This window comes from Massilia sp. X63 (genome assembly GCF_041023745.1).
Lineage (GTDB): Bacteria > Pseudomonadota > Gammaproteobacteria > Burkholderiales > Burkholderiaceae_D > Telluria.
In genome coordinates this window covers 57,672-434,736 of the sequence record NZ_JBFTEF010000005.1, presented here as the reverse complement: position 1 = coordinate 434,736, position 377,065 = coordinate 57,672, and the positions used below count along the sequence as shown (strand labels likewise).

Here is a 377,065-nt window from a genome sequence, read left to right as displayed (position 1 = left end):
CCCATCCCGAACAGGACCGTGAAACGACTTTGCGCCGATGATAGTGCTGCAACCAGTGTGAAAGTAGGTTATCGTCAGGCTAGTTATATGAAAAACCCCACCAGGTGATCCTGGTGGGGTTTTTTGCTTTGTACAAAGCAAAGCCCGCCGCCCGGATGCGCACTGCGCATCCTTGGCCTGGATGGGCTTTGTTGCGTTTGCACGCTTCTATTTGTGTTCGCCGATCAGGCAAACCTCAGCACTGCTCGACGGGATTGGGCCCTGGCCTGCGCCGGGGCGACGGGAGGACTGCCGCTTGGCTGCGGCAAGCATGCATGCAGGCGTAAAAAAAGCGGGGCTGGCGCCCCGCTTCTCATGCGCGCTGGTCGCTCATACGCCCCACAGCACATCGGTATGCTGGTCGCGGGCCGAACGCAGCATTTCCAGCAGCGGATAGGCACGGGTCGGGAAGGTGACGACTTCGATCTTCTCGTGTTCGTTGTCCTCGGTCTCGCCATGGTGGGCCTGCACGTCACGCTCGACCTGTTCGGAGATCTGGTGCTTTTTACTTTCTTCGATCTCGCCCTCGAGCAGGGCCACCGCACGCGGTGCTTCTTCTGCGGTAATGACACCGCGTTCTGTATCCTTGTGCAGCAAATCCAGGATGCGCTTGGCGTGCTCCTGGTACATCAACACTTCGGGATACGATTTACATTTGAATGTAATCAACATAGCTGTGCCCATTGATTTGTTAGTGATTAAACGATAACACGAGTTGGAAATGCTTTCATCCCGCGCACGCACTTAGAACCGGTACCGGGACAGGTTCTCAGGACCTAACTCCGCCGCCTGCGCAAGAGCCAGGAAGCCCCCAGCGCCGCCAACACGGCGGCAGCGGCGAACGCGGCGCCGATCGCGGTCTTGTCCGACCAGCTGGATGCCAGCGAAGCCAGGCACCAGGCCAGGCCGCCCCACGAGAGACTGTTGAGCATCTGGAGGATCGAGGTCAGGAAATCGCCCTTGCCGCGCGTCGTGAAGTCGCTGCGTGCCGCCGGACGCCCGCACCAGTGCGCAGTGAGGGCAGCCGCGCACACCGCGCCGCCGACCGTGAAGACGGCCGCCAGGCCGGTCGCCGGCGTGCGCAGCGCCAGCCAGGTCATCGGGATGAATACGATTGCGAGCGGCGGCAGGATTGCCGCAGCGAGCTTGGCCAGCAAGATCGTGTGCTCCGGCGCCGGCGCAAGGCGCAGCAGGTCGGGGGCGTCTTCGGCCGACACGACGATCCAGGCCAGCGAGGCAGTCAGGGAACTGCACAGCAAGGTCAGCGCCACCGCAAGCATGGGCAGTTGCGCCTCGCTGCGTCGGAAGACGATGAAGCACAGCGGCAGCAGATAGATCAGCTGCAGCGCCACCTGCGAAATCAAGTGCGGGTCGCGCAGGATCAGCCGCCATTCTTTGGCCAGCACGGTCCCGAACAGGCTGCGTCCGAAGCGATAGCGCACGCCGCCCGCCGGCCGGCGCGACACCACGATCGATGACGCGGCCTGCTGCAGGCCGCTGACGAAGAAGCGGTGCGTCCGTGCGGCCGTGAAGACGAAGGCAGCCAGCGCCAGCGCGACGATGCCGAGCAGCGGCAGCGGCTCGCCCAGCAGCGCGCGTCCCGGCCACCACAGCGGGCTGCGGAGGCCCAGCGGGCCATCGGACGCGAAAGCGCGCGCGAAAGCCGCTGCCGCGCGCGCCTCCATCGAGGACGAGAACTGCATGAACAGCTGCGACAGGATGAAGATCGCAGCGCCGGCCAGGGCGCCGAGCACCTGCGCGACGACGCGCGTGCGGCGCGCGCCCAGGATCCGCACCAGGCCGAGCGTCAGCAGCATGGCGGCACAGGCAACCAGGGTGGCGGTGCCGAGCACCACCGGCCAGACCGCCAGCCAGCGCAGGTGGCCGAGCAGCGCGCCTGCATGCGCGAACGGCGCCAGGAAGAACAGGTAGAGCGCGGCCGTGCTGGCCGCAACCGTGGCCAGGCGCACCGTGAAGATGCTGTGCGAGGGCAGCGGGGACGACAGCAGCAGGTCGAGGTCGCCCCGTTCGAACAGCGCCAGCACGCTCGTGTGCAGCGCCGTGGACAGCATGAAGCTCATGCAGCCGAACAGCAACGCGCTCACCGCCACCAGCACCCGCGGATCGCCTGCATCGATGCCGGCCGTGCGCCGGACCACGAAGAAGGCGATGAGGTGCAGCCCCAGCCACGCCAGCGCGACGGTCGCCAGCCCGGCCAGTCCGGGTCGCCGCGGCGGCTTGTCGCTCTTGCCCGGCTTGCCGGAGCCTGCGCCGTACCAGAGCAGCCGCAGCTCGTGCCGCAGGAGCCAGCCGATGCTGCCGGGCCGGCCCTTCATGATGGCGCAGTCAACTGCAGGAACACGTCCTCGAGGCTGGCGCCGCTGGTGCGCTCGCGCAGTTCGGCCAGCGTGCCTTCCGCGATCAGGCGGCCCTGGCGGATGATCCCGATGCGTTGCGCCAGGCGCTCGGCCACTTCGAGGATGTGGGTGGTGAGGATGACGGTGCCGCCCTTGGCCACGTGCGAGAGCAGCAGGTCCTTGACCTGGCGCGCCGCGGCGGCATCGAGTCCGGTCAGCGGTTCGTCGAGGATAAGCAGTTCGGGATCGTGGATCAGGGCGCCGGCCAGCGCCAGCTTCTGCTTCATCCCGCGCGAAAAACCTTCGGTGAGCTCGTGCGCGTGCGGGGTCAGTTCCAGCCAGTCGAGCAGTTCGCGGGCGCGCGGCTCGGCGTCGCCCGCATCCACGCCCCACAGGCCGGACACGAACTCCAGGTATTCGGTGGGCTTGAGCTTCCCGTATAGCATGGGGTCGTCGGGCAGGTAGGCCAGCCTGCGCTTGGCTTCGCGCGGCGCCTGCGCCAGGTCGATGCCGAACACCTCGATGCGGCCGGCGTCCGGCGCCACCAGCCCGGTCACCATGCGCAGCGTGGTGGTCTTGCCGGCGCCGTTGGGGCCGAGCAGGGCATACAGTTCGCCGCGCCGCACCTCCAGGTCGAGCCCATCGACTGCCGGGCGGCCGAAGGACTTGGACAGGCCGGAAGTGCGCAGGGCCGGCACGGCGTCGCTCGTCATTGCGGCGCGAACGAGCTGAGGAACTGCTCGGTCTGCTCGGGCGGCACGGCGCCGGGCTTGCCGACCACGATCACCTGGTACATGCGGGCGCCCTTGGCCACGAAGCGGCCCACCAGGCGCACCGGGCCGCCGTTGCCCTTGCCGACCGCGTCGACCTCGAGCGTCGCGCCGCCGCCCGGCGCGCCATCGGCAGCGGCGCTGTCGGCGGCGCCGATGTTACGCAGCAGGGCCTGGCGCATGGCGGGCAGGGTGGCCCGGGCCAGCGCGGGGTCCGGCGCCACCGCGGTAGCGACGGCGAAGGTCGTGCCTTCCACTTCGGCCGCGGTCATCGTCATGTCGACCCGGATGCCGCCCAGGTCGACGCTGCGGGTGTGGGTCGAGGGCTTGGCCGGGAACATCACCTTGAAACTGCCGTCGCCGCTGGTGTAGTCGCGCCAGTTGTAGGTGGGCGAGCAGCCCGCCAGCGCGGCGGCCGCAACAAAAGCGGGGATGAGTTGTTTGATGTGCATGCCACGATGGTAGCAGGAGCGCTGCCCTCTGCCTACAACCCAGGCGCGGATGCTCAATGCTCCTGGAGCGCGCGCCGGTACTGGATCGCTTCCGCGATGTGCTCTGCCGCCACGTGCTCGTTCCCTTCCAGGTCGGCCACCGTGCGCGCCACCTTGAGCACGCGGTGGTAGGCGCGCGCCGACCAGTGCAGTTGCTGCATGGCGGCGCGCAGCAGGCGTTCGCCGGCCGCGTCGGGACGGCAGTGGCGGTCGATCTCGCGCGGGGCCAGCCGCTGGTTCGGCTTGCCCTGGCGCGCCAGCTGCAGCGCGTGCGCCTGCGCCACGCGGGCCGCGATCGCGGCGCTGGGCTCGCCCTCGGCCTGGGCGCCGATCCCGTCCGGCGGCATGGCCGCCACCGTCAGCTGGATGTCGATGCGGTCGAGCAGGGGCCCGGAGACGCGCCCCTGGTAGCGCTGCGCCGCCTCCGGCGTGCAGCGGCACTTGCCGGACGGGTGGCCGAGCCAGCCGCAGGGGCAGGGATTCATTGCCGCCACCAGCTGGAAACGGGCCGGGAAGTCGGCCTGGTGGGCCGCGCGCGAGATCGTGATCTGGCCCGATTCGAGCGGTTCGCGCAGCACCTCCAGCACGCGGCGGTCGAATTCCGGCAGCTCGTCCAGGAACAGCACCCCGTGATGCGCCAGCGAGACCTCGCCGGGCCGCGGCAGGTTGCCGCCGCCGACCAGGGCCACGCCGGAACTCGTATGATGGGGACTGCGGAAGGGCCGGCGGCGCCAGCGCTGCGCCGAAAAGCTGCCCGCAATCGACTGCACCGCAGCCGACTCCAGCGCCTCGTCGTCGCTCATCGGCGGCAGCAGGCCGGGAAAGCGCGAGGCCAGCATGCTCTTGCCCGCGCCCGGCGGGCCGATCAAGAGCACCGAATGCGTGCCGGCGGCCGCCACCTCGAGCGCGCGCTTGGCCGTGTGCTGGCCTTTCACCTCGGCGAAGTCGGGATACTCGGCGCTGGCCGCAAGCGCCTGGCCCCGGTGACGCGCCAGCCGCGCGTCGGCGCCGCCGTGGGACGCGTGCGCGAAGTGGGCGCACACCTCGAGCAGGGTGTCGGCCGGGTAGATGGCGGCGTCGGTCACCAGCGCCGCTTCGTCGGCATTTGCGCGCGGCAGGATGAAGGCGCGCTGCACCCCGTCGCCGTGCCGGTGCATGGCGAAGGCCATCGCCAGCGCACCGCGGACGGGCCGCAGCTCGCCCGACAGCGAGAGCTCGCCGGCGAACTCGTAGCGCGCCAGCTGCTCGCCCGGGATCTGTTGCGAGGCCGCCAGGATGCCGAGCGCGATCGCCAGGTCGAAACGGCCGGATTCCTTCGGCAGGTCGGCCGGCGCAAGGTTGACCGTGATGCGGCGCGGCGGGATGGTGAAGCCCGAGTTCTGCAGGGCCGCGCGCACGCGGTCCTTGGCTTCGCGCACCTCCGCGTCGGGCAGGCCGACGATGGTGAAGGCGGGCAGGCCGTTGGCCAGGTGGACCTCGACGCTGACGGCGGGCGCCGCCATGCCGGCGAGGGCGCGGCTTCTCAGGACTGCCAGGCTCATGTCGTTCCTTTTCCATGGTCGCGTGCTTGCCACATGGTAGAAGCATCGGCCGGCGGCGGTTTGAGGGCGAGCAGTCGCGCGGAGTATGATGTTGCCGTATGCCTGCCGATGCAGGCGCCGCAGCCGCCGAAGTGAGTCCTCCATGCCGATACAGTACCTGTCAGGCCTGACCGCCAAATCCCGCACCGGGCAAGCGGACCTGCACATCGGCGTCGTCCTGACGCTGGTGGCGGGCGCCCTCAACGCCGGCGGCTTCCTTGCGATCGGCCAGTACACCTCGCACATGACCGGCATGGTGTCCGCGCTCGCGGACCAGATCGTGCTGCGCAATTTCGCGCTGGCGGGCGTGGCGGCCATTTCCTGGATCGCCTTCGTCACCGGCGCGGCCGTCACGGCCCTGCTGGTGAACTACCTGCGGCGCAGCGACATCCATCACCTGTATGCGGTGCCGCTCCTGCTCGAGGCCAGCCTGATCCTGGTGTTCGGCGCCTTCGGCCCCACGCTCGACAGGCACCGGCTCGTCGACGTCTCGCTGGCCGTGATCACGCTGTGCTTCGCCATGGGGCTGCAGAATGCCCTGATCACCAAGATTTCGCGCGCCGAGATACGCACGACCCACGTCACCGGGCTGACGACCGACCTGGGGATCGAAATCGGCAAGCTGCTGTACTGGAACCGCATGCGGCCGGACGACAAGCGCGTCCCGGTCCGGGCCAACATCAACAAGCTGCGCGTCCACGGGATCCTGATCGCGTCCTTCCTTGCCGGGGGCATCGCCGGGGCATTGGGCTTTTATTATTTGGGCTACATTTCCACCATCCCGCTGGCGTCCCTGCTGGCGGTGATCGCGCTGGCGCCGGCGCTTGGCCCTGCCGGGCGTCGCTGAACTTTCCGCCGGCGCCGCCGGCTTGCCATGCAGCCTGCATCATCGAGGCATGCCATGTGCATGAGCATGGCAAAAAAACGTCGTTCATCCCCCGATTCCGGCGCTCTGTCGAAAAAAGACTGGCATTGCTTTTCGTTATCTGTACATTATCTCCACGACAATACTTGCCCGGCTGCCTAGGCGGCACGGCGCATCACCCATGGGACCTGGAGAGACAACATGTTATCGATCAAGCAGCTCAACAAGACTTACGCCAACGGCGTCAAGGCCATCAACGACGTCAGCCTCGAGATCCCGAACGGCATGTTCGGCCTGCTCGGCCCCAACGGCGCCGGCAAGTCCTCGCTGATGCGCACCATCGCCACGCTGCAGGATCCCGATAGCGGCAGCATCCATTTCAATGGCCTCGACGTCCTCAAGGACAAGGAAGGGCTGCGCCGCCAGCTCGGCTACCTGCCGCAGGATTTCGGCGTCTACCCAAAAGTCAGCGCGGAACGGCTGCTGAACCACTTCGCCGTCCTCAAGGGATTGACCGGCAAGGGCGAGCGCAAGGAAGCCGTCGAAGCGCTGCTGCAGCAGACCAACCTGTGGGAAGCGCGCAAGCGCGCCCTCGGCACCTATTCGGGCGGCATGCGCCAGCGTTTCGGCATCGCCCAGGCGCTGCTGGGCGCGCCGCGCCTGGTGATCGTCGACGAGCCCACCGCCGGCCTCGATCCGGACGAGCGCAACCGCTTCCTGAACCTGCTGGCCAAGATCGGCGAGCAGGTGGTGGTGATCCTGTCCACCCACATCGTCGAAGACGTGACCGACCTGTGCCCGCGCATGGCGATGATCGCGAAAGGCACGGTGCTGCTGCAGGGCGAACCGCAGGCGGCGATCGATACGCTCAAGCACCACGTCTGGCGCCGCACCGTCGGCCAGGACGAGCTGGCGCAGTACCAGGAACGCTTCAACGTGCTGTCCACCCGCCTGGTGGGCGGACGCCCGCAGATCAATGTGTTCGCCGATTCCCAGCCCGACGACGGCTTCGTCAGCGTCGAGCCGGACCTGGAAGACGTGTACTTCCTGCAGATCCGCAATGCCAGCCGCGCTGCGCCGGCGCCGGCAGCGGCAGCCGCCGCCCCGGCGGCGTCGACGGTCGCAGCCTGAGGAGCGGCCATGTTGAGGGAATTCTTCAAGTTCGAACTGGCCACCCAGCTGCGCCAGCCCTTGCTGTGGGTGTGCGCGCTGATCTTCGGCGCCCTGGCCTTCGGCGCCACCACCACCGACGCGATCCAGGTCGGCGGCGCCATCGGCAACGTCAACCGCAACGCGCCGGTGGTGGTTGCCCAGATGCTCGGCGTGTTCAGCCTGATGTCGATGTTCGTGGTCACCATCTTCATCGCCGGCACCGTGCTGCGCGACAGCGAAGTCGGCATCTCCGACATGCTGTTCGCGACGCCGATGAAGAAGCGCGACTACCTGGTCGGCCGCTTCGCCGCCGGCCTGCTGGCCTGCCTGGTCATCTTCGCCGGCGTCGTCGCGGGCATGATGCTCGGGCCGCTGATGCCCTGGGTCGATGCGCAGCGCGTCGGCCCCTTCGCGGGCGGCGCCTACCTGTGGGGCCTGGGCGTGCTGGTGCTGCCCAACCTGCTCCTGATCGGCGCGCTCCTGATGCTGCTGGCCGCGACCACGCGCTCGATCATGCTGGTGTACGTCGGGGTGCTGGCCTTCATCGTCCTGTGGATCGTTGCCGGCAACTTCACCTCCGACATCGACAACGAATGGATCGCGGTCCTGTCCGATCCGTTCGGCGGGCGCGCGCTGTCGCGCGCGACGCGCTACTTCTCCGCCGCCGAACGCAACGCCGGCCTGCCGGACGTCGGCGGCTACATGCTGGCCAACCGCCTGCTGTGGAGCGCGGTCGCGCTGGTGCTGTTCGGCCTGACCATGCTGCTCTTCAAGCCGCAGCGCGCCGGTACCGGCAAGCGCCTGTTCGGCAAGGCCAAGGCACTGCCCCAGGCCGCGCCGGCGCCGGCGCAGCTCAAGCTGCCGCGCATCGAACCGCGCTTCCGCGCGTCCACCCGCTGGCTCCAGTGCTGGCACATCTTCGCCTTCGACGCGGCCGCCGTGTTCCGCAGCGTGCCCTTCCTGGTCATGCTGCTGTTTAGCGTGCTCAACTTCGTGGGCGCCGCCAGCCAGATGGGCAAAATGTTCGGCACCAGCGTCTACCCGAGGACCCACCTGATGGTCGAGATGCTGAACGGCAGCTTCACCTTCATGCTGCTCATCATCGTGACCTTCTATGCGGGCGAGCTGATCTTCAAGGAGCGGCAGGCCCGGATCGCCGACGTCAGCGACGCCATGCCGATGCCGAACTGGGCGCCCCTGGTGGCGAAGAGCTTGGCCCTGGTGGGCGTGGTGCTGGCCTTCATGGTCATCGGGGTGCTGACGGCGATCGTGGTGCAGCTGGTCAAGGGCGGCGCCCCGGTCGAGCCGATGGTCTACCTGAAGGGCGCGCTGATCGGCGCGCTGCCCTTCATCCTGCTGGGACTGTTCGCGGTGGTGCTGCAGGTGGTGACGAACAACAAGTTCATCGGCTACCTGCTCGTGATCCTGCTGATCGTGTTCCAGGTCGTCGCCAGCGTGATGCATTTCGAGCACAACCTGTACGACCTGGGCGGCCTGCCGCGCACGCCGTACTCGGACATGAACGGCTTCGGCCACTTCCTGGCAGGGTGGGGCTGGTTTGCCGCCTACTGGAGCCTGTTCATCCTGGCCGCCCTCATCGTGGCCCAGGCGTTCTGGGTGCGCGGCCTGTCGTTCGCCTGGCGCGAGCGGGTGCGCGAGGCCGGGCGACGCCTGAAGGGGCCGTCAGGTGCGGCGCTGGCCGTGTGCGGCCTGGCATTCGCCGGCGTCGGCGGCTGGATCTTCTATAACACCAACACGCTGGCCCGCTACGAAGCCGGCGACGTCCGGATGGACAAGCAGGCGCAGTACGAGAAAGCCTACCGCAAGTACAAGGACCTGCCGCACCCGAAGGTAGTCGACGTGCGCGCCGCGGTCGACATCTACCCGGATGAGCGCCGGGTGACGATCCGGGGCAATTATGTGCTGGAGAACAGGACCGGCCAGCCGGTCGACAGCCTGCCGCTGCAGGTCAATCCGGACGTGGCGACCACCTGGAGCACGCTGCCCGCGCACCGGGTGACCATGGACGACAAGGAAGCCGGTTTCAGCATCCTGAAGCTGGCGCAGCCCTTGCAGCCGGGGGCGCGCCTGCCGCTGGCCTTCACCGTCGAGGTGCGCCGGCCCGGATTCTCGAACGACGGCGATGCCGACGTGATCAACCTGAACGGCACGTTCTTCAACAACCGCGCCTTCTTCCCGCAGCTCGGCTACCAGACGGGCATCGAACTGCAGGACCGCAACGAGCGCCGCAAGCGCGGCCTGGGCGAGCCGGAACGCATGGCCAAGCTCGAGGACCAGGCGGCGCGCCGGAACTCGATGTTCGGGCCGGAAGCCGACTGGATCAGCTTCGAGACCACCGTCTCGACCAGCGCCGACCAGGTCGCGCTGGCGCCGGGCTACCTGCAGAAGTCGTGGAAGGACAAGGGCCGCAACTACTTCCAGTACAAGATGGACCAGAAGATGATGCCATTCTTCGCCTATCTCTCGGCCGACTGGCAGGTGAAGAAAGGCGAGTGGAAGGGCATCCCGATCGAGGTCTACCACGACCGCAAGCACGCCTACAACGTCGACCGGATGATCGCGGCCACGCAGAAGTCGCTGGACTATTTCACGGCCAACTTCACGCCCTACCAGCACAAGCAGGTCCGCATCCTGGAGTTCCCCAACTACCAGAGCTTCGCCCAGTCGTTCGCGAACACCATTCCGTTCTCGGAATCGATCGGCTTCATCGCCGACCTGCGCGACAAGGACGCCATCGACTACGTGTTCTACGTGACGGCGCACGAGATGGCGCACCAGTGGTGGGGGCACCAGGTGACCGCCGCCAACGTGCAGGGCGCCAGCATGCTGATCGAATCGCTGTCGCAGTACTCGGCGCTGATGGTGATGGAGAAGGAATACGGCCGCCAGCAGATGCGCCGCTTCCTGCGCTATGAGCTCGACCGCTACCTCAGTTCGCGCGGCAGCGAGCGGATCGAGGAACTGCCCCTGTACCGCGTCGAGAACCAGAACTATATCCACTACCGCAAGGGCAGCCTGGTGTTCTACCGCCTGCGCGACGAGATCGGCGAGGAAGCCCTGAACCGTGCGCTCAAGCGCTTCCTGCAGGACAAGGGCTACCAGGAGTCGCCGTTCACGACCTCAAGCGAGCTGCTGGCCTATATCCGCGCCGAGGCGCCGAAGGACAAGCACGCCCTGATCGCCGACCTGTTCGAGAAGATCGTCTTCTACGATAACCGCGTGCTCGATGCCAGGGCGGTCAAGCGCGCCGACGGGCAGTGGGACGTGACGATGAAGCTGCACCTAGCCAAGATGGAAGCCGACGGCCACGGCAAGGAGACCGCGCGCGCCTACGACGAGCCGGTGGAGATCGGCGTGTTCGCGCGCGCGCCGGGCGCCAAGGAAAAGGACGAACGGGTGCTGTTGCTGGAAAAGCGCGTGCTTGCGGGCGCCAATCCGGTAGTGACGGTCACGGTGAGGGAACAGCCCTTCGAGGTCGGGGTCGATCCCTACAACAAGATGATCGACCGTGTGTCGAGCGACAACCGCAAGGAGCTCAGCCTCGACTGAGGCCGGGCGCAAGCCTCAGACGTCGCGCAGGGTCACGACCGGCATGGTCAGCGCGCGTTTGTCCTTGAAGAAGGCGATATCGAACAGGGCCGCCGCGCCGACCACTTCTTTTCCGAGTTGGCGCAGCAGGGCGGCGGCCGCTTCGATGGTGCCGCCGGTGGCCAGCACGTCGTCGACGATCAGCACGCGCTGGCCCTTGATCCGTTCCGGCTGGATCTCGATGGTCGCACTGCCGTATTCGCGCTTGTAATCGATGCTGATCGACTTGCCGGGCAATTTGCCCGCCTTGCGCGCCATGGCGAAGCCGACCTTGTGCTCCAGGGCCAGCGCCCCGGCGATCATGAAGCCGCGCGCGTCCATGGCAAGGATGAAGTCGAAGTGCAGCTCATCGGTCTTCGCGTGCAAGGTGTCGATGGCCAGGCGCCAATATTCAGGCTGGTCGAAAATGCAGCCGACGTCGATGAAATTGACGCCCGGTTCCGGGTAATCCTGGAAGAATTCCAGCGGAACGCTGTCGAAATCGTTCATGTGATGTTGTGCTCGTGTAGGTGAAGCGAAAGGAGGGAATGCTGCGATTATCGCCGCTCCGCGCAAAGTCGGTGCGCCTCGCCCTCGCGCACCCTTGCGGCTAGAACAGCACCAGCGGGTTTTTCGTCAGCGCCACGGCCACGATGTAGGCGAAGCACAGCAGGGCGCCGGCGAAGGCCAGCACCTGGGCCTGGCGCGTGCGGCCACGCTTGAGTGCGATGGTCCCGAGGACGATGTAGGCCACCAGCGCCACCACCTTGGCCGTCAGCCAGGGCATCGGCCCCGGGTACTGGTGGCTCCAGACAGCCAGGCCGATGGCGCTGGCCAGCAGCAGGGTGTCGATGACGTGGGGGACGATCTTCACCCAGCGCTGCTGCAGCAGCGGCGATGCGCGCAGCATCCAGATGCCGCGGACCAGGAACAGCAGGCCGCTCAGGGCGGCGAAGGTGATGTGCAGGTGCTTGAGTGCGATATAAGGCATGGGAAGTCGGCTGGGTTGGCAACCTGCGCAGTATGCCTCAGCTGCCTTCCGCGGTGTGCGGAAAGGCAGGGAATCGATTCCATGCGGCCTGCATTTGCCGGAACGGCAAGGGCGGCATATGCTGTCCCCACATCCACTCATCATCGACGGAGGCATCATGAAGAAACTGGTCGGCATACTGGCGCTGATGGCAGCCGGCAGCAGCAGCGCGGCGCAGCAGGATACCGCCGGGGCGACGCGCGAGGCGGTCGCCTACTGGACCTCGGGCTATGCCGGGCCGGAGCGCGTCGACATGCGCTGCGTGGCGCCGCAGCTGGCGTCCGTGCCGCGTACTTCGATGGCGGAGCGCAAGGCCCTCAAGGCGATCCAGGCATGGAAGGATTGCCGCCGCGACCTGATGGGCGCCCTGGCGCCGGAGGCGGTCGGCAAGACCATCCCAGCCGAGCAGTTCGCTGCCATGGCGCCGGCCGAACGCGAGGCGGCGATCGGCCATGTGAGCGCGGTGCACGCGCAACTCGCCGCTGCCTTCCAGGCGGATGCCGACCGGGCGATCGCCGCCCAGCAGGCGTGGCAGAAGGAGCGCCGCGGCCGCCTCGACCGTGCAGCGGACCTCCTCGATGCGGAGCGCGGTCGTAGCGTCATGGACCCGGACACGGTGCGCCGGAACGAGCTCGCACGCCGCCCGTAACCCGGGCCGGCACACGCGGCGGCTGGGCAGCGCTCAGCCGCATTCCCCCACGTAGTGGCATTCGTCGCAGCGGGTGCAGCCATCGACCTTGCGCAGTGCCCGCGCGCCGCATTCCGGGCACTTGGCGCCGCTGACGGCGGGCAGGGCGCCCGCAGCGATCGGCGGCTCGGGCTCGACTTCCGGCGCCGCAGCCTGGCAACGCTCCGCCAGGCTGCGCGCCAGCTGCGGCACCGGCACCTGGTTGCCCCAGGCATCGAGGAAGCCGCGCCGGATCAGCACGCGCTGCAGCATGAAGGCAATCGCCGCCACTTCCGAGTCGTGATACACCGGCACCTGGGTACCGTCCTCGCGCGCCAGGTGCCCGCAGCGCACCGGACCTTTTTCCCACACCACGTCACGCATGTCGGCCAGCGCCCGCGCGATCGGGCCGCCGGCGCGCGCCACCATCGACAGCAGGCGCATCGAGGCGGTGATCCATTGCTGCCCGCCGGTGCGCTGGTTCGAGGGCATGAAGAATTCGAAGGGCCGTTCCACGGTCACCGGCTTGCCCTCGTGGACGCCGTCGGCGCGGATGAAGCTCACCGTCAGGTAGGCGGTCTTGCGCCCTTCCTGGGTCGAATATTCGATCTTGGAGGTCACCGATTCCAGCTCGCCCAGCGGGCGGCGGTCGAAGCGCTTGCGCAGCGGGTCGTCGTCGGCGAGCGCCGGCTGCGTCGGCGAAGACGCCGATGCCGATCCTGAGACCGATGCCGGAAAAGCGGGCGCCGTCGACAGCACGCTGCCCAGCACCGTGTTCGGCCGGTAGGTCGCCAGCCCCTTCAGGCCCGCATGCCAGGCCTGGCTGTACAGGTCGCGGAAGTCCTCGAAGGGATAGTCTTCCGGCACGTTGACGGTCTTCGAGATCGCGGTGTCGATGAAGGGCTGCACCGCCTGCACCATGCGCAGGTGGTCGAGCGCGCGCATCTCGAGCGCAGTGACGAATTGCGGCGGCAGCGCCGAGGTGTCATGACCCATCTGCCGGTACAGGCGCCAGGCGTGGTCCTCGACCTCGTAGCTGCGCATCGACCCGTCCGCCATGCGCTTCTTGCGCTGGTAGGTCCAGGCATAGGCCGGTTCGATGCCGTTCGAGGCATTGTCGGCGAAGGCCAGCGAAATGGTGCCGGTGGGGGCGATCGACAGCAAGTGCGAGTTGCGGATGCCGAACTTGCGGATCGCCTCGCGCAGCCACTCGGGCAGGCGTTCGACGAAGCGGCTGTCCAGGTACTGGTCGGCATCGAACAGCGGGAAGGGACCTTTCTCGCACGCCAGCTCGACCGAGGTGGCGTAGGCGGCGTCGCGCAGGGTTTCGGCGATGCGCGCGGCCATGGCGCGTCCGGCGTCGGAATCGTAGCGCAGGCCGAGCATGACCAGGGCGCTGCCCAGGCCCAGGAAGCCCAGGCCGATGCGGCGCTTGGCCTGCGACTCGGCGGCCTGCTGCGGCAGCGGCCATTCGGTGGCGTCGAGCACCAGGTCGAGCATGCGCACCCCGATCGCGGCGACCTCGCACATGCGCTCGAAATCGAAGGAGGCATTGGCGCCGAACGGATCGACCACGAAGGCGGTGAGATTGATCGAGCCGAGGTCGCAGCAGCCGTAGGCGGGCAGGGGCTGCTCGCCGCAGGGATTGGTGGCGCGCAGCTCTTCGGCGTACCAGAGGTTGTTTTCCTCGTTCATGCGGTCGACGAACAGCACGCCCGGCTCGGCGTGGTCGTAGGTCGAGGCGACGATCTTGTCCCACAGCGCGCGCGCCGATACTTGCCGGTAGACCCACAGGCCGTCCTCGCGCCGGTAGGCGCCGGCCTCCTCGTCGCCCGGTTCGGCGGCGTGCACCAGCGCGAACATGGCGTCGCTCTCCACCGCGCGCATGAAGGCGTCGGTGACGCCGACCGAGATGTTGAAGTTGGTGAGCCCGCCTTCGTCCTTGGCGGCGATGAAGCGCTCGATGTCGGGATGGTCGATGCGCAGCACGCCCATCTGGGCGCCGCGCCGCGCGCCGGCCGATTCGACCGTGCGGCAGGAGGCGTCGAACACTTCCATGTACGAGACCGGGCCGGAAGCGCGCGAGCGGGTGCCGTGGACCTTGCTGCCCAGCGGGCGGATCGCGCTGAAGTCGTAGCCGACGCCGCCGCCGCGGCGCATGGTCTCGGCGGATTCGAGCAGGGCGGTGTAGATGCCGGGCAGGCCGTCCTCCAGGCCGGAGATGGAATCGCCCACCGGCTGGACGAAGCAGTTGATCAGGGTGGCCTGCAGGCCCAGGCCGGCGGCCGAGTTGATGCGCCCGGCGGGCACGAAGCCCTGTTCCTGGGCCCACAGGAAGGCCCGTTCGAGTGCGGCGCGTTCGTGTTCGGGCTCGAGCGCCGCCAGGGCGCGCGCCACGCGCCGGCGCACGTCCAGCAGACTGCTTTCTTCGCCCTTGGCGTATTTCTCGCGCAAGACGTCGAGCGAGACCTCCTGCGGCGCCAGGCTGCCTGCCGGCTGCTCGACCGCATTCATGGCGCGCCGTGCTCCAGCATGACTGCCGCCCTCATGTCAGGGCTTGTCGAGGATGATGTGCGGCGCGGCCGGATCGGTGGCGCCGGGCAGCGCTTCGCCGGCGGCAGCCGCCGCGGCCGAAGCCGCCGAGGCCGGGGAGGCTGCGCTGCTGCCGGCGGCGCCGCCACCCGCCTGCGCGGACAGGCGCGCTTCCAGTTCCGCCACGCGCAGTTCCAGCGCCTCGAGCTTGGCGCGGGTCTTGGCCAGCACCTGGGCCTGGATGTCGAACTCTTCACGGGTGACGAGGTCGAGCTTCGAGAAGCCCTGGGTCATCATGGCCTTGACGTTGCGCTCGATGTCCTTGGCCGGCGTGCTCTCCAGCGCCTGGTTGATCTTGCCCTGGATGTCGTTGAAGAAGTTGTTCATGTCCATTTCCTTTCAGTGGATCGCGCCGCACCACGACGGTGCGTCCTTATCCGCTTTGGTGCGCAGCGTCGCGGCGACGGGCCGCGCGCAGGGTTTCCCGGCTTATTCGAATCGCACATGGGGCGGATGGCTGAGAAAACAAGCCGCTTCCGCCGTCCCAGGCGCGTTTTTTGGGCTGGCACGCATCCTGCTAAAGAGTTGTCAGGCGTGTAGCAAACAAGATTGTAAACCGCAACGGTATGCGCCACGGTTCAGCCGTTGAAAATAAGGGGAATGTCATGAAGCGCAACATCAAAGCAGCAGTCAGCCTGGCCCTCCTGGCCATCTCGTCGATGCCTGCCTTCGCGCAGGAAGCTGCTCCTGAGCACCAAATCAGCTACAACGCCGCCATCACCAGCGACTACCGTTACCGCGGCCTGTCGCAAACACGCCTGGACCCGGCGCTGCAGGGCGGCGTCGACTACGTGCACGGCCCGACCGGCCTGTACGTGGGAACCTGGCTGTCCACCATCAAATGGACCAAGGACCTCGGCGGCGACGGCGACATCGAATGGGACGTCTACGGCGGCAAGCGCGGCCAGTTGAGCGAGAACCTCAGCTATGACGTCGGCGGCCTGTACTACTGGTATCCGTCGAACGGACTCAACCCGCGCGCCAATACCTTCGAACTGTACGCGCGCTTAGGGCTAGGTCCGGCCTACGTCAAGTATTCGCACTCGACCACCAACCTGTTCGGCACCGCCAACAGCAAGCGCAGCGGCTACCTGGACCTGGGCGCCGACATCGACGTCTACGACGGCGTCATCCTGAACCTGCATGCGGGACGCCAGGAAGTGAACAACAACGGCGCGCTCTCGTACACCGACTACAAGGTCGGCCTCAGCAAGGACTTCGGCGTGGCCACCGTGTCGCTGGCCTGGATCAAGGGCAATACCAAGGCCTACCTCAGCCCCGCGGGCGAGAACCTGGGCAAGTCGGCAGCCGTGCTGAGCCTGTCCAAAACCTTTTAAGACGCATCTAAACGCGAAGAGGCAACACCATGAAAATGATTACCGCCATCATCAAGCCCTTCAAGCTGGACGAAGTCCGCGAAGCGCTGTCGGAGATCAACGTGCAGGGCATGACCGTGACCGAAGTGAAGGGTTTCGGCCGCCAGAAGGGGCACACCGAGCTGTATCGCGGCGCCGAGTACGTGGTCGATTTCCTGCCAAAAATCAAGATCGAGGCCGCCGTGGACGACGCCGTGGTCGAGCAGGTCATCGACGCCATCGCGGGTGCGGCCCGTACCGGCAAGATCGGTGACGGCAAGATTTTCGTGGCCGACCTCAACCAGGTCATCCGTATCCGTACCGGCGAGACCGGCAACGACGCACTCTAAGGGGAAGCGCATGAAGCATACCGTTACCAAAGTCCTCGCCGGACTCGCTGCCACCGGCCTGGCGCTGCCGGCCCTGGCCGCACCCACCGTCAACAAGGGCGACACCGCGTGGATGTTCGTCGCCACGCTGCTGGTCATCATGATGTGCATCCCCGGCCTGGCCCTGTTCTACGGCGGCCTGGTGCGCGCCAAGAACATGCTGTCGGTGCTGATGCAGGTGTTCATGGTGTTTTCTCTGATTATCGTCCTGTGGTGCCTGTACGGCTATTCGCTGGCCTTCACCCAGGGCAGCGCGGGTCTCGGCCAATTCATCGGCGGCTTCGACCGCGTCTTCCTGAACGGCATCTACGATGCCGCGACCGGCAGCTTCAGCCAGGCCGCCACCTTCAGCAAGGAGACGATGATCCCCGAATTCATCTTCGTCGCCTTCCAGGGCACCTTCGCCGCCATCACCTGCGGCCTGATCGTCGGCGCCTTCGCCGAGCGCGTGCGCTTCTCGGCGGTGCTGCTGTTCATGGTGCTGTGGTTCACCTTCGGCTACCTGCCGGTGGCCCACATGGTCTGGTTCTGGGCCGGCCCTGATGCGATCCAGGATGCCGCCACCCTGGCCACCGTCACCGCGAATGCCGGCTTCCTGTGGCAGCACGGCGCGCTCGACTTCGCCGGCGGGACCGTGGTGCACATCAACGCGGCGGTGGCCGGCCTGGTCGGCGCCTACGTCATCGGCAAGCGCATCGGCCTGGGCCGCGAGTCGATGGCCCCGCATTCGCTGACCATGACCATGATCGGCGCCTCGCTGCTGTGGGTGGGCTGGTTCGGCTTCAACGCCGGCTCGGCCCTGGAAGCGGGCGACGTCGCCGCGCTGGCCTTCATCAACACCCTGTTGGCCACTGCTGCGGCCGCCGTGTCGTGGATGTTCGGCGAGTGGGCTTTCAAGCGCAAACCGTCGCTGCTGGGTGCGGTCTCCGGCGCGGTGTCGGGCCTGGTGGCGATCACCCCGGGCGCTGGCTTCGTCGGCCCGATGGGCGCCCTGGTCATGGGCCTGCTGGCCGGCGTGGTCTGCCTGTGGGGCGTGACCGGCCTGAAGCGCCTGCTGGGCGCCGACGACTCGCTCGACGTGTTCGGCGTGCACGGCGTGGGCGGCATCCTGGGCGCGCTGCTGACCGGCGTGTTCGCCGCGCCGCAGCTGGGCGGGCAGGGCGTGTGGGACTACATCGCCAACAAGGCGTCGCCGGATTATTCGATCGCCGGGCAGCTGCTGGTGCAGGCCGAGGCGGTCGGCGTTACCATCGTGTGGTCGGCGCTGGTGGCCTTCGTCGCCTTCAAGCTGGTGGACGTGCTCATCGGCCTGCGCGTGCCGGCCGATGCCGAGCGCGAAGGGCTGGACATCACCAGCCACGGGGAGTCGGCCTACCACCTGTAAGCAGTCAAGGAGGGCGCCCGCGGGCGCCGCTCCTCCCAACGGCGCCTGCGGGCGCCGTTTTTTGCGTTTACGGCAAGCACGTGGACTTTAAACAAGGATATTCGTCCATATATGAGCCTACCGATATAATTCGAATAAGCCATCACTAGGACGTCCATACCATGGTTCCGCACCTCGCCACCGCCCTGACCGGTCCCCTCCTGGACCTGGAAAAGAAAATTCTCGAAGCCACGCCCGCCATCGAGCGCTGGTTCCGCCTCGAGTGGCAGGAGCACACGCCGCCGTTCTATTGTTCGGTGGACCTGCGCAACGCCGGCTACAAGCTGGCGCCGGTCGATACCAACCTGTTCCCGGGCGGCTTCAACAACCTGTCCACCGAGATGCTGCCGCTGACGGTGCAGGCCGCCATGGCCGCGATCGACAAGTACTGCCCGGATGCGCGCAACCTCTTGATGATCCCGGAAACGCACACGCGCAATCCGATGTACCTGCAGAACGTGGCGCGCCTGATGCAGATCTTCCGCCAGACCGGCCTGCACGTGCGCCTCGGCTCGCTGTCGCCGGACGTCACCCAGCCGACCCCGTTGGCGCTGCCGGACGGAAACATGCTGGTGGTCGAGCCGCTGGTGCGCTCGCCCAACGGCCGCCGCGTCGGCCTGGCCGATTTCGACCCCTGCACCATCCTGCTGAACAACGATCTGTCGGCCGGGATCCCCGCGATCCTGGAAAACATCCACGAGCAGTCGCTGCTGCCGCCGCTGCACGCGGGCTGGACGCTGCGCCGCAAGAGCAACCACTTCAAGGCCTTCGACGAAGTTGCCAAGAAGTTCGGCAAACTGATCGAGATCGACCCGTGGCTGGTGAACCCGCTGCACAGCAAGGTCGGCGAGATCGACCTGCAGCAGGATGTCGGCACCGAAGAGCTGGCCGATGCCGTCTCGGCGCTGCTCTCGAAGATCAAGAAGAAGTACAAGGAATACGGCATGAAGGAGCAGAAGCCCTTCGTGATCGTCAAGCCGGACGCCGGCACCTACGGCATGGGCGTCATGACCGTGAAGGACGCCAGCGAGGTGCGCGACCTGAGCCGTGCCCAGCGCAACAAGATGACGGTGATTAAGGATGGCGTGGCCGTCACCGACATGATCGTGCAGGAAGGCGTGCCGACCTTCGAGTCCATCAACGATGCCGTGGCCGAGCCGGTGGTCTACATGATCGACCGCTACGTGGTGGGCGGTTTCTACCGCGTGCACGCCGAGCGCGGCATCGACCAGAACCTGAACGCACCGGGCTCGCAGTACGTGCCGCTGGCCTTCGCCCAGCAGCACGCGGTGCCGGATTTGAAGGCCAAGCCGGGCACGGCGGCGCCGAACCGCTTCTACGTGTACGGCGTGGTGGCGCGCCTGGGGCTGCTGGCGGCCTCGCTCGAACTCGAGCGCACCGATCCGAATCCGGAAGTGTATTAAGAACCTCAGCCTCACATAGGCCCGGGCCGGTCAAGAATCGTAGGGTGGGCGGCTCGTGCGGGGAATACGTCCAGCCGATAGCGTGCCTGCCGCCCACGCGTTCAACTTCCCTTCGAGCAGGCAGGACGGCTATTCCGGAACCTCGTGAACGCGTGTGCGGCGCCGATGCCGCGGGCCGGTCATGCTGCCTGGTAGAGCCGCACACCCTACGGTGCGTGTGATTGATCAGCCACCTTTTTGCACCATGTACATGAAGTGCGAGCGCAAGGGCGGCGCCACTGCGGTCAGGATGTCCGACACCATCCAGGGCGCCCGCGCCAGCAGCCGGTGGATCGGCGGCGCCAGCAACAGGGAACGGTAGCGGCTGCGTTCGCCGGGCCAGAAGGCGTCGAGTTCGGCCCGCGTGACCTTGCGCACGTTCCGGTTGCGTGGATTATCGTAGCGGAAATCGAATACCAGCACCCAGCCGCCCGGCCGCAGGGTGCGCCACATTTGCGCAGCCAGCTCGCGCCGCAGTTCGGCGTCGAGGATCGAGGAAAACACGGTCTGCGTGGTCACCAGGTCGAAGCCGTGCAGGCCCATGGTGTCGAGGGTGCCGAGGCGCCAGCTGACGCCGCCGGCGGTGAAGTGCCGGGCGTGATCGAGACGGTCTTGCTGCAATTCGGTGCCGGTGAGCTTGGCGGGATCGGCGCCCCAGTCGATCAGCTGGCGCAGGAAGCCGCCGGTGCCGCAGCCGACGTCGAGCACCCGCAGGCCGGACAGGTCGCCGCCGACGGTCTCGGAGAGGAGGGCGGCAAAGGCGCGCGAGCGCGCCGCCACCTGCTGCAGGATTTCCGGCCGGTGCCAGGCGTAGCGATCGAGTGCGGCGCCGCCGTGCCAGCGCCGGTACACGTCCTTGATGCGGTCCTGTTCCGCCTGTTTGTCTGTGTGTGCGTCCATGGGGCCATGGTCGCGCAGGGCGCAGCGGCAAGGCTTGAGGCGGCTCATACCGTCCGGCTGTGCATGCACAACTTGCAACTCGGAATCTGGGCCTTGCCCCGCGGCGGTGCGCGATCGGCCTCCAAAGCAGGGCCCGTCCGCGAGAAATCGCGTTTCCGGCTAAAATCAGGGCATTCCCCTCTATTTCCTGCCCCATGAAGATCGCCTTCCTCGCCGACCCGCTCTCCACGTTCAAGATCTACAAGGATTCGACTTTCGCCATGATGCGCGAAGCCGCGAAGCGCGGCCACGCCATCTATGCCTTCGAGCAGCGCGACATGGTGCTGGAAGAGGGCGTGGTGACGGCGATCGTCACCCGCATCCACCTGACCGGCGAGCCGGATGCCTGGTACCGCGCCGACCGGCCGGAAAGCGTGCAGCTATCAAGCTTCGACGCCGTCATCGAACGCAAGGACCCGCCCTTCGACATGGAATACGTGTACGGCACCTACCTGCTGGAGCTGGCCGAGCGCCAGGGCGCGCGCGTGTTCAACCGCCCGGGGGCGATCCGCGACCACAACGAGAAGCTCACCATCGGCCAGTTCAGCCAGTACACCTCGCCGACCCTGGTGAGCTCGGATGCGGCGCGCCTGCGTGCCTTTCACGAGAAGCACGGCGACGTGATCTTCAAGCCGCTGGACGGCATGGGCGGCGCCGGCATCTTCCGCGTCAAGAACGACGGCATGAACCTGGGGTCGGTGATCGAGTCGCTGACCGCCAACGGCAAGCACACGATCATGGCCCAGAAGTTCATCCCGGCCATCAAGCAGGGCGACAAGCGGGTGCTGGTCATCGACGGCAAGCCGGTGCCCTTCACGCTGGCCCGCATCCCGCAGGGGAACGAAGTGCGCGGCAACCTGGCTGCCGGCGGCCTGGGCGTGGCGCAGCCGATCACCGAGCGCGAACGCGAGATCGCCGAGGCCCTCGGCCCGGTGCTGGCCGCACGCGGCTTATTGCTGGTAGGATTGGATGTGATCGGCGATTTCCTGACCGAAGTGAACGTCACCAGCCCTACCTGCTTCCAGGAGATCGCCGACCAGACCGGATTCGACGTGGCCGCGATGTTCATCGACGCGGTCGAACAGAAGGTAAACGACGCAAGCGACAAGCACTGACATGGTAGGCATCCTGCTGCTGACCCACGCTCCGCTGGGCCAGGCATTCATCGCGGCGGTGGCGCACGTATTCCGCGGCCCCACCGAGCGCTTCGAGGCGATCGACGTAAGCGCCGACCAGGACCTGGCGCAGGTGAACACCCTGGCCAAGGAAGCGATCGCGCGCCTGGACGATGGCGACGGCGTGCTGGTCATCACCGACATCAAGGGCGGCACGCCGTCCAACTGCTGCAATGCGCTGGCCAACGCCGGCCATGTGGAAGTCATTGCCGGCATCAGCCTGCCGATGCTGCTGCGCGCGATCACCTACCGCCGCGACACCCTCGACGTGGTCGTCGAAATGGCCCTGGCCGGCGCCCAGAACGGCGCGGTGCGGGTGGACAACCGGATCCGCGTCGGATCGAGCTGAACCGCGCTGAACGCACGGCAGGCATCCTGGCTTCAGGTATAGAACGAGACAAACAAGCGAGAACATGATTCAACAGGAACTAGAGATCATCAACAAGCTGGGCCTGCACGCCCGCGCCTCCGCCAAATTCACCCAGCTGGCCGCCAAGTTCAAGAGCGACGTCTGGCTCACCCGTAACGGCCGCCGCATCAATGCCAAGTCGATCATGGGCGTCATGATGCTCGCCGCGGGCAAGGGCGCGAAAGTGCTGCTCGAAGCCGACGGCCCGGACGAAGAAGCCTGCATCGCGGCGCTGTCGGGCCTGATCAACGACAAGTTCGGCGAAGGCGAGTAATGCCGCGCGAAGCGGCCGCTCCCCGCCACACGGGACCCTCGATGGCATCGTTCACGCTCCACGGCATTCCGGTATCGCGCGGCATCTCGATCGGCCGCGCGCACCTGCTCACGCCGGCCGCGCTCGACGTCAAGCACTACCTGGTTCCGGAAGAGCAGGTCGAAGCCGAGGTCGCGCGCCTGCAGCACGCCATCGCCGAGGTGCACCGCGGCCTGCAGGCCCTCTGGACCGAGCTGCCCAAGGACGCCCCGACCGAGCTGGGCGCCTTCATCGACGTGCACGCGCTGATCCTGTCCGACCCGATGATCTCGGAAGCGCCGCTCGACATCATCCGCACCCGCCACTACAACGCCGAATGGGCGCTGGTGACCCAGATCGACGAGCTCTCGGCCCAGTTCGACGAGATCGAGGACGAGTACCTGCGCGAACGCAAGCACGACATCCAGCAGGTGGCCGAGCGCGTGCTGAAGGTCCTGATGGGCACCGCGCTGGAGATCCCGCCGCCGCTGGCCGGCGAGGACAATGTGTCGCCACAGATGATCGTGGTCGCCCACGACATCTCGCCGGCCGACATGCTGGCCTTCCGCGACCGCGACGGCACGACCCGCTCCTTCATCGGCTTCGTCACCGACGTCGGCGGCCAGAACTCGCACACCGCGATCGTCGCGCGCTCGCTCGACATCCCGGCGGTGGTCGGCATGAGCCAGGCCTCGCGCCTGATCGAGCAGGACGACTGGGTGATCATCGACGGCGACGCCGGCGTGGTGATCTGCAACCCGAGCCAGCTGGTGCTGGAGCAGTACCGCGCGCGCCAGGCGGCGCTGATGAAGGCGCGCAAGCGCCTGCTCAAGCTCAAGAAGACCCCGGCGGTCACCAAGGACGGCACCCCGGTCACGCTGCTGGCCAACATCGAGCTGCCCGACGACTGCCAGGCGGCGCTGGATGCCGGCGCCAACGGCGTCGGCCTGTTCCGCTCGGAGTTCCTGTTCATGGGCCGCAGCCATGGACTCGGGCACGGCCTGAAGATCCCGAGCGAGGACGAACAGTTCGAGCAGTACCGCAAGGCGGTGGTGGCCATGAAGGGCCGCCCGGTCACGATCCGTACCCTGGACGTGGGCGCCGACAAGCCGCTCGACCCGAGCGAGCACACCGCGCTCAATCCCGCCCTGGGCCTGCGCGCGATCCGCTACTGCCTGGCCGAACCGCAGCTGTTCCTGACCCAGCTGCGCGCGATCCTGCGCGCCTCCGCCTACGGGAAAGTGCGGATCCTGATCCCGATGCTGGCGCACGCCTTCGAGATCGACCAGACCCTCGCCATGATCGAGCAGGCCAAGCAGCAGCTGCGCGACGAGGGCGTCAAGTACGATCCGGGCGTGGAAGTCGGCGCCATGATCGAGATCCCCGCGGCCGCGCTGGCGCTGCCGATGTTCGTCAAGCGCATGCAGTTCCTGTCGATCGGCACCAATGACCTGATCCAGTACCTGCTGGCCATCGACCGCGTCGACTACGAAGTGGCGCACCTGTACAATCCGCTGCATCCGGCGGTGCTGGGGCTGATCGCCCAGACCATCGCCACCGGCCAGAAAGCCGGGCTGGACGTCGCGGTATGCGGCGAGATGGCCGGCGACACCAAGCTCACCCGCCTGCTGCTCGGCATGGGCCTGCGCGAATTCTCGATGCATCCGGCCCAGCTGCTGCCGGTGAAGCAGGAAATCCTGAACAGCGACCTGGCGGCGATCACCACGCGCACGCGCCGCATCCTGCGCTCGATCGAGCCGGACGAGATCGCGAGGGCGGTGGAGCAGCTGCAGTCGCTCTAAGATTCACCGGCGCGGCCTCCGTCCGCGCCTCCACAAGAACTACGCGAACACCATCCATGGGATCGATCGGAACAGTCACACCACAGGCGATGCATTTCGCCGAGCCGCTGCGCCTGCAAAGCGGCGCCAGCATCGGCGACTACACGCTGATGTATGAAACCTATGGGACCCTCAACGCCGACAAGTCGAACGCGGTCCTGGTCTGCCATGCGCTGAACGCCTCGCACCACGTGGCCGGCACCTATGCCGACAAGCCCAAGAGCCAGGGCTGGTGGGACAACATGGTCGGCCCCGGCAAGCCGGTCGACACCAACCGCTTCTTCGTGATCGGCGTGAACAACCTCGGCTCCTGCTTCGGCTCGACCGGCCCGATGCACGACAATCCGGCCACCGGCAAGCCCTACGGCGCGGCCTTCCCGCTGCTGACGGTGGAAGACTGGGTGGCGGCGCAGGCGCGCCTGGCCGACCGCCTCGGCATCGACTGCTTCGCCGCCGTCATGGGCGGCTCGCTGGGCGGCATGCAGGCGCTCTCGTGGAGCATCATGTTCCCCGAGCGCCTGCGCCACTGCATCGTGATCGCCTCCACGCCCAAGCTGTCGGCCCAGAACATCGCCTTCAACGACGTCGCGCGCCAGGCCATCCTGACCGACCCCGACTACCACGGCGGCGACTTCTACGAGCACGGCGTGGTGCCGAAAAACGGCCTGAAGGTGGCGCGCATGGTCGGCCACATCACCTACCTGTCGAACGACGACATGGCGGAGAAATTCGGCCGCAAGCTGCGCAACGCGGCCGAGAACCGGGGCGCCGGCCGGTCCGACTACGCCTTCGACTTCGGTGTCGACTTCGAGATCGAATCCTACCTGCGCTACCAGGGCGACAAGTTCTCGGAATACTTCGACGCCAACACCTACCTGTTGATCACCAAGGCGCTCGACTACTTCGACCCGGCGCGCGCCCACGGCGGCGACCTGACCAAGGCGCTGGCGGGCACCCGCGCGCAGTTCCTGGTGGCCTCGTTCACCACCGACTGGCGCTTCTCGCCCGAGCGCAGCCGCGAGATCGTCGAGGCCCTGGTGTCGAACCGGCGCAAGGTGACCTATGCCGAGATCGACGCGCCGCACGGCCACGACGCCTTCCTGCTGGAAGACCCGCGCTACATGGCGGTGGTGCGCGCGTATTACGACCGGATTGCGATGGAACCGGCAGGGGAGGCCGCATGAATCTGAATGACCTGAACGTCCTGCGGCCCGACCTGGCCTTCATTGCCGACTGGGTGCGCGAGGGCGCGCACGTGCTGGACGTGGGCTGCGGCGACGGCGCCATGCTGCGCTACCTGGAACTGGGCAAGAACTGCACCGGCTACGGCGTCGAGATCGCCGATGACAAGGTGCTGGAGAGCACCCAGCGCGGCGTCAGCGTGATCCAACACGACATGGAACAGGGGCTGGACCTGTTCCGCGACAACGCCTTCGACATGGTGCTGTGCCTGTCCTCGCTGCAGATGATGCAGCATGTGGAGGCGCGCCTGCGCGACATCGTGCGCGTCGGCCAGGAAGCCATCGTCTCGTTCCCGAACTTCGCCTACTGGCCGCACCGCGTGGCCCTGGTCAAGGGCCGCATGCCGGTCTCGCGCACGCTGCCCTACCAGTGGTTCGACACGCCCAACGTGCGCTACGCAACCATCCACGATTTCAAGGACCTGGCCGAGAAGTGCGGCCTGGAGGTGCTGGAATACGTGGCGTTGGCCGAGGGCAAGCCGGTGAGCTTCCTGCCCAATCTGCGCGGCAGCCTGGCGGTGTTTCGTCTGCGCAAGAAGTCGGGCGTGGTGGCCTGAGTCCGGTGTGCGCTTGGAACCTATCCCGGTAGGGAGGAGGAAGTTGATGGTGATGCATGGCAAGCGCGGGCAAGGCGCGAGGACGCCGCATGGCTAGCCATGCAAGGACGAGCAACGCAGCACCCGCTCGTCAGGCGCGCCAGCAACGACTCATTCCCTGCTGGGATAGGTTCTTATGTGCGGTGGCGGCTTGTCGAGCGGACCGTGTTTCGCGGATGATCGGCGCTAGCGTGGGTAAACTCCAGTTACTTTTTGTGGAGATAGTGCTGCTAAGAACGGCCTATCGTTGAGGACATGACAAAACTAAAGCATTTGGCAGCCAGCCTGTCCCTGCTCGGCGTACTCGGTACGGCCGGCCTGGGCCCGGCGCTGGCGCAGGACGATCGCAACACCACGGTCCAGGATGGGATCAAGGTCAGGCCGCTGTCGCGCTTTGCCAAGCTTGTTCCGGCGGAAACGATCAACGAAGCGGCAGCCCAGCAATATATGGAGATGATGAGCCAGGCGCAGCAGAAAGGCGTGCTGCTGCCGCCCTCGCATCCGGAAGTGCAGCGCCTGCGTAACATCGCGAAGCGCATCATTCCCTATACCGCGCGCTGGAACCAGGAGGCGACCCAGTGGCAGTGGCAGGTGAACCTCATCGATTCGAAGGACGTGAACGCCTTCTGCATGCCGGGCGGGCGCATCGGTTTCTTCACCGGCATCCTGAGCTCGCTGAAGCTCACCGACGACGAGGTGGCGGCCGTGATGGGGCACGAGATCGCCCACGCCCTGCGCGAGCACAGCCGCGAAAAGGCTGCCAAGCAGATGGGGACCACGGCGATCGCCCGCCTGGGCGGCGCCCTGGCGTCCGGCATCTTCGGCATCGACCCGGGCATCACCGGCACGATTGCCAACTACGGCGCCCAGTTCGCCGGCCTGAAATTCTCGCGCGACGACGAACGCGAGGCCGACCTGGTGGGCCTGGATATCGCCGCCCGTGCCGGCTACGACCCGCGCGCCGGCATCGTGCTGTGGCGCAAGATGGCGGCGCTGGACAAGCGCGCGCCGATCGAGGTGTTCTCGACCCACCCGGGCGGGGAGAGCCGCATCAACGAGATGCAGGCGCACATGAACGTGCTGCTGCCGGTGTACGCGCGCGCCAAGGGCACCAGCGTGGCCAAGCTGCCGCCTTACCAGACCAATGTCGCGCTGCGTTGATCAGCTGGCGTAATGGGAAGTAGCCGGAAGGGCCACCAGGCCGAAGCCAATGCCCATGTGCCGCTGCCGACCCGCGACGGCGTCGCGCCCAGCTACCTGTGGCTGCTTGAAACCCGCGCCGGCGGCATGCTGCGCTTCCTCGTGGAGCGCTTTCCCGACGTCTCCGAAGCGGCCTGGGCCAGCCGCCTGGCGCGCGGCGAGATCGTCGACGCCAAGGGTGTGCCCCTGCATGCCGACAGCCAGGTGCGCCAGGGCATGCGCATCTGGTACTACCGCGAGCTGGAACATCCCGAGACGCCGATTCCGTTCCGCGAACAGGTGCTGCACATGGACGAGCACCTGCTGGTGGCCGACAAGCCGCACTTCCTGCCCACCATCCCGACCGGGCGCTTCCTGCACGAGACCCTCCTGGTGCGCCTGAAGAAGCGTTTCGATTTGCCGGACCTGGTGCCGATCCACCGCCTGGATCGCGAGACCGCCGGCGTGGTGATCTTCTCGCACAACCGGGCCTCGCGCGGGGCCTACCAGTCGATGTTCCAGAAGCGGGTGGTGAACAAGGTGTACGAGGCCCTGGCCGGGGCGATCGAGGGCAGGGAATTCCCGTTTACTTACCGCAGCCGCATGCAGGATGCGGAGCAGTTCTTCGTCAGCGCCGAAGTGCCGGGCGAACCGAATTCGGAAACCCTGGTCGAGCTGATCGAGCGGCGCGGGAGCCTGGCCCACTACCGGCTGCATCCGCACACCGGCCGCAAGCACCAGCTACGCCTGCACCTGTCTGCGCTCGGTGCGCCGATCCTGAACGACGCCTTTTATCCGGTGGCGCTGCCCTGCAAGGGCGACGACTTCAGCGCGCCCCTGCAGCTGCTGGCGCGCTCGATCGCGTTCGAGGATCCGCTCAGCGGCCAGCCGCGCAGCTTCGAGAGCGGCTTCCGGCTCGACTGGCCGTAAGAGCGCCTGATCATTCCCCCGGTGGCTGCGTTGCACAGAGCGGCAGCGAATCCCCCCGGCATGGGGGGCTGGATTCAGAAGTAAAACTTATAAATCGAGGGTCAGCTATTAGAAATCGTAATCAATGATGAGCGGCGCATGGTCGCTGAAGCGCTCGTCCTTGTAGATCGATACCGACTTGGCGCGCGCCGCGATGCCCGGGGTGGCGACGTGGTAGTCGATGCGCCAGCCCACGTTCTTGGCATAGGCCTGGCCGCGGTTGCTCCACCAGGTGTAGTCGGCGGCGTCCGGCGCGACCTTGCGGTGCACGTCCACCAGGCCGATCTCGTCGAAGATGCGGGTCATCCAGGCGCGCTCCTCCGGCAGGAAGCCCGAGTTCTTCTGGTTGCTCTTCCAGTTCTTGAGGTCGATTTCCTTGTGGGCGATGTTCCAGTCGCCGCAGATCACGACTTCGCGGCCCTCGGCCTTCAGTTCCTGCAAGTGCGGCAGGAACACTTCCATGAAGCGGAACTTGGCCAGCTGGCGTTCCGGCGACGAGGAGCCGGACGGGCAGTACACCGAGATCACGGTCAGGTTGCCGAAGTCGCAGCGGGTGTAGCGGCCCTCGGCGTCGAATTCCATGCAGCCGAAGCCGATGCGTTTGTTGTCCGGCGCGCTGCGGCTGTACACCCCGGTGCCCGAGTAACCCTTCTTCTCGGCATAGTGGAAATGGCCGTGGTAGCCGTGCGGCATGAGGAATTCCTCGGTCATGTCGGCCTCTTGCGCCTTCAGTTCCTGCACGCAGATGTAATCGGCGGACTGGGTGGCGAGCCAGTTGAAGAAACCTTTTTTGTGGGCGGAACGGATACCGTTCAGGTTCGCGGAAATAATTCGTGGCATGGCGTTCGATGAGAAGAGAGTCGGCGGCCGCAGGCGGCGCTTGGGGCCGACAGTGTAGCGCGTTTTGATGCTCTTCGGAACGGACCGGTCCGCATGTGGCCCGCCTGCGGTCGCCTGCGCAAAGCCGGCGGTTTACAATACGCGCTTTCGATCTTTCAGGAGAAGCACGTGAGCGACCTGCGCCAGGAATTTATTGCATTTTCGGTCAAGGCCGAGGTATTGAAGTTCGGCAACTTCACGACCAAGGCGGGGCGCCAGTCGCCGTATTTCTTCAACGCCGGCCTGTTCCACGACGGCGCCACCCTGGGCCAGCTGGCCCAGTTCTATGCCCAGACCCTGCTCGATTCGGGCGTCGCCTTCGACATGCTGTTCGGCCCGGCCTACAAGGGCATCACCCTGGCCAGCGCGACTGCGGTGGCGCTGGCCGCCAAGGGCCGCAACACCTCCTTTGCCTACAACCGCAAGGAAGCCAAGGACCACGGCGAGGGCGGCACCATTGTCGGCGCCAAGCTGGCCGGCAAGGTCGTGATCATCGATGACGTGATCTCGGCCGGCACCTCGGTGCGCGAATCGGTGGACATGATCCGCGCTGCCGGCGCCGAGCCGGCTGCGGTGCTGATCGCGCTGGACCGCATGGAGCGTTCGGGCAAGGACGGCGCGCTGTCGGAGCACTCGGCGGTGCAGCAGGTGTCGCAGGAATTCGGCATCCCGGTGATCTCGATCGCCAACCTGGACGATTTGTTCACCTATCTGTCGAACGCGGGCGGCGCCGACCTGGGCGTGCACAAGGAGGCCGTTGCCGCCTACCGCACGCGCTACGGGGTCTGAACCCGCAGGCGTAAAAAAACCGGAGCAGGCTCCGGTTTTCTTGTGCCGTACCAAGGACCGGTCAGCCCGCCAGCTTCTTCTTCAGCAGCTCGGTCACCTGGGCCGGATTGGCCTTGCCCTTCGAGGCCTTCATGGTCTGGCCGATCAGGGCGTTGATCGCGGCTTCCTTGCCGGCGCGGTATTGCTCGACCGACTTGGCGTTGGCGGCCAGCACCTCGTCGACGATCGCTTCCAGCGCGCCGGTGTCGGAGATCTGCTTCAGGCCCTTCTGCTCGATCACGGTATCGGCCAGGTTTTCATCAGCGGACCTGGCTTCCCACATGGCGGCGAACACTTCCTTGCCGGCCTTGTTCGAGATGGTGCCGTCGGCGATGCGCTTGAGCAGCAGGGCCAGCTGGGCGGCGGACACCGGCGACTGCTCGAGTTCCACGCCTTCGCGGTTCAGGGTCGAGGAGACGTCGCCCATCATCCAGTTGGCGGCGGCTTTCGCGTTCTCCTTGCCGGCCGCAAGCACCACGGCTTCGTAATAGGTCGCCATCGCCTTGGAGGAAGTCAGCACCAGGCTGTCGTATTCCGGCAGGCCGTAGTCGCCGGTGAAGCGTGCGCGCAGGGCGCCCGGCAGCTCGGGCATGTCGCCGCGAACGCGCTCGATCCAGTCCTGGCCGATGACCAGCGGCGGCAGGTCCGGATCCGGGAAGTAGCGGTAGTCCTGCGCGTCTTCCTTGGTGCGCATGGAGCGGGTTTCCTTCTTGTCCGGGTCCCACAGGCGGGTCGCCTGGATCACCTTGCCGCCGTCTTCGATCAGCTCGATCTGGCGCCGCACTTCGTAGTGGATCGCTTCTTCCATGAAGCGGAAGGAGTTCAGGTTCTTGATCTCGCAGCGGGTGCCGAATTCCTTCTGGCCGACCGGGCGCACCGAGACGTTGACGTCGCAGCGGAAGGAGCCTTCCTGCATGTTGCCGTCGCAGACGCCCAGCCACACCACCAGCGAGTGCAGGGCCTTGGCGTAGGCCACCGCTTCGGCGGCGCTGCGCATCTCCGGCTCGGACACGATCTCGAGCAGCGGGGTGCCGGCGCGGTTCAGGTCGATGCCGCTCATGCCGGCATAGTCCTCGTGCAGCGATTTGCCGGCGTCTTCTTCCAGGTGGGCCCGGGTCAGGTTGACGGTCTTGGTCTCCAGCTTGCCGTCCTTCTCGTAGGCGAAGCTGATGGTGCCGCCCTGGACCACCGGATCCTCGAACTGGCTGATCTGGTAGCCCTTCGGCAGGTCCGGATAAAAGTAGTTCTTGCGGGCGAACACCGACTGCGGCGCGATCTTCGCGCCCACGGCCAGGCCGAAGCGGATCGCGCGTTCGACCGCGCCGCGGTTCAGCACCGGCAGCACGCCCGGCAGCGCCAGGTCGACCGGGCTGGCCTGGGTGTTCGGCTCGGCGCCGAAGCGGATCGAGCTGCCGCTGAAGATTTTCGAGTTGGTCGTGAGCTGCACGTGGTTCTCAAGACCGATGACGACTTCCCATTGCATATGTGTTCTCTCTTTGTTCTATCGGTCCGGGATCAGACGCCTTCAGGCGCGCGGGTATGCCAGTCGGTGACCTGCTGGTACTGGTGCGCGATGTTCAGCAGCTTGGCCTCGTTGAAGTAGTTGCCGATGATCTGCAGGCCGACCGGACGCTTGCCGTTCTTGTCGCCTGCGCCGAAACCGACCGGGATCGACATGCCCGGCAGTCCCGCCAGGCTGGTCGAGAGGGTGTAGATGTCGGCCAGGTAGTTCGCCACCGGGTCGTTCGACTTGGCGCCCAGGTCCCAGGCCACCGTCGGGGCGACCGGGCCCATGATCACGTCGCACTTGTCGGCGAACGCGGCCTGGAAGTCGTCCGCGATCAGGCGGCGGATCTTCTGGGCCTGCACGTAGTAGGCGTCGTAGTAGCCGTGGCACAGCACATAGGTGCCGACCATGATGCGGCGCTGGACCTCGCGGCCGAAGCCTTCGGCGCGGGTTTTGCGGTACATGTCTTGCAGATCCTTGTACTCGGCAGCGCGGTGGCCGTAGCGCACGCCGTCGAAGCGCGACAGGTTCGACGAGGCCTCGGCCGGGGCGATGATGTAGTAGGTCGGGATCGACAGCGCGGTCTTCGGCAGCGAAATCTCCACCAGGGTAGCGCCCAGCTTGACGAACTGGTCCAGCGCGCCGCGCACCGCGGCTTCCACGTCGCTTGCCAAGCCTTCGCCGAAGTATTCCGTCGGCACGCCGATGCGCAGCCCGGTCAGGGGCTGGTTCAGGTCGCGGGTGTAGTCTTCCGCCACGTTGCCTTGCTCGACCGTCAGGCTGGTCGAATCGCGCTCATCGAAGCCGATCATCTCGTTGAGCAGCAGGGCGCAGTCCTCGGCGGTCTGGGCGATCGGGCCGCCCTGGTCGAGCGAGGAGGCGAAGGCGATCATGCCGAAGCGCGACACGCGGCCGTAGGTCGGCTTGATGCCGGTGACGCCGCAGAAGGCGGCCGGCTGGCGGATCGAGCCGCCGGTGTCGGTCGCGGTGGCGGCCGGCGCCAGGCGCGCGGCGATGGCGGCGGCCGAGCCGCCCGAGGAGCCGCCCGGCACCGCCAGCGGATCCCAGGGATTCTTCACCGCGCCGAAGGCCGAGTTCTCGTTGGCCGAGCCCATCGCGAATTCGTCGAGGTTGACCTTGCCCAGCGTGACCATGCCGGCGCGGCTGAAGCGCTCGACCACGGTCGCATCGAACGGGCTTGCATAATTGGCCAGCATCTTCGAGCCGGCTGTGGTGCGCCAGCCACGGGTGACGAAAATGTCCTTGTGCGCGATCGGCACCCCGGTCAGCGGGCCGGCGCTGCCGTCGGCGATACGGGCGTCGGCGCTTGCCGCCTGCGCCAGGGTGCGCTCGCGGTCCACGTGCAGGAAGGCGTTATGGCTGCTGGCGTCGATGCGGTCGAGGTAGTGGCGGGTCAGTTCGACGCTCGATACCTGCTTCGATTGCAGGAGCGCGGACAGCTCTTTGATGGTCTTGTTGTGCATGTGCGTGTCGATTCTTGGAAAGCGTTGCGTGCGAAGTGGTCCGACTTACTCGATGACCTTCGGCACCAGGTACAGGCCGTCCTGGGCCTTCGGCGCCGGCGCCTGGTAATCCTCGCGGCGGTTCTCTTCGGTGACGACGTCGTCGCGCAGGCGCAGCGGCAGCGCCATGATGCTCGCGAGCGGTTGCGACAAGGGCGCAACACCGGTCGTGTCCACCGCCTGCATCTGCTCGGCCAGTGCGAAGATGCCGTTCAGCTCCGCCAGCGCGGTTTCCGCGTGGGCTTCGTCCATCTCGAGCTGGGCCAGGTTGGCGATGCGTTTTACGTCTGAAAGTGTCAGGGACATGGCAAGGGGCGCGGCGCGGGCCGCGTGCAAAATGTGGTTGGGCTAATAACGAAAGTTGGCAAGCGGTCAGCCAACGGCGTGCTACGTCCGATAAAACCTTGGAAACACCGTCGATCTCGCTGCGGAATTGGGGGGTAAATCCACCCGTTTTCAGCATTTAATCGACAAATTATAAGGTAGAATGGCGGGCTAATGCGCTGTCGGGCTGAAAGCCAGGCCCGCCGCAAGAAAGACCGCGCTGCACAGGCCCCGTGCCCTGCATCGCGCGGCGAGGATATCCCGATCAATCTTCACGCGCGACTTCACGCGCCATCAGGACACACATGTTTGGTTCTTTACGCAGCTACTTCTCGAACGACCTGGCGATCGACCTCGGTACCGCCAACACCCTGATCTACGTGCGCGGCCTGGGCATCGTCCTGGACGAGCCGTCGGTCGTCGCGATCCGCCAGGAGGGCGGTCCCAACGGCAAGAAAACGATCCAGGCGGTCGGCAAGGAAGCCAAGCAAATGCTGGGCAAGGTGCCGGGCAACATAGAGGCCATCCGCCCGATGAAGGACGGCGTGATCGCCGACTTCACCGTCACCGAGCAGATGCTCAAGCAGTTCATCCGCATGGTGCACGACTCGAAATTCTTCCGTCCGTCGCCGCGCATCATCATCTGCGTGCCCTGCGGCTCGACCCAGGTCGAGCGTCGCGCGATCCGCGAATCGGCGCTTGGCGCCGGCGCCTCCCAGGTCTACCTGATCGAAGAGCCGATGGCGGCCGCGATCGGCGCCGGCCTGCCGGTCTCGGACGCCACCGGCTCGATGGTGGTCGATATCGGCGGCGGCACCACCGAGGTGGGCATCATCTCGCTGGGCGGCATGGTCTACAAGGGTTCGGTGCGCGTGGGCGGCGACAAGTTCGACGAAGCCATCGTCAACTACATCCGCCGCAACTACGGCATGCTGATCGGCGAGCAGACCGCCGAAGCGATCAAGAAAGCCATCGGCTCGGCCTTCCCGGGCTCGGAAGTCAAGGAAATGGAAGTCAAGGGCCGCAACCTGTCCGAAGGCATCCCGCGTTCCTTCACGATCTCGTCGAACGAGATCCTGGAAGCCCTCACCGATCCGCTCAACAACATCGTCTCGGCCGTGAAGAACGGGCTGGAACAGGCCCCGCCGGAACTCGGCGCCGACATCGCCGAAAAGGGCATGATGCTGACCGGCGGCGGCGCGCTGCTGCGCGACCTGGACCGCCTGCTGATGGAAGAGACCGGCCTGCCGGTGCTGGTGGCCGAAGACCCGCTGACCTGCGTGGTGCGCGGTTCGGGCATGGCGCTCGAGCGCATGGACAAGCTGGGTTCGATCTTCTCCTACGAATAAGAGCGCATCGAGGTCGGTGCGGCCGATGTCACGGGCGGGCAGGGCGTGCGCAAGCGAGCGCGCGCCTCTGCCCGCGTTGACGTTGGCGGCCCGCGCAGCGCGCGAAAGCCGCTTCTAAACAAGCACACCAACAGGACGCCAACCAGGACATGGAATACAGTCCTCCGCCGCTTTTCAAACAGGGCGCCCCGGCCCGGGTCAAGGCGATCGTCTTCGCCCTGATCTCGGTGCTGCTGCTGGTCGTCGACGCCCGCTACCACACCCTGGGCGCGGTGCGCCAGGTCGCCGCCACCTTCCTCTACCCCCTGCAGATGGCCGCCCTGATGCCGCGCGAGGCGCTCGGCAACATGGCCGGCTACTTCTCGTCGATTTCCGCGCTGCAGAAGGAAGTCCGCGAGCTCAAGACCCAGCAGCTGGCGCAGGCGACGATCCTGCAGCAGGCCCAGCTCCAGATGGCCGAGAACGCCCAGCTGCGGCGCCTGATGGACGCGCGCACCCACCTGCCGGTCCAGGCCCGGATGACCGAGATCCTGTACGACGCCCGCGACCCCTCGACCCGCCGCATCGTGATCGACCGCGGCTCGCGCGACCAGGTGGTGCCCGGCCTGCCGGTGATCGACCATGCCGGCGTGGTGGGGCAGGTCACGCGCGTGTTCCCCTTTACTTCCGAAGTCACGCTCCTGACCGACAAGGACCAGGCGATTCCCGTGCAGGTGCTGCGTAGCGGCCTGCGCAGCATCGCCTACGGTCGCGGCCAGTCCGGACTGCTCGACCTGCGCTTCGTGGTGGCCAACGCCGACATCCAGGTCGGCGACGTGCTGGTGACCTCGGGCCTGGACGGCATGTACCCGGCCGGCCTGGCGGTGGCCAAGGTGGTGCAGGTCGAAAGCGTGGCCGGCGGCACCTTCGGCCGCGTGGTCGGCCAGCCGCTGGGCGGGATCGACCGCAACCGCCAGCTGCTGATCATCATGTCGCAGTCGAACCTGCCGCCGAAACCGCCGGTGCAGGCGCAGGCGCCGGCCACTACCGCGCGCCGCAAGCTGCCGGACATGGCGCCGGTGCCGCCGCCGCCGCTGGCGCCGAAGCCGCTGCCGCCGCAGGCGCCGCCGACGGCGCAGGGCACGGCCGCCGCGCCGGCCAACGGCATCGGCGGCATCGGCGGCATCGGCGGGCTGCCGGCCCAGCCGCGTCCCGCCGCGCCGGCCGTGCAGAACAACGGTGGCGCACCCGCCGTCGTCCAACAGGGAGCCACGACCGATGCCCGGTAACCGCCCGCATTACATCCTGCTGCCCGTCAGCCCGTTGTTCATCACCTTCAGCCTGGTGTGCGCCTTCATGCTCAACCTGCTGCCGCTGGGCCGCTGGGTGGGCGCGCCCGACTTCGTCGCGCTGGTGCTGGTGTTCTGGGGCATCCACCAGCCGCGCAAGGTCGGCATCGGCGTGGCCTTCGTCATGGGCCTGCTGATGGACGTGCACGACGCCAGCCTGCTGGGCGAAAATGCGCTCGCCTACACGCTGCTGTCCTACCTGGCCATCATGATCCACCGCCGCGTGCTGTGGTTCCGCGTGATGACCCAGGCCATGCACGTGTTCCCGCTGCTGCTGCTGGCGCAGGCGGTGCAGTTCTTCGTTCACTTCACCGCCTCGGGCCGTTTTCCCGGCGTGCTGTACTTCGCCGAGAGCGTCGTTGCCGTCGCCCTGTGGCCGGTGATCACCTGGCTGCTGCTGGCGCCGCAGCGCCGCGCCGTCGACCGCGACCACACCCGCCCGATCTGATGCCCGCTTTTTTCCAGAAACACCTGCCGTGACCGAGTTCAAGGACAACGACCGCGAGATCCACCAGTTCCGCATGCGCCTCACGGCCATGGTGGCGCTCGTCTTCATCTGCTTCGGCCTGCTGGTGGCGCGCTTCGTGTGGCTGCAGGTGCTGCGCCACGACCAGTTCGCATCGCAGGCCGAGGGCAACCGCATCGCACTGGTGCCGATCGTGCCCAACCGCGGCCTGATCGTGGACCGCAATGGCGTGGTCCTGGCGCGTAACTATTCCGCGTATACGCTCGAGATCACGCCGTCCAAGCTGCAGGCCAACCTCGATTCCGTCATCGACGAGCTGGCCAAGCTGGTCAGCATCGAGCCGCGCGACCGGCGCCGCTTCAAGCGCCTGATGGAAGAGTCGCGCAGCTTCGCCAGCGTGCCGCTGCGCACCCGCCTGAGCGACGACGAGGTGGCGCGCTTCACCGCGCAGCGCTTCCGCTTCCCGGGCGTGGACGTGCAGGCGCGCCTGTTCCGCCAGTACCCGCTGGGCGAGACCGCGTCGCACGTGATCGGCTACATCGGGCGCATCAACCAGAAGGAAGCGGCGCAGCTCGAGGAAGACGGCATGGACGCGAACTACAACGGCACCGAGCATATCGGCAAGGAAGGCGTCGAAAAGAAATACGAGAGCTACCTGCACGGCACCACCGGCTACGAGCAGGTCGAGCGCACCGCCGGCGGGCGCGCCATCCGCACCCTGTCGCGCACCCCGCCGGTCCCCGGCAGCAACCTGATCCTGTCGATCGACATCGAGCTGCAGAAGGTGATCGAGGAAGCCTTCGGCGAGAACCGCGGCGCGCTGGTGGCGATCGAACCGAGCACGGGCGACGTGCTGGCCTACGTGTCGCGCCCCGGCTTCGACCCCAACCTGTTCGTGGACGGCATCGACACCCAGAGCTGGAACGAGCTGAACACCTCGCTCGACCGTCCGCTGATGAACCGTCCGTTGTCGGGCACCTATCCGCCCGGCTCCACCTTCAAGCCCTTCATGGCGCTGGCGGCTCTCGAGATGGGTTTCCGCAAGCCCTCCGACGGCATCCGCGATCCCGGCTTCTTCACGCTGGGCGGGCACCGCTTCAACGACGACAAGCCGGGCGGCCACGGCTACGTCGACATGTACAAGTCGGTGGTGGAATCCTGCGATACCTATTACTACCAGCTCGGCAACGAGATGGGCATCGACAATATTTCGAGCTTCATGGGCCAGTTCGGCTTCGGCCACCCGACCGGCATCGACCTCGAGCACGAGAAGGTCGGGGTGCTGCCGTCCAAGGAATGGAAGGCGCGCCGCTTCAAGACCCGCGCGACCCAGAAGTGGCTGGGCGGCGACACCATCTCGATCTCGATCGGGCAGGGCTTCAACAACTACAGCATGATCCAGCTGGCGCACGCGGTCTCGACCCTGGCCAACAACGGCGTGGTGATGAAGCCGCACCTGGTCAAGATGATCGAGGACGGCGCCACCAAGCAGCGCACGCTCACCGTGCCCAAGGAAACCCGGCGCATCCCGCTCAAGCAGGAGAACGTCGACTTCATCAAGCACACCATGGTGGGCGTGACCCAGGACCCGGCCGGCACCGGCCGCCGCGCCTTTGCCGGCGCCGGCTACATCGCGGCCGGCAAGACCGGCACCGCGCAGGTGATCGGCCTGAAGGGCCAGAAGTACAACGCCAATGCCATCGACGAACGCCACCGCGACAACGCGCTGTACGTCGCTTTTGCGCCCGCCGACAATCCGAAGATCGCGCTGGCCCTGATCGTGGAGAACGTCGGCTTCGGCGCCTCCTTTGCGGCCCCGATCGCGCGCAAGGCAATGGACTACTACCTGCTGGGCAAGCGCCCGGCGCCGCCCACGCCGAAGGACGGCGCGAAGCCGGCCGCCGCGCCGAAAACCGCGCCGGCAACGCCGGCGGTCGCGCCGGCGCCGGCGCCGGTCGTCCAGGCGGCCGCCGCGGCGGTCCCAGCCACTCGAAAGGAATAAGCCATGGCGCACATCCCAGAACGCCGCTCGCTGCGGCGCCGCCTGCGTCCGTATTTCACGGTGTTCGACTGGCCGCTCGGCCTGGTGCTGTTCATCCTGATGATGACCAGCGTGATCACCATGACCTCGGCCGGCGCGGAATTCCCGGACCGCGTCGAGCACCAGATCCGCAACTTCATGCTGGCCTTCGCCATCATGTGGATCGCCGCCAACGTGCCGCCCCAGACCCTGATGCGGCTCGCGGTGCCGATCTACACGATCGGGGTCACGCTGCTGATCGCGGTGGCGCTGTTCGGCATCATCAAGAAGGGCGCGCGGCGCTGGCTGCACGTCGGTGTCGACATCCAGCCTTCCGAAATCCTCAAGATCGCGACACCGCTGATGCTGGCCTGGTACTTCCAGCAGCGCGCGAACGCCGCCAACTGGAAGAACTTCCTGGTGGCGGGGGTGCTGCTGCTGGTTCCCTTCGTGCTGGTCGCCAGGCAGCCCGACCTGGGCACCGCGCTGATGGTCGGCGCTTCCGGCTTCTACGTGATCTTCCTGGCCGGCCTGCCGTGGAAGGCGCTGGCGGGCCTGGTGGTGGCCGGCGCTTGCGCGCTGCCGGTGGGCTGGTCGATGATGCACGACTACCAGCGCGAGCGCGTGATGACCCTGATCGACCCGACCTCCGACCCGCTCGGCAAGGGCTTCCACATCATCCAGTCCGAGATCGCCATCGGTTCCGGCGGCCTGATGGGCAAAGGCTACGCCCAGGGCACCCAGGGCGCGCTGGAATTCGTGCCCGAGCAGACCACCGACTTCGTGTTCGCCGTGTATTCGGAAGAATTCGGGCTGATCGGCAACTGCTTCCTGCTGTTCGTCTACCTGATGCTCATTGCACGCGGGCTCATGATTGCAGCAAATGCACCGAACACCTTTACCCGCCTGCTGGCCGGCGCGATCACCATGATTTTCTTCACTTATGCGTTTGTCAATATGGGCATGGTGAGCGGAATCTTGCCGGTGGTCGGAGTTCCGCTACCTTTCATGAGCTATGGCGGAACTGCGTTCATTACGCTCGGGCTCGGCGCTGGTATATTGATGAGTATTCAAAGACATCGTAAACTAGTGCAGACGTAATTTAACAAGGACCGCGCATGGCCGTTCCAAGAAAACAACTTGCTACGACCATCATCGCGGTCATTGCACTGGCAACCCTGGCAAGCGGTTGCAGCACCACAGACACCAAGGGCGAGCGCAAGAGCCTGATCCCGCTGCCCTGGAAGCATCCGGTGGCAAAACATGGGGACGCGCCCAAGCTGCCGCCCGCCGGTTCCGGGCGCGGCGGCTACTACAAGGACGACGGCCCCGGCCTGAACCCGCCGCCCGGCCTGATGGACCTGCCCGACGCCGTGGTCAAGGCCGAACCCTATGCCAAGTGGGCCAACCGTCCGTATTCGGTGTTCGGCCAGACCTATACCCCGATCCTGCACCAGGACCCCTTCGTCCAGCGCGGCGTGGCCAGCTGGTATGGGGTCAAGTTCCACGGCCAGAAGACCTCGTCCGGCGAACTCTACGACATGTACAAGATGACGGCGGCGCATCCGACGCTGCCGATCCCGTCCTATGCGCGCATCACCAGCGTCGAAACCGGCAAGTCGATCGTGGTGCGCATCAACGACCGCGGCCCGTTCCACGCCAGCCGCATCATCGACGTCTCGTACACCGCGGCCCTGAAACTCGGCCTGCTGGGCAAGGGCAGCCACGAAGTCGAGATCGAGCGCCTGTTCCCGGACGACCCGATCCGCATGGCCTCGGAGCGCCGCAGCGCCACCTCCGAAGCGCAGTCGGCGCCGCCGGAGATCGCGGCGCTGATGCTGGAAGATCGGGTCCGTACCGACAGCGCGGCGCTGGCCGAGGTCGCGCCTGCTGTCGTACCGAAGCTGGTGCCGCGCGGGAGCTTCTACGTGCAGCTGGGCGCCTACGGCCGCGCCGGCACCGCCGAGGCCATGAGCGCCCGCCTGATCGACGCCGGCGTCGAAGTCGGCAAGCTGGAAGTGATCAAGGCCGGTTCGGTCAACCGCCTGTATGCCGGCCCGTTCGAGAGCCGCGAAGATGCCGCGGCGGCGGCCCGCGCGGTGCCGTCCTCGTTCGGACTGAAGCCGATCGTCGTCAAGCGCTGAGCGGCTGGACGCGCTTCAGCGGACAGGCCCGGCCTGCGCCTGGGCCGGTAACTGTGCATGAACGCGCCGGTGCGGCACCGATGCGATCTTACTGGCACGGACGCAGCTGCGCGCCCGCGAAATCGTCGGCAATGCCGGCCACGCGCTTGCGTTCGTCCGGCGTCAGATCGCGGAACTGCCAGGCCGCACGCGAGCCCTGCGGCCCGCGCGGCAGCACGCGCACGCCGCGCACGCCCTGTTTGCCCAGCGCCGTGGCCAGGCTCTGCGCCGCTGCTTCGTTCTTGAACACGCCCAGCGACACCGCCCACTTGAGCGGCGACTCGCCCTGCATCACGAAGAAGTTCTGCACGCCTTTTTCCTTCAGCTCGGCCACGCGGCGTTCCGCGCCTTCCTTGCCGCCATTGGGCGGCAGGTAGACCAGGTGGCTGGTGACCTCCTGGAAGGGCACGTTGATGCGGGAGACGCGCCGGTCCAGGCCGAGGCGCGCGACGCGGGTCTCGAAGCGGCGCGCATCGGCGGCCGCGAAGCTGCCGGCCTGGGTGCAGGCGATGGTCTCGATCGCCGGCGCCGGCGCCTCGGCCGGCGGGGCGGGCTCCGCCGGCGCCGCTTGCGCAGGGGCCGGCTGGGCGGAGATTTCGGCGGCCTCGCGCGCTTGCGCGGCGCTGAGCATCACCATGCGCTCGGCGGCCAGCTGGTTCTTCAGGCGCTGCGGCTCGCGTTCGCCGGCATCGAGCTTGCCGAGGTAGCCCTGGGCGTAGGCGAACAGCGCGGCGTTCAGCGCCAGCAGTGACCAGAATACGAATTTCAACAAGGTGGTTCTCCGTTCTTCAGGCGGCCGCCGCGTGCAGGCCGACCAGCACGATGTTATCGACCACGCGGTGCGCGAACTTGAGGACCGGGGCGATATACGGCGCCGCGCCGCCCGACACGATGCACTCGCTGGCCCCGTGGGCGATGCAGGCGCGCTCGATCGCGCCGGCCTGGGCCGACAGCACGCCCGAGACGATCGCATCGTCGGTGTTGTCGCCGAACAGGGGAGGCGGGGCGGCGCCCGGCGTCACCTGCGGCAGCTGGGCGGTGTTGCGGGCCAGCGAACCGGCCATCAGGGCCAGGCCGGGCAGGATCATGCCGCCGATGAAGCGGCCGTCGGCGCTGATGGCGTCGACCGTGGTGGCGGTGCCGCAGGTGGCCACGACCAGGTTGCGGCCGGGCGCCAGCGCGCGCGCGCCGATGGCGGCGGCGAAGCGGTCGCAGCCCAGCTGGCCCGGGTTGCGGTAGCCGTTGCGCAGGCCGGCGCGTGCCGGGGTCGAGGCGAACCATTCGACCTGCACGCCTTCGGGCAGGGCCTGGGCGATGCGCTCGCGCAGGTCGGTGCCGGCCACGTTCGAGACGATGGCGCGCGCCACGCCGGCCCGGCGCCAGGCGCCGGCTGCGCCGTCGAGACCGGCGTGCGAGACCGCGTCATGCAGCGTCCATTCGCCCAGGGCCGCGCCCGGCGCGGCGATCGCCCACTTGATGCGGGTATTGCCCGCGTCGACCAGCAGCAGCATGTTCATTCCCTTGTCACTCACCGAGACGCAGCGAGACGTCGCCCGCCAGCACCGTCGTACGCCCGTGCGCCGTATCGAGCAGCAGCCGGCCGGTATCGTCGACGCCGGCAGCCAGGCCTTCCTGCAGCACCTGGCCGTTGTCGAGGATGACGACGCTGCGGCCCTGCCAGGCGTGCAGCAGGTTCCAGCGCGCGCTGAAGACGGCGAAGCCCTGGCGCGCGAACAGGCGCAGCGCGTCGGCCAGCGCGTCGAGCAGGGTGGCCACCAGCACGTCGCGCTCCATGCGCGCCAGCCAGGGCGCGCCGGCGGCGCTGCGGCCCAGTTGCGCTTCCACCTCGTCGGGCATGACCAGGTTCAGGCCGATGCCGATCACGGCCCAGATGCCGCCCGCTGGCGCGGACTGGGTCTCGACCAGGATCCCGGCCAGCTTGTCGCCGTCCTTGAGCACGTCGTTCGGCCACTTGAGCTGGACCTGCACGCCCAGCCGGCCCAGCGCCTCGCCCAGCGCCACGCCGACCGCCAGCGGCAGGCCGGAAAGCGCCTGCGGGCCGCCGTCGAATTTCCAGGCCAGCGAAAAGGTCAGCGAATTCTCGCTGGAAGACAGCCAGCTGCGGCCGGCACGGCCGCGGCCGGCGGTTTGATGTTCGGCGACCAGCAGCACCGGCTCCAGCAGCTGCGGGGCGCGCGCCAGCAGGTCGGCGTTGGTCGAGCCGGTCTGCGGCACCACTTCCACCGCCACGCCGGCGTGGGACAGCGATGCGATATTGGCGGCGTTCATGCTTCCCCCTGGCGGCGTTTGGTGGGCGCGCGCGCGAACGCGAGGTCGAACAGGGCGTTGGGCAGCAGGCGCAGCAGCTTGGCGACAAGGCCCATCTGCCAGGGCAGCACGCGGTAGCGCGCGCCGCGCGCGATGGCATCCGCCGCCTGGGCGGCAAAGCGCTCGGCGGGCATCAGGAAAGGCATGGGAAAACGGTTGTTGCGGGTCATGGGTGTGTCGATGTAGCCGGGGGCGATGGTCACCACCTTGATGCCGGTGCCGCGCAGCTCCAGGCGCAGCGATTCGCAGTAGCTGTGCACGGCGGCCTTGGAGGCGCAGTAGGCGCCGGCGCCGCGCATGCCGCGCACGCCCGCCACGCTGCCGATGCCCACCAGGCGGCGCGGGCCCTGCTGGGCTTTCATCGTGGCGATGAAGGGCGCGAAGGTGGACACGGTGGCGTTCACGTTGGTGGCGAACACGGCGTCGAACACCGGCAGGTCGCCGGGGCGTTCGGTGAGCGTGCCGTGCGAGATGCCGGCGCAGGCGATGACGATGTCGGCGCCGCCCTTGGCGGCGATGAAATCGGCGGCGGCGCCGGCGAGCGCGTCGCGATCGAGCACGTCGACCGCATAGATGCGGTGCCGTTCGGGATGGGGCAGGCCGGCGACGAGTTCTTCCAGCAGGGCGCGGCGGCGCGCCAGCAGGCCGAGGCAGGCGCCGCGCGCCGCGTATTCGCGCGCCAGCGCCGCGCCGATGCCGCTCGATGCGCCGGTGATGAACACCCGGTCCGCGCGGCCCGGGGAAAGATTCATTTCTTGTCCGCTTTCGCCCGCGCGACCAGTGCGTCCATCACCTGCAGGGTGCCGGCCAGCGCGGCTTCGCCCGGCGTGCCGGCTTCGGACAGCATGCCGGGCGAGGTCAGGAAGCGGCCATCGACGGCGATCATCGGCCAGTGGGTGATGCGGTAGGATTCCATCATGGCCTGCGCGCGGCGCAGCTTGGCCTGCACCCCGAAGGAGCGGTAGGCGTCGATGAAGCGCGCGCGGTCGATGCCGGCGCGGCTGGCCCAGTCGAACACCTGTTCGTCCTGGGCCAGCGGCAGGCGCTCGACGTGCATCGCCTGGAAGACCTTGCCGTGGTACTGCTCCAGCAGGCCGAGCGACTCGAGCGTGAAGAACAGGCGCTGCTGCGCCGCCACCTGCGGGCCGCGCGGCACGTGCACGCGGCGGAACACCACGTTGTCGCCCTGTTTTTTCACCCATTCCGCCAGCTGCGGCTCGAAGGCGTAGCAGTGCGGGCAGTAATAGGCAAAGAACTCCAGCACCTCGATCCTGCGTCCGCCGTCGGTGGGCTGGGCTTCCGGCAGGGTCTGGTACTCCGCGCCCTCTTTAGGGGATGCCGGCGCGGCCGAGACGATGCCGGACAGGGCGAGCAGGGCGGCGCAACAGCTCAGGCGGCGAAGCGGATTCATGCGGGTCCTCGGTGGCGAAACGGGTCAGCGCTGGTTACGGACGATGGCGACGTCGATGCCGCTGTCGAGCAGCTTGGCGCGCGCCTTGTTCATGGCTTCCGGTCCGCTGTAGGGACCGACGCGCACGCGGTGCAGCACGCCGCTGTCGGTGCTGCGGTCGGTGATCGTGGCTTCAAAGCCGAGCAGGGCCAGTTTGGCGCGGGTGTTCTCGGCGTCGGACATCTCACGGAAGGCGCCGGCCTGCAGGTAATAGATGTACCCGTCGCCGCCTGCCGGGGCCGGGGCAGCCGTCGACGGGCTTGGCGCGGCCGTGTTCACGGGCGCCGCCGGCTGGGCCGGGGCGGCCGGCGCCGCTGCCGGAGCCTGCTGGGCCTGCATGCCGGCGATGGCCTGGCCGAGCGGATCGGCCGGTTCGGCAGGCGCCGCAGCAGGCGCCGGGCGGCTGGCGCGTTCGGCGATCTGGCGGTTCGCTTCGCGCGCCGCCTCGCGGTTGCCGTACAGCGGCTTGTTCGGGTCGCTCGCCTGGCTCGGCGCCAGGTCGGCCGGGCGGCCCATCTTGTTGGAACGGTCGGTGAAGGGCGACTGGCCCTTGGTGATCACGAGCGCGACCACCACCGCGATCCCCAGGCCGATGATCAGGCCGATGATGATGCCGGTCAGGGTGCTGCCGCGCTGGCGCAGCGGGGAAAAATGTCGGATGGCGGTCATGTTGCGATTACTCTTGCGTTTCAGTCGGGGCGCGTTCCATCTTGCTTGGGGCGGACACGCCGATCAGGGCCAGGCCGTTGCGCAGCACCTGGCGGGTGGCCAGGGCCAGCGCCAGACGCGCCAGCTTCAGGGGCTCGTTGTCGTCGAGCAGCCACTTGTGGGCGAAGTAGTAGCTGTGCAGCTCGCCGGCCAGTTCGCGCAGGTAGAAGGCGACGTGGTGCGGGCTCAGTTCCAGCTTGGCGCGCTCCAGCATTTCCGGGTAGGCGGACAGCTTGGCCAGCAGGCTCGCTTCGTGCGGCTCGGTGAGCAGCGACAGGTCGGCCTGGACCAGTTGCGATTCGTCGCCGCCCCAGTTGGCGAGCGCCGAGCAGATGCGGGCATGGGCGTACTGCACGTAGTACACCGGGTTCTCGTCCGAGGTCTTGAGCGCGACGTCGACGTCGAACACGAATTCGGTATCGGCCTTGCGCGAGATGAGGAAGAAGCGCACCGCGTCGCGGCCGCGCGTGACGTCGCCGTTGCCCGACCATTCGATCAGGTCGCGCACGGTGACGTAGGAGCCGGCGCGCTTGGAGATCTTGACCTCTTCGCCGTTCTTCATCACGGTGACCATCTTGTGCAGCACATAGTCGGGATAGCCCTGCGGGATGCCGATGTTCACCGCCTGCAGGCCGGCGCGCACGCGCGCTATGGTGCCGTGGTGGTCGCTGCCCTGCACGTTGATGGCCTGGTCGAAGCCGCGGCGGAATTTCTGGATGTGGTAGGCCACGTCCGGCACGAAGTAGGTGTAGGTGCCGTCGGACTTGCGCATCACGCGGTCCTTGTCGTCGCCGTAGTCGGTGGTCTTGAGCCACAGCGCGCCGTCCTGTTCGTAGGTGACGCCGGCGTCGACCAGGGCCTGCACCGCCGCTTCCACCTTGCCGTCCGCGTACAGCGAGGACTCGAGGTAGTAGTTGTCGAACTTGACGCCGAAGGCCTGCAGGTCCTGGTCCTGCTCGTTGCGCAGGTAGGTCACGGCGAAGCGGCGGATCGATTCGATGTCCTCGACGTCGCCGCTGGCGGTAGCCGGTTCGCCGTCGCTGGCCGAGACGGTTTTCTTCGCCAGGAAATCGCTGGCGATGTCGGCGATGTAGTCGCCGTTGTAGGCCGACTCGGGCCACTGCGCATCGCCCGGCTTGAAGCCCTTCGCGCGCGCCTGCACCGAAGTGGCCAGGGTGGCGATCTGCACGCCGGCGTCGTTGTAGTAGAACTCGCGGGTCACCTCGTGGCCCTGCGCTTCGAACAGGGACGAGAGGGCGTCGCCCAGCGCGGCCTGGCGGCCGTGGCCGACGTGCAGCGGGCCGGTCGGGTTGGCCGACACGAATTCGATGATCGCGTGGTGGCCCTGGCCGGCAGTGCCGCGGCCGAAGGCCTCGCCCTGCTCGAGCACGGTCCTGACGACCGACTGCTTGGCGCCTGCGGCCACGCGCAGGTTGATGAAGCCGGGGCCGGCGACGTCGGCCGACTCGACCAGGCCGGCGGCGCCGGGCTCGGCGAGCAGGGCGGCGACCAGGCGGGTAGCCAGTTCGCGCGGATTGGTCTTGAGCGGCTTGGCCAGCTGCATCGCGATGTTGCAGGCGATGTCTCCGTGGCTCGGGTCGCGCGGACGCTCGAGAACGACGTTGGGGGTGAGATCGCTGCCGGCGACGATCGGCGCAAGGGCGGCCTGGAACAGGGCAACGATTTGTTGTTTTTGTTGGGCGAGCATGGGAATGTCGGTCTGATAAGAATGACGGGGCCTGCGGGCAGGCAAACAGCGGCCATTATACTGGTTTGGCGATGCATGGAATATGTTCACCACAGGCAATTGCCGGGAGTCCTCACGAAGCTTAAGCAGCGCCAAAGGCGAAGCCGTTACAATGAGGGCCTTTTTCGACCGTATCGACCCTGCCATGACCGACAAGCGCCCGACGCTCACCCTGAAACCCAAAGCCAAGCCGGCGCGTTCTTCCGCGCCGCGCAGCGGGGCGCAGCCGTCGCGGCCTGCCGCCAAGCCGGATCAGGAACGCGGCGCGGCCGCAGGTCCGAAGCCGGGCCAGCCGGCCGGCGCCAAGCCGAGCTACCGGCCGTCGCCCGAGCGCGAAGCGGCCGTCGCCCGGCGCGAGCGTCCGGAGGCGCCCCGCGATACCGGACGCGATGCCGGACGCGACAGCGCGCGCCTGCGCCAGAGCCACGAAGTGAAGGTGGCGCCGCAGCGCGACTACCGTCCCGACCTGAAGGCCGATTCGCTGGCCCTGGCCCTGCTGGGCGCGGCCAGCGCGGTGGCGCGCGTGCGCGGCGGCGCCGCGCTGCCCCAGGCGCTCGGCGCCGTGTTTGCGGCCTACGACGCGACCCCGCAGGCGCGCGGGGCGATCCAGGACATCGCCTACCGCACGATGCGCCAGCTGGGCCGCACCGAGACCCTGCTGGGCCTGATGACGAGCAAGGCGCCGGAACCGCCGATGCTGGGCGCCCTGCTGTGCGCCGCCCTGGCCCTGCTCGACCCGCCGCAGGGGACGACCCCGCCCTACGAAGCCTTTACCGTGGTCGACCAGGCCGTGCATGCGGCGGCCAGCCATCCGGATTTTGCCCACGCCAAGGCGATGGTCAACGCCGTGCTGCGCCGCTTCCTGCGCGAGCGCGAGGCCCTGGTGGCGGAAGCGCTGAAGCAGCCGCTGGCGCGCTGGAACTATCCGCAATGGTGGATCGACAGCACCCGCGCCGCCTATCCGTCGCAGTGGGAAGCCATCCTCGCGGCCGGCAACGTGCACCCGCCGCTGACCCTGCGCGTGAACCGCCGCCGCCTCGACGTCGCGGCCTACCTGGAGACCCTGCGCGCGGCCGGCATCGAGGCGGCGCAGGTGGGCCCGAGCGCGGTGCGCCTGGCGCAGGCGGTCAACGTCAGCCAGATTCCGGGCTTCCACGACGGCCTGGTGTCGGTGCAGGACGCCGGCGCCCAGCTGGCCGCGCCGCTGCTCGACCTGGCGGACGGCATGCGCGTGCTGGACGCCTGCGCCGCTCCGGGCGGCAAGAGCGGCCACATCCTCGAGACCGCCGACGTCGAGCTGACCTCGGTCGACGCCGATGCCCAGCGCCTGGCGCGGGTCGGCGACAACCTGGGACGCCTCGGGCTGGCGGCGAAGCTGCTCGCGGCCGAGGCCCAGGACGCGTCCTGGTGGGACGGCCGTCCATTCGACCGCATCCTGGCCGACGTGCCCTGCACGGCCTCCGGCATCGTGCGCCGCCATCCGGATATCCGCTGGCTGCGCCGCAAGTCGGACACGCTCCAACTTGCAACACTTTCCAGCAAAATACTCGACAACCTTTGGCAGATGCTCCTGCCCAATGGTAAATTGTTGTTTGTGACATGTTCGCTCTGGCCCCAGGAATCGGAGGCGCAGGCTGCCGCATTCGCGGCGCGCCACGACGCCATCCGCCTCGACGCGCCGGGCCAGCTGCTGCCAGCCAGCGGTGCCGCGCAGGATCATGACGGCTTGTTTTACGCCCTGTTCCAGAAAAAAGCGGCGTAATGGTCAACCCGACAGAATAGGCTTCGGCTTCAAATAAGGCTCCGGCGCACCCGTGACGTTACGATTTTTCTGCCTCCTCGCTTGCCAGCTGCTGCTGGTCTTCGCGTGCACGCAGGCACGGGCGGCTGACGCAATCGAGATCATCAAGGCCGAAATCCAGTCCAGCGAGGACGGCTACCGCCTGAACACGGCCTTCGCCTTCGACCTGAACCACGAACTGCAGGATGCGGTCCAGCACGGCATCAAGCTGCACTTCACCACCGAGATCGAAATGACGCGCCCGCGCTGGTGGTGGCGCGACGAAAAGGCGGTGTTCTCCAAGCGCACCATCGGCATCTCCTACGACATGCTCACGCGCCAGTACATCGTGAGCAGCGGCGGCAGCGTGCCGCAGCCCTTCAATACCCTCGACGACGCGCTGTCGCTGATCCGGCGGCCGGCGCGCTGGCTGATCGCGCCCAAGGGCGCCCTCAAGCAGGGCGAGGTCTACAACGTCTCGGTGCGCATGTTCATGGACCGCGACTTCCTGTCCAAGCCCCTGCAGGTCAATGCCATCAATGATTCGAGCTGGCGCCTGAGCACGAACAAGAAGACCTTCACCTACCGTGCAGAATGATCCAGGTACGCGGTAAATCGTTCAACCGGGCGCTGCGCTACGCGCTGGTGGTGGGCGGCGCCATCGCGTCGATCCTGCTGTTCATGCTGGCCTCGGCGTCCGAGAATTCCGGTTTCTTCGATCAATATTACGTCTGGCTGCTGGGCGTGAACGCCGGCATGGCCGCGCTGCTCCTGATCCTCGTGGTGGTCGCGCTGGCGCGCCTGTATTCGCGCTACAAGGCCGGCAAGTTCGGCTCGCGCCTGGTTGCGCGGCTGGTGCTGCTGTTCGCGGGCATCGGCATCCTGCCGGGGCTGGTGATCTTCATGGTGTCGGTGCAGTTCGTCTCGCACTCCATCGACAGCTGGTTCGACGTCAAGATCGAGGCCGCGATCGAGTCCGGCCTCAACCTCGGCCGCGCCGCCCTCGACGAAGCCGTGGCCGAGCTGGGCGCCACCGGCCAGACCGCCGCCGCCACGCTGGCCGGCCAGGATGCGGTGATGGTGCAGGGCATCCTGACCGGCCTGGTAAACGACATCAGCGGGCTGCAGAGCGCCATGCTGCTCACGTCCGATGGCACCGTGCTGGCATCGAGCGCGCAGGACCGCAACCTGAATCTCGACCTGGACCGCCCGACGCCCGACATGCTCAAGTCGGCCGCGCTGCCGGGCGGCTATGCGCGCCCGGAAGGCACGATGGACCGGGAGGTCAGCGGCCAGGGCGAGAGCCAGAACGGGCTGGACGCGGCGACCGGCCTGCGCCTTCGGGTGGTGCTGGCGGTGCCCGAGGCGGCCGGCATGGAGCCGCGCTACCTGCAGCTGCTGCAGGCAGTGCCGGTCACCCTGGCCTCGAACGCGGTGGTGCTGCGCAGCGCCTCCGAGGAATACCGCTCGCGCGACCAGGCCCGGCGCGGCCTGCGCAAGATGTACATCGAGACCCTGACCCTGACGCTGCTGCTGGCGATCTTCGGCGCGATCGGCAGCGCCTTCCTCATCGCCGGCAACCTGGCGCAGCCGCTGCTGGTGCTGGCCGAGGGCACCCAGGCGGTGGCCGAGGGCGACCTGTCGCCGCGCCCGACCGTCGAGACCAACGACGAACTGGGCACCCTGACGCGCTCGTTCAACGCCATGACGGGCCAGCTGTTCGAGGCGCGCAGCGCGGTCGAGCGCAACCGCATGGCCCTGCAGAACGCGAAGGCCCACCTGGAGTCGGTGCTGGCCAACATGTCGGCGGGCGTGCTGGTGCTGGATGCCGAAGGGCGGGTGGTGAACTCGAACGATGCGGCCTACCGCATCCTGCAGGTGGAGCCGGGCGCGCTCAGCGGCCCGCTGGCCGGCATCGCCGGCCTGGAGACCTTCTACAACTGCATCACGCGCGCGATCTCGGCGCAGAGCGCGCAGAGCGCGGCCGGCAGTGGCCGCAAGCGCAGCCACTGGCAGCAGCAGATCGAGATCCCGCGCCGCGGCAGCGGCGACGAGCACGACCACGACATCACGCTGCTGGCGCGCGGCTCGCGCCTGCCGGTCGGCACCGGCAGCGGCTTCATCGTGGTGTTCGACGATATCTCCGACGTGATCTCGGGCCAGCGCTCGGTGGCCTGGGGCGAGGTGGCGCGCCGCCTGGCGCACGAGATCAAGAACCCGCTCACCCCAATCCAGCTGTCGGCCGAGCGCCTGCAGATGAAGCTCGAGTCGAGCCTGCCGCCGCTTGAAGCCGAGCTGCTGAAGAAGAGCACCACCACCATCGTCAACCAGGTCGACGCCATGAAGCGCATGGTCGACGATTTCCGCGACTACGCGCGCACGCCGCCGGCGGTGCTGGAACCGCTCGACCTGAACGGCCTGATCGACGAGATCCTGCAGCTTTACCTGGCCGAGGACGGCTCGGACATCATCCATGCCGCACTGGCGCCGGACCTGCCGAAGGTGATGGGCGACCCCACCCAGCTGCGCCAGGTGATCCACAACCTGCTCCAGAACGCGCAGGACGCACTGGTCGACCGCGCGCCCGGCATGCCGGCGCCGCGCGTCGACGTCACCACCGAGACCATTCACTACGAAGGCGCGGACGGCGCCGCCGGCACCGCGGTGCGCCTGGCGATCACGGACAACGGCCCCGGCTTCTCGCCGCGCATCCTGGCGCGCGCCTTCGAACCCTACGTCACGTCGAAAGCGCGCGGCACCGGCCTGGGCCTGCCGATGGTGAAAAAGATCATCGACGAACACGGCGGCAGGATCGATATCGGCAATCGTCCGGACGGATGTGGCGCGTCAGTATTCATTTTGCTGTTAAAGTTAGCCCCTGAGGCGAACTTGTCCGAAATATAAAAGACGGCATAAAATCGCACCATGACGGGTAAGAGATCAGGAAGGCAGAACGATGGCGAATATACTCGTAGTTGATGATGAAATGGGCATCCGGGAATTACTCTCGGAAATCCTGGGCGACGAAGGCCACGCCATCACCCTGGCGGAGAATGCACAGCAGGCCCGCGAAGCGCGTGCCGGCGGCGCGCCCGACCTGGTGCTGCTCGACATCTGGATGCCGGACACCGACGGCGTCACCCTGCTCAAGGAATGGCAGCGCGACGGCCTGCTCACCATGCCGGTCATCATGATGTCCGGCCATGCCACCATCGACACCGCCGTCGAAGCGACCCGCATCGGCGCACTGAATTTCCTCGAAAAGCCGATCGCCCTGCAGAAACTGCTCAAGGCCGTGCAGCAGGGCCTGACCCGGGCCCAGGAAGTGGCGCGCGCGCCGCTGGTCCCGCCGCGCCCGGTGGTGGCGGCCGTGCCGGTAGCCGATAGCGGCGTCGTCACGGCCGCCGCCGCGAGCGCCCCGATGTATGCGCCGCCGGCGCCGCAGATGACCAACGGCTCGCGCATGGTGCATGCGATTTCGCAAGGCGAGGGCACCGGCTACACGCTGTCCTTTGACCTGCCGCTGCGCGAAGCGCGCGACGCCTTCGAGCGCATGTACTTCGAGCACCACCTGGGCCGCGAGGGCGGCAGCATGACGCGGGTGGCCGAGAAGACCGGCCTCGAACGTACCCACCTGTACCGCAAGCTCAAGCAGCTCGGCGTCGAACCCGGCAAGCTGGCCAAGAAAGGCGTCTGATTGGCAGGTCAGGCGCAAGCGCGTCCCCTTACCCTGGTCACCGGCCCCAGCGCCGGCGCACGCGAGGCGGCGATTGCCGCACTGCTGGATGCCGTGCCCGCGGCATCGCCCGGCACGGCAGGGGCCGCCCCCTTCAGCGCCGTCATCCTCGAAGGCCTGGCTTCAGGCAGTAGCTGCATCCCCGATACCTCTTCCGTAAGACTTGTCCGACTCGCACCCGGGTGCTTGTGCTGCTCCGGGAATCTGGTTTTGCGTGTAACATTGAATCGACTGTTGCGCCAAGGCCCGGAACGCCTGTTCATCGGTGTGGCGAACAGTGAGCACCTTGATCAGTTGCGATCGTGGCTGCAAGAAGCGCCATACGATCAGCTGTTGGCACTGAATCCAACCCTGCACGCCTGACCCTTTGTTGTACCGGGCGTGCACTTGAAATCGGTTCAGCGAGCCCCACCTCTTAACCGAAGTGATCAGCCACCGCCCGCCGCCGCGCGGTTGCTCACAACCGGACGGATCGAGAAACACCATTGCAACGCGCAGCAGGTTTATCGATGCGTCCACCACTCTGATCGAGAGAAGGAGTCATCATGAACATGATCTATAACAGCGAACAGTACAGCGTCGTGGAATTTGGCGTTGATCGCGACCTCGAAGCCCTGCGCTTCGGCGGATACGAGATCGTCGACAAGGCCGGCCGGCGCGAAGCGTTCATCGGCGGCAAACTGGCTCAATCTTTCCGTCGCGATGTGAACAACCTCATCGCAAGCGAGCCGACCATGGAAGAAATCGACGACTTCCTGGGTTCCTACGACACCCTGATGAGCCAGCCGGTCGTGCTGCACTAATCATCGGGAAGGGCGCTGCTACGGTTCCGGGGCGTAGTAGCGCAAGCAGGCAACATCGGCACCTCTGGGCGTGATAAGCTGCGCGCCATGTGCCAACTCCTCGGAATGAACTGCAACGTCCCCACGGACATCGTCTTTTCCTTCACCGGCTTCGCCCATCGCGGCGGACGCACCGACACCCACCACGACGGCTGGGGCATCGCTTTCTTCGAAGGCAAGGGCGTGCGCCACTTCGTTGACCACCAGGCCGCCATCGCTTCGCCGATCGCTGAACTGATCAAGCGCTACCCGATCAAGTCCACCAACGTCATTGCCCATATCCGCAAGGCCACCCAGGGCCAGGTCGCGCTCGAGAACTGCCATCCTTTCGTGCGCGAGATGTGGGGGCGCTACTGGGTGTTCGCCCACAACGGCGACCTGAAGGACTTTGCGCCGCAGCTGACAGGGCCGTTCCGCCCGGTGGGTAACACCGACAGCGAGCGCGCGTTCTGCTGGCTGATGCAGAGCCTGCGCGAGGAGTTCGGCGACGGTTCGTCCGGCACCGCCCCATCGCTGGCGCAGTTGCGCACGGCGCTCGAAAGGCTGGTGCCGCAGGTCGCCGCGCACGGCACGTTCAACATGATGCTGTCGGACGGCACCGCCCTGTTCACGCATTGCTCGACCAAGCTATGCTACATCGTGCGCCGCTATCCGTTTACCGCGGCCAGCTTGTCCGACGAAGACCTGTCGGTCGACTTTTCGCAGGTCACGACGCCGAACGACCGGGTTGCCATCATCGTGACCGAACCGCTGACCAACAACGAAACCTGGATCCCGTTTGCGCCCGGAGAACTGAAACTGTTCGTGGACGGCTTGCCACAATAATGCTCCGGAATTATCGTTCCATGAATAAAATAGTGCTAAAAAGCCACTAAATAGGAGGGATACGGTAAAGTAGACAGGTTCGCCAGCCCACCCAGACGACATGACCGATACCGCCAGCACCGACCAGGCTTCCCAGCCGCTGAAACTGCGCAATTTCTACCTCGGGCGCCAGCCGGTGCTCGACCGTAACCAGGCGCTGTTCGGCTACGAGCTGCTGTTCCGCGGCAGTGCCCAGGGGAAGGCAGAGATCGATTCCGGCCTGTCGGCCAGCGCCAGCGTGATCCACCATGCCTCGCAGCTTGGCCTGCCGCGCGCGATCGGCGACGCCACCGCCTTCCTGAACGTCGACACCGACGTCCTCATGGGCGACATGTTCGCCTTCCTGCCGCGCGAGCGCACCGTGCTCGAGATCGTCCGCTCGGTGGAGCCGACCGACGCCGTGATCCAGCGCATGACCGAACTGTCCACGCACGGCTTCCGCTTTGCGGCCGAGGCCTCGGCCCACGGCGCCAGCCTGGCCCGCCTGCTGCCGGTGATCGACTACGTCAAGATGGACCTGCGCGAACTGCCGGTGGTGACCCTGCTGTCGCTGGCGCCGCGCCTGCGCGGCACCGGCAAGCGCCTGGTGGCCGAGAAGGTCGAGACCCACTACGAATACCGTACCTGCCTGGACATCGGCTTCGATTACTTCCAGGGCTATTACTTCGCCAAGCCGACCGTGATCGCCGGCCGCAAGCTGTCGCCTTCGCAGGCGGCGGTGATGGACCTGATGAACCTGGTAGCCTCGGACGCCGACAACATCGAGATCGAGCGCGCGATCAAGAAGGACGTGACCCTTGGCCTGAACCTGCTGCGCCTGGTGAATACGCCGGCCGCCGGGGCCGGGCGCCGCATCGAATCGCTCAGCCAGGCCCTGATGCTGCTGGGCCGCCGCCAGCTGCAGCGCTGGCTGCAGATCCTGCTGTACGCCGAACCGGGCGTGCGCGGCCACAACCTGAGTCCGCTGCTGATGCTGGCCACCACGCGCGCGCGCCTGATGGAACTGCTGGCGCAGCGCCTACGTCCGGGCCAGCGCAACGTGGCGGACATCGCCTTCACGGTGGGCATGATGTCGCTGATGGACACGCTGTTCTGCATCCCGATGCAGGACATCGTGGAACAGATCCCGGTGATCGACGAAGTGCGCCACGCGCTGCTGGTGCGGCGCGGCTTCTTTGGCGAACTGCTGCGCCTGGCGGAATCGATCGAGCGCATGGACGACGCGCAGGAAGAGGTGCTGCCCGCGCTGCATGAACTGTCGGTCGACGGCGACGACCTGGCCGAGCTCGAGGTGTCAGCCTTCGAGTGGAGCGACAAGGTGGTTCGCTACGCGATCTGATTCGCAATCTGGTAATGCCGGATTTGCCGCGTTAACGTAGGGTGGGCAGGTTTCCTGCCCACGCGTTCAACATGCGCTTGAATGATCGGCGCGGCTGATCGAAAGCTGACCATCACCGCGTGGGCGGGAGACCCGCCCACCCTACAACTGCGCGTCAGCGGACTATCCGGTCGTGCCCGAGTGCGTCCACTGCCTGTGCAGCTCCGGATCGCTGCGCAGTTCCCACACCCCCAGCACGATCGTGGCCACGCCCGCCACGACCAGGCTCCAGGTCATGGCGGGGTCGCGCACGACGCCGACCAGCCAGGGCGAGACCGCCACCCAGACCCCCACGAGGATGTTGAGCAGCACGGCCCAGACGTAGGTCTTGACCAGGTCGAGCGCGGCCAGCAGCGCGATGATCGCGCCGGCGATCGTCGCATTGACGGCCGGGGGCGAATAAGACGGATAGCCGAGCACCCACGGCGAGACGAACAGCCAGGCGCCGAGCAGGACCATGAGCTGGTCTTGCCAGCGCCTGGACGCAAGATGGATAGCCATGATGTCCTCCCTCGAACCAGGATCACACACTGCTTTGGACAATGCGGCCGGGCGGAAGTTTTGCGCAGGCGGGAGGACCGCCGCCTGCGCCGCGAGGATTACGACAGGTTCGGCGCCAGGTAGCGTTCGAGTTCGGCCTTGTCCATGCCGCGGCGGCGCGCCATGTCCTCGACCTGGTCGTCGCCGATCTTGCCGACCACGAAGTACTTCGAGTCCGGGTGGGCAAAATAGAAGCCCGACACGGCGGCGCCCGGATACATCGCGAAGGACTCGGTCAGTTCCATGCCGATCTCTTGCGCCTGCAGGGTGCGGAACAGCTCAGCCTTCACCGTGTGTTCCGGGCAGGCCGGGTAGCCCGGCGCCGGGCGGATGCCCTGGTAGGCTTCCTTGATCAGGGCTTCGTTCGACAGGTCCTCGCCCGCCGCATAGCCCCACAGGTCGGTGCGCACGCGCTCGTGCAGGTACTCGGCGAAGGCCTCGGCCAGGCGGTCGGCCAGGGCCTTGAGCATGATCGACGAGTAGTCGTCGTGTGCGGCCTCGAAGCGCTGCTCGTGCTTCTCGATGCCCAGGCCCGCGGTGACCGCGAACATGCCGATGTAGTCGGCGATGCCGGATTCCTTCGGCGCGACGAAATCGGACAGGCACTGGTTCGGGCGCTGCTCGCCGTCGACCACCGGCTTGACGCCCTGCTGGCGCAGGCCGTACCAGGTGAAGGCGACTTCCTTGCGCGACTCGTCGGTATAGATCTCGATGTCGTCGTCGCCCACGCTGTTGGCCGGCAGCAGCGCGATCGCGCCGTTCGCCGTCAGCCAGCGGCCCTCGATGATCTTCTTGAGCATCGCCTGGGCTTCCTCGAACACCTTCGAGGCCGCCTCGCCCACCACATCATCGGTGAGGATGGCCGGGTAGGGGCCGGCCAGGTCCCAGGTCTGGAAGAACGGGCCCCAGTCGATGTAGCGGGCCAGCTCGCCCAAGTCGACGTTCTTGAACAGGCGGCGGCCGATGAATTTCGGCTTCACGGGTGCGTAGTCGAGCTTGGCCTTGTTGGCGCGCGCCTGCTCGAGGCTGAGCATCGGCAGCGCCTTCTTGTTGGCGTGCTGCACGCGGATGCGTTCGTAGTCCTGGGCCAGCTCGATGATGTAGGCGTCGCGCGTGTCCTCGGTCAGCAGCGACTGGCCCACCGACACCGAACGCGAGGCGTCCGGCACGTACACCACCGGGCCTTCGTAGTGCGGCGCGATCTTGACGGCCGTGTGCGCGCGGCTGGTGGTGGCGCCGCCGATCAGGAGCGGAATCTTCTTCTCGCGGAAGTAGGGATCGCGCTGCATCTCACGCGCCACGTGGGCCATCTCTTCGAGCGACGGGGTGATCAGGCCCGACAGGCCGACCATGTCCGCGTTCTCTTCCTTGGCCTTGGCCAGGATGTCCGAACACGGGACCATCACGCCCATGTTCACGATCTCGAAGTTATTACATTGCAGGACCACCGAGACGATGTTCTTGCCGATGTCGTGCACGTCGCCCTTGACGGTGGCGATGACCATCTTGCCCTTGGGCTTGGCGACGATGCCGGTGCGGCGTTCTTCTTCCGCCTTCTCTTCTTCGATGAAGGGCACCAGGTGGGCCACGGCCTGCTTCATGACGCGCGCCGACTTGACCACCTGCGGCAGGAACATCTTGCCCTGTCCGAACAGGTCGCCGACGATGTTCATGCCGTCCATCAGCGGGCCTTCGATCACGTGGATCGGACGGCCGCCGGACGCCAGGACCTGCTGGCGCATCTCTTCGGTGTCCTCGACGATCCATTGCGTGATGCCGTGCACCAGCGCGTGCGCCAGGCGCTTCTCGACCGGGCCCGCGCGCCACTCGAGGTTCTGTTCCTGCTTGTTGCCGCCGGCCTTGAGCGTTCCGGCGAATTCGATCATGCGCTCGGTGGCGTCCGGACGGCGGTTCAGCACCACGTCCTCGACGCGCTCGCGCAGTTCCGGCGAGAGGTCGTCGTAGACGCCGACCATGCCGGCGTTGACGATGCCCATGGTCATGCCGGCCTTGATCGCGTGGTACAGGAAGACGGTGTGGATCGCCTCGCGCGCCGGGTCGTTGCCGCGGAAGCTGAACGAGACGTTCGACACGCCGCCCGAGACCTTCGCGTGGGGGAGGTTCTTGCGGATCCAGCTGGTGGCTTCGATGAAGTCCACGGCGTAGTTGTTGTGCTCCTCGATGCCGGTGGCGATCGCGAAGATGTTCGGGTCGAAGATGATGTCTTCCGGCGGGAAGCCGACCTTCTCGGTCAACACCTGGTAGGCGCGGCCGCAGATCTCGGTCTTGCGCGCGAAGGTGTCGGCCTGGCCCTGCTCGTCGAAGGCCATCACGATGACGGCTGCGCCGTAGCGGCGGCACAGCCTGGCCTGGCGGATGAATTCCTCTTCGCCTTCCTTCATCGAGATCGAGTTGACGATGGCCTTGCCCTGCACGCACTTGAGGCCGGCCTCGATCACGCTCCACTTGGACGAGTCGATCATGATCGGCACGCGCGAGATGTCCGGTTCCGAGGCGATCAGGTTCAGGAAGCGCGTCATCGCCGCCTGCGAGTCGAGCATGGCCTCGTCCATGTTGATGTCGATGACCTGGGCGCCGTTCTCGACCTGCTGGCGCGCCACCGACAGCGCCTCGTCGAACTGCTCGTTCAGGATCATGCGCGCAAAGGCCTTGGAGCCGGTGACGTTGGTGCGCTCGCCGACGTTGACGAACAGCGAGCTGTCGTCGACGGTGAAGGGCTCCAGGCCCGACAGGCGCATCGCGACCGGGACTTCCGGGACCTGGCGCGGAGGACGACCTTCAAGCATTTGCGCAATGGCCGCGATATGTTCAGGCGTGGTGCCGCAGCAGCCGCCGGCGATGTTGACGAAGCCGGCGTCGGCGAATTCGCGCAGCAGGGCCGAGGTGTCGGCCGGCAGCTCGTCGAAGCCGGTGTCGCTCATCGGGTTGGGCAGGCCGGCGTTCGGGTAGATGCACACGAAGGTATCGGCGATCTGCGACAGCTCTTCGGCATAGGGGCGCATCAGCGCGGCGCCCAGGGCGCAGTTGAGGCCGATGGTCAGCGGCTTGGCATGACGCACCGAGTTCCAGAAGGCGGCGACGGTCTGGCCCGACAGGATGCGGCCCGAGGCGTCGGTGACCGTGCCCGAGATCATGATCGGCAGGCGCGGGGTTGCCGGATGCTCGTCGAAATACTGGTCGATCGCGAACAGCGCCGCCTTGCAGTTCAGGGTGTCGAAGATGGTCTCGACCAGCAGCACGTCGGCGCCCCCTTGCACCAGGCCGCGCACCTGCTCGTGGTAGCTGGCGACCAGCTGGTCGAACGTGATGTTGCGCGCGGCCGGGTCGGTGACGCTGGGGGAGATCGAGGCGGTCTTCGGGGTCGGGCCGAGGGCGCCGGCCACGAAGCGCGGCTTGTCCGGGGTACTGTATTTGTCGCAGGCGGCGCGCGCGAGCCGGGCGGCTTCCACGTTCATCTCGTAGGCGAGATGCGCCATGTGGTAGTCCTCCTGCGCCACGCCGGTGGCGCCGAAGGTATTCGTCTCGATCAGGTCGGCGCCGGCGGCGAGGTAGCGCTCGTGAATTTCCTGGATGATGTGCGGCTGGGTGAGGGTGAGCAGCTCGTTGTTACCCTTCACGAACAGCTCGCGCTGGCCGGCGCCTTCCGGTGCGCTGAAATCCTTGAAGCGTTCGCCGCGGTAGGCCGCTTCGTCGAGCTTGTACTGCTGGATGATGGTGCCCATCGCGCCATCCAGGATCATGATGCGGCGCTTCAGGATGTCGCGCAGCTGGGAATCGATCGGGGAGATGGAGCGAAGAGGGGCGTTCATGTTGTCGTCTTTCTAGAGAAGCGGCTTTACAGGCCGTTTACTGATGGGCGGTCTACGATTATACGTCATGACGCGGGAAGCTTCCGGCGCGGCCAAAAAGGCGGTTTCGTGTATGTATCTTTATGTATGGAACGTCGAAACTGTTACATGACGTTACAAAACCTCACACATCCGCAATCTTTACGTTACATACACGGACGACAATAAACCCCGTCGCCACAGTGTTGGCGAAGCTTTTAACGGGATGATTGCATGAACAAAGAATATGAGCCGGATTGGGATCAACCGGTGAACCGCATCGAAGAGCCGGCTGTCGCCGTCAAGCCGCAAACCATCAACGGCGTGAAGCAGATCGTGACGATTCGCCTGGACGTGGACATGCTGGAATGGTTCAAGTCGGCTGGCCCGGGTTACCAGACCCGTATCAACCAGGTACTGCGTGAGTACATGGATGCGCAGCGTGCTGCTGCGTCGCAAGAGAAGTGATGAAGTGAATGGTCGGGGCGAATGCCCCGATTTTCTTTTGGAATTGTTCGCCGTGGGGTGGACGGCAGCGCCGTCCACTCCACGAATCCATCGGGCTTACGAAAAGACTTTGCCCGCCAGCGGGAAGCTCTTGAGGAACTCCGCCGCCGCCAGGCGCTTGCCGCCCGGTTTTTGCAGTTCGGTCATGCGCAGCGCGCCTTCGCCGCAGGCGACCACGATGCCTTGCGCATCCGCCGCCAGCACCTGGCCCGGTGTTCCCGCCCCCGGGGCCAGTTCGGCATTCCATACCTTGACGGTCACGCCGTCGACCAGGCCGTGCGCCCCCGGGAAGGGGTTGAACGCCCGCACCCGGCGCCACAGCTGTTCGGCCGGCAGGGCGAAGTCCAGCTTCGCTTCTTCCTTGCTGATCTTGGCGGCATAGGTCACGCCTTCTTCCGGCTGCGGCACGGCCTCCAGCTGGCCGGCTTCCATCTTGCGCAGCGCCGCGACGATCATGCGGCCGCCCAGCGCGGCCAGCTTGTCGTGCAGGCTGCCGGTGGTGTCGGTGTCGGCGATGGCGACGCGCTCGATCAGCATCATCGGTCCGGTGTCCAGGCCTTCTTCCATGCCCATGATGGTCACGCCGGTCTCAAGGTCGCCGGCTTCGATCGCGCGGTGGATCGGCGCGGCGCCGCGCCAGCGCGGCAGCAGCGAACCGTGGATGTTGATGCAGGGTTTGATGTCGAGCGTGCTGCGCGGCAGGATCAGGCCATAGGCCGCCACCACCATCACGTCGTAGTCGAGCCCCAGCAGGCGTTCGTGGGCGGCGCGCGCTTCCTCGGCGCGCTGCGGGTCCTTGGCGTCCATGCGCAAGGAGAGCGGCTGGGCGACCGGCATGCCATGCGCCAGCGCATACTGCTTGACCGCGGATGCCTGCAGCTGCATGCCGCGCCCGGCCGGACGGTCGGGCTGGGTCAGGACCAGGGGAATCTCGAAGCCGGCCTCGTGCAGGGCACGCAGGGCCACGGCGGCAAACTCCGGCGTGCCGGCAAATACGAGCTTCATCAACGGCGGCCGCCGGCGCGTTGCGCGGCGCTGCGTTCCATGCCGCGCTCTTCCTTCTGCAGCTTGGCCTTGATGCGGTTGCGCTTGAGCGGCGACAGGTATTCGACGAATACCTTGCCCATCAGGTGGTCCATCTCGTGCTGGATGCACACGGCCAGCAGGCCGTCGGCTTCGACCTCGAACTCCTTGCCGTCGACGTCGAAGGCCTTGCACTTGACGCGGGCAGGGCGCTCGACGCCGTCGTAGATGCCGGGCACCGACAGGCAGCCCTCATCGTAGACCTGCTTTTCTTCGCTGGCCCAGGTGATTTCCGGGTTGATGAAGACCATCAGCTGGTCGGTGGTTTCGCTGACGTCGATGACGAGCACGCGCTCGTGCACGTCCACCTGGGTGGCGGCCAGGCCGACGCCCGGTGCGTCGTACATCGTTTCGGCCATGTCCTTGACCAGCTGGCGCAGGCGCTCGGTGCCAAACTCGGTGACCGGCTTGGCAATCTTGTGCAGGCGTGGATCAGGGTAGCGGAGAATATTCAATAAGGCCATGGTCGGGCAATTCCAGGGGTATCAGTTCAATAAGGAGTTCGACAAGCTGGCGCGCACGGACAGAAATGCAACACATTCCGGGTCTGGCAGGACGCGGTTTGTCTTGCTAGTTCAGGGATTTGTGTGCAGAATTTGATTCAGTACGGCAACCTTTTGTCGATCAGGGCGCAGTCATCGTGCTGATTCCATCGTGCTGTCGCTTCCAGCAGAACGGTGCGCTGCCAGCCATCCGGTGTCAAAGCCGCAATCCATGTACGCAAAAGCGGACGCAATGACGGACGTATGCAATGAAAAATTTTAGCACAGTCGTGACCCGCGCTGCTGTCGTGGCGCTCGTCGCGTGTGCCGCGGCAAGCCCGGTCCTGGCCGCTCCGGCGGCGGGCGCCGCGTGTGCGTTCCGCCCGAATGCCCCCGACCAGCACGTCGTGGTCAAGGGCGACACGCTGTGGGACATTTCCGGCACTTTCCTGCAGAACCCCTGGTGCTGGCCGCAGGTATGGGGCATGAACCGCGACGAGATCCGCAACCCGCACTGGATCTATCCCGGCCAGGTCATCTATTTCGACCGCGCGCGCGGCCGCCTGTCGCTGAACCGTCCGGGCGAGGGCGATGGCCGCGGTGCGCCGCCGCTCACCAGGCTGTCGCCGCAACTGCGCACCGAAGCGCTCGGGCGCGACGCCGTGCAAGCGATCCCGGCCGGCATGATCGAACCCTACCTGACCCAGCCGCTGGTGGTCGAGGCCGGCGCACTGGCCGGCGCGCCGCGCATCGTCGCCTCGCAGGAAGGCCGGGTCTACCTCGGCGCCGGCGACCGCGTGTATGTCAAAGGCAGCCTGGCGGGCGGCAGGACCTTCCAGGTGTTCCGTCCCAGCGGCCCGCTGAAGGATCCGCAGACCGGCAAGGTGCTGGCGTACGAGGCCGCCTACCTGGGCAGCGTGAGCCTCGACCGCGAAGCGGCGCCGGGCGTGGATGCGCACAGCTTCCGCGTCACCGAGACGCGCCAGGAAATGGGCGTGGGCGACCTGCTGGTGCCGATGCCGCCGGCCCCGGTGCGCAACTACATGCCGCACGCGCCGGCGCAGCCGGTCGATGCGCGCGTGATGTCGATCTACGCGGGCGTGAGCTATGCCGGCCAGAGCCAGGTAGTGACTGTCAATCGGGGTTCTGTTGACGGACTCGATGTCGGCTCGGTGCTGCAGCTCTATCATCTCGGGAAGACGGTGCCGGACCCCGCCAGCAAAGGCGTGCTCGGCATCGGCAGACAGCGAATCAAGCTGCCCGACGAGCAATATGGCAGCCTGTTCATTTTCCGCGTGTTCAGCAATGTGTCGTATGGCCTGATCATGCAAGTGACGGCGCCGGTGGAAGTCGGCGACGTGGCGCGCTCACCGGAGTAAACCCTACCGTGCAGGACACGGCCCCCCAACTATCCAGCCCGCTAGACGCCTGCGCCATTGCCGACTGGATGCGGCTGGAGGGGACGGCCGGGGTGGGCTGCCGCACCGCGAAGCTGCTGCTCGCTGCATTCGGTTCGCCGGCGGCCATCTTCCGTGCCGGCTACGCGGCCCTGGCCGCACACGTTCCGGCCGCACAGGCCGCCGCGCTCTGCGCGCCCGTCACGCCGGACCTGGCGCGCCAGGTCGCGCTCACCCTGGACTGGCTGTCCGCGCCGCAGCACCACATCCTCACGCTGCACGACGCCGATTATCCGCCGGCCCTGCGGCACATTTCCGACCCGCCGCTGCTGTTGTACCTGAACGGGCGGCGCGAACTGCTGGGCACGCCCATGATCGCCGTGGTCGGCAGCCGCAACGCCAGCACGCAGGGCCGGGTCAATGCGGAAGGCTTCGCCGAAAGCCTGTCGCGCGCCGGCCTGTGCGTGGTGTCGGGCATGGCGCTCGGCATCGACACCGCCGCCCACGAAGGCGCCTTGCGCGGGCCCGGTTCGACCATCGCGGTGATCGGCACCGGACCCGACCGCGTCTATCCGGCACGCAACCGCGCGCTGGCGCATCGCATTGCCGAAACGGGCTGCATCCTCAGCGAATACGCACTCGGCACGCCGCCCGTCGCTGCCAACTTCCCGCGCCGTAACCGCATCATCAGCGGCCTGGCGGCCGGCGTGCTGGTGGTCGAGGCCGCGGCGCAGTCCGGGTCCTTGATCACGGCGCAGATGGCGGCCGAGCAGGGGCGCGAGGTGTTCGCCATGCCGGGATCGATCCATTCGGCACTTGCCAAGGGTTGCCACCAATTGATACGCGAAGGCGCGCAGCTGGTCGAGACCGTGGACGAAGTATTGCAGGCCATGCAGGCCTCGCCGCTGGCGCGGCCTGCCATGCCGCCAATACACATCAGTGCAGACAATGAGGCTTTGCTGGCCGCGCTGGGCCATGATCCGGTTACGCCGGACGCTTTGCTGGACAGGTTTGGCGGCGATGCGTCCCCGTATCGACTCGATGCAGGGACGCTTGCCGGCGAACTGCTGGCGCTGGAACTTGCCGGGCTGCTCGAACGGCTGCCCGATGGCCGGGTGCAGCGGGTAGTGCAGCCCGCTTGAATCTCCGGCTTATTACCTTCCGGAAGTATACTTGTGCTCTCGTATGCATCCCGCATGGGGCGGTGCGAAAAAGAGTATTCTTCTTGAGATATGTATGTGAAATGTTTGGCCTGAATTTTGTTAAATATCGACAAAACTGAATGAACCGATAAGGACACGATACAACGTTTTTTATCCCCGGTACGCGGTGGCGCGTGCCGCACTTGTGCCTCGGCGAGCTTAGCTGCTACAGTAGCGTCACTATGTTCGACATCCTGGTCTACCTCTACGAGACGTACTATCGTCCTGACGCCTGCCCCGAGCCGGCGGCCCTGGCACGCAAGCTGTCCGCCGTCGGTTTCGATGATATCGAGATTTCCGAGGCGCTTGACTGGCTGTCCGGGCTGACCGAAGCGGCAGTTTCCGACGCAATCGATGCATGCACCGGCATCCGCTACTACGTGGACGAGGAATACATCGAACTGGGCAGCGCCGCCATCGGCTTCATCCAGTTCCTCGAGAGCGCCAAGGTGCTCAGCCCCGTGCAGCGCGAGATCGTCATCGAGCGCGCACTGGCCTGCGACGAGTCGCCGGTGGCGCTGGGCAAGCTCAAGATCATCGTGCTGATGGTCCTGTGGAGCCAGGGCAAGGAGCCCGACGCGCTCATGTTCGACGACCTGTTCGGCGACGACGACGAGCAGGAACCGCGCCTGCTGCACTGACTACACGCATCACCGAAGCATCGACGGGGCCGCAAGGCCCCGTTTGCATTGCGGCGACTAGGCGCCGCCGTGCGCCTTCAGGAAGGCCGCCGCGGCGGCATGCTGCGGATTCAGTTCGAGCACGCGCCGGTAGCTGCGCACCGCCTTGGCCGTCTGCCCGGCCTTTGCCTGCATCTCGGCCATGCATTCGAACAGGAAAGCCTCGTCCGGATGCAGGTGGGTGCCGAGGCGGAAGATCTCGGCAGCCTGTGCGTAGCGCTCCAGCGTTTCCAGCTCCGAGCCCCAGCCGTAGATCTCGTTCGGCCCCAGCTTGAAGGCGGCGCCCTGCGCGAGGAACTGCTGGTACAGCGGGATGGCCTGCTCGAAACCTTCTGCCCCGAGACGCGCGACGAAGTTCTCCAGCGTCGGCGGTGTCTTGCCGCCGTTGCGCCGGACGCTGGTCAGGATCATGTGCGGCGGCGCCCCGTTCGCGGCGGGCGTGTTGTTCAGGAAAGCCAGGCCGGCAGCATCCTGCTTGAGGTAAGCGTCGAGGAAGCGCAGCGCGTAGCGCGCGGCCCAGCTGTGCGCGAGCGCGATCTCGGCGCGCGTGTAGTCGCCGAAGCTGCCCTCGGGCCCCACGCGCACGGCGTAGGACGAGAAGTCCATGTGCTTCATCGGCAGCATGGTCGCAATGGTGAGGTCCGAGTAGCGCAGCTCGTTCAGGAACGAGAAGCGGGTGTCGACCTCGGCGCGGTTCAGCTCCTCGATCGTGGGCGGACGGCGCCCCACGAACAGCATCGGGATCGCGAGCCGCGCCGGCGTCACGTACTGCGCCGCATCCTTGCCGCCGTCGACGAACTCGCGGGTGCCGCGCACCGAACCGTCCAGGCTGACGATGGCCTTGATGCGCTCGTCCTTGGCCGCGGCCAGCACGTTCGCCAGGCCGCCCCAGCTGAAGCCCACCACCGCCACCTTGCCGGTGTCGGCCTGCGGCAGCGAACGCGCATGGCCGATCAGCCAGGCGATGTCGGCGGCCTGCGTTTCCAGGGCTTCGAGGTCGGTGCCCATGGAACGGGTGTGCGCGCCCATCGATGCACTGGCCAGCACCACGTAGCCATGGCTGGCCAGCAGTTCGCACAGGTCGGTGTTTTCGACCGCGGACGAAGAAAGGCTCGGCGCGTAGATCACGACCGGGAACCTGCCGTTCCCGGCTTGGGCGTCGCGCACGGCCAGCATCGGCTTGGCCAGCTCGCGCAGCAGCGCCGCGCGGCGCTTGCCCGCGTGGCCTTCGATGCGCTGCTCGAGCAGGCGCTTCACGTCGGCCGCGCCGAGCGTGAAGTCGTCCTCGGTGGGAATGGTGCCCAGGTAGTCGCGGAAGTTCAGCGGCTTGCCCGGCTGGCTGCCGCGCGCTGCCGGGTACCAGACCAGCGCCTGGATCGGGCGCGCACGCTCGCCGGAGCTGGGCGCGCCGGTGCGCATGTCGACGCGGGTCTTGTACTGGCGCGTGTAGTCGTACTGCTGCACGATCCGGAATCCGACGGCATGGGGGCCCGGAGGATTGGAGAAGCTGAATTCGTCGTCGGCCTGCGCGGCCGCGGCCGTGCAGAAGAGAAGGGCGAGCAGGAGGCGTTTCATCGGGACCGGGCAAGTGAAGGGCTCCCTAGTGTAATGAGCCCTTGCCGAATTCTCAGGAATTGTCACGTAGGTCAAAGAATTCGCCGCATGAGCGCTCTTGAAGTCTATGTTTTAAGGAAATCTGTAACATTTCTTTGTTTTTTCCTGTCACATTGTTCGCGGTGAAGCGTCGCTGCCATGCGGTGGTATCGGCCTGCGCCAGATCGCAAGAGGAGGCGGGCACACTTGCAGTCGGCGCGCCATCGCGCTTATCATTGGCCGCTAATTCCAGATTGTTACCATTCAGACACTACGGCTTTCACAACCGTCCAGCCCGGGAGCATGTATGATGCGCGGGCAAAAGCCACTTATATATAGAGCACCCGAGAAACACTATGACCAAATCCCTCATCATCGCCGAGAAGCCGTCGGTCGCGAACGACATCGCGAAGACGCTGGGCGGCTTCACCAAGCACGATGAGTACTTCGAATCCGACGAATACGTCCTGTCGTCCGCCGTCGGCCACCTGCTCGAGATCGCGGTGCCCGAGGAATACGACGTCAAGCGCGGCAAATGGAGCTTCACGCACCTGCCGATGATTCCGCCGTACTTCGCGCTGAACCCGATCGCCAAGACCGAATCGCGCCTCAAGGTGCTGAACAAGCTGATCAAGCGCAAGGACGTCACCACCCTGATCAACGCATGTGACGCGGGCCGCGAAGGTGAACTGATCTTCCGCCTGATCGCCCAGAACGCGAAGGCCAAGCAGCCGGTCAAGCGCCTGTGGCTGCAGTCGATGACGCCGGGCGCGATCCGCGACGGTTTCAAGCACCTGCGCAGCGACGAAGAGATGCTGCCGCTGGCCGATGCCGCGCGCTGCCGCTCGGAAGCGGACTGGCTGATCGGCATCAACGGTACCCGCGCCATGACCGCCTTCAACTCGAAGGAGGGCGGCTTCTACCTGACCACCGTGGGCCGGGTACAGACCCCGACCCTGTCGATCGTGGTCGAGCGCGAAGAGAAGATCAAGAAGTTCGTGCCGCGCGATTACTGGGAAGTGCGCGCCGAGTTCGTGTGCGCCGCCGGCGTCTACGAAGGCCGCTGGCTCGACCAGAACTTCAAGAAGGACGAGAACGATCCCGAGAAGCGCGCCGAGCGCCTGTGGAGCCGCGCCGCCGCCGATTCGATCGTCGCCGCCTGCCGCGGCAAGCAGGGCATCGTTACCGAGGAATCGAAGCCGACCACCTCGATGGCGCCGGCCCTGTTCGACCTGACCTCGCTGCAGCGCGAGGCCAACGGCCGCTTCGGCTTCTCGGCCAAGAACACGCTCGGCCTGGCCCAGGCGCTGTACGAGAAGCACAAGGTGCTGACCTATCCGCGTACCGATTCGCGCCACCTGCCGGAAGACTACATCGCGACCGTCAAGAGCACGATGGAGTCGCTGAACGACACCAACAACTACCAGCAGTTCTCGAAGCAGGTGCTGAAGAACGGCTGGGTCAAGCCGAACAAGCGCATCTTCGACAACACCAAGATCTCGGACCACTTCGCGATCATCCCGACCGGCGTCGTCCCCAAGAACCTGACCGAGCCGGAACAGAAGCTGTACGACCTGGTCACGCGCCGCTTCCTGGCGGTGTTCTTCCCGGCGGCCGAGTTCCTGGTGACGACCCGCTTCACCGAAGTGTCGGGCCACCAGTTCAAGACCGAGGGCAAGGTGATGACCAACCCCGGCTGGCTGGCGGTGTACGGCAAGGACACCACTGGCGACGACAAGGACGGCGCCAACCTGGTGCCGGTGCAGAAGGGCGAGAAGGTGCTGGCCGACAAGGTGACGCCGAACGGCCTGGTGACCAAGCCGCCTGCGCGCTACACCGAAGCGACGCTGCTGTCGGCGATGGAAGGCGCGGGCAAGCTGGTCGATTCCGACGAGCTGCGCGACGCCATGGCGGGCAAGGGCCTGGGCACGCCGGCCACGCGCGCGGCCATCATCGAAGGCCTGCTGACCGAAAAATACCTGGTGCGCGAAGGCCGCGAGCTGATCCCGACCGCCAAGGCATCGCAGCTGATGACCTTGCTGCGCGGCCTGGGCGTGAACGAACTGACCGCGCCCGAACTCACCGGCGAGTGGGAGTTCAAGCTTTCGCAGATGGAGAAGGGCAAGATTTCGCGTGACGAATTCATGCGCGAGATCCAGCAGATGACCCAGATCATCGTCAAGCGCGCCAAGGAATACGACAACGACACTATCCCGGGCGACTACGCGACCCTGCAGACCCCGTGCCCGAACTGCGCCGGCGTGGTCAAGGAAAACTACCGCCGCTTCGCCTGCACCAAGTGCGACTTCTCGATGTCGAAGACGCCGGGCAGCCGCCAGTTCGAGATCAGTGAGGTCGAAGAGCTGCTGAAGAACCGCACCATCGGTCCGCTGCAGGGCTTCCGCTCGAAGATGGGCCGTCCGTTCGCGGCCATCCTGCGCATCGTGCGCGACGAGGACATCAAGAACTTCAAGCTCGAATTCGACTTCGGCCAGGACCAGGACGAAGGCGAAGACGGCGAGGGCGTCGACTTCACCGGCCAGACCGCGCTCGGCCCCTGCCCGAAGTGCAACGGCAACGTGTACGAGATGGGCCTGGCCTACGTGTGCGAGAAGACGGTCGCCAAGCCGAAGGGCTGCGACTTCCGCAGCGGCCGCATCATCCTGCAGCAGGAGATCCTGCCCGAGCAGATGGCCAAGCTGCTCAACGACGGCAAGACCGACTTGCTGCCGGGCTTCGTGTCGCAGCGCACGCGCCGCGCCTTCAAGGCCTTCCTGGTGCGCGGCAAGGACGGCAAGATCAGCTTCGAGTTCGAGGAGCGCAAGGCCAAGCCCGGAGCGAAGGGCAAGGCGGCTGCGGCCGACGGCGCCGCCGAGGGTGCCGATGGCGCCGACGGTGCCGATGGCGCGGCAGCGCCGGCGGTGAAGGCGGCGCGCAAGGCGCCGGCAAAAACCGCGGCAAAAGCGGCGGCCAAGACCGCGGCGAAGCCGGCCGCCAAGACGGCGGCGCGCAAGCCGGCGGCCAAGAAGATCGCCTCGGCGGCAAGCAAGAAGTAAATGCCGCGCTTCTAGCGGACCACAAAAAAACGCGAACCCGAGGGCTCGCGTTTTTTTGTGCCGATCGTTCGACGGCATGCCTCGGGAGCGGTATCTATCGTGCATAAATGTTGTTTCTATTTCCCACCAGCAGAACAATTTTCTTCTCATTAAGCAGTTGTTCCGTAATAATCGATCAGGTATTTCAGCCGCCCAGTTTCACCGTTCGGTCTGCCTGCACTGGCACAACACTTACAACGACATCGAGCCCCTGTCTGCCCCCATGAAACTCTCCGACCTGAAAATCGCAACCCGCTTGTACCTCGGCTACGGCGTCCTGATCGGCATTACCGGCATCGTCGTCTCGCTTGCCTACGCTAACGTGACCGTGCTTGATCGCGCCAACGACGCCAACGTGCACACCTACAAGGTGCTGGCCGAGGTGGATGGCGCGATGGAAGCGCTGGTCAACATCGAAACGGGCCAGCGTGGCTTTGCCCTGACTGGCCAGGAGGCGTCGCTGCAACCCTACAATGCCGGGAAGGAGGTGTTCCAGCAGCACCTCGACCGGGCGCAGGCACTTACCGCCGACAACGAGGCGCAGCAGCAGCGTCTCAGACAGCTCGCCCAGGGCCAGCGTGACTGGATGGCGCAGGCCATCGACCCGGTGATCGCCCAGCGCCGGGCGGCGGTCGACGACGACCTGTCGCAGGTGGTCGCCACCGTGAGAATCGGCAAGGGCAAGGCCGGCATGGACGCCATGCGGGCCCTGGTGGCGCAGGTGAGGGCGGCCGAGAATACCTTGATGGCGCAGCGCGCGGAAAAGATCGTGGAGGCCCGCGCGGCCATGCGCCGCACCCTCGTCGGAGGCGGCCTGATCGCCGCCATCCTGGCGGTCTTCATGGCCTACCAGCTGGGCCGCAACATCAGCGTTCCGCTGCGCCGCGCGGTGAACGTGGCGCGCCGGGTGGCGCAGGGCGACCTGACCGCCGAGGTCAAGGTGCGCACCAACGACGAAGCCGGCGAGCTGATGGCCGCGCTGAAGGACATGAACGCTTCGCTGGTGTCGATCGTGTCGAAGGTGCGTGCCGGCACCAGCACCATCGAGACCGCCGCGCACGAGATCTCGGCCGGCAACCAGGACCTGTCGAGCCGCACCGAGCAGCAGGCCAGCTCGCTGGAAGAAACCGCTTCGTCGATGGAAGAACTGACCTCGACCGTCAAGCAGAACGCCGACAATGCGCGCCAGGCCAACCAGCTGGCCGCCAGCGCCGCCGACACCGCCGCGCGCGGCGGCCAGGTGGTGGCCGAGGTGGTGACCACGATGGGCTCGATCAACGAGGCCTCGCGCAAGATCGCCGACATCATCACCGTCATCGACGGCATCGCTTTCCAGACCAATATCCTGGCACTGAACGCCGCGGTCGAGGCAGCGCGCGCCGGCGAGCAGGGCCGCGGCTTCGCCGTGGTGGCGGGCGAGGTGCGCAACCTGGCGCAGCGCTCGGCCGCGGCGGCCAGGGAAATCAAGGAACTGATCGGCGACTCGGTTTCGCGCGTGGAAAACGGTTCGCGCCTGGTGGACCAGGCCGGCCGCACGATGGACGAGGTGGTGGCCAGCGTCAAGCGCGTGTCCGACATCATCGGCGAGATCGCCGCCGCGAGCGACGAGCAGCGCGAGGGCATCGAGCAGGTCAACCAGGCGATCGTCCAGATGGACCAGGTGACGCAGCAGAACGCGGCCCTGGTCGAGCAGGCCGCGGCGGCTGCCGAAGCGATGCGCGAGCAGGCAGGCGGGCTGGCCCACCTGGTGGATACCTTCCAGCTGGCCAACCAGGCTGCTGCGCAGCCGCAGGCCGCCGCGCAAGCCCTGCCGCGTCCGCCGGCCCGTCCGGCACTGCCGCGCAGCCGCCAGCCCGCCCGTGCCGCCGCCAGGACGCCGGCAAAGGCCGCGGCGCCCAAGGACGTGCCCGAGGCTGCCGGCGTGGAATAAGCATCGCGGCTTGGTCTCCGGCTTGGTCGGGTGGGAACGCAGGCGCGCCGCCGTCTGCGCACACGATGGGGGTCAGGTCTGACATCTGGACACGGACTGAGCAATGCTATCGAGTAACGCTCGAGTTCGTGTCTGAATGTCAGACCTGACCCCCATGATTTTGCAAGATACCCGGCATCGCCGCCTACGAGTGGGGCACGAACGTCAGCCCGGAAGGACTCGCCAACGGCTTCACCCACTGCTTCATGCTGAGCTTCGCCGGCGGGGGCGAGCGCGACGCCTATCTGGTGCATCCGGCGCACCAGCGCTTCGTGGGCACGCTGGGGACCTGCCTCGAGCGCTCGCTGGTGCTCGACTACTGGGCCCGGTCCTGAAACGCAGGCAAGCGCCGCAATGAAAAAACCGCAGCAATGGCTGCGGTTTTTTCATTGCGGGGGCACTTGTATCGAGCGGCTTATTCCTGCCATTCCTGCAGTGCGCGGATGGCCGCTTCGCCGTTGCGGATCGCCTTCACGCGGCGCACGATCTCGTTGCGCCAGGCTTCATCGGCATCCTCGTCGGGGACATCGACGTCCTGCAGGAGCAGCCGCACCAAGGTGTGCTTGTCCTCTTCGCTCAGCAGCTGGATCTTTTCCGCGATCTCGGCAACCAGGTTCGACATGATGCTCCTCGGCGTAATATTTCTGAAATATTAGCTGTAATTTCAGGGGTTGTCGACTGGAACCATATTGTCCGTTGGTTTTCTGTCAATGAGCTTGTTGTCGGGGTCGATACCGGCCCGCGCCGGGCGTGCACCGACCACCAGCGTAACGGTCTGGGCGGCCTGGTCGACCAGGCGCCGCTCGCGTACCAGCGGGTTGCCGTTGCGGTCGTCGACGCCGAATTCGATGTAGTCCCTGAGCGGCGCCGGCTTCTCGTCGCCCAGTTCGCCCGCGCGCACCTTGCCCGCATGGGCCTTGATGGTCACCTCGAACTTGCCGTCCCGGCGCTGGCGCACGGTGGCGCTGTCGGCGCGGTTCTCGTACAGGACGATGTGCTCGAACAGGTCGTCGATCAGGTAGGCCTTGTCCGGCGGCGCCACCTTGCGCAGGCCGTCCACCAGCGCCAGCACGGTCGGGTAGGGAGCGCCCCTGGCGCCGTGTTCCCTGAGCAGGTCGCGCAGCACGCCGTTGACGGTGTCTTCGCCCAGCAGGTCGGCAAGCAGGTACAGCGCCAGGCTGCCCTTGCGGTAGTGGATGTAGTCCTGGTTCTCGTTCTGCGCCAGCGGCAGCTCCTTGCGGCGCTCGGTGGCGCGGCCCATCAGGTAGGCGTCGAGGTTGTAGCGCAGGAAGCGGCGCATCTTCTGGCCGCCATGGCTGCGCTTCATGACCATCAGCGCGGTGTACTCGGACAGGCTTTCCGACAGCGTGGTGGTGCCGCGCGTGTTGGCGCCCACCAGCTGGTGGCCCCACCACTGGTGCGCGGTCTCGTGGGCGCTGACGTAGAACGGGTAATCGATGTCCTTGGGCGCATCGTCGTCGACGCGGGCGATGAAGCCCATGCTCTCCGAGAACGGGATGGTGCCGGGGAAGGCCTGGGCGTAGGCAGCGTAGCGCGGGAACTCGACGATGCGCAGCTCGCGGAAGGGGTAGGGACCGAAGCGGCGCGATGCGTAGTCGAGGCCGGCCTGGGCGCCGCGGATCATGCGCCCGACGTTGAGCTCGTGGCCCGGGTGGTAGAACACGTCGATGCTCACGTCCTGCCAGCGGTCGTGCCGTACTTCGTAGCGCGCCGACTGGATCGCGTAGAAATTCAGGACCGGCTTGTCCATCCGGTAGTGGAAGTAGCGGCGGCCCTGGTCGATCCACTCCTTTTCCAGGGTGCCCGGCGCGATCGCGATCTGGTCCGGGCTGGTGGCGATCACGGCGTCGAAGCCGATCCAGTCGGCGTCCACGCCCAGGCTGTTGTTGGCGCGCGCGGCCAGGTCCTCGCGCGCGGCCATCGGGGCCCTGGGCGGCAGGCCGCGCCGCTTGCGGTCGCGGTCGTCCGTCAGTTCGACCGAGGGCTGGTAGCCGATACGCGGCATGGCCTCGTTGGTGAAGAAGGTCCCGTTTCCGACGACCGGGGTGTCGCGGCCCAGGCCCAGCAGGCCGCCCGGTGCGTAATCGAGGCTGAATTCGAGCGTCATGCGCGCGCCCGGCGGCAAGGCCTGGACCAGGCGGTAGTGGTAGAAGCCGCGCTCCGGATCGGCCAGCACCGGCAGCGCCGCCTGCGAGAAGGCGACGCCCAGCGCGGCGCCGCGCTGCTGGTACAGGACGATGTCCTGCACCGGGCCCGCGTTGCGGTTCTCCAGCGTGTACACGCCCTTCACGCCGAGCGAACGGGTCTCGGGCCGGATGTCGGCCTCCAGGTGGACGTCGACGATGCGCGGCTGCGGCAGCCTGGCGTAGCGGCGGTAGCGCAGTTCATACTCGGCGCGCAGGCTTTCCTGCCCGGCGCTGGTCAGGTAGCCGCCGGCGTGCAGCTCATAGGCCAGCAGCGCGCCGGTGCCGGCAAAGACGAGGAGGCCTGCGCCGAAGGCGGCCAGCACCGGGCCGGACAGGTTGCGGCGCGCCAGGCGCAGGCGCTCGCGCCAGCCGGTGTCGACGCCGCGCGCCCACAGCACGCGCGCCGCCACCATCAGCATCAGGGCCAGGCCGCCCCAGTACAGCTGGAACAGGTGCTCGCGCAGCAGGTAGTGGCCGAAGCCGTTCATCGCCGAGTAGGTGAAGTCCGGCATGCGGCCGTAGATCAGCATCGGGTGGTCGAGGCCGAAGCCCTGCGCGGTGCCGGCCGCCAGGTACAGGGCGATCAGGATGAAGTAGGCCAGGTAGCGGTTGTTGACGATTACCTGCACCGCGACCGCCGCCACCGCCAGCAGCGCGTACTGCGGCAGCAGCACCGTGAACAGGAAGCGCAGGTACAGGCCGGGCTCGAGGCTGAACCAGCCCTTGAACAGCTGGATCAGCATGCCGACCACCATCGCCATTAGCAGCAGCAGGGCCTGCAGGCCGACCAGCGCCAGGGTCTTGCCGGCCAGGGGCAGCCAGGTCGGGCTGGGGAGGGCGTCGAGCATCTGCGCCATGCGCGCCTCGCGCTCGCGCCAGACCATCTCGCCGGCGAACAGGGTGGTCACCACCAGCATGTACAGCGCGAACACGTCGCGGATCAGCTCCAGCACCATGTAGGTGACCGGATAGGTCGTGGTGCCGTAGATCGCGCCGAGGTCGAGCGCGCTGGCGGCCAGGATCAGGACGCCGGCGACCGCCAGGGCCAGGAAATACACGTTCTTGGTCGACTCGCGCAGGTTGTACCAGGCCGACTTCCCCAGCAGCAGGGCCAGGCTGCGGCGTGCGAAGTCGGGCGTTTCGCGGGTATCCACCGCGGCCTGCGACAGTTGCGCCGGCATCTGCAGGCCCGGCGCGGCCGCGGTGTCGGCCAGCTGCTGGCCCTTGCGGTTGCGCGGGTCGAGGTTGCCGGTGGTATGGAAGCGCCAGTAGCCGAGCAGCAGGACCACCAGCCCGAATCCCAGCCAGATCAGGCGGTTCACCAGGTAGACGCCTTCCAGCGTGATCGGACGGGTGTTGCGCTCGGCGATCGGCCAGTATTCGGTGAGGCGGATCAGGGCGGTGGTGCCGAAGGGGTCGATCAGCGCGGCCAGGGTCTTGTAGTCGAGGTCGCGCGCCAGGGAGGGCGCCACGATGTAGCCGACCATCATGACGATGCTGGCCACGTAGACCGGCAGCATGCGGCGCGACAGCGCGGCCAGCACGAAGAACAGGGCGCCGAAGATGAAGGTGTTGGGCAGCAGCGTGAGCAGCCAGGGCAGCAGGTAGCTGGACAGGGTGTTCGGTCCCAGGCGATCCGGCTCGATGCCGGGAATGAAGCTGCCCAGCCAGGTGCCCAGCACGATGCTCGACAAGATCACCGCCAGCACCGCGAAGGCTCCCACGAAGCGCCCCAGCACGTAGTCCGCCTTGCGGATCGGCGCGCTGAAGAAGAAGTGCTGCATCTCGTATTCGAAGTCCTGCTGCACCGAGCGGCCCATCACGGCCGCCACCACGATCACCCCGAAGCAGCCGAGGAAGGAAGCGGTCAGCGCGATCTGGCGCGGCCCGTTGATCAGGACCCGGCCGCCGAAGCTGACGATGGCATCGCGGAAGGCCCCGCCTGCCGCCGCCATCCACAGCATGGCCAGCGCCAGGAACAGGCCGAAATAGATCCAGGTCGACAGCAGCCGCAGCCGCTGCCGCGCCTCGAAGCGGGCGATGGCGAACAGGGCGCGCATGCGTCAGCAGTTCCCCGCGCTGGCGTCGGAAAACCGGGAAAAGCGCCCGGCGATGGTGGCGAAATACACGTCTTCCAGGCTGGCGCGGGCCGGCTCGAAGCCGTCGCCTGGATCGCTCTCGGCATACACGTGGATCAGGGTGCGGCCGGTGAGCAGGCGGGTGGAAATGACCTGGTGACGCTTCTGGAACACCGGCAGCTCCTGCTTGGTGACGAAGCGCGCCCAGATGTAGTCTTCGATCTCGTAGGTCAGGTCTTGCGGGTCGCCGCACAGCAGCACGTGGCCCTTGTTGATGATCGCCATGTTGGCGCACAGGTCGGCCACGTCGGACACGATGTGGGTGGACAGGATCACGGTCTTGTCCTGGCCGATATCGGACAGCAGGTTGTGGAAGCGCACCCGCTCCTGTGGGTCGAGGCCGGCGGTGGGCTCGTCGACGATGATCAGGCGCGGGTCGCCCAGCAGGGCCTGGGCGATGCCGAAGCGCTGGCGCATGCCGCCCGAGAACGTGCCGAGGCGCTGGTGGCGCACTTCCCACAGGTTGGTCTGCTGGAGCAGGCCGTCGACCACCTCGCGCCGGCGGTGCTTGTGCGACAGGCCCTTGAGCTGGGCGAAATGGTCGAGCAGTTCGTAAGCGGTCACTTTCGGGTAGACGCCGAAGTCCTGCGGCAGGTAGCCGAGCATGCGGCGCACCTCGTCCTTTTCGTCGAGGACGTCGATATCGTCCAGGAACACCGAACCCGCATCGCATTCCTGCAGGGTGGCGAGGATCCGCATCAGCGTCGATTTGCCGGCGCCGTTCGGACCGAGCAGCCCGAACATCCCGGCCGGGATGGTGAGCGTGACACGGTCGAGCGCGACCACGCCATTGGCGTAAGTCTTCGACAAATTGCGGATTTTCAATTCCATGCCATGCCCCCAGCGTGCATATAAACCTTTTTCAACACTTGCATTGTATTAAATTGTCCTGCTGTTTGTGGTAACTCTGCGACGCACGGGCGCTTTGATGGCCCAGACTGCATAATCGACGGATACATGACTGGGCGTACCGATACTTTCCTCAAGAAAACATTGCTCGCCTAAGCTGCAGAAACATGGATAATGGCAGGATGAACAAGGCCATCCAGGACAAGCTGCTGGCGCTGATGCGCGAAGGGCGCGACCGGACCGAGTCGACCGACTGGTTCCGCGTCGCGCTCGGCCTGTTTTACCTGGCGGCGTTGATGACCGAGGAAGCGATCGACTTCAAGAGGGTCGACCGCGAGTTCAACCGCTTCATCTACCACACGCTGGGCAAGGGCCACACGATCACCAGCGTGCTGCAGTACATGAGCGGCGCCAAGGTGATGCCGACGGTCGAGTCGGCGCGTTTCATGGACGCGTTCCGGCGCCACTGCCCGGAAGTGCCTGCCGCATCGATTCCCTTCCTGCTCGAGCTGAACCTGGGGGTGGCGAAGAACATTTCCGGGCTGGAGGCATCCGGGCCGATGGCCGACTGGATCGCCCGCAGCAAGGCCGAGGTGCAGGCCGAGGTGCAGGCCGCCGCGCCGGGCGACTGATCGCCGGTACAAAGGCCTATAATGATGTTTTGTTCATCTGCATACATTGCATCGACAACATCATGAGTGCATACCGTTCCAACTCTTCCCTCGACGGCCTGATCGCCGGCTTCGACAAGGCGCTGCGCGTGGTCGGCGGCGTGGCCCTGGCCTCGCGCCAGAACCCCGGCACGCATGCCACCGATTGCGAGCTGAGCGACGAGGAGCGCCGCCACAGCGCCGGCCTGATGCGCGTGAACCACGTCGGCGAAGTGTGCGCACAGGCGCTGTACGACTCGCAGGCGCGCTTCGGCAAGAGCCCGGCGATCCGCAAGCAGTTCGAGAAATCCGCGCGCGAGGAAGAAGACCACCTGGCCTGGACGGCCGAGCGCCTGTCCGAACTGGGTTCGCAGCCGAGCCTGCTCAATCCGCTGTGGTATGCCGGTTCCTACGTGCTGGGCAGCATCGCCGCCAAGCTGGGCGACCCGCACAGCCTGGGCTTCGTGGTCGAAACCGAGCGCCAGGTCGAAGCGCACCTGAACCGGCACCTGGAAGACCTGCCGCCGCAGGACGCCAAGTCGCGCGCGATCGTCGAGCAGATGCGGGTCGATGAAATCGCGCACGGCGCGGCGGCGCAGGCGCTGGGAGCGGCGGACACGCCGCTGCCGGTGAAGATGCTGATGACCGCGATGTCGAAGGTGATGACCACGACCGCCTATCGCATCTGACAGTCGGTGTCGGGCGCCCGGCGGGCGCCCGCCGCTCAGACCTCGACGATTTCCACGCTATGCGTGATCTCGGCGGTCTTGGCCAGCATGATCGAGGCCGAGCAGTACTTGTCGTGCGACAGGTTGACGGCGCGCTCGACGGCTGCCGGCTTCAGGTTGCGGCCGCTGACCGTGAAGTGGAAGTTGATCTTGGTGAAGACCTTGGGATCGGTGTCCGCGCGCTCGGCCTGCAGCGTCACGTCGCAGCCGCGCACGTCCTCGCGGCCGCGCTTGAGGATCAGCACCACGTCGTAGGCGGTGCAGCCGCCGGTACCGACCAGCACCATTTCCATCGGGCGCGGCGCCAGGTTGTGGCCGCCGCCTTCTGGCGCGCCGTCCATGGCCACCATGTGGCCGCTGCCGGTCTCGGCACGGAAACTCATGCCCGACGGGCCGTTCCAGCTGACTTTCACTTCCATTCGATTTTTCTCCGCTGAAGGTTTTGACTGCGGAGCATTGTAAGGCAGGCGGGGCGCCTTCGCAGGCGCCCCTTTCGCTTACACTGCCAGCACGTAGCGCTCGCTCTTCATGCGCCAGCTGGCGAAGGCCACGATCAGCAGGGCCGGAATCGCCGAGCACAGGAAGGTCAGCAGGTAGGGCAGGGGGCCGAGCTCGCCCGCCTTGGACGCTTCCTTGATCAGGGTCTGGTTCGACAGCATCGGCACCAGGTACATCCAGTTCGCGGTCTTGAGCTCCATGAACGACACCACGAAGGTGGGAAGCAGGGGCAGGAAGGCCACGATGCTGAGGATGGTCTGCGCTTCCTTGAAGGTCTTGGCGTTCATCGCCAGCGCGATGTACAGCGCGCCGGCCAGCAGCGACAGCGAGACCGTGACCAGGCAGATCGTCAGCATCGCGCCCCAGCCCAGGCTCCAGGTCATGCCGATTTCCTCCAGAGGCAGCCACTTGAAGACCGCGTGCGCCAGGATCAGCTCGAGGGTCACGCCGACGATGCCCAGGGTGCTGGCGGCCAGCCACTTGCCGCCGATGAGCTCCCAGGTATGGGCCGGTTGCGCCATCAGCACTTCGAGCGAGCGGCGCTCGCGCTCGCCGGCGGTGCTGTCGACCGCCGCGGACAGGCACAGCATGAAGGCCGGGAAGAACAGGAAGCCCATGATGCTGCCCACCACCATCGCCGAGCGCGAGGCATTGGTGCCGGTGTCGTAGCGCTGCACCTGGATCGGGGTCACCGCGGCCGGCGACACGCCGTGCGCCAGCAGGCGCGCGCTGGCGACGTTGGAGCCGTAGGCCTGCAGCACGTCCTCGATGTCGCGGCGCTGGCCGCCGGTGTCGGAGGCCGAGTCGTACCACACCTCGACCCGGGCCGGACGCATCGCGTAGTACTGCTCGGCGAAGTCGTCCGGCAGCCGCAGCACCGCCGCCACCTTCTTGCTGCGCAACAGCTCGCCGATGGCTTCTTCGTCCATCGGCGCGGTGTCCTTGACCGTGATGTTCTTCTGGCCCAGCTGCGACATCAGGGTCGGCGCCTTCGCGCCGCCGATCACCGCCAGCTCGATGCCTTCGCGCTCGGCCTTGGTGCTTTTCTCGATCATCTGGTTCAGCATGAAGCCGAACATGACCGGATAGAACAGGGTGAACATGGCGAGCATGCCGAGCGTGCGCTTGTCGCGCAGCGTCTCGCGCAGCTCCTTCAGATAGACAACCAGCAGCCTGGAGTTCATGCGATTCCTTCTTCGGTGCCGACCAGGTTGACGAAGGCGTCTTCCAGGTTGGCGATGCCGGTGCGCCGGCACAGTTCATCGGGCGAGCCCTGGGCCACGGTGTGGCCGCCGGCGATGACGATCACGTCCTCGCACAGGGCCGTCACTTCCTGCATCACGTGGGTGGCCATGATCACGCAGCAGCCGTCGGCGCGCAGCGCGCCCAGCGCGGTGCGCAGCGCGCGCGTGCTCATCACGTCCAGGCCGCGGCTCGGTTCGTCCAGCAGCAGGTGGCGCGGGCGGTGCAGCAGCGTGCGCGCCAGCGCCACCTTGATGCGCTGGCCCTGCGAGAAGCCCTTGCTGCGGCGCGCCAGGATGTCTTCCATGCCCAGCAGTTCGGACACCTCGTCGATGCGGGCGCCGATCGCGGCGCGCGGCATCCCGTTCAGTTCCCCGAAATAGGTGAGGTATTCGCGCGTGCTCAGGCGCTCGTACAGCCCGAACTGGTCGGTCAGGAAGCCGATGCTGCGGCGCACCGCCATCGGGTCCCGTTCCGGATCGACGCCGTCGATCGAGATGCTGCCGTGGTCGCGCTTGAGCAGGCCGACCAGGGTGCGCAGCAGGGTGGTCTTGCCGGCGCCGTTGGGGCCGAGCAGCGCGGTGATCTGGCCGTCGCGCGCGGTGAAACTGACGCCGCCCAGCGCCTTCACGGCGCCGAAGCTCTTGCGTACATCGTGGACTTCAATCATGTCGGGTGCCTTATGGTTGCGGGCCGGCGCTGCCGAGCTGGAAGGTCGGAGCCGGAATCTCTTTCAGGCAGCTGGCGTCGAGCTTGTCCTGCGGCTTGTCGAGGAAGGCGCGCAGCAGGCGCGGCGCGCAGCCGAGCTGCGCGACGCCGTGGCCGACGTTGTCGACCACGACGTGCTGGGCGCGGCTCATGTACCTGGCCGCGGTCTCGGCGCGGTGCGGCGGCGTGACCGGATCGAGCGCGCCCGACAGCAGCAGGGCCGGCGCCTCGATCCGCGTCGGGGTCTGGTACGGCACCGCCGGCACGTTCATCGACTTGCAGATGGCCGGCATCTTCTCGGCCAGCGTCTTGGTCAGCTGGCCGGCATCGGACTTGAGCAGTTCGGGCGTCATGCGCGGAACGTCTTCGGCGCACACCACCGCGAAGTGCAGCAGGGTCGCCATGTGGCCGTCGCCGCCGAAGTCGCCTGCCAGGTTCTGGCGCGCGACGAAAGGCTGCCAGCGTCCCTGCGCGGCGTTATGGATCAGGAAGGGCAGGCGGCGCGCGTCGGCGGGCGAGTACAGGATGTTGTGCACGGTGCCGAGGAAACGCGCGGAGGTCATGGTGACGTCGACCGGCTGCGCGGTGCGCGGATCGGGCAGCGTCAGCTTGATGGCGCCCGCCTGGAGCCTGGCGACCAGGCCGTCGAACTGCGCGCGCAGGTTGGGGAAGGACTTGTTGCAGCTGGCGTCGGCGGCGCACTGCGCGAACACCTTGTCGAGCGCGGCCTGGCCGTCGCGGGCGCCGGCCGGGATCACCTGGTCGGGAGCGGCCACGCCGTCGAGCACGAGGCTGCGCACGCTGGCCGGGTACAGGCGCGCGTAGGCCTGGCCGAGGCGGGTGCCGTAGGAGCCGCCGAAGACGTTGACGGCGCCGTAGCCGAGCGCGCGGCGCACCACTTCCAGGTCGCGGGCGGCGGCATCGGTGGTGTAGGCGCCGAACGGGGCCTTGGCGGCGGCGATGCAGGCGCGCAGCTCCGCCTCGAGCTGGTCTTCGCTCATGCGCTCGTGTTCCGGCTTGCTCTTGCAATCGAGCTTGCCCGAGCGTCCAGTGCCGCGCTGGTCGATGAACACGATGTCGCGGGTGGCGCGCACGCGGCTGAACGCGGTCGACAGCACCTGGACCACCTCGCTGCCGGCCTGGCCGGGGCCGCCGGCAAGGACGAACAGCGGGTCGTTGCGCGTGCCCTGGCGATGCGCCGGGGCCACGGTGACGTGCAGTTTCAGGCTGCCGGCCTGCGGCCTGGCGTGGTCGAGCGGGACGTCCATGCTCACGCAGCGCAGCGCGTCGACGACGCCCGGCAGGTGGCAGCTGCGCGCGCTCGCCGCGGGCGTGGGCTCGGCGGCGGGCTTGCCGGCATTGCCGGGCGCCGCCGCGCTTGCCACCGCACCCGGGGCGGATGCCGCCAGCCAGAGGGCGGCGACGGGGAGTAACGATCTTGTCTTCACACAATCTCCTCAAAGGATGCATGCATAGTAGATTGGCATCGTTTTGATGGTCAACGGTTTAGTTGCACCATCGCACGAAATTATGCGTGACGGGATTGCTTTATCCGATGAGAAAGAAAACCATCAAAGGAGAGCGCGGAAAATGCCACAGCAGGCACAGCGCGCATTGACGGGTTGGCCGCTGTTCGGCTATCATCGTGGGCTTTCCCTTTGCTCGGGGAAGACAATAAGGCAGAGTCCGCTGCAGCAAGGGCGGAACCACCACAGTGAGCATTTAACCTATTTAGGAAGTCATCATGAAAACTTTTTCCGCTAAGGGCCATGAAGTCCAGCGCGACTGGTTGGTGATTGACGCGACGGACTTGGTCCTCGGACGTGTTGCCAGCGAAGTGGCACTCCGACTGCGCGGCAAGCACAAGCCGGAGTTCACTCCGCACGTCGATACCGGCGACTACATCATCGTCGTCAATGCAGGCAAGCTGCGCGTGACCGGCACCAAGGCCACCAACAAGACGTACTACCGTCACTCGGGCTACCCGGGCGGTATCTACGAAACCAACTTCCTGAAGATGCAACAGCGCTTCCCGGGCCGTGCCCTGGAAAAGGCTGTCAAAGGCATGCTGCCGAAGGGCCCGCTGGGCTATGCAATGATCAAGAAGCTGAAAGTGTACGCGGAAGGTTCGCACCCGCACGCAGCACAGCAACCACAAGCACTGACCCTCTAAGGAACTGACATGATCGGTAACTACAACTACGGCACCGGCCGTCGCAAGAGTGCAGTCGCTCGCGTGTTCATCAAAGCCGGCACCGGCCTGATCGTCGTGAACGGCAAGCCTGCGAACGAATACTTCTCGCGTGAAACCGGCCTGATGGTCATCCGCCAGCCGCTGGAACTGACCGGCAACGTCGAGCGTTTCGACATCAAGGTCAACGTGCACGGTGGTGGTGAGTCGGGCCAGGCAGGCGCCGTCCGCCACGGCATCACCCGCGCCCTGATCGACTACGACGCAGGCCTCAAGGGCGACCTGGCACGTGCCGGTTTCGTCACCCGTGACGCCCGTGAAGTCGAGCGTAAGAAAGTCGGCCTGCGTAAAGCACGTCGCGCAAAGCAGTTCTCGAAGCGTTAATTTCGCCTTCGACAGCGCCTTCGGGCGCTGCTGCGAAAAGCCGTCCTCCGCAAGGTGGACGGCTTTTTTGTTGTCGGCGCCGGCAGAACCACGCATGCGGCCTGCGTAAAGTGGCCCGGTCTCGCCATATTCCTCCTTATTCGCCGATATTCATCTTCCAAGTCATGCATGAATGGCCAAGAATACGGCCATTCCATTGACGTTCAGGAAAGATTGATATGAATTTTGGCGAACGACTCAAACAGATCAGGACCGACAAGGGCCTGACCCAGCCGCAGTTCGCGCAACTGGCCGGCATCGAGCAGTCCTATCTGTCCAAGCTGGAGAACGACAAGTCGGTGCCTTCTGCCGAGATGTTTTCCACCATCCTGTCCGCCCTCGAGATGGATGCGGCGGTTTTCCTGCAGGACGTGGACAAGGATGTGCTGGCGACGACGCTGCGCCACATCCCGGCGGTGAGCCAGTTCACTGCCGGCCAGGTCGCGGCCCAGGTCCACCATACGAAGCGCTGGCTGTTCGGCTCGGCGGCGGCCTGGATCCTCGGCTTTGCCATGATGCTGGCGGCGAACGACGGCATCTTCTTTCCGAACAAGCTCTACAAGTACAGTTCGCCGGGGGTGATCCAGGCCGGCGAAGCCGAGAACATCTTCACCACCTGGCGGGAAATCCTGATGCAGCAAATGGTCGCGAAGCTCATCACGCACGAGGAGATGGCGAAACAGTCGGCCGAGTTCCTGACAAAACGCAAGCAGCCGCTCACCGTGGAATGGCCGGCCAGCCGCGGCACCGTGTATTACGAGCCGGTGGAAAACGGCCGGCGCCGCTTCGACCTGGTCGATACCAAATACGTGCAGGCGGCGGGCAACCGCATCCTGCAATACCTGGGCGCAATCGTGCTCGTGAGCGGCTTCATCGGCCTGTTCATCGAGTGGCGCCTGCGCCGCCTCAAAAGCAAGCAACGATAAATAAAATCAAGGAGACCCCATGTCGCAGATCCGTACGTTCTTCGCCGGCGCCACCACCATGGCCGCGGCGCTGGCCGCCATCATGACCCTGAGCGGCGCCAACGATCCGGCGCGCCGCGCCAGCTTCGAGGAAATCACCGTCGGCCGCATCAACATCGTCGAGCCGGACGGCACCAGGCGCATCATCATTTCCAACAAGGCCCAGTTCCCCGGCGACTTCCAGCAGGGCAAGGAGCGAGCGCGCCCCGACCGCAATTCATTTGCCGGCATGTTGTTCATCAACGAGGAAGGCACCGAGAACGGCGGATTGATCCAGAAAGGCAGCATCGGCGCCGACGGCAAGATCGACGCCGGCCTGTCGCTCACCTTCGACCGCTTCCGCCAGGACCAGGCCCTGCAGCTGATCAGCACCGACGGCGCAGCGCACCAGATGACGGCCATCCGCATCAACGACGTGCCGCCCTACACGGTCACCTCGATGGCGGACATCGCGCGCTTCGGCGAAGACGCCGGCAAGCTTCCAGAGGCGGAACGGCGCGCCTACTGGAAGAAGCTGGCCGAGGAGGGCCGCCTGAGCCAGAACCGCATCTGGCTCGGCAACACCGGCAGCAAGAACTCGACCCTGCAACTGAAAGATGCAAAAGGGCGCACGCGCATGATGCTGATGGTCTCGGCCGACGGCAAGGCGGAAATCCAGATGCTGGACGAGCAGGGCAAGGTCAGCAAATCGATTACGCCGACCTCGAAGGAGTGAGCTGCGGCGTATGCCTGTGGGGCAGGGCGTGCAAAGAATATTTGCACTTTTGACCAGGTATGCAAATATTCTTTGCAAGCAAAAAGCGCTTGACCCTGCCGCTAGCGTCAGCCCCGAGCATGCTGTTTCCGCGCACATCGCGCTTCACGACAAGGAAACCTCATGCTCCGCCATTCGCCCCTCGCCGCCACGCTGCTCCTGCTTGCGCTGGCGCTCCCCGCCCAGGCCCAGGACAACCCGCTCGGCGCCACGCCCGCCTGCGGTCCGGTCCAGGATCTTGCCGACGGCCGCACGCCGCAGACCGTGACGCAGGCCCTGTACGAGATCGTCTCCGGTGCGGCCGGGGCGAAGAAGGACTGGGAGCGCATGTATACACTGTTCGCGCCAGGCGCCCTGGTCACGGCCACCAGCCACGGCGCGCAGGGCTTCCTGGCGGCGCCGCAGACGCCGCGCCAGTTCGCCGCCCTGAACGATCGCCTGCTCGGCCAGCGCGGCTTCTTCGAACGCGAGGTGGCGCAGCAGGTGCAGGCCTTCGGCCACATCGCCCACGTCTACAGCAGCTACGAAACGCGCGAACGGCCGGACGGCCCGGTGCGGGTACGCGGCGTCAACAGCCTGCAATTGCTGCACGACGGCACCCGCTGGTGCGTGCTGTCGATTACCTGGGATGCGGAAACCGCCGCCCACCCGATCCCGGCCGCGCTCGACCGGCCGAAGGCTTAACCGGGGCCGCCAGTGCGGCGCTGCTCTTCGAGGAAAGCCAGGCGCGCGGCGGCGCTGCTGCGGATTTGCTGCAGGGCTTCGATGCGCTGGTCGAGCTCGCCCAGCTTGGCATGGTAGAGCGCGATCACGTCCGGGCAGATGCTGCGCAGGTCGGGCGGCTGCGGGCCGAGCATCGACACCACCGGCCGGATTTCTTCCAGGGTGAAACCGTTGCGCAGCAAGGTGCGGATGCGCCCGACGAAGCCGACCGCCGAGGCGTCGAAGCGCCGGTAGCCATTCTCGCCGCGCTTCGCCACCAGCAGGCCGGATTGCTCGTAATGGCGCAGGGCGCGCACGCTCGCACCGGTTTCCCTGGCCAGTTCGCCGATCGTCAGCATCCTCACGACTCCCATGTGATCATTTTCATCAGGAAATTATAGTGCCTGGGCGGGCAGCGGGGCCGGGCGGTGCGCAGCCCGCCCGGCGCAAGGCTGTTAGAATTGCAGCCTCGTCCCGGAGGATATCCGAAGGAACCTCATCACCATTATCGAAGGAAGAAACATGATCAAAGTTGGCATCGTTGGCGGAACCGGATACACGGGCGTGGAATTGCTGCGGCTGTTGGCCGTGCACCCCGACGTGCAGCTGACCGCGATCACCTCGCGCAAGGAAGACGGCCTGCTGGTGGCCGACATGTTCCCTTCGCTGCGCGGCGTCGTCGACCTGGCCTTCTCGAGCCCGGACAAGGCCGACCTGAGCCAGTGCGACGTGGTGTTCTTCGCCACCCCGCACGGCGTCGCCATGGCCCAGGCCCCGGCGCTGCTGGCTGCCGGCGTCAAGGTCATCGACCTGGCGGCCGACTTCCGCCTGAAGGACCAGGCGACCTTCGAGAAGTGGTACAAGATCCCGCACACCGCACCGGAACTGATCGAGGAAGCCGTGTACGGCCTGCCGGAACTGAACCGCGACGACATCAAGGGGGCGCGCCTGATCGCCAACCCGGGCTGCTACCCGACCACCATGCAGCTCGGCTTCGTCCCGCTGCTCAAGGCCGGCCTGGTGGACGCGGGCAACCTGATCGCCGACTGCAAGTCGGGCGTCTCGGGCGCCGGCCGCAAGGCCGAGATCGGCACCCTGTTCTCGGAAGCGAGCGACAACTTCAAGGCCTACGGCGTGCACGGCCACCGCCACACCCCGGAAACCTCGGCCCAGCTGGCGCGCTATACCGACCAGAAGGTCGGCCTGATCTTCACCCCGCACCTGGTGCCGATGATCCGCGGCATGCACGCGACCCTGTACGCGCGCCTGACCAAGGACATCGACGATGCTGCCCTGCAGGCGCTGTTCGAAGACACCTACAAGGACAGCACGTTCGTGGACGTGATGCCCTTCGGCTCGCACCCGGAAACCCGCTCGACCCGCGGCTCGAACATGCTGCGCCTGGCGCTGCACCGCCCGGAAGGCGGCAATACCGTCGTGATCCTGGTGGTGCAGGACAACCTGGTCAAGGGCGCGTCCGGCCAGGCCGTCCAGTGCATGAACCTGATGTTCGGCCTGGACGAAGCCACCGGCCTGAAGCAGATCGCACTGCTGCCGTAAGTTCCTTTCCCCTGCCGCGCGGCCTGGCGCCGCGCGGCCCCTTCCTGCGGAGCATTCCCGCAACACTCCGCGCCAAGCGATCTAGATCAAGGCCGCTCTTGTTGAGCACGGTAAATTGACCGATGCACAGGTTGATTTCAACGCGGCGGCCACCGCCCGCCGGCGTTCTACTGGAAGGGGTGAAACATGTTCGGTCGACAAGTAAAAAGCGAAATTGACAGCCTGGTCGGCATCTCGGCCCGGATCGAGGGCGACCTGTGCTTCACCGGAGGGCTGCGCATCGACGGCGAAGTGCACGGCAACGTGGTCGCGGCGGAAGGCGCCGACAGCATGCTGATCGTATCCGAGCATGCGCGCATCGAAGGCGAGGTGCGCTGCGCCAGCCTGGTGGTCAACGGCTACATCGCCGGATCGGTATATTCGTCAGAACTGCTTGAATTACAGCCGAAAGGCCGCATACATGGTGATGTACATTACCGTTTGCTCGAGATGCACGGCGGGGCCCTCGTGACCGGAAAGCTGACCCACGAACCCGCCAGCGAGCCGGTGTTTCATTTGGCCGACGCTGTGGCGGGCTAGGCAGCCGGGTCGGCAGCATCGATTGCGCCAACGGTCTATAATGGGCGCAATTCACGTATTTCACCAGGAGTGTTTCATGACCGCAGTCGCCGAAGTGCAAGAGCACGACACGATCCCGACCCCGATCAACTTCACCGATAGCGCCGCACAGAAAGTTGCCCAGCTGATCGAGGAAGAGGGCAATCCCGACCTCAAGCTGCGCGTCTTCGTGCAAGGCGGCGGTTGCTCCGGTTTCCAGTATGGCTTCACCTTTGACGAAATCGTCAACGAAGACGACACCACGATGGAAAAGAACGGTGTCCAGCTGCTGATCGACTCGATGAGCTACCAGTACCTGGTGGGCGCCGAGATCGACTACAAGGACGACCTCGAAGGCGCCCAGTTCGTGATCAAGAACCCGAACGCCCAATCGACCTGCGGTTGCGGTTCGTCGTTCTCCGCCTGATTTTCCCCCAGGCCGCCCGGTGATCCGGGCAGTCGACGGCCCGGTCAATCCGGGCCGTTCCTATTTCCTATTGAAAGGTCCGTTTCCGGACCTTTTGTCGTTTTAGGCCGGATACAGCCCAACTTCGGGGTCAGGTCTGACATTTAGACACGGACTGAGCAACACAGCAGAACGACGCTCGAGCTCGTGTCCGAATGTCAGACCTGACCCCGGGGATGTTTGTCGTTTTAGGCCGGATACAGTGCGCCGAGGATGCGCGGACCGCGGGCGCCCGTCACGGCCGGCAGGTTGCCCGGCGCGCGCTGCATGAAACGGTAGCCGAGCCAGGCAAAGGCCAGCGCCTCGACCCGGTTCGGTGCGACGCCGAGCGCCGCGGTCGATTCCACGCGCACGCCGCCCAGCGCCGCGCCGATCTCGCGCAGCAAGGTAGCGTTGTAGGCGCCGCCGCCGCAGACGTAGACCGCATCGACCGCCGCATGTTCGCCGCGGATGGCGTCGGCGATCGTCACGGCCGTCAGCCGGGTCAGCGTCGCCATCACGTCGGCCGGCGCGAGCTCTTCGAATCCTTTCAGCTTGGCATCCAGCCAGGCATCGTGGAACAGGTCGCGCCCGGTGCTCTTGGGCGCCGGTTGGCGGAAATAGGGCTCGTCCAGCAGCGCCTCCAGCAGCGGCCCGTGAACGGTGCCGCTGGCCGCCCAGGCGCCGTCCTGGTCGTAGGGCTGGCCCAGGTGGCGGCCGATCCACAGATCCATCAGTACATTGCCGGGCCCGGTGTCGAAACCGCCGACGCGGCCATCGCCGTGCAGCATGCTGATGTTGCCGATGCCGCCGATGTTGACCACCACCCGCGCCACTCCCGGCTTGCCGAACGCGGCCTCGTGGAAGGCCGGCACCAGCGGCGCACCCTGGCCGCCGGCCGCGATGTCGCGTGTGCGGAAGTCGGCGATGACGTCGATGCCGCTCAGTTCGGCCAGCAAGGCCGGGTTGTTGGTCTGGCGCGTGAAGCCCAGTTCCGGGCGGTGGCGGATGGTCTGGCCATGGACGGCCACGGCAGCGACCGGCCCGCCGGCGGAGGGCAGCAGTTGGCGCACGCAGTCGGCATAGCACAGGGCCAGCGCATTCGCGGCCAGCGCCTCGCGCTCGAGCTCGTTCTCGCTGGCGGCCTGCAGCGCCATCAGTTCGCTGCGCAGTTCGGGCGGGAAGGGCGTGAAGGCGGCCGCGATGCTGCGGATCGCGCCGCCGGCGAAGTCGGCCAGCACGCCGTCCACGCCGTCGAGGCTGGTGCCGGACATCAGGCCGATGGTCAGGGACGGAATCTCGCTCATGTGCATTCTCCTTGTTGGGCAAGCGGACAGCGGTGTGCTGGGCGCTGAACCAGCTCATGCGCCGCCCAGCATACTAAACGCTGGCGCCGCTCCACGGAAGCGTCAAGAGCGCTTTTGCGTCAGTTCATACAAATAATCAATAACTATCAAAACGTTGTTTATCCACATCTTTTCGTTGTCAAATATTCCATTTTCATAAAAATGTAGGACTGCACTGACAAAAAGCAATGTTGATTGGAGTAAATTTTCTGGAAATGGATGGAAAGCCTGACGAGGGCGAGCATCCATCGCCCTTCCCGTTTCGTGAATTTGCCAAATCGATATGAAATTCAATAACTTGAACATCGGCACCCGGCTCGGCATCGCTTTCGCCGCAATTCTTTTCCTCTCGGCCGTGATGCTGGCAACCGCGCTGTGGCAGCTCGGTCGTATCGCCAACGCCAAGGCTGTCATGACGGACACGACAATCAAAGTCGGCTTGGCCAACCAATGGCTCCAGGGCATCGCAACCAACAGCGTGCGAACCGTGGCGAAATTGCAGAGCGCCGATCCGGCCGACGAAGCCGTCTACGAGAAGGAAATGAAGGCGGTGAGTGCGAACATCAGCAAGGTCCAGAAGCAACTCGAAGCGATGGTAACAAGCGAGCATGGGAAAGCCTTGCTGAACGCGGTGGCGGAGCAGCGCAAGCGTTACTCCGCCATGCGCGACGAAGCCTTTCGCCGGAAAGTGGCGCTCGGTGCAGCCGATGCCACGCTCAAGGCCTTCGCGAACGAAAAGGTGATTCCTGAAATGCGGCAGTACGTGCATACCGTGGAAAACGTCGTGGCTTTCCAGGGACAATTGTTTAATGAGGCCAACGCCCGTATCGATGCATTACAGGCAAGCGCTCAACGGCTGCTGGTCGGTGCCGGGATCGCGGCATTGGTGTGCGGCTGCCTGTTCGCCCTGTTCCTGACCCGCAGCATTACCCGGCCCCTGGCACACGCCGTCGCGCTCGCCGAGCAGGTCGCTTCCCGGGACCTGACCGCCGACATTCAGGTAGCGAGCCGCGATGAGGTCGGTCATCTGCTTTCTGCGCTCAAGCGCATGAACGACAGCCTGCTGGCGACCGTGAACGAAGTACGTGCCGGTACCGAGACCATCGTCAGCGCCTCGCAACAGATTGCTTCAGGCAACCTCGACCTGTCGTCGCGAACCGAGCAGCAGGCCAGCTCCCTGGAAGAGACCGCCTCCTCGATGGAGGAGCTGACCAGTTCGGTTCGCCTGAACGCCGACAACGCGCGCCAGGCCAACACGCTGGCGCAGACCGCCGCCGGGATTGCCCTGCGCGGGGGCGAGGTGGTGACGCAAGTGGTCACGACCATGGAATCGATCAACGCGTCGTCGAAGAAGATCGCCGACATCATCGCGGTCATCGATGGGATTGCCTTCCAGACGAATATCCTCGCGCTGAACGCCGCCGTCGAGGCCGCACGCGCCGGCGAGCAGGGCAGGGGCTTCGCCGTCGTCGCCTCGGAAGTGCGCAATCTCGCCCAGCGTTCCGCCGGCGCCGCCAAGGAGATCCGTACCCTGATCGCCGACTCGGTGGACAAGGTCGAGGCCGGTGGACGCCTGGTCGACCAAGCCGGGGCAACCATGCAGGAAATCGTGCAGGGCATCACGCGCGTGACCGATGTCATGGCCGAGATTTCCTCGGCCAGCGCCGAGCAGGCGCTTGGCATCGAACAGGTCAATGCCGCGATCACGCAGATGGACGACGTCACGCAGCAAAATGCGGCCCTGGTCGAAGAAGCGGCCGCCGCGGCGGCGTCGATGCAGGACCAGGCGGGCACGCTGGCCGCGCTGGTCAATACTTTCAAGGTGGACGCCGTCTCCGCACAGACGCGCCCGGCGCCTGCCGGCCAGCATACAGGCGTGCCCTCGCTGCGCCTGGCAAGCGCTTGAGGAGCACGCGACCAGGAACAGTAGCGAACGCAACGAAGCGGTCGCGGGTACGAAGGCAGGTGCTTACGGCCGCGCCGCGATAAACCGGGTGTCGACACTGTGGCGCGGCATGCCCAACTGCTCCGGCTTCTTCATGAGGTAATCGAAGCCGCTCCGGTCTCCTTTCAGCGCGCCGTTCAAGAAATTCAGGACGTAGCGCGCGCCCTGGGCATAGGACCGGGCGACTTTGTCGCGGGTGTAGTCGCCGAAGTCGAGCGGATCGAGGCGCAGGTAGCTGGTGCCGAAATACACGTGCTCCATCGCATGCATCGTCAGCAGGTAGACGTCGGCGCCCGTCATCTTCTGCAGGATGCTGCCGGAGTGGTCCGGCTTGTGCTTCAGGCCGCGCTCGAAGGGCTGTGGCCGTTGGGAGAGGTAGAGCGGGGGCGTGCGCAACTGCTCCGGCTTCATCATCGTCTCCCTGTGGGTTGATGTTCATGAACTCTATCACTGAAACGGAACAGAAATTGCCATGTGTTGGCAATTTAAGTGCTATGCAACAGAATCAATGATTGCTGCATAAAAGAGTGCGCAAAAGAAACGCCCCGCGGCATCCGAGATGCGGCGGGGCGTTCGTAAAAAATGGACGGCTTCAAGCGTTCAACAAATCCCCAAGAGCAAGGCGCAGCGCCGCAGTGGCGGACCACGAAGCCAGTACGCTGGTACGGCGAGACGCTCCAACGCAGCTATTGGGGGATTGTTAAGCGCTCCTTAGCGTGCAGCCATTGCGTTGCCGCTCGGTGCGAGCAGCGAGAAACGGTGGTTCATTTCGGCGGCAGCCATGCGGAAGCGGTTCAGTTCGGACTGGCTCAGCGGTTGCTGGGCGAGCGACTTGAACTTTTCCGGATTCTGGGCCTGGCCGGCGACGCGGAACTCGTAGTGCAGGTGCGGGCCGGTCGACCAGCCGGTCGAGCCGACGTAGCCGATCACCTGGCCCTGGCTGACCTTGGTTCCCTTGCGCACGCCCGGAGCGATGCGGCTCATGTGGGCGTAGGCGGTGCTGTAGTTCGACCAGTGCTTCAGGACGACCTGGTTGCCGTAGCCGCCGCTGTTGCCGGAGAAATCGACGGTGCCGTCGGCGGCTGCGCGGATCGGGGTGCCGGTGGTGGCGGCGTAGTCGACGCCCTTGTGCGCCTTCCACTTGCCCGAGATCGGGTGCACGCGCATCGAGAAGCCCGAGGAAATACGCGAGAATTCCAGCGGCGACTTGAGGAAGGCCTTCTTCAGCGACTTGCCGTCCAGGCTATAGTAGCCGCCCTGCTTGGTGACCGGGTCTTCGTACCAGACCGACTGGTAGGCGACGCCGCGGTTCACGAATTCGCCTGCCAGGATGCGGCCGGTCTTGACCAGTTCGCCGTCGAGCCAGAAGGTTTCGTAGACGACGCTGAAACGGTCGCCGCGCTTGAGGTCGGAGCGGAAGTCGATGTTGGTCGCGAACATCTCGATGAGCTGGCCGACCACGGAATCGGGCATGCTGCCGCCGTCCACGTTGGAGTCGGTCGCCGAGTACAGCGAGGTCTTGATCTCGCGCGAACGCATTTCGACACGGCGCTCGAGCTTGGCCGGCGCTTCCATGGCGACGAACTTGTCGCCCTTGCGCTCGACCGTGATCTGGCGTGCCTCGCCACCCTTGCCGTCGACGATGGTGGCGCGCATCGACAGCAGCAGGCCATGTTCGTCGGTTTCGGCCTGGATGCGCTTGCCGGTCTTGAGCGACAGCAGGCGGCGCGCGGTCTTGTCGGCGCGGACGAATTTCTGGGCGTCGGCGTCGTCGACGCCAAGGCGGTTGAAGAGGGAGCCGAGCGAATCGCCTGGGCGGATACGCTCCTCGTGGATGAATTGCTGCTCGTTTTGCTGGAGGGCGGCGATCTGGTCTGCCAGGTTCGGCAGTTCCAGGTTTTGCTCGATCGACTTGACCGGCATGTCTGCCGCGTCAGGAGCGATCGGGGCCACTGCAACGGCACCGAACGCGCACACGCTCAGGAGTGCAGCGCCGGCGCTCACGATGCGCGCCTTGCGCGTTCGCGGTAGCAGCTGGAGCAGGCTCTTGCCAGTGATTTTATGTATAGGGTTCATGCAATCAGTTAAAATTTGCGACTGAACTTCTAGGGATCCAGTTTCTTATCGATCTGCAAAGTTTTCTGCAGGAAACTGAAAAACGATCGTGAATTATACCAAAAGAAGTGGTCCTACAATAGGCTTGGCAATTTTCCTACATAAATATTCAACACGCATATATGACTTCCAATGTTTCGTCCGGTAGCGGCGCTCCGGTAAATTCTTCCGCCTCCCTGCCATTGACGGACAAGGTGCTCGAGTCGCTGGCCATCGCCAAGCGCGGTGTCGATGAACTGCTGATTGAAAGCGAATTTGCCCAGAAGCTGGCGCGTTCCGAACAGTCCGGCAAGCCGCTGCGCATCAAGCTGGGCCTGGACCCGACCGCACCGGACCTGCACCTTGGCCATACCGTGGTGCTGAACAAGATGCGCCAGCTGCAAGACCTGGGTCACCAGGTGATTTTCCTGATCGGCGATTTCACGTCGATGATCGGCGACCCGTCGGGCCGCAATGCCACGCGTCCGCCGCTGACCCGCGAGCAGGTCGAGGAAAATGCCATGACCTATTTCCGCCAGGCCTCCCTGGTGCTGGATGCCGCGCGCACGGAAATCCGCTACAACTCCGAATGGTGCGACCCGCTGGGCGCGCGCGGGCTGATCCAGCTTGCCTCGCGCTACACCGTGGCCCGGATGATGGAGCGCGACGACTTCACCAAGCGCTACAAGAGTGGGACTCCGATTGCGGTGCATGAGTTCCTCTACCCTTTGATGCAGGGCTATGATTCGGTCGCTTTGCACGCGGATTTGGAACTTGGTGGCACCGACCAGAAGTTCAACCTCCTGGTTGGCCGTGAATTGCAGAAAGATTACGGCCAGGAACAGCAGTGCATCCTGACCATGCCGCTGCTCGAAGGCCTGGACGGCGTCGAGAAGATGTCCAAGTCCAAGAACAACTACATCGGCATCACCGAGGCGCCGAACACCATGTTCGGCAAGCTGATGAGTATCTCGGACGACATGATGTGGAAGTACTACGACCTGCTGTCCTTCCGCTCGATCGCCGAGATCGCGCAAGTCAAGGCCGAGGTCGCCGGCGGCGCCAATCCGCGCGATGCGAAGGTGGCGTTGGGCAAGGAAATCGTGGCGCGCTTCCATTCGGCCCAGGCCGCCGAGGATGCGCTGGCCGACTTCGTCAACCGCTCGAAAGGCGGCATCCCGGACGACGTGCCGGAAGTCGCTTTGGGCGGCGCGCCGCTCGGCGTGGCCCAGCTGCTCAAGGCGGCCGGCCTGTGCGCCTCGAGCTCGGAAGCCATGCGCATGGTCGACCAGGGCGGCGTGCGCATCGACGGCGCCGTGGTCAGCGACAAGGGCCTGCAGGTCGAGGCCGGCACGTTCGTGATGCAGGTCGGCAAGCGCAAGTTCGCGCGCGTCACCCTGTCGGCATGATCGGGCTGCTGCAACGCGTCAGCGAAGCCAGTGTGCGCGTCGACGGCGAGACCGTCGGCGCGATTCAGGCCGGCCTGATGGTGCTGGTGTGCGCCGAGAAGGGCGATACCGAGCGCGAAGCCGAGGCCCTGCTGGCCAAGCTGCTGGGCTACCGCGTGTTCTCCGACGATGCCGGCAAGATGAACCGCAGCATCACCGACACCCAGGGCGGCCTGCTGCTGGTGCCGCAGTTCACCCTCGCGGCCGACACCAGGTCGGGCACGCGTCCGTCGTTCTCGCCGGCGGCCGCGCCGGAAGACGGGCGGCGCCTGTTCGACCATGTCGTGCGCCGGGCCCGCGAGCGCCATGGCATTGTCGAAACCGGCAAATTCGGCGCGGACATGAAAGTTTCGCTCGTCAACGATGGTCCCGTCACTTTCTGGCTGCAGGTTGATCCGGTCGGCATCCAGCGCTGAATAGGGCGGAAACCCGCGCCGCCGCCAAGGGTCAATAACAGGAAGGCAGGGAGGACGTATGCGAATCTGGAGCGATTCATTTACCGAAGGCGGGCTGATCCCGCCGCACTGTGCGTTTGCCGTCAGCGATCCCGACAGCCATGTCAGGCTGTCGAGCAACCGCAGTCCGCATCTCGCCTGGGACGATGTGCCTACCGGTACCAAATCCCTGGTGCTGATCTGCCACGATCCCGACGTGCCGTCCGTCGGCGACGACGTCAACCAGGAAGGCAAGACCGTGCCGGCCTCGTTGCCGCGGGTCGATTTCTTCCACTGGTCGCTGGTGGACATTCCGGTCTGCCTGAAGGCGCTGGCCGAAGGCATGTTTTCCGACATGGTGACGCCGCATGGCAAGCCGGGCCCGTTGGTGCCTTTCACCATCAAGAACGGCACCGAGCACCAGCTGCGCCAGGGCCTCAACGACTACACCGGCTGGTTCGCGGGCGATCCCGGCATGGCCGGCGAGTACTACGGCTACGACGGCCCCTGTCCGCCCTGGAATGACGAACGGGTGCATACTTACGTGTTCACGCTGTATGCGCTCGATATCCCGCGCCTGCCGCTGGTGGGCCGGTTCACCGGCCCGGAACTGCGGCTGGCGATCCGCGGCCATATCCTGGACGAAGCGCGCACCTTCGGGGTGTATTCGCTCAATCCCGACGTCGCCGCAACTTTATTTTCACCCACATCCACCTGAACCGCCCCGGGGTTCGGGCGAACGGACCTCATGCTTTCGAATAACAAGGCCTCACCCGCCGAGACTGCAACGACCATCCTGCTGATCCGCCATGGCGAGACCGCCTGGAACGCCGAACGACGGCTGCAGGGGCATCTCGACATTGCCCTCAACGCCGAGGGCGAGCGCCAGGCCGCCCTGCTGGGCGCGGCGCTCGCCGCCGAGCGGATCGACCACATCGTCTCCAGCGACCTGCAGCGTGCGCGCCAGACCGCCGAGGCGATTGCCCGGGTACGCGGTGCCCAGGTGGAGATCGATCCGGCCCTGCGCGAACGCTGCTACGGCGGCTTCGAGGGCTTGCTGTACAGCGAAATCGCGGCGCGCTTCCCGCGCGAGTTCGCGGCCTGGCAGGCGCGCGACGTCGACGGCGTCCTGCCGCCCGGGGCAAACCGGGGCGAAAGCTTCCGCGCGTTCTATGCGCGGGCCACGGATGCGTTTGCGGTGCACGCGGCGGCCCATCCCGGCAAGACCATTGCGCTGGTGGCGCACGGCGGGGTGCTGGAGTGCGCCTACCGCGCAGCGCTCGGCCTGTCGCTGGAAACGCCGCGCGATTTCAAGGTGCTCAATGCGAGCGTGAACCGCTTCGTGATGGAGGCGGGGAGCCTGCGGCTGCTGAGCTGGGGCGAGGTGTCGCACCTGCAGCCGGCGGTGCTGGACGATGTGGGCTGAGCGGCTGAAAACGCCGCGCCTACCCCCTCTCCGCACCCCTGCCAATATCACACACGCAACAATACCGAAAAATTCTGCCGCTATTTTGAGCAGCGAATGAGGTAAAATAATAGGTTCCCCGAGAAACTTCTATCACTTTCTGCTGTGCAAATCGGACCATATATTCTGCGTAACAATGTCTTCGTCGCCCCCATGGCCGGGGTGACGGACCGCCCGTTCCGCCAGTTGTGCAAGCAGCTGGGCGCCGGCTACGCGGTGTCCGAGATGGCGGCGTCCAACCCGCGCCTGTGGGCCAGCGAGAAGACGGCGCGCCGCACCGACCACGCCGGCGAAATGGAGCCGAAGGCGGTCCAGATCGCCGGGGCCGACCCGAAAGACCTGGCCGATTGCGCCAGGTTCAACGTCGAGCGCGGCGCCCAGATCATCGACATCAACATGGGCTGCCCGGTCAAGAAGGTCTGCAACAGCTGGTGCGGTTCGGCCCTGCTGCAGCACGAAGACCTGGTCGAGCGCATCCTGCACGCGGTGGTCGAGGCCGTCGACGTGCCGGTCACCCTGAAATTCCGCACCGGCTGGGATCGGCAGAACAAGAACGCCCTGACCATCGCCCGCATGGCGGAACAGGCCGGCATTGCGATGCTGACCCTGCACGGCCGCACCCGCGCCGACGGCTACAAGGGCGAGGCCGAGTACGACACCATTCGCGCGGTCAAGGCCGCGGTCGGGATCCCGGTGGTCGCCAACGGCGACATCACCACCCCGGAAAAGGCCAGGTTCGTGCTCGACTACACCGGCGCCGATGCCGTGATGATCGGCCGCGCCGCCCAGGGCCGCCCCTGGATCTGCCGCGAGATCGACCATTACCTGCGCACCGGCGAACACCTGCCGGCGCCGCTGGTCGAGGAAGTGCGTAGCCTGATGAACGAACACCTGCCTGCGCACTACGCCTTCTATGGCGAGTATGTCGGCGTGCGCACCGCCCGTAAACACATCGGGTGGTATGTGCAGGACTTGCCGGGCGGGGAAGAATTCCGTCAGCGCATGAACCTGCTGGAATCGACTGCCGAGCAGCTGGCGGCGGTGGATGCCTTCTTTGGATTGCAACTCCGGCATGGCGAGCGGTTACAATACCGGCCCGCTCATCCTGCTGATGTGGCGATGGCAGCATAAGCACCAGTAATAGCAGCATAAAAAGTAGTCATAAGAATGAGAATAAAACGGGGACGCGCTGCGCCAGCAGCGAGCAATCATTAACCAGGATGAAGCAGCAGAGAACATGAGCAAAGAAAGTATCCAGGAAGTCGTCCAGAAGAGCCTCGAGGACTATTTCAACGATCTGGGCGAGCAGAAGCCGACGAACATCTACGACATGATGGTCCTGACGGTGGAAAAGCCGGTCCTTGAAGTGGTCATGACGCGCGCCGACGGCAACCAGTCGCACGCGGCGCAGATGCTGGGCATCAACCGGAATACTTTGCGCAAGAAACTCCAGGAGCACGGGCTCCTCTAAGCTCTTTGCATGGCGTGGCCGTGCGTCTGGGCGCGGCCGGTTCGCCGTCCGCCGCCTTCGTCCATCTGACGGGCGCAAGAATTTTCAACCACAGGCCTCACCATGATCAAACAAGCACTGATTTCCGTTTCCGACAAAACCGGCGTCCTCGATTTCGCGAAGGCCCTGGCCAGCCTCGGCGTCAACATCCTGTCCACCGGCGGCACTGCAAAGCTGCTGCAGGAAAATGGGGTGCAAGTCACTGAAGTCGCCGACTACACCGGTTTCCCGGAAATGCTCGACGGCCGGGTCAAGACCCTGCACCCGAAAGTGCACGGCGGCATCCTGGCTCGCCGCGACTTGCCCGAGCACGTCGCCAAGCTCGAGGAGCACGGCATTCCGCAGATCGACATGGTCGTGGTCAACCTGTATCCCTTCCAGCAAACCGTCGCCAAGGATGAGTGCTCGCTGGACGACGCCATCGAGAACATCGACATCGGCGGCCCGACCATGCTGCGCTCGGCCGCCAAGAACCACCGCGACGTGGTGGTGATCGTCGATCCGGCCGACTACGGCCCGGTACTGGCGGAAATGAAGGGCACCGGCGCCACCGCCGGCCCGGTCAGCTACGAGACCAAGTTCCGCCTCGCCAAGAAAGTGTTCGCCCACACCGCCCAGTACGACGGCGCGATCACCAACTACCTGACCAGCCTGGGCGAAGACCGCCTGCACGCGACCCGCTCGAGCTACCCGCAGACCCTGAACATGAGCTTCGAGAAGGTCCAGGACATGCGCTACGGCGAGAACCCGCACCAGGGCGCCGCCTTCTACCGCGACCTGGTCGCCACCCCGGGCGCGCTGGCCAACTACCGCCAGCTGCAGGGCAAGGAACTGTCGTACAACAACATCGCCGACGCCGACGCGGCCTGGGAATGCGTCAAGACGCTCGGCGGAATGCAGCAGCCGGCCGGCTGCGTGATCGTCAAGCATGCCAACCCCTGCGGCGTGGCGATCGGCGCCGATGCGCTGGACGCCTACACCCGCGCCCTGCAGACCGACCCGACCTCGGCCTTCGGCGGCATCATTGCCTTCAACGTCGAAGTCGACGGCCGTGCCGCGGAAGCGCTGGCCAAGCTGTTCGTCGAAGTGCTGATCGCACCGTCCTTTACCGAAGAGGCGCGCCGGATCATGGCGGCCAAGCAGAACGTGCGCCTGCTGGAAATCCCGCTGGGAGCAGGCCAGAACGCCTACGACCTGAAGCGCGTCGGCGGCGGCGTGCTGGTGCAGGCGCCGGATGCCAGGAACGTGGGCCTGGGCGACCTGCGCGTGGTCAGCAAGAAGCAGCCGACCCAGCAGCAGCTGCAAGACCTGATGTTCGCCTGGCGCGTGGCCAAGTTCGTCAAGTCGAATGCGATCGTGTTCTGCGCGGGCGGCATGACCCTGGGCGTCGGCGCCGGCCAGATGAGCCGCATCGACTCGGCGCGCATCGCCTCGATCAAGGCGCAGAACGCCGGCCTTTCCTTGGCCGGTTCGGCCGTGGCCTCGGACGCCTTCTTCCCGTTCCGCGACGGCCTGGACGTGGTGGTGGATGCGGGCGCGACCTGCGTCATCCACCCGGGCGGCTCGATGCGCGACCAGGAAGTGATCGACGCGGCGGACGAGCGCGGTGTGGTGATGCTGTACACCGGCACCCGTCACTTCCGCCATTGATGTTGTAGGGTGGGCGGGGGGAAACAGTCCAGTGGACTGTTTTCCCGCCCATGCGTTCAACACGCCACTGTGTTTTTGCACAGTATTTTTCCCACGAACACCCTCCAGCCGTATATCATTCCACAATGATTATTCTCGGCATCGACCCGGGCCTGCGCACGACGGGCTTCGGCGTCATTGAAAAACACGGCACCAAGCTGCGCTACATCGCGTCCGGCACCATCAAGACCGGCCTCGAGGGTGCGCTGCCGCCGCGTCTCAAGGTCATCCTGAACGGCGTGGGCGAAATCGTCTCGGCCTACCAGCCCGGCTGCGCGGCCATCGAAAAAGTTTTTGTGAACGTCAACCCGCAGTCCACGCTGCTGCTGGGCCAGGCACGGGGTGCGGCCATCACGGCCCTGGTCGGGGCCGACCTCGACGTGGCCGAGTACACGGCGGTGCAAGTGAAACAGGCGGTGGTCGGCACCGGCAAGGCGGCCAAGGCGCAGGTGCAGGACATGGTGTCGCGCCTGTTGAAACTGCCGGGCCTGCCCGGCACCGATGCCGCCGACGCCCTCGGCGTGGCCATCTGCCATGCCCACAGCATGGACACCCTGTCGATGCTCGGCGCGCTGGCGCCCAGCGCGCCCACCTTGCGCATGAAGCGCAGCCGCCTCGTTTAAGCGTTGAAGAAAAAAAGGACAACACGATGATCGGTCGTCTCTCCGGAATCCTGCTCGAAAAAGCGCCGCCGCACGTGCTGGTGGATTGCAACGGCGTCGGCTATGAAGTCGACGTGCCGATGAGCACCTTCTACAACCTGCCGCACACCGGCGAGAAAGTGGTGCTGTTCACCCACCTGGTGGTGCGCGAGGATGCCCACCTGCTGTTCGGCTTCGGCAGCGCCTCGGAGCGGGCCCTGTTCCGCCAGCTGATCAAGATCACCGGCATCGGCGCGCGCATGGCGCTGGCCATCCTGTCGGGCATGACGGTGGCCGACCTGGCGCAGGCCGTCACCCTGCAGGAAGCCGGCCGCCTGGTAAAAATCCCGGGCATCGGCAAGAAGACCGCCGAGCGCCTGCTGCTGGAACTGAAGGGCAAGCTGGGCGCCGACATCGGCGTGGTGGGCGGCGCCGTGCGCGACGATGCCCAGGCCGACGTGCTCAATGCGCTGGTCGCTTTGGGGTATTCTGACAAGGAAGCGCTCCTCGCCATCAAGAACATGCCGGCCGGTAGCAGCGTCTCCGACGGCATCAAGTTCGCACTCAAGGCACTGTCCAAAGCATAAGCATGAGCATCCAGACCGACAACTTCACCGAGCACCGCGTGATCGACGCGGCGCCGGCCTCGCCCAACGAGGAGGCAATCGAGCGCGCCTTGCGCCCCAAGCAGCTGGACGAGTACGTCGGCCAGGCCAAGATCCGCGACCAGCTCGAGATCTTCATTTCCGCCGCGCGCAAGCGCCGCGAGGCGCTCGACCACACGCTGCTGTTCGGCCCGCCGGGCCTGGGCAAGACCACGCTGGCGCACATCATCGCGCGCGAGATGGGCGTCAACCTGCGCCAGACTTCCGGCCCGGTGCTGGAGCGTCCGGGCGACCTGGCCGCGCTGCTCACCAACCTCGAGCCGAACGACGTGCTGTTCATCGACGAGATCCACCGCCTGTCGCCGGTGGTCGAGGAGATCCTGTACCCGGCGCTCGAGGACTACCAGATCGACATCATGATCGGCGAGGGCCCGGCCGCGCGTTCCGTGAAGCTCGACCTGCAGCCGTTCACGCTGGTCGGCGCCACCACCCGCGCCGGCATGCTGACCAACCCGCTGCGCGACCGCTTCGGCATCGTCGCGCGCCTCGAGTTCTACAACGTCGACGAGCTCACCAAGATTGTCGCCCGCAGCGCCGCGCTGCTCGAGGCCCCGATCAACGAGGCCGGCGCGCGCGAGGTGGCCAAGCGCGCCCGCGGCACGCCGCGTATCGCCAACCGCCTGCTGCGCCGCGTGCGCGACTATGCGGAAGTGAAGGGCACCGGCGAGATCACCGTCGAGATGGCCGACCGCGCCCTCAAGATGCTCGACGTCGACACGGTCGGCTTCGACGTCATGGACCGCAAGCTGCTGGAGGCCGTGCTGTTCAAGTTCGCCGGCGGCCCGGTGGGCATCGGCAACCTGGCGGCGGCGATCGGCGAGGCGGCCGATACCATCGAGGACGTGCTCGAGCCCTACCTGATCCAGCAGGGCTACCTGCAGCGCACCCCGCGCGGACGCATCGCCACGCCGCTGGCCTACCAGCACTTCGGCGTCACCGCGCCGCGCATCAGCCCGACGGGCGACCTCTGGGACAATCTCCCTCCCGGCTAGTTCCGGGCACATGACAATTGTCATGCCAAACCGATGGCGCCTGCTTCTAGCGGCGCCATCGCCGTTTTCGGATACTGGCTTCACACCAACCCATGCGAGGAACGTATGAAGCCCACCGTCCTGAAAGTCCTGTCTGCCGCCGCCCTCATGCTGGCAGCCTCTGCCACCGCCGCGCCCATCCTGGTGCAGGACGTGCGCGTCTTCGACGGCGAACGCGTGCACGAGCACCGCTCGGTCCTGTTCGACAAGGGCGTGATCGTCGATGCCGATTTCCGCGGTCCCGCGCCGCTTGACGCGCGCGTGGTGCAGGGCGCCGGCCGCACGCTGCTGCCGGGCCTGATCGACGCCCACACCCACGCCTTCCGTTTCTTCGAGCTGCCGGTGCTGTTCGGGGTCACGACCCAGGTCGACATGTTCACCGAGGTCGGCATGATGAACAAGGCCAAGGGCGAGATGGCGCAGGGCGGCAACCACGCGCACGCCGACCTGTTCTCGGCCGGCACCCTGGTCACCGCGCCGGGCGGACACGGAACCCAGTTCGGCGTGCCGATCCCGACCATCACCGGGCCGGAACAGGCCCAGGCCTTCGTCGATGCGCGCATCGCGGAAGGCTCGGACTTCATCAAGATCGTGATGGAGGGCGGCTACGGCTTCAAGCCGCTCGACCTGGCGACCGCGAAGGCCGTGATCGCGGCGGCGCACAAGCGCGGCAAGCTGGCCGTGGTCCACATCAGCAACGAGCGGGATGCGCGCGCCGTGCTGGAGGCGGGCGCCGACGGCCTGGTGCACCTGTTCCCCGGCGCCTCGGGCGATGCCGAGGGCCTGGCCAGGCTGGCCGCGGCCAAGGGCGCCTTCGTGATCCCGACCTTCGCGGTCCTGGAAAGCATGGCCGCCTGGCGCGGCGACGACCTGCTGGCCGAACCTGCCTTTGCCGCCATGCTCGACAAGGATGCGCAGGCCCCGCTCAAGGCGCGCTACGGCAACGCGGCCAAGCCGGCGCTGCTGGCGGCGCCGAAGGCGGTCACCGCGGCGATGGTCAAGGCCGGCGTGCCGGTGCTGGCCGGGACCGATGCGGGCAACCCGGGCACCCAGTACGGCATCAGCATGCACCGCGAACTGGCGGCCCTGGTCGAGGCCGGCCTCACGCCTGCGCAGGCGCTCGCCGCCGCCACCAGCGCGCCGGCCAAGGCCTTCAAGCTGGGCCAGCGCGGCCGCATCGCGAAGGGCTACAAGGCCGACCTGCTGCTGGTCGAGGGCAACCCGACCAGCGATATCAAGGCCACGCGCCGGATCGTCGAGGTGTGGAAGGATGGCGAGAGCGCGAATGCGCTGCGCGAGGGCCAGCGCACGCAGGTGGCCAAGGCTGCGCAGGGCGCCGCGAAGGCCCTGGCGCTGCCGCCGGACGGGCGCATCAGCCAGTTCAGCGAAGCGCGCCTGGCCAGCCCCTTCGGCATGGGCTGGGCGGCGTCCACCGACAGCTTCGCCGGCGGCAAGTCGACCGTGAAGCTGGCGGTGCAGCCGGCGCTGCCCGATGGCCAGGTACCGCTGGCGATCGCTGCGAGCGTGGCGCCGGGCTTGCCCTTTGCCTGGGCCGGAGTGGCCTTCATGCCGGGCAGCCAGCCGATGCAGTCGGTGGACCTGAGCGCGGCCGGGGCGGTGCGTTTCAAGACGCGCGGGGACGGCAAGACCTACCAGATGATGGCCATGTCGCAGGGCGTGCAGATTCCGGGGGCGAAGAGTTTCACCGCCGGACCGGAGTGGATCGAGGTGACGATTCCCTTCAGCGAACTCAAAGGCATCGATCCGGCGGCTGTCACCATGTTAGGATTCAACGCCGGTCCGCAGCCGGGCGACTACCGTTTCGAGATCGCCGACGTGCGCCTGCTGCCACGCTAAACTTCGCCGTCGTCCTGGAATGAACAAGATCAAGCAGGGAATCGAGAAACTGTGGGCGGGACCCTGGGTCCCGCCCGAGCACGGCAAGATGCCGTACTTCTGGCTGCTGAGCCTGGCCTACATGGGCTGGAAGTACGCGTATGTCGCGCCCGGCGCGCTGGAACTGGCCATGCTGGTCCTGACGCTGGCGCTGTTCGTGCCGCTCTATCTGGCCAGCTTCCGGGCGCGCGGCTGGCAGGTGCATGCCTGCATGCTGGCGGGCTGCCTGTTCGGCGCCGCCTGGGTGCGCTGGAACCCGGGCGCGGCGACCTTCTTCATCTTTGCCTGCGCCATGGCAGCCGGCATCACGAAGATGAAACACGCCATGCTGGCGATCGCCGCCGTCATCGCGCTGGCGTTGCTGGCCTCCCTGCAGGCGAGCGGGAACATGCGCTTCCTGTTCCTGATGCCGATCCTGACCGCCGGCCTGCCGGTGGGCGTCGGGGCCGTGATGGATGCGCGCCTGCGCCGTTCGCGCCAGGAGCTGCTGCGCAAGCAGGAAGAAGTCGAGCACATGGCCACCATCGCCGAGCGCGAACGCATCTCGCGCGACCTGCACGACCTGCTCGGGCATTCGCTGTCGCTGATTGCGCTGAAGGCCGAACTGGCGCGCAAGCTGGTCCACCGCGACGCCGACGCCTGCGCGCGCGAGGTCGGCGACATCGAAGCCAGCGCGCGCCAGGCCCTGGCCGAAGTGCGCGCCGCCGTCACCGGCTACCGCGAGAAAGGCCTGGCCAGCGCACTGGCGAGCGCGCGCGCCAGCCTGGCGGCGGCCGAGGTCGCGCTGGAAGAAAACGTGGAGCGCATCCCGCTGGCGCCGGCCGCCGAGAACGTGCTGGCGCTGGCGCTGCGCGAAGCCGTCACCAACGTGGTGCGCCATGCCGGCGCGCGCCGCTGCAGCGTGTCGCTGGAGCTGGAACACGGCGTGGCGGTGCTGCGCATCGCCGACGACGGCCAGGCCCGCAGCGCGGCCGACATCCGCCACGGCAACGGCCTGTGCGGCATGCGCGAACGGGTGCAATCGGTCGGCGGCAAGCTGGCGCTGCGCGCCAGGGCCGGCCTCGAACTCGAACTGCGCGTGCCTGCCGCAGTTTCCTCAGGAATGAACCCATGATCCGCATCCTGCTGGCCGAAGACCAGAACCTCGTCCGCGGCGCCATGGCCGCGCTGCTGGGCCTGGAAGCCGACTTCGAGGTGGTCGGCGCCGCCGCCGACGGCAAGGAGGCGCTGGCGCTGTGCGAACAGCTGGCGCCCGACATCGTCCTGACCGACATCGAGATGCCCCGGATGACCGGGCTGGAACTGGCCGCCCAGCTCAAGGAACGGCGCCTGCCGGCGAAGCTGATCGTGGTCACGACCTTCGGGCGCAGCGGCTATCTGCGCCGTGCGCTGGAGGCAGGGGTGCGCGGCTACCTGCTGAAGGATGCGCCGGTGGACGCGCTGGCGGCCGCGATCCGCGCGGTGCATGGCGGCGGCCGGGCGATCGCGCCCGAGCTGGCGCTGGAAAGCTGGAGCGGCGGCGAGGATCCGCTGACCGAGCGCGAACGCCAGGTGCTGCGCCTGGCCGGGGAAGGGCGCAGCAGCGGCGAGATCGCGCGCCAGGTGCACCTGTCCGAAGGGACGGTGCGCAACTACCTGTCCGAGGCGATCAGCAAGCTGAATGCGGCCAACCGGGTCGAGGCCTACCGCATGGCGCGCGACGCCGGCTGGCTGTAGCCGCCGGGGCCCGGCCGCTGCGCTTCAGTAGCCGCGCAGCGCCAGCATCCGGGCGCGCTGCCCTTCGCGCGCGCGCAGGCGGCTGGCGCTCGGTCCCTTCAGCACCAGCCAGGCCAGCACCAGCGAGAGAAGCAGGGTGAAGCACAGCAGCGCGCCGCTCATCCACATGACCAGCGGATCGGCGCTGCGCCACAGCGTTACCGCGCCGAGCAGGAAGGGCGCCAGCAACAGCAGCGCGCACAGGCGGCCCAGCGCGGGCGCGCGCCGGATCCGGTGCGCGCTCACGCCGATGAAGAAAAAGCTCGACGCGGCCGCCAGCAGTGCCACCAGCAGGAGAATCGAGCGCGGCAGGTCGGGGAAGGCCGCGCCGTTCGGGAACAGCGCGGCCGGCGGCGCCACCAGCACCAGTACTCCGACGGCCAGGCAGGCAAGACGCAAGAAGATCATGTCGTATTCCTCGTTTCGAATGCGTTGTGCGGACAACTCAGCAATAACGAGAAGATATCGAAAATGCAAGTTTCGCGGCGCGCGAATGGGAATCGTGGCAAGCGTCAGTGGCTGACGCTTTTCGAGAACAGATTAATCACCGCCACCCCGGCGACGATCAGCCCGAGTCCGGCGAGCGCCGGCAGGTCGAGGCGCTGGCCGTAGACGATCCAGCTGATCAGGGAAATCAGGATGATGCCCACGCCGGACCAGATCGCATACGCGATGCCGGTCGGCAGCACCCGCAGGCTGAAGGTCAGCAGGTAGAAGGACAGGGCATAGCAGCCCACCGTGACCAGGCTGGGCAAGGGGCGGGTGAAGCTGTCGGAGGCCTTGAGCGCGGTGGTGCCGATGACTTCGGCGACGATGGCGAAGGCGAGGTAGAGATAGGCCTGGGTCTGGGACATGCGGCTGGCGGAAAAAAGCGGCCCGCAGGCCGCTTGCCGGGTTACTGCTCGCGGACCCAGGTCTGCGAACGGCCGAACATCGGCGCGCCGATGTAGCCGCGCACTTCGAGCTTGCTGCCGTTGTCCTTCAGGGTCGCCTTGCTCTTGTAGGTCTTGCCCTTGGCCGGATCGAGGATCTCGCCGCCGGTGTACTCGTTGCCGTCCTTCTTGAGGCCCGACAGGATGGTCATGCCGATGATCGGCTGGTCCTTGCGCGCGCCTTCGCAGGAGGTGCATTTCGGGTTCTGGTCCTGGTCGGCGGGACGGAACAGCTTCTCGATCCTGCCGGTAAGGGTGCCGTTTTCTTCGGTGATGCGGACCAGCGACTTCGGTTTCCCGGTCTCGTCGTCGATCGTCTTCCATACGCCCGCCGGGGAGGCGTTTTGCGCCCATGCCGCCGGCATCGCGAACATCATGGCAATCAGGCCTGCCTTCATCAGTTGTCGCATCGTGGAGTCTCCAGAATCGTTATTGGTACCGCAGAGTGTAGCAAACCCGCTTCGCCAAGTGGATAGGCGAATCAGAGGAATCATTCCAATTGCCTCAGGCGGCAGGAAACAGTTTCATATTGACAATTTCACGACACTTGGTGACAAGTTGCTTGTTTCCATGTAGTTACAATCCTTTTTCTACCGAGGACCCGCTTACCGTGAACCGTCTCTCCCGCATTCCCCGCTTCACCCTGCCCATCCTGTGCATGCTGGCCGCTGGCGCCGCGACCGCGTCCGAATCCCCGCCGGCCATGCAGGTGCATGACCTGGCCAGCCCCTTCGTGGCGGTGTGGGAGCGCAACGTCGGCAAGAGCGACGAGGAATTCGTGCGCGACTTCAAGGCCACGGTGGCGTCCAGGTTCCCGCAGTTCTACGGTGTCGCGCGCTACGAGGGCAAGAAGAGCGAAGCCGAGCGCGACGCCGAGATCGTGGCGGCGCGCGCCGAATTCGCCGGGATGCGCGCGGCCTACGTGAACAAGGTGGGACGCTTCAAGCAGGAGCTGCCGGTCCATGTCGCCAGCTTCCGCAAGCTGTTCCCGGACTACGAAGCCAGGAATCCGCTCTGGTTCGTCCACTCGCTGGGCGAGATGGACGGCGGCAAGCGGCGCCTGGACGGCAAGCTGGAGTTCATCTTCGGCGCCGACCAGATGGTCAAGGTTCACAAGGAGAACAACGAGGCCTACTTCTTCCACCACGAGCTGTTCCATGATTACCAGCCGATGCAATGCGAGCGCTGGCCGGTGTGGGCCTCGCTGTGGCAGGAGGGCATGGCCAGCTATGCGGCGAAGGTATTGAATCCGAACGCGACCGACGAGGAAATGATGCTGCACCTGCCGCTCAACATGGTGCCGGACACGCAGAAGCAGATGCGGCGCGCGCTCGACGACCTGTATGCCAAGCTGGACAGCACCGACCAGGACGCCTACAGCGGCCTGTTCCTGCGCAAGGGCGACAACAGCGGCATGCCGGCGCGGCGCGGGTATTACCTGGGCGTGCTGGTGGCCGAGGAAGCCGCCAGGACGATGAGCGTGCAGCAGCTGGCCAGGCTCGATTGCGAGGCGGTGCGCCCGGTGGTGTTTGCCGCGGTGGAGCGCCTGCGCGCCGAGCACGCCGGCGCCGCCCGGTAAGTCCGGTCATCCAACGACAACGACAACGACAACGACAACGACAACGACAACGACAACCAGCATGAAAACACTGTTCCCCCTGCTGTTCTTCGGCGCGGCGCTGTCCGCCGGCGCCGCCGGCCTGCCGGCGCAGCCACCCGCCATGAAGGTGCACGACCTGGCGAGCGGCTTCACGACCGTCTTCGAGCGCAACGTGGGCAAGCCGGACGCCGATTTCATCCAGGACTTCAAGGCCAGCGTCGCGGCGCGGCTGCCGGGCTTCTACGGCGCCGAGCGCTTCGAGGGACGGCGCAGCGCCGGGCAGCGCGACGCCGACCTGGCCAAGGCGCGCAGCGAATTCCCGGCGATACGCGAGGCCTACGCGAACAAGGTGGCGCGCTTCACCGCCGAACTGCCGGGACACATCGCCAGCTTCCGCGCCGCTTTCCCCGACTATCCGGCCACGACCGACGTCTGGTTCCTGCACTCGCTCGGCGAAATGGACGGCGGCACCCGCAACATCGACGGCAAGGTTTACTTCATCTTCGGCGCCGACGTGATGGTCAAGGTCCACGGCAATGGCAACGAAGCCGCCTTCTTCCACCACGAGCTGTTCCATGACTATCACAACATGGACTGCAAGACCGAACCGATCTGGGCCTCGCTGTGGAACGAAGGCCTGGCCACCTACGTGGCCAAGCGCATGAACCCGTCCGCCAACAATGCCGAACTGCTGCTCGACTTCCCGCGCAACTTGGTGGCCGACACCCGCAAGGAGCTGAAACGTGCGCTGGACGACGTGCAGGGGAAGCTGGACAGCGAGGACCAGGCTGTCTATGCGGGCCTGTTCTACGGCAGCGGGAACGACGGGACCGGCTTGCCGCCGCGCCGCGGCTACTACCTGGGCTACCTGGTGGCGGAAGAGGTCGGGAAGGGCATGAGCCTGCAGCAGATGGCCAAGCTGCAGTGCGATGCGGCCCGGAGCGCGGTGGTGGGGGCGGTGGAGCGCCTGCGCAGCACGCAGCGATAAAAAAACGCGGCCGAGGCCGCGTTTTCTTTTGCACTGCCGGCCTCAGGCCGCCGGCAGCTTCGCCAGTTGCTCCTGCATCTTGGCCAGCGTCGCCGAGAAGTTCGCCACGCGTTCCTTCTCCTGCTCGACCACCGCGGCCGGGGCGCGGGCGACGAAGCTCTCGTTGGACAGCTTGCCGCTGGCCTTGGCGATCTCGCCCTGCAGGCGCGCGATCTCTTTCGAGAGGCGCTCGCGCTCGGCGGCGACGTCGATCTCGACCTTCAGCATCAGCTTGGTGGTGCCGACGATCGACACGGCCGCCGGCGATTCCGGCAGCGCGTCGACGATCTGTACCTCGGCCAGCTTGCCCAGCGACTGGATGTAGGGAGCAAACGCCGTCATGCGGGCACGGTCCTCGGCGCTGCCCGGCTCGACGATCAGCGGCACGCGCACCGACGGCGACAGCGACATCTCGCCGCGCAGGTTGCGGGTGGCGTCGACCAGGGCCTTGAGCTGCTCCATCCAGGCTTCCGCCTCTTCGCTCACGAAAGAGGTGTCGGCCAGCGGGTAGGGCTGGGTCATGATCGAATCGCGGTTCTCGCCGGCGCCCTTGCCGGCCAGCGGCGCGATCGCCTGCCACAGGGCTTCGGTGACGAAGGGGATGATCGGGTGCGCCAGGCGCAGCACCACCTCCAGCACGCGCAGCAGGGTGTGGCGGGTGGCGCGCTGCTGCGCTTCCGTGCCCTGCTGGACCGAGACCTTGGCCAGCTCCAGGTACCAGTCGCAGTACTCGTACCAGACGAAGTTGTAGATGCTGCTCGCGATGTTGTCGAAGCGGTAGTCGGCGAAGCCCTTGGCCACGTCCAGCTCGACGCGGTTCATCAGCGAGACGATCCAGCGGTCGGCCTGCGACAGGTCTTCGGGTTGCGGCTGGCTGCAGTCCTTGCCTTCCGTGTTCATCATCACGAAACGGGTGGCGTTCCACAGCTTGTTGCAGAAGTTGCGGTAGCCCTCGCAGCGGCCGAGGTCGAAGTTGATGTTGCGGCCCAGCGAAGCGTAGCTGGCCATGGTGAAGCGCACGGCGTCGGTGCCGAAGGCCGCGATCCCTTCCGGGAATTCCTTGCGGGTGGCCTTGGCGATCTTCTCGGCGGCGCGCGGGTCCATCAGGCCGGTGGTGCGCTTGGCCACCAGCGACTCGACGTCGATGCCGTCGATCAGGTCGATCGGGTCGAGCGTGTTGCCCTTCGACTTGGACATCTTCTGGCCCTGGCTGTCGCGCACCAGGCCGTGCACGTACACGGTCTCGAACGGCACCTTGCCGGTGAAGTGGGTCGTCATCATCACCATGCGGGCGACCCAGAAGAAGATGATGTCGAAGCCGGTCACCAGCACCGAGGACGGCAGGAAGTGCTTCATGTCCGGGGTCTGTTCCGGCCAGCCCATGGTCGAGAAGGGCACCAGGGCCGACGAGAACCAGGTGTCGAGCACGTCGTCGTCGCGGCGCAGGGCGCCGGTGATGCCTTGCTCGGCGGCCTTGGCGCGCGCTTCCTCTTCGCTGCGGGCGACCACGATGTTGCCTTCGTCGTCATACCAGGCCGGGATGCGGTGGCCCCACCACAGCTGGCGCGAGATGCACCAGTCCTGGATGTTGCCCAGCCACTGGTTGTAAGTCGTGGTCCAGTTCTCCGGCACGAACTTGATCTCGCCGTTCGCGACCTTTTCCAGGGCGACGTCGGTGATCGACTTGCCCGGATTGAAGGTGCCTTCCGGCGCCGGCTTGCTCATGGCGACGAACCACTGGTCGGTCAGCATCGGCTCGATGACGACGCCGGTGCGGTCGCCGCGCGGCACCATCAGCTTGTGCGGCTTGACCTGTTCCAGCAGGCCTTGCGCGTCGAGGTCGGCGACGATCTGCTTGCGCGCGGCGAAGCGGTCCAGGCCCTGGTACTGGCTCGGGCCGTTTTCGTTGATCTTGGCGTCGAGCGTGAAGATGTTGATCGGGTTGATGCCGGCGCGCTGGCCGACCGCGTAGTCGTTGAAGTCGTGGGCCGGGGTGATCTTGACGCAGCCGGTGCCGAATTCCTTGTCGACGTAGCTGTCGGCGATGACCGGGATCTGGCGGCCGGTCAGCGGCAGGCTCAGGAGCTTGCCGTGCAGGTGCAGGTAGCGCTCGTCGGTCGGGTCCACGGCCACGGCGACGTCGCCCAGCAGGGTTTCCGGACGGGTGGTGGCGACCGTCAGGTGGCCCGAGCCGTCTGCGAGCGGGTACTTGATGTACCACATCGAGCCGTCTTCTTCCTGCGAATCGACTTCCAGGTCCGAGACCGCCGTGCCCAGCACCGGATCCCAGTTGACCAGGCGCTTGCCGCGGTAGATCAGGCCCTGCTCGTACAGGCGCACGAAGACTTCCGACACGACCTTCGAGCGGGTCTCGTCCATGGTGAAGTATTCGCGCTTCCAGTCGGGCGAGGTGCCCATGCGGCGCATCTGGCCGGTGATGGTGTTGCCCGACTTTTCCTTCCACTCCCAGACCTTCTCGACGAAGGCTTCGCGGCCGAGGTCGTGGCGCGAGATCTTCTGGGCGTCGAGCTGGCGCTCGACCACGATCTGGGTGGCGATGCCGGCGTGGTCGGTGCCCGGGATCCAGGCGGTGTTATAGCCGCGCATGCGGTAGTAGCGGGTCAGGCCATCCATGATGGTCTGGTTGAAGGCATGGCCCATGTGCAGGGTGCCCGTCACGTTCGGCGGCGGCAGCTGGATGCTGAACGACGGCTTGCCGTCCTCCATGGTGGCGGTGAAGTAACCGCGCTGTTCCCACTCGGTGCGCCAGTATTGTTCAATGTCTGCGGGCTCGAAAGACTTGGCAAGTTCCATGATGTGGTCAACTAAAGGATATTAAATGCGTTGGAAACGCAAAAAAGCGTTTTGCGAAAAGAACCATTATAGAGCAGTCCGCGCTATAATCCGGCCCGCTGCCTCCGGGAACCCGGTAGGCGGCACACGCTAGGGGTCCTGCTGTCGCAAACACGACACGCGGGTGAGAAATACCCTCCGAACCTGATCTGGATAATGCCAGCGAAGGGAAGCAGCCAGAACACACGGCCAGGGCGCGCACGCGCCCGCCCGGCCGCACCTGGCACACTCCTTTGCTGGCTCCGCAAAGGAGCCACATGAACGCAGCACTCAAGTTTGAAGCCGCGACCGCCACAGTCGACGCAGCGGCGATCGAACCCTTCCCGAATTCCCGCAAGGTCTACATCGAAGGCAGCCGGCCCGACATCCGCGTGCCGATGCGCGAGATCGCGCAGTCGCCCACGCCCGACGGCTTCGGCGGCGAAGCCAATCCGCCGCTGTTCGTGTACGACACCTCGGGACCGTACACCGACCCGGCCGCGCGGATCGACGTGCGCCGCGGGCTGGCGACGCCACGCCTGCCGTGGATCCTCGAGCGCGGCGATACGCTCGAGCTGCCGGGACCGACATCCAGCTACGGCCAGGCGCGCCTGCTCGACCCCGCATTGGCGGCCCTGCGTTTCGAGCTGCAGCGCACGCCGCGCCGCGCGCGGGCCGGGCGCAACGTCACCCAGATGCACTACGCGCGCGCTGGGCTGGTGACGCCCGAGATGGAATTCGTCGCCCTGCGCGAGAACCTGCGCCGCAAGGAATACCTGGCTGCGCTGGTCGAATCGGGCCCGCTGGGCGAGCGCATGGCCGGCCTGCTGGCGCGCCAGCATCCGGGCCAGTCCTTCGGCGCCGCGGTGCCGTGCGAGATCACGCCCGAGTTCGTGCGCGACGAGGTGGCGCGCGGCCGCGCCATCATCCCGGCCAACATCAACCACCCGGAAGTGGAGCCGATGATCATCGGCCGCAATTTCCTGGTGAAGGTCAACGCCAACATCGGCAATTCGGCGGTCACGTCCTCGATCGGCGAGGAAGTGGAGAAGATGACCTGGGCGATCCGCTGGGGCGCCGACAACGTGATGGACCTCTCCACCGGCAAGCACATCCACGAGACGCGCGAATGGATCATCCGCAACTCGCCGGTGCCGATCGGGACGGTACCGATCTACCAGGCGCTGGAAAAGGTCGGCGGCAAAGCCGAGGAACTCACTTGGGAGATCTACCGCGACACCCTGATCGAGCAGGCCGAGCAGGGCGTGGACTACTTCACCATCCACGCCGGCGTGCGCCTGGCCTACGTGCCGCTGACGGCCAAGCGGCTGACGGGGATCGTCTCGCGCGGTGGCTCGATCATGGCCAAGTGGTGCCTGGCGCACCACAAGGAATCCTTCCTGTACACGCATTTCGAAGAGATCTGCGCCATCATGAAGGCCTACGACGTGTCCTTCAGCCTGGGCGACGGCCTGCGCCCGGGCTCGATCTATGACGCCAACGACGAAGCCCAGCTGGCCGAACTGCGCACCTTGGGCGAGCTCACGCAAGTCGCCTGGAAGCATGACGTGCAGACCATGATCGAAGGCCCCGGCCACGTGCCGCTGCACCTGATCAAGGAGAACATGGACCTGCAGCTGGACCACTGCAGCGAGGCGCCGTTCTACACCCTGGGACCGCTCACCACCGACATCGCGCCCGGCTACGACCACATCACTTCGGGCATCGGCGCCGCCACCATCGGCTGGTACGGCACCGCCATGCTGTGCTACGTCACGCCCAAGGAGCACCTGGGCCTGCCCGACAAGCAGGACGTCAAGGACGGCATCATCACCTACAAGATCGCGGCCCACGCGGCCGACCTGGCCAAGGGCCATCCGGGTGCGCAGATGCGCGACAACGCGCTGTCGAAGGCGCGCTTCGAGTTCCGCTGGCAAGACCAGTTCAACCTCGGCCTGGACCCGGACAAGGCGCGCGCCTTCCACGACGAGACCCTGCCCAAGGAATCGAGCAAGCTAGCCCATTTCTGCTCGATGTGCGGCCCGCATTTCTGCTCGATGAAGATCACCCAGGAAGTGCGCGAGTACGCCGCCGGCAAGGGCGTGGCCGAACAAAGCGCGCTGGCCGCCGGCATGGAAGAAAAGGCGATCGAGTTCGTACGCGGCGGCGCCAAGCTATACCGGGAGGTCTGATGACGGAGATCGAACTGAACGGCGTGCCTTACTGCCTGCCGGCCGGGCACTCGCTGCTCGACCTGGCCGGCCAGATCGGCGTGGCGGAGCAGGCGGTGGCCGTGGCGGTCAACCGCGAAGTGGTGCCGCGCGCTCAGTGGCCGCAGCGGCAGTTACAAGCCCGCGACCGGGTGGACATCGTGCGCGCCATCGGCGGCGGCTAAGGTTTTCCGTAGGGTGGGCGGCTTCGCCGCCCACGCGGTGACAGGAGGCGCCTCCGGTTTCGTACCGGATGATCTCGCTGCCAACGATCACCGCGTGGGCGGGAGACCCGCCCACCCTACAAAACATGGAGATAGCAATGAACGTAGTTGAAGAAAAAGATAGCCTCACCATCGCCGGCCGCCGGTATGGCTCGCGCCTGCTGGTCGGCAGCGGCAAGTACCGCGACCTGGCGCAGACGCGTGCGGCTACGCTGGCGGCGGGCGCCGAGATCGTCACCGTGGCGATCCGCCGCGTAAACATCGGCCAGGACCCGCACGCGCCCAGCCTGCTGGACGTGCTGCCCCCCGATGAATTCACCATCCTGCCCAACACCGCCGGCTGCTACACCGCCAAGGACGCGGTCTACACGCTGCAGATGGCGCGCGAACTGCTGGGCGGGCGCAAGCTCGTCAAGCTCGAAGTGCTGGGCGACGAAAAGAGCCTGTTCCCGCAGATGCCGGAGACCATCAAGGCCGCCGAGGTGCTGGTGCGCGAGGGTTTCGACGTGATGGTCTACTGCAGCGACGATCCGGTGCAGGCCCGCATCCTGCAGGAGATCGGCGTTGTCGCCGTGATGCCGCTGGCCTCGCTGATCGGCTCGGGCATGGGCATCCTCAACCCATGGAACCTGAGGCTCATCATCGAGCAGGCCACGGTGCCGGTGCTGGTCGACGCCGGCGTCGGCACGGCCTCGGATGCGGCCATCGCGATGGAGCTCGGCTGCGACGGCGTCTTGATGAACACCGCCATCGCGGCGGCAGGCGACCCGGTGCGCATGGCGCGCGCGATGCGCCACGCCGTCATCGCCGGGCGCGAAGCCCATCTGGCCGGGCGCATGCCGAAACGCTTTTCGGCCTCGCCCTCGTCGCCGGTCGAGGGCGTGGCCAGCTGATGGTGCCCATCGTGCTGGTGTTCGCCGGGCTCGACCCCGGCGGCGGGGCCGGGCTGGCGGCGGACATCGCCGCCATCGGCGCGCTCGGCGGCCATGCGCTGCCGGTGGCGACGGCGCTGACCGTGCAGGACAACAACCGCGTGCACGAGGCGCAGCCGGTGGACGCCGGCCTGCTGGTGCGCCAGGCCGGTGCGCTGATCGACGCCTGCCGCATCGACGCCGTGAAGATCGGCATCCCGGGCAGCCGCGCGAACGCAGCGGCGATCGCCGGGCTGCTGCGCCGCCTGCGCGCCGCCGACCCCGGCTTGCCGGTGGTGCTCGACCCGGTGCTGGCGAGCGGGCACGGCGACCCGCTCGGCCAGGGCGACGCCGTCGCCGCCCTGGCCGAGCTGCTGCCGCTGGCCACGGTGCTGGTGCCGAACCTGCCCGAGGCGCAGGCCCTGGGCGCCGTGCCCTGCGAACACGTGCTGCTCACCGGCGGGCACGGAGAAGGAAGCGTGATCGTCAACCGCTGGCTGCGCGGCGGCGTGGAGCAGCGCGCCTGGCGCCTGCCGCGCCTGCCGCACGGCTACCACGGCAGCGGCTGCACCCTGGCCGCCGCCATCGCGGCGCGCCTGGCGCTGGGCGACCCGGTGGGGCAGGCCCTCGACCACGCACAGGACTACTGCCACCAGACCCTGGCGCAGGCCTTCCGGATCGCGCCGGGCCAGCGCATCCCGCGCCGCATCCTGCACACCTGCCGATATATGGACCATACCGGCCATAGCGGCCATCGCGACCATACCGACCACATCGAAAGGACCGAATGAACAGAGACTTCCTGCGCGGGCTTTACCTGGTGACCCCGGACTGGGACGATACCGACCGCCTGCTGGCCGTGACCGAGGCCGCGCTGGCGGCCGGCGCGGCGCTGCTGCAGTACCGCCACAAGCACGCCAGCCCGGCGCTGCGCGCGGAACAGGGCGAAGCCCTGCTGGCGCTGTGCCGCCGCCACGGCCGGCCGCTCGTCATCAACGACCACCTCGACCTGTGCCTGGCCCTGGGCGCCGACGGCGTGCACCTGGGCGGCACCGATGCCCCGGTCGCCCAGGCGCGCGCGCTGCTCGGGCCCGAGCGGATCGTCGGCGCGTCCTGCTACGGCGAACTGAAACTGGCCGAACTGGCCCGGCAGGCCGGCGCCAGCTACGTGGCCTTCGGCGGCTTCTATCCTTCGCCGGTCAAGAAGTACAGCTTCGTGACGCCGCCGGAACTGGTCGAGGTCTGGCGCGACCGGGTGGCGCTGCCGATGGCGGTCATCGGCGGCATGACCCCGGCCAACGCGGCGCCGCTGGTACGGCGCGGCGCCGCCATGGTGGCGGCGATCACGAGCGTGTACGGGGCCGACGACCCGGCCGCGGCGGTGCGCGCGTTCTGCGCGCTGTTCGGGGACGCGGCCGGCGGGGCGGGACAGCGCTAGTTGTGGCGCGGCGTCGGCGCCGTCCGCCAGCGGCGCGTCCGCCTGCCCGGCCATTGCATACAATGGGCGCATCACCTCGACCTCGACCACGACGAACGATGCGACCACTGCGCCTGCTCATCCATACCACCCGCCACCCCTCGGCCATCCTGCTGCTGGTGCAGCTGCTCGGCATGCTGTTGTATCCCTTCATCGAGAAGGAGCCCGCCGGCCACGGCGCCTTCAATGTGTTCGGCGTCGTGGTGCTGGCGCTGACCATCCGCATGGTGCGGCGCACGCCGGGCGAAACCTGGATCAGCGTGGCGCTGGCGGTGCCGATCGTGATCCTGCTGGCGCTGCAGCACATGCTCGACCTGCGCAACGCGCTGCTGGCCTGGTCCTCGGCGCTGGAAGCGCTGTTCTACTTCTATGCCGCCGGCAGCCTGATCGCCTACATGATGGGCGACCGCAAGGCCACCACCGACGAGCTGTTCGCCGCCGGCGCCACCTTCACCCTGCTGGCCTGGGGCTTCACCCACCTGTACCTAATGGTGCAGGAACTGCACCCCGGCACCTTCGCGGCCGCCGTCAACGCCGATGCCCCGCGCACCTGGAGCGAGCTGAATTACCTGAGCTTCGCGCTGCTGTCGAGCACCGGCATCGGCGACGTGATCCCGCTCACCGTGCACGCGCGCGCCCTGTGCAGCGTCGAAATGCTGGTCGGCGTGATGTACCTCGCGGCCGTGGTGGCGCGCCTGATCGGCTTCACCACCCAGGGCAGGATCTACCGGCGCCATCCGAACGGGCAGGGCGAGCGCTGGGAAGACGACTGAGCGCCGGGCCTTGCCGGTCGGGAGCGGCCGGATTTCATTCGTGGTGAATAAAATACGTACGTGCGCCCGCCGCGGCCGTTCAATTAAGTCTTCGATAAGGTCGATGCCGTAAGTTTCGCTCCGTTGGCAGCCCGGGCAATCCCGCCACCGCTGCACGAATCGCACTGGCTTCATGATCCCCGAGACCCGAACCCGCGGCGCCGCACGGCGCGCCTTCGTCCTGCTGGCACGCTGCGTGGCCGGCCTGTTGCTGCTGCTGGCCGCCTACGTGCTCGCCACCGCCTTTCCCAAGCCGATGTTCGATTACCGCGGCAGCTACCAGAACTACCGGGTATGGTCGGACCGGCCCATCCCGGAAGAGATCAACGCCGTGCTGGACGACGTGACGCGGCGCCTGCGCAGGTCGAGCCTGCACGACCGCGAGACGCCGGTCGAGATCTTCTTCTGCAACGATGCCTGGCGCCTGTGGTTCTACGGCCGCGCCTTCAATGCGCGGATGGGCGGCGCGGCCGACGTCTGGCTGACCCGGCAGGTGTTCATCCGCGCCGCCGACATCCCGTCCAACCGCATCCACTCGCCGGGCGCGGGGCCCATCGCCGATGCCGCGCAACGTCCGCTGTCGTATTTCATCGCCCACGAGATCACCCACGGCGACGTGTCGCGCCGCTTCGGGCGCACGGTCATGCTGCGTTATCCGGAATGGCTGCTGGAAGGCTATGCCGACTACGTGGGCAAGGGCGACGATTTCGATTTCGAGGAAAACCGCGCGCTGTTCGCCGCCGGCGAGCGCGCGCTGGATCGCAAGAAGAGCGGCTTGTACCGCGAATACCACCTGAAGGTCGCCTACCTGCTCGACAGGAAGGGCTGGACGCTGGACCAGGTGTTCGCCAACCCGCCTGCCGAAAAAGAACTGGACACGCGGCTGCGCGCCCAATGAAAAACCGCCTGCAAGCAGGCGGTTGTTGGGTTCAGGCGCGGCCGCTTACCAGCCGATGTCCTTGAACAGTTCCAGCGTCAGGTCGGTCGGCGCCGTGACCGTGTGGGTCAGGTCGGCGTTGATCGACGGTTCCATCAGCTGGTTGCGGGTGGCGGTGGTGTTGTAGTGCGACACCGACGAACCCGGCTGGTAGGGGTTCGGCGTGAACATCGTGATGCGGCGCGCCGCATCGGCGCCCGAGATCAGGGTCTTGGAGCGCTCGAACTTGCCCACCGTACCCATCGGATTGGCGTTCGCCTTGACCAGGCTGGCGGCGATCATGGCGCCGTCGGCCTGGGTCACGCGCAGCGCCGGGATGGTGATGCTCGGATCGGCGCCGCCCATGCCGGCCACCGCGCCCGGTGCGTTGTCGGCCACGATGACGCCGATCGCACCGGCGTTCTGGGCGTTCTTGACCTTGACCGCGAAGCCGCAGGTGCCGCGGCTGACCAGGGCGATCTTGCGGCGCACCGCCTCGGCGTTGGCCGCATTGAACGGGGTGCAGGCCGAGCCGGGGCTGTCCGGCTGCAGGGCCACCGCGGCGATCTGGCCGGTGAGCGGCGACTTGTCGATCTTCGGGCCGAAATCGGCTTCGCCGACCGCATACAGGTCGCCGGCCGAGGAGGCGGCGCCGGCGCCGATCACGCGCAGCTGCGCGGTGGCGGTCAGCACCGAGGGCACCGCCGCGGTCACCTTCGGGCCGGTCCAGGACAGGCCGCCCGGCTTCAGGGCCGATGCGGCGCGCTCGGCGTTGGTCATGTCGACCCACAGCTTGTTGGTGGTGTTGTCGAGCAGGTAGTGGTCCCAGACCGAGGGGTAGCCGGCCAGCGGGGCGCCGGTCTGGCCGTTGGTAAAGGTCTGGAAGCCCAGGCCGTGGCCCATTTCGTGCAGCAGGGTGGCGACGAAGTCGATGTTGTTGCCTTCGTTGGCGTCCAGGCCCAGGTAGAACGAGCTACCGGCCAGGCAGTTCGACTTGCCCAGTTCGGAGTTGAAATTGGCGTTGATCTGGGCCCCGGGGGAGTCCGAGATCTCGCTGCCGTACAGCTTGTTGGCCAGGGCGTACGAATACCAGGTGTCGGCCTTCGGTGCGCCCGGGAAGCCGCCGAACACCTGGGTGGCGCCGGCGCTGCCGAGGACGGCGCTGGTGGCGGTGCACGAGAGCGGGCGGAACTGCGCGTTGATCACGATCGGCACCGAGCTGGTCAGGGTCGCGCCCCAGATGTTGGCCGCGTGGGTGAAGGCGATCAGGCGCTGCTGGCCGAGGGTGGTGCCGGTGTTGCCGCCGACCGGGGCGGCCGGCGTCGGGTCGTTGAAGCCGACGCCCGGCGCGTTCAGGTTGTTGATCACGATTTTTGCTGCTGCCTGGGCGCTGCTCATGCCGGCGCATGCAAGGGCCAGGGCCGCGGCCACCAGGGTCAGGCTTGGGCGCTTATTCGACTTCATTCTGGGACTCCTTCGCGTGCGTGCTCACTGGGGCGGTCAGGGTGGCTTCGGCGGCATGCTTGCCGTGGACGCAGTTCTGTTCGAGCTTGCCGTCCGCGCTACGGTGCACCACCGTGTACATGATCGACTCTTCGTCGACGTGCGCTGCGACGATGCCGTTTTTCTGAAGGCGCGCGACGTTGGCCATCGGTGCGCCGGAAGCCTGGCGCGCGGCCTTGTCGGCGGCGCGCTGGGCGGCGCGCAGCTCGTTGAGCTCCTTGGCTTCGGCGGCGGTCGCATTGCGAATCTTGCCGGTGACCGGATCCTTGGCGACGGTCTGGCCTTCCTGGCCGGCGGCGACGGCCGAGCCCGCGAGCGCCAGCGCCGCGACGGCGAGGGCGCTACCTAGTGTGATTCCGCGAATATGCATGTTGTCTAGTCTCTCAGGAAATTAAACGTCGATCGGTGCATCCTTATTCCCCGCTCACCAAGCCGGTTCACAACAACTATAGCCGCCGAGATAACGAAATTGTAAAAATCTGTTGCAAATATTCTATTGATCTGTGTTTAGATGTACATATATTGTTCGGTCTCAAGGATGAAGAACACGTCTTGTGCTAGCCGCGTTAATACATTGCCGGCAGCTTGACGCGGGCGGCATCCGCTGCCCGATGCATGCGGGTTCCGCTAGGGAAGAGGGGAGTGCCGGACCCGAACATATGCATCAAAATGGCCCGCCCCCGCATTGACCGGTGTGCCGGCCCATGCGATATTGCTTTCTTGCCATTTCCTACGAAAGCAAACGCATGCGTCTTCCGTTCCGCCCCCTCGTTTCCGCCCTTGTCCTGGCACTGGCCGTCAGCAGCTGCGCCCAGCTTCCCACCGCCACCATCACGCCCGATGCGCTGCGCACCCATGTGCAGTACCTCGCATCCGACCAGCTGGAAGGCCGCGGCACGCCCTCGCGTGGCCAGGACCTGGCGACCGACTACATTGCGGCCGAGTTCCGCAAGGCCGGCCTGGAGCCTGCCGGCGACGACGGCTACTTCCAGACCGCGCAATGGCAGTACGCCGAGCGCAAGGCGGAGGACGTGAACATGCGCATCGCCGTGGGCGGCGCGACGATCGCGGTGCCGGCCGGCGGCGCGACCGGCAACTTCCTGGATGCCCTGACGCTGGCGGCAAGCCCGGCGGTGTACATGAGCTGGAAGGATGCGCTGGAAAACAGCGCTGCCGCCGACGGCAAGGTGCTGGTGGTGCCGGCCGCGCCGGTGCCGCGCGCCGCCCGCATGCTGCAGGAAAAGCTCAAGGGCAAACCGGCGCTGGTCGTGATGATCGACCGCGAGAAGCGCCACGGCGCCGGCACCGGCGGCTGGCTGGTCGATCCGGCGCAGCCGGTCCTGAAGGACGCGCCGCCGGTGCTGGTGCTGCACGCGCCGGAGGCCGCCGCGGCGCTCGAGAAGGGCGGCGCCAGCGTGGACGTGCGGGTCGCGCCTGCGGCGCTGCGCCCGGTCAAGCTGCGCAACGTGGTCGGCGTGCTGCGCGGCGCCGATCCGGCGTTGAAGAACACCTATGTCCTGATGACCGCCCACCACGACCACGTGGGCATCCGCGACGGCGAGATCTACAACGGCGCCAACGACGACGCCAGCGGCGTGGTGTCGGTCATCGAGGCGGCCAGGGAGCTGGCTGCGCGCAAGGAGCGCCCGCGCCGCAGCATCGTGTTCATGACCTTCTTCGGCGAGGAGCTGGGCATGCTGGGCTCGAAGTACTATGCGCGCCATCCGGTGTTTCCGCTGAAGGACACCGTGGCCAACATCAACATCGAGCAGACAGGCCGCACCGACGACAGCGAAGGCCCGCAGCTGAACGCGGTTGCGATGACCGGCTTCGATTTCTCGAGCCTGGGCGACACGCTGAAGAAGTCGGCCGAGCAGACCGGCGTGCGCCTGTGGAAGCATGCGGCCTTCAGCGACCAGTTCTTCTCGCGCGCCGACAACCAGTCGCTGGCCGACGTCGGCGTGCCGGCGCATACGCTGTCGGTGGCCTACGGCTTCCCCGACTACCACGGCAAGGACGACACCTGGGACAAGCTGGACTACGACAACATGGCGCGCGTGACCCGCATGCTGGCCCAGGGCGTGTACGACGTCGCGAACGCGAGCGAGCGCCCGGTCTGGACCAGCGCGCCGAAGGCGGCGGGCTATGCCGCCAAGGGACGGGCGCTGGTGTCCGGCGCGCCGGACGCCAAGTGAGCGCAGGGCCGGCGCTGGTGCGCCGCCTGCAGGCGCAGGAATGGCAGGCCTACCGCGCGATCCGGCTGCGGGCGCTGGCGGATGCGCCCGACGCCTTCGGCAGCACGCTGGCGGCGGAGCAGCGCCTGCCCGACGAGACCTGGGCGGCGCGCGTGGCGAAGTCGGCGGTGTCCGGGATCGACTGCGCGCTGGTGGCGGAGCAGGGCGGCCTGCTGGTCGGCCTGCTGTGGGCCAAGGTCGATGCGGGCGACGCCGCCAGGGTCAACCTGTTCCAGATGTGGGTGGCGCCGGAATCGCGCGGACGCGGCGTGGCGGCGACGCTGCTGGACCAGGCCCTCGGCTGGGCCAGGTGCCGCGCGGCGCGGGTCGTGCACCTGGGCGTGAACCGCGCCAACGCCGGCGCGCGCAGGCTGTACGAGCGGGCCGGATTCCGCCCGCTCGGCGCGCCCTATCCGATGCGCGAAGGCGCCCCGCACATGGAACAGGAAATGCGCCTGGACCTGTCCGGAGCGGAATGAAAAATGGGACGCCGAGGCGTCCCATTCTTACGTGCAGCGCAAGGCTGGCTTAGTTACCGCAGCCCAGCGAAGCGATGCGGTCGCGTGCGGCCTTGGCCTGCACCAGGCCGAAGCCGTACTTGGTATCGCGGCCGGCGGTGCCCAGGTCGAGCGCGCTCTTGGTCAGCGAAGCGCGCATCTGTGCAGCGGTACAGGTCGGGAAGTAGCTCCACACCAGTGCCGCGACGGCCGACACGTGCGGGGTTGCCATCGAGGTGCCGTCGAAGTAGGCGTAGTTGCTTGCCTTGATGCCGACGGTGGCGCTCTGGCCCAGCTGGCCCTTCATGGCCGCGCCATCGGTGTCGCTCGCGGTGACCGACGGGATGCTGGTCACGGTGGTGCCCAGCGTGCCGCCGAAGCTGCCTGCCACGTTGTTGTACACCACGGCGCCGACGCCGCCGCTGTTCTGGCAGTTCGAGACCTTGGTCGCGAAGTCCACGGTGCCGCGCTGGATCAGGCAGACCTTGCCGGAGACGGCGGTGTTGACCGTGTCGCCGATGCCGAAGTCGGCCAGCGGTGCGGTGGCGGTCTTGACCGGCGAGCCTTCCATCGCGCCCGGGGCGTAGGTGCTGGAGCCGACGGTCAGGACGGCTTCCTGGCCGGTGCCCATCGGGACGGTCGACAGCACGCTCACGCCCGGACCGGCCAGTTCGACCTTGCTGTTGTACTGCGAGAAGGTGGCCCACTGCTTGTTCTCGTCCACGGCGCCGACCATCACGACGCTGGCGTAGCCGGCCGGATAGGAGACCACGGTGTTGCCGTCGTTGCCGGCGGCGGCGACGTTCAGCACGCCGCTCGAGTACAGCTTGTCGAAGGCGCTCTGTTCGGTGCGGCTCGAACGGCCGCCGCCCAGCGACATGCTGATCACGTTGGCGCCGGCGGCGCCGCACTTGTTGGCGGCCGAGGCCAGGGTCGAGGAATAAGCCCAGCCGCTGGCGCCGAACACCTTCACGATGTGCAGCTTGAGCTGCTTGTTCGGGTTCACGCCGACCACGCCGACGCCGCTGTTGTTGATGGCGGCGATGGTGCCGGCCACGTGGGTGCCGTGGTGGTTCTCGTCGGTGTACCACCAACCGGTGCCGGCGTCGTATTCGCCGGTCAGCGCGTTGCCCGACAGGTCTTCGTGGTCACGGTTGATGCCCGAGTCGATGATGCAGACCTTGCGGTTGGCAGCAAGCGAGTCCGAAAGCAGGTCGGCCTGCACCTGTTTGATGCCGTACGGGACCAGCTGGCCCGAGGTGTACGGCGTGCCGGTCGACGGCGAGGTCAGTGCGAACGGCTTGCGGACCACGTCTTCTTCGATGTATTCGACGTTCGGGTTGTTCTCCAGCCCTTTCAGCGCGACTGCCGGGACCTCGATGGCCATGGCGTTCATGCCGAAGATTTCGTGCTTGACCGAACCCTTGGCTGCAGCGACGGCCGACTTCACCTTGGCGGCGGCGCCCGGCTTGAAGGCGACGATGATGCGGGTGGTGTCGGGAGCTGCGGCCTGCGCGTTGCCGAGGACGCCGGCAGCGATCAGGGCTGCCAGGCAAACGCGAAGGGAGGATGCGCGAGTGTTTTTGTCTACCATTAATCTTCTCCGTTTGAAAACAAGTTATTGCGCCTTGGCTCTGTAGGCCGCGTGCGCTTTTTGTGCCACCTCATGGGTGGTTGAATTAGTGTATTTCAAAAACTTGACTATATGCACGTTAGATTCAACTGTGCGTAGGCAACACTTGATCAAGCACAGCAAGCTACCGATTGTCCATACACATTGTCTGTACAACGTGTCAGTGTTTTCTCCAAATACCCGCAAAAAACGCAGCACTCCAGACCTTCTGTTTGTGCAAATGCAGCGGCGCGCCACGCGCCTGTCCACTCCTTGCTATCATTTCAAACTTTACGGCGTTGCAATTCGGCGGCGTCCCACGCTTGTTTAGGAAGGGAAATATGAAGACCAAGGCTGCAGTTGCATGGAAGGCGGGCCATCCGCTCACGATCGAAGAAGTCGAACTCGAAGGCCCGAAGGCCGGCGAGGTGCTGGTCGAAGTCAAGGCGACCGGTATCTGCCATACCGACTACTACACGCTGTCGGGCGCGGACCCGGAAGGCCTGTTCCCTGCCATCCTCGGCCATGAGGGCGCGGGCGTGGTGGTCGATGTCGGCCCGGGCGTGACCAGTCTGCGCAAGGACGACCACGTCATTCCGCTGTACACCCCGGAATGCCGCCAGTGCAAGTTCTGCCTGTCGCAGAAGACCAACTTGTGCCAGGCGATCCGTTCCACGCAGGGCCGCGGCCTGATGCCCGACGCGACTTCGCGCTTCTCGCTGGACGGCAAGCCCCTGTACCACTACATGGGCACCTCGACCTTCTCGAACTACATCGTGGTGCCGGAAATCGCCCTGGCCAAGGTGCGTTCGGACGCGCCCTTCGACAAGATCTGCTACATCGGCTGCGGCGTCACCACCGGCATCGGCGCCGTGATCTTCACCGCCAAGGTGGAGGCGGGCGCCAACGTGGTCGTGTTCGGCCTGGGCGGCATCGGCCTGAACGTGATCCAGGCTGCCAAGATGGTGGGCGCCGACAAGATCATCGGCGTCGACCTGAACCCGGAGCGCGAAGCGATGGCGCGCAAGTTCGGCATGACCCACTTCATCAACCCGACCAAGGTCGAGAACGTGGTCGACAGCATCGTCCAGCTGACCGACGGCGGCGCCGACTACAGCTTCGAGTGCGTCGGCAACGTCACCACCATGCGCCAGGCGCTGGAGTGCTGCCACAAGGGCTGGGGCCAGTCGATCATCATCGGGGTGGCGGCGGCCGGCCAGGAAATCTCGACCCGTCCGTTCCAGCTGGTGACGGGCCGCGCCTGGCGTGGCTCGGCTTTCGGCGGCGCGCGCGGCCGCACCGACGTGCCGAAGATCGTCGACTGGTACATGGAAAACAAGATCAACATCGACGACCTGATCACCCACCACCTGCCGCTCGAACGCATCAACGAAGGCTTCGACCTGATGAAGTCGGGCGAGTCGATCCGCTCGGTCGTGGTCTACTGATACCCCGCTGTCCGGCATCCTCGACGCGGCCTCCTGGCCGCGTTTTTTATTCGTAACCCCGTAACCGGGGTCAGGTCTGACATTCAGACACGAACTCGAGCATGACTTGGTTGTATTGCTCAGCCCGTGTCTAAATGTCAGACCTGACCCCCAAGCGTAGACGCAGCCTCCGGGCCGCGTTTTTCCTTCGTTTTTCCGTCCTGTCCCGCCGATCCTGCCGCCTGTCGCACCGGACTGGCAGGCATCCCTGCATCCCCCTACTGTGCCAGCATGCCGATGCAATCGGCTCAAAGTAGAAAAAAAGTTCTAGACAATTTTATCTAGAACTTTTAATCTAGTTGCCAATGACGAAGCAGCGAGCGGAAGGGGAGAGCACCCGATGGACGAACTGGTCGGCACGGCCGCCACGGCACTGGCCTGGGCACTGATCGATTTCCTGTGGCAGGGCCTGCTGGTCGGCTGGGCCGCCGCGCTGCTGCTGGCGCTGATGCGCAGGGCGCGTCCGCAGGCGCGCTACCTGGTGGCTTGCGCGGCGCTGCTGCTGTGCGCGGCCTTGCCGCTGGCCGGGATGCTTGGGCGCATGGCCGATGCCGGCGTGGCCGCCAGCGCGCTGCCCCTGATGGCGAACGCAACGGTGGCCGGCGCCATGGCGGTCCTGCCGGCGGCCGTGCTCGATGCCGGGCGCGTCGGGGCCTGGGCGCACTGGGAATCGGTCGTGCAGCAACGCCTGCCGCTGGTGCTGCTGTGCTGGGCGATCGGCGCCGGCCTGCTGGCCCTGCGCATGGCGCTCGGACTGGCCTGGGTGCGCCGGCGCAGCCGGCCCGGTGCCTACCGGCCCGATCCGGCATGGCAGGCCCGGCTCGACCGGATGGCGCGCGCCATGGGCATTGCCCGCCGCGTCACGCTCGGCGTGGTCGAGGATTTGAGCAGCCCGGTGACGGCGGGTTGGTGGCGCCCGGTGGTGCTGGTGCCGGCGGCGCTGGTCTCGGGCATGCCGCCGCAGCTGCTGGAAGCGCTGCTGGCGCACGAGCTGGCCCACGTGCGCCGTTGCGATTACCTGGTGAATGTGATGCAGAGCGCGATCGAGATCCTGCTGTTCTACCACCCGGCCGTGTGGTGGCTGTCGAAGCGGATCCGCGAAGAGCGCGAACAGATTGCAGATGATGTAGCCGCAAGCACGCTCGGCGAACCGCGGCGCCTGGCACTTGCATTGTCCGAACTGGACCTGTTCCAGTTCACCCCGCAACTTGCCCCAGCAGCACATGGAGGAAATCTTATGTCCCGCATCAAACGCCTGGTTCGTCCCGAAGCCGAACCGCTGAACTGGAAACTGGCCGTGCCGATCCTGGGCCTGGCCGCCTGCGCCGCCTTCTATTCCTGGTCCGCGCCGGTGCATGCCGCCGCCGCTGCGCCTGAACCGGCGCGCAGCGAAGCCCGCGTCGTCAAACCCGGGGCCGAACCGCCGTATGCCGTGGTGCGTGCCGGCGACAAGGGTGTGAGCATGAGCGGCAGCAGCGACGACTGGGACGAGGTCAAGCAGGCCAGGGAGCGCATCGGCGGAAACTTCCTGTGGTTCCGCGAAGGCGGCCAGGCCTATTACATCCAGGATGCCGGCATGCTGGCCCGGATCGACGCCGCCTGGGCGCCGGTCGACAAGCTGGGTGCGCAGATGGACGCGTACGGCAAGGAAATGGACGTGCACGGCAAGAAGATGGATGCGCTCGGCAAAGAGATGGACGTGGCGGCGCGCGGCTTCAAGCCGGACCAGGACAAGGTGCGCGGCATCGAGAAACGCATGGAAGCGCTCGGCGAAGAGATGGACAAGCTCGGCAGGCAGATGGGTGCGACCGACAGCGTCAAGGAGCGCGAGCGCATCCAGAAGCGCATGAGCGAGGTGGGCCGGCAGCTGTCGGCGGCCGGCAACGAGATGAGCCAGCTTCACAACGGGTCCGGCATGCGCCAGGCGCAGCAGTCGATGGACGAGATCGGCCGTCGCATGGGCGAGGCCGGCAAGCCGATGGATGCGATCGGCAAGAAGATGGGCGCGCTCGGCAAGGACATGGAGCGCGAGAGCAAGGCGGCCGACAGGACGGTGCGTGCCTTGATCCGCGAAGCGCGCGAAAAGGGACTGGCGAAGCCGGTGCCGCAGGCGGGCTGAGCCCGCTTGCGGGGCAGCCAGCTGCCCGCCCCACGAGAAAACGGCCTGCCGCTTGCGCGACAGGCCGTTTTTTTACCGGATGGTCAAAAACCGTCGGCGCTTGCAGCCTCAGCCGCATGCGCCGCCGCGCAGCAATCTTATTGCTGCGCGATCTTGCCGCGCCATGCGCCGGTTTCCGAACCACGCTTCTCCAGCAGTTCCTTGAAATTCTGCAAGTTGCCACGCAGTTCCATGCGGACGGCGCCCATGGCGTCGCCGACGGCTTCGAGCGCGCCGTCCGGTTCATAGTCCATCTGGACCATGACGCGGCAGCAGTTGTCCGAGATCTTGTGGAAGGTAGCGACGCCACCGTTCTTCACGCCGGTGACGCTGCGCCATGCGATGCGCTTGTCCGGGATCTGCTCGGTGATTTCGACATCCCACTCCTTCTCTTCGCCGGCCACGTTGGCGCGCCAGTGCAGGTGCTTGTCGTCGAGCTGGCGAATTTCCTTTACGCTCTTCATGAACTGCGGGAAATCCTCGAACTGGGTCCACTGGTTGTAGGCCGACTTGACCGGGACGTTGATCTCGATCGATTCGGAGACCGACGAGCTGGCGCCGAAGCCATTGCGGTTCTGTTTCAGTTTCTTGGACAGCATCATGCCGCCAACGGCGAGCGCGGCAACAGTAACTACGCGGTTCAGCATAAGTATTCTCCTTTGGGCTGGGAAGCCGCTCCACATGCATGATAGGTCTGGCCCGAAACGCGGCATGCGGAGGCCATGGCTTCGTGACGTACTTGGTCCGACGGGCCACGCGATCTGTCGCGTATCTCCATTTAAAATAAGCGAAAAGACAATCGGGCGGCGCGCGACAGCATGGGCCACTTATACTGATGAGCCTGATGTTGGCTGTCAGAAAGGAGACCAAACATGAATATGCAAGGAGGATGTTTCTGCGGTGCAGTTCGCTATGCGGTAAGCGGCGACATTTTCAACAGCACCCTGTGCCACTGCACCGACTGCCGCCGGGTCTCCGGCGCGCCGGTCCTGGCCTGGTTCAGTGCGCGGCGCGCCGATTTCCGCTTCATCAAAGGGGAACCGGCACGCTTCGCGTCGAGCGAACACGTGCTGCGCGGCTTTTGCCCGCTGTGCGGCACCACGCTCAGCTTCGAGGACGCGCGCTGGCCGGAAGAACTCGACATCACCAGCGCCAGCCTCGACGATCCGGAACAGGCGCCGCCGGGCGAACACACTTTCGTGCGCAGCCGCCTCGGCTGGATGAACCTGCACGACGGCCTGCCCGAATACCCGACGACGCGCTCGGCCGGCAAGTAGCGGCTAGCGGCGCCGCACCTGGGAGTCGCTCAGCTGGGCCTGCATGTGCACCATGTTCGCTTCGAAGGACTGCATCTCGAGCCCGACCGGCGTCATGTCCATGCCCGACTGTTCCAGCCGCGTGAACAGCTTGTTTTCTTCCTCTTCGATATGCGAGGCGACCGCGGCGAGCAGTTCACGCATCAGCTGCTCGCTGTGGGCGTCCTCGAGCGACATCCCCTGCAGGGTCGCCACCAGGTCGTCGACATGCTGGTGGTCCTGCTCGAAGTGCCCGATCAGGCCGGCGTCGATGTCGCGCACTGCCGGGTAGAACACCGACTCTTCGAGCCGCGAATGCATGTGCAGGGCCTGCAGGATCTGGGTCGCGGCCTGCTTCTTCACCTTCTTGTCCTGGCTGTTGAGGTATTTGTCGGCCAGGTGGCGCACCATGTCATGGTCGTGCCGCAAAGCCTCCATCGGGCGGTCGACCGGGAACGCCCCGTGCCTGCCCATGCCTGCATCGTGTTCGGTTGCCATACCATCCTCCGTTTATGTTGTGGCCGCCGGCGAAGGGCATCGCTGCGCCGCCGCGGTCTTTCAGGCTAGCGCAGATCGGACGAAGGTCAATGGGTGCGATGGCGGCCGAAAGTTCCCCGGCAAGGCGGGGGCGTGGCGCCTGCCGCACAGCTGGATGGGCATACAGTAATCGCAGCGTTATAATGGCCGGATGCAGAATCTCCTCCATAACCTCAATCCCGAACAGCTCGCCGCCGTCACCCTGCCGTCGCAGAGCGCGCTGATCCTGGCCGGCGCCGGTTCCGGCAAGACCCGCGTGCTGACGACCCGCATCGCCTGGCTGATCCAGACCGGGCAGGTGTCGCCGGCCGGTATCATGGCCGTGACCTTCACGAACAAGGCGGCGAAGGAGATGCTGACGCGCCTGTCCTCCATGTTGCCGATCAATACGCGCGGCATGTGGATCGGCACCTTCCACGGCCTGTGCAACCGCCTGCTGCGCACCCACTACAAGGATGCCGCGCTGCCCCAGGCCTTCCAGATCCTCGACTCGCAAGACCAGCTCTCGCTCATCAAGCGCATGCTGAAGGCGCACAACGTCGACGACGAAAAATACCCGGCCAAGGCGCTGATGTACTTCATCAACAACGCCAAGGAACAGGGCCTGCGCGCGAATCGGATGGAGCCGAACGACCCGATCGAACGCCGCATGATCGAGCTCTACGAGCTGTACGAGGGCCAGTGCCAGCGCGAGGGCGTGGTCGATTTCGCCGAGCTGCTGCTGCGCTCGTACGAACTGCTGGCGCGCAACGGCCCGCTGCGCCACCACTACCAGATGCGCTTCCGGCACATCCTGGTCGACGAGTTCCAGGATACCAACGACTTGCAGTACAACCTGCTGAAACTGCTGGCAGGGCACGACGAGGAGGGCGGCGGCGCCATCTTCGCGGTGGGCGACGACGACCAGAGCATCTATGCCTTCCGCGGCGCCAACGTCGGCAACATGCAGGCCTTCGAGCGCGAGTTCCGGGTCAAGAACCTGATCAAGCTGGAGCAGAACTACCGCTCCTTCGGCCACATCCTCGACAGCGCCAACTACCTCATTGCGAACAACACCAAGCGTTTGGGGAAGAACCTGCGTACCGATGCGGGGCAGGGCGAGCAGGTGCGCGTATACGAGGCGTCCAGCGACCTGGAAGAGGCGCAGTGGATCATCGAGGAAGCCAAGAGCCTCATGAACGAGGGCATGTCGCGCAGCGAGATCGCCATCCTGTACCGCTCCAATGCGCAGAGCCGCGTGATCGAGCACGCGCTGTTCGCGGCCGGGCTGCCCTACACCGTGTACGGCGGCCTGCGCTACTTCCAGCGCGCCGAGGTCAAGCACGCCATCGCCTACCTGCAGCTGATGGACAACCCGCACAACGATTCGGCCTTCCTGCGCGTGGTGAACTTCCCCACGCGCGGCATCGGCGCGCGCTCGATCGAGCAGCTGCAGATGGCGGCCGACTCCTACGGCATTTCGCTGTACGCGGCGGTACCCTACATGACGGGCAAGGCCGGCGGTTCGCTCGGCAACTTCGTCAAGCTGGTCGAGTCGGCGCGCTTCGAGACCCAACAGCTGCCACTGCCCGAACTGGTGCGCGTGGTGCTGGAACGCAGCGGCCTCTTGCAGCACTACCAGAACGAAAAAGAAGGCGCCGACCGCATCGAGAACCTGGAGCAGATGGTGAACGCGGCCACCCAGTTCGTGCAGGAAGAAGGCTTCGGCCAGGGCGCCCCTGCCCATCTCGGGCCGCCGGCGCTGCCCTCGGCGGGCGAAGCCATCGTCAACCAGGACGGCATCGAGATCCTCGACTCCGACGCCCCGCTGGCCAATGTGATGTCGCCATTATCGGCCTTCCTCACCCACGCCTCGCTGGAAGCGGGCGACGCCCAGGCCCAGGCCGGCCAGGATGCGCTGCAGCTCATGACCGTGCACTCGGCCAAGGGCCTGGAATTCGACGCGGTATTCATCACCGGCCTGGAAGAAGGCCTGTTCCCGCACGAGAGCAGCGCGCGCGAGCTCGATGGCGTGGACGAAGAGCGGCGCCTGATGTACGTGGCGATCACGCGCGCGCGCAAGCGTTTATATATGAGCTTTACCCAGCAGCGCATGCTGCACGGCCAGACCCGCTTCAACATGAAGTCGCGCTTCTTCGACGAGCTGCCGGAAGAATCGATCAAGTGGCTGTCGCCGCGGGTGCAGACCAACTGGTTCGCCGGCCGCAAGCAGACCACGGCCTGGGACGACGCCGCCTTCCGCGACGGTTCCGACAACAAGATCGCGCAGCAGATCACCCAGAAGTCCGGCAACGGCTCCGGCTGGCGCGTGGGGGAAAGCGTTTCCCACGCCAAGTTCGGCGAGGGCGTGATCGTGAATATCGAGGGTGGGGCAGGGGCGGCGCGCGCCCAGATCAACTTCGGCGCGGCGGGAATGAAGGTGCTCGACCTGTCGGTGGCGAAGCTCGAACGGGTCGGCAGCTAACTGCTTTTCGTAGGGTGGGCGGCTTTGCCGCCCACGCGTTCAACCGGCTGCGAGATCATCCGACCAGAATCCTCACCCGATAACTATCACCGCGTGGGCGGGAGACCCGCCCACCCTACGGTTTACTTGGTGAGATTGACGCCGCCGGCCGGCGCGCCATCCACCGGCTTCCCGAAAATCTGCCGGTAGCCCGCATACATCGCGCACTGCAGCAGCAGGATGAACAGGAAGATCAGCCACATGATCACCACGCGCGTCATGCTCGAGGCGCCCAGCAGCAGCGTGATCACCATGCAGATACCGAAGAAGATCGCGAACCAGGCCAGCAGCAGTACGATGAACACGCGCGCGCTGCGCACCACGGCGAAGAAGCTGTAGAAGGTGGCCTTGCCCGGCCCCATCTTCTGCCAGTAGGCCAGCGGCGCGGCGAAGCACAGCGCCATCAGGGCCGCCACGTCCAGGCCAAAGATCATGAACATCGCCAGGACGTCGGAACCCGCCACCTGCGGCTGGCCCCCTTCGCGTCCCTGGCGCGCCACCTGTTCCCAGAAGCCCGGATCGACCGCGAAGCGCGTGATCACGGCCATCAGCAGCGACACGGCCAGGTAGACCAGTCCCACCTTGCACAAATCCTTGACCACCGGCTGGCGAAAGCCCGTCAGCAGCACGCCGGGGGTAACCCGCTCGCCGTTCTCGATCATCAGGCAGGCCTTCATGAAGGCCATCGAGAACGAGGGGATCAGGATCACCGCGATCATCGGCCCGAGCAGGGGCACGGCGCTGATGCCGATGCTGATCAGGATGTTCGCGAACAGCAGCGTGGTGAGCGCGGCCGGTTGTTTGCGGAACAGGCCGGCGCCTTGCTTGAGCCAGTGCCAGCCGGTGATTGCAGGAAGTGAGTTCATGTAGGCAGGTCGGGCGCGCCGCGCTCGATGCGGGCGCGCAGGATGCGTTCGAAGTGGGTGGGGTCGTGCGGCGTGAGCAGTTCGGCCGCCCGCGGAATATGCAGATCGTACAGGCGCGACAGCCAGAAGCGCAACGCGCCGGCGCGCAGCATCGGCAGCCATGCGGCGTGTTCCTGGGCCGTGAACGGACGCACGGCGTGATAGGCGGCCAGCAGGGCGCGCACGCGGGCTTCATCGAGCCTGCCGGTGGCAAGGTCGACGCACCAGTCGTTGACGGTCACGGCGACGTCGAACAGCCAGGTGTCGACGCCGGCAAAATAGAAGTCGAAGCAGCCGGTCAGGCGTTCGCCCTCGAACATCACGTTGTTGCGGAACAGGTCGGCGTGCACCGGGCCGCGGGTCAATGCCGCGTAGGTGCCGGTCGCGGCAAAGTCGGCTTGGTACCGCACTTCATTGCGCAGCAGCTCGGCTTCGCGCGCCGAAACCAAGGGCAGCACGGTGGGCGCGGTGGCGCTGATCCAGTCCAGGCCGCGCAGGTTCGGCTGCACCAGCGGGAAATCGCGTCCCGCCAGGTGCATGCGCGCCAGCATGGTGCCGACTTCGGCGCAGTGCGGCGGCTGCGGATCCATTTGAGAAGCGCCGCTCAGGCGGCTGACGATGATGGCCGGCTTGCCGTGCAGGGTGACCACCAATTCGCCATCATGCGTCGGCACCGGCGCCGGCACCGGAATGCCGCGCTCGGCCAGGTGGCGCATCAGCTGCACATAGAAGGGCAGTTGCTCGATACCGAGGTTCTCGAAAATGGTCAGCACGAATTCCCCACGCTCGGTGGTGAGGAAGAAGTTGCTGTTGTCGATGCCGGAGGAAATGCCCTGCAGCGCGAGGGCGCGCCCGAGGGGGAACTGCTTGATCCACTGGGAAAGGTCGTCCAGCGAGACCGCGGTGAAAACTGCCATGTGCTAGCAACGAAGGTGAGGGTCGGCTGCCGCATCGACGGCGGCGGCAGCGTCAGGATTTATTTTTTTTCGACGGGTTCCATGGGCGGCGGGGGCGGTGCGTCGGCGCGTGCCGGCACGCCCGGCTTGGCCGGCGCCGGCGAAGGCGCCGCGGTCGCCGCGTCGGCGGCCTGCTTTTTCGGATTACCGAAGTCGAATTCCATGACCTGCCATTGTGGGGCGCGGATCGCGCTGCTCTGGGCATCGCCGGGTTGGGCGTTTCCGGGTGCAACGTTGGGCTTCATGATGTAGCGGCTCTTGCCGCTTTGCACTTCCACTTCGGTGAGCTTCCCGCTGTTGTCCCGCTTTTCGGTGATGCGGGTGCGTTCTTTCGGCGGAATGGTGGTGGCCGGCACATCGCTGCCTGGTTCGATACGCTCGAGCTGCGGCGGGGTCTGGGCCGGGCGCTGTTGCTGGACAGGAGCCTGCTGCTGGGACTGTGCCGCGGCCAGGCCGGCATGCGCGATCAGGCAGAGCGAAAGGAGTTTCAGGCGGGAGGATGTGCGCAACATGATGGTCACCTTGTGTCGTTTGGTTCATTGTAACAAACCGACACGCTTCCCTGTGAAAAGTGTGTGTCTTTAAATGGCCGAGCCCGGCACCGCCCGTGCGTTGGCCGAGCCGATTCTGCGATAATGCCGGACACTGTGGCGCTTGCGCCGGCTCACCTATTTATGTCGCCCTATGGAAAATACCCTGCTGCTCGTTGACGGTTCCAGCTATCTCTACCGCGCCTACCACGCGCTGCCCGACCTGCGCAGCCCGGACGGGTTCCCCACCGGCGCCATGCACGGGATGGTCAACATGCTGCGCCGCCTGCGTGCCGACTACCCGGCCGCCTACATCGCCTGCGTGTTCGACGCCAAGGGCAAGACCTTCCGCGACGACCTGTATCCGGAATACAAGGCCACGCGCGCCTCGATGCCGGAAGACCTGGGCAAGCAGATCGAACCGATCCACGAAGTGGTGCGCCACCTCGGCTGGCCGATCCTGATGGTCGACGGCGTGGAAGCCGACGACGTGATCGGCACCCTGGCCGTGCAGGCCGCCGCGCGCGGCATGAAGACCGTGATCTCGACCGGCGACAAGGACCTGGCCCAGCTGGTCAACGACAAGGTCATGCTGATCAATACGATGAGCAACGAGAAGCTCGACGAAGCCGGCGTGCTCGCCAAGTTCGGCGTGGCGCCGAACCGCATCATCGACTACCTGACCCTGATCGGCGACACCGTCGACAACGTCCCGGGCGTGAGCAAGTGCGGCCCGAAGACGGCGGTGAAGTGGCTGACCCTGCACGGCTCGCTCGACGGCGTGATCGAGAACGCGCACAGCATCAGCGGCGCGGTCGGCGAGAACCTGCGCAAGGCGCTCGAATGGCTGCCCAAGGGCCGCGAACTGATCACCGTGAAAACCGACTGCGACCTGGTCAGCCACGTGGTCTCGTTCGAAGAGACCCTGGTCGGCCGTCCGGAAAACGCCGAGGCCCTGCGCGAGTTCTTCCAGCGCTACGGCTTCAAGACCATGCTGCGCGAACTTGGCGGCGGCAACGGGCGTGCGGACGGCGCGGTGGCGCCGGCGCGCGGCGCCGGGCCGGGCGGCGCGCCGCTGAATTCCCCGGAAGGCGCTTCCGGCACACTGCCGGGCATGGCCATCATCAAGGGCGAGTACGAGACCATCCTCACCGACGAACAGCTCGACAAATGGCTGGCGCTGGTCGACGCGGCCGAACTCACCTCGGTCGACACCGAAACCAGCTCGCTCGACCCGCTGGCCGCCGAGATGGTCGGCATCTCGCTGTCGGTGGAAGCGGGCAAGGGCGCCTACATCCCGGTGGCGCACCGCTATGCCGGCGCGCCCGACCAGCTGAATCGCGAGCACGTGCTCGAGCGCATGCGCCCCTGGCTGGAAAACCCGGCCAAGCCGAAACTGGGCCAGAACCTGAAGTACGACATGCACATCTTCGAGAACCACGGCGTCAAGCTGAAGGGGATCGTGCACGACACCCTGCTGCAGTCCTACGTGTTCGAGTCGCACAAGCCGCACGACATGGACACCATGGCGATGCGCCACCTCGGCTACACCACGATTCCCTATGTCGACGTGTGCGGCAAGGGCGCCAACCAGATCTGCTTCGACCAGGTCGAGCTGGCCCGCGCCACCGAATACGCCGGCGAGGACTCCGACATCACGCTGCGCCTGCACCAGGCCATGCTGCCGCACGTCGAGAGCGACGCCGGCCTCACCCGCATCTACCGCGAGATCGAGATGCCGACCATGGAAGTGCTGCAGAAGATCGAGCGCAACGGCGTGCTGATCGACGCCGAGCTGCTGGCGGTGCAGTCGGGCGAACTGGGCGCGCGCATGCTGGAGCTGGAGCAGCAGGCCTACGAGCTGGCCGGCGGCCCCTTCAACCTGGGCTCGCCCAAGCAGATCGGCGAGATCTTCTTCGGCAAGCTGGGCCTGCCGGTGATCAAGAAGACCGCCACCGGCGCGCCGTCCACCGACGAAGAGGTGCTGCAGAAGCTGGCGGAAGACTACCCGCTGCCGAAGATCCTGCTCGAGCACCGCGGCATGTCCAAGCTGAAGTCGACCTACACCGACAAGCTGCCCAAGATGGTGAACCCGAAGACCGGCCGCGTGCACACGAACTATGCGCAGGCGGTGGCCATCACCGGGCGCCTGTCCTCGAACGAGCCGAACCTGCAGAACATCCCGGTGCGTAACGCCGAAGGGCGCCGCATCCGCGAAGCCTTCATCGCGCCGCCGGGCAGCGTGATCGTCTCGGCCGACTATTCGCAGATCGAACTGCGCATCATGGCCCACATCTCGGGCGACCCGGCCATGCTGAAGGCCTTCGCCGAAGGCGAGGACATCCACCGCGCCACCGCCGCCGAGATCTTCGGCATCCCGCCGGAAGACGTGCAGAGCGAACAGCGCCGCTACGCCAAGGTGATCAACTTCGGCCTGATCTACGGCATGAGCGCCTTCGGCCTGGCCCAGAACCTGGGCATCGAGCGCGGCGCAGCGGCCAATTACATCGACCGCTACTTCGCCCGCTTCGCCGGCGTGAAGCAGTACATGGACGAGACCCGCCTGCAGGCCAAGGCGCGCGGCTACGTCGAGACCGTGTTCGGCCGCCGCCTGTGGCTCCCCGAGATCAACTCCCCGAACGGCCCGCGCCGCGCCGGCGCCGAACGCGCCGCGATCAACGCGCCGATGCAGGGCACCGCGGCCGACCTGATCAAGCTGGCCATGATCGCGGTGCAGGGCTGGCTCGAAACCGAGAAACTCGGCACCCGCATGATCATGCAGGTGCACGACGAACTGGTGCTCGAGGTGCCGGAAGCCGAGCTGGAACTGGTGCGCGTGAAGCTGCCCGAGCTGATGGCGGGCGTGGCCACGCTGAAGGTGCCGCTGGTGGCCGAGACCGGGGTGGGACCGAACTGGGAGCGCGCCCACTGATGGGCCTTACCCGCGCGGCATAGGATGGACCGGCCGCGATCCCGGCGCATGCGGACGTGCGAGAATCGCGGGCATCACATGGCTCCCGAAAGGCAATGCAGATGCAGATTCCGGCCGGACGCTCGCGTCCCCTGACACGCGCCGTGGCGGTGGAGCGCATGCGCGCCCGCCTGCTGCGCGAAGGCTTCCCGCGCCTCCAGATGTTCATCCTGGTGTCGCTCACCGGGCTGGCCGGTTTCGGCGCATCGGCGGCGATGCTGCTGGCCGGGGTCGACACGCTGGCGCTGCGCTACGTGCTGGCGATGGGCGTGGCCTACATCGTCTTTTTGCTGCTTCTGTGGTGTTGGTTGCGCACCAGCGCGGCCGACTACATCGACGCCTTGCCCGTGCCTGACGGGGCAGGCAGCGGCGCCGTACCCCGCGCCGCGCAGGGCGACTTCGCCGGCGCCGGCGGCAGCTTCGATGGCGGCGGCGCCAGCGCGAACTTCGATGCCGGGGTGGCGGACGGCGGCATCGAACCCCTTGCCGGGAAACCGCTCGAGCTCATCGGGCAGGCCGAAGAAGGGGCGATTCCGCTGGCGATCGTCCTGCTTGCGCTGGGCATTGCGTTTTCATCGCTGTTCGTGATCTGGTCGGCGCCGGTCCTGTTTGCCGAGATCCTGGTCGATTCCCTGCTGGCGGCCGGCCTGTACCGCCGCCTGCGCACGCTCGATCCGCGTCACTGGATGCTCGCCGCGCTCAGGCGCACGCTCCTGCCGTTTGTGCTGACCACCCTGGTGGTGGGCGGCGCGGGCTGGGGCATGCAGGCGTATGCGCCCGAGGCCAGGTCCCTGGGCGAGGTCTTTTCCAGCCGCTAGCTGTTCCATTCCGAATACTGAACCTTCAACAACTCTGTAAAGACTGTAAGCAACTGTTTCAATGTGCGCCAGGCCACATTAAAGTTGCTTCTCGGAATGCTAGGATTCTTTCATCTGTCCCTTTTAGCAGACCCACGAAAGGTATCCATCACATGTTCGCGACCCCATCCCGCTTCGCCCTGTTGGGCGCCACCGCCCTGAGCGCCGCCGCCCTGTCCGCCTGCGGCGGCGGCGGGGGCGATTCCACCCCGGCCACGCCGGCGAGCACCCTCGGCACCCTGGCCGTGTCGATGACCGACGCCCCGACCTGCGGCTTCGACGCCGTCAATGTCACCGTGTCGAAAGTGCGCGTGCACCGCAGCGAAGGCGCGGCGGATAGCGACAGCGGCTGGACCGACATCACCCTGAGCCCGGCCAAGAAGATCAACCTGCTGAATCTCACCAACGGCGTGCTCGAGGCCCTGGGCCAGACCTCGCTGGAGGCGGGGCGCTACACCCAGCTGCGCCTGGTCCTGGACAGCAATGCCTCGGGCAGCGCCAACACCGTGGTGCCGACCGTGGGCAAGCTTGAACAGCCGCTCGAGACCCCCAGCTCGGTCCAGAGCGGCATCAAGCTGGTGGGCCAGTTCGACGTGACGGCCGGCCAGAAGACCGACGTGGTGCTCGACTTCGACGCCTGCAAGTCGGTGGTCACCCGCGGCAAGGGCGCGTATGCGCTGAAGCCGGTCGTGAAGGTGGTGCCGGTGACCCTGAACGGCATCTCCGGTTTCGTCAGCACCGCGGTGCTGGGACGCAGCGTGCAGGTGTCGGCGCAGCAGAACGGCCAGGTCGTCAGCGCGACCACGCCGAATCCGACCACCGGTGAATTCTTCCTGTCGCGTCTCGCGCCGGGCAATTACGATGTCGTGATCACCGCCAACGACAGCGCAGCCAGCGTGGTGGCAGGCGTGCCGGTGGCCTCGGCCAGCAGCACCACGGTCCTGAGCACGACGACGGCGCCGATCCTGCTCGCGCCGGGCAACAGCGGCGCGATCGGCGGCACCGTGACACTGAGCCCCGCCAGCACCGAGGCAGCCTACGTCTCGGCCAAGCAGAGCTTCGCGGCCGGTCCGACCGTCACCATCAAGTACCAGGGCGCGGACCTGGCCACCGGCGCCTACACCATCGCCAACCTGCCGGTGGCGGCGCCGCAGTTCGCGACCTACAGCAGCACGCTGCCGCTGGTGTTCAGCGCCAGCAGCGCGGCGCCCGCCGGCAAGTACCGCGTCGAGGCGGCGGCCACCGGCTATGTGACGAAGTCGGTCGACAACGTCGACATCAGCGCCGCCAACCAGTCGAACGTGAACTTTGCGCTGACCCGCTAAGGCCGCGTTACCGTAGCGTGCGCCCCTCCGGACTTTGCTAAGATTGCAAGCCAGTCCAACTCAACCGGAGGGGTGCACAATGAAAGATCTCATCAACGACGGCATCAGCCTGCTGTCCGCCGGCGCGTCCGGCGACGGCGTCGATCGCCGCGTCTTCCTGAAAGCTGCCGTCGGCAGCGGCTTCGCGGTCGCTGCGCTGCCGGTCGTCGCCCAGACCCAGGTCCAGACCAGCGCCGAAGGCCTCGACGCCGGCGACCACATCGTGGTCGTCAACGGCCAGGACGTGCCGGTCTATCGCGCCCAGCCCAGGGATCGCAGCAACCTGCCGGTCATCCTGGTCATCTCCGAAATCTTCGGCGTGCACGAGCACATCAAGGACGTGGTGCGCCGCTTCGCCAAGGCCGGCTACCTGGCCGTGGCCCCGGACCTGTTCGTGCGCCAGGGCGACGCCACCCGGACCCCGATGCCCGAGCTGATGAAGAACATCGTCGCCAAGGTGCCCGATGCGCAAGTCATGTCGGACCTCGACACCATCGTCAAGTGGACCAAGCAGCGCGGCGGGAACACCGACAAGCTGGGCATCACCGGTTTCTGCTGGGGCGGCCGCATCACCTGGCTGTATGCGGCGCACAACCCGAACGTCAAGGCCGGCGTGGCCTGGTACGGCCGCCTGGTGGGCGAGACCAACGCGCTGCAGCCGAAGCACCCGGTCGACGTGGCCCAGAACCTGAAGGTGCCGGTGCTCGGCCTGTACGGCGCCAAGGACCAGGGCATCCCGCTGGAATCGGTCGAGCGCATGCGCAAGGCGCTGGACGCCGGCAACAGCCGCTCGAAGATCCACGTCTACCCGAACTCGGGCCATGCCTTCCACGCCGACTACCGCCCCAGTTACAACGCCGAAGACGCCAAGGACGGCTGGAGCAAGGCGCTGAACTGGTTCTCCACCCACGGCGTCGCCTGATCTTGCACGGCGGGAGACCGGGCAAGGTAAAATGCCCGGTTTGCTGCTCTGCGCAAGAACAGACCAAGAGGCTTCCAAATCGATCCCATTCTAAGCTCCATCCTGCTGGCGACCCTCGTCGCCGGCGTCGTCAGCATCACAGGCGCTGCCGTATTCTCGTTCGCGCTGCTGTCGAAAGTGGTGGAGCGGATGGTCAGCCTGTCGGTCGGCATCATGCTGGCCACCTCGCTGCTGCACGCCTTGCCCGAGGCCTTCGAGTCCGGCGCCGATCCGCGCAGCCTGTTCGCCACGCTGCTGGGCGGCCTGCTGGCCTTCTTCGTGCTCGAAAAACTGGCGATCCTGCGCCATTCGCACCACCACGAAGGCGACGGCCACCACCACGCCCACGGCCATGACGCCCACCAGGCCGGCAAGTCCGGCTGGATGATCCTGCTGGGCGACGCGATGCACAACTTCACCGACGGCATCCTGATCGCCGCGGCCTTCCTCGCCAACCCGGAGCTGGGCATCGTCACCGCGCTGGCCATCGTCGCCCACGAGATCCCGCAGGAGATCGGCGACTTCATCGTGCTGCTCAACGCCGGCTTCTCGCGCCTGCGCGCCTATGTCTTCAACCTGCTGTGCAGCCTGATGGCGGTGGCCGGCGGCCTGCTCGGCTACTTCACCCTGGACCAGGCCAGCGGCCTGATTCCGTATGTGCTGGTGTTCGCGTCCTCGGGCTTCATCTACATCGCCGTCAGCGACCTGATGCCGCAGATGCAGCGCCGCGCCACGGTGCGCGAATCGGTGCCGCAGGTGGCCCTGATCGCGCTGGGCGTGGCGATCGTTCTGGCCCTGAACCACGCTTACTGAGTTCTTCCTTGGCATGGCGCTGCCGTCGGCCCGATGGCAGGGCAGCGCACACGTCCGCTTCTTGCCTCGTTAATGATAATGACTTATCATTACCGCAGAAGCCCAACAAAGGAAGCCCTGCCATGCCATTCCCGACCCTCCCACGTACGCCGCTCGCGCTGGCGATCCTGTTCGCCTTCGGTGTGCCTGCCGCCTCTGCCCAGACCGCGAACAGCCGGCTGCAGGCCGATCCCGACACCGTGCCGACCGTGGTGGTCTCGGCCAGCGCGCTGGGCGTGGTGAGCGACGACATGATCACGCCCGCCACCTCGCTCGGCGGCGGAGAGCTGGTGCGCGCACGCGAGTCGACCTTGGGCGAGACCCTGGCCAACCAGCCCGGCATCAGCTCGAGCCACTTCGGCGCCGGCGCCAGCCGCCCGGTGATCCGCGGCATGGACGGCCCGCGCGTGAAGATCCTGTCCGACGGCGCCGAAGTGCAGGACGCTTCCACCATCAGCCCGGACCATGCGGTCGGTTTCGAACCGGTGCTGGCCGAACGCATCGAAGTGCTGCGCGGTCCGTCGGCGCTGGCCTACGGCGGCGGCGCGGTGGGCGGCGTGGTCAACATCCTGGACCGCAAGATCCCGACCGCGGTCCCGGCCAAGCCCGAGGGCAGCGCCGAAGTACGCGCCAACTCGGTGGCGCGCGAAAAGACCGGCGCCTTCGAGCTGACCGGCGGCGCCGGCAACATCGCGGTGCATGCCGAAGGCGTGAAGCGCGACGCCGGCGAATACCGCGTCGGCAGCGGCTGGGAGGGCGGCAAGCGGGTGGCGGGCAGCTACAAGGAAGGCGAGAGCGGCACCGTCGGCCTGTCCTGGGTAGGCGAGCGCGGCTACCTGGGCCTGGCCTATACCAAGGAACGCACCGAATACGGCATCCCGGGCCACCAGCACGAATTCGAGAGATGCCATCCGCATGGCGGCCACCTGCACTGCGGCGGCCACGAGGAAGAGGAGGGCGACGACCACGAGCATGAACACGGGCACGGCGCCGGGGAAGTGCCGGTCGTGAAGCTCGACAGCGACCGCTGGGACCTGCGCGGCGAAGTGCGCAATCCGCTGCCGGGCTTTGCCAAGGCACGCCTGCGCGCCTCGTTCACCGATTACCGCCACGACGAGCTGGAAGACGGCATGGTCGCCACCAGCTTCATGAATCGCGGCCACGATGCCCGCGTCGAACTGGAGCACCTGCCGCTGGGCGGCTGGCGCGGCGTGGCCGGCCTGCAAACCACCCGGCGCGACTTCAGTACCGAAGGCGACGAAGCCTACGTGCCGCCCACCGTGACCAGCAAGCACGCCGTGTTCGTCACCGAGGAATACAAGCTGGACAACTGGCGCTTCGAAGCCGGCGCCCGCCATGAGTGGCAGGACATCCGGGTCGACAGCGCCACGCAGAACGATACCGATGCGCGCGGCACCTCGGTGGCGCTGGGCGCGGTCTGGAAGTTCCAGCCGCAGTATTCGCTGCGCGCCGGCATCGCACGCAGCCACCGCCTGCCGTCGGCCGAAGAGCTGTACGCGGACGGCGTGCACCTGGCCACCGCGACCTACGAGATCGGCAACGCGAAGCTGGGCAAGGAGACCTCGAACAACATCGACGTCACCCTGCGCAAGTTCGAGGGCGACACCACCTTCTCGCTGAGCGCCTTCCACAACCGCGTCGACAACTACATCTACGCGCACACCCTGGACAAGCACGAAGGCTTCCAGCTGGTGGAATATGCCCAGCGCGACGCCACCTTCACCGGCCTGGAAGGGGAGCTGCGCCACAAGTTCTCCACGGTGGTGGAAGGCACGCTGTTCGGCGACTATGTGCGCGCCCGCTTCGACGGCGCCGGCGGGGGCAGCCGCGACATCCCGCGCATTCCGCCGCACCGCATCGGCGTGCGCCTGAACGCCGACTGGCAAGCCTGGCATGGCATGGTCGAGCTGGTCCGCGTCGGCAAGCAGGACAAGGTGGCCGAGTTCGAAGCGCCGACCGGCGGCTATCATCTGCTGAACCTCGGCACTCACTACACCACCCGCATCGGCGGCGTGCCGGCCCAGCTCTACGCCCGCATCAACAACCTGACCAACGAACTGGCCCTCAGCCATACCTCCTTCATCAAGGAAGCCGCGCCGCTGCCGGGGCGTAACATCACCGCTGGCCTGCGCTTCATTTTCTGATGAAGACCCTGATCCGCTTCGCCGACTACGCCGGCATGGCGGCGTCGGCCCTGTGCCTGGTGCATTGCCTGGCGATGCCGCTCCTGATCGCGGCATTTCCGCTGCTGGGACTGACGGGCGACCACCATGCCTGGCACGATGCGCTGCTGCTGGTGGTCACCGTGCCGGTGCTGCTGGCGCTGGTGCCGGGCTATCTGAAGCACCGTGACCCGGTGGCCTTGTCGCTGGGGCTGGTGGGACTGGGGGCGTTCCTGGTGGCGGTGTTCCTGGTGGGGCCGCAGTTCGGCGAACTGGCCGAGACGGTGGCGGCGGTGGCGAGCAGCGTGCTGCTGCTGGGCGCGCACCTGCGCAATCACCGCTACTGCAAGGACTGCCGTTCGTAAACCGTCAGCGGCAGGCGCTGCACAAGCCGTACAGGGTCAGCTCGTGCGACTCCAGCACGAAGCCTTCCGGCGTGAGCTTCTGCATGTCGCCCGGGCAGGCGTGCACCTCGTACACCTTGTCGCAGGAGCGGCAGTGGAAATGGTGGTGGTGGCCGTGGCCGGCGATCTCGTAGCGGTCGCCGCCGCCCGGCAGCGACACCGTGGCGATCTCGCCGGCCTCCAGCATCGACTTGATGTTGCGGTAGATGGTCGCCATGCCGATCCCCGGCACCACGGTCTGGGCGTGCTCGAGGATCTCCTGCGGGGCGAGCGGGCGCCCCGCGTCTTCCATGCACTGGTGGATGGCCTTGCGCTGGCGCGTGGTGCGTTGTTCCATGGCCGCTTACTTCTTCGCGCGCAGCGATTCGAGTTCGGCGCGCAGGGCGCTGCGCTCGGCATAGGATTTGTCGAGCTGGGCGCGCAGGGTCTTCAGTTCGTTCTCGAAATTGTCGCGCGCCGTGGTGGCGCCGACCAGCTCCATCTCGGCCCGCAGGCGGGCGTCCGACTCGGCCGCCTGGGCCGCGACGTTGCGCTCCAGCTGGGCGCGCAGGTCGGCCAGTTGCCGGTCCTTGCCGTCGATCGCCAGCTGGTCCTTGGCCTTGCTGACCAGGGCGTCCGTGGCGACCTGGCGCGCATCGCGCAGTTCGGTGTTGAGGCGCTCGATCTCGGCCGCGTGCTCGCTCGATGCGGCCAGCGCCTGGTCGCGCGCGGCCTCGAGCTCGGCGCTGCTCTCGCGCAGGGCGGCGGCATCGGCTTCCACCGCGGCCAGTGCGTCGCGCACCGGCGCGGCGGTCTGCTCGGCCACCTGCTGCACCCAGCCGCTCAGGGCGCTGGCAACCGCTTCGGGAATCTCCAGCGCCGCAGCGCCTGCCCTGGTTCTATCGTCGTTCGACATTGCTGCGTGATCTTTCGTTGTTGCTTTTTTCATCAGGATGGCTCCTGGGCTCAAGCGTCGCCCGTGGCGACGGGGCGGCCAGTGGCATGCTTGCCGTCTCCGACCCATTCGCTCCACGAGCCGGGATACAGGGCCGCTCCCGGCAGGCCGGCCACTTCCAGCGCCAGCAGGTTGTGGCAGGCGGTGACGCCCGAGCCGCACTGCATGATGGCGCGCTTCGGATCGTCGACCAGCGGCGCGAATTCGCTACGCAGGGTGGCCGCATCCTTGAAGCGGCCGTCGGGCTGCAGGTTGTCCTTGAAGAAGCGGTTGCGCGCGCCGGGGATGTGGCCGCCGACCGGGTCGATGGTTTCGTTCTCTCCGCGGAAGCGGTCGCTGGCGCGCGCGTCGATCACGATGCGTTCGCCCTTGTCGACGTTGTCGAGCACCTCCGCCACCGTCACGGTGGGGACGAAGGGCGCGCGCAGGGCGATGCCGCCACGGGGCTTGCTCGCCACCTCGGTGCTCAAGGGCTTGCCGAGCGACTGCCAGGCGGCCATGCCGCCGTCCAGCACCGCCACCGCCTCGTGGCCGAGCCAGCGCATCAGCCACCACAGGCGCGCCGCGAACATGCCGCCGTGGGCGTCGTAGGCGACGACTTGCGAGTCGTCGTTCACGCCCCAGCCGCGCAGGGTCTCGATCAGTGCTTCCTTTTCCGGCAGCGGGTGGCGGCCGCGGAACGCGCCGTCCGGGCCATGCTTGGCGCCCGACAGCTGTGTTTCGATGTCGCCGAAGAGCGCGCCCGGCAGGTGGCCGATGGCATAGCCCGCGCGGCCGGCGGCCAGGTTCATCAGGTCGTGGCGGCAGTCGACCAGCACCCAGTGCGGGTCATCGATGTGCGCGGCCAGGTCTTGCGCCGAAATCAGTGTGGTGTACATGTCGCTCCTCAGCTCCGTTCTCAAGTCTCGCTGGCGATTGGGTCGGTATCTTTCACTACGGCGCCCTTGGCCGTGCTGCGCGTATTGTAGAACGTCGCGGCGATGCCGGAGGCAAGAATGACGCCGATGCCGAGCCAGACATGCCAGTCGAAGCTGTCGCCCCACAGGGCCAGGCCCCACAGGCTGGAGAACACGATGCCGGTGTACTGCAGGTTGGCCACCACCAGCACCTTGCCGACCCGGTAGGCGCGCGTCATCGCGATCTGGGCCAGCAGGCCGAAGATGCCGACCGCCAGCAGCAGGGTGCCGCTGTACAGCGTGTGGCTCTGGAACACGGCGCCTTGCGGGCCGTCGCCTGCCAGCGTGCCGGCCAGGCCGGCGAGCGCGGTGCTGAGCGAGAAGTAGAACACCACGCGGTATTCCGGCTCGCCCATCTGGCCGAGTTTGCGCACCTGCATGTAGGCGGCCGCCGAGATCAGCGACGAGCAGATGCCGGCCAGGCCGCCCAGCCACTGGTTGCCGGCGATGGCCGGCTGCAGCACCAGGGTCACGCCAAGGAAGCTCATGGCGATCGCCAGCACCAGCGGCCATTCGGGCAGCTTGGTGCCGCTCCACCAGCCATGCGCGAACATCCAGGCCGCGATCCAGATCGGCGCCATGTAGTTGAGCGTGACGGCGGTGGCCAGCGGCAGGCGCGAGATGGCGAAGAACCACAGCCACAGCGAGACGACCCCCACCAGGCTGCGCCAGATGTGGGCCCTGGGGAAGGCGGTCCTGAAGGTGCCGCCGTGGTGGGCGACGCCGATCAGCAGCACCAGCGTGCCGATCAGGCCGCGGTACATCAGGAGTTCGGACGTAGAGTAGAACGCGGAGGCCAGCTTCACGCCCGCGCCCATGGCAGCAAACGCAAAGCTGGCAAACAACATCCAGAGTGAAGCCATCAATATTACAGAGCCAGTCTGCTTCGGTACCACTCGTGGAAGTGCTGCATCCCGTCTTCCATCGGCGACTGGTAGGGTCCCACTTCGTTGACGCCGCGCTCCATCAGGATCTTGCGGCCGGCGTCCATGCGCAGTCCGATCTCGTCGTCCTCGACCGCGGTTTCCATGTAGGCGGCGCGTTCGGCCTCCACGAACTCGCGCTCGAACAGCACGAACTCTTCGGGGTAGTAGAACTCGACCACGTTGCGGGTCTTCTGCGGGCCGACCGGCCACAAGGTCGACACCACCAGCACGTTCGGGTACCACTCGACCATGATGTTCGGGTACAGGGTCAGCCAGATCGCGCCGTACTTCGGCGGCTGGCCGTTGTTGAACTTCAGGACCTGTTCCTGCCACCTTTTATAGGCCGGCGAACCCGCCTTCTGCAACGCACGGTTCACGCCCACGGTCTGCACGCTGTAGTCGCGGCCGAATTCCCACTTGAGGTCGTCGCAGGACACGAAGTTGCCCAGGCCCGGGTGGAAGGGCTCGACGTGGTAATCCTCCAGGTAGACCTCGATGAAGGTCTTCCAGTTGTAGTCGCACTCGTGGATCTCGACGTGGTCGAACATGTAGCCCGAGAAGTCGAGGTCCTTCGTCACCGACAGGTTCTTCAGCTTGTCCATGACGTCGTAGCCGTTCTGCTCGAACAGCAGGCCGTTCCAGTTCTGCAGCGGCGTCTTCGACAGGTTCAGGCAGGGCGTCTCCGGAAAGTGCGGAGCGCCGATCAGCTGACCCTTCAGGTCGTAGGTCCAGCGGTGCAGCGGGCACACGATGGTGTTCGCGTTGCCGCGCCCATTGAACATCAGCGCCTGGCGGTGACGGCAGACGTTGGACAGCACCTCGATGCCGCCCGCGTTGCGGACCAGCATGCGGCCTTCGTTTTCGGATGCAAGTGTCGCGAAATCGCCTACCTCCGGCACCATCAATTCATGGCCGACATAACGCGGGCCATTGTGAAACAGCTGCTGCAGCTCACGCTGCATCAGCGCGTTGTCAAAGTAGACATTTACCGGAAGCTGAGCGCAGGAGCGCGCCAGCTTGGCGTGGGTAGCCAGATCGGACATCCCAACCCCCCTTTAATCAAGTACTACCAAAGAAGAGAAAGAATCCAAAGACCAGTATTTGGAATACGCGAGAATCCGCCGTGCCCACACCGAGGTGCGATGCCGCTACGATTCTTGCGTGTCCATTCGGTTGAGGAATACGGTGTTTCGGACAGAACCGGAGATTATACCTTGGAAACAGGATCAGGGTCTCGGTCCATCGCGTGCCAGGGAAGAAACCGCGCAAATAAGTTGTTGAAAAATCACGGTTTTCATGGGGGAAGGCGCCATTGCACTAAAATTGTTACAGAAAGCCAAGTTGCGGAGAATGCAATGTGCACCCCTTGAGGGGAAGGATTGATCTAAAATACGCGATTGGACTGACCCATGGCGCACCCTTGCGCCTTTCCCAAGCAAAGAGCTATGTCAAATAATACGAATGCGCCGGAGACTTTCGAAGGCGCGATGGCCGAGCTGGCCCAGCTCGTGTCGCAGATGGAATCCGGCCAGCTGCCGCTCGAAGCGTCGGTGGCCGCCTATGCGCGCGGTTCCGAGCTGGTGAAGTACTGCGCGGCCCAGCTGGAAAAGGTCGAGTCCCAGGTCAAGGTGCTCGAGGGCGACATGCTCAAGCCGTTCTCGGCCGAAGGCGGCGAGGGCGATCAATGACGGACAAGGATTTCAGCGCCTGGATGCAGGACGTGCAGGCACAGGTCGAGCTCGCGCTCGAGACCCTGTTGCCGGCTGCCGGCGCCGTGCCGCACAAGCTGCACGAAGCGATGCGCTACACCGCGCTGGGCGGCGGCAAGCGGGTGCGCCCGCTGCTGGCCTACGCCAGCGGCGCGCTGTTCGGCGGCGACGCGCAGTCTGGCAATGCAGCGCTGGCCCGGGTCGCCGCCGCGGTCGAGATGATCCACGTGTACTCGCTGGTGCACGACGACATGCCCTGCATGGACGACGACGACCTGCGCCGCGGCAAGCCGACGGTGCACGTGGCCTACGACGAAGCGACCGCGCTGCTGGTCGGCGACGCCCTGCAGGCCCAGGCTTTTGCGGCGCTGGCCGGCATCGACACCCTGCCGCCCGCGCGCCAGGTATCGATGCTGCGCCTGCTGGCCGAGGCGGCGGGCTCGGCCGGCATGTGCGGCGGCCAGGCGATCGACCTCGACAGCGTCGGCCTGGCGCTCACGCGCGACGAACTGGAGCGCATGCACCAGCTCAAGACCGGCGCCATGCTGCGCGTCTCGGTGATCCTGGGCGCCCTGTGCGGCAAGGAGTTGTCGCCGCCCGAGCTGGAAGCCCTGGACGCCTACTCGAAGGCCATCGGCCTGGCCTTCCAGGTGGTGGACGACGTACTCGACGCGACGGCCGATTCGGCCACGCTGGGCAAGACCGCCGGCAAGGACGCGGCCGACAACAAGCCGACCTACGTGTCGATCCTCGGACTGGACCAATCGAAGGAACTGGCCGAGCAATTGCGGCGTGAAGCGCACGAAGCGCTGGCGCCATTCGGAGAACAAGCACTGCGGCTGCGCGAACTCGCGGACCTCATCGTGCAGCGGAAGGCATAAATGAACCTGCTAGAGACCATCAACGACCCCGCGGACCTGCGCCAGCTCCCGCGCACGCAACTGACCCCGCTCGCCACCGAGCTGCGCCAGTTCCTGCTCGACTCGGTGTCGAAGACCGGCGGCCACCTGTCGTCCAACCTGGGCACGGTGGAACTGACCATCGCGCTGCATTACGTGTTTAACACCCCGTACGACCGCATCGTGTGGGACGTGGGCCACCAGACCTATTCGCACAAGATCCTCACCGGCCGCCGCGGACGCATGCCTAGCTTGCGCCAGCTGAACGGCCTGTCGGGCTTCCCGAAGCGCGACGAGAGCATCTACGACACCTTCGGCACCGCGCACTCGTCGACCTCGATCTCGGCCGCCCTGGGCATGGCCAAGGCGGCCAAGCTGAAGGGTGAGGACCGCCACGCGATCGCCGTGATCGGCGACGGCTCGATGACCGCCGGCATGGCCTTCGAGGCGCTCAACAACGCGGGCGTCGAGGAAGACTGCAACCTGCTGGTGGTCCTGAACGACAACGACATGTCGATCTCGCCGCCGGTGGGCGCGCTGAACCGCTACCTGGCGCGTTTGATGAGCGGCCAGTTCTACGCCGCCGCCAAGTCGGTCGGCAAGACCGTGCTGCCGGGCCCGGTGCTCGACCTGGCGCGCAAGCTCGAAGAACACGCCAAGGGCATGGTGGTCCCGGCCACCATGTTCGAGGAATTCGGCTTCAACTACATCGGGCCGATCGACGGCCACGACCTGGAATCCCTGATCCCGACCCTGGAGAACATCAAGAAGCTCAAGGGCCCGCAGTTCCTGCACGTGGTGACCAAAAAAGGGCAGGGCTACAAGCTGGCCGAGGCCGAACCGATCCTGTACCACGGCACCGGCAAGTTCAACCCGACCGAAGGCATCAAGCCGGCGACTGCGCCGAGCAAGATCACCTATACCGAAGTGTTCGGCAACTGGCTGTGCGACATGGCGGCCGTCGACAAGCGCCTGGTCGGCATCACGCCGGCCATGCGCGAAGGCTCGGGCATGGTGCGCTTCCACCAGCAGTATCCGGAGCGTTACTTCGACGTCGGCATCGCCGAGCAGCATTCGGTGACCTTTGCGGCCGGCATCGCCACCGAAGGCCTCAAGCCCGTGGTCGCGATCTATTCGACCTTCCTGCAACGCGCCTACGACCAGCTGATCCACGACGTGGCGCTGCAGAACCTGGACGTGACCTTCGCGCTCGACCGCGCGGGCCTGGTGGGCGCCGACGGCGCCACCCACGCCGGCAACTACGACCTGGCCTACCTGCGCTGCATCCCGAACATGGTCGTGATGGCGGCCTCGGACGAAAACGAGTGCCGCCAGATGCTGACCACCGCCTACCACTACCCGGGCCCGGCCGCGGTGCGCTATCCGCGCGGCGCCGGCGTCGGCGCAAGCATCCAGGAAGAACTGAGCGCGATCGAGATCGGCAAGGGTATCGTCGCCCGCGACGGCAAGGGCATCGCGATCCTGGCCTTCGGCTCGATGGTGGCGCCGAGCATCGCCGCCGGCGGAGAGCTGAACGCGACGGTGGCCAACATGCGCTTCGTGAAACCGCTCGACGTCGAACTGCTCAAGCGCCTGGCGAAGGAGCACGACTACCTGGTGACGGTGGAAGAGGGCTGCGTGATGGGCGGCGCCGGCAGCGCGGTCATGGAAGCGCTGGCCGCGGAAGGCATCGCCAAGCCGGTGCTGAACCTGGGCCTGCCCGACAAGTTCATCGACCAGGGCGACCCGGCGGCGCTGCTGGCTTCCGTGGGGCTGGATGCCAAGGGCATCGCGGCGTCGATCCGCCAGCGTTTCGCGGCTGGCGAACCCCGCCTGGTGGTCAACAACACCTGATACGTAGGGTGGGCGGCTTCGCCGCCCGCGCGTTCAACTCACGGACGAGTTGTGGCAACGCATGCCGTAGCTGAACGCGCGGGCGGGAAACCGTGATCTGGTCCACCGGACCAGATCACCCCTACGAACTCCCAAACAAGGCCTCCGCCCGCTGGAACAAGATCCACGAGGTCGCGATGTACTTGTCGCTGCTCCGTGAAACATGCCCCTTGTGGGTATGCGTGAACCCCGCCGGCGCAATGATCAGCCTTCCCTTGCGCGCCTCCACCTTGCGGCCCTGGTACATGAACTCGGTCTCGCCGCCATCGGCCACGTCGTTGAGATAGAACTGCCACAGCAGCACCCGGTGCAGGGTTTCGCAGCTGGCGTTCTGCGGGTAGATCTCGGAATGCCAGTGGTGGTAGCCGCCGCTGCCCTGCAGGTACTTCTGCAGGTTGATATTCCCGACCCTGTATATCGACTGCATCAGCTCCACGATGTTCGGCGTGCCGAGCTCGTCGAAGTTCTCTAGCGACAGCGTGACCGCCTCGCCGGTCTGCGGATGCGCCACGGCCGGCGACAGCGCGCCGATCAGGAGCATGCGGTACTTGTCCATGTATTGCGCCAGGTGGCGCGCCATGGTCTGCGTCAGCAGGGCGCCGACGTCGTCCCATTCCGGCAGGCCGTTGATGGTCAGGTCGTAGCTGTCCTTCTTCTTGATGTCGACCCCGTTGCCGGTGCGCCCGCGCTGGGCCTTGCCGCTGGCGTCGAAGCGCGCCCGGATGGCGTCGCACTGCTCGGCACCAAGGGCATTGTCGTAGATCCCGATGAAGTCTTCCATGCGCCGGCCCTGTCCTCAACCGCGCTTGCGCTCGTGCTGCCACAGCACGTCGCTGCCGCCGGCGTAGCGGTTCAGTACACGCGCCAGCACGAACATCAGGTCGGACAGGCGGTTGACGTACTGGCGCGGATGCGGGCGGATCTCTTCGGCATGCGACAGCGCGACGATGCTGCGCTCGGCGCGGCGGCACACGGTGCGGCACACATGGGCCGTTGCTGCGGCGCGCGAGCCGGCCGGCAGGATGAATTCCTTCAATACCGGCAGGTCGGCGTTGTACTTCTCGAGCAGGCCGTCCAGGCGCGCCACGTGCTCGTCCTTGATCAGCTCGTAGCCCGGGATGCACAGCTCGCCGCCCAGGTCGAACAGGTCGTGCTGGATCGAGATCAGCTCTTCGCGCAGGTCGCCGGGCATCTCTTCGCACAGCAGCAGGCCAACGAAGGAGTTCAGTTCGTCCACCTCGCCGAGCGAGTGGATGCGCGCGCTGTCCTTGCCGGTGCGGCTGCCGTCGCCCAGGCCGGTGGTGCCGTCGTCGCCGGTGCGGGTGGCGATTTTGGAGAGTCGGTTGCCCATGATGTAGCCTTATGAAATATTGTAAAAAAACGATAGGGCGAGCATACGACAAAACCTGTCGATTGTGCCTACAATGTCACGATGATCGCCCCCGTCTCTCCCCCCGCCGCCCGGCGCGAACAGGTCGCCGCGGCCCTGCGCGCGCGCCTGTCCGCGCATTCGGCCGAGTCTTGCGTCCTGTCCGACCCCGAAGACACCCGCCCCTACGAATGCGACGGCCTGGCCGCCTACCGCCAGCTGCCGATGATCGTGACGCTCCCGACCAGCGAAGCGCAGGTGCTGGCGATCCTGGACACCTGCCGTGAACTCCAGGTGCCGATCGTGCCGCGCGGCGCCGGCACCGGCCTGTCCGGCGGCGCACTGCCGATCGCCGACGGCGTGGTGATCTCGACCGCGCGCCTGAACCGCATCGTGCGGGTGGACGCGTACTCGCGCACCGCCGTGGTGCAGCCCGGCGTGCGCAACCTCGCCATCTCGGAAGCGGCCAGCCAGTACGGGCTGTACTACGCACCGGACCCGTCGTCGCAGATCGCCTGCACCATCGGCGGCAACGTGGCCGAGAACTCGGGCGGGGTGCACTGCCTCAAGTACGGCCTGACGGTGCACAACGTGCTGCGCGTGCGCGTGGCCACCATCGAGGGCGAGATCATCGAACTGGGCAGCGAGGCCCTGGACGCCCCGGGCCTCGACCTGCTGGCCGTGTTCATCGGCTCGGAAGGCATGCTCGGCATCGTCACCGAAGTGACGGTCAAGCTGGTGCCCAAGCCCGCGGTGGCCCAGGTGGTCATGGCCTCGTTCGGCGACGTCATCACCGCCGGCAATGCGGTGGCCAGCATCATCGCCGCCGGCATCATCCCGGCCGGCCTCGAGATGATGGACCGCACCTCGGTGCGCATGGTCGAGCCCTTCGTGCGCGCCGGCTACGATACCGACGCCGCCGCCATCCTGCTGTGCGAGGCCGACGGCACCGCGCTCGAAGTGGCGGAGGAAATCGAACGCATGAAGGCCGTGTTCGAAGGCGCCGGCGCCACCGCCATCGCCGTGTCGCAGAGCGAGGCCGAGCGCATGCGCTTCTGGTCGGGCCGCAAGAACGCCTTCCCGGCGGCGGGCCGCATCTCGCCCGACTACTACTGCATGGACGGCACCATCCCGCGCAAGCAGCTGGCGCGCGTCCTGAAAGGGATCGAAGAGATGGAGCAGACCTTCGGCCTGCGCTGCTCGAACGTGTTCCATGCGGGCGACGGCAACATGCATCCCCTGATCCTGTTCGACGCCAACCAGCCGGGCGAATTCGAGCGCGCCGAAGCCTTCGGCGCCGCCATCCTGGCGCTGTGCGTCGAGGTGGGCGGCACCATCACCGGCGAACACGGCGTGGGCATGGAGAAGATCAACTCGATGTGCGTGCAGTTCGGCCGCAAGGAGCTGGACGCCTTCTTCGCGGTCAAGCGTGCTTTTGATACCCCGATGCTGCTCAACCCGGACAAGGCGATCCCGACCCCGCACCGCTGCGCCGAGTTCGGCAAGATGCACGTGCACGGCGGCCAACTGCCGTTCCCCGACCTTCCGCGCTTTTGAGAACCATGCAGTCGATCGAACAATTCCAGCAACGGGTGCGCGCCGCCGCAGCCGACAAGACGCCCCTGCGCATCCGCGGCGGCGGAACCAAGGACTGGTACGGCCAGCGCCTCGAGGGCGAGATCCTCGATACGCGCGGCCATGCCGGCATTGTCGACTACGAGCCGACCGAACTGGTGATCACGGCGCGCTGCGGCACGCCGCTCGCCGAGATCGAGGCCGTACTGGCCGAACGTAACCAGATGCTGGCCTTCGAGCCGCCGCATTTCGGTGCGCAGGCGACGCTCGGCGGCGCCATTGCCGCCGGCCTGGCCGGGCCGCGCCGCGCCTATAGCGGCGGGGTGCGCGACTTCGTGCTGGGCGCCAGGCTGCTGGACGGGAAGGGCGACGTGCTGTCCTTCGGCGGCCAGGTGATGAAGAACGTGGCCGGCTACGACGTCTCGCGCATGCTTGCCGGTTCGCTCGGCACCCTGGGCCTGCTGCTGGAGGTCTCGGTCAAGGTATTGCCGCGCCCCTTCGCCGAAACCACCCTGTGCCTGGAGCTGCCCGAGATCGACGCCATCCGCAGGCTGAACGAGTGGGGCGGCCAGCCGCTGCCGATCGCGGGCAGCTGCTGGCACAAGGGCGTCCTGTCGCTGCGCTTGTCCGGCGCGCAGGCGGCGGTGGATGCCGCCGTCCGCCTGATCGGCGGCGAGCGCATGCCCAACCCGGAGAATTTCTGGGAAGCGCTGCGCGAACAGCGCCTGCCTTTCTTCGGCGGCGCGGACGCGATGTGGCGCCTGTCGCTGCCGTCCACCACCGAAGCCATCGTGCTCGGCGGCAGGATGGGCGAGACCCAGCTGATCGAGTGGGGCGGCGCCCAGCGCTGGCTGCGCACCGATCTCGACGCCGCCACGATCCGCCGCACGGTGGCGGCCAGCGGCGGCCACGCCACCCTGTTCCGCGGCGGCGATCGATCCGTCGGCGTGTTCCAGCCGCTGGCGCCCGCGGTCGCGCGCATCCACGAACGCCTGAAACAGGCCTTCGATCCGGCGCACATCTTCAATCCCGGACGGATGTACTGACATGCAAACCAATCTCGCCGATTTCATCAAGGACACCGCGGACGGCAAGGAAGCGGAGGCGATCCTGCGCGCCTGCGTGCACTGCGGCTTCTGCACCGCCACCTGTCCCACCTACCAGCTGCTGGGCGACGAGCTCGATGGCCCGCGCGGCCGCATCTACCTGATCAAGCAGGTGCTCGAAGGCGCCGAGCCCACCCGCAAGACCCAGCTCCACCTGGACCGCTGCCTCACCTGCCGCAATTGCGAGACCACCTGCCCGTCGGGCGTCAAGTACGGCCGCCTGGTGGACATCGGCCGCCGCGTGGTCGAGGAGCGCGTGCCGCGGCCCCTGAAAGACCGCGTCAAGCGCAGCACCCTGAAGGAATTCCTGCCGCGCACGGCGCTGTTCAAGCCAGCCTTCCGGGCCGGGCAGCTGGCGCGCCCGCTGCTGTCGAAGGCACTGCAGGACAAGCTGCAGCCGGCACGCAGCGCCGGCGCCTGGCCCGAATTTACGCAAACCCGCCCCCATGCGCGCAAGATGCTGGTGCTCGAAGGCTGCGTGCAGCCGGCGATGGCGCCCAACATCAACGCCGCCACCGCGCGCGTGCTGGATGCCTTCGGGGTGCAGCTGCTTGTCGCGCCGAAGGCCGGCTGCTGCGGCGCGGTGCGCTTCCACCTCAACGACCAGGCGGCCGGCCTGGACGACATGCGCCGCAACATCGACGCCTGGTGGCCCTACGTGGAAGGGGGCGAGATCGAAGCCATCGTCATGACCGCCTCCGGCTGCGGCGTCACGGTCAAGGAATACGGCCACCACCTGGCCCACGACGAGGCCTACGCGGCCAAGGCCGGGCGCATCGCTATGCTCACGCGCGACCTGTCCGAGATCCTGCCGGAGTTCGAGGAACAGCTGGCAGCCAAGCTCAAGGGAAAGATCACGAAGCGGGTCGCCTACCACCCGCCCTGCACCTTGCAGCATGGCCAGCAGATCCGCGGCAAGGTCGAGGGGGTGCTGCGCGCGGCCGGCGTCGACGTCCAGCTGTGCGCCGACAGCCACCTGTGCTGCGGCTCGGCGGGCACCTATTCGGTGCTGCACCCGGAGATCGCGCACGAGCTGCGCGACCGCAAGCTGGCCAACCTGGCGGCGACGCGGCCGGACGAAATCGTCTCGGCCAACATCGGCTGCATGACCCATCTGCAGTCGGGTACGCAGACGCCGGTCACGCACTGGATCGAATTGCTCGACCGCGCACTGGACCCGGGCGCGGCGTCATGAAGAATGGGCCTGCGCGCGGCAGGCCCATCCTTTACCGTCCGGTCAGAATGGCGCTGTCATCCTTCGCTATGGATGAGGTTTGAACTGCTGAGCTGTTTCATGGTCGAACACCGGTCTCCACCACCGGGAAACGAGCATGCGTGCGCCCCAGTTCAAGAAGTGGTTTGCCAGACTGCCGGCCCTGAACCTGCCGCAGCGCCTGCACACCCTGGCCGCCCTGCAACCGGCAGCCGGTTTGGCGCAGATGGCAGCGCTGATCGGCCAGCTCGGCGCAGCGCAGCGGCGCTGTCCCGCTTGCGCCTGCGAACGGTACCACCGGCACGGCCAAGCCAATGGCCTGCCACGCTACCGCTGCCGCGCATGCAGGCGCACCTATAACGACCTGAGCGGTACACCGCTGACACGCCTGCGGCGGAGAGACAAGTGGCTGGATTACCTGGGCACGGTCCTGGCTTCGACCTCGGTACGGTCAGCAGCCAGCCAGGTCGGCGTGCACCGCAACACGGCCTTTCGCTGGCGCCACCGCTTTCTCGAGCGCGCCAAGCATGACCGTCCGCAACTGCTCAATGGCATTGCCGAGGCCGACGAGATGTTCCTGCTGGAGTCGCAAAAAGGCGCGAAAAAGCTGGACCGCCCGGCGCGCAAGCGCGGCGGACGCGCCGGCCGGCGCGGGATCTCGCGCGAGCTCGACTGCATCCTGGTGGCGCGCGACCGTGGCGGGCAAACCATCGATGCCGTGGTCGGACGCGGCGCGCTCACGGCGGCGCACCTGGCGCGCCACCTGCTGCCCAGGCTCGATCGGCAAGTGCTCCTGGTCAGCGACGGGCATGCAGCGTACCGGGCCTTCGCCCGCCAGCACGGCATTGCGCACCAGGCGGTCGACCTTCGCGCCGGGGTACGGGTACGCCGGAGCACCGCCGGTGCGATCCACGTTCAAAATGTCAATGCCTACCACAGCCGCTTTCGCCAGTGGTTGAGCCGCTTTCGCGGCGTGGCCTCGCGCTACCTGCCCAATTACCTGGGCTGGCGCTGGGCGCTCGACGGCAACCGGATCACCTCTGCCGAACAATTGCTACGCATTGCAATCGGGGTCATCCATAGTCAACGATGACAGCGCCGTCAGAATTCTTCCCAACCGCCTGCGCTGGCGGCCACGCTGGGCTCCTTGCGTGCCGGCTTGGCAGGCGCCGCGACCTGCCGCACGACTGCCTGCGGTGCGGCGCTAGCCGGCGCCGGGCGCGGCCGGGGAGCCGCCGCTGCGGCCAGAGGCTGCAGGTCCGCGTCGCGGGCCGCGATGCGGAACACGCTCACCGCCTCGGCCAGCTGGTGGGCCTGTTCCTGCATCGCGGCCGCCGCCGCCGCCGCTTCTTCCACCAGCGCGGCGTTCTGCTGGGTCACCTGGTCCATCTGCGTGACCGCCTCGTTGATTTGCTCGATGCCGGCGGTCTGCTCGGCGCTGGCCGCGGTAATCTCGCCCATGATGTCGGTCACGCGGCGCACGCTCTCGACGATCTCGTGCATCGTCGAACCGGCTTCGCCCACCAGCTTGCTGCCCGCTTCCACGGCCTGGGTCGAGTCGCCGATGAGCGACTTGATTTCCTTGGCGGCGGCTGCCGAGCGCTGGGCCAGGTTACGCACCTCCGAGGCGACGACCGCGAAGCCGCGGCCCTGTTCGCCGGCGCGGGCCGCTTCCACGGCGGCGTTCAGTGCCAGGATATTGGTCTGGAAGGCGATCCCATCGATCACGCCAATGATGTCGACGATCTTGCCGGCCGACGCATTGATCTGGTCCATGGTCCCGACCACGTCGCCGATCACGTGGCCGCCGCGCTCGGCCACCCGGGAGGCGGCCACGGCCAGCGTATTCGCCTGGCGCGCATTGTCGGCGTTCTGCTTGACGGTCGAGGTCAACTCTTCCATGGAGGAAGCCGTCTCCTCCAGCGAGCTGGCCTGCTGCTCGGTGCGCGCCGACAGGTCGAGGTTGCCGGCGGCGACTTCGGCGGCTGCCGTGCCGATGGTGTCGGTGCCGCTGCGCACCGCGCTCACGGTATGCGCCAGGCTCTCGTTCATGCGCTTCAGGGCGTGCAGCAGCTGGCCGGTCTCGTCGCCGCGGTCGACCTCGATGCGGCTGGTCAGGTCGCCGGATGCCACCGTATTCGCCAGGGCCAGGGCGCGGCCCAGCGGTACCGTGATCGAGCGGGTGAGGTACCAGGCGATGGCCGCGGTCAGCGCCAGCACGACGCCGGTCAGCACGAGCACCATCGTGCGGGTCGAGGTTTCGGTGGCGCGGACCTCGGCGGCGGCCTGCTCCGCCAGTGCATGCTGGATGCTCATCTGTTCGCCGATGGCGGCTTTCAGCGTGAGCAGATAGGGCCGCAGTGTCTTGTTCAGGTAGTCGCGCGCGCCGGCCTCGTCGCCGCCGTTGACGCGCTGCAGGAATTCCGCCAACCCCTTGTCGTAAACGACATGGGCCGATTTCATGCGTTCGAGCACCGCCCGGGCCCGCGGCGCCGTCAGTTGGCGGCCGAGTTGATCGAGTTCCTGATGCAGCGTCTTGCGCGAGGCCGCGATGAGTTCATTCTGCTTGATGCGGTTGGCCGGATCGGCGTCAAGAAGGAGGTTGCGAATTGCAACGGCGATGTCGTTGACGCCGTCCAGGACGCCATTGGTGCTCTTGATGTTCGGAATACGGGCCTCGGCCAGTTCGGTGGCGCCGGCGCCGATGCGCGACAGCATGTGCAGGCCCATGACCTGGCTCAGGATAAGGAAGGCGAGGATGACGCCGAAGCCAAGCGTGAGGCGCGTGGCAATCTTGATGTCGGACAGTTTCATGTGTTTCCCGTCGATAGCGGTGTGGAATCAGCTGTCACAGCCGATGTCGAGCAGAAATAAAATTTCCGCATGGAAAATTATTTTACTATGATGTTAGTGATTTTGTGTATTTTCGTGAGAATTCCCCGGTGCATGTATGGCGTATCCGACAGACGGTCGGCAAGCCGAGGCACCGGTGCTCATCGTTACGGGGCGCTGGGCAGCCGGCTGCGCGCTTGACCGATGCCCTGCGGCGCTATACTGGCGCTTTCGTTCACCTGTGCCGTCCCATGCGATTTCGCCGACTTCCTCCCGCTGCCGTCCTGGCCTGCCTGGCCGCACCCACGGAGCGCGCGCGATGAGTTTCCTGTTCCAGCTCGTGCGCGAAGACGAGGGCATGCCGCCCGCCGTCGTGTTCGAGGATTCCACCACCCCCGGCCTGGTCCCGGTCTGGGAAGCGGTGGGCGTCTACGATGCGCTCTATAACAGCGACGGCAAGCGCGCGCGCGACGTCTCGCGCGCCATCGCCCATGGGCTGGACCGCGTCACCGAAGACCCGTCGCTGGCGCAGCTGATGCCGCCGGGCGTGTCGCAAACCGAGGCCATCCGCTTCCTCGACAACGTCAACCGCGGCTGTACCACGCACGGCGCGGCCTGGATTCAGACACGTTAAAAGTAATCGAGTTACGTCTTTTTGTCTTACCATGTGATGCTCAGCCTTGGGAATGGTAGTTTTCCTACGAAGGGCGCCACAACGACAAGGAGACTTCATGCGCATTCACCGCTTCGCCGCCGCCCTGGCCGCGTCCTGCCTGCTGGCCCTGCCGGCATGGGCCCAGGAGATCGTCGCCAGCGCCACTTCCCCCGGCAATGTGCTCAGCGTGGAAGTGCAGCTCGACGGCATGGGCAAGCTGGCCTACGGCGTCAAGCGCCGGGGCGCAGCCATCATCTCTCCCTCGCGCCTCGGCTTCCACCTAGCCAATGCGCCCAAGCTCGACGGCGGCTTCAGCCTGCGCCGGCAGGACGTGAGCGAGCATGACGGCACCTGGGAGCAGCCCTGGGGTGAACGCCGCTTCGTGCGCAACCATTACCGCGAGCTGCGCGTCGACCTCGAACAGAAGAAGCACGCCGGGCGCCGGCTCGCGCTGGTGTTCCGCATCTACGACGACGGCGTCGGCTTCCGTTACGAATTCCCGGACCAGCCGCAGCTGAAGGTCGCCGAGATCATCGACGAGCTGACCGAATTCACCGTGGCCCGCCCGGCCACCGCGTGGTGGATCCCGGCCGGCGAAAGCTCGGGGCTGGAAGAGGACATCCGCAAGGCGCCGCTCAGGGAGATCGGCGTCGCCAACACGCCGCTCACCCTGCGCCTCGACGACGGTACCCATATTGCCTTCCACGAGGCGGCGCTGGTCGACTACGCCAGCATGTGGCTGCGCAAGGTCGACGGCCAGAAGCTGCGCGCCATGCTGGCGCCGTCGCCCAGCGGCCCGGCGGTGGTTCGCCAAGGCGCCTTCGGCACGCCGTGGCGCACCATGCAGATCGCCAGCGACGCGGCCGGGCTGTACATGTCCGACCTGGTGCTCAACCTGAACGAACCGAACAAGCTCGGCGACGTGAGCTGGGTGAAGCCATCGAAGTTCGTCGGCGTCTGGTGGCAGATGCACCTGAACAGCGGTACCTGGAACGCGGGCCCGAAGCATGCGGCCACCACCGCCAACACGAAAAAGTACATCGACTTCGCCGCCCTGAACGGTTTCCGCGGGGTGCTGGTCGAAGGCTGGAACAGGGGCTGGGAGAGCGACTGGGGCCACGGCGGCGCCGACTTCAGCTTCACCCAGCCGTATCCGGACTTCGACCTGCCGGGCCTTGCCGCCTACGCCAGGTCGAAGGGTGTGCGCCTGATCGGCCACCACGAGACCGGCGCCAACATCGTCGCCTACGAGCGGCAGATGGATGCGGCCTACAGGCTGTATGCGAAGCTGGGCGTGGACAGCATCAAGTCGGGCTACGTGCACGAAGCGGGCAGTGCGCTGCTGCCCGGGCGCGACGGCAAGCCGCGCTACGGCCACTACGATTCGCAGGAAGGCGTGAACCACTTCGTGAAGGCGGTGACCGAGGCCGCGAAGTACCGGCTCTCGATCGACACCCACGAGCCGGTAAAGGACACCGGCCTGCGCCGCACCTATCCGAACTGGCTGACGCGCGAAGGCGCGCGCGGCGTCGAGTACAACGCCTGGGGCAATCCGCCCAATGGCGCAGACCACGAAGCCAAGCTGGTGTTCACGCGCATGCTGAGCGGCCCGATGGACTACACCCCGGGCGTCCTGAGCCTGGTGGGCGCGGACGGCAAGGCGTTCAATTCGACCCAGGCCAAGCAGCTGGCCAACTTCGTCGTGATCTATTCGCCGATCCAGATGGCGGCCGACCTGCCGGAGAACTACGCAAAGTACCCGGCCGCCTTCAAGTTCATCCGCGACGTGCCGACCGACTGGCAGGAAACCCGCGTGCTGAACGGCGAAGTGGGGCAGTACGCCACCATCGCCCGCAAGGACCGCGGCAGCGAGGACTGGTACGTGGGCGCGGTCACCGACGGCGAAGCGCGCACGCTGCCGCTGCCGCTCGATTTCCTCGACCGGGGCAAGCGCTACAGCGCCGAGATCTACCGCGACGGAGACGCGGCCGACTACCGCAGCGAGCGGCGTTTCGACCTCGTCACCGAAACGCAAACCGTCACGGCGGCCGACACCCTGCAGCTGCGCCTGGCGCCGGGCGGCGGGCAGGCGATCCGGCTGGCGCCGCAGCCGTAAGGCTTATTGCGCCAGCAGCTTCTCGATGTCGCCGGCGATCTCGTTCGGCGCCGTCTGCGGCGCGTAGCGCTTGAGCACCTCGCCGTCGCGCCCGACCAGGAACTTGGTGAAGTTCCACTTGATGCCCTCGGTGCCGAGCACGCCGGGCCTCTCGCCCTTCAGGTGCCTGAACAGCGGATGCGCGCCGTCGCCGTTGACGTCGACCTTGGCGAACATCGGGAAGCTCACGCCATAGTTCTTCTCGCAGAAGGCGCCGATCTCGGCTTCGGTGCCCGGTTCCTGCTTGCCGAACTGGTTGCAGGGGAAACCCATCACCACCAGCCCGCGTTCGCCGTACTGGCGCTGCAGCTCTTCCAGTCCCTTGTACTGCGGCGTGAAGCCGCAGGCGCTGGCAGTGTTCACGATCAGGAGCACCTTGCCGCGGTAGCGCGCCAGGTCGACCGGCTGGCCGTCGAGCGCGGTCGCGCTGAAATCGAATACGTTCATGTTCTTGTCCTCGTTTGGCAAACCAAAAGTGTATGTCATGCGCGCGCAACACGTATGCATGCGCCAATCGCTCAAGCGGATGCTTGTTATCTTTTGTTACAAACATAAAGAAGTTAGCATGCGACAATCGCGCTCGCCCAATATTGTCGAGCCCGCCTTCATGCCTACCCATCACCTCGCATTGTATTCCCGCCACCCACGCCTTTCCCTGATCGCGCACCTCGTCGCCGGCAGCCTGCTCGTTCCGTTCGCGGCGCACGCGCAGCAAGCCCCGGCCACGCCGGCACAGCCGAAGCAGGACACCGCGAAGCCCGCAGCGGCGACGCCGGCGCCCACAGTGCAGGGACAGGCGGCCCAGACGCCGGCCGTCGAGTCCACCGTGACCGTCACCGCGACCCGCACCCAGAACCGCATCGACCGCCAGTCCTACGACGTCAAGGCCGACCCGGCCACCTCGAACGACACGGTGGCCGACACCCTGAACAAGGTGCCGTCTGTCGCGGTCGACGGCGAGGGTAACATCACCCTGCGCGGGCGCAACGTGCAGATCCTGGTGGACGGCAAGCCGTCGGCGATGATGCAGGGCGAGAACCGCGCCGCCGCGATCAATGCGTTGCCGGCCGCCGACCTGGATTCGGTCGAGGTCATCAACAACCCGGGCGCACAGTTCGGCAACGAAGGCGGCGGCGGCCCGGTCATCAACCTGGTGATGCGGCGCGAACGCAGCCCGGGCGGCTTCGCCGTCCTGAACGCCAATCTCGGCACCGAAGGGCGCTTCAACACCTCCGGTTTCGGCAGCTTCACGAGCGGGCGCTATTCCGTGCAGGGCGCGCTGTTCCACCGCCAGGACAAGCGCGAGAACAGCGGAGAGAACCGGCGCGAGCGCATCGATCCGGTCACCGGCGCGATCGCGCCCAGCAGCCAGCAGACCGAGGGCGTCAACCGCACCGAAGCGACCGGCTTCAACGGCGGCGGCACCTACAACCTCGGCGACCGGGACGTGATCGGCGCCACCCTGAACTATTCGGAGATCGACAACGAGGGCGAGTCTTCGCAGCGCTACCGCAGCAGCACCGCGGCCGGCAGCGTCGACAACGAATACCTGCGCCGCGGCCTGAGCGAATCGAAGAACCGCAACTACGGCCTGGGCGCGCGCCTCGACCACAAGGGCGACGCGCCGGGCGAGACCTTCAAGATGGACCTGCGCCTGTCCGCCGCCGACGGCGACAGCGGCTCGCGCTCCTCGAATGCCTACACGGTGCGTCCGCCCAGCGCCGGCACGACCGACAGCCGCCAGGCCTACCTGACCGACACCCGCATCGCCGACTTCACCGGCGACTACGAGCTGCCGGGCGAGTCCGGCGTGATGCGGCTCGGCTACAAGCTGGCGCGCAACAGCAGCAGCTTCGACAACGCCTACTTCGACATCAACGGCGCAAGCGGCGCCGAGAGCATCAACCGCAACCGCACCAACCGCTTCGAGCTGGACGACACCACCTATGCGCTGTACGGCAGCTACCAGTGGCGCGTCAACGAGAAGTGGGGCGTGCAGGGCGGCCTGCGCGCCGAGTACGCCGACCTCGACATGAACCAGGTCACCACCGGCCAGCGCGCCCGCAACCACTACTTCGACGCGATCCCGAGCGCCTTCGTGACCTACGGCCTGTCGGACGACACCACGCTGCGCTTCAGCTACGCGCACCGCATCCGCCGTCCGGGCCAGGGCGAGCTGAACCCCTTCGTGGTCTACCGGGACGAACTGAACGTCTCGTCGGGCAACCCGAACCTGCAGCCGACCAAGACCGATTCGCTGGAGCTGGGCCTCGAGACCAAGCTGGGCAAGGTCGACACCAACGTGCGCCTGTATGCGCGCCAGGATTCCGACCTGATTTCCGAGCGCCGCTTCCTGCTCGCCAACGACGTGCTCCTGACCACCCGCGAAAACGCCGGCAGCGCCCGTTCCGGCGGCATCGAGTTCAACTTCAGCGGCCGCGCCACCCAGAAGCTGATGATCAACGTGAACGGCAACGTCGGATATTCGGAGCAGGACGTGCTGGGCAGCGTGAATGCCGACAAGCGCAGCGCCACCTCGATCAGCGGCCGTGCGCGTATCGCCTACCAGATGGACCAGGTCAACAGCTTCTCGCTGAACCTGAATGCGCAGGGCAAGACCCTGTTCGGCGAAGGCTACCGCCAGCCGGTGCGCACGGCCGACTTCAACTACCGCCGCATGCTCACGCCAGCCCTGAGCCTGGTCGTGAACGTCAACGACCTGTTCGATTCGCAGAAGACCGAGACCTTCACCGAAACCGACCGCCTGCGCGAATACAGCATCCGCCGCGGTAGCGGCCGCATGGCCTACGTCGGCCTGTCCTACCGCTTCGGCAGCTTCGGCGGCGCCGGCGGCCAGCGCCGTCCGATGTTCATGGGCCCGGGCGGCCATGGCGGCCCTGGCGGTCCGGGCGCGGGCGCCGGCCCGGTGTTCGTCGGCCCCGGCCGCTAGAGCGCCGCTTCAAACAGGGGTGCGGTGGCGGGCCCGGGCGTGTATGCTGTCCGGCCCAGCCACCGCAGCCTTGCCCATGTCCCGCAACACCGTCACCTTCAGCGGCGAAACCCTCGACCGCGACCGCATCGAATCCGTACTTGCTTCCAGCAGCCTGCTGGTGTTCGAGGCCTGCGACCTGTCCAGCCTCGACCTGTCGCGCCTGGACCTGCAGGATAGCGTGTTCCGCGCCTGCACCCTGGCGGAGACCTCGTTCTACGCGGCCAGGCTGGCGCGCACCCGCTGGCAGCGCTGCCGCGCCGGGCACGCCGACTTCGAATCGGCCGACCTGGTCGACGCGCTGTTCGAATCTTCCGACCTGAATAACAGCAGCTGGCGCCGCGCGCGCCTGGCCTCGGCCACTTTTCGCAGTTGCAAGCTGACCGGCGCGCAGTTCGAGGAGACCAGCCACCTGGCGCTGAGCTTCGAAGACACGCTGCTGGTCGGCGCGGATGTGCGCCGCATGTCCTTCCGCAAGGCGCTATTGAAAGGGCTGGATTTCGCCGATGCCGACCTGTCGGGCTGCGATTTCCGCGAGGCGGTATTCGAAGGCGGCAGCCTGCGCGACGCACACATCAGGGATACCCGTTTCGAGGGCGCGGACCTGCGCGAGGCCGATATCGCCGGCCTGAAGCTGGCGCATGCGAACCAGTTCGCGGGCGCGACCATCTCGGTGCGCCAGGCGGCCGAGATGGTGCGGGAGATGGGGCTGAACGTGGCCTGAAGGCCTGGCTCAGTTCTGCTGGAAGCTCGGCTGGAAGGGCACCGCCGGCGGCGTGCACTGCTCGACCGGTTGCGGCTTGCTGGCGTCGTTCTTGCGGATGTAGCACTCGTCGAAGACGGAGCAGTAGCAGGCCGAGAAATCCATGTCGTCCATGGACCGGTGCAGGGCGTCGAACAGGGGATTCGGCGTGGCCGGTTCACTCCACGACATCATGACCAGCGAGCCTCCCGGGCGCACCAGCGAATTCTGCACATTGCCGCGCGCGTGGAAGCCGTTGCCCTTGCCCTCGGCGGTCGAACAGCAGGCGCCGATCAGCTCCTTCAGGTTGTGCACCGGTTTTCCCTTGTAGGTGAATTCCACCCATTCGATACGGGCCGGGCCGATCCCGCCGTTGAGGAACTCGTACTCGATCTTGCGCCTTAGCTCGGACTGGGCGCCGTCCTTCGGGATGATATGGGTGGAGCGGCCCAGGTCGAGATAGGGATAGCTGTTCGCGGCAACCAGCTTTTCCATCGAGTGCGCCGAGTGCAGGCCGAGCCAGAGCGACACCAGCGACACGATGCCGGCGGCCACCCCGAGCGAGATGTCGAGCCAGCGCAGGCCGGTGCCGTGAGGGTGGTGATGGTGATGACTTTCGTGTTCCAAGCGTTGCTTCCGGCTCTTGCCAAAACTTAAATTCTAGCAATTCAGGCCAGGCAGCAACACTGGCAGAGAAAAAGAATGCGGCAGGCATAGCGGCCGCAGCCGCATTCCTCAGAAGGTTGCCCAGTCCTCTTCACGCACGGCCGCGGCGCGGGGAGCCGGACGTGCGGGGGGGCGGGCCGAGGTCGTGGCGGGGGCCGCCAGGCGCGAGGCCGGGCCGCTGCGCACGGCAGGCGCAGCGGCCGCTGGCGACTGGGCCTGCGCGTCCAGCTTGAACACCGACACCAGCTCGGCCAGCTTGCCCGCCTGGCCCTGCAGCGATTCGGCTGCCGCAGCCGCTTCCTCGACCAGCGAGGCGTTCTGCTGGGTCACCTGGTCCATCTGGCTGATGGCCATGTTGATCTGCTCGATGCCCGAGGTCTGCTCCTGGCTGGCCGAGCTGATTGCTCCCATGATGTCCGTGACGCGGCGTACGCTGTCGACGATCTCGTCCATCGTGGCGCCGGCCTGGTCGACCAAGCGGGCGCCGGCATCGACCTTGCCGACCGAATCGTCGATCAGCAGCTTGATCTCCTTGGCCGCGGCAGCGGAACGCTGGGCCAGGGTGCGCACTTCCGAGGCCACCACCGCGAAACCGCGGCCCTGTTCCCCGGCACGCGCCGCTTCCACGGCGGCATTCAGCGCCAGGATATTGGTCTGGAATGCGATGCCGTCGATGACGCCGATGATGTCGACGATCTTCCTCGACGAATCGTTGATCGAGGCCATGGTATCGACCACTTGCGCTACCACGGCGCCGCCGCGTCCGGCCACTTCCGAGGCCGACGTCGCCAGGCCGTTGGCCTGGCGCGCATTGTCGGCGTTCTGCTGGACGGTCGAGGTCAGTTCTTCCATCGAGGAGGCGGTTTCTTCCAGCGAGCTGGCCTGTTCCTCGGTGCGCGCGGACAGGTCGAGGTTGCCGCTGGCGATCTGGCGCGAGGCCGAGGCGATGGCGTCGGTGCCGCTGCGGACTTCGCCGACGATCTGCGCCAGGCTGTCGCGCATGGTTTTCATGGCGAACAGCAGGCTCGAGCGGTCGCCGCGGCGCAGCACGACATCCACGCTGAGGTCGCCCGCGGCGATGCGGACGGCGATGTCGCTGGCATAGGCCGGCTCGCCGCCCAGCTGGCGCGTCAGGCTGCGGGTGATCAGCACGCCGATGCCGATGCCGGCTGCGGCGCTGCCCAGCACCAGCATCAGCATCATCGCGCGGCTCGATTCGTACAGACTGGCGGCGTCCTTGGCCGCCTCTTCGGCGTTGCGTTCCTTGATGCGGGTGAGCTTGTCCATGTGGCCGTCGACTTGATTGGCCTTGGGCGCGACGGTGAGCAGCAGGTAATCGACGGCGGTGCGCTGCTGCTGCAGGCCGTCGGCCAGGGCGCGGCGGGTGGTTTCTTCCACGAGCGCCTCATACGCACGCATGTCGCGGTCCAGTTCCGCGAAGCTGCGCTTGCCCTGTTCCGAGAAGAACAGCTGGCGCGCCTTGTCGAGATTGGCGTGCAGTTCGGTGCGCGCCGCCGCGATGCTGGCAACGGCGGCGTCGCGGTCCTTTTCGTCGGAGGCCAGCAGCACGTTGCGCAGGGCGCGGCCGATGTAGACCAGCTTGATGTTGGCTTCCTTGACGTAGGAGACGCCGAGCAGCTCGCGCTGGTAGAGCCTGTCGGCGCGGTCGTTCATGCGCGACATGTTGAAGATGCCGAGGCCGGCGACGGCCGCGCCCAGCAAAATAAGGAGGAGGAAGCCGGCGATCAGGCGGGTGCCGACTTTCATGTGCTTGAACCTGGAGATTCCGTATGGTTGAGGGTTATGCCGCGAGGCGGGTGACAGGACCGGGTCCACGGATTTACTGCACTTTCGAGATTTCGACGCCGTAGTGTTCTTGGCCGGGCCGGAAGGCAAGGGCTTCGATCAGCTTGTTTTCTTTATGTATGCATGGTTTCGCAATAAAAACGACACATGTTGTGAGAAATGACATTTAAATTTTTTCTTGGAATTATTATGCGAGCGGATTATCGTTTGAATTCATCATTTTTTCTGTAGGACAACTCCAATTTTTGATGATTTCGTCGTTCGCCAGGCAGGGCAGTCGCACGGATGCAACATAGAAAGGAAAAGGGGACGACAGCAGTCGTCCCCTTTCGGTCAGGCATGGGCGGGTGGGGCTCAGACGATCCCGAGGTGGTCCATCCCGGTCGAGAAGTCGCGGTTCTTCGCGTGCTTGCTGTTGAGCTTGATGTTCAGGCGCAGGTCGTTCACCGAATCGGCGTTGCGCAAGGCGTCTTCATACGAGATCTTGTCCGCCTCGTACAGGTCGAACAGGGCCTGGTCGAAGGTCTGCATGCCCAGCTCGCGCGACTTCTTCATGATCTCCTTGATCTCGTGGACGTCGCCCTTGAAGATCAGGTCCGAGATCAAGGGGGAGTTCAGCAGGATCTCCATCGCCACCACGCGGCCCTTGGCTTCCTTCTTCGGGATCAGGCGCTGCGAGACCAGGCCCTTCATGTTGAGCGACAGGTCCATCAACAGCTGCTGGCGGCGCTCTTCGGGGAAGAAGTTGATGATGCGGTCGAGCGCCTGGTTGGCGCTATTGGCGTGCAGGGTGGCCAGGCACAGGTGGCCGGTCTCGGCGAAGGCGATCGCGTGCTCCATGGTCTCGCGGTCGCGGATCTCGCCGATCTGGATCACGTCCGGCGCCTGGCGCAGCGAGTTTTTCAGCGCCGCCTCGAAGCTGTCGGTATCCACGCCCACTTCGCGCTGGGTGATCACGCAGTTCTTGTGCGGATGGACGAATTCCACCGGGTCTTCGATGGTGATGATGTGGCCGTAGCTGTTTTCGTTGCGGTAGCCGACCATCGCCGCCAGCGTGGTCGATTTACCCGAGCCGGTGGCGCCCACCATGATGACCAGGCCGCGCTTGGTCATGATCACGTCCTTCAGCACCTCCGGCAGCTCGAGGTCCTCGAAACGCGGGATCGTGGTCGTGATCACGCGCAGCACCATGCCCACGCAGCCCATCTGCATGAAGGCCGAGACGCGGAAGCGTCCCAGGTCGCCCGGGCTGATCGCGAAGTTCGATTCCCTGGTCAGCTCGAAACCGGCGGCCTGCTTGTCGTTCATGATGGCGCGCGCCAGGTCGGCCGTGTGGTTGCCGGTGAGCGGCTGGCTCGACACCGGCGTCATCTTGCCGTCGATCTTGATCGCCGGCGGGAAGCCGGCCGTGATGAACAGGTCCGACCCGCCCTTGCTGACCATCAGGCGCAGCAGGTCGAACATGAATTTGGATGCCTGGTCGCGTTCCATCGCTGCTCCTTAGCCGGGGAAATTCTCGGGGATCTTGGCGGCGGCGCGGGCGGCGGCGCTGGAGATCACGTTGCGGCGCACCAGGTCCGTGAGGTTCTGGTCGAGCGTCTGCATGCCGACGCTGCTGCCGGTCTGGATGCTCGAATACATCTGGGCGATCTTCGCTTCGCGGATCAGGTTGCGGATCGCCGGGGTGCCGATCATGATCTCGTGCGCCGCCACGCGGCCCGAGCCGTCCTTGGTCTTGAGCAGGGTCTGCGAGATGACCGCCTGCAGCGACTCCGACAGCATCGCGCGCACCATCTCCTTTTCTTCGGCCGGGAACACGTCGACGATACGGTCGATGGTCTTGGCGGCCGAGGAGGTGTGCAGGGTGCCGAACACCAGGTGGCCGGTCTCCGCCGCCGACAGCGCCAGGCGAATCGTCTCCAGGTCGCGCAGTTCGCCGACCAGGATGCAGTCCGGGTCTTCGCGCAGGGCCGAGCGCAGCGCGTTGTTGAAGGACAGGGTGTGCGGACCGACTTCGCGCTGGTTGATCAGGCACTTCTTGGAATCGTGCACGAACTCGATCGGGTCCTCGATGGTGAGGATGTGGCCGTACTCGTTTTCGTTGAGGTGGTTGACCATCGCCGCCAGCGTGGTCGACTTGCCCGAGCCGGTGGGGCCGGTCACCAGCACCAGGCCGCGCGGACGCAGCGCCAGCTCGGCGAAGATCTTCGGCGCGTTCAGTTCTTCCAGCGACAGGATCTTGGACGGAATGGTACGCAGCACCGCCGAGGCGCCGCGTTCCTGGTTGAAGGCATTCACGCGGAAGCGCGCCAGGCCGGGAATCGCGAACGAGAAGTCGCACTCCAGCACCTCCTCGTACTGCTTGCGCTGGCCGTCGTTCATGATGTCATAGATCATGCCGTGCACGTCCTTGTGCTCCAGCGGCGGCAGGTTGATGCGGCGCACGTCGCCATGCACGCGGATCATCGGCGGCAGGCCGGCCGAGAGGTGCAGGTCCGAGGCCTTGTTCTTGACCGAGAAGGCGAGCAGTTCTGAAATGTCCATTTATAATCCTGTGGTGGGGGCCTCGCACACCTGCTGCGCGTCGAATTTTCGTCCTGCGATGCTCACCGTACCGGATGTACGGCTGCGCTTCTCAGACGAAACTTCTTCCGCTCGCGACGGTTTGCGAGGCCCCTTTGCGCCGCGTTAAGTCGAAAAATATTTCCTGTAGAAAATCATTATGTCCACAATCGCTGGGAACTTGCAAGCTGTCGAAGCGACAATCCAGGCTGCCTGTAGCTCTGCCGGAAGGGACCGGAAAGAAGTGCAATTGCTGGCCGTTTCCAAGACCTTTCCTGCGGAAGCGGTGGTCGAAGCGATGGCTGCCGGGCAGCGCGCCTTCGGCGAGAACTACCTGCAGGAAGCCGTCGACAAGATGGCGGAAGTGGCGCGCCTGCAACCAGGTGTCCCGCTAAGCTGGCATTTCATCGGCCCGATCCAGAGCAACAAGACGCGCCCGATCGCCGCCAGTTTCGACTGGGTCCACACGGTCGAGCGCCTGAAGATCGCGCAGCGCCTGTCGGAGCAGCGTCCGCCCGAGCGCGGTCCGCTCGACATCTGCCTGCAGGTCAACATCAGCGGCGAAGCCAGCAAGAGCGGGGCTGCCGAGGCCGAACTGCCGGAACTGGCGCGCCAGGTGGCCGCCTTGCCGAACCTGCGCCTGCGCGGGCTGATGGCGATTCCCGAGGCGAGCAACGACCCGGCGCAGCAGCGCGTCGCCTTTGCCCGCCTGCGCCGCCTGTTCGAGGACCTGAAGGCCGGCGGCCTGGCGCTCGACACCCTGTCGATGGGCATGTCGGGCGACCTCGCCGCGGCGGTCGCGGAAGGCGCCACCATCGTCCGCATCGGCAGCGCCATCTTCGGCGCCCGCCATTACGAGCAATAAAGGAAGAATATGAAGATCGCATTCATCGGCGGCGGCAACATGGCCACGGCCCTGATCGCCGGCCTGGCCGGCCAAGCCGGGCGACAGGCCGGCGGCGCCCATTTGCACGTGGTGGACCCGAACACCGAGGCCCTGGAGCGCCTGGCCGGCCAGTACGGCGTGAGCACGGCGGCGAACATCGACGTGCAGGTGGGGGCGGCCGACGTGGTCGTGCTGGCGGTGAAGCCGCAGCAGATGCGCGAGGTCGCCGCAAGCCTGGCGCCGCTGCTGGGCGCCCAGGCATTGGTGCTGTCGATCGCGGCCGGCATCCGTATCGACGCGTTGAGCCGCTGGCTGGGCGGCTACACGCGCATCGTGCGCGCCATGCCGAACACGCCGGCCCTGATCGCGATGGGCATCACCGGCATGGTGGCGCACGGCGAGGTGGACGAGGCCGGGCGCCAGGCCGCCGACAAGGTAATGCGCGCGGTCGGCCAGACCGTCTGGCTGCAGGACGAGCGCCTGATCGACCCGGTCACGGCGGTGTCGGGCAGCGGCCCGGCCTACGTCTTCTACTTCCTGGAGGCGATGCAGCAGGCGGCGCTGGAGATGGGGCTGGATGCGGAGCAGGGCCGGCAACTGGCCCAGGCCACGTTTACCGGCGCGGCCCAGCTGGCGGCGCAATCGGGCGATCCGGTGGAAGTGCTGCGCCAGCGCGTGACCTCGAAAGGAGGCACCACGCATGCTGCGATCGCCAGCATGGAGGCGGCCGGCGTGAAGGAAGCGATCGTGGCGGCCATGAAGGCGGCCGCCGCGCGCGGCCGCGAGCTCGGGGACGAGCTGGGCAAGGACTGACGCTGCCGGGCAGGCGTCGTTACAATCGGCGAGATTATCGCGCAGCCGCTCTCCTATACTCGGAGGTTTCGACAGGAGAGCACATGAAACGATGGACTGCCCCGGCCTTCGCCCTGGGCCTGTACCTGCTGGCCCCGCAGGCCGCGCTTGCCCGCGATGCCCTTACCGGCCACGCCGCACACAAGAAAGAGATCGAGCAGCAGATCGGGCGCGTGGTCGAGACCTTCCGCAGCGCGATCATCGACAAGGACAAGGACGCCTTCCTCAAGCTGTTCCTGAAGGAGGACATCACCTGGTCCGGCGTCACGACGGACAAGAGCATCGACATGCTCTACGCCAACCGGCCGAAACCCGACATGCGCCGTCCGCCGAAGGTCTTCAACAGCAATCCGCGCGCATTCATCGAATCGATCGTCAGCGAAAAGGAGCGCAGCGAGGAAACCTTCGCGAACCTGCGGATCGACAGCGACGGCGAGGTCGCCCAGGTGTGGTTCGACTACAGCTTCCTGTTCGATGGCCGCAAGCAGAACTGGGGCAAGGAGAGCTGGCAGATGGTGCGGACCGAAGCCGGCTGGAAGATCGCGGCCGTGGTCTGGTCGCAGGAACTGAGCCCGCCCGAGCCCATCGCGCCTCCGAAGGCGGGCCCGGCCAGGTAGGAAAGAAGAAGGGCCGGCCGCGAGGCCGGCCCACGGCGCTGGGCGCCGGTGCATCAGTGGACTTCGAAGCCCTTCCAGCGCAGCACCGGCAGCAGCTTCTGGGCGAACTTGTAGGCCGAGACGGCCGCCGTGACGCCGCCGACCGCCCACTTGGGCTTGGTGAGGAACAGCCCGGCCGCCACGCCGGCCACGACCAGCGCGGTCTTCTTGTGCCGCGCCGCATAGGCCGGGATCAGGCCCAGCGTCTGCGGCGAAGAGAGCATCGCGAGTTCGTGCGCCACCAGTGCGCGCTGGTCGGCGCACCTGGCCACCAGCGCCTCGCGGCGCGCGGCCAGCGCCGCCGATTTAGACGCCGTCAAGATCGTCTCCCTTGAGTGCCGCCGCATCCTTGCGCAGTTCCGCCAGGGTGGCCGGCAGCAGCGGCGCACGCGTGGCCAGTCCGGCGCGCAGCTTCAGCGCGGCGAACACGGTGCCCAGGATGAACAGGACGGCCATGCCGCCGACCGCCGCCAGGCGGTGGGTATCCCAGAACAGCACCAGCACGAACAGGATGACCAGGGCCAGCGCGAACAGCCCCAGCACCGCCGCCGCCAGCCCCCAGGCCAGGTAGCCGAGCAGGAGCCGGCTGCTTTCCTGCAGCTCGATGGCGGCCAGCTCGAGGCGCGTGCGCGCCAGGTCGAGCACGTTGGCCGCGATCCTTCTCACTGCCGCCGTGATGCTCATGCTTAGCGGCGGGCGATCAGCATGCCGATCACGACGCCGACGGCGGCGCCCAGGCCCACCGACTTCCATGGGTTCTCGTGCACGTACTCATCGGTGACGCGGGCCGCTTCCTTGGTCTTCTCGACCACGGTATGCTGGTACTCGCCCAGGCTTTCCTTGGCCGCCGACAGGGTCTGTTCGAACTTGGCCTTGGCCGCCTTCAGCTCGTCGCCGGTCAGCTGGCCGCCGTTGCGCAGCCAGGATTCCGCGTCCTGGATGACGGTCTTCAGGTCGGACATCAGTTGGTCGCGGGTGCCGGTTTGGGTAGGGATCTTTTCCATCATGGTAGGCCTCGTCTAAGTAAGGGTGAATGCTTTTTGTGCAATATTACCTGAATGCATAGTCTAGCGCGACACCAATGAACAGTGCGGCGCCAAGCCAATTGTTGTGACGGAAGGCCTTGAAGCAGGCCATGCGTTCGCGGTGGCGGATCAGGGTGTAGTGATAGAGCGCCATCGCGGCCGCCACCGCCACGCCGCCCACGAACCACCAGCGCAGGCCGAGGTACCAGCCGCACACCAGGTCGATGGCCAGCGCCGCGCCGTAGCAGAGCATGATGGCGGCCACGTCGAAGCGGCCGAAGGTGATGGCCGAGGTGCGGATGCCGATCTTGAGGTCGTCGTCGCGGTCGACCATGGCGTATTCGGTGTCGTAGGCGACCGCCCAGAACACGTTCGCCACCAGCAGCCACCAGGCCACCGCCGGCACCGTGTCCTGCACGGCGGCGAAGGCCATCGGGATGCCGAAGCCGAAAGCGATGCCGAGGTAGGCCTGCGGAATCGCGAAGAAGCGCTTGAAGTAGGGGTAGGTGCCGGCCACGACCAGGGCCAGCACCGACAGCTGCTTGGTCAGCGCATTCAGCGGCAGGATCAGGAGGAAGGCGACCAGCGCCAGCACCGCCGCCACCATCACCGCTTCCCAGCCGCGGATTTTACCGGCGGTAAGCGGACGGTCGACGGTGCGCTTGACGTGCTTGTCGAAGTCGCGGTCGGCGTAGTCGTTGATGGCGCAACCGCTAGATCGCATCAGCGCCGTTCCCAGTACGAAGATGAGGAGCACCCCCATGTCCGGCACGCCGCCGGAGGCCATCCACAGAGCCCACAGGGTCGGCCACAGCAGCAGGAGAATCCCGATCGGCTTGTCGGCACGGACCAGGCGGAAATAGAGCGCCAGCTTGTTCATGAATCGTGGAGTCTTGTTGCGCAAGAACTGTTGAGCAGAAGACAGGGATTCTAGCCCCTTTTGGCACAACGGGCAGAACCGGCAGAACGGGCGGAGGCGGCCGCAGGCGGTACAATCGACCCGGTTCCGACAAGCTCTTCTTACATCATGCACATCTGGGTCGATGCCGACGCCTGTCCTGCCGTCATCAAGAACATCCTCTTTCGCGTGGCCGAGCGCCTGCAGCTCGAGCTCACCCTGGTGGCAAACCAGCTGATCAAGGTACCGGGCTCGCGCGTCATCCGCGCCTTGCAGGTGCCGGCCGGCCCGGATGCCGCCGACGCCGAGATCGTCGCGCGGGTGAACCCCGGCGACATCGTCGTCACCGCCGACATTCCGCTGGCGGCGCAGGTGCTGGACAAGGGAGGCTTGCTGCTCAACCCGCGCGGCGAGTGGTACACCAGGGACACCATCGCCCAGCAGCTGACGATGCGTGCTTTCATGGAAGAGTTGCGGGGGAGCGGGGTGGACACCGGCGGGCCGGCCGCCTTCAGCCAGGCGGACCGCCAGAACTTCGCCAATGCCCTCGATCGCCAGCTGGCGCGCCTGCGTGCCGGCGGCTGAGTCCGGGGGCATCCCGGCGGTCGCGTTCGCAAAACTTTACAGTTCTTGTAAGAACTAAAGGGCTGCCCTTGGCCTGTCCGGGGGCGGTACAGGCAAGCGCAGCCCAGCGGCGGCCGCTTACTTCGAAGAAGGACGGCGACGCGCCACGGCGAAGCCGGCCATGCCCAGCCCCATCAGGGCCAGGATGCCCGGCTCAGGCACTTCGCCGCCACCTGGAGGCACGATGCGGCCTGTGCGTTGCACGATGGTGTAGTGCGACACGTCGTGCGAGGTGGACTGTCCCGGCAAATCGAAAGGCGGATCGGTGAAGGGCGTGGACCACACACCGTTGCTGAACAGTTCGTTGAACAGGAAGCCGGTCAGGTTGGTTCCTCTGCCGTCCTTGAACACGATCATGTAGTCGAAGGCGGCGAAATTCGCGCCGGCAATCGTCCAGGTGCCCGACGGGCCGCCGGGACCGACCTGGAGGTTGCTCCCGTTCAGTTGCCACGTGTTGGTGCCGAAGAAGCCCGCCGTGTTGATGTTGGCGACCGAGGCCACGTTGTTGTTGTCGGCCGGCGTGACATACTGGCAAGCGCTGGCTGCGGTCAGCGTTCCGCCGCTGTTTTCCACTTTCGCGGTCGGGTTGGTGGTAAACGACGTGGGACAGCTGACCAGCGCCGCATGGGCGGCCTGGGCGCCGGCGAGCGTGGAAACGAAGAGGACTGCCTTGACCAATTTTCTGGTAATCATGATTACTCCCTCGTGGATGAATCCTCGTTATTAAGGACGGCCTAGCAAGCATAGCCATGCAAGGCGCATGCCACCTGGGTAAGTAACTGATTGTTAAATGTATTTACTTAGGCTCAGGAGTTAACTGTAAGATTTTTCGACGAAATCGACGATGATCCTTAGTTTCCGACCGCCATTTATTTTCCCTGGGTAGATTTTTTAATGAAATCGCCAGTGCGTCACGCCGGTGCGCGCAAGCCCGCTCCGGCAGGGAAGTGATCTTTTTTTTACAAATGGTAAAAATACCGCAGGAGCTACCCCGCGGCGGGCCTCAGGCCGCTGCTTCGAGCGCCACCATGTCGATACCCGGCAGCTTGCATTCGCCGACCGCCTGCGCCACCGCGTCGATCGCGGCGCGCCGCGTGAAGCTCTTGCGCCACACGATCACGACCCGGCGCGAAGGCGCGGGAGGGGAGAAGGGGACATAGGTCAGCAGCCCGTTGGGGTCGTTCATGTCGGCCACCGAGGCGCGCGGCAGCACGGTCAGGCCGATGCCGCTGGCCACCATGTGGCGGATGGTCTCCAGCGAGGAACCTTCGAAGGTGCGCTGCATGCCGTTGCCAGGAGAGGAATAGCGCGCCATTTCCGGGCACACTTCCAGCACCTGGTCGCGGAAGCAGTGGCCCGCGCCCAGCAGCAGCATGGTTTCCAGCTTCAGGTCGTCGGCCGGGATTTCCTTGCGGCCGGCCCAGGGATGCGAGCGCGGCATCGCGACCACGAAGGGTTCGTCGTACAGGGTCTGGATCGACATGCCGTGTTCCGGCAGCGGCAGCGCCACGATGGCGGCGTCGAGCTCGCCCTGGCGCAGCAGTTCGAGCAGCTTGTGGGTGTAGTTCTCCTGCAGCACCAGCGGCATCTGGGGCACGGTGTCGATCAGGCGCTTCACCAGCGGCGGCAGCAGATACGGACCAATGGTGTAGATCACGCCCAGGCGCAGCGGTCCGGCCAGCGGGTCCTTGTTCTGCTTCGCCAGTTCCTTGATGGCGGCAGTCTGTTCCAGCACGCGCTCGGCCTGGGCAACGATCTGCGCGCCCAGCGGCGTCACGGAAACCTCGGAGCCGCCGCGCTCGAACAGGGTCACCCCAAGTTCGTCCTCGAGCTTCTTGATGGCGACGGAGAGGGTAGGCTGGGCAACGAAGCAGGCTTCGGCGGCATGGCCGAAGTGTTTGGCGCGCGCGACGGCGACGATGTATTTCAGCTCGGTCAGTGTCATAGTTTCTCTAGCACAGGATGTGACGGCTGCTTTGCCGCCCATCCTGACACAATGTTGGCTGCAAGTCAGCCAAGATTCGCGTTTTACGGATCATAGTCGCGAATCTTAGCCTATATAATTGCCGTGCAGGATGTTCGCCTGCGTTCTCGCGAGGTACCCATGTCGTCCACCTTCGGTCCGGCGGAAGCCCAGGCCTACATCCACAAGCTGCTGACGGTGATGCACCACCAGGGCGGCTCCGACCTGTTCATCTCCAGCGATTTCCCGCCCAGCATGAAGCACCAGGGCGCGATGAAGCCCCTGAGCCAGCAGCGCCTGTCCGGCGAGGTCACGCGCGCGCTGGCCCTGTCCTTGATGAACGAGCGCCAGCGCGCCGAATTCGAGGCCGAGATGGAGTGCAACTTCGCGATCTCGCTGCCCGGCGTGTGCCGCTTCCGCGTCAACGTCTTCGTGCAGCAGCAGAGCGTGGGCATGGTGGTGCGCACGATCGCCTCCGAGATCCCGAACTTCGAGAAGCTCGAGCTGCCCGAGGTGCTGAAGGAGGTCGTGATGACCAAGCGCGGCCTGGTGCTGGTGGTCGGCGGCACCGGCTCCGGCAAGTCCACCACGCTGGCGGCGATGATCGACTACCGCAACAGCAACTCGGCCGGCCACATCATCACCGTGGAAGACCCGGTGGAGTACGTCCACAAGAACAAGAACTGCCTGGTCACGCACCGCGAGGTGGGCGTGGATACCCACTCCTGGCACAACGCCCTGAAGAACACGCTGCGCCAGGCGCCGGACGTGATCCTGATCGGCGAGATCCGCGACACCGAAACCATGGAGCACGCGATCGCCTTCGCCGAGACCGGTCACCTGTGCCTGGGCACCCTGCACGCGAACAACGCCAACCAGACCCTCGACCGCATCATCAACTTCTTCCCCGAAGAGCGCCGCAACCAGCTGCTGATGGACCTGTCGTCCAACCTGCGCGCGGTGGTCTCGCAACGCCTGATCCGGACCGAGGACGGCAAGGGCCGCAAGGCGGCCATCGAAATCCTGCTGAATACGCCGACCATCAGCGAGATGATCCTGAAGGGGAACTTCCAGAACATCAAGGAGATCATGCACAAGTCGCGCGAGCTCGGCATGTGCACCTTCGACCAAGCCTTGTACGAACTGTACAACAAGGGCTACATCGGCTACGACGAGGCGATCCGCAACGCCGACTCGGCCAACGGGCTGCGCCTGCAGATCAAGCTGTCGGGCGAGCGCAAGGGGCCGGACGGCGGCGGCAAGACCGCCGAGCTGTCGATGGCGATCGATGAAGAACCGCAAGACGACGCACCGAGCACCACCTAAATGAAGAACTCCATGCCTGCATTCGAAAACAAGATCTGCACGCGCGCCGAGCTGGCGCAGCGTATCGCGCAACTGCCCAAGCCGGTGGTGCTGACCAACGGGGTGTTCGACATCCTGCACCGCGGCCACGTGACCTATCTCGCGCAGGCGCGCGAGCTGGGCGGCTCGCTGGTGGTGGCGGCGAATACCGACGCTTCGGTCAAACGCCTGGGCAAGGGCGACGACCGCCCGCACAACACCCTGGCCGACCGAATGGCTGTGCTGGCGGCGCTGGAGTCGGTCAGCCTGGTGGTGGACTTCGACGAGGACACCGCGCTCGAGGTGGTGCTGGAAGCACGGCCGGAGATCTATGCCAAGGGCGGCGACTACGACATGAGCAAGATCCCGGAAGGGCAGGCGGTACAGGCCTACGGCGGGCGCGCGGTGGCGATCGATTTCGAACACGACCGCTCGACCACCAGGCTGGTGGCGAAGATCCGGGGCTGAGCAAACAGGGGAGGGCAAGGCATGCTGATCGCGCAAGTCACCGACCTGCACCTGCAAGCGGATCCCGCCCACCCGAACCTGGCGCGCCTGGTGCGCGTGCTCGAGCACCTGCTTAGCCTGCAGGCCAGGCCAGACCTGCTGGTGCTGAGCGGCGACCTGGCCGACGACGGCGCGCCGGAGAGTTACCGGCACCTGCAGGCCGCGCTGGCGCGCTGGCCCGGTCCGGTGCGCCTGGCGCTGGGCAACCACGACAGCCGCGCGCATTTCCTGGACGTGTTCGGCGCCGCCCACGCCGATGGGGGCTTCGTGCAGGGCCGTACGGCGCTGGACGGACTGCAGGTGATCGTCCTCGACAGCCTGGAGGAGGGGCGCCACGGCGGCGCGTTCTGCGAGGCGCGTGCGCAGTGGCTGTGCCAGGTAGTGCAGGACAGCGCCGGTGCGCCGCTGCTGGTCTTCCTGCACCATCCGCCGGTCGACGTCGGCCTGCCGTGGATCGATCCGGGCCCGCGCCAGGCATGGATCGCCCGCCTCGATGCCGCGCTGCAGGGCGCGAACCTGGCGGGCATCTGCAGCGGCCACGTCCACCTGGGCGGCGTGTTCTCCTGGTTCGGGCGCCGGGTGGCGACCTGCCCGTCCTCGTCCTCGGACCTGAGCCTGGCCTTCGCACCGATGGGGGCGACGCAGCCGGACGGCCGGCCGCTGGTGGAGCAGGGCGAGCCGGCTTTTGCCCTGCACCGCTGGGACGGCAGCGGCCTGGCAAGCATCTTCGGCCGCTGTCCGCAGCGCGTGCTGGCGCACTGGACCGCGGCGACCCAGCCCATGGTGGCGGCCATGCTGGACGAGAAGTCGACGCCGCCGGGATGCGCCTGATGCGCCAGGTGCGTGTCGGCAGCTCGCATCACGGCAGCGCGCTTCCGGCGCGCTTGGCCTGCACGGCGATTGGCTCTGCTAGCCGAACCCAGCTGATATCATGGCCGCCCCGAGCGCGCCAGCGCTGTGTGCCCCAGTCGAGAATCCTGCATGAGTGAATCCGATCGAAACTTTGCGCCCCAGTCCGCGGCGCCTCTGGGTTTCGCCCAACGTTTCAGCCTGCTGCACGACAAGGCGGACGACGACGTCATCGACAGCAGCCTGCGTGCCGGCATCGAACTGCGCGGTGCGACCGCCTGGATCCTGATGTTCGCCATCCTGGTGGCATCGATCGGCCTGAACATCAATTCGCCGGCGGTGATCATCGGCGCCATGCTGATCTCGCCCCTGATGGGGCCGATCGTCGGCATCGGCTACGGCATCGGCATCTTCGACTTTGCGCTGATCCGGCGCTCGCTCCTGAACCTGGGGATCGCGGCCGCGATCAGCCTGGTGACCTCGACCCTGTATTTCGTGCTGACGCCGCTCGACGAAGCGCAGTCGGAACTGCTGGCGCGTACCACCCCGACCCTGTGGGACGTGCTGATTGCGCTGACCGGCGGCCTGGCCGGCATCATCGGCATGACCCGGCGCGAAAAGTCGAACGTGATCCCGGGCGTGGCCATTGCCACCGCCCTGATGCCGCCCCTGTGCACGGCCGGCTACGGCCTGGCCAACGGCAACTGGGCGGTGTTCGGCGGCGCGTTCTACCTGTTCTCGATCAACTGCGTGTTCATTGCGGTGGCCACCGTCATCGTCATCGAATTCCTGCGCCTGCCGCACCGCAAGTTCGTCGACCAGCGCGTCGAGCGCCGCGTCAAGCGCACGCTCCTGATGGTGGTGATGCTGACCGGCCTGCCCAGCATCTACCTGGCAATCCAGCTGGTGGACAACGAAGTGTTCGGGCACCGGGCGCGCCAGTTCGTGCGCGAGGAATTCAGCGGCGGCGCCACCCATGTGGTCGACACCCGCCTGCATGGCGCGATACCGCCACCGATATCGCGGCCGAATTCGCGGCGCAGTATCCCAACTGCGGCGAGGTGCTGATGGGCGTGGCGCTGGCGCCGGGCGCCGAGGGCAAGGCGCCGACCGAGGTGTCGACGCTGACCGCGCGCTGCAAGCGCAAGCTGGCGCAGGCCGATGTGCGCCGGGCCGAGGCCTGGCTGGTGGCGCGCACCAAGTCGGCCGACGCGCGACTGGTGCTGGTGCCGCCGGCGCGCGGGCGCTGACGGGGTCGCGCGCTACCTGGCTTTCTTCTCGCCGGCTGCGAACAGCTCGATCTTCCTGGTCGGCCCCGACACGATCAGGAGGTCGGCCGGCAGGATGCGGGTGTCGGGCAGGGCGTGCTCGAAGTCCTGGTTGGCGCGCTTGACGCCGACGATGGTGACGCCGTAGCGCGAACGCACGTGGGCTTCGGCCAGGGTCTGGAAGTGGGTGCCCGGCGGCGCGTGGATCTTGGCGATCGCGAAACCGTCCTCGAATTCGATGAAGTCCATCATGCGGCCGGTGATCAGGTGGGCCACCCGCGCACCCATGTCCGCTTCGGGGAACACCACGTGGTGGGCGCCGATGCGCTGGGCGATCTGGCCGTGTTCCGGCGTCTGCGCCTTGATCCAGATGTCCTTGATGCCGAGCTCGGTCAGCACCATCAGGGTCATCAGGCTGGCGGCCAGGTCCGAACCGATGGCGACGATGGCATGCGAGAAGTCGGCCACGCCTAGCTGCAGCATGACATTCTCGTTGGTGGAGTCGGCCTGCACCGCATGGGTCAGCCGGTCGCCCCAGAACTGGACCAGGTCTTCCCTGCGGTCGATACCCATGACGTCATGTCCGAGCCGCACGAGCGACTGGGCCACCGAGCCGCCGAAGCGGCCGAGCCCGATGACGACGACGCTGTCGCCCGCCGAAAAGGCGAACTGTTCTGTAAAAATCCTACCCAACAATTGGATGCTCCTCTGGATAACGGTAAGGCATGCGGCGCTCGCCGAGGACGAGCGAGGTAGCGAAGGTGATGATGCCGACCCTGCCGATGAACATCAGCAAGGTCAGCAACAGCAATCCGGCCGGCGGAAGCTCGGCGGTGATGCCGGTCGACAGGCCGGTACTGCTGAAGGCAGAGATGACCTCGAAGATGATGCGGCTGATCGGCAGGTCGGTCAGGCGCAACAGGATCACGGTGGACAGCGCCACGATCATGCTGCTGAGCACCATCACCGTGATGGCCTGGCGCTGCATCGAAGCGCTGACGCGGCGGCCGAAGGCTTCGGTGTCGCTGTGGCCCCGGATCTCGGCGATGACCAGCAAGGCCAGCACCGCCGCGGTGCCGACCTTGACGCCGCCGGCGGTGCCGGCGCTGCCGCCGCCGATGAACATCAGGAAGTAGTGCACGGCCCAGGCTTCCTGCGTCAGGGCGCCGATGTCCACGGCATTGAAGCCGGCGGTGCGTGCCGACACCGACAGGAACAGGCCGTTGAGCAATTTCTCCGCCATCGACAGCGGCCCCAGCGTACGAGGATTGTCGTACTCGAGCAGCAGCAGGGCCAGGAAGCCGCCCGCCAGCAAGATCAGGGTGCCGGTCAGGGTCAGCTTGGTATGCAGGGACCAGTGGCGCGGATCGTGCCAACGGTGGCGCAGGTCGTGCAGTACCGGGAAACCGATGCCGCCAAGAATAATGGCGGCCATGACCGGAAACAGGATCAGGCCGTCCCCCACAAAGCGCGTCAGTCCATCGGCGTAGATCGAGAAGCCGGCATTGTTGAAGGCCGAGGCAGCATGGAACAGGCCGCTCCAGGAAGCCTGGCGCCAGTCCAGTCCGTGACCGAAGTGCAGTCGCAGGGACAGCACCGCCGTCAGCATCAGTTGCGAGGTGAACGTCACCACGAACACGATCTTCGCCACGCTCGAGATGTCGCCCAGCCCGAGCGTACGGGTTTCGGTCTGGGTCATCAGGCGCGTGCGCAGGCGCGGCGAGCGGTTGACCATCAGCCCGAGCAGCGTCGCGGCGGTCATCAGGCCGAAACCGCCCAGCTGGAACAGCAGCATGATCACCACCTGGCCGAACGGCGACCAGTAGCTGCCGGTATCGACGACCGCCAGGCCGGTCACGCATACCGCCGACACGGCGGTGAAGAAGGCGACGATCCAGGGAGCGGACCCGCCGGTGCTGTGCGCCGCAGGCAGCATCAGCAGCAGGCTGCCGACCACGATGGCCAGCAGGAAGCCGAGGACGACGGCGCGCGCGGGATGCAGGACTGCTTTCATGGGCAGACCGGGAAGCTGAGACGCATGGTTCGTGACCGTTCAATGGTTCGTCGAGCGCCGCCCCGTGGGCTCGTGGCGGCGGCACGGGAACAGTCGCAGATCGCCGGAGACCAGGGATTGCACGCATGGCCGGCAAAGCGGCATGCGTGAAGGCGTGCGGATTATACGATGCCTTGCCGGCGCGCCCTTGTACGACGAGCGGGCGGCACGGCCGGCCATGCGGGCCGGCGGTCTGCTCAGGCGCGCGGCCGGACGGCGCTGCGGCGTGCGCGCCAGGTAAGTCCCAGCAGGCCGGCCGCCAGCATGGCCCAGGTGTGCGGCTCGGGCGCCTGCGAGATCATGGTCAATTTGGTGTCGCTGGTCCAGTACAGGTGGCGCTCGGTGCTGGTGCCGGGTTGGAAGTCGTAGGCATAGTGCTGGTCGCCGGTGGTGATCAGGCGGCCGCCGCCGACCCAGCCTTCGGGATCCTGGCCGTAGCTGCCGACGCTGAAGTGCAGGCCGGTATCGCGCGAGAACGAAAAACTGCTCGCGCCGCAGTGGTAATAGGCATTGCTGGTGGCGGCGCAGGCGATGTAGTCGAGTTCGCCCACGACCAGGCTCAGCAGTTCGTCCTTTTCCAGCAGGCCGTCGCTGTCCAGGTCAGTGCCCTTGAACGAGCCGGCGATGATTTCATCGGGCAGGAAACTGTTCGACACACTGTCGTAGAAACCGGTGAAGGAAAAACCCCAGGACATGGTGTCGCCAGGTGCGGCGTGGGCGGCGGTGCAGCACAGGAGCAGGGCGCCGGTGGTGAGTAACTTCTTCATGTGAAACCTCGAGCAAAAACAGGGCGCCGATCGAAACGCGATGTGACCAGCCTACTCCTGTTCGCTCGATACTGTCGCGCCATCTTGCGGAAATTTCCACATTGTGTCGTGCTCGCGCGACAATAAAGTAACATTGCCCTTGGGAATTTCGGACCGGTAGAAACTCAGGTGCCGCCGATGTAGCCGTTCTGGCGCCAGGCCTCGTAGACGACCACGGCCACCGTGTTCGACAGGTTCAGGCTGCGGTTGTCGGGCCGCATCGGCAGGCGGATGCGCTGGGCCGGCGGAAAGGTCTCGCGCAGCGCCGGATCGAGGCCGCGCGATTCGGCGCCGAACACGAACACGTCGCCCGGCCGGAAGCTGGCCTCGGCGAAGGGCGAAGAGCCGTGGGTGGTCAGCGCGAACATGCGGGCCGGGTCCGGCCGTGCATCGGCCAGGAAGGCTTCCCAGTTCTTGTGCACCTTCATGGTGGCGTAGTCGTGGTAGTCCAGCCCCGCGCGGCGCATCTTGGCGTCGTCGAGCGGAAAGCCGAGCGGCTCGATCAGGTGCAGCTGCACGCCGGTGTTGGCGCACAGGCGGATGACGTTGCCGGTGTTCGGCGGGATTTCCGGCTCTACAAGTACGACGTGGAACAAAATGCTCTCCTATTCAGAATCAGTGGGGCGGCGTGCGCGCGAACACCAGGTTCGTCACGCGCGCCGCGCCGGCGCGCTTGAGCACGCCGGCCAGTTCATCGAGTGTATGGCCGCTCGTCATGACGTCGTCGACCACGCCGACGTGCATGCCTGCGAGCCGGGCGTCGGCGGCGAGTGCGAAGGCGCCGCGCACGTTGCGGCGCCGCTCGCCCGGCGCCACGCCGGACTGGGCGGCCGTCTCGACCTGCCGTGCCGCCAGCCGCGGCGCCAGCGCGATGCCGAGCGCGGCCGCCAGCGGCCTGGCTACCTCGAGCGCCTGGTTGTAGCCGCGCTCGACCAGGCGGCGCGGACCGAGCGGCACCGGGCACAGCACATCTGGCAGGGGCAGCGCCGCGCGGGCAAGGAAGGCCTCGCGCAAGCGCTGCGCCATCCACGGCGCCAGCGCCAGCCGCGCCCCGAACTTCAGCTGCAGCACCAGGGCGTCGACCGGCACGGCGTAATCGCAGGCGGCCACGGTGGCATCGAAGGCGGGCGGCGCGGCCAGGCAGGCGCCGCAGGGGCGGGCGCCGTCATGGGCGCCGGCCGGGTTGGCGCAGCACGGGCAGCGGGCCTGGACGTCCCGTACATGGGCTTGCGTGCAGGCCGGGCAGACCGGCGCGTCACCCAGGCCGCCGCACAGGACGCAACTGCACGGCAGCAGCGTGCGCAGCACGGGCGGGAGCACCGTCGGCAGCACGGCCGGCAGCAGCCTGCCCGGCCGGCGCAGGAGGTGGGATAGCGGGGGCATCTACTCGAATCCACGCAAGCATGTACACTCCGCCATTATCTCATTTGTCCGCACCACTACCATGGCTTCACCGCAACCATCCCGGATGAGCGCGCCGATCGACCAGGCCCGCGTCCGTTCCCTGTTCGCCCAGCCCGGCCGCAGCGCTTCCTCCGACTTCCTGCGCCGCGAGATCGCGCAGCGCATGCACGAGCGCCTGCAGCTCGTGAAGATCGTCCCGAAACAGGTGCTCGACGCCGGCTGCGGCGAAGGCCGCGACCTGGCCCTGCTGCAGAAAACCTACCCGGCGGCCCAGATCCTGGGCATCGACGCCGCCCCCGCCATGGCCATGGCGGCGAAGGCGCCGGCCCCGGCGACGCGCTCGCTCAACCAGATGCTCAGCCGTTTGCTGCCGGCCAAGGCCGGCGTCGACATCCTGTGCGGCGACTTCGGCAATCTGCCCTTCGGGACGAACTCGCTCGATTTGTTGTGGTCGAATGTAGCGCTGCACTGGCATCCTCAGCCCGACCGCGTGTTCGCCGAATGGCGGCGCGTCCTGCGGGTGGACGGGCTCCTGATGTTCTCGTGCTTCGGCCCCGACACTTTCTCCGAATTGCGCACCGCCTTTGCCGCGCTGGACGAAACGCCGCACACGCTGCCCTTCGTCGACATGCACGATTTCGGCGACCAGCTGGTGGAGGCCGGGTTTTCCACCCCGGTCATGGACATGGAACGCATCACGGTCACCTACGACAGCGCCGCCAGCCTGCTGGCAGACGTGCGCGCGCTCGGCGGCAACCCGCTCGACACGCGCCGCCGTGGGCTTATCGGGCGCGCCGCCTGGCAGCGCATGCTCGATGCCTTCGAGGCCCAGCGCCGCCCGGATGGCAAGCTCGGGCTGAGCTTCGAGGTCATCTACGGCCACGCTTTCCGTCCGGCTCCGCGCACCACGGCGGCAGGGGAGGCGATCGTGCGTTTCCAGCCACGTAAGCCCTAATAACCCAAGGCAACAACAGTGCCTGATTTTCCTTGAATAAAAATTACTGATTTGATTATAATCAGTGGCTATTTTTATCGTCTGGACGAGGAAAACGCTGAAAAAAGCAGCACTCCAGGCAGAAAATAGAAATGAATTGCAGCATCAGCAGAGCCGTCGGCGGCGGGTAGCTCCAAGCTATCCATCCCGGCGTGTAGGTTCCCGACCGTTTCCGCAGCGCAATTTCGCGGTACTGGTATGAACCGTTCTGCGAATTACGTTTCGGAGCGGCGGCAGTTCGTTCGTGGAGCTGCCGACCGTTAAAAATATATTTATATTTGGTGGTTGGGGACAACATGACATACGCATCGCGACTTGGGGCCTGGATGTTCGGCCTCGCAGCAACGGCCGGCATCCCAGCATGGGCGGCTCCGGAAATCACGGGCCGGCCGGTGGAACACCAGTTGAACATGCAGATCCCCGTGACCGGCGTCGGCGCCGACATCTACAGCCTGCACAACTGGATGATGATCGTCTGCCTGGTCATTTTCGTCGGCGTCTTCGGTGTCATGTTCTATTCGGTGTTCAAGCACCGCAAGTCGCTCGGCCACAAGCCTGCCACCTTCCACGAGTCCACCGCGGTCGAGATCGCCTGGACCATCGTTCCCTTCCTGATCGTCATCGGCATGGCCCTGCCGGCCACCAAGACCGTGGTCGCGCTGAAGGACACCTCGAACGCCGACATCACCATCAAGGCCACCGGCATGCAGTGGAAATGGGGCTATGACTACCTGAAGGGCGAAGGCGAGGGCATTTCCTTCCTGTCGAACCTGGCCACCCCGCGCGCCCAGATCGGCCTGCCGGGTCAGGAACCCACCGAGAAGAAAGGCGAGAACTACCTGCTCGAAGTCGACAACGAGATGGTGGTCCCGGTCGGCAAGAAGATCCGCATGGTGTTCACCGCCAACGACGTGATCCATGCCTGGACCATCCCGGCCTTCGCCATCAAGCAGGACGCGATTCCCGGCTTCGTGCGCGACGGCTGGTTCAAGGCCGACAAGATCGGCGTCTACCGCGGCAACTGCGTTGAACTGTGCGGCAAGGACCACGCCTTCATGCCGATCGTGGTGCGCGTGGTGTCCGCCGAGGACTACAGCGCCTGGGTCGCTGGCGAGAAGAAGAAAATGGCCGCCCTGGCCGACGATCCGAACAAGGTCTGGACCATCGACGAACTGAAGACCCGCGGCGAGCAGGTCTACGCCGCCAACTGCGTGGCCTGCCACCAGGCCAACGGCAAGGGCGTGCCGAATGCCTTCGCGCCGCTGGACGGCTCGCAGGTGGTGCTGGGCGCCAAGGCGCACCAGGTCGAAGTGCTGCTCAACGGCCAGGACACCCCGGCCTACCCGTCGGCCATGCCGGCCTGGAAGCAGCTCTCGGACACCGAGATCGCCGCCGTCATCACCTACACCCGCAATACCTGGTCGAACAAGGCTGCGGAAAACATCGTTCAACCGGCCGAGGTTCTGGCTGCACGCGGCAAGTAAGCCAAGTACGTTCGCTTCAGGGATATCGACATGACTACCAGCACTATCGATCACGCACACGACCACGGCCACGACCACGACCACGCGCACGATCATCCGCACGGCTGGCGCCGCTGGCTGTTCGCCACCAACCACAAGGACATCGGCACCCTCTACCTGTGGTTCTCGTTCATCATGCTGCTCTCGGGCGGCGTGCTGGCGCTGATGATCCGCACCGAACTGTTCGAGCCGGGCCTGCAGTTCTTCCGCCCCGAGTTCTTCAACCAGCTGACCACCATGCACGGCCTGGTGATGGTGTTCGGCGCGATCATGCCGGCCTTCGTGGGCTTCGCCAACTGGATGCTGCCGCTGCAGGTGGGCGCCTCGGACATGGCTTTCGCCCGCATGAACAACTTCTCGTTCTGGCTGCTGCCGCCGGCGGCGATCCTGCTCGCAGGCTCGTTCTTCTCGCCGGGCGGCGCCACCGCCGCCGGCTGGACGCTGTACGCGCCGCTGTCGACCCAGATGGGCCCGGGCATGGACATGGCGATCTTCGCCATGCACATCATGGGCGCCTCGTCGATCATGGGGTCGATCAACATCATCGTCACCATCCTGAACATGCGCGCGCCTGGCATGACCCTGATGAAGATGCCGATGTTCTGCTGGACCTGGCTGATCACCGCCTACCTGCTGATCGCCGTGATGCCGGTGCTGGCAGGCGCCATCACCATGACCCTGACCGACCGTCACTTCGGCACCTCGTTCTTCAACGCGGCCGGCGGCGGCGACCCGGTGATGTACCAGCACATCTTCTGGTTCTTCGGCCACCCCGAGGTCTACATCATGATCCTGCCGGCCTTCGGCATCGTCTCGCAGATCATCCCGGCCTTCGCCCGCAAGCCGCTGTTCGGCTACGCCTCGATGGTCTACGCGACCGCCTCGATCGCGATCCTGTCCTTCATCGTGTGGGCGCACCACATGTTCACCACCGGCATGCCGGTGACCTCGCAGCTGTTCTTCATGTACGCCACCATGCTGATCGCGGTGCCGACCGGCGTGAAGGTGTTCAACTGGGTCGCCACCATGTGGAAGGGCTCGATGACCTTCGAGACCCCGATGCTGTTCGCGGTGGGCTTCATCTTCGTGTTTACCATGGGCGGCTTCACCGGCCTGATCCTGGCCGTGACCCCGATCGACATCCAGGTGCACGACACCTATTACGTGGTGGCGCACTTCCACTACGTGCTGGTGGCGGGCTCGCTGTTCGCGCTGTTCGCCGGCTTCTACTACTGGGCGCCGAAGTGGACCGGCCACATGTATCCGGAGTTCCGCGGCAAGCTGCACTTCTGGCTGTCGCTGATCACCTTTAACATCACCTTCTTCCCGATGCACTTCCTGGGCCTGGCCGGCATGCCGCGCCGCTATGCGGACTACGCCACCCAGTTCACCGACTTCAACATGATCGTGTCGATCGGCGCCTTCGGTTTCGGCCTGTCGCAGGTGTACTTCCTGTTCGCCGTGGTGCTGCCGACCATCCGCGGCGGCAAGGCTGCCCCGGCCAAGCCGTGGGAAGGCGCGGAAGGCCTGGAGTGGACCGTGCCGAGCCCGGCGCCGTTCCACACCTTCGAAACCCCGCCGCTGGTGAAGTAATCATGGTCCAGGAACCACGCAAGGCTGGCGCGCCCCGGCCGAACAACCTGCGTACCGCCCTGATCCTGGGCGGGATCGCGCTGTTCTTCTTCGCCAGCGTGTTCGTCAAGTTCACCTGGCTGAGCTGAAGGCAGGACTGACATGGCCACCAGCAAGAAGCTGCTGCAACTGAACCGCACCACGCTGGGCAAGCTGGTGGTGGTGGCGGTACTCATGTTCGGTTTCGGTTACGCCCTGGTGCCGGTGTACCGCCAGATCTGCGAGGTACTCGGCATCAACGTGCTCACCCAGGGCGAGTTCGTGGAAGCGCCGAAGAATACCCAGATCGACAAGAGCCGCACCATCGTGGTCGAGCTGGACGGCAATGCGCAGGGGCCGTGGCGTTTCCGCCCGACCCAGCGCAGCATCGAAGTGCATCCGGGCGAGCTGGCCACCGTCACCTACGAGGTGGTCAACACGCAGGGCAGGGCGGTCAAGGCGCAGGCGATTCCAAGCTACGCGCCGCAGCTTGTCACGCCGCACTTCAAGAAAGTGGAATGCTTCTGCTTCCAGGAGCAGACCTTGCAGGCCAACGAAGCGCGCCAGATGCCGGTGGTCTTCTTCATCGACCCGGCCCTGCCGCGCGAGGTGAAGAACATCACGCTGTCGTACACCTTCTTCGAGATCGGCGGGGCGGTGCAGACCGCCTCGGCGGGCACCAAGGCGGTAAGGTAGATGCAGGAGCGTCCGCATCCACAGTTGCACCAGCGGCGCGGCAGTTTCCTGGCCACGATGAAGGCCGTGTTCTGGTCCTTCTTCGGGGTGCGCAAGCGCCGCGACTACGAGCACGACGCCGCCAACCTGAACCCGGTCCACGTGATCGTCGCCGGGCTGCTCGGCACGGCGATCTTCATCGGCTTGCTGATGCTGGCGGTGCGCTTCGCGGTAGCCCAATAACGAGTTTCAGCGACACAAGAATCACCCGATAATTCAAAGAGTAGATTGAGGAGATGAAAATGAGTTCGCCACACACCGCGCCCTACTATTTCGTGCCAGGACCGTCCCGCTGGCCGATGTGCGCCGGCATTTCGATGCTGGTGACCATGATCGGCGCCTCCGGCTGGGTCAACAGCGCCCCCTGGGGCCCGGCAGTGTGCCTGGCCGGCATCGCCGCCACGCTGCTCGTGCTGTACTTCTGGTTCGGCGACGCCATCGGCGAATCCGAGTCGGGCATGTACGGCAAGCGCATCGACCTGTCCTACCGCTGGTCCATGAGCTGGTTCATTTTCTCGGAAGTGATGTTCTTCGGCGCCTTCTTCGGCGCCCTGTTCTACGCCCGCGCGGTGTCCATGCCCTGGCTGGCCGACCTCGACCACAAGATCCTGTGGCCGGACTTCGTCCCGACCTGGGGCAACACCGGCCCGGCCGGCGTGGTGGACGGCTTCCAGACCATGGGCCCGTTCCCGATCCCGACCATCAACACCGCGCTGCTGCTGATGTCCGGCGTGACCCTGACCATCTCGCACCACGCGCTGCGCGCCGGCCACCGCGGCAAGACCGCCTTCTGGCTCGCCGCCACCATCCTGCTGGGCGCGGTCTTCATGGGCTTCCAGGTCTACGAATACATGCACGCCTACGCGGACCTGAACCTGAAGCTGACCTCGGGCATCTACGGCTCGACCTTCTTCATGCTGACCGGCTTCCACGGCTTCCACGTGACCATGGGCGCGATCATGCTGTCGGTGATCCTGTACCGTGTGCTGAAGGGCCACTTCACGGCGGACCACCACTTCGGCTTCGAAGGCGCGGCCTGGTACTGGCACTTCGTCGACGTCGTGTGGCTGGGCCTGTACGTGGTGGTGTACTGGCTATAAAAGAATGTTGGCGGCTGATCGCCGCCCGTTCGTAGGGTGGGCGGGTTTCCCGCCCACGCGTTCAAATCACGTATCGCGGCCCGCTTCATGGCTTTTCATACGACGGTTGAACGCGTGGGCGGCTCTGCCGCCCGCCCTACGTTCATGAGCGTATGCTAGCTTAGCGAATACCGGTCGGGGTAATCCACCCCATCTTGTAGGCGCCAAGCAAGCACAGGAACAAGGTGATCGACAGGCCGACGCGCATCGCCAGCGCATGCACCGTACGGTTGCTCTGGCCTTTGTCGCGCATCAGGAAGAACAAGGCGGACGCGAGGCTGGCAAGGATTAGGATGAAGGCAATCGCAACGAAGAGTTTCATGGTCGGCCCGGTCAAGGTTGAGGCATCATTGTAATGCGGTTCCCCTTCCATTTTCGTCCCATTCCCTGTATCGCCGCACTTCTTCTTGCCGTTCTGGGCATTGCTCTGGGTAACTGGCAGCAGGGCAGGGCCGCCGAGAAACTAGCCGTGCAAGAAAAGCTGGCCGCCCGCGCCAGCCAGCCGCCGGTGCCCCTGCGTGTCGCCATCGCCGGCGCCACCGCGCCCCTGGCCGAGACGCTCGAATACCGCCGCGTGCGCGTCACCGGCGAGTTCGTCGCCGACTGGCCGCTGTTCCTGGCCAACCGCCCGATGGCCGGCCGGCCCGGCTACTACCTCGTGATGCCGTTCAAGATCGCGGATTCGCGCACCTCCGTGCTGGTGATGCGCGGGTGGTTGCCGCGCGAAGCCGAATTCGGCAAGCTGCCCGCATTCGCCACCCCGGCCGGCACGATCACCATCGAAGGCATGGTGGTGGCCTCGGCGGGACACGTGATGGAACTGGGCAAGCCGGCGCCGCTGGCCCCGGGCGCCATCGTCCAGAACATCGATCCGGCGCAGGCGGCCGCGGCCACCGGCCTGTTGCTGCAGAGCTTCTTCGTGCAGCAGACCGGCCCGGACCAGCCGGATGCGGTCGACGACATGCTGCTGCGCGTATGGCCCTCGCCCTCGAGCGGCATCGACAAGCACCGCGGCTATGCCTTCCAGTGGTATGCACTGGCAGCCATGGCCATCCTCTTCTTTGTGATAACAGGATTCCGCAGTGGATCAAGACAAGCTGATGCAAGAAAACCCGACCCGGCAAACCACGCAGCAGGAAGCGGCGATGCGGGACGCCACTGAGCAGGCCCAGGCGCAGGAGCGCAAGCGCAAGCGCGGCCGCTGGAAGCTGTTCGCGGTGCTGATGGTCTGCGCGGCGCCGCTGATCCTGTCCTACCTCACGTATTACGTCATCAAGCCGGAAGGCCGCACCAACTACGGCGCCCTGATCGACCCGCGCACCCGGCCGATCCCGGCCATGGCCAGCACCACCCTCGACGGCCGCCCGGAAAAGCTGGAGCAGTACGCCGGCAAGTGGATCATGCTGAAGGTCGGCGGCGGCGAGTGCCTGGAAGCCTGCCAGAAGCAGCTGTACGCGATGCGCCAGTGGCGCCTGATGCAGGGCAAGAACATGGACCGCATCGAGCGTGTCTGGCTCGTTACCGACGAGCAGCCGCTCGATACGATGACGATCCGCCAGTACGACGGCATGCACCTGCTGCGCGCACCGCACGACACCGTGTACAAATGGCTGCCGGCCGAGCAGGGCAGCACCCCGGCCGAGCACATCTACCTGATCGACCCGCTGGGCAACCTGATGATGCGCTTCCCGGCCGACCCGGACGTGCGTAAGGTTTACAAAGATATTGCCAAGCTGCTCAAGGCATCGGCGATCGGCTAGCCGCGCCGCAGCGCGGCCGAGCGACGAATCGGGAATGGCCGGATAATAGCGGCCTGATCGGAAACAACGGAGCAAGCACGGCCGGTTCACCCGGCCGAGCAGCCTACTGAACAATGCAAGCTTCTTCCCTGTTGCAACTGGCCCTGATGGGCCTGCTCGTGGCGATCCTGCCGCTGTCGATGGTGTGGATGTCCTCGGACCCCAACAAGTTCCGCAAGCTGGTCTGGGTCGCGGTGTTCCTGACCTTCGACCTGATCGTCTTCGGCGGCTTTACCCGCCTGACCGATTCCGGCCTGGGCTGCCCCGACTGGCCGGGCTGCTACGGCATGGCCAACCCCTTCCTGGCGCACGAGCAGATCTCGGCGGCCGAGGCGGCCATGCCGACCGGCCCGGTCACCGTGGTCAAGGCCTGGATCGAGATGATCCACCGCTACCTGGCGATGGGCATCGGCGTGATCATCATGGCCCTGCTCATCACCGCAACCGTGCAGTGGCGCAAGACCAGGGTGCAGGCCTTCAAACCCGGCATTCCGCTGGCGTTGTTCGTGTTCGTCTGCATCCAGGGCGCCTTCGGCGCCTGGACCGTCACCCTCAAGCTGCAGCCGGTGATCGTGACCATCCACCTGCTGCTGGGCATGGGCCTGCTGGCCCTGCTCACCTGGCTCGGCGGACGCGAAGACTTCCTGATGCATCCGCCGACCGCCGAAACCGGCGGCAACGCGGCGGCGCTGCGCGGCATCCGCCGGCTGGCGCTGCTCGCCGCCGTGGTGGTCACGGCCCAGATCGCGCTGGGCGGCTGGGTGAGCACCAATTACGCCACCCTGGCCTGCGACGAATTCCCGCTGTGCGACGGCCGCGTGGTGCCGGACATGGATTTCGAACACGGCTTCCACCTGTGGCGCGAACTGGGCAAGACCGCGGCCGGCCACTACCTGCCGTTCTCGGCGCTGGTGGCGATCCATTGGGTGCACCGCAATTTCGCCATCGTCGTGGTTGCCGTGCTCGGCCTGCTGGTGTGGCGCGCCCGGCGCCATGCCTATCTGGCGAAACACGCCAGCTGGCTTGCCATTGTGTTATTTGTGCAACTGCTGACCGGCATCGCCACCGTCTACCTGGACTTCCCGCTGGCGATTGCCGTAATGCATAACGCCGGGGCGGCCCTGCTGGTCCTGCTGGTGACCATGTTAAACTACCGGGTAAAGCACCAACTCGACGTAAACCGCGCAAGGTGAAGCACGCAAGCCAAGCGCGCAACTGAACCGTAACCGGCGCGCGCAGCGCGCCCCGGCCTGGCCGCCGCGCTGCCAGGCGCGACGCTGCCATCCTGCGAGCCAGCCAGTACCCCACCGATGACGACCCAGACAGCCCTCCATAAATCTCCGAGCCGCGTTTCCCAGTACTGGGCCCTGACCAAGCCACGGGTCACGCAGCTGGCCGTGTTCTGCGCGGTGATCGGGATGTTCCTTGCCACCGACGGCTTCCCCGGCTGGCGGGTGCTGGTCGCCGGCACCGCCGGCATCTGGCTGCTGGCCGGCGCCGCCTTTGCCGTGAACTGCCTGGTGGAGGCGGAGATCGACGCGCGCATGGCGCGCACGGCCCGCCGCGCCACCGCGATGGGCGAACTCACCAGCTCCCAGACGATCCTGTTCTCGGCGATCATCGGCGGGCTCGGCATGTATATCCTGTACGCGTTCGTCAATCCGCTCACCATGTGGCTGACCTTCGTGACCTTCGTCGGTTACGCCTTCATCTACACCATGCTGCTCAAGCCGGCGACGCCGCAGAACATCGTCATCGGCGGCCTGTCGGGCGCCATGCCGCCGGCCCTGGGCTGGGCCGCGGTGGCCAATGAGGTGCCGATGGAAGCCTGGCTGCTGGTGCTGATCATCTTCGTCTGGACCCCGCCGCACTTCTGGGTGCTGGCCATGTACCGCCGCGACGATTACGCCCGGTCCGGCCTGCCAATGCTGCCGATTACGCACGGCATGCAGTACACCGGCCTGCAGGTGTGGCTGTATACCATCGCGCTGGCGGCGACCACCTTGCTGCCGTTCGCCGTCGGCATGAGCGGCCTGATCTACCTGGCGGCGGCAGTCGCCCTCAACGTGGTGTTCCTGCGCCATTCGTGGCGCGTGCACAAGCACTACAGCGACCTGGCCGCGCGCAACGCCTTTACCTGGTCGATCGTCTACCTGTCGCTGCTGTTTGCGGCACTGCTGGTCGACCATTACTTCAAGTTCTGAGCCATGAAAAAACTGCTGACTGCGCTGATGCTGACCGCGGCGGTGCTGGCCGCTGGCTGCGACAAGCTGGCGTCCAAGACCCCGGCCTTCAATAACACCGACGTGACCGGACTCGATTACGCCAAGGGTTTCTCGCTGACCGACCATACCGGCAAGCCGCGCACCCTGCAGGACTTCAAGGGCAAGGTCGTGGTGCTGTTCTTCGGTTACACCCAGTGCCCGGACGTGTGCCCGACCACGATGGCCGAGATGGCCGCCGTGATGAAGGAACTTGGCCCGTCGGCCAAGGACGTGCAGGTCTTGTTCGTCACGCTCGATCCGGAACGCGATACCCAGGAACTGCTGGCCTCCTACGTGCCGGCCTTCCATCCTTCGTTTATCGGCCTGTACGGCGACAAGGAAGCCACCGCGCGCACGGCCAAGGAATTCAAGGTGTTCTACGCCAAGACCGCGTCTGGCGACGACCCGAAGAACTACACGGTGGACCACACCGCCGGCAGCTATGTGTTTGACCGCGAGGGCAAGCTGCGCCTGTTCGTGCGCCACAATGGCGGTCCGGGACCGATCGCGGCCGACCTGCGCCAGCTGCTCTAAGGCAGCCGTAGCGTCTCTGCTGTACTGTTATGATGGTATAAACACCACATGACAGGGACGGCATGGAACAAGCCCCAGGCAGGAACTACACCCGGATCGCCATTGTCGTCCTGCTGACGCTGGGCTGTCTCTACGTCCTCAGGCCTTTCCTGGCCGCGATCCTGTTCGCGGCCTGCGTCGTGATTTCCTCCTGGCCGCTGTACCTGCGCCTGCAAAGCGCCATGCGCGGCCGCCGTACCCTGGCGGCGCTGACCATGACGCTGTCGCTCACGCTGCTCATCATCATTCCGCTGGCGATGGTCGCCTACAACCTGGCCGACGACGTCGCCAAGGGCTTCGTCGAACTGCGCAGCGCCGTCGAGCACCGCGAACTGCTGCCCCCGAGCTGGGTGCGCGACATTCCCTTGCTGGGCGAAACCATCGACACCTACCTGCGCCGGCTGGTCGCCAGCCGCGAGGAGATGCTGGCGCTGGCCCAGCGCATGCTCGAGCCGGCGCGGCGCTACCTGATCGCCGGCGGCCTGATGCTCGGCACCGGCGTGGTCCAGCTCAGCCTGGCCGCGTTCGTGAGCTTCTTCTTCTACCGCGACGGCAGGGCCCTGCTCGACATCATCGCCGTGACCATGCGCCGCGTGATGGGCGAGGGCGCCGAATCGGTGTCGAACACGGTGAGCCAGACCGTGCGCGGGGTCATGTACGGCCTGCTCGGCACCGCGCTGGCGCAGGCGCTGGTGGCGGCGATCGGCTTCGCGATCGCGGGCGTGCCGGCGGTGCCGCTGCTGTCGGTGCTGGTGTTCGTGTCCTCCCTGATCCCGGTCGGCCCGCCCCTGGTCTGGGGCGGCGCGGCCTTCTGGCTGTTCCTGCAGCACGAGACCGGCTGGGCCATCTTCATGGTGATCTGGGGCACCTTCCTGATCAGCGGCGTCGACAACATCGTGCGCCCCATGCTGATCAGCCGCGGCAGCAGCCTGCCTTTCCTGCTCACCCTGCTGGGCGTGCTGGGCGGGGTGATTGCCTTCGGCTTCGTCGGCATGTTCATCGGCCCGACCCTGCTGGCGGTGGGCTATTCCCTGATGACCGAATGGACGGGTACGCCGGACCGGGTGATCCGCCAGGACACCGAGGCCTGATCCCGGCTTCCAGGCCGGTTGATCGGCATCGCTTGCGTTCATGCCGAGGTCGTATATACTCCATATATTTTCTATATATGGAACATATCAATGGGTATCGTAAACATCGACGACGAAGCGCATGACCAGATCCGCAAGGCCAGCAGCGTGTCCTGCCGCTCCATCAACGCCCAGGCGGCGTTCTGGATCAGGATCGGCATGCTGTGCGAGATGAACCCGACGCTGAGCTTCAACGAGATCATGGTGCGCGAACTGAGAGCGGCCGGGCTGGATCCCGACGCCCTCAACCTGGCCGCGGCATGATCAAGCGGCCGGAGGAAATCGCCCTGATGGCCGAGGCGGGCCGGCTGCTGGCCGGCGTGTTCGCCCACCTGGACAGCCTGAGCCTGATCGGCATGTCGACCATGCAGGTCAACGACCTGGTCGACCGCTTCATCGTCGACACGCTGGGCGCGCGTCCCGCCAGCAAGGGCCAGTACGGCTACGCCTACGCGCTGAACGCCTCCCGCAACCAGGTGGTCTGTCACGGCGTGCCTTCCGAAAGCGAGATCCTGCACAGCGGGGACATCGTCAACCTCGACATCACGCTCGAGAAGCATGGCTACATCGCCGATTCCAGCAAGACTTACCTGGTCGGCGAAGTGGCGGCGCCGGCCCGGCGCCTGGTGCAGGCCACCTACGAAGCGATGTGGAAGGGCATCCGGGCGGTGCGTCCCGGCGCCCGGCTCGGCGACGTCGGCCATGCCATCGAGCGCCACGCGCGCAAGCACGGCTACACGGTGGTGCGCGACTACTGCGGCCACGGCATCGGGCGCGAGATGCACGAGCCGCCCCAGGTGCTGCACTGGGGCCGGCCGCAGACCGGGATGCTGCTGCGCGAAGGGATGACCTTCACCATCGAGCCGATGCTCAACCAGGGACGGCACGCGGTGCGCACCCTGGACGACGGCTGGACCGTGGTCACCTGCGACGGGCAGCTGTCGGCGCAGTTCGAGCACACGGTCGCGGTGACCCGGCACGGCGTGCGCGTGCTGACCCTGCGGCCCGGAGAGGCGGCGCCGGCCGGCTAGACTCAGATCCGCGGCAGCAATGCCTTGCGCCTGGCGCGGGCGCGGATGTTCAGCGCTTCCACCGCCAGCGAGAAGGCCATGGCGGCGTAGATATAGCCTTTCGGGATTTCCGCCTCGAAGGCTTCGGCCGTCAGCGCCATGCCGACCATCACCAGGAAGGCCAGCGCCAGCACCTTCACGGAAGGGTGGCGGTCGACGAAGTCGCCGATCGGCTTGGCCGCCACCAGCATCACCAGCACGGAAAAGATCACGGCCGCGACCATCACGCTGATCTGGTCGACCATGCCCACCGCCGTGATCACCGAGTCGAGCGAGAACACGATGTCGATCACGGCGATCTGGCCGATGATGCTCCAGAACAGCTTGCTGGTGGCCGCCGCCGCGGCCGCGGTGCCGGCGACCTCCTGCGGCCCGGCCTGGTCCTTGGCTTCCACTTCGACGAAGATCTCGTGCGAGGCCTTGTAGAGCAGGAACAGGCCGCCGAACAGCAGCACCAGGTCACGTCCGCTGATGCCCTGGCCGAATACCGCGAACAGGTCGGCGGTCAGTCCCATCACCCAGCTGAGCGAAAACAGCAGCAGCAGGCGCGACACCATGGCGAAGCCCAGGCCGAGGCGCCGCGCCTTGTCGCGCATCTCGGGCGGCAGGCGGCCGACCAGGATCGAAATGAAAATGATGTTGTCGACCCCGAGCACGATCTCGAGGGCGCTCAGCATCAGGAAGGCAATCCAGACGTTCGGGTCCGTCAGCAGTTCCATGGCCGCTCCAGGTGGGAAAAAACCATGGTATCAGCCGCCCTTGTTGTCGGGCGCAGCCTTGGCGCTATGCCGGCCCCGATGTTCAGGCCTCCAGCGCCGCGACGATGCGCGCCGCGATCTCGCGCAGCTGCCCGGCATCGGCCGCCACCGTCGCATGCGGCTTGAGCGCCGCGGCCTGCTCGCGCGGGACGATGTGGAAGTGCACGTGCGGGACGGTCTGGCCGGCCGCGCTGCCGTTGAACTGGGCGACCATGATGCCCGGCGCCCCCATGGCGGCCTTGACCGCGGCCGCGACTCTCTTCGTGGTGCGGATGCAGGCGGCGGCCGCGTCGTCGGACAGGCCGAACAGCTCGACGGCGCCTTCTTTCGGCAGCACCAGCACATGGCCCGGCGCCTGCGGCATGATGTCCATGATGGCGAGCGTGTGCGCGTCTTCGTAGACCTTGATGCAGGGCAGTTCGCCGCGCAGGATGCGGGCGAAGGGGTTGTGCGGATCATATTCCATGGATGTCTCGTCGGTTCATGCCGCGCCCGGCTGCCCGAGCACGCTGCGCAGCCGCTCGAAATCGATCGGCTTGGTGAGATGGTGGTCGAAGCCGGCGTCGAAGGCGCGCTGGCGGTCTTTTTCCTGGCCCCAGCCGGTGGCGGCGATCAGGCGCATGTTCTGGCCGGCGACCGTGGCGCGCAGGCGGCGCGCCAGTTCGTAGCCGTTCAGGTCCGGCAGGCCGATGTCGAGCAGGGCGACTTCCGGCGCGAATTCCTGGGCCAGCGCCAGCGCCGCGCTGGCGCTGTGGGCGGCGCGCACTTCGCAGCCGAACAGTTCCAGCGCCATCAGCAGCATCTCGGCGGCGTCGGCATTGTCGTCCACCACCAGGATGCGGGCCGGGGCCGCCACTGCCGGGGCCGGGGCCGGCGCGGCCGCCGTCTGCGCCTGGGCCAGCGGCAGGTGCACCGTGAAGCAGCTGCCCCTGCCTTCGCCCTCGCTGTCGGCGGCGATGCTGCCGCCATGCAGTTCCACGATGCCGCGCACCAGCGACAGTCCGATGCCGAGACCGCCGCGCGCGCGTTCCAGCGCCGGCTCGAGCTGCGAGAACATGTCGAACACGGTGGCCAGCGCGTGCCGGGGCAGGCCGATGCCGTTGTCGCGCACGGCCAGCTGCGCCATGCCGTCGTCCACCGCCAGCGACAGCACGATGTGTCCGCCGTCGGGCGTGTACTTGGCGGCATTGGTGAGCAGGTTGACCACCACCTGGTTGATGCGCGTGGGGTCGGCGTCGACCGTGATCGGCTGCGCCGGCAGCTCGAGCTCCAGGCGGTGGCGCGCCTGCCCCATCAGGCCGGCGGTGTCGCACACGGCGGCGCGCGCCAGCGCAGCCAGGTCGACGTTCTCGCGCCGCAGCTCCATCTTGTCCTGGGTGATGCGCGAGACTTCCATCAGGTCGTCGACCAGGTGGGTCAGGTGCTGCAGCTGGCGGTCGAACACGCCCAGCAGGCGCGCCTGCGCGCCCTCGGCCGCTCCGGCAAGCCGCATCACTTCGAGCGCGCTGCGCATCGGCGCCAGCGGGTTGCGCAGCTCGTGCGACAGCGTGGCCAGGAACTCGTCCTTGCGCCGGTCGGCCGCCGACAGCGCCGCGTTCACGGCCTGCAGTTGCAGCTCCGCGCCGCGGCGCGCCTCGAGCGCCTCTTCGGCGGCCTTGCGCGCGTTGCGCAGTTCGCGCTCGTAGGACTGGCGCTCGGTGGCCATGAACAGGGCCCACTGGTCGAGCACCTGGTCGCCCTCGCGCCGGCGCACGATATTGACCAGCATCGGCAGGCGCGTGCCGTCGCGGTGGCGCAGGTCGATCTGGAGTTCGGCGACTGAGCCGCGCACCTCCAGCACCGGGATGCAGTGGGTGTGGTGGAACAGGCGCGCGCCGACCGTCATCAGGTCCTGGATGCGCACGATCCCCGCCAGTTCGTCCAGGGAGAAGCCGAGCCAGCCGCAGGCGGTGGCGTTGGCGCGCAGCAGCAGCCCGTCGGCGTCGGCCAGCAGCAGGCCGCAGGGAGCTCCATCGTACAGCGCGTCGGCGTAGGTCGCGGCGCCGTTCATGGCTCAGCCCAGCGTCGCGGCCAGGATATCGGCCAGGAACGCGTCGATCGCGCGCGAACTGGCGGTGGGAGCGCTCATGTGCGGGCAGTGCCCGATGTTGTCGATCACATGGAGCTCGCAGCGGGGCAGGTGGCGCGCCAGGTAGTCGCCGGCGCTGCGCGGCGCGATCAGGTCTTCGCTGCACTGCAGGATCAGGGTCGGCGTGGCCGAGCGCGGCACGTCGGCGCGGTGGTCGGACAGGAAGGTGACGCGCGCGAAGTGCTTGGCGATGTCGGGATCGTTGCGGCAGAAGCTGTCGGTGAGTTCCTCGCGCAGGGTGGGGCGCCCGGGCGCGCCCATGATCGCCGGCGCCAGGCTGCTGGACCAGCCGAGGTAGTTCGCTTCCATGGTCTCGAGCAGTTCGTCGATGTCGCCGCGCTCGAAGCCGCCCACGTAATCGGCCTGGTTGATATAGCAGGCCGAAGGCGCCACCATCACCTGGGCCGCGAAGCGTTCGGGCGCCTTGATGGTGGCGAGCATGCCGATCATGGCGCTCACCGAGTGGCCTACCACGATCACCGGCCCGGTCGCATGGGCGTCGACGATCTCGAGCAGGTCGTCGGCGTAGCCGTGCAGGCTGGCATAGCGCGCGCGGTCGTAGGCCGAGAGGTCGGAGCGGCCGCTGCCGACCAGGTCGTAGGTGATGACGCGAAACGCGTCTTCGAAAGCCGGCGCCAGGTAGCGCCACATGGTCTGGTCGCAGCCGAAGCCATGGGAAAACAGCATGGTGGCCTCGCCCCGGCCCCTGACATGCACGTTGTTACGGACTTGCACGGACATCATCGCTCCTCGTGGTGACTACCGCCGGGGAATCCCGTCAAGCACCAGTATGCGCCACGAGTATTGCAAGCGCAACAACTTTTTAAGATGAGTCCGCTCGAAATTTTCAGTCGTGTTCGTCGTCCCCGGACGCGCGCTGCACCCGCGGATAGACCTTCACCAGCAGGATGCGCGGTCCGTTCATCTTCTTGACCACCACGTCGAACTGCGGGAAGTCGATGCGTTGCCCCTGCTTGGGAATGTCGCCCAGCTTGGCCATGAGCAGGCCGCCGACCGATTCGACGTCGTCCAGGCCCATCTCCTCGTTGTCGATGTCGATCCCGAGCAGGCGCTCGAGCGAGAAGATCGGCAGGCTGGCCTTGCCGATCCAGGTGCCGTCGGGCTGCGACATCCAGTCGTTCTCGTTCATGCGGAACTCGTCGCGGATCTCGCCCACCATCGCGCCCAGCAGGTTGTCGAGGGTGATGAAGCCGACCGGGCGCTTGCCCTTCTCGCCGATCAGGGCGAAGTGCGGGGCGCCGCTGCGGAAGCGCCGGAAGATGTCCTGCGCCGGGGTGCGCGCCGAGATCGTCTCGACCGGGCGCAGGTACTGGGTCAGGTCGGTGATGGTGCGGCCGGCCTGCTGGGCGAAGAACAGGTCCTTCAGGTGGATCACGCCCAGCACTTCCTCCCCTTCCTCGTCGAAATAGGGGTAGCGCGAGAAGCGGTTGCGGCGCACCGTCTCCATGTTCTCCTCGAGCGAGCGGCTGGCGTACAGCGCGCTCACCTCGTTGATCGGGCGCATCAGGTCGGATACCGCCAGCTGGCTGAAGTCGAGCGACTGCGCCAGGATGTTGCGTTCGTCGTTGGTGAATTTCCCGCCCGGCGCGCTGGTGTTGGAGCGCAGGATCATCTTCAGCTCGTCGGTGGAGTAGTGGGTCTCGTGGCCGCCGCTGCCGGCCAGGCCGGCCACGCGCAGCACCATGTTGGCGCTGGCGTTGAGCAGGGCGATCGCCGGGTACATCGTCCAGTAGAAGGCGTACAGCGGAATCGCGCACCACAGCGCCACCTCTTCGGGCAGGCGGATCGCCAGCGACTTGGGCGCCAGCTCGCCCACCACGATGTGCAGGAAGGAGATCACCGAGAAGGCCACCACGAAGGACACGCCGTGGATCAGTTCGGGCGAGGTGACGCCGAGCATGGCGAACACCGGTTCGAGCAGGCTGGCAAAGGCCGGTTCGCCGACCCAGCCCAGGCCCAGCGAGGCCAGGGTGATGCCGAGCTGGCAGGCCGACAGGTAGGCGTCGAGCTGGCCGTGGACCTTGCCGAGGATGCGTCCGCGCAGGCCGGTGGTCTTGGCGATGGCGTGTACGCGGGTCTTGCGCAACGTGACGATGCTGAATTCAGCCGCCACGTAGAAGCCGTTCAGCGCCACCAGGAACAGGGCGAGAACGACGAATAAAAAGTTTTCCATTGAACAGATTTAGTTAAAAAACGGCAATAGCCGGCACCATTGTACCGCCCCTCTTGCCGGTGTTCCCTTCAGGTACCGGCCAGTACGCCTTTATACACGGCCGACAGGATGGCTTCGACGGCCGGATGCTTGATCTTGCGCTCGTTCGAGACGGCATAGAAATGCTCGCGCACCTGCGGTACGCGCCCCACCAGCAGGGCGTTGAACTGTTCCTCCAGGTCGTGTGCCAACGCGGCCGGGGCGAAGAACAGGCCGAGTCCGCGCCGGCCGAAGGTGTTGAGGAGGGCGTTGTCCTCGAACTCGCCCACCACGTCGGGCCGCACCCCCTGCAGCTCGAACCATTCGTCGATCTTGCCGCGCAGGGCATTATTGCGTGTCGGCAGCAGGAACGGCGCGCCGTTCAGCGAGCGCGGGAACTCCGCGCCCCAGTCCTTCACCAGCTCGGGGGCGCCCACCACGATGGTCTCGCTGTCGCTCAGCAGGTGGCTGAATACGCGCAGTGTCGTGCCCGAACGCACCGCGCGGTCGGTCAGCACCACGTCCAGCTTGTGCAGGGCCAGGTCGGCCAGCAGTTCGTCGAATTCGCCCTCGTAGCACACCAGGCGCACCGGACGCGGCAGCTGGGTAGCGATCTCCAGCAGCCGGTAGGCGGTCAGCTTGGGCAGCGAATCGGAAATGCCGACCGTCAGGCGGGTGCGCGCACTGTCGGCCTCGGCCAGCGCTTCCTGCATCTGCTCTCCCAGAAGGAAGATCTGGTCGGCATACGACAAGGCCAGGCGCCCGGCCTCGGTTAAAGTCAGCCTCCGTCCCTGCTGCGTGAACAAGGACTTACCCAAGGACACTTCTAACTGAGCAAGCTGGGTGCTGACGGTCTGGATAGCCAGGCCGAGGCGCTCGGCGGCGCGGGTGATGCTGCCTTCCTTGGCCACGACCCAGAAGTAGTACAAATGGCGGAAGTTTGGGGGGCTATGGTTCATCTCTTCTGTTTTTATGAAGTAATTCTTCGATTATCTTCGCTTTTTCAAGGCGTGTGCAAGCCTCATACTGCGTCGGTCGCTTGGAGAAATCTATAACGTGTAGCAACAACTGACGAAGTAACTCAACAACAAGGGGAAACGAACACATGAAACACTTTACATGGTCATTCATCGTGACCGCCGTCTGTATGGCGCTGGCCGGCTGGTGGGGCTACGACCATGGCGGCGTCGCCGGCATGATCACTGCGCTCGGCGTCACCGCCATCCTGTCGGTGATGGAAGTTTCACTGTCTTTCGACAACGCGGTGGTGAACGCCTCGGTGCTGAAAGGCTGGAACGAATTCTGGCTCAAGCTGTTCCTGGGACTGGGCATGATCATCGCCGTGTTCGGCATGCGCCTGGTGTTCCCGCTGGTGATCGTCGCCGTCGCGGCCGACCTCGGCATGATGGAGGTGTGGAACCTGGCGCTGAGCAATCCGAAGGAATTTTCGTCGCACCTGACCAACCACCACGCGGAAGTGGCGGCCTTCGGCGGCATGTTCCTGCTGCTGGTGTTCCTGAACTTCCTGCTGGACGACGAGAAGGAAGTGCACTGGCTGGGCAACGTCGAGAAGAAGCTCGGCTCGCTGGGCAAGGTGTCCTCGATCTCGGTGCTGGTGTCGCTGGGCGCGCTGATGTTCGCGACCAGCTACGTGCCTGACGCGCAACGGATGATCGTGCTGGTCGCCGGCCTGTGGGGCATCCTGGTGTACATCGGCGTCGACATGATCTCCAGCCTGCTCGAGAAGAGCGAGTCGGACGAGAACAGCAACGTCGGCGACATGGTCAAGAAGGGCGGTATCGGCGGTTTCCTGTACCTCGAAGTGCTGGATGCCTCGTTCAGCTTCGACGGCGTGATCGGCGCATTCGCGATCACCACCGACGTCGTGATCATCATGCTGGGCCTGGCGATCGGTGCAATGTTCGTGCGTTCGATGACGGTCTACCTGGTGCGCCAGGGCACGCTCGACGAGTTCGTCTACCTGGAGCACGGCGCACACTACGCGATCGGTATCCTGGCCGTGATCATGCTGCTGAGCATGCACATGCATGTGCCCGAACTGATCACCGGCGGCGTGGGCGTGGCCTTCATCCTGGCCTCGCTGTGGAGCTCGATCCGCTACAAGAAGAAGCACGCGGCACTGGCTGCGTAAGCAACAAGGCGGGTGGCATGTCCACCCGCCGGCAAGGACAGCACGGCAAGTGGCAGAACACCAGCTCGCTGTGCTTTACCCCCTCGGTGTTCACAGAAGTACTTTTTAGGAGAGTCACAATCATGGCAATCAGTCTGCAAAAAGGCGGCAACGTCAACCTGTCGAAAGAAGCTCCTGGCCTGACCCAGCTGAAGGTCGGCCTCGGTTGGGACACCCGCGCCACCGACGGCGCAGCGTTCGACCTCGACGGCGCGGTGTTCCTGCTGAACTCGCAGGGCAAGGTGCGTTCGGATAGCGACTTCATCTTCTACAACAACCTGAAGTCGGCCGACGGCTCGGTGGTCCACTCGGGCGACAACCGCACCGGCGAAGGCGAGGGCGACGACGAAAGCGTGTCGATCGACCTGTCCAAGGTGCCGGCCGACGTCGACAAGGTCGTGCTGGGCGTGACCATCCACGACGCCGAGACCCGCCGCCAGAACTTCGGCATGGTCGGCAAGGCCTTCATCCGCTGCATCAACGCGGCCAACAACACCGAGATCGCGCGCTACGACCTGTCGGAAGACAGCTCCACCGAAGCGGCAATGATCTTCGGCGAGGTGTATCGTAACGGCGCCGACTGGAAGTTCCGCGCCATCGGCCAGGGCTTCGCCGGCGGCCTCGGGCCGCTCGCCAAGAACTACGGCGTCAACGTTTAACCAATAGCCCTGCGGTCCGCGTTCGGACGCGGGCCGCTCCAATAAAGGGAAAGGAAGTCCAAATGCCAGTATTTACCGTGACCGGGGATGTCGATCCCTTCCTGCATGTCTCGATGCGACGCGGCGAAACCATCTATTGCGAATCGGATGCGATGGTGATGATGGAATCGACGCTCGACCTGAAGGGCAAGATGAAGGGTGGCCTGGGCAGCGCGCTGATGCGCACCTTCGCCAACGGCGAGTCGTTCTTCCAGCAGCACATCGAAGCGACCCGCGGCGACGGCGACTGCCTGTTGTCGCCCACGCTGCCGGGTGCGATGCAGGTCATCGACTGCGGTCCGAACCACTACATCATCAGCGACGGCGCCTTTGTTGCCGCTACCTCGGGCGTGGACCTGAAGGTGCGCACCCAGAGCATCGGCAACGCCCTGTTCGCGCAGAGCGGCGGCTTCTTCGTCACCGAGACCACCGGCAGCGGCCAGGTGGTGGTGTCGGGCTTCGGCTCGATGTCGATGCTGGAAGTCGAACCGGGCAAGGACGCGATCATCGACAACTCGCACGTGGTGTGCTGGGACAGCGGGCTGCGCTACGAGATCTCGATCACGACCGGCCAGAGCGGCGGCTTCCTGGGCAACCTGATCAACAGCCAGACCAGCGGCGAGGGCATGGTATTGCGCTTCTCGGGCAAAGGTAAGGTCTACGTATGTTCGCGCAACCGGATGGCATTCAAGGCGTGGATGCAGACGCCGGCGCGCTGAAGCTTAACAAGTTAGGGAGAAGGATATGTCAGTAAACCTGAGCAAGGGTCAGAAGATCTCGCTGGACAAGGAAGCAGGCGGCGCACTCAGCCGCGTGACGATGGGCCTGGGCTGGGACGTGGCCAAGTCGAAGGGTTTCTTCGGCTTCGGCGGCGGCGCCGGCCAGCCGGTCGACCTGGACGCATCGGTGGTGATGTTCGACGAGTCGAACCGTCCGGTCGACGTGGTCTGGTTCCGCCAGCTCAAGAGCAAGGATGGCAGCATCACCCACACCGGTGACAACCGCACCGGCGCCGGCGACGGCGACGACGAGCAGATCCAGGTCGACCTGTCGCGCGTGCCGGCCGGCGTGAAGTCGCTGGTGTTTACCGTGAACAGCTTCACGGGCCAGAACTTCTCGACCGTGGAAAACGCCTACTGCCGCATCGTCAATGCCGGCAACAACCAGGAAGTGGCGCGCTTCAACCTGTCGGTGCAGGGTTCGCACACGGCCCAGATCATGGCCAAGCTGTACCGCCACAACGGCGAGTGGAAGATGCACGCGATCGGCGAAAACGGCTCGGGCCGTACCTTCGACGACCTGATGCCGCTGATCACGCCGCACCTGTAAGCGGGAAGCGGAACACGAAAACCGGGGCGGCGCTCCGGTTTTTTTTCGTCCTGCGGAACTCAGTCGGGGCGCTCCGCCAGCGCGAACAGTTCCTCGACCGTCACCCCGAGCGCGCGCGCCAGCTTGAGCGCCAGGATCGTCGACGGCACCATCGCCCCGGTCTCGATGGCGTTGATCGATTTGCGCGTGACGCCGGCGCGTTCCGCCAGCCCGGCCTGGGTCAGGTCGAGCCGCGCGCGCTGCACTTTCATGGTCGTTGTCAGCTGTTCGGTCATGCTCAGCGGTCGTAGTAGAGCAGGCTGCCCAGGAACACACTCACGCCGGTGACGATCGTCAGGACCGCCATCAGGGCCACCGGAGAGGGCGTGGCCAGCCAGGCCAGGCCAGGCGCCAGCAGGGCCTGCGCCGCCAGCACGGCGAGGAAGCCGTTGCGGCTGGCACGGTGCTGGCTCGCCTGGCGCAGTTCGTCCTCGACCAGGGCGCGCACCTCGGCGCCGCTGGCGGAGCCGCGCATCCGCAAGCCGGCCACCGCGATCACGATGGCGACCGGCAGCAGGCCGAACAGTCGCGCGATCGCTTCCGCGCGCGGGAAGGCCAGCAGGCCGGCCCCGGCCACGCCGAGCACCAGCACCGCGCCCAGGGCGAACCACAACTGGCGGCGCGACAGCGATATCAGCGTTTCTTGATCGTGATGCAGGACCTTCGGCATGGCGGCTCTCCTTGTGTGTGATACGGAGTAATGTAACACAAACAGGACAAAAAGAAACCTATGGGTTACATAAAGGGCGGTATCGGTATCTTTTTGGAGGCGAGGGCGCTCGCGGGTTCAGGCCAGCGGCAACCAGACCGTGAAGGTGCAGCCGGTGCCCGGCCCGTCGCTGTGCGCATGCACCTCGCCGCCGTGCAGGGCCACCATGGTCCGCACCAGCGCCAGGCCGATGCCCAGGCCGCCCTGCGAGCGGTCCGGCGTGCGTTCGGCCTGGGTGAACAGGTCGAACACCTCGGGCAGCAGGCCGGCGTCGATGCCGATGCCGTCGTCCACCACGCACAGCCGCACGCGCTCGCCGTCGCGCGTCGCGCGCAGGGCGATCGCGCCGCCCTGCGGGGTGTACTTGGCGGCGTTGTTGAGCAGGTTGGCGATCACCTGCACCAGGCGGGTGCCGTCGCCATGGACGCGCGCCTCGGCCAGGTCGGCCTCCACCTCGACCTCCAGGGCGTGTCCGCGCGCGGCGAACAGGGGACGCGACTGCTCGACGGCGCTGGCGAGCACCGGCTCGATCCCGACCAGGCCCTTGTCGAGCTTGATCAAGCCGCGCGTCACGCGCGATACGTCGAGCAGGTCGTTCACCAGCGTGGTCATGTGCCGCACCTGGCGCGCGATCACCTCGCTCGAAGCACGGATGCGCTCGGGACTGGCGGCCAGCTTCAGCAGTTCGGCGGCGGAAGCGATCGGCGCCAGCGGATTGCGCAGCTCGTGCGCCAGCATGGCGAGGAACTCGTCCTTGCGCCGGTCCTGCTCGCGCAGCGAGCGGTACAGCTGGGCGTTGGCGAAGCCGGTGGCGGCGATCGCGGCCAGCTGCGCCAGCACGGCTTCGTCCTGCTCGTCGAAGGTGGCGCCGGGCTTGCCGGCGACCCGGACGCGGCCGATCCGGCGGCCCTTGCGGTCGAGCAGGGGAACGTCCAGCGTGTCCTGCGGCGTCCCCGGCGGGGCTTCCCGCGCCGGCTTGCGCATCGCGGGCGCGTCCCCCGCCTCGCCGTCCAGCACGACCTCCACCTCCACCGCGCCGAGCAGGGCACGCACCTCCTGCGCCAGCGCCGCGGCGATGTCCTCGCTGGACAGCGCCGTGTGCAGGGCGCGCGTGGCGCCCGCTACCCTGGCCAGCAGGGCGGACTGGCGCTGCTCGCGGTCCAGCTTGCGTGCGAGTCCTTCGCGCTGCGTCACGCTGTCGTGGATGTCGCGGTTGGCGCCGACCCATTCGCGTACGGCGCCGTTCGGGCCGAGGATCGGGATGCCCTTGACGGCGGTCCAGCGGTAGCTGCCGTCGACGCGGCGCAGCCGGTATTCGGTCTCGTAGGTGGCGTAGGTGGCGATCGAGGTGGTCCAGACCTGGCGTGCGCGTTCGCGGTCGTCGGGGTGGATGGCGTCGAGCCAGCCGTGGCCGCACCACTCGTCGTAGCGCTGTCCGGTGAAGGCGCGCCACGACGGCGAATCCTCGAGGATGCGCCCGTCGGCGGTGCTGGTCCAGACGATCTGCGAGGTGGCCATGGCCAGGGTGCGGAAGCGTTCCTCGCGTTCGCGCAAGGCGTTTTCCGCCTCCACGCGCGCGGTGATGTCCTCGTGCATCAGCATGACTTCGACCACCCGGCCGGCGCCGTCCTTGATCGGATGGGCGTGCGCGGTGACCCAGCGCGCGCGCCCGCTATCCCCGAGCGCGGCGGTGTCATAGTGGATCGCGGGGAGTTCGACCGATTCGCCGGCCAGTGCCCGGGCCAGGCCGGCGGCGACGCCGGTGGCGATCAGCTGGGGATCGCGCAGCAGGTTGTACTCCCGGCTCATCACATGGCGCATCAGGTCGCTGCCCTCGTGGATGTGCCAGAGCGCTTCCCAGGCCCGGTTCACCTGCACCGTATAGCCCTCCGGGTCGAGGAGCTGGAGGCTGACCGGCGCCTGTTCGAACAGTTCCCGGAAGCGGACTTCCGGATAGGCGGGAGCGGCAGCGCCTGCGGGGGCGGGCGGTTGGTGGTGGATGGACATGCGGGCTGTTCTTGTCTTGTCGGTGGAACGGAAGGCGCCGGTGCGGCGAGGCCGGCGGCTTCGGCGTGCGCATCATGTCATAGTTTTTGTTTGCGGTGGGACATATACGTACAGCATATGCCTGCGCACGATGCGCCCTGCGCCTTTCCGGCAGGACGCATGGATTAGCGGCGCCGGCGCGCTAGAAAGCCGGCCCGGTCGAGGCAGCGGCGCCGGCGTCCGTCGGCGCGGCGGACGGAGCATCGGGCGCGGAAACCGGCGGCGCCAGTTCGATGTGGGCGAAGGACAGCCTGCCGCGCCCGCCATGCTTGGAAGCGTAGAGCGCGTCGTCGGCCGCCTGCATCAGCCCTTCCAGGTCGGCGCCGCTGCGCGGGAAGCTGGCGACGCCGATGCTGGCCCCGACGGCGCCGTCCGCCATGTTCGGGTGCAGGGCCGGCTGCACGCAGGCGATGAGGCGGGCGCCGATGGCGGCGAGGTCGTGGCGCGTGCATTCGCCGTCCACCAGGACCACGAATTCGTCGCCGCCCAGGCGCGCCAGGAATTCGCCGCCGCGCAGCGCCGCCTGGAAGCGGATCGCCACTTCCTTCAGCACCTCGTCGCCGACCGCGTGGCCGTGGGTGTCGTTGACCTGCTTGAAGCGGTCCAGATCGATGGAGAGCAGGGTGAAGGGCTTGCCATTGCGCTGGCTGCGGGCCAGCAGCCGGCTCGCCCAGCGCTCGAAGAAACGCCGGTTGGGCAGCCCGGTGAGGACGTCGTGCGAGGCCTCCAGGGCCAGGCGTCCGGCCAGTTCGGTGTTGCTGCGCGCGGCGGCCGACAGCGAGCGCCATGCGTGCAGCGCCATCGCCACCACGGTCGAGAGCATCAGCACCAGGATCACGGCGGCGCGCAGCAGGCGCTGGTTGAAACCGTCCATGACCGCGTCGCGGGCCTGGCGCAGGCGCTCCACTTCTTCCCCGATGAGCCGGCGGGCTTCGAGCATCTTTTGCCGGCCGAAGCCTTCGCGCACGATGTCGACGGCGGCGGAGTGGTCGCCGCGCTTCTTGAGCTGCACCGTGCGTTCCATCTCGTCGAGCTTGCTGTCGGCGATGTGGGCGAGCTTGCGCACGCTGGCGACGAAGGCCGGGTCGCGGTAGCCGGACTGCTCGGCCTGCGCCAAGCTGTCGCGGACGCCGTTGCGCCCGACGAGGTAGGGCTCGAGGTAGGCCGGATCGCCGGTCAGGAGGTAGCCGCGCTGGCCGGTTTCGGCATTCAGCAGGTGCATCATGAGGTTGCGGACCTGGATGCGCGCCGTGTCGTTCTGCCGCAGCTGTCCCATCGCATCGCGCAGCTCGGCGACCTCGTGGACGAAGAAGATGCTCATTGCCGCGATGATGCAGAGCGCAAGGACCAGGGTGGTGGCGCTGCGGCGAAGGGGCAGGGCTGGCACGACGTAGGACGTGGGCATGACGATAGGCGGCAATCCGAATGCGCGTATGTTATCCCAACGTAAGAGAATTCCTACAGGAACTTGTTATTCCAGCCACGAAAGATTATGAACATGTAACAAATGTCCAACATGCGGGCCCGGACGACCCGCGCTGCTCAGTGGCCGCGGCGCTGCACCAGCGCCGTGCCGACGCCATGGCGTTTGCCTTCGCTCACCGCCGTGACGGTGCCGTCCGGGTTGAAGACCAGCGCGTTCGCGGCGCCGATCTCCTCGGGATCGGCTTCCCAGCGGTGGCCGAAGCGCTCCAGTGCGCGCGCCTGCTCGCTGCCGGCGAAGCCCGGTTCGATCGAGGTGGCCTCGCCGTTGCGCTCCGAGATGCGCGGCGCGTTCAGGGCCTGGTCCATCGGCATGCCGAGGTCGACGTAGTTGAAGATGGTCTGCAGCACCGTGGTGATGATGGTGGCGCCGCCCGGGCTGCCGATGGTGAAGGCCGGCTTGCCGTCCTTCAGGGCGATGGTGGGCGCCATGCTCGAGCGCGGGCGCTTGCCGGCTTCGGGCACGTTCGGGTGCGGGCCGCTGAAGTCGAAGTCGGTCATCTCGTTGTTCAGCAGGAAGCCGTAGCCCGGCACGACGATGCCGCTGCCGCCCCAGGATTCGATGGTGAAGGTATACGACACCACGTTGCCGTCCTTGTCCGACACGGTCAGGTGGGTGGTGTGGGCGTTCTCCAGGTGCAGGCGCGCCGACTGCGGCCGCAGCGGCACGCTCTGGTCGTTCTGGTAGCCGTAGGGGTCGCCGGGGGCCGCGTTGCGCGCGGCGCGCTGCTGGATCTGCTTGCGGCGCTGGGCCGCGTAGTCCTTCGACATCAGGCCGGCCACCGGGGCGTCGATGTATTCGGGGTCGGCCAGGTAGGCATTGCGGTCGGCGAAGGCCAGCCGGCTGGCCTCGATGTACAGGTGTTCGGCCTGGGCGCGCGGCAGGCGCTGCAGGTCGTAGCCTTCGAGGATGTTGAGGGCCTCGGCGACGGTCGCGCCGCCGCTGCTGGGCGGCGCCATGCCGTAGATCTCGTAGCCGCGGTAGGTGCTGCGCAGCGGCTGGCGGATGCGCGCCTCATAGTTGGCCAGGTCGGCCATGGTCATGTGGCCGGCGCGCGCGCGCTTGCCCGGCGCGAACGGCGGCTTGTTGACGGCGGCGACGATGGCGCGCGCGATCGGCCCTTCATAGAAGGCCTTTGCGCCGCCCTGGGCGATCTCGCGGTAGGCCCTGGCCATGTCCGGATTGCGGATCAGGGCGCCCGGCTGCACGGCCTTGCCCTTACGCAGGTAGAGTGCGCTGGTGGGTGCGTACAGCTGAAATTTTCTTTCATTCTGGGCGGTCAAATGACTGAATATTTCAGTCACGCGGTAGCCCTTGTCGGCCACCTCGATGGCCGGGGCCAGCACCTGCTTGAAGCGCATGCTGCCGTAGCGCTCCAGCGCTTCGTGCCAGCCGCGCACGGTGCCGGGCACGCCGACCGAGGCGCCGCTTGCCACCGCTTCTTCGAAATCGATCGGCTTGCCGTTCTCGAGGAAGGCGTTCGGACTGAAGCTGGCGGGTGCGGTTTCGCGGTGGTCGATGGTGATGACGCGCTTGTCCTTGGCGAGGTAGATCATCATGAAGCCGCCGCCGCCGATGCCGCAGCTGAACGGATCGGTCACGCCCAGGGTCGCGGCGGCGGCCACCGCCGCATCGATGGCGTTGCCGCCCTGGTCGAGGATCCGGATCGCCGATTGCGAGGCCTGTTCGCTGATGGTGGCGACCGCGCCGCCGGTGCCGGTGGCCACTGGCGTCTTTGCGAGCGCGGGCGGCGAGCCCAGGACGATGGACAGGGTCAGCCCGCAGGCGAGCAGGGTCGCTTTCATGGGTCCTCCCGGCAGCGCTTACTGCGCGTACATGTTGAAGGTGACCGGATACGACGCCGGCGCCGCTCCTGCCATGCCGCGCGGCGGCGGCGGCGTCAGGTGGTCGAGCTCGATGCGCGAACCGCGCAGCGCCGGCGACATGTAGCCGGGCTGGCCCTGCACCAGGTAGAAGGACTGGGCCACGCTGCCGATGCGCATGGTGAAGCGGTAGACCAGGCGTCCCGGCCAGATGCAGCGCACATTGTCCGGACAGCGGCTGTCTTCCGCCCCTTCGTAGGTGATGGTAAGGCGCTCTGCCAGCGGCAGCACCTGGCGTTCGGTCAGGGTGTAGCGCGCTTCGGGCAGGCGGTCGCGGGGGGCGGCGCAGCCGCCGGCGAGGGCAGCCAGCGCCAGGCCGGCGCAGCCGAGGGTGAGAACACGGAGCAGGGAGTGCATGCGATGTCCATCGGGTTGATTTTTTGGAATCTCCATCATAGCAAAGCTGCCGCGCCGTGGTCGCGCACGGGGTGTGCGGCCGCGTCGCACTGTTATCCGGACGGTCACATTGCGGTCATATTCGCGCACTAGACTTTGCCGCGTGGTCCCCGAGGGACAGCCACATACCCCCATCAACCAGCAATAGGAATAACAAGCCCATGTTCAAGAAGATCCTCGCCGCTGCCGCTTCCGCCACCATCGCCGCCGCCGTGCTCGCGATGCCGGCCGCCCACGCCGCCGACATGACCGGCGCCGGCGCGACCTTCCCGTACCCGATCTACGCCAAGTGGGCCGAGGCCTACAAGGCCGCCACCGGCAACGGCCTGAACTACCAGTCGGTCGGTTCGGGCGCGGGCATCAAGCAGATCAAGGCGAAAACCGTCGACTTCGGCGCCTCCGACATGCCGCTCAAGGCCGAAGAGCTGGATGAAGCCGGCCTGATGCAGTTCCCGGCCATCATGGGCGGCGTGGTCGCGGTGGTCAACGTCGACGGCGTCCAGCCGGGCCAGCTGAAGCTGACCGGCCCGGTGCTGGCCGACATCTACCTGGGCAAGATCACCAAGTGGAACGCCCAGCCGATCGCCGCGCTGAACCCGGGCGTGAAACTGCCGGACGCCGACATCACCGTCGTGCACCGCGCCGATTCCTCGGGCACCTCCTTCCTGTTCACCGACTACCTGTCCAAGACCAGCCCGGCCTGGAAGGAAGGCGTCGGCGCCGGCACCAGCGTGAAGTGGGCCGTGGGCGTGGGCGGCAAGGGCAACGAGGGCGTGGCCGCCAACGTGCAGCGCATCAAGGGCGCGATCGGCTACGTCGAGTGGGCCTACGCCAAGAAGAACAAGCTGGCGCACACCCAGCTGAAGAACAAGGACGGCAGCTTCCTGCAGCCGGACGACGACGCCTTCAAGGCCGCCGCCGCCGGCGCCGAGTGGACCCGCGCGCCGGGCTTCGGCGTGGTGCTGACCGACCAGGCGGGCAAGCAGAGCTGGCCGATCACCGGCGTGTCCTACATCCTGATGCACAAGACCCAGGCCGACGCCAGCAAGGGCGCCGAAGTGGTGAAGTTCTTCGACTGGGCCTTCAAGAACGGCGCCCCGGCCGCCGCCGAGCTGGACTACGTGCCGATGCCGGCATCGGTGGTCAAGCTGGTGCAGGCCAATTGGAAGGCCAACCTGAAGGACGCAGCGGGCAAGGCGGTCTACTGATCGTTCGAACCTGGAGTTGAATCGTAGGGCGGTCGGCGGCGCCGACCGCGCGTTCGACTCACGTCAGCGGGCTGCACCTCCTTTCTTGCTCTGTTTGAACGCATGTCCGGCATGGCCGAACACCCTACATCATGACTACCGCTAACACGATCGTCCTGGTGGTCGACGACAAGCCGGCCATCGCCGAGCTGCTCAAGTTTTCGCTGCACGAAGACGAGTGGATCTGGCATAGCGTACCGAGCCTGGCGCAAGCCTGGGATTTCATCGGGCGCGAGCGCCCCGAACTGCTGCTGCAGGAATCGATGCTGCGCCAGGAAGGCGGCCTGCGCCTGCTGGCGCGCCTGCGCGGCGAACGCGGCCTGCGCGGCAGGCCGGTGATGCTGCTGGCCGCCGCATGCGGCGAAGGCGAACGCGCGCCGGCGCCGGCGTTCACGCCCCAGGCGCCGCCGGAACCGGCGCCCGACGAACACCTGCTGCGCTCGGGCCGCCTGGTGCTGGACCCGCTCAGCTGCAGCGTCCGGGTCGGCAACCACAAGGTCGAGGTGCGCCACGCCGAATACCGGCTGCTGCGCTTCCTGCTGTGCCACCCGGGCCAGGTGTTCTCGCGCGCCCAGCTGCTCGAGCAGCTGTGGGAGTCGCACGATACCCTCGACCAGCGCACCGTCGACGTTCACGTGCTGCGCCTGCGCAAGGCGCTGGGACGCGCCAAGTCCTTGATCAAGACCGTGCGCGGGGCGGGCTACATGCTGTCCCCGGCCTGATGCGGCCGTGTCACAAGGCTGACATGTTTGCTAATTAGACTGGCGGAAACATCGCGTTCCATCAGCCTCATGAGCCTCCACGTCCCCCGTCCGCATTTCCTCGCACCGTCCCGCACCAACCGATACCTCGTCCTTGTCTGGCCGGCCCTTGCGGTGCTGCTCTGCGCGGCCCTGTGGAGCGCCACCGTGCTGCGCGCCGATGCCGAGCACGCACGCGCCGAGGCCCAGGCGCGCAAGGAGGCCGGCGCCTATGCCGACGCCTACGAGCAGTACGTCACGCGCTCGGTCGGGCAGATGGACCAGGTCACGATGCAGCTGAAGTTCAGCTGGGAGAAAGGGCGCGCGCCCGGCGCCAGGCTGGGACTGCTGGACGAGCTGCGGCGCGACGGCATGTTCACCGACGACGCCTTCCGCGTGGTCGCCATCGTCGACCGCGACGGCATGGTGCGGGCCTCGACGCGCCCGGCGCTGCTCGGCGCCGACCTGTCGGCGGGACCGTATTTCGTCCAGCACCGCAACCACATCTCGACCGCGCTGCGGATCGGCGCGGCGCCGCCGCAGATCGCGCACGAAGGCGAGGGCGGAGAACTGGTGCTGTTCACGCGCCGCCTCGATACCCGCGACGACGAGTTCGACGGCATCGTGCTGATGGCGGTGGACGCGCGCTACTTCACCTCCTTCGTCAGCCCGGCCACGCTGGGCGCGGGCGGCGTGGCGGCGCTGGCCGGCCGCGAAGGGCGCCTGCATGCCGAGCAGCACAGCGACGGCGCGGCCTTCCTGGACAGCCGCACCAGGCTGCTGCCGGCGCAGGACGGCCTGTGGCCGGCAGCAGCCGGGCGCGGCGTGCGCCTGGTGCAGGGACGGGATGGGCGCGCGCGCGTGCTCGGCTGGCGCCAATCGGGCGCCTACCCGCTGGTGGCGCTGGTCGCGCTGGCGCACGACGCGGCGCTGGCGCCGGCTGCCGCGGCCTGGGTCGACAGCCGCGACCGCGCCATCGCCATCAGCGCCTGCCTGCTGCTGCTCGGCGCCGCCGGATCGTTGCTGGCGCGCCGCGCCGTGCTGCGCGAGCGCGAGCAGGAACAGGTGCAGCGCGCCTACCGCACCGCCACCGAAAGCGGCAACGACGGCTTCTACATGGCCGCCGCGGTGCGCGGGCGCGACGGCGAGATCGCGGACTTCCGCATCGTCGACTGCAACGAGCGCGGCGCCTTCTTCTACGGGATGACGCGCGCCGACCTGGTCGGCAGCAGCCTGGCGCAGGTCGACAGCGCGCTGTTCGGCGAAGCGCTGCTCGACACCTACCGCAAGGCGATGGAGAGCGGCTTCCACGAGGACGACCGCCGCATGCCCCTGGACAACCGCCTGAACATCAGCTGGGGACGGCGGCGCCTGGTGCGGGTCGGGAACGGCCTCGCGGTGACGCTGCAGGACATCAGCGAGCGCAAGGCCCACGAGCACCAGATGGAGCGCCTGGCCAGGGAGGATACGCTGACCGGCCTGGCCACGCGCCACGCTTTTCTGGCCGCGATGCCGGCCATCCTGGCGCAGGCGCGCAGCAATGAAGACGGCCTGGCGCTGCTGTTCATCGACCTGGACGAGTTCAAGCACGTCAACGACAGCCACGGCCACGCCACCGGCGACCAGCTGCTGAAGTCCGCCGCCCAGCGCCTGCTGTCGCTGCTGCGCCCGACGGATGGGGTGGCGCGCTTCGGCGGCGACGAATTCCTGGTGCTGCTGCACCCCTGCGAGGGCGAGCGTCAGGCGGCCTCGGTGGCGGCGCGCATCGTCGAGGCCTTCGGGGTGCCCTTCCTGATCGGCGACGAGCTGCACGCGGTGGGCGCCTCGATCGGCATCAGCATGTTCCCGCGCGACGGCGACGATGCCGAGACCCTGGTGCGCCACAGCGACATCGCGATGTACGCCGGCAAGAACGAAGGCAAGGGCCAATACCGTTTCTTCGACCCGGCCCTGTCGAACACCCTGAATTCGCGCGCGCGCCTGAAGCAGCGCCTGCTGGAGGCGATCGAGCATGGCCAGTTCATGCTGGTCTACCAGCCGCGCGTGGATGCCCACAGCGGCGAGCTGCTGAGCATGGAGGCGCTGCTGCGCTGGCGCCATCCGGAGCTGGGCCTGGTGGCGCCGGGCGACTTCATCCCGCTGGCCGAGAGCACCGGCCTGATTCGTCGCATCGGCGAGATCGTGATCGACCTCGCCTGCGCCCAGCTGGCGGCCTGGCGCGAGGCCGGCGCCGCCCTGGTGCCGGTGTCGATCAACGTCTCGCCGCGCCAGTTCCTGGGCGGCGGGGTGCAGCGCCACCTGGGCGGCGCCATGGCGCGCCACCGCGTGCCGGCCAGCCTGATCGAAGTCGAGATCACCGAGTCGGCCATGATGGGCGACCACGAGGACATCCTGGCCGAACTGGCCGCCCTGCGCGCGCTCGGCGTCAAGCTGCACGTGGACGATTTCGGCACCGGCTATTCCTCGCTGTCGCAGCTGCAGCGCCTGAAGATGGACGTGCTGAAGGTGGACCGCGCCTTCACCACGGAGCTCGGCAATTCGAAGGAGGGCAGGGTGTTCTTCCAGGCCATCGTCTCGATGGCGCACGCGCTCGGCATGGCGGTGGTGGCCGAGGGCGTCGAGACCGCCGAGCAGCTCGACATCCTGCGCGAGCTCGACTGCAACGAGGTGCAGGGCTACTACATCGCGCGCCCGGTGCCGCCCGCCGAGATGCTGGAAATGATGCAACGGCGCTTCCTGCTGGCCCCCGCGGCGGCGCCCGTTGCGCTTGCGCCGGCAGGTGTTTCCTTCTAGAATGCCCACACCCTATGGGGAGTAGCCTCCTCCTGCGCAATGCGGGAGGGCCCGTGTCAACATACTCGCTTCATGCCGAAGCGTGGCGCGGGCAGCCTAGCGGTTGGCGAGACCATCGGCCCATCCGCGCCTTGTCGGGCGTGCGGGTGCGCCCTTGCGTTCTGCTGATAACTCGCCCGACCGGAACCCCAGCATGACCTTCACCGCCCTGATCTTCCTTGCCCTTGCGATGTCGACCGACGCCTTTGCCGCGGCGATCGCCAAGGGCGCCGCCCTGCGCAAGCCCGGCCTGCCGCAAGCACTGCGTATCGGCCTGCTGTTCGGCTGCATCGAAACCATCACGCCGCTGATCGGCTGGGCCCTGGGCTCGCTGGCCGCCGACGCCATCCGCCAGTGGGACCACTGGATCGCCTTCGTCCTGCTGCTGGGCCTGGGCGGGCGCATGTTCTGGCTGTCCTTCGGCGAGGACGACGAAGAGGAAGCCTCGGCCGGCTCGCAGAACCTGGCGGTGCTGGTGCTGACCGCGGTGGCGACCAGCATCGATGCGATGGCGGTCGGCGTCGGCCTGGCCTTCGTCGACGTCTCGATCGTGCATGCGGCGATCGCGATCGGCATCTCGACCACCGTGATGGTCACGATCGGCGTGCTGCTCGGCCGGCGCCTGGGCGCGGCCGTGGGCCGCAACGCCGAGCGCATCGGGGGCGTGGTGCTGGTGCTGGTCGGCACCACCATCCTGATCGAGCACCTGTCGAACTGAGCGGCGTCCCGCGTGCCGCCGCGCTCGCGCCGGCACGCATGGTATACTCGCGCCGTCATGTATCCCGACATCGTATGAGACGAATTCTCGTCATCTTCCTGATCCTGCTGTTCCCCCTGAACGTGTTCGCGCTCTCGCTATCCGCCTCTACGGCGCAGCCGGGCGGCGCGCACGAGCACGCCACCGCCGTGCTGTCCGCCGGTGCCGATGCGCTTGCCGATGCGGAAGCGCGCGGCGACGTCGACCCCGACGAACCGCCTTCGGTCGCCGATCTCCACGACCTCGTGAACCAGGAACGCGTGCTGCACCTGGCCGGTCCCTGCGCCGGCGCGGCGGCGCCGCGCGATCCCGCACGCACCGGCCTGTCCCTGCCGCCTCCCTTCAAGCCACCCCGGCTCGCCTGATCCGGGGGCCATGCCCCGTCCCGTCCGGCCGGTCCGGCAAGCGCCACGCTTGCCGGCGGCTCTCACTGTTTACATTTGATAAGGCAAGCAAGATGGAATGGCTATTCGACCCCACGATCTGGGTGGGTTTGCTGACACTGGTGCTCCTGGAAATCGTCCTGGGCATCGACAACCTGATTTTTATCGCCATCCTGGCGGACAAGCTGCCGCCGCACCAGCGCGACAGGGCGCGCCTGATCGGCCTGTCGCTGGCCATGGCGATGCGCCTCGGCCTGCTCACCATCGTCTCCTGGCTGGTCACCCTGACCGCGCCGCTGTTCTCGCTCGGCTCGCAGGCCTTCTCGGGGCGCGACCTGATTCTGCTGGTCGGCGGCCTGTTCCTGCTGTTCAAGGCCACCGTCGAGCTGCATGAGCGCCTCGAAGGCGTCACCCATGCCCAGTCCGGCCCTCGGGTGTATGCCGGCTTCGCCGCGGTGGTGGCGCAGATCGTGGTGCTCGATGCCGTGTTCTCGCTCGACGCGGTGATCACGGCGGTGGGCATGGTCGACGAACTGGGCGTGATGATGGCCGCGGTGGTCATCTCGATCGGCATCATGATCCTGGCCTCGAAGCCGCTGACCCGTTTCGTCAACGCCCACCCGACCGTGGTGGTGCTGTGCCTGAGCTTCCTGCTGATGATCGGCCTGAGCCTGGTGGCCGAGGGCCTGGGCTTCCACATCCCGAAGGGCTACCTGTATGCGGCGATCGGCTTCTCGATCCTGATCGAGGCCCTGAACCAGTTCGCGCGCCGTAACTTCCTGAAGAACCAGGCGCGCCTGCCGCTGCGCGAGCGCACCGCCGACACGGTGCTGCGCCTGCTCGGCAAGCACCGCGCCGCCGCCGAGGAAGCGCCCGCCAGCGAGGAGGCTGCCGCGCGCGACACCTTCGCCGTCGAGGAGCGCAACATGGTCAGCGGGGTGCTGACCCTGGCCGACCGCTCGATCCGCTCGATCATGACGCCGCGCTCGGAGATGTCCTGGGTGAACCTGGACCAGGAACCGGGGATCATCCTCCAGCAGCTGCAGAAAACCCCGCACAACCAGCTGCCGGTCTGCCGCGGCGACGTCGACGAGGTGCTCGGGGTGGCGCGTACCAAGGACCTGATCGGCGCGCTGCTGCTGTACCGCCGGATCGACCCGGCGCAGGCGTCCCTGCTCAGGAAGCCGATCTACCTGCCCGACACGGCCGGGGTACTGAAGGCGATGGAGGCGCTCAAGCGCGCCCGCGGCCAGCTGGTGCTGGTGGCGGACGAATACGGCGTGGTGCAGGGACTGCTCACGCCGATCGACATCCTGGAAGCGATCGCCGGCGAATTCCCGGACGAGGACGAGCAGCCGGCGCTGCGACTGCAGGCGCCGGGCCACTGGGAAGCCGACGGCGCGGCCGACCTGCACCTGCTGGAACAGGTGCTGGAGACCGATGCGCTGGTGGGCGAGGACGCGGTCTACACCTCGCTGGCCGGCTTCCTGCTGGCGCGCTTCGAAACCCTGCCCGCCGCCGGCCAGGCGGTCGAGGTGGACGGGCTGCGCTTCGAGATCCTCGCGGTCGAGGACCGGCGCATCGCCCGGGTCGCGATCCGGCGCCTGGCCGGGGAGGCCGAGGCGCAGGAGCGCTAGCCGCCTGTTCCGGCGTGCGGCGGTTCGGGCTCAGGCGGCCAGGCGCGCGATCAGCTCGCGCAGCGCCAGGCCGCCGCCGGCGATCAGCACGCCGAAGTACAGGATGGTGAGGACGTTGCTGATATGGCCCAGCAGCACGCAGACGCCGTCGCGCTGCAGCAGGCCGATCGCCAGGAACAGCAGGGCCACCGCCGGGAAGGTATTGCTGAACGGGATCAGGCCGAAGGGCATCATCAGGAGCACGGCGCCCAGGATCAGGGCGGCGTTGTTCAGGTGCTGGACCGAACCGCCGGCCACCAGCCATGGAATGCGGTTGGGCTTGCTGACCCGCTCGATCTTGCCGAGCCAGGACAGGGATTTGCGCAAGAGCGGACGCAATTTCTTGGTGGCGATGGTGCGATGCTTCAGGCGCGCCGGGATCCACAGCTCGCGCCCGAACAGGCGGCTCAGGCCGATGAGCAGGATGGCGGCGCCGAACACCGTGCTCACGCCGGGGATCGAGACCGGGATCAGGAAGACCAGGGTCAGCAGGGCGGCCAGGATCAGCAGGCCGTCGTTGCCGACACGGTGGATCAGTTCGCTCAGCGTGATGCCGGTGGGCGGCAGCGAGCGCACCAGGTTGCGGAGCTTCCGTGAAATCGGTTCGGCTTGCATTGCGTGTTCTTTCGTCTTGCGGTGGAAGTGGTTCATGGATCGCGGCGCACGGGCGCCCAAGGTCGGGCAATAGTATAGAGCACGCCAGGACGTGCTCAGCGTCCTGGACGGAACACGAATGTGAAGTTGCTCAGCCGCGCCGGGCCGCTTCGATCGCGGCGACGTCGATCTTGCCCATCGTCATCATCGCTTCGAAGACCCGCTTGGCCACCGCCGGGTCGGGATCGGCCAGGCCGTCGGTGAGCACGCGCGGCGTGATCTGCCAGGACAGGCCCCAGCGGTCCTGGCACCAGCCGCAATCGCTCGGCTGGCCGCCATTGCCGACGATGGCGTTCCACAGGCGGTCGGTTTCTTGCTGGTCGTCGGTGGCGATCTGGAAGGAGAAGGCCGGGCTGTGCTGGAAGGCCGGTCCGCCGTTCAGGCCGATGCAGGACACGCCGGCCACGGTGAACGCGACCGTCAGCACGTCGCCCTGCTTGCCGACCGGGTAGTCGCTGGGCGCGCGGAAGACCTGGCCCACCGCGCTGTCCGGGAAGGTAGCGGCATAGAACTGCGCCGCTTCCAGCGCGGTTCCGTTGAACCAGAGGCAAATCGTGTTCTTGCTGACCATGGGCATGTCTCCAATCGTTGGCATATCGGGTGGGAAGCTCGCGCGCCAGCATAACGCAAACGCGCGGCCGTCCGGCAGCCGCCGCGGTCCGACTTATGGGAGATCAGCCCCGGTGCTGTCAGGCATCAGTCGAGGTCGGCCGCGTCGTGGCGTTCCGGCACTTGCTCTTCGGGATTGCCACGCACGCGGTTGACCTTGCGGCCGCGCATGACGGCCGGGCGCGCCGCGACTTCGTCGGCCCAGCGGCGCACGTGTTTGTACTCGTGCACCGACAGGAATTCGCCGGCCTCGTACAGCTCGCCGCGCACCATGCCGCCATACCAGGGCCAGATCGCCATGTCGGCAATCGTGTATTCATTGCCTGCGACGAAGCGGTTCTCGGCCAGCTGGCGCTCCAGCACGTCGAGCTGGCGCTTGGTTTCCATGGCATAGCGGTCGATCGGGTACTGCAGCTTCTCCGGTGCATAGGCGTAGAAGTGGCCGAAGCCGCCGCCCACGAAAGGCGCCGAACCCATCTGCCAGAACAGCCAGTTCAGGGTCTCGGTGCGGGCCGGGATCTCCTTCGGCAGGAAGGCGCCGAACTTCTCGGCTAGGTAGACCAGGATCGAACCGGACTCGAACACGCGCACTGGCTCGGGCCCGCTGCGGTCGACCATGGCCGGGATCTTCGAGTTCGGGTTGATCGCCACGAAGCCGCTCGAGAACTGGGCGCCTTCGTTGATCTTGATGAGCCAGGCGTCATACTCCGCGCCCGTGTGGCCGAGGGCCAGCAGTTCCTCCAGCATGATGGTCACCTTCACGCCGTTCGGCGTGGCCAGCGAGTACAGCTGCAGCGGGTGCTTGCCGACCGGGAGCTCGGCCTCGTGGGTCGGGCCGGCGACCGGGCGGTTGATGTTGGCAAAAGTGCCGCCGGAAGCGGCAGGCGGGGTCCAGACTGTCGGCGGCACATAGGGATCGGTCATCGGGCGCTCCTTGGGCATCTGATCAAAGCGATCATTCTAGCCGGCGCGGGCGGGACGTGCCGGACGCGCCGGAAAAGGTACTTCGTTACAGTGTGCGACTTTTCTGCTCGGGCAATGTGCGATAGTGAGCAGAACGGCGCCCCAGGCAAAGCCCGGACGCAAGCCGACAAAAATAGGGAGATTACCGAGGAGGATGCATGTCGGACCGGAGACGTTTCAACGATGTCTTGACAGCGAGTAGGTCGCTTGCGCTGGGCTTGTTGTTCATGGGGCCAGGCGCTGCGCATGCCGGCGACACGACCAGGACGGTCAAGCTTGCTGCCGATGCTCCTGGCAATATAAGGACTGAAACATGCTCGCGCCCCGAGTATCCTGAGCAGGAATTGAAACAGAACCGCCAGGGGACAGTAACGCTGCGCTTCCTGATCGGCGCCGACGGCACCGTCAAGCGATCCCTGGTCCAGGCTTCTTCAGGTTCCCCTGCACTTGACGAGGCCGCGCTCGTCGGACTCTCCAAGTGCCGCTTCAATCCGCCACGGGTCGACGGTAAACCGGTCGACGCCTGGACTGCCATCCAATACGTGTGGAAGCCGCAATAAATCGTCTACGGCTTCGCTAAAAGATCCTGCTGTAAGCTCAATCATCCAACGGGTAGTTTTCAATGCGATCAATTTGTCTCATGGCCGTTGTGCTTCTTTCGCTGCTGAGTACGAGCACGGCGCAGGCCCAGAAGACGATCGTGCTCGGTGCAATCGACAAGCTGGAGTTCGTGAAGGAGGGCACGGAGTATTGCCCTGTAACCTGTCCGCGTCTCGAGACGACAGAGGGCGGCGTCACCCGGATCTGCCTGTCGCGGCACGGGGACTGTCAACTGGTCAGTCTCCGGGTGATCGAGGTCCTGGCGGGTGCCGACCCCGGCGCTACCGTCGTAGGCAAGTCCAAGTTGGGCGAATTCAACCGACCGACGATACCGATGGAAACGCGCCTGGTTCTCGCCGACATCGACAAGCAGGGATTCGCCAGCTATATCGGCGCCACCTATTCCCACGAGGGCGTGCTATTGCTACCGAAATCCTGGGCCATGGTCGATGGGATCGATCTGCTGCCAATGAAAGATGAACGCGGCTTCGTGCCGCTGGAACGACTCCGCCAGCGCTTGCGTGCCGGACGCTAGCGCGTCCTTCCCTCAATCCAATCTGCTCGCTGCCGCAGCCACGAGCAGCAATGAAAAAAACCGCCGCAGCGGGTTTTTTCAGTACATCGGGGTCAGGTCTGACATTTAGACACGAGCTGAGCAAGACGATCGAGCAACCCTCGAGCTCGTGTCCGATTGTCAGACCTGACCCCCACCCTACACAGCCACGAGCACCAATGAAAAAACCCGCCGCAGCGGGTTCTTTTCAGGGACTGGACGACGTTTACACGTAAGCCGCCAGCGCTCCCTTCATCTTCTTCAGCGCAGCCGATTCGATCTGGCGGATGCGCTCGGCCGACACGCCGAACTCTTCGGCCAGGGTGTGCAGCGTGGCGCCCGAACCGTCGTCATTGGCCAGCCAGCGCGCTTCGACGATGCGGCGCGAACGCGGGTCCAGCTTGCCCAGCGCGGTCTCCAGGCCTTCCGACTGCAGGCGGTCGACCTGTTCGGCCTCCAGCACGCGGGTCGGCTCCTGCTGCTCGGACGACAGGTAGGCGATCGGGGCGAACTTGTCGTCGTCGTCGTCGGTCGGCGATTCGAGGGCGATGTCGCGGCCCGACAGGCGGGTTTCCATCTCGATCACTTCCTCGCGCTTGACGTCGAGCATCTTCGCCAGCTCGTCGACCTGGCTCGGGGTCATGGTGTCGAGGCCAACCTTGTTGCTGCGCAGGTTGAAGAACAGCTTGCGCTGGGCCTTGGTCGTGGCGACCTTCACCAGGCGCCAGTTCTTCAGGATGTATTCGTGCATCTCGGCCTTGATCCAGTGCATCGCGTACGACACGAGACGCACGCCCTGGTTCGGGTCGAAACGCTTGACTGCCTTCATCAGGCCGATGTTGCCTTCCTGGATCAGGTCGGCGTGCGGCAGGCCGTAGCCGAGGTAGCCGCGCGCGATCGATACCACCAGGCGCAGGTGCGAGAGCACCAGCTTCTGGGCGGCGTCGAGGTCATTCTTTTCCCGCAGCGACTTCGCCAGCGAAACTTCTTCTTCGTGGGTGAGCATCGGCAGGCGATTGACGGCCGAGATGTAGGCGTCAATATTGCCGAGATTGCCGGTAAAACCCAGGTTCAGGGCGCGACTGCCGGCAGGGACCAATGCGGATTGTGCGGACATGTTCATTTCCCTCGTAGTAATCTTGCTACACCCTTAATGTGCCACGGACCCATGCCGCGCGACACCAGCGTTACTGCTTGTTACTCGGGTGCTTTCCTTGATTTCGCTGTATTCGAGACATATATTAGCACTCTCGCCGGGGGAGTGCTAGGCAAGGCATCGATTTATCGAAATCGATTAAGTCTGGCTAAAGTATTGCTTATGGGAATCAAAATTGCATCGTTTTTACTGTAGAGCAGGCGATCCGGATTTGATTGATCCAGATCAAATGTGAACAAAAAACGGCTGGAAATCGTATTAGGGACAGGTTAAAGGCCCAGGATAGGGCCTTCTGTTGGATGGCGCACCTTCACCAGGGGCGGCCTGTAGGAGTAGCGCTCGTCTGAGCGTAGGGTGAACAGCAGGGGGGGCGTTCCAGAGCAGGCGCGGACGGCCGGGCCGCCCGCGCAAGCCAGATGTCAGCGCACGCGCGCCAGGTGACGCTGCACCGACAGCATGGCCCCGATCAGCCCGAGCCCGGCACTGATCGCCAGCACGCCGGCCGTCTCCAGCGCGCCGAGCGGGGCCAGCTGGAATGCCGAGGCATACAACTTGGCGAAATCGGCAATCGCGGCGTTCAGCGGGCGCAAGGCCAGCATCACCGCGCCCAGCGCCACCATGCCTGCGCACAGGCCGAGCAGGGCGCCCGTGTAGTAGAAGGGGCGGTGGATGAAGTTGTCGGTGGCGCCCAGCAGCTTCGAGACGGCGATCTCTTCCTTCTGGGTCAGCACCTGCAGCCGGACCGTGTTGAATACCACCGCGATCACCACGACGCCCAGCGTCAGGGCCAGCAGCAGCAGCGCCAGGCGCAGGATGGCCAGCATCGCGGCCAGGCGCTTGACCCAGGCCGAATCGACCTGCACCACGTCCACGCCCGGCAGCGCGCGCAGCTGCTCGGTGATGGCGTCGACCTGGCCGGCGGCGTTGCTGCCGTCCAGGCGCATCCGGTAGCTGTCCGGCAGCGGGTTGTCGCCCAGCGTGTCGATCACGTCGCCCAGGCCGCTCTGCTCCTTCATCGAGGCCAGGGCTTCCTCGCGCGGGACGAAGGCCACGTCGGCCTTGCCGCCGGCGGCGGCGATCGCCTTGATGCGCGGCTGCAGGGCGGCCGCTTCCTCGCGCGTGGCCTCGAGCTTCATGAACACGCTGATTTCGGGATCGACCGACAGCTGTTCGGACAGCGGGCGCACGTTGTCGAGCAGGGTGATGCCGGCAAAGGGCAGCATCAGGGCAAAGGCGACCACGAGCACGTTGAACAGGAAGCTGCCCGGCGACTTGCGCACCGTGGACAGGGCTGCGCCAAAAGCGAAGCGGTGTTGGCGGACCCACGGGCTCATGCTGCACCTCCGCTGCGGCCGGCAGGGACCAGCTGGCCCTGCTCCAGGCGGATCACCCGCGCCGTCGCGCTGTCGAGCACCTGGTCGTCATGGGTCGAGATCACGCAGGTCACGCCCACGGCGTTGAAGGCGCGCAGCGCGTCCAGCACCTTGTCGGCCGCCACGCGGTCGAGGTTGGCGGTCGGCTCGTCGGCCAGGATGATCTGCGGACGGTTGACGATGGCGCGCGCCACCGCCACGCGCTGTTGCTCGCCGCCGGACAGTTCCAGCGGCATCGCCCTGGCGCGCTGTTCCAGGCCCACCTTGTCGAGGGCCGCGCGGGCGCGCTGTTCCGCCAGCGCCTTCGGGGCGCCGGTGACGAGCAGGGGCAGCATCACGTTGGCCAGGATGTTGCGGTCGTTGAGCAGGCGCTGGTGCTGGAAGATCAGCCCCAGGTTACGGCGCAGGAAGGGGATGCCGGCCTTGCCGATGCGGCCGATGTCCTTGCCGTTGACGGTGACCGTGCCGCTGGTGGGGCGCTCGACGGCGGCCACCATCTTCATCAGGGTCGACTTGCCCGCGCCCGACGGGCCGGCCAGGTAGACCAGCTCGCCCTTGGCGATCTCGAGGGACACCTCGCGCAAGGCATAGGCATCGGTGGAATATTGCTTGGAGACGGACTGGAATTCGATCATCGAGGGCCGTTCCTTAACCGAGCAGCGCTTCGACGAATTCGTCGGCGTTGAACGGCTGCAGGTCGTCCAGCTTCTCGCCCACGCCGATGAAGTACACCGGCACCGGGCGGGTGCGTGCGATCGCGGCCAGCACGCCGCCCTTGGCGGTGCCGTCCAGCTTGGTGATCACCAGGCCGGTGAGCTGCAGCGCGTCGTCGAAGGCCTTCACCTGGGCCAGGGCGTTCTGGCCGGTGTTGCCGTCGATGACCAGGAGCGTTTCGTGCGGGGCGCCATCCATGCCCTTGCCGATGACGCGCTTGATCTTCTTGAGTTCTTCCATCAGGTGCAGCTGGGTCGGCAGGCGGCCGGCGGTGTCGACCATCACGACGTCGGTGCCGCGCGCCTTGCCCGATTGCACCGCGTCGAAGGCGACCGCGGCCGGGTCGCCCGAGGCCTGCGAGATCACGGTGACGTTGTTGCGCTGGCCCCAGACCATTAGCTGCTCGCGCGCGGCGGCGCGGAAGGTGTCGCCCGCGGCCAGCAGCACCGACTGGTCGAAGCGCTGCATGTGCTTGGCCAGCTTGCCGATGGTGGTGGTCTTGCCGGCGCCGTTCACGCCCGAGATCATCATCACCAGCGGTTCGTGGCGCCCCAGCTCCAGCGGCTTCTGCAGCGGCAGCAGGAGCTCGACCATCAGCTCCTTGAGCGCGGCCTTGACCTGGGCGGCGTCCAGCAGCCGGTCTTCCTTGACTTTGCGGCGCAGGGCGTCCAGCAGGTACTGGGTGGCGTCCATGCCGGCGTCGGACATCAGGAGGGCGGATTCGAGTTCCTCGTACAGGTCCTCGTCGATGCGCGCGCCGACGAACAGCAGCGACAGGTTGCTCGAGGTCTTGGACAGGCCGGCCTTCAGGCGCGCCATCCAGGAACGCTTCTGCTCGGCTTCGCTGGTGGGGCGTTCCGCGGTTTCCGGGAACAGCTCGCCGACTTGGACCGCGGCCGGTGCGGCCGGGGCGGGAGCGGGAGCGGGAGCCGAAACTGGCGCCGAGACTGGAGCAGGAGCAGGCGCCTGGCTCGGCGGCGCATCCAGCGCACCGGGCACGAACATCGGCGCCGCCGCGGGAGCGGACGCCGCTTGCTGCGGCTCAGGAAGCTCGGTTTCAGGCTTCTTTCTTTTGAAGAAACTAAACATATATAGGGGCGAATCCTGCGCACGATGCCGGCGCGAGCCGGCGATGAAAAAAGTAGCGAATATTTTACCAGAGCAGCAAGACACATCCTCCAGCAGCGCGGGCCGATGCTGGAAGATGCGTCGAAGGAACTGTTTGTTGTGTTATTGCTGAAACTGACTGGCTACTCAACAGTGCGGTTCTGGAAAACGCCGGCGACTTGCGTTAAATTGAACACAGAGAGAAAACCACAAAAGACAACGGGGCACACCGTGAAAATTACCAATTTCCTGAAGCGGCTCATCCATGGCGACAATGCCACGGATGGCGGCGCCGCGAACATGCGCAACATTATCGTGTGGGCGTTCATTGCCCTCGTCGCATTGTTCCTGACCAATCCCGAGCAGGTCAGTTTCTTCGACAAGCCGATTCCGCTGCCGGCGGAACTGGGGCTCGGCCAGTAGGGTGGGCAGGTTTCCTGCCCACGCGGTGATTGTTACCGGCTCCGCTTTCTCGCGGGATGATCTCGCTGCCAGCAATCACCGCGTGGGCGGCATGGCCGCCCACCCTACGACTTAGCGGCTGGCTTTTGCCGCTGCCGCCGTCTTGCGAATCGTCTCGAGCGTCGCGTTCGGCGTAATCAGGTTGCCGTCGTAGCGCAGTTCGATCACGGCCGGCAGCTTGCGTTCGTTCGCATGCGCCAGCGCGCGCTGCAGGGCGGGCGCGAATTCCTCGGTCTTCTCGACCACCTCGCCGTGGCCGCCATAGGCGCGCGCCAGCGCCGCGAAATCCGGATTGTGCAGATTGGTGCCCGACACGCGGCCCGGGTATTCGCGTTCCTGGTGCATGCGGATGGTGCCGAACATGTTGTTATTAAACACCAGCAGGACCACGCCGGCGCCGTATTGCACGGCAGTTGCCAGTTCCTGTCCGGTCATCATGAATTCGCCGTCGCCGGCAAAGGTGACCACGGTGCGCTGCGGTTCGATGATCTTGGCCGCCACCCCGGCCGGCACGGCATAACCCATGGCGCCGTTGGTCGGGGCCAGCTGGGTGCGCTTTCCGCCGTAGCGGTAGAAGCGGTGCGCCCAGGTCGCGTAGTTGCCGGCGCCGTTGGTGATGATGGTGTCGCGCGGTACTTGCCGCATCAGTTCCTGCATCACCTGCCACAGGTCGAGCGGCGCACCGCCTTCGCGGAAGATCGGCGGCTGCGCCTGCCAGGCGGCCAGTTCGGCCCTGGCCTCGGCGATCGCGCCGGCCCAGGCCGACGCATCCACCGGCGCCATCGCGGTCAGCATCGCGCAGGCCTGCGCCGGGCCGCTGGCGATCATCAGTTCGGCCTGGTACACGCTGCCCAGTTCGTCCGGATCGGCATGGATGTGCACCAGGCGCTGGCGCGGCACCGGCGACGACAGCAGCGAATAGCCGCTGGTGGTCATCTCGCCCAGGCGCGGGCCGATCGCGATCACCAGGTCCGCTTCCTTCACGCGCGCCGCCAGCTTCGGATTGATGCCGATGCCGACGTCGCCCACGTAGTTCGGGTGCGCGTTGTCGAGCAGGTCCTGGAAGCGGAAGGTGCAGCCCACCGGCAGCTGGTTGGCTTCGGCAAAGCGGGCCAGGTCGGCGCAGGCCTGCCCGGTCCAGGAGCCGCCGCCCAGCAGCACGATCGGGCGCTCGGCTTCGGCCAGCATGGCGCGCAGCTGGTCGATCTGCGCTTGCGAGGGCGCGGCCTGCACCGGCTGGTAGCGGCGCGCGTCCGCCACTTCGGCTTTGGTCACCAGCATGTCTTCGGGCAGGGCCAGCACCACCGGGCCCGGACGGCCGCTGGTGGCCACCTGGAAGGCGCGCGCGATGTATTCGGGGATGCGGTCGGCGCGGTCGATCTGGGTCACCCACTTGGCCATCTGGCCGTACATGCGGCGGTAGTCGATTTCCTGGAAGGCTTCGCGGTCGATGAAGTCGCTGCCGACCTGGCCGATGAACAGGATCATCGGGGTCGAGTCCTGGTAGGCGGTGTGCACGCCGATCGACGCGTTGGTGGCGCCCGGGCCGCGGGTGACGAAGCAGATGCCCGGCTTGCCGGTCATCTTGCCGTAGGCCTCGGCCATGAACGCCGCGCCGCCTTCCTGCCGGTTGATCACGAAGCGGATATCCGAATCGTGCAGCGCATCCAGCACGTCGAGGTAGCTTTCGCCGGGGACGCCGAAGGCGGTGTCCACGCCGTGGGTATGGAGCGCATCGACCAGGATCTGGCCGCCGGTGCGGGAAGGGTGCGTCATGGTGTCGATCATCCTTAAGGTTTTGCTATCCGAGCATTCTATGTGGATGAGCCGGGCAAGGCTTTTGAAATGGCGACACAAAATTACACAAAAAGAAGCAAGGCAAACGTATGATCCGAACGTTTATTTTTTCGCAAGCTGCCCCCTATGCCCGCCAAATACCCGATCGGATTCCTGTTTGCGCTCCTGCTGTCCGCGCACATCGGCAGCGCAAGCGCCGCCGGTCCCGAGGCGGACCGCTGCCTGGCCGACCTCGAGGCGATCGCCGCCTTCATGCCGGTCAACGATGCCGGCGGCGCCGACCACCTGGCCGATCATGGCGGCGCCATCGAGGCCGCCTTGCGCAAGGCCCGCGGCGAGGCCGGCGCGCTCACCGACGCCGCCGGCTGCGAGCCGGTCCTGCAGACCTACCTGCGCGCCTGGCGGGTCGGTCACCTGCGGGTGGCGCCGGCGGTGGCGGGCGCCGGCGTGGCCGGAACGACCGCGCGCCCCGAGCTCAAGGGCAGCGCCGACCCGCGCGCGCCGCGCCTGGAGCTGCTGGGCAAGGACACGCTGCTGCTGGTGCTGCCCACCTTCGACGACCGCTACGCCGCGGCCTTGAAAGCGCTGCTGGCCGAGCAGCGTGCGGCGCTCGAATCGCACAAGTACTGGATCGTCGACGTGCGCGCCAACGGCGGCGGTTCCGATTCCACCTACGCGCCGCTGCTGCCCTGGCTGCTCGACGGCGACTACCCGGCGCATTCGGTCGAGTACCTGGTCACGCCGGCCAACATCCGCGCCCAGGAAGGCATCTGCGCGCTCACCAGCGACCCGGCTTCCTGCGCCGAGACCATGGACCCGATCGTGCGCAAGATGCGCGCCGCCGCGCCGGGCAGCCGGGTGCTGATGGGGGAAGAGCGCATGCGCATCGAGCGCGCGCCGGCGCGCGAACCGCAGGCGCCCGCGCGCGTGGCGGTGCTGGTCGACCGCAAGTGCGGCAGCAGCTGCGAACAGTTCCTGCTGAGCGTACGCGGCAGCTTCAAGGTGAAGCTGGTCGGCCGCTCGAGCTTCGGCTCGCTCGACATGTCGAACATGCGCGGGCACGCGCTGCCTTCCGGGCGCATGCTGTACTACGCGACCACGCGCAGCACCCGCCTGCCCGACATGCGTATCGACGGCGTCGGCATCGCACCTGACCTGCTGCTGCCCAAGCCGGCCGACGAGGCCGGACGCGCCGCGGAAGTGAAGCAGGTGCAGCGCTGGCTCGAGACCGGCGCGTTGCGCTAGCAGGACACCGGAGGCCGGGAAGGGGCCGGGCGGCGTCCGCATCGGTTACAATGATGCCGTGAAGCAGGCCAGACAGTCGCTGGTCCTCATCTTCGGGTGAGGGCGGGAGGAAGGTCCGGACTCCACAGAGCGGGGTGACGGTTAACGGCCGTCCGCTGAAAGCCGCAAGGTATAAGGCGAGGAATAGGGCCACAGAGACGAGCGTATTAAGTTACGGTGAAACGCGGTAACCTCCACCTGGAGCAATTCCAAATAGGCACGCGTTGATGTTGCTCGCGGAGCGTGCGGGTAGGAAGCTTGAGCGCTGGAGTAATCCAGCGCCTAGAGGAATGGCTGTCATAGGGGCGTCCCGCAAGGGAGACCACTACACAGAATCCGGCCTATCGGCCTGCTTTACTTGAATTCAGCGGTCCCCCGGCCGCACCCTGGCGGAGTCATCGATGCAGAAATACATCCTTGCCCTCGACCAGGGCACCACCAGCTCGCGCGCCATCCTGTTCGACCGGGCAGGCCTGCCGGTCGCCATCAGCCAGCACGAATATCCCCAGCACTTCCCCCAGCCCGGCTGGGTCGAGCACGACGCCCTCGACATCTGGCACAGCCAGCTCGCCTGCGCGCGCGAAGCCATGCGCCGGGCCGGCATCGACGGCAGCCAGATCGCCGCCGTCGGCATCGCCAACCAGCGCGAAACCACCGTGCTGTGGGATCGCGCCACCGGCGAGCCGGTCGCCCGCGCCATCGTCTGGCAGGACCGGCGCACCGCCGCCATCTGCGATCGCCTGCGCGAAGCGGGCAGGGCGCCCGCCATCGGGCAGCGCACCGGGCTCGAACTCGACGCCTATTTTTCCGCTACCAAGCTGCAATGGCTGCTCGAGCAGGTGCCGGGCGCGCGCGCGCGCGCCGAACGCGGCGAACTGGCCTTCGGCACGGTCGACAGCTGGCTGGTGTACCGCCTGTGCGGACGCCACGTCACCGACGTCGGCAATGCCGCGCGCACGATGCTCTTCAATATCCACAGCCTGCGCTGGGACGAGGAGCTGCTGGCCCTGTTCGGCATCCCGCCGGCGGTGCTGCCGGAGGTCGTCGCCAGCGCCGAGGTGGTCGGGCTGGCGGCCGCCGAGTGGTTCGGCGCGGCGGTGCCGATCGCCGGCATCGCCGGCGACCAGCAGGCCGCGACCTTCGGCCAGGCCTGCCACCGCAAGGGCCTGGTCAAGAATACCTACGGCACCGGCTGCTTCATGTTGATGAACGCGGGCGCCACGCCGCCGGTCTCCCGTAACCGCCTGCTGTCCACCGTTGGCTGGAGCGTCGGCGGCCATACCGATTACCTGCTGGAGGGCAGCGTGTTCATGGCCGGCGCCACCGTCCAGTGGCTGCGCGACGGCCTCGGCATCATCCGGCAATCGTCGGACGTGGAAGCCCTGGCCCTGAGCGTGCCGGACAGCGGCGGCGTGCTGCTGGTGCCGGCGTTCACGGGGATGGGCGCGCCGCACTGGGATCCCTACGCGCGCGGCACCATCGTCGGCATGACGCGCGGGACCACCGGCGCCCACATCGCCCGCGCCGCGGTCGAGGCGATCGCCTACCAGAGCGCCGAGCTGCTGGCGGCGATGCAGAAGGACGCGGCCTGCGCCGTCACCGAGATCCGCGCCGACGGCGGCGCCGCCCGCAACGACCTCTTGATGCAGTTCCAGGCCGACCTGCTCGGCGTGCCGGTGCTGCGTCCGCGCGTGCTGGAAACCACGGCGCTGGGCGCGGCCTACCTGGCGGGACTGGCGGTGGGCTATTGGGACAGCGTGGAGGAGATCGCGCGCCAGTGGCAGGTCGAGCGGCGTTTCGAACCGGCGATGGACGCGGACCGCCGCGCCGAACTGATGGCGCGCTGGGGCCGGGCGGTGGAACACGCGAAAGGCTGGGCGGCCGCTTGAAGCAATCGGCCGCCCGGAAATGACGGGGCGCGATGGGCGCGCGATACCGGCATGGCCGGAACCGCGCTTGCCTGCTCTTACTTCGTAGTGGCCTGGCGACGGCGCATGGCGCCGAACATGGCTGCGCCCAGACCCAGCAGCGCGATCGAGCCCGGTTCCGGTACGGTGCCGCCAGGCTGGCTGGGGTTCTCGGTCGGGCGCGCGAAGGCGCCGACATACAGTTTTTCCGGCGTGCCCTGGGTCGAGTTCGCGCCGAACTGCATGCCGCCGCCGACCACGCACTGTGCCAGGTTGCCGCAGGCAGCAAGCGCTTCGGCGGCTTGCGCAGCGTCCAGCACGAAGCGGTGCTGGCCTGACTGACCGGTGCCGCCGCTGCCGCTCAGGAGCAGGTCCGCACCGGTGTACGAGAAGGTTTTGAGCAGGGTGCCGTTCAGGCTGTACAGGCTCATATACAGATCGGTCAGGGTCGCGCCCGGATCATTGCCGGGTTCGCTGATGTTGACGACAAAGCCGAGCTGGCCGGCGTTCGCCAGGCCGGCGATATTGCTCAGCAAGTAAGTACTGTTGCCGGCGTTGCCCCCGGTATTGTCGCCACCTTCCAGGCCGGTCGACGACACGCAGGTTTGAGCAGGACTTGCCGGATCGCCCCCGGTAAAGCTCACGCAGCCGGATTCGATCGTGTTGCGCGGGCCGTTGTTTTGTACCGTGACCAGGGTGCTCACCGCGCCCAGCCCGGTGCCGGTCTGCTGGGTTCCGGTTTGATAGATCAAGGCGGCAAACGCCGGAGACGCGCCGGCCAACAGGGCAGTGCCAAGGGCAAGTTTGAGAATATTTAATTTCATTAATAGCTCCTGAGAAAACAGTATTGGTATATATCCGCTAGAAGGACGTCAGCAACAATAAAGCAAACTTCGGGCCATAATAAATAATTCCAATAAATCAATTGCTTACGATGAATGTGAAATGGCTTCGCCACGAATTGTAAAGAAAACCGAAAGTTTTAATTTAACATTTATTGAGGTTAGGAAAGTTGTCGAGGCAGAGTTCGAGGCAGAGTGCTGGCATTGGATAATCCTGCGACGCTCCCCTGAGTTTCCCGCCTGAGGCTCCCGCGACTCGCGCCGTTTTGCTGCATTTGGCGGCGCCGGAAAGCAGTTCGTCGCAAACCCGACAGCACATGCGGCGGCGTCGCTAAGCTGGGTACATCGATATCCACGGAGCCCGCCATGCTGCAGCACATCGTCGCAAACACCCCCATCTATGTCTGGGCGATCCTCGCCTTCCTGCTTTATCGCGGCGTGCTCGCGGCGCGCGACCGCGAGATCACCGTCACCCGGATGACGATCGTCCCGGTGCTCATGCTGGTGCTGGCGCTGCAATCCATCGCCGCGCGTTTCGGCCTCGGCTCGCCCGCCATGGCGGCCTGGCTGCTTGGCGCCGCCGCCATCGGCCTGCAGCGCTGGCGCTTCGGCGCCAGCCGCGTCACCGCCGGCAAACCTGGCACCCTGCGCATCCGCGGCAGCTGGACGCCGCTGGCGGCGATGCTGGCGATCTTCGTGCTCAAGTATGCGCTGGCGGTGCTGCAGGCCGTGCAGCCGCAACTGGCCGCCGGCCCGGCCTTCTTCCTGCCCGCATGCGGCCTGCTCGGCCTGTGCAACGGCTACTTCCTCGGTCAGCTGGCCTGCGATGTCGCCGCCGCGCGGCGTGCGGCCGCGGCGCCGGCGCTTGCGCAGGCGCCGGTGCCTGCTAACATGGGCTGATTCGACAGGAGAACACATATGGTGGGCGTTAAGCATTCTGCGTTGACGTGGATCGGGTGGATTTTCGGGATCACGGCCGCTTTCGAGCTGCTCATCCTGCTGATGGGCGGAGCAAGCGCCGAGGTGCTGTTCCGCCTGCTGCCGCTCGCCATCCTGTTCGCCCTGCTGCTAAGGGGCTACCGCTTCCCGCGTTACGTGCTCGGGCTGCTCGCTCTACCTGGCGGGCGGCCTGCCTGTCCTGATGCGCCTCGCGTGACAATCCGAGAGTTTGTCGGTTCGCCCCAGCTGGCATGATCTGCATGCTGCGGGAAGGGGAGCGCCATGTCGGCTTCCCGGGATGACACGAGGGATCGCGAAACGATGAAACCGGAATACTGGTTCCCGGCCAAGCCGCCGGGACACGGATGGGGATGGGGTTTTCCGCAAACCTGGCAGGGCTGGGTAGTCTACCTGGGTTTCTGGGTATTGCTGGCGGTCGGCGTGCTCCTGATCCTGCCGTATAACGTGGGCATCTTCCTGGCCTACGTGTTCGCGATCGCGGCGCTCCTGATCGTCATTTGCTGGTGCAAGGGTGAACCGCCCGGAGGCGGTCCCCGCCGCTAGCCGGCGGCGCCAGGCGCCTCGGAACTCAGAACCCGATCCGCCCCTTGCCCGGCGTCGGCTTGATCCGGATATCGTCCGCGTTCACGCGTTCGCGCCCGGCCGCCACCGCATGGCCGAGGCCATCGAGCAGGGTCTTGCGCAGGTCGCGCGGCGACACGCCGGCCAGCTTGTCCAGCACCACGTCCCCCAGGCGCGGATCGAAGGCCGATAAATTCAGTTCGTCCAGCAGCCCGGCATACATGCGCTGGGCGATTCCGGCCGCCTGCTCCAGGGTCGGCGTCGGCACCTCGTATACCGCCATGCGGTTGAGCAGCGGGTGGGGAATGCCTTCGGTGGAGTTGGCGGTCAACACCCAGAAGATCTGCGAGGCGTCGATCTCGACGTCGATGAATTCGTCGCGGAAGGCGCTGGCCGTTTCCGGCTCGAGCAACTGGTAGAGGGCGGCCAGCGGATCGGACTGCGAGGAACCTGTGGCCTTTTCCACTTCGTCCAGCACGATCAGCGGATTGGCGTACTGGCCGCGCACCAGGCGCTCGGCCACCTTGCCGCATTTTGCGCCGCGCCAGCTGGCCGAACTGCCGGTGATCACGAAACCGGCCGACAGCGCATTCATGCTGATCAGTTCGCATTCGGTCTGCATCACCCGCGCCAGGCGCCGGGCGAAATGGGTCTTGCCCACGCCGGGCCCGCCAAGCAGCAGGATCGGCATCACGTTGAAGCCGCGGTCGCCCGCATGCGCCAATGCCAGGTAGCGGGCGAGGTCGTCCAGGACTTCCTCGAAATTCGGGCATTCGTCGAACAGGGGGGCGAGGGCGTCGATCGACGAGGGCTTGGTGACGAAACGGTCGGCCCCGGTTTCCAGCATGCGCTCGTAGAACGCTTCGAGTTCCGGGGAGCGGCCGCGGCTGCGGTCGAGCGCTTCCTGAACTTCGATCAGGTCGTAGACCGCGCAGGTACGGGCGAGTGTGATGCTCACGGCTGTCTCCTTGTGGCAGAAGTGGGTACTTACCCAGCCTCTGCCGGCAGGCCCGCTCCCATCCAATGGTCCCCATGCTGCCGAGCGGGCCGTGGAGCAGGATGGGTCTTTTCCTTGCCTTGATCCTAGCGCGTCCAGCCGAGCACCGCCAATCCCACGCACCCAATTCTGCAATGCAACTTTCGTTGCTTTGAAAAAATATCACGTCAAGACGTGAGCTTAATCAAACAGAAAGATTGTCTTTACAACTGAGGTGCAACCTTCAATGCGTTTCCTAAGTGACTGATTTACGAGACATTTTATGTTGAACTTGTCGCAATAGGCGCTGCTAAGTCCTTGGTTTCATTAGACAAATTCAGATTTGCCAAACGTGAATTCGCTTGACCACCAACATTGATTCCAATAAAGTGGGAAACAGTGTGAAAAAGTGTCGATTTGTGGGGGATTTTCGGAACCCCGAGCGGCCAAAAAATTCTAAATTGATAATTCTCCAAGCTAGGTAAATACGTGTTCCAGGGCGCGTCAGCGATCAACCTCGATGCAAAAGGAAGGATGTCGATTCCGGCAAAGCATCGTGACGCCCTTGCGGTCCAGTGCGAGGGCCGGATGACGCTGACCAAGCATCCGCACGGCTGCCTGCTGTTCTTCCCCCGTCCGGTGTGGGAACAGCACCGCGAGCAGATCGCCACCTGGCCGATGTCGGCCCGTGCGTGGCAGCGCATTTTCCTTGGTAACGCGTGCGATGTCGAGTTGGACAGCGCGGGCCGGGTGCTGATTTCGCCCGAGCTGCGCGCCGCCGTGGGTTTGGAGAAAGAAGTCATGATGTTGGGCATGGGCACCCATTTCGAAATCTGGGATGCCGCCAAGCTTGCCGAAAGCGAAGCCGAGGCCGTGGCCGGCGGCATGCCCGATGTCCTTTCCAATTTCTCCTTCTGAGGCGCCGATGACGGAAACATGGACGGTGCCCGGTTCGTCGGTACCTGAATACCAGCATCGTACGGTGCTGCTGGACGAAGCAGTGGACGGGCTCGAACTCGTGGGCGAGCGCGTCAACGGTACCTATATAGATGGCACCTTCGGCCGCGGCGGTCACAGCCGGCTGATCCTGTCGCGACTGGGCCCGCAGGGGCGCCTGATCGCATTCGACAAGGATCCGCAGGCGATCGCGACGGCGGAAAGCGTGGAAGATCCGCGCTTCACGATCGTGCACGACAGTTTTGCCACGATGCTCGACGCGCTGGCCGCGCGCGGCATCGGCCAGGTGGACGGCATCCTGCTGGACCTTGGTATTTCGTCGCCCCAGGTGGACGACGCATCGCGCGGATTCAGTTTCCGCCAGGATGGCCCGCTCGACATGCGCATGGACACCACGCGCGGGATGTCGGCGGCCGAATGGCTGGCCACCGCGTCGGTACAACAACTGGAAAAGGTTATAAGAGATTATGGAGAAGAGCGGTTTGCTTTCCAGATTGCAAAGGCGATTGTTGCTCGCCGCGCAATCCAGCCAATTTCGACCACACGAGAGCTTGCCGCAATCGTGGCAGACGCGGTCAAAACCCGGGAAAAAGGCAAGGATCCGGCAACCCGGACCTTTCAGGCTGTCCGGATTTTCATCAATAAAGAGCTTGAAGACCTTGAAGCAGGTCTGAGCGCCGCCTACGCGATGCTGGCGCCGGGGGCGCGCATGTCCGTGATCAGCTTCCACTCGCTGGAAGACCGCATGGTCAAGCAGTTCCTGGCATCGAAAGCCAAGGTGGAGCAGCCGGATCGCCGGCTGCCGATCCGTGCCGTCGACCTGCCGCAGCCCTTGATGAAACTGATTTCCAAGATCAAGCCGTCCGACGCCGAAGTCGGCGCCAATCCGCGTGCCCGCTCGGCGGTGCTGCGCGTGGCCGAACGCCTTGGAGGGGCGGGATGAGCGTCAAGCTGAACATCGTGCTGACGGTCGCCGTGGTCGGCTGCGCCCTGTCGGTGGTGAACGCGCGCTACCAGTCGCGCCACCTGCTGATCGAGCTCGAACGCCTGAACCAGCATGCGCGCCAGCTCGAGATCGACTGGGCCCAGCTCCAGCTCGACCAGTCCACGCTCGGCAAGAACGAACGCATCGAGCAGATCGCCCGCACCAGCCTGAACATGGCTCCCCTGAGCCCGGCCCGTACCCAATACCTGACGGAAGGGGCGAAATGAGCCGTGCCGAACGTCGCAACACCGCGCGCGTGGCCGCTTCCAAGGGCGTGGCTTTCTCGAAAAGCCCGGTGCTGGCCGTGAACGTCCCGAACTGGCGTTCGCGCCTGGTGCTGTTCGTCCTGTTCTCGGCCTTCGTGGCGCTGGGCGCGCGCGCACTGTGGCTGCAGGGCGTGTCGACCCAGTTCCTGCAGAAGCAGGGCAAGAGCCGCTACGAGCGCGTGGTCGAACTGCCGGCCGCGCGCGGCAAGATCATGGACCGCCACGGCCAGGTGCTGGCGTCTTCGCTGCCGGTGAAGGCGGTGGCCGCCTTCCCGAAGGAAGTGCTCAAGGAGCCCGCCGACAAGCTGGCCGAACTGGCGCGCCTGCTCGAGATGCCACAAGCCGAACTGCGCGCCAAGCTCGATCCGAAGCGCACCTACGTCTACCTGAAGCGCCAGGTCGAGATGGGCGCGGTCGAGAAGATCGAGAAGCTCAAGATCGAGGGCATCGACACCCGCAAGGAATACAAGCGCTACTACCCGCAGGGCGAAGTGATGACCCACTTGGTGGGATTCACCAACGTCGAGGACAAGGGCCAGGAAGGCATGGAGCTGTTCCACCAGAAGGCGCTGATGGGCGTGCCGGGCAGCCGCCGCGTGATCCGCGACCGCCTCGGCCACATCGCCGAGGACCTGGGCATGTTTCGCGAGCCGCACGAGGGCAAGGACCTGACCCTGTCGGTCGACAGCAAGCTGCAGTACATCGCCTTCACCAGCGTGAAGAACGCGGTCGAGAAGTTCAACGCCCAGGCCGGCGGCGCCGTGGTGCTCGACGTCGAGACCGGCGAAGTGCTGGCCATGGCCAACTACCCGACCTACAACCCGAACGACCGCTCCAAGCTGACCGGCGCGCAGCTGCGCAACCGCGTCATCACCGACACCTTCGAACCCGGCTCGACGATCAAGCCGGTGACGGTGGCGCTCGGCCTCGAGACCAAGCGCATCACCCCGGACACGGTATTCGACCTGAATCCCGGCTACATCATGGTGACTGGCAAGCGCATCCGCGACACCCACAACTACGGCGTGCGCAACGTCGGCGGCATCATCCAGAAGTCCTCGAACATCGGCGTGGTCAAGATCTCGCAGATGATCCCGCAGCAGGAAATGTGGGAGATGTACACCAAGCTGGGCTACGGCCAGGCGCCGCGCTTCGGCTTCCCGGGCGCCACCGCCGGCCGCGTGCGTCCATGGAAATCGTGGAAGCCGATCGAATACGCCAACATGGCCTTCGGCCACGGCCTGTCGGTGTCGCTGCTGCAGATGGCGCGCTCCTACATGATCTTTGCCCGCAACGGCGACATCATCCCGTTGTCCTTCCTGAAGGTGGACGAGAAGCCGGTCGGCCAGCAGGTGATCTCGCCGAAGACCGCGGCCCAGGTGCGCACCATGCTCGAATCCGTGGTCGGCCCGGAAGGCACCGCCTCCAAGGCCCAGGTGCCGGGCTACCGCATCGGCGGCAAGACCGGCACCGCCGAAAAGATCGTCAACGGACGCTACTCGCGGACCGACAACATCGGCTACTTCGTCGGCATCGCGCCGATGTCCAAGCCCCGTTTCATCATTGCGGTCATGGTCGACAACCCGCGCGGCGCCTTCCGCACTGGCGGCAGCGTCGCGGCGCCGACCGCCGCGGACCTGGCGGCCAACGCCTTGCGGGCCGCCAACGTGCCGCCCGACTCATCGATCACCGACATCATCATTCCGGCAGAACCGGTAGAGGAGAGCTTGTGATGGCGATGAGCCTGAACGACATCGGCCAATGGATTCGCGCCGCCGCTCCAGGCGGCCGACTCGTTTCTGACTCCCGCCGCGTGCGCGAGGGAGACGTGTTCTTCGCTTATCCGGGCGAAGGCGCCGACGGGCGCAGCTACATCGCCGCCGCGGTGGCGGCCGGCGCCGCCGCCGTCGTGTACGAGGAAAACGGTTTCGACTGGGACGACACGGTCGGGGTGGCGCACCTCGGCGTGGCCGGCCTGAAGAAGAGCGCCGGCCCGATCGCGCACGGCGTATTGGAGCAGCCGGACGCCGGCATGTTCACCGTCGGCGTCACCGGCACCAACGGCAAGACTTCCTGCGCGGTGTGGCTGGGACAGGCGCTGGCGCGCCTTGGCGAGACCGCCGCCGTGATCGGCACGCTGGGCGTCGGCATCGTGCGCGGCAAGGGCGAGCCGAGTTTCGATGCCACCGGCTACACCACGCCGGACGCGGTGCTGCTGGCCCAGACCCTCGGCGAGCTGCGTGCGCAGCAGGCGAGCGCGCTGGCCATCGAAGTCTCGTCCATCGGCCTGGTGCAGGAGCGTGCCGCCGGCATGCACTTCGACGTCGCCATCTTCACCAACCTGACCCGCGACCACCTCGACTTCCATGGCAGCATGGAAGACTACGAGGCCGCCAAGGTCCGCCTGTTCGAGTGGGACGGCCTGAAGCAGGCCGTGGTCAACCTGGACGACCCGGCCGGCCAGCGCCTGGTGGCGCACCTGCGCAAGAATTTCGCCTCCCTGCCGGTCACCGGCTACACGCTCAAGGCCGAAGCCGAACAGCCGGCCATCGACGGCGTGGGCATCCTGCGCGCCGCGCACATGCGCAGCCGCCATGCGGGCACCGAATTCGCGGTCGACACCCCGGCCGGCACCGCCACCGTGAAGACCCGGCTGGTCGGCCACTTCAACGTCAGCAATGCGCTGGCGGTGCTGGGCGCGCTGCTGGCCAAGGGCGTGCCGCTCAAGTCGGCCGTGGACGCCATCGAGGCGCTGGCGCCGGCCCCCGGCCGCATGCAGCAGATCGGCGGCCAGGATGCGCCGATGGTCGTGATCGACTACGCGCACACTCCCGATGCGCTGGAAAAGACGCTGCAAGCCCTGCGCCAGGTCGCCGAGGAACGCGGCGGCCAGCTATGGTGCGTGTTCGGTTGCGGCGGCGACCGCGATCCGGGCAAGCGCCCGCAGATGGGCGCCATCGCCCAGATGGCCGATCACGTCCTGGTCACCAGCGACAACCCGCGCAGCGAAGACCCCACGAGCATCATCGCCCAGATCGTGGCGGGCATGGACCCGGACCATCCGGCGTCGACCCACCAGACGGTCGAGGACCGCGCCAACGCGATCCTGCTGGCCGTGAAGAACGCTGGCAGGCAGGACGTGATCCTGCTGGCAGGGAAGGGCCATGAGCCCTACCAGGAAATCAAGGGCAAGAAGATTCCGTTTTCCGATGCCGACCATGCTTCGCTGGCATTGACCGCGCGGCTCACCATGATGAGGACCCATTGATGCGCGGTACGCTTGCACAACTGGTCGCCGCGATCCCGGGCGCACGGCTCGTGGGCGGCGACGTCGCCTTCGAGCAGGTCTCGACCGACAGCCGCACGGCGCCGAACGGTGCGCTGTTCGTCGCGCTGAAAGGCGAGACCTTCGACGCCCACGATTTCCTCGGACAGGTCGCCGGGCGCGGCGTGGCCGCGGCCGTCGTTCACCAGCTGCCGGAAGGCTGGACGCTGCCTGCCATCGTGGTGCCGGATACCCTGGTTGCGCTGGGCCGCATCGCCCACTTCTGGCGCAGCCACTTCGCGATCCCCGTGATCGGCGTGACCGGCTCGAACGGCAAGACCACGGTCAAGGAGATGATCGCCTCGATCCTGGCGGCGGCCTTCGGCGAGGATGCCCGCCTGGCCACCCAGGGCAACCTGAACAACGAAATCGGCGTGCCGCTGACCCTGTTCCGCCTGGACGCGACGCACCGCGCGGCCGTGATCGAGATGGGCATGAACCATCCTGGCGAAATCGCCCGCCTGGCAGCGATCGCCGCGCCCACCGTCGCGATGGTGAACAACGCCCAGCGCGAGCACCAGGAATTCATGCACACCGTGGAAGCGGTGGCGCGCGAGAACGGTTCGGTACTGGCGGCACTGCCGGCCGACGGCGTGGCGGTGTTCCCGGGCGACGACGAGTACACCGCGCTGTGGCGCGGGATGGCGTCGTGCCCGGTGCTGACTTTCGGCCTGAGCGAGGCCTGCGACGTGCGCGCCAGCCACACGTCGACCGGATTCGGCAACACGCTGGCGGTGACGGCAAACGGCGCGCAATTCACTGTCGAGCTGGCCGCGGCGGGCGAGCACAACGTGCGCAACGCGCTGGCGGCGATCGCTTCCACCCTGGCCGCGGGCATCCCGCAGGACGCCATCGTGCGCGGCCTGGAAGGCTTTGCGCCGGTCGGCGGCCGCCTGCAGCGCAAGCAGGCCGCGAATGGCGCGACCGTCATCGACGACACCTACAACGCGAATCCCGACTCGATGCGCGCCGCGATCGACGTGCTGGCCGCCTATCCGGCCCCCCGCATCCTGGTGGTGGGCGACATGGGCGAAGTCGGCACGCAGGGAAAAGAGTTTCACGAAGAAGTCGGTGCCTACGCCCAGCAGCGGGGCATCGAACACGTGCTCGCCACCGGCGAACTCACACGCTTCATGAGCGCGTCGGGAGCACGGCATTACGAGCAGTTCGACGAATTATTGGCAGCACTGGATCAAACACTGGGCGGCAATAGCAAGACGACTGTGCTGGTGAAGGGCTCGCGCTTCATGAAGATGGAGCGCGTGGTCCAGCACCTGACCGGACAAACTACCAAGAAAGACGCCCACTGACATGCTTCTCTGGCTCGCCCAATACTTCCAGGACTACCTCGGTCCGCTGCGCGTATTCAACTACATCACCTTCCGCGCGGTCTTTGCGACCATCACCGCGATCACCATCGGCCTGCTCTGCGGCCCGGCCGTGATCCGCAAGCTGACCGCCATGAAGGTCGGCCAGGCCGTGCGCACCTATGGTCCGCAGACCCACCTGGCCAAGCACGGCACCCCGACCATGGGCGGCGTGCTGGTCCTGATCTCGATCGGCATCTCGACCCTGCTGTGGTGCGACCTGTCGAACCGCCTGATCTGGCCGGTGCTGGTCGTGACCATGGGCTTCGGCGCGGTCGGCTGGGTCGACGACTACCGCAAGGTGGTCTACAAGGATCCGGAAGGCATGCGTTCGCGCGAAAAATACTTCTGGATGTCGCTGATCGGCATCGCCTCGGCCCTGTACCTGGCGTTCTCGGTCTCGGCCGCCAATCCCTGGGAAGTGCTGCAGCTGTTCTACGCCTGGGTGCAATCGGGCTTCTCGATGACCCTGCCGCCCAAGGCCGACCTGATCGTCCCGTTCTTCAAGTCGATCAGCTATCCGCTGGGCGTGTGGGGCTTCATCGCGCTGACCTATTGCGTCATCGTGGGTTCGTCCAACGCGGTCAACTTCACCGACGGCCTGGACGGCCTGGCGATCATGCCGACCGTGATGGTGGGCGGCGCCCTGGGCCTGTTCGCCTATCTGACCGGCAGCGTGACCTATTCGAAGTACCTGTTCATTCCCTACATCCCGGGCGCCGGCGAACTCCTGATCTTCTGCGGCGCGATGGCGGGCGCGGGCCTGGCCTTCCTCTGGTACAACGCGCATCCGGCCCAGATGTTCATGGGCGACGTCGGCGCGCTGGCGCTGGGCGGCGCGCTCGGCACCATCGCCGTCATCGTGCGCCAGGAAATCGTCCTGTTCATCATGGGCGGCGTGTTCGTGGCCGAGACCCTGTCGGTGATCATCCAGGTCACCTGGTTCAAGTACACCAAGAAGCGCTACGGCGCCGGGCGGCGCGTATTCCTGATGGCGCCGCTGCACCACCATTTCGAACAAAAGGGCTGGAAGGAGACCAAGGTCGTGGTCCGCTTCTGGATCGTGACCATGGTGCTGGTCCTGGTCGGCCTGTCTACCCTGAAGCTGCGCTAACAGAATGAGCTACGAAGGCAAATCCGCACTGGTGCTGGGCCTGGGAGAATCCGGGCTGGCGATGGCGCAATGGCTGGCGCGCTGCGGCGCGCGCGTGCGCGTCGCCGACACCCGTACCGAGCCGCAGCGCCTGTTCGCGCTGCGCCAGGCGGTGCCGAACGCGGAATTCACGGGCGGCGAATTCGCCGAAGCCCTGCTGGACGGCATGGACTTCGTCGCCGTCAGCCCGGGCCTGGCCCCGCAGCGCGAACTGGCCGCCATCGCGCCTGCTGCGCGCGCGCGCAACATTCCGGTATGGGGCGAGATCGAACTGTTCGCGCAGGCGCTCGCACACCTGCGCGCCGAACGCGCTTATGCCCCGACAGTCATCGCCATCACCGGCACCAACGGCAAGACCACCGTCACCAGCCTGACCGGCCTGCTGTGCCGCCGCGCCGGCCTGAGCACGCGCGTGGCGGGCAACATCAGCCCGGCCGCGCTGGACGTGCTGCGCGAATGCCTCGACAACGATGAACTGCCCGAGGCCTGGGTGCTCGAGCTGTCGAGCTTCCAGCTGCATACCACCTTCAGCCTGCAGGCCGATGCCGCCACCGTGCTGAACCTGACCCAGGACCACCTCGACTGGCACGGCAGCATGGAGGCCTATGCGGCGGACAAGGCGCGCATTTTCGGTTCCAATACCGTGCGCGTGCTGAACCGCGACGATGCGGTCGTGATGCGCATGACGGCCGTGGACACCCCGGTGGTCAGCTTCGGCACTGGCGAACCGATCGAGCCGAACAGCTTCGGCCTGGTCAGCGAGCGCGGTGTGCTGTGGCTGGCCAATGCCGTGGCGCTCGATGACGAAGCGCCGAAAAAACTCAAGAAGGGCGAAGTGGCGCCGCCGGTCGAAGTGAGCGTCAACCGCCTGATGCCGGCCGACGCGCTGAAGATCCGCGGCCTGCACAATGCCGCCAATGCGCTGGCCGCACTGGCCCTGTGCCGCGCCTGCGGCCTGCCGCTGGCGCCGCTGCTGCACGGCCTGCGCGACTACGCGGGCGAGCCGCACCGTGTCGAGCTGGTCGCCAGCATCGACGGCGTCGACTATTACGACGACAGCAAGGGCACCAACGTGGGCGCCACCGTGGCCGCGCTCGAAGGCCTCGGCAAAGCCTTCGCCGGCGAAGACCAGCAGATCCTCTTGATCGCCGGCGGCGACGGCAAGGGCCAGGATTTCGCACCGCTCGCCGCACCGGTTTCGCGTCATGCGCGCGCGGTGCTGCTGATCGGCCGCGACGCCCCGGCCGTGCGCGCCGCGATCGAGCCGACCGGCGTGCCGGTGTTCGACCTGCCGGGCCTGCCGGAAGCGGTGCGCAGGGCCGCCGGCCTGGCGCGCGCGGGCGACGCGGTGCTGCTGTCGCCGGCCTGCGCCAGCCTCGACATGTTCACCAACTACGCGCACCGCGCGCAGGTGTTCGTCGACGCCGTGCGCGACATCGCACTGGAAAAGGGACAGGAGATCTGATGCCCTTCCAGCTTCCATTCAAGTTCTCCGGCACGGCCAGCGACGCGACCATCGCGGCGCGCAGCCGTCCGTCGAAGATGATGGACTACGACCAGCCGCTGGTCTGGGTCACCGTGCTGCTCATGATGTTCGGCCTGGTGATGGTGTATTCGGCCTCGATCGCGCTGCCGGATTCGCCCAAGTTCGCCTACCTGAACGACAAGAACGAATACTTCCTGTACCGCCAGCTGATGTACATCGTGGTCTCGATGGGCGTCGCCGCCGTCGCCTTCCAGGTGCCGATTGCGGTCTGGCAGAAGTGGGCGCCGATGATGTTCATCGGGACCCTGTTCCTGCTGGCGCTGGTCCTGATTCCCGGCGTCGGCGTCTCGGTGAACGGCGCGCGCCGCTGGCTGCCGCTGAAGGTCATGAACCTGCAGCCGTCCGAGATCATGAAGATCGCCGCCGTGCTGTACGCGGCCGACTTCACGGTGCGCAAGCAGGAATACATGCACAAGCTGACCAAGGGCTTCCTGCCGATGATGGTGGCGATCGGCCTGGTCGGCATGCTGCTGCTGCTCGAGCCGGACCTGGGCGCCTTCGGCGTGATCGTCTGCATCGCCATGGGCATCCTGTTCCTGGGCGGGATCAACATCGTCTGGTTCGGCGGCATCGGCGCGCTGCTGGTGCTGATCTTCAGCGCCATCATCGCGCTGTCGCCGTTCCGCCGCGCGCGCATGTTCGCCTACCTCGACCCCTGGGAAGAGGGCAATGCCCTGGACAAGGCCTACCAGCTGACGCACTCCCTGATCGCCTTCGGACGCGGCGAGTTCTTCGGCGTGGGCCTGGGCGGCAGCGTGGAAAAGCTGTTCTACCTGCCGGAAGCGCACACCGACTTCATCATGGCGGTGATCGGCGAGGAACTCGGACTGGCCGGCGTGCTGGTCGTGATCGCGATGTTCTACTGGCTGGTGAAACGCGCCTTCGACATCGGCCGCCAGGCGATCGCCCTGGACCAGACCTTCGCCGGCCTGGCCGCCAAGGGCATCGGCATCTGGATCGGCACCCAGACCTTCATCAACATGGGCGTGAACCTCGGCCTGCTGCCGACCAAGGGCCTGACCCTGCCGCTGATGAGCTTTGGCGGCTCGGGCGTGCTGTTCAACTGCGTCGGCCTGGCGATCCTGTTGCGGATCGACTACGAGAACCGGGTGCGCATGCGCGGAGGCCGGACATGAAGAAGCTCATGATCATGGCGGCCGGCACCGGCGGCCACATCTTCCCCGGCATCGCGATCGCGCAGACCATGCGCGCGCGCGGCTGGGAAGTGTCGTGGCTGGGCACCGCCCACGGCATGGAAAAGGAACTGGTCCCGAAGGCCGGCATCCCGATGGACAGCATCGACTTCGCCGGCCTGCGCGGCAAGGGCATTGGCCACACGATCACCGGCGCCTTCAAGATGGCGGCCAGCTTCCTGGCCGTGCGCCGCTACCTCGGCCAGCGCAAGCCCGACGTGGTGCTGGGCATGGGCGGCTACGTGACCGTGCCGGGCGGGATGATGGCGCGCACCCGCGGCGTGCCGCTGGCGCTGGTGAATGCCGACGCCGCGCTGCTGCTGTCGAACAAGACCCTGGCCCCGATCGCCCAGCGCGTGCTGTTCGGCTTCCCGGCCGATTTCGGCAGGGCCGCGGGCAAGGCGGTGGTCACCGGCAATCCGGTGCGCCAGCAGATCCTCGACCTGCCTTTGCCGGCCGAGCGCTTTGCCGGCCGTTCCGGCCCGCTGCGCGTGCTGGTGGTGGGCGGCAGCCTGGGCGCCAAGGTGCTCAACGACAGCGTGCCGGCGGCACTGGCGCAGATCGACCCGGCCTTGCGCCCGGTCGTGACCCACCAGTCGGGCAAGAAGAACATCGACGCCCTGCGCGCGGCCTACGCCCAGGCCGGCGTGACGGCCAACGTGGTCGACTTCATCGACGACATGGCGGCGGCCTACGCGGATGCCGACCTGGTGATCTGCCGCGCCGGCGCGATCACCGTGTCGGAACTGACGGCGGCCGGCGTGGCCAGCGTGCTGGTGCCCTTTGTCGCCAGCACCACCAGCCACCAGCGCGACAACGCGATCTGGATGCAGGAACAGAAGGCGGCACGCTACCAGCCGCAGGGCGAACTGAATCCGCAGCGGCTGGCGAGCCTGCTGCAAACGACCTCACGCGAAGACTGCCTGGCGATGGCACAGGCGGCGTATGGCGTGGGCAAACGCGACGCCAACGAGGCGATCGCGAAAGAACTTGAACGACTGGCGGAAGCATGAAGCACAAGATCAAGAACATCCATTTCGTCGGGATCGGCGGCAGCGGCATGAGCGGCATCGCCGAAGTGCTGCTCAACCTGGGCTACAACGTCTCGGGCTCGGACCTGTCGAGCAATGCCGCCAGCCAGCGCCTGAGCGAACTGGGAGCCCGCGTGTACACCGGCCACTCGGCCGAACACGTGAACGGCGCCGACGTGGTGGTGACCTCGACCGCCGTCAACGAAGCCAACCCGGAAGTGGTGGCCGCCCGCGCCGCCAAGGTGCCGGTGGTGCCGCGCGCGATCATGCTCGGCGAACTGATGCGCCTGAAGCGCGGCATCGCGATCGCCGGCACCCACGGCAAGACCACCACCACCAGCCTGGTGGCCTCGGTGCTGGCCCAGGGCGGCCTGGACCCGACCTTCGTCATCGGCGGGAAACTGACTGCGGCCGGCGCCAACGCCAAACTCGGCTCGGGCGACTACATCGTGGCCGAGGCCGACGAGTCGGACGCCTCCTTCCTGAACCTGTCGCCGATGATCGAGGTGATCACCAACATCGACGCCGACCACATGGAGACCTACGAGCACGACTTCGAGAAGCTCAAGGCCGCGTTCGTGCACTTCACCCACCGCCTGCCGTTCTATGGCCGCGCGATGCTGTGCATCGACGATCCGCACGTGCGCGCGATCCTGCCGCAGGTGACCAAGCCGGTGACGACCTACGGCTTCTCGCCGGAGGCCGAAGTGCGCGCGCTCGACGCCCATGCCGAGGGCGTGCAGATGCACTTCACCGTGCGCCAGCAGGGCTACCCGGATGCGAAGTTCGTGCTGAACCAGCCCGGCATGCACAACGTCCTGAACGCCTGCTCGGCGATCGCGATCGCGCGCGAGATCGGCATTCCCGACGAGGCCACCAACCTGGGCCTGCAGAATTTCAGCGGCGTCGGCCGCCGCTTCACCCGCTACGGCGAAGTCAGCCTGCCGGGCGGCGGCAGCTTCACCCTGGTGGACGACTTCGGCCACCATCCGGTCGAGACCGAGGTGACCCTGGCCGCGGCGCGCGCCGCCTATCCGGGCCGCCGTCTGGTGCTGGCCTTCCAGCCGCACCGCTACAGCCGCACGCGTGACCTGTTCGAGGACTTCGTGAAAGTGCTGGCGACCCCGGACGTGCTGCTGCTGGCCGACGTCTATCCGGCCGGCGAAGCGCCGATCGTGGCGGCCGACGGCCGCGCCCTGGCGCGCGCGCTGCGCACCGGCGGCAATCTGGAACCGATTTTCGTGGAGGCGATCGCCGACATGCCCGACGCCATCCTGAAGGTGGCGCGCGACGGCGACGTCGTCCTCACCATGGGCGCCGGCTCGATCAGCGGCGTCCCGCACCAACTGACCACTGCAAAGGCTTGAATCATCGTGACCCAGACCGTAACCACCTCTACCTTCGACCCGGCATCCTTCGGCAAGGTCGGCGTGCTGTTCGGCGGCCGTTCCGCCGAGCGTGACGTGTCGATCATGTCCGGCACCGGCGTGCTGAACGCCCTAAAGAGCCGCGGCGTCGACGCCCACGCCTTCGATCCGGGCACCCAGAGCCTGGCCGAGCTGGCCGCGCAGAAGTTTGATCGCGTCTTCATCGCGCTGCACGGCCGCTACGGCGAAGACGGCAGCCTGCAGGGCGCGCTGGAACAACTCGGCATTCCCTACACCGGCAGCGGCGTGATGGCGTCCGCCGTCGGCATGGACAAGATCACCACCAAGAAGATCTGGAAGATGGACGAGATCCCGACCCCGGACTACATGGCCATCGATCCGTCCACCGACCTCGACGAGGTGCTGGTCGCGCTCGGCCTGCCGCTGATCGTCAAGCCGCCGCTCGAAGGCTCGACCATCGGCATCACCAGGGTGAACAAGGCCGAGGATCTGCGCGCCGCGGTCGAGCTGGCCGCCGGCTTCGATGCCGTGGTGCTGGCCGAGGAATTCGTCACCGGCCGCGAGTTCACCGTCGCCGTGCTGGGCACCGGCAAGAGCGCCCGCGCCCTGCCGATCGTCGAGATCGTGGCCCCGGAAGGCAACTACGACTACCAGAACAAGTACTTCAGCGACGACACCCGCTACCACTGCCCGGCGCAGCTGGATGCGCACCTGACCGAGGAGATCCAGCGCCACGCCGTGAACGCCTACCGCGCGCTCGGCTGCGAAGGCTGGGGCCGGGTCGACGTGCTGGTGCGCGAGGAGGACATGCGTCCCTTCCTGCTGGAGGTGAACACCTCGCCGGGCATGACCTCGCATTCGCTGGTGCCGATGGCGGCGCGCGCGGTGGGCATCGGCTACGAGGACCTGTGCCTGGAGATCCTGGCGTCGGCGCGCCTGAAGATGCCGAACGCAGCGAATGCCGCGACCAGGGCAAAGGAATAAGCACGCATGTGGCATGACGTCCGCGCCCTCAACGCAACCGCCAGCAGCCTGGTGGCGCTGGTGGTGCTCGCCTGTCTCGGGTCCGGCGTGTGGTGGCTGTCGCAGCGTCCCATGTTCTCGCTGGGAGCGGTGACGGTGGAAAGCATGTACCGGCTGCCGCTGCGCCACGTGAACGAACTCACGGTGCGCAACGGCGTGATCGGCAAGATCCGCGGCAACTTCTTCACCACCGACCTGGAGCAGGTGCGCGCTACTTTTGAAACCGTACCCTGGGTGCGGCGCGCCACCGTGCGCCGCGAGTGGCCGAACCAGCTGATCGTCGAGGTGGAAGAGCACGAGGCGCTCGGCACCTGGGGCGAGGATGGCCGCCTGCTGTCGGTCAAGGGCGACGTGTTTACCGCCAACCTGGCCGAGGCCGACGACGATCACGAGCTGCCGGCCTTCGACGGCCCCAAGGGCAGCGAGAAGGAAGTGCTGGCCCGCTTCACGGAACTGCGCTCGTGGTTCGCGCCGGTCCAGCTGGCGCCGCAGGCCCTGTCGCTTTCCGAGCGCTATGCCTGGACCGTGAAGCTGGACAACGGCATGAGCGTGGCGCTCGGCCGGGAGCAGGACAAGGACACGCTGAAAAAGCGCGTGCAGCGGCTGGTGGGCGTCTACCCGCAGCTGGTCGCGCGGCTGCAGGAAGGACGCATCGACACCATCGACATGCGCTACCCGAACGGCCTGGCGCTGTCCTCGGCGCTGCTTTCGGTGCCGGAAGATGCCACCAAGCCGGTAAAGCCGGTGAAGAAAAAACCGAACCAACCCAACAAAACAACCAAGCAAACATAAGCAGGCAACAGCAATGACAAAAGACGCGAAGAACCTGATCGTCGGCCTCGACATCGGCACCTCGAAGGTGGTGGCGGTCGTGGCCGAAGTGATGTCCGATGGACGCCACGAGGTGATCGGCCTCGGTCAGCACGAGTCGAAAGGATTGAAGAAGGGCGTGGTCGTCAACATCGAGGCCACCGTCGAGTCGATCCAGCGCGCGCTAGAGGAAGCGGAGCTGATGGCCGACTGCAAGATCCGCAATGTCTATGCTGGCATCGCCGGCAGCCATATCCGCTCGTTCAATTCGAGCGGCATGGTTGCGATCAAGGACAAGGAAGTGACTGCCACCGACGTGGCGCGCGTGATCGAGACCGCCAAGGCGGTCAACATCCCGACCGACCAGCAGCTGTTGCATACCGTGCCGCAGGAATTCATCGTCGACAACCAGGAAGACGTGCGCGAGCCGATCGGCATGAGCGGCATCCGCCTGGAAGTGCGCGTGCACATCGTCACCGGTGCGGTGTCTGCGGTCCAGAATATTGTAAAGTGCGTGCGCCGTTGCGGGCTCGAGGTCTCGGACCTGATCCTGCAGCCGATGGCGTCGGCCGACGCCGTCCTGACCACCGACGAGAAAGAGCTGGGCGTGGTCCTGATCGACATCGGCGGCGGCACCACCGACATCGCGGTGTTCTCGGACGGCGCGATCCGCCACACCGCCGTGCTGCCGATCGCCGGCGACCAGATCACCAGCGACATCGCGATGGCGCTGCGCACCCCGACCGGCGAAGCCGAGGACATCAAGATCCGCTACGGGGTGGCCAAGCAGGTGCTGGCCGACCCGGGCGAGACGCTCGAGGTGCCGGGACTGGGCGACCGCGGACCGCGCGCCCTGTCGCGCCAGGCGCTGGCGGCCGTGATCGAGCCGCGCGTCGAAGAGCTGTTCGCGATGGTGCACACGGTGGTGCGCGAGTCGGGCTACGAGGGCGTGCTCTCGTCGGGCATCGTGCTCACCGGCGGCAGCTCGATCATGCCGGGCATGATCGAGATGGCCGAAGACATCTTCCTCAAGCCGGCGCGCCTCGGTACGCCGGACTACCGCGGCCAGCTGGCCGACGTCGTGCGCAGCCCACGCTACGCCACGGTGCTCGGCCTGCTGCTGGAAGCGAAGAAGCAGTACCTGCGCGGACACATCGTCACGCGTCAGGATGGTTCGGTGAAGGCAGTGTGGCAGCGCATGAAGGAATGGATAGCGGGGAATTTCTAAAAGGTCGGACAAGCAGGGCGGGGCAGGACGAAATTTTTTAGTACGGCAGCAACAAATCGTTCACGGGTAAAGATTTTTTAAATACAATCGCTACTTCCGGTATCAAGGCTCTGTCAGGGGCCTGGCACCAGCCTTGAAGCGGAAGCGGCATCTTGAATATTGGGAGTTCGATATGGAGTTCGATATGGTCGATAACGCAGCACTGGGAACCGTTATCAAAGTTGTCGGCGTCGGCGGCGCAGGCGGCAATGCGGTTCAGCACATGATCAACAAGGGTGTGTCCGGTGTCGAGTTCATCGCCGCAAACACGGATGCGCAGGCACTTGCCGCGTCGAGCGCAAACAACATCATCCAGATCGGCGAGTCGGGCCTGGGTGCGGGCATGCGTCCGGAAGTGGGCCGCCAGCTCGCCGAGCAGTCGCGTTCGCGCATCGAGGATGCGCTGCGCGGCGCGCACATGGTCTTCATCGCTGCCGGCATGGGCGGCGGCACCGGCACCGGCGCCGCGCCGATCGTCGCCGAAGTGGCCAAGACCATGGGCGCGCTGACCGTTGCCGTGGTCTCCAAGCCGTTCTCCTACGAAGGCGACAAGTGCATGTCGGTGGCCGAGGAGGGCCTGGAAGAGCTGACCAAGCACGTCGACTCCCTGATCGTCATCCTGAACGAAAAGCTGGAAGACATCTACGAAGACGAGTCGATGCTCGACTGGATGAAGCACGCCGACGACGTCCTGAACAACGCCGTTGCCGGTATCGCCGAGATCATCAACGTGCCGGGCCACATCAACGTCGACTTCAACGACGTGAAGACCATCATGAGCGAGCAGGGCAAGGCCATGATGGGCACCGCCACCGCGTCGGGCGTGGATCGCGCGCGCATCGCCGCCGAGCAGGCCGTGGCTTCGCCGCTGCTGGACGGCATCGACCTGTCGGGCGCCAAGGGCGTGCTGGTCAACGTGACCGCCAGCCGTGGCCTGAAGGGCAAGGAGATCAAGGAAGTCATGGCCGCCGTGCGCGCCTTCGCCGCACCGGATGCGTCGATCGCACAGGGCATCGCCTACGACGATGCGATGGGCGACGAACTGCGCGTGACCGTGGTCGCGACCGGCCTGGGCAAGAACAAGAAGATGCAGCTGGTGCAGCCGCAGCAGATGCTCAAGACCGGCACCTACAACGCGCCGGTGATGGCCGGTTCGTCGGCAGTGGCCGGCGGCCTGACCATGGGCCACGCAGGCGGCGACGCCCTGGGCGGCATGAAGCAGCCGGCCGTGTGGCGCCGCGAGCAGGCATCCGAGCAGGTGCAGGCGATGCAGCGCAACGGCGTCGAGACCTACGACATCCCGGCCTTCCTGCGCAAGCAGGCTGACTAAGCGGTAACTAAGCGGTATTCAGTCGGACTCCAGAGGGGCCAGCGCAAGCTGGCCCTTTTTCTTTTGTCGGCTGGGCGGGACACCCGCCCACCCTGCGACGCGCTGGTTCTGCAGACTCGGTCGACATCGGCGATAATTGCCGGATTCTCAAAACATTGAAGGAGCACATCCATGACCATCCAGATCGGCGACCGCCTGCCGGAAGGCACCCTGTCGGAATTCATCGAAACCGAAACCGCAGGCTGCTCGCTCGGCCCGAATACCTTCCAGGTCGCTGACCTCGTGAAGGGCAAGAAGATCGTCATCTTCGGTCTGCCGGGCGCCTTCACCCCGACCTGCTCGGCCCAGCACGTGCCGGGCTACGTCCAGAACGCCGAGGCCCTGAAGGCCAAGGGCGTGGACGAAATCTGGTGCATCTCGGTCAACGACGCCTTCGTGATGGGCGCCTGGGGCCGCGACCAGAAATCGACCGGCATCGTGCGCATGATGGCCGACGGTAACGCCGCCTTCTCGAAGGCCCTGGGCCTGGACGCCGACTTCTCGAAGCACGGCATGGGCACCCGCTCGCAGCGCTACTCGATGCTGGTCGAAGACGGCGTGGTCAAGCAGCTGAACGTCGAAACCGCCGGCTTCGAAGTCTCGGGCGCCGAGAAGATGCTGGAACAACTGGGCTGATCTCCCGCACCCCCTGCAAACGGCGCTGCGGCGCCGTTTTTTGTCCCTGAACCGCTGGAGCGCCATGCCCCTGAAACGACCCGCCGGCAACCTGTACAGCATCTACGCGATGGTGCTGGCCGTGTTCATGTTCGCGCTGATGGACACGGTGATGAAGATCCTGTCGCAGCGCTACCCGGCCATACAAGTGGCGGCGCTGCGCTCGCTCACCTCGCTGCCGCTGATCGTCGTCTATGTGGGCGTCAAGGTCGGCTACGGCGGCATTTTCCGCATCCGCTGGCCGCTGCACCTGCTGCGCGCGGTGCTGGGCATCGCGATGCTGAGCTTTTTCGCCTTCGGCATCCGCAAGCTGTCGCTGGCCGAGGCCTACACCATCTTCTTCATCGCGCCGGCGATCATTACCGCGCTGTCGGTCTGGTTCCTCAAGGAACGGGTCGACCGGGCGCGCTGGATCGCCATCGGCGTCGGACTGTGCGGCGTGCTGGTGGTGCTGCGCCCGAGCGGCGCCGGTTTCCTGACCATTGGCGGCCTGGCCGTGCTGGGCGCCGCCGCGATGTACGCGATCTCGGCGATCACGGTGGGCATCCTGGCCCGGACCGACCGCAGCGAATACATGGTGTTCTGGCTGATGGCCATGATGTCGGTCGGCGCCGGCCTGCTGGCGGCGCCCGGCTGGGTCGGGATGCGCATGGGCGACCTGCCCCTGTTGCTGGGACTGGCCCTGAGCGGCTTCGTCGGCCAGCTGGCGATCACCGAAGCCTTCGCCAGGGGCGATGCCTCGAGCGTGGCGCCCTTCGAGTACACGGCCCTGGCCTGGGCGGTCGGCCTCGACTGGCTGCTGTGGCAAACCTTGCCGGACGGCTGGACCGTGGTGGGGGCGGCGATCATCATCGGCAGCGGCATGTATCTGATTCGCCACGAAAAAGTGCACGTGGAGTCGGATCACCCGTAGCGGCGGGGCCGCGTCAGCGGGCCAATAAGCGCTGGGCTATAATCGCCGGATGCTGAAACAACGAACCATCAAACAGGTCGTCCGCACTACCGGTGTGGGCGTCCACTCGGGCACCAAGGTCGAGCTGACCCTGCGTCCGGCGCCGCCGGGCGCCGGCATCACCTTCCGCCGCGTCGACTACGACCCGATCGTGGCGATCCCGAGCGCCGCCGACGTGGTCGGCGAGACCCGCATGGCGACGGTCCTGATCCGGGACGGCGCGCGCGTCTCCACCGTCGAGCACCTGATGTCGGCCTGCGCCGGCCTGGGGATCGACAACCTGACCGTCGACGTGACCGCCGAAGAGATCCCGATCATGGACGGCTCGGCGGCTTCCTTCGTGTTCCTGCTGCAGCAGGCCGGCCTGGAAGAGCAGGACGCGCCGAAGCGCTTCATCCGCGTGCTGAAGGACGTCGAGATCCGCCAGGGCAGCGGCAACAACGAGAAGTGGGCGCGCCTGTCGCCCTACGACGGCTTCAAGCTCGACTTCTTCATCGAATTCAACCACCCGGCCGTGGACGGCACCATGCAGCGCGCTTCGGTCGATTTCGGCGACGTCTCCTACGTGCACGACGTGGCGCGGGCGCGCACCTTCGGCTTCATGCAGGACGTGGAAACCCTGCGCGGCATGGGCCTGGCGCGCGGCGGCTCGCTGGAAAACGCGATCGTGATGGACGAGTACCGCATCCTGAACGCGGACGGGCTGCGCTACGAGGACGAGTTCGTGCGCCACAAGATCCTGGACGCGATCGGCGACCTGTACATCGTCGGCCACCCGCTGCTGGCCAGCTACACGGCCCACAAGTCGGGCCACGCGCTCAACAACGAACTGCTGCGCAAGCTGCTGGCGACGCCGGATGCCTACGAGTGGGTGGAGTTCGATTCGCTGAGCGAGGCGCCGCCGTCCTACCTGCGCCAGATGACGCGCGAGTGGGCGCAGATGTAAATCGGGGCGCGTGCGCTGCCGCGCACGCTACCTGCGCTTCTCCGCCAGCCGCCTGAGCGCCGCCACCAGGTCCTTGTTCTGGGTGCTCTCTTCGAGCGACTCGGCCAGTTCCTCGAAGGCCTGCACCGCCGTCTTCGGCAGCTCCAGGGTGCGCATCTGCGGTTTCTGTTCCGGCATGGCGCGCGCCACCTGCACCTTCAGTTTCACCGATTCCACCGCCCAGCCGCGCTGCGCCAGCGCGGACTGCAGCTTGGGCAGCATCTGCTTCATGCGCGCCGCCACGGCCGAGCTCGGCACGGCGAGCACCAGCGCCCCGTCCTGGAACGAGATCACGTCGGTGTTGCCGGCCATGACGGGCAGGATCGCGGCGCAGTCGGACTGCAGCCGCGCCATCCGCATGGCGGCGGGCAGCAGGCTGGCCATGCGGTCGTTCTTGCGCAGGAAGTCCGTCGCAACGATCGAGGTCTGCCGGTTCTTGGTACCGTAGATATGCACTGGGGAAAAGGGAGAAGAAGCGCGGGTTCGCGATGCCCGCAACATACCACAAAACAGGCATCGAAATGCGCACATCCCTGCCTGGATCAAGACGTATTTATGCGACCTGTGCAACGACAATCGCGGCCGGCGCTGTGGCGTACGGCGCACGCACGATGCAATTTGATAACATTCTGCTGTTGAGCAGGCTTGTTATCCCGTCCTTCATCCCCAAGTGTGGCCGGATCGCATGATAAAATCAGTAGCTTTTTGCCATAGGCGGTCTTCGGCGGGTCCTCAGCGGCTCACCCCTGGCTCTTTTTGCGGCGTAATTTTCTAGAACACAGCAATGTCATTCCTGACCCAGATTTTCGGCAGCCGCAACCAGCGTCTGCTCAAGCAATACCAAAAGACCGTGCGCCAGATCAACGCGCTCGAGCCCCAGATGGAAAAGCTGTCGGACGCTGAACTCCAGGCCAAGACGCCCGAATTCAAGGACCGCCTGGCCAAGGGCGAGACGCTCGACGACATCCTGCCGGAAGCCTTCGCGGTCTGCCGCGAAGCGGCCAAGCGCGTCATGAAGATGCGCCACTTCGACGTCCAGCTGATCGGCGGCATGGTGCTGCACGAAGGCAAGATTGCCGAAATGGGCACCGGCGAGGGCAAGACCCTGATGGCGACCCTGCCGGTCTACCTGAACGGCCTGTCGGGCAAGGGTGTGCACGTCATTACCGTCAACGACTACCTGGCCCAGCGCGACGCCGAATCGATGGGCCGCCTGTACGGCTGGCTGGGCCTGTCCACCGGCGTGAACCTGTCGCAGCTCGACCACGACAGCAAGCAGAAGGCCTACGCCTCGGACATCACCTACGGCACCAACAACGAGTTCGGCTTCGACTACCTGCGCGACAACATGGTGTACGACGTGCGCGAACGCGTGCAGCGCAGCCTGAACTTCTCGGTGGTCGACGAAGTCGACTCGATCCTGATCGACGAAGCGCGGACCCCGCTGATCATCTCCGGCCAGGCCGAGAACCACACCGACCTGTACCACCGCCTGAACGCGCTGCCGCCGCTGCTGACCATGCAGGTCGGCGAAGAGACCCCGGACGGCAAGGGCCAGATCGAAGTCCCGGGCGACTACACCAAGGACGAGAAGGCGCACACCGTGCTGCTGACCGAGGCCGGCCACGAGAAGGCCGAGGCCATCCTGACCGAATGGGGCCTGCTGCCGGAAGGCGCTTCGCTGTACGACGCCGCCAACATCACCCTGATCCACCACCTGTACGCGGCGCTGCGCGCCCACGTGCTGTACCACAAGGACCAGCACTACGTGGTGCAGAACGGCGAAGTGGTGATCGTCGACGAATTCACCGGCCGCCTGATGACCGGCCGCCGCTGGTCGGACGGCCTGCACCAGGCCGTGGAAGCCAAGGAAGGCGTGCGCATCCAGAACGAGAACCAGACCCTGGCCTCGATCACCTTCCAGAACTACTTCCGCATGTACACCAAGCTGGCCGGCATGACCGGTACGGCGGACACCGAAGCCTACGAATTCCAGGAGATCTACGGCCTGGAAACCGTGGTCGTCCCGCCGAACAAGCCGTCGCAGCGCAAGGACCGCCAGGACCAGGTGTACAAGTCGGCCGAAGAGAAGTACAACGCGATGCTCAACGACATCCGCGACTGCTACGAGCGCGGCCAGCCGGTGCTGGTGGGTACCACCTCGATCGAGAACTCGGAACTCCTGTCGGGCATCCTGAACAAGGCCAAGCTGCCGCACAACGTCCTGAACGCCAAGCAGCACGCCAGGGAAGCGGAAATCATCGCGCAGGCCGGCCGTCCGAAGATGATCACCATCGCCACCAACATGGCCGGCCGCGGTACCGACATCGTCCTGGGCGGCAACGTCGAGAAGCAGATCCAGCTCATCGAGGCGAACGACGCGCTGGCGGATGCCGACAAGGCCGCGCAATCGAAGCAGCTGCGCGACGAATGGCAGTCGCTGCACGACCACGTGGTGGGCGCCGGCGGCCTGCACATCATCGGCACCGAGCGCCACGAATCGCGCCGGGTCGACAACCAGCTGCGCGGCCGTTCGGGCCGCCAGGGCGACCCGGGTTCCTCGCGCTTCTACCTGTGCCTGGACGATCCGCTGCTGCGCATCTTCGCCGGCGACCGCGTGCGCGCGATCATGGAACGCCTGAAGATGCCGGAAGGCGAGCCGATCGAGGCGGGCATCGTGACCCGTTCGATCGAGACCGCCCAGCGCAAGGTCGAGGCCCGCAACTTCGACATCCGCAAGCAGCTGCTGGAATACGACGACGTCGCCAACGACCAGCGCAAGGTGATCTACACCCAGCGTAACGAGCTGCTGGAATCGGTCGACATGGCCGAGCTGATCGCCTCGCTGCGCGTGGGCGTGTTCACCGACCTGGTGCGCCAGTACGTGCCGGCCGAGTCGGTCGAAGAGCAGTGGGACATCCCCGCGCTGGAGTCGGTGCTGGCTGCCGAGTGGGGCCTGAGCGTGTCGCTGCAGAAGATGCTGGCCGACGATCCGAACCTGAACGACGACGACATCCTCGAGCACATCCTGAAAGCCGCCGCGGCCTCGTACGACGCCAAGGTGGAAGTGGTGGGCCGCGAATCCTTCGGCGGTTTCGAGCGCAACGTCATGCTGCAGAGCCTGGACACCCACTGGCGCGAGCACCTGGCGGCGCTGGACCACCTGCGCCAGGGTATCCACCTGCGCGGCTACGCCCAGAAGAACCCGAAGCAGGAATACAAGCGCGAGGCCTTCGAGCTGTTCAGCAGCATGCTGGACATGATCAAGAACGAAGTGGTCCGCACCGTCATGACGGTCCGCATCCAGACCCGCGAGGAAGTCGAAGCCGCCGAAGCGGCGGTGGCGGCCCAGCTGGCGCAGCTGGAAAACGTCAACTACCAGCACGCCGACTTCAACCCGTCGGCCGCGCCGGAAGAGCTGCTCAACCCGAACCCGGTACGCGCCGACTCGGCCCCGGTGGCGGCGGAAGACCACAGCACCTACATGGGCGTGAAGGTCGGTCGCAACGACCCGTGCCCGTGCGGCAGCGGCAAGAAGTTCAAGGCTTGCCACGGCAAGCTGGCCTGAGCTGCTCAGCGGTGTAAACGGAAAACGGCCGGGTCCAGACCCGGCCGTTTTTTCATGTCTGTCGCAGGCGGTGCAATTCCTGCTACTGAGCTAAAAACGTCGTCTCCGCGCGGGCGGGGACCCAATCGACATGCTCAGACGTAGCGCCGATGGAAGCGCCCGCCCAGGCGCGTCAGCACCTCGTAGCCGATCGTCCCCGCCAGCGCCGCCACGGCGTCCACCGGCTGGTGATCCCCCATCAGCTCGACCTCGGCGCCCGGCACGATGCGCTCCGGCGCGATCCCCGTTACGTCCAGCGTGATGCTGTCCATCGACACCCGCCCCGCGATCGGTACCTGGACGCCGTCCACGAAGGCGAAGCCGCGTCCCGACAGGGAACGCAACCAACCGTCAGCATAGCCCACCGCGATGGTCGCGATGCGCTGCTCGCCGGTGCAGGCGTGGTGCGCGCCATAGCCCACCACGGCGCCCTCGCATACGCTGCGCACCTGCACCACGCGCGCATGCAGGGACACCGCCTGCTTCAGCGGATTCGGATTGCCCGGCTGCGGATTGATGCCATACAGGGCCGCGCCCGGGCGCAGCAGGTCATGGTGGTAGTCGGCACCCAGGAACACGCCCGAGGAATTGGCCAGGCTGGCCGGCACGCCCGGGAGCAGCGCGCGCAGTTCGTCGAACCTGCGGCGCTGGGCGTCGTTCATCGGATGCTCCGGCTCGTCCGCGCAGGCCAGGTGGCTCATCACCAGGGTAGGGCGCACGCCCGCGAGCCAGTCGCGGTCCCCGGCCAGCGCCAGCAGGTCTTCCGGCGCCAGGCCCATGCGCGACATGCCGGTGTCCAGCTGGATCGCGGCCGGCAGTTCGCGGTCCAGGCTGCGGGCCAGCGCGCGCCATTCCTGGATTTGCCCCGGATCGTTCAGTACCGGCCGCAGGTCGTACTGGAAGCAGTCGCGCGCGGTGCCCGGCGGGGCGCCGTGCAGCACGTAGATCGTGCAGTCCTCCGGCACCAGCTGGCGCAGCCGGATGCCTTCCTCGAGGTGGGCGGTGAAGAAGGTCTTGCAGCCCTCGAGCGCCAGCGCGGGCGCCACCTGTTCCATGCCGAGCCCGTAGGCGTCGGCCTTCATGACGGCCGCGCAGGCCCCCGTAGTCATCCTGGCCAGCAGCCGGTAATTGTCCCGGATCGCGCCCAGGTCGACCGTCAGCCGCGCCCCGGCGCGGGACGCATCCACAGAATCCACCATGTCCGGATCAGGCCTTGACCAGTTCCGGCGCCGCGCCGCGCTGTGGGGTGCCGGCGTAGCGGAACACGGCCAGGTCGTCGGCGCGGATGGCCGGCTTCTTGCCGCTCACCAGGTCGGCGATGACGCTGGCGGAACCGCAGGCCATGGTCCAGCCCAGGGTGCCGTGGCCGCTGTTGACGAACAGGTTGCCCAGCGGGGTGGCGCCGACCACCGGGGTGCTGTCCGGGGTCATCGGGCGCAGGCCGGTCCAGAAGCTGGCTTGCCTGGTGTCGCCGGCGCCCGGGAACAGGTCGTTGACGACCATCTCCAGGGTTTCGCGGCGCGCCGGGTTCAGGTAGGTGCTGTAGCCCGCGATCTCGGCCATGCCGCCCACGCGGATGCGGTCTTCGAAGCGGGTGACGGCAATCTTGTAGGTCTCGTCGAGGATGGTCGAAACCGGCGCACGGCTGGCGTCCGTGATCGGCACGGTGATCGAGTAGCCCTTGAGCGGGTACACCGGCAGCGTGAACTGGTCCTTCAGCAGCAGGCGCGAATAGCTGCCCAGCGCCAGCACGTAGCGGTCGGCGGTGAGGGTGCCCTTGTCGGTGCGCACGCCGCTGATCTGCCCACTGTTGACGTCGAGGGCCTGGATGGCGGTGTCGAATTCGAAGCGCACGCCCAGTTCGCGCGCCATCACGGTCAGGCGGCTGGTGAACAGCTGGCAGTCGCCGGTTTCGTCGTTCGGCAGGCGCAGGCCGCCGACCAGGGTGGCGTGATTGCCCAGCGCCGGCTCGGCCTTGCCCAGCTCGCGGCCCTGCAGCAGTTCGTACTCGACGCCGGCTTCCTTCAGCACTTCGATGTCCTTGCCCGCGCTTTCCAGCTGCTGCTGGGTGCGGAACAGCTGCACGGTGCCCAGGGTGCGGCCTTCGTATTCGATGCCGGTCTCGGCGCGCAGTTCGCGGATGCAATCGCGGCTGTACTCGGCCAGGCGCACCATGCGCTCCTTGTTCACCGCATAGCGGTCGGCCGTGCAGTTGCGGTACATCTGCCACATCCACTGCAACTGGAACAGCGAGCCGTCGGGACGGATCGCCAGCGGCGCGTGCTTCTGGAACAGCCATTTCGCGGCCTTCAGCGGGATGCCCGGCGCCGCCCACGGCGAGGCATAGCCCGGCGAGATCTGGCCCGCGTTGGCAAAACTCGTCTCCAGGGCAGGGCCGGGTTGACGGTCGATGACGGTGACGTCGTGGCCTGCCTTGGCCAGATAGTATGCGGTGGTCACGCCGACCACGCCGCTGCCCAGTACGAGAACGCGCATGATGTTCCTGGAATCCTGAAATGAAAGGGAAATGAAGCCGGATTTAGAAAAGATTGCCATGATACCGCTGAAGATGGAATAATGGTTTCTGTTAATACACCCGTTTTCAGTGAAATTTCATGCGCGTCCAGAAGAATTCCCACCGCGTCCTCGACAAGATCGACCTGCACATCCTGTCGATCCTGCAGGACGATGCGCGCATCGTCATGAAAGACCTGGCCGAGCAGGTCGGCCTGTCGCTCACGCCCTGCATCGAACGGGTCAAGCGCATGGAGCGCGACGGCATCATCACCGGCTACCATGCACGCGTGAATCCGCAGGCAATGGGCCTGCAGATCCTGGTGTTCGTCGAGATCACCCTGCACCAGAAGTCCGAAAAGGCCTTCGACCGCTTCCGCCGGGCGATGCTGGGCATTCCCGAGGTGATGGAGTGCCACCTCGTCTCCGGCGACTTCGATTACCTGATCAAGGCCCGGATTCCCGAGATGAGCGAATACCGCCGCCTGCTGGGCGAGATCCTGCACGTGGCCGACGCCGGCCAGTCCAAGAGCTACGTGGTGATGGAAGAGCTGAAGGAAACGCTGGCTTTGTCCATTCCACGCTGAAGCCGCGCCGTTGCGCTTATCGTGATGCTTCGACAAGCAGGGAGGCTGCATGCGGGGAGCAGCCGGCCGACTTGCCGTGCCCGACCGTCACCACGAACGGGGTGGCCCCGTACCCTTCGATCTTGGGCCGCTGGTGCGCCCCCTGCGCATCCTCGACGGTCGGCTCGTGCAGATCGAAACGCGACAAAGTCGGATACCAGGATGGCGCCCGGCGGCGTTCGGCGACGGATCCGGGGATACGGTTCTCGTGCGCATTCGCCAATCGCACCGGCCCGCGCGTAAATATCCTTTCAAAAAACGGGCACGCGACGTCAATGGATCGTCAACGATCGTCCGGCCGCGTCGGCGCCGCACGCATTTACGCCTTGTTTACATCGCGGCCCCTACCTTTTAGAAATTCTTTACGGTTGGCTTGATACGCTCTTTCCTGTCGATCTTCGCATCGCATGAAGACAGGAGCCACGATGAAAGCATCTGCCACTACCGCTGCCGGGGCGCGCGCCAAGCACGTAGCCCGGAGCGCCCCCTTGTGCACCATTCGCATGACGGCCGATGCCGACACCGCCGCCGCCTTGCGCCGGCTCGCCCTGCGTGTCTGTGGCGACGCGCTGGAATTCGTCCGCGTCGCCGTGTGCGCCGGCAGCGCCGCGATGTCGGTCTGGATGTGCGTGCGCCGGCCGGTCGCTGCGCTGTTGTGCGAGCGGATCGCCAGCGAGCTGCCGCAGGCCCGCCCAAGCGCCGGCCGCGTGGCGGGAGAGCGCGCATGATCGTCGCCATCATGAGCGCCCAGGATCCCGCGCTGCGCCTGCAGCTGGCGGCCAGCCTCGCCGTGCTGCGCGCGCGCAGCGGGCGCAGCATCTGCATCATCAACGCCGATCCGCATTCCCGCGTGTATGGCTGGGGTTGCCAGCGCGGCTACGCCGGTCAGGGGCCGTCGGTACCGGTCCGCAAGCTCGGGCGGCAGGCCCTGCCGGAGGAAATCGATAGCCTGTCGGGGACCTGCACCGACCTCGTGATCCATACCGGCGAGCGCGACACCCCGGAGGCGCGCTCGGCGCTGGGCGCGGCGCGCCTGGCCGTGGTCCCGATCCAGTCCGGACAAGCCAGCCTGGAGTCGCAGTACGCCCTGATCGCACGTCTGAATTTCGCCCGCATGATCAACCCGGGACTGAAGGTGCTGTTCGTCCTGGTCACCGGCGGCGCCGCCCCCACCGACCTCGAACTGGCATCGGTGCGCAGCTATGTCGCGCATGTGATGTCGGCCTCGCTGGCATCGACCATCCTGCTCGATCCCGGCAGCCGCGAATATGGGCCGGGCCGTTGCGTGGCCGATGCCGAAACCTGCGATCCCGAGCTCGCGGCAGGCTTGCAGGCGCTCTACCGCGAGATCTATTTGCACTGAACCACCCGCGGTCCGCGCCGCGGCAGGGCGCGGGCCGTCTCATAAGGCGTCCTCATCGAAGACGCCGTATTTCACCACGTAACAGGAAAGACCAACCATGAAAACCACCATGCTCGCTACAGCCCTGTTGTCCATCATCGGCGTCGGCCACGCCCGCGCCGACGAGGCGAAGGCGGCGACGGAGCCGAGCTTCAACGCCGCCCTCACCAGCGACTACCGCTACCGCGGCATTTCCCAGACCCGCCTGCAGCCGGCGCTGCAGGGCGGTGCCGACCTGGTGCATGGCGCCTCGGGCTTCTATGCCGGCGCCTGGGCGTCCACCATCAAGTGGACCGGCGACGCCGGCGGCGGCGCCTCGGTCGAGCTCGACATCTTTGCCGGCAAGCGCGGCGAACTGGCGCCCGGCGTCGGCTACGACGCCGGCGTGCTGACCTATGTCTATCCTTCCAACGGGCTGCGCCACGTGCCGGGCTTCGCCAGCGCCAACACCACCGAGGTGTACGGCCAGCTGTCTTACGGACCGGCGTCGCTGAAGTACTCGCACTCCCTGACCAACCTGTTCGGCTTCGTGGACAGCAAGCACAGCGACTACCTGGACCTGGGCGCGAACCTCGTGCTCGGACAAGGCGCCGTGCTGAACCTGCATGCCGGCCGCCAGCGCGTCGCCCACAACGCCGCCGCCAGCTATACCGACTGGAAAGTGGGCCTGACCCGCGACTTCGGTCTCGTCACCGGCGCGCTGGCTTACGTCGCCACGAATGCCGGCAAGAGCGCCTACGCTTCGCCGGCGAACGGCAAGTTCCTGGGCAAGTCGGCCTGGGTGCTGAGCGTCAGCAAGCCCTTCTGAGCGATTTTTATACGTTGTTTACATAAGCGCTTTCAGTCTTTACACGGTTTTTAGGCTGCAAGGGATAGCCTTTCAGCCTGGAACTGTCGTTGAACTGAGAGCGAAAGGATGAGATGGACACGGTTTATATCGGAGGCCTGGTGCTGTTTATCGCGCTGACCTGGGCGCTTGCGCAAGGCTGCGCCAAGCTGGGAGAAAAATAATGGAAATCCTGATCGTCGGCGCGTGCGCCGCCGCCGCGCTGCTGGTCTACCTGGTGCGCGCCCTCCTGAATGCGGAGGAACTGTGATGAACATGCACTCGCTGGCGCTGCTCGGCGCCTTTCTTGTAATGTTGTTTCTGCTGGCCTGGCCGCTCGGCAGGTTGCTGGCGCGCGTGGGCGACGGTGGCGCGGTGCCCGGGCTGAACTGGCTGGCGCCGGTCGAACGCCTGCTGTACCGGATCGGCGGCGTGCAGCCTGAGGCCGCCATGGGCTGGAAGGCCTATGCCATCGCGCTGTTGGTGTTCAACGCTATCGGCGCCCTGTTCGTCTACGGCCTGCAGCGCCTGCAAGCCTGGCTGCCCCTGAATCCGCAAGGCCTGGCCAACGTCGGCCCGGATTCCTCGTTCAACACCGCCGTCAGCTTCATGAGCAATACCAACTGGCAGGGCTATGGCGGCGAGCAGACCATGAGCTACCTGACCCAGATGCTGGGCCTGGCCGGCCAGAACTTCTTCTCGGCGGCCACCGGCATTGCCGTCGTGTATGCGCTGATCCGCGGCTTCACGGCGCGCTCGGCCGGCAACATCGGCAACTTCTGGGTCGACCTGGTGCGTTCGACCCTGTACGTGCTGCTGCCGCTGTCGCTGCTGTTCTCGGTGTTTCTGATGGGGCAGGGCGTGGTCCAGAATTTCTCGCCCTACCAGGAAGTGCAACTGCTCGACCCGGTCCGCTACGCGGTACCGGCGACCGGCGCCGACGGCAAGCCGCTGGTGGATGGCGCAGGCCAGCCGGTGATGCAGGAAAAGACGGCCGCGACCCAGACCATCGCCATGGGCCCGGTCGCCTCGCAAGAGGCCATCAAGCTGCTCGGCACCAACGGCGGCGGCTTCTTCAACGCGAATTCGGCGCACCCGTTCGAGAATCCGACGCCGCTGTCGAATTTCGTGCAGATGCTGTCGATCTTCCTGATCCCGGCCGGGCTGTGCTCCGCCTTCGGCCGCATGGTGGGCGACGCGCGCCAGAGCGTGGCCGTGCTGGCGGCCATGAGCCTGATCTTCGTGGCGGCCGTCCTGGTGGCGATGAGCGCCGAGCAGGCCGCGCATCCGCAGCTGGCCGCGCTCGGCATCGACCAGGGCGCCAGCGCGCTCCAGGCCGGCGGCAACATGGAGGGCAAGGAAACCCGCTTCGGCATCGCCGCCTCGGCCCTGTTCGCGGCCGTCACCACGGCCGCCTCGTGCGGCGCGGTGAACGCCATGCACGATTCGTTCTCGCCGCTGGGCGGCGCGGTGCCGATGCTCCTGATGCAGCTGGGCGAAGTGGTGTTCGGCGGCGTCGGCGCGGGCCTGTACGGCATGCTCTTGTTCGCGATCCTGGCCGTCTTCATCGCCGGCCTGATGATCGGCCGCACCCCCGAGTACCTGGGCAAGAAGATCCAGAGCCACGAAATGAAACTGACCTCGATCGCCATCTTGGTCACCCCGGTGCTGGTGCTGGCCGGCACCGCGATCGCGGTCATGTTCGACGCCGGCCGGGCGGGGATCGCCAACCCGGGCGCCCACGGCTTCTCGGAAATCCTGTACGCCTTCAGCTCGGCCGCCAACAACAACGGCAGCGCCTTCGCCGGACTGTCCGCCAACACGCCGTTCTACAACACGATGCTGGCCATCGCCATGTGGTTCGGGCGCTTCGGCGTGATCGTGCCGGTGCTGGCGATCGCCGGCGCCCTGGCCGCCAAGCCGCGCCTGTCGGCCAATGCCGGCACCATGCCGACCCACGGCCCGATCTTCGTGTTCCTGCTGGTGGGGGTGGTGTTGCTGGTCGGCGTGCTGAACTACGTTCCCGCCCTGGCCCTGGGGCCGGTGGTCGAACATCTAGAGCTGTACAACAAGTAAACATGGATTCGGAGTTCACGATGTCTCAAACCAAACTGCTGGCCGCGGCCCCGGCAAGGCGCGCGCCGCTGAGCCTGTTCGACGCCAGCCTGGCATGGCCCGCGCTGCGCGACGCCTTCGCCAAGCTCGATCCACGCGTCCAGGCCCGCAGCCCTGTCATGTTCGTGGTCTATGTCGGCAGCATCCTGACCACGCTGGCGTGGCTGATGGCCATGGGCGATCCGGCCGCCGGCGACCGCGGCTTCATCCTGGCGGTGTCGGTGTGGCTGTGGTTCACCGTCCTGTTCGCCAACTTCGCCGAGGCGCTGGCGGAAGGACGCAGCAAGGCCCAGGCCGCCTCGCTGCGCGGGCTGAAGCAGACCGTCATGGCCAAGAAACTGGCGACTCCCAAGCATGGCGCGACCTGGCTGCCGGTGTCGGGTGGCGACCTGCGCAAGGGCGACGCCATCCTGGTCGAGGCCGGCGATGTGATCCCGATCGACGGCGAAGTCCTGGAAGGTGTGGCCTCGGTCGACGAGAGCGCCATCACGGGCGAATCGGCGCCGGTGATCCGCGAATCGGGCGGCGACTTCTCGGCCGTCACGGGCGGTACCCGCGTGCTGTCCGACTGGCTGGTGGTGCGCGTCAGCGTCAATCCGGGCGAGACCTTTCTCGACCGGATGATCTCGATGGTCGAGGGCGCCAAGCGCAAGAAGACGCCGAACGAGATCGCGCTGACCATCCTGCTGGTGGCGCTGACCATCGTGTTCCTGGTGGTGACGGTCACACTGCTGCCGTTCTCGCTGTTCGGGGTGCGCGCCGCCGGCACCGGCACCCCGGTCAGCGTCACCGTCCTGATCGCGCTGCTGGTATGCCTGATCCCGACCACCATCGGAGCCCTGCTGTCGGCGATCGGCGTGGCCGGCATGAGCCGGATGATGGGCGCCAACGTGATCGCCACCTCGGGCCGCGCGGTCGAGGCGGCGGGCGACGTCGACGTCCTGCTGCTCGACAAGACCGGCACCATCACGCTCGGCAACCGCCAGGCCGCCGCCTTCCTGCCGGCGCCCGGCGTCGCCGAGCGCGAGCTGGCCGACGTGGCGCAACTGGCCTCGCTGGCCGACGAGACCCCGGAAGGCCGCTCGATCGTGGTGCTGGCCAAGCAGCGCTTCAACATCCGCGAACGCGAGATGGGCGCCCTGCACGCCAGCTTCGTGCCGTTCAGCGCGCAAACCCGGATGAGCGGCGCCGACCTCGCGGATGGCCAGTTGCGCCAGCTGCGCAAGGGCGCGGCCGACGCCATTCGCCGGCACGTGGAAGCGCTCGGCAAGACGTATCCGGCCGAGGTGACGCGCCTGGCCGAGGAGGCGGCGCGGCGCGGCAGCACGCCGCTGGTGGTCGCCGACGGCGGCCGCGTGATGGGCGTGGTCGAGCTGAAGGACATCGTCAAGGGCGGCATCCGCGAGCGTTTCGCCGAGCTGCGCCGGATAGGCATTAAGACCGTCATGATCACCGGCGACAACAAGCTCACGGCGGCGGCCATCGCCGCCGAGGCCGGCGTGGACGACTTCCTGGCCGAAGCCACGCCCGAGGACAAGCTCAGGCTGATCCGCGACTACCAGTCGCAAGGCCGGCTGGTGGCCATGACCGGCGACGGCACCAACGATGCCCCGGCGCTGGCCCAGGCCGATGTGGCGGTGGCCATGAACACCGGCACCCAGGCCGCCAAGGAGGCCGGCAACATGGTCGACCTCGACTCGAATCCGACCAAGCTGCTCGAGATCGTCGAGATCGGCAAGCAGATGCTGATGACGCGCGGCGCGCTGACCACCTTCTCGATCGCCAACGACATCGCGAAGTACTTCGCCATCATCCCGGCGGCCTTCGTCGGCACCTATCCGCAGCTGGCCGCGCTCGACGTCATGCGGCTGAGCAGCCCGGATTCGGCGATCATGTCGGCGGTCATCTTCAACGCCCTGATCATCATCGTCCTGATCCCGCTGGCCCTGAAGGGCGTGCGCTACCGGGCGATCGGCGCGGCCAGCCTGCTGCGCAGGAACATCCTGGTGTACGGCGTCGGCGGCATCGTCCTGCCCTTCATCGGCATCAAGCTGATCGACATGGTCCTGTCGGCCCTGCATCTGGTCTGACCCCCTGGTCTGAACGTTTCGTCTGAAAAGGAATCATCATGCAATCCATCCTGCGTCCCGCCCTGGTGTTGTTCGGCGCGCTCACCCTGGCCGTCGGGGTCCTGTATCCGCTGGCCGTGACCGGCATCGGCCGGGTCGCCTTCCCGGACCAGGCCGCGGGCAGCCTCGTCACGCACAGGGACAAGGTGGTCGGCTCCGCGCTGATCGGCCAGTCCTTCACTTCGCCCCGTTACTTCTGGGGCCGGCCCTCGGCCACCGCGCCGATGGCCAGCAACGCGGCCGGCAGTTCCGGCTCCAACCAGGGGGCGCTCAACCCGGCGCTGGCCGAGACCGTCAAGACCCGGCGCGACACCCTGCTGGCGGCGGACCCCGGCAACATGGCCCCGGTGCCGGTCGACCTGGTGACCGCGTCGGCCAGCGGTCTCGATCCCGAGATCAGCGTCGCGGCGGCCAGCTACCAGGCCGGCCGCGTCGCCAGGGAGCGTGGACTGGCGCGCGCGCGCGTCGATGAACTCATTTCGAGGCATACTGTCGCGCAACACTTGGGCTTCCTCGGCGAGGCCCGGGTCAATGTGCTGGCGCTGAACCTGGCGCTCGACAACGAGCCCCGGCCGGCGCGCTGAGGGGAGATGGATTCGATGTGGGCAAGCGGGGACGGACGTCCCGATCCGGATGCGTTGCTGGCGCAGGTCCAGCGCCAGGAGCGTTGGGACACGCGCGGCCGCCTGCGCATCTATTTCGGCGCCGCGGCGGGCGTAGGCAAGACCTGCGCCATGCTGGCGGCGGCGCACAAGCTGCAGGCCGAAGGCCGCGCGCCGCTGGTGGGCGTGGTCGAGACCCACGGACGCGCCGAGACCCTCGCCATGCTGGACGGGCTGGAAGCGCTGGCGCCGGCCAGCATCGCCTACCGCGGCAAGACGCTCGCCGAGTTCGACCTCGACGCGGCGCTGGCGCGCCGGCCGCAGCTGGTCCTGGTGGACGAGCTGGCGCATTCGAACGCGCCGGGCTCGCGCCATCCGAAGCGCTGGCAGGACGTCGAGGAATTGCTGGACGCCGGCATCGACGTCTACACCACCATGAACGTCCAGCACCTCGAGAGCCTGAACGACGTGGTCGGGGGCATCACCGGCATCCGGGTCGCGGAAACCGTGCCCGATACCGTGTTCGACGCCGCCGACGAAGTGGTGCTGGTGGACCTGCCGGCCGACGAGCTGATCGCACGCCTGAAGGGCGGCAAGGTGTACGCGGCCCAGCAGGCCGAGCGCGCCGCCCGCAATTTCTTCCGCAAGGGTAACCTGATCGCGCTGCGCGAGCTGGCCCTGCGCCGCACCGCCGACAGGATCGAGGACGACGTGCGGGCCTACCGCGTGGAACAGTCGATCGACACGGTCTGGAAGACCGGCGGCGCGCTGCTGGCCTGCGTTGGCCCGGCGGCGGGCGGCGAACACGTGGTGCGCAGCAGCGCGCGCCTGGCCGGGCAGCTGGGCGTGGACTGGCATGCGGTCTACGTGGAGACGCCGGCGCTGGCGCGCCTGCCCGCACACCGGCGCGAAGCCGTCCTGCGCACCCTGAAGCTGGCCAAGGGCCTGGGCGCCGCCACCGCGGTCCTGTCCGGCGCCGAGCCGGGCGCGCCGCTGGTAGCGTATGCGCGCGAGCACAACCTGTCGAAAGTGGTGCTGGGACGGAGCGGCCGGCGCCCGTGGCGCACGCCGCCCGGCCGGCGCATCGCGGCGCTGGCGCCGGACATCGACCTGGTCGAGGTCGGCGAAGCGGCACACCCGGCCGCGGCGCCGCCGTCGCCGGGGCTGGACGCCGGCGCCAGGCGGCCCTGGCTGTCCTGGGCGCTGGCGGCGGGCGCGAGCCTGGCGACGGCGCTGCTGGCCACGCCGCTGCTGGCCTACCTCGACCTGGCGAACATCGCCATGCTGTTCCTGCTGGTGGTGGTGCTGGTCGCCGTGCGCCTGGGCCGCGGCGCCTCGGTGGTGGCTACCTGCGTCGGCGTGGTGTGCTTCGATTTCTTCTTCGTGCCGCCGCGCTTCTCGTTCGTCGTCTCCGACCTGCAATACCTGGTGACCTTCGGCGTGATGCTGGCGGTCGGCCTGATCACGGGCCACCTGACCGCCGGCCTGCGTTTCCAGGCCAGGGTCGCGGCGCACCGCGAGCGGCGTTCGCGCGCATTGTACGAATTCGCCAGGGAACTATCGGGCGCGCTGCAGACCGAGCAGATCTTCGATACTACGCGCGATTTCATCCAGCGCACCTTGCGCGCCAGGGCGGTTATGCTGGTCCCTGGCGCCGAAGACCGGCTGGCGCCGCCGGCCGGAACGGAGGATGCGGGCAAGGTCGACCTGGGCGTGGCGCAATGGGCCTACGACCATGCGGAAAGCGCCGGCCTGGGCACCGACACCCTGCCGGCCAGCCCGTGCTTCTACCTGCCACTGGTGGCGCCGATGCGCACCCGCGGCGTGCTCGCCATCGAGCCCGAGCAGGAAGGCTGGATCATGATCCCGGAACAGCGCGCGCAGCTCGACACCTTCGGCGCCCTGGCCGCGATCGCACTCGAACGGGTGCACTACATCGAGGTCGCGCAGGGCGCACTGGTGAGCATGGAGACCGAGCAGCTGCGCAATTCCCTGCTGGCGGCGCTGTCGCACGACCTGCGCACGCCCCTGACCCTGCTGGTCGGCCTGTCCGAGACCCTGATGCGCGCGCGCCCGCCGCTGCCCGCGGCCCAGCACGAGCTGGCTGAAGTCCTGCACCGGGAAGCGCTGCGCATGAGCGCCCTGGTGGCCAACCTGCTGGACATGGCGCGCCTGCAGAGCGGCAGGGTCCAGCTGCAGCTCGAATGGCAGGCGCTGGAAGAGGCGGTCGGCACCGCGTTGAGGCTCAGCGGAGCGCTGCTGGCGGGGCACGTCGTCACCACCGACATTCCGCCCGAGCTGCCGCTGGTGCGTTTCGACGCCGTGCTGCTGGAGCGGGTCCTGAGCAATCTGCTGGAAAATGCCGCAAAATACACGCCGCCGGGCTCCCACATCCACGTGTCGGCGCAGGTGGCCGGCGCCAGCGCCGTGCTGACGGTGGCCGACGATGGCCCCGGCGTGGCGCCGGGGCGCGAGGAAGAGATGTTCGAGAAATTCACGCGCGGCGAGCGCGAATCCGCGCGCAGCGGGGTCGGCCTGGGCCTGGCGATCTGCCGCGCCATCGTCGTAGCGCATGGCGGCACCATCCGCTACGCCAGGTCGGGGCTGGGCGGCGCCGCATTCATCGTTGCGCTGCCGCTGGGGGAGCCGCCGTCGGTGCCCGAGCCCGCCGAATTTGAACCCCAAGCGAGGAACCCTACATGAAAAATCCCGCCCCTGTCGCGCTGCTGGTCGAGGACGAGCCGCAGATCCGTCGCTTCGTGCGCGCCGCGCTGGAAGGGGAAGGGTGGATCGTGCACGAGTCGGAAACGGTGCGGCGCGGCCTGATCGACGCCGGCACCCGCGCGCCCGACCTGGTCATCCTGGACCTCGGCTTGCCGGACGGCGACGGCATCGGCTTCATCGACGACATCCGCACCTGGTCCGGCGTGCCGGTGATCGTGCTTTCGGCGCGCACCGCCGAAGCGGACAAGATCGCGGCCCTCGACGCCGGCGCCGACGACTACCTGACCAAGCCCTTCAGCGTCGGCGAACTGCAGGCGCGGGTGCGGGCCACCCTGCGGCGCCAGCGCAATCCGGCCGCCGGCGCCGCCGAGCCGGTGCGTTTCGGCAGCGTGACGGTCGACGTCAAGGACCGCCGCGTCCTCAAGGGAGGCGAGGCGGTCCACCTGACGCCGACCGAGTTCCGCCTGCTGGCGGTGATGGTGGCGAACGCCGGCCGGGTCGTCACCAACCCGCAGCTGCTGCGCGCCGTGTGGGGGCCGTCCCATGCCGAGGACGGCCATTACCTGCGCATCTACATGGGGCACCTGCGCCAGAAGCTGGAAGACAATCCGGCCCAGCCGCGCCACCTGCTGACCGAGACCGGCGTGGGCTACCGCCTCCTGCTGGCGGCATCCTGAGCCGGCCGGCGTAGCCTTACCAGGCCATCTTGTTCCAGGTGTTGTCGCCCACCACGCCGTCGGCGCTCAGCCCATTGGCGCCCTGGAAGTTCTTCACGGCGGTGGCGGTGGCCGGGCCGAAGGCGCCGTCCACCGCGATGCCCGCGCCGCTCTCGTTGAGCTGGCTCTGCACCGCGCGCACCTTGGCGCCCGAGTCGCCTTCCTGGGTCAGGATGGTCAGCGCCGGCCAGGTGGCGTTGCCGACGACGCCGTCCGCGCCCAGGCCGTGCGAGGACTGGAAGTTCTTCACCGCGTTCTGGGTGCTGGTGTCGAAGCTGCCGTTCACGGTGAGCGTATAGCCCCATTGCTGCAGCAGGTACTGGATGGTGCGCACGCGCTCGCCGGTGTTCCCGTACTGGACCAGCGGCCAGGTCATGGTGGTGCCGCCGCCGGCCGTGCTGCCGGCCACCAGCGATTTGTAACGCGGCCAGTCCCAGCCCGAGCCCGGGTCGGTGTGGCTCTGGCTGGCGTAGTTGACGTGGCCCTTGACGTTGTACAGCGAGTCGGCCGGCACGGCGTTCCAGCCGCTGCTGCCGTCGTACACCTTCTGCGCCAGGCTGCGCGAGGCCAGGATGTCTTTCGTCAGCGCCGCCGAGGCGTTGTACATGGCGGTGGTGTACCAGGCCGACGGGTTGGCGATGTAGCCCTCGTGCTCGATGCCGATGGTGTAGCCGTTCGAGTTCCCGACGTGCCAGGCCTTGTCGGCCTCGCGCACCATCTGCGTCACCTGGCCGTCCGAGGAGCGGATCACGTAGTGGGCGCTGACGCCGGCGCTGCAGTTCTGGAACCAGGAGATCGAGCCGGCGTAGGAGCCCTGGGTGGTGTGCACGGTCACGTGGCTGACCGCGGCGGTACGGCTCGAGTAGTTGCAGCTGGCGGCCGGGTTCCAGATGGCCGGCGGGTAGTCGGTCGAGGCCAGCGCCGGCTGGGCCGAGGCGACGAAGCACAGGCCTGCGAGCAGGCAGCGCATTGTGGTTTTCATGAGATTGTCTCCGTATTCTGCTCGTTATTATTTGTGCGGCGTGTCGACGAAATCGGGCGCCGAGATCTTCGGATCGGGCGTGCCGGTTTCCACCGTGATGCGGCGTGCGGACAGCTTGCGCAGCCGCTCCTTGCCGTAGACTTTCTCCATCTCGACGTGCTTCTGGTCGATCTCGAACATGCTGCTCCTGCGGCCCTGGCGGATCGCGGTCAGGACTTCGTAGCTGTAGATCCTGGCGATCTCGGGCTGCGGGATGCCGCTGTAGCGCGCCACCGCGGCTTCCCAGTCTTCCAGCGGGAAGGCCTTGTTCTTGCGGGCGCCGTAGTGCGCGAGCAGGGCGGCGGCGGCGCGGATGTTGCTGCGGGTGTCGGATGCCGCCTGTTCCGGCGTGACGCGGATCAGGGCCGCGCCCTCGCGCAGCGAATGGCCGAAGTGATTGTCGTCGCGCAGGCCCATGATGCCGTAGCTGATCGGCATGCCCTCGTGCGACTCGACTTCCACTTCGGGCTCGCCATTCCGCTTGAGCTTGCCCTTGGGGACGTGCGGGTGCCAGCGGGTCTCGGCATAGGCGATCGACTGCAGCAGTTCGACCGGCACGTTGAACTCGTTCGAGGCTTCCCTGAAGAACTGCTTGTACTGTTTCGCCGCCACGCTCAGCGCGGCCGGTTTGCCGTCGGCGAATGCCAACGGCGATGCCGCGGCCCCCGCAAGTGCTGCACATAGCGCGGCCAGCAGCCGCAGCTTGACGCTTGGTTTCATCTTGTCTCCGATGTTGTCGAATAGTTTTTTACCAGACCCCGGCGGTGTGCCGGACGGGCGCGCGGAACGGCGAAAAAACAGGACGTTTCCGCGCCTGTCGAGTATATGCATACTCCGGATCGGCAAATCGTAAGAGTTTGATTTAGAACAATATTTCGGAAGAAATGAATCGTGCGCAAGGTGCCACCGAAAGTCGGTACATAAGCGCGGATTAAGGGCCTGTAAGTACGGGTTATCGCTTCATGCTGCATGCATGGATCCGGGCGTGAAAGGAGGCATGAAGCGGGAAGTGAAGCGGGACGTGAAGCACTCGCCGGACAGGCCTGCTCGCCCCGGACGCTGCTGGCAGTACAATATCGGATTACCTATCTTTTCTTTCATGAGATCGCCATGGCCGTCAATTCCCCCCTGCCAGTCGCAGCCGACCTGAAACCCGTCAACGGCATTGAAATCGGCTTCGCCGAAGCCGGCATCAAGAAGCCCAACCGCAAGGACCTGCTGGTGATGAAGCTGATCGAGGGCGCGACCGTGGCCGGCGTCTTCACCAGGAACCGCTTCTGCGCCGCACCGGTCCAGGTGAGCAAGGCCAACCTCGCGGCCGTGAAGTCCGGCGGCAAGCCGATCCGCGCGCTGGTGGTCAACACCGGCAACGCCAACGCCGGCACCGGCGAGCCGGGCCTGGCCAATGCGCAGGCCACCTGCCAGGAGGTCGCCAGACTGCTGGGCCTCGACGCGCAGCAGGTGCTGCCGTTCTCCACCGGCGTGATCCTCGAGCCGCTGCCGATCCAGAAGATCGTCGCCGGCCTGCCGGCCGCCGTCGGCAACCTGAAGGCGGATAACTGGTTCAACGCCGCCGAGGCGATCATGACCACCGACACCCAGCCGAAGGCGGCCTCGCGCACCGTCGCCATCGGCGGCCATACCGTCACCATGACCGGCATCAGCAAGGGCGCGGGCATGATCAAGCCGAACATGGCGACCATGCTCGGCTATCTCGCCATCGACGCGAAGGTGGCGCAGCCGGTGCTCGACGAGCTGGTCAAGCATGCTGCCGACCACTCGTTCAACAGCATCACGATCGACGGCGACACCTCGACCAACGATTCCTTCATCATCGTGGCCACCGGCGCCGGCAGCCTGCATGTCGACGCCGCCAGCGGTCCGGAATACGAAGCGCTGAAGGAAGCCGTTACCGACATCTCGCGCAACCTGGCGCAGCAGATCATCCGCGACGGCGAAGGCGCGACCAAGTTCATGACCATCACGGTGGAGCAGGGAACCAGCGTGGAAGAATGCCGCAAGATCGCCTACTCGATCGCGCATTCGCCGCTGGTCAAGACCGCCTTCTTCGCCTCGGACCCGAACCTGGGCCGCATCCTGGCCGCCATCGGCTACGCCGGCGTGGACGACCTGGACACCACCAAGCTGGACCTCTACCTGGACGACGTGTGGGTGGCCAAGAACGGCGGCCGCCATCCGGACTACAAGGAAGAAGACGGCCAGCGCGTGATGAAGCAAAGCGAGATCACCGTGCGCGTCACCCTGGGCCGCGGCGACGCCACCGCCACCGTCTGGACTTGCGACCTGTCGCACGACTACGTCTCGATCAACGCCGACTACCGTTCCTGACGGCGTTCCCGATGACGCCTCTGGAACAGTTCCTGCACCGCGCCGAAGCCCTGCTGGCGCGGGTGGAAGCGGTGCTGCCGCCGGCGGTGCCGCGCGAGCCGGACTGGAAGCGCAGTTTCGCCTTCCGCTGGCGCAAGCGGGCCAGCGGTGGCGGCAAATACCTGGCGCCGGTGCTGCATGCGGCGGCGATCCGGCTCGACGACCTGCAGCACGTCGACGCGCAGAAACGCCAGATCGAGCGCAACACCCGCCAGTTCGTGCTGCGCCGTCCGGCCAACAACGTGCTGCTGACGGGCGCGCGCGGCACCGGCAAGTCGTCCTTGATCAAGGCCTGCCTGAACGGCTTCGCCGACCAGGGCCTGCGCCTGATCGAAGTGGACAAGGCCGACCTGGCCGACCTGCCCGACATCGTCGAGCTGGTCGCCGGCCGGCCCGAGCGTTTCGTGATCTTCTGCGACGACCTGTCCTTCGAAGAAGGGGAGGCCGGCTACAAGGCGCTCAAGGTGGCGCTCGACGGCAGCATCGCGGCGGCCTCGGACAACGTGCTCATTTATGCGACCTCCAACCGGCGCCACCTGATGCCGGAAAAGATGTCGGACAACGCCGGCTACACCCATGGCGAGGACGGCGACCTGCATCCGGGCGAGACCGTCGAAGAAAAAATCTCGTTGTCGGAACGCTTCGGCCTGTGGCTCTCGTTCTATCCGTTCCGGCAGGACGACTACCTCGACATCGTGGCGCACTGGCTGGCCAGCTTCGGCTGCACGCCGCGGCAGATCGAGGCGGCGCGCACCGAGGCGCTGCAATGGGCGCTGCAGCGCGGCTCGCGCTCGGGCCGGGTGGCGTGGCAATTTGCGAAGGACTATGCCGGCAAACTGCCGGACAGCGAAACGAATGACTGAAGCAGTGAAAGAAAAACCGGTCGACGTCGCCGTCGGCATCCTGATGCGCCCCAACGGCGACGTGCTGCTGGGCCAGCGCCCGGACGGCAAGCCCTATGCCGGCTACTGGGAATTCCCGGGCGGGAAAGTCGAGCCGGGCGAGGACATCTTCCACGCGCTGCAGCGCGAGTTCGTCGAGGAACTGGGCATCCGGGTGCTCGGCGGCGAAGCCTGGTGCTGTGTCGAGCACGTGTACGAGCACGCGCACGTGCGCCTGTACTTCTACATCTGCCGAGAATGGGCGGGCGAGCCGCAAAGCCTGGAAGGCCAGGCCTTCGCCTGGCAGGGCGGGTACAGCGTCAGTCCGCTGCTGCCGGCGACGATACCGCTACTGGAGTGGCTGGATAAAGTGCGCTACGCTGCGCCGGCATAGCCTGAGCCAAGCGAGCACCATCTGCTCGTCGCCGCCGCCATTGGCGGCCACGACGTGCGGCGAAGGCGGCGTCAGTCGTCGGACGGCTTGTCGTCTTGCGGGTCGTTCGGCGCCGCGCCCGGAATCGTGTACTTTTCTTCGGCCCAGGCGCCCAGGTCGATCTGCTTGCAGCGCTCCGAGCAGAACGGGCGGTACTTGTTCGCAGGGATCCATTCGACCTTCTTGCCGCAGGTCGGGCAGGCTACAACAGTCATTTCAATACCAATCAGAAGTTACAGAGGGTCAGGTTGAAGGGCACGTCTTCTTCCAGCGCCTTCGGCTTGCAGTCGCCGTCGTGGGTGGTGAAGCGGACCCACAGCATATACTTGTTGGCCGAGATTTCGGGAATCGCGCCAAGCGTTTCGTCGATCGTCAGGCGCAGCATCTGGTACACCTTGCCTTGCAGCATCTGCTGGTAGCTGCCCCCCAGGGCGATCGTCTTGGAAGGTCCGCCGGAATCGCGCAGCAGGCGCAGCACCAGGGACAGCGCCTCGAACAGCGGCGCCAGCGGCGCGAACCAGCCCATGATGTCGGCCTGGCGCTGCTCGGCCGGGCGGTGCTGCCAGGCGTAGTAGGAGGGCAGGTCGAACTCGCAGGCGCCGCCGGGAATGATGGTGCGGCCGCGGATGCTCATCAGCCATTCGTTGTCGCGCACGTTCTGTCCGGTCTTGCCCTGGCTTGCTCCCAGGGCGCCGCCGACGGCGTCCAGTTCGGCCAGCACGGCGTCGAGCGCCTCGACGGCGACGTTGGGATTGCTGCGGTAGGTCAGCAGGCTCTGCTTCTGACGCTCGAGTTCCTGCAGCAGGTCGGATTTGAGGTCGGCGCGGCCGGCGACTTCCAGCATGTCGAAGATCGTGGCGAGCGCCACGTGGTGTTGCATCGGGTGCTCTTGGTGCACAAAGAACTTGAACTTGTCGTACAGGTCTTCCAGCCGCAACAACGTGCGAATCCGCTCGTTGAAAGGATATTCGTAGACGATCAAAATGACATTCCTCTGAATGTAGGCTGGCGAGCAACCCCGTGATTCTGAACCATGCTGCGCAAAATTACAAATCCTGCATTGACCTAATTCAATTTATCTTGCATTAGTTTGGTTTGGGATAAATACATGGCGTGCAGCGCCTCGACCTGGGGACGCAGGGCGTCGAGTCCGTCGTCGTTGAGGATGATGTCGTCGGCCGCCGCGCGGCGCTGTTCGCGCGTGACCTGGGCGGCCATGATGGCGCGCACCTGGGATTCCGCCAGGCCGCTCCTGGCCATCACGCGCGCCACCTGGATCTCTTCCGGGCAGTCGATCGCCAGCACGCGGGTGACGCGCGCGCGCCAGCTGCCCGATTCGATCAGGAGGGGCACCACGAAGATCACGTAGTCGCCGCTGGCGATCGCCGCCGCGGCGGCGGTGGCGTCGCGGATGCGCGGATGCAGGATCGCTTCCAGGCGCGCGCGCGCCGTGTCGTCGCTGAACACGAGGGCGCGCATCCTGGCGCGGTCGAGCGCCCCTTCCGGGGTGGCGAAGTCCTGGCCGAACTCGGCCAGCAGGGCCGGCATCGCCGCGCCGTGCGGGGCGGTGAGGGCGTGGGCGATCTGGTCGGTGTCGATGACCGCGGCGCCGAGCGCGGCGAACATGTCGGCCACGGTCGTCTTGCCGCAGCCGATGCCGCCGGTGAGTCCGACCGAGAAGGCGAGCGGGTACGGCGCGTCCATCGGGCGCCCGCTTAGCCGGCCACCACGGCCTGCAGCCATGCGCTGATGCTGCTGCCGTACAGCAGGGCGATCAGGCCGGCCGCCGCCAGGTAGGGACCGAAGGGAATCGGCTTGTCGCGGCCGCGCTTGGCGAACACGATCAGGCTGATGCCCACCACCGCACCCACCACCGAGGACAGCAGGATGATGGCCGGCAGCATCTGCCAGCCGAGCCAGGCGCCGAGCGCCGCCAGCAGCTTGAAGTCGCCGTAGCCCATGCCTTCCTTACCGGTGACCAGCTTGAACAGCCAGTACACCGACCACAGCACCAGGTAGCCGGCGGCGGCGCCGATCACCGCGTCCTGCAGCGGCACGAAAGTTCCGTGCAGGTTCACCAGCAGGCCGGCCCACAGCAGCGGATAGGTCAGGTCATCCGGCAGCAGCTGGGTGTCGACGTCGATGAAGGTCATGGCCACCAGCAGGAACAGGAACAGCAGCGTCGCCAGGCCGGCCAGGCCGCTGCCGAAGGTCCAGACCAGCACGCCCGCCAGCACCCCGGTGAGCAGTTCGACGGCCGGGTAGCGCGGCGAGATCGGCGCCTTGCACTTGCGGCACTTGCCGCGCAGGGCCAGCCAGCTGATGACCGGAATGTTTTCCATGGCCGTGATCTGGTGCCCGCAGTGCGGGCAGGCGGAGCGCGGGACCATCAGGTTGTAGCGTTCGGTGTGCGGCAATTCCTTGCCGCTTTCCTGCGCCACGTAGTTGTCGGACTCGCGCTGCATCATCTTCGGAATCCGGTGGATGACCACGTTCAGGAAACTGCCGACGAGCAGCCCGAACAGGGCGGCCACCAGGGTGGCGCTGAGGGTGGCCGGCGGGGCGAACAGGAAGGATTCCGGGGGCATGGCGGCAGGGTCCGATCAGAAGGCAGATGCGAAGAATGGATTCGGCGGGGGAAAAGATTCTTTATATCAATCTATTGTAGAGCTTTCCTGCGGTTTGGCGAAGCTTCCGGATAGCCGCCTGTCGCGCCGGCGCCCTGGCGCACGATTGTGGGGGATCATGCCTGCGGCATGGCGCGCGGCTACGCTGGGCTTTTACGGAAGCTTCTTTGCCACTTCCAGGGGCCTGCAATGCCGCGCGCAACATTGACTTTTTTGAACCACGCCTGCTTCATGCTGCGTACCGATGGCGCGCTGCTGGTGGCCGATCCCTGGCTCGAGGGCGCGGTGCTGGACGGCGCCTGGAGCCTGGTCGACGGTTCGACCAGCAACGCGTCCCTGCTCGAGACCCTCAACGCCGCCGGCGTGCCCATTTATATATGGTGCTCGCGCGCCCAGCCGGACCACTTCTCGCTGCCTTTCCTGCGCCGCTTCCGCACCGAATTCCGCGGCATCGCCACTTTCCTCTACCGCCCCGGGCGCGACACTCGCATCGTCGACGAGCTGCGCCGCCAGCGGCTGCCGGTGGCGCCGTGCCCGGACGGCGCCACCGTGGCGCTGGCCGGCGACCTGCGCCTGACCGCGCTGGCCAACGGCGACGGCGATACCGCCTGCCTGATCGGCTGCGGCGGGCGCAGCATCCTCAACCTGGGCGACCGCGCATTGCCCACCGCGGCCGCCTGCCAGGCCGCGGCCGCGCGCATCGGCCGGGCGACCTCGCGCATCGACCTGCTCCTGAGCGGATTCGGCAGCATGGGCTGGTGCGGCAACCCGGAGCAGTTCGCGCAGCGCGAAGCGGCGGCCAGGGCGGCGGTCGAACGGCTGGCCGCGCAGGTCGAGTGCTTCCGGCCCAGGCTGGTGCTGCCCATCGCCTCGTTCGCGCGCTTCGCCCGCGCCGACAATGTGTGGCTCAACGGCGGCAGGCTCGCGCCGTCCGAGTCGCTCGAGCTGTCGCGGCTGGAGCACGTGCGCGGGGTGCTGCGCTTCCTGGCGCCGGGTACCAGCATCGACCTGCAGCGCGATACGCCGGGCACGCTGGCGTCCGCGCACGCGCAGGCGCTGGAACACTGGTCCGCATGCTGGCGCCGGCGCCCGCCGCCGCTGCCGCGCCCGCCCCAGGCGTCGCTGGGCGAACTGAAGGCCGCCTTTTCGCGCTACCGCGAGCGGGCCACGACCGGGATGCATGTGCTGCCGGCGCTGTTCGAGCGCCTGCGGCTGCTCAAGCCCCTGGTCGTGTACCTGCCCGACCTGCGCCAGACCGTGGAGCTGTCCTACCGGCGCGGCTTCCGCCTGAAACCGCGCGAGGAAGGGCAGCCGAGCGCGGCGCACGTGGCCATGTTCTCGGGAACGGCGCTGCAGCTGCTGCGCGCCGAGGACGGTTTCGATACCGTGTATGCGGGAGGCTGCTTCTGGACCCTGCGCCGCAGCGGTCTGTCGACCTTCGGGCGCTTCTTCCTGCCGCAGCGGATGGGGCGGCGCGGCGCCGACCGGCGCCGGCCGTTGCGCATGGGCGGCTACCTGTGGCGCGCACTGGTGGGGCGGATGGCGCGCCAGTTGCAGGCGGCGCTGCGCTGAAGGGCGCAGCGCCGCCCGGGCCTCAACCGGCTGCCGCCGGCGGCTCGCCCCGGGTCTTCCACAGCGAGTACAGGATGCCGGACAGGATCAGCAGGCCGGTCACGGCCAGCGACAGGGCAGCCGGCACCTTGCCGCCGAACACGAAGTCACCCAGGAAGATCTTCGAGCCGATGAACACCAGCACCGCCGCCAGCGAATACTTCAGGTAGTGGAAGCGCGCCACCATCGCCGCCAGCGCGAAGTACAGGGCGCGCAGGCCCAGCACCGCGAAGATGTTCGAGGTGTAGACGATGAACGGGTCGCTGGTGATCGCGAAGATCGCCGGTACGCTGTCGACCGCGAACACCACGTCGGTGATCTCGACCATGCACAGCGCCAGGAACAGCGGCGTTGCCCACAGCAGCGGCTTGCCGCCCGCCGGGTTGGGCTGGCGCACCAGGAAGTGGTTGCCGTGCAGTTCGGGCGTGACACGCAGGTGGCGCTTCAGCCAGGACAGTACCTTGCTCTCGCGAATGTCGTCGCTGCTGGTGTCCACGAAGAACATCTTGATGCCGGTGAAGACCAGGAAGGCGCCGAAGAGGTACAGGGTCCAGTAATAGCTTTCCACCAGGGCCGTGCCGGCGCCGATCATGATGCCGCGCGTGACGATCACGCCCATGATGCCCCAGAACAGTACCCGGTGCTGGTAGAGCGGCGGGATCGCCAGTGTCGCGAAGATCAGCGAGATCACGAAGATATTGTCCAGTGACAGGCTCTTCTCGATCAGGAAGCCGGTATAGAAATGCAGGCCCTTCTCGCTGCCCATTTCATGCCAGACCCACAGGCCGAACAGCAGGCCGGCCGCCAGGTAGAGGCCGGAGAGCTTGAGGCTTTCCTTGACCCCGATGACGTGGTCTTTCTTGTTCAGTACGCCGAGGTCGAATGCCAGCAGGACCACGACGATCGTCAGGAACACCAGCCAGGTCCAGGCTGGTGTGCCGAGCCAGAGTGCAGTGAGGAAGTCCATGATGATCTCCGCTTATGGGCTATTGAGGCGAATCAGGCTTATTCAAAGGGCGGCGGCGGCCGGCGGGCTCAGGAGGTCAGCGCGGCCGTGGCGAAGGAGTCGTCGGCGCGGTCCTGGCCGAACCAGCTGCGCGCCGCGCGCCGCACCAGGGTCATCTCGCGGCTGTCGAGGTGGCCGTCGGCCTGGACGATGTCGACCATGGTCTTCCACAGGCAGATCTGCAGCAGCGGATCGCGGATGTCGAGCAGCAGGGCGTCCAGCAGCGCCGGGTCGATCTCGACCATGCCGGCGCGACGGTTGGCCGCGCCGTCGAGCAGGTCCTCGCACAACTCGCGCAGGGTGCGATCGAAGGTATCGTCGTCCACCTTGGCCTGCTGGAGGAACTCGGCCCGGTGCATGGCCTTCACTTCGGACGGGCTGAGATGGCCGTCGACGATCATGGACAGGGCCAGGATGCGGCTGACGGCTTCAGGGCTATTGGTGGGATACGTGTGCATGGCGACCTCGTGAAAAAATGAATGTGATTCACTATAGGGGCGCGTAAATCCAAAGTAAAATCGATTAATCTTTCGTAAAGCGTAAACTTTTCTGATGTATTGGATGGGCCTGCCATGATCAACTACAAGCACCTGCATTACTTTCATGCGGTCGCGACCCTCGGCACGGTGGCGCGCGCGGCCGAGCAGCTACACGTGACGGCGCAGGCGATCAGCATGCAGCTGCAGGTGCTCGAAGAGCAGCTGGGCGAAGCGCTGTTCCAGAAGAAGGGCAGGATGCTGGAGCTCACCGAGGCCGGCAAGACCGTGCTGCGCTACGCCGAGCAGATCTTCGACCTCGGCAACGAGCTGGAGCAGGCCGTGCGGCGCGGCGCCTTCACCGGCGAAGAGACGCTGCGGGTGGGCATCGTCGACGTGATCGCCAAGACCCTGGCCTTCCGCCTGCTGCAGCCGGCGCGCGAAGCCGGCCTGGCGATGCGCTTGATCTGCCGCGAGGGCCGCTTCGAGGATCTGGTGCTCGAGCTCACCGCGCACAAGCTCGACCTCGTGATTTGCGACCAGGGCTTGCCGACCGGCGGCGCGGTGCGCGGCTATACCCAGTTGCTGGGAACTAGCACGCTCACCGTGTTCGGCCATCCGGCCCTGTGCGCGGACTGGCCGGGCGACTTCCCGCAGCGCCTGAAGCGCGCGCCCTTCCTGCTGCCGGGCCAGGACGCCGCCATCCACAGCCAGCTGAAAAGCTGGTTCGAGACCCACGAGCTGCGCCCGATCACGGTGGGCGAATTCGACGACGGCGCGCTGCTGAAATCCTTCGCCTGCGCCGGCACCGGCTTCATGGTCGCGCCCACGGTACTGTCCGACATCGTGCGCGACGAGAACGGCCTGGAGGCGGTCGGCACCATCGACAGCATCGTCGAACACTTCTATGCGGTGTCGGTCGAGCGGCGCGAGCGGCATCCGGCGGTGCGCCGCATCCTGGAGGGGGCGGGGGCGGTGTTCGCGCGCGGCGCCGCGCGGGCGTAGCGGAAAAACGCGCGCCCAGGCCGGCGGCCACCGCTGCCGCTAGCGCGCGCGGGCCTTGAAGAATTCTCCCGGCGTCAGGCCGGCAAACCCGCGGAAGGCGGCGACAAAAGCCGACATGCTGTCGTAGCCGCAGGCGATCGCCACGTCCGTGACCCGGTCGCCGCGTTCCAGCAGGGGCAGGGCGGCGAGCACGCGCAGGCGCTGGCGCCAGGCGCGGAAGCTCAGCCCGGTCTGCTGCAGGAACAGGCGGCTCAGGGTCTTGTCGGACACCCCCAGGCGCGCAGCATATTCCTGCAGCGTGGTGCCGCGTTCGGGATGGGCCTGCAGCTCGCGGCACAGCCTGCGCAGGCGCGCATCGCGCGGCCAGGGCACCATCAGGTCGGCCTTCGGCGCCGACGCCAGCTGGTCCAGCAGCACGGCGACCAGCCGCCCCTGCTCGCCCTGTTCGTCGTACTCGACCGGGAATTCGCCGAAGGTCCGGATCAGTTCACGCAGCAGCGGCGCGACCGTCAGCACCCGGCAGGCGCCGCCCGCATCCGCGAGCGCGGCCGGCGCGATGTACAGGCTGCGGATCTCGGTGCCTTCGGCGCTGCGCACCGCATGCGGCACGCCGGCCGGCACCCAGACCGCGTGCAGCGGCGGGGCGACGTAGCGCCCGCTCTCGACCACCACCTCGACGACCCCGCGCGCCGCATACGACAGCTGTGCCCATGGGTGGCGGTGGCGCTGGCCGATCGCGTGGTTCGGGAGTCCCAGCACCTGCCCGTACACCGGGCGCGGCAGGCTGCGCAGCGCATCCAGTTCGCGCATCACGGCTGCCGCCATGTCCGTTTGCCGATGTTTCATGGCCGATCGACGCCAAAGTTCTTCATGCCGCTACGGTACAGTGCGCCGCGTCGAGGAGCAAGGGGTTGTCGTGGGTATCGGAATCATCATCAGCCGGCGCAGGCCGCGCGTCGTCACGCGCAAGGGCAAGCCCTTCGCCGCCAATCCGCTGCTGGCCGAACGCCTGCCGCGCTGGCGTTCGCGCCTGCTGCAGCTGCTGCTGTTGAGCGCCTTCGCCGTGCTGGCCGGACGCGCCGCCTGGCTGCAGCTGTACACCGGCGAGTTCCTGCAGCGCCAGGGCGCCTACCGCTATGCGCGCACCCTGGAGCTGCCGGGCGTGCGCGGGCGCATCCTCGACCGCCACGGCGAGATGCTGGCCACCTCGGTGCCCGCGCTCTCGGTCTGGGCCATCCCGAAGGACCTGCGCACGGCGCCGGCGCAGTCGCTGCGCGAACTGGCCCGGCTGCTGGAGATGGAGGACGCGGCGCTCGCCGCGAAGCTCGCCGCGGCCGGGAACTTCGTCGAGCTCAAGGCCGGGGTCGCGCCCGCCACCGGCCCCCGGCTGGCCGCGCTGCGCATTCCTGGCCTGGGCGTGACCGCGGGCTCCCGCCGGGTCTATCCGCAAGGGGCCACCGCCGCCCACGTGGTCGGCTTCATGGGCCGCGATGGCAAGGGGCTGGAGGGCATCGAACTGGCCGACCAGCAGCGCCTGGAGGGGCGGCACGGCCGGCGCCGCATCATCCGCGACCGCCTGGGGAACATCGTCGAGGACCAGGGCGCGCTGTCCTGGCCGCGGCCGGGCCGGGATTCGGTGCTGTCGATCGACGGCAAGCTGCAGTACGCCGCCTACAAGGCGCTTAAGGACGCCGTGCAGACCTTCCATGCCAAGGCCGGCAGCGCCATCGCGCTCGACGTGCGCACCGGCGAGATCCTGGCGCTGGCGAACTACCCGGCCTACGACCCCGCCCATCCTGGCGCGCGCGCCGGCGGCGCGGTGCGCAACCGCGCGCTCACCGACAGCTACGAGCTGGGATCGGTCCTGAAGCCGTTCACGGTGGCCCTGGCGATCGAGCGCGGCAAGGTCGGGCCCGACACTCCCGTCGATACCGGCGCGGGACGCTTCGTGATCCAGGGCGCGCCGATCACCGATACCAGCGCGCACGGCCTGATCAGTGTCGCCGAGGTGCTGCGCTACTCGTCCAACATCGGCACGGCGAAGCTGGCGCTGGACCTGGCCCCGCGCGACATGTGGGAGATGTTCACCAGCCTGGGCTTCGGCCAGCCGCCGCAGCTGGGCTTCCCCGGCGCCAGCGCCGGACGCGTGCGGCCCTACCGCGCCTGGCGCCCGGTCGAGCAGGCCACCATGAGCTACGGGAACGGGATTGCGGTGTCGCTGGTGCAGCTGGCGCGCGCCTACACGGTGTTCGCCGGCGACGGCAGCGTGATTCCGCTGACGCTGGCGCGCAGCGATGCGCCGGCGCCGGGCGTGCGGGTGCTGTCCGCGGCGACGGCGGCGGCGATGCGCCGCATGCTCGAGGACGTGGTGGAGCAGGGGACGGCCAGGCAGGGCCGCATCGCCGGCTACCGGGTCGGCGCCAAGACCGGCACCGCCTACAAGGCCGAGAACGGCCGCTATGCCTTCCCGCGCAAGTACGTCGCCTCGTTTGCCGGCCTGGTGCCGATGTCCGCGCCGCGCTTCGTGGTGGCCGTGATGATCGACGAGCCGGGCGGCCGCTACCACTACGGCGGACAAGTGGCGGCCCCGGTCTTCACCGCCATCGCCGCGCAGGCGCTGCAGCGCGCCAACGTCGCGCCGGATGCGCCGGTGACGGAACTGATCGCGCCGCCCGACCCGGCCGCGATCGACGACTGAGCCCCCTTACATACCGCTTCCAGGAGGAGACCGACATGACGACCCCATCCGATTCGATCCACGCCGCAGCGGCGCTGCCGGGCACCGCGCTGCAGGTGCTGCTGTCGGTCGCCTTCGTCCACCTGATCAACGACTGCGTGCAGGCCGTGCTGCCCGCGATCTACCCGCTGCTCAAGCAGGAATTCGCGCTCAGCTTCACCCAGGTCGGCCTGATCACGCTGAGTTTCCAGTGCACCGCCTCGCTGCTGCAGCCGGGGATCGGCCTGCTCACCGACCGGCGGCCGATTCCCTTCCTGCTGCCGGCCGGGATGTGCGTGTCCCTGCTCGGGATCGGCTTGCTGGCGGTGGCCGGCAGCTTCGCCATGCTGTTGCTGGCCTCCGCCATGATCGGCATCGGCTCCTCGACCTTCCATCCGGAAGCCACGCGCGTGACGCGCCTGGCCTCGGGCGGGCGCTTCGGCTTCGCCCAGTCGCTGTTCCAAGTTGGCGGCAACCTCGGTACGGCCTTCGGGCCGCTGCTGGCGGCCGTGGTCGTGGTCGGCCGCGGCCAGGGCGGCATCGCCTGGTGCCTGCCCCTGCTGGCGCTGGCGGTGGTCATGCTGACCGGGGTGAGTCGCTGGTACGGCAGGCTGCTGGAACGCGCCGCCCACCGCGCCGCGGCCCCTGCGGCCCCGGCCTTGCCGCGCCGGCGGGTGGCGGCGGCGCTGGCGGTGCTGGCCCTGCTGGTGTTCTCGAAGTACCTCTACATGGTCAGCCTGCAGAGCTATTACACCTTCTACCTGATCGAGAAGTTCCAGGTCCAGGTGGGCACGGCGCAGATGTACCTGTTCCTGTTCCTGGCCGCGGTGGCCGCCGGCACCTTCGCGGGCGGCCCGATCGGCGACCGCATCGGCCGCAAGCGCGTGATCTGGTTCTCGATCCTGGGCGCCGCCCCCTTCACGCTGGCGCTGCCCTACGCCAGCCTGGCCTGGACCGGCGTGCTGACGGTGTTCATCGGCCTGGTCATGTCCTCGGCCTTCCCGGCGATCGTCGTGTACGCGCAGGAACTCATGCCAGGCAAGGTCGGCATGGTGGCGGGGATCTTCTTCGGCCTGATGTTCGGCGTCAGCGGCCTCGGCGCCGCCGCCATGGGCCAGGTCGCGGACGCGGCGGGCATCGAGGCGGTGTACCGCCTGGTGTCCTTCCTGCCGCTGCTGGGCGTGCTGGCGGCCTTGCTGCCGCGCGAGGAGGGGGCGCGGCGATAGCGTGCGCCCCGCGGCGGCGGCCAGCCAGCCTTACACCACCGATCCCAGCTTGAAGATCGGCATGTACATCGCAATCACCAGCCCGCCGATCAGCACGCCCAGGATCACCATGATCAAGGGCTCCATCAGCGAGGACAGCGCTGCCACGGCCTCGTCGACTTCCTCTTCGAAGAAGTCGGCCACCTTGCCCAGCATGGCGTCGAGCGAGCCGGATTCTTCGCCGATCTGGACCATCTGGATGACCATGTTGGGGAACACGTTCACGTTCTGCATCGAGGTCGTCAGGCTGGTGCCGGTGCTGACTTCAAGCTGGATCTTGCGGGTCGCTTCCAGGTAGACGTCGTTGCCGGATGCACCGCCGACCGAGTCGAGCGCTTCGACCAGCGGCACGCCGGCCGCGAACATGGTCGACAGGGTGCGGGTCCAGCGCGCGATGGTGGCCTTGCGGATCACGGCGCCGAAGATCGGCAGGCGCAGCAGGATGCGGTCCATCGCCTGCTGCACCTTGCGCGAGCGCTTCCAGGACTGGAAGAAGAAGTACAGGCCGGCGAACAGGCCGCCGAAGATCACGTACCACCAGGCCACGAAGAATTCCGAGATCGCCATCACGATCAGGGTCGGGGCGGGCAGGTCGGCGCCGAAGGTCTTGAACACTTCCTTGAAGGCGGGCACCACCCAGATCATGATGACGGCGGTGACCACGAAGGCGACCGCGATGATCGAGATCGGGTACATCAGGGCCGACTTGATCTTGCCCTTGATGGCCAGCGTCTTCTCCTTGTAGATCGCCAGGCGGGTGAGCAGGTCTTCCAGGATGCCGGCCTGTTCGCCGGCGCCCACCAGGTTGCAGAACAGCGGGTCGAAATAGAGCGGGTACTTGCGGAAGGCGTTGTTCAGGCTGGTGCCGGTCTCGATGTCGTTGCGCAGGTCCATGATCAGCTTGGCCATCGAGGGATTGCCGTGGCCCTTGCCGACGATGTCGAAGGCCTGCAGCAGCGGCACGCCGGCCTTCATCATGGTGGCCAGCTGGCGCGTGAACAGGGTCAGGTCCTTGTCGGTGATCTTGCGTCCGCTGCGGTAGGCCTTCTTCTTGACCTTGGTGACCAGGATGCCCTGGCGGCGCAGCGTGACGTTGACGATCGCTTCGCCGCCGGCGCGCAGTTCGCCGCGCACGGTCTTGCCGGTCTTGTCCTTGCCTTCCCAGGCATAGACCGATTCCTTGACCTGCGCGCCGGCGCGGTTCCGGGTTTGGAGGGACGTTGCCATAATGGTCTCTGTTCGCCTTATTCGTTGGTGCAGCCGAGCACTTCTTCGAGACTCGTCAGGCCCTGTTTCACTTTCATCAGGCCCGAGCGGCGCAGCGAGTTGACGCCGTCCTTCTCGGCCTGCTCGGCGATCTGCATCGCATTGCCGTGCGCCAGGATCAGGGCCTCGATCGCGGGCGTGATCGGCATCAGCTGGTAGATGCCGACCCGGCCCTTGTAGCCGGAGCCGAGGCAGCGGTCGCAGCCCACCGGGCCGTAGGGTTTCCAGTTGCCGTCCAGGTCGCCCTCGCGGTAGCCGGCCGCCAGCAGCACCTCGCGCGAGGTCTCGAGCGGCTGCTTGCAGCTGCACAGGCGGCGCGCCAGGCGCTGCGCCGTGATCAGGATCACCGAGGACGCGATGTTGAAGGGCGCCACGCCCATGTTCATCAGGCGCGTCAGGGTCGAGGGCGCGTCGTTGGTGTGCAGGGTCGAGAACACCATGTGGCCGGTCTGGGCGGCCTTGATCGCGATGTCGGCGGTTTCCAGGTCGCGGATCTCGCCGACCATGATGATGTCCGGATCCTGGCGCAGGAAGGATTTGAGCGCCACCGGGAAGGTGAGGCCGGCCTTGTCGTTGACGTTGACCTGGTTCACGCCGGGCAGGTTGATCTCGGCCGGGTCTTCCGCGGTCGAGATGTTGATGCCCGGCTTGTTCAGCACGTTCAGGCAGGTGTACAGCGACACCGTCTTGCCGGAGCCGGTGGGGCCGGTGACCAGCACCATGCCGTAGGGACGCGAGATCGCGTCCAGCAGCAGCGCCTTCTGCTCGGGATCGTAGCCGAGCGCGTCGATGCCCATCTGCGCCTGGGTGGCGTCGAGGATACGCATGACGGTCTTTTCGCCGAACAGCGTGGGTAGCGTCGAGACGCGGAAGTCGATGGTGCGGGTGGGGCCGACGATCAGGCGCATGCGGCCGTCCTGCGGCACCCGTTTTTCGGAGATGTCGAGCTTGGCCAGCACCTTGATGCGCGAGACCAGCTTGTCGCGGATCGACAGCGGCGGCGTGGCGTGGTCGCGCAGCACGCCGTCCACGCGCATGCGGATGCGGTAGTACTTCTCGTAGGGCTCGAAGTGGATGTCCGAGGCGCCCAGCTGTAGCGCGTCCATCAGGATCTTGTTCAGGAAGCGCACGATCGGCGCGTCCTCGACCTCGCTGGCGTCGGGCGGCGCCACCGGCTGTGCTTCTTCGTCGGCGAATTCGATATCGCCTTCTTCGCCGGCCAGCTCGTTCAGGCTGGCCTCGGCGCTCTTGGCCAGGCTGGCCAGCAGCTTGAGCAGGGCGTCGTGGGCCACGATCACCGGCTCCACCGAAGCCTCGCTCTGGAACTTGATCTGGTCCAGGGCCTGGATATTGGTGGGGTCGGACAGCGCCACCGACATCTTGTTGCCGCGCTTGGCCAGCGCGATGACGCGCTGCGCCTGCATCAGCTTGGCGTCGATGGCGGCCGCCGGCATCGCCTCCAGCGCGAAGCTGGCCAGGTCGAGCAGCGGGTAGCCGAAGGTCTCGGCGCAGAAACTCGCCAGCGCGGCGGGGTCGATGATGCCGCTCTCGAGCAGGGCATCGATGAAGGGTGTCTTGTCGGCCGCCGCCTTCTTGTGCAGCGCGTCCGCCTGTCCCGGGCTCAGCCGGTTCGCCTGCACGAGCGCCCGCGCCAGCCCCGACAGGGGCGCACCGGTGATCGTGTTGGGAAGGACTGCTGCCATAAAGGACTGATGGAAAAGGGATTTACCCGGAAAGGATTCTCTGGATGATGCCTACAGGCACTAAATTTGTAAAGGATTCCGACCCGGAGAGATGCGTGCGCGCCACGTGGACAGGCGCGCGGGCGGGCTTTCATGGTCCAGCCAGCAACGCCTGTGGTCGAGCCGACAATGAGTATGTATCAGCTGACAAGAGGGCGTATTGACGGCGCCCGACGCAACAGCTTGGCCGGTTTAATTCCACCAGTGGCAGGTCGCACCGGCCGGCGGCAGCTGGGCCTGCACGGCGCGGTGGACGATGCCGGCCCTGACCGCTTCCTCGGCATCGAAGATGCGGGCATTGCCGGTGAGGTTGCTGCGGATGTCGGTGGCGACGCCGGCGGCGGTGGTGGCGTCCAGGAAGATTTTTGCGTAGCGCTCGGCGTCGAAATCGAGGCAGTCGCGCCATTCGGACACGCGCGCGTGGTCGGCGGCGACCAGGCTGCCGAAGCCCCAGTGCAGCGGGTGGATCAGGAAGCGCGTGCCGGGGCAGGCGTAGCGCTTCTGGCCGGCCAGGAAGATGACCACGGCCACCGATTCGACGCTGCCGATGTTGTGCGTAGTGAGCGGCACCGGCAGCGATTTCAGGAAGAAATACAGCGCGAAGCCGGCGGTCATGTTGCCGCCCTCGCTCGACAGGTGCAGTTCGATCTCGGTGGCGCCGTTCTGCAGCGCCTGCAGGCAGTTATTCCGGATGGCGCTGGCGGAATTGTGGTTGATCGGTCCGATGAAATGAACGATGTGCAATGCCATGGGCTCTCCTTGCGGTGAGCCCAAGCATAGCAAGATTCCCGCGCCCGGCGCGTCCGGAAGGCAGGCCTAGCTGCCCCGGTAGGTCGAGTAGGACCAGGGCGTCATGACCAGCGGCACATGGTAATTCTGGGCGGCGTCCTGGATGCCGAAGGCGATGCTGATGCGGTCGAGGAAGCGCAGCTGGGGCGGGGGCAGGTCCACGCCCTGGGCGGCGAAGTAGTCGCCGGCATGGAACACCAGTTCGTACTGGCCGGGCCGCAGCTGCTCGCCTTCCAGCAGCGGCGCGGCGCAGCGGCCGTCCGCGTTGGTGAGCTCGGTCTTGATCAGGGTACGGCGGCCCGCGTGTGCGTCGATGCCGAACAGCTCGACCCTGACGCCCGCGCCGGGGCGGCCATGGGCGGTATCGAGCACGTGGGTGGAAAGTTTGCCCATATCGGAAGCATGAGTGGAAGTATGCGGGCAATCATATACCGTTGTGCTTACTGCAATATATGATCGTCGATATACCTGCCTATCCGCGAATCCATGGACACCTATTCGAATTATCCGCGCGACCTGCTCGGCTACGGCCGCAACCCGCCCCACCCGCAGTGGCCCGGACGGGCGCGCGTGGCCCTGCAGTTCGTGCTCAACTACGAGGAGGGCGGCGAGAACTGCGTGCTGCACGGCGATCCGGCCTCGGAAATCTTCCTGTCCGAGATCATCGGCGCCCAGGCCTTCCCGATGCGTCACATGAGCATGGAGTCGCTGTACGAATACGGGTCGCGCGCCGGCCTGTGGCGGGTGCTGCGCCTGTTCGAGGAGCGCGGCCTGCCGCTGACCGTGTTCGGCGTGGCGATGGCGCTCCGGCGCAATCCCGAGGCGGTGGCCGCGTTCCGCGAACTGGGCCACGAGATCGCCTGCCACGGGCTGCGCTGGATCTCGTACCAGAACGTCGACGAGGCCACCGAGCGCGCCCACATGGCCGAGGCGGTGCAGATCATGCGCGAACTCACCGGCGCGGCGCCGCTGGGCTGGTACACCGGCCGCGATTCGCCCAACACCCGCCGCTTGGTGGTCGAGCACGGCGGCTTCGCCTACGATGCCGACCATTACGGCGACGACCTGCCGTTCTGGCAGCAGGTCGCGCTGAAGGACGGCAGCACGGTGCCGCACCTGGTGGTGCCCTACACGCTCGACACCAACGACATGCGCTTCGCCGCCATGCAGGGATTTAATTCGGGCACCCAGTTCTTCGACTACCTGAAAGATGCCTTCGACGTGCTGTATGCCGAGGGCGACCCCGCCGGCCTGGACCGGCCCAAGATGCTGTCGATCGGCCTGCACTGCCGCCTGGTCGGACGTCCGGGACGCGCTGCGGCGCTGGCGCGCTTCCTCGATTATGTGCAGGCGCACGACGCCGTCTGGATCACGCGCCGCATCGATATCGCGCAGCACTGGAAAACCCTGCATCCTTGCCTACAATGACAGGGCGGGGCGAATCATTAGATATGCTTATAAATAGATAAGCCATATATGAGAAAACTTATAAGTTGAATGCTGCCGGGTGGTAGCCTTCCGCCCTTGCTTGAGAGTGAGCCAGTCATGCCAGACCCGATCCGATTCTATTACCGCGGCGCCGTCCAGGAAGTGCGGGATGCCGCACCCACCCAGACCATCCTGCAGCACCTGCGCGAGGACCTGCACTGCACCGGCACCAAGGAAGGCTGCGCCGAAGGCGACTGCGGCGCCTGCACGGTGGTACTCGGCTCGCTGGAAGACGGCAAGCTCGCACTCAAGGCGGTCAATTCCTGCATCCAGTTCACGCCCACGCTCGACGGCAAGGCCCTGTTCACGGTCGAAGACCTGCAGGCGCCCGACGGCACGCTGCATCCGGTGCAGCAGGCCCTGGTCGAGTGCCACGGCTCGCAGTGCGGCTTCTGCACGCCGGGTTTCGCGATGTCGCTGTGGGGCATGTACCTGAAACAGGAAGGCCACGGGCCTTCCGGCCGCCAGCCTTCGCGCTGCCAGATCGACGACGCGCTGTCGGGCAACCTGTGCCGCTGCACCGGCTACCGTCCGATCATCGATGCGGCCCGCCGCATGGTCGAGCTGCCGCCGGCGGCCTTCGACCGCGCCGCGCTGGCCGAGCGCCTGCGCCTTCTGCAGCGCACCCACGGTTTTACCTACGAAGCGCAGGGTGGCCGCTTCCATGTCCCGCGCACGCTCGACGAACTGGTGCGGCTGCGCAGCGAATTCCCCTCCGCGCTGGTGCTGGCCGGCTCGACCGACGTCGGCCTGTGGGTCACCAAGCAGATGCGCGCGCTGGACGACATCATCTACATCGGCCAGGTGGACGCGCTCAAGACCGTCACGGAAGGCGAGGGTATGCTGGACATCGGCGCCGGCGTCACGCTGAACGACGCCTACGCGGCCGTTTGCCGCCACTATCCCGACGAACTGGGCGAGATGTGGCAGCGCTTCGCCTCGCTCCCGATCCGCAATGCGGGCACCTTGGGCGGCAACGTCGCCAACGGCTCGCCGATCGGCGACTCGATGCCCTGGCTGATCGCCCTGGGCGCCCAGGTGGTGCTGCGCGGCGCCGCCGGCGAACGCGTGCTGGCGCTGGAAGATTTCTATCTCGGCTACCAGCAGAAGGACCTGCAGCCGGGCGAATTCGTGCAGGCCCTGCGCATTCCCCTGAAGCGCGCCGCGCTGCGCTTCCGTACCTATAAACTGGCCAAGCGCTTCGACCAGGACATCTCGGCGGTGTGCGCGGCCTTTGCGATCACCCTGGACGGCGAGACCGTGGCCAGCGCCCGGATCGCCTTCGGCGGCATGGCCGCCACGCCCAAGCGCGCCGCCGGCGCCGAGGCCGCGCTGCTCGGCAAGGCCTGGAACGAAGCCGCGCTGCAGGCGGCGATGGCCGCGTTGGCGGAGGATTACGCGCCGCTGAGCGACATGCGCGCGTCGAGCGGCTACCGCATGCGGGCCGCGCAGAACTTGCTGCGCCGCTTCTGGTTCGAGACCCGCCCGGAGAACCCGCTGCCGGCGGCTGCGGTCAACGCCTTCGCCGTGGGCGCCTGAGAGGAGAACGACATGAACGACGCAGGCACCCCCGTCCTCGAGCAGGCCGACCGCAAGGCGCAGTGGGCCGAAGTGGGCCGCGCGCGGCCGCATGAATCGGCCGTGCTGCACGTGCTCGGCCAGGCCACCTATACCGACGACATTCCGGAAACCGCCGGCACGCTGCACGCGGCGCTTGGCCTGTCCGGCCGCGCCCATGCGCGCATCCTCGCGGTCGACCTCGAGCCCGTGCGCGCCAGCCGCGGCGTGGTGGCGGTGCTCACCGCGCGCGACATCCCCGGCCTGAACGACTGCGGCCCGATCATCCACGACGACCCGATCCTGGCCGACGGCCTGGTCCAGTACGTCGGCCAGCCGATCTTCATCGTGGTCGCCGACAGCCACGACAACGCGCGCCGCGCGGCCAAGCTGGCGAACGTGAGCTACGAAGACCTGCCGGCCATCCTCACGCCCCAGCAGGCGCGCGCCGCGCAATCTTTCGTGCTGCCGCCGATGCGGTTGGCGCGCGGCGACGCCGAAAGCGCCTTTGCCGCTGCGCCCTACCGGGTCAAGGGCGAACTGAGTGTCGGCGGCCAGGAACAGTTCTACCTCGAGGGCCAGATCGCCTACGCGATTCCCGGCGAAGACCGCGGCATGCACGTGTACTGCTCGACCCAGCACCCGAGCGAGATGCAGCACGTGGTGGCGCACGCGCTCGGCCTGCATTCGCACCACGTCACCGTCGAGTGCCGCCGCATGGGCGGCGGCTTCGGCGGCAAGGAATCGCAGTCCGCCCTGTGGGCCTCCGCCGCCGCGATTGCTAGCGTACGCACGCGCCGCCCGGTCAAGCTGCGCGCCGACCGCGACGACGACATGCTGGTCACCGGCAAGCGCCACTGCTTCCATTACGAGTACGAGGTCGGCTACGACCGCGAAGGGCGCATCGTCGCCGCCAGGGTCGACATGGTCACGCGCGCCGGCTTCTCGGCCGATTTGTCCGGGCCGGTGGCCACGCGCGCCGTCTGCCACTTCGACAATACCTATTATTTGTCCGACGTCGAGATCCGCGCCGCCTGCGGCAAGACCAACACCCAGTCGAACACCGCGTTCCGCGGCTTCGGCGGGCCGCAGGGCGCGATCGCCATCGAATACGTGATCGACGAGATCGCGCGCAACCTGGGCCGCGATCCGCTCGACATCCGCCGCCTGAACTTCTACGGCAAGCTTGATCGCAACGTCACGCCCTATGGCCAGACCATCGTCGACAACGTCATCCACGAACTGGTGGCCGAGCTGGAGCAGAGCAGCGACTACCGCGCGCGGCGCGCGGCGATCAATGAATTCAACCGCGGCAGCCCGGTGCTCAAGAAAGGCCTGGCGCTCACCCCGGTGAAGTTCGGCATCGCCTTCAACGTCACCCACCTGAACCAGGCCGGCGCGCTGGTGCACGTCTACGTGGACGGCTCGATCCTGGTGAACCACGGCGGCACCGAGATGGGGCAGGGCATCAACACCAAGGTGATGCAGGTGGTGGCGCACGAACTCGGCGTGGACCTGGCGCGCGTGCGCGCCACCGCCACCAATACCAGCAAGGTCGCCAATACCTCGGCCACCGCGGCATCCACCGGCGCGGACCTGAACGGCAAGGCCGCGCAGGATGCCGCCCGCAAGATCCGCGACCGCCTGGCCGCCTTCGTGGCGACGCAGTTCGGCGGCGACGCTTCCGAAGTACGCTTTGCCGACGACACCGTGTTCGTGGCCGGCCAGGCGCTGCGCTTCGGCGAGGTGGTGGCCAAGGCCTACCTGGGGCGGGTGCAGCTGTGGTCCGACGGCTTCTATGCCACGCCCGGCCTGCACTGGGACCCGAAGACCATGAACGGCCACCCGTTCTCCTACTACGCCTACGGCGCGGCGGTCTCGGAAGTGGTGGTCGACACCCTCACCGGCGAATGGAAGCTGCTGCGCGCCGACGCGCTCTACGACGCCGGCAACTCGCTGAATCCGGCGATCGACATCGGCCAGGTCGAAGGCGCCTTCATCCAGGGCATGGGCTGGCTCACCACCGAAGAACTGTGGTGGAACCAGGCCGGCAAGCTGATGACGCATGCACCGTCCACCTACAAGATTCCGGGCGTCTCGGACTGCCCGGAAGACTTCCGCGTGCGCCTGTTCAAGAACCGCAATGCCGAAGACAGCATCCACCGCTCCAAGGCCGTGGGCGAGCCGCCGCTGCTGCTGCCGTTCTCGGTGTTCTTCGCCATCCGCGACGCGGTCTCCAGCGTCGGCGGCCACCGCGTCAATCCGCCTCTGAACGCCCCGGCCACCTGCGAAGAGATCCTCCGGGCGGTGGCGGCCGTCGAAGCGGCCGCGCCGGCGGTGGGCGCCTGATGGACGAGTGGTTGCCAGCCGCGCTGCAGGCGCCGGCAGTGCTGGTGACGGTCGCCCGCGTCGAGGGCTCGGTCCCGCGCGAACCGGGCGCCCGCATGCTGGTCGATGCGACCGGCTTTCGCGGCACCATCGGCGGCGGCCATCTGGAGCACCGCGCGCTGGACATCGCGCGCACCATGCTGGCGCAGGGCGGGGAGGCGCATATCGAGCGTTTTCCCTTGGGGCCGAAGCTGGGGCAGTGTTGCGGCGGGATCGCCTGGCTGGCGTTCGAGTTTGCCGATGCGGAGCAGCTGGCGCTGCTGGACAAGCGTCGTAACGAAGATACCTGGCGCGTGGTGTTCGTAGGGTGGGCGGGTTCCCCGCCCACGCGTTCAACTAAAGATAATGACTCGGCTGAGCTTGAGCTGGCTGAACGCGTGGGCGGGAGACCCGCCCACCCTACAGGTATGTTCGACGGCAATGGGCGCCAGCTCGCTGGCGGTGAGGTCCCTGCATTCGACCGTACTACTGGCACCCATTTGCTGGAAGCCGATGGCCGTCTCTGGCTGATCGACGCCGTCCTGGCCCCGCGCGCCCACCTGATGCTGTTCGGCGCCGGCCACGTCGGCGCCGCCATCGTGCGTGCGCTGGCCGACTTGCCCTGCCGCGTCACCTGGGTCGACGAGCGCGAGGCGCTGTTCCCGGCCGGTCTGCCGGCCAACGTGACGGTGGAAGCGACCGATACGCCCGAGGCGCTTGTTGAAAACGCACCACAGGGCAGCAGCTTCCTGGTCATGACACACAGTCATGCACTTGACCTGCAGCTGTCGCACGCGATACTGTCCCGCCCCGGCATGCTGCGAAGCGGCGAGTGGTTCGGCCTGATCGGCTCGGATACCAAGCGCCGCCAGTTCGAGCACCGCCTGCGCGAACGCGGCGTCGACGACGCCCGCATCGGCGCGATGGTCTGCCCGGTCGGCATTCGCGGCATCGAGGGCAAGGCCCCGGCCGTGATCGCGGCCTCCGTGGCGGCCCAGCTGCTCCTGGTATGGGAAGCGGCCGCCCGCCAGCCTGAAGTTTCAACGGAATCTACTTAATGTCCACCGCACCCGATAACGTGCAAGCCTACCGTGCGAGCTTGCTGCACTTTCACGCCGACCCGGCGTTCTGCCACGATGCCCATGCCTGGCACGAGGACGGCCTGCTGGTCGTGCAGGATGGCCGCGTCAGGGCCGCCGGCGATCATGCCGCGCTGGCGCACACGCTGCCGGCCGGCGTCATCCCGCACGACTACCGCGGCCATGTCATCACCCCGGGCTTCATCGACACCCACCTGCATTTCCCGCAGACCGACATGATCGCCTCGCCCAGCGAGGGCCTGCTGCCCTGGCTGGAGACCTATACCTTCCCGACCGAGCGCCGCTTCGACGACCCGGCGCACGCGCGCGCCACCGCCGAGTTCTTCCTCGACGAACTGCTGCGCTGCGGCACCACCACCGCGGTGGTGTACTGCACCGTGCATCCGCAATCGGTCGAGGCCTTCTTCGAGGCCAGCGAAGCGCGCAACTTGCGCATGGTGGCCGGCAAGGTGCTGATGGACCGGCACTGCCCCGACTTCCTGCGCGACCTCGAGGGCAGCGTCGGCAGCAGCGCGGACCTGATCGAGAAGTGGCACAAGCGCGGCCGCCAGCTGTATGCGATCACCCCGCGCTTCGCCCCGACCTCGACCGACGCCCAGTTGCGCGCCACCGGCGAACTGGCCAAGGCCTACCCGGACACCTTCATCCAGACCCACGTATCGGAAAACCGGGACGAGTGCAAATGGGTCGGCGAGCTGCATCCGCAGGCGCGCAGCTACCTGGACGTGTACGAGCGCTTCGGCCTGATGCGCCCGCGCGCGCTGTTCGGCCACTGCATCTGGCTGGACGACGAGGACTTCGCGCGCATGGCCGCCACGGGCAGCGCGGCGGCGGTGTGCCCGACCTCCAACCTGTTCCTGGGCAGCGGCCTGTTCGACTTCGATAGAGCCGACGCTTCGCGCACGCTGCTCTCGCTCGGCACCGACGTCGGCGCCGGCACCTCGTTCTCGATGCTGCAGACCATGAACGAAGCCTACAAGGTGGCGCGCCTGAAGGGCAGCTACCTGAAGGCCGAGCGCATGTTCTACCTCGCCACCCTGGGCGCGGCCCGCGCCATGGGCCTGGAAGGGACGATCGGCAGCTTCGCGCCGGGCGCGGAAGCCGACTTCGTCGTGCTCGACCCGAAGTCCACGCCGCTGCTGGCGCGCCGCACGGCGCAGCTGGAATCGCTGGAAGAGCTGCTGTTCGCGCTGGCGCTGCTGGGCGACGACCGGGCGATCAAGGCGACCTACTCGGCGGGCAAGCAAGTCCACGTTCGGGCTTGACGTCGCAGCGTGGGCGGGTCTCCCGCCCACGCGTTCAGCCAGAACATGAACAAGCCCACAGGCAGCATTGCCGTATTTGAACGCGCGGTCGGCGAAGCCGGCCACCCTGCATGGCGATATTGCCAACGCTAACTCAACCGTATAGAGTTGCGCGGTCCAGTGCAGGCGCGAGCCTGACATAACCGCACCAGAAAGTTCGACCCATGTACAACAAACTGACCGGCAGCGTCCTGCCGACCCTGGCCCTGGCGCTGGCCGTCGCCGCCGCCCCGCAGGCCCTGGCCAAGGGACCCGCTTCGAGCGTCAACGAAGCCGCCACCGCGCGTCATTACGCCAGCCTGATCGCGGGCGAGCCGAAGCTGTCCGAGCTGACCCTGTTCTTCACCCAGATGCCGAAGGGCGGCGACCTGCACCACCATTATTCGGGCTCGGTCTATGCCGAGACCTACGTCGACTTCCTGGACAAGCAGGGCTATTGCGTCAACAAGCAGACCTACCGGATCGAAACGAAGAAAGAGGTCGTGGAGGCCGAGCGCGCCAAGCCGGCGGAGCAGCGCAACTGCCTGTCGACCGCCGAAGTCTATGCCGACGACCACACCTACCGCGAGCTGCTGCAGCGCTGGTCGACCAAGGACTTCTACAACCACGGCGCGACCCAGCCGCCGCCGGACCGCACCTTCTTCCAGACCTTCGGCTACTTCGGCCCGGTGTCGAACGCGAACTTCCGCGAAGGCCTGCAGGAACTGAAACAGCGCGCCATCCTGGAAAACGTCAGCTACATCGAGACCATGTTCAAGATGTCGCCCTTCGTCGTGAACAAGGAATTCGACGCCCAGGCCTGGACGATCGGCGGCGACGACAAGGCCTTCGACGCCCAGATGGGCGCCTGGCTGGCGGTGCTGGAGCAGGATGCCGGCTTCAAGAAATCGATCGAAGACTTCGTCAACCGCATCCACGAATCGGCCGAAGGCATCGACGACGAGCGCTTCACCATGCGCTACCAGACCTATGTGCTGCGCCTGCTGAATCCGTCGCAGGTGTTTTCGTCGATGGTCTCGGGCTTCAAGGCCGCGGCCATGAGCGACAAGATCGTGGGCGTGAATATCGTCGGCCAGGAAAGCACCATGGTCTCGATGCGCGACTACGCGCTGCACATGAAGATGTTCCGCTTCCTGAAGTCGCGCTACCCGTCGGTGAAGGTGGCCATGCACGCCGGCGAGCTGGCGCTGGGCGACGTGCCGCCGGAAGGCCTGAAGTTCCACATCGACCAGGCCCTGGTGGTGGCGGGCGCCAACCGCATCGGCCACGGCATCGACCTGGCCCACGAAACCAATGCGCCGGCCATCATGGCGAAGATGCGCAAGGACGACATCCCGGTCGAGATCAACCTGACCTCGAACGCCTTCATCAGCGGCATCGAAGGCGCCAACCACCCGGTCACCCTGTACCGCAAGTATGGCGTGCCTTACGTGATCTCGACCGACGACGCCGGCGTGACCCGCCACACGCTGTCGAACGAGTACGTCCTGTTCGCCAGCCGCTACAAGCCGGACTACGCGGAGATGAAGCGGACCTCGTACAACAGCATCCGCTACGCCTTCCTGCCGGTAGCAGAAAAACAACGCCTGACCCGCCAGCTGGACGAGCGTTTCGCCGCCTTCGAAGCCAACATTGCCGCGCTGGCAAAAAAACAGGCCAAGGCGAAGTGATTGCCGGCAGGGCGCTCCGCAGGCCGCTGTGGAGCGCCTTGCAGTCATTTTCTTGCTGTAACTTTTTGATTCTAAATTAGCAATAGTTCATCTTTTGTGGCCTTCCTGCTACAAAAAATCCTCTTCCAACTTCGGTTTGGCGAAATTCTTATTAAAAAAATTTCGCCTAGGAATGCCGCCCTTATAATCCCGCCTTGTAAATTTGCTGGGGTTTCCCCGAGTTTGTAGCGCATCAACAACGTGTTGAGCTGTATTTATACGACAAACGTATGAATCGCTAAGCCAAAACGAATTTGCCGGTCTGTCAACAGTCATGCATATTGACGTTTGATTTCCAAAAGGCATTCCCGTTGTAGCGCTCGGCGCCGCGTCATTTCGTTGAAATACTTGCACGTTACACTTGCCGCCGCTTGCCGGCCGGTCCGCCGGCACACCATGCAGCAAACCAAGGATTGCAGTACTTGTAAGAGAGGGCAACCGTCGGCTGCCCGTTATAACTATTAGTTCTTTTTGGGGTTATCAATGATCACTCAACAACAGATCCGGCTCACCAAACTGGCGCTGGCTTTGTCGGTTGCGTTGGCTGCTACGCCGGCTTTCGCACAGAACACCACCTCGGCCATCGGCGGCCGTATCTCGGCCGCTGACGGCAAGCCCGCAGTCGGCGCCCAGGTGCAGATTGTTCACGCCGAGTCCGGTTCTGTCAGCAATGTCACCACCGACGCGGAAGGCCGTTACGTTGCACGCGGCCTGCGCGTAGGCGGTCCTTACACGATCATCATCACCAAGGACGGCGTCACCGAGCGCCGCGAGAACGTGTTCATCGAGCTGGCCGAAACCGCCGCCGTGGACGCGACCCTGGGCCAGCAGATGCAGACCGTCACCGTGACCGGTTCGGCTGCACGCTCGGAGATCTTCTCGAATCAGTCGATGGGCGCCGTCACCAGCATCAGCCGCGCCGACCTGGAAACCCAGGCATCGATCAACCGCAACCTGCAAGACTTCGCGCGTCTCGATCCGCGCGTGTCGCAGACCGACAAGGACCGCGGCGAAATGTCCGTGGCCGGCCAGAACTCGCGCTACAACTCGATGACCATCGACGGCGTGGCCGTGAACGACACCTTCGGCCTGGAAGCCAACGGCAGCCCGACCGCCCGCCAGCCGATCTCGATGGAAGCGATCGCCTCGGTGCAGGTGAACGTCGCCAACTACGACGTGACCCAGCGCGGCTACACCGGCGCCAACGTCAACGCCGTCACCAAGTCGGGTACCAACGTGTACCACGGCGGCGCCTACTACGTGACCCGCGACGACCGCCTGGTCGGCAAGCGCTACAACCGCACCACCGACAGCTACACCGACGCGCCGGACTTCAAGGACAACACCAAGGGCCTGTGGGTCAGCGGCCCGCTGGTCCAGGACAAGCTGTTCTTCTTCGCCCTGGCCGAAAACTACGAAAGCAGCCGCAGCGGTCCGGAATTCGGCGCCATCGGCTCGGGCACCGGCACCACCGTCGGCATCAGCCCGAACCAGATCAACCGCATCAAGGACATCGCCCAGTCGCGCTACGGCTTCGACATCGGCAGCACCGAGGTCCCGGCCGGCACCAAGATGAAGTCGGAAGAGCGCATGATCAAGCTCGACTGGAACATCAACGACGACCACCGCGCCAACCTGCGTTACTCGAAGACCTCGCAGAACGAGCCGATCTTCCCGGGCTTCTCGCAAAGCGGCGTGGCACTGAGCTCGCAGTTCTACAACCAGGACAAGACCATCGAGACCCTGGTCGGCCAGGTGTTCTCGGACTGGACCCAGAACCTGTCGACCGAATTCAAGATCTCGCAGCGCGACTATGACTCGCAGCCGATCAACAACGCCAAGCTGCCGACCATGTCGTTCCAGTTCAGCGGCCCGCTGCCGTCGGATGCCCCGAGCGGCACCCGCACCGGCAACCGTTTCCTGAACACCGGTACCGAAAGCAGCCGTCACAACAACGTGCTGGGCACCAAGACCCTGGACGTCTACGCCGGCGCGAACTACCTGTGGGGCGACCACGAATTCAAGGTCGGCGCCGACTACACCCAGAACAAGGTGTACAACGCCTTCCTGCAGAACGTGTACGGCAACTACACCTTCGCCTGCGATAACAACTTCACCTACACCTTCGGTTCGGTCAACTGCGCCACCGCGAGCGCGGCCCAGATCGACGCTGCCATCTACGAGAACTTCTCGCGCGGCCGTCCGACCTCGTACACCGTGCAGCTGCCGGCTGCCGGCGGTTCGCTGAGCAACGCGATCGCCCAGTTCACTATGAAGAACACCGGCGTGTTCCTGCAGGATAACTGGACCGTCAACAAGAACCTGACCGTCAGCGCCGGCGTGCGCGTCGACGTGACCGGTGTCGACAACACCCCGCTGCGCAACACCCCGGCGGCTGCCCCGGTCATCGCCGGCAACGCCACCGGTTTCGTGCGCCAGACCGGCGGCTTCGGTATCGACAACACCCGTACCTTCGACGGCAACAAGCTGTGGCAGCCGCGCGTCGGCTTCAACTACAAGTTCGACGCGGCACGTCCGACCCAGCTGCGCGGCGGTGTCGGCCTGTTCCAGGGCGCGGCCGCAACCGTGTGGATGTCGAACCCGTTCTCGAACCCGGGCATCGCTACCCGCACCATCACCTGCTCGGGCTCGGGCGCAACCCGCTGCCCGAACACCGACGGCCTGTTCACCCCGGACGTCAACGCGCAGAAGACCGTCACCGGCTCGACCCCGGCAGTCAACGTCGACGTCCTGTCGCCGAGCCTGCGCCAGCCGTCGATCTGGAAAGCCAACCTGGCATTCGAGCATGAGCTGCCGGTCGGCGGCCTGGTGTTCGGCGCCGAGCTGCTGGCCACCGAGAACAAGGATGCGATCTTCTACCAGCACCTGAACCTGGGCGCACCGACCCGCATCGGCAAGGACGGACGCGAGCTGTACTACAGCGCCAACGGCCTGAGCGCGAACTGCTACACCTTCACCAACAACGCGGCAGGTGCGGCAACCGGTTGCCAGAACACCGCCAAGGCCCTGTCGAACCAGAGCTACGACCGCGTGCTGATGGCACAGCGCACCGGCAAGGGCGACGCCCAGCTGGTGACCCTGTCCCTGACGAGCCCGACCCGCAAGGGCTTCGGCTGGTCGGTGGCCTACACCCACACCAACGCGACCGAAGTCTCGCCGCTGACCTCGTCGACCTCGAACTCGAGCTGGTCGGGCCGTTCGGTCTTCAACCCGAACGAAGAAGTCGCCGCCAACTCGTCGTACCTGGTGAAAGAGCGTATCAATGCCCGCCTGTCGTGGGAGAAGCGCTTCTTCGGCGACTACCGCACCCGTCTCGGCGTCTTCTATGAAGGCCGCGAGGGCAAGCCGTACAGCTGGACCATCAACAACGACCTGAACGGCGACGGCCTGGCCGGCAACGACCTGATGTACATCCCGTCGGCCGAAGGTTCGGGCGAAGTCGTGTTCTTCGGCGACACCGCGACCAGCAAGGCCAACGAGTCGCGCTTCTGGGCGGTCGTGAACGCCAACGAAGTGCTGCGCAATGCCAAGGGCGGCGTGGTTGCCCGTAACAGCGACTTCTCGCCGTGGACCAACAGCTTCGACGTGAAGATCACCCAGGAACTGCCGGGCTTCATGAAGAAGCACAAGGCCAGCTTCGCACTCGACATCCTCAACTTCGGCAACCTGCTGAACAAGAAATGGGGCCGTATCGAGGAAGTGGGCTTCCAGTCCGCCGGCGCGCAAGCGCGTAGCTTCGTCGACTACCTCGGCCTGGATGCACAGGGCCGCTACGTCTACGGCGTGCGCAACAACGTCGAGGACCTCGACGTGCGCCAGGCCAAGGGCGAATCGCAGTGGGCCATCCAGGCAACCTTCAAGTACGAGTTCTAATCTCGAACGCTTGAACGCAAGCCTGTGATGTGAGAACGGCCGGTGGCGACACCGGCCGTTTTTTCATTGGGTGAAGGCCCCGCTTTTGCCCTGTTGCCGGCCTCTGTAAAGATGGCCGCCGGGCGGGACCCCATGTGATAATGCGCAGGGCCTTGCCGGCCCCCTGTCCCTGATCGAGAAAATTCCATGACCGTTTCCCTGCGTGCCCCGGCACGACTCTCCTGCGTCGCGCTGGCCGTCGCCCTGTCCCTGGGCCTGGCCGGCTGCGCCACCACGTCCAGCCGCGCACCCGTGAGCATCAACCTGGTCGCCATGAACGACTTCCATGGCAACCTGGAACCGAGCCGCTTCGTTCCGACCAATCCCGACGGCAGCAAGGCGCCGGCGATCCGCGCCGGCGGCGTCGAAGCCGTGGCGGCCGCGCTGCAGGCCTGGCGCAAGCAAGACCAGGACCTGCTGTTCGTCTCGGCGGGCGACCTGGTCGGCGCCAGCCCGGCGCTGTCCTCGCTGTGGGCCGACGAGCCGACCATCGAGGCGATGAACATGCTGAACCTGCGCGTGAGCGCGGTCGGCAACCACGAATTCGACGCCGGCCGCAAGGAACTGCTGCGCCAGCAGAACGGCGGCTGCGAGTCGCCGCGCCCGGCCAAGGCCTGCCAGATGAGCAAGAACTACGGCGGCGCGAAATTCACCTACCTGGCCGCCAACGTGGTCGACAGCGCCACCGGCAAGCCCTTCATCCCGGCTTTCCGCATCGAAGAAACCAAGGGCATCAAGGTCGGCCTGGTCGGCGTGGTGCTGCAGGACACCCGCTCGGTCGTGATGGCCTCGGGAATCGCCGGCCTGAGCTTCGGCGACGAGGCCGAGGCGATCAACCGCGCCATCCCCGAGATGCGCCGCCAGGGCGCGGACGTGATCGTGGCGGTGGTGCACGAAGGCGGCACCACGACCGACCATCCGACCCGGCCCGGCTGCAGCAACCTGAAGGGCCCGATCGTCGACATCGTCAAGAAGCTCGATCCGGGCATCCGCCTGGTGATTACCGGCCACACCCACCAGAGCTACCTGTGCAAGGTGGACGGCCGCACCGTGACCCAGGCCTCGTCCTATGGCCACATGCTGACCCGCATCGGCATGCAGGTGGAGAAGGGCGCCGGCACGGTCGGCGAGATCCGGGTCGAGAACGTCCTCATGAAAGCGGGCGACTACCCGGCCGACGAGAAGATGGCCGCCTTTATCGCGAAAGTGAAGGACAGCAGCCGCGCCGCCCTGATGCGCCCGGTGGCGCGCCTGGCCTCGGCGCCGGTGCTGCGCAAGCAGAACGAGGCCGGCGAAGCGCCGCTCGGCAACCTGATCGCCGACGCCGTGCTGGCGGCCACCCGCAACCTGGGCGCGCAGATCGGTTTCATGAACGAAGGCGGCATCCGCAAGGACCTGGAAGCCGGTCCGGACAACGTGGCGGCCTTCGGCCAGGCCCAGGCCGTGCTCCCGTTCGGGAACACCCTGGTGGTGATGGACCTGAGCGGCGCCCAGATCCGTTCGCTGCTCGAGCGCCAGTGGAAAGAGGGCGCGTCCGGCGCCTCGATGCTGCAGGTGTCGAACGGCTTCAGCTACACCTGGGATGAACGGCGTCCGGTCGGCAGCCGCATCACCGCCATCACCCTGGACGGCCAGCCGCTGGTCGATGCCAAGAGCTACCGCATCGTGGCCAACAACTTCCTGGCCGAAGGCGGCGACAACTTCCCCGAATTCGGCAAGGGCGTCAATCGCCTCGAGACCGGCCTGCTGGATCTCGACGCCTTCACCGAGTACCTGCGCAACACCGAGGGGCAGGGCGCATCGCTGGCGCCTGCCGCCGCACGCATTATCAAGGCCCGCTGAGCCGAGCCGACGAGAGGGCCGCGGGCCCTCGTTCCAACCAAGGATGAGCATGAAAAAACTAGCCTGTGTACTCGCGCTGACCAGCACCTTCGCATCGTTCGACGCCGCCGCCTGGGGCCGTGACGGCCACAAGGCCGTGGGCGCGATCGCCGACCGCCTGCTCAAGGGCAGCGTGGCCCAGAAGCAGATCCAGTCGCTGCTGCTGCCGGGCGAGACCCTCGAATCGATCGCCAACTGGGCCGACTGCGTCAAGGGCAGCTATTGCGGCCCACAGACGCCGGAAATGCTCGAGTACGTCAACGGCAACCCGCAGCACGACAAGTACCATTACACCAACGTGCCCTTCCAGCACGACCATTACGACGACCACGGCGTGGGCCGGACCGGCGTCGACATCGTGCAGACCCTGCGCCAGTGCATCGCGGTCCTGCAGGGCAAGACCGACCCGGAGCTGAACCCGCACAAGTTCACCAAGCGCCAGGCGCTGATCCTGCTGACCCACTTCACCGGCGACATCCACCAGCCGCTGCACGTGGGCGCGGCCTACGTCGGCAAGGACGGCAAGTTCGTGGCGCCCAGGACCCAGGACGAGGTAAACGAAACGGCGATCTTCGACACCCGCGGCAGCAACACCCTGCTGCTGGACGACGCCAGGCTGGCCGAACTGGCCAAGGGCCTGATCCCGGCGGGCGAGCCGGTGCCGGTGAAGGAAGGCGTGCCGCAGGCACTGACCAAGCCCTTCCACTCCTACTGGGACAGCACCACGGTCGACTACGCGTTCCGCCGCCTGCAGACCAGGACCCCGGGCCAGTTCGCCGACAAGGCGACCGGCGGCAAGCCGCAGATCCCGGTCATCGAGGGCGACCCGATCACCGTGCCTTACGCCTGGGCCAACCATACGCTGTTCGTGGCCAAGCAGGCCTTCGAGGGCGTCACTCCGGGCAAGCTGACGCCGCAGACCGGCAAGAAGGGCGAGGTCTATTACAGCTTCGCGCTGGAAGTGCCGGCCAACTATCCGGTGCCGAGTTCGGAGCTGGCCAAGCAGCAGTTGATCAAGGGCGGCTACAACCTGGCGGCGCTGCTGCAGGCGATCTTCCCCGAGAAGGGCTGAACCCCCTGCGCGCCGCCGGCGCCGGGCGGGCATGAGGGGCTGCCAAGCGGCATGCAGGACAATGCATTAGAATCTTGCTGTTCTGAATAGCGTCGTTTACAACATGAAACGCGGTCGACTTCTCCTCGTGCTTGCCTGCCTGGCGCTCGGCGCCCTGGCATGGTGGCTGCTCGCCGCCCAGCGCGGCCCCGCCTTGCCCGCCTACCAGGTGACGGCGCGGCCGCTGGTACAGACCGTCGTGGCCACCGGCCGGGTCGCGGCGCTGTCGCGCGCGCAGGTCGGCAGCGCGGTCACCGGGGTGGTGCTCGAGCGGCGCGTCCGCGAGGGCGACCGGGTGCGGCCGGGCGACGTGCTGGCCGTGCTGCGTGCCGACGATCTCGAGGCCGCCGTGCGCGAAGCCGAGGCGGCCCTGGCCCAGCTGCAGCAGGCCACCCGCCCGCAGGCCCAGGCCGGCCTGCGCGAAGCGGAAGCGCGGCTGGCCCAGGCCGGGCGCGAAGCCGCGCGCCGGCGCAAACTCTACGAGCAGCAGATGATCACGCGCGAAGCGATGGAGCAGGCGGTGCAGGCCGAGACCGTGGCCCGCAGCGCGGCCGAGCAGGCGCGCCTGAACCTGCGTTCGCTCGGCGCCGGCAGCCCCGGCGAGGCGGCCGCGCGCGCCCGCGTGGCCAGCGCCCGCGCGCAGCTGGCCAAGACCACGATCCGCGCCGAAGTCGCCGGCACCGTCCTGACCCGCAACGCCGAGCCGGGCGACCTGGTGCAGCCGGGCCGGGTGTTGTTCGAGATCGCCCGCGACGGCGACACCGAAGTGCTGGTGCCGCTGGACGAAAAGAACCTCGAGGTGCTGGCCGTCGGCCAGTCCGCCATGTGCGTGGCCGACGCCTATCCCGCCCGGCCGTTTCCGGCCAGGGTGAACTTCATCGCGCCCGCCATCGATCCGCAACGCGGCACGGTCGACGTGCGCCTGGCGGTGGACCCGGCGCCCGGCTTCCTGCGCCAGGACATGACGGTGTCGGTGAACGTCGAAACCGGCCGCCGCGCCAGCGCCATCGTGGTGCCGAACGACGCGCTGGCGTCCACCGACGGCAGCCACAGCGAGCTGTGGCTGATTGCCGATGGCCGCGCCACGCGGCGCAAGGTCGCGCTCGGCCTGCGCGGCCTGGCCCAGACCGAGGTCACGGCCGGCCTGCAGGCGGGCGACTGGGTCCTGGCCGACGCCCGGGCCAGGCTGACCCCGGGCGAGCGCGTGCGCGTGGTGCCGGCCACGCCCGCCGCCGATCCGGCCACCCGCAACGAACTGCCGGTCAAGCTGGACTGACGCCGATGTGGATCGAGTGGACCATCGCCACCCGTTTCCTGCGCGAGGGGCGGGTGCAGAGCACCCTGATCCTGGTGGGGATCGCCGTCGGCGTCTCGGTGATCGTCTTCCTCACCGCCCTGATCACGGGACTGCAGTCCAACATCATCAACCGTACCCTCGGCACCCAGGCGCACATCAAGGTCCAGCCCACGGAAGAGTTCAACCGCATCCTGCCTCCCGCGCCGGGCAGCGCGCAGCTGCTGTTGGAGAGCAAGCGGGCGCAGCGCCTGCGCTCGATCAACAACTGGCAGCAGGTGCGCGACGTGCTCGATGCACTGCCGCGCGTCACGGCCGTGTCGCCGCTGATCTCCGGGCCGGCCTTCGCGCGGCGCGGCGAGGCCCTGCAATCCGTGGCCCTGGTGGGCATCGACCCGCCGCGCTACCTGCGCATCATTCCGGTGCAGGACGACATCGTGGCGGGCAGCTTTCGCGTCGGCGCCGGCAATGCGGTGATCGGCCGGCAGCTCGCCAAGGACCTCGGCATGCGGGTAGGGGACAAGCTGCGCCTGGACGGCGGCCAGGGCCGCGACAGCGTGGTGAACGTCGCCGGCATCTTCGAACTGGGCGTGCGCGAACTGGATGCGCGCTACGTCTACCTGGACATGAAGCAGGCGCAGTCCCTGCTCGACCTGCCCGGCGCCGCCACCGTGATCGACGTGACGGTGGACGACATCTTCGCGGCGCAGGCGGTCGCCGAGCGCATCGCCCGCCTCACCGGGCTGAAGGCGGAAAGCTGGATGGAGACCAACGGCCAGCTGATGAACGCCCTGCGCTCGCAGAGCCTGTCCACGCGCATGATCAGCGTGTTCGTGGCCCTGAGCGTGGCGCTCGGCATCGCCAGCGTGCTGTCGGTCAGCGTGGTCCAGCGCACGCGCGAGATCGGCATCCTGCGCGCGATGGGCACCACGCGGCGCCAGATGCTGGGCGTGTTCCTGGTCCAGGGCGCGGTGTTCGGCCTGGCCGGCTCGCTGCTGGGCGGCGCCGCCGGCTACGGCCTGGTGGCGGCGTTCAACACCTTCGGGCCGAAACTGTTCTACATTCCGGTGGATCCGCGCCTGCCGTTCGCCGCGGCGGCGCTGGCGACGCTCACCGGCGTGCTGTCGGCGGCGGTGCCGGCGCGCCGCGCCGCCGCCCTCGACCCGGTGGAGGCGATCCGCCATGTCTGAACACGACGCCAGCCAGGAGGTGTTGCGCCTGCAGGGCCTCCGCAAGAGCTATAACGTCGGCAAGCCGACCGAAGTGGAGGTGCTGCACGGGCTCGACCTGTCGCTGCGGCGGCGCGACTTCGCCGCGCTGGTCGGGGCGTCCGGTTCCGGCAAGAGCACCTTGCTCAACGTGATCGGCCTGCTGGACCAGCCCAGCGCGGGCGAGCTGTTCCTGCTGGGCGAGCCCACCAGCAGCATGGACGACGCCCGCCGCACCGCGCTGCGCGGCAGCGCGGTCGGCTTCGTGTTCCAGTTCCACCACCTGATCCAGGCCTTCACGGCGCTCGAGAACGTGCTGATGCCGCTCATGGTGGCGAGCGGCAAGCCCACGCCGGAACAGACCGCGCATGCGCGCGGCCTGCTGGCCCAGGTCGGCCTGGCCGGCATGGAGGGGCGCAAGCCGGACCAGCTGTCCGGCGGCCAGCAACAGCGCGTGGCGGTGGCGCGCGCGCTGGTCACCCGGCCCGCGCTGCTGCTGGCCGACGAGCCGACCGGCAACCTCGACACCCGTTCCGCCGCCGAAGTGTTCCAGTTGTTCCGTACCTTCAATCGCGAGTTCGGCTGTGCGGTCCTGCTGGTGACCCACGATCCGCGCATGTCCGAGCAGTGCGACCGCACCATCACGCTGGTGGACGGCAGGATCGAAAGCGACCAGCGCGCCGGCTGAGCGCCTGCCCGGCGCGTCGCGGCCGCGATCCCCGATAGAATCGGCTTACCACCGATTCCCCCAACACCACCATGACCCTGCACTCCAAGGCCGCGGCCTGCGCCGCCTGCCTGCTGCTGTCGAGCGCCGCCGGCGCGCAATCCGGCCCGGAGCGCGATCTCCCCCTGTGGGAAATCGGCCTGGGCGCCGCCGCCCTGTCCACGCCTTCCTACCCGGCATCGAGCGCGCGCGAACACCGGGTGCTGGCCTTCCCCAACATCGTCTACCGCGGCGAGATCCTGCGCGCCGACCGTTCCGGCATCAATGCGCGCCTGTTCCGCAGCGACCGGGCCGAACTGGACGTCGGCTTCGCCGGCGCCTTGCCGTCCGATTCCGACGAGGTGGAAGAACGCGCCGGCATGCCCGACCTGGGCCCGCTGCTGGAATTCGGACCACGCTTGAAACTGCGGCTGGCGGACCTGGGCAACAGGCGGCGCCTGCGCCTGGAACTGCCGCTGCGCGCCGTGATCGAGGCGCGCGGCGGCCTGCACAGCCGTGGCTATACCTTCGAGCCCCGGCTGGCCTACGAGATGGCGGGCGAACGCGGGCTGTGGACGCTGGAGACGAACCTGTCGGTGGTGCTGGGCGACCGCCGCATCAACCGCCATTTCTACGAAGTGGCGCCGCAATACGCGACCGCCGCGCGGCCGGCCTACGCGGCCGATTCCGGCCTGCTGTTGACGCGTCTCGGCCTGTTCGGCTCGCGCCGCATCGACGAGGACGTGCGCCTGTTCGGCTACCTGCGTGTCGAAAGCTATCGGGGTGGGGCGAACCGCGACAGTCCCTTGCATGTGAAGGACAACGGGGTGTCGGGAGGGGTGGGGGTGATGTGGACCTTCAAGCGTTCCAGCCGCCGCGCCGGTGGGGGCGAGACGGTCGATCCGCTAGTCCAGTGAGCGCCGTACGGGGCCGCACGGCGCTTGCGTGAACCGGGGAGCGCGAGGCTCCCCGGGCAGGAAGAAATTACTTGGTGCTGTCCTTGCTGCCTTTGTGCGAGGACTTCTTGTCATGCTTGACCTGCTTGTCGTGCTTGGCGTCGGCCTTGTCGGTCTTGTCCGCAGCCGATGCCGGGGTCGCCGGCGTGGCCGGGGTTGCAGGCACTGCCGGGGACGCTGCGGTTGCCGCGGTGTTGCCGGTGCCGCCGGTGGTATCCGTCGTAGTGGTCGTGGTGGTATCGGTGGTGGTGGTGGCTGCGGTTGCCGGGATTGCCGGGGTGGCCGGGACGGCCGGGGTAGCAGCGGTAGCGGAGGTGGCAGGAATAGCCGGGGTTGCCGGGGTTGCCGGGGTGGCGGTCTGGGCGAATGCCGAGGTAGCCGACAGAGCGACGATCAGGGTAGCAATGGTTTTCTTCATTGGTGATTCCTTTCTGTTTCGGGTTCTGGCGTACGTTATCGTGTCACCTGGGCATTCAACGGCCCCCGGATGAGGTGTGTTGACGCGCCTTACAAAGCCTTACGCTGGTCACATTTGCTAACAAGTTCAGCAATAAGCGGTGCTAAGTGGCAAAAAAAATGGCCTGCGGAAACGCAGGCCACTTTCTCGTGCAGAAACTCGCTCAGCGCGACTTGACGAAGGGCTTGCCCAGCGCCTTGGGCGCCACCGACTTGGCCATCAGGCCGGCCAGCACGATCACGGTCAGGACATACGGGATCATCTGGATCAGCGCGCCCGGGATGCGGCCCACCACCGGCAGCTCGACGCCTTCGATCTGGACCTGCACCGCGCCGAACAGGCCGAACATCAGGCAGCCCAGCACGGTGTGCAGCGGGCGCCAGTTACCGAACACCATGGCGGTCAGGGCCAGGTAGCCGGCGCCGGCCGACATGTCGCGCAGGAAGAATCCGCTCTGCACGATCGACAGGTAGGCGCCCGAGAAGGAGCACAGCACGCCGGCGATCAGCATGGCGGTGTAGCGGGTGCGCTGCACCGAGACGCCGGCGGCGTCGGCCGCGTGCGGGTTCTCGCCGCAGGCGCGCAGGCGCAGGCCGAAGCGGCTGTGGTAGAGCACCCAGTGCACCAGCGGCAGCAGCAGGAAGGCGAGGTAGACCAGCACCGTGTGGCCGCCGATCACGCTGCCGTACAGCCAGCCGATGACCGGGATGTCGGCCACGGCGGCGGTGCCGGGCAGGACGATCTCGGACACGCGCGCTTCGCCCAGGTCGGGCGTGCGGCCGCCCTGCTGGAAGAAGTACTGGGCCACCACGAAGGTCAGGCCGCTCATGGCGATGTTGATCGCCATGCCGGCCACCAGCTGGTTGCCCTTCTGGGTGATCGACACGAAGGCCTGCACCATGGCCAGCGTGCACGATGCCAGGATGCCGGCGGCGATGCCCATCCACGGGTCCTGGTAGCTGTAGGCGACGCCGGCCGAGACGAAGGCCGAGGCGAGGATCTTGCCCTCGAGGCCGAGGTCGATGACGCCGCTGCGCTCGGCGAACAGGCCGGCCATGGCTGCGAAAATCAGGACCGGTGCATTGCGGATCGTCGTGACGACGATACTGGCTAACTGGAAGTCGTCCATGGCTTATCCCTTGCGTGTTGCGTTGATCATTTTGAGGACGGCCGGCGCGTACAGGTTTTCCATGGCGCCGCAGAACAGGATGATCAGTCCCTGGATGAAAATGAAGGTCTCCTGCGGGATGTTCGGCTTTTCCAGCGAGAGGTCGAAACCGCCCTGGATCAGCGCGCCGAACAGGACCGACGACAGGAAGATGCCGACCGGGTTCTGGCGTCCCATCAGGGCGATCGCGATGCCGATGAAGCCGGCGCCGGCGGGGAAGTTCAGGCTCAGGTAGTGGGTCGAGCCGAGGATCGAATTGACGGCGGCCAGGCCGGCCAGCGCGCCCGAGATCAGCATCGCGACGACGATCATGCGGCTGATGCGCACGCCGGCATAGTGGGCCGCATGCTGGTTCAGGCCGGTGGCCTGCAGCTTGTAGCCCCACGGCGAGCGCGACATCACCACGCCATAGATCACCAGCGCGGCGATCGCCAGGAAGAAGCCGATGTTCAGCGGGGTGTCGCCCAGCACCGGGAACCATTCGCCCAGGCGCGGCATCCACGCCGCTTCCGCAAACACGCGGCTGGCCGGGTTCTGGTCGCCTTCCGGAATCAGCTTCAGGATCAGGAAGTTCATCAGGCTGGCGGCGATGAAGTTGAACATGATGGTCGTGACCACCACGTGGCTGCCGCGCTTGGCCTGCAGGTAGCCCGGCAGGAAGGCCCAGGCGGCGCCGAACACGGCGCTGGCCACCATCGCCAGCGGAATCAGGAGCCAGGGCGAGAGCGAGGCGTCGAAAGCCAGCATGGCCAGGGTCAGGCCCAGGCCGCCCAGGTACATCTGGCCTTCGGCGCCGATGTTGAACAGGCCGGCCTTCATCGCCACCGAGACCGCCAGGCCGGTGAACACGAAGGTGGAGGCGTAGAACAGGGTGTAGCTCAGGCCTTCCGGATTGATGACGGCGCTGTTGACCAGGATCTGCAGCGATTCGACCGGGCTTTCGCCCAGCAGGTGGATGACGAGCGCCGCCACCAGCAGCGCCGACAGCAGGTTCAGGACCGGCAGGACGAAGCCGGAAGCCCAGCGTGGGAGTTCAGTGGTTTTCATTGGAAGTTCGGCTTAACAAGGTTCCGCACTAAGGTCTAGTGCTTGTGCATCCCGCCCATCAGCAGGCCGATGCGGGTGGTATCGAACTCGTCGATGTTCAGTTCGCCGGTGATGCGCCCGCTCGAGACGACCACGATGCGGTCGGCCAGCGCGCGCACTTCCTCGAGTTCGGTCGACACCAGCAGGATCGCCACGCCTTCGTCGCGCAGGCGCAGCAGCTGGGTGTGGATGCTCTCGATGGTGCCGATGTCGACGCCGCGGGTCGGCTGGCCGACCAGCATCAGCTTCGGGCTGGCCGACACTTCGCGCGCGATCACCACCTTCTGCTGGTTACCGCCCGACAGCAGGCCGATGCGCAGGTCCGGATTCTTCGGACGCACGTCGAAGGCTTCCAGCAGGTGCGCGCAGCGCTTGGCGATGGCGTCGAAGTCGAACAGGCCCAGCTTGTTCCTGACGCGGTCCTGGTAGCCGAACACGGTGTTCTGCATCACCGTGAAATCCTTGATGACGCCGTCGCGCAGGCGGTCTTCCGGCACGTGGCCGATGCCCAGCTCGCGGAATTCGGCCGGCAGGCCGTCGGCATTGCTGCGTCGGCCGTACGGCAGTTCCTTGCCGAGGAATTCGACCCGCCCGGAAGTCGGCAGGCGCATGCCCGACAGGATTTCCATCAGCTCGCTCTGGCCGTTGCCCGACACGCCGGCAATCGCCACGATCTCGCCGGCGCGCACGGTCAGGTCGATGTCGGACAGCAGTCGAACCTTCTGCTTGTCTTCCAGCTGCAAATTCGCGACCTTGAGCACCGGCGCGCCCGGATTGAAGGGCTTGCGCGGCAGGTTGCCCTCGATCGGGCGGCCGACCATCATGTTGGCCAGCTGCTCCTTCGAGGTGTCGCGGGTGGCGACGGCGCCGGCCACGCGGCCCGCGCGCATCACCGTCACCTGGTCGGTGATCTCCATGATCTCGCCCAGCTTGTGGGTGATCAGGATGATGGTCTTGCCCTGTTCCTTGAACAGGCGCAGGATTTCGAACAGCGAGGCGGTTTCCTGGGCGGTGAGGACGGCGGTCGGCTCGTCCAGGATCAGGATCTCGGCGCTGCGGTAGATCTGCTTGAGGATCTCGACGCGCTGCTGCGCGCCCACCGACAAATCGTGGATGGTGGCGAGCGGATCGACGTCGAGGCGGTAGCGGGCGCAGATCTCGCGCAGCCTGGCCTCGGTTTCGGCGCGCCTGGCAGCCAGCTTGAATCCGCCCTCGGTGCCGAGCATGACGTTGTCGAGCACGGTCATGTTCTCGACCAGCATGAAGTGCTGGTGGACCATGCCGATGCCCAGCGCGATCGCTTCGTGCGAGGTGCGGATCTGGCGTTCCTGGCCGTCGATCAGGAGCTGGCCGCTGTCGGCGTTGTAGTAGCCGTACAGGATGCTCATGAGGGTGGACTTGCCCGCGCCGTTCTCGCCGATCACACCGTGGATCGAGCCTTTGGCGATCGAGAAGCTGACGTCAGCGTTCGCCTGCACGGCCCCGAAGGCCTTGCTGATGTTGCGAAATTCTACGGCTGGCTGCATTGCGATCAGTAGTAAAGGGTGTGTAAATGAGGGGAACCCTTCATTCAAAAGCGCGCCGGGCCGGGTTCTCCGGCGCGGCGCGCTTTCTCATGGGGAGGATGAATCAGACCGGGCAGCTGCCTGCGGCACGGTAGTCGATGACCTTGATCTTGCCGTTGATGATGTCGGTGCGCACGGCGTTCACGCGCTTTTCCATCTCCGGCGAGACGACCGCGCGGTTGTCCTTGTCCAGGACCCAGTCCACGCCGCCTTCCTTCAGGCCCTTGTAGGTGACGCCCGGCTTCCAGGTGCCGTTCTTCATGGCCATGAAGGAGTCGTAGACGGCGACGTCCACGCGCTTGACCATCGAGGTCAGCATCGAGCCCGGGTGCAGGTAGTTCTGGTTGGAGTCGACGCCGATCGCCAGCTTGCCCTTGGCCTTGGCCATCTGCAGTGCGCCCATGCCGCTGCCGCCGGCAACGGCGAACACCACGTCGGCGCCGCGGTCGAACTGCGCGCGTGCCAGCTCGCCGCCCTTGGCCGGATCGTTCCAGGCCGCGGCGGTGGTGCCGACCATGTTCTGCATGATCTCGATTTTCGGGTACTGCGCCTTGGCGCCCTGGCTGTAGCCGCAGGCGAAGGCGCGGATCAGCGGGATGTCCATGCCGCCGACGAAGCCCAGCTTCTTCGACTTGGAGGCCATGGCGGCGGCGACGCCGACCAGGTAGGAGCCTTCCTGCTCCTTGAACATCACCGAGTTGATGTTGTTACCCTGCGCGATGCTGTCGATCAGCACGAAGCGCACGTTCGGGAATTCCTTGGCGACCTTTTGCACCGCCTGGGTCTGCGAGAAGCCGATCGCCGCGATCAGGTCGACCTTCTTGCGCGCGAGGCCGCGCATCACCTGCTCGGCCTGGGTATCGCTGTTGGCCTGCACTTCGAGGACCTTGATGCCGGTTTCCTTGCTGAAGCGCTGCAGGCCCTCGAAGGCCGACTGGTTGAACGATTTGTCGAACTTGCCGCCCGCATCGTAGACCATGCCCAGCTTCGGAGCGCTAGGTGCGGCCGCAGCGGCGCTGCCCGCGACGCACAGCGCGGCGATGGTCATGGTGAGTTGCTTGAGTTTCATGAATGAGGCTCCTGGGAATTTCGATATTGTACCCGGCCCAACAGTGAGCGAGGAACGGGCTGCGCAAGCTGCATCGCCAACGGCGCCGTCGAGGCGGACGATGCGAAGCGCATTGTGTCAGCCGCAGCCCCGGCAAGTGGTGACGATTTGTATCTGGATAGTGTTTCGCTCGACAGTGCTTCGTTGCATGTAGCTCATCTGCAACAACCACAACATATTGACGACCAGCCCGGAGCCGAAACACCACCGCGATGCCGCGCAATAAGGAAAACCTGGATGTACGCAGCTCAGCCTGTCAAATATGCATCAAGCGACATATTGATGACAAATACGATTTTACTTGGCAATTTATTCCAAGGAAATATAACTGCTGACAATATTCAGCAATTATTTTGCTATGGCGCCCATCGTGGCGTCGGCAGCGAGGGTCGGAGGAAGAACGGCAGGGAGGGCCAGCGCTGGGGTGCTGTCGGGTTTGGGGCCGACTTCCTTGCCCACTTCGGCCTGCACCGGCGCCGCGCTGTCGGCGACGGGAAGTTGCGGCGCGGCGGCCGGCTTGGCGAACTGGCGCGTCAGGAAGCTGGCGATCAGCGCCTGGGTCGCTTCGAGGTAGGGGATGTTCATGTGGTCCGAGCCGGGCACGGTGTCGTCGCCCACCAGCCTGGCCAGTTTCTGCACCAGCTGGTCGGTGTGCGAGTGCGGCACCACGTCGTCCTCATGCGCGCGCAGGATATAGGTGGGCGCCTTGAGCGAGGGCGCGTACTTGATCGACTCGAAGCGGTGGCGCAGCATGTACTCGATCGGCATCACGCGGAAGCGCCGCTTGGCGATGGCCAGGATCGAGTCGTAGGGCGTGATCAGGACCACCGAGTGCACCGGGCGTTCCTTGGCCACCTGCACCGCGACGCCCGAGCCCAGGCTGCGGCCGACCACGGCGATGCGGGCGGCGTCGACCTGGCCGAGGGCGGCCAGCCAGTCGAACAGGGTGCAGCCGTCTTCGATCATGTGGATTTCCGCCGGGGCCCCGTGCGACTGGCCGTAGCCGCGGTAGTTCATGGCCAGCACGGTCATGCCCGGGAACAGCTTGCCGGCATCGCGCGCCACCCAGGACACTTCTTCGGAGCGGCCGCCGAAGTACATCACCGCGGGCCGCGGGCCGGGCACGAGCGGGGTGAGCAGCCAGCCGCACAGGCGGGTGCCGTCCTTGGCGCGCAGGACGATCGGGCGGGTGCGGTGCCCGGTGCTGCGCGGGCTTTCGACTTCCGGGGTAATGCAGGGATTGAACACCAGGCGGCGCTGGTTGGCGGCCACGGCCGCAGTCAGGGTCAGCCATAAAAAGCTGGCAAATCCCGTGATCCCTGCGGCCATTTTCTTTGAGGTGTCCATGGTGCCAGTCTACGCCTGCCGCACAAGTTTGTTCTGTGCGGCACTTCGCTCAGTTGCAAGTGCGATGGATGCGTAGTGGAACAGTTGGGTTATTACAACAGCAAGGGAAGGGGCGTTGCGGCCCCATGCTTCACTCCGGCGCGTGCAGCGGCGAAGGACCGGCGGCGACGTACTGTTCGACGTCGGGCGCCTTGTGGTCGATGCGTATGTCTTCCTGGTCGGCGTGCATGCCGATTTCGGCATGTTCGCCCGATCCCGAGCCGTCCGCCATGCGCCGGCCCAGGTATTCCGAGGCCAGCACGCCGGCGGCGGACAAGGCGGTGAGCGCCAGCGAGCCGCCGCGTGCGTGGCTGCCCTGGCGGCGCAGCACCAGGTTGGCGGCGCCCACCAGCAGGGCGGCGCCGGTGAGGGCGGCATGCAGCTGGCCTTCGCGCCGGGCTTCTCCCTGCGGCTTGTCGGCCACGTAGTCGGCCACGCCTGCCGCGCCGGCCGCCAGCCCGCCGACGATGCCGGCGCCCATGCTCAGGTAGGAGGCCTTGGCATAGTCGTCGTCGCCGGTGGCGCTGTGCATGGCGTCGAGGATGAAACCGAAGGGAATGAGGACAGCCGGCGCCGCGCCCAGGATCGAGTGCAGAGGTTGGCCGGCAATGGTGATCTTGTTCATGGCTTGCTCCTGGCGTTGGTTGTTCTGCCGGCCAGTGTGACATAGCGGCGCACAGGAACACGCACGGTTGGGAACGCGCGGCGCCGCATCCGCATCGGTCAGTGCCGCGCGAAGCCGATGCCGAATTCGATTTCCGCGGCCACCTGCCCCTTGTTTTCGGCGCTTTCGCTGAACTCGACCAGGATCTGCTCGGCCCGCAGGCCGCCGTCCATCTGCTGGCGCCAGTAGGCGGCGCCGGCGGCATCCGGCAAGCGATGCAGCACGTTCCGGTAGAGCGCCGCGATGATGGCGTCGGGCGTCGGCGCCGCGCCATACAGGCCGGCAAATTCGGCCGAACGGGCAAACTCGCGCGCCATCGACTCGATGCCGAGCCCGCCGTCCATCGCCATGATCCAGAACCCGAGGCCGCCGGCATCGGGCTGGCGATTGAAGGCGGCCCGGTACAGGCGGTAGCTCTTGCCGGCATTGCCGTCGACATCGAAGGCCAGGGTGATGTCGGTGAAGTCGAGGCGGAACGGGAAGCGCACGACCTGGGTGCCGTCCACGCCGGCATTGTCGATCACCGTGAGCAGCCCGTCGCGGCGCGTGACCGTATAGGCCGAGCGCGGACCGCGCAGGATGGCGCCGTCGACCACGGTCTCGGCCGGCGCGCCGTCGTCGCTGTAGTACAGTCCCTGCAGCTGGGCGCGGGCAAAGTGGAGGTAGCTGCCCGGCTGCGCGAGCGTGAAGGTAAAACTGCCGTCGGCGCTGAGGGCTTCGCGCTCGTCGACCAGTTCGCCCACCCCGTCGAACGCGATGGCGCTGACACTCCAGCCCGTTCCCTGGCCGCTGTAGTACTCGCCCGACTGGCTGGACAGCAGGCGCAAGCGCAGCGTGCTGCCGGCAAAGCGGTCGAGCGGCACCCTGATCTGCGCCGTTTCGTCCTGCCGCGATACGCGGCCGGGCTCCGCATAGGCATCGTTCCAGCTCGCGCCGTCGTCGGCCGACACCTGGACCTGGAAGCGCTGCTTGGGAGAGGAGAGCCGGATCGTACGGGTCAGCGTGACGCTGCCTCCGGCCGGCGCGACCGACAGTTTGCGGTTCAGGACGGCCGCTTGGTCGCCGTAGTTGTCCGAATTCCGGTAGAAGTTCAGGATGCCGGGCGCCGACAGGGATTCCCTCAGCCCGCCCGTCAGCGTCCAGCCTGCGGTGTCGAAAGGCGCCGGATTCGCGCCCTGGAGCGGCTTGCGCAGGTAGGTGCGCAGGCTGTAGCCGGTGGCTCCCGGCACCGCGCCGACCTGCACCCGGTAGGCCTGGCCCGCCTGCACGCTGGCCGGCGCATGTGCGATGGGGCGCAGCGCGCCGGACGCCGCCATCGCCGGGTCGAACACGACGACGTCGTAGGCAAAGCTCCTGGGCTGCGAAGCGAGCAAGACGTTCGACACGCTGACGCGGTAGGTGATGTCGGCCTCCGGCCGGCCATGCCGGCTGTTCGGGGCCGCCCCGGCCAGCTGCCAGACGATGGTGTTCTCGCCCGCGCTGTTCTGGAGCGGCTCGAGCTGCACCGCGACCGGCACGCCGTCGCGCGTCACGCTGACCCTGGCTTGCGAAAAGTCCGCATCGGGATACGACAGCGACCAGCGCGAGAACACCACCTGGTAGGGAACGAAACCCTTGGACGGCCAGGCGACGAAGTCGTCGCGTACGCGCGGGCGGGGCTTGCCGTAATTGCCGTCGAAGACCCAGAGCGCGTTCGCGCCCCACACGCGCCCGCTGCCGCCTGCGCCGTCGGGCGCCGGCACGTCGCCCGTGCCGAAGGTCCTGGTCTGCGGATAGAACAGCCAGCGGCGGTGACCGACGGCGGTATTGTTGTCGCCGTAATCCGAAATATAGGCGGTGATCGCGTCCGGCCCGATCGAGCCGAGGGCCAGGTTCGACGATCCCGCCGCTTCCGCGCCGGCCGCCGTGTAGAACTTCCAGGAGTCCGGCGGCGTATGCGACAACTGGCCGTTCGCACTCATCATGAGCGCGGCTTCCTGGGCCTTCGCGTTATACGCAGGCGAGAAGCTGACCGCTGCCGACAGGCCGGCCATCGCGCGGAACCAGTTCAGCCGCTGCAGGGTCGATGCCTGGAAGGCAGCGCTGGTGGTGCCGGCGGTCCCGGTGGCATGGCTGCCGGTCCAGTCCATCGGCACCGCCGGCTCCAGGTACAGGCGGTTGTAGAACAGGCGCACCGCTTCCCGGTTGCTCGTGTCGACCGCCAGTTCCTGTCCCCCCACGACCAGGGCCGACTGCTTCCTCTGCGCGCCCGAGTCGGAAGCCTGGGCGGCCCGGGCCGCTTCGGCCGTCAGCGGAATATCCAGCTGGACGCCGCCCTGCGGCAGGGCGCTGGCGGCGGCCGGCGGAGGAGGTGTGTCGGACGGATCGTGGCAGCCTGCCAGGACCAGGATCGTGAAAGTGCCCAGCAAGGCTGCCAGTCGTCGTGTCATAGCGAGGTATTTTGGCAAGATAACAGGGCGCGATTATGCCGAACCGGATTGGATGTTGCACTGAATAAACTAATTTTCCCGTCAGTTTATGAGCGCCGCATAGCCTGTTCCCTGGTCATGGGCATGACGGCAGGGCAGGGGGCGCCGGCATCGGGTACCATGGGTTTCGTCAACGCTTTTCCACACCAGGAGTTCCCGTGCACTACCTGCTCATGTATGACCTCGCCCCCGACTACCTGGACCGGCGCGCCGAATTCCGCGACGAACACCTGAAGCTGGCCTGGGAAGCGCAGCGGCGCGGCGAGCTGGTGATGGCCGGTGCGCTGATGGAGCCGTCCGACCGCGCCGTGCTGATGTTCAGCTGCGACAGCGCCGAGCCGGTGCAGATGTTCGCCGCCCGCGACCCGTACGTGACCCACGGCCTGGTACGCGCCTTCCACGTGCGCCAGTGGAATACCGTGGTGGGCGAGGATGCTTTCAACCCCGTTCACCCTGGGTAATTTGCTAATGGCAAATATGCACTGAACTTCAGGTAAGATTCCCCGGCTTCCAACTGAGCCGGAGGGTTCATGCAATCTGCCGTCAATCTATGGCCGCTGCTCGGCGTCGCAGTCGTCGTCGCCGGGTTCCTGCTGCGCGCGCATCCCGTGCTGGTGGTGGTGGCCGCCTGCGGCGTCACCGGCCTGGCCGCCGCGATGCCGCCGGAAGGCATCCTTGCCTCGCTCGGCGCCGCTTTCGTCAAGACCCGCAACCTGCCGCTGATCCTGCTGCTGCCGTTGGCCGCGATCGGCCTGCTGGAGCGCGCCGGCCTGCGCGAACGCGCCCAGGCCGCGATCGCCAGGGTGCGTTCGGCCACCGCCGGGCGCCTCCTGATCGTCTACCTGTTCGCGCGCGAGACCTCGGCCGCCGCTGGCCTGACCAGCCTGGGCGGCCATCCGAACATGGTGCGGCCGCTGGTGGCGCCGATGGCCGAAGCCGCGGCCGAGACCCGCTACGGCAGCCTGCCCGAACCCCTGCGCCACCGCATCCGCGCGATGGCCGCCGCCACCGACAACGTCGGCCTGTTCTTCGGCGAAGACATCTTCGTCGCCTTCGGCGCCATCGTGCTGATGCAGACCATCCTGAACGCCGAGGGCATCGCGGTGAACCCGCTGCACATGGCGCTGTGGGGCATCCCGACCGCGATCACCGCCTTCGTCATCCATGCCTGGAACCTGCACCGGCTCGATGCGCGCATCGTGCGCGAAATGGGGGCGGTGAAGGCATGATCACGCTCGAGCATTTCTACGTGCTGGTCGGCCTGCTGTTCGTGGCCGTGGCCGTGATGAACCTGCGCGACCGCAGCAATCCGCGCCGTTTCACCACGGCGCTGTTCTGGGGCCTGTACGCCTTGCTCTACCTGGCCGGCGAACGCCTGCCCCCAAGCATGGTAGGCGCCCTGATGATCCTGATGGCGCTGGTGGCCGGCTTCAAGGGCGTCGCTGCCGGCAAGCCGGCCGTGCTGCCGGAGGAGCAACGCCGCGCCAGCAGCGCGCGCCTCGGCAACCGCCTGTTCATCCCGGCGCTGCTGCTGCCGCTGGTGACGATGCTCGGCGCCACCGTGTTCAAGGACGTGCAGGTCGGCGGGCTGCCGCTGCTCGACCCCAGGCACCTGACCCTGGCCAGCCTGGGCGTGGCGGCGCTGGTGGCGCTGGGCGCGGCCTGCTGGCTGACCCGTTCCACGCCGCTGCAGGGGGTGCGCGAGGCGCGCCGGCTGGTCGACGCGATGAGCTGGGCCGTGGTGCTGCCGCACATGCTGGCCGTGCTCGGCCTGCTGTTTACCGAGGCCGGCGTGGGCAAGGCGGTGGCGCACGTGACGACCTCGTACATCGACATGGATTCGCGCTTCCTGGCCGTCAGCGTGTTCTGCATCGGCATGGCGCTGTTCACCATCGTGATGGGGAACGGCTTCGCCGCTTTCCCGGTCATGGCGGGCGGTGTCGGCATTCCGGTGCTGGTCGGGGTCTACGGCGCCAACCCGGCCGTGATGGCGGCGATCGGCATGTTCAGCGCCTATTGCGGTACATTGATGACGCCGATGGCGGCCAACTTCAACATCGTGCCGGCCGCGCTGCTCGACCTGCCCGACAAGAATGCCGTGATCCGGGCGCAGATCCCGACCGCGCTGCCGCTGCTGGTGGCGAACATCTTCCTGCTGTATTTCCTGATGAACCAACGATGAACACTGTCCTGCTTACCGGCTTCGAGCCGTTCAACAAGGCGAACATCAACCCCGCGTGGGAAGCGGTGCGCGCGCTGGAAGGGTGGGGCGGCGCGGCCTTCCGGGTCGAGGTGCGCCAGCTGCCCTGCGTGTTCGGCCAGGCCAACGCGGCGCTGGCTGCGATGGTGGACGAACTGCGGCCGGACATCGTGATCGCCGTCGGCCAGGCCGGCGGGCGCGCCGAGATCTCGGTGGAGCGGGTGGCGATCAATGTGGACGACGCCTCGATCCTGGACAACGCCGGCCAGCAGCCGGTGGACCGCAGGATCTGCGAGGACGGGCCGGCGGCGTATTTCAGCACGCTGCCGATCAAGGCCATGGTGGCGGCGATGCGTGAGAAGGGAGTGCAGGCGGGGGTGTCGCAGACCGCCGGCACCTTCGTGTGCAACCATGTGTTCTACGGCCTGATGCATCACACCGCCGGCAAGGCGGTGAAGGCCGGTTTCATCCACGTGCCCTTCCTGCCGGAGCAGGCCGAGGCGCGGTCCGACAGCCCGCCCTCGATGCCGCTGGACGACATCATCCGGGGCATCATGACGGCGGTCGAGACGGCCGTGAACGTGGAACGCGACGTGGCGAACGTCGGCGGCGCGACCCACTGAGCCGCCTGCCCACGTACGCCATGCATCGGGGCGGGCGCCCCGATGATCGACGCTTCAGGAATTAACGCTTTTCCTGCAGCTTCTCGCCTGCGCGCTCCAGGGCGGCGCCGGTCTTGTCGCCCACCTTGTCCGAGGCTTCACGGACGTTGGCGGCGGCTTCCTTCGATTCCTGCTTGATCTCGGCGCCGGCTTCGCGCATGTTTTCGCCGGCCTTGTCGGCGGCGTGCTCGATGTTCTGGCCGGCGCGGTCGGCGGCGGCGTCGACACGCTCGGCCGCATTCTCGGTGGCGTTCTCGACGCGCTGCGCGGCTTCACGGGTTTCCTGGGCAGCGTTGGCGGCGGCGTTGTCGACGGCCGCGCCGGCTTCCTGTGCCGGACCCATGTTCGGGTTGTCGTCGGCTTTCTTGCAGCCGGTGGCCATCACGGCGACGGCGAGCATCAGGGCGGAAATGGTGGCGGTGGTTTTCATGGTGTGCTCCTTGTGAAGAGGTTTAAGTTATTCATCTTTTGACAAGAGTTTGCACCAAGGCGCTGTCGAGAACGGTGCGCGAAGTAACGCAGAATAAAGAAAACCTTGCTCTTGAAACAAAATTAATGGAGGCGGCCGTCGTCATCGGTTTTGTCAAAGGGCGATTGCCTTGGAGTGCGAGCTTGGAGGATGTTAGGATGAATCAATGGACCGAAGAACTGACTACAAGACCGCATTGCTCATCGACTCCGCGATCCACGAAGCGGCCAGCGAAGGCCGTCCGCATGCCGCCACCGAGCTGGCAAAGATGGGCGTGCCGCTCGAGATCACGATGCGCGTGCTGACCCGGCCGGTCGAGCGGCGCCACCAGATGGCGTCGCTCAGCACCGTGGCCGTGGAAATCAAGCGCCAGTAAGCGGCCCGGGGGCCCCGGCCGTCGCTTCCTTCGCTTCGTCCGCTTCCTTCTGTTCCGGGAACAGGATGTTGAGGAAAGCCCGCACCACCGGCGCATCGCCCTCCACCGGATACGTGATGTACAGGTTGGCCGACGGCGGATTGGTCCGGATCGGCAGGAAACGCACGCCCGGCCAGCCGATGCGGCTGGTGGTCTGGGGCAGCAGCGCCACGCCCAGGCCGGCGCCCACCATCGCCAGCAGGGTCTGGGGCTCGGCCGCTTCCTGGAAGATGGTCGGCTGGAAGCCGGCATTCACGCAGCACTGGATCAGGTAGCGCGGCTCGGCCGACTGGTCCAGGTGCAGGGTCAGCATCGGCTCGTGCGCGATGTCGATCAGTTCGATGGCTTCCTGGCGGGCCAGCGGATGCTTTTCGTTGATCGCCACGCACACGTTCTCGCGGAAGCACAGGTCCTGGCGCAGGCCGGCCTGCTTCAGCACGTCCGGCTCGATGCGCGGCTCGCGCCAGAAACCGACGTCGATCTGGCGGGCGCGCAGCGCTTCCCACTGGTCGTTCGGCCCGAGCTCATGGATGGTCCAGGTCACGCGTGGATATTGACTCTGAAAGCGTTCGAGCAGGGCCGGGATCGGCCCCCACATCGCCGAACCGACGATGCCCACGCGCAGGCGGCCCACTTCGCCGCGGTCGATCTGGCGGATGGTGTCGATCGTCATGCGCATCTTGGCCAGCAGCTCGGCCGCCTCCGTCATCAGCGCCTTGCCGGCCACGGTCAGCTCGAAGCTGCGCGTGGTGCGCGTGAACAGGCGCACCCCCAGTTCGCTCTCCAGCTTCATGATCTGCTGGCTCAGCGGCGGCTGCGAGATGTGCAGGCGTTCGGCCGCGCGCGAGAAGCTCTTCTCTTCCGCCACCGCCAGGAAGTAGCGCAGCTGTTTCAGGTCGATCGACATGGTGCGCTGGTCCTGGCTCAGGCGGCCGGGTTGGCGTTGGCGTTCAAGGCCACGGCCAGGCGCGCGCCCACCAGGGCGTTGTGCTTGACCAGCGCGATGTTGGTGGCCAGGCTGCGGCCCTGGGTCAGCTCCTTGATGCGGGCCAGCAGGAAGGGCGTCACCGCCTTGCCCTTCACGCCTTGCTGCTCCGCTTCACCCAGCGCCTGCGCGATGATGGCGTCGATCTCGTCGGCCGGCATCGCCGATTCGCCCGGCACCGGATTGCTCACCACCACGCCGCCCGCCATGCCCAGCTGCCACTTGGTGCGGATGAAGGCAGCCTGCTCCTGCGGCGTATCCAGCTGGAAATCGGCCTGGAAGCCGCTCTCGCGGGTGAAGAAGGCCGGGAAGCCGGGCTGGCCAACGCTCACCACCGGCACGCCTTGCGTTTCCAGGTATTCCAGGGTCAGGCCGATGTCGAGGATCGACTTCACGCCGGCGCACACCACCGCCACGCTGGTGTGGGCGAGTTCCTGCAGGTCGGCCGAGATGTCGAAGCTGGTCTCGGCGCCGCGGTGCACGCCGCCGATGCCGCCGGTGACGAACACCTCGATGCCGGCCAGTTGGGCGCAGATCATGGTGGCGGCCACGGTGGTGGCGCCCAGTTTGCCGGTAGAGAGCACGTAGGGCAGGTCGCGGCGGCTGACTTTCATCGCATCGGGAGAGGCGCCCAGCAGTTCCAGCTGCTGCTCGGACAGGCCGACGCAGATATTGCCGTCGATGATGGCGATGGTGGCCGGCACGGCGCCGGCGTCGCGGATGATCTGCTCCACCTCGCGCGCGGTCCGCACGTTCTGGGGGTAGGGCATGCCGTGCGAAATGATGGTCGATTCGAGTGCGACGACGGGTTTGCCGGCGGCGCGCGCGGCCGCCACTTCGGGCGAGAACAGCAGGAAGGATTGCATGGTCAGTCCAGTTCAGATGCGTTGATGAGGGATTCCAGGTGGCCTGCGTCGAGCGTCGGGCAGACGGTCTGCGCGCACCCGATGGTCATGGCGGAGAGCTGCAGGCCGCGGCGGCAGGCCAGCCCGAGGTCGGCGGCGTCGTCGCCGTCCTTGTGCAGCGACCAGCAGACCGCGGCTGCGAAGGCGTCGCCCGCGCCGGTGACGTCGACCACCTCGACCCGCGGCGCTTCCAGGTGCATCATGCCGGCGGGCGAGGTATGCATGACGCCGCGCGCACCGCGCGTGACGATCAGGTCCTGCGCGCCCTGGCGCTGCAGTTCGAGGCAGGCGGCGCCGATGGCGGCGTCGCTGTCGAGCGTGCGGCCGACACGGGCCGCCAGCTCGCCCTCGTTCAGGATCAGCAGGCGCAGGCCGCGCAGGCTGTGCGGCAGGCGCGCCATCTTCGGTTCCGACGCCGCCACCAGCACCAGCGGCACGCCGTCGCGGGCGGCGTCGTCGAGCAGGGCGGCAACCGATTCGATCGGCAGGTTCAGGTCGGCCACCACCAGCGCGGCGCCGGCGCGCTGCTGCTGGCGGGTGGCGAGAAAGGCGGGGCTCAAGCGGTCGTTGAGCGCCATGTCGGCCAGCGCCACCACCATGTCGCCGTCGTGGCCCAGCACCGCGGTGTAGGTGCCGCTGCTGGCGCCATCCAGGCGCAGCGCGCCACGGGTGTCGATGCCGGTTTCCTCGGCATGGGCGAGCAGGGCGCCGCCCGAAGCGTCGTTGCCGACCGCCGTGATCAGGGCCGTCGGTGTCCCCAGGCGCGCCAGGTTCTCGGCGATGTTGCGGGCCACGCCGCCGAAGGATTCGTCCTGCGAGGCCGGGTTCGAGGTGCCGAGCACCAGCCGGTCGATGCTGCGCAGCTTGCGGTCCAGGTTGGACGCGCCGATGCAGACGACCGGGCGCTGGTCCGGCAGCACATAGGCGCGGCCCAGGATGCGGCGTTCGCGCACCAGCGTGGCGATGTAATTGGCCACGGCCGAGCGGGACAGCCCCAACTGGGTGGCGAGGTCCTGCTGCGAGATGAAGGGATTCGCGCGGATCAGCTCGTACAACTGTTCTTTTTTAGGCAGGTCGGTCACGGTGGTGGCGGTAGGCTAGGCGTCGGTCTAAACAAATGTCCATCAATACTAGACAAATGTTTGATGGCTGTCAAAGCATTCTTCGGTGTTGCCGAATTTGCAGGTCAACAATACACCGCCTAATTTATTTTTTAAACCAATAAATCGACAAGAAAAATGGTATTTGCCATACATATCGCCCCTCATGCATAGTTATAATATTCCGGCTGATATGTGTCTCTTGCTCATTGTCTTGTAGCAGTTCGTAGCAGCCTCCTCACACCATCTCCCGATCCCGCATACAAGGACAACCATGTTCAGCAATACCCCATTTGAAGCAGCAGAAGTCATCCAGGCCCGCAAACCCGGTTTCCAGCCGCGCGCCGCACTGATCCTGGGTTCGGGCCTGGGCGTGCTGGCCGAACAGATGACGGATGCGGTCTCGATCAGCTATGCCGACCTGCCGGGCTTCCCGATCAGCACCGTGCACGGCCACGCGGGCGAACTGGTGCTCGGCACCCTGGCCGGCGTGCCGGTGGTGTGCATGAAGGGCCGCGGCCACTTCTACGAAGGCTATGGCGCCAACGTCATGACCTCGGCCGTGCGCACCTTCAAGCTGATCGGCTGCGAGATGCTGCTGGTGACCAATGCCGCCGGCTCGCTGCGTCCCGAAGTGGATGCGGGCAGCGTGGTGGTCCTGAACGACCACATCAACCTGCTGCCGGGCAGCCCGATGGCCGGCCCCAACGACGAGCGCTTCGGCCCGCGCTTCTTCAGCATGGCCAATGCCTACGACGCCGAGCTGCGCGCCCTGATCAAGGAAACCGCAGCAAGCAAGGCCATCACCCTGCACGAAGGCGTGTACCTGGCCTGCCCGGGCCCGAACTTCGAGACCGCCGCCGAAATCCGCGCCTTCAAGACGCTGGGCGCCGACGTGGTCGGCATGTCGGTGGTGCCGGAAGTGATCTCGGCGCGCCACTGCGGCCTGAAGGTCGCCGGCATCTCGGCGATTACCAACCTGGCCGAGGGATTGACCCCGTTCCCGCTGTCGCACGAGCAGACCCTGAAGTACGCCGCGATCGCGGCCAAGGACCTGGTCACCCTGATCCATTCCTTCATCGAGCGCCTCGGTTCGACCCCGCGCGCGACTGCGTAATTTTTCTTTAGCGAGCGATACCATGTCACGCGCATTCATCCTCCTGCTTGACTCCTTCGGCCTGGGCGCCTTGCCCGACGCCGACAAGTACGGCGACGCCGGCGCCAATACCTTCGGCCACATCGCAGCCTGGGCCGCGAAAGAGGGCAAGCCGATGTCGCTGCCGAACCTGGAGCGCCTCGGCCTGGCCGCGGCCGCGCACAAGGCCAGCGGCGAATGGGCCGCCGGTTTCCAGCAGCGCGACGGGTTTACCGGCGCCTGGGGCGCCGCGCGCGAACAGTCGACCGGCAAGGACACGCAGAGCGGCCACTGGGAGATCGCCGGCGTGCCGGTGCTGTTCGACTGGGGCTACTTCCCGAAGACCGTGCCGTCCTTCCCTCAAGAGCTCACCGACAAGCTGCAGGAGCTCACGGGCGTGCCGGGCTGGCTGGGCAACTGCCACGCGTCCGGCACCACCATCATCGACGAGCTGGGCGACGAGCACGTCGCGACCGGCCGTCCGATCCTGTACACCTCGGCCGACTCGGTGCTGCAGATTGCCGCGCACGAAGAGCACTTCGGCCTGGAGCGCCTGTACGGAGTCTGCGAAGCCGCGTATGAACTGGTCAAGCCCTACAACATCGGCCGCGTGATCGCGCGTCCCTTCCTGGGCGCGAACGGCAAGTACAAGCGCACCAGCAACCGCCACGACTACGCCGTGCCGCCCACCGCGCCAACGCTGCTGGACCACGTCAAGAACGCCGGCGGCGAAGTCATCGCCCTCGGCAAGATCAGCGACATCTTTGCCGCGCAAGGCGTGACCCAGCTGATCAAGGGCGCCGACAACATGGCCCTGTTCGACCGCCTGGTCGAAGTGGCGGACACCGCGCCGGGCAAGTCGCTCACCTTCGTGAACTTCGTCGACTTCGACATGCACTTCGGCCACCGCCGCGACGTCGCCGGCTATGCGAACGCGCTGCACGAACTGGACGCGCGCCTGCCCGAGTTCATGGCCAGGCTCAAGGACGGCGACCTGGTCGTCATCACCGCCGACCACGGCTGCGACCCGACCGCGCCGGGCTCGGACCACACCCGCGAGCACATCCCGATGATCTTCTTCGGCCCGGGCGTCGCCGCCCAGGAACTGCCGATCGCGAATACCTTCTCGGATATCGGCGCAACCCTTGCCAAGCACCTTGGCGTCAAACCACTTTCGAACGGAACCGCACTGCTATGACCCAGCCCCTGGATTTCAAACGTAACACCGCCGTCGGCCTCGACCTCGGCCTGGTCAAGCACGTCAAGGTGAACCGCAACGCGGCCGACCGCCGCGCCGCCAGCCTGGCGAACCGCCGTACCGTCAAGAAGGAATACCAGGCTGCCTGGCTGGTGCGCGCGATCGAGTGCATGGACCTGACCACCCTGGGCGGCGACGACACCCCGGGCCGCGTCGAGCGCCTGTGCATGAAGGCGATGCGCCCGCTGCGCGCCGATTTGATGCAGGCCCTGGGCCTGGAATCGCTGACTACCGGCGCCGTCTGCGTGTACCACGAGATGATCCAGCCGGCCGTGAAGATCCTGCAGGGCCGCCTGCCGATCGCCGCGGTGTCGACCGCCTTCCCGGCCGGCCTGTCGAGCCTGGAGACCAAGCTGCGCGAGATCGAGCTGTCGGTGGCCGCCGGCGCGACCGAGATCGACATCGTGATCACCCGCCAGCACGTCCTGACCGGCAACTGGCAAGCCCTGTACGACGAAATGCTCGCCTACCGCCAGGCCTGCGGCGACGCGCACGTGAAGGCGATCCTGGCCACCGGCGACATCGTCACCCTGGACAACGTGGCCAAGGCCTCGATGGTCTGCATGATGGCCGGCGCCGACTTCATCAAGACCTCGACCGGCAAGGAAGGCGTCAACGCCACCATTCCGGTGTCGCTGGTGATGACCCGCGCGATCCGCGACTACTACGAGCAGACCGGCTTCCAGGTCGGCTACAAGCCGGCCGGTGGCGTGAGCACCGCCAAGGCCGCGCTGCAGTACCTGACCGTGATGAAGGAAGAACTCGGCAACGACTGGCTGCAGCCGCACCTGTTCCGCATCGGCGCGTCGAGCCTGATGACCGACATCGAACGCCAGCTCGAACACTACGTGACCGGCAACTACTCGGCCGCCCATCGCCACGCGCAACCATAAAACAGCATCGGATTCGTCATGCCAACTATTAAAGAGATTCTTCAGACTATGGATTACGGCCCCGCACCAGAAAGCACCAAGGAAGCAAATGCGTGGCTGGACCAGCATGGACGCCGTTTTGGCCTGTTCATCGACGGCGCGTGGACCGAAGCTGCCACCACCTTCGCCACCAGCAACCCGGCCGACGCCAGCGAACTGGCGCAAGTGACGCAAGCGACCAGCGACGACGTGGAACGCGCCGTGCAGGCCGCGCGCCGCGCCCAGCCGGGCTGGGTGGCCATGGGCGGCCAGGGCCGCGCGCGTGTCATGTATTCGCTGGCGCGCCTGCTGCAGAAGCACTCGCGCCTGTTCGCGGTGCTCGAGACCCTGGACAACGGCAAGACCATCCGCGAAACCCGCGATGCCGACCTGCCGCTGGCCGCACGCCACTTCTACCACCACGCCGGCTGGGCCGCCCTGCAGTCGGAAGAATTCGCCGACTACCGCGCCGTGGGCGTGGTCGGCCAGATCGTGCCGTGGAACTTCCCGCTGCTCATGCTGGCATGGAAGATCGCCCCGGCCCTGGCCGCCGGTAACACGGTCGTGTTCAAGCCGGCCGAGTTCACTCCCTTGAGCGCCTTGCTGTTTGCGGAGATCTGCCAGCAGGCGGGCGTGCCGGCCGGCGTGGTCAACATCCTCACCGGCGACGGCGCCGTGGGCGAAGCCATCGTGAATCACCCGGGCATCGACAAGCTGGCTTTCACCGGCTCGACCGAAGTCGGCCGCATCATCAGGAAGGCCACCGCCGGCACCGGCAAGAAGCTGTCGCTGGAACTGGGCGGCAAGTCGCCCTTCATCGTGTTCGACGACGCCGACCTGGATGCGGCGGTCGAAGGCCTGGTCGACTCGATCTGGTTCAACCAGGGGCAAGTCTGCTGCGCCGGTTCGCGCCTGCTGGTGCAGGAATCGGTCTATGACCGCTTCATCGCCAAGGTCAAGGCCCGCATGCAGAACCTGCGCGTCGGCTCGCCGCTGGATAAATCGAACGACATCGGCGCGCTGGTCGACCCGATCCAGCAGCAGCGTATCCACGCGCTGGTGGAATCGGCGCGCACCGAGGGTTGCGAAGTGTGGCAGCCGAGTTGCGAAGCTCCTAGCGCCGGCTCCTGGTACCTGCCGACCCTGATCACGGGCGCCTCGACCTCGGCCGCCGTGGCGCAAGCCGAGATCTTCGGCCCGGTGCTGGTGGCGATGAGCTTCCGCACGCCGAGCGAAGCGGTGCAGCTGGCGAACAATACCGTCTACGGCCTGGCCGCCTGCGTGTGGTCGGAATCGATCTCGCTGGCGCTGGACGTGGCGCCCCAGATCAAGGCCGGCGTGGTGTGGATCAACACCGCCAACCAGTTCGACGCGGCCTGCGGCTTCGGCGGCTACAAGGAATCGGGCTTCGGCCGCGAAGGCGGCAAGGAAGGCATGTACGAGTACCTGACGCCTCTAGCGGAAGACGCACGCCCGGCGGCGCCTGTCGTCCCTGAAAAAGGCCGCGTGAAGGCCTCGGACGAAGGCAGCCCGTTCGCCGTCGACCGCACTGCCAAGCTCTACATCGGCGGCAAGCAGGCGCGCCCGGACGGCGCCTACAGCCGCGCGATCCTGGGCGCGAACGGCGCCTTCCTGGCCGACGTCGGCGAAGGCAACCGCAAGGACATCCGCAACGCCGTGGAAGCGGCGCACAAGGCGTCCGGCTGGTCGAAAGCCACCGCGCACAACCGCGCCCAGGTGCTGTACTACATCGCCGAGAACCTGGCGATCCGCGCCGACGAATTCGCCCAGCGCATCGCCGCGCAGACCGGCGCCAAGGATGCCGCGCGCGAAGTGCAGGCCTCGATCGAGCGCCTGTTCTACTGGGCCGCCTGGTGCGACAAGTACGACGGCGCGGCCCACCAGCCGCCGATGCACGGCATCACCGTGGCGCTGAACGAGCCGGTCGGCGTGATCGGCATCATCTGCCCGAACGAGAACCCGCTGCTGGGCTTCATCTCGCTGGTGGCGCCGGCGCTGGCCCTGGGCAACCGCGTGGTGGCAGTGCCGTCGGAAACGGCGCCACTGTCGGCCACCGACCTGTACCAGGTGCTGGACACCTCGGACCTGCCGGGCGGCGCGCTGAACATCGTCACTGGTTCGGCATCCGAACTGGCGCGCACCCTGGCCTCGCACGCGGACGTGGACGCCGTGTGGCGCCACGACGGTTCGGCGGAAGGCTGCGCGGAAGTGGAGCGCTTATCGAGCGATTCGCTCAAGCGCACCTGGGTCGGCGGCGCCAAGGGCCGCGACTGGTTCGATGCGAAGCAGGCTTGCGGCCGCACCGTGCTGCAGCATGCTTCCCAAGTCAAGAACGTCTGGATTCCGTACGGCGTCTAAGTATTGTTGGCGTCTGCAATGGCGCATTGGTAGGGTGGGCGGCTTTGCCGCCCACGCGTTCAAATCACGTGTTTCGGCCCGCTCCGTGGCTGTTCATGGGCTGCTTGAACGCGTGGGCGGGAGACCCGCCCACCCTACGTTATAGAAAAGGATTGATATGTTCCTCCCCCAAGAAATCGTCCGCAAGAAGCGTGACGGCGGCACCTTGAGCGCCGAAGAGATCCAGTTTTTTGTACGCGGCATCCCGGACGGCAGCACCACCGAAGGGCAGATCGCCGCGCTGGCGATGGCTGTCTACTTCAACGACATGACCATGGACGAACGCGTCGCCTTCACGCTGGCGATGCGCGATTCCGGCCAGGTCCTGGATTGGAAATCGCTCGATCTGCCGGGCCCGGTGGTCGACAAGCACTCGACCGGCGGCGTCGGCGACGTGGTCTCGCTGATGCTGGGGCCCATGATCGCGGCCTGCGGCGGCTTCGTGCCGATGATCTCGGGCCGCGGCCTGGGCCACACCGGCGGCACCCTGGACAAGTTCGATTCGATCCCCGGCTACAGCACCGTCCCCAGCCCGGAAAAATTCCGCGAGGTCGTCAAGGACGTGGGCGTGGCCATCATCGGCCAGACCGCCCAGCTGGCGCCGGCCGACAAGCGTTTCTACAGCATCCGCGACACCACGGCGACCGTGGAATCGGTGGCCATGATCACCGGCTCGATCCTGTCCAAGAAGCTGGCCGCCGGCCTCGACGCCCTGGTGATGGACGTGAAGGTCGGCAGCGGCGCCTTCATGCCGAGCTATGACAAGTCGGTGGAGCTGGCCGAGAGCATCGTCCACGTCGGCAACGGCGCCGGCACCCGCACCTCGGCCATCCTCACCGGCATGAACGAGTCGCTGTGCCACGCGGCCGGCAACGCGGTCGAAGTGCGCGTCGCCATCGACTACCTGACCGGCAAGTCGCGCCCGGCACGCCTGCACGAAGTGACGATGGCGCTGTGCGCCGAGATGCTGGTCATCTCGGGCATCGCTGAGAACGAAGGCGAGGCGCGCGCCAAGCTGCAGGCGGCGCTGGACTCCGGCGAAGCGGCGGAACGCTTCGCGCGCATGGTCACCGCGCTGGGCGGCCCGGCCGACCTGATGGACAAGCCGGACGCCCACCTGGAAGCCGCCCCGGTCATCGTGCCGGTGCCGTCCCTGCAGGCAGGCTTTGCCACCTCGGTCGACACCCGCGGCCTGGGCCTGGCGGTGGTGGCCCTGGGCGGCGGCCGCGTGCGTCCGCAGGACACGATCGACTTCGCCGTCGGCCTGACCAATCTGGTGGAACTGGGCGATGCAATCGCAGTCGGACAGCCGCTGGCCATGGTCCACGCCCGCAGCCAGGACGCTGCCGAGCAGGCGGTGCGCCAGGTGCAGGCCGCCTATCGGATCGGCGCCGACAAGGCCGCGGCCGAGCCGATGATCTACCGCACCATCCGTCCTGAATAAAGACCCGGACATGAAATACGCAAAACTGATCGATGAAGCCCGCGCCGCGCGCGAACTGGCCTACACGCCTTACTCGAAGTTCCAGGTCGGCGCCGCCCTGGAATGCAAGGACGGCCGCATCTTCCGCGGCTGTAACGTGGAGAACGCCTCCTACGGCCTGTGCAACTGCGCCGAGCGCACCGCCTTCTTCAGCGCCATCGCGAGCGGCTACAAGCCGGGCGACTTCACGGCCCTGGCCGTGATCGGCCAGACCGACGGCCCGATCGCGCCCTGCGGCGCCTGCCGCCAGGTGATCCTGGAACTGGGCGGCAATGCGCTGCCGGTGGTGCTGACCAACCTGAAGGGCGATGTGTTCGAGACCACGGCGGCGGAACAGCTGCCGAACGCGTTCGGCGGGCGCGACCTGCACGCGTAAGCGTCAAGCGCGCTCCTCCCTCGAAAAGCGCTGACCGTGGCAACACGGCAGCGCTTTTTTTATTGCCCGCGTCAGATTTTTCCGAAAGCTTAGCGGCAAGTCCACTGCCGTAGGTCAAGCCTGATCCTTCTCAACAGTAACAAAGCGGTCTGGACGTGTAATCGCTGGAATCACTGTGCCATGCACAAAGGGAGATCCAATGCCAGCACACGACAGCCTGCATACGCTACTTGCCCGCTTCACCCAGGACACGCGCCTGATCCGGCTCACCACCCCATTGGGCCAGGACCTGCTGGCGGAATGCGTCCACGGCGAAGAGGCCATCAGCAGGGGCTACTGTTTCCGCATCGATGCGCTGTCGACGGATACCCATGTGTCCCTGAGGGCGCTGCTCGGGCAGCCAGCGCTGGTGCAGCTCCTGACGGCCGAGAGCAGGGACGCCCTGCGTCCCTTCCACGGCTACGTCACCGCCGCCGAGATGAGCGGCGCGAACGGCGGCTTCGCGCGCTACGTGCTCACCATCGAACCCTGGACCCAGTTTCTCTCGCTGGGCCGGGACAGCCGGATATTCCAGGACATGAGCGTGTTCGACATCCTGGACGTGGTCTTCGGCAGCTATGGAGGACGGGGCAGGATCGCGCCCGCCTGGCGCTTCGAGCTGGCCGACCGGGAACGCTATCCCAAGCGCAGCCTCACCACGCAGTACCAGGAAAGCGACCTGGCCTTCGTCGAGCGGCTGATGCACGAGGAGGGCCTGTTCTACTACTTCGAACACCGCGGCGACCCGGACAGCGCCTCGCTCGGCAGCCATACGATGGTCATCGCCGACCATAACGGGGCATTCACGCCGAACGTGCAGTCCTCGGTGGCGTTCACCCGGCCCGGTGCGGTCATGAAGGCGGACAGCATCGACCGCTGGCGCACCGAAGTGCGCCAGTCGACCAATGCGATCGAGATGGGCAGCTGGGACTACCGCAGCGCGCGCCCGCGGCAGGTGTGCGCTGCCGGCGCCGACGCGGGCGACACGCTGTCGTGCAGCCGCGACGCGCCGGGACTCTATGCCTGGGCAGACCGCGAGCAGGGCGAGCGCATCGCGAAAAACCAGATCGAAGCGATCGAAGCGGCGCGGCGCATCCACATCGGGGCCGGGACCGTGCGTACTTTCGGGCCCGGCACAAGCTTCACCCTCCACGGGCATGCGCAGTTCGACCGTGCCGACCACGACGACGGACGTACTTTCGTCATCGTGCGGGCGATGCACCTGATGCACAACAACCTGAGCGCCGACATGCGCGACGGCCTTGCCAGGCTGTTGGGGCACGGTGCGGTGGCGCGGGCGGGCGCCGCAGAGCCCATGCTGAAAGCCCGGCTACCCGGCGACGACCGGCCGCTGTACCGCAACCGGATCGACGCCATCCTGGCGAGCGTCCCTTACCGCAGCTGTGCGCCGGATGGGCATGGCCAGCTCCTGCATCCGCGCCCGACCGTTCCGGGCCAGCAGACCGCGATCGTGGTCGGCCCTCCCGGTGCGGTGATCCACACCGACCGCGACCACCGCATCAAGGTGCAGTTCCACTGGCAGCGCGGCCTTGCCAGCCACGGCCGCCTCGAGCATCCATCGCCGGAAGGGCATACCGGCGCACCGGGCGACGATACGGCCGGAACCTGGGTGCGGGTGGCGACGCCGGTGGCGGGCGCGAACTGGGGCAGCAACATGCTGCCGCGGATCGGCCAGGAAGTGCTGGTCGATTTCCTCGAGGGCGATATCGACCGGCCGGTGGTGATCGGCAGCCTGTACAACGGCCGCGGGCGGCAGGACGGGGCGCACAACGAGGTGGCGTATGGACCAGGCGCGGCGACCGGCAACGCGGCGCCGTGGTTCCCCGGTGAAGCGGGCGGACATGGACACGCAGCGGTCCTGTCCGGGTTCAAGTCGCAGGCCATGGGCGACAGCCAGGCAGGCAGCGGCGCGTACAACCAGCTGGTATTCGACGATGCACCCGGCCAGCCGCGCATCGGCTTGCAGCACCACGCGAAGCAGCACGACGGCGCTGCGGAACTGAACCTGGGCCACCTGCGGCACCAGAGCGACAACGAGCGCCTGGACACGGTCGGCTTCGGCGCGGAACTGAAGACGGCCAACAGCGCCGCGCTGCGCGCCGGGCGGGGGCTGCTGCTGTCGACCGATGCGCGCACCGGCGGCCGCGGCACCCTGCTGGACTCGCGCGAGGCAGTGCGCCAGATCGAAGAGAGCCATCAATTGCAGGTTTCAGTGGCGGCGCTGGCGCAGAAGCACAACGCGAAACTGGAGGATGAAGCGGCGCCGGAAGCGCTCCTGGCGATCAGGCAGATGGCGCATAGCCTCGAGGTGTTGAACGCGGATTCGGGTGGACAGCAGCCCGTGGAGGCGTACAGCGAGCCGCATCTGCAGCTGTCGAGTCCTGCAGGGATTGTCGTGACCACGCCGGCGGATGCGCTGCTGTCGGCGGGAACGAGCAGCAGCATCGTGGCCGGGCAGGATATCAATCTGGTGGCGCAGGGGAACATGGCCACGCTTGCGGCAAGCGGCATCAGCCTGTTCACCTATGGGAAAGCGACCAACAAGGAGAAGCCGAACCAGGAGGTGGGGATCAAGCTCCATGCGGCCAGCGGAAAGTTCAGTTGTCAGAGCCAGTCGGGGCCGACTTCGCTGACGGCGGACAAGAAGGTTACGGTGGCGAGCGTCACCAAATCGGTAACGGTTTCGGCGCCAAAGAAGCACGTGTTGCTGACGGCGCAGGGGGCGTATATCAAGCTGGAGGGCGGGAATATCGAGGTGCATGCGCCGGGCGAGGTGGAGTTCAAGGCGAGCAAGAAGGAGCTGGCGGGGCCGGTCAGCGTGTCCAGTCCCGAGCTGGCCATGAAAGTGTCGGAGCTCAATCTAAAGCGCGATCTGGAGATTGAGTATGCCGATGCAGACGGCAACAATCTTACCGATGAGCCCATTACACTGCGCTTCAACTCAGGTGCAGAAAAGCAGGCTGTACTGGACGGCAGCGGCAAAGCTGTGATCAAGAATGCTCCGCTTGGACCATTCGGTGCGAATCAGCCGCGGCGTAAGTGAGGCAATCATGGGCGCAAAAGAAGCAGGGGCCGCATCGAATAGCACTGCGCAGGATGTCTGCATTGACTTGCCGGGCGAACGTGTGCAGTGCTGGCGTTCCGGCGATAAGGTCAAAGTCGTCCTACGTAAGCACCGCGATATCTTCTTCGATATCAATCTGAAGAGTAATGCTATTTATACGGTCGAGTCGAAGTCGAAGTTCTACAGCCCGAGAGAAAAGAAGTTGCTGAAGAAAGTTCTGTTCTTCGATGGAGAACGCTTACACCTTTGGGTTGGCCGAGACTTCCAGGGACCGCTCATCCTCAGCGTTGACGGGAATGTCATCGGTAGATATGAAGTGTCTGGTCTCGATCCAGTCAAATACAGAGGCGATCCCAAGGAGAAGCCGGAACCACTTCTGATTGCCATGGGTAAGGGGAAAAGCGGCTTCTCCTGCACCACGACGGACCCATTGGGAGCCAGCAGAAGTCAACTGGATATCTTCTCGTTGCTGCAACCTAAACTGCCGCTCTTGACCGATGTAGGGCGCAGTCGTTTTGACTATTTGTACTCTCACTCGCCACCGGAGATTACGGAATACGCAGCGGTCGTCGACGTAAAGCCGGATGAAATTCGTCCAGAGGTGTTAAAGCAGCTCGAGAGCGGTGCAGTTGCAGGCTCGCCGAGCCAGATTTTCACGGTTCCGGACAAGTCGCATGGAGACTCGTTACTCATCCGTGCGTTGAGTGCAACGGCAACGGCCATTGCAGGAAACACCTTCGTTACCAGTAACGAATTTAAGGAAACTGCCGGTTATATCCAGGAGAATTGGAGATCGCTCGACAAGCTGTCAATGACCGTGCGCATTGAAAAAAAGGCGAAAGGAAAATATAAGGCTGTGCTGAAGGGTAAACCCTTATCCCGCATATTTGCCGAATCGGCAGGCCTTGCGCAAAAATCGAAGGCGATTCACAAGACTGCCACTCTTGGCTCGGAGGCAAGCAAATTTATCGACGGAGGCTTTGGGCGAACAGGAAAGGCAGGATATGGCGGTGCGCGTCGAATCATGCTCACTGCAGCCGATAACTTCAAAGGTGGAATGAAAATACAGGTCATAGGGACGATCATCGACGTGTTTGTTGACGCGCATACAGTTTATTTCGACGAGAAAGGCAGCAATGACTTATCGGAATTCCTTGGCCGTGCAGGCGTTTCAATGGCAAAAGCTGGCTTGACTGCTGCAATAGGCAGTGTGTTGGCGGCAGCCGGCGTAGCAGCGGTGACAGCTGTGAGCGTGGCCGCAGGTGCTGCGGCTGCGCCCGTGATTGCTGCTGTGCTGGTGGTCGTCGCCGGTTACGTCGCCTCCGCCTATGTCGTAGATGCAATCGATGAGACCTTCAAAATCAAACAGTCGGTTGCTGAGCTCGCGAGATAACATGTCAATTAAACCCTTGTCCAATATTTTCCTGTCAGCGTTCTTATCTGTTGGCGCGACCGCTGGGGGCTGGGCTATTACCAGTAAGTTGGCAAGCGACGCCGCTGCGATATCATTTTTGTACTTCAGTATTCCGATTGTGATAGGAGTGCTGACTCTTCAGGCAGTGCTTCTCACGAAAATTAAGGATCGCGCATGCTACTTGCTGCTATTTAACATTTCTGCCACATTCGGGGTACTGTGGATGATGTCATGCCTGGTATTGCCATTATTTTGGATGGAGTCAATCGCTGTTTCAATAAAAACATTAACAATTTGGTTTTCTACTATCCTCTTCTATTTGAACATTAAACGAGGCAGGTGTATTTTTCGCGTAAGGTGGGAAAGTGTTGGGGAAAAACTCCTGGGTGATTACTATAAATCAGATCGAGGGATTATCAACTGGATGGGTGTCGTCAGCTCCCTGAAACTGCCGTTGTCTGTTTATATTCCTGGCATCCCGAAAAAATCAGAGCCGATTCTGACTGCTGTACTCGTCATATCGATGTTGGCAGGATTGTCGTTTAGGAAGATCTTTCCAGAATTTAGTGTCTTTGCCTGGGGTATCCCCTCGATCGTATGCATTGCTACAATCTTTCAAATGGTAGGCTGCATAATCGGGCAGCTTTCAATTTTGCGGGAGCTCGAAAGAAAAGATAGAAAAGCTATCCGAATATGCAGTTGAAAAACATCAATTTTTCGCACTATCCGCGCATGACTACGCTTCCATCTTGAATTCGCCAAAAAGTACACAACATGCACTTCTGATCACACTTCGATGAGGAGCACCCCCATGAGCCCATCCGATAGCCAGAAACTGCATGACTTCCTCGCCCAGCTCGTGCAAGCACGCGGCATCCCAAAAGACCCCGAAGCCGACGCGCTGATCGAGCGCGCAGTCGCCCAACAACCCGATGCCGCCTACCTGCTGGTCCAGCGCGCGCTGCTGATGGAGCAGGCCCTGGACAGCGCACGCGCCCAGATCGCCTCCCTGCAGAGTCAACTACAGCACCAGCATGGACAGAGCGGCAGCGGCGGATTCCTCGACCCGTATTCGTGGGGCAGCCGCCGCCATGCGAGTCATCCGCAAGCGCACCACATGCACTACCAGCACGCCTCGCCCGCCTCGATGAGCCGCGGCATGGGCGGCTTCCTGCGCGGTGGGGGCGGTGGCGGCGGGGGCGGGCTGCTCGGGTCGATTGCGGCCACGGCGGCCGGCGTGGCGGCGGGCAGTTTCCTGTTCCACGGTCTCGACAACCTGTTCCATGACCACGACGGCCATGGCGGCGCCCACCTGCTCGGCGGCGAGAATGTGTCGGCGGGCGAAGGCCTGGCGGGAGGCGAGCTGTCGGGCAGCTCATTGGCCGACCAGGCCGGCCTGAACGACATCGGCAGCGGCGACAGCCTGCTCGGCGACGGTAGTGGCGGCATCGAAGAGAACGGCGGCTTCTTCGACGGCGACGGTTCGGACGAAGGACTGTTCGGCTAAGCCGCCGGAAGGACGATTACATCTGCTGGAACAGGTGCCCGTGGTTGCGGCTCACTTCCAGCTCTTCCGGGAAGTTACGCAGCCTGAGCATCTGCCGGCCGCGCAGGTCGCGGTAGACCTCGGCGATGGCGTCCACCCGCACCAGGGTCGAGCGGTGGATGCGCCAGAACTCGTCCGGGTCCAGCTCGTCCGCCAGTTCCTTGAGGGTCTTGCGGATCAGGAGCTGGGCGGTGGCGGTCTGCACGCAGGTGTACTTGTCGTCGGCCTGGAAGTACAGGATCTCGCGCGTGCTGACCATGCGCAGGTTGCCGCCTACCTGGGCCTGGATCCAGCGCAGGTAGCTCGGCTTGGGCGTGGCGCCGCCCTTGAGCAGCGCGCCCAACTCGGCCAGCTGGGTGCCGATGTCCTGCGGAGCGCGCGTAAGGCGCGTGCGCAGGCGCTCGCAGGTGGTCTGCAGGCGCGCCGGGGTCACCGGTTTCAGCAGGTAGTCGATGGCGCCCTGCTCGAAGGCGTCCAGCGCATACTGGTCGTAGGCGGTCGCGAACACGATGTGGCAGCGGTTGTAGAGCTGGCGCGCGGCGTCGATTCCGCCCATGCCGGGCATGCGGATATCCAGGAAGGCGATGTCGGGCTGGTGCTGGGCCGCCAGGGCGAGCGCTTCGGCGCCGTTGGCGGCTTCGGCCTCGATGCGCAGCTCGGGCCAGGCCTCCTGCAGGCGCATGCGCAGCTGGTCGCGCATCGGCGCTTCGTCGTCGGCGATCAGGGCGGTCGGGGCCTGTGCGCTCATCAGTCGAACTCCGTCATGCGGTAGGGCAGGCGGATCGAGGCGCAGGCGCCGCCGCCCGCGGGCATCTCGATCACCAGCTCGGCATCCTTCCCGTACAGCAGGGCGAGGCGCTCGCGGATGTTGGCCAGGCCAACGCCTTCGTCGGCGTGCAGGTCGATGCCGATGCCGTCGTCGCATACGTCCACGTGCAGGGTGGCGCCTTCCACGTGGGCGCGCACCGTGATGGTGCCGCCGGCGATCTTCGGCTCCAGGCCGTGCTTGATCGCGTTCTCGATCAGGGTCTGCAGCATCATCGGCGGGAAGGGCGCGCTGCCGAGGAAGTCGGGCACCTCGAAGCGCACCGCCAGGCGTTCCTTCATGCGCGCCTGCATGATGGCCAGGTAGGCGCGCGACAGCTCGACCTGCTTCCCGAGCGTGCCGCCGCCCTTGGTGCGCATCTGCGGCAGCGAGGAGCGCAGGTACTCGATCAGGTGCGCGTGCACGCGCGCCGCTTCCTTCGGGTCGGTCTCGATCAGTTGGCCGATCAGGGCCAGGGTATTGAACAGGAAATGCGGTTCGACCTGGGCCTGCAGGGTGGCCATCTGGGCTTCCATCAGGCGGCGCTCGAGCGTGGCCACGTTGGCCTTGTCGGAGGCTTCGCGCGCCGTCAGTTCGGCGCGGCGCTTGCCGCCGGCCAGCACCTTGACGCCGAACGAGAGCAGGATGAACCACACCGCCGGTTCGGTCAGGTTGAACGAGATGCCGAAGACGAAAGCCAGGAACCAGGTCACGTACAGCTTGCGCCACTCGACCAGGGCCAGCCAGTCGAAGAAGCCCCACCACAGGGCGCTTGCTTCGCTGACGGCTTCGCGCACGAAGTCGAGCGCGCGGTTGATCGGGGCGGCGGTCATGGCTTACTCCACGATCTGGGCCGGACGGCGGCCGAACAGGGCCGCGGCGACGAACTTCAGCAGCAGGAAGCCGACGAACAGGGTGAGCGCAAGCGGCACGATGCTCAGGATCAGCGCCAGGCCGATCGACACCGCCAGCAGCGACGGCCAGGGCAGGGCCGCCAGGGTGCGGGCGCCTGAGCGCAGGGCGCGGTGGGTGCTGCGGGCGATGGCCTTCATGTCGGTCACGAACGAATCGAAGCGGGAGGATTTCATGCGAGCGTCCTTCGGTAGAGTTGATGGCGCTACTGTAGTCCCGCGTGGCGCGCTGCGCCATGGCGATCCGATAAACGGTCGAAATGCCGGTGCTGGCGGCAGTGTGGGGCGATGAATGGAGAGGCGGGCGAGCGCCCGCGCTCTCACTTTCGGAGGAAGCTGGCCGCTTCGCGCTGCATCAGGGTGAAGAATTTCTCGTCGGGCCGGCTGGCACAAGCGGCAATGGCCTTGGCCGCGACCGCGCTGCTGTTCTGGGCGTAGGGCATCTGCTGCGGGCCGGGCAGGGTGAACACCAGGGCGCCCATTGCCAGTTTCACCACTTCCATGTCGCCCACCTTCTGCTCGGGGAAGGTAGCGCTGAAATAGGCCTTGTCGATGTTGAAATCCGCGCAGGTCTTGTTCGGCAGTCCCGACAGGCTGTCCTTGCGAAACCGGATCGGCACCAGGGTCTCGCCCGGCGCCACGCCGGCCTTGGCCGGGGCATACGGGAAGGTCCGGGCCAGCGCGAGCGCCGCCTTGTCCAGCTCGGGCGAACGCGAGGACTCGGCGATGGCCACGCTGGTGGCCTTGCCTTCGGCGCTGACCTTCACGCGCACCACCGCGCGGCCCTGCACGCCGCGCGCGGCCAGGCCGGCCGGATAGGCGGGCTCGCCGGGATAGACCACGGTGTCGCCTTCCATCATCTGCGCGCCGGGCTGGGCCAGGGTGTCTTCGGCGAGGGCGATCCTGGCTGGGCCGGGGTTGGACTGTGCGGAAGCCGTCAGGATCATGCCTGCGGTCGCGCCGGCAGCAGCGAACTTTTTCATGCAGTACGAAACGCCCACCTGGTTCCTATCCCATTAGTTTGATTAACAACTGCGCCAATAGCCATTGACCCACGTTCCGTTACTGCGACGATAGCCGTTCACCCAGCATTTTCCGCTGGAAGGCGGGGTGGTTGGTGGAGGCACATAGGTCGTGCGTTCAATAGTAATATCGTTTGCTTCACATGGCCGCCCGTCGCGGTCGCGGTCGAGGTACTTATGTCCTTGTAGGTACAGGAGCATAGCCTGAGCTTGTGAAACAGTGGAACATTTGTACTGGCCGCTGTCGCTGATTGCGGTCGCGATTGGGTTTTTCTCTAGATTGATATCGGCCGACGTGCAGGGCGTGCCATCGCGATCTCGATCGAGATAGAGATGGCCTTCCGAGTAGAGCGTTCGGCTTGTTGCGCTATCGAGGCGGTAGCAGACGTTGACCCCGGTATCGCTCTGGATGCCATGGGCAACGATCTGTAGCTGTGCCGGTGAAAAACTCCTTCCTGTACGGTCGCTCGTCCAGAGTGTTACCTGATATGTTCCCGGTACGTCGAATGACAAGGTCGGTTTCGCATTGCTGGGTTGAGCGAACGTGGCAGTACTTGAAGCAGGCCGATTGGTAATCGACCATGCATAGCCGAGGATATCGTCGTTTGCATCCGTTGACGTCGTTCCATCTACAGTGAACGGAATCCCGATGGGGACGTGGGCGGGACCTTGAGCGTTAGATACTGGAATGTAAGCCACGCCCGGCTCGGCGAATGGCAAGCCGCTTGCGATACTGTCTTTTGTCAGTACGCGGTTCTCCGTCGAGTCTGCAACGGCGAGAAGCACGGCTGCACGGCTTTCGCCACGTTCGAGGACACTTACCCAATAGGCTATCCCCGAAGGATCACCTGCCCGACTGAGGACATTTTGGTAGATGCGCGCCACGAATTCTGCATTGGATAAGGTACTACCGTACAGAGACTGAGATTCCTTGCTGCTTAAGAAATCACGCGCAACTTGTTCAATCGGGATGCTTGTCGAATCGAGCACGTTTTTCCAATAACCAAGTCCACGTAGATCCGGAGAGCGGCCGAATGCGGCCTTGTACAGCCGGTTGAGTTTGGCGGCAGCGCCTTCTTCGTCGAATGTGAGCGAAATATCTTGAAGGCGAATTTCGAGTGCCGATTTTTCGAAATGGGAAAGCGAGGCCACACGAGACTGGCCGAGTAGCATCTTTGTCTTGCTAACGCTCAGGTCATATGATCGCCGCTCTCCTGGAACGAGCTGTTTTACCTCAGCGCTCTTTTGGGACATGCTGCCTGAAGCGAGCAGAGTTGAGGAATGCTGTTCCTCGACGGGGTGCCCGCCGCAGGCACTAAGGGCCAGCAGAAAGGCAGAGGCAAGAATTTTCTTCATATTCGGAAAAAGAGCTGATGGATAGCTGTGCAAAACCGGCCATCTTAGCGTTTTCCAAAAGGAGAAAGCTCACTTAAAGTTGCAAATATATTACTTTGTATTTGCAGTCTTTTTACCTTTTAAATCCCAGTAGCTGCGCAGCAGCCCATAGTTGATCGTATCGGCCATCTCGCCGTGCACGAACCAGCGCTCCGGCATGTAGCCTTCCTTGCGGAAGCCCAGCCGTTCCAGCACGCCGGCCGAGGCGGCGTTGCGCGGGTCGATGTCGGCTTCGATGCGGTTCAGGCGCAGCTCATGGAAGCCGTAGTCGATGGCCGCTTCCAGCGCCTCGGTGGCATAGCCCTTGCCCCAGTACGGGCTGGCGAGCGCGTAGCCGATCTCGCAGCGACGGTTCTGCGGGAAGACGTGGTGCAGGTTGACGGTGCCGATCAGCGCGCCGCTTGCGGCAAGTTCGATGCCGAAACGGACCTCGGACTGGTCGCGGTAGCTGTCGAGCGCGCGTTCGATGCATTGTTCCGCATGGGCGACCGTAGTCCACGGCTCGGCGCTCCAGTAGCGCACCACGGCCGGGTCGGAAAACACGGCGAACAGGTCGGGGGCGTCGGCCATGGTCAGGGGACGCAGGGTGAGGCGGTTGGTGGTCAGGATAGGCGTCGGATAGCGGGACATGGGCAGTCTGCTTGTTGAACTTCCGGCATCATATAACATCGTGGCAGTCGCCTGCCTTCTTCCATGGGAAGGGCATCGCTGCCCGTATCACCGCTTCAGAAACCGGGCAGATAGTCGATGCCGCCCTCGATCGCACCGATGACCTGGGCCCGGTTCTCGTTGCTCTCGCTGAACCCGGCAAGCAGCATTGCCCGGTTGCCGCCGCCGTCGAGGTAGTCCTGCCAGAACCCCAGCCCGCTCGCATCGGGATCGCGATGCAGGACGTTCCGGTACACCGTCGCCACAAAGGCAGAGGTATCCAACTGGCCGTAACGCTCCAGGAACTCGTTGCTCGACACGAACTGCCCCGCGACATCCTGCAGGGCAGTCCCGCGGTCCATCGCCGCGATCCAGAACCCGAGCCCGCCCGCATCGGGGGCACGGCCGAACGCAGCCTGGTAAATGCGGTAGGCCTGCCCGGCAACGCCGTCGAGATCGAAAGCAAGGCCCCGGTCGGCGAACAGGACGCGTTCGACGCCGGCAAGGTTCACGTCGATGGCTTTGCCGGACAGCGTGAAGCCGGCGCCGTCCCGCGCGAGCGTATACCCGGCGCGTGCGCCCGGGAGGCTGGCGATGTCGAATCCGCCAGCGCCATGGAAGACGTTGGCGCCGGTCCGGGCGATGAACACATCGTCGCCGCTCGAGCCGAGCAGTGTGCTGCCGCCGAAGTTCGCCTGGTACACGTGACCATTCTTCAGCTTGTTCAGCCATACCGACATCGCTCCCCCGCCAGTGATGCTCACCAGGTCGCGCATGCCGTCGCCGTCGACATCGGCCGACTGGACGCGATCGCCCGGCGCCGATTCCCATGTGAGCGCGAAGCTGCCATCGCCGCGGTTCAGGTATAGCTTCGAGGTCACCGGCGCGCCTGCCGACTCGGCGAGGATATCGACGAAACCATCATTGTTGATGTCGACCGGGGTCAGGGACATCAACCAGCCCGGCTGGCTGGTGTCCTTGTCTTGCGGCAGGCGGGCGGCCGTCTCGTCACGGAACTTCCCGGTGCCATCGTTGACCAGGAGCTGGATGTAATCGGCATGGTAGAAGGTGGCGCCATCGCCGCCATTCGTCACGCTCAGCATCAGGTCCGGGAAGGCATCGCCGTTCAGGTCGATGCGTTCGACCTCCAGCACGATTTCGCCGGGCAGGCCGGCGCCCGGCAGGGGAATCGGGGCGCTGCGGCTGAAGTTGCCGGTGCCATCGTTGAGCAGGACGTGGCTTGGCGTTTTCAGGATGTTGCCGTCCCAGCTGCCAAGGACCAGGTCGGCCGCACCGTCGCCGTTGAGATCGCCGATGCCCGAAAAGGTGCTGGTTTCGGGGTAATCCATGTGGCCGAGCGTGACCGAGGGACGCGGCAGCAGCGCACGCATCTCGGTGAAGCGTCCGCTGCCGTCGTTGATCAGGAGGAGGTTGCCTTCGTCGAGCGTGTTGACCAGCACGTCGATGTGGCCGTCGCCATTGACGTCGCCCGCGCTGCCGCCGTGATTCGTGTCCGGACGTTGCGGCAGGGTGGCGCTGACGTCCTGCAGCCTGCCGCTGGCGGCCGAGGACAGGTACAGGCTGTTTATTCCGCCGGCGAAGGGAGGCGCATCGTCGCCGAAATCGAGCTGGAAGATGTCGCTCCGGCCATCGTGGTTGAAGTCCGCCACGATGGTGCGGCCGCCTCCGACGACCTTCATCGGTGGCTGTCCAAAGAGGTCGGCGGTGCCGTCGCGCAGGCCGCCCTTGCCGTCGCCGAGGACGATGTAGGAGGGGGCCGGGGCAGTGCCTGTGCCTACCTGGGTGACCACCAGGAAGTCGGCGCTGCCGTCGCCGTTGAAATCGCCGGACAGGAACTGCGACAGCCCGGCGTTCGTCGGGAAAGGCAGCTTCAGCGTGGCGGCGGTCCGGAAGTCGCCGGCGAATTGCGAGCGCAGGATGACGGCGTCGTCGGCGCCTGCGCCGACGAATTCGATCTTTTCGATACCGCGCAGGATGTCGGTGCCGCGGTCGCCGTTGGTGAAGTGCTTGACCACCGTGAACGTATCGCTCGCCTCGTCGTAGGACAGCTCGGCGGCGGTCGATTTTTCGAAGTAGTAGCTCACCGTGTCGAAGCCTGCTCCGCCCTCGACCAGGTCGTTGCCCCCGCCGCCATGGAAGTATTCGTCGGCGGGGCCGCCGCGCAGGATGTCGTCGTGGCCGGAACCCTGCACGATGCGGATGCCGACCAGCCGGTCGACGGTGCCGAATCCGTCCTGGGCGCTGCCTGCGCCCAGGTCGACGATCACGCCACGCGGGGAGCCCCAGTACGCGGCCGTCGCCCAGGGAGAGCCGGCAATGATCTCGTCATTGCCAGGACCGCCGATGGCCAGGCCGGTGGTGACGGTGATGCGGTCGTTGCCCTCCAAACCATAGATCGGCCCTGCGGGGAGCGACTGCTTCTCCTGGTCGATGATGTCGTCACCGGGCGTGCCGCGGAATTCCATGTCCGTCCTGTCGTGCTTAGTTGTAATAGTGCAAGTATACGCATTCGGCAGGACAGAACGACATCTTGAACATGGCGCTGCTCAGCTGGTCGCGGCCAGCGCCCGCACCACCATGTCGCCGATCAGGCGCTCGGCGGCCTCGAAGTCGTCGCCGCCGAGTTCCGGCTTGTCCAGCACCAGCGTCATCTGGGCGGCGAAGTCGGCATACGATTGCGTCATGGCCCACAGCGCGAACAGCAGGTGGGTGGCGTCGACGCGGGCGATGCTGCCGTCCGCCATCCAGCGCTCGAACACCTCGATGTCGCGCCGCAGCAGGGGCACCACGCGCGCGCGGATCTGCTCGCCGTACAACTTGGCGCCGCCGATGACTTCCATCGCATACACGCGCGAGGCCCAGGGCTGCTCGCGCGAAAAGCGCAGCTTGGCCGCGACGTAGGCGCGCAGCACCTCGGCCGGTTCGCCGCCGCCGTCGGCCAGGTGCGCCATGCGTTCGAGCCAGTCGTCGAGCACCTCGTCGAGCACGCGCCGGTACAGGCCCTGCTTGGTCGGGAAATAGTAGAGCAGGTTCTGCTTCGAGATGCCGGCCCGCTCGGCCACGGCGGCGATGGTGGTGCCTTCGAAGCCGCATTCGGCGAACAGGCGGGTGGCGGCGGCGAGGATGGCGCCTTCGAGCTTGTCGCGCCGCCTGGCGCTGTCGCTCATGTTCTGGTTGACGTGGATGTCCATGCTGTCCTCAGCGCCGGGTGGGCAGAAACTCGCGCAGGAAGTCGAGCAGCTGCGGGTTGGCCGCATACGCGGCATTGAAGCGGAACCAGATGCGGCCTGGTTCGCGCTGGGTGAAGAATTCGCCCGGCGCCAGCAGGATGCCGGCCCGCAGGGCGGCGTCGGCGATACTGCGGCCGTTGCGCGTCGCGCTGGGGACATCCTCCCAGCCGGCGCTGACGAACATGCCGCCGCGCGGGCGCGCCAGCGGGGCCATGCCGACCCCGCGCAGCGCCTCCAGGGTGCGCTCGCGCGCATCCTCGAGCTGGCCGGCCAGGCGCTCGACCATGCGGCGGTAGCCGCGTGCGCTGGTGGCGTGGAACACGGCGCGTTCGTTGATTTCCGAGGTCGTCAGGCCGGCCACCATCTTCACGCGCAGCAGTTCCGGCACCAGCGAGGGCGAGGCGCACAGCGAGCCGACCCGCAGCACCGGCGACAGGGTCTTGGAAAAGCTGCCGACCCGGATCACCCGGCGCAGCCCATCCATCGCCGCCAGCGAGGCGTCGCCGGGCGCGGCCAGTTCGCGGTAGATGTCGTCCTCCACCAGCCAGAAATCGAACTGCTCGGCCAGCGCCAGCAGGCGGTGCGCCTGGGCCTGCGACAGCGAGGTGCCGAGCGGATTCTGGAGCACCGTGTTGACGAACATGAGCTTGGGATGCAGCAGCGCGGCCTGGCGCGCCAGCTCGATCATGTCCAGGCCGGCCTCGTCGCGGGGAATGCCGACCGGGATGCAGCCGTGGTGGCGCACCAGCGCCAGCAGGTTGCTGTAGCCCGGGTCTTCGACCAGCACCACGTCGCCCGGGCGCGTCAGCGTGCGCAGCACCAGGTCGAAGGCGTGGGTGGCGCCGTTGGTCAGCACCACCTGGTCGGGCTCGACGGGGAACAGTTCGCCCGTCAGGCTTGAAGCCAGGTGCCGGCGCAGCGCGGGAAAGCCGAGCGGGTGGCCGTAGCCGCGCAGGCGGCCGGCCGGGATCTTCATCGCGTGGCGCACGGCGTCGAGGATGGTGTTCTCGCCATACCACTCGGGCGGCAGCCAGCCGGCGCCGACCGGCAGGGCTTCGCTCTGCCCGCTGTACAAATCGGGGGCGAGGGCGTCGATCTCGGATTGCAGGCCGGGCGCGGAGGGCAGGGGCGCGCTGGCCGTCTGCGGCAGGCTGCGCGCAACGAAGAATCCGGAGCCGCGGCGCGAGGACAGCAGGCCCAGCTGGTGCAGGCGCTCGTAGGCTTCGACCACGGTGAATGTGCTGACGCCATTGCACTTTGCGAATTGTCTAACCGATGGCATTTTCGTACCGGCACCGAGCTGGCGCTCGTTTACCATCGTCGAGATAGTCCCGACGATCTGGTCGACCAGGCTGCCGCGCTTGGCCCTGTCGATGGCGAGTAATGGCCAGGCCAGGCCAGGTGCCATACTAGGCGCCGAGCGCAAGGTTTCAGAAGGAATGACCTCTGTTAAAACAGCTTCTTCCATCGCCACCACTCCAGTCCCGGGTAGAAACTGTACAGGTTCGCTTGCCTGTACGGTTGGTCGGTTTTGCCCTTGGTGTATCTGTGCCGGTGTTGCCTTGCTGACTATTATTGATCAATATTTTGCCAACTGGTAAAAATTTTTCGCCTTCATGGCGGGGAGAGAGACGCATGAACGAGTCCAGGCCCACCTCGATGTCCGCATTCTGGATGCCCTTTACCAATAACCGCGACTTCAAGGCCAGTCCGCGCCTGCTGGTCTCGGCCGAAGGAATGTATTACAAGGATGTGGACGGCAACAGCGTGCTCGACGGCACCGCCGGCCTCTGGTGCGTGCCCTGCGGCCACGCCCAGCCGCGCATCACGCAGGCGGTCAGCGAAATGGTCGGCCAGCTCGACTTCGCACCGACCTTCCAGATGGGGCACCCGGCCGCGTTCGACCTGGCCGAGCAGCTGATGGAATACACCGGCCACAAGTTCGGCCACGTGTTCTATACCAATTCCGGGTCCGAGGCGGTGGATACCGCGTTGAAAATGGCGCTGGCCTACCACAAGGCGCGCGGCGAGGGTGGGCGCACCCGCCTGATCGGCCGCGAGCGCGGCTACCACGGGGTCGGCTTCGGCGGCCTGTCGGTGGGCGGCATCGGCAACAACCGCAAGAGCTTCGGCCCGCTGCTGCCGGGCGTGGACCACCTGCCGCACACGCACAACCTGTCGAAGAATGCCTTCTCGCGCGGCGAGCCGGAATTCGGCGCCGAACTGGCCGACGAACTCGAACGCCTGGTGACGCTGCACGACGCCTCCACCATCGCCGCCGTCATCATCGAACCCGTGGCCGGCTCCACCGGCGTGCTGGTGCCGCCCAAGGGCTACCTGAAGCGCCTGCGCGAGATCTGCGACAAGCACGGCATCCTGCTGATCTTCGACGAGGTCATCACCGGCTTCGGCCGCCTGTGCACGCCGTTTGCCAGCGATTATTTTGGCGTCGAACCGGACATGATGACCACCGCGAAAGGCCTGACCAACGGCGTGGTGCCGATGGGCGCGGTGTTCTCCAAGCGCTTCATCCACGATGTCTTCATGGAAGCGCCGGCCGGCATCGAGCTGTTCCACGGCTACACCTATTCCGGCCACCCGCTGGCCTGCGCGGCCTCGCTGGCCACGCTTGCGGTGTTCCGTGAACAAAGCATCATCGAGAACGCCACGAGCCTGCAGCCATACTTCGAAGACGCCCTGCATTCGCTGCGCGACCTGCCGCACGTGATCGACCTGCGCTCGATCGGCCTGGTGGCGGGCATCGAGCTGGCGCCGATCGCCGGCAAGCCGGGCGCACGCGCCTACAGCGCCTTCAAGAAGGCCTTCGCCGACGGCATCCTGATCCGCGTGACGGGCGACATCATCGCGCTGTCGCCGCCGCTCATCCTGAGCAAGCAGCACATCGACGAGCTGTTCGGGAAGCTGGCCAACGTATTGAAAAACCTGGATTAACGCACATGAACATCATTTCTCACTTCATCAATGGCCAGCTGGCGCACCCCGCGGGCACGCGCCAGGCCGATGTCTACAACCCGGCGCGCGGCGAGCCCTGTGCGCGGGTGGCGCTGGCCGAGCCGCGCGAGGTCGATGCCGCGGTCGGCGCGGCCCTCGCAGCGTTCCCGGCCTGGGCCGCCACGCCGCCGCTGGCGCGCGCGCGCGTCCTGTTCAAGTACCTGCAGATGTGCCAGCAGCACACCGACGACTTCGCCGCCATGGTGGTGCGCGAGCATGGCAAGACCTTCGCCGATGCGCAGGGCGAAGTCGCGCGCGGCATCGAGGTGGTCGAATTCGCGGTCGGCATCCCGCAGATGCTCAAGGGCGAGTTCACCGACCAGATCGCGCGTGGTATCGACGCCTGGTCGATGCGCCAGCCGCTTGGCGTGGTGGCCGGCATCACGCCCTTCAACTTCCCGGTGATGGTGCCGATGTGGATGTTCCCGGTCGCGATCGCATGCGGCAACACCTTCGTGCTCAAGCCGTCGGAACGCGACCCGTCGGCCTCGCTGCTGCATGCGCAACTGCTGAAGGAAGCGGGACTGCCGGACGGCGTGTTCAACGTGGTCCAGGGCGACAAGGTGGCGGTCGACGCACTGCTCGACCATCCCGACGTCCAGGCCATCAGCTTCGTCGGCTCGACCCCGATCGCCGAATACATCTACACGCGCGGATCGAGCAAGGGCAAGCGCGTGCAGGCCCTGGGCGGGGCCAAGAACCACATGGTGGTGATGCCGGACGCCGACATGGACATGGCCGTCGATGCGCTCATCGGCGCGGCCTACGGCTCGGCGGGCGAGCGCTGCATGGCGATCTCGGTTGTCGTGGCCATCGGCGATGCCGGCGACAAGCTGGTGTCCGCGCTGGCGGAGCGCACCGCCAAGCTGAAAATCAACGATGGCATGGCCGAGGGCGCCGAAATGGGACCGGTGGTCAGCAGCGCCGCCAAGGAACGCATCGAAGGCCTGATCGGCCAGGGCGTGGAGCAGGGCGCCACCCTGGTGGTCGATGGCCGTGGCCACCGCGTGGACGGCTGCCCGAACGGCTTCTTCGTGGGCGGCACCCTGTTCGACCATGTCACGCCCGACATGACGATCTACCAGGAAGAGATCTTCGGGCCGGTGCTGTGCGTGGTGCGCCTGCCGGACGTGGGCCGCGCGGTGGAACTCATCAACGCCAACGAGTACGGCAACGGCGTCGCCATCTTCACCCGCGACGGCGGCGTGGCGCGCGAATTCGTGCGCCAGATCGAGGTCGGCATGGTGGGCGTGAACGTGCCGCTGCCGGTGCCGATGGCCTTCAACAGCTTCGGCGGCTGGAAGCGCAGCCTGTTCGGCGACCACCACGCCTACGGCCCCGAAGGCGTGCGCTTCTATACCCGGCACAAGGCGGTAATGGAGCGTTGGCCCGCACCCGATAACAGCGCCGCCAGCGGCGGACCGCAGTTCGCCTTCCCGCAGATGAAATAATTCCGCGGCCTGGGGCCGTCGCAGCATGTCGTCGACTTACAAAAAGAAGGGATGCACATGATCGAATCACTCCAGCACCTGCCGCCCGCGGCAGGGTCGAACGGCGAGCTCGCCGCGCAGTTTATCGACCTGGCGCCGCCGCTCACGGCGCGCCAGGCCGCCGTCGAGGCGGCGCGCTGCCTGTACTGCTACGACGCCCCCTGCATGAACGCCTGCCCGACCGGCATCGACGTCGCCGGCTTCATCAAGAACATCCATGACGGGAACATCACTGGTGCAGCAGTGGGCATCCTGAAGGCAAACATTTTTGGGGGCAGCTGCGCCCGGGTGTGCCCGACCGAGATCCTGTGCGAGGACGCCTGCGTGCGCAACAACCCGGCCGAGCGCGCGCCGGTGCGCATCGGCCTGCTGCAGCGCCATGCCATCGACAACGCCCGCTTTATTGGACAACCCGGCGGCCATCCCTTCCAGCGCGCGCCCGCCACCGGCAAGGTGGTCGCCGTGGTGGGCGCCGGGCCAGCCGGCCTGTCTTGTGCGCACCGTCTCGCCATGCTCGGCAACGACGTGGTCGTGTACGAGGCGCGTCCGAAAGCGGGTGGCCTGAACGAATACGGCATCGCCAAGTACAAGCTGCCGGGCGACTTCGCACAGCAGGAAGTGGATTTCCTGCTGTCGATCGGCGGCATCCACGTCGAATACGGCCGCCGGCTTGGCGAGAACCTGAGCCTGGCCGAGCTGCACACCCGCTACGACGCGGTGTTCCTGGGCATCGGCCTGCAGGCCAGCCGCGCGCTCGGGCTGACGGGCGAGGACGCGCCCGGCCTGATGGCGGCGACCGACTATATCGCCGCCCTGCGCCAGGCCGGCGATCTGTCGCTGCTGCCGGTGCCGCGCCGCGCCGTCGTGATCGGCGCCGGCAATACCGCCATCGACATGGCGGTGCAGATCAAGCGCCTCGGCGCCGAGGACGTGACCCTGGTGTACCGCCGCGGCCTCGAATCGATGAGCGCAACCGGCCACGAGATCGAGATCGCCAAGGCAAATTTCGTGCGCATCCGCACCTGGGCCGCGCCGCTCGAGGTGCTGCTGGACGACAGCGGCCGGGTGGCCGGCATGCGCTTCGAGCAGACCCGCATGGAAGAGGGGCGCCTGGTGCGTACCGGCGGCTTCGTCGAAATCGCCGCCGACGCCGTGTTCAAGGCCATCGGCCAGGGCATGAGCGATGAGGCTTTCCACGAACCGCTGGCGCGCGAGCTCATTGGCCAACCCATGCGCGAGGGCGGCCGCATCTGGATCGACGGGCGCTTCCGCACCGCGCTGCCCGGCATCTACGCCGGCGGTGATTGCGTCGCCCCCGGACAGGACCTGACGGTGCAAGCGGTCCAGCACGGCAAGCTGGCCGCGCTGGCGATCCACGAAGACATCCAGGCGCGCATTGGCGCCAACACGGAGGCAGCATGGCCGACCTGAGCATCGATTTCTGCGGCATCAAGAGCCCGAACCCGTTCTGGCTGGCCTCCGCGCCGCCGACCGACAAGGCCTACAACGTGGTGCGCGCCTTCGAGGCGGGCTGGGGCGGGGTGGTCTGGAAGACCCTGGGCGAAGACCCGCCGGCGGTCAACGTCTCGTCGCGCTACTCGGCCCACTACGGCAAGAACCGCGAAGTCATCGGCTTCAACAACATCGAGCTGATCACCGACCGCAGCCTGGAAATCAACCTGCAGGAGATCACCCAGGTCAAGAAGGACTGGCCGAACCGCGCCCTGATCGTCTCGCTGATGCTGCCCTGCGAGGAGGCGCCGTGGGCCGCGATCCTGCCGCTGGTCGAAGCCACCGGCGCCGACGGCATCGAACTGAACTTCGGCTGCCCGCACGGCATGCCCGAGCGCGGCATGGGCGCGGCGGTGGGCCAGGTGCCGGACTACGTCCGGATGGTTACCGCCTGGTGCAAGAAACACACGCGCCTGCCGGTGATCGTCAAGCTGACCCCGAACATCACCGACGTGCGCCATCCGGCCAGGGCCGCACTGGCCGGCGGCGCGGATGCGGTCTCGCTGATCAATACGGTGAACTCGATCACCCATCTCGATCTCGACCGCATGGTGGCCTTTCCGATCGTGGGCGGCGCCAGCACCCACGGCGGCTATTGCGGCGCGGCGGTCAAGCCGATCGCCCTGAACATGGTGGCCGAGATCGCGCGCGACCCGGCTACGCGCAACCTGCCGATCTCCGGCATCGGCGGCGTCCAGAGCTGGCGCGACGCGGCCGAGTTCATCGCGCTGGGGGCGGGCAGCGTGCAGGTCTGCACGGCCGCGATGCTGCATGGCTTTCGCATCGTCGAAGAGATGAAGGACGGCCTGTCGCGCTGGATGGACAGCCAGGGCTACCAGAACATCGCGGCCTTCTCGCGCAAGGCGGTCCAGAACACCACCGACTGGAAATACCTGGACATGAACTACCAGGTGATCGCCCGGATCGACCAGGACCAGTGCATCGGCTGCGGCAAGTGCTACGTGGCCTGCGAGGACACCTCGCACCAGGCGATCGCGCGCACGGTGGACGATGCCGGCAAGCGCCGCTACGAGGTCATCGATGCCGAGTGCGTGGGCTGCAACCTGTGCGAGATCACCTGTCCGGTCGAGGCCTGCATCAGCATGGTGCCGCAGGAAACCGGCAAGCCCTATATGAACTGGACCCAGGACCCGCGCAATCCGCGTGCGGAACCCACGACGGTGTGATCGGCCGGACGACGTCGGGCGGACAGGCTTCCTGCCACCCGACGAAAGCCGCACCGGCGTACTTACGATTGCGTTACACTCGCGAGCACTTTTTTATGCAACCGACGAGGAGAGTCTCCCAGTGACCACGCACCACCAAGCGCCAGCCGGCGCAAGTTCCGAACTCTGGAACCACGACCTGGCCCCGACCACGGCCGCGCAGCGCACCTGGCGCTGGTATCACTTCGCCGCGCTGTGGGTCGGCATGGTGATCAGCATTCCGGCCTACATGCTGGCGGCCAGCCTGATCGAAAGCGGGATGTCGGCCTGGCAGGCAGTGGCCACGGTGTTCCTGGCGAACGTGATCGTCCTGGTGCCGATGCTGCTGATCGGCCACGCCGGCACCAAGTACGGCATTCCCTATGCGGTGCTGGCGCGCGCCTCCTTCGGCACCCGCGGCGCGCGCCTTCCGGCCCTGATGCGCGCGGTGGTCGCCTGCGGCTGGTACGGCATCCAGACTTGGTTCGGCGGCAGCATGATCTACACCCTGCTCGGGGTTCTCGTAGGTGCAACTGCAGGCGCGCCGATCGGCGGCGAACCGCTGCCGGGCCTGGGCATCAACGGCGGCCAGCTGGCCTGCTTCCTGGGCTTCTGGGCGATCCAGATGTACTTCATCGTGCACGGCATGGAATCGATCCGCAAGCTCGAGACCTATACCGCGCCGCTGAAGATCGCGATCTGCTTCCTGCTGCTCTGGTGGGTGTACGACAAGGTGGGCGGCTTCGGTCCGCTGCTCGGCCAGCCCTCGCAATTCGTCGCGGGAGGACCCAAGGCCGGCCTGTTCTGGTCCGTGTTCTGGCCCTCGCTCACCGCCATGATCGGCTACTGGGCCACGCTGGCGCTGAACATCCCCGACTTCACCCGCTTTGCGACCACCCAGCGCGACCAGGTGGTCGGCCAGACGCTCGGGCTGCCGCTGCCGATGGCCCTGCTGGCGGCGCTGGCCGTCACCGTCACCTCGGCCACCATCGTCCTGTACGGCAAGGCCCTGTGGGACCCGGTCGACGTGGCCAGCCGCATGACCGGCGTGGCGGTGCTGGTGGCCCTGTTGATCCTTTTGATCGACACCGCCAGCGTCAACCTGGCCGCCAACCTGGTCGGCCCGGCCTACGACTTCTCGGCGCTGTCGCCCAAGCGCATCTCCTACCGCACCGGCGGCTACATCACGGCCGGCCTCGCGCTGGCCATGATGCCCTGGAAGATCCTCGAGACCACCCAGAACTACATCTTCATCTGGCTGACCGGCTACTCGGCCCTGCTCGGACCGATCGCCGGGATCATGATCGTCGACTACTACTTCGTGCGCAAGACCGAGCTCGACGTCGACCAGATGTACCGCGAGGGCGCGTCCTACTCGTACACGGGCGGCTGGAACGTGGCCGCCCTGGTGGCCTTCGCGGCCGGGGTGCTGCCCAACCTGCCGGGCTTCCTGAACGCGGCCTTGCCGGACGCGTTCCCGGGCGTGGGCGAGGCGTTCAAGACCATTTACACCTACGCCTGGTTTGTCGGCGTGGTGATCGCGGCCATCGTGTATGGCCTGATGATGAAGGGCCGCACGGCCCCGGCGCGCGCCGGCGCGAACGAGGCCGTGAACAACTATCCAACCTGAAGGAGTGTCCATGACAACGATGATCCGTGGCGGCACCGTGGTAAACGCCGACCGAGCATTTCGCGCCGACGTGCTCTGTTTCGGCGACAAGGTGGTGGCGGTGGGAGAGAACCTCGACGCGCCCGCCAACGCCACGATCATCGACGCCGGCGGCCAGTACGTGATGCCGGGCGGGATCGACACCCACACCCACATGCAGCTGCCCTTCATGGGCACGGTCACGGCCGACGACTTCTTCACCGGCACCGCGGCCGGCCTGGCCGGCGGCACCACCACCATCATGGACTTCGTGATCCCCGATCCGAAGCAGTCGCTGCTGGAAGCCTTCCACACCTGGCGTGGCTGGGCCCGCAAATCGGCAGGCGACTACACCTTCCACGTGGCCGTTACCTGGTGGGACCCGTCGGTGCACGAAGAAATGGGCGTGCTGGTGCGCGAGCACGGCGTGAACAGCTTCAAGCACTTCATGGCCTACAAGAACGCCATCATGGCCGACGACGAGACCCTGGTCAGGAGCTTTCGCCGCGCGCTCGAACTCGGTGCGATCCCGACCGTCCATGCCGAGAACGGCGAGCTGGTCTTTGAGCTGCAGCAGGAGCTGCTGAAGAAGGGCATCCGCGGCGCCGAGGCCCATCCGCTCTCGCGCCCGCCGGAAGTGGAGGCGGAAGCCGCCAACCGCGCGATCGCAATTGCGGGCGTGCTCGGCACCCCGGTCTACATCGTGCACGTGTCCTGCGCCGAATCGCTGGAGGCGATTCAACGCGCGCGCGCCAAGGGCCAGCGGGTATACGGCGAAGCGCTGGCCGGCCACCTCGTCATCGACGACAGCGTCTACCGCCATCCCGACCCGGACTTCGCGCGCGGCCACGTCATGAGCCCGCCGTTTCGCAGCAGCCACCACCAGCAGGCGCTGTGGCAGGGCCTGCAGGGCGGGAACCTGCACACCACCGCCACCGACCACTGCACCTTCTGCGCCGAACAGAAGGCGGCCGGCAAGGACGACTTCACGAAGATCCCGAACGGCTGTGGCGGCGTCGAGGAGCGCATGGCCGTGGTCTGGGACGCCGGCGTGAACAGCGGCCTGCTCACGCCCATGGAGTTCGTGCGCGTCACCTCGACCAATGCGGCGCAGATCTTCAACATGTACCCGCGCAAGGGCGTGATCGCCGCCGGCGCGGACGCCGATATCGTGGTCTGGGACCCGAGCGGCACCCGTACCATCTCGGCCGCGACCCAGCATGCGAAAGGCGGCTTCAACGTGTTCGAAGGCCGCACCGTGCGCGGCATTCCGACCCACACGATCGCTGCCGGCAAGCTGGTGTTCGAGCGCGGCCAGCTGCGCGCCGAAGCCGGGGCAGGGCGCTACATCGAACGTCCCGCCTTCACCGCCACCGTGGCCTGAGTCGTCCAAACCGAGGAGAAGGGCATGAATGAACTGCGCAAGGATGAGTTGTACGTCGACGGCGAGCGCCTGTGGAAGTCGCTGATGGACCTGGCCGCGATCGGCGCCACCGAGAAGGGCGGTGTCAAGCGGCTGGCTCTGACCGATCTCGACCGCCAGGGACGCGACCTGGTGGTGCAGTGGGGGCGCGAGGCGGGGCTGGAAGTCACGGTCGACCAGATCGGCAACGTCTTCATGCGCCGTGAAGGGCGTAACCCGGCCTTGCTCCCGATCGTCACCGGCAGCCACGTCGACACCCAGCCCACCGGCGGCAAGTTCGATGGCAACTACGGCGTGCTGGCCGGCCTGGAAGTGGTGCGCACCCTGAACGACCTGAACATCCAGACCGAGGCCCCGATCGAAGTCGCGTTCTGGACCAACGAAGAAGGCTCGCGCTTCGTGCCGGTGATGATGGGTTCGGGCGTGTTCTGCGGCGCCTTCAGCCTGGAGACGGCCTACGCCGCCCGCGACGTCGACGGTAAAAGCGTGCGCGAGGAACTGGAACGCATCGGCTACCTGGGCGACGAGGTGCCGGGCAAGCACCCGATCGGCGCCTATTTCGAGACCCACATCGAGCAGGGGCCAGTGCTGGAAGACGCCGGCAAGGTGATCGGCGTGGTGCCGGCCGTGATGGGCCTGTCGTGGTACGACTGCACCGTGACGGGCATGGAAGCGCATGCGGGACCGACGCCGATGGGCTTGCGGCGCGACGCGCTGCAGGTGGCGACGACCATCATGCAGGAGGTGGTGCAGATCGCCAAGCGCTACCCGCCCTACGGCCGCGGCACGGTGGGCATGGTGCAGGTATTCCCGAACAGCCGCAACGTGATTCCGGGGGAGGTCAAGTTCAGTATCGACCTGCGCAACGTGAACGACGCGCTGCTCAACACCATGCACGAGGAGATGCTGGCGTTTATCGCGCAGACCCGCAGGGAATCGGGCCTGGAGATCGCGATCGAGCGCGTCTCGTATTACCCGCCTTGCCCCTTCCATCCCGACTGCGTGAACGCCGTGCGCGCCGCCACCGAGAAACTGGGCTATTCGAGCATGGACGTGGTGTCCGGCGCCGGCCACGACGCCATCTACGCCGCGCGCGTGGCGCCCGCGGGCATGATCTTCGTGCCCTGCAAGGACGGCATCAGCCACAACGAGATCGAGGACGCCCAACCCGCCCACCTGGAGGCCGGCTGCAACGTGCTGCTGCATGCGATGCTGGAACGCGCCGGTGTCATCCATGCGCCCTGAATCTTGATTAGCTGGCATCATTCCCGGGTGACCTCGGGAGGAGCGGGATGGACTGGCTGGATCGGAGCTGGCTGACAATACAGCAGGAATTTTCGGACCTCGGCAATGTCGAGGACATCACGCGCATCGTGCTGCGCCTGCTGGTGGCGGTCGTGCTCGGCGGGATGCTCGGCTACGAGCGCGAATCGGTGGGCGCCTCGGCCGGCCTGCGCACCCACATGCTGGTGTCGCTCGGCGCGGCCCTGTTCGTGCTGATCCCGCTGCAGGCGGGTATGGAGATCGGCGACCTGTCGCGCGTGCTGCAGGGCGTCACCGCGGGCATCGGCTTCATCGGCGCCGGGGCCATCCTGAAGCAAACCGACAAGGAAGACGTCAAGGGTGTCACGACGGCCGCGAGCGTGTGGCTGAGCGCAGCCATCGGCATCGCGGCCGGCATGGGACGTGAAGCGACCGCTGTCCTGAGCGCCCTGTTCGCGCTGGTGATCCTGGCGATCCTGAAGATGTCGCCGAAAGACGAATCGACGCGCGCGACGAAGTGAACCTTCGGTCAGCAGCCACCAAGCCTTCGCTTGCGATTATTCCAGGCTCCGCAGGAAGCCCAGCAGCACCTCGCCCGCCACCTCGGCGTCGTCGGCCGTCATGGTCTCGAGTGGATTGTGGCTGATGCCGCCGTTGCCGCAGCGCGTGAACAGCATGGCGACGTCGGTGATTGCCGCCATTTCCATGGCATCGTGCCCGGCGCCGGACAGCAGGTCGAAACGCGGCAGGCCGGCGGCTTCGATGGCCGTGCCGAGACGGTCCATCAGGCGCGGCGCGCATGGCGCCGCATTCGCTTCCACCAGCTTCCACAGCTTTTCCTGGATGCCGCGGCGCGCGCAGATGGCGCTGATGCCCGCCAGGATGTCGTCCACCGCCGCCAGGCGCTCCGCGTCGCCGGCCGCGCGGATGTCGAGCGACAGCCGGCACTGGCCGGGAATCACATTGACCGAGCCGCCGGGCACCTCGAGCTGGCCGACCGTGCCGACCAAGGAGCCGCGCCGGCTGCAGCGCCCTTCGACCAGCAGCACGATCTCGGCCGCGGCGGCGGCCGCGTCGCGGCGCATGCCCATCGGCGTGGTGCCGGCGTGGCTGGCCACGCCCGTGAGTTCCACCAGGTAGCGCGAGCTGCCGGCGATCGCCGTCACCACGCCGACCGGCAGGCCGCGCTCGAGCAGCACCGGGCCCTGTTCGATATGGACTTCGACGAAACCCAGCAGGGACGCCGGATCGCGCGCCAGCGCGCCGATCTGCGCCGGATCGTGGCCGGCGGCGTGCAAGGCCGTGCGCATGCTGAGGCCATCGCTGTCCTGCTGCTCCAGCAGGGCCGGATCGAAGCGGCCCGTGATGGCGCTGCTGCCCAGGAAGGTGCTGCGGAAGCGCACGCCTTCTTCTTCCGCGAAGCCGACCACCTCGAGGTGGAAGGGCAGGCGCTCGCCGCGCCCGTTCAGGTGCCGGACCAGGGCGATGGGCAGCAGGATGCCCAGCCGGCCGTCATACTTGCCGCCATTGCGCACGGTATCGTAGTGCGAGCCGGTCATCAGGGTCCTGGCGTCCGGACGCGTGGCCGCGTAGCGCCCGACCACGTTGCCGGCCGCGTCGATGTGGGCGTCCATGCCCGCCTCGCGCATCCAGTCGCGCAACTGATTGGCCGCGCGCCGGTGGGCCGGCGTCATGTAGGCGCAGGTCAGGTTGTCGGCGCTGTCGCTGATTCCGCCCAGGGTTTCGGCCCAGTCCATTACTTGCGGGCCGAAGCGGTGCTGCACCGTGAGCAGCTCGTTCAGGCGGATCTCGGCGATGCGGTGCACCTGGCGCAGGGCTTCGCGCATCTCGTCGGCGCGCGTGTTCTGCAGGCGCCGCCCGAAGGTCGCGATGATGGCGGCGCGGGTCAGGCCGCGCCCGGTCGGACCCTTCACCGCCAGGATGAAGGGAAAGCCGAACTTCTCGTTGTAGCGGGCGTTCAGGTCGTGCAGCAGCGCATATTCTTCCGGGCTGCAGCGGTTCAGGCCCGATGCCGCCTGCTCGCCGCTGGATTCGGCCGTCAACTCGCCGGCGATCGCCGCTTTGCCGGCCAGTTCCGGGTGGGCGCGCAGCAGCGCCAGCCGCTCGTCCTGGGTCGCCTGGGTGACGGTCGCCTGCAAGGCCTGCTTGAGGGCGGCAAGGCTGGCGAAGGGCCGCAGGCCGGCGGCGCGCCCGGCGATCCAGGAGGAGTGTTCGTAGATGCCGCGCAGCGCCTCGACGAAGACGCCGGGTTCGCAGGTGTTCAGGTCCGACAGGGTGGTCATGGTGTGCATCGCCTCATTCGAGTCAATGATGATAAATCCTGCACGTCCTCCAGCTTATACGCCCGGGCGCATAAGGGATATTGCGCTACTTGGCGACGAGTGCCCGCGCCGCCGCGCTGACCTGGTCGCGCAGCCACTTGTGTTCGAGCGACTGGTGCACGCGCTGGTGCCACAGCTGGTAGAAGCGCATCGGCGGAAACTTGATCGGCACCGTGAAGCTCTTGAGCGGCAGCGTGCGCTCATAGAAGCGGATGAACTGGCGCCCGGTGGTCAGCACCAGGTCGCTCTGGGTCAGCATGTAGGGGATCACGCCGAAGTAGGGCGACTCCACCGCCACCTTGCGGCGCAGCCCCAGGCGGTCGAGGTGGGCGTCGATCACGCCGTGGTAGCCCGGCAGCATCTGCGAAGGCGCCACGTGCGGCAGCGCCAGGTAGTCCTCGACCGTCATCGCGTCAACTGCGGTGCGCCTGGCGTAGGGGCTGTCGGCGCGCATGGTGCAGATGATCGGGTCTTCGAACAGCTTCGACATGTGCAGGTGGGCGGGCGGCTCGTCCCAGTTGGCGATCACCAGGTCCATCTCGCCGTCGGACAGCATGCGCAGGTAGTCCAGGCCCGGTCCCAGGCCGTGGATCACCACCTTGCTGTTGGGCGAGCCGCGCCGCAGCGAGGCCACCACGCCCGGCAGGAACTGGGTGTCGAGGTAGTCGGGGGCGGCGATGTGGAAGGTACGCGCCGCTTCCTCGGGCACGAAGGGCGACTTGCGCACGAACAGGCTCTCGGTTTCGTCCAGGATGCGCTTGGCCGGCTTGAGCAGGCTCTCGCCGTGCTGGGTCGGCACCATGCCGCGCGCACCGCGCACCAGCAGCGGGTCGCCGGTCAGCTCGCGCAGTTTGCGCAGCGAGGCCGAGATCGAGGGCTGCGGCTGGTTCAGCTTGAGCGCGACGCGCGAGACGTTCTTCTCCTGCAGCAGCAGGTAGAGGATTCGGATCAGGTGCAGGTCGAGGTGCTGGGGCAGGCTGGACATGAGCGGCGTATATCAATACAGATATGTTGAATATACGCTAAATTTCATGTTGCAGAAATTGAAATCGGGCTATCTTCAAGGAATACTCAAGGCACCGCGAAAAACCGTCGCGCGCGGCAGCAATGGTGGTCGAGAAGCGCACCTGTACGGGTAGTACAGCGGAGCATCGCAGACCGCCAGTGCAACGCGCAGCAGGTTTTTCGGGCGCCGCCAACAAGGACGCCCCATGGATGGATTCGGATATCTCGGCCCGTATGCCCTGGAATGGTTCAACATGCTGGTGCGCTGGCTGCACATCATCACGGGCATCGCCTGGATCGGTGCGTCCTTCTACTTCGTGTGGCTCGACAACACGATCCGCCCGCCCGCGCCGGGCTCGGAACTGGCGAAGAAGGGCGTGTCCGGCGAGCTATGGGCGGTGCACGGCGGCGGCTTCTACAACCCGCAGAAATACCTGGTGGCGCCCGCCGAGCTGCCCAGCGAACTCCACTGGTTCAAGTGGGAAGCCTATTCCACCTGGCTGTCGGGCTTCGCCCTGCTGATCATCGTCTACTACCTGAACGCGCAGGCCATGATGGTCGACCGCAGCGTCGCCGATTTGACGAGCGGGCAGGCGGTCGGCATCGGCCTGGCCAGCCTGGTGGTCGGCTGGATCGTCTACGACCTGCTGTGCCGCTCGCCCCTGGGCAAGCACGACCTGGCCTTCGGCGTCACCATCTTCGCCTTCCTGGTCGCCAGCGCCTGGGTGCTCACCCACCTGCTCAGCGGCCGCGCGGCCTACCTGCACGTGGGCGCGATGATCGGCACCATGATGGTGGCCAACGTGGCGATGCTGATCATTCCCGGCCAGCGCAAGATGGTGAACGCCATGCTGGCGGGTGAAAAGCCCGACCCGGTCCACGGCATCAAGGCCAAGCAGCGCAGCGTCCACAACAACTACTTCACGCTGCCGGTGCTGTTCATCATGATCAGCAACCACTACGCGATGACCTACCGCCACGCATACTCCTGGGCGGTGCTGGGCGTGATCATGGCGGCGGGCGTGCTGATCCGCCACTTCTTCAACCTGCGCCACAAGGGCCGCGTCGAGTGGAAGTACCCGGCGGCCGGCGTGGCGCTGCTGGCCGTGCTGGCTGTCGTCATCGCCCCCAAGCCGCCGCTGCAGGCTCCGGCATCCGCCGCGGGTGCCGCCAGCGCCGATGACGCGGCGCGCTTCGCCCAGGTGCGCACCATCATCGACCAGCGCTGCGCGTCCTGCCATGCGCAGCAGCCGACCCAGCCGGGCTTCGCCACCGCGCCGGCCGGCGTGATGCTGAACACGCCCGAATTGGTGCACCAGAACGCGCAGCGCATCTACCAGCAGACCGTGCAGCTGAAAGCCATGCCGCTGGCGAACCTCACCCACATGACCGATGCCGAACGGGCGCAGGTCGGCGCCTGGTTCGAAGCCGGCGCAAAAACCGGACAACACTAATGGACGAGCAAACACGACAGCAGCTGCTGCAATGGATCGACGCCCACTTCGACGAAGAAGTCGCCTTTCTCCAGGAGGTGATCCGCATCCCGACCGATACGCCGCCGGGGAACAACGCGCCGCACGCCGAGGCGGTGGCCGGCATGCTGGCGCAGTACGGCTGGAGCGCCGAACGGCACGCGGTACCGCAACAGGCGGTGCGCGACTATGGCATGGAGAGCATCACCAACCTGATCGTGCGCCGCCCCTATGGCGCGGGCGGCCCCACGCTGGCCCTGAACGCGCACGGCGACGTGGTGCCGCCGGGCGAAGGCTGGACCAGGCCGCCCTACGGCGCCGAGATCCATGACGGCGCCATCTACGGCCGCGCGGCGGCGGTGTCGAAGAGCGACTTCGCCACCTACGTGTTCGCGGTGCGCGCGCTGGAAGCGCTGGGCGTGCCGCTCAAGGGCGCGCTCGAGTTGCACTTCACCTACGACGAGGAGTTCGGCGGCCTGCTCGGCCCCGGCTGGCTGCTGGAGCAGCAGCTCACGCGGCCCGACTACGTGATCGCGGCCGGCTTCAGCTACAACATCGTCACCGCCCACAACGCCTGCCTGCAGCTGGAGATCACGGTGCACGGCAAGGCCGGCCACGGTGCGATGCCGGAAACGGCGGTGGACGCGCTGCAGGCCGCCACCCGCATCCTGAATGCGATCTACGGCCAGCTGCCCGAGCTGAAAAAGATCAAGTCGCAGGTTCCCGGCATCGATTCGCCCACCATGCTGGTCGGCCGCATCGACGGCGGCACCAATACCAACGTGGTGCCGGGCAAGGTGGTCATGAAGATGGACCGCCGCATGATTCCGGAAGAAGACCCGGTGGTGGTGGAAGCGCAGGTACGCGCCCTCATCGAGGACGCCGTGGCCGGCATGCCGGGCATCCGGCTCGAGATCCGGCGCCTGCTGCTGTCGCACGCCTTGCGTCCGCTGCCCGGCTCCGAGAAGCTGGTGGCCAGCCTGCAGCGCCATGGCCGCGCGATCCTGGGCGAGGAAGTCACGGCCCAGGGCACGCCGCTGTACGCCGACGCGCGCCTGTACGGCGAGCGCGGCATCCCGGCCGTGCTGTACGGCGCCGGGCCGCGCACGGTGCCGGAATCGAACGCCAAGAAGGCCGACGAGCATCTGCAGCTGGACGACCTGCGCAAGGCCACCAAGGTGGTGGCGCTGACCTTATTCGACTTTCTCGGCGCCTGAAGCCTGGCGCGGCACGATGGCGAACTGCGGCCCCTTGCCGTAGTCCGGCTTGACGCTGCGCGCCATGAATTGCCGCCATGCCTTCCGGCCCGGTTCACCCAGCGCATCGGCCGCATAGGCCAGCGCCGGCTGCATGTTCGACGGAAAACCCGACTCGCTGTCCGAGTAGCCGGTCATTTCGCCTGGACGCAGTTTGAGCGCGCTCGCCATCTCCGGACCTCCGCAGGGAAGGGCGCGTATTTCCGGCGGCATGCTGGCGCGATAGGCTTCGCCGATCGTGCCGTAGAAGGGCGCCGTTGCGCTGTCGCGCACCAGCATGGCGTACATCGCGCCCTGGATCCAGCAACTGCCCTGGCCGGTCATGCGCAGCACCGGGAAGCGCGCCTTCCAGCGTAGCAGTTCCTGGGCCTTGGCGTAACCCAGTTCCGCGAGATGGCCGACGGCCGAGGTAAAGAAGTCGTCCTGCCAGGGCGCCAGCCCGCGTCCGTCCGCATAGGCCAGCGCATTGCCGTTGACGATGGCGCCCAGCTTGTTCGCGCTGGGATTGCGGGTGTAGGCGGCGTTGTACCAGTCCAGGTTATTGTCCAGGATCTGGGCGAAATGGCGCTTCAAGGGATGCGCGTCAGGGGTGATCCAGGCCGCTTCGCCGAGCGTGCGCAGCGCCCAGCCCTGGCCCCGCACCTGCTCCGGGCGGAGTAGGCCCTTGCGGTTGTCGCGGTAGGCCGGATTCGAGGAGAACACGTCGTACGTGGCCCAGAACTGCAGTTCCTCCAGATGGTAATGGTCGCCCGTCAGCAGATAGGGCAGGTAGGAGAATTCTGGCTGGTGCGAGATGTCGTGCTGGTTCGGCGTCCTGCAGGCGTCCGGGCGTGCGCATGCGGGAAACAGTTCGCTCTTGCCGGTCGCGGGGTTGCGCGCGTCGCCTGGCGTTCCCAGCAGCGTCATGTACGGGTAGTCGAGTACGCTAACGGGAAGGCCGGTGCGGCGGTCGCGATAGTGCATCGACCAGCTTCCCGCCAGGTCGCCCGTCCCTAGGGTGAGATCGCGTGCGCGTGGGTCCATGCTAATCAAGTACATGGCCGTCCATGCTGGTAGCAGGCCGATGTCCGGGCGCCCGCCCGTGGTCGCCATGGCCGGCAGCGCCATTCCGTGGCCCATCGGTTCCGTTTTGGGGCCGTTCCAGTCCGCGTACCAGCGCGACAGCGTCGCCCCGTCGATCGCGAGCGACGGGGCGTAGTTCGGCAACGCCATCGACGCTATCAGTTGCCCGGTGTCGTGCCGGACGTGCACCGAAGGCGCATCGCCCCACCAGAACAGCTTGCGCCAGCGCGCGTGGTGATAATGCGTCAGCCCCTGCTTGCGATAGACCGTGTCGCCGCCGATCGTGACCGACGCGTCGTAGGTGAAGTTCTGGGGCGCGGGTTCGAAGGCCCAGTTGTTCTCGACGGTGACGTCGACACGCGCCTTGTCCAGCGCCGGGTACCAGCGCAGCGCGAACCTGGCGGCCAGGTGGGGATGGGAGCGGCCGTCGGCATCGAGCAGCGGGCCGGATGCCTGCCACTCGCGCACGACGGGGCCGTCGAGCCACAGTTGCGGCCTGCTCTTCTCGAGCAGCGCACGCAGGCTGGCGGCGTAGCTGCGCCCGTCCAGCTCGAGCCGGACGCCGGCGTCCCCGATCTTGCGCAGCAGCGCCGCCAGGCTGCGCTCCGCGGCAGCGGGGGCGGCAACGGGGGCGGCGGCGGCGAACAGCCCGAGTACCGCTGGCCTGCCGGGAGCGAGGCGCGCAAGTGCCAGCGACAGGACGGCGTGCCTGACCGAACCGTCCGGATGGCGCGCCTTGACGTCGGCCTGCAGGGGAATCGTGCTGCCGTCGGCAAGGCGCGCCTGCAGGTCCTCGGCGCGCTTCAGGACACCCGTGCCGAACACCTGGCCGAAGGTGACGGGAAGATTTTCCTGTTCCGCCTTGCCGGTCGCTTCGAAGGCGAGCGTCGCCAGCGCGCCGGGGAGCCTGGCATGGCGTGCTGCCTGCACCGCGCCGGGCTGCGGCGCTGCCGCCGCTGTGGCGGCGCCGTAGCGCAGTTCGACCACCCGGGCGGCATCCAGGCCGCCGCCAGCCGGCAGCCCCTGGGCCTGGCCCGCTTCGGGCAAGGATTGGCCGCGCGCGTCGATGACGGCCAGGACGATCAGGAAGAGCGCAAGGAAACGGAGCTGTCGCATGAGATGAAGGGTAGGCCGATAGAGAAAAGGCGCCCGAAGGCGCCTCTCATCTTACCGGCTTACTGCTTGAGCGTGCGCTCGAACAGCTGGTAGATGCGGCGGTACTGGTCGTACCAGGCTTCCGGCTGGACGTAGGCGTGGCGCTCCAGCGGGTAGCTGGCCAGTTCCCAGTTGTCCTTCTTCAGTTCGATCAGGCGCTGGGCCATGCGTACCGAGTCCTGGTAGAACACGTTATCGTCGATCATGCCGTGCGCGATCAGCAGGTGGCCCTGCAGCTTGTCGGCGTACTCGATCGGCGACGAGATCTTGTAGGCCTGCGGGTCGATGTCCGGCGTGTTCAGGATGTTGGCGGTGTAGCCGTGGTTGTAGGTCACCCAGTCGGTCACCGGACGCAGCGCGGCGCCCGACTTGAAGGTCTCGGGAGCGCGCATCAGGGCCATGAAGGTCATGAAGCCGCCGTAGCTGCCGCCGTACACGCCGACGTTCTTCGCGTCGCCCTGGTGGTGCGCCACCATGTAGTTGACGCCGTCGATGTAGTCCACCAGTTCCGGGTGGCCCATCTGGCGGTAGATCGCGGTGCGCCACTTGCTGCCGTAGCCCTTCGAGGCGCGGTAGTCCATGTCGAGCACCACGTAGCCCTTCTGGACCAGCAGGTTGTGGAACATCTGCTCGCGGAAGTAGTTCGGATAGCGCTTGCTGACGTTCTGCAGGTAACCGGCGCCGTGCACGAACATCACCACCGGATACTTCTTGCCCGGCTCGAGCTGGGCCGGACGGTACAGCTTGGCCCAGACCGGATCGCCGCCGGCGCTCGACGGCACCGCCACGTACTGCGGCTCGACCCACTGGCGCGCCTTGAAGGCCTCGCTGCGGGTGTCGGTCAGCTTGACCGCCGCGCCGCCGTTCACCGGCACCGTGGCCAGCTGCACCGGGGTGTAGCTGGCCGACCAGTGCACCAGCAGCTTCTTCTCGTCCGGCGACAGGCGGAAGCGCTCGACGCCGTCCAGGCTGGTCACTTCGCGGACCGCGCCGTCCTTCGCGTTGACCGCGCAGACTTCGTAGTCGCCCGGGGTGGCGCGGTTGCACATCACGTAGGCCACGCTGCCGTCATGCGACCAGCTGACGTCCGAGGCTTCCCACTTGCCCGAGGTGAGGGCGCGCGCGCTGCCGCCATTGGAGTCC

At 66.5% G+C, this 377,065-nt stretch carries 347 protein-coding genes, 1 other RNA gene, 1 pseudogene and 2 riboswitches (1 of these 351 running past the window's edge); of the genes and pseudogenes, 210 read left to right on the top strand and 139 right to left on the bottom strand.

The genetic code is table 11. The annotated features are described in order from the left end of the window. Positions 1–369: 369 nt before the first annotated feature. The 5 genes from AB3347_RS13405 to AB3347_RS13385 all read right to left on the bottom strand — a co-directional run bounded on the left by AB3347_RS13405 (position 370) and on the right by AB3347_RS13385 (position 5,198). The gene (locus AB3347_RS13405; RefSeq protein ID WP_369092297.1) at positions 370–711 is read right to left on the bottom strand and encodes a DUF1840 domain-containing protein; all 342 of its coding nucleotides are present in this window, start codon (positions 709–711) and stop codon (positions 370–372) included. 104 nt (positions 712–815) lie between these two features. Beyond that, positions 816–2,375, bottom strand: a complete 1,560-nt coding sequence (locus AB3347_RS13400; RefSeq protein WP_369092296.1) for a hypothetical protein — start codon at positions 2,373–2,375, stop codon at positions 816–818. Next, entirely contained in the window at positions 2,372–3,109 is a 738-nt protein-coding gene (locus tag AB3347_RS13395; RefSeq protein ID WP_369092295.1) for an ABC transporter ATP-binding protein, read from the bottom strand. Before AB3347_RS13395 ends, AB3347_RS13400 begins: the two co-directional genes overlap by 4 nt. After that, entirely contained in the window at positions 3,106–3,618 is a 513-nt protein-coding gene (locus AB3347_RS13390; RefSeq protein WP_369092294.1) for a hypothetical protein, read from the bottom strand. Before AB3347_RS13390 ends, AB3347_RS13395 begins: the two co-directional genes overlap by 4 nt. Positions 3,619–3,671: 53 nt before the next feature. Then, the gene (locus tag AB3347_RS13385) at positions 3,672–5,198 is read right to left on the bottom strand and encodes a YifB family Mg chelatase-like AAA ATPase (protein WP_369092293.1); all 1,527 of its coding nucleotides are present in this window, start codon (positions 5,196–5,198) and stop codon (positions 3,672–3,674) included. Between the two features lie 142 nt (positions 5,199–5,340). Here AB3347_RS13385 and AB3347_RS13380 point away from each other — a divergent pair, with 142 nt between their 5' ends. From AB3347_RS13380 to AB3347_RS13370, 3 genes are all read left to right on the top strand, one after another. Further along, positions 5,341–6,084: a YoaK family protein gene (locus AB3347_RS13380; RefSeq protein ID WP_369092292.1), complete on the top strand. Its 744-nt coding sequence runs from the start codon at positions 5,341–5,343 to the stop codon at positions 6,082–6,084. Between the two features lie 219 nt (positions 6,085–6,303). After that, a complete protein-coding gene (locus AB3347_RS13375) occupies positions 6,304–7,233 on the top strand; it encodes an ABC transporter ATP-binding protein (protein WP_369092291.1) in 930 nt (309 codons plus the stop codon). A gap of 9 nt (positions 7,234–7,242) precedes the next feature. Next, the gene (locus tag AB3347_RS13370) at positions 7,243–10,824 is read left to right on the top strand and encodes a M1 family aminopeptidase (RefSeq protein ID WP_369092290.1); all 3,582 of its coding nucleotides are present in this window, start codon (positions 7,243–7,245) and stop codon (positions 10,822–10,824) included. Between the two features lie 15 nt (positions 10,825–10,839). Here the strand turns inward: AB3347_RS13370 and AB3347_RS13365 are convergent, their stop codons facing one another. After that, entirely contained in the window at positions 10,840–11,352 is a 513-nt protein-coding gene (locus AB3347_RS13365) for an adenine phosphoribosyltransferase (protein ID WP_369092289.1), read from the bottom strand. Between the two features lie 100 nt (positions 11,353–11,452). Beyond that, positions 11,453–11,833, bottom strand: a complete 381-nt coding sequence (locus AB3347_RS13360) for a SirB2 family protein (protein ID WP_369092288.1) — start codon at positions 11,831–11,833, stop codon at positions 11,453–11,455. A gap of 157 nt (positions 11,834–11,990) precedes the next feature. Here AB3347_RS13360 and AB3347_RS13355 point away from each other — a divergent pair, with 157 nt between their 5' ends. Further along, positions 11,991–12,521: a hypothetical protein gene (locus AB3347_RS13355; protein WP_369092287.1), complete on the top strand. Its 531-nt coding sequence runs from the start codon at positions 11,991–11,993 to the stop codon at positions 12,519–12,521. A 33-nt stretch (positions 12,522–12,554) separates the two neighbouring features. On the opposite strand, the gene AB3347_RS13350 is transcribed toward AB3347_RS13355, so the two are convergent. Both AB3347_RS13350 and AB3347_RS13345 read right to left on the bottom strand, forming a co-directional pair. Further along, positions 12,555–15,053: an adenosylcobalamin-dependent ribonucleoside-diphosphate reductase gene (locus AB3347_RS13350; RefSeq protein ID WP_369092286.1), complete on the bottom strand. Its 2,499-nt coding sequence runs from the start codon at positions 15,051–15,053 to the stop codon at positions 12,555–12,557. Positions 15,054–15,233: 180 nt separating this feature from the next. Further along, positions 15,234–15,464: pseudogene (locus AB3347_RS13345) on the bottom strand (accessory factor UbiK family protein); the annotation flags it as partial. Positions 15,465–15,736: 272 nt separating this feature from the next. Between AB3347_RS13345 and AB3347_RS13340 the strand changes: the two are divergent. The 4 genes from AB3347_RS13340 (at position 15,737) to gshA (ending at position 19,722) form a co-directional block, all read left to right on the top strand. Beyond that, positions 15,737–16,468, top strand: coding sequence for a TorF family putative porin (locus AB3347_RS13340; protein ID WP_369092285.1), 732 nt, complete (start codon positions 15,737–15,739; stop codon positions 16,466–16,468). Between the two features lie 29 nt (positions 16,469–16,497). After that, positions 16,498–16,836 carry a P-II family nitrogen regulator gene (glnK, locus tag AB3347_RS13335; protein ID WP_369092284.1) on the top strand — a complete coding sequence of 113 codons (339 nt, stop codon included), beginning with the start codon at positions 16,498–16,500 and terminating at the stop codon, positions 16,834–16,836. 10 nt (positions 16,837–16,846) lie between these two features. Continuing rightward, entirely contained in the window at positions 16,847–18,259 is a 1,413-nt protein-coding gene (locus tag AB3347_RS13330) for an ammonium transporter (protein WP_369092283.1), read from the top strand. Between the two features lie 161 nt (positions 18,260–18,420). Further along, positions 18,421–19,722, top strand: a complete 1,302-nt coding sequence (gshA, locus tag AB3347_RS13325) for a glutamate--cysteine ligase (protein ID WP_369092282.1) — start codon at positions 18,421–18,423, stop codon at positions 19,720–19,722. 225 nt (positions 19,723–19,947) lie between these two features. On the opposite strand, the gene AB3347_RS13320 is transcribed toward gshA, so the two are convergent. Further along, complete coding sequence (locus AB3347_RS13320) at positions 19,948–20,661, bottom strand: class I SAM-dependent methyltransferase (RefSeq protein ID WP_369092281.1); 714 nt, start codon at positions 20,659–20,661, stop codon at positions 19,948–19,950. A 194-nt stretch (positions 20,662–20,855) separates the two neighbouring features. Here AB3347_RS13320 and gshB point away from each other — a divergent pair, with 194 nt between their 5' ends. From gshB to AB3347_RS13280, 8 genes are all read left to right on the top strand, one after another. After that, on the top strand, positions 20,856–21,815 hold the full coding sequence (gene gshB, locus AB3347_RS13315) for a glutathione synthase (RefSeq protein ID WP_369092280.1): 960 nt from the start codon (positions 20,856–20,858) through the stop codon (positions 21,813–21,815). 1 nt (position 21,816) lies between these two features. Next, positions 21,817–22,224, top strand: a complete 408-nt coding sequence (locus AB3347_RS13310) for a PTS sugar transporter subunit IIA (RefSeq protein ID WP_369092279.1) — start codon at positions 21,817–21,819, stop codon at positions 22,222–22,224. A gap of 64 nt (positions 22,225–22,288) precedes the next feature. Next, positions 22,289–22,558 carry an HPr family phosphocarrier protein gene (locus AB3347_RS13305; protein ID WP_369092278.1) on the top strand — a complete coding sequence of 90 codons (270 nt, stop codon included), beginning with the start codon at positions 22,289–22,291 and terminating at the stop codon, positions 22,556–22,558. A 41-nt stretch (positions 22,559–22,599) separates the two neighbouring features. Then, positions 22,600–24,378 carry a phosphoenolpyruvate--protein phosphotransferase gene (gene ptsP, locus AB3347_RS13300; protein WP_369092307.1) on the top strand — a complete coding sequence of 593 codons (1,779 nt, stop codon included), beginning with the start codon at positions 22,600–22,602 and terminating at the stop codon, positions 24,376–24,378. Positions 24,379–24,434: 56 nt separating this feature from the next. Further along, the gene (locus tag AB3347_RS13295) at positions 24,435–25,601 is read left to right on the top strand and encodes a homoserine O-acetyltransferase (RefSeq protein WP_369092277.1); all 1,167 of its coding nucleotides are present in this window, start codon (positions 24,435–24,437) and stop codon (positions 25,599–25,601) included. Continuing rightward, entirely contained in the window at positions 25,598–26,215 is a 618-nt protein-coding gene (gene metW, locus AB3347_RS13290) for a methionine biosynthesis protein MetW (protein WP_369092276.1), read from the top strand. Before AB3347_RS13295 ends, metW begins: the two co-directional genes overlap by 4 nt. Positions 26,216–26,509: 294 nt before the next feature. Then, a complete protein-coding gene (locus AB3347_RS13285) occupies positions 26,510–27,415 on the top strand; it encodes a M48 family metallopeptidase (RefSeq protein WP_369092275.1) in 906 nt (301 codons plus the stop codon). Positions 27,416–27,427: 12 nt separating this feature from the next. After that, positions 27,428–28,363 (top strand): pseudouridine synthase, encoded by a 936-nt coding sequence (locus AB3347_RS13280; protein ID WP_369092274.1) that lies wholly within the window; start codon positions 27,428–27,430, stop codon positions 28,361–28,363. A 108-nt stretch (positions 28,364–28,471) separates the two neighbouring features. Here the strand turns inward: AB3347_RS13280 and AB3347_RS13275 are convergent, their stop codons facing one another. Then, on the bottom strand, positions 28,472–29,242 hold the full coding sequence (locus tag AB3347_RS13275; RefSeq protein ID WP_369092273.1) for an exodeoxyribonuclease III: 771 nt from the start codon (positions 29,240–29,242) through the stop codon (positions 28,472–28,474). A 168-nt stretch (positions 29,243–29,410) separates the two neighbouring features. Between AB3347_RS13275 and pyrE the strand changes: the two genes are divergently transcribed. After that, positions 29,411–30,070 carry an orotate phosphoribosyltransferase gene (pyrE, locus tag AB3347_RS13270; protein ID WP_369092272.1) on the top strand — a complete coding sequence of 220 codons (660 nt, stop codon included), beginning with the start codon at positions 29,411–29,413 and terminating at the stop codon, positions 30,068–30,070. 61 nt (positions 30,071–30,131) lie between these two features. Here the strand turns inward: pyrE and gatB are convergent, their stop codons facing one another. Genes gatB through gatC form a run of 3 tightly spaced genes read right to left on the bottom strand, consistent with a single transcriptional unit; the run spans position 30,132 to position 33,445 of the window. After that, complete coding sequence (gene gatB / locus AB3347_RS13265) at positions 30,132–31,592, bottom strand: Asp-tRNA(Asn)/Glu-tRNA(Gln) amidotransferase subunit GatB (protein WP_369092271.1); 1,461 nt, start codon at positions 31,590–31,592, stop codon at positions 30,132–30,134. Positions 31,593–31,624: 32 nt separating this feature from the next. Then, on the bottom strand, positions 31,625–33,100 hold the full coding sequence (gatA, locus tag AB3347_RS13260) for an Asp-tRNA(Asn)/Glu-tRNA(Gln) amidotransferase subunit GatA (RefSeq protein WP_369092270.1): 1,476 nt from the start codon (positions 33,098–33,100) through the stop codon (positions 31,625–31,627). Between the two features lie 45 nt (positions 33,101–33,145). Further along, the gene (gatC, locus tag AB3347_RS13255; RefSeq protein ID WP_027865859.1) at positions 33,146–33,445 is read right to left on the bottom strand and encodes an Asp-tRNA(Asn)/Glu-tRNA(Gln) amidotransferase subunit GatC; all 300 of its coding nucleotides are present in this window, start codon (positions 33,443–33,445) and stop codon (positions 33,146–33,148) included. A 323-nt stretch (positions 33,446–33,768) separates the two neighbouring features. Here gatC and AB3347_RS13250 point away from each other — a divergent pair, with 323 nt between their 5' ends. The 6 genes from AB3347_RS13250 (at position 33,769) to AB3347_RS13225 (ending at position 40,770) form a co-directional block, all read left to right on the top strand. Then, positions 33,769–34,812 (top strand): rod shape-determining protein, encoded by a 1,044-nt coding sequence (locus AB3347_RS13250; protein ID WP_027865858.1) that lies wholly within the window; start codon positions 33,769–33,771, stop codon positions 34,810–34,812. A gap of 149 nt (positions 34,813–34,961) precedes the next feature. After that, complete coding sequence (gene mreC, locus AB3347_RS13245) at positions 34,962–36,080, top strand: rod shape-determining protein MreC (RefSeq protein ID WP_369092269.1); 1,119 nt, start codon at positions 34,962–34,964, stop codon at positions 36,078–36,080. Further along, entirely contained in the window at positions 36,070–36,588 is a 519-nt protein-coding gene (gene mreD / locus AB3347_RS13240) for a rod shape-determining protein MreD (protein ID WP_369092268.1), read from the top strand. Before mreC ends, mreD begins: the two co-directional genes overlap by 11 nt. 28 nt (positions 36,589–36,616) lie before the next feature. Continuing rightward, positions 36,617–38,608 (top strand): penicillin-binding protein 2, encoded by a 1,992-nt coding sequence (gene mrdA / locus AB3347_RS13235; RefSeq protein ID WP_369092267.1) that lies wholly within the window; start codon positions 36,617–36,619, stop codon positions 38,606–38,608. Between the two features lie 3 nt (positions 38,609–38,611). Further along, positions 38,612–39,727: a rod shape-determining protein RodA gene (gene rodA / locus AB3347_RS13230; protein WP_369092266.1), complete on the top strand. Its 1,116-nt coding sequence runs from the start codon at positions 38,612–38,614 to the stop codon at positions 39,725–39,727. A 17-nt stretch (positions 39,728–39,744) separates the two neighbouring features. Further along, positions 39,745–40,770, top strand: a complete 1,026-nt coding sequence (locus AB3347_RS13225; protein ID WP_369092265.1) for a septal ring lytic transglycosylase RlpA family protein — start codon at positions 39,745–39,747, stop codon at positions 40,768–40,770. 88 nt (positions 40,771–40,858) lie between these two features. Here the strand turns inward: AB3347_RS13225 and AB3347_RS13220 are convergent, their stop codons facing one another. The 7 genes from AB3347_RS13220 to argS are packed head-to-tail and all read right to left on the bottom strand — an operon-like array spanning position 40,859 to position 47,003. Next, positions 40,859–41,581, bottom strand: coding sequence for an SPOR domain-containing protein (locus AB3347_RS13220; protein WP_369092264.1), 723 nt, complete (start codon positions 41,579–41,581; stop codon positions 40,859–40,861). A 16-nt stretch (positions 41,582–41,597) separates the two neighbouring features. Beyond that, positions 41,598–42,320 carry a type III pantothenate kinase gene (locus AB3347_RS13215; protein ID WP_369092306.1) on the bottom strand — a complete coding sequence of 241 codons (723 nt, stop codon included), beginning with the start codon at positions 42,318–42,320 and terminating at the stop codon, positions 41,598–41,600. A gap of 13 nt (positions 42,321–42,333) precedes the next feature. Beyond that, positions 42,334–43,098: a biotin--[acetyl-CoA-carboxylase] ligase gene (locus AB3347_RS13210; RefSeq protein WP_369092263.1), complete on the bottom strand. Its 765-nt coding sequence runs from the start codon at positions 43,096–43,098 to the stop codon at positions 42,334–42,336. After that, positions 43,095–43,889 carry an SDR family oxidoreductase gene (locus tag AB3347_RS13205; protein ID WP_369092262.1) on the bottom strand — a complete coding sequence of 265 codons (795 nt, stop codon included), beginning with the start codon at positions 43,887–43,889 and terminating at the stop codon, positions 43,095–43,097. Before AB3347_RS13205 ends, AB3347_RS13210 begins: the two co-directional genes overlap by 4 nt. Then, positions 43,886–44,548: a thiol:disulfide interchange protein DsbA/DsbL gene (locus tag AB3347_RS13200; RefSeq protein ID WP_369092261.1), complete on the bottom strand. Its 663-nt coding sequence runs from the start codon at positions 44,546–44,548 to the stop codon at positions 43,886–43,888. The genes AB3347_RS13205 and AB3347_RS13200 overlap by 4 nt, the downstream gene beginning before the upstream one ends. A gap of 24 nt (positions 44,549–44,572) precedes the next feature. Beyond that, positions 44,573–45,256, bottom strand: coding sequence for an SPOR domain-containing protein (locus AB3347_RS13195; RefSeq protein WP_369092260.1), 684 nt, complete (start codon positions 45,254–45,256; stop codon positions 44,573–44,575). A 7-nt stretch (positions 45,257–45,263) separates the two neighbouring features. Continuing rightward, entirely contained in the window at positions 45,264–47,003 is a 1,740-nt protein-coding gene (gene argS, locus AB3347_RS13190; RefSeq protein ID WP_369092259.1) for an arginine--tRNA ligase, read from the bottom strand. A 184-nt stretch (positions 47,004–47,187) separates the two neighbouring features. Between argS and rsmB the strand changes: the two genes are divergently transcribed. The 7 genes from rsmB (at position 47,188) to AB3347_RS13155 (ending at position 55,603) form a co-directional block, all read left to right on the top strand. Then, positions 47,188–48,804, top strand: a complete 1,617-nt coding sequence (rsmB, locus tag AB3347_RS13185) for a 16S rRNA (cytosine(967)-C(5))-methyltransferase RsmB (protein WP_369092258.1) — start codon at positions 47,188–47,190, stop codon at positions 48,802–48,804. 52 nt (positions 48,805–48,856) lie between these two features. Further along, positions 48,857–49,420, top strand: a complete 564-nt coding sequence (locus AB3347_RS13180; RefSeq protein ID WP_369092257.1) for a DUF4390 domain-containing protein — start codon at positions 48,857–48,859, stop codon at positions 49,418–49,420. Continuing rightward, positions 49,417–51,726 (top strand): ATP-binding protein, encoded by a 2,310-nt coding sequence (locus AB3347_RS13175; protein WP_369092256.1) that lies wholly within the window; start codon positions 49,417–49,419, stop codon positions 51,724–51,726. The genes AB3347_RS13180 and AB3347_RS13175 overlap by 4 nt, the downstream gene beginning before the upstream one ends. Positions 51,727–51,778: 52 nt before the next feature. Further along, a complete protein-coding gene (locus AB3347_RS13170) occupies positions 51,779–52,519 on the top strand; it encodes a response regulator (RefSeq protein WP_369092255.1) in 741 nt (246 codons plus the stop codon). Positions 52,520–53,103: 584 nt separating this feature from the next. Next, entirely contained in the window at positions 53,104–53,361 is a 258-nt protein-coding gene (locus AB3347_RS13165; RefSeq protein ID WP_027865841.1) for a DUF3567 domain-containing protein, read from the top strand. 87 nt (positions 53,362–53,448) lie between these two features. Then, positions 53,449–54,225 carry a class II glutamine amidotransferase gene (locus tag AB3347_RS13160; RefSeq protein WP_369092254.1) on the top strand — a complete coding sequence of 259 codons (777 nt, stop codon included), beginning with the start codon at positions 53,449–53,451 and terminating at the stop codon, positions 54,223–54,225. A 100-nt stretch (positions 54,226–54,325) separates the two neighbouring features. Next, the gene (locus AB3347_RS13155; RefSeq protein ID WP_369092253.1) at positions 54,326–55,603 is read left to right on the top strand and encodes an EAL and HDOD domain-containing protein; all 1,278 of its coding nucleotides are present in this window, start codon (positions 54,326–54,328) and stop codon (positions 55,601–55,603) included. 162 nt (positions 55,604–55,765) lie between these two features. Here AB3347_RS13155 and AB3347_RS13150 read toward each other — a convergent pair whose 3' ends face one another. Then, positions 55,766–56,143 (bottom strand): SPW repeat protein, encoded by a 378-nt coding sequence (locus AB3347_RS13150; protein WP_369092252.1) that lies wholly within the window; start codon positions 56,141–56,143, stop codon positions 55,766–55,768. A 98-nt stretch (positions 56,144–56,241) separates the two neighbouring features. Continuing rightward, entirely contained in the window at positions 56,242–60,012 is a 3,771-nt protein-coding gene (gene metH, locus AB3347_RS13145; protein WP_369092251.1) for a methionine synthase, read from the bottom strand. Positions 60,013–60,264: 252 nt separating this feature from the next. On the opposite strand from metH, the gene AB3347_RS13140 reads away from it, so the two are divergent. Next, entirely contained in the window at positions 60,265–60,498 is a 234-nt protein-coding gene (locus tag AB3347_RS13140) for a BrnA antitoxin family protein (RefSeq protein WP_369092250.1), read from the top strand. A gap of 96 nt (positions 60,499–60,594) precedes the next feature. Here AB3347_RS13140 and fmt read toward each other — a convergent pair whose 3' ends face one another. Together fmt and def are read right to left on the bottom strand one after the other, a co-directional pair. Further along, entirely contained in the window at positions 60,595–61,542 is a 948-nt protein-coding gene (gene fmt / locus AB3347_RS13135; RefSeq protein WP_369092249.1) for a methionyl-tRNA formyltransferase, read from the bottom strand. Then, positions 61,542–62,084 (bottom strand): peptide deformylase, encoded by a 543-nt coding sequence (gene def / locus AB3347_RS13130; RefSeq protein ID WP_369092248.1) that lies wholly within the window; start codon positions 62,082–62,084, stop codon positions 61,542–61,544. The genes fmt and def overlap by 1 nt, the downstream gene beginning before the upstream one ends. Positions 62,085–62,371: 287 nt before the next feature. Here def and AB3347_RS13125 point away from each other — a divergent pair, with 287 nt between their 5' ends. From AB3347_RS13125 to AB3347_RS13115, 3 genes are all read left to right on the top strand, one after another. After that, positions 62,372–63,481 (top strand): LysM peptidoglycan-binding domain-containing protein, encoded by a 1,110-nt coding sequence (locus tag AB3347_RS13125; protein WP_369092247.1) that lies wholly within the window; start codon positions 62,372–62,374, stop codon positions 63,479–63,481. Between the two features lie 8 nt (positions 63,482–63,489). Continuing rightward, positions 63,490–64,641, top strand: coding sequence for a DNA-processing protein DprA (gene dprA, locus AB3347_RS13120; protein ID WP_369092246.1), 1,152 nt, complete (start codon positions 63,490–63,492; stop codon positions 64,639–64,641). Positions 64,642–64,883: 242 nt separating this feature from the next. After that, the gene (locus AB3347_RS13115) at positions 64,884–65,342 is read left to right on the top strand and encodes a DUF494 family protein (protein ID WP_369092245.1); all 459 of its coding nucleotides are present in this window, start codon (positions 64,884–64,886) and stop codon (positions 65,340–65,342) included. Positions 65,343–65,399: 57 nt separating this feature from the next. On the opposite strand, the gene AB3347_RS13110 is transcribed toward AB3347_RS13115, so the two are convergent. After that, positions 65,400–66,956 carry a CocE/NonD family hydrolase gene (locus AB3347_RS13110; protein WP_369092244.1) on the bottom strand — a complete coding sequence of 519 codons (1,557 nt, stop codon included), beginning with the start codon at positions 66,954–66,956 and terminating at the stop codon, positions 65,400–65,402. 374 nt (positions 66,957–67,330) lie between these two features. On the opposite strand from AB3347_RS13110, the gene AB3347_RS13105 reads away from it, so the two are divergent. From AB3347_RS13105 to AB3347_RS13095, 3 genes are all read left to right on the top strand, one after another. Beyond that, positions 67,331–70,030, top strand: coding sequence for a DNA topoisomerase III (locus AB3347_RS13105; protein WP_369092243.1), 2,700 nt, complete (start codon positions 67,331–67,333; stop codon positions 70,028–70,030). 262 nt (positions 70,031–70,292) lie between these two features. Continuing rightward, complete coding sequence (locus AB3347_RS13100) at positions 70,293–71,999, top strand: methyl-accepting chemotaxis protein (protein WP_369092242.1); 1,707 nt, start codon at positions 70,293–70,295, stop codon at positions 71,997–71,999. 167 nt (positions 72,000–72,166) lie between these two features. Then, entirely contained in the window at positions 72,167–72,373 is a 207-nt protein-coding gene (locus AB3347_RS13095; RefSeq protein ID WP_369092305.1) for a Dabb family protein, read from the top strand. 80 nt (positions 72,374–72,453) lie between these two features. On the opposite strand, the gene AB3347_RS13090 is transcribed toward AB3347_RS13095, so the two are convergent. Genes AB3347_RS13090 through AB3347_RS13080 form a run of 3 tightly spaced genes read right to left on the bottom strand, consistent with a single transcriptional unit; the run spans position 72,454 to position 77,214 of the window. After that, positions 72,454–72,660, bottom strand: coding sequence for an addiction module protein (locus AB3347_RS13090; RefSeq protein WP_369092241.1), 207 nt, complete (start codon positions 72,658–72,660; stop codon positions 72,454–72,456). Positions 72,661–72,702: 42 nt separating this feature from the next. Next, a complete protein-coding gene (locus AB3347_RS13085; RefSeq protein WP_369092240.1) occupies positions 72,703–76,305 on the bottom strand; it encodes a M1 family aminopeptidase in 3,603 nt (1,200 codons plus the stop codon). 3 nt (positions 76,306–76,308) lie between these two features. Continuing rightward, a complete protein-coding gene (locus AB3347_RS13080; protein ID WP_369092239.1) occupies positions 76,309–77,214 on the bottom strand; it encodes an ABC transporter ATP-binding protein in 906 nt (301 codons plus the stop codon). Positions 77,215–77,414: 200 nt separating this feature from the next. On the opposite strand from AB3347_RS13080, the gene AB3347_RS13075 reads away from it, so the two are divergent. Next, positions 77,415–77,864, top strand: coding sequence for a hypothetical protein (locus tag AB3347_RS13075; protein WP_369092238.1), 450 nt, complete (start codon positions 77,415–77,417; stop codon positions 77,862–77,864). A gap of 62 nt (positions 77,865–77,926) precedes the next feature. Then, positions 77,927–78,571, top strand: coding sequence for a 2-polyprenyl-3-methyl-6-methoxy-1,4-benzoquinone monooxygenase (gene coq7 / locus AB3347_RS13070; protein ID WP_369092237.1), 645 nt, complete (start codon positions 77,927–77,929; stop codon positions 78,569–78,571). Between the two features lie 35 nt (positions 78,572–78,606). On the opposite strand, the gene AB3347_RS13065 is transcribed toward coq7, so the two are convergent. From AB3347_RS13065 to AB3347_RS13050, 4 genes are all read right to left on the bottom strand, one after another. Then, entirely contained in the window at positions 78,607–79,029 is a 423-nt protein-coding gene (locus tag AB3347_RS13065) for an OsmC family protein (RefSeq protein ID WP_369092236.1), read from the bottom strand. 78 nt (positions 79,030–79,107) lie between these two features. Next, on the bottom strand, positions 79,108–80,292 hold the full coding sequence (locus AB3347_RS13060) for an ABC transporter permease (protein ID WP_369092235.1): 1,185 nt from the start codon (positions 80,290–80,292) through the stop codon (positions 79,108–79,110). After that, positions 80,289–81,020: an ATP-binding cassette domain-containing protein gene (locus AB3347_RS13055; protein WP_369092234.1), complete on the bottom strand. Its 732-nt coding sequence runs from the start codon at positions 81,018–81,020 to the stop codon at positions 80,289–80,291. The genes AB3347_RS13060 and AB3347_RS13055 overlap by 4 nt, the downstream gene beginning before the upstream one ends. Before the next feature lie 10 nt (positions 81,021–81,030). Continuing rightward, the gene (locus AB3347_RS13050; protein ID WP_369092233.1) at positions 81,031–82,506 is read right to left on the bottom strand and encodes an alpha/beta hydrolase; all 1,476 of its coding nucleotides are present in this window, start codon (positions 82,504–82,506) and stop codon (positions 81,031–81,033) included. Positions 82,507–82,802: 296 nt separating this feature from the next. Between AB3347_RS13050 and rplM the strand changes: the two genes are divergently transcribed. The 5 genes from rplM (at position 82,803) to AB3347_RS13025 (ending at position 86,075) form a co-directional block, all read left to right on the top strand. Continuing rightward, entirely contained in the window at positions 82,803–83,231 is a 429-nt protein-coding gene (gene rplM, locus AB3347_RS13045; RefSeq protein WP_027865815.1) for a 50S ribosomal protein L13, read from the top strand. 9 nt (positions 83,232–83,240) lie between these two features. After that, on the top strand, positions 83,241–83,633 hold the full coding sequence (rpsI, locus tag AB3347_RS13040; RefSeq protein WP_027865814.1) for a 30S ribosomal protein S9: 393 nt from the start codon (positions 83,241–83,243) through the stop codon (positions 83,631–83,633). A gap of 218 nt (positions 83,634–83,851) precedes the next feature. Beyond that, complete coding sequence (locus AB3347_RS13035) at positions 83,852–84,598, top strand: helix-turn-helix domain-containing protein (RefSeq protein WP_369092232.1); 747 nt, start codon at positions 83,852–83,854, stop codon at positions 84,596–84,598. 19 nt (positions 84,599–84,617) lie between these two features. Next, positions 84,618–85,352, top strand: a complete 735-nt coding sequence (locus tag AB3347_RS13030; RefSeq protein ID WP_369092231.1) for a hypothetical protein — start codon at positions 84,618–84,620, stop codon at positions 85,350–85,352. A 162-nt stretch (positions 85,353–85,514) separates the two neighbouring features. Continuing rightward, entirely contained in the window at positions 85,515–86,075 is a 561-nt protein-coding gene (locus AB3347_RS13025) for a hypothetical protein (RefSeq protein WP_369092230.1), read from the top strand. Here AB3347_RS13025 and AB3347_RS13020 read toward each other — a convergent pair. Further along, positions 86,072–86,467, bottom strand: a complete 396-nt coding sequence (locus AB3347_RS13020) for a MerR family transcriptional regulator (RefSeq protein ID WP_369092229.1) — start codon at positions 86,465–86,467, stop codon at positions 86,072–86,074. The two genes, AB3347_RS13025 and AB3347_RS13020, sit on opposite strands and share 4 nt — an antisense overlap. 148 nt (positions 86,468–86,615) lie before the next feature. Between AB3347_RS13020 and argC the strand changes: the two genes are divergently transcribed. The 3 genes from argC (at position 86,616) to erpA (ending at position 88,677) form a co-directional block, all read left to right on the top strand. Further along, positions 86,616–87,653 (top strand): N-acetyl-gamma-glutamyl-phosphate reductase, encoded by a 1,038-nt coding sequence (argC, locus tag AB3347_RS13015; RefSeq protein WP_369092228.1) that lies wholly within the window; start codon positions 86,616–86,618, stop codon positions 87,651–87,653. 186 nt (positions 87,654–87,839) lie between these two features. Further along, the gene (locus tag AB3347_RS13010) at positions 87,840–88,232 is read left to right on the top strand and encodes a polymer-forming cytoskeletal protein (RefSeq protein WP_369092227.1); all 393 of its coding nucleotides are present in this window, start codon (positions 87,840–87,842) and stop codon (positions 88,230–88,232) included. A 76-nt stretch (positions 88,233–88,308) separates the two neighbouring features. Further along, entirely contained in the window at positions 88,309–88,677 is a 369-nt protein-coding gene (gene erpA, locus AB3347_RS13005; protein ID WP_369092226.1) for an iron-sulfur cluster insertion protein ErpA, read from the top strand. 227 nt (positions 88,678–88,904) lie between these two features. Here the strand turns inward: erpA and AB3347_RS13000 are convergent, their stop codons facing one another. Beyond that, positions 88,905–90,002 carry an anhydro-N-acetylmuramic acid kinase gene (locus AB3347_RS13000; RefSeq protein ID WP_369092225.1) on the bottom strand — a complete coding sequence of 366 codons (1,098 nt, stop codon included), beginning with the start codon at positions 90,000–90,002 and terminating at the stop codon, positions 88,905–88,907. A 322-nt stretch (positions 90,003–90,324) separates the two neighbouring features. Between AB3347_RS13000 and AB3347_RS12995 the strand changes: the two genes are divergently transcribed. Beyond that, positions 90,325–91,947 carry a methyl-accepting chemotaxis protein gene (locus AB3347_RS12995; RefSeq protein ID WP_369092224.1) on the top strand — a complete coding sequence of 541 codons (1,623 nt, stop codon included), beginning with the start codon at positions 90,325–90,327 and terminating at the stop codon, positions 91,945–91,947. Between the two features lie 63 nt (positions 91,948–92,010). On the opposite strand, the gene AB3347_RS12990 is transcribed toward AB3347_RS12995, so the two are convergent. Then, the gene (locus AB3347_RS12990) at positions 92,011–92,400 is read right to left on the bottom strand and encodes a hypothetical protein (protein WP_369092223.1); all 390 of its coding nucleotides are present in this window, start codon (positions 92,398–92,400) and stop codon (positions 92,011–92,013) included. A 297-nt stretch (positions 92,401–92,697) separates the two neighbouring features. Next, positions 92,698–94,062 carry a M23 family metallopeptidase gene (locus AB3347_RS12985; protein WP_369092222.1) on the bottom strand — a complete coding sequence of 455 codons (1,365 nt, stop codon included), beginning with the start codon at positions 94,060–94,062 and terminating at the stop codon, positions 92,698–92,700. 161 nt (positions 94,063–94,223) lie between these two features. Between AB3347_RS12985 and tyrS the strand changes: the two genes are divergently transcribed. The 13 genes from tyrS to AB3347_RS12920 all read left to right on the top strand — a co-directional run bounded on the left by tyrS (position 94,224) and on the right by AB3347_RS12920 (position 106,575). Next, entirely contained in the window at positions 94,224–95,489 is a 1,266-nt protein-coding gene (gene tyrS / locus AB3347_RS12980; protein ID WP_369092221.1) for a tyrosine--tRNA ligase, read from the top strand. Beyond that, on the top strand, positions 95,486–95,944 hold the full coding sequence (gene dtd, locus AB3347_RS12975; protein WP_369092220.1) for a D-aminoacyl-tRNA deacylase: 459 nt from the start codon (positions 95,486–95,488) through the stop codon (positions 95,942–95,944). Before tyrS ends, dtd begins: the two co-directional genes overlap by 4 nt. A gap of 58 nt (positions 95,945–96,002) precedes the next feature. Then, positions 96,003–96,680, top strand: a complete 678-nt coding sequence (locus AB3347_RS12970; protein ID WP_369092219.1) for a YbhB/YbcL family Raf kinase inhibitor-like protein — start codon at positions 96,003–96,005, stop codon at positions 96,678–96,680. A gap of 30 nt (positions 96,681–96,710) precedes the next feature. Then, positions 96,711–97,388 (top strand): histidine phosphatase family protein, encoded by a 678-nt coding sequence (locus AB3347_RS12965; protein WP_369092218.1) that lies wholly within the window; start codon positions 96,711–96,713, stop codon positions 97,386–97,388. A 144-nt stretch (positions 97,389–97,532) separates the two neighbouring features. Further along, positions 97,533–98,558: a tRNA dihydrouridine synthase DusB gene (gene dusB / locus AB3347_RS12960; RefSeq protein ID WP_369092217.1), complete on the top strand. Its 1,026-nt coding sequence runs from the start codon at positions 97,533–97,535 to the stop codon at positions 98,556–98,558. A gap of 106 nt (positions 98,559–98,664) precedes the next feature. Then, complete coding sequence (locus AB3347_RS12955) at positions 98,665–98,898, top strand: helix-turn-helix domain-containing protein (protein ID WP_027865797.1); 234 nt, start codon at positions 98,665–98,667, stop codon at positions 98,896–98,898. Between the two features lie 102 nt (positions 98,899–99,000). Beyond that, positions 99,001–100,587, top strand: a complete 1,587-nt coding sequence (gene purH / locus AB3347_RS12950; protein WP_369092216.1) for a bifunctional phosphoribosylaminoimidazolecarboxamide formyltransferase/IMP cyclohydrolase — start codon at positions 99,001–99,003, stop codon at positions 100,585–100,587. Positions 100,588–100,712: 125 nt separating this feature from the next. Then, complete coding sequence (gene ruvC / locus AB3347_RS12945) at positions 100,713–101,249, top strand: crossover junction endodeoxyribonuclease RuvC (RefSeq protein WP_369092215.1); 537 nt, start codon at positions 100,713–100,715, stop codon at positions 101,247–101,249. 26 nt (positions 101,250–101,275) lie between these two features. After that, complete coding sequence (gene ruvA, locus AB3347_RS12940) at positions 101,276–101,854, top strand: Holliday junction branch migration protein RuvA (RefSeq protein WP_369092214.1); 579 nt, start codon at positions 101,276–101,278, stop codon at positions 101,852–101,854. A gap of 2 nt (positions 101,855–101,856) precedes the next feature. After that, a complete protein-coding gene (ruvB, locus tag AB3347_RS12935; protein WP_369092213.1) occupies positions 101,857–102,924 on the top strand; it encodes a Holliday junction branch migration DNA helicase RuvB in 1,068 nt (355 codons plus the stop codon). 105 nt (positions 102,925–103,029) lie between these two features. Further along, on the top strand, positions 103,030–104,820 hold the full coding sequence (locus tag AB3347_RS12930; protein ID WP_369092212.1) for a CIA30 family protein: 1,791 nt from the start codon (positions 103,030–103,032) through the stop codon (positions 104,818–104,820). 19 nt (positions 104,821–104,839) lie between these two features. Beyond that, the gene (locus AB3347_RS12925) at positions 104,840–105,973 is read left to right on the top strand and encodes a sensor histidine kinase (protein ID WP_369092211.1); all 1,134 of its coding nucleotides are present in this window, start codon (positions 104,840–104,842) and stop codon (positions 105,971–105,973) included. Then, positions 105,970–106,575, top strand: coding sequence for a response regulator transcription factor (locus AB3347_RS12920; protein ID WP_369092210.1), 606 nt, complete (start codon positions 105,970–105,972; stop codon positions 106,573–106,575). Before AB3347_RS12925 ends, AB3347_RS12920 begins: the two co-directional genes overlap by 4 nt. Positions 106,576–106,599: 24 nt before the next feature. On the opposite strand, the gene AB3347_RS12915 is transcribed toward AB3347_RS12920, so the two are convergent. The 3 genes from AB3347_RS12915 to AB3347_RS12905 form a co-directional block, all read right to left on the bottom strand. Continuing rightward, the gene (locus AB3347_RS12915) at positions 106,600–107,022 is read right to left on the bottom strand and encodes a hypothetical protein (RefSeq protein ID WP_369092209.1); all 423 of its coding nucleotides are present in this window, start codon (positions 107,020–107,022) and stop codon (positions 106,600–106,602) included. A 104-nt stretch (positions 107,023–107,126) separates the two neighbouring features. Beyond that, the gene (locus AB3347_RS12910) at positions 107,127–107,468 is read right to left on the bottom strand and encodes a multidrug efflux SMR transporter (protein ID WP_369092208.1); all 342 of its coding nucleotides are present in this window, start codon (positions 107,466–107,468) and stop codon (positions 107,127–107,129) included. 41 nt (positions 107,469–107,509) lie between these two features. After that, on the bottom strand, positions 107,510–107,956 hold the full coding sequence (locus AB3347_RS12905) for a DUF2147 domain-containing protein (RefSeq protein ID WP_369092207.1): 447 nt from the start codon (positions 107,954–107,956) through the stop codon (positions 107,510–107,512). A gap of 200 nt (positions 107,957–108,156) precedes the next feature. Here AB3347_RS12905 and AB3347_RS12900 point away from each other — a divergent pair, with 200 nt between their 5' ends. Then, positions 108,157–109,125, top strand: coding sequence for a hypothetical protein (locus AB3347_RS12900; protein WP_369092206.1), 969 nt, complete (start codon positions 108,157–108,159; stop codon positions 109,123–109,125). Between the two features lie 61 nt (positions 109,126–109,186). After that, positions 109,187–110,134: a hypothetical protein gene (locus AB3347_RS12895; RefSeq protein ID WP_369092205.1), complete on the top strand. Its 948-nt coding sequence runs from the start codon at positions 109,187–109,189 to the stop codon at positions 110,132–110,134. 42 nt (positions 110,135–110,176) lie between these two features. Here AB3347_RS12895 and AB3347_RS12890 read toward each other — a convergent pair whose 3' ends face one another. Further along, positions 110,177–112,987: a valine--tRNA ligase gene (locus AB3347_RS12890; protein ID WP_369092204.1), complete on the bottom strand. Its 2,811-nt coding sequence runs from the start codon at positions 112,985–112,987 to the stop codon at positions 110,177–110,179. A 121-nt stretch (positions 112,988–113,108) separates the two neighbouring features. Continuing rightward, a riboswitch (TPP riboswitch) is annotated at positions 113,109–113,214 on the top strand. Between the two features lie 69 nt (positions 113,215–113,283). Here AB3347_RS12890 and thiC point away from each other — a divergent pair. The 7 genes from thiC to AB3347_RS12855 all read left to right on the top strand — a co-directional run bounded on the left by thiC (position 113,284) and on the right by AB3347_RS12855 (position 119,537). Next, positions 113,284–115,197 (top strand): phosphomethylpyrimidine synthase ThiC, encoded by a 1,914-nt coding sequence (thiC, locus tag AB3347_RS12885; RefSeq protein ID WP_369092203.1) that lies wholly within the window; start codon positions 113,284–113,286, stop codon positions 115,195–115,197. Next, positions 115,197–115,400 carry a sulfur carrier protein ThiS gene (gene thiS, locus AB3347_RS12880; protein WP_369092202.1) on the top strand — a complete coding sequence of 68 codons (204 nt, stop codon included), beginning with the start codon at positions 115,197–115,199 and terminating at the stop codon, positions 115,398–115,400. The genes thiC and thiS overlap by 1 nt, the downstream gene beginning before the upstream one ends. A 137-nt stretch (positions 115,401–115,537) precedes the next feature. After that, positions 115,538–116,332 (top strand): thiazole synthase, encoded by a 795-nt coding sequence (locus AB3347_RS12875; protein WP_369092201.1) that lies wholly within the window; start codon positions 115,538–115,540, stop codon positions 116,330–116,332. Next, complete coding sequence (locus AB3347_RS12870) at positions 116,332–117,141, top strand: hydroxymethylpyrimidine/phosphomethylpyrimidine kinase (protein ID WP_369092200.1); 810 nt, start codon at positions 116,332–116,334, stop codon at positions 117,139–117,141. The genes AB3347_RS12875 and AB3347_RS12870 overlap by 1 nt, the downstream gene beginning before the upstream one ends. 11 nt (positions 117,142–117,152) lie before the next feature. Continuing rightward, positions 117,153–117,788 carry a thiamine phosphate synthase gene (gene thiE, locus AB3347_RS12865; RefSeq protein WP_369092304.1) on the top strand — a complete coding sequence of 212 codons (636 nt, stop codon included), beginning with the start codon at positions 117,153–117,155 and terminating at the stop codon, positions 117,786–117,788. A gap of 98 nt (positions 117,789–117,886) precedes the next feature. Further along, positions 117,887–118,600, top strand: coding sequence for an ion channel (locus tag AB3347_RS12860; protein ID WP_369092199.1), 714 nt, complete (start codon positions 117,887–117,889; stop codon positions 118,598–118,600). A gap of 172 nt (positions 118,601–118,772) precedes the next feature. Continuing rightward, positions 118,773–119,537, top strand: a complete 765-nt coding sequence (locus AB3347_RS12855) for a hypothetical protein (RefSeq protein ID WP_369092198.1) — start codon at positions 118,773–118,775, stop codon at positions 119,535–119,537. Between the two features lie 45 nt (positions 119,538–119,582). On the opposite strand, the gene AB3347_RS12850 is transcribed toward AB3347_RS12855, so the two are convergent. Both AB3347_RS12850 and AB3347_RS12845 read right to left on the bottom strand, forming a co-directional pair. Next, the gene (locus AB3347_RS12850; RefSeq protein WP_369092197.1) at positions 119,583–121,019 is read right to left on the bottom strand and encodes a PA domain-containing protein; all 1,437 of its coding nucleotides are present in this window, start codon (positions 121,017–121,019) and stop codon (positions 119,583–119,585) included. After that, positions 121,006–121,428 carry a hypothetical protein gene (locus AB3347_RS12845; protein WP_369092196.1) on the bottom strand — a complete coding sequence of 141 codons (423 nt, stop codon included), beginning with the start codon at positions 121,426–121,428 and terminating at the stop codon, positions 121,006–121,008. Before AB3347_RS12845 ends, AB3347_RS12850 begins: the two co-directional genes overlap by 14 nt. Before the next feature lie 376 nt (positions 121,429–121,804). Here AB3347_RS12845 and AB3347_RS12840 point away from each other — a divergent pair, with 376 nt between their 5' ends. Together AB3347_RS12840 and AB3347_RS12835 are read left to right on the top strand one after the other, a co-directional pair. Further along, a complete protein-coding gene (locus AB3347_RS12840) occupies positions 121,805–123,253 on the top strand; it encodes a M28 family metallopeptidase (protein WP_369092195.1) in 1,449 nt (482 codons plus the stop codon). Beyond that, positions 123,250–123,771, top strand: coding sequence for a GNAT family N-acetyltransferase (locus AB3347_RS12835; RefSeq protein ID WP_369092194.1), 522 nt, complete (start codon positions 123,250–123,252; stop codon positions 123,769–123,771). The genes AB3347_RS12840 and AB3347_RS12835 overlap by 4 nt, the downstream gene beginning before the upstream one ends. Positions 123,772–123,820: 49 nt before the next feature. On the opposite strand, the gene AB3347_RS12830 is transcribed toward AB3347_RS12835, so the two are convergent. Further along, positions 123,821–125,383: a S8 family serine peptidase gene (locus AB3347_RS12830; protein WP_369092193.1), complete on the bottom strand. Its 1,563-nt coding sequence runs from the start codon at positions 125,381–125,383 to the stop codon at positions 123,821–123,823. 359 nt (positions 125,384–125,742) lie between these two features. Between AB3347_RS12830 and AB3347_RS12825 the strand changes: the two genes are divergently transcribed. Then, positions 125,743–126,849 (top strand): S-(hydroxymethyl)glutathione dehydrogenase/class III alcohol dehydrogenase, encoded by a 1,107-nt coding sequence (locus tag AB3347_RS12825; RefSeq protein WP_036210538.1) that lies wholly within the window; start codon positions 125,743–125,745, stop codon positions 126,847–126,849. A gap of 379 nt (positions 126,850–127,228) precedes the next feature. After that, a complete protein-coding gene (locus AB3347_RS12820; protein WP_369092192.1) occupies positions 127,229–129,007 on the top strand; it encodes a M56 family metallopeptidase in 1,779 nt (592 codons plus the stop codon). A gap of 137 nt (positions 129,008–129,144) precedes the next feature. On the opposite strand, the gene AB3347_RS12815 is transcribed toward AB3347_RS12820, so the two are convergent. Further along, on the bottom strand, positions 129,145–129,693 hold the full coding sequence (locus AB3347_RS12815) for an SRPBCC family protein (protein WP_369092191.1): 549 nt from the start codon (positions 129,691–129,693) through the stop codon (positions 129,145–129,147). A 225-nt stretch (positions 129,694–129,918) separates the two neighbouring features. On the opposite strand from AB3347_RS12815, the gene AB3347_RS12810 reads away from it, so the two are divergent. Further along, positions 129,919–130,323 carry a GFA family protein gene (locus tag AB3347_RS12810; protein WP_369092190.1) on the top strand — a complete coding sequence of 135 codons (405 nt, stop codon included), beginning with the start codon at positions 129,919–129,921 and terminating at the stop codon, positions 130,321–130,323. A 3-nt stretch (positions 130,324–130,326) separates the two neighbouring features. Here AB3347_RS12810 and AB3347_RS12805 read toward each other — a convergent pair whose 3' ends face one another. Continuing rightward, positions 130,327–130,839, bottom strand: coding sequence for a hemerythrin domain-containing protein (locus AB3347_RS12805; protein ID WP_369092189.1), 513 nt, complete (start codon positions 130,837–130,839; stop codon positions 130,327–130,329). Positions 130,840–131,029: 190 nt separating this feature from the next. Here AB3347_RS12805 and AB3347_RS12800 point away from each other — a divergent pair, with 190 nt between their 5' ends. Next, the gene (locus AB3347_RS12800) at positions 131,030–133,342 is read left to right on the top strand and encodes a UvrD-helicase domain-containing protein (protein WP_369092188.1); all 2,313 of its coding nucleotides are present in this window, start codon (positions 131,030–131,032) and stop codon (positions 133,340–133,342) included. Between the two features lie 122 nt (positions 133,343–133,464). On the opposite strand, the gene AB3347_RS12795 is transcribed toward AB3347_RS12800, so the two are convergent. The 3 genes from AB3347_RS12795 to AB3347_RS12785 are packed head-to-tail and all read right to left on the bottom strand — an operon-like array spanning position 133,465 to position 135,754. Continuing rightward, positions 133,465–134,247 carry a BPSS1780 family membrane protein gene (locus AB3347_RS12795; RefSeq protein ID WP_369092187.1) on the bottom strand — a complete coding sequence of 261 codons (783 nt, stop codon included), beginning with the start codon at positions 134,245–134,247 and terminating at the stop codon, positions 133,465–133,467. Continuing rightward, the gene (locus tag AB3347_RS12790; RefSeq protein ID WP_369092186.1) at positions 134,244–135,203 is read right to left on the bottom strand and encodes a homoserine kinase; all 960 of its coding nucleotides are present in this window, start codon (positions 135,201–135,203) and stop codon (positions 134,244–134,246) included. Before AB3347_RS12790 ends, AB3347_RS12795 begins: the two co-directional genes overlap by 4 nt. A 59-nt stretch (positions 135,204–135,262) precedes the next feature. Then, on the bottom strand, positions 135,263–135,754 hold the full coding sequence (locus tag AB3347_RS12785) for a hypothetical protein (RefSeq protein WP_369092185.1): 492 nt from the start codon (positions 135,752–135,754) through the stop codon (positions 135,263–135,265). A gap of 172 nt (positions 135,755–135,926) precedes the next feature. Here AB3347_RS12785 and polA point away from each other — a divergent pair, with 172 nt between their 5' ends. From polA to AB3347_RS12750, 7 genes are all read left to right on the top strand, one after another. Continuing rightward, positions 135,927–138,704, top strand: coding sequence for a DNA polymerase I (gene polA / locus AB3347_RS12780; protein WP_369092184.1), 2,778 nt, complete (start codon positions 135,927–135,929; stop codon positions 138,702–138,704). 95 nt (positions 138,705–138,799) lie between these two features. Further along, positions 138,800–139,561: a hypothetical protein gene (locus AB3347_RS12775; protein WP_369092183.1), complete on the top strand. Its 762-nt coding sequence runs from the start codon at positions 138,800–138,802 to the stop codon at positions 139,559–139,561. Between the two features lie 152 nt (positions 139,562–139,713). Beyond that, positions 139,714–140,925: a DUF4382 domain-containing protein gene (locus AB3347_RS12770; protein WP_369092182.1), complete on the top strand. Its 1,212-nt coding sequence runs from the start codon at positions 139,714–139,716 to the stop codon at positions 140,923–140,925. A 79-nt stretch (positions 140,926–141,004) separates the two neighbouring features. Then, a complete protein-coding gene (locus AB3347_RS12765; RefSeq protein ID WP_369092181.1) occupies positions 141,005–141,886 on the top strand; it encodes a dienelactone hydrolase family protein in 882 nt (293 codons plus the stop codon). Positions 141,887–141,988: 102 nt separating this feature from the next. After that, complete coding sequence (locus AB3347_RS12760; protein WP_369092303.1) at positions 141,989–142,738, top strand: ZIP family metal transporter; 750 nt, start codon at positions 141,989–141,991, stop codon at positions 142,736–142,738. A gap of 122 nt (positions 142,739–142,860) precedes the next feature. Next, positions 142,861–144,942, top strand: coding sequence for a TonB-dependent receptor (locus AB3347_RS12755; protein ID WP_369092180.1), 2,082 nt, complete (start codon positions 142,861–142,863; stop codon positions 144,940–144,942). After that, on the top strand, positions 144,942–145,325 hold the full coding sequence (locus tag AB3347_RS12750) for a MerC domain-containing protein (protein ID WP_369092179.1): 384 nt from the start codon (positions 144,942–144,944) through the stop codon (positions 145,323–145,325). Before AB3347_RS12755 ends, AB3347_RS12750 begins: the two co-directional genes overlap by 1 nt. Before the next feature lie 4 nt (positions 145,326–145,329). Here AB3347_RS12750 and AB3347_RS12745 read toward each other — a convergent pair whose 3' ends face one another. From AB3347_RS12745 to AB3347_RS12725, 5 genes are read right to left on the bottom strand one after another with little or no spacing between them, the layout of a single operon-like run. Further along, the gene (locus AB3347_RS12745; protein WP_369092178.1) at positions 145,330–145,701 is read right to left on the bottom strand and encodes a Fur family transcriptional regulator; all 372 of its coding nucleotides are present in this window, start codon (positions 145,699–145,701) and stop codon (positions 145,330–145,332) included. A gap of 6 nt (positions 145,702–145,707) precedes the next feature. Next, entirely contained in the window at positions 145,708–146,292 is a 585-nt protein-coding gene (locus AB3347_RS12740) for a hypothetical protein (protein ID WP_369092177.1), read from the bottom strand. A 17-nt stretch (positions 146,293–146,309) separates the two neighbouring features. Next, positions 146,310–147,176 carry a sulfurtransferase gene (locus AB3347_RS12735; RefSeq protein WP_369092176.1) on the bottom strand — a complete coding sequence of 289 codons (867 nt, stop codon included), beginning with the start codon at positions 147,174–147,176 and terminating at the stop codon, positions 146,310–146,312. Between the two features lie 20 nt (positions 147,177–147,196). Further along, a complete protein-coding gene (locus AB3347_RS12730) occupies positions 147,197–148,117 on the bottom strand; it encodes a DMT family transporter (protein WP_369092175.1) in 921 nt (306 codons plus the stop codon). A gap of 5 nt (positions 148,118–148,122) precedes the next feature. Continuing rightward, positions 148,123–149,223, bottom strand: coding sequence for an aromatic ring-hydroxylating dioxygenase subunit alpha (locus AB3347_RS12725; RefSeq protein ID WP_369092174.1), 1,101 nt, complete (start codon positions 149,221–149,223; stop codon positions 148,123–148,125). A gap of 402 nt (positions 149,224–149,625) precedes the next feature. Between AB3347_RS12725 and AB3347_RS12720 the strand changes: the two genes are divergently transcribed. The 3 genes from AB3347_RS12720 to dxs are packed head-to-tail and all read left to right on the top strand — an operon-like array spanning position 149,626 to position 152,642. After that, positions 149,626–149,868 carry an exodeoxyribonuclease VII small subunit gene (locus tag AB3347_RS12720; RefSeq protein WP_369092173.1) on the top strand — a complete coding sequence of 81 codons (243 nt, stop codon included), beginning with the start codon at positions 149,626–149,628 and terminating at the stop codon, positions 149,866–149,868. Continuing rightward, entirely contained in the window at positions 149,865–150,770 is a 906-nt protein-coding gene (locus tag AB3347_RS12715) for a polyprenyl synthetase family protein (protein ID WP_369092172.1), read from the top strand. The genes AB3347_RS12720 and AB3347_RS12715 overlap by 4 nt, the downstream gene beginning before the upstream one ends. After that, positions 150,771–152,642 carry a 1-deoxy-D-xylulose-5-phosphate synthase gene (dxs, locus tag AB3347_RS12710; RefSeq protein WP_369092171.1) on the top strand — a complete coding sequence of 624 codons (1,872 nt, stop codon included), beginning with the start codon at positions 150,771–150,773 and terminating at the stop codon, positions 152,640–152,642. It abuts the gene before it with no gap. Positions 152,643–152,763: 121 nt separating this feature from the next. Here dxs and AB3347_RS12705 read toward each other — a convergent pair whose 3' ends face one another. Both AB3347_RS12705 and AB3347_RS12700 read right to left on the bottom strand, forming a co-directional pair. Then, on the bottom strand, positions 152,764–153,462 hold the full coding sequence (locus AB3347_RS12705) for a 2OG-Fe(II) oxygenase (RefSeq protein ID WP_369092170.1): 699 nt from the start codon (positions 153,460–153,462) through the stop codon (positions 152,764–152,766). A 15-nt stretch (positions 153,463–153,477) separates the two neighbouring features. After that, positions 153,478–154,032, bottom strand: coding sequence for a cob(I)yrinic acid a,c-diamide adenosyltransferase (locus AB3347_RS12700; RefSeq protein ID WP_369092169.1), 555 nt, complete (start codon positions 154,030–154,032; stop codon positions 153,478–153,480). An 81-nt stretch (positions 154,033–154,113) separates the two neighbouring features. Between AB3347_RS12700 and AB3347_RS12695 the strand changes: the two genes are divergently transcribed. From AB3347_RS12695 to AB3347_RS12680, 4 genes are all read left to right on the top strand, one after another. Further along, positions 154,114–155,607: an FAD-linked oxidase C-terminal domain-containing protein gene (locus AB3347_RS12695; protein ID WP_369092168.1), complete on the top strand. Its 1,494-nt coding sequence runs from the start codon at positions 154,114–154,116 to the stop codon at positions 155,605–155,607. Positions 155,608–155,612: 5 nt separating this feature from the next. Beyond that, the gene (glcE, locus tag AB3347_RS12690; RefSeq protein WP_369092167.1) at positions 155,613–156,671 is read left to right on the top strand and encodes a glycolate oxidase subunit GlcE; all 1,059 of its coding nucleotides are present in this window, start codon (positions 155,613–155,615) and stop codon (positions 156,669–156,671) included. Position 156,672: 1 nt separating this feature from the next. Further along, positions 156,673–157,926 (top strand): glycolate oxidase subunit GlcF, encoded by a 1,254-nt coding sequence (glcF, locus tag AB3347_RS12685; RefSeq protein ID WP_369092166.1) that lies wholly within the window; start codon positions 156,673–156,675, stop codon positions 157,924–157,926. 244 nt (positions 157,927–158,170) lie between these two features. Further along, positions 158,171–159,037: an IS1595 family transposase gene (locus AB3347_RS12680; protein ID WP_369092302.1), complete on the top strand. Its 867-nt coding sequence runs from the start codon at positions 158,171–158,173 to the stop codon at positions 159,035–159,037. An 8-nt stretch (positions 159,038–159,045) separates the two neighbouring features. Here the strand turns inward: AB3347_RS12680 and AB3347_RS12675 are convergent, their stop codons facing one another. Beyond that, entirely contained in the window at positions 159,046–160,758 is a 1,713-nt protein-coding gene (locus tag AB3347_RS12675) for a methyl-accepting chemotaxis protein (protein ID WP_369092165.1), read from the bottom strand. A gap of 337 nt (positions 160,759–161,095) precedes the next feature. Between AB3347_RS12675 and AB3347_RS12670 the strand changes: the two genes are divergently transcribed. Further along, positions 161,096–161,410: a hypothetical protein gene (locus tag AB3347_RS12670; protein ID WP_369092164.1), complete on the top strand. Its 315-nt coding sequence runs from the start codon at positions 161,096–161,098 to the stop codon at positions 161,408–161,410. A gap of 97 nt (positions 161,411–161,507) precedes the next feature. Beyond that, positions 161,508–163,547 carry a glycoside hydrolase family 97 protein gene (locus AB3347_RS12665; protein ID WP_369092163.1) on the top strand — a complete coding sequence of 680 codons (2,040 nt, stop codon included), beginning with the start codon at positions 161,508–161,510 and terminating at the stop codon, positions 163,545–163,547. A 3-nt stretch (positions 163,548–163,550) separates the two neighbouring features. Here AB3347_RS12665 and AB3347_RS12660 read toward each other — a convergent pair whose 3' ends face one another. Next, entirely contained in the window at positions 163,551–164,033 is a 483-nt protein-coding gene (locus AB3347_RS12660; RefSeq protein WP_369092162.1) for a glutathione peroxidase, read from the bottom strand. A 160-nt stretch (positions 164,034–164,193) separates the two neighbouring features. On the opposite strand from AB3347_RS12660, the gene AB3347_RS12655 reads away from it, so the two are divergent. Further along, positions 164,194–166,536, top strand: coding sequence for a TonB-dependent receptor (locus AB3347_RS12655; RefSeq protein WP_369092161.1), 2,343 nt, complete (start codon positions 164,194–164,196; stop codon positions 166,534–166,536). A 76-nt stretch (positions 166,537–166,612) separates the two neighbouring features. Then, positions 166,613–167,299 carry a pentapeptide repeat-containing protein gene (locus AB3347_RS12650; protein WP_369092160.1) on the top strand — a complete coding sequence of 229 codons (687 nt, stop codon included), beginning with the start codon at positions 166,613–166,615 and terminating at the stop codon, positions 167,297–167,299. Positions 167,300–167,308: 9 nt separating this feature from the next. On the opposite strand, the gene AB3347_RS12645 is transcribed toward AB3347_RS12650, so the two are convergent. From AB3347_RS12645 to AB3347_RS12630, 4 genes are all read right to left on the bottom strand, one after another. After that, positions 167,309–167,944, bottom strand: coding sequence for a hypothetical protein (locus AB3347_RS12645; protein ID WP_369092159.1), 636 nt, complete (start codon positions 167,942–167,944; stop codon positions 167,309–167,311). A gap of 108 nt (positions 167,945–168,052) precedes the next feature. Next, the gene (locus AB3347_RS12640; RefSeq protein WP_369092158.1) at positions 168,053–169,750 is read right to left on the bottom strand and encodes a methyl-accepting chemotaxis protein; all 1,698 of its coding nucleotides are present in this window, start codon (positions 169,748–169,750) and stop codon (positions 168,053–168,055) included. Between the two features lie 393 nt (positions 169,751–170,143). After that, on the bottom strand, positions 170,144–171,280 hold the full coding sequence (locus tag AB3347_RS12635; protein ID WP_369092157.1) for a PilT/PilU family type 4a pilus ATPase: 1,137 nt from the start codon (positions 171,278–171,280) through the stop codon (positions 170,144–170,146). A 9-nt stretch (positions 171,281–171,289) separates the two neighbouring features. Next, complete coding sequence (locus tag AB3347_RS12630; protein ID WP_369092156.1) at positions 171,290–172,333, bottom strand: type IV pilus twitching motility protein PilT; 1,044 nt, start codon at positions 172,331–172,333, stop codon at positions 171,290–171,292. 178 nt (positions 172,334–172,511) lie between these two features. Between AB3347_RS12630 and AB3347_RS12625 the strand changes: the two genes are divergently transcribed. The 3 genes from AB3347_RS12625 to AB3347_RS12615 all read left to right on the top strand — a co-directional run bounded on the left by AB3347_RS12625 (position 172,512) and on the right by AB3347_RS12615 (position 174,706). Continuing rightward, entirely contained in the window at positions 172,512–173,216 is a 705-nt protein-coding gene (locus AB3347_RS12625; RefSeq protein ID WP_369092155.1) for a YggS family pyridoxal phosphate-dependent enzyme, read from the top strand. A gap of 9 nt (positions 173,217–173,225) precedes the next feature. Then, complete coding sequence (gene proC / locus AB3347_RS12620; RefSeq protein WP_369092154.1) at positions 173,226–174,050, top strand: pyrroline-5-carboxylate reductase; 825 nt, start codon at positions 173,226–173,228, stop codon at positions 174,048–174,050. A gap of 83 nt (positions 174,051–174,133) precedes the next feature. Further along, a complete protein-coding gene (locus AB3347_RS12615; protein ID WP_369092153.1) occupies positions 174,134–174,706 on the top strand; it encodes a hypothetical protein in 573 nt (190 codons plus the stop codon). A 53-nt stretch (positions 174,707–174,759) separates the two neighbouring features. Here the strand turns inward: AB3347_RS12615 and AB3347_RS12610 are convergent, their stop codons facing one another. Genes AB3347_RS12610 through ubiA form a run of 4 tightly spaced genes read right to left on the bottom strand, consistent with a single transcriptional unit; the run spans position 174,760 to position 176,650 of the window. Further along, positions 174,760–175,065 (bottom strand): hypothetical protein, encoded by a 306-nt coding sequence (locus AB3347_RS12610; protein WP_369092152.1) that lies wholly within the window; start codon positions 175,063–175,065, stop codon positions 174,760–174,762. After that, positions 175,052–175,429: a phage holin family protein gene (locus AB3347_RS12605; protein ID WP_369092151.1), complete on the bottom strand. Its 378-nt coding sequence runs from the start codon at positions 175,427–175,429 to the stop codon at positions 175,052–175,054. The genes AB3347_RS12610 and AB3347_RS12605 overlap by 14 nt, the downstream gene beginning before the upstream one ends. Before the next feature lie 2 nt (positions 175,430–175,431). Beyond that, positions 175,432–175,752, bottom strand: coding sequence for a YqjD family protein (locus AB3347_RS12600; protein ID WP_369092150.1), 321 nt, complete (start codon positions 175,750–175,752; stop codon positions 175,432–175,434). A 43-nt stretch (positions 175,753–175,795) separates the two neighbouring features. Beyond that, positions 175,796–176,650 carry a 4-hydroxybenzoate octaprenyltransferase gene (ubiA, locus tag AB3347_RS12595; RefSeq protein ID WP_369092149.1) on the bottom strand — a complete coding sequence of 285 codons (855 nt, stop codon included), beginning with the start codon at positions 176,648–176,650 and terminating at the stop codon, positions 175,796–175,798. A 147-nt stretch (positions 176,651–176,797) separates the two neighbouring features. Here ubiA and AB3347_RS12590 point away from each other — a divergent pair, with 147 nt between their 5' ends. Further along, positions 176,798–177,253 carry a YaiI/YqxD family protein gene (locus AB3347_RS12590; protein WP_369092148.1) on the top strand — a complete coding sequence of 152 codons (456 nt, stop codon included), beginning with the start codon at positions 176,798–176,800 and terminating at the stop codon, positions 177,251–177,253. A gap of 117 nt (positions 177,254–177,370) precedes the next feature. Here AB3347_RS12590 and AB3347_RS12585 read toward each other — a convergent pair whose 3' ends face one another. Together AB3347_RS12585 and AB3347_RS12580 are read right to left on the bottom strand one after the other, a co-directional pair. Then, positions 177,371–177,985, bottom strand: coding sequence for a PEP-CTERM sorting domain-containing protein (locus tag AB3347_RS12585; protein WP_369092147.1), 615 nt, complete (start codon positions 177,983–177,985; stop codon positions 177,371–177,373). Positions 177,986–178,295: 310 nt separating this feature from the next. Beyond that, positions 178,296–179,237, bottom strand: a complete 942-nt coding sequence (locus AB3347_RS12580) for a hydrogen peroxide-inducible genes activator (protein WP_369092146.1) — start codon at positions 179,235–179,237, stop codon at positions 178,296–178,298. A gap of 159 nt (positions 179,238–179,396) precedes the next feature. Between AB3347_RS12580 and AB3347_RS12575 the strand changes: the two genes are divergently transcribed. From AB3347_RS12575 to AB3347_RS12555, 5 genes are all read left to right on the top strand, one after another. Next, positions 179,397–180,581: a PilT/PilU family type 4a pilus ATPase gene (locus AB3347_RS12575; protein ID WP_369092145.1), complete on the top strand. Its 1,185-nt coding sequence runs from the start codon at positions 179,397–179,399 to the stop codon at positions 180,579–180,581. Positions 180,582–180,593: 12 nt separating this feature from the next. Next, positions 180,594–181,067 (top strand): adenylyltransferase/cytidyltransferase family protein, encoded by a 474-nt coding sequence (locus AB3347_RS12570; RefSeq protein ID WP_369092144.1) that lies wholly within the window; start codon positions 180,594–180,596, stop codon positions 181,065–181,067. 21 nt (positions 181,068–181,088) lie between these two features. Further along, the gene (locus tag AB3347_RS12565) at positions 181,089–181,937 is read left to right on the top strand and encodes a metallophosphoesterase (protein ID WP_369092143.1); all 849 of its coding nucleotides are present in this window, start codon (positions 181,089–181,091) and stop codon (positions 181,935–181,937) included. A gap of 150 nt (positions 181,938–182,087) precedes the next feature. Then, positions 182,088–183,023, top strand: a complete 936-nt coding sequence (locus tag AB3347_RS12560; protein WP_369092142.1) for a DUF389 domain-containing protein — start codon at positions 182,088–182,090, stop codon at positions 183,021–183,023. Next, a complete protein-coding gene (locus AB3347_RS12555; RefSeq protein WP_369092141.1) occupies positions 183,023–183,205 on the top strand; it encodes a hypothetical protein in 183 nt (60 codons plus the stop codon). Before AB3347_RS12560 ends, AB3347_RS12555 begins: the two co-directional genes overlap by 1 nt. A gap of 12 nt (positions 183,206–183,217) precedes the next feature. On the opposite strand, the gene AB3347_RS12550 is transcribed toward AB3347_RS12555, so the two are convergent. The 5 genes from AB3347_RS12550 to AB3347_RS12530 all read right to left on the bottom strand — a co-directional run bounded on the left by AB3347_RS12550 (position 183,218) and on the right by AB3347_RS12530 (position 187,465). Further along, a complete protein-coding gene (locus AB3347_RS12550; RefSeq protein ID WP_369092140.1) occupies positions 183,218–183,919 on the bottom strand; it encodes a TrkA family potassium uptake protein in 702 nt (233 codons plus the stop codon). Further along, positions 183,909–185,237 carry a TrkH family potassium uptake protein gene (locus tag AB3347_RS12545; protein WP_369092139.1) on the bottom strand — a complete coding sequence of 443 codons (1,329 nt, stop codon included), beginning with the start codon at positions 185,235–185,237 and terminating at the stop codon, positions 183,909–183,911. Before AB3347_RS12545 ends, AB3347_RS12550 begins: the two co-directional genes overlap by 11 nt. 236 nt (positions 185,238–185,473) lie before the next feature. After that, positions 185,474–186,043 (bottom strand): PEP-CTERM sorting domain-containing protein, encoded by a 570-nt coding sequence (locus AB3347_RS12540; RefSeq protein ID WP_369092138.1) that lies wholly within the window; start codon positions 186,041–186,043, stop codon positions 185,474–185,476. 164 nt (positions 186,044–186,207) lie between these two features. Further along, entirely contained in the window at positions 186,208–186,678 is a 471-nt protein-coding gene (gene trmL / locus AB3347_RS12535) for a tRNA (uridine(34)/cytosine(34)/5-carboxymethylaminomethyluridine(34)-2'-O)-methyltransferase TrmL (protein WP_369092137.1), read from the bottom strand. Between the two features lie 19 nt (positions 186,679–186,697). Then, entirely contained in the window at positions 186,698–187,465 is a 768-nt protein-coding gene (locus AB3347_RS12530; RefSeq protein ID WP_369092136.1) for a ComF family protein, read from the bottom strand. 85 nt (positions 187,466–187,550) lie between these two features. Between AB3347_RS12530 and AB3347_RS12525 the strand changes: the two genes are divergently transcribed. Then, positions 187,551–188,441 (top strand): methyltransferase domain-containing protein, encoded by an 891-nt coding sequence (locus AB3347_RS12525; RefSeq protein WP_369092135.1) that lies wholly within the window; start codon positions 187,551–187,553, stop codon positions 188,439–188,441. A gap of 61 nt (positions 188,442–188,502) precedes the next feature. Here the strand turns inward: AB3347_RS12525 and AB3347_RS12520 are convergent, their stop codons facing one another. Further along, on the bottom strand, positions 188,503–188,892 hold the full coding sequence (locus AB3347_RS12520; RefSeq protein WP_369092308.1) for a hypothetical protein: 390 nt from the start codon (positions 188,890–188,892) through the stop codon (positions 188,503–188,505). Here AB3347_RS12520 and coxB point away from each other — a divergent pair. Genes coxB through AB3347_RS12490 form a run of 6 tightly spaced genes read left to right on the top strand, consistent with a single transcriptional unit; the run spans position 188,777 to position 193,449 of the window. Beyond that, a complete protein-coding gene (gene coxB / locus AB3347_RS12515) occupies positions 188,777–189,964 on the top strand; it encodes a cytochrome c oxidase subunit II (protein ID WP_369092134.1) in 1,188 nt (395 codons plus the stop codon). The genes AB3347_RS12520 and coxB overlap by 116 nt on opposite strands. Before the next feature lie 30 nt (positions 189,965–189,994). Then, positions 189,995–191,596 carry a cytochrome c oxidase subunit I gene (ctaD, locus tag AB3347_RS12510; protein ID WP_369092133.1) on the top strand — a complete coding sequence of 534 codons (1,602 nt, stop codon included), beginning with the start codon at positions 189,995–189,997 and terminating at the stop codon, positions 191,594–191,596. Positions 191,597–191,598: 2 nt separating this feature from the next. Further along, on the top strand, positions 191,599–191,724 hold the full coding sequence (locus tag AB3347_RS12505) for a cytochrome oxidase small assembly protein (protein WP_369092132.1): 126 nt from the start codon (positions 191,599–191,601) through the stop codon (positions 191,722–191,724). A gap of 13 nt (positions 191,725–191,737) precedes the next feature. Next, the gene (locus tag AB3347_RS12500; protein ID WP_369092131.1) at positions 191,738–192,310 is read left to right on the top strand and encodes a cytochrome c oxidase assembly protein; all 573 of its coding nucleotides are present in this window, start codon (positions 191,738–191,740) and stop codon (positions 192,308–192,310) included. Then, a complete protein-coding gene (locus AB3347_RS12495) occupies positions 192,311–192,532 on the top strand; it encodes a DUF2970 domain-containing protein (protein WP_369092130.1) in 222 nt (73 codons plus the stop codon). It abuts the gene before it with no gap. 59 nt (positions 192,533–192,591) lie between these two features. Next, the gene (locus AB3347_RS12490) at positions 192,592–193,449 is read left to right on the top strand and encodes a cytochrome c oxidase subunit 3 (protein WP_369092129.1); all 858 of its coding nucleotides are present in this window, start codon (positions 192,592–192,594) and stop codon (positions 193,447–193,449) included. 160 nt (positions 193,450–193,609) lie between these two features. Here AB3347_RS12490 and AB3347_RS12485 read toward each other — a convergent pair whose 3' ends face one another. Next, entirely contained in the window at positions 193,610–193,810 is a 201-nt protein-coding gene (locus AB3347_RS12485; protein WP_369092301.1) for a twin transmembrane helix small protein, read from the bottom strand. A 33-nt stretch (positions 193,811–193,843) separates the two neighbouring features. Here AB3347_RS12485 and AB3347_RS12480 point away from each other — a divergent pair, with 33 nt between their 5' ends. From AB3347_RS12480 to map, 8 genes are all read left to right on the top strand, one after another. Further along, on the top strand, positions 193,844–194,650 hold the full coding sequence (locus AB3347_RS12480; protein ID WP_369092128.1) for an SURF1 family protein: 807 nt from the start codon (positions 193,844–193,846) through the stop codon (positions 194,648–194,650). Continuing rightward, positions 194,634–195,248 (top strand): SCO family protein, encoded by a 615-nt coding sequence (locus tag AB3347_RS12475; RefSeq protein ID WP_369092127.1) that lies wholly within the window; start codon positions 194,634–194,636, stop codon positions 195,246–195,248. The genes AB3347_RS12480 and AB3347_RS12475 overlap by 17 nt, the downstream gene beginning before the upstream one ends. Before the next feature lie 113 nt (positions 195,249–195,361). Next, complete coding sequence (locus AB3347_RS12470; RefSeq protein ID WP_369092126.1) at positions 195,362–196,480, top strand: heme A synthase; 1,119 nt, start codon at positions 195,362–195,364, stop codon at positions 196,478–196,480. Between the two features lie 117 nt (positions 196,481–196,597). Continuing rightward, the gene (gene cyoE, locus AB3347_RS12465; RefSeq protein ID WP_369092125.1) at positions 196,598–197,491 is read left to right on the top strand and encodes a heme o synthase; all 894 of its coding nucleotides are present in this window, start codon (positions 196,598–196,600) and stop codon (positions 197,489–197,491) included. Between the two features lie 3 nt (positions 197,492–197,494). After that, positions 197,495–198,085: an SCO family protein gene (locus tag AB3347_RS12460; RefSeq protein WP_369092124.1), complete on the top strand. Its 591-nt coding sequence runs from the start codon at positions 197,495–197,497 to the stop codon at positions 198,083–198,085. Between the two features lie 62 nt (positions 198,086–198,147). Next, the gene (locus AB3347_RS12455) at positions 198,148–199,215 is read left to right on the top strand and encodes an AI-2E family transporter (RefSeq protein ID WP_369092123.1); all 1,068 of its coding nucleotides are present in this window, start codon (positions 198,148–198,150) and stop codon (positions 199,213–199,215) included. Between the two features lie 90 nt (positions 199,216–199,305). Next, a complete protein-coding gene (locus tag AB3347_RS12450; protein ID WP_369092122.1) occupies positions 199,306–199,518 on the top strand; it encodes a ParD-like family protein in 213 nt (70 codons plus the stop codon). After that, a complete protein-coding gene (map, locus tag AB3347_RS12445; protein ID WP_369092121.1) occupies positions 199,515–200,285 on the top strand; it encodes a type I methionyl aminopeptidase in 771 nt (256 codons plus the stop codon). Before AB3347_RS12450 ends, map begins: the two co-directional genes overlap by 4 nt. 2 nt (positions 200,286–200,287) lie before the next feature. Here the strand turns inward: map and AB3347_RS12440 are convergent, their stop codons facing one another. The 6 genes from AB3347_RS12440 to nhaR form a co-directional block, all read right to left on the bottom strand. After that, entirely contained in the window at positions 200,288–201,043 is a 756-nt protein-coding gene (locus AB3347_RS12440; protein ID WP_369092120.1) for a TerC family protein, read from the bottom strand. An 82-nt stretch (positions 201,044–201,125) separates the two neighbouring features. Then, entirely contained in the window at positions 201,126–201,548 is a 423-nt protein-coding gene (locus tag AB3347_RS12435; RefSeq protein ID WP_369092119.1) for an HIT family protein, read from the bottom strand. A 15-nt stretch (positions 201,549–201,563) separates the two neighbouring features. Next, on the bottom strand, positions 201,564–203,132 hold the full coding sequence (locus AB3347_RS12430; RefSeq protein WP_369092118.1) for an ATP-binding protein: 1,569 nt from the start codon (positions 203,130–203,132) through the stop codon (positions 201,564–201,566). Between the two features lie 3 nt (positions 203,133–203,135). Continuing rightward, positions 203,136–203,951, bottom strand: a complete 816-nt coding sequence (locus tag AB3347_RS12425; RefSeq protein WP_369092117.1) for an alpha/beta fold hydrolase — start codon at positions 203,949–203,951, stop codon at positions 203,136–203,138. Between the two features lie 106 nt (positions 203,952–204,057). Continuing rightward, positions 204,058–205,404 carry a hemolysin family protein gene (locus tag AB3347_RS12420; RefSeq protein WP_369092116.1) on the bottom strand — a complete coding sequence of 449 codons (1,347 nt, stop codon included), beginning with the start codon at positions 205,402–205,404 and terminating at the stop codon, positions 204,058–204,060. A 68-nt stretch (positions 205,405–205,472) separates the two neighbouring features. After that, the gene (gene nhaR / locus AB3347_RS12415) at positions 205,473–206,381 is read right to left on the bottom strand and encodes a transcriptional activator NhaR (protein ID WP_369092115.1); all 909 of its coding nucleotides are present in this window, start codon (positions 206,379–206,381) and stop codon (positions 205,473–205,475) included. Between the two features lie 146 nt (positions 206,382–206,527). On the opposite strand from nhaR, the gene AB3347_RS12410 reads away from it, so the two are divergent. The 4 genes from AB3347_RS12410 to AB3347_RS12395 all read left to right on the top strand — a co-directional run bounded on the left by AB3347_RS12410 (position 206,528) and on the right by AB3347_RS12395 (position 209,640). Further along, entirely contained in the window at positions 206,528–207,574 is a 1,047-nt protein-coding gene (locus AB3347_RS12410) for a DUF475 domain-containing protein (RefSeq protein WP_369092114.1), read from the top strand. Positions 207,575–207,696: 122 nt separating this feature from the next. After that, complete coding sequence (locus AB3347_RS12405) at positions 207,697–208,272, top strand: TerD family protein (RefSeq protein ID WP_369092113.1); 576 nt, start codon at positions 207,697–207,699, stop codon at positions 208,270–208,272. A 62-nt stretch (positions 208,273–208,334) separates the two neighbouring features. Beyond that, positions 208,335–209,030, top strand: coding sequence for a TIGR00266 family protein (locus AB3347_RS12400; protein ID WP_369092112.1), 696 nt, complete (start codon positions 208,335–208,337; stop codon positions 209,028–209,030). A gap of 25 nt (positions 209,031–209,055) precedes the next feature. Beyond that, positions 209,056–209,640 (top strand): TerD family protein, encoded by a 585-nt coding sequence (locus AB3347_RS12395; RefSeq protein WP_369092111.1) that lies wholly within the window; start codon positions 209,056–209,058, stop codon positions 209,638–209,640. Between the two features lie 59 nt (positions 209,641–209,699). On the opposite strand, the gene AB3347_RS12390 is transcribed toward AB3347_RS12395, so the two are convergent. The 6 genes from AB3347_RS12390 to AB3347_RS12365 form a co-directional block, all read right to left on the bottom strand. Further along, the gene (locus AB3347_RS12390; RefSeq protein ID WP_369092110.1) at positions 209,700–209,915 is read right to left on the bottom strand and encodes a helix-turn-helix transcriptional regulator; all 216 of its coding nucleotides are present in this window, start codon (positions 209,913–209,915) and stop codon (positions 209,700–209,702) included. Positions 209,916–209,917: 2 nt separating this feature from the next. After that, entirely contained in the window at positions 209,918–210,349 is a 432-nt protein-coding gene (locus AB3347_RS12385; RefSeq protein ID WP_369092109.1) for a hypothetical protein, read from the bottom strand. 117 nt (positions 210,350–210,466) lie between these two features. Continuing rightward, positions 210,467–212,395 (bottom strand): PAS domain S-box protein, encoded by a 1,929-nt coding sequence (locus AB3347_RS12380; RefSeq protein ID WP_369092108.1) that lies wholly within the window; start codon positions 212,393–212,395, stop codon positions 210,467–210,469. A 181-nt stretch (positions 212,396–212,576) separates the two neighbouring features. After that, complete coding sequence (locus AB3347_RS12375) at positions 212,577–213,839, bottom strand: diguanylate cyclase (protein WP_369092107.1); 1,263 nt, start codon at positions 213,837–213,839, stop codon at positions 212,577–212,579. A gap of 137 nt (positions 213,840–213,976) precedes the next feature. Next, positions 213,977–215,722 carry a gamma-glutamyltransferase gene (gene ggt, locus AB3347_RS12370; RefSeq protein WP_369092106.1) on the bottom strand — a complete coding sequence of 582 codons (1,746 nt, stop codon included), beginning with the start codon at positions 215,720–215,722 and terminating at the stop codon, positions 213,977–213,979. An 18-nt stretch (positions 215,723–215,740) separates the two neighbouring features. Next, positions 215,741–216,157: a hypothetical protein gene (locus AB3347_RS12365; RefSeq protein WP_369092105.1), complete on the bottom strand. Its 417-nt coding sequence runs from the start codon at positions 216,155–216,157 to the stop codon at positions 215,741–215,743. 200 nt (positions 216,158–216,357) lie between these two features. Between AB3347_RS12365 and pstS the strand changes: the two genes are divergently transcribed. The 6 genes from pstS (at position 216,358) to AB3347_RS12335 (ending at position 223,792) form a co-directional block, all read left to right on the top strand. Beyond that, positions 216,358–217,404: a phosphate ABC transporter substrate-binding protein PstS gene (pstS, locus tag AB3347_RS12360; protein ID WP_369092104.1), complete on the top strand. Its 1,047-nt coding sequence runs from the start codon at positions 216,358–216,360 to the stop codon at positions 217,402–217,404. Positions 217,405–217,535: 131 nt separating this feature from the next. Beyond that, entirely contained in the window at positions 217,536–218,165 is a 630-nt protein-coding gene (locus tag AB3347_RS12355; protein ID WP_369092103.1) for a winged-helix domain-containing protein, read from the top strand. A 69-nt stretch (positions 218,166–218,234) separates the two neighbouring features. Beyond that, the gene (locus tag AB3347_RS12350) at positions 218,235–220,976 is read left to right on the top strand and encodes an EAL domain-containing protein (RefSeq protein ID WP_369092102.1); all 2,742 of its coding nucleotides are present in this window, start codon (positions 218,235–218,237) and stop codon (positions 220,974–220,976) included. Between the two features lie 4 nt (positions 220,977–220,980). Continuing rightward, a riboswitch (yybP-ykoY riboswitch) is annotated at positions 220,981–221,154 on the top strand. Between the two features lie 15 nt (positions 221,155–221,169). After that, positions 221,170–221,733: a manganese efflux pump MntP family protein gene (locus AB3347_RS12345; RefSeq protein WP_369092101.1), complete on the top strand. Its 564-nt coding sequence runs from the start codon at positions 221,170–221,172 to the stop codon at positions 221,731–221,733. Between the two features lie 74 nt (positions 221,734–221,807). Beyond that, positions 221,808–222,137: a hypothetical protein gene (locus AB3347_RS12340; protein WP_369092100.1), complete on the top strand. Its 330-nt coding sequence runs from the start codon at positions 221,808–221,810 to the stop codon at positions 222,135–222,137. 92 nt (positions 222,138–222,229) lie between these two features. Beyond that, the gene (locus AB3347_RS12335) at positions 222,230–223,792 is read left to right on the top strand and encodes a transporter associated domain-containing protein (RefSeq protein ID WP_369092099.1); all 1,563 of its coding nucleotides are present in this window, start codon (positions 222,230–222,232) and stop codon (positions 223,790–223,792) included. 30 nt (positions 223,793–223,822) lie between these two features. Here AB3347_RS12335 and AB3347_RS12330 read toward each other — a convergent pair whose 3' ends face one another. The 3 genes from AB3347_RS12330 to yghU form a co-directional block, all read right to left on the bottom strand. Beyond that, positions 223,823–224,446 carry an exopolysaccharide biosynthesis protein gene (locus AB3347_RS12330; RefSeq protein ID WP_369092098.1) on the bottom strand — a complete coding sequence of 208 codons (624 nt, stop codon included), beginning with the start codon at positions 224,444–224,446 and terminating at the stop codon, positions 223,823–223,825. 130 nt (positions 224,447–224,576) lie between these two features. Then, positions 224,577–225,056: a VOC family protein gene (locus AB3347_RS12325; RefSeq protein ID WP_369092097.1), complete on the bottom strand. Its 480-nt coding sequence runs from the start codon at positions 225,054–225,056 to the stop codon at positions 224,577–224,579. Between the two features lie 125 nt (positions 225,057–225,181). Next, the gene (gene yghU / locus AB3347_RS12320) at positions 225,182–226,018 is read right to left on the bottom strand and encodes a glutathione-dependent disulfide-bond oxidoreductase (protein WP_369092096.1); all 837 of its coding nucleotides are present in this window, start codon (positions 226,016–226,018) and stop codon (positions 225,182–225,184) included. Positions 226,019–226,215: 197 nt separating this feature from the next. Here yghU and AB3347_RS12315 point away from each other — a divergent pair, with 197 nt between their 5' ends. Both AB3347_RS12315 and AB3347_RS12310 read left to right on the top strand, forming a co-directional pair. Further along, on the top strand, positions 226,216–226,617 hold the full coding sequence (locus AB3347_RS12315) for an energy transducer TonB (RefSeq protein ID WP_369092095.1): 402 nt from the start codon (positions 226,216–226,218) through the stop codon (positions 226,615–226,617). 80 nt (positions 226,618–226,697) lie between these two features. After that, on the top strand, positions 226,698–227,192 hold the full coding sequence (locus tag AB3347_RS12310) for a hypothetical protein (protein WP_369092094.1): 495 nt from the start codon (positions 226,698–226,700) through the stop codon (positions 227,190–227,192). 244 nt (positions 227,193–227,436) lie between these two features. Here the strand turns inward: AB3347_RS12310 and rpoH are convergent, their stop codons facing one another. The 4 genes from rpoH to ftsY all read right to left on the bottom strand — a co-directional run bounded on the left by rpoH (position 227,437) and on the right by ftsY (position 231,542). Then, positions 227,437–228,327 carry an RNA polymerase sigma factor RpoH gene (rpoH, locus tag AB3347_RS12305; RefSeq protein ID WP_369092093.1) on the bottom strand — a complete coding sequence of 297 codons (891 nt, stop codon included), beginning with the start codon at positions 228,325–228,327 and terminating at the stop codon, positions 227,437–227,439. A gap of 458 nt (positions 228,328–228,785) precedes the next feature. Then, entirely contained in the window at positions 228,786–229,700 is a 915-nt protein-coding gene (gene ftsX, locus AB3347_RS12300; protein WP_369092092.1) for a permease-like cell division protein FtsX, read from the bottom strand. Beyond that, positions 229,697–230,374: a cell division ATP-binding protein FtsE gene (locus AB3347_RS12295; protein WP_369092091.1), complete on the bottom strand. Its 678-nt coding sequence runs from the start codon at positions 230,372–230,374 to the stop codon at positions 229,697–229,699. The genes ftsX and AB3347_RS12295 overlap by 4 nt, the downstream gene beginning before the upstream one ends. Before the next feature lie 13 nt (positions 230,375–230,387). Further along, on the bottom strand, positions 230,388–231,542 hold the full coding sequence (gene ftsY, locus AB3347_RS12290; RefSeq protein ID WP_369092090.1) for a signal recognition particle-docking protein FtsY: 1,155 nt from the start codon (positions 231,540–231,542) through the stop codon (positions 230,388–230,390). 24 nt (positions 231,543–231,566) lie between these two features. Between ftsY and AB3347_RS12285 the strand changes: the two genes are divergently transcribed. Then, complete coding sequence (locus AB3347_RS12285; protein ID WP_369092089.1) at positions 231,567–231,983, top strand: hypothetical protein; 417 nt, start codon at positions 231,567–231,569, stop codon at positions 231,981–231,983. Positions 231,984–232,094: 111 nt separating this feature from the next. Here the strand turns inward: AB3347_RS12285 and AB3347_RS12280 are convergent, their stop codons facing one another. Further along, positions 232,095–233,798: a thiamine pyrophosphate-binding protein gene (locus AB3347_RS12280; RefSeq protein ID WP_369092088.1), complete on the bottom strand. Its 1,704-nt coding sequence runs from the start codon at positions 233,796–233,798 to the stop codon at positions 232,095–232,097. A 147-nt stretch (positions 233,799–233,945) separates the two neighbouring features. Here AB3347_RS12280 and AB3347_RS12275 point away from each other — a divergent pair, with 147 nt between their 5' ends. From AB3347_RS12275 to glpK, 3 genes are all read left to right on the top strand, one after another. Continuing rightward, positions 233,946–235,064 carry a S41 family peptidase gene (locus tag AB3347_RS12275; RefSeq protein WP_369092087.1) on the top strand — a complete coding sequence of 373 codons (1,119 nt, stop codon included), beginning with the start codon at positions 233,946–233,948 and terminating at the stop codon, positions 235,062–235,064. A 60-nt stretch (positions 235,065–235,124) separates the two neighbouring features. Continuing rightward, positions 235,125–235,463, top strand: an RNA gene (rnpB, locus tag AB3347_RS12270) — RNase P RNA component class A. Between the two features lie 41 nt (positions 235,464–235,504). After that, positions 235,505–236,992, top strand: a complete 1,488-nt coding sequence (gene glpK, locus AB3347_RS12265; RefSeq protein WP_369092086.1) for a glycerol kinase GlpK — start codon at positions 235,505–235,507, stop codon at positions 236,990–236,992. 77 nt (positions 236,993–237,069) lie between these two features. Here glpK and AB3347_RS12260 read toward each other — a convergent pair whose 3' ends face one another. Next, positions 237,070–237,834 carry a PEP-CTERM sorting domain-containing protein gene (locus AB3347_RS12260; RefSeq protein ID WP_369092085.1) on the bottom strand — a complete coding sequence of 255 codons (765 nt, stop codon included), beginning with the start codon at positions 237,832–237,834 and terminating at the stop codon, positions 237,070–237,072. A gap of 258 nt (positions 237,835–238,092) precedes the next feature. Between AB3347_RS12260 and AB3347_RS12255 the strand changes: the two genes are divergently transcribed. The 3 genes from AB3347_RS12255 to AB3347_RS12245 all read left to right on the top strand — a co-directional run bounded on the left by AB3347_RS12255 (position 238,093) and on the right by AB3347_RS12245 (position 239,355). Continuing rightward, on the top strand, positions 238,093–238,752 hold the full coding sequence (locus tag AB3347_RS12255; RefSeq protein WP_369092300.1) for a DUF6622 family protein: 660 nt from the start codon (positions 238,093–238,095) through the stop codon (positions 238,750–238,752). Positions 238,753–238,770: 18 nt separating this feature from the next. Further along, positions 238,771–239,046, top strand: a complete 276-nt coding sequence (locus AB3347_RS12250; RefSeq protein WP_369092084.1) for a hypothetical protein — start codon at positions 238,771–238,773, stop codon at positions 239,044–239,046. Between the two features lie 66 nt (positions 239,047–239,112). Next, positions 239,113–239,355, top strand: a complete 243-nt coding sequence (locus AB3347_RS12245) for a hypothetical protein (protein WP_369092083.1) — start codon at positions 239,113–239,115, stop codon at positions 239,353–239,355. Positions 239,356–239,380: 25 nt separating this feature from the next. Here the strand turns inward: AB3347_RS12245 and AB3347_RS12240 are convergent, their stop codons facing one another. Continuing rightward, entirely contained in the window at positions 239,381–240,331 is a 951-nt protein-coding gene (locus AB3347_RS12240; protein WP_369092082.1) for an AAA family ATPase, read from the bottom strand. A 507-nt stretch (positions 240,332–240,838) separates the two neighbouring features. On the opposite strand from AB3347_RS12240, the gene mraZ reads away from it, so the two are divergent. From mraZ to lpxC, 18 genes are all read left to right on the top strand, one after another. Beyond that, complete coding sequence (mraZ, locus tag AB3347_RS12235) at positions 240,839–241,267, top strand: division/cell wall cluster transcriptional repressor MraZ (protein WP_369092081.1); 429 nt, start codon at positions 240,839–240,841, stop codon at positions 241,265–241,267. A 7-nt stretch (positions 241,268–241,274) separates the two neighbouring features. Further along, entirely contained in the window at positions 241,275–242,249 is a 975-nt protein-coding gene (gene rsmH, locus AB3347_RS12230; RefSeq protein ID WP_369092080.1) for a 16S rRNA (cytosine(1402)-N(4))-methyltransferase RsmH, read from the top strand. Then, on the top strand, positions 242,246–242,518 hold the full coding sequence (ftsL, locus tag AB3347_RS12225) for a cell division protein FtsL (protein ID WP_369092079.1): 273 nt from the start codon (positions 242,246–242,248) through the stop codon (positions 242,516–242,518). Before rsmH ends, ftsL begins: the two co-directional genes overlap by 4 nt. After that, entirely contained in the window at positions 242,515–244,290 is a 1,776-nt protein-coding gene (locus tag AB3347_RS12220) for a peptidoglycan D,D-transpeptidase FtsI family protein (protein WP_369092078.1), read from the top strand. The genes ftsL and AB3347_RS12220 overlap by 4 nt, the downstream gene beginning before the upstream one ends. Further along, complete coding sequence (locus AB3347_RS12215; RefSeq protein ID WP_369092077.1) at positions 244,290–245,825, top strand: UDP-N-acetylmuramoyl-L-alanyl-D-glutamate--2,6-diaminopimelate ligase; 1,536 nt, start codon at positions 244,290–244,292, stop codon at positions 245,823–245,825. The genes AB3347_RS12220 and AB3347_RS12215 overlap by 1 nt, the downstream gene beginning before the upstream one ends. Beyond that, positions 245,825–247,192 carry a UDP-N-acetylmuramoyl-tripeptide--D-alanyl-D-alanine ligase gene (murF, locus tag AB3347_RS12210; RefSeq protein WP_369092076.1) on the top strand — a complete coding sequence of 456 codons (1,368 nt, stop codon included), beginning with the start codon at positions 245,825–245,827 and terminating at the stop codon, positions 247,190–247,192. Before AB3347_RS12215 ends, murF begins: the two co-directional genes overlap by 1 nt. 1 nt (position 247,193) lies before the next feature. Next, positions 247,194–248,363, top strand: a complete 1,170-nt coding sequence (mraY, locus tag AB3347_RS12205; RefSeq protein ID WP_369092075.1) for a phospho-N-acetylmuramoyl-pentapeptide-transferase — start codon at positions 247,194–247,196, stop codon at positions 248,361–248,363. A gap of 4 nt (positions 248,364–248,367) precedes the next feature. Beyond that, a complete protein-coding gene (gene murD / locus AB3347_RS12200) occupies positions 248,368–249,867 on the top strand; it encodes a UDP-N-acetylmuramoyl-L-alanine--D-glutamate ligase (protein ID WP_369092074.1) in 1,500 nt (499 codons plus the stop codon). Next, on the top strand, positions 249,867–251,084 hold the full coding sequence (ftsW, locus tag AB3347_RS12195) for a putative lipid II flippase FtsW (protein WP_369092073.1): 1,218 nt from the start codon (positions 249,867–249,869) through the stop codon (positions 251,082–251,084). The genes murD and ftsW overlap by 1 nt, the downstream gene beginning before the upstream one ends. Continuing rightward, positions 251,081–252,154, top strand: a complete 1,074-nt coding sequence (murG, locus tag AB3347_RS12190) for an undecaprenyldiphospho-muramoylpentapeptide beta-N-acetylglucosaminyltransferase (RefSeq protein WP_369092072.1) — start codon at positions 251,081–251,083, stop codon at positions 252,152–252,154. The genes ftsW and murG overlap by 4 nt, the downstream gene beginning before the upstream one ends. Further along, positions 252,151–253,539: a UDP-N-acetylmuramate--L-alanine ligase gene (murC, locus tag AB3347_RS12185; RefSeq protein WP_369092071.1), complete on the top strand. Its 1,389-nt coding sequence runs from the start codon at positions 252,151–252,153 to the stop codon at positions 253,537–253,539. The genes murG and murC overlap by 4 nt, the downstream gene beginning before the upstream one ends. A 6-nt stretch (positions 253,540–253,545) precedes the next feature. Further along, the gene (locus tag AB3347_RS12180; protein WP_369092070.1) at positions 253,546–254,544 is read left to right on the top strand and encodes a D-alanine--D-alanine ligase; all 999 of its coding nucleotides are present in this window, start codon (positions 253,546–253,548) and stop codon (positions 254,542–254,544) included. 6 nt (positions 254,545–254,550) lie between these two features. Continuing rightward, a complete protein-coding gene (locus AB3347_RS12175; RefSeq protein ID WP_369092069.1) occupies positions 254,551–255,375 on the top strand; it encodes a cell division protein FtsQ/DivIB in 825 nt (274 codons plus the stop codon). A 13-nt stretch (positions 255,376–255,388) separates the two neighbouring features. After that, the gene (ftsA, locus tag AB3347_RS12170) at positions 255,389–256,621 is read left to right on the top strand and encodes a cell division protein FtsA (RefSeq protein WP_231059350.1); all 1,233 of its coding nucleotides are present in this window, start codon (positions 255,389–255,391) and stop codon (positions 256,619–256,621) included. A 172-nt stretch (positions 256,622–256,793) separates the two neighbouring features. After that, positions 256,794–257,990 carry a cell division protein FtsZ gene (gene ftsZ, locus AB3347_RS12165; RefSeq protein WP_369092068.1) on the top strand — a complete coding sequence of 399 codons (1,197 nt, stop codon included), beginning with the start codon at positions 256,794–256,796 and terminating at the stop codon, positions 257,988–257,990. 171 nt (positions 257,991–258,161) lie between these two features. Next, positions 258,162–258,665 (top strand): peroxiredoxin, encoded by a 504-nt coding sequence (locus AB3347_RS12160; protein WP_369092067.1) that lies wholly within the window; start codon positions 258,162–258,164, stop codon positions 258,663–258,665. Between the two features lie 64 nt (positions 258,666–258,729). Then, positions 258,730–259,617, top strand: a complete 888-nt coding sequence (locus AB3347_RS12155; RefSeq protein ID WP_369092066.1) for a DMT family transporter — start codon at positions 258,730–258,732, stop codon at positions 259,615–259,617. A 49-nt stretch (positions 259,618–259,666) separates the two neighbouring features. Further along, the gene (lpxC, locus tag AB3347_RS12150; protein ID WP_036248233.1) at positions 259,667–260,602 is read left to right on the top strand and encodes a UDP-3-O-acyl-N-acetylglucosamine deacetylase; all 936 of its coding nucleotides are present in this window, start codon (positions 259,667–259,669) and stop codon (positions 260,600–260,602) included. A gap of 27 nt (positions 260,603–260,629) precedes the next feature. On the opposite strand, the gene AB3347_RS12145 is transcribed toward lpxC, so the two are convergent. Further along, positions 260,630–261,097: a DciA family protein gene (locus AB3347_RS12145; protein WP_369092065.1), complete on the bottom strand. Its 468-nt coding sequence runs from the start codon at positions 261,095–261,097 to the stop codon at positions 260,630–260,632. A gap of 328 nt (positions 261,098–261,425) precedes the next feature. Between AB3347_RS12145 and secA the strand changes: the two genes are divergently transcribed. Continuing rightward, positions 261,426–264,209 (top strand): preprotein translocase subunit SecA, encoded by a 2,784-nt coding sequence (gene secA / locus AB3347_RS12140; protein ID WP_369092064.1) that lies wholly within the window; start codon positions 261,426–261,428, stop codon positions 264,207–264,209. Between the two features lie 134 nt (positions 264,210–264,343). Here the strand turns inward: secA and alr are convergent, their stop codons facing one another. Further along, the gene (gene alr / locus AB3347_RS12135) at positions 264,344–265,447 is read right to left on the bottom strand and encodes an alanine racemase (RefSeq protein ID WP_369092063.1); all 1,104 of its coding nucleotides are present in this window, start codon (positions 265,445–265,447) and stop codon (positions 264,344–264,346) included. A 7-nt stretch (positions 265,448–265,454) separates the two neighbouring features. Beyond that, positions 265,455–266,744 carry a D-amino acid dehydrogenase gene (locus AB3347_RS12130; protein WP_369092062.1) on the bottom strand — a complete coding sequence of 430 codons (1,290 nt, stop codon included), beginning with the start codon at positions 266,742–266,744 and terminating at the stop codon, positions 265,455–265,457. A gap of 119 nt (positions 266,745–266,863) precedes the next feature. Between AB3347_RS12130 and AB3347_RS12125 the strand changes: the two genes are divergently transcribed. The 9 genes from AB3347_RS12125 (at position 266,864) to kdpE (ending at position 277,863) form a co-directional block, all read left to right on the top strand. After that, positions 266,864–267,349 carry an Lrp/AsnC ligand binding domain-containing protein gene (locus tag AB3347_RS12125; protein WP_369092061.1) on the top strand — a complete coding sequence of 162 codons (486 nt, stop codon included), beginning with the start codon at positions 266,864–266,866 and terminating at the stop codon, positions 267,347–267,349. Between the two features lie 464 nt (positions 267,350–267,813). Next, a complete protein-coding gene (locus tag AB3347_RS12120; RefSeq protein WP_369092060.1) occupies positions 267,814–268,116 on the top strand; it encodes a hypothetical protein in 303 nt (100 codons plus the stop codon). Beyond that, entirely contained in the window at positions 268,113–268,751 is a 639-nt protein-coding gene (locus AB3347_RS12115) for a hypothetical protein (RefSeq protein ID WP_369092059.1), read from the top strand. Before AB3347_RS12120 ends, AB3347_RS12115 begins: the two co-directional genes overlap by 4 nt. Positions 268,752–268,848: 97 nt before the next feature. Beyond that, positions 268,849–269,598 (top strand): TorF family putative porin, encoded by a 750-nt coding sequence (locus AB3347_RS12110; RefSeq protein WP_369092058.1) that lies wholly within the window; start codon positions 268,849–268,851, stop codon positions 269,596–269,598. Between the two features lie 288 nt (positions 269,599–269,886). Then, positions 269,887–271,692 carry a potassium-transporting ATPase subunit KdpA gene (kdpA, locus tag AB3347_RS12105; protein ID WP_369092057.1) on the top strand — a complete coding sequence of 602 codons (1,806 nt, stop codon included), beginning with the start codon at positions 269,887–269,889 and terminating at the stop codon, positions 271,690–271,692. 20 nt (positions 271,693–271,712) lie between these two features. Next, entirely contained in the window at positions 271,713–273,821 is a 2,109-nt protein-coding gene (kdpB, locus tag AB3347_RS12100; RefSeq protein WP_369092056.1) for a potassium-transporting ATPase subunit KdpB, read from the top strand. Positions 273,822–273,859: 38 nt separating this feature from the next. After that, positions 273,860–274,444: a potassium-transporting ATPase subunit KdpC gene (gene kdpC / locus AB3347_RS12095; protein ID WP_369092055.1), complete on the top strand. Its 585-nt coding sequence runs from the start codon at positions 273,860–273,862 to the stop codon at positions 274,442–274,444. A gap of 6 nt (positions 274,445–274,450) precedes the next feature. Continuing rightward, positions 274,451–277,165: a DUF4118 domain-containing protein gene (locus AB3347_RS12090; protein WP_369092054.1), complete on the top strand. Its 2,715-nt coding sequence runs from the start codon at positions 274,451–274,453 to the stop codon at positions 277,163–277,165. Further along, on the top strand, positions 277,162–277,863 hold the full coding sequence (gene kdpE, locus AB3347_RS12085) for a two-component system response regulator KdpE (protein WP_369092053.1): 702 nt from the start codon (positions 277,162–277,164) through the stop codon (positions 277,861–277,863). Before AB3347_RS12090 ends, kdpE begins: the two co-directional genes overlap by 4 nt. 16 nt (positions 277,864–277,879) lie before the next feature. Here the strand turns inward: kdpE and AB3347_RS12080 are convergent, their stop codons facing one another. Then, a complete protein-coding gene (locus AB3347_RS12080) occupies positions 277,880–278,884 on the bottom strand; it encodes a peptidoglycan-binding protein (RefSeq protein ID WP_369092052.1) in 1,005 nt (334 codons plus the stop codon). Positions 278,885–278,911: 27 nt separating this feature from the next. After that, on the bottom strand, positions 278,912–279,643 hold the full coding sequence (locus tag AB3347_RS12075; protein ID WP_369092051.1) for a transglycosylase SLT domain-containing protein: 732 nt from the start codon (positions 279,641–279,643) through the stop codon (positions 278,912–278,914). A 390-nt stretch (positions 279,644–280,033) separates the two neighbouring features. Between AB3347_RS12075 and argJ the strand changes: the two genes are divergently transcribed. The 3 genes from argJ to AB3347_RS12060 are packed head-to-tail and all read left to right on the top strand — an operon-like array spanning position 280,034 to position 282,586. Beyond that, a complete protein-coding gene (gene argJ, locus AB3347_RS12070; RefSeq protein ID WP_369092050.1) occupies positions 280,034–281,272 on the top strand; it encodes a bifunctional glutamate N-acetyltransferase/amino-acid acetyltransferase ArgJ in 1,239 nt (412 codons plus the stop codon). An 11-nt stretch (positions 281,273–281,283) separates the two neighbouring features. Continuing rightward, a complete protein-coding gene (locus AB3347_RS12065; protein ID WP_369092049.1) occupies positions 281,284–282,174 on the top strand; it encodes an ATP-binding protein in 891 nt (296 codons plus the stop codon). Further along, the gene (locus tag AB3347_RS12060; RefSeq protein WP_369092048.1) at positions 282,167–282,586 is read left to right on the top strand and encodes an NUDIX domain-containing protein; all 420 of its coding nucleotides are present in this window, start codon (positions 282,167–282,169) and stop codon (positions 282,584–282,586) included. Before AB3347_RS12065 ends, AB3347_RS12060 begins: the two co-directional genes overlap by 8 nt. 71 nt (positions 282,587–282,657) lie before the next feature. On the opposite strand, the gene yacG is transcribed toward AB3347_RS12060, so the two are convergent. From yacG to AB3347_RS12040, 4 genes are all read right to left on the bottom strand, one after another. Continuing rightward, positions 282,658–282,840, bottom strand: a complete 183-nt coding sequence (yacG, locus tag AB3347_RS12055) for a DNA gyrase inhibitor YacG (protein ID WP_369092047.1) — start codon at positions 282,838–282,840, stop codon at positions 282,658–282,660. Between the two features lie 11 nt (positions 282,841–282,851). Beyond that, positions 282,852–283,607: a cell division protein ZapD gene (gene zapD / locus AB3347_RS12050; RefSeq protein WP_369092046.1), complete on the bottom strand. Its 756-nt coding sequence runs from the start codon at positions 283,605–283,607 to the stop codon at positions 282,852–282,854. Positions 283,608–283,690: 83 nt separating this feature from the next. Further along, complete coding sequence (gene coaE / locus AB3347_RS12045) at positions 283,691–284,329, bottom strand: dephospho-CoA kinase (RefSeq protein WP_369092045.1); 639 nt, start codon at positions 284,327–284,329, stop codon at positions 283,691–283,693. Between the two features lie 11 nt (positions 284,330–284,340). After that, positions 284,341–285,213, bottom strand: a complete 873-nt coding sequence (locus tag AB3347_RS12040) for an A24 family peptidase (RefSeq protein WP_369092044.1) — start codon at positions 285,211–285,213, stop codon at positions 284,341–284,343. Positions 285,214–285,483: 270 nt separating this feature from the next. Here AB3347_RS12040 and AB3347_RS12035 point away from each other — a divergent pair, with 270 nt between their 5' ends. Then, a complete protein-coding gene (locus AB3347_RS12035) occupies positions 285,484–286,824 on the top strand; it encodes a hypothetical protein (RefSeq protein ID WP_369092043.1) in 1,341 nt (446 codons plus the stop codon). A gap of 22 nt (positions 286,825–286,846) precedes the next feature. Here AB3347_RS12035 and AB3347_RS12030 read toward each other — a convergent pair whose 3' ends face one another. After that, positions 286,847–287,830 (bottom strand): TerC family protein, encoded by a 984-nt coding sequence (locus AB3347_RS12030; RefSeq protein WP_369092042.1) that lies wholly within the window; start codon positions 287,828–287,830, stop codon positions 286,847–286,849. A 68-nt stretch (positions 287,831–287,898) separates the two neighbouring features. Further along, positions 287,899–288,327 carry a TerB family tellurite resistance protein gene (locus tag AB3347_RS12025; RefSeq protein ID WP_369092041.1) on the bottom strand — a complete coding sequence of 143 codons (429 nt, stop codon included), beginning with the start codon at positions 288,325–288,327 and terminating at the stop codon, positions 287,899–287,901. Between the two features lie 114 nt (positions 288,328–288,441). Here AB3347_RS12025 and AB3347_RS12020 point away from each other — a divergent pair, with 114 nt between their 5' ends. Then, positions 288,442–289,350 carry a LysR family transcriptional regulator gene (locus tag AB3347_RS12020; RefSeq protein WP_369092040.1) on the top strand — a complete coding sequence of 303 codons (909 nt, stop codon included), beginning with the start codon at positions 288,442–288,444 and terminating at the stop codon, positions 289,348–289,350. A gap of 39 nt (positions 289,351–289,389) precedes the next feature. Here the strand turns inward: AB3347_RS12020 and AB3347_RS12015 are convergent, their stop codons facing one another. Further along, complete coding sequence (locus tag AB3347_RS12015; RefSeq protein WP_369092039.1) at positions 289,390–290,196, bottom strand: helix-turn-helix domain-containing protein; 807 nt, start codon at positions 290,194–290,196, stop codon at positions 289,390–289,392. A gap of 70 nt (positions 290,197–290,266) precedes the next feature. Here AB3347_RS12015 and AB3347_RS12010 point away from each other — a divergent pair, with 70 nt between their 5' ends. Both AB3347_RS12010 and AB3347_RS12005 read left to right on the top strand, forming a co-directional pair. Then, positions 290,267–292,048, top strand: a complete 1,782-nt coding sequence (locus AB3347_RS12010) for a peptidoglycan D,D-transpeptidase FtsI family protein (protein WP_369092038.1) — start codon at positions 290,267–290,269, stop codon at positions 292,046–292,048. A gap of 35 nt (positions 292,049–292,083) precedes the next feature. Next, positions 292,084–293,292, top strand: a complete 1,209-nt coding sequence (locus AB3347_RS12005) for an MFS transporter (RefSeq protein WP_369092037.1) — start codon at positions 292,084–292,086, stop codon at positions 293,290–293,292. Positions 293,293–293,322: 30 nt separating this feature from the next. On the opposite strand, the gene AB3347_RS12000 is transcribed toward AB3347_RS12005, so the two are convergent. From AB3347_RS12000 to uraH, 4 genes are all read right to left on the bottom strand, one after another. Beyond that, complete coding sequence (locus AB3347_RS12000) at positions 293,323–294,558, bottom strand: type II secretion system F family protein (protein WP_369092036.1); 1,236 nt, start codon at positions 294,556–294,558, stop codon at positions 293,323–293,325. Positions 294,559–294,575: 17 nt separating this feature from the next. Beyond that, complete coding sequence (pilB, locus tag AB3347_RS11995) at positions 294,576–296,300, bottom strand: type IV-A pilus assembly ATPase PilB (RefSeq protein ID WP_369092035.1); 1,725 nt, start codon at positions 296,298–296,300, stop codon at positions 294,576–294,578. Between the two features lie 231 nt (positions 296,301–296,531). After that, positions 296,532–297,089: a ClpP family protease gene (locus AB3347_RS11990; RefSeq protein WP_369092034.1), complete on the bottom strand. Its 558-nt coding sequence runs from the start codon at positions 297,087–297,089 to the stop codon at positions 296,532–296,534. Positions 297,090–297,155: 66 nt separating this feature from the next. Further along, positions 297,156–297,521 (bottom strand): hydroxyisourate hydrolase, encoded by a 366-nt coding sequence (uraH, locus tag AB3347_RS11985; RefSeq protein ID WP_369092033.1) that lies wholly within the window; start codon positions 297,519–297,521, stop codon positions 297,156–297,158. A gap of 93 nt (positions 297,522–297,614) precedes the next feature. Here uraH and puuE point away from each other — a divergent pair, with 93 nt between their 5' ends. The 13 genes from puuE (at position 297,615) to AB3347_RS11920 (ending at position 317,703) form a co-directional block, all read left to right on the top strand. After that, a complete protein-coding gene (puuE, locus tag AB3347_RS11980) occupies positions 297,615–298,556 on the top strand; it encodes an allantoinase PuuE (RefSeq protein WP_369092032.1) in 942 nt (313 codons plus the stop codon). 117 nt (positions 298,557–298,673) lie between these two features. Continuing rightward, on the top strand, positions 298,674–300,155 hold the full coding sequence (gene xdhA, locus AB3347_RS11975; RefSeq protein WP_369092031.1) for a xanthine dehydrogenase small subunit: 1,482 nt from the start codon (positions 298,674–298,676) through the stop codon (positions 300,153–300,155). Positions 300,156–300,167: 12 nt separating this feature from the next. Continuing rightward, complete coding sequence (gene xdhB, locus AB3347_RS11970) at positions 300,168–302,522, top strand: xanthine dehydrogenase molybdopterin binding subunit (protein WP_369092030.1); 2,355 nt, start codon at positions 300,168–300,170, stop codon at positions 302,520–302,522. Further along, positions 302,522–303,598, top strand: a complete 1,077-nt coding sequence (gene xdhC / locus AB3347_RS11965) for a xanthine dehydrogenase accessory protein XdhC (RefSeq protein WP_369092029.1) — start codon at positions 302,522–302,524, stop codon at positions 303,596–303,598. Before xdhB ends, xdhC begins: the two co-directional genes overlap by 1 nt. Then, positions 303,598–304,905, top strand: coding sequence for a guanine deaminase (guaD, locus tag AB3347_RS11960; protein ID WP_369092028.1), 1,308 nt, complete (start codon positions 303,598–303,600; stop codon positions 304,903–304,905). The genes xdhC and guaD overlap by 1 nt, the downstream gene beginning before the upstream one ends. Before the next feature lie 203 nt (positions 304,906–305,108). Further along, positions 305,109–306,614: an adenosine deaminase gene (locus AB3347_RS11955; RefSeq protein ID WP_369092027.1), complete on the top strand. Its 1,506-nt coding sequence runs from the start codon at positions 305,109–305,111 to the stop codon at positions 306,612–306,614. A gap of 522 nt (positions 306,615–307,136) precedes the next feature. After that, entirely contained in the window at positions 307,137–310,547 is a 3,411-nt protein-coding gene (locus tag AB3347_RS11950; RefSeq protein ID WP_369092026.1) for a TonB-dependent receptor, read from the top strand. A 186-nt stretch (positions 310,548–310,733) separates the two neighbouring features. After that, positions 310,734–312,428, top strand: coding sequence for a bifunctional UDP-sugar hydrolase/5'-nucleotidase (locus AB3347_RS11945; protein WP_369092025.1), 1,695 nt, complete (start codon positions 310,734–310,736; stop codon positions 312,426–312,428). Positions 312,429–312,477: 49 nt separating this feature from the next. Beyond that, positions 312,478–313,539, top strand: coding sequence for a S1/P1 nuclease (locus AB3347_RS11940; RefSeq protein WP_369092024.1), 1,062 nt, complete (start codon positions 312,478–312,480; stop codon positions 313,537–313,539). Positions 313,540–313,642: 103 nt separating this feature from the next. Continuing rightward, positions 313,643–314,854 (top strand): efflux RND transporter periplasmic adaptor subunit, encoded by a 1,212-nt coding sequence (locus AB3347_RS11935; RefSeq protein WP_369092023.1) that lies wholly within the window; start codon positions 313,643–313,645, stop codon positions 314,852–314,854. A 5-nt stretch (positions 314,855–314,859) separates the two neighbouring features. Next, positions 314,860–316,062: an ABC transporter permease gene (locus AB3347_RS11930; RefSeq protein ID WP_369092022.1), complete on the top strand. Its 1,203-nt coding sequence runs from the start codon at positions 314,860–314,862 to the stop codon at positions 316,060–316,062. Beyond that, entirely contained in the window at positions 316,055–316,768 is a 714-nt protein-coding gene (locus AB3347_RS11925; protein WP_369092021.1) for an ABC transporter ATP-binding protein, read from the top strand. Before AB3347_RS11930 ends, AB3347_RS11925 begins: the two co-directional genes overlap by 8 nt. A 71-nt stretch (positions 316,769–316,839) precedes the next feature. Next, on the top strand, positions 316,840–317,703 hold the full coding sequence (locus AB3347_RS11920; protein ID WP_369092020.1) for a MipA/OmpV family protein: 864 nt from the start codon (positions 316,840–316,842) through the stop codon (positions 317,701–317,703). 67 nt (positions 317,704–317,770) lie between these two features. On the opposite strand, the gene AB3347_RS11915 is transcribed toward AB3347_RS11920, so the two are convergent. The 8 genes from AB3347_RS11915 to AB3347_RS11880 form a co-directional block, all read right to left on the bottom strand. Further along, positions 317,771–318,160, bottom strand: coding sequence for a hypothetical protein (locus tag AB3347_RS11915; protein ID WP_369092019.1), 390 nt, complete (start codon positions 318,158–318,160; stop codon positions 317,771–317,773). Positions 318,161–318,362: 202 nt separating this feature from the next. Further along, a complete protein-coding gene (locus tag AB3347_RS11910; protein WP_369092018.1) occupies positions 318,363–319,328 on the bottom strand; it encodes an ABC transporter permease in 966 nt (321 codons plus the stop codon). A 3-nt stretch (positions 319,329–319,331) separates the two neighbouring features. Further along, positions 319,332–320,414: an ABC transporter permease gene (locus tag AB3347_RS11905; protein WP_369092017.1), complete on the bottom strand. Its 1,083-nt coding sequence runs from the start codon at positions 320,412–320,414 to the stop codon at positions 319,332–319,334. A 35-nt stretch (positions 320,415–320,449) separates the two neighbouring features. Then, positions 320,450–321,979: an ABC transporter ATP-binding protein gene (locus AB3347_RS11900; protein ID WP_369092016.1), complete on the bottom strand. Its 1,530-nt coding sequence runs from the start codon at positions 321,977–321,979 to the stop codon at positions 320,450–320,452. A 103-nt stretch (positions 321,980–322,082) separates the two neighbouring features. After that, positions 322,083–323,087, bottom strand: coding sequence for a BMP family protein (locus AB3347_RS11895; protein WP_369092015.1), 1,005 nt, complete (start codon positions 323,085–323,087; stop codon positions 322,083–322,085). A gap of 387 nt (positions 323,088–323,474) precedes the next feature. Beyond that, a complete protein-coding gene (locus AB3347_RS11890; protein WP_369092014.1) occupies positions 323,475–324,473 on the bottom strand; it encodes an alpha/beta hydrolase in 999 nt (332 codons plus the stop codon). 130 nt (positions 324,474–324,603) lie between these two features. Continuing rightward, entirely contained in the window at positions 324,604–325,137 is a 534-nt protein-coding gene (locus AB3347_RS11885; protein ID WP_369092013.1) for a DUF2231 domain-containing protein, read from the bottom strand. A gap of 98 nt (positions 325,138–325,235) precedes the next feature. Further along, the gene (locus AB3347_RS11880; RefSeq protein ID WP_369092012.1) at positions 325,236–327,605 is read right to left on the bottom strand and encodes a DUF4214 domain-containing protein; all 2,370 of its coding nucleotides are present in this window, start codon (positions 327,603–327,605) and stop codon (positions 325,236–325,238) included. Positions 327,606–327,802: 197 nt separating this feature from the next. On the opposite strand from AB3347_RS11880, the gene AB3347_RS11875 reads away from it, so the two are divergent. The 4 genes from AB3347_RS11875 to pcp all read left to right on the top strand — a co-directional run bounded on the left by AB3347_RS11875 (position 327,803) and on the right by pcp (position 330,467). After that, positions 327,803–328,105 carry a YciI-like protein gene (locus AB3347_RS11875; RefSeq protein ID WP_369092011.1) on the top strand — a complete coding sequence of 101 codons (303 nt, stop codon included), beginning with the start codon at positions 327,803–327,805 and terminating at the stop codon, positions 328,103–328,105. A gap of 69 nt (positions 328,106–328,174) precedes the next feature. Beyond that, complete coding sequence (locus AB3347_RS11870) at positions 328,175–328,873, top strand: DUF969 domain-containing protein (RefSeq protein WP_369092010.1); 699 nt, start codon at positions 328,175–328,177, stop codon at positions 328,871–328,873. Next, a complete protein-coding gene (locus AB3347_RS11865; protein WP_369092009.1) occupies positions 328,870–329,826 on the top strand; it encodes a DUF979 domain-containing protein in 957 nt (318 codons plus the stop codon). The genes AB3347_RS11870 and AB3347_RS11865 overlap by 4 nt, the downstream gene beginning before the upstream one ends. Next, positions 329,823–330,467 carry a pyroglutamyl-peptidase I gene (gene pcp / locus AB3347_RS11860; protein WP_369092008.1) on the top strand — a complete coding sequence of 215 codons (645 nt, stop codon included), beginning with the start codon at positions 329,823–329,825 and terminating at the stop codon, positions 330,465–330,467. Before AB3347_RS11865 ends, pcp begins: the two co-directional genes overlap by 4 nt. A gap of 61 nt (positions 330,468–330,528) precedes the next feature. Here pcp and AB3347_RS11855 read toward each other — a convergent pair whose 3' ends face one another. After that, positions 330,529–330,936: a hypothetical protein gene (locus AB3347_RS11855; protein WP_369092007.1), complete on the bottom strand. Its 408-nt coding sequence runs from the start codon at positions 330,934–330,936 to the stop codon at positions 330,529–330,531. A gap of 205 nt (positions 330,937–331,141) precedes the next feature. Between AB3347_RS11855 and AB3347_RS11850 the strand changes: the two genes are divergently transcribed. Further along, entirely contained in the window at positions 331,142–331,351 is a 210-nt protein-coding gene (locus AB3347_RS11850; protein WP_369092006.1) for a hypothetical protein, read from the top strand. Here the strand turns inward: AB3347_RS11850 and AB3347_RS11845 are convergent. The 3 genes from AB3347_RS11845 to AB3347_RS11835 are packed head-to-tail and all read right to left on the bottom strand — an operon-like array spanning position 331,338 to position 334,362. Further along, positions 331,338–332,297, bottom strand: coding sequence for a LysR family transcriptional regulator (locus AB3347_RS11845; protein ID WP_369092005.1), 960 nt, complete (start codon positions 332,295–332,297; stop codon positions 331,338–331,340). The two genes, AB3347_RS11850 and AB3347_RS11845, sit on opposite strands and share 14 nt — an antisense overlap. A 17-nt stretch (positions 332,298–332,314) precedes the next feature. Next, positions 332,315–333,241: a pseudouridine-5'-phosphate glycosidase gene (locus AB3347_RS11840; protein ID WP_369092004.1), complete on the bottom strand. Its 927-nt coding sequence runs from the start codon at positions 333,239–333,241 to the stop codon at positions 332,315–332,317. A 2-nt stretch (positions 333,242–333,243) separates the two neighbouring features. Then, positions 333,244–334,362, bottom strand: a complete 1,119-nt coding sequence (locus AB3347_RS11835) for a carbohydrate kinase (RefSeq protein WP_369092003.1) — start codon at positions 334,360–334,362, stop codon at positions 333,244–333,246. Between the two features lie 292 nt (positions 334,363–334,654). Between AB3347_RS11835 and xapA the strand changes: the two genes are divergently transcribed. From xapA to AB3347_RS11785, 10 genes are all read left to right on the top strand, one after another. After that, positions 334,655–335,497 (top strand): xanthosine phosphorylase, encoded by an 843-nt coding sequence (gene xapA, locus AB3347_RS11830; protein WP_369092002.1) that lies wholly within the window; start codon positions 334,655–334,657, stop codon positions 335,495–335,497. A 22-nt stretch (positions 335,498–335,519) separates the two neighbouring features. Beyond that, positions 335,520–336,713 carry a phosphopentomutase gene (locus tag AB3347_RS11825; protein ID WP_369092001.1) on the top strand — a complete coding sequence of 398 codons (1,194 nt, stop codon included), beginning with the start codon at positions 335,520–335,522 and terminating at the stop codon, positions 336,711–336,713. Continuing rightward, positions 336,710–337,666, top strand: coding sequence for a deoxyribose-phosphate aldolase (deoC, locus tag AB3347_RS11820; RefSeq protein ID WP_369092000.1), 957 nt, complete (start codon positions 336,710–336,712; stop codon positions 337,664–337,666). The genes AB3347_RS11825 and deoC overlap by 4 nt, the downstream gene beginning before the upstream one ends. Before the next feature lie 18 nt (positions 337,667–337,684). After that, positions 337,685–340,063, top strand: coding sequence for an aldehyde dehydrogenase family protein (locus tag AB3347_RS11815; RefSeq protein ID WP_369091999.1), 2,379 nt, complete (start codon positions 337,685–337,687; stop codon positions 340,061–340,063). A gap of 157 nt (positions 340,064–340,220) precedes the next feature. Further along, complete coding sequence (deoA, locus tag AB3347_RS11810; protein WP_369091998.1) at positions 340,221–341,546, top strand: thymidine phosphorylase; 1,326 nt, start codon at positions 340,221–340,223, stop codon at positions 341,544–341,546. Between the two features lie 10 nt (positions 341,547–341,556). Further along, complete coding sequence (locus tag AB3347_RS11805; RefSeq protein WP_369091997.1) at positions 341,557–341,961, top strand: cytidine deaminase; 405 nt, start codon at positions 341,557–341,559, stop codon at positions 341,959–341,961. A gap of 199 nt (positions 341,962–342,160) precedes the next feature. Then, positions 342,161–345,064 (top strand): type VI secretion system Vgr family protein, encoded by a 2,904-nt coding sequence (locus tag AB3347_RS11800; protein ID WP_369091996.1) that lies wholly within the window; start codon positions 342,161–342,163, stop codon positions 345,062–345,064. 7 nt (positions 345,065–345,071) lie between these two features. Then, a complete protein-coding gene (locus AB3347_RS11795; protein WP_369091995.1) occupies positions 345,072–346,478 on the top strand; it encodes a hypothetical protein in 1,407 nt (468 codons plus the stop codon). Between the two features lies 1 nt (position 346,479). Continuing rightward, positions 346,480–347,202 carry a hypothetical protein gene (locus AB3347_RS11790; RefSeq protein ID WP_369091994.1) on the top strand — a complete coding sequence of 241 codons (723 nt, stop codon included), beginning with the start codon at positions 346,480–346,482 and terminating at the stop codon, positions 347,200–347,202. 108 nt (positions 347,203–347,310) lie between these two features. Next, positions 347,311–348,006: a DUF2076 family protein gene (locus AB3347_RS11785; protein ID WP_369091993.1), complete on the top strand. Its 696-nt coding sequence runs from the start codon at positions 347,311–347,313 to the stop codon at positions 348,004–348,006. 16 nt (positions 348,007–348,022) lie between these two features. Here the strand turns inward: AB3347_RS11785 and AB3347_RS11780 are convergent, their stop codons facing one another. The 10 genes from AB3347_RS11780 to AB3347_RS11735 form a co-directional block, all read right to left on the bottom strand. Further along, complete coding sequence (locus tag AB3347_RS11780) at positions 348,023–348,793, bottom strand: LytR/AlgR family response regulator transcription factor (protein WP_369091992.1); 771 nt, start codon at positions 348,791–348,793, stop codon at positions 348,023–348,025. Continuing rightward, positions 348,793–349,683 (bottom strand): sensor histidine kinase, encoded by an 891-nt coding sequence (locus tag AB3347_RS11775; RefSeq protein ID WP_369091991.1) that lies wholly within the window; start codon positions 349,681–349,683, stop codon positions 348,793–348,795. Before AB3347_RS11775 ends, AB3347_RS11780 begins: the two co-directional genes overlap by 1 nt. Positions 349,684–349,686: 3 nt before the next feature. After that, positions 349,687–349,938 (bottom strand): hypothetical protein, encoded by a 252-nt coding sequence (locus tag AB3347_RS11770; protein ID WP_369091990.1) that lies wholly within the window; start codon positions 349,936–349,938, stop codon positions 349,687–349,689. 143 nt (positions 349,939–350,081) lie between these two features. Beyond that, positions 350,082–350,744, bottom strand: a complete 663-nt coding sequence (locus AB3347_RS11765) for an energy transducer TonB (RefSeq protein ID WP_369091989.1) — start codon at positions 350,742–350,744, stop codon at positions 350,082–350,084. Positions 350,745–350,786: 42 nt separating this feature from the next. Next, complete coding sequence (locus AB3347_RS11760; protein WP_369091988.1) at positions 350,787–352,172, bottom strand: DUF4214 domain-containing protein; 1,386 nt, start codon at positions 352,170–352,172, stop codon at positions 350,787–350,789. A gap of 57 nt (positions 352,173–352,229) precedes the next feature. Next, the gene (locus tag AB3347_RS11755) at positions 352,230–352,808 is read right to left on the bottom strand and encodes a GNAT family N-acetyltransferase (RefSeq protein ID WP_369091987.1); all 579 of its coding nucleotides are present in this window, start codon (positions 352,806–352,808) and stop codon (positions 352,230–352,232) included. Positions 352,809–352,903: 95 nt separating this feature from the next. Beyond that, a complete protein-coding gene (locus tag AB3347_RS11750; protein ID WP_369091986.1) occupies positions 352,904–355,312 on the bottom strand; it encodes an FG-GAP-like repeat-containing protein in 2,409 nt (802 codons plus the stop codon). An 81-nt stretch (positions 355,313–355,393) separates the two neighbouring features. Next, the gene (locus AB3347_RS11745) at positions 355,394–356,038 is read right to left on the bottom strand and encodes a TetR/AcrR family transcriptional regulator (protein ID WP_369091985.1); all 645 of its coding nucleotides are present in this window, start codon (positions 356,036–356,038) and stop codon (positions 355,394–355,396) included. A gap of 7 nt (positions 356,039–356,045) precedes the next feature. Continuing rightward, a complete protein-coding gene (locus AB3347_RS11740; RefSeq protein ID WP_369091984.1) occupies positions 356,046–357,485 on the bottom strand; it encodes a PLP-dependent aminotransferase family protein in 1,440 nt (479 codons plus the stop codon). 22 nt (positions 357,486–357,507) lie between these two features. Continuing rightward, positions 357,508–357,714 carry a hypothetical protein gene (locus tag AB3347_RS11735; RefSeq protein ID WP_369091983.1) on the bottom strand — a complete coding sequence of 69 codons (207 nt, stop codon included), beginning with the start codon at positions 357,712–357,714 and terminating at the stop codon, positions 357,508–357,510. On the opposite strand from AB3347_RS11735, the gene AB3347_RS11730 reads away from it, so the two are divergent. The 8 genes from AB3347_RS11730 to AB3347_RS11695 all read left to right on the top strand — a co-directional run bounded on the left by AB3347_RS11730 (position 357,713) and on the right by AB3347_RS11695 (position 368,151). Beyond that, entirely contained in the window at positions 357,713–359,029 is a 1,317-nt protein-coding gene (locus AB3347_RS11730; RefSeq protein ID WP_369091982.1) for an aspartate aminotransferase family protein, read from the top strand. The two genes, AB3347_RS11735 and AB3347_RS11730, sit on opposite strands and share 2 nt — an antisense overlap. 5 nt (positions 359,030–359,034) lie before the next feature. Further along, positions 359,035–360,540 carry a CoA-acylating methylmalonate-semialdehyde dehydrogenase gene (locus AB3347_RS11725; RefSeq protein ID WP_369091981.1) on the top strand — a complete coding sequence of 502 codons (1,506 nt, stop codon included), beginning with the start codon at positions 359,035–359,037 and terminating at the stop codon, positions 360,538–360,540. A gap of 57 nt (positions 360,541–360,597) precedes the next feature. Further along, the gene (locus AB3347_RS11720; protein WP_369091980.1) at positions 360,598–362,010 is read left to right on the top strand and encodes an NAD(P)-dependent oxidoreductase; all 1,413 of its coding nucleotides are present in this window, start codon (positions 360,598–360,600) and stop codon (positions 362,008–362,010) included. Then, positions 361,998–363,278 carry an NAD-dependent dihydropyrimidine dehydrogenase subunit PreA gene (preA, locus tag AB3347_RS11715; protein WP_369091979.1) on the top strand — a complete coding sequence of 427 codons (1,281 nt, stop codon included), beginning with the start codon at positions 361,998–362,000 and terminating at the stop codon, positions 363,276–363,278. Before AB3347_RS11720 ends, preA begins: the two co-directional genes overlap by 13 nt. Before the next feature lie 121 nt (positions 363,279–363,399). Beyond that, positions 363,400–364,926 (top strand): NCS1 family nucleobase:cation symporter-1, encoded by a 1,527-nt coding sequence (locus tag AB3347_RS11710; protein WP_369091978.1) that lies wholly within the window; start codon positions 363,400–363,402, stop codon positions 364,924–364,926. A gap of 10 nt (positions 364,927–364,936) precedes the next feature. Next, positions 364,937–366,328: a dihydropyrimidinase gene (gene hydA, locus AB3347_RS11705; RefSeq protein ID WP_369091977.1), complete on the top strand. Its 1,392-nt coding sequence runs from the start codon at positions 364,937–364,939 to the stop codon at positions 366,326–366,328. A gap of 24 nt (positions 366,329–366,352) precedes the next feature. Then, positions 366,353–367,612 (top strand): Zn-dependent hydrolase, encoded by a 1,260-nt coding sequence (locus tag AB3347_RS11700; RefSeq protein WP_369091976.1) that lies wholly within the window; start codon positions 366,353–366,355, stop codon positions 367,610–367,612. A 47-nt stretch (positions 367,613–367,659) separates the two neighbouring features. Further along, positions 367,660–368,151 (top strand): MgtC/SapB family protein, encoded by a 492-nt coding sequence (locus AB3347_RS11695; protein WP_369091975.1) that lies wholly within the window; start codon positions 367,660–367,662, stop codon positions 368,149–368,151. A gap of 36 nt (positions 368,152–368,187) precedes the next feature. Here the strand turns inward: AB3347_RS11695 and AB3347_RS11690 are convergent, their stop codons facing one another. After that, positions 368,188–369,933 (bottom strand): allantoate amidohydrolase, encoded by a 1,746-nt coding sequence (locus tag AB3347_RS11690; RefSeq protein ID WP_369092299.1) that lies wholly within the window; start codon positions 369,931–369,933, stop codon positions 368,188–368,190. An 85-nt stretch (positions 369,934–370,018) separates the two neighbouring features. Continuing rightward, complete coding sequence (locus tag AB3347_RS11685) at positions 370,019–370,957, bottom strand: LysR family transcriptional regulator (protein WP_369091974.1); 939 nt, start codon at positions 370,955–370,957, stop codon at positions 370,019–370,021. A 226-nt stretch (positions 370,958–371,183) separates the two neighbouring features. Between AB3347_RS11685 and AB3347_RS11680 the strand changes: the two genes are divergently transcribed. Both AB3347_RS11680 and AB3347_RS11675 read left to right on the top strand, forming a co-directional pair. Continuing rightward, positions 371,184–372,431, top strand: a complete 1,248-nt coding sequence (locus tag AB3347_RS11680) for a urate hydroxylase PuuD (protein WP_369091973.1) — start codon at positions 371,184–371,186, stop codon at positions 372,429–372,431. Beyond that, complete coding sequence (locus AB3347_RS11675) at positions 372,431–373,666, top strand: M20/M25/M40 family metallo-hydrolase (protein WP_369091972.1); 1,236 nt, start codon at positions 372,431–372,433, stop codon at positions 373,664–373,666. The genes AB3347_RS11680 and AB3347_RS11675 overlap by 1 nt, the downstream gene beginning before the upstream one ends. On the opposite strand, the gene AB3347_RS11670 is transcribed toward AB3347_RS11675, so the two are convergent. Both AB3347_RS11670 and AB3347_RS11665 read right to left on the bottom strand, forming a co-directional pair. Continuing rightward, positions 373,643–375,883: a hypothetical protein gene (locus tag AB3347_RS11670; RefSeq protein ID WP_369091971.1), complete on the bottom strand. Its 2,241-nt coding sequence runs from the start codon at positions 375,881–375,883 to the stop codon at positions 373,643–373,645. The genes AB3347_RS11675 and AB3347_RS11670 overlap by 24 nt on opposite strands. A 59-nt stretch (positions 375,884–375,942) precedes the next feature. Next, positions 375,943–377,065: the 3' portion of a prolyl oligopeptidase family serine peptidase gene (locus AB3347_RS11665; protein ID WP_369091970.1), read on the bottom strand. Its footprint extends 1,244 nt past the window's final position; the window shows 1,123 of its 2,367 coding nt (coding positions 1,245–2,367); the start codon falls outside the window, past its right edge; the stop codon is at positions 375,943–375,945.

Coding starts and splice junctions, on each gene's coding strand:
- AB3347_RS13405 (WP_369092297.1), bottom strand. CDS start 711: ATGTTGATTACATTCAAATGTAAATCGTATCCCGAAGTGTTGATGTAC.
- AB3347_RS13400 (WP_369092296.1), bottom strand. CDS start 2,375: ATGAAGGGCCGGCCCGGCAGCATCGGCTGGCTCCTGCGGCACGAGCTG.
- AB3347_RS13395 (WP_369092295.1), bottom strand. CDS start 3,109: ATGACGAGCGACGCCGTGCCGGCCCTGCGCACTTCCGGCCTGTCCAAG.
- AB3347_RS13390 (WP_369092294.1), bottom strand. CDS start 3,618: ATGCACATCAAACAACTCATCCCCGCTTTTGTTGCGGCCGCCGCGCTG.
- AB3347_RS13385 (WP_369092293.1), bottom strand. CDS start 5,198: ATGAGCCTGGCAGTCCTGAGAAGCCGCGCCCTCGCCGGCATGGCGGCG.
- AB3347_RS13380 (WP_369092292.1), top strand. CDS start 5,341: ATGCCGATACAGTACCTGTCAGGCCTGACCGCCAAATCCCGCACCGGG.
- AB3347_RS13375 (WP_369092291.1), top strand. CDS start 6,304: ATGTTATCGATCAAGCAGCTCAACAAGACTTACGCCAACGGCGTCAAG.
- AB3347_RS13370 (WP_369092290.1), top strand. CDS start 7,243: ATGTTGAGGGAATTCTTCAAGTTCGAACTGGCCACCCAGCTGCGCCAG.
- AB3347_RS13365 (WP_369092289.1), bottom strand. CDS start 11,352: ATGAACGATTTCGACAGCGTTCCGCTGGAATTCTTCCAGGATTACCCG.
- AB3347_RS13360 (WP_369092288.1), bottom strand. CDS start 11,833: ATGCCTTATATCGCACTCAAGCACCTGCACATCACCTTCGCCGCCCTG.
- AB3347_RS13355 (WP_369092287.1), top strand. CDS start 11,991: ATGAAGAAACTGGTCGGCATACTGGCGCTGATGGCAGCCGGCAGCAGC.
- AB3347_RS13350 (WP_369092286.1), bottom strand. CDS start 15,053: ATGAATGCGGTCGAGCAGCCGGCAGGCAGCCTGGCGCCGCAGGAGGTC.
- AB3347_RS13340 (WP_369092285.1), top strand. CDS start 15,737: ATGAAGCGCAACATCAAAGCAGCAGTCAGCCTGGCCCTCCTGGCCATC.
- glnK (WP_369092284.1), top strand. CDS start 16,498: ATGAAAATGATTACCGCCATCATCAAGCCCTTCAAGCTGGACGAAGTC.
- AB3347_RS13330 (WP_369092283.1), top strand. CDS start 16,847: ATGAAGCATACCGTTACCAAAGTCCTCGCCGGACTCGCTGCCACCGGC.
- gshA (WP_369092282.1), top strand. CDS start 18,421: ATGGTTCCGCACCTCGCCACCGCCCTGACCGGTCCCCTCCTGGACCTG.
- AB3347_RS13320 (WP_369092281.1), bottom strand. CDS start 20,661: ATGGACGCACACACAGACAAACAGGCGGAACAGGACCGCATCAAGGAC.
- gshB (WP_369092280.1), top strand. CDS start 20,856: ATGAAGATCGCCTTCCTCGCCGACCCGCTCTCCACGTTCAAGATCTAC.
- AB3347_RS13310 (WP_369092279.1), top strand. CDS start 21,817: ATGGTAGGCATCCTGCTGCTGACCCACGCTCCGCTGGGCCAGGCATTC.
- AB3347_RS13305 (WP_369092278.1), top strand. CDS start 22,289: ATGATTCAACAGGAACTAGAGATCATCAACAAGCTGGGCCTGCACGCC.
- ptsP (WP_369092307.1), top strand. CDS start 22,600: ATGGCATCGTTCACGCTCCACGGCATTCCGGTATCGCGCGGCATCTCG.
- AB3347_RS13295 (WP_369092277.1), top strand. CDS start 24,435: ATGGGATCGATCGGAACAGTCACACCACAGGCGATGCATTTCGCCGAG.
- metW (WP_369092276.1), top strand. CDS start 25,598: ATGAATCTGAATGACCTGAACGTCCTGCGGCCCGACCTGGCCTTCATT.
- AB3347_RS13285 (WP_369092275.1), top strand. CDS start 26,510: ATGACAAAACTAAAGCATTTGGCAGCCAGCCTGTCCCTGCTCGGCGTA.
- AB3347_RS13280 (WP_369092274.1), top strand. CDS start 27,428: ATGGGAAGTAGCCGGAAGGGCCACCAGGCCGAAGCCAATGCCCATGTG.
- AB3347_RS13275 (WP_369092273.1), bottom strand. CDS start 29,242: ATGCCACGAATTATTTCCGCGAACCTGAACGGTATCCGTTCCGCCCAC.
- gatB (WP_369092271.1), bottom strand. CDS start 31,592: ATGCAATGGGAAGTCGTCATCGGTCTTGAGAACCACGTGCAGCTCACG.
- gatA (WP_369092270.1), bottom strand. CDS start 33,100: ATGCACAACAAGACCATCAAAGAGCTGTCCGCGCTCCTGCAATCGAAG.
- gatC (WP_027865859.1), bottom strand. CDS start 33,445: ATGTCCCTGACACTTTCAGACGTAAAACGCATCGCCAACCTGGCCCAG.
- AB3347_RS13250 (WP_027865858.1), top strand. CDS start 33,769: ATGTTTGGTTCTTTACGCAGCTACTTCTCGAACGACCTGGCGATCGAC.
- mreC (WP_369092269.1), top strand. CDS start 34,962: ATGGAATACAGTCCTCCGCCGCTTTTCAAACAGGGCGCCCCGGCCCGG.
- mreD (WP_369092268.1), top strand. CDS start 36,070: ATGCCCGGTAACCGCCCGCATTACATCCTGCTGCCCGTCAGCCCGTTG.
- rodA (WP_369092266.1), top strand. CDS start 38,612: ATGGCGCACATCCCAGAACGCCGCTCGCTGCGGCGCCGCCTGCGTCCG.
- AB3347_RS13225 (WP_369092265.1), top strand. CDS start 39,745: ATGGCCGTTCCAAGAAAACAACTTGCTACGACCATCATCGCGGTCATT.
- AB3347_RS13215 (WP_369092306.1), bottom strand. CDS start 42,320: ATGCTGCTGCTGGTCGACGCGGGCAATACCCGCATCAAGTGGGCGATC.
- AB3347_RS13210 (WP_369092263.1), bottom strand. CDS start 43,098: ATGAACGCCGCCAATATCGCATCGCTGTCCCACGCCGGCGTGGCGGTG.
- AB3347_RS13205 (WP_369092262.1), bottom strand. CDS start 43,889: ATGAATCTTTCCCCGGGCCGCGCGGACCGGGTGTTCATCACCGGCGCA.
- AB3347_RS13200 (WP_369092261.1), bottom strand. CDS start 44,548: ATGAATCCGCTTCGCCGCCTGAGCTGTTGCGCCGCCCTGCTCGCCCTG.
- AB3347_RS13195 (WP_369092260.1), bottom strand. CDS start 45,256: ATGACCGCCATCCGACATTTTTCCCCGCTGCGCCAGCGCGGCAGCACC.
- argS (WP_369092259.1), bottom strand. CDS start 47,003: ATGCTCGCCCAACAAAAACAACAAATCGTTGCCCTGTTCCAGGCCGCC.
- rsmB (WP_369092258.1), top strand. CDS start 47,188: ATGACCGACAAGCGCCCGACGCTCACCCTGAAACCCAAAGCCAAGCCG.
- AB3347_RS13175 (WP_369092256.1), top strand. CDS start 49,417: ATGATCCAGGTACGCGGTAAATCGTTCAACCGGGCGCTGCGCTACGCG.
- AB3347_RS13170 (WP_369092255.1), top strand. CDS start 51,779: ATGGCGAATATACTCGTAGTTGATGATGAAATGGGCATCCGGGAATTA.
- AB3347_RS13165 (WP_027865841.1), top strand. CDS start 53,104: ATGAACATGATCTATAACAGCGAACAGTACAGCGTCGTGGAATTTGGC.
- AB3347_RS13160 (WP_369092254.1), top strand. CDS start 53,449: ATGTGCCAACTCCTCGGAATGAACTGCAACGTCCCCACGGACATCGTC.
- AB3347_RS13155 (WP_369092253.1), top strand. CDS start 54,326: ATGACCGATACCGCCAGCACCGACCAGGCTTCCCAGCCGCTGAAACTG.
- AB3347_RS13150 (WP_369092252.1), bottom strand. CDS start 56,143: ATGGCTATCCATCTTGCGTCCAGGCGCTGGCAAGACCAGCTCATGGTC.
- metH (WP_369092251.1), bottom strand. CDS start 60,012: ATGAACGCCCCTCTTCGCTCCATCTCCCCGATCGATTCCCAGCTGCGC.
- AB3347_RS13140 (WP_369092250.1), top strand. CDS start 60,265: ATGAACAAAGAATATGAGCCGGATTGGGATCAACCGGTGAACCGCATC.
- fmt (WP_369092249.1), bottom strand. CDS start 61,542: ATGAAGCTCGTATTTGCCGGCACGCCGGAGTTTGCCGCCGTGGCCCTG.
- def (WP_369092248.1), bottom strand. CDS start 62,084: ATGGCCTTATTGAATATTCTCCGCTACCCTGATCCACGCCTGCACAAG.
- AB3347_RS13125 (WP_369092247.1), top strand. CDS start 62,372: ATGAAAAATTTTAGCACAGTCGTGACCCGCGCTGCTGTCGTGGCGCTC.
- AB3347_RS13115 (WP_369092245.1), top strand. CDS start 64,884: ATGTTCGACATCCTGGTCTACCTCTACGAGACGTACTATCGTCCTGAC.
- AB3347_RS13110 (WP_369092244.1), bottom strand. CDS start 66,956: ATGAAACGCCTCCTGCTCGCCCTTCTCTTCTGCACGGCCGCGGCCGCG.
- AB3347_RS13105 (WP_369092243.1), top strand. CDS start 67,331: ATGACCAAATCCCTCATCATCGCCGAGAAGCCGTCGGTCGCGAACGAC.
- AB3347_RS13100 (WP_369092242.1), top strand. CDS start 70,293: ATGAAACTCTCCGACCTGAAAATCGCAACCCGCTTGTACCTCGGCTAC.
- AB3347_RS13090 (WP_369092241.1), bottom strand. CDS start 72,660: ATGTCGAACCTGGTTGCCGAGATCGCGGAAAAGATCCAGCTGCTGAGC.
- AB3347_RS13085 (WP_369092240.1), bottom strand. CDS start 76,305: ATGCGCGCCCTGTTCGCCATCGCCCGCTTCGAGGCGCGGCAGCGGCTG.
- AB3347_RS13080 (WP_369092239.1), bottom strand. CDS start 77,214: ATGGAATTGAAAATCCGCAATTTGTCGAAGACTTACGCCAATGGCGTG.
- AB3347_RS13075 (WP_369092238.1), top strand. CDS start 77,415: ATGAACAAGGCCATCCAGGACAAGCTGCTGGCGCTGATGCGCGAAGGG.
- coq7 (WP_369092237.1), top strand. CDS start 77,927: ATGAGTGCATACCGTTCCAACTCTTCCCTCGACGGCCTGATCGCCGGC.
- AB3347_RS13065 (WP_369092236.1), bottom strand. CDS start 79,029: ATGGAAGTGAAAGTCAGCTGGAACGGCCCGTCGGGCATGAGTTTCCGT.
- AB3347_RS13060 (WP_369092235.1), bottom strand. CDS start 80,292: ATGAACTCCAGGCTGCTGGTTGTCTATCTGAAGGAGCTGCGCGAGACG.
- AB3347_RS13055 (WP_369092234.1), bottom strand. CDS start 81,020: ATGATTGAAGTCCACGATGTACGCAAGAGCTTCGGCGCCGTGAAGGCG.
- rplM (WP_027865815.1), top strand. CDS start 82,803: ATGAAAACTTTTTCCGCTAAGGGCCATGAAGTCCAGCGCGACTGGTTG.
- rpsI (WP_027865814.1), top strand. CDS start 83,241: ATGATCGGTAACTACAACTACGGCACCGGCCGTCGCAAGAGTGCAGTC.
- AB3347_RS13035 (WP_369092232.1), top strand. CDS start 83,852: ATGAATTTTGGCGAACGACTCAAACAGATCAGGACCGACAAGGGCCTG.
- AB3347_RS13030 (WP_369092231.1), top strand. CDS start 84,618: ATGTCGCAGATCCGTACGTTCTTCGCCGGCGCCACCACCATGGCCGCG.
- AB3347_RS13025 (WP_369092230.1), top strand. CDS start 85,515: ATGCTCCGCCATTCGCCCCTCGCCGCCACGCTGCTCCTGCTTGCGCTG.
- AB3347_RS13020 (WP_369092229.1), bottom strand. CDS start 86,467: ATGGGAGTCGTGAGGATGCTGACGATCGGCGAACTGGCCAGGGAAACC.
- argC (WP_369092228.1), top strand. CDS start 86,616: ATGATCAAAGTTGGCATCGTTGGCGGAACCGGATACACGGGCGTGGAA.
- AB3347_RS13010 (WP_369092227.1), top strand. CDS start 87,840: ATGTTCGGTCGACAAGTAAAAAGCGAAATTGACAGCCTGGTCGGCATC.
- erpA (WP_369092226.1), top strand. CDS start 88,309: ATGACCGCAGTCGCCGAAGTGCAAGAGCACGACACGATCCCGACCCCG.
- AB3347_RS13000 (WP_369092225.1), bottom strand. CDS start 90,002: ATGAGCGAGATTCCGTCCCTGACCATCGGCCTGATGTCCGGCACCAGC.
- AB3347_RS12995 (WP_369092224.1), top strand. CDS start 90,325: ATGAAATTCAATAACTTGAACATCGGCACCCGGCTCGGCATCGCTTTC.
- AB3347_RS12990 (WP_369092223.1), bottom strand. CDS start 92,400: ATGATGAAGCCGGAGCAGTTGCGCACGCCCCCGCTCTACCTCTCCCAA.
- AB3347_RS12985 (WP_369092222.1), bottom strand. CDS start 94,062: ATGAACCCTATACATAAAATCACTGGCAAGAGCCTGCTCCAGCTGCTA.
- tyrS (WP_369092221.1), top strand. CDS start 94,224: ATGACTTCCAATGTTTCGTCCGGTAGCGGCGCTCCGGTAAATTCTTCC.
- dtd (WP_369092220.1), top strand. CDS start 95,486: ATGATCGGGCTGCTGCAACGCGTCAGCGAAGCCAGTGTGCGCGTCGAC.
- AB3347_RS12970 (WP_369092219.1), top strand. CDS start 96,003: ATGCGAATCTGGAGCGATTCATTTACCGAAGGCGGGCTGATCCCGCCG.
- AB3347_RS12965 (WP_369092218.1), top strand. CDS start 96,711: ATGCTTTCGAATAACAAGGCCTCACCCGCCGAGACTGCAACGACCATC.
- AB3347_RS12955 (WP_027865797.1), top strand. CDS start 98,665: ATGAGCAAAGAAAGTATCCAGGAAGTCGTCCAGAAGAGCCTCGAGGAC.
- purH (WP_369092216.1), top strand. CDS start 99,001: ATGATCAAACAAGCACTGATTTCCGTTTCCGACAAAACCGGCGTCCTC.
- ruvC (WP_369092215.1), top strand. CDS start 100,713: ATGATTATTCTCGGCATCGACCCGGGCCTGCGCACGACGGGCTTCGGC.
- ruvA (WP_369092214.1), top strand. CDS start 101,276: ATGATCGGTCGTCTCTCCGGAATCCTGCTCGAAAAAGCGCCGCCGCAC.
- ruvB (WP_369092213.1), top strand. CDS start 101,857: ATGAGCATCCAGACCGACAACTTCACCGAGCACCGCGTGATCGACGCG.
- AB3347_RS12930 (WP_369092212.1), top strand. CDS start 103,030: ATGAAGCCCACCGTCCTGAAAGTCCTGTCTGCCGCCGCCCTCATGCTG.
- AB3347_RS12925 (WP_369092211.1), top strand. CDS start 104,840: ATGAACAAGATCAAGCAGGGAATCGAGAAACTGTGGGCGGGACCCTGG.
- AB3347_RS12920 (WP_369092210.1), top strand. CDS start 105,970: ATGATCCGCATCCTGCTGGCCGAAGACCAGAACCTCGTCCGCGGCGCC.
- AB3347_RS12915 (WP_369092209.1), bottom strand. CDS start 107,022: ATGATCTTCTTGCGTCTTGCCTGCCTGGCCGTCGGAGTACTGGTGCTG.
- AB3347_RS12910 (WP_369092208.1), bottom strand. CDS start 107,468: ATGTCCCAGACCCAGGCCTATCTCTACCTCGCCTTCGCCATCGTCGCC.
- AB3347_RS12905 (WP_369092207.1), bottom strand. CDS start 107,956: ATGCGACAACTGATGAAGGCAGGCCTGATTGCCATGATGTTCGCGATG.
- AB3347_RS12895 (WP_369092205.1), top strand. CDS start 109,187: ATGAAAACACTGTTCCCCCTGCTGTTCTTCGGCGCGGCGCTGTCCGCC.
- AB3347_RS12890 (WP_369092204.1), bottom strand. CDS start 112,987: ATGGAACTTGCCAAGTCTTTCGAGCCCGCAGACATTGAACAATACTGG.
- thiC (WP_369092203.1), top strand. CDS start 113,284: ATGAACGCAGCACTCAAGTTTGAAGCCGCGACCGCCACAGTCGACGCA.
- thiS (WP_369092202.1), top strand. CDS start 115,197: ATGACGGAGATCGAACTGAACGGCGTGCCTTACTGCCTGCCGGCCGGG.
- AB3347_RS12875 (WP_369092201.1), top strand. CDS start 115,538: ATGAACGTAGTTGAAGAAAAAGATAGCCTCACCATCGCCGGCCGCCGG.
- AB3347_RS12870 (WP_369092200.1), top strand. CDS start 116,332: ATGGTGCCCATCGTGCTGGTGTTCGCCGGGCTCGACCCCGGCGGCGGG.
- AB3347_RS12860 (WP_369092199.1), top strand. CDS start 117,887: ATGCGACCACTGCGCCTGCTCATCCATACCACCCGCCACCCCTCGGCC.
- AB3347_RS12855 (WP_369092198.1), top strand. CDS start 118,773: ATGATCCCCGAGACCCGAACCCGCGGCGCCGCACGGCGCGCCTTCGTC.
- AB3347_RS12850 (WP_369092197.1), bottom strand. CDS start 121,019: ATGAAGTCGAATAAGCGCCCAAGCCTGACCCTGGTGGCCGCGGCCCTG.
- AB3347_RS12845 (WP_369092196.1), bottom strand. CDS start 121,428: ATGCATATTCGCGGAATCACACTAGGTAGCGCCCTCGCCGTCGCGGCG.
- AB3347_RS12840 (WP_369092195.1), top strand. CDS start 121,805: ATGCGTCTTCCGTTCCGCCCCCTCGTTTCCGCCCTTGTCCTGGCACTG.
- AB3347_RS12830 (WP_369092193.1), bottom strand. CDS start 125,383: ATGGTAGACAAAAACACTCGCGCATCCTCCCTTCGCGTTTGCCTGGCA.
- AB3347_RS12825 (WP_036210538.1), top strand. CDS start 125,743: ATGAAGACCAAGGCTGCAGTTGCATGGAAGGCGGGCCATCCGCTCACG.
- AB3347_RS12820 (WP_369092192.1), top strand. CDS start 127,229: ATGGACGAACTGGTCGGCACGGCCGCCACGGCACTGGCCTGGGCACTG.
- AB3347_RS12815 (WP_369092191.1), bottom strand. CDS start 129,693: ATGCTGAACCGCGTAGTTACTGTTGCCGCGCTCGCCGTTGGCGGCATG.
- AB3347_RS12810 (WP_369092190.1), top strand. CDS start 129,919: ATGAATATGCAAGGAGGATGTTTCTGCGGTGCAGTTCGCTATGCGGTA.
- AB3347_RS12805 (WP_369092189.1), bottom strand. CDS start 130,839: ATGGCAACCGAACACGATGCAGGCATGGGCAGGCACGGGGCGTTCCCG.
- AB3347_RS12800 (WP_369092188.1), top strand. CDS start 131,030: ATGCAGAATCTCCTCCATAACCTCAATCCCGAACAGCTCGCCGCCGTC.
- AB3347_RS12795 (WP_369092187.1), bottom strand. CDS start 134,247: ATGAACTCACTTCCTGCAATCACCGGCTGGCACTGGCTCAAGCAAGGC.
- AB3347_RS12790 (WP_369092186.1), bottom strand. CDS start 135,203: ATGGCAGTTTTCACCGCGGTCTCGCTGGACGACCTTTCCCAGTGGATC.
- AB3347_RS12785 (WP_369092185.1), bottom strand. CDS start 135,754: ATGTTGCGCACATCCTCCCGCCTGAAACTCCTTTCGCTCTGCCTGATC.
- polA (WP_369092184.1), top strand. CDS start 135,927: ATGGAAAATACCCTGCTGCTCGTTGACGGTTCCAGCTATCTCTACCGC.
- AB3347_RS12775 (WP_369092183.1), top strand. CDS start 138,800: ATGCAGATGCAGATTCCGGCCGGACGCTCGCGTCCCCTGACACGCGCC.
- AB3347_RS12770 (WP_369092182.1), top strand. CDS start 139,714: ATGTTCGCGACCCCATCCCGCTTCGCCCTGTTGGGCGCCACCGCCCTG.
- AB3347_RS12765 (WP_369092181.1), top strand. CDS start 141,005: ATGAAAGATCTCATCAACGACGGCATCAGCCTGCTGTCCGCCGGCGCG.
- AB3347_RS12755 (WP_369092180.1), top strand. CDS start 142,861: ATGCCATTCCCGACCCTCCCACGTACGCCGCTCGCGCTGGCGATCCTG.
- AB3347_RS12750 (WP_369092179.1), top strand. CDS start 144,942: ATGAAGACCCTGATCCGCTTCGCCGACTACGCCGGCATGGCGGCGTCG.
- AB3347_RS12745 (WP_369092178.1), bottom strand. CDS start 145,701: ATGGAACAACGCACCACGCGCCAGCGCAAGGCCATCCACCAGTGCATG.
- AB3347_RS12740 (WP_369092177.1), bottom strand. CDS start 146,292: ATGAAAAAAGCAACAACGAAAGATCACGCAGCAATGTCGAACGACGAT.
- AB3347_RS12735 (WP_369092176.1), bottom strand. CDS start 147,176: ATGTACACCACACTGATTTCGGCGCAAGACCTGGCCGCGCACATCGAT.
- AB3347_RS12730 (WP_369092175.1), bottom strand. CDS start 148,117: ATGGCTTCACTCTGGATGTTGTTTGCCAGCTTTGCGTTTGCTGCCATG.
- AB3347_RS12725 (WP_369092174.1), bottom strand. CDS start 149,223: ATGTCCGATCTGGCTACCCACGCCAAGCTGGCGCGCTCCTGCGCTCAG.
- AB3347_RS12720 (WP_369092173.1), top strand. CDS start 149,626: ATGTCAAATAATACGAATGCGCCGGAGACTTTCGAAGGCGCGATGGCC.
- AB3347_RS12715 (WP_369092172.1), top strand. CDS start 149,865: ATGACGGACAAGGATTTCAGCGCCTGGATGCAGGACGTGCAGGCACAG.
- dxs (WP_369092171.1), top strand. CDS start 150,771: ATGAACCTGCTAGAGACCATCAACGACCCCGCGGACCTGCGCCAGCTC.
- AB3347_RS12705 (WP_369092170.1), bottom strand. CDS start 153,462: ATGGAAGACTTCATCGGGATCTACGACAATGCCCTTGGTGCCGAGCAG.
- AB3347_RS12700 (WP_369092169.1), bottom strand. CDS start 154,032: ATGGGCAACCGACTCTCCAAAATCGCCACCCGCACCGGCGACGACGGC.
- AB3347_RS12695 (WP_369092168.1), top strand. CDS start 154,114: ATGATCGCCCCCGTCTCTCCCCCCGCCGCCCGGCGCGAACAGGTCGCC.
- glcE (WP_369092167.1), top strand. CDS start 155,613: ATGCAGTCGATCGAACAATTCCAGCAACGGGTGCGCGCCGCCGCAGCC.
- glcF (WP_369092166.1), top strand. CDS start 156,673: ATGCAAACCAATCTCGCCGATTTCATCAAGGACACCGCGGACGGCAAG.
- AB3347_RS12680 (WP_369092302.1), top strand. CDS start 158,171: ATGGCAGCGCTGATCGGCCAGCTCGGCGCAGCGCAGCGGCGCTGTCCC.
- AB3347_RS12675 (WP_369092165.1), bottom strand. CDS start 160,758: ATGAAACTGTCCGACATCAAGATTGCCACGCGCCTCACGCTTGGCTTC.
- AB3347_RS12670 (WP_369092164.1), top strand. CDS start 161,096: ATGAGTTTCCTGTTCCAGCTCGTGCGCGAAGACGAGGGCATGCCGCCC.
- AB3347_RS12665 (WP_369092163.1), top strand. CDS start 161,508: ATGCGCATTCACCGCTTCGCCGCCGCCCTGGCCGCGTCCTGCCTGCTG.
- AB3347_RS12660 (WP_369092162.1), bottom strand. CDS start 164,033: ATGAACGTATTCGATTTCAGCGCGACCGCGCTCGACGGCCAGCCGGTC.
- AB3347_RS12655 (WP_369092161.1), top strand. CDS start 164,194: ATGCCTACCCATCACCTCGCATTGTATTCCCGCCACCCACGCCTTTCC.
- AB3347_RS12650 (WP_369092160.1), top strand. CDS start 166,613: ATGTCCCGCAACACCGTCACCTTCAGCGGCGAAACCCTCGACCGCGAC.
- AB3347_RS12640 (WP_369092158.1), bottom strand. CDS start 169,750: ATGAAAGTCGGCACCCGCCTGATCGCCGGCTTCCTCCTCCTTATTTTG.
- AB3347_RS12635 (WP_369092157.1), bottom strand. CDS start 171,280: ATGGAACGCGACCAGGCATCCAAATTCATGTTCGACCTGCTGCGCCTG.
- AB3347_RS12630 (WP_369092156.1), bottom strand. CDS start 172,333: ATGGACATTTCAGAACTGCTCGCCTTCTCGGTCAAGAACAAGGCCTCG.
- AB3347_RS12625 (WP_369092155.1), top strand. CDS start 172,512: ATGTCCACAATCGCTGGGAACTTGCAAGCTGTCGAAGCGACAATCCAG.
- proC (WP_369092154.1), top strand. CDS start 173,226: ATGAAGATCGCATTCATCGGCGGCGGCAACATGGCCACGGCCCTGATC.
- AB3347_RS12615 (WP_369092153.1), top strand. CDS start 174,134: ATGAAACGATGGACTGCCCCGGCCTTCGCCCTGGGCCTGTACCTGCTG.
- AB3347_RS12605 (WP_369092151.1), bottom strand. CDS start 175,429: ATGAGCATCACGGCGGCAGTGAGAAGGATCGCGGCCAACGTGCTCGAC.
- AB3347_RS12600 (WP_369092150.1), bottom strand. CDS start 175,752: ATGATGGAAAAGATCCCTACCCAAACCGGCACCCGCGACCAACTGATG.
- ubiA (WP_369092149.1), bottom strand. CDS start 176,650: ATGAACAAGCTGGCGCTCTATTTCCGCCTGGTCCGTGCCGACAAGCCG.
- AB3347_RS12590 (WP_369092148.1), top strand. CDS start 176,798: ATGCACATCTGGGTCGATGCCGACGCCTGTCCTGCCGTCATCAAGAAC.
- AB3347_RS12585 (WP_369092147.1), bottom strand. CDS start 177,985: ATGATTACCAGAAAATTGGTCAAGGCAGTCCTCTTCGTTTCCACGCTC.
- AB3347_RS12580 (WP_369092146.1), bottom strand. CDS start 179,237: ATGACACTGACCGAGCTGAAATACATCGTCGCCGTCGCGCGCGCCAAA.
- AB3347_RS12575 (WP_369092145.1), top strand. CDS start 179,397: ATGTCGTCCACCTTCGGTCCGGCGGAAGCCCAGGCCTACATCCACAAG.
- AB3347_RS12570 (WP_369092144.1), top strand. CDS start 180,594: ATGCCTGCATTCGAAAACAAGATCTGCACGCGCGCCGAGCTGGCGCAG.
- AB3347_RS12565 (WP_369092143.1), top strand. CDS start 181,089: ATGCTGATCGCGCAAGTCACCGACCTGCACCTGCAAGCGGATCCCGCC.
- AB3347_RS12560 (WP_369092142.1), top strand. CDS start 182,088: ATGAGTGAATCCGATCGAAACTTTGCGCCCCAGTCCGCGGCGCCTCTG.
- AB3347_RS12555 (WP_369092141.1), top strand. CDS start 183,023: ATGGGCGTGGCGCTGGCGCCGGGCGCCGAGGGCAAGGCGCCGACCGAG.
- AB3347_RS12545 (WP_369092139.1), bottom strand. CDS start 185,237: ATGAAAGCAGTCCTGCATCCCGCGCGCGCCGTCGTCCTCGGCTTCCTG.
- AB3347_RS12540 (WP_369092138.1), bottom strand. CDS start 186,043: ATGAAGAAGTTACTCACCACCGGCGCCCTGCTCCTGTGCTGCACCGCC.
- AB3347_RS12530 (WP_369092136.1), bottom strand. CDS start 187,465: ATGCCCCCGCTATCCCACCTCCTGCGCCGGCCGGGCAGGCTGCTGCCG.
- AB3347_RS12525 (WP_369092135.1), top strand. CDS start 187,551: ATGAGCGCGCCGATCGACCAGGCCCGCGTCCGTTCCCTGTTCGCCCAG.
- coxB (WP_369092134.1), top strand. CDS start 188,777: ATGACATACGCATCGCGACTTGGGGCCTGGATGTTCGGCCTCGCAGCA.
- AB3347_RS12520 (WP_369092308.1), bottom strand. CDS start 188,892: ATGTTCAACTGGTGTTCCACCGGCCGGCCCGTGATTTCCGGAGCCGCC.
- ctaD (WP_369092133.1), top strand. CDS start 189,995: ATGACTACCAGCACTATCGATCACGCACACGACCACGGCCACGACCAC.
- AB3347_RS12505 (WP_369092132.1), top strand. CDS start 191,599: ATGGTCCAGGAACCACGCAAGGCTGGCGCGCCCCGGCCGAACAACCTG.
- AB3347_RS12500 (WP_369092131.1), top strand. CDS start 191,738: ATGGCCACCAGCAAGAAGCTGCTGCAACTGAACCGCACCACGCTGGGC.
- AB3347_RS12495 (WP_369092130.1), top strand. CDS start 192,311: ATGCAGGAGCGTCCGCATCCACAGTTGCACCAGCGGCGCGGCAGTTTC.
- AB3347_RS12490 (WP_369092129.1), top strand. CDS start 192,592: ATGAGTTCGCCACACACCGCGCCCTACTATTTCGTGCCAGGACCGTCC.
- AB3347_RS12485 (WP_369092301.1), bottom strand. CDS start 193,810: ATGAAACTCTTCGTTGCGATTGCCTTCATCCTAATCCTTGCCAGCCTC.
- AB3347_RS12480 (WP_369092128.1), top strand. CDS start 193,844: ATGCGGTTCCCCTTCCATTTTCGTCCCATTCCCTGTATCGCCGCACTT.
- AB3347_RS12475 (WP_369092127.1), top strand. CDS start 194,634: ATGCGGGACGCCACTGAGCAGGCCCAGGCGCAGGAGCGCAAGCGCAAG.
- AB3347_RS12470 (WP_369092126.1), top strand. CDS start 195,362: ATGCAAGCTTCTTCCCTGTTGCAACTGGCCCTGATGGGCCTGCTCGTG.
- cyoE (WP_369092125.1), top strand. CDS start 196,598: ATGACGACCCAGACAGCCCTCCATAAATCTCCGAGCCGCGTTTCCCAG.
- AB3347_RS12460 (WP_369092124.1), top strand. CDS start 197,495: ATGAAAAAACTGCTGACTGCGCTGATGCTGACCGCGGCGGTGCTGGCC.
- AB3347_RS12455 (WP_369092123.1), top strand. CDS start 198,148: ATGGAACAAGCCCCAGGCAGGAACTACACCCGGATCGCCATTGTCGTC.
- AB3347_RS12450 (WP_369092122.1), top strand. CDS start 199,306: ATGGGTATCGTAAACATCGACGACGAAGCGCATGACCAGATCCGCAAG.
- map (WP_369092121.1), top strand. CDS start 199,515: ATGATCAAGCGGCCGGAGGAAATCGCCCTGATGGCCGAGGCGGGCCGG.
- AB3347_RS12440 (WP_369092120.1), bottom strand. CDS start 201,043: ATGGAACTGCTGACGGACCCGAACGTCTGGATTGCCTTCCTGATGCTG.
- AB3347_RS12435 (WP_369092119.1), bottom strand. CDS start 201,548: ATGGAATATGATCCGCACAACCCCTTCGCCCGCATCCTGCGCGGCGAA.
- AB3347_RS12430 (WP_369092118.1), bottom strand. CDS start 203,132: ATGAACGGCGCCGCGACCTACGCCGACGCGCTGTACGATGGAGCTCCC.
- AB3347_RS12425 (WP_369092117.1), bottom strand. CDS start 203,951: ATGTCCGTGCAAGTCCGTAACAACGTGCATGTCAGGGGCCGGGGCGAG.
- AB3347_RS12420 (WP_369092116.1), bottom strand. CDS start 205,404: ATGGAAAACTTTTTATTCGTCGTTCTCGCCCTGTTCCTGGTGGCGCTG.
- nhaR (WP_369092115.1), bottom strand. CDS start 206,381: ATGAACCATAGCCCCCCAAACTTCCGCCATTTGTACTACTTCTGGGTC.
- AB3347_RS12410 (WP_369092114.1), top strand. CDS start 206,528: ATGAAACACTTTACATGGTCATTCATCGTGACCGCCGTCTGTATGGCG.
- AB3347_RS12405 (WP_369092113.1), top strand. CDS start 207,697: ATGGCAATCAGTCTGCAAAAAGGCGGCAACGTCAACCTGTCGAAAGAA.
- AB3347_RS12400 (WP_369092112.1), top strand. CDS start 208,335: ATGCCAGTATTTACCGTGACCGGGGATGTCGATCCCTTCCTGCATGTC.
- AB3347_RS12395 (WP_369092111.1), top strand. CDS start 209,056: ATGTCAGTAAACCTGAGCAAGGGTCAGAAGATCTCGCTGGACAAGGAA.
- AB3347_RS12390 (WP_369092110.1), bottom strand. CDS start 209,915: ATGACCGAACAGCTGACAACGACCATGAAAGTGCAGCGCGCGCGGCTC.
- AB3347_RS12385 (WP_369092109.1), bottom strand. CDS start 210,349: ATGCCGAAGGTCCTGCATCACGATCAAGAAACGCTGATATCGCTGTCG.
- AB3347_RS12380 (WP_369092108.1), bottom strand. CDS start 212,395: ATGTCCATCCACCACCAACCGCCCGCCCCCGCAGGCGCTGCCGCTCCC.
- AB3347_RS12375 (WP_369092107.1), bottom strand. CDS start 213,839: ATGCCCACGTCCTACGTCGTGCCAGCCCTGCCCCTTCGCCGCAGCGCC.
- ggt (WP_369092106.1), bottom strand. CDS start 215,722: ATGAAAGCGACCCTGCTCGCCTGCGGGCTGACCCTGTCCATCGTCCTG.
- AB3347_RS12365 (WP_369092105.1), bottom strand. CDS start 216,157: ATGCACTCCCTGCTCCGTGTTCTCACCCTCGGCTGCGCCGGCCTGGCG.
- pstS (WP_369092104.1), top strand. CDS start 216,358: ATGTTCAAGAAGATCCTCGCCGCTGCCGCTTCCGCCACCATCGCCGCC.
- AB3347_RS12355 (WP_369092103.1), top strand. CDS start 217,536: ATGACTACCGCTAACACGATCGTCCTGGTGGTCGACGACAAGCCGGCC.
- AB3347_RS12350 (WP_369092102.1), top strand. CDS start 218,235: ATGAGCCTCCACGTCCCCCGTCCGCATTTCCTCGCACCGTCCCGCACC.
- AB3347_RS12345 (WP_369092101.1), top strand. CDS start 221,170: ATGACCTTCACCGCCCTGATCTTCCTTGCCCTTGCGATGTCGACCGAC.
- AB3347_RS12340 (WP_369092100.1), top strand. CDS start 221,808: ATGAGACGAATTCTCGTCATCTTCCTGATCCTGCTGTTCCCCCTGAAC.
- AB3347_RS12335 (WP_369092099.1), top strand. CDS start 222,230: ATGGAATGGCTATTCGACCCCACGATCTGGGTGGGTTTGCTGACACTG.
- AB3347_RS12330 (WP_369092098.1), bottom strand. CDS start 224,446: ATGCAAGCCGAACCGATTTCACGGAAGCTCCGCAACCTGGTGCGCTCG.
- AB3347_RS12325 (WP_369092097.1), bottom strand. CDS start 225,056: ATGGTCAGCAAGAACACGATTTGCCTCTGGTTCAACGGAACCGCGCTG.
- yghU (WP_369092096.1), bottom strand. CDS start 226,018: ATGACCGATCCCTATGTGCCGCCGACAGTCTGGACCCCGCCTGCCGCT.
- AB3347_RS12315 (WP_369092095.1), top strand. CDS start 226,216: ATGTCGGACCGGAGACGTTTCAACGATGTCTTGACAGCGAGTAGGTCG.
- AB3347_RS12310 (WP_369092094.1), top strand. CDS start 226,698: ATGGCCGTTGTGCTTCTTTCGCTGCTGAGTACGAGCACGGCGCAGGCC.
- rpoH (WP_369092093.1), bottom strand. CDS start 228,327: ATGTCCGCACAATCCGCATTGGTCCCTGCCGGCAGTCGCGCCCTGAAC.
- ftsX (WP_369092092.1), bottom strand. CDS start 229,700: ATGAGCCCGTGGGTCCGCCAACACCGCTTCGCTTTTGGCGCAGCCCTG.
- AB3347_RS12295 (WP_369092091.1), bottom strand. CDS start 230,374: ATGATCGAATTCCAGTCCGTCTCCAAGCAATATTCCACCGATGCCTAT.
- ftsY (WP_369092090.1), bottom strand. CDS start 231,542: ATGTTTAGTTTCTTCAAAAGAAAGAAGCCTGAAACCGAGCTTCCTGAG.
- AB3347_RS12285 (WP_369092089.1), top strand. CDS start 231,567: ATGCCGGCGCGAGCCGGCGATGAAAAAAGTAGCGAATATTTTACCAGA.
- AB3347_RS12280 (WP_369092088.1), bottom strand. CDS start 233,798: ATGACGCACCCTTCCCGCACCGGCGGCCAGATCCTGGTCGATGCGCTC.
- AB3347_RS12275 (WP_369092087.1), top strand. CDS start 233,946: ATGCCCGCCAAATACCCGATCGGATTCCTGTTTGCGCTCCTGCTGTCC.
- glpK (WP_369092086.1), top strand. CDS start 235,505: ATGCAGAAATACATCCTTGCCCTCGACCAGGGCACCACCAGCTCGCGC.
- AB3347_RS12260 (WP_369092085.1), bottom strand. CDS start 237,834: ATGAAATTAAATATTCTCAAACTTGCCCTTGGCACTGCCCTGTTGGCC.
- AB3347_RS12250 (WP_369092084.1), top strand. CDS start 238,771: ATGGTGGGCGTTAAGCATTCTGCGTTGACGTGGATCGGGTGGATTTTC.
- AB3347_RS12245 (WP_369092083.1), top strand. CDS start 239,113: ATGAAACCGGAATACTGGTTCCCGGCCAAGCCGCCGGGACACGGATGG.
- rsmH (WP_369092080.1), top strand. CDS start 241,275: ATGACGGAAACATGGACGGTGCCCGGTTCGTCGGTACCTGAATACCAG.
- ftsL (WP_369092079.1), top strand. CDS start 242,246: ATGAGCGTCAAGCTGAACATCGTGCTGACGGTCGCCGTGGTCGGCTGC.
- AB3347_RS12220 (WP_369092078.1), top strand. CDS start 242,515: ATGAGCCGTGCCGAACGTCGCAACACCGCGCGCGTGGCCGCTTCCAAG.
- AB3347_RS12215 (WP_369092077.1), top strand. CDS start 244,290: ATGGCGATGAGCCTGAACGACATCGGCCAATGGATTCGCGCCGCCGCT.
- murF (WP_369092076.1), top strand. CDS start 245,825: ATGCGCGGTACGCTTGCACAACTGGTCGCCGCGATCCCGGGCGCACGG.
- mraY (WP_369092075.1), top strand. CDS start 247,194: ATGCTTCTCTGGCTCGCCCAATACTTCCAGGACTACCTCGGTCCGCTG.
- murD (WP_369092074.1), top strand. CDS start 248,368: ATGAGCTACGAAGGCAAATCCGCACTGGTGCTGGGCCTGGGAGAATCC.
- ftsW (WP_369092073.1), top strand. CDS start 249,867: ATGCCCTTCCAGCTTCCATTCAAGTTCTCCGGCACGGCCAGCGACGCG.
- murG (WP_369092072.1), top strand. CDS start 251,081: ATGAAGAAGCTCATGATCATGGCGGCCGGCACCGGCGGCCACATCTTC.
- murC (WP_369092071.1), top strand. CDS start 252,151: ATGAAGCACAAGATCAAGAACATCCATTTCGTCGGGATCGGCGGCAGC.
- AB3347_RS12175 (WP_369092069.1), top strand. CDS start 254,551: ATGTGGCATGACGTCCGCGCCCTCAACGCAACCGCCAGCAGCCTGGTG.
- ftsA (WP_231059350.1), top strand. CDS start 255,389: ATGACAAAAGACGCGAAGAACCTGATCGTCGGCCTCGACATCGGCACC.
- ftsZ (WP_369092068.1), top strand. CDS start 256,794: ATGGAGTTCGATATGGTCGATAACGCAGCACTGGGAACCGTTATCAAA.
- AB3347_RS12160 (WP_369092067.1), top strand. CDS start 258,162: ATGACCATCCAGATCGGCGACCGCCTGCCGGAAGGCACCCTGTCGGAA.
- AB3347_RS12155 (WP_369092066.1), top strand. CDS start 258,730: ATGCCCCTGAAACGACCCGCCGGCAACCTGTACAGCATCTACGCGATG.
- lpxC (WP_036248233.1), top strand. CDS start 259,667: ATGCTGAAACAACGAACCATCAAACAGGTCGTCCGCACTACCGGTGTG.
- secA (WP_369092064.1), top strand. CDS start 261,426: ATGTCATTCCTGACCCAGATTTTCGGCAGCCGCAACCAGCGTCTGCTC.
- alr (WP_369092063.1), bottom strand. CDS start 265,447: ATGGTGGATTCTGTGGATGCGTCCCGCGCCGGGGCGCGGCTGACGGTC.
- AB3347_RS12130 (WP_369092062.1), bottom strand. CDS start 266,744: ATGCGCGTTCTCGTACTGGGCAGCGGCGTGGTCGGCGTGACCACCGCA.
- AB3347_RS12125 (WP_369092061.1), top strand. CDS start 266,864: ATGCGCGTCCAGAAGAATTCCCACCGCGTCCTCGACAAGATCGACCTG.
- AB3347_RS12120 (WP_369092060.1), top strand. CDS start 267,814: ATGAAAGCATCTGCCACTACCGCTGCCGGGGCGCGCGCCAAGCACGTA.
- AB3347_RS12115 (WP_369092059.1), top strand. CDS start 268,113: ATGATCGTCGCCATCATGAGCGCCCAGGATCCCGCGCTGCGCCTGCAG.
- AB3347_RS12110 (WP_369092058.1), top strand. CDS start 268,849: ATGAAAACCACCATGCTCGCTACAGCCCTGTTGTCCATCATCGGCGTC.
- kdpA (WP_369092057.1), top strand. CDS start 269,887: ATGAACATGCACTCGCTGGCGCTGCTCGGCGCCTTTCTTGTAATGTTG.
- kdpB (WP_369092056.1), top strand. CDS start 271,713: ATGTCTCAAACCAAACTGCTGGCCGCGGCCCCGGCAAGGCGCGCGCCG.
- kdpC (WP_369092055.1), top strand. CDS start 273,860: ATGCAATCCATCCTGCGTCCCGCCCTGGTGTTGTTCGGCGCGCTCACC.
- AB3347_RS12090 (WP_369092054.1), top strand. CDS start 274,451: ATGGATTCGATGTGGGCAAGCGGGGACGGACGTCCCGATCCGGATGCG.
- kdpE (WP_369092053.1), top strand. CDS start 277,162: ATGAAAAATCCCGCCCCTGTCGCGCTGCTGGTCGAGGACGAGCCGCAG.
- AB3347_RS12080 (WP_369092052.1), bottom strand. CDS start 278,884: ATGAAAACCACAATGCGCTGCCTGCTCGCAGGCCTGTGCTTCGTCGCC.
- AB3347_RS12075 (WP_369092051.1), bottom strand. CDS start 279,643: ATGAAACCAAGCGTCAAGCTGCGGCTGCTGGCCGCGCTATGTGCAGCA.
- argJ (WP_369092050.1), top strand. CDS start 280,034: ATGGCCGTCAATTCCCCCCTGCCAGTCGCAGCCGACCTGAAACCCGTC.
- AB3347_RS12065 (WP_369092049.1), top strand. CDS start 281,284: ATGACGCCTCTGGAACAGTTCCTGCACCGCGCCGAAGCCCTGCTGGCG.
- AB3347_RS12060 (WP_369092048.1), top strand. CDS start 282,167: ATGACTGAAGCAGTGAAAGAAAAACCGGTCGACGTCGCCGTCGGCATC.
- yacG (WP_369092047.1), bottom strand. CDS start 282,840: ATGACTGTTGTAGCCTGCCCGACCTGCGGCAAGAAGGTCGAATGGATC.
- coaE (WP_369092045.1), bottom strand. CDS start 284,329: ATGGACGCGCCGTACCCGCTCGCCTTCTCGGTCGGACTCACCGGCGGC.
- AB3347_RS12040 (WP_369092044.1), bottom strand. CDS start 285,213: ATGCCCCCGGAATCCTTCCTGTTCGCCCCGCCGGCCACCCTCAGCGCC.
- AB3347_RS12035 (WP_369092043.1), top strand. CDS start 285,484: ATGCTGCGTACCGATGGCGCGCTGCTGGTGGCCGATCCCTGGCTCGAG.
- AB3347_RS12030 (WP_369092042.1), bottom strand. CDS start 287,830: ATGGACTTCCTCACTGCACTCTGGCTCGGCACACCAGCCTGGACCTGG.
- AB3347_RS12025 (WP_369092041.1), bottom strand. CDS start 288,327: ATGCACACGTATCCCACCAATAGCCCTGAAGCCGTCAGCCGCATCCTG.
- AB3347_RS12020 (WP_369092040.1), top strand. CDS start 288,442: ATGATCAACTACAAGCACCTGCATTACTTTCATGCGGTCGCGACCCTC.
- AB3347_RS12015 (WP_369092039.1), bottom strand. CDS start 290,196: ATGAAACATCGGCAAACGGACATGGCGGCAGCCGTGATGCGCGAACTG.
- AB3347_RS12005 (WP_369092037.1), top strand. CDS start 292,084: ATGACGACCCCATCCGATTCGATCCACGCCGCAGCGGCGCTGCCGGGC.
- AB3347_RS12000 (WP_369092036.1), bottom strand. CDS start 294,558: ATGGCAACGTCCCTCCAAACCCGGAACCGCGCCGGCGCGCAGGTCAAG.
- pilB (WP_369092035.1), bottom strand. CDS start 296,300: ATGGCAGCAGTCCTTCCCAACACGATCACCGGTGCGCCCCTGTCGGGG.
- AB3347_RS11990 (WP_369092034.1), bottom strand. CDS start 297,089: ATGGCATTGCACATCGTTCATTTCATCGGACCGATCAACCACAATTCC.
- uraH (WP_369092033.1), bottom strand. CDS start 297,521: ATGGGCAAACTTTCCACCCACGTGCTCGATACCGCCCATGGCCGCCCC.
- puuE (WP_369092032.1), top strand. CDS start 297,615: ATGGACACCTATTCGAATTATCCGCGCGACCTGCTCGGCTACGGCCGC.
- xdhA (WP_369092031.1), top strand. CDS start 298,674: ATGCCAGACCCGATCCGATTCTATTACCGCGGCGCCGTCCAGGAAGTG.
- xdhB (WP_369092030.1), top strand. CDS start 300,168: ATGAACGACGCAGGCACCCCCGTCCTCGAGCAGGCCGACCGCAAGGCG.
- xdhC (WP_369092029.1), top strand. CDS start 302,522: ATGGACGAGTGGTTGCCAGCCGCGCTGCAGGCGCCGGCAGTGCTGGTG.
- guaD (WP_369092028.1), top strand. CDS start 303,598: ATGTCCACCGCACCCGATAACGTGCAAGCCTACCGTGCGAGCTTGCTG.
- AB3347_RS11955 (WP_369092027.1), top strand. CDS start 305,109: ATGTACAACAAACTGACCGGCAGCGTCCTGCCGACCCTGGCCCTGGCG.
- AB3347_RS11950 (WP_369092026.1), top strand. CDS start 307,137: ATGATCACTCAACAACAGATCCGGCTCACCAAACTGGCGCTGGCTTTG.
- AB3347_RS11945 (WP_369092025.1), top strand. CDS start 310,734: ATGACCGTTTCCCTGCGTGCCCCGGCACGACTCTCCTGCGTCGCGCTG.
- AB3347_RS11940 (WP_369092024.1), top strand. CDS start 312,478: ATGAAAAAACTAGCCTGTGTACTCGCGCTGACCAGCACCTTCGCATCG.
- AB3347_RS11935 (WP_369092023.1), top strand. CDS start 313,643: ATGAAACGCGGTCGACTTCTCCTCGTGCTTGCCTGCCTGGCGCTCGGC.
- AB3347_RS11930 (WP_369092022.1), top strand. CDS start 314,860: ATGTGGATCGAGTGGACCATCGCCACCCGTTTCCTGCGCGAGGGGCGG.
- AB3347_RS11925 (WP_369092021.1), top strand. CDS start 316,055: ATGTCTGAACACGACGCCAGCCAGGAGGTGTTGCGCCTGCAGGGCCTC.
- AB3347_RS11920 (WP_369092020.1), top strand. CDS start 316,840: ATGACCCTGCACTCCAAGGCCGCGGCCTGCGCCGCCTGCCTGCTGCTG.
- AB3347_RS11915 (WP_369092019.1), bottom strand. CDS start 318,160: ATGAAGAAAACCATTGCTACCCTGATCGTCGCTCTGTCGGCTACCTCG.
- AB3347_RS11910 (WP_369092018.1), bottom strand. CDS start 319,328: ATGGACGACTTCCAGTTAGCCAGTATCGTCGTCACGACGATCCGCAAT.
- AB3347_RS11905 (WP_369092017.1), bottom strand. CDS start 320,414: ATGAAAACCACTGAACTCCCACGCTGGGCTTCCGGCTTCGTCCTGCCG.
- AB3347_RS11900 (WP_369092016.1), bottom strand. CDS start 321,979: ATGCAGCCAGCCGTAGAATTTCGCAACATCAGCAAGGCCTTCGGGGCC.
- AB3347_RS11895 (WP_369092015.1), bottom strand. CDS start 323,087: ATGAAACTCAAGCAACTCACCATGACCATCGCCGCGCTGTGCGTCGCG.
- AB3347_RS11890 (WP_369092014.1), bottom strand. CDS start 324,473: ATGGACACCTCAAAGAAAATGGCCGCAGGGATCACGGGATTTGCCAGC.
- AB3347_RS11885 (WP_369092013.1), bottom strand. CDS start 325,137: ATGAACAAGATCACCATTGCCGGCCAACCTCTGCACTCGATCCTGGGC.
- AB3347_RS11880 (WP_369092012.1), bottom strand. CDS start 327,605: ATGACACGACGACTGGCAGCCTTGCTGGGCACTTTCACGATCCTGGTC.
- AB3347_RS11870 (WP_369092010.1), top strand. CDS start 328,175: ATGCAATCTGCCGTCAATCTATGGCCGCTGCTCGGCGTCGCAGTCGTC.
- AB3347_RS11865 (WP_369092009.1), top strand. CDS start 328,870: ATGATCACGCTCGAGCATTTCTACGTGCTGGTCGGCCTGCTGTTCGTG.
- pcp (WP_369092008.1), top strand. CDS start 329,823: ATGAACACTGTCCTGCTTACCGGCTTCGAGCCGTTCAACAAGGCGAAC.
- AB3347_RS11855 (WP_369092007.1), bottom strand. CDS start 330,936: ATGAAAACCACCGCCACCATTTCCGCCCTGATGCTCGCCGTCGCCGTG.
- AB3347_RS11850 (WP_369092006.1), top strand. CDS start 331,142: ATGGACCGAAGAACTGACTACAAGACCGCATTGCTCATCGACTCCGCG.
- AB3347_RS11845 (WP_369092005.1), bottom strand. CDS start 332,297: ATGTCGATCGACCTGAAACAGCTGCGCTACTTCCTGGCGGTGGCGGAA.
- AB3347_RS11840 (WP_369092004.1), bottom strand. CDS start 333,241: ATGCAATCCTTCCTGCTGTTCTCGCCCGAAGTGGCGGCCGCGCGCGCC.
- xapA (WP_369092002.1), top strand. CDS start 334,655: ATGTTCAGCAATACCCCATTTGAAGCAGCAGAAGTCATCCAGGCCCGC.
- AB3347_RS11825 (WP_369092001.1), top strand. CDS start 335,520: ATGTCACGCGCATTCATCCTCCTGCTTGACTCCTTCGGCCTGGGCGCC.
- deoC (WP_369092000.1), top strand. CDS start 336,710: ATGACCCAGCCCCTGGATTTCAAACGTAACACCGCCGTCGGCCTCGAC.
- AB3347_RS11815 (WP_369091999.1), top strand. CDS start 337,685: ATGCCAACTATTAAAGAGATTCTTCAGACTATGGATTACGGCCCCGCA.
- deoA (WP_369091998.1), top strand. CDS start 340,221: ATGTTCCTCCCCCAAGAAATCGTCCGCAAGAAGCGTGACGGCGGCACC.
- AB3347_RS11805 (WP_369091997.1), top strand. CDS start 341,557: ATGAAATACGCAAAACTGATCGATGAAGCCCGCGCCGCGCGCGAACTG.
- AB3347_RS11800 (WP_369091996.1), top strand. CDS start 342,161: ATGCCAGCACACGACAGCCTGCATACGCTACTTGCCCGCTTCACCCAG.
- AB3347_RS11795 (WP_369091995.1), top strand. CDS start 345,072: ATGGGCGCAAAAGAAGCAGGGGCCGCATCGAATAGCACTGCGCAGGAT.
- AB3347_RS11790 (WP_369091994.1), top strand. CDS start 346,480: ATGTCAATTAAACCCTTGTCCAATATTTTCCTGTCAGCGTTCTTATCT.
- AB3347_RS11785 (WP_369091993.1), top strand. CDS start 347,311: ATGAGCCCATCCGATAGCCAGAAACTGCATGACTTCCTCGCCCAGCTC.
- AB3347_RS11780 (WP_369091992.1), bottom strand. CDS start 348,793: ATGAGCGCACAGGCCCCGACCGCCCTGATCGCCGACGACGAAGCGCCG.
- AB3347_RS11775 (WP_369091991.1), bottom strand. CDS start 349,683: ATGACCGCCGCCCCGATCAACCGCGCGCTCGACTTCGTGCGCGAAGCC.
- AB3347_RS11770 (WP_369091990.1), bottom strand. CDS start 349,938: ATGAAATCCTCCCGCTTCGATTCGTTCGTGACCGACATGAAGGCCATC.
- AB3347_RS11765 (WP_369091989.1), bottom strand. CDS start 350,744: ATGAAAAAGTTCGCTGCTGCCGGCGCGACCGCAGGCATGATCCTGACG.
- AB3347_RS11755 (WP_369091987.1), bottom strand. CDS start 352,808: ATGTCCCGCTATCCGACGCCTATCCTGACCACCAACCGCCTCACCCTG.
- AB3347_RS11750 (WP_369091986.1), bottom strand. CDS start 355,312: ATGGAATTCCGCGGCACGCCCGGTGACGACATCATCGACCAGGAGAAG.
- AB3347_RS11745 (WP_369091985.1), bottom strand. CDS start 356,038: ATGGACATCCACGTCAACCAGAACATGAGCGACAGCGCCAGGCGGCGC.
- AB3347_RS11740 (WP_369091984.1), bottom strand. CDS start 357,485: ATGGCACCTGGCCTGGCCTGGCCATTACTCGCCATCGACAGGGCCAAG.
- AB3347_RS11730 (WP_369091982.1), top strand. CDS start 357,713: ATGAACGAGTCCAGGCCCACCTCGATGTCCGCATTCTGGATGCCCTTT.
- AB3347_RS11735 (WP_369091983.1), bottom strand. CDS start 357,714: ATGCGTCTCTCTCCCCGCCATGAAGGCGAAAAATTTTTACCAGTTGGC.
- AB3347_RS11725 (WP_369091981.1), top strand. CDS start 359,035: ATGAACATCATTTCTCACTTCATCAATGGCCAGCTGGCGCACCCCGCG.
- AB3347_RS11720 (WP_369091980.1), top strand. CDS start 360,598: ATGATCGAATCACTCCAGCACCTGCCGCCCGCGGCAGGGTCGAACGGC.
- preA (WP_369091979.1), top strand. CDS start 361,998: ATGGCCGACCTGAGCATCGATTTCTGCGGCATCAAGAGCCCGAACCCG.
- hydA (WP_369091977.1), top strand. CDS start 364,937: ATGACAACGATGATCCGTGGCGGCACCGTGGTAAACGCCGACCGAGCA.
- AB3347_RS11700 (WP_369091976.1), top strand. CDS start 366,353: ATGAATGAACTGCGCAAGGATGAGTTGTACGTCGACGGCGAGCGCCTG.
- AB3347_RS11695 (WP_369091975.1), top strand. CDS start 367,660: ATGGACTGGCTGGATCGGAGCTGGCTGACAATACAGCAGGAATTTTCG.
- AB3347_RS11690 (WP_369092299.1), bottom strand. CDS start 369,933: ATGACCACCCTGTCGGACCTGAACACCTGCGAACCCGGCGTCTTCGTC.
- AB3347_RS11685 (WP_369091974.1), bottom strand. CDS start 370,957: ATGTCCAGCCTGCCCCAGCACCTCGACCTGCACCTGATCCGAATCCTC.
- AB3347_RS11680 (WP_369091973.1), top strand. CDS start 371,184: ATGGATGGATTCGGATATCTCGGCCCGTATGCCCTGGAATGGTTCAAC.
- AB3347_RS11675 (WP_369091972.1), top strand. CDS start 372,431: ATGGACGAGCAAACACGACAGCAGCTGCTGCAATGGATCGACGCCCAC.
- AB3347_RS11670 (WP_369091971.1), bottom strand. CDS start 375,883: ATGCGACAGCTCCGTTTCCTTGCGCTCTTCCTGATCGTCCTGGCCGTC.